Origin of the sequence: Halobacillus sp. B23F22_1, from assembly GCF_043497005.1 — a bacterium.
In the GTDB taxonomy this organism is placed as follows: domain Bacteria; phylum Bacillota; class Bacilli; order Bacillales; family Halobacillaceae; genus Halobacillus_A.
Genome location: NZ_JBIEKE010000002.1, coordinates 690,701 through 1,152,073, shown reverse-complemented (window position 1 = coordinate 1,152,073; position 461,373 = coordinate 690,701). Strand labels below are relative to the sequence as shown.

Here is a 461,373-nt window from a genome sequence, read left to right as displayed (position 1 = left end):
TCTTTAAAGAAAATTTGGCATAACGGCGGGCCGCAGCTCGCTTTTGGATGGACGATTGGCTGGGGTCAGTACGTCATTGGGCTCTTAATCGCACTTTTAATTTTAACGCCATTCTTCGATATACCACCGATGGCCGGCGCATTAATTGAGATTGGTTTTGAAGGGGGCCATGGGACGGCTGCCGGGCTGCAAGGTACGTTTGAGGATTTAGGATTTCCTGAAGCCTATGACCTTGCCATTGGACTAGCTACGATCGGGGTGCTGTCCGGAGTGATTTTCGGGATTGTACTTATTAATATTGCTGTTCGTAAAGGAGAAACACAGATCGCACAAAAACAGAGTAAATTCTCTGATCTACAAAAGCTGGGCATTCGTGAATTTGAAAATCGTGAATCCGCTGGAACGATGACGCTGCGTCAGGAATCGATTGAACCCTTATCCTTTCATTTTGCTATGATAGGGATTGCGATCCTAATCGGCTATGCTTTACAGCAAGCATTTATAGGAGTAGAGGCGATTACATGGGGGCCGATGACAGACACTTATGTAATGACGTATATTCCCTTATTCCCACTGGCTATGGTTGGAGGTATTTTACTTCAGATGTTCCTTGATAAGTTTGACCGATTCAATACAGTTGACCGCCGAATGGTTATGAGAATCCAAGGGTTGTCTCTTGATATTTTAATCGTGACCGCAATAGGTACGATTTCATTATCTGTAATTGGTGAGTTCTTTGTACCATTCTTGTTATTAGCTGTTGGAGGTATTGGCTGGAACCTGTTAGCCTTTAAGCTTTTTGCTAAAAAGATGATTCCAACGTATTGGTTTGAACGTAGTATTGGTGATTTTGGACAGTCAATGGGGATCACGGCGACTGGTCTTCTGCTTATGCGTATTGTCGATCCGGAAGTAGAGACACCGGCATTAGAAGCGTTCGGTTATAAACAGTTAATTTATGAACCGTTCTTAGGTGGGGGGTTAGTGACTGCTCTATCCGTTCCGGTTATCTATTCCCTAGGGGCGGTACCATTTTTAATATTTGCATTCGTCATGGCCTTGATTGGCTGGGCTGTCGGTATTTTTTACTTTGGTAAACAAGCTGTTGAACCCAGGTAAGCATAGGAAGGACTGTCTTCATGTAGGAGACAGTCCTTTTAATTAGCCAACCTATTTAACAAATGATCGAGCTGCTGACTGCATTTGACTGTTCTTCTATCCGTAAGACCGTAGCGGTTACCTAATTCTATCATCTCTTTTTTCTTTACTTGTATATCTTTCGTTAATTTGTAGTGGGGTTCTATGATTTGATTATTCATAATGATTCTCCTTCAATGGGTTTTTAACAAACAACGTTAACGATTATCCTAATTTTGCAAATGAAAATCAATAGTTTCGTGAAAATATTCCAAGATTCGACAAAGCTTCTAACAAACTAACGATGCTCCCCATTTTTCGGAAAATTCGTGCGGATTCTTTCTGTTATGAGTGGCCAAAAATTTACAAAAGTGTGGAAGTTGTACATAAATCTCTTCAAATGCTCGTATTTTTGCTGGAGTGTTCATAAATTGCTCGAAAGATTATTCGTCTTTTGCTGGTACAGAAGAAAGAAATCCTTTTCTTTTTAATTCATATTCAACTTCTTTGAATTCTTTTACTGGAATAAAAGAGATGTTCTTTTCTTCAAGAATATTCTGTAATACGCCTTTGGCAAAAGTAAGGTCCGCATAGACCGCAGGATGAGAGTCGGGTTCGCTGTCGCCGGCAAAATGAATCGTTTCATACTCTTTCTTAAGGTCCTGTATCACTTGTGATTTGTCAATTCCATACCGCTCGGAAAAATGTCGATGCTTGGAATCTATATTCATATATACATTTTTATCCTGATAGTATCCCTCATTTGAAAGCACGGTCACCTGCCGGATATTATATTTTTCTAAAATGTGATGAATGTAATAATCTGTTCCTGCGCTCAATATGTAAAAGTCACCGCCATTATTTTGAATCGTTGAAATAAACTCAGGGACGTAAGGATCAATAGGAATTTGGCGAATCTCTTCGATGATCTGCTCTTCTTCCTGATCGATCGAAGAAAAAACGGTCGTTAAAAACTCGATATCTTTCATCTCACCTGCTTTCCATCTTTTAAACAGGTTCTTCCCTTCAGGAAAATACTTCTCAATGATGATCCAGTAAAAGTCTTTCGTAGAAATCGTCCCATCAAAATCTGAAACAAACGCCCATTTTTTCATGATTTCAGCCTCCATCGTTTATAGATTTAATATTCAGTTTAACAGATCTTTCGAAAAGTTTATCGTAAAACAATTTAAGTAACTGGAAACACTGGAAACAATTAATAGTAAAAGAAACACACCTCTTATGTTACCTTATAATAGATCAAATTTTAGGAGGTAGATTCAAAGTGTTAAAGAAAGTAGGAATGGTCGGAATTGCAGCTTTTTGTGCTCTTGCCTTTTCATTTCCGACGCAAAGTTCTGCCCATGCAAACACACATAACGTCCAAGAGGGCGATTCTTTATATATGATCGCTAAGGAGTATGGTGTACCAGCCAAGCAAGTCCAAGAGCTTAATGAGAAATCGAACACAGACATTCAAACAGGTGAAGAATTGCAGCTTCCAGATGGAGCTAGTGATTATGAAAAAGATCTTCTTGCTCGCTTAATAGAGGCTGAAGCAGAAGGGGAAAGCTATGAAGGAAAAGTCGCTGTAGCTACTGTTGTGCTAAACCGAGTAGAAAGTGACCGTTTTCCTGATACGATTCATAACGTGATTCATGATGGCTATCAATTCTCCCCGGTGTTAAACGGATCTATTAATCAACCAGCTGGTGAAGAGTCAAAGCGTGCAGTGAATGAAGCATTTGCTTATCAAGGATACGATCAAGAGTCACTCTTTTTCTATAATCCAGACAAAGCAGATAGCAGTTATTTAGAGAGTCAAGAAGTGACTACAATTATTGGCAACCACGTATTTTTAAGATAGTAAACACTGGCAAGCATCCCTGCTAAGGATGCTTGTTTTTTGTGAGAATTGGTTATAAACTATGTAAATGTTCAACTATATAAATAGAATGATGATCTGACCAAAAGGGAAATGCCACGGGGGCAAGGAGAAGAAGGAGAGTCGATAAGAGCTGCGGCTGTAAGGGAAACAAAAGAAAAGTGCGGGTTAACGCTCCTGAGTTCTGTATTTCTATTATTTACTGTTAGTTAAAATTGAAGAAAAAGATGCTGCGGAACAAGGCACAAAAAAACCACCCGAAAAAGCTCGGGTGGTTTGATGAAATAATGCTATTCTTCGTTTTCTTCTTCCTCTTTGTTAAACCATAAAGGATCATCATTGTTAATTTCACCGTTATAGTTAATTAAGATTTCTTCGCCTTCTTTTATATCCGTATAGGCATAGAAGTCAAACGAATTGTTATCAAAATTAATTCTATAGTCTGCATTTGGCTGATACGAATGATTAAACATCATGCCATAGCCTAAAAGAAAGGCTGTATGGTGCTCACCGTACTCAAATGCATAATCAGCAAGGTATGTTTTCTCTATATGCTTATGCTCCTCATTAGGGTAAGGAAGAACAGGAGCTTCGTGAATGAGTTCGTTCTTTGAAATATTACGTGTGGCGAAAACGCCTTTATCTGATTCATCATCTGTAATTGTAGAAGTTCTTACTTCGATCATAGGATCACCTGCAGTTCTTTTCATTTTATTAATCTTTTCTTAGTTTGACAGGTACGGGGGCAGAATGCAATTGTTCAAATATTCGCTCTCCTGTGCGTGCTGGATTAATCTATAGGATCAGCCGTTTTTCCATAGCGAATGCCATCATGATTCTTTAAACAAATGGCATTTGAAGGAATTTTCTTTTTCAATAAAATGAATATAAGGGTTGCGTTCTAAAGGAAAATATTGAATAGAGGATGGCAAGATCCTTAGTTTGTGAAACAACTGTTCATTCGAATGGATATCTTTAAAGAGGAAGCTGCAACCTTTTCCTTCTGAATCAATAAATTGTGCTTCGGTATATCCTTCGTTTTTCATAAACGGTAATAAGTCCACATGTATTCTCCTTAGCTTAAGGCATGGAACAACCTTAACATATATGAGGAACATTATCCTCCTATAACGATTGGTAAATGTCTCTATTTCCACCAGTAATGTTTATTTTTGAATGTTTATAGATTGAAAGATTGAAGTTCAGGGATAAACAAGATTGGGCTAACTTAAAAAGACCCATTCAATTTTGGATGTCACTGAAAAAGTCCTATCTAATCTTAAAGAGCCTCACGAATCGCTTTTCGGGGGATACTTTCCGCGGGCACGGCCTCGGCTAACTTGGTCGAGAAAATCACTTGACCCAATGGATCTTCGGCTCGCGCTGTTCCGCTTGCATCATCCCCGAAATGCCCATTGTGGGGTCCATCTAAAACCCATCGGTATGTTCAATTTTCTACTTCTAGAATCCCTCTATACGTTGTCTGGCTTAATCACAGCTCATGTGAAACGAAATCGTTAAACTTATGATGGGATAGAAGGCGCAAATCTCTTAATAGTTAGCAGAAAAGCGTCCTGTGTGGACATAAAATTCCACGCAGGACGCTTTTTAAATTCTATTTTTCATTCACCTTTAGTTTTTCAGCGGCATTTCAGTTTGAAGGGTCTTTCTTTTAGCATTACACTATCAGTTGTTTAGAAGAGACAGACCCTAATAGCTATCTTCCCGTTAATATTCGAATACCCATCCAGCTTAATGAAAAGAAATGACCGTCCTAAGGGGACGTCATTTCTTTTTTATGTCGAATGAAACGCAAAGCATAATAAAGAGTAACAGAACACTAGTGGATTGTGTTCTTAGAGTAAGCTTTATTTTTTATAGATCCATTAATAGCCCTTACCCCTAGTAAAAGAAGTACATAAGGTAATAGAGACAATGCTTGGGGGTGAAATAGGTGAACAGCGGAAATTTTAAAAAAACATCTGAAAAATTAATCGATATGCTTGTAGGTTCCACGCTTAAACGCCACAAGGTGGCATTAAACGGGGATCATCTTAGTAATGAAGAGAAGGAGCAGCTTCGAAGCCTGGTTGAAGAATTGAAACAAAATGTGGAATCTCTTCAACAAAAAGATAAGGAAGATAAATAGGTACTCTATCCATTCTACTATATAGTAGTTGATCGCCTTCGCCAGTAAGAGATTTCAGCATATACAAGTATATAAAGATAGAAGGGAGGCAGGATTATGTCAAAGTGTTCTAACACAAAGCCTGTTTATAACATTAGTAAAAAGAGCTGCCCTAAAAAGTGGAATGCACTCGATCCAAAAGTGTGTCATCCACTATCAAATGATGATAGTAATCAATCAGCAGAACAAAACATTAAGTCCACACAACAATCGTTTGAATCGATTATTATTAAAGATTCATGTGATGTAGAGGTAAGCACTACGGATACTCAAGCAGCTTTAAACGTTCAAATTGGACTTCAGGCTGCGATTGCATTAATTGTTAGTATTTCTATTGCCGACGGCGAAATTGCGGACAAAGTGACGCAGGATCTTCATGAAAAGATTAAATCAACTCAAGTGAACCAGCAGCAAACGTATATTGAGAATTCACGCGGGGTTCGAGTAACAACAACGGATACGGATATTGCTGTAAACGCTCAAGTTCTATTACAAGTATTATTGGCCTTAATAGCTAGACTGGATATTTTGTAATTTTTATAAAATCAAGCAGCACAAAATGAATTAAGCATAAAATAATCCGAACGATTTTATTAAAATCAGTTCGGATTATTTATGTTAAGGAGATTACACACCCTCGCTCCATCAAAAACTTTTGCTTTCCGTGGGCACGTTCTCAGCTTCCTCTAAAAGCAAAGGGTGCATTTCTGCGAGGAATCTTCGCATTTTTAATACACTCATGCTCGGCGTTTTACGAATATTCGTTTTTAACATCACTTCTTTATTACTAATTAAGTGAAGTACGTTGCAAAATGTTTAATCATAGTGGCAGTCGATGGCGTTCTAAATAAGTCAGCCCTTGAATATAAGGGCTGACTCGCTAAAGATTCGTCATTTCCATGCGTATGGTGTTTGCTGGTAAACATAGTAGTTGAGCCAATTAGAAAACATCAAATAGGCGTGCGAACGCCAGCGATTCAATGGTTTCTTCGTAGGGTCGTTGTCTTTATAGTAATCAAATGGAATATCAGGTTTAAGCCCTTTGTTCCGATCTCTGTGATATTCGTCCCCAAGTGTTGCAGCGTCGTACTCTACGTGCCCTGTAACCATTACGTGTTTTCCATCTTTGGATTGAATCGTAAATGGTCCCGCTTCTTTAGACGTGGATAGAAGAATTAAGTCATCATGAGCGAGAATTTCTTCTTCAGATACATCTGTATGACGAGAATGGGGAGCTTGGAACTCATCGTCCCATCCTTTGACGAGCTGAATATCCGGATGAAGCAAGTCATGGGTGAACACACCTGTACGTTTTTGGTGGAGCGGAAATTTCTTAATGCCATAATGATAATACAGGGCTGCCTGAGCACCCCAGCAAATATGCATCACTGAAGTCACGTGTGTTTTTGTCCAATCCATGATTTCCATTAATTCATTCCAATAATAGACTTCTTCAAATTTTAACTTTTCCACCGGCGCTCCTGTAATAATCATGCCATCGTATCGATGATCTTTCACTTGGTCGAAGTTTTTATAAAATTGGTCTAAATGTGACTTGCTTACATTTTTTGACTCATAGCTGGCCGTATGTAGAAATTCCACATTTACTTGTAAAGGAGAATTACTAAGAAGGCGGAGCAGCTGCGTTTCTGTACGCTGTTTCTCAGGCATTAAATTTAAGATTAATATATTTAAAGGGCGGATGTCTTGAGTGACCGCCCGCTGCTCGTCCATGATAAAGATGTTTTCGTCAGCTAAGATCTCACCCGCAGGTAAGTTCTTTGGAATGTTGATAGGCAATCACAGTTCCTCCTCAATGCTAGGTAATATTTTCATTATAATGATGTAGGTTTGATGGTGCAACGGGGTAAAGCGCTAAAAAAGTAATGTGTAAGAATATTCAATGTTCTTATCCTATCACATATAGAAAAATGATATCGAGTTAATCAGCTTATGGGCTTTATATCAGGAGGATGAGAGCCGATTGGTTATTTCCATTAATGAGCCATCGATCATGCAGGAAACTTCATCGATAGTGTCGAAGTTTATCATTAAAGAGGGGGTTCTTATGAGTTTTGAAAAAGAATATTTAAGAGTCGTTCAGGAGAGGTTCCGTAATGTGAAGGAACTTGGGGAAAAGACAATTACTCAGCTGTCTGAAGAAGAAATTTATTGGCATATGAATGAAGAATGTAACAGTATAGCCGTGCTCGTCAAACATTTAAATGGAAATATGAAATCGCGCTGGATTGATTTTTTAACTTCTGATGGGGAGAAACCGAATCGAAACCGTGACCAGGAATTTGTAAACACCCTCTCTTCAAAAGAAGAACTGATAGAGGTGTGGGAAGAAGGATGGGAAATTCTCTTCCATACATTAAATGCTCTAACGCCTGCAGATTTAACCAAATATGTTCTAATTCGAAGTGAAAATCATACCGTGATTGATGCGATCGAGCGTCAGATGGTTCATTACGCTTCTCATATCGGTCAAATCGTTTATATAGGAAAGCTTTTAAAGGGAAAAGAGTGGCAAACGTTAAGTATTCCAAAAGGGAAGTCTGAAGAATACTTTGAATATATGCGCAAAAAACATGAATAAGCGGTGGAGCGACCTGATTTAACTTAGTTATGCTTTTGAAATTATTGGGTTGAAAAGAAGGTATGAGCGAAAATGAAGAGGTTTTTGTGGGTAATTGCTGTTATTATTACATTTCCCATTGCGAGTTTTTGTTACAGCAAGGTCTATGGGAAAACGTTAAGCTTAATTAACAATTTCGATATTCCTCCAATCACAAGAAACCCCCCTACATACATTAAGAAAGTGTAAAAATAGGACCAATCGTCATTATAGGTTAGTGTTCCTTTTAAAAGGGCTAATCCTTCTAAACCTGTCATTCCTCCAATAAATAAAAAGTAAACCAAAAAGGGGTGAATGGTTTTGTAGACGAGCGCATAGGTAAACCAGGCTCCGGCTATGGTAAATATTCCTAAATCTAAAAATATGGAATCTAACAGCATAGCCTTTGGCATTGGGTGAACCTTCCATAAACCTATGTGAATGCCTGCCTGATTCAAGACCACCGCAATCAAAGCGGTGATGGGCGCCGTCGTAAAAAAGATTTTCGGTGCTTTCCTATATAAATAAATCCCCGTAATCCACGGAAGAACAAAACCAACAATAATAATAAAAGTCATCTCTATCACCTCGTGATAGTTTTTCAATCCTCACTTTTTTTATACATTCAGCAGTTAAATCACTATAACTTTTCTGTCAAACTTCGAAAAGGAAGCATATTTTTTATTAAAGGAGAGCAAACCAATGTCCCAAGCATTAATTTTTGATATGGATGGAACACTATTTCAAACAGATAAAATCTTGGAATTATCATTAGACGACGCATTCAACCATCTTAGAGAACTGGACCAATGGGATACAGAAACGCCTATAGAAAAGTACCGGAAGATTATGGGGATGCCGTTGCCTAAAGTATGGGAAACTTTATTACCCGGTCATTCATCCGAGTTAAGAGAACAAGTGAATGACCATTTCCTCGAACGTTTAATTAAGAATATAAATAGTGGAAAAGGGGCTTTATATCCTCATGTAGAAGAAGCTTTTAGTTATTTAACAGAGAAGGGATATTCGATTTACATAGCAAGCAATGGTTTAACGGAGTATCTACAAGCGATAGTACGTTATTATCGGTTGGAACAGTGGGTAACTGAAACTTTCAGCATTGAGCAAATACAAACGCTGGATAAAGCAGATTTAGTCAAAACCATTATAGAAAAGTATAGTGTGAAAAAAGCTGTAGTAGTCGGAGACCGCTTATCTGATATAAATGCAGCTAAAGAAAATGGATTAGCTTCAATAGGATGTAATTTTGATTTTGCCAGGGAAGATGAACTTTCTCAGGCTGATAGAGTAATTGATGACTTAATTGACTTGAAAACTATAGTACCTGCCTTAGATCAGTAGCTTGTAGTTAAACAAGGGCGGCAAAAATAAGAAAGACCCGCTCCTATTTGGTAAATGAATAGTTCGGGTCTTTCTCTATTTGTTAATCTTTCGTTTTTCAATAGCTGCTTTTACCCAGGCCCTACATGGCTTCTTGATAATCCTGGATACCTTGCGGGTGCAGCTTATAATACAGTGGGTACGCCCTCGTATAGCTATACTGAATAACGGGTCCCAGGAACAGCATCGGCGCGATCGTTCCTAATCCAACGGGGCCTCCTATAAGGAAAGCGAGAGTGGTCATGAAGACCGCTACTACGGATTGCCCCATTTGAATACTTAAGTTAAAACGAGCACTGACAGCTAAAAACAATTGATCGACCGGAGCCCGCGGAAATTGAGGGAGTATATAAATGGCCACTCCCAACCCGATGATTACTACGCCTGCTAACAAGGTTGAAACCTGTAACAAATACGGAGCTAGTGATAAATCAACATGGGAAAATACCACAACTAACCAAAAGTCTAATATTAAACTTTCTAACAGTACAGGTATAGCTGCTCTTACTTCAGGCTTTTGTTTCATTAATACGGCATTAACAAAAATAATAATGAGCTGAAACGTACCGTACCAAAAGCCTACCGTATATCCAAGGTGATCTGTCACTCCTATAAAGAAGGAGGTCCAAAAGCCGGCTCCAAGGGTAGCATTAATCAGCAGGGCAACACCAAAGAAGTTAACAAGCATTCCCAACAGGTAAATAAAGGAACGATATAGCAAAAGAAAACCCTCTAATCTATTTAAAATCGTGCTCATTTCATAGAACTATTCTCAGAAATGTGACCACATTTTATTAGCGATTTTTTCATGCGTCAATACGTAAAATAAAAAAGACTTTAGGAGATCATTTTTAGAACTTGAAATGAAACCTTTTTCATTATGAACCGTAGAAAAGAAAAGAAAGCGGGTGACGAATTTGAAAAATCTAATGAGTTTATTTCTTCTTTTATTGATCATCTCAATCCCCACTTCGGTATTCGCCGTTGATTATGATATTGAGGAAACTATTATTAATGCTTCTTTACAGGAAAATGGGAATGTGGAAGTAAAAGAAACCCATACGTATCGTTTTGATGGAGAGTTTAATGGAATTACAAGAACTCTTTTACCTAAAGAAAACACTTCAATTTCTAATGTCCGTGCTTCAGAAAGCGGAACGGATCTGAATATTGATCAAGAAGACCATTTATACAAGATTTATCGAAGTGGTTCAGATGAAACGATAACCATCGATTTATATTATTCGATCGAAAATGGAGTAAATGTCTACGAAGATGTTGCAGAATTTTACTGGCCGTTCTTTGATGACAGCAATGAGTCTACTTACGAATCAATGTCTATAACGGTTGAACCCCCAGGAACGACTGAGGTTAAAGCGGCTTATGGTAAAGATGAAGCCTACGGTACAGCTCAACCCAAAGATGATGGTAGTGTGACATTCGACCTGGGGGAAGTACCGAGCGGAAAAAAAGGAGACATTCGTGTTGCTTATGAGTCTTCTTTGTTTTCTGAAGCCGCTATAACGAGTGAAGCCCCTATGCTGGAAACCATTCAAGCTGAAAAAGCGGCATTAGATCAGGAAGTGATGGCTAAAGCGGAACAAAAAGAACGATGGGGAGCCTTAGCTCCATTTATCATAGGCGGGTTAGCCTTGATTGCTCTCATCCTTATGATAGAAGGCTGGAGAAAAAGAAAGGAAACCTTGCGTGAAGCAGAGCGACAGAGCAGTGGAGGTGGAAGCTTTCCGAAAGAGACGATGAGCCTTCCGGCCATGCTTGGGTTTATGAACCACGGTATTCTTTCTACATCCACATTGACCGCTGCATTACTTGATCTTGTCCGTAAAGGAATAGTAGAAAAGGTTTCGGATAAAGAGTTTAAACTGGTTAAGCGTCAAACTGAATACGAGCATGAAACGATTTTGGTGACCTGGCTGTTTGATAAAGTTGGGGCAGACGGAAGATTTCATGTCCAACAGTTAGAGGAATATGTCCAGCATAAGGAGAACCACAGGGATTACCAGAAGCACTTTAATGCTTGGCGTCAAGCCGTCAATAAAGAATCACGTGAACGTAAATTGTATGAGAAAACAGCTAAACCCCGCTGGTTATCCGGGATTGCAGCGTTAGCGGCAATACCTTTTGTTATTCTCTTTCCCTATTTTGGATTGTTTGTTTGGATGACTGCTGCCATCGTGTTATTCGTCTTTTTTGTTCTCTATGCCATTTTTTATCAGCCGTTAACGATCGAAGGACAGAGGATAAAACGCGAACTTCAACCTTTAAATCAAGGAGACGAGTGGAAAACATGGGGGCAGGAAGACCAGGTGCCTGCTTTACTTTACCAGATCGGTGCAGGTAAACGTGATCTATTCTCCAAACCACCGGCTGCTCTTTCTTCATCTAATGAGGATTGGATGATTTATTTATTGATTGGAGCGACACTGCATAGCAGCTTTCGATCAGCTGATCAGCATGCGACTGCTTCCGCTTCTTCAGGCATCGGGCCAGGTGGCGGCGGTACAGGTGTAGGAGGAGGCGGTGGAGGATCCGGAGCTTTTTAAGAAGCTGATTTCTAACAAAAGAAAAACCACGAAGTAATTTCTTCGTGGTTTCATTTTGTATAGGGGGAGTCAGGTCTGCACCTTGCCAAGTATTAGGATTTCAAATCAGGGTTTTCATTTTTAGCCTGTTTTACTTTAGGCTTGCGATAACCCCCGGCTATATCTGCTTGTTTAAATTCTTTCGCGTAACGAACTTCCTGGGCATCTGATAATTCGATTCCATTCCCTTTTATAGGCTGATACTGTGTGTTTCTACTCATGGTACTCATCCTTTCTTTCGGAATTGGATCACATAATACTGTATCACTTATTACAAAACCTTAAACTTTCTCATCAAATGAATGTTCTAAAATTTTACTTAATAAATGAGGCTCGAAGTTCGGGTTTTTTTGCAATATAATTGTGAAAGAAAAATTCTCCTGCTCCAAGAACAATACCAGCTAAGACGCCTGCAGAAATCCAGGATGATTGGTCCGGACTTCCCATTATGGAACCTACGATGGCAATGATGATGATTGAAAGACCTACATCTGCGGTGCTTGCTACCATGTTCGTTGTTTTCGGATATAATAGAAGATCTCCAAATACATATGAAATAACCCCAAGAACAACTGTGATGGCTAAAATGGTCATTAACGAGACGCCAAAACCTAATCCGAGTACTAAATAAAGACCTACAATAGTCATAAGACCTTTAATGGCCAGCGCTTTTACATGCTCCATCATTTTTCTCCTCTCCTCATAATAAGATAAAGTAGAAAACAGACAAAATCTCATTAAAACATTTGTATATTACAACTATTCCCATAAGTCAGACAGCTAAACTTCGTTAAGTGGGTTAATCATTGATGATTACTGCGGTGCCCATGGGAGCGTTGTAGGATTGAAATTAAAGGAGGGATATTTTGAACGTATTCGATATTTTAATCGGGGTAGGTCTCGTGTTCTTTGTCATTTTCACCATAGCTGTTTACTCTGCTTTTCGAAAATAAACGAAGAACATTCTTTCATACGTTTCATATTGAACCATAAAGGTTAAATAAGTGGTGTAGCTTGTTTATCCATTTTTTAATCTACTGGAGGTTTTTTAAATATGAAACATCTTATTCAGGGAAAGATCGGTTTTGGTACAGCTCCCTTAGGTAATATGTACCGCGATATACCGGAAGAAGAAGCGATGGCTACGGTAAATGCAGCCTGGGATCATGGTATTCGGTATTTTGACACCGCTCCCTTCTACGGTGCAGGACTTTCAGAGATTCGTTTAGGGGAAGCATTATCCGATCGTAATCGTGACGATTATGTGCTCAGTACGAAGGTTGGAAGATATATGGAATCCGAAAAAGAAGAAGCAGAACAAGGAGAATTGTTTGAACACGGCCGTAACAATAAAGTGGTAACTGATTATAGTGGGGATGCCACCCTCCGCTCCATAGAACAGAGTCTGGAACGGTTAAAAACCGATCGTCTCGACTTTGTCTATGTGCATGATATTGCGCAGGACTTCCACGGTGATGAATGGCTGGCTCAATTTGAAACAGCCAGAACGGGGGCATTTAAAGAACTGACTCGTCTGAGGGAAGAAGGAGTCATCCAGTCCTGGGGATTAGGTGTAAACCGAGTAGAGCCGATAGAAATCGCGATGGAGCTCGAAGAAGCCAATCCAGACCTTTGCCTCATGGCCGGCCGCTATACATTGCTGGATCATGAGAAAGCATTACAGCGAGTACTCCCTCATGCTGAAGAAAAAGGTTTGAGCATTATTGCAGGAGGCCCGTACAATTCAGGCGTCCTTGCCGGAGGAAGTCATTTTGAATATCAAAAAGCGCCTGAGGAAATGATTGCGAGAGTTGAGAAATTAAAAAGCATCGCCCAGCGCCATAATATAAGCGTTAAAGCAGCGGCTCTTCAATTTACACTAGCCCATCCGGCTGTTGCCGCAGCTATTCCAGGAGCCAGCCGTCCGGAGAGAATAGAAGAGGATCAGGCTGCACTTGAGACAGTGATTCCTAATGAGTTCTGGAGGGAATTGCTTGATCAAGAACTGATAGCTCCTGAGGCCCCGCTGCCGTATAATAAACAATAATCAGCTGGGTCTAAACAGTATAAGGCATAATATAATCCGAACGATTTCACTGAAATCTGTTCGGATTTTTAATTGGGTACCAGGTACCAAAATTGCTCTTTTACAGCACTAGGTACCTGATACTATTACGTCGGTTATCAAGACGTATAGTGATGATCGATTTCATCCATATGGTAGATGACCTGGTCACGTCCATGATAAATATGTTCATGCATAGCCGCACGGGCGCGTTCTGTATCCTGCTGTTCGATTGCTTTAAGGATCGTTTTATGGACGTCTAAGGAGTGGCGGAGCTGGTATTCGTCAAACCAGTAAAAAGAACGGAAGATAAGAGGGACCACTACAACTTTAGACATGTGAGAATGGATGTGTTGGTTTTGAGAAGCTTTAATAACGGTATCATGAAATTGCTGGTTAATATCAAGGATGTGATCGATCGTTGTGCTGCCTGAGTCAAAGTAAGAGGTTATCGCGGTTTCATATAATTCATTCGCCTGGTTCATTTCTTCTAAATCTTCTTTTGTACGATGGAGCGCTGCTTGAGCGGCTGCATAACCCTCTAATAACACCCGCAAGTCGTAAATTTGTTCTATATCTTGTTTCGTAAAATGACGCACGGATACCCCGCGTTTTAACGATACAATTAATCCTTCAGATTCAAGCTGCCTCAATGCTTCTCGAATTGGTGTACGGCTCAAACTTAATTGGCTCGCCAAGTATTCCTCTGTTAATCGCATTTTAGGCGGGTAATCTCCGTGCAAAATAGCTTTCTTTATCGATTCATATGCGTTCATTAAACAACACCTCTGTCTTATATTGTATCCAAATTAATAAGTAAACTTCAAACTTGAACATTCATTGTATACAAAGCATGGGTGATTTAGCCTTAAAATTAAATTTTTATAAGTAATTATTGAACTATTGTATACAAGGTGTTATTGTTATAACAAGATTCAGAAAGTTTTGATATTAAATGTATGCAAAGACTTCCAGATAGGGAGTTTATTTTTTTATATTATTATAAAGCGTTTTCAAAAAAAGAGGTGGGACAGCAATGGTACAAAGTTTAGAAGGTGTAAAGGTTTTAGAAATGGGTAGTTTGATTGCCGGCCCTTTTGCAGGAAGGTTAATGGCTGAATTTGGAGCGGAAGTTATTAAAGTAGAACCTCCAAAAAAAGGAGACCCCCTGCGTGAGTGGAGACATATTTATGATGGCACTTCCCTTTGGTGGAGACTGCAGTCAAGAAACAAAAAGTCGATCACAATCAACTTAAAAAGTGAAGAAGGTCAGAATCTTGTTAAATCACTTGTTGAGCAATGTGATATTGTCATTGAAAACTTCAGCCCCGGGACTTTAGAAAAGTGGAACTTAGGCTATGAGCAATTAAAAGAAATCAATCCAGGCATTGTAATGGTACGAGTGTCCGGCTACGGTCAGACCGGTCCTTATCGAAATAAACCTGGCTTTGGAAGCATTGGCGAATCAATGGGTGGAATTCGCCATATTACGGGTCACCCTGAGCTCCCGCCGCCAAGAGTAGGGGTAAGTCTTGGAGATTCTTTAGCTGCGATGTACTCCGTAATCGGGGCGATGATGGCTCTTTATCATCGGGATGTTCATGGTACGGGAAAAGGTCAGGTCGTGGATGTCGCGCTTTATGAAGCCGTCTTCAGCTTATTAGAGGGCTCTCTTCCTGAGTTTGACAAGCTTGGAGCTGTGCGGGAACGAACAGGCTCTTCTCTGCCCGGTATTGCACCGTCCAATACCTATCAATGTAAAGATGGCAAGTATATCGTCATTGGTGGTAACGGGGATGCCATTTTCAAAAGACTGATGGAAGCCATTGGCTATCCAGGACTGGCTGAAGATGAACGTTTTCAAAGTAACAGCGGCAGAGCTCAACATGCCGATTTTCTAGATGAAACGATAGAAAATTGGACAAAGACGATGAACTTAGAGAATGCACTAGAAGTGTTGGATGGAGCAAGAGTGCCTGCAGGACCGATATACAGCATTGAAGATATCGTGAAAGACCCGCATTACTTAAGCCGTGAAATGATTCAAAATTTTAAACTTAATGACGAAGAAGATCTCAAAATTCCTGGGGTAGTACCGAAAATGAGTGAAACACCAGGAGGCACGAAATGGCTGGGGCCGGAACTTGGTCAGCATACCGAAGAAGTCATGAAGAACTTGCTTACTTTTGATGAAGAAAAAGTTCAACAGTTAAAGGATAAAGGGATTATTTAAGAGGAGGGAGAAGTTATGGAGCGAATTTATATTCAGGAAGTAGCGACGAGAGATGGTTTCCAAATCGAAGACCAATTTGTCCCGACAGATGAAAAAGTAAAATTAATAAACAAGCTCAGCTCAACTGGCTTAGACAAAATTGAAGTCACATCCTTTGTATCTCCTATAGCCGTGCCGAATTTAAAGGATGCGGAAGAAGTTATGAGACGGATCGACCGACACCCTGGCGTAACTTATACGACATTGATTCCAAACATCAAAGGAGCAGAGCGGGCGCTGGAATGTAAAGCTGATGAAGTGAATTTAGTCGCGTCAGTGAGTGAGACTCACAATAGGAAGAACGTGCGTAAAACGCCGGAAGAATCTTTTGAAAACTTTAAGGATATATCCTCTTACTTAAGTGGAACGAATGTACAAATGAATGGAACACTTGCTACGACGTTCGGCTGTCCTTTTGAGGGCAGTATTGATGAAGGAAAGGTGCTCCACTTGATTGAACAGTACGTAATACTGGGCGTGGCAGGAATTACATTAGCCGATACGACAGGGATGGCGACACCGAAACAGGTCTATCGATTAAGCGAAAAAGTACGTAACCGCTGGCCTGACCTTCCGATAACTTTGCATTTTCATAACACACGCGGGATGGGGTTAGCCAATGTGATGGAAGGGATACGGGCAGGAATTGATCGTTTTGATGCTTCGTTAGGAGGGTTAGGAGGCTGTCCTTTTGCGCCAGGAGCTACTGGGAATATTTGCACAGAAGATCTTGTTCATATGCTGGCCTTTATGGATTACGACATGCGAGTTGATTTAGATGAACTCATTGACACATCCAAATATTTAACATCGATACTGAATCACGACGTGCCCGGCCAGGTCATGAAAGCAGGGAAAATTTCGGACTTATATCCTGTATCTTAGTCAAAAGTAAAATGCCAAACAATGAAAAGGAGGGAATGAAATGAAAAAGGCAAAAAAAGAACCCATTAAGAATGGGAAGATTTGGATTGTGCTCGGTTTATTATTCGCGATGGTGAATCCATGGTATTTTCCTGAAAGCTTCGGAGAAATTCTCGTTTATGGCGTTCCGCTTTGGGCTATGATTATTATTATCGCCTCAGTATTATTGTCGGCTTTTCTCTCTTACGTTTTAAAGTACCATTGGATGCTTGAAGAAGAGGAAGAAGAAGCAGAAAAGAAAGGAGTGAAATAAATGGAATTAGCATTTTCAGGCTGGGAAGGTATCGTCATTTTATTGGTGTATGGCTTTATTATGCTAGGCGTCGGAGTCGTTACGTATTTAAGAAATCGGAAGATACACCAGAGCTTAGATGAATACTATCTTGGAGGCAGAGGTCTTGGGGTAATGGTCTTGTTCTTCACGTTTTTTGCGACTCAATATAGTGGGAACACAGTGGTTGGGTACCCTCCCTCTGCGTATCGGATGGGATATGAATATTTAGTGTCCGTACCTTTCTTCATTATGATTATTATGGCATATTTATTATTCGCACCTCGATTGTATTCTTTAGGAAAGAAGTACAAATTAGTTACTCCAGCCCAGTGGTTTGAGAAGCGTTTTAAATCAAAAGCCGTAACGATCCTTGCTTCACTGCTGATGCTGTATGGACTAGGAAATTACCTGCTTGAACAGCTGGTAGCGATTGGTCAGGGAGTGTATGGGTTAACGGATGGTACTGTTCCTTATCATGTAGGAGTCGTATTTTTCGTCATTATCATGTTGATCTATGGGTGGCTGGGCGGTATGCGCTCTGTTGCTTATACGGATACAATGCAAGGGATTGCGCTGCTTTTTGGTGTATTTATGCTTCTGCTCGGTTCCATTATTTACTTTGGTGGTTTACCGACATCTGCAGATTACATGAAGGCGTATTCTCCAGAAAAGTTAGGTGTGCCTGATGGACCTGGTGTCGTTAACTGGTTTAGTTTACTCGTCCTTATTGGGATAGGTGCAGCAGTCTATCCTCATGCGATTCAGCGGATTTTTGCAGCAAAAGATGAACGAACGTTAAAACGTTCCTTCAGCCGCATGGCCTGGATGCCCTTTTTAACAGCCGGTGTCGTATTTGTTATTGGGATTATCGGCATCAATGCGTTCCCTGACTTATCCACTGCAGAATCGGAACAGCTCGTAGGAATGATGGCAAGTACTGTTGCGAGTCAGAACGTTGTTTTTTACTGGGCTATGATTCTTCTGTTTGGAGGAGTAATCGCGGCTATTGTTTCTACAGCTGACTCGGTGCTGCTTACTTTTTCTTCGATTATTTCGAATGATTTATATGGAAGTTATATCAATCCTAATGCATCTGAGCGTAAGAAACTATTAGTAGGTAAATTAGTAGGAGTCGCAGCTGTAGGTATTCTAATTCTAGTGGCATGGTTTCCTCCGGGTACGCTCTATCAAATTTTTGTGTTAAAGTTTGAAGTACTAATCCAAATTGCTCCGGCTCTCATTCTGGGACTCTATTGGAACCGCCTGCACACGAAAGCCGTATTTGCCGGTATGCTGGCTGGAACCATTGTGGCTTCAGTAATGACGATCTTAGGATGGTCGTATTTAGGAGTGGCAAATGGGTTGTGGGGTCTTCTGCTCAACCTCGCGATCTGCGTCGTTGGAAGTTTTGTAATGAGTGTTTCTGTAGTAGAAGAGGAAGAAGCGAAACAAGTGATTGGAATGTAGTTTTATAGAAAAGAGATGAATTGGAATGAGAAGTTCTGCCATGGATTTAGCGCCTTCTCGCACATATAAGCCCTGGCGTATGCTTTTATGGCTTCTAATGGCTCAAATTATGGTTGCTTTTATCGGCAGAAGCCTGGGGCCGCTTGGCGTACTCATCGAAGAAGATTTACAATTAACTAAAGCTCAAGTTGGTCTGCTGCCGTCTGCCTTATTTTTAGGGCAGGCGGTGGCTTCAATTCCTACAGGTTTCTTAGCGGACCGCTTTGGATCTCGGCCGCTATTGCTGGTGCTGTCCTCATGTTTAGGAATAAGCTTCTTACTCATGACCTTTCAAACCTCATTTTTGTTTGTACTGCTGCTTATCGTGATTGGCGGAATAGGTTATGGAGGGATGCACCCTACGACGAATAGAGGTATTGTTTTCTGGTATGATCAGAAACAGCGGGGCACGGCGATGGGGATCAAGCAGATGGGGATTACGTTTGGTTCTGCATTGGCAGCTATTCTGCTACTGCCTTTAGCGGAAACGTATGGATGGAGAATTGTTGTCTTAATTGCATGCATCGCACTAGTGGCGGCTGGGTTGGCTGCATATTTCCTTTACAGAGACCCTGTAGAAGAAAAAATGAAAAAAGCTGAAAAAGCTGCAGCAGGTTCTACATTTGCTGCGATTGCCTCAATGGCGAAAAATAAACCTTTACTATTAATTAGTTTAAGTGCAATGGGGATCAACGGCTCGCAAATGTGTTTAAATACGTACCTCGTTTTATTTACTTATGAACAGATCGGCATCAACCTCGTACTGGCCGGGCTTTTATTAGTTGTTTCAGAGGTCGGCGGTTCTCTCGGCCGAATCGGGTGGGGCGTCATTAGTGACCGTGTCTTTGGAGGGCAGAGACTGACGGTGATGGCAATCATTGTAACTATCACTTTATTTGCCAGTGCAGCCGTTGCTTTTATTCCTCGCGGCACACCTTATGGCTTGTTGATTCCTTTGTTTTTAATTTTTGGATTTTCTGTTTCCGGCTTCAATGGGATATGGATGAATTTGGCATCTGAACTAGTTCCCAAAGAGCAGGCCGGCTTATCTAGCGGTTTTAGTATTACACTCGGTTCACTAGGGGTTATTACACTGCCTCCTTTATTTGGCTTGATTATTGATAAAACGGCTGGCTATACTTATGGCTGGTTAATGATCTCAAGCATTATGGTGATCGTTATGCTTATGCTAAGCCAGTTGTATAAGATGAAACAAGAGGAACAATACGCCCAATAATTCTGTGAAGAAAGGATCTTGAAAACGATGAAATTTGATCCAGCGGAACATGAAACAAATCAAGTATACAAACTTTTATCCGGCTCAGTCGTACCACGGCCGATTGCCTGGGTATCTACTCAGTCCCCGGACGGCGTAATGAACATCGCTCCCTACAGTTTTTTTACTGTCGCTTCCAGAAAACCGCCTATGTTATGCATTTCGGTAGGACCGGGGGTAGGGGAACGAAAAGGGACAGTGAAGGATACGTTAGAAAACATTCGCTCCACCGGGGAATTTGTCATTAATATATCTTCTACTCCTTTAGGAAACGAAGTACAAAAAACGTCAGAAAACTTTCCAAGTGAAGTCGATGAATTTGCTGAAGCCGGACTCACTCCTGCCTCTAGTGAAAAAGTAAAGCCGATGCGAATTAAAGAAGCACCTATCCAGATGGAGTGTAAGTTAGAGCAAATTGTAAAGCTCGGTAGTGATCATTTAGTGATAGGTGAAATGGTCATGTACCATATTCAGGATGATTATTATGAGGATGATTATAAAGTTAACTTGGATAAGCTGAGGCCTTTAGGACGTCTGGCGAATAAATTCAGCGAGATTGAAGGCTTGTTTGAATTACCTAATGATGATTTAAAATAACAGTTCGAGATCAGGACATAAAACAGGGATGTCAAAAACGAACGATTGTATACACGTACCTCATTAGCGTAGTCAAAACACGCAGACTCCTGTGGGAACAGCGCGAGTCGAAGATCCCGCAGGTAAGCGCTCTTTGCTTGCCGAGGAAGCTGAGGCCGTGCCCACGAAAAGCGGAGTGTTTTGACGGAGCGATGGTGTGGAGTCTCATTAACATAAAATAATCTGAACTGATTTCTCCATAATCGTTCGGATTATTTTATGTTTTATTTAGTTATGTCCCAGCCCCATTTTTCCGCATGAAAATTTTAATAAGGAAAAACACATCCAATCCCAATGTTTTTACGTAAGCTGTACATCACGCGAAGAATCTTTCCATGAAATATTATATAATATGGGTACTATTGATAAAGGGGATTCCTCAATGAACAAACTAACGGACGTCGAATTGTATGAGAGAATTCGGTCAAGAGACAAAGAGGCACTGGAATTGCTGTACGATCGTTACGAAAAACTGCTGTATTCTTTTGCCTATCGATTTACCAAAGACACGCAGATGGCTGAAGAAGTGATGCAGGATGTATTTCTGAAGCTGTGGAGAGGGAAAGGTGCCGGCACTTATGCCGAAGAACGGGGCAAGTTCTCAAGCTGGCTTTTAACAATTGTGAGAAACGGATCCATTGATCTTATACGGAAAAAGAAAGTCAAAGAGGTCGAATGGGACAATCGTGATTCGCTTCGTGAAGATCTTCCCGGCGTAGAAAAAGAGATAGAAGACAAAGAAGAACGCGATGCCCTAAGAAAAGCCATACATACCTTGCCGGATGCTCAGCAGCGAATGATCTGCTTATTTTATTTCCAAGGGATGTCTCAGAGAGAAATTGCAGAGAAATGTGATATTCCGCTAGGCACGGTAAAAGGAAGAGTGAGGCTGGCATTAAAGAAATTACGAGAAAACTTGGAACAGAAAGGGGGGATCGACGGTGAAAGATTATAGATGCGATTGGGTACTAGATTACATCAATGATCAGTTATCAGAAGAAGAAAGACTCCGATTCGAACAGCATCTACATGAATGTGGAGAATGTCGAGAGGAAGTTCAAGAAATTGAAAACATGATGGCCGACATTTCATCACATGGAGAACAAGTTGATCCCCCTGAAGGAATGAAGGGAAGAGTGTTTTCACACGTATTTGCTGAAGAAACGCCTGGAGCTGAGACGGTTACTCCATCGAAGAAAACTTTTGCCACCCGGTCAAAAGTATGGACAGGAGCATTAGCAGCTGGACTACTTCTATCAATCGGCGCCAATATCATTCTCGGAACACAGCTGCAACAGCTTTCTTCTGATAATGAAAACTTAGAATCATCCCTATCGGATATCCAAGTGGCATTATCTGAACTAGAAGAAGAGCAAAATAGAAATGAACTCGCAACTGCTTCCCCATTTGAGAGAGCTTCCTTATCACCAACAGAAGGATTTGGCGGTGGAGGACTGGCCACGATGACACAACGTGAAACAGGATATGAATTACTCGTCCAGGTGCAGGAAATGGAAGAGCTGGAAGAAGAGCAAGTGTATCAAGTATGGCTTATTGAAGGAGAAAATCCTGTTCCGGCCGGTGCATTTGTAACTGACGACCAAGGAAATGGGGCGGTAACTTTTGAAATGAATGAAGAAGACCAATCATGGGATGCGATTGCTGTGACGAAAGAGTCCCAGCCTTATAATGATCAACCTGAAGGGGATATTATCTTGCAGGCGGAGTTGTAAGTGGAAGACTGGTCGTTTTTTGACCAGTCTTTTTGTATTTAGGATAAGAACATGGGTGAAGCATAATCTTAGTAGGAAAAAGTGATTTTTTCTATGGCAATCAAGTGTTCCATAGAGGGGGAAAGACTCATAGGCAGTTTGAGACTAAATTATTTTGTATCAGATCTTCTTAATCTTTTTAATCGGCTTCAGGATAAAAAGAAGGACGTAATGGATACGGAATCATGGTTGATTTGATCTGATTGATCAGGAACAACCCCGTACATCGATCTCTTAAATGGAAGGCTTCATTTAAACTTTTTTCCACTAAAGATTCGGATACTCCCAGTTGTTGAATACGGCTGGGACCTCCTGTCTGCTCCAGGTAATCGCGTAATACCTTCGCATCAGGCAGGGCTTCAATTTCAGTTTTAATAGAATACCAGTGTTCGTTCAGTTCTTTTTCGTACCTCTCTCCTTGGGACAGTAGATCGGGATTGAAGTTCTCAGCCCATTGTTTATATAAATCGGTTATTATTGATGCGGCTATTCCTACCTTCGCTCCATGAAGAAGCTGTGGGGCATCTTTTTGTAAAAGATCCATTTCCCAGTAATGAGATAAATGATGCTCGCCGCCTGAGGCTGGTCTTGAAAAGTCCAGCAGCAGCATGACGAGCCCGGATTCAATTAAAGCTTCCATTAAAATGGTGAGCCCTTTTTCATCGGCTCGTGCGATTTTTTCTGCATTCTTGACACACCTCTCAAGGGAGTTCCGCGTCATCTTTGCAGCTGATGCACTATATGGTTCATCTGCAACAAGCTGAGAAATCTGCCAGTCCAGCAGCGAAGTATATTTACCTAATATGTCGCCGAACCCAGCCGCTGATAGGTCTTGCGGGGCTGCGCACAGCACGTTTAAATCGGCAAATACTGCGATCGGCGAAGTAGTTTGGATCGTCTTTTTTACTCCTTTTAAAATAAGAGGAGCTCCTTTGGAAGTAAACCCGTCAACAGAAGCGGCTGTTGGGATAGAAATAAACGGGAGGTTCATTTTCTCACTGCAGAAACGGGTAATATCGTGTATGGTTCCAGACCCGACCGCCAGCAGAACATCAGTCTCGGAAGGAGTGTCCACCATTAACTGTATAATCGTCGGCTCATCAGCTATAATTTGCCCATGAGAATTGGGGGCCAGCTCTACGACCGTTGCTTTAATCCCTTCTGCTGTTACATATCTGTACAGCGCATTACCTGCTGCTTGTTTGGTATTCTCATCTATAACGAGTACCGCATGCTGAAACCTTTTTTCTTTTATAAACTCAGCAGACTTCAACAGGCTTCCAGCACGAATATCCAGTTTGGGCAACCGTTCAGGATCGACGCGCACTTCTTCTGCTAATTGTAGTAGATCATCTGAATATTGCATGAAACTCTCCCTTTTGTTGTAGAGTACATTCTCTAGTAATTTCCAATTTTTATGTACGTGACTAAAGGTTAGCACTCCCTGAATGATTAGTCAATAAGTCAGCGTTATTTTAATCATTAACTTATGCGTACATATAATATTTTTTCCTTGAGGTAGGGCCCTATCCTTAGTTCAATGAATGATAAACTTCTCCATGACACAAAAAAAGAAAGGCCGCAGCCTTTCTCTGTCTGTCGGAAAAGCTAAGGTGTACTTCATATAAGTATGGAGAAAGGAATAAGAAAAAGCGCCGCTTTCCGCGGGGCAAGACGGAAAACCCCTCGATCATTTCACTGCGATCTCCAGGGCTTCTCCTGACTGCTCGTCCCGCAGGAGTCGGCACTTTTTTCGTTCCATTGACGAAAATGGAATTTTGAAACCTGCGTAATGTGAGGCCCTATTGTAAACGCTGTTTTCATAAGGGCACAGCTTGAATAAAAGATTTTGCCAGTGATCTATTTCGAAAAAGGGTTTGAGGAAACGGCGAGACTCCTGCGGGAAATGGGAATAAGGTGGGACCCCGGAGGGCTGATAAAGCCCGAGGAGGCACACCATTCGCCCGCGGAAAGGGAGTCGCTTCCTCAAACCCTTTACACTCTCTAACGAAAGGAATTTTACACTCTTTTAGGTTTCTCTACAAGCTGAGATAGGCCGCAGCCTTTCTTTTGATTACTTAATATTTTCTAATCCTTTACCTTTAACCGTAATATCCTTCGTAGAACTGCGCACAACTAGTTCCGTAGGGTAGAGCACACTCTTTATTTCTTCTGCTGATTCATTATTTTTCTGCTGTGTCCGAATCAAATCTAATATAAGTTTTCCGGCTGTATGTCCGAGATCAGCCTGTGGATGATGAATAGAGGTTAACTTCACCTCTGAAAGCTCTGTTAAAAAGGAGTTATCAAATCCAACGATAGAGATGTCATCGGGGATTTTCACTTGATTTTCCCTTAATACATTGAGAAGTTTAATCGCAAGCTCATCATTATAACTGACGATGGCTGTTGGCTTCTGGCCCGTTTGGTTCAGGTAGTGCTGTAACTTTTCCACGGGTTTTTCATCTTTCTCTTCAGTTTGATAAGTCGTAATATACTTTGGATTAATAGGGACTTTATACATTCTATGAGCTTTCAAATAACCTTTCATTCGAAGGTTACCCTGCATATCATCGGTTTTAAAGAAGCCTAATATGTCCCGGTGACCCTGATTGAGCAAATGTTCCGTCTGCAGGAATGCTCCTCTTTCATCGTCTACGAGCACGCGTAGCGGCTCTAATGCTTCATAATAGGCATTGATCATTATATAGGGGATGTTCAACCTTTCCAAATTCAAATAATAATTGATGTTAGGATTGGCATACGCACTTTTCGTCGGCTCGATAATTGCTCCGTCAAACCCCTGGGTAATGATCATCTCCAAATATTCTCTTTCTTTTTCGTGATCATTATTCGTACTAAACAAGCTGACATGATAGCCTTGCGCGCTTAAATGAGCTTCCGCTCCGCGAATAATAGAAGGGAAAATATAGTCAGAAATATACGTCGTTACGATGGCAATGTTTTTGCGGGAAACGATGCCGCTATGTGCCTGGTGCGTCGTCCGATCCGCACAAAACGTCCCCGCGCCTTGTTCCCTGTACAGCCAGCCTTCACTTACAAGTTCGCCAATGGCAAGCCGGACCGTATGACGGCTGACACTGAACTGTTTCATCATTTCGCTTTCGGATTGGATTTTATGGTGAGGTTCATAAGTTCCATCTAAAATTTTCGATTTTATTGCTTGTTTCACGATTGAGTATTTCGTCTGCATATACTTCACTCCAGATTCTCTCACATATTCGTATAAGTTAGCATATCACACTTACATCATTTGATGAAATTGAATAAAAAGAAAGACCAGCCGTTAAAGCCAGTCTTCTCCTTTCTCATTTCCAAATCAGTTGATTGAAAGCAAGCTCTTTCCTGAATGTTTTTAGTTGGGTTTCTTCATCTATTGTCACACATTCGATACCGATCATTTCTGCATAATCTTCAAGCTGTTCAGCGGTTAAACTAAAAGATAGAGCCGTATGATGAGCGCCGCCTGCATATATCCAAGCTTCTGTAGCTTCACTTAATGAGGGAAGAGGCTTCCACAACACCTTTGCTACAGGCAGCCGGGGGGTGTCGACTTCAGGCTGAACAGCGTCCACTTTGTTAATGACCATTCGAAAGCGGCCGCCTAATTCAATTACTGAAACATTGACTGCTTTGCCGCCGACACCGTCAAACACAAGCCTGGCCGGATCTTTTTTATCCCCCATACTTAAGGGATGCACTTGAACAGCGGGCTTCGTCGCTGAGATAGACGGACAAATTTCCAGCATATGCGAACCTAATATCAATTCGTTTCCTTCTTCTAAGTGGTACGTATAATCTTCCATAAAGGAAGTTTTCTCATTTCCAGCCATCACTTTCATCAATCGGACGAGGGCAGCCGTTCTCCAGTCTCCTTCTCCCGCAAAACCGTACCCCTTTGCCATCAGCCTTTGAGCAGCAAGTCCCGGCAGTTGTTCCATGCCATGCAAGTCTTCAAAGTTTGTTGTGAAGGCATGATAGTTTCCTGCTTCTAAAAACTCCTGTAACCCTAATTCAATCCGTGCCTGTTCTTTTATAGCGGCCAGCTGCTCCTCATTTTCAGGGAAGTCGTACAGGGTGCGGTACTCCTCCATGAGATCATTTACGGCCTCTTCGGTTATCGTGTTGATCACTTCGACGAGGTCTCCGATCCCGTAATAATCAACTGTCCAGCCGAATTTGATTTGTGCTTCAATTTTATCCCCATCAGTGACGGCTACATTCCGCATATTATCACCGAATCTAGCGACGCGGATTGAGTGACTTTCATTAAAGCCGGCCGCCACCGTCATCCAGGAGGCCACTCTTTTTTGAATGGTTTCACTGCCCCAGTAGCCTACGATCACCTTTCTCGCTTTATGAAGGCGCGTTCCGATAAATCCGTATTCCCGATCGCCATGGGCTGATTGATTCAAGTTCATGAAGTCCATATCGATTGTTTCCCATGGCACTTCCTTATTGTACTGTGTGTGCAAATGAAGCAGCGGCTTCTGCAGAGCTTTCAAACCGGCAATCCACATTTTTGCCGGTGAAAAGGTGTGCATCCACGTAATAATACCAGCACAATCAGCTGACTCATTTGCCTGTAGACAGACCTCGTGAATGTCAGAAGAATTCGTCAGGACTTGCTTAAACTTAATCGGAAAAGGTAAATGGCCGCTCTCATTTAATTGATGAACGAGATCTTTCGAGTTCTCTTCTACTTGCTTTAAAGTATCATCCCCGTATAAATGCTGGCTTCCTGTAACGAACCAAAAAACATAAGGTTTCATTGTAAGCATAATTGTTCCTCCTTTATTTCTGCATCGTAAACTTATTTTCGGTTTGAGAGCGGATCGCTTTTAATTCTTTCATAACTTCATTTTCTCCACGGCCGAAGTAGTCATGGAGTCGTTCGTATTCATTGTACAATCGCTCGTAGAGGTCGACGTGGGCAGGAATCGGTTCAATCACTTCTTCTTTTACTCGCGACATTTGACCCGAAGCAGCTAAAATAGTGTCATAGCCGCCTGCCTCACCGCCGGCAGCTACAGCTCCGAACATGGCGGCTCCTACAGCCGGCGTTTGAACCGAATCTGCAATTTTGATGCTTCGATTTGTCACATCCGCATAAATCTGCATGAGTAGTTTATTTTTTTGCGGCAGTCCTCCACACGCATACAATTCATCTACTGAAACCCCTCTTTGGTGAAGGGCGTCAACGATCTTGCGTGTGCCAAAGGCGGTTGCCTCAAGCAATGCACGGTACACTTCTTCAGGTTTCGTTTGCAGCGTCATTCCGGCAATCATACCGCCTAACTCCGTGTCCACGAGAACAGAACGATTGCCATTCCACCAATCAAGCGCAAGAAGACCGGTTTCACCCGGTTGATATGTAGCCGCTTGTTTTTCCAGCCATTGGTGGACATTGATTCCTTCTTCTTTTGCTTTCTCATGTACATACAAGGGGACTTGCTCGTTAACAAACCAGCCAAAAATATCGCCAACAGCCGATTGACCGGCTTCATACCCGTAGTAGCCGGGGATGATTCCATCTTCTACTACTCCGCACATGCCCTCCACACGTTTTTCTTCTTCCCCAAGCAGCATGTGGCAGGTCGATGTCCCCATCACCATTACCATTTTTCCGGGTGTGACGACTCCCATCGCCGGCACAGCTGAATGGGCATCCACATTCCCAACGGCTACGGCCATGCCTTCACGCAGTCCGGTTGCCGCGGCCATATTCTTCGTTACCCCGCCAGCTTTCGTACCAAGAGAATATACGTCACCCCTTAGTTTAGTATCAGGTAAATCCTTCATAAGGGGATGGAGCAAGCCAAAAAATTCATTATCCGGATACCCTTCTTTTTTATTCCAAATCGATTTATAGCCTGCCGTACAGCTATTCCTTTTTAATTCTCCGGTTAACTGAGAAATCACCCAGTCAGTTGCTTCAACAAATTGATCGGTTTGTTCATAAATTTCCGGCGCCTCTTCAGCAATCTGCCAAATTTTAGGGATCATCCATTCCGAAGAAATCTTACCCCCATAACGGGCAAGGAATTCTTCTCCCCGATTGTCAGCAATTTCGTTCAAACGATTCGCATGGTCCTGGGCGGCATGATGCTTCCATAGCTTAACCCAGCTGTGCGGATGATCTTTAAGCAAAGGATCAAAACACAGGGGCTGCAGATTTTCGTCAATCGGCAGCATCGTGCAGGCAGTAAAATCAATCCCTAACCCAATCACATCGTTTTTGTCGACACCTGAAATTTGCAGGACATCAGGAACAGACCGGCGAATAACTTCTAAATAATCGTCCGGGTGCTGCAGCGCCCACTCATAACCTAACGGAATATTCTGATGAGGAAGTCTTTCCTCTATGACACCGTGAGGATAAGGTGTGACGCTCTCTGCTATTTCTTTTCCATCTGATAACCTTACTAATACCGCACGACCTGACTCTGTTCCATAATCAATTCCAATCGAGTACTTTGAATGCTTCATCGCTTTCCCTCCTAATTCGTTTGTCCATAATAAGCAGCTGAACCATGCTTCCGTAAATAATGTTTATCTAATAAAGCCTGATCCATATCTTCCACTCGCTGGTCAAGCTGATGAGAGAGAAGAGCCATTTTCGCCACTTCTTCTAAAACGACTGCATTGTGGATGGCTTCGGACGGATCTTTCCCCCAGATAAATGGAGCGTGCTTATGCACAAGTACTCCCGGGACGTGATTGTAATCCAGCTCTTTAAATGTTTCTACAATCACATTTCCCGTTTGTTCCTCATAGTTTTGATTAATTTCTTTATCTGTCATTGTTCGGGTGCATGGGATGGAGCCGTAAAAATAATCAGCATGTGTCGTACCTAAGGGCGGAACTGCTTTTCCGGACTGAGCCCAGGACGTTGCCCACGTAGAGTGAGTATGAACGACCCCTCCGATATTCTTAAAATGTTTATACAGCACTAAGTGGGTCGGGGTATCTGACGAAGGATTCAATTTTCCTTCCACCACGGCTCCGGAAAAATCAACCACGACCATATCGTCGACAGTCAGATCGTTATAAGCAACCCCGCTCGGCTTAATAACGACTAGTTCTTCATCTCGGTTGACACCGCTTACATTTCCCCACGTAAAAGTTACCAGGTTGTGCTTAGGTAAATCCAAATTAGCTTGTAGTACTTGTTCCTTAAGTTTTTCTAACAAATAAATCATCCTTTCTACTTGTACGTATATTTTATGTGATTAAATCGATAGTACAACAATCTATACGTATATTCAAATTATTTTTATTCACATCAAATAAATCTACATCACATTGCGTAGAAAATTAATTCCTCCTCAAACATTTCCGCCTTCTTTTATTACGTGATCTTTTTATCACATAAAAATCAGACCTCACCCTCTTTAGACAATTTCCGTTGAACTGAATCTGCCTTCCCGAGAGCCTTAATTCAAGGAATATCCTGATTTCAAAATAAATTGTTTAAATCTTCAAATTTCTAATTGCCAAGACTATACTTTTGTTTTAAGATAGACGTACGTATAAGGTGACTACATATAAAATTATTCTTATACGTACCTAATCTTCAGCGGTAAACACACCGGTATTTATGTAAGCGTTAACAAATACTTTGTGGTGTTTCCCTAAGTAATTTTACAAGGAGGATGGATAATGAAAGGTCTAAAGTGGACGATGTTCCTTATGCTGTTAGTGGCTGCTGCTTTAACAGGATGCAGCAGTGATGCCGGTAGTAGTGGGGATGGAGACGGAAATGATCAGACTGTCGGGATTGCGATGCCGACTAAATCTTCAGAACGCTGGGTTAAAGATGGTGAAAATATGAAGGCGGATTTTGAAGAGCTTGGCTATGATGTGGATCTTCAATATGCCGAGGACGTAGTGGAAAACCAGATCTCTCAAATTGAAAACATGGTAACAAAAGGCGTAGACATTCTTGTAATCGCTTCCATTGATGGAGAGGCTTTAACGGATGTTCTGACGCAGGCTGAAAATCAGGAAATTCCAGTGATTGCGTATGACCGTCTTATTATGAACAGTGATCATGTCAGCTATTATGCCACGTTTGATAATTTTCAAGTCGGCGTCCTGCAGGGTGAGTATATAGAAGAACAACTAGAACTGGACAGTACAGACGAAACTTTTAATATTGAGCTTTTTGCAGGTTCACCTGATGATAATAACGCTTATTTCTTCTGGGATGGCGCCATGTCTATCCTTCAACCTTATATAGATGATGGGACTCTCGAAATTCAAAGCGGGCAGGACAGCTTTGAACAAGGCGCTACATTACGCTGGGATGGATCAAAAGCCCAGGAGCGAATGGATAACTTATTGAGCGCTCACTATTCCAGTGAAGATGTCGATGTCGTGTTATCTCCTTTTGATGGCATCAGCCGTGGAGTCATCTCTTCATTAAAAGGTGTTGGATATGGTTCTGACGATAAACCGATGCCGATCGTAACCGGACAGGATGCCGAACTGGCTTCTGTGAAGTCGATTATTGCTGAAGAACAAACGCAGACGGTGTTTAAAGATACCCGCGAGTTGTCTTTAAAAGCAGTGGATATGGCCGACTCTGTCCTAAACGAGGAAGAGCCGGAAACTAATGATACTGAAACATATGATAATGGAGAAAAAGTTGTCCCTTCCTACCTGTTAGAGCCCGTATCTGTTGATCTCGAAAACTATGAAGAAGTACTAGTAGAAACGGAATATTACACAGAAGAGGAATTGCAATAGATAATTTGTAAGTTGCTCTGGTTTATCCTGAGCAACTTCTTATTTTATTTAGTAAAGAGGTGATTGAACTTGTCTGAATCTATATTAAAAATGCATTCCATAACGAAAAAATTTCCCGGTGTTAAAGCATTAAGTGATGTAAATTTAAACGTTAAAGCAGGGGAAATACATGCGCTGATCGGGGAAAATGGAGCGGGGAAATCTACATTGATGAAAGTCCTGAGTGGTGTTCATGAGCACGGTACCTATGAAGGAAATATTATTTTTCAAAATAAAGAATGCACTTTTAAAAATATCAATGAAAGCGAAGAAGAGGGCATTGTTATTATCCATCAGGAGCTGGCTTTAATTCCTGAGCTGTCCATTGCCGAAAATATCTTTCTAGGGAACGAAAATAAAAAGAAAGGAATCATTAACTGGAATAATACGATCGTGGAGACAAAAAAACTTCTTCAAAAAGTCGGCTTGAAGGTGAGCCCACAGGAAAAAGTCAAAGATATTGGTGTCGGGCAGCAGCAATTAGTCGAAATTGCCAAAGCCCTTTCTAAAGACGTAAAACTCTTGATCTTAGATGAACCTACAGCTGCCCTCAATGAAGAAGACAGCGAAAATCTATTAAACTTATTACTCGAATTTAAAGAGCAGGGTATGACCTCCATCCTCATTTCTCACAAATTAAAAGAACTACTGAAAGTATCAGACAGCATCACCGTTTTAAGAGATGGAGAAACCATACGCACGTACCACATGAATGAGGATGAGATCACACAAGCCAAGATTATTAAAGATATGGTCGGTAGAGACTTAAAAAATCTCTATCCGGAAAAAGCTGACTCAATCGAGGAAGAAATCGTATTCGAAGTCCGCAATTGGTCCGCTTACCATCCTGTAGATTCTGAGAGAAAAATTCTCCATGACATCAACCTCCATTTGAAAAAAGGAGAAATCCTAGGGCTTGCAGGTTTAATGGGCGCCGGCCGTACAGAACTTGCGATGAGTATTTTCGGCCGCTCTTATGGCAAGAAAATTACAGGCGAGATTTATAAACATGGCAGAAAAATAACGATAAAAAATGTAAATCAAGCCATTACGCAAGGATTGGCCTATGTATCGGAAAACCGAAAAGAATACGGATTAATCCTCATGGACAGCGTAAAAAACAACTTAACCTTGGCCAATCTGAAAAATGTTTCAAGAAATTCCCTGCTCGATAAAAATAAAGAAGTCACAGAATCAGAAACACTCAGAGAGAAAATGAATATTAAAACACCATCCATAGAACAAAAAACTTTGAACTTGAGCGGGGGGAATCAACAAAAAGTCGTATTAGGAAAATGGATGTTCACAGATCCGGATATATTAATTCTGGACGAGCCCACTAGAGGAGTGGACGTAGGAGCGAAAGCGGAAATATACAAGATCATCAATTCTCTTGCTGAGCAGGGCAAAAGCATCATCGTCATCTCGTCTGAACTTCCCGAGCTATTAGGTATTTGCGATCGAATTTACACCATCTCGGAAGGAAGAGTTACCGCAAACATCGAAAAAGAAAACGCCAATCAGCAAACGTTGATGGAACATATGACTGATAGTTGGGGGTCGTAATTTATGGAAAATGTAAAATATCTAATAACGAATAACGTCAGGAAATTCGGTATGATCATTGCGTTGATCGGGATCATGATACTCTTCCAAATCCTTACCAATGGAATACTTCTTACACCACTGAACATTACAAATATTATTATGCAGAACAGCTACATCATTGTACTAGCGATCGGCATGATGCTCATCATTATTACAGGGGAAATCGATCTGTCCGTCGGTTCCGTTGCTGCTTTTGTTGGGGCTGTCTCCGGGGTTTTGTTAGTATCCTGGGATCTCCCTGTACTCGCAGGGATTCTCCTCTGTTTAGCATTAGGTGCCCTGATCGGAGCGTGGCAGGGATTTTGGGTCGCCTATATGAATATCCCATCTTTCATCGTTACTCTTGCGGGAATGCTGATTTTTCGAGGATTAACGCTGATCGTATTAGACGGCCAGACGATCGCACCCTTCCCAGAAGGTTTTAGAAGTTTAAGCTCTGCTTTTGTGCCAGATATATTCGGAGGAGAACTGCAGATCCTAACCATTTTAGCCGGGGTCGTCTTATCAGTTATTTATATTTTTAATGAACTTAAATCACGAAGAAACGCTCTTAAATACAACTTTGAAACTGCTTCTTATCCATTATTTATACTTAAATCAGCCGTTATGCTGGTCGTCATCAACGTGTTCACTTACGTCCTCGCTTTGTATCAGGGTCTGCCTTATGTGCTGATTGTTTTATTTGCCCTGATTATCGGCTATACCTTCGTCATGAATAAAACCGTGCTCGGCCGTCACGTCTATGCCGTCGGCGGCAATGCTAACGCTGCTCAGCTCTCCGGTGTAAAAACGAAAAAAATGAAGTTTCTTGTATTTGTTAATATGGGTGTACTGGCTGCTTTAAGCGGGTTAATCTTTGCCGGCAGACTGAACGCCGCCACCCCGCAGGCCGGTAATCTTTTTGAACTTGATGCCATTGCGGCTGCAGTAATCGGCGGAGCTTCCTTCACAGGGGGAGTCGGTACCGTATTCGGTGCAGTAATCGGAGCCCTCGTTATGGGTGTTTTAAACAACGGAATGTCTTTAATGGGAATCGGAATTGATTGGCAGCAAGCGATCAAAGGCCTCGTGCTTTTGGCAGCTGTAGCTTTTGATGTATTAAGCAAAAACAGGTAATATTCACAAATACTTGTTCGTAGAATCTAAAAGCTTTAAGATAATAAATGAATAGACGGTATAGTTTCACCAACTTAGCAAGGTATTTATTGAAAAAACGCTCTGATTATTGGAATCAGGGCGTTCTTCTTAAGTTCACGGATTTGTTGGGTAGCCACTCGTTATCCTGCGTAGATGACAGCAAAGCACCTCATACTGGCAACTTTCCTGTGAATAAGAGTGCTTTTCCATTTAATATTTTGATAACACAATTGAGTATCTATTTAGATACTTATCTATATAAACCCAGTATTTCTCTTGCTCTATTTTTAACTTTATCAATTAAATTCAATGGGGAAAGAATTTTTACTTGATTACCAAAACCAACTATAAAATTAACAGCTTCATCTTCAGTATTGAAAGTCAATTCTAGTTCTGTCCAGTAATGGTCTCTAACTTTCCCATCATCTGCTTGAACGAAGCGACCAGTAAACCTAATTCGTTCAAGTGCCCAAGGAGAAACTGTCACCTTCACACAAAACTCAGGTAGACTCTGCACGAATTGCTTTTTGGATTCCTCCCAATGGTCAATAAGTTTAAAATCACGAGGCCTGTTAAATGGTTCATTTATTAATTCACATTCAGTAATTCGAGTGATTTTATAGTTTCGCAATTCATCATAGCTATTCATTGATACGACATACCAAGTGCTTGATTTGGCAACTAGTCCTAGTGGTTTAATTACATATTCTATTGTTTCCTCATTTGCTTTGTGGTAAATAATTTTCACTTTTTTATTATTCATAACTGCTTCTTTCAATACTTTCATGGCGGGGTTTATTTCAATTTTAGTATTCCTCCAACTGCCCATATCCACATGGACTCTTTCCCAAAGTTTTTCCGCACTTTGCTTGGTTTCTTCTGGTAATGATAACAGTAGTTTATCCCTGAGATCCTTTGAGGAAGGACCCATATTTAAATCATTAATAATCTTTTCAGCATGAGGCAAAAATAGGGATAGCATTTCTTTTTCTTTCAACCAACTTAATCTTTGTTTCCAGTTATCGACAAGCCGCCACCCTCCTGCTTGTCCTCTTTCAGCATAAATTGGGATACCAGCAGCGCTTAATGCTCCCATATCCCTATGGATGGTCCTTTCGGAAACCTCAAGTTCTTTTGATATTTCTCGAGCAGATACGATTTTTCCATGTTGTAAAAGAAGTAAAATCTTAATTAACCTTTCAGCTCTCATCAGATATTCTCCTTAATCTTTTCAATCATGACATTACATGTCATATATCTAATTTAATATATAGGTACACTAAAAGAAAGGAAGGGATGCACTAAGAAATTAGAAAATCACACAGATATGTTAATGATTAAACTCTTGCCGGATAATTTATTAAAGCATGAAGGGATTTATAAGCTTATGAAGGGATGAAGAATTATGTCCAATAATGGAAGACAAAGAAGAGTACTTTTAGATTTAGCAGTCACTTTAGATGGTTTTGTGGAAGGAGAAAATGGTGAAGTAGATTGGTGCATTATGGATCCGGAGATGGAATTCACAAATTTTTTAAATGAAATTGATACAATTTTATATGGGAGAAAAAGCTATGATCTGTGGGGGGAGTATCAAGCGGAAGAAGGCTCTGAGTCAGAAAGAGAATTGTGGGAACTGATCCAAAGCAAAGAAAAGTATGTGTTTTCGAGAACACAAAAAGGGTCACAAAATAAAGCAATATATATAAACGATAATATTTTTGAAGAAGTGAATAAATTAAAAAATAGGCCAGGAAAAGACATCTGGCTTTATGGAGGAGCAAGTCTTATTACAACTTTTGTGAATTTGGGGCTTGTTGATGAATTTAGATTATCTGTTCATCCTGTTGTTTTGGGAGAAGGAAGACCTTTATTTGTAGATATAAAAAAGAGGATCAACTTAAAGTTGGTTAATTCAAAAACGTTTTCATCTGGAGTTGTACAACTGATTTACGATATTGATGAAAAGTAATTATAGTAATGTGTTTTATATCTAAATAAATTATCATTAAAGATTCTCCAATATTTCCAATACGGGAAGCCAGGGGACGGTTCTAGCGCTTGCGACAAAGGCATATGAATCACCCGCTGGTCGAATCATAAAATAAGGGGGCGTTCTCTAACAGGGGATCGATTCCTTTTTTATTAAAATGGATCTGGATATTGGAAGCCTCAGTTGATATTTAATAAATATGGTTATATTTTCCTTGTTTATATGGATCTGATATGGTTTAGTTAATTCCCCTTAGTCTAGAAAAAAGGAATGTAAGGGCATTTTTTCTGTCATATCTCCTTTAGAAATTAATCATTAAAGAGATTATTCTCTAGTAGATTTTCTAAACGCAAGGATGCACAAGTCAGGAGGTTTTCAATGTGCCAACTTGTCAGGAGTGTAAAGTTGAATGGTCTTGGTATCGGACAATAAAACAAGCACTGAAGTTGAAGTCTAAAATCACTTGTGGGAGCTGTGGTCAAAGGCAGTATTTATCTGAGAAGTCTCAATTTAAACATGCCATGCTATCAGTCAATTTAAGTATTATTTTAGTATCGGTTTACATTACAACTGATGCATCAATTATTCTGAATATAGTTTTTTTTATTATAGGTATTACCATTTTGAGTATAACCTCTCCATTTATAACGGAATTATCTAGCAATAAAGAGCAATTATAACTTACCTCGAAAGCAATTTTTTCGTTAAGTTAGTAATTCTGTAATTAAATGATCCGATTGAAAGTTTAAATTATTAGCTGAGACTCTTTATAATGGTGTAAATGCGATAGAACAATTCCATCGGTCAAATTATTCTTGGTAAAGTGATAGAATAGCGATTAAAGGATAAAGCCCTTGGGTATGGAGGTGTATTATGCAAAAGGCAATCACAGTTCATTATCAATCTGATAAAAAGAATAACTTAAGTGAGTTAAATGAACTTCTTCAAGAGGGATGGAAAGTTGTATCCCAGAGTCCGGTTGGATTAGTGCCAATGGTATCTTCACTTGTTATTTTGGAGAAAAATTAGGGAACAATACTTCGGAATTCATTGATGATAAGGTGTACTATAGGTTGAATTACCGCCTTTGCAAAGGTAGAGGCAATACAACATTTAAATGATAGGACAGCCTTGATTTGAAAGGTGAAACAGAGAGGGAAGTGTTATGTTATTTTAGGTTCTTTTTATTCTTGATTGCTGTTTTTTTCACCCCTTTCTTTGGTATAGCTTGGGACTATGTGAACCCTTCTGGTCAGGTAAAGATGGCATTGATATCCTCGATTGTTAACTTTATAATTCAAATACCATTTTGCTTAATTCAAAGATACAACAGGCCTAGACTCTTTACCATTAAACTTGCATTAAAGGCGGATCTGGTTTAATCATAAATTACAGCTTTTCCTTGTTCACGTAACTTTTTTAAGGATGCTAGCATATGGTTGATTTCTTCTATAGAATGTCTTTCCCACGAGCTTAATTCGGCAATAATTTTTAAAGGTGATTTAGATCTATAAGAACGCGTGGGGTTTCCAGGAAATTTTTGGTCGGTTAAGTTCGGGTCATTTTCAAAATTTCCTAGTGGTTCTACAACGTAAATCCTTTCTTTCGAGTTAGATTTTGCTAATTCAGCGCCCCACTTAGCAGCATCTAATGATGCGGTGAAATAAATATAATTTGATTTTTTGTCTTGGTAATTTGATAAGTGGTGTGGTTTTAGTAACTCTCCAAGTTTTAAATGTACTTTTGTCCCATGAAAAAAAGGTCCTTTATCTAAAGCATTTTTTTGGTCATTCATACTGAGACCCTCCTATATTTTTATATATATTAGTATAGGTCAGGAGTGATATAAAGGGTAGTCTATAAATAAATAACAATTAATAGTATAATGAAAGTAGAGAAAAGGATTTCGAACGCCGGTAATCATACATTAATTTTGAATTTATGGAAGGTGGAATCTTCCACAGTCCGTGCCATTATTTTTATTTCTTATCAATTCGGACCTATGCAGAAGTTTCTGTTCTAAACTTCTCTGGAAATTGCTTCACAACTGCCTCAGAAATAGCATCTGCCATTGTAATAATATGGGTGACCCCATCATCAATCGCCGCAATTCGTTCATCCCACTCTTTTTCTAAGCTGGCTGATAAGTCATCCGCTACCAATTCCAAGTGCATATACAGCATTTCTTTTAAGTCTTTATTTTTCAAATGAGGGTTGGCCTCGCTTAGAAAAGCAGCTATATCATCCGCATTTCTATACCATTCTTCGTTCAGCTGAGTAACCATGTCTTCCTTTCCATTCTTGGCTGCATCTACAATTTTGTCAGCAATCACGATATGTTCTTTTAGTATAGCTGTAAGTTTGTTCCCAGCTTCTTCTCCGTATACCGACTTAACAGCATTTCCTATATCCTCCTGATTTTTTAGAAGTCTTGATAATACTTGTTCTTGATCCTCAGCGCCTGCTGTTGTGGCACTGGCAATGTAATTACTTGTCCATAAGACATGATCGATCCAAAGCCTTCAGAAATCATTTTGGAACTTCACTTCTGATGCAGTAATTCCATGTTCCTGTGTTTCAGATTGAGCATGAATGGCTCCAGGCAGCATACTTAGTATGGTTACCATAATTAAAGCCATCAATAATAATTTCTTCATTATGTTTACTCCTTCCGAAATAAAAAGTTCTTTCATATTTTTGTTAGGAGCTGTTTTTTCATTCAACATATTTAATGATCTTAAGTTAATCGAGCAAATTCATATAACAAATGTAAGAAAGGAAGCTGATTATGACTTATGTCGCTCTTCTTCGAGGGATTAATATTGGTGGAAGAAATAAAATTAATATGAAACTGCTTAAACAAACATTTGAAAAAGCAGGGATGCATAATGTTGTTACATATATCAATACAGGAAATATTATTTTTTCAAAGGAAGATCATTCCAAAAGTGAACTAGCAACTATTTTAAAAGAGGCGATACATGAAGATTTTGATTTACAAATTAAAGTTGTAGTTCGTAGTTTAGATGATATCACAAGGATCATTAACGAAATTCCTGAGAAATGGAAAAATGATAAAGAGATGAAAAGCGATGTTTTGTTTTTATGGGATGAAGTGGATAATGAAACAGTACTAAATAATTTGGTCATTAAGCCAAATATTGATACGGTGAAATATGTTCCGGGCGCAGTTTTATGGTCGGTAAATAAGAAGAATGTAAACAAAAGCGGAATGTCAAGAATTGTTGGCTCAAAGATTTATAAACAAGTTTCGGTAAGAAATGTAAACACAACTCGTAAGATATATAAACTCATGCAAGAACAAAACAGTGAGATGTGAAAAAAAGCAAGTCCGAGCTGGAAGTTTGTGGACAACTAATTGGAAAGCTAGAATGAAAGGTGAGAAGGGAGATGATTGCATGAACGAAGAACAGATTTTTCAACAGATTGACCTGGTAAGAAAAGGAACATTGAAGTTAGCAGACGGAGTTTCCGAAGAACAGGCTGATAAACAGCCGGAAGGTTTTAGTAACACGATTCGCTGGAACCTGGGACACATTTATGTAGTGCAGAACTCATTAATTGCTAAGTACGGCGGCAAACCGATCGAAACACCTTCCCGCTACCTGGAACTTTTCGCACCAGGAAGTAGACCGGCCGATTGGCAGGGAGACGTTCCGTCACTTGCTGAATTAAAGCAGGTTCTTGAGGAACAGCCACCCAGGCTAAAGGAAGTGCTCACCGGACAACTGGAAGATGAAGCGGCTGAAGAGTTTTTATCCCTGCCTACAGTGGGAGCGCTCGTTAATTTCACGTTGTACCATGAAGGGGTACATACGGGTACGACTAAAGCATTGAAAGCAACTACGTCAGAATAAAAAGGGAAAGCCGGCTAAAGTGACAGCCGGTTTTTTTGTTGCGAGTAGAGCACAAACTGAATTGAATGAGTTACAAATAAAATTTATTGTTTATCCATATAAAAAGAAGGAGGATGCCCTATTATAGTCGAAATTTTGTGTAGCACATGATTTGAAAGATAAAATAATGACCATTAGGGGATGTGTATGATAGCAAATATAAAAAAATGGAAAAACCCATTATTATTATTGTGTTCGATTGGAATTTCGAGTATAGGGGACTTCATTTATTTAGTAGCCATTAATATTATTGTATTTCAACTTACTGGTTCAGCAGCCGCAGTTGCGGGTCTTTGGGTCATAGGGCCGTTGACGAATATTGCAACTAAATTCTGGACAGGTAGTTTTATTGAGTATCGGAGTAAAAGAAAAGTAATGATAGGCACGTACATAATTAGAGCAGTTTTTATTTTCCTCATTCCAATTGCACCAAACATGGCCGTTATTTATGGAATATTGGTCATTTTAAGTGTGGCAAAAGCATTCTTTAATCCATCATCAATGACGTACGTGACTTTGCTTGTTCCAAAAGAAAAAAGAAAACGTTTTAATTCGATTCGTTCATTTGCGAGTTCAGGTGCTTTTATAGTCGGCCCTGCCATTGGAGGCTCACTTATATTAGTAACATCTGTTGAAATGACGCTATGGGTGAATGCTCTATTCTTTATAATTTCAGCTGTTTTATTATCTTTTCTTCCTGCAAAAGAAACCATTGATAAAGAATCAATTCCCACATTGACGATAGCTCAAGTAGTACGTGACTTTACAGACGTTCAGAATTTCATGGTAAACAATAAATACGTATCATTTATCTATCTTGGCTTTATTATGATTATGGTATTTTCCTTTGCCATGGATGCTCAAGAGGTCGTTTTTACCCAGCAAGTGGTGGGGCTTTCTGAGTTTGAATATAGTTTGTTGATTAGTATAACGGGAATCGGTTCTGTTGCAGGAGCCCTCTTATTATCGGTATTTTCCAATAAAATCTCACTTAGGTACATGATTACGATTGGTCTAATCATGACGACGATTGGCTATATCATTTATGCTTTTTCTTGGTCGTTTACCTCAATCGTAATTGGTTTTGTCATCTTAGGATTCTTTAATGTTTTCTTAAATGCAGGAATGATGACTTTTTATCAAAACAATGTTTCTGTTGAAATTATGGGAAGAGTGACAAGCATTTACGAGTTAATACAGAGTGTTATCCAGGTGATGTTTATTTTAGCTATTGGATTTGCAGCAGATCTTGTATCGTTACGACTTACTATTGTTGCTTTAGCAATGGTGATGCTGCTATCTTCTGTTGTTTATTCAATTTCTGTTTTACATCCAAATAAAAAGAGTTTTTATCGAGAAGGTGATCAATCGAAACCAGATTTAAGTTTAAAAGTAAAATAAATTTAATGTGGTAAAGTAAGGCAGCCCTTAAACGCTAAAGCGGGCTGCCTTGCTTAAGAATTCTTATTCGAAAAATTCTTTTTCTGATAAAACCTATACAGGTCAAAAGGTGTGAAAACCAGGACAGGTAAAATTCCGAGTATAATTATCTTAGATTTACTTGCGGGGAGCAATAGGTATAGTAGGAGCATAAGTAAGAGAAATACCGGATACAACTTAAAGAACAGCTTAGGGTTATAAAATAACATTTCTTCCGACCTTTCCTAATGTAACAAAATCTTTAAAAAGACGTTGCTGCCATTTTGGTTTACCTCATAAGATACGCCACTCATGATTCAGAAAAATAAACCGGCGTTCTTTACTTATTCTGGCTTCTTCACCCATAAATTCACTTGTAAATTAGTAATCGTTATCTCTATGAGAGGGTCTTCTTTTAAATCCATATTTCCCTTTTGGTCCTGAGGAAATAAATAAAATCCAAATTCGTCGCCATCACGGTAATTTAATCCAGAAGAGCCAGAAGGAGAGGACTCATACGTTTCGTCTTTATACACGGCTTCGGCTTCCGCTTTGAAATGACTCGTAAAACCGTTATGATTACGTGCGTGTTCCAAACCAGAAACTAATGTCGCACCACCTGTGTCATAACTTCCACTTGATCTGAAAGTTACTTCGTAATCTGAACCATTATGCATTACTTTCGTTACATAAATTTTGTTTTCACTATTCTCAAAGAGCACTTTTCCTTCATTACTTTCTAAATCACTTAAATCAAGTTCCACGGAATATTTTCCTTCCTCAGGAAAGGTTTTATGATAGTAATCCTCTATGTTATTCGTTATATAGCTGATGCCCTTGGATTGTAGATTGATGCCTTCGCTTATTCGCGGAATGAGCAGGAAGCCGATGACAGTGATTGCCATGAGGATATATAGCGTATTTAAATTAAACAATTTTCTAATCACATATATTCCCTCCTCATAAAATCTAGGGGTCTGTGAAAACTTACGTTCATGTTACCATAAGATCACGATATATCTTTATGGTTTATAACCTAAAGTCATACTAAAGAAAAAGGCGTACACGATAAGCAGTACTAATATAGCAGCAAAGAATAGGAGAATTAGTAATTTTTCACCTAATACTTTCTCTCTTTTGATCCAGGAGAAGAACAAGGTGAAGATGATAACTACTGTTGGAAGTAAATAAAGAACCAGCCCTGTCTCACTCCAATTTGAGTTTTTCTCCCAAAAAATATCGGGAATGGGCGGGTGTTCATAAAGGTAACTGATTCTTTCTCTTACTGTAATAAAGACTAATGTTAGTATGAAAAAGTATCCTAAACCTATATTTCTAACAATCTTAGAGAAGCAATTTGAACGATAGAGCACAGCAATAGCTGCAAATAATAATGGAATCAAGATGAAATAATCTGCCACTGCCTGCCCCCCTTTTTCTCTAAATATCTCCGCATCCACTTTACCATAAAAATACATTTTGAAAAGTTATATTTGAAATCCTTCAATAGCTTAGTGTTACTCATAGATAAATAAGGCAGAGAAAACAAATCCGAGGGTTTAATCCACTTGGCTGAATTTGTTTTGATAGGAAGATTTTTTATGAAAGGCTAGTAAAAGTGTCATACCAATGATGCAGCACATCCCTGCCCACTGAAAGATTCTGAAAGTTCCTTTAACCAAATAACTATAGTTAATACGGCAGATAAGGGTTCCAGGTTGCCTATTAAACTTGTCTCTTTAGGTGACAGTTGCTGAAGGCTTTCAATGTAGAACCAGAACGCAAACATCGCACCGAAAATAATGACAAATATAAGGTAGATATACTTCTTTTATTAGTTAGTTCCGAAGCAGAATGAAAATGACGCCTTTTGCTTTTAAAAAAGAGTTTCGTAAGGCTTAAATGGAGAAGTAGTCGTATATAAAAGAAGGAGGGAAGATATGGATTTTCATCGTATCGCTGAAAAGTTTTCCAATTTCGCAGTTTATGAATGTAATGGTTCAAGTGAGCTTTACATGAAGCTTTCCTTACAGATTAGTAATGATAAAGATGTATTAAAGTTATGTCATTCTGCTCGAGAAGGGCAGCCAATTCCGAATTTGCTGCTTGGCGCCGTACACTATTTGCTGCTTAAGGGCGTAAACCATCCACTGAAGGAATATTACCCGAGTATAGTCAGTCAACCGAAGAACGACGATCACTTGTTTGAGGTATTTAAAGATTTTTGTTTTGAAAATGTAAACGAAATAAAACCAATTTTGAGAAGTAAGCTTGTGCAGACAAATGAAGTACGTCGCTGTGCTTACCTTTATCCTCTTTTTTGTTATATTCATCACCGGACTAGTAAGCCACTTTCTCTTATAGAAATAGGTACGAGTGCAGGACTGCAGCTCTTATGGGATCAATATTCTTATTCGTATGGAGATGAACACATCTATGGCAATAAGAAGTCCCTTGTTCATTTATCTTCCCGCGTACGGAAAGGAAGCCTTCCAGATCAAATAATCTCTTCACTACCTCCAGTAAATGATCGCCGAGGCATCGACCTCCACGTCAGTGATCTTACAGATGAAGAGGATTATCAATGGTTGAAAGCTCTGATATGGCCTGAACATAAGGAGAGAATGGTCATCTTTGAACATGCGGTTACGCAGCTGAAGGAATCACCTCCACCTCTCCTCGCAGGAAATGGGGTAGAGTTACTGACCGATTTAACAAAGGAGATCCCTGCCGAGACCACAATTTGTGTATTCCATACTCATGTAGCAAATCAAATGACGGCAGTTGTAAAAGAAAAATTGATAGACCAAATAAACAAAATAGGAGAACAAAGAAAAGTTTTTCATATCTACAACAATATGGAGGATAGTATGCTTCATGTCGATGTAGTGGAAAAGGGAAATGTGGAGAAAAACATAGTAGGTGAAACGGATGGACATGGCCGGTGGTTTGACTGGAAATTCACTTCCCAAAATTATAATTATTAAATGAGTTAGTAAGCGGTGAGTGAAAAATGCTGTGGAAACAGTGAATTTAACTGATTTTGAGATACGAGTTCACAATTGGTATGGTGTAGTCTTCCAAATTGAGGGGGTATTTACTGCTGCAAGGCCCCCGACACTAACTGAAGAATGACAAAGGCTGTCAACGGAATAGCTATCCCTATGCCTCTGTACATAAAAAGTTGCTTGTCAGAGACTTGTTCCCTTTGTTGATCTTTCCAAGCTGGATAAAAAAATCCTAATACAATAGCAGCAACGAGAGAAATTGACATTATAATCGTTCCTATAAAAAAACATTGAAACACCTACAATTGTATATACTTTCCACAGAAAAGACTGATCAAAACGACTTAATGCCTTCTCTCCCCATTACATGGGATACTGAAAATTAAACTGAAGTGATTCGTAAATAGGAAGAAGGGGTTAAGTAAGGAGGACGCGTTTTGAAGGATGAAAAATTTTTATACATATTAGGAAGTTTGGCTTACATTACCTGGCCCCTCTATTTCTTATTGTACGTATCACGTTATACAAGTGCCGAGATTATTGAAGCCATGATTGTAATTACCATTATGATTGTTTGTTATTTTTGTGGAGTAAAGTTCTACTTCAGCTAGAAAAGTATTTTTAACTATCAATTTTCCCCGTTTAGGAAATGAATGTAATGGAAAGAGGGGGGGATTGCGAAAAGTAAAAGTGTTTTTCATAGTAAATACAATCATTAGTGGCGTGTTTGTAACTTTATTGCTGTTTTTGCTTAAGGTGCGATTGGAGAGAACTATACTGACCAAACTTATGCAGCTCCAGAGTTTTTAATCATTTCTGCTATATGAACGATCGGTTTTTTAGTCGGATTCGGCATTTATATTAAATTTTTCTCGACGTTATTTTTAATATTATCGCTCCTAATGACGTGGGGGGCTATATTGTAGGGAATCAAATGTGCAAAAAAATTACTTAATTAGTGGGGTTAAGTAATTAAAGCGGAAGGATGATAGGGTGAAGAACAAATTATGGCAATTCTTTAAAAACCCGTTAATTTCGCCTAAAATCGATAGATTCTTAATTATTCCCGGCATAATTATAGGGGTTATCGTTTCTAAATATGGATCAAGCTGGGGGTTAAGTATTGTAGAAGAGCTTCTTCTCCTCGTCGGCATTTTGTTTGTATATATTGTATTAACAGGAGCTGGCGGCAGGTGGTGGAGAAGGAAAAAGGAGAAGTATCATGAGAGGAAATAGAGTGAACAGCCATTTCTCACTAATGATATAATATAAATTAAGCTATTTACTTCAAAATTTAGGAGGGGATAACATGGAAGTTTTTGAGGAATATTTAGAAGGCATAGATGACCCTGATAACCGCGAGCGTCTGCAAGAAGTTTTTACATGGGTGGCTGAACGTTTTCCAAACTTAGAAACGGTCATCAAGTGGAACACACCCATGTTCACTGATCACGGTACATTTATTATCGGTATTGATGCGGCGAAGCATCATATGAGTTGTGCACCCGAAGGAGCAGCAATGAGCCGTTTTGCGGAAGATATTGCTCGTGCTGGTTACAGTTCAACGAAAGGCCTGTTTCGCATTCGCTGGAATCAAACGGTAGATTACAAATTGCTTGAGAAAATCATTGAATTTAATATTGAGGATAAAGCTGATTATACTAAGTTTTGGCGGGAATAGGTGGTTGACTCTTATATATAGAAAGGGTGATTTCCATTAATAGAAAGAATCCAAAGGTTGATGAGTACTTAAAAAATGCCGACAAATGGAAAGAAGAATTTGAAAAGTTAAGAAAGATCGCTCTTGCCTGTGATGTAGATGAGGAAATGAAGTGGAACCATCCTTGCTACACCTTCGAGGGCAAAAATGTTGTTTTAATTCATGGATTTAAAGAATACTGCGCATTTTTGTTTCACAAAGGGGCCTTGTTAAAGGATGAGCAAGGGATTCTCATTCAACAGACGGAAAATGTGCAATCAGCGCGACAGGTCCGATTTACTAATGTTAAAGAAATCGTTGAGCGGGAAGACGTTTTAAAATCATATATCCATGAGGCGATTGAAGTGGAAAAAGCCGGGTTGAAAGTAGAAAAAAGTAATGAGTTGACCATTCCTGAAGAACTTCAGCGAAAATTTGATGAAATTCCTGACTTGAAATCTGCTTTTGAACAATTGACGCCGGGCCGTCAAAGAGCTTACATTCTTTATTTTTCTAAGGCGAAACAATCAAAAACCCGTGAGTCGAGAATTGAAAAGTGGAAGGGTCACATCCTCGCTGGGAAAGGGTTAAACGATTAGAATTCGTTTAGCAACTTGAATTCGCCGTGCTCTTCTAAATTACACTTATTGTAATTGTTTTTTGTATAAGGTAAAGCGTTTCAAGGAGGAGGTATATCAGTGGTCCAAACAAAAGTAATAGCGATTGCTTCCGTTTCAGGTGGTGGAAAAACGGCCATAACAAATGAGTTAAGGAAAAGTCTGGAAGATTCTGAAGCTTTATTCTTTGATGATTACAATTTTAATGGAGCACCTGATGATCTTATTCAATGGGTTGAACAAGGCCTGGATTACAACCAGTGGAACTTAAGACCTCTTGCTGCGGATATTAAATTATTGTTGGGTGATAAAAATCCTCCTCGATACATTATCCTTGATTACCCCTTTTCCTATAAAAATGAAGAGCTGAAGAACTATATTGATCTATCGATTTTCATTGAAACCCCCCTCGACATTGCAATGGCTAGAAGACTTTTAAGAGACTATGAAAATTCCACATCATTTGAAATACATAAGGATCTAAATTTATATTTGAGAAGTGGCAGAGTCGGCTACTTAGAAATGGAGAATATTATTAAACCAAACGCTGATATCATTATAGATGGGGCATCAACCGTCAGTGAAATAATAGATACTATTATGCAAAAAGTAAGAACGGACAAGATTATTAAGGAAAAGCGGCACTGATTCCAATGTGAGTCAGTGCCTTTGTTTGGCAATAGTAAATATATTTAACCATATTATGGAATTTAATTAAATCCCATAATATGTTATTTTTGGTTAAGTAGTTTTGCATAATAAGTCAGTCCATGAATAGGAGTGTAAAAATGATCGAACTACTCTTAGCCGGCATTTTGGTGACACTAATAATCATTGCAAGAAACATTAAGTTAATTGGAGAACACTTAACGAGCAATCCCAAAAGAAAAAATAATTCTTCAGAGGACGACAACTAAATGATTTACAGATATAAATTTTCCGCGTGAGTACTTCTATAAGAGAAGAGGGGAAAGACCATGTCAGTACTAGCTGAATTGTTAGATTTAATTCTTTATTTATCCTTCTTGAAGGTAAGGGAGGAGGATATTGAGAAAAATCTTAGATATCTAAAAAAATATACATGGTTTCAAAATTACCTTCAAGATCGTACATATAAAGCATTAATCATATATGATCCTCATGTCCGGAAAGTAATTGGCAAGTTTAAAAGTAAAAAGTTCACTAGTGATTCTTATCAAATAAGATGTCAAAGAAAATTACATAATATCCTAGTTAAGAGAGAAATATATCAGAATTAAGGATATAAGCATTTTCTGAAATTACTTTTTATGTTTTACGCTTAAGAGAGGAAGCTTATGCCGACTGGGCGTATCTTTTTTCTACTCTAAGGAAGGTAAAATAACTTATTATAAAATTATTTGAATATGAGTGATCCAATCCTCCTTTTTTTACGTTAGCTGGTTGAAAAATACTAATAAGGAGTGATTGGAAATGACAGTAAATTGGAAGAAAACGTTTGTAGCATTACCTTTATCGGCAGCTTTACTCGTACCGGGCACAACAGTTTTTGCAGATGATCACAGTGATCACGAGAAAATGGAAAATGTTTCGGTATCTACGCCGGCAGCGGACTTACGAGCAACTCTTGATCAGGCACTTTCCGAACACGCCTATTTAGCGGTTGTCACGATGCAAAAAGGGATTGATGGAGCGGGAGATTTTGATCAGGCAGCAGCGGCTCTTGAAATGAACACTGGGGATTTGACGGAGGCAATCACTTCTGTCTATGGCGAAGAAGCTGGAGCGCAGTTTGAAGAAATGTGGTCGCAGCATATTGGATATTTTGTCGACTACGTGAATGCAACGGCAGAGGAAGATGAGGCAGGCCGTGAAGAAGCGCTAAATAACTTAGACAATTACCGTGAGGACTTTTCAGAGTTTCTAGAAACTGCAACCGAAGGAAATTTGGAGGCTTCAGAGCTTGCTGAAGGACTTCAAATGCATGTGGATCAATTAGTTGGGGCTTTTGACAATTATGAAGAAGGCAGTTTTGATGAAGCTTATGATCAGCTTCGTTCAAGCATTGAACATATGTACGGAGTAGGTGAAGGTCTGTCTACTGCCATTACGACGCAGTTCCCTGAGGATTTTGATAATACAAATCCAGCTACACCTGCTGCAGATTTACGGGCAGATTTAAATCACCTTCTTTCTGAGCATGCGGCTCTGGCAACGCTTGCCATGCAAAAAGGCGGTGACGGAGCAGAAGACTTTGAAAACGCTGCCGGAGCTCTCGAAGCGAATACGGAAGATTTAACGGCAGCTATTTCCTCAGTGTATGGTGAAGATGCCGGGGAAGAGTTTAAGATGATGTGGTCCGAGCATATTGGCTACTTTGTAGATTATGTGGAAGCGACAGGTGAAGAGGATGAAGAAGCAAAAGATGAAGCTCTAGCCAATCTTGATGATTATCGGGCGGATTTCTCAGAATTTCTTGATACCGCTACTGAAGGGGGATTAGAAGCAGAGCAGACAGCAGAAGGGCTGCAAATACACGTCAATCAATTGACCGGAGCTTTTGACAGCTATGTAGAAGGTGACTATGAGACAACTTATAATCAAGTTCGTGAAGCTTATGCACACATGTATGGAGTAGGTGAAGGACTTTCAAGTGCGATTGTCGATCAGAACCCTGAAGAATTTACAGATGAAACACCTAGTGAGATGCCTAAAACAGGAATGGGTGGAGCAAGTGATCAGTCTGGTGTAAATGGTTGGATGATTGCTTTTACTAGTATGGCAGCAGCACTCTTTGCTTTAGTTATTGGGGTACGCCGTAAGGAATCATAGTTTAAGAGAGAATGATCTTTTACCGCTTTCACGAGAATGAGGTAATTTAGAGAAAGGACAGGCTGCTTTTGCGGCTGTCCTTTTTTAAATTACGTTAAAGTTACATCTAACTAGTTCATGTTTCGTCAAGGGTGGTGGAAGGAACTAGAACCATAGGAATGATAAACGGGATTCTTGATAGATTTTATGACAACAGTGTAGGAAATTATTCTATGACCATGATACGATAAGATTCATCTAGATAGTGGCTGTTCACTAAAGAAAGGAGAGAGAAGTATGAAAGGGAAGTTACCATATATTACGTATTGGGTTGTTTTTACTGCTGGTTTGCTGTCCCTCTCTTTTTCTTTCCTTATAGAATACGGATTCATTTACGCTGGATTCCTTGCTTTCTTGTGTGGTTTCTTTGGGGCTGTTCTGGCCATTGGGTTAAAAGAGCGAACATTAGTGGTACTCAGTGTCCTGTTAGTATTAAGTCCTTTTCTAATGCTGTACTTCATTGACACGATTCAAGGTTATCTGTCTAATTTACTTTAAGCTGAACTTTACAAAAGTTCACCGTTTCTTTACAAAGTTGAGGAATACTTTTAAACGGGAATTCGTACGATGAAAAAGTGATTGATTTCACAATCCCAAGAAAAAGTAACGTAGGAGGAACGCCCATTGTTTATAACAAATGTGAAAAATCTTCAATATTACAGCCAGCTATCTTTGAAACAGGTAGAAGATCGTGTGCTTATAACGGCCGACTTTCCTAAAGATTTAAGAATGGAATATGACTTAGATGAGCCGTTCTTATACGTCACGCTGTACGTTCGTGGAGGAGAGAGAATCAAGCTTATTGATGAAGGAACAGTCAGAGTATATAGTTTAACGAAGAAGGATTTTGATCCGAATACGTATCATGAGATCGTCCAGTTTGCTAAAGAACATGCACCTCAATTTAAACATAAATAAAAGAAGGCATTTTGACAGGAGATAGTGCGATGATAGTGGATAATGAAAACGGCCTGCTGCTTCTGCGTCATGATCAATTGGGGGAGCGCCAGTGGCGGAGTGATGATTGTTATAAGTTGATTTTCTCTCCTTATGGAAAAGGGATTTATCAAACATTGGAAGGAGACCAATCCATTGATCAAGGATCCTTTTTTATCTTCAATCCTGAGGATAAACATAAACAACTGAAGGTTCATCATGAAAAGTTCCTAATTGAAATCCAGCCGTCCTTCTTGATTGAGGCGGCAGAGCAGATAGGAATAGGGACGAACGCCCCTGAGTACGCGAGCGTGTCCTATCGACACCCACAAATGGAGCAGTGGATGACTTTTGTACGAGGATTTCTCATGACGCAGGAAGCTGCAGGAGCTTCTCGTCAGCTTTTTCTTGATCATAGTTTAACCCAGCTCGCTATTCTCATGTTGGAATATGGTGCTGGCTCCCACCAGACCTGCTTTCCTTCTATACATATAAAAGGTCCAGTGAATGTAGTCATGCATGCTCTAAAAGAAAGTTATAGAGAAGAGTGGACGCTTAATGAGATGGCTGAGACAGCCGGAATGAATAAGTTCCAGCTGGCTCATCTTTTTAAGGAAGAGACAGGAGTTTCGCCGTATTTGTGGTTACAGGTATACCGGTTATTTCGCAGTCAGCCTTCCTTGCTGCACACGACAGAGCCGATTCTTTCCATTGCGTTGCAGCATGGATTTACCAGTGTCTCCTCCTACAATCAGTTATTCAGGAAAGTTTATCGTAAAACGCCCACGGAATTTCGACGCATTCACTGTTCTCGTAAGTAACCCGCCTATACTAACGATGAAGATGGCAAGTCCACTTGCCATCATTAACCATTTAATCGGGATGAAGGAAACGAGTGTGCCGTATAAAGCTAATGAAAGGGTATTGGATAAGTATAAAAGTACAGCATTAAAGCTGAACGCCCGCCCGAGCTTATCTTCAGGTACTAAAGTCTGGATTAAATAAACACGAGCAAGTCCGGCAATAGGAAGTCCGACGCCAACGATCGCACAACCGATAAAAAAGTGTGTCACTTCGTATAATAGTCCATAGTACAAGATGCCCATTCCCCAGGTGCAAGTACCGATTAAGTAATGAATCAATGTCATTTTTTTAACGAAATAGGGAAGGATAATGTTCGTAAGTATGACCATAGCCCCAAAAACACTTTGAAGTAAACTATATAATTCCTCACTCTGCGCACTTTTCTCTGCTAAAGCCAGCAGGAGTCCGACTTCCCAAACCCAGGTATTTAAAAATACGGTCACAAATGTAAAGGTGAAGAGTCTGCGAATGGTCGTTTGAGTTTTAATCCACAGGGCTGTTTCCTTGATTGAAAAGAACAAGGCAGCCGTTGATTTGTCGGATACATGCTTTTGATCCTTCATTAAGACACGACGCAGGCAAAGTACGCTGACCAGGTAGGTAATGGCGTCGACTGTAAAAAAATGAATGACACCATACGTGTTTAATAATCCTATGGAAAGCACGGGACTAAGCACAATTACGCCTCTCGTTAACGTGTCATTCATACTGTTCGCACTCGTGCGTTCCTCAATAGTAGTAATCGAGGGAAGAATCGAACGATGAGCAGGGTTAAAAAAGCAGCCTATGCTTTGGATTAAAAAACTAATCGTTACCAAATACGCGTAAGTCAGCATGTCTAAGTAATACAGAACAACAACAGATAAAATGAGAGGAATGCGTAAGAGGTCTAAGGAAATCAGCCACTTTTTCTTTGGGACCCAGTCAGCGATCACACCGCCTATTAATCCAAACAACAAATAGGGCAATGCTTCTGCAACTGCCATCCCTGTTGTTAACATACTTGACTTGGTTATATTGTAAGCCAAAAACAAAAAAGCCATGCCGGACAGAACATCCCCCAGTCGAGAAACACTGCCGGCTAGTAAGTAATAGCGGATATTTTTATTTTTCCATAATGCTCTATACAAAACGATCACCTCGTTTTCATCGTAAAAGAAAATCAGGTGAACGTCTTTCATGATATTGGTGGAATATGAAGCAATTTTCTGCTATTACGTAAGAAACATAATACTGAGAAATCCTAAAAAACCGATCAGCCATGATAGAAAACTGAACAGGGTATAGGAGTGAGTAGCTGCTTTTCGCCTGAACCGTCGGTTGATAGTCAATAAGACAGAAAAATAAACAACGCTTGAGATAGCTGATACCAATACGTGATAAAGCAGCTTATCCTCATCTAAGGCAGGTTCTGTTATCCATCCTGCAGCGTCCCCAATGTAAACGATACTCGTTACCAAGGACGCGACCACTAAATAGAATAAACCTCCAAATATAAAATTGATCCCATAGCCTATGTACATCGTTTTCATTTTCATCACCTGTTTCGATCTTTTTTAGAAAAATTACGTATTTGAGCTTCTAAGAGGGCCTTTCTCTCGGGCAATAATTATCGGCATTCCTGCAAATAATCAATAATTTGATTTTAATGAAAATTCACTGAGTTGCTAAATAGTTTAACATGAAAAATACATCCAGCGTAGCTGCTTACCGGATCTTAAATACATGCTCTCTTTATCCCCAAATACTCTTCTCTTACATATGATGGTGTTATGTTATTGATTGGGAAGGGGAATTATTTCGTGTACAACATGTATCACTATCCTTATCATTACTATTATCAGCCTTATTATTGGGGTGGCCGTCAGTACGAATCGATAGATCCTACTCTTTTGACGGAGTCGGCTGCTGAATCGAGGAAGTTAATGCAAGATGCGAGTAAGGTGCTTGAGAAGTTGGCAGAATCTAAGGAGTTTGATGCTCAACTGATGCAAGCCGCTCAGCAGTCAAATGATGAAGAGGTAGAGCGACTCATCGCCTCAATCGGCGTTACTTCTGAAGTAGATATTCATTACAATCCGGATGGACTCCGTCTGGAGTTTCGAAGGTCAATCGATGGATATGAATGCTGTAAATTGCAGATTGCGCTGCGTTGGAGGTAAAGAAGTTGAGAAGAAAAAGTGCCGGATCGAAAAAAATCGGCACTTTTTTTAATTTTTTTAAAAATAGTAACACCGGATTGGTCTCTCATTTCGATTATAGTAGTAAACAGATGAAATAAGGAACGTTTTATGGAAATTGAACAGATTCGCAGTTTACAGACATTTATGAGTGTAGAGGAAATGGACAAGCATGTAAGATCTTTTCTCTTCCGGATGAAAGCCGCATTATCAGAAGCTACACAGAAGGTATTAAAATTTATTTGGAGACATTCCGTGAAGTACAGAGGCGTTTCTTTTGCAAAAATTGAAACGATTGAAAAACATACGCAAGTCAGCCGGAGGACGGTTATTCGAGCGATCAATCGTCTGGAAGAAGAAAAGCTTCTGGAGCGGGTTGAGACGACAAGAGCTAACGGCAAACGCGGCGCGAATATATTAGTCATTCTCCACCAGGAGGATCTTTTTTTACCGGACGATGTCACCCCAGTTGACACCCCACATGACACTGTATCAACGCCTTCTAAACCCTCTATAGATCAACCCTCAACAGCTGAAAATTTATCCGAAGCAATGAATAAGCAAAGCGAAAGCTCTTCTTGTATGTTTGTACCCCTTGATCACACGTTTATCCCATCATTTATTCCTAAACCTTTCGTACAAGCTGTGCGTCCTTTTCTTAATCCAACAGAGACATTAAATGCCTGGAGGACAGTTGAAAGTGCTTATCGTCAATGGAACATGCGCGACCCGCTCGAATGGTATATTGATTCAGTCATAGAGGTATTTAAACAAACCGTATTTGCACAAAAACATCGAATGATACATAAAACATTTATGGGATATTTTTATGGCGGATTAAAAAATCGCTTAATGCAGACGGCTCGTAAGGAAACGTTAGAGGATCCAACAACCCTATATTATGACTGGTTAAATGAGTAACGCTATTTACATATTTAGGGAAGTACATTACAGTGAAAGTTATATTATTCTGAAAAATAAGGGGGTCACGGATATGAAAAAGAAAAAAATTGGACTTATACTCATTTTAACAACGATTGCACTTCCGCTCATCTTCTTATTTGCCTACGAACCTTCTTTTACAGCAAAAGGGGCAGTGGAGAAGCATTTTGAATATGAGAACGACCTTCGCTATATAAATAAAATTGAAGCGGGACAATTTCAAGCCTGGTTATTTAATGATGAAAATGAAAGGGAATATAAGACTTTTCTTGTAAAAAAAGACGGCTTTTTTTATGAAAGCCCTCTATCAACTTATATCGAACACCAGCCGGATGCTCCTTTAGAGACATTATCATCTATAGATTATGCAGATGAGACAGATGTTTTAACGCTGTTTGTTGTTCAAAGTCAGGATTCAGAGGTAGCTAAGATAGAGGCAGGGGAAGAGACGAACCGTCAAGAAAAAGAGGTAGAAGAAGGAGAAAAGGCTGTATTCTCCTGGGATCGCAGCATTTCATTTGATGAAATGAACGCTGCTGCCTATGGTGAGCATGGAGAATCATTATATTATTTTGGAATCGAACAGGATAACACAGCGAATGTTGACAATGTGGGATGGTTTGAAATAGAAAAATAGCTGGAAAATTGAAACAAATACGGGGTGGTATTCGTATACATAGTAGCAACCCTTAAAGGAGATAAAAACGGGATGGATTTGTTTATTCTCTTTGGTGTATGGATAACTGGCACGATTATTACTGTGCTTAGTATCTTCATGATCATTGGGAGCAGGATCACCGGTCCGCGCAAAGATTTGGAACAAAAGGTGCACAATCTGGAAAGAGAAGTGAGCATTTTAAAAAGCCGGAAATCAAAGTAACCACATTGTTTCAAGGAAGGTGATTTAAGGTGACCGCATTATGGGTGCTGTTAACGATAATTGGAGTATGCTTTATGCCAATGTTTATTGGGATAATTTTTACCCGCCTCGGGTTTAAAAAACGTCGTATTAAAAATGAAACCGTTGAAAGATCAAAAGTTGAATCAGATGCTCAAATGAATGCCAGATCTGCGATAGCAGCTGAACAAATGAAAAATAATAGTTATCATGGCGGTGGCGGACCTTTCAGCTGAGATAACGGCAGTGCCTTCCATCGTTAAGTTCGAAGGCGCTGCTTTTTTAGAAAACGGTACATAAAAAAACCTGAAGCATCGTTTGGAGATCCTTCAGGTTCCTCGTTTTAAAACTCGTCTATAACGTTTTTTAACTCTTCTTTCTGCTTATCGATTTGTTCAATCGCATGATTCATGTTGCGGATAAATAAACTGATAATACTTTGACCGTAAGTGGTACCAGGTACCGCCCATTTTCCGTTCAACTGCGTCCATGTTTTGGCGCTGCCCCTTGTGACAAGGTCAAATCTTGGGTCGACTTTATCATATTGCTCAGGAATTTTTTTCGTAGAGGAATACGCGTACAAGTGTTGAATGTGTGCGTGAACACCATCTTTTGGAGTGTTGAAGCTGTTTCCTTTGTTATCAGGACCTGTCGCGCCAATTCCTGCATAATTGTTTTGGTCGGCATCTACCACTCCCGTGAAGCGGAAGTAGTCGGTTTCGTGAATGGCTTGAGCATATGCGACATCAGCTCGTATGCCGTAGTCTTTACCAAACTTTACATAATGTGCCCCTAATTTAGGAGCGCGTGGGTTGATAGTTCGCACGAATTCATCAAGCTGGTGTGCGAGTAAATGTGTTTCTCCCTCAATCGTATACCGTTCGACCGGAGTCGGAGGAGTCGGGGCAGGTACGGGATCAGAGCTTTCATCATCTGTAATAATAAAAGCATCACGTATGCCGGCATTGTTTAATCTTACCACCTGTTCATCTGCTCGTGACTTCTCAGAGAAAGCACCGGCCTGGACGCGATAAAATACGTCACCGCCAATTGTGGCTGTACGGATAAATGAATCGATGCCGCGTCTCGAAAGATCCAGTACGCGCTGTTCGGCATTATCTCTATTTTTGAAGGATCCAGCGATGACGCGGTATAAAACGTTCGGAAGTGATTTCCTCGGTAAACTGAGGGCATCCGCAACTCCTTGTGCGATCGCAATCGATACTTCCTCAATAAATGCCGGGTTTTTTAACTTCGCCAGGTCACTGGCATTGTCCACAAATAACACTTCAAGCAAGAGAGCCGGCATTCTCGTTTCTCTTAATACGTGAAAATTAGCACGCTTTTTCCCGCGATCTCTAATGTTGTATTTCGAGCGAACAGCATTCATGATTTTGTCATGAATGACATTTTGGTAGGTTCGTGTTGGAGCAGAGACGGTTCCATTAAAAATATAGCTTTCAAATCCTTGTCCGCCAGCTGCGTTATTGTGAATGGATAAGAAGAAATCAGCATTGGCATTGTTGGCACGCTGGGTACGCGCACTTAAAGATAAATTGACATCTCTTGTTCGAGTCATAATAATGTTAGCTTCATAGTTTTGCTGCAGGTGACTTTGTACTTTTAAAGCAATTGAGAGGTTGAAGTTTTTTTCAAGACTGCCTTGAAACGAAGCGCCGGGATCTGTACCACCGTGACCGGCGTCTATAACGACAGTTTTCATAGTTTTAGCCTCCTTTAAAGACTACAATATTTTATGATAGTCTAGCAGATTAAGTATGGACAATGATCTCAGGAAAGAGAAGTATTTATCTTAAGGGAGGGAGGAGAGAGAGCATGATTAAAGGCTTAAACCATTTTTTATTTACTGTATCAGATTTGCAAACTTCAATTGATTTTTATGAAAAAGTGTTCGAAGCAGAGCTTCTAGTAAAAGGGAAAAGAACAGCTTATTTTGACTTACATGGAATGTGGCTTGCGCTGAATCAAGAAGATAATTTAACCCGCCCATCATCTTATACACATATCGCTTTTTCCATTGAGGAATATGAATTTGACGACGTTCTTAGAAAATTAGAGAAACACAATGTTAATATTCTTCCAGGAAGGAAAAGGGATGAGAGAGATAAGAGGTCCATTTACTTTACGGATCCTGATGGGCATATGTTTGAGTTCCATACGGGAACGATTGAAGATCGCATAAATTATTACAAAGAAGAGAAAAGCTATATGGATTTTTATTAAAAAAGGAATCGATTTGTCAATGGAGTTTAAAATGAAAGAAAAAAGTTTTATGCCTGGCAGAGATTGATCGACTTGCAAATGAAAATAATATACCGATTACAAAACTATGAAACCATTTTCGAATTAATTCGTTCAATGTATACAAGACAAACATTAGACCGTGACTCGTTGTGTATTTTCTAGTAAGGAGGGGAGAAAGTTGAAAAAATCTTTAGTCCTGGGGTTAGTACTCCTCTTTTGCATGCTTCTCATTATGAAAGTTATAGCAGTTTCCTTTCCTTATCTCGCCAGTTTTATTATTGCTTTTCTCGTCTTTGAGATAAGCTGTTACCACACCGTTGGGAAAATGAGGTGTAATCGTAAGTTGAACTAGTATTTTGGAGTTTTTTTACATTTCCACCTTGTTATACGATGTACATCGTTATACAATAGTTGTAGAAAAATGTGGAAGGTGCGTGGATCAATGGATCGCGAAATTATGAAGGGCAGTATCGATATCCTTATTCTGGGGCTCGTTTCGAAGCAGGATATGTATGGCTATGAGATGGTAAAAAGCTTGAAGGAACAAAGTAACGATCTTTATAACATGAGCGAGGGTACACTCTATCCAGCATTAAAGCGGCTGGAAAAAAAAGAGTGGCTCTGTTCCTATTGGTCTGAGACGTTAAGCGGCCGGAGGAAATATTACCAAATAACAAATGAAGGTCTTACGATGCTTCAACAAAAGCTGGGAGAATGGAAAAGTGTCCATGATCTGATCATGAAGACGTCGGAGGACTTCTGATGAATAGGATGGAAAAGCACGTCAATCAAGTTTTACAGGAGATGCAAAGTCGTAAAGAAGAAAGAGAAGAAATTAAAAAAGAGCTTCTTTCTCACTTGGAAGAAGCGAAATCGTTTTATATGCAACAAGGAGATACAGAGAAAATAGCAGAAAAGAAAGCGGTTGAGGAGTTTGGAGGATCTAAGCAGATTGGTCATGGCTTTCAAGAAGCGATGTACCCGTATCAACGAAGTTTATTGTATGTCATTGGACTGGCAACTATCCTGTTTGGTGTAATCTTTCATTTATATTTATCCATTACTTTTGGTGGAGAAGAGCCTGTGTGGCTGCTTATTCAGTTTTTATTTGGAAGTCTCGTCGTGCTTACAGGAATCAATATAGCTTTTGTCGGCCGCCATTTCTGGTCGGTTAATGTACTCGTGCTCTTAACTGCTATGTGGAACGGTGTTGGGCTCATGATGGTCAGTCAGGTATATCCTTTTCAAATGATTATGTTTAGTATTTACCTTCTGGTTATTATTTTGATTTCTATTATTTTTGTCATTCGGCATTCTTATTACGCCTCGAATCCTGAACAAACTTCACCGGAAAAGCGAAAGATACAAAAAGTGAGCTATGTCGTTAATATCGTGTACGGTGTAATGCTTTTCACAGCTGCTTTATTTATTACATATGGAATGCTCATTTTTGGAGGTATGGGATGGCATGTTTTGATTCCTCTTTCCAGCATTTTTGCCTGGCTTCTCTTTTATAAATTTCAAATGAAATTGATCCAAAAAAGACCGGTTATTGCTATCTTTGTAGGACTTGCCTTTTTATTTCTTGTGGCCGCTGCACCATTTGCTATTTCAGGGTTTATTCGGGGGTGAGGAGATGGTAACTTTCTTTCAAACAGCGGGTTGGCCGATTATAATATTATTTTTCCTTATCCACTTTACTTTATTGCTCATGAAAAAGAGGCAGGCCACATTAGTAACAGCTGCCCTAATCGCTGGCTGCGGGGCGCTGGTAATGATAGTGGGTTTATTCTCGATTTTGATTATAGGAATGTATGGAGCCATTACAATGCTCCTCGGATTGGTGTTGTATGTATTAGCAAAGGATCGTCTGGAAGGCAGGTGAATAAATGTCATTGAAAAAGAAAAACTTTATTTTTATTGGAGGGGTGGTCCTTCTATTTGGGCTGATTTACTGGATAGGAATTTCAGCTGAAGGACCACCCGGACGGACAGGGCTGGGGAATCAACCTGATTTATCTAAAGATGATGAAACAATCGTTTTCCCTTATTATAAAGACGGAGCTGCCTCCCTGTTTACCAGTGCGGCTGTTGGTGGAGAAGCGGAGGTACTCGCTGAACCGGAAGAGGGTGCATCTTTTATCAAACCCGCTTTTTCACCGGATGGGCATCAGGTCGCGTTTATCAAAGAGTGGGAGGAAGAGGGGCGGCTGCAGAGCCAGCTTATGATTCATGAACGTTCTACGGGAGAGCATCGATCGTTATTATCTACGGAGCATCTTGTAACGGAAGCCGTTTTTGCTCCCAATGGAGAAGAGCTTTATTTTATAAAATCGAGTTTATCTAAAGAAGAACTCGAGAGTGACGAAGAGCGATCGCGAGGACTGGATGTCTATAAAATGAATGTTGACACCGAGGAAGTCGAACGAGTAACTACAACTTCCTCCTTTAGTATGAATTCTTTACAGGTAACTGAAGAAGGAGATCAGCTGCTGTATTATGTATATAACGGAAGTGATCAAATCAAAAGTTATGATCTTAAGAGCAAGACTACAGAATCGATTCGTCCGGAACCTTCTTATCGTTCCGGTGCTTCTGAAGGACCTATGCTGTCAGAGCCAAGAATGTCACCAGACGGTGAGGTCGTTGCATTTTCAGACGTAGCCTCTCATTCTGAACAAGGAACTTTTCAATACGAAGTGTTTCACATGACGAGGGAAGGTGAAGATGTTGAACAGGTAACGAACGTCCACGCCTTTGCAGGAGGGACTCTTTTCTTTCGGAAAAGTAAACAGCTTCTCATAACTATCGATCGTAACTTCGCTGGTAGAGATCAAGACTTGGAATATTGGATCTTTGATCGAGATGGCAGCTCTTCAAAAGAAGTTATTATTAACATACCTGAGCAGCGAGAAGGAGGCCAGTGATGGATTCTATCATTCTTTTGTTATTTTTTGCTGCGTTACTTACTGTGAACGTTGTAGCTTATCACCTTCAAAAGAGAGAACGCCTACCGTTATTTATATCAGGGCTTCTGCTGATGCTCTCGTCTCCAGCAACAGGATTTTTTACAGGTTACCTTTTCTGGGCAGCTGCTGATCCGGGCTCAACAAAAGAGGGAGCCGGTATAGGAGGGGCTATGCTCGGACTTCTTACTTTGTTTAACGGTCTCCTTGTTTTAATGATTGGTGTGATTACAGCAGTCGTAAAGCGCAGGAAGAAACGGAATGAAGAACAAATTCAAGCGATTAGTGTGGAGGAAAACAAATGATAACATTTAACAACATTCATAGAATCGGACACCATATCTACGAAAATGAGACCTATCATCACTATCATTATCCAGAAATGCTTGCCCGGTATGATAGTAACTTTTTGCAGTTTAAAAAGCTGCCTGCACTTGAAGAATTTAAAGAAGCTTATTCCTATTTGCATAATTTTCATCTTAGGAAAGGGCAGAAGCATGTGAAATTCTATCTCCCGGAGAACGAGAAACCAGACAATCCGCTTTTAAACTATTTAAAAGATTTCAAGTTTGAAATTGGGTTTCAAGAATTATATAAAATTCAGCCGGCTGAGTTTCCAAAAGCAGATCCACCAGCTGATATAAAACTAGAGCTTATATCTGAGAATAATCTTCGTACGTTTCTCCTTCTCCATTATGAACAGGACTTGGAATTTGGAATTGATTTTGCCGACCAAAAAATCGATCTTAATCGCACGTTATTCAACGATCCTGCTATTGAGATGGTACTTGCTTATTGGAAAGGGGAGCCTGCGGGATCTGTTACACTTATTCACGCGGAACATACTGTAGAGATTGACCATTTAGTGGTAGAGGACAAGTTTCAGAGAAGAGGCATAGGAACTCAACTGCAGGCCTTTGCAATGAATCGAAACACCGGTAAAACGATTATTCTAGTAGCAGATGGGGAAGATACGGCGAGAGATATGTATCGAAAACAAAATTACCAGTTTATTGGATTTAAGTATGAAATTCAGAAGATTGACTAAAAGCCAGGGGACCCGGTCCTGGCTTTTTTGGTGAGAAAATGTAACTGAAGGAATGGATGTGGTTTGTTTACCTTCTAGTATTTAACATAAGCTGTTCCTACAATAATCAACAAAATAAACAACACGACGATCAGCGCAAAACCTTTTCCTTTTCCGCAGCCGCCATAGCCGCCACCATAGCCGCCACCAAAGCCTCCTAAACCGTTAAAGCCACCATAATAACTCATACTTTCACCACCTTTTTGTCTAATACTCTACTCTATGTAGGAAGAGTAGAAAGTGGAAAGGCTTTCGACTCATAACGACGGAAGTTGTGTTAGCTCCTATATAAGTTTCGTATTCTACCTATATGCTCCACCTGCAGTAACTTATGGATCCCCTGCTGAATCAGCCTCATATCTATTATTTTTCCCTCTTATTTTAGTGCGTAAAAGCAATATCACTTTAAATAACATTCTTGAGAGAAAATTTAGATAATTCTAAACTGAATTTGGTACCGTTTTTTTACAAATGGAATGAAGGAGGAAGAGATATGATTGAGCCCCGTCCACAGCTTAAAGGCATTTCGATGTATTCGCCTGGAAAACCAGTTGAGGAGTTACAGAGAGAGAAAGGGTTAACAAAAATATTGAAAATGGCTTCCAATGAAAATCCGTTCGGTTGTTCGCCCCATGCAGAAAAGGCGATTCGAGAAGAAATGAAGGAAATGACGAGGTATCCAGAGACGACGTCACCTGCATTAGCACTTAAGCTGGCAGCAAGACTAGGGATATCTTCAGAACAGTTCATTTTTGGCAACGGTTCAGATGAAATCATTCGCTTGTTAACCCGCTCGTACATAAACCAGGGAGACGAAGTTGTAATGGCGAGCGTGACATTTCCGCGCTATAAAACGAACGTCCTCATTGAAGGAGGAATCCCTGTTGAAGTTGGCATGAAGAATGGAATGCATGATCTTGCAGGACTGCTACGTGCGATCACCTCCAAAACGAAAATGGTATTCGTGTGCAATCCAAACAATCCTACAGGAACGATTGTGGAACGGCAGGCTTTGATGGATTTCATTGAACAAGTTCCTTCAAACGTCTTGCTCGTTATGGATGAAGCTTATTATGAGTATGCTGACAGTAAAGAGTACTTAGAAACATTACCGCTGCTTGATGACTATCCCAATATGGTTATATTACGGACATTTTCAAAAGTATACGGATTGGCAGCTCTTCGAATTGGATATGGAATCATGCATCCTGAGATCGTTCATCAGCTTAGAAAAGTGAAAGATCCATTTAATGTGAACCGGCTCGCGGAAGCGGCAGCATCTGCTTCTTTGGAAGATGAACCATTTTTGATTGAATCGATTGCAAAAAATAGAGAGGGACGGCGATATCTTACGCGTCACTTTGAAAACATGGGGTTAAACTACTTCACGACGCAGACGAATTTTATTATGGTCGACGTTGGATGTCCATCGGAAAAAATATATGAAGAGCTTTTAAACGCCGGGGTTATTATACGTCCGGGACATCTCATGGGCTATCCAACAATGATTCGAGTAACGATCGGTCAGGATGAAGAAAATGAATGGTTTATTCGTGAACTAAGGCAGGCTTTAAATAAGGAAGTTTTACCTTTAAAAGAGGAACAAGGAGGATGAACATGGGTGTAGAAAATCAATTTCCGATCGTTCAGTACGTGAATGAAAAAGGCGTACTAATGCATGAAGACACGCAACTTGATCAGTCCAGGCTTAATGAATTTTACCGGAAGATGCTGCGTGCGAGGATGATGGACAAAAAGTGTTTAAATCTTCAACGACAGGGCAGGATTGGCACGTATGTTCAGTATGAAGGTCAAGAGGCAGCTCAGGTCGGAAGTGCTTTAGCCGTAGAGGAAGGGGATTGGATGTTTCCCACGTATCGCGATCATGCAGCCACGATGACGTTTGGTCATTCACTCCGTTATTTGTTTCTCTATTGGAAGGGGCGGTTAGAAGGGAGCATCCCACCGGAGGGTAAGAACATTTTTCCACCAGCCGTGCCGATTGCTTCACAGCTGCTCCATGCAACAGGGACAGCCTGGGCGGAGAAAAAGAAGAACAGCGACCGGGTGTCAATTGTTTATTTCGGTGATGGGGCGACATCAGAAGGCGATTTTCATGAGGGGTTGAACTTTGCCAGTGTGTTTAACACACCTGTCGTATTTTTAAATCAAAATAACGGCTTTGCGATTAGTGTACCTATGGAAAAACAGATGAAATCGAAAACCATTGCTCAAAAAGGGCTGGCTTATGATATACCAAGTCTTCGCGTGGATGGCAACGATATAGTAGCAGTTTATTATGAAACAAAAAAAGCGGTGGCACGGGCTCGAAATGGAGAAGGACCGACACTCATTGAAGCCGTAACGTGGAGGTATGGCGCTCATACGACGGCAGATGATCCGTCAAAATATCGGGACCAGCAAGAGAGTGAATTCCGCCGGGAAACAACGGATCCTCTGCTGCGCGTGGAACGTCTTCTCAAAAACCAAGGCTGGTGGAACGACGAGGAAAAAGGGAAGATGGAAGAAGAGATTACTAAAGAAATCAATCATGCGCTCAAAGAAGCGGAAGACTTTAAAGTGGCTGACATCGATCAACTGTTTGATCATGTGTTTGCTGAACCGACATGGACGATTAAAGAGCAGCGAGACCAGCATAAGCGTATGAGCAAGGAGGTAAGCCAATGACAACTGTGGCGGCAAAAGTGAAGAAGCTGACGATGGTGCAAGCCATTACTGATGCGATGCGGACGATGATGCGAGAAGATGAGTCTGTCCTTGTGTTAGGTGAGGATGTTGGAGTAAATGGCGGAGTGTTTCGAGCAACGGAAGGCTTAGTACAGGAATTTGGTGAGGAACGGGTCGTAGATACGCCGCTGGCTGAGTCCGGTATTATCGGAACTTCAGTGGGGCTGGCAGTGAATGGATTCAAACCAATTTGTGAAATGCAATTTTTCGGCTTTATTTATCCTGCGTTTAATCAAATTATGACGCATGCGACGAGGATGAGACAGCGTTCACTTGGCCGTTATACAGTTCCAATGGTCATTCGCGCACCTTATGGAGCAGGCGTAAAAGCGCCAGAAATTCACTCGGACAGTGTGGAAGCTCTTTTTACCCATATACCAGGCTTAAAGGTCGTTACTCCATCGAACGCGTATGATGCGAAAGGACTCTTGATCGCAAGCATTAAGGATCCCGATCCTGTTTTATTTATTGAACCGATGCGCTGTTACCGTACAGGACGAACAGAGGTACCAGAAGACAATTATTCAATTCCATTAGGAAAAGCTTCTACAGTAAAAGAAGGAAACGATGTCACAATTTTAACGTGGGGAGCTATGGTCCAGGATACTGTGCAAGCCGTGAAAAAATGGGAGTCCACCCATGAAGCCACCTGTGAAATCATTGACTTGCGTACGTTGTATCCGCTAGACAAAGAAGCGATTAAACAATCCGTGGAGAAAACGGGCAGAGTTGTTGTCGTTCATGAGGCTCCAGAAACCGGAGGCGTGAGCGGTGATATTATTTCAGTTATTAATGATGCCGCTTTTTTTTATTTGAAATCCCCTGTGCAAAAAGTGACAGGATTTGATACGCCTGTTCCTGTATATTCGTTAGAGCAGGAATACTTGCCAGGTGCACGTAAAATCACAGCTGCTGTTGAGGAAACGCTGAAATATTAAGACAAGGGGGATCCGAGGAATGGAAGTTAAGTTACATGATATTGGAGAAGGTATGCATGAAGCGGAAATATTACATTATTACGTTAAACCAGGCCAACGGGTAAAAAATGATGAACCGCTTGTTGAGATTCAAACGGACAAAATGACAGCTGAACTGACCGCGCCAGCTGATGGAGTAGTAGAAGAACTTCGGTTTAATATAGGAGACGTAGTCGAAGTAGGAACAACAATCCTTTCGCTTCAAACGGCCAGCTCTCATACAATGCACACAGAACGCGAAGAGAAACAGCCGGCACTTGCTGCAGCTGTTGGAGCAGCAACGAGTACGAAACCCTATAAAACGGAAAACCCAAATAAACGAGTGCAGGCATCGCCGCATACTCGCCGAATTGCCAGAGAACATGACGTGAACATTGAAGATGTAACAGGCACAGGACCATCCGGCCGTATTACGGATGAAGACGTTTTCCGATTTTTGAAAGCGCATACATTAACGGAGGAGATGGTTGGAGAATCAGCGGATCCCCAGGTAGAAGATGCAGCAGAATCGGATTTTATTCCGTTTCTGGGACGCAGAAAGCAAATTGCCAAGAAAATGGTGCAGTCCCTTTATACAGCGCCCCATGTCACTCATTTTGATGAAATAATGATGACTGAATTACTATCCTTAAAGGATAACCTCAAGCAGCAAGGGGTGTCCATTTCTGTCGCTGCATTTTTTATAAAAGCGATTCAGCTTTCGTTACAAGAGCATCGCATCTTTAACGCCAAGCTTAATGAAAAAGAAGGACGTATTGAACTTGAACCTGTTTATAACATAGGGATCGCCACGGATACAGATGAAGGTCTCATCGTGCCGGTTATTAAAAATGTAGAACAAAAGGCTGTGGAGCGTATTCATCAGGACATGAAAGAGTTAACGAGAAAAGCAATGGAAAACCAGATAACTGCATCGGATGTATCCAAAGGAACGTTTACGATCAGTAACGTCGGTCCTCTCGGAAGTACCGGTGCGACACCGATCTTAAACTATCCGGAAACAGGGTTGATGGCTTTTCATAAAACGAAAAGGGCGCCTGTCGTCATTAACGAAGAAATTGTCATCCGTGACATGATGAATGTATCCTTTACGTTCGATCACCGTGTGGCCGATGGCGCGAAGGCCGCAGCTTTCGTCAATCAATTCATGGATTATATACATCATCCGGAAAAAATGCTCGTGAAGTTAGTGTAGTCGTTTGTTATAAAAAGTGAGGAGGCGTATTGTGGATAAAAGAACACCTTCGTTTGCCATGTCGCTCATCGTTTTCTTAACGGTTGTGGCCATTCTTGGCGTCAGCATTCTCGTATTTGAAGCTGCACCCCACATTCCGATTGTCCTGGTGGCTGTTATTGTTACGATTTATGGATTTAGGCTTGGTTACACATGGAAGGAATTGGAGAAAGCCATAACTAAAGGCGTAGCCCATGGCGTACCGGCTATTTTGATTCTTAGTTTAATTGGAATTTTAGTTGGGGTCTGGGTGCTTAACGGAACGGTGCAGACGATTACGTTTTATGGACTGCATGTATTGTCGCCTTCTATTTTTCTCGTTTCAGCTGTCATCATTACAGCTGTAGTTGCTACGATGACAGGAAGCTCTTGGAGCGCCATTAGTACGATAGGGATTGCCCTGATGGGGGTATCCTACGGTATGGAAATCTCACCAGCTATGACGGCCGGAGCGATTGTATGTGGTGCTATTTTCGGAGATAAAATGTCGCCGTTGTCAGACACAACGAATTTAACAGCGGCCACAGCTAAGGTAGATATCTTCCAGCATATAAAACATATGCTATGGACGACAGTGCCGAGCCTTCTAATTACGCTGGTCATATTTGGAGTCATTAGTTTTATGACGACACAGGATACAGCAAGTACGGGTAATGTAGAAGCTATGATTGAGACACTGAACAGTGAATACAATTTGACGCCTATTGCTCTTATCTCCCCCTTATTAATTATTGTACTTGCCTTTCGACGAGTCAGCTCCATTCCTGCTTTAGTGATTGGACTAATGGCAGCTGTGGCTACGACGTTTTATACCGTTCCAGGCATTACGTTCGGCGAGATTATGAGTACCGCTCACTTCGGATATACCGCAGAAACAGGAGATGAAGCGATTGACAGTCTGCTGTCATTAGGCGGTTTGGATAGTATGTTGTTTGGGGTGTCCCTTATTTTAATTGCCTTATCGTTTGGAGGCATTATTAAGGAAATCGGCATTGCTCAAGCCATTATTGAGGGCATGCGGAACTTCTTAAAAAGCAGGGGCAACGTCGTACTATCAACAGTCCTTTCATGCTTAGGCGTTAACGTGGCAGTAGGCGAACAGTATTTATCGATTATTCTGCCTGGACAGATGCTTGAGGACAGTTATAAAAACGCCAACCTGCATCCAAAAAACTTATCCAGGACATTAGAAGATGCAGGAACCATTATTCACCCGCTCATTCCATGGGGGGTCACTGGTGTGTTCATTATGTCGACTCTTAATATTGGTATGGGATATATACCGTACGCCTTTATTTGTTTCATTACGCCTGTCATCGCCATTATTTATGGATATACAGGTTTTGCCCTGCCTCCACTAAATGAAGATAAGGTTTTATATGAAGAACCAAAACTAGAAAAAGATGCATGATCGGAGAGAATAGCTATGAAATCACACGTAGAAGTGGCCAAAGATACCATCCCATCTAAAGATGGAGAGCGAAGTTTTTACTACACGCTTCCTTCTGCCCAGGGAGATTTGATCCCGCTTGTATTCTGCTTTCACGGAGCAGGAAGCAGCGCCAGGCAGCATATGGGGCTGACTCAATTTCATGAGCTGTCTGAAGGAGAAAATGCCTGTTTCGTTTTTCCTGAAGCTCTGCAGTTAGATTCAGAAGACCCGATGTCTAAACAGTTTAATGAAGGACGGAAGAAAAATGCCGCTTACCAACTCAGAGTGGATGATGTCGGGTTTGTTATGAGCATGATCGATTACTTCCGTTCATTAACGACGATAGATGAGGAACGCATTTATGTAACGGGCTTTTCTAATGGCTCAGCCTTCTCCATAAAGCTCGCGCTGGAATACCCCGAATTGTTCGCTGGTGTCGGAGGCGTAGCAGGACCCGTCGTAAGAGAAGTTGCTGAAAAAACAGACTGGAAAAAATCTATGCCATTTATCTTTTTTATGGGAGAAGACGATCCTGTTGTTCCTTATGATGGAAAAGAAGATCCAAGATTTTTGATTGACCAACTGTTGTCAGCGGAACAAACCGCGATGTTGTTTGCCCGCTCACTTCCTTTTCCTGTAGAAGAGGAGATTACCAAAGAGGGAAGCATTATACGGAGAAGGTTTTACTCCAAAGACGATACAAACGAAGTCGTTTTTTATTCATTGAAGGATGCTGGTCATACATGGCCGGGCGGCCCTGTAAAGCAGGAGAATTGGCTGGCCGGAAAAGTATGCCGTGAACTGAACGCCACTAACGTAATGTGGGAGTTTTTAAAAAAGCATGTGAAAAAGAGGCAGCGGCCATAAGTAAAACAGTGATTTCAAAATACAAATATTCGTATAAATGAAAATCATAAGCTGTAAAAATGGACGTCGTACCTTTCTAGGAAATTATTGAAGGACATATTGATGGTTATAAGTATGAAGTATTTGAACATACGAAAAGGTTTTGTAATTTGAACTCTAGTGATCCAACAATGAGCGTTTGATGGTGACGCCTGGTCGATTAAAACCGGCCAAGTCCTGTGGACAACATCGACACTAGCACGTCCGGTGCGTCTCGGGAACAGCGCGAGTTGAAAATCCATTTGGTCAAGTGAACTTCTTGACCAAATCAGCTGGGGCCGTGACCGCGGCAAGCACCATTCGACAAGCGATTCTAATTATTAGGTTAGAAAGAACTTTTTAAGTGGCCACAAGCGTTTTGAAGGAGCGGTGATGAAGATACTTTCTCGAACATAAATCATCCGAACAGATTTCTCCAGCATCTTACGGATGATTTTGTGCTTTATTCAGTTTTGTCAAAGTGTTTTTAATATGTTTTTCGTATGGTTTCTAAAGTTTATAGATATTTTATATATAAATGAGGGAGTGTTACTTTTAAACTATTAATATTTGATAACTGAAGGAGGAATGAGGATGAGTGTAAATGTACGCGCACGAATAAATAGCCGCCATTACGATGAACTGCTTTCTGCTTCTTCAAGGGACGGTATGCTTTATGTAGACGACGCTTCTATAAAATCCTGGGCTTCACCTGTTATCGGCACGGTCTATGGTACCCTTTTAAATGATCGTAAAGTGCTAGAAGCGATGGGGAACCAATTGAACGAAGCGCCTTACAAACAACCCCCGCAAGCACCTGTATTGTACATAAAGCCTATGAATACGTTAGCAGGCCATCAATCTGTTGTGGAACTCCCCGGAGATGCTGCCGAGCTTCAAGTAGGCGCAAGCATCGGAATTGTGATAGGAAAGCAAGCTGCTAAAATCAGTGAATATGAAGCCTATGATTATATTGAAGGGTTTACGCTCGTCAATGATATCAGCATCCCTCATGACAGTGTGTTTCGCCCGGCGATTAAAGAAAAAGCCCGAGACGGATTTTGTCCAATCGGCCCGTGGGTCGTTTCACAGACAGACGTTAAGCAGCCTGAAAGCTTAGAAGTTAACGTTTACGTTAATGGAGAGCATAAACAACAGTTTTTAACAAGCAGCCTCGTTCGACCTATACCAAAACTGCTTCAGGATGTAACGGAATTTATGACGCTTTTTAAAGGGGACGTATTAATGGTTGGATGCGGACACGATCAGCCCAGAGTCACAGCAGGAGATTCGGTTAGAATTGAATCAGCTGAACTTGGTGTTTTGGAAAATAAGGTCAGGAGGGACCAGTCATGAAAACGGCACGTGTAGCTTATGAAGGAAATATTTTTCAAGCTGCGTGGATCAAGGATCGCCTTAAGCTTTCAAACGGAAAAACCGTTGCTGAAGAAGAGGTAGTCTGGCTGCCTCCGATTCAGCCAAAAACGTGTTTTGCATTAGGGCTGAATTATATGGATCATGCCAGTGAACTCGAATTTCAAGCGCCTGAAGAACCACTTGTATTTTTAAAAGGACCGAATACGTTTATCGGTCATCGAGGCCGTACGAAGCGTCCAGAAGATGTGACTCATATGCATTATGAGTGTGAGCTGGCTGTAATCATTGGAAAGCAGGCGAAAAACGTTGAACAATCTGAAGCCTATCATTATGTAGCCGGCTATTCGATTGCCAACGATTATGCATTTCGTGACTATCTCGAAAACTATTACCGGCCGAACTTGCGTGTGAAAAACCGGGATCACAGTACACCTCTTGGTCCCTGGTTTGTTGATGCTTCTGATATTAAAGATCCGATGAATTTAAGGCTGCGTACTTTCGTTAACGGCGAAAAAGTACAGGAAGGATCTACAAAAGACATGATCTTTGGAATCCCCCGATTAATCGAGTATTTAAGTGAATTTATGACGTTACACCCAGGGGATCTTATCTTAACAGGGACGCCGAAAGGCACCGTAGATACCCAGGTGGGCGATGAAGTGATCACAGAAATTGAAGGGTTAGGTACGCTGATCAATACGATTGAATAGGGGGAAGATGGGTATGCCGCATATTATCATTGAGTATACGGATAATTTATCTGCTCATATGGATATAAGGAAACTGCTGGGAAATATAAACAAAGCGGTTATTGATCAGAAAGGCGTGTTTCCTGTTGGAGGGATTCGTAGTCGTGCCTACGAGGTGAAAGATTATTGTGTCGCGGATGGAAGAGAAAATGATGCTTTCGTCCATGCCAAGATTAAGATTGGTAAAGGTCGAAGTGACGATGAGAAGAGCAATGTGTGTGAATCTATTTTCCAAGTGATGGAAAACTATTTTAACGCCTATATGAGTGAGCATTACTTAGCTTTATCGCTTGAGCTCGCTGAGTTTCAACATGCCACTTATAAATCAAACAACATTCATCAGCGTTTCTAGCATGATAGGAAAAAACTGAATAAAGCCTAAAATCATTTGTCGGGGGATGCCTGCCGCGGGCGTCTTCCTCCGAAGGCTCATTGTGGCACTAACAGAGATCATATTTAAACACTCAATTAAAACGATGTCTGGCTAAATCACAGCTCATGTGATACAAATTGTTAAACTTATGAAGGAATAATTGGAGCAAATCACTTAATAGTTAGAAGAAAAGCGTTCTGTGTGGAATTTAATTTCCATACAGGACGCTTTTTTAATTCTATCTTTCATCGACCTTTAGTTATTCAGTGACCTCATAATAGTCCGCTTTTCGTTGCCGCGGCTTCAGCTTCATAGGAAAGCAAAGAGAGCTTTCCTGCTTGAGTCGGTTAGTGATGCTCTCGCAGGATTCTGCCCATTTTGACTATATTCATTTTTGAATGCCTTCTTCTTTTTAGGTGACAATTATCCTGTATGCCTACCCTTTATTTCATCTATATGAATTTCGTACTAGAAAGCAATATTATTAGTATTTATCAAATAAAACAGACAGTGATACTCTTTAATTGTTTCATATTTCTGACTATTTAATTTTGAAAGCGTTTACTATTTATCCGATAAACTTTGAATTTATAAAAGGGAGGAAATGCTATGTTTGGTTTTGATGATTTCTGGGTGGGGTTTGTATGGTTTGGAACAATTATTGCTCCCATCGTCTGCGTTCTATACGGCACTATGATGTGGAATAAGGGAGGGGAAGAGGAGTGAATATATCTATTTTACTCCCACTGGTTCTAATGTATATCGGCATTATGTCCTTTCTAGCCTATTACGGATATAAAAAGACCGTCACGAAGGAAGACTTTCTCGTCGGAGGCAGGAACACGAATCCGATTATCATGGCCCTGTCCTATGGAGCGACGTTTATTAGTACGTCAGCTATGGTTGGATTTGGAGGTGTAGCTTCTGTTTATGGTATGGGTTTGTTATGGCTGGCTTTTTTAAATATTGTGTTAGGAATTTTTGTAGCGTTTGCGGTGTTTGGTAAGCGAATTCGCCAGATGTCTTCCAAGATGAATGCAACCACCTTTCCTACATTTTTAGGAAAGCATTATGACTCCAAATTTATTACTGTTTTTTCGGGTATTATGATTTTTATTTTTATGCCGGCGTACACGAGTATTGTTTTGATAGGAGGCGGACGATTTTTACAAGAATCCCTCTCTCTTAATTTTAATGCTGCCCTGCTCGTCCTTGCTTTCATCGTTGCCGTTTACGTTATTTCCGGGGGAATAAAAGCGGTGATGTATACGGACGCGTTTGGAGCAGTAATCATGTTGGTTGGGATGTCGATCTTTCTATTTGTAACGTATCATGCCGTCGGCGGCTTATTTGACGGTCATCAGGCACTTCAGTCTATGAAATCGATGGTTCCTGAAGAGCTGGCAGCTGATGGTCACAACGGCTGGATGAGCATGCCGGACATGGGGTCCCCGATTTGGTGGACACTCGTTAGTACGATGATTTTAGGTGTCGGAATCGGGGTATTGGCTCAGCCGCAGCTAGCGATGAGAAGCATGACCGTGTCGAGTAACAAATCTCTTTATCGATCCGTCATCGTTGGTGGGATTTTTATTTTCTTTATGGCTGGAGCGGCTTACATTATCGGTCCCCTCAGCAACGTTTATTTTATGGAAAATAACGGACAGCTTGCTATTCAAGCGGCGGAAGGAAACACCGACCTTGTCATTCCACGCTTAATCAGCGAATTAATGCCCGAGTGGTTTGTATACTTATTTACGCTTACATTAATTTCTGCCACATTATCTACAGTCAGCTCATTAATTCACGTTCAATCGTCTGCATTTGGAGAAGATATTTTACGGACGATGGGGGTGAAGAAAGTGTTCTCAGGCAGAATCAGTCCGAACCGTCTAGGTGTAATTGTGGGTGTAGTATTGGCGGTTTTCCTGGCGTACGTTTTACCTGGCGGGGTAATTGCGCAAGCGACCGCTTTTTGGTTTGGGATTTGTGCTGCTGGATTTTTGCCGGCTTTAACTGGAGCATTGTTCTGGAAAGGAGCTTCAAAGCAAGGGGCTTCTGCAAGTATAATTGTTGGATTTTCCGTTAGTGTATTTGGCTTCTTGTTTTTAAAAAGCTCTCAATCTACGGCGTTTGGGGTTTCACAAGCATTGTTTGGCCGCGACTTTTTGCTTCCCTATCCTTGGACGCACATTGATCCTTTAGTTTACGCTCTTCCTTTATCTACACTAGTGTTTATGGGCGTAAGTGTGATGACGAAGTCTAAAGGAAAAACGGATTGGAAAAAAGAAAAAATAGACGCGGTGCAGTAATAAGAAGTCAAAATAAAATAGAACACAAATAATGATCCGAACGATTCTTATGAAATTCGTTCGGATCATTTATGTGCCGATTAAGGACTCTTCCCATCGCTCCGTCAAAACGCTTCGCATTCCTGTGGGATCTTCGACTCGTGCTGTTACGTTTTGACTACGCTAAGAATCTGCAATTATATGGATTCTATTGTTTTTCGTAAAAAAAGAAGGGATACCAGAAATCTCCTTTTGACTTTAAAGCAATTTGCTTCTCAAACCCGTTAAATCATACATAACAAAATTGATCTTCAAATGTCTGTATGAGTCGCTGGGAGGCTTTTGTTAAATAGCGGTCTTTTTGCCAGATGACAGCTGATTCTGCTTTGATCTTTGCCCCGGAAAGGCGATAGCTTTTCATATTGTGTAAAGCAAAAGCTTTCAGTGTAGATTCGGGCACAATGGTAGCTCCTACTCCACTCGAAACGAGAGACAATAACATCGTCGCGTCTGGACATTCACACGTAATATGTGGTTCCACACCGTGATCACGAAACTCCTCTACAATTAATTCAAATTGGCCTCTGCCGCTGATTCGGTGCAGCAGCATAAGCGGTACATCGCGCAGTTCCTCGAAATCTATCACATCTCCATTGCTGCTGATGTTCCATGACTGAGGTGCTACGAGTACATAGGGCTCAGAAGGAAGCCTTAACATGTTAAATTCTTCTGACTGCATCGGCATACGAACAATCGCAAGCTCGATTTCCCGGTTTTTAATGCATTCTTCTAAAAAATAAGTATCTCCCTCGCGAAGCTGATACGTCATATTAGGATGCTGTATTTTAAAGACGTTCAGCGCCGTACTTAAATACGAAAAACAAGACTTTGTTGAGCCAATGTGCATTTTTCCACGCATGCCTTCACTTGTTTCCCGGACTTCCACCAGCGTTTCATCAAATTCAGTCAACAGGCGTCCGGCTTTCTCGAAAAGGATTTCACCTGCTTTCGTCAACTCCAGCTTTCGTCCCTGACGGTCAAACAGCTTCAAGTTTAATTCTTCTTCCATAAGCTTAATTTGCTGGCTGAGAGGCGGTTGGGCCATGTGCAGTCTTTTGGCGGCTTTCGTTACTTGCTGCTCCTCTGCAACCGTTCTGAAGTATCGCAATTGTTTTAAGTCCAACGTCAAACCCCTTTCTTTTATTTATACTTTTTATGTATAGAAAGTAAATATTATAGATATTTTCCATATACTTTTTGATGTGATAACTTGAATATACAAAGTTTATCGAATATTTGCAAACTTTTTTGAAAGGGTTTGCATTTCTAAAAACACATAAAGTAAACGCTATCATTATTAAAGGGAGGATCATTTATGAGTGACTTGCATATAGCGACAGATGTGAAACGAAAGGCACTGGCCAATGTTCAGGATGTTCAACTGTACATAAATGGCCAATTCCTAAACGCAGACTCAAATCAAACATTTGATAACATCAATCCATTTACGAATGAAAAAATCAACAGTGTTGCCTCAGGAGGAAAGGAAGACATCCATAAAGCAGCTATGGCGGCGAAAAAAGCATTTAAAGGCGAATGGGGGAAGATGAAGCAAAGTGAGCGTCTTGTTTATGTTTATAAAATCGCAGACTTGATTGATGAGTACGTAGAAGAACTAGCGCCTTTAGAATCTTATGATACGGGCTTGCCGCTTAGCATTACGAAAAAAATGGTGAGCCGTGCTTCGCAAAATTTCCGTTTTTACGCTGAGATGGTATCAAGCCGCATGGTAGGTGATGCTTATCAGGTCGATAATGAGTTTTTAAATTATACGATTCATAAGCCGGTAGGCGTGGCGGGGTTAATCACGCCGTGGAATGCACCGTTCATGTTAGAAACATGGAAAATTGCTCCGGCGCTTGCTACAGGAAATACAGTGATTTTAAAACCGGCCGAATGGTCTCCGCTTACGGCGAATAAACTTGCTGAAATTATTGATCAAGCCGGCCTTCCAGATGGAGTGTTTAATATCGTTCATGGCTGCGGGGAAACAGCGGGGGCTTCCCTTGTTGCCCATGAAGACGTACAGCTGATTTCTTTTACGGGTGAAACGACGACAGGCTCTGAAATTATGAGAAACGGAGCTGATGCGCTCAAGCGTTTCTCCATGGAACTTGGCGGTAAATCTCCTATTATTGTTTTTGAAGATGCCGATCTTGATCGAGCGTTAGATGCTTGTACGTGGGGGATTTTCTCCTTTAACGGTGAGCGCTGCACGGCGAATTCCAGACTTTATATTCACGAGGACGTGGCAGATGACTTTCTTGCTAAGTTAAAAGAACGCGTTGATCATATTAAAGTTGGGGATCCGCTAGACGAATCAACTCAAGTCGGACCGTTAATTCATAAAAAGCATAGTGAAAATGTGAAAAGCTATCTTGAGCTTGCGAAAGAGGAAGGGTGCGATGTATATCAGGGGAGCGTACCTGAAGAGTACAGTCAAGGCAACTATGTTCCGCCGACTATTTTACTCAATGCTGATAACTCGATGCGTGTGGTACAGGAAGAAATCTTTGGCCCGGTTTTAGCGGTGATGACGTTCAGGGATGAAGAGGAAGTGATTGAATTAGCGAACGATGTACGTTACGGATTAGCCGGTTATGTATGGACAAAAGATATTCAGCGCGGTCACCGTGTCTCACAAGCAGTTGATGCGGGGATGCTCTGGATAAATTCGCAGAATGTCCGTGACTTACGAACACCGTTTGGCGGTTCGAAGCATAGCGGCATCGGACGTGAAGGCGGTTATTATGCGTTTGAATTTTATACAGAAATGCAAGTTGTTCACGTTGCACTTGGAGACCACCGCATACCGCAGTTTGGTAAAAAATAAAGGGAGGAATTTACGATGCCTGCAAAAACTGGAGCTCAATATATCGATCGATTAAAGAAAGCGAAAAACAATGTGTACATTGGCGGCGAGCGAGTGGAGGATCCAACGACACACCCGGCTTTTAAAAATGTCATTCAATCGATGGCGAAGCTTTACGATACGCAGTATGAAAAACAAGATAAAATGCTGTATACCTCTCCAAAGACAGGTGATCAGGTCGGGATGACGTTCTACCGTCCGGAAACGATAGAGGATCTGGTTAAAAGAAGAGAAGCCATTCAAGAATGGGCTCGTCTGTCCGGGGGGATGATGGGGCGTTCTCCTGATTACTTAAACGCTGAAGTCATGGCAATGGGTGTAGCGAATGACTTATTCGCTGAAGATGATCCGATGTTTGCAGAAAATGCGAAAAATTATTATGACTACGCGCGTGAAAATGACATTAGTTTAACTCACACGTTAATCCATCCTCAAGTGAACCGTCAAAAAGCACAGCACGAACAGAAAGATGCGAATGTAGCCCTGCATTTAGTAGAAAAACGCAGTGACGGTATCGTAGTGGATGGTGCCCGCTTATTGGCAACGCAAGGCGGCATTACGGATGAAATTTTAGTCTTCCCTTCCACTGTGAAAAAGGCGGGAGAGCTTGATGATCCGTATTCACTAGCCTTTGTGGTCCCTAATAACACACCAGGCCTTAAATTTTTCAGCCGTGAATCGTTTGACTACGGAAAAAATGAATGGGATCACCCGTTAAGCAGCCGCTTTGAAGAAGGGGATGCGATCGTCTATTTTGATAACGTTTTTGTGCCGTGGGAGAAAGTGTTTGTATGCGGCAATTCATCGATTTGCAACCGGACGTTCCTGGAAACGAATGCTGTTGTTCATATGTCTCATCAAGTCGTCGCTAAAAATATCGTGAAAACGGAATTTGTGCTCGGTGTAATTTTAAGCGTTATGGACTCCATCGGCATTGATAAGTTTCAGCACGTCATGGATAAAGGCACAGAAGTGATGCTGATCTTGGAAAATATGAAGTCTCATCTATACAAAGCGGAGCATAACGCGAAATTAGATAAATGGGGAACGATGACCCCTGACTTTGAAGCGTTAAATGCCGCACGTAATTGGTACCCGAGAGTGTATCCGCGTATGACGGAAATTCTTCGTATTCTTGGTGCTTCCGGTTTAATGGGGATTCCTTCTGAAGCTGATTTTCACCATGAAGAAATGGGGCCATTACTTGACCGCGCGCTGCAATCTAAGAATCTTGAAGGCTATGATCGTGTGAAGCTTTTCCGTCTGGCTTGGGACGTAACAATGAGTGCATTTGGCAGCCGGCAGACTCATTATGAATATTATTTCTTCGGCGATCCGGTAAAAATGGGCATGACGTACTTTGAACAATTTGATAAAGAGCCGTATAAAGCGTACGTACAGGATTTTTTAAATAAAGTAAAGTCTTCAAAACCGACTAATGTGTGAGGAGTGAGAATGTGAGCTTTGATATTATTCGTTCCGGACGCGCTGTGTTACACGTAACGGACCTGGAAAAATCCCGCAAGTTCTACGATGCGCTTGGTTTTATTGAAACAGAATCAGACGAAGAGCAGATTTTTCTTAGAGGCTTAGAAGAGCATAACCATCATAGTCTGCTGTTAAAGAAAAAAGCTGAGCCGGCACTGGAAGTTATCAGCTATAAAGTACGCTCAGAAGCGGACCTGGATCACCTGGCAGCTAAGCTTGAGCAGGATGGCTATGAAATAAAGTGGATCGATCAGCAACAAGCGCTTGGCCGTGCTTTCCGTTATCAAGACGTGTCCGGGCTGCCAGTTGAATTTTATGCCGCCATGGACACTGTGGACCGCAAACTGCAGCAGTATGAACTGTATAAAGGGGCGAAAGTACAGCGTATCGATCATTTTAATTGTATGGTGCCTGATGTGGAAGCGGCCCAGGATTACTATATGAAGGAACTCGGATTTGCCTGCTCGGAGTATACCGCCGGCGAAGAAGATAAAGTGTGGGCTTCGTGGCTGCATCGTAAGCCAAGTGTTCACGACGTGGCCTTTATGAACGGGGAAGGCCCGCGGCTTCACCACGTCGGATTTTGGCTGAAGGATCCGATGAGTTTAATTGATGGCTGCGATGTACTTGCCTCTTTAGGCTATGGTCCGAACATTGAGCGCGGCCCGGGCCGTCATGGTTTATCGAATGCCTTCTTCTTGTATTTAAGGGATCCTGACGGTCATCGTATTGAATTGTACAATGGCGATTATTTAACGAGTGACCCGGATTTTAAACCGATCCGCTGGGACTTAGACGATCCGATGCGTCAAACGTTCTGGGGGCATGAAGCGCCTGACTGCTGGTTTGAGGAAGCGACAGAAGTATTGCATGTCCATAAGGAAGAGAAAGTGGGACTAAAAGCAGCGAAGTTGAAAAAGCGTAAACCAACCTTTGTGATCTAAAGACCAGGCTCAGGCAAGAGTCAAATCAATAAATGAGGTGATCAATAATGGATGATCGTATGTTCCGGACAGCTATGGGGAAGTTTGCCACAGGGGTCACCGTCATTGCTTCCGAAGCTAATGGTGACGTGCACGGCATGACGGCTAACGCCTTTATGTCAGTTTCACTCGATCCTAAGCTTATCCTTATATCTGTCGGAAAAAACGCCAAGATGAATCAAACGATTCAAGAAGCCCGGAAGTTTACCGTTAATATTTTGTCTGATGCTCAGCAGGAAATGTCGATGATTTTTGCAGGCCAGCTAAAAGACCGTGATGTAGCTTTTGACACGTTCGAAGGAATGCCGGTTATTGAAAATTCGCTCGTAAGCCTGGCGTGCAACGTCTACGATTCTCATGAAGCAGGAGATCACATGTTATATATCGGGGAAGTCGTTAACTTAAGTGTACAGGATGGCGAACCGCTGACTTTCTTTGAAGGAAAATACAACAACCAAGTGACTTCTTAAACAGGGAGGAGTGGAAAAATGGAGCAGATTCACATCAATTTTCCCATTCAGTCGGAAATACAAGTAGCGAGTGATCCGTGTGTTATGGCTTTGGGCTTTTTTGATGGTGTCCATCTTGGGCATCAGGAAATCATTAAACGGGCAAAAGCCATCGCAGAGAGGAAAAAGCTGAAGCTGGCGGTGATGACCTTTTTTCCACACCCTTCGTCAGTGATTCCAAAAGGTCCTAAAGTCACGCATTATTTAACACCGTTACCTGTAAAAGCCGAGATCTTTGAACAGCTCGGTGTCGATCTTATGTATGTCGTAGAATTTAATCAACAAGTGGCAAAAATTCCGCACGAGCAGTTCGTGGATGACTATTTATGTGGGTTAAACGTGCAGCATGCTGTGGCTGGGTTCGACTATAAATATGGATTTAAAGGAAAAGGAACAATGGAGCAGCTCACTTTAGACAGCCGCAGCCGTTTTGCCGTAACGACGGTTTCTAAACTCGAGAAACATGAACAAAAAGTTGGGTCTACGCTGCTGCGTGAATTGATATCCACAGGCAGAGTAGAGAAGGTGAACGATTACTTAGGGAAAGATTATGAGATGTTGGGCCGGATGAACGGACACGGCAAATTGATTGAAGTAAAGATTGATCCGGCATATTTCCTGCCGTGTTCTGGATCATATGAGGTAACTGTTGCTTATCAAGGTTTTTACGCAAAAGGAATTTGCGAGATCAGTTCGCAAGCTGCAAATGATCAACTAACGATACGTCTATTTCATGAATCCTTACTCGGTTACGACGAACCTGTGGTTGTAACATGGAACAATTTCATTGCCGATTTCGAAATGCATGATTTTCATGCCCAGGGAGACATGCTGGACGTACGTTTATAAAAGTGAAGGAGGAAGGAAAGTATGGCAGTGGATTATAGTGAAATTAAATCAAGGTTAAGAGGATCGATTACCCCAGTCATTACACCTTTTAAAGAAGACGGAGCGATTGATTTTGAAAAGATGAGTGAACTCATTGAATTTCAATTAGCGAACGGCACACATGGAATCTCGGTAACAGGAACGTCTGGAGAGCCGAGCTCTTTAACATTAGAAGAACGTGAGCAAGTGATGGAGAATTCGTTGAAAACGATTAACGGCCGTGTTCCTTTTGTACCGGGCACTGGATCGACAAACCATGATGAAACGATGCACTTAACGAAAAAAGCTGAGAAGATCGGTGCTGATGCTGCAATGGTTATTGTTCCTTATTACAATAAACCCAATCAGCATGCGCTTTATAAACACTTCAAAACGGTTGCAGACTCTGTGGAAATTCCGATTATCATTTATAATATTCCTGGACGCACAGCTCAAAATCTACACGTTGATACGTTAGCTCAGCTGACAAAAGACTGCCCGAATATTATTGGAGTGAAAGAGTCGAACAAAGATTTTGAACATGTCAACCGCGTTCTTCAACGGTGTGGACGAGATTTTCTATTGTTCTCAGGGATTGAACTGTTATGCTATCCAATGCTTTCAATTGGCGGTGCAGGTTCAGTCAGCGCTACTGCAAATGTCTTGCCTGGTAAAGTGGCTGAAATGCACGACGCCTGGTTCGACGGTGACGTAGAACGGGCACAGAAACTACATTATGAATTGATGGAGTTAAATGATGTTCTTTTCAAGGATACGAATCCTGCCCCTGTAAAAGCTGCCCTTGGCATGATGGGTAAAATAGAACCTCACTTACGTCTGCCCATGGATGTACCATCTAACGAACTCCAAGAAGAGATTCGTGCGACATTGCATAAATACAATATTGCTTTACAGTACGTATAAGCAGAAGAAGTACAAAACGTCCAGCCGAGTTTTGTACTTCTTTTTTGATATACTGAGCTTATATAAAAAGAGAGGGTGGATCAGATGGATTTACATTTACAAGGGAAGTCGGTAGTCGTAACGGCAGCAAGTAAAGGACTGGGGAAGGCAACAGCTCTGGAATTTGCTAAGGAAGGGGCCAGCGTGCTCATTTCAAGTCGTAATGAAGAGGAGTTAAAACGTTCAAAAAACGATATTATCGAACGAACAGGGAACGAAAACGTCGCCTATGAAGTTTGTGATGTAACGAATCCTGAGCACATTAAGAAGCTGGTGCAAAGAGCGATTAGCTGGAATGGGAGTGTTGATGTTCTGATCAATAATGCTGGAGGGCCTCCAGCCGGGACGTTTGAGGATTTTTCTGATGGAGATTGGCAGCATGCTTTTGAACTTAACCTTCTAAGCTTTACAAGAACTATTCGTGAGGTGCTTCCATCTATGAAAAAGCAGCAGAGCGGCCATATTGTTAACATCGCTTCTTCTTCCATTAAGCAGTCACTCGATCATCTAATTCTTTCAAATACATTCCGAGCTGGAATTGTAGGACTATCTAAAAGCTTATCTCAAGAATTAGCAGCCGATAATATATTGATTAACACCGTAGGGCCGGGAAGAATTGCAACGGACCGTGTAGAAAGTCTTGATCAAAAGAAAGCAGAATCACTGGGCATCTCTGCAGAAGAAGTGAAAGAGCAGAGTGCTCAATCGATTCCAATGAAGCGTTACGGCGACCCAGAAGAATTTGCCAGAGCTGTCGTATTTTTAGCCTCTGGAGGCAATACATACGTAACGGGGCAGGCGCTAGTCGTTGATGGAGGGCTCGTAAAAGCTTTGTAATACAAACGGATTATAAGTAATGCAGGGAGGACCAAAACAATCTTGGTTAAGCGCAGACAAAATACGCAGACTCCTGGGGGAACAGCATGAGTTGAAGATCCCGCAGGAAAGCGGGCTTTGCTTTTCGAGGGAGCTGAGGTCGTGCCCACGTAAAACGGAATATTTTGACGGAGCGATGGTATGAGTTCTCTTTAAGATAAATAATCCGAACTGATTCAGTTGAATCGTTCGGATTATTTATGCTTTATTCTGTTTGGTCTCAGCCTGTCTTTAATGGTTCTTCTTTTGTTGAGCTATCATTCCGAATATTTTTCGCAAATAATGAAAACTAAGGTAACCAAAACCTATGATTAATAGTACACTTAACGCCATCCAGAAGTAGCTTAATAATTGCGGTAAGAAAAGAGTGATTAAAGTAAAAAGAACGATGCCAATCATGAAGAATGTGATTAAGCGTATCACCATTATGACCCCTCCTGATACCTCTAGTATAAGATAAGGAAGAATCCGTTTACAACCTTCCTCTGTATAAAATTCTTCACTCAAGGGAAAGATTAAATTTTTATGAATGTGTGTGTATGTATTGTCTTTTGTGAAAGATGTATAGTATATTATTGACTCATATAGTGACACTTTTGTGGAAAGAAGCATGAGGGTCACGAAAATATTATAGAAATCGACCCATATGTTGATATGTAGTTGACTCTTAGCGTCAGTGATGGTCTTTATAGATTGTGAGGGTTATACGATGAACATTCCATTACAGGAACCAGTCATTATTTTTGGTTTAGCTGTATTGATCTTTCTGTTTTTTCCTATCTTAATGGGAAAACTAAGAATTCCTGCTATCATCGGGCCGATTGTAGCCGGTATTATTATTGGTCCTAACGGATTAAACTGGTTGGCGAGAGATTCGACCATCGAGCTGCTGGGAACGGTGGGATTACTGTTTATTATTTTTATAGCTGGGCTTGAACTGGATATTGACGGGTTTAAAAAATACCGTAACCGAAGTATTGTCTTCGGATTATTATCCTTCTCAATCCCTTTAACACTTGGGACGCTCGTAGGCGTTTATCTAGGATTTAGTATTCCAGCTTCTATTTTACTTGGATCCATTGTCGGCTCCCATACGCTGCTGGGTTATCCTATTGTAAGTCGTCTTGGAGTGACGAAAAATAAAGCCGTGACTACAGCAATAGGTGGAACGCTGCTGACAGATACATTAGCGATGCTTGTTCTTGCGGTCATTACAGGAGCGGCTGAAGGGCAGCTTTCTGTTACGTTCTGGGCCCAGCTCATCATAGCAACGGCTCTTTTTACTGCTGGAATATTCATCGTCACCCCCTATGTGTCCCGGTGGTTTTTTAGAAACTCCAACAATGACGGCGCCACGGAATTTAATTTTGTAATGGCGATTTTATTTGTAGCGGGCAGTATTGCCCTATTTGCTGGTCTGCAGCCGATCATCGGTGCTTTCCTGGCTGGTTTAGCTTTAAACCGTTACATTTATGACCATGGTCCATTAATGAATCGCATTCGTTTTACAGCTAATGCTTTATTTATTCCTTTCTTCTTATTATCCGTTGGAATGTTAATGGACTTAAGTGTGTTAATTTCTAATCCAGAAGCCTGGCTGGTTACAGCGCTAATTGCTTTTGCTGTTGTGTTTGGTAAAGCAGCTGCCGGTTTTATTACGAGTAAGATATACGGTTATACAGTGCAGGAACGTAAAATCATATTTGGTTTGTCTATTTCTCAAGCAGCTGCCACTTTAGCATCAACGCTCGTAGGGTATGAAATTGGTTTACTCAATCAGCAGACGGTCAACGCAGTGATCGTCATGATATTAATGACCTGTATTTTAGGACCTTATTTTTCAGAAAAATATGCCCGTAAGCTATCTACCTCTCCCGAGCAGGCACCGCAGACGGAAAGTATGCCGGAACGTATTTTAATTCCGCTGGCTAATCCCGGAACCATGGAATCGCTTATGGACTTGGGGTTTGTCATTAAAAAAGCAAAAGGAACGGCAGAACCGCTTTACCCGCTCAGTGTGGTACAAAAAGACTTAAAGAAAGCAAGCACTGAGGTAGCACAGGCTGAAAGAATGCTCGGTCACTCGGTGATCTATGCATCGGGAGCAGATGTCCCTGTGAAACTTTTAACACGCGTCGATCGAAACATCGGACGCGGGATTGAACGTGCAGTCGCAGAAGAGAGGATCACAACCATCATTGCCGGTTGGAACGGTCAACGAGTAGGCAGCCAAAAAATATTTGGCGGGATTATCGATAATTTCTTAGAGCACACCTATCAGCGTTCATTGATTACGAGAATACGTCATCCGTTAAATACGACGGAACGCCTTATAGTAATCATCCCTAACAATGTTGCCTTTAAGCCCGGATTTGAAGACTCCATTTCGATTATTAAAGACATTGCCGCTCAGCTTAACGCTTCGCTGAAAAGCTATGTAGTCCGTGATAATTTAGACACATATGAGGCCGTCTCTAAACGCATACGCCCTAATGTACCGATTGATTTTTATTCTTCTGAGAGCTGGGAATCCTTATATGAAGAAGATTTAACAGGAATTAAATCTAATGATCTCGTTATTCTTATCAGTGCGCGTCAAGGGACAGTGGCCTGGCACCCTGAACTAGAAATACTTCCTAAAACACTTGCTGATATGAACAAAGGGAGTTTAATTGTCTTCTATCCAACGGAAATGAAGGAAACGGATTTACGCGGAACAAGAGGTACAGAAGTACCAAAAGAATTGTTGTTTAGAAGCGACTATCATGATTAATTACGGAAAGCGAACCTCAAAGAAGTATTCTATTTGCTTGTAGAGAAAGTATGTTTTTCTCTACAAGCATTTTTTTGACTTCATGAAGGTGGGGAAAATAAAAGATTCTTTCCCTGTGCAACTAAAATGTTTTTCCGAGTCCAGGTTTTATCTGTAGTCTGCGGTCAACTTTAGTAGGTGCTCTACTTAAAGGCGGGAACGTGAAGTCAGCGTGAAAAAAGCAAATGTGATAAAATTTAATTATTATCCCTCTACCCTTCACGTATTTTAAATCCCTCGTGATTGACTGTTTTTATCAATTTTATTTATCTGCTTAAATTCACCACAAGGAGACTCAAGCGTATATGCTATTTGAATCATTTGGAACAGACTCTTTTTTACTAATTACCGCTTTGCTCTTTTTCAGCGGCATATTAGTTGCCCGCTTTTCAAGCCGGTGGGGCATTCCGTCTCTTGTCTTGTTTATTTTAGTTGGAATGCTTGTAGGCAGTGATGGGCTCGGACTTATTTATTTTGATAATGCACGTACCGCTCAAATTATCGGTGTATTTGCTCTTGTCATTATTTTATTTGAGGGTGGTTTGCATACGAAATGGACAACTGTTCGGTCCGTAGCCGGAGCCTCCCTTTCGCTTGCTACCCTTGGTGTATTAATCACATCCACTGTCGTTGGTTTCTTAGCTTATATCATTTTAGATATTACACTGCTGGAAGGGCTGCTATTTGGAGCGATCGTAGGTTCTACTGATGCTGCCGCGGTTTTTGCCGCTTTAAAAGAACGAAATATTAAAGCCAAAATGGGAGCCACTTTAGAAGCTGAATCTGGAACGAACGACCCTATGGCTGTCTTTTTAACATTATCTTTAATTGAATTGATCATTATGGAAAACAGCAGTATATGGATGATGATTCCGAATTTCTTCCTTCAGATGGGTTTAGGGTTGGTGCTGGGCTTTGTTTTTGGAAAAATAGCTTCATTTTCCATCAATCACATCAAACTCGATTCGAGTGCTCTTTATCCGATTTTTTCCGTAGCCTTTGCTTTAATTACGTATAGCGCTACGGCTTTCATTGGAGGAAGTGGATTTCTGGCTGTATATATTGCCGCACTTGTCATCGGAAATTCTGAGTTGACGTACCGTTACTCCATTTTTCAATTCAATGAAGGATTTGCCTGGATGGCTCAAATTTTAATGTTTATTATATTAGGTCTGCTGGCATTCCCTGGGCAGTTATTTACAATGGATATTATGGTGAATGGACTATTATTATCGGCTATTTTAATTTTAGTGGCCAGACCGGTCGCCGTTTTTATATCAACGATTAAAATGAAGTATACAATTAAAGAGAAAACATTTATATCCTGGGCAGGACTGCGGGGAGCCGTTCCTATCGTATTGGCTACATTTCCAATTGTAGAAGGGCTGGAAAATAGTCAAACCCTTTTCAATATCGTGTTTTTCGTTGTTTTAACATCAACGCTTGTGCAAGGTTCGACCATCTCCTATGCAGCTAAGAAACTAAAGCTCGTAGGACCAAAGAAAGACATCCCACATCATTCGATTGAACTTATCTCCATGGGGAAAGCTTCGGCTGAGATGGTACAGTATCAAACGAATGCCGAGTCAGCAATTGTAGGGAAAAGGTTACATGAAGTATCTTTTCCGAATCGTGCTAACATCAGTGCGATTATAAGAAATAATCATGTAATTACGCCTTACGGGGAAACCGAAATAAAAGAAGGCGATTTCCTTTATATCTTAGTAGAATCGAAATATAAAGAAGAATTAAAAAAGGTGCTGGAGAAAAAAACAGTGAAAGAAAAGAGTTCTTAAAAGTATAAATCAGCTTCCCTTTCCAAATGCTATAATGACAAACTTACGAAAGGGAGGATGCAGATGGCGAAAAAAGATAAAAAAGTCGATAATCAATTTAAAGAGAATAAAAATCACGGGGAACATCGTAATGGCCGGTTAAGTCAGTTTAAGAATCATAATAGCCAGGGTAACGAAGAACCTGACGAATATGTCACGAAAAGAGAAGAATAAAGGCTTGTACAAAACGAAATAAAGCATAAAGTAATCCGAACGATTTTATTAAAATCAGTTCGGATTACTTATGTTTAAAAAGTGGATGCTTGCTGCTGAAACAGTTTTATTCTAAGGTAATGTCCGTCCATATCTGGACCACTATTTTTATCGATAATTTTTATGTCATCTGATCTAAACGTGAAGCAGACCAGCAGATCCGGACCAATATGCACTGCCGTAGGTGCTTGAGGCTGAACCGGATTTCCAATTAAAGGAATGGAGTTACTACAGGAGAGCCTTATTTGTCTTCAAGAAATATCAAACAGCTAAGTTCTCTCTACTATTGCGCAACAACGAGTAAGCCGAGATCACCGCGCCTTGTATGCTTCCGTTTACTGTTCGTCATTTCAATTTCATAACGTTCTATGCCACGATGAGCGTTCGGTGGCCGTGCCCGCGGCAAGCAACCACCGAAAAGCTCGTGAGGCTCATTAAAAATAGACAAGGCTTTTTTAGTGACCTTGAGGGCACCATAGCTTCTGGCAGAAGAAAACAGGAGTCTCTCCCCAAGCTGACGAGAATGCGGCCACTCTCATTTTCTATATATATTTACCCATTATCATATAAAAAAGAGGTATATTTTTACGACCTGCCGCTTATACTGACTAAATATAGATGATCGGTAAAGGAGAGATGATCGTTGGATCGAGCTTGGTTACATGAACAAGTATTAAGTGTAAAGGGACAAATTTGCTCTGGAGAATTACGGTTTAAGTCTCAGGATGATTACTTTCTGCAGCAGCTAGATAAAGTAAAAGAATGTGAAGATGGATTAGTGGATATGAATACGGTATCCCCAACATTAATGACTTTAATTCATGCTATTAATAAGTCTTAAGACTCCCTGATTAAAGGGAGTCTTTATTTTTTTGAGAAAAAGTTTCTTATAAAGGAAGGATTTTGTATAAATTTGTCGAATTAGTCCGATAGAATAGGTATAGGTTCGGGGTCTATTAGGTCATGAGGAGGGAGTCATATGGCTGAGTCTTTGCAACTTGATTTTCATTCGTACATTTTTTCCATAACGGATCGTTATGATTGCGAATACTGCAAAGGCCGTTCCATGGGACCGAGACATGTGTCATTTACAAATAAAAAGTTGGCAGATGTGTTGATCCAATGTAAAGAATGTGCGGCGACTGAATATATAAAAATAGTAAAGTAGGTCGCAGGCAATAAGACAGTAGAGATAAATGGAGGTGTCGGATTGTTTGGAGAGGTAGCTCATGGTTCTATAAATAACATGGTGTTCCACCTATTCTCTTTAGGCACCTGTATGATTGTGGCTGGTATGATAAGCGCCATGTTACTCAAGGAATTAAAACTTCCTTTAAGAGTGACAAGATCGATTGCTTCATTGTTGTCGATTAGTGTGGCTTATGTTTATTATCAAACCTTCTTTTAGCATCAAACCAGCTGAAGGAAATTGAGAATGAAAGGACAGATTGACCATCGAACCGATTAAAGAACTATACTTTGGTAAAAAGAAATTGAAAATCAGTGGAAAATTTAGTGTGAGAATTGATAATACAATCGTCATTGAGCCAAGCACGGCGCCAGAAGCGAAAATTAATCAGTACATAATAGAAAATAAAAAGGCTGATAAAATCGCTGTAAAATCCTACTATGGAGTACCGCCGCGTGAGTTAACAGGCCCATATGTTATGAAAAAGATGCACGGACTTCTCGTGCTCGGAAAAGAATAAATTGCCCAAGTGACAGGCTTGAAAGGGTCTTTAACAGGTTAAAATCAATGAACCTTTCCCAAGTCGAAATAGCAGGAATTCCTCCATATTTTGGTGAATCTGTATACAGAACCAAAATAAAGGAGGAATTTTTTATGAAGTGGAAAGGTTTAGCTACATTGTCACTGGCAGTTACTCTGTCATTGATGCCGAATGCAGGAGAAGTTTCAGCTGACAAAAAATCCGAACTGCCTAAAGTGGAAACGAAGTCTGAAGTGAGCAACGGGGATTATGTCAAAGGAGAAGTTGTAGTTAAGTTTAAAGAAGGAAAAGGGAAATCGGCAGAAAAATCTGCTATGCAGGGAGCAAGCGCTGCAGAAGTGGAAGATAAAGATGTGGTTGAATCTGATTTTAAAGTTTTAGAAGTTGGTAATGTAGAAAAAGCAGTAAAAGCTTTAAACAACAATCCAAATGTGGAATATGCTGAACCTAACTACGAATTTGATACTACATGGACACCTAATGATACTTATTACAGTAGTGTACAATACGGGCCGCAGAATACAAATACTGAAGCAGCCTGGGACATAACGAGAGGGAGCGGCAGTCAGCAAATTGCGATAGTAGATTCAGGAGTGGACTATAACCATCCCGACTTAGACGGAAAAACAATCCGCGGCTATGATTTTATAGATAATGATTATAATCCAATGGATGAAAATGGACACGGGACCCACGTAGCAGGTACGGCAGCTGCTGAAACGAATAATGCCCAGGGGGTCGCAGGCATGGCACCTAATACAGAAATTTTAGCGGTCCGTGCCCTTGATGCAAATGGGAGTGGTTCACTTGCCGCCATTGCTGATTCCATTCGCTACTCAGCCGATCAAGGTGCTGAAGTTATTAACCTCTCTCTCGGATGTGATTGTGATACACAAACGCTTGAAAACGCTGTAAATTATGCGTGGAATCAAGGCTCTGTGGTTATAGCAGCAGCAGGTAATGACGGGGTATCTACTACATTCGAACCTGCATCTTATGCGAATGCAATTGCTGTAGGCGCTGTGGACCGCTACGATAACAAAGCCTCGTTTTCTAATTACGGCACTTGGGTGGATGTTACTGCCCCAGGTGTAGATATTGCTTCAACTGTACCAAATGGCGGCTACGCCTATATGTCAGGAACATCAATGGCTTCACCACACGTTGCTGGCTTAGCGGGATTATTAGCTAGTCAAGGCCGCAGTAATTCTGACATTCGTGCTGCAATTGAAAACACAGCTGATTCAATTGCTGGAACAGGTTATTACTTTAATGACGGACGCATTAACTCTTACGCGGCTGTAAACTATTAATCTATTGAAAAATAATAAGCTGACTCGTTAAAGGTGGGGGCCTTTATTGAGTCAGCTTTTTTAATTGTGGTTTAAGACCCGTTTATTCTTTTTCTTTCAAAATTTCTTTCTCCAGGCGGAGCCTTTCCACTTCAAGCTTTTGATGTTCCAGTTCAATTTCCTTTGTTTGTACTTCACTGCTTTTCTTCTTAATATATCCGTTATAAGTAAGGGCAAGGGCAACAATAATCGTGATATAGAAAAATAAATCCATTATTTCTCCACCTCCTTATTTTACGGTTATACATATGCCTTATTTCAGACAGATAGAAGACTTGCACCAGGACAGAGAAGGATTGCTGGATAATTATTTTGATATAATTACGACTGCGAGTTGAATTGAGTTCGAATGACGGTAGATGAGTACGTATATAAGATTATATGTGGATATTATTATGAAATATCTCGCTCTATCTCTTTCTAGCTGGTTTATTTGGTTTTTATTTTAATTTTCCTAAAATAGTAGTTTAATCGATGACACAGTGGGAAGATATAGCGTACGTGGGGAAGTTTTTTGAAAGTTTACAACAATGAAAACGGCTTCGGCGAAGAAAATCTTTACTTTTAATAAGGAGTGTTTGATTGTGAAAGATCTTTATCCATCCAGACAAAATAACCGACCGGAAATAATGGAAAGAAAGGATCCTGTGATTCACACGGATCGCTCTAAAGATAGTGAAGCACCTGTTTCAAGTGAACAACTCGACTTTTATGAAAAGAATGGCTTCCTGCAAATTGAAAACTTTTTTTCTGACGAAGAAGTTTCGCAAATGCAAAAAGGCATCTTTGAGCTGCAAGACGACAGTAGAGATACTTTTTCTGACAAAGTGATCCGCGAACCGGAAAGTGATGAAATTCGCTCCATTTTCCATGTGCACGAGGATGACAATTATTTTAAAGACGTAGCGAATGATCAGCGTATTTTAGATATTATGAATCACCTGCTAGGCAGCGATGTTTACATCCACCAATCCCGCATAAACTACAAGCCAGGCTTTACAGGCAAAGAGTTCGACTGGCATTCAGATTTTGAAACATGGCATGTTGAAGACGGGATGCCCCGCATGAGGGCTGTGAGCTTATCCATCGCCCTTTCTGATAACTATACATTTAACGGGCCTTTGATGCTTATACCAGGGTCCCAAAACTATTATGTCAGTTGCATAGGTGAAACGCCAGACGACAACTATAAAGAATCTTTACAAAAACAAAAGCTCGGAGTTCCCGATCACGATAGTCTACGCTGGCTCGCTGAAAAAGGCGGAGGGATCTCTGTTCCAACTGGAAAAGCCGGATCCATTACACTTTTTGAAAGCAATACCATGCACGGTTCCAATGGGAATATCACCCCATACAGCCGAAATAACTTGTTCATGGTTTACAATAGTGTTGAAAATCAGCTCGTCAAACCGTATTCTGGCGGGAAAGAACGTCCTGAATTCATTGCTGTACGCGAAGGAGCTCGAACTTATAGTCATAACTAAGAAGTATAACTTCCCCACATTTAAGATTGCGCGAGAATCGGATCGATGATTCTCGTGCTTTTTATATTTTCTGAAACTGTAATTAGATGTCAATCGTATAAGAGACAGGAGCCTATATAGCAGGAGTTGATAATGATTGAACAACATGGAGTGGAACCAGCATTCTGGCTTGAGTTTTTAGTAATGATGGGGACAGCTGTCTTTCTTATTGAAGGTATTCCAAACATTCTGAGACGGAGAACGGGTGCAGATCAAAAAAAGCTTATCTTTCCTAAACATGTTAATGATTTTCATGAACGAGGAGACTGGGTTTTAGGCATTTCTTTCGTTGTTATTCTATTAGGCAGTATGGCTTTCATCCAGCCGAATTCTTTGTTCTTTCTGTTAGCCTCGTTGTTATTCCCTACGTTCCAACTTATTTTTCAGTTGTATGTAGAATGGAGATTTTCAGAGAATAGGACAAACTATAAAATAACGATTGTGCAAATTGGATTGGTTTTTGTTAGTGCCATTGGGATCTTACTGTGGCTGGAACCATACATAAGATAAGTAAATTAATTAGTGGTGAACCTTTCATTGTATTGCTAACATTTAAAAAAGCGCTGAGAGAGTTACTTCTCAGCGCTTTTTTAACAAGTGTTATTAAAATGGATTTGTTGCCCATTGGAGAGAGGTTTTAATAAAGATACGCTGGTGAAGCTTTAACTGGGCCACCATGTATTCAGCTAAATCTTCAGGCTGCATGAATTTTTCTTTATCTTGTTCGTCCAGCTTATCTCCGAAGGCTAATTCCGTCGCAACTAAACTAGGGTTCATCGTAAATACTCGAATGTTATTGCGGCGGACTTCCTGCATGAGTGCTTCGGTCATACCCTGGATGGCAAATTTAGAACCACTGTAAGCTGTAGATCCAGCTGTTCCTTTTAGTCCATTACTGGAGGAGATGTTAATAATGTCTCCTTTGTCCTTTTCAATTAAATCCGGCAGGACCGCGCGGGTAACATGGTACGTGCCGAATACGTTAACTTCAAAGGTTTTTTTCCAATCTTCAGGTTCTATTTCAAGAAAAGAACCTTTAGAACTAATAGCAGCATTATTTATTAAAACGTCAGCAGCCCCCAGTTCATTTCTTATATGAGAGACAGCTTCATCTACTTCTTTCATTTCTGCAATATCAGCTGTGGCATAGCTTGCTTTCACTCCGAGTGCTTCAGCCTCTGCTGCTACTTCTTTCAACCGGCTCTCCGTTCGAGCGATAAGCCCGACGTTTACCCCCTCACGTGCAAGCTCAAGGGCTGCAGCACGGCCGATCCCGCGTCCAGCGCCAGTAATATAGGCGTTTTTACCTTGAATGTCTTGTGACATGATATTCATCCTTTCTCTTATTTTACCTACTATTAGTGTACCTCTTTTCTTTTCATAGAATCAAAGCATTGGTTTTGTTACGAGAAATTAATTAGGAACCTAAACAAATTCCTTTCGATTAACGAAATAATATGTTACTATTTTCTATTGTATAAAGAGTTTAGAACATATCTAGAAAGAAGGAAAAGAGATGGAGGAACGACTGAATACTGAAGAAAAAATTAACCGTGGACCATTAATGCTCGTTCTCATTTCTGGTGCTTTTGCTGCTATTTTAAATCAAACATTATTGGCTACAGCTTTACCACATATTATGAGGGACCTAAGTTTAGATGCGAGTACAGCCCAGTGGCTGACATCCATTTTCATGCTCGTAAACGGGATAATGATTCCAATTACGGCTTTCTTAATTGAAAGGTTTACGACACGAGCCTTATTCTTAACGGCAATGGGGTTATTTGCAGTGGGCACAGCTATTTGTGCGATTGCTCCCAACTTTTCGATTTTAATGGTGGGAAGAATTACCCAGGCCTCAGGGGCCGGCATTATTATGCCGCTGATGCAGACGATTCTTATGATGGTTTATCCGATTGAGAAACGCGGTTCAGCGATGGGGATGTTTGGCCTTGTCATTTCTTTCGCCCCAGCGATTGGGCCGACTTTATCCGGGTGGCTAGTTGAACAATTCCCTTGGCGAAGCTTGTTTTACGTCATATTACCTGTTGTTATTATTGATTTTATCGTCGCTTATTTTATTCTTAAAAATGTAACTAAACAAACCTTCCCTAAAGTGGATGTATTATCTATTATTTTATCATCGCTGGGTTTCGGCGGCTTGCTGTATGGGTTCAGTACGGCGGGAAATGCAGGCTGGGGAGCACAGCAAGTTGTAGTGGCGATGGTGGTTGGAGCTATTGCTTTGACATGGTTTATCTTAAGACAATTTCAACTCCAACAGCCGATCCTGGAATTTAGAGTGTTTAAAATTAAAGTGTTTACATTAACGACAGCGTTGGGAATGGTGATGTTTATTGCCTTAATCGGCGGTGCCACCATCTTACCGCTGCTCATGCAAAATATGCTGGGTTTCACTGCGTTTGAGTCAGGATTAATGCTGTTGCCGGGAGCACTCGTTATGGGCTTTATGAACCCGATTACCGGCCGGCTTTTTGATAAATTTGGTGCAAGATGGCTGGCGATCATCGGACTTGTGATCGTAACGATTACCACGTTTATGTTTACAAATCTGGATGCTGAAACGACCTTTACGTATTTAGCTGTCGTGAATGCGGCGAGGATGTTTGGCGTGGCGATGGTAATGATGCCGGTGACAACTGCTGGACTGAACCAGCTGCCGACTCACTTGATCCCGCACGGCACAGCGATGAACAATACGATGCGTCAAGTTTCCGGAGCTGTCGGTACAGCGCTTCTAGTTACAGTGATGGCAAATGGAGCAATACCTTCTGAAGGTGTAGAAGGCATGATTCATGGGGTGAACGTTTCCTTCATTGTTGCAGGTATTTCAGCATTGGCCGGGCTCATTTTATCCTTTTTTATAAAAAGAAAACCTCGTGAACAAGAGGGGATACACGTTAGCCGTACGGTTACAGATGCCAAATAGAAAGGAAGGAAGCTGTCTTCGATGAAGGCAGCTTTTTTGTTAAAAAAGTAATTCGCGGCTAAATAAAGAAATTCGCTGCCAAAATGCAAGAAACGCGGCTAAGTTTAGAAAACCGCGGCGAAAAATCCAAAACCGCGGCTAAATAAAAATTTTCGCTGCTAAAATTTTCACGATATGAAGGATGATGCTTTGCTAAACTGAAAGTACCAAAGGATGCAGAAGTGAAATATTACAGAATATTGAAACTAAATATGCAGTTAAATCGTTAAGAAAGAAGGAACTGATTGTATAAAATCAGAGCTGAAGCAAGAGACGATTACTTACCTATAAAAAAACGAAGAATCCTATATGGTTAAGGAATTGTAAAGCAGTGACTTAAATGACGTGAATGGAATTGTTCGTTATCCTGCTCCGTTTTCAGCTTAGGATATTAATGCTTCACTCAGCAGGCATCAAACGATAATGAAGAAAAGCGAATTAAAGAGAGATAGGGGGAAAATATGAAACTAACAACTAAAATACCGGAGTTTAATGACCAATATCACCAACATCTTATGGAAAAAGGGTGGACCCCTTTAAAGGAACCTAAAAAGTTAATCACCTCGATCTTGCTTTCCATTCCATTTATGATCATAAACGTAATCATAGCGATCGGCATCATACATTTCTCAACCGGTATCTACTTCCGGGATTTTGGGTTTGATTCAAACTCCTTCACAATAACGATAAATTTATTGAGTCTCGTCTTGTTCTTCGTTCTGCTTATTATTCATGAAAGCATTCATCTCGTCTTCGTTCCGAATTTCATAAAGTCTGATCGAACATTTGTAGGAGTAAACTGGCTCGTGGGTTTTGTTTATACAGAACAAAGTATTACAAAAAGTCGTTTTCTGCTCATTGCACTGGCTCCATTTCTCATTTTATCTATAGTGCTGCCGCTTATTTTAGGAACCTTTGGTCTGTTGACCAGCACGTTCAAACTTTTAATTATTATTAACGCTGCTGCCTCTTCCGTTGATTTGTTCAGTTCTACAATTGCAGCAATTCAAGTTCCCAACCAGGCAAGGATAATAAACAATGGGGTGAGGTCGTATTGGAAGAAAGGTGAGGAAGCCGGTTCTCATACTGAATCGACTGGGTAAAGTTCTTAATAAGAGGAGGGGGCGCATAGTGAAGTCTTATTTTAAGCTTTTTTTAATATTAGGGTCACTAGCAGCGATGATGACTATATTTATAGCAGTGATCGGTTTTATAGCGGAAACATCACCGCCAATTATGGCCTACAACATGGCAGCTATTGCAGTTATCAGTTTTTGTCTTAGTTACTTGTATCCCATTTTTAACGAAAAAAACGAACGCAGGCAGTGGATTCAACAAAAAGGAATGACCTGCACAAGTGTGGCCGTTCTTTTGTATGTAAGTTTTTTTATGTTAGGTGTTCAGTTTGAATGGATTCGTTTATCTATTGTTGAAGTGCTGGCACTCGTAACGTCTTTAGGCATCTCAACCTTATACATATCGTTCGTTGTACTGGCTAAAGTATATTGAGGAAGTGGCGATATCTGTATTGGATCCATAACAGCAGTAATCGCACTTGGTCTTAAGGATGGGGATTGCAATAACAGTCTTACATAAAAATAAACCTGCCGGCTACTTGTTGTCCTTCTTTCTGCCGTTTTAATTCGGTATTATATTTCAAGTTTCCCTGCTGATTTACTTAGCACCAATTCCCACAATTAGTTTGGCGATATCCCACATTAACAATCAGCATTAAATAAATAACGAAAAATTGCATTGAAAAATGTACCAGGTACAGCAAATTGAATCATGTGTACCAGGTACAAAAGAGAGGGAGAAAGAAATTGTACGCTGATAAACCGTTTAATCTTTCATTAGGACTATTTATTATAGGCATCGCTTTATCTATCATCATTCATCCGTTCTTCGGTTTGGTCACGATCTACGGAGGAGTATTATTTGGATATTCACTTTTCTCTAAGCAGCGAATGAAGAAAAAAGGCGGCAAACTTCTTTATTATGGAGGATTTACTTACTTATTTCTTATCATGTCCGCAGGTTATATCTTCGCAGTTCTTTATTTAGAACTTTAGGTACCAGGTACACGAAAGTCAGTTTTCTGTACCTGGTACACAAAAGGAGGGTGTGCAGGGTGAGGTTTTTAGTTTCTGTTGGGTTTTTGTTATTGGCGGCTTGTTCTTCAAATCAAATGGATGAGCCTCCAACGGGGACGGTGCAGGTGAATGATCAGGAGATCGACCTTAAGAGTGGAGCTTATCAGTGGGACCAAGGCACGCTTTTCTTTAAAGAAACAGAGTCGACAGATTCAGAATCTCCTACCGAAATGGCTGAATCGATGGATAAGAAGAAAGTGCAGGCCGAGGCAGAGGCGGAGATTTCGTTTAGTGAGCAGGCAGAAGATATTCAGGTATATCTATGGAAAAACGAAAAGGAAATGGAGCACATTTCGGAAGAGGGAAGATGGATCCTGCCTTCAGAATCTGGTGAATATGTATATGAGATGTTAGGTCAATGGCCGCAGGGAGAAGTATCGTACACCCTGGTTGTTGTAGTGTAGTTCTTTTCTACAGCAAATGTTTTGCACGGCAGGACCGGAAGCGGTTATACTGACATTATTCTAATAAAAGGTATGATCATATTACTAACATTTTAAAAAAGGTGTTTAAGCAGGAAAGGTGCTGTATCTGTCGTAGGAAAGCGAACAAACCCAGTTATTATTTAGATGATCAGGGGGAGAAAGTAGCGGTTTGTATTCAATGTACCCCCTACGCAGAACGACGGGCTTTAAGAAAAGATTAGCTCCCCCTTTAAAAACCATTACATTCGCGTTAGAATAGACAATAGGAAAAAGGCAGAACACTTTTTCCCTAATCCGTACGAAGGTCAAATAAATGAAAGACTAAATTTGAATAACCATTGGTGGAAATGAACTAGACAATAGAGCTGGACATAAGCCAAAAAAGATACGAGTCCCGTACCTTTTTTGGCTTTTTTTAATGGAAAAATTTTATAATATACCAGATGTACTTGGTATCCTTTGGAGGCATTCTTATGAAACAAATTGATAAATCAACGTTTGACAAGTCGTTACTCGGGTTGACGGGTATCCATTTTGCAAAAAGGAGTATGGAAGCATATCATCATGCGAAAGATATGGTAGAAAAGGACTCGCCTATTGCAAAAGAAATTTGTGAAGCGTGTGCTCAAATTTGTCATGATTGTGTTCATGATCTTAAGGAAATAGGAAATAATGAACTGGAAGAAGTTATTGAGATTTGTTTGGCAAACGCACTGCTGTGTGAGCAGCTGTTAAAGAGTATTAAGAATTAAAGTTTACGATCTCTAGATTAGTGGTAAAAAAAATCATGACCCAAAAGACAGTTCTTTAGCTGTTAAAAAGGAATGAGATCTATGGAGAAAAACTCAATTCAAGCAGAAATTGCAAGCTACACAGGCAAGTTATTTCGTGATAATTTCGGAAAAGGGCCTTCCTCTGTGTACGTGTCCATTGAGCATCCATTTATTACGATTTATTTAAGTGATTTTCTTGCACCAATGGAACGGGTATTAGTTGGTCAAAAGAATTTTATGAAAGTTGAAGAAACACGTGACTATCTTATGCAGGAACTGATTCCAGAAATAAAAGCTACGCTGCGTGTGACCGCAGACATTCACGTGGAAAATATTTATTATGATTGGTCGTTAAAAAATCGCTCGGGTATCATAGTTGGAGTGGTTAAGGAAGAGAGTGATGAGGAAGAGCTTCTTTCTCTCAAGGACTATCCCAATAAAGATAAAATTCATGATGAAATTATTAAGGTGAGCGAACAAGCTGAGAAGGCTCCCGAACAAGTGGATTCCCTTTTTCTAAACCCGAGAACCCTGGTTATTGATCGGAAAGGTATTCTTGTTCGTATTGAGAAGGAGCTTATTCAGTCAGGCTTCAGTGAGCAGTTGCGCTTAAGTAAAAGGCAGCTGGAAAAACGGTTATTAGATCCAACCGTTTTTGAGTCGATTTTAGATACTCAAGTCATGGATATTTTTGTAGACTGGGATTTTACTCTAGATAAAAGTTATATTATTTTAATTTTAAAACCAAAAAAATCATAATTGGTGGAAATGAGCTGGACAATTAGAGCCAGACATAAGCCGAGAAGGGCCGAGGGTCCTTTTCGGTTTTTTTATTGGTAAAAATTTCATTTATTTGTTCACGGTACTCTTTAACGATTTACACGATCAGTTAACAAACTTTCAACAACATGCTCCGTTGAGTGAAAAGTGGATGTAGAAGCTTATGAATAGAAAGGAAGATAACATGACCTTTAAAATTATTGCACATGACTCCAATGAGACAATGGTTGAGTTTGCGAAAAATAATGTAGAACTAGTATTTGCCAGTTATAATGAAGCAGAAAAATTTGCGAATAAAATTAAAGATGAAAATAGGTGGGCGGCTGGCTATGAGTTTTCAATTATTGAAAGTAAATAACCCTTAATGAAACTGGTCTAAAGAGTTGCTTAGACCAGTTTTTTTTTTCGAGCATTTTTTACAAAAAAAGTATATAAGCTGTGGTACGATACATATACGGAAGGGAGAGTTTTTATGGAATTTAAAGAAGTAAAATTACATACGAACAAGTTTGACGAATTACATACATTCTACTCAGCCGTGTTAGGGTTTCCGATAGAGGAAAAAAGCAAAACCCATATTACGCTTAAAGCAGGGAAAAGTCGTTTAACATTTGTAAGAAGCGATCAATCAAGCTTCTATCATTTTGCTTTTAATTTGGCTGTCGATCATTTTGATGAAGCAAAAAAGATGATCAAGCAGCTCGTAAAGCTCAATGAGGAAGATGGTAACGATGAGATTTATTTTAGCTATTCTAACGCACGTGCATTTTATTTTCTGGATCCTGCAGGCAATGTCGTCGAATTTATTGAGAGACGTAACTACAGTGAAAAAATTAAAGGGGGTTTTTCTGTGCAAAAAATACTTGATATAGGAGAGGTAAGTTTTACTTCAAAATGCGTCAACGAACACGCTTCCCAATTAATAAAAGCGGGGATATCGGTTAGAGATGGCGACCACCTGGAGGAAGATCAGCTGAACTTCATGGGAGAGCAGGGCCGCTATTTGTTAGTGGGTCCGCCGGGGAGAAAGTGGCTGTTTTCTCATCAAAACGCTGAGTCTCATCCCTTACACATTCATTGTGCCAGCGGTCTTGTACTTGAATTGACGCCAAATGGGGAGTTGGAAATCCGATGACTTAGTTACGAGAAATGATTGAAACGTCCCGCGGTAGTTTTGAGATTTTCACAAAAGGTTACGGAAAACCACGGGTCGTTACTCACTGCTATTCAGAGTTTAATGCTGCATGAGATTATTCTGCTGATTGTTTCACCCCCTTACATAAAGTATATTTGGTGAATTTAAGAGAAGCAGGTCACTCTGCAAAAGCTGAGGAGGCCCACCAATTAACACTTGTTGAATCGATTCTCGATTTGGAAGCCATCCGCGAGTCTTTGGCTTTGAAGCATTGGACCTTTGCACGTCATTCAACGGGCGGCATGCTAGGAATTCTATATTCTGTTTTATTTCCCAGCCGCATTGAACTACAAATTATTGTAGGCGCGGCAGCAAGGGATTACACTTATTCATCACCTTCGTGTCTATCACCACGGCCACCCACACTATAAAAAGATGCAGCACATATTAGACTAGTTAAGGAGCCTGGATCTAACAGCTGAAGAACGTAAATCCCAAACAATAGAACGGACGAAGCTCTCACTTTACCATCCTGAAAAATCTTATTCAATCGATCTATAAGAAAATCTCTCCGATTCGTTTACTTGTCTTTAGTCGAGAACTCCTAGTCTTTGATATCACGAAAAAGTTATCTTCTTGTTCGGTGAAAAGTTTAATTGTTTGTGGTGCACATGATGTTCAATGTCCCCTTCAATTTTCTATAGAGATGGGTGGACAGCTTCCTCATTCCACGTTATTCACTTTTGAACACAGCAATCATTATCCCTTTCTAGAGGAGAAGGAAAGGTTTATGGATGTAGTAACCCATTATTTATCAACGAAAGGAGTGTAAATATGAAGGTGCAAGAAACCGGTCTTATTCTTTTTGTAGAAAACTATAACGCATGCGTTGATTATTACGAGAATAAATTGAAAATCAACAAGCGCAGTGAAAAAAAGGATCTTACGACATTTGATATTTCCACGGGTTATTTAATGATAGAAAGAGGAGGCGTGAGTTCTAATAAAGAGAAATCCCGCGGCCAAAACCCAACGGTCCTTCGATTCGATGTTTTTTCGCTCGAGAGTGCAGTCCTTGAATTAAAAAGCAGAGGGGTTGAATTTATCGAAAATCGTTTAGACTTCGATTGGGGGAAAATCGCGGTGTGTAACGATCCTGACGGCAATCGAATCGAAATTGGTGAGATCAATCAAGCGAGCGCTTCTTACATAAAAGTGAAGGAGTGAACAAAGTGAATATAGAAAAAGTTCTGAAGTTATTTCATAATCAGCTGCGGATTGAATCGACACCTCCTGGCTTTATAAAGGAAGAAACGGACCATGTAGTCCGGCATGTTTCGAAGTTTAATGAAGATGGATTTATTTCTGCATCAAACGTCAATAACCAAAATGCCGGGCAGGTTATTCAGGAAGAGTTGAATTACTTCTCAAGCTTAGGGCAGCGTTTTGAATGGAAAGTGTTCAGCTATGATCAGCCTCCTCATTTACTCGATCTTTTAAAGAAGCGAGGGTTTCAGATCGAAGAAAGAGAAGCTTTAATGGTTATGGAATAGATGGGTCCCACTCTTTTTTAAAGAAACTCACCCCTTTCTATCTTAAAGAGATTACCGATGAATCTGGAATTAAAGAAATGATTTCATTAATCGAACAAATTTGGAAAGATTCCTTTTCGATGCTTGGACCGTTTGTGGCGAGACAAACAGGATGATCCTGATTCTTTGTTTTTATATGGAGTGTATGAAGAGGGGAGACTTGTTAGCGGAGCGTGGATGTATGTTGAAAAAGGAACCTCTTTTGCTAGTTTCTGGGGAGGCGCAACACTGCCGGAATATCGTGGGAAAGGATTTTATTCTTCTTTACTTGCCGTTCGTGCTGGAAAAGCCTATGAAAAAGGCTGTCGTTATATGACAGTCGATGCGAGTCCCATGAGCCAGCCGATTTTAGAGAAACACGGATTTACTTGTTTAGCGTACTCTTATGGCTGTCAGTCCCCTCAACCTGCTGATCGGAAAGGGAGCAAAGAGAATGACTGATGTGAAGTTGACCTTAACGGGAGAGGAAAAGCTAGCTCTTCAGCACAGCAAGATCAAATTAAAAGAAGTCCATATGTGTAAAGCCGTAGATCTAGCGGAGAAGCTTGATATCTCAATAGACAGAGCGGAGCGGTTGATTTCATCTGCTTATTTTCAACAAATCCCTGGCGTTGGACCGAGTTTTGCGAGAAACATTACCGATCTTGGTTTTACTAAATTAGAACAATTAGAACCATACAAGGGACCTGAACTGCTCAATCGGTTAGAAAAATTGTATGAGTGCCAAATCGATCCCTGTGTAGAGGATATGCTTTGGCAGATTACTTACTACGCCCGGACACGAGATTTAAAAAAGCAGTGGTATGATTTTACGAGTAAAAGGAAAACGTACCGTAACGAAAATGGTTATCCAAAAGACCGGCCAAAGCGGAAAGGGTGTAAACATGTTCAAAGGAGAGCGGATTAAACTGCGGAAGCTGGCAGATACGGATATTGACACCTGCCATAGTTGGCGTAATAACGAAGAAGTGATGAGGTATACGAATCCTTCATTAGATAAGTACACATATAGTGAAACCCGGGAATTTGTAGAAAAGATTACTCAATCTCCGACTTCAAAAAGTTACATGATCGAATTAATTCAGTCTAGAAAGCCACTGGGCATCACCTCTTTAATTAACATTGACTATAAAAATAGAAATGCTGAATGCATTATTGATATCGGCGAGCATGAGTACTGGGGAAATGGCTATGGAACAGAAGCTTTGCAATTACTCATTCAATATAGCTTTGTAGAGCTCAATCTTCATAAGGTTTATCTGAGAGTATTCTCTTTCAATGAAAGAGCCATTTCTTTGTATGAAAAGATGGGTTTTCGGATTGAAGGGGAACAGATTGACCAACTGTTTAGAGATGGTGAGTGGCACAACGTCGTCCTGATGGCAATCTTCCAAAAAGAGTTTTTCGCCGCGAAGAGCTGATGCTGTTCTTGCTGTTGGTTGAGACCCGGGCGGAAGTATTGAATCTAGAAGATCCCACAGGAAAGCGTACTTTATTCATTAAGTCTGATTCAAGTGATCAAAAAAATAGGAGGCTCATTGATTTACGTGGCAATCTTTTTTGTCGAAGCAGCAGAAGTGAAATCGAACGATGGCGGGAATTGGAAACCACCTGAAAGAAGGGTGAAGAAATTCATCTATTTTTATAAAAAAGCAGCTAATAAAGAAGGGTTCTCTTCTATTATAGCGAAATATTAATAGAAGAGAATTGCAGTTGAGGAGAGATGAAATGACTCAAACAAACACCGTTGTTTCAATCCAGGAGAAAGAGGAACTATTTAGGCAGATTACGGAATATTCTTTTGCCCCGACTGTGGTTCATGCGGATCATAAGGTGCTATATGTAAATCAAGCAGCAGCAGAATTTTTAAAAACCAGCAGGGAGGATTTAATCGGGATATCTGCATTACGAATTTTTAAAGAAGAGAACAAACCTGCCATCTTGAATCGAATGAATGAAGTGAAAGAAAAACGTGAACCTGCGGATTTGATTGAAATCACGTTAGTTAAAGGAGACGGCAGCTTTGTTGATGTTGAATTAACATGTGCACCTGTAACATTTGGTGATAAGCCTGCCATTCAATCAGTGGTCCGTGATATTACATACCAGAAGATTACAGCCAGTGAACTCGACGAAATGCGTCATGAAATTTATGAGATTGCCACAGCTATAGTACCCGTTTCGGATGGAGTTTTTATTCTTCCCCTTGCTGGTCGAGTGGATGAAACGAGAGCGGACCAAATGTTAACGACCATTCCTCTAAAATTAAAGGACTTTGAGGTTGACCATCTTATTATTGATTTTTCAGGTATCTATCGCTTAGATGAGATTGTCGTCAGCTTCCTCTTTCAAATCTATGATATTATTCGTCTGCTTGGCATTCACCCCATATTTACAGGGATACGGCCTGAGCTTGCGAGGAAAGCCGTACAGATCGGACGCGATTTATCCCATATGGATACGATGGGGACAGTCAAACAGGCTATTCGAAAAATTAATAGCGCCCAATGAAAAACTGCTGCTCCAGCAGTTTTTTTATGTCTTACAGGCGTGCTGAGATGTACAGTTTTTTGCTGATGGGTGAACAAGTAGATTTATTACTATACTTCATAAATGATATAGTAATAGATAGTTGTAAAATAATTCTATTCATAGAAGGAGAAGCATATGGAATTTACCATCGAAGCTAGTTCCTTAAGTGAGGTTTTACGAGACATAACTCGTTCCACCTCTAACAAAGCTGTGATTGACATCCATTCAGGTATTAAAATAGAAGCAGCAGAAGGTTCTATATCTGTTGCCGCTGTGAACGCTGAGTATTACGTGCAAAAATGTATATCTTCAGTTGAGGTTATCCAGGAAGGAAGGATCGTTCTTCCAGGAAAACTTTTTACAGAGGTCGTCAAAAGAATGACAGGAACCCTTTTAGTAAGATCTGATCAATTCCGAACTGAATTCATTTCTGAGGATCTAAAGACGTATATGAATGGCATCGATCCACAAGAATTTCCTCAACTTCCGCAGCAAGAAGGTGAGACCACCTTTTTCTTATCCCATAAAACAATTACGGATCTAATTGACGGGACAGCGTTTGCCGTCTCTACAAATGAATCTAAACCTGTTTTGACAGGGGTGCGATGGGATGTAAGTGAGAGTCACATTCATTCAGTCGCCACTAATTCGCACCGCCTTGCGCAGCTGCATAAAAGTGTAGAGGGTAACAAAGAAGTGCAGGCAACCATTCCAGTGATGACATTAAAAGAATTAAAGAGACTGATGAAACAGGAAAAGGATATAGAAGTGTCTGTCGGATTAACAAGCGTGCGATTTTCCTCAAAGGAGTTTATACTGCATTCTCGAATCATTGAAGGAATTTATCCTTCCGTTGATAAATTGTTTCCTAAAGAAGTAACCACCCGATTTACGATAAATAAAAATAATCTTCATAAAAGTGTTGATCGTGCTACATTATTTGCTAGTGAATGGCGCCACTGCAATGTCCATTTTGAAATTGCTGCAGAAGGAAAGCTGCGAGTCTACGCTAATGCTTCCGAGCTTGGTGAAACGGAAGAGTTTTTATCCATTGAGCAGTTTGAAGGGGAGTTGATAAAGATCGCCTGTGATGGAAGGTTTTTCATGGAAGCTCTTCAGTCGATGCAGTCTGAGGACGTTCAAATTAGTATGAGTGGAGACAAGCGGCCGATTGTTATTCGACCGACGAATGGTGACAAACATGTTCATCTGATATCACCTGTGAGAAGCTGAAAAAACGTGTAGTAATCCTCATGTAACTACCTTAACCATGTAGATGAAAGGAGACACTTATGTACGACGTAACGATCATCGGGGCAGGAGTAAGCGGTGTTTTGCTGGCTTACACTTTACTGCAGAAGAATGAAGATCTATCTGTTCATGTGATTGATAAAGGGAAAAAACTAAGTGAACGTTATTGCGGCCTTGATGAAGGAAAATCGTGCACTTGTTCAGACGGGTGCAGTAAATACCTGGGCTTTGCTGGCCTGGGTAAATCAGAGGGCAAGTTTAACTATACCAATGATTTTGGCGGCGAACTGGCTCAGAAGATTGGTGAGAAGGAAGCAGTACAGTTGATGAATGAAGTCGATTATATTCTTTGTACTTTCGGAGCTGATCAGGTCGATACTTATAGTACGAAAAATGAAGCATTAACAGATAGAGCGGCCCGGTACTCGCTGCGTGTGTTGAGCACGGAGGTGCGTCACCTCGGTACAACTGTCGCCAGTGACGTTTTTCAAAAGATGTATGAACAGATGAAGGATCGAATGACGTTTACTTTTGAAGCGAACGTAGAGAGCATCCAAAAGAACGATATGTTTCATATTGACACGAACAAAGGCAGCTTTATAAGTGAAAAAGTGGTGTTAGCCACAGGAATGAGCGGCAGCCAATGGTTAAAAAAACAAACTAATGCTTTAGGATTGTACCCTGAGAAAACACGCCTTGACCTTGGGATCCGTGTTGAAATGAGAGGGGATCAGCTGGATCCGATTCTTCAGGATACCTTTGAAACTAAACTACAGTATGCCGGTAAAGATTACTCAGCTACAACGTATTGTATGAATCCTCGAGGCAGGATTATCCGCAAGCATCAGCATGGATTTGTAATGCCCGACGGTCAAAACCAGCATGAAAAAGAAACACCGAGTAATAATTTGAACTTTACGTTATTTGTGCCAAAATACTTTTCTACCTATGAGGATGCCATGTATGAAGCTGAGCAGGTAATCGGGGGTATTAATAAAGGCACTGATAGAATTGTGGTACAGCGGTTAGGAGATTATATGAATCATGAAACTTTGGAAAATCGTAAAAGCCATGCAATTATGCCTTCCCTTGAGGCCGAAGAAGGAAAGTTAAACGAAGAGGTTCCAGCTGTGTATTTAAAAGCTTTACTCGATTTTTTTAAAGCGTTAGAAGGGCTGATTGGTGAATCAATTGACCCGGATACTTTATTATACGGCATCGATGCGAAATTTTACGAACCTAAATTGCATACAAATGAAAGGTTTGAAACAGAAGTGCAAGGTTTATATCTTATCGGAGATTGTTCAGGGGAGACCCACTCACTTTCGCAGGCAGCTGCAAGTGGAATCTACTTAGGGAGTAAAATATGCTCATTTAAATAAAAAAATACTGCTGAAACTAGGTATAAAAGCTCGCTCCCCTTCTTTGTAAGACCATAATTTGGTTTTATTACTATATACTTGAATTGAGTTCTTTGGACCTATATTATAGTACATAGAGTTTTGCATGAGGGGGGAACGTATGTATAAGAAGATATTTGGTTTATTAGCCGCTCTAATATCCGTCCTTTTGCTCGGGTTTGGGGTGCTTATTTTTGTTGATCTAATGGAAGAAGATACACCTGCTTCTTCTGCAGGGAAGGACGAACAGAACGAGGAAGAGGAGGTTCACGAAGTAAATGAACTTTCTGATAAGAAATTTGAAGAAAATGAAAGTGAAGATTTGAACCCTTTTGGGGATGCTGTTGAAGCTTCTGACATGCGCGATGGTGATTTTCAGGAATATATACATAAGATGTCACACCAAAAAGTAGTGGCCAATGATAAGTGGGGCTTCTATAAAATAACAGAAGAACGGATTAATTGGCTTTCTTCCGCGCTAAATGAAGCGGAACTTTCTCATAAAAGTGTTTATGAACAAATACTTAATAAGTGGTCGCAGGGAGATTTTTCCTCAGTAGATGAGGATCATAATAAAATGTGGAGTTTACAAGGCGGAAACGTTGGTAAGGCGACAGGTATTCTTTCAGAATCCGAAGAAGAAGAATATATTAATAGTGCTGAGTAATATTAAAAAATACAGCTCAGTGACTCCATTTAACTCGTGGAAAACCTCCTGTTTTTCCTTGCCGCCAGTAGCGAAGGACCCTTCCCTTTCCGCGTCCGAGCGTCCGAGCTTCCTCGCGAAGACCACGCTCGGCGATCTCGCACACTCGTTCTTCCGCAGGAGTGGAAGGGTCCTCCTTAAGGCAGAAAAGGAGTCTCCTTCACTACCTCACCTTTGCTCGATGAAGGAAGGGGAAGTATTTTGATGAGCGATAGTGCACGTTAGATTTCATATAAATAATCCGAACTGATTTCAATCGAATCATTCGGATTATTTTTGCTTTATTCCGTTTTGCCCCGGATTGTTTTACTCTTTATTCAGCGGGCGGTCCAAATTTACCATCATGAAAATCACGGTAGGCTTGTTTAATTTCTTCCATTGTGTTCATCACAAACGGTCCATAAGGAACAATGGTTTCTCGAATGGGTGTTCCAGAATAAACGAGTACTTTTGTTTGGCGTTTGTTAGATTTTATATACAGGTCACTCGTTCCATTTGTATCTCCTTTTTCATTAAAGCTGAGAGTCGCTACACCATGTTTTCTAAGGTTAACCTTAGAAGTGCCTGCATCTAAATCGCCAGCTAATACATAAAGGAAAGCATTATGATTCTCAGGAATCTTCAGATGATACTCCGCACCTTTAGCTAACGTTATTTCTGTCAGTGTTATTGGAACAATGGATTGCATCGGGCCATGCACACCCGCTACATCTCCGGAAAAAACTTTAACATGTCCTCCTTTAAAGGAAACGACGGGGGCGTCTTCCGAATAGACATTTTGATAAGTGGTTTCTGTGTTTCTTTTATCTTTAGGCAAGTTAAGCCATAACTGAAGGGTGTGGGCGATATCATCCTCTACGCCATCTTCAGCATGACGGGCAGCCCAGCCGGCATTCATATACTGCACATCACCAGGTTCGAGAATGTCCCGGCCTCCGGCGTTATCAATATGCTCAAGTCTTCCGTCGATCACATAAGTTACGGTTTGAAATCCCCGGTGCGGGTGGTCAGGGAACGTTCCTTTTTTAAACCAGTCTTCTGCCATCAGTATAAAAGGATCGAACTCAGCCCAGCGATCAACTGGAAGCACCCATCCTTTTTGAATGGATGGGAAAGACATTTCGTTATACTCTACGTACCAGTGGTCTTTCACTTCACGCTGAAAGTTATTTGGCATTTCCTTCATCCTTTCTTTCGTCCTGTTTTTCAATATTTTGATTCATTTTCGAAAGAAGACGATCTAACTGTTTCAATTCACCTTGAGTAATTCCTTCGCAGACAATGTCGTTAAAATTCTCAGCAACAGGCAGTATCTTTTCCTTTAATTGTTTTCCTGAAGCTGTCAGATAAAGTTCCAGCGAGCGACGGTCTGACGATGAGCCTTCCCGTCTTATAAAGCCTTTATCTTCAAGGTTGGATGCCATACGCGCTATGTTCGTTTTATCTTTATTTAATTGTTTGGCCAGTTGGTTTTGAGAAAGTCCATCCTTCTCCCACAGCAGCATCATAATCAGGTTCTGCTCAGGTGCGAGGTTATATGGCTTAAGCTGACTTTTAATAAAACTAGTAAGTTTTAAATCTGTCTTATGAATTTTAATGCTTATATAGTCTTGAAAAGTTAAATTCATGCTTTATTCCTCCCCTGCGGGAAAATAGTTGCTATACATACTACTTTACAAGTAAAGAAGGTGAAAAGTCAATAAAAGGGAACGTATAGAACGTTGTAAAATAGATATAAGAATTTATATTGTAAGGAGGAATATAAGTACGAGAAGTAGAAATAAAACGTACTGAAAGCAATATACTCAACTCTCTTTCATGACATAAGAAAGTGGCACTCAAAGAGATAGAAGCGTAAACGTTGGAGCGGCATCAAGGATGACCTGCTTTAGATAAAGTAGCTAACTTTTATTCCCTGCATGCTTGACCCTGTAGTGCACCTTAAGGTTTAAAATAAGAGGGGAGGGAGAACATGTATAAAATTAGTGAGTTTGCAGAGATGACAGGTCTTACAAAAGAAACACTGCGTTATTACGCCGAGGTTAAACTGCTGGAACCTGCTTATGTTCATCCTGAAAATCACTACCGCTATTATGATGATGGAAGTTTTTTCCTAGCTATGCTGTTAGTGAAATTGAGAGAGTTTGAGTTTACGATTCAGGAAATGATTTCAGTAATGGAAGACGAATCATTTGCAAATCTTGAAGCACTACTGCAAAAAAAGCGGGATAACATTCAACTGCAAATCAACCATCTTCACTCAAAAATAAAAGATATTGAAGGTTTTCTTGCTGCAGGAAGGGAGAATGAGGAATGATCGAATGGAAAGAAGAAAAGGTGATTGAAACCAACATAGAAAACGTGTGGGAATTGTTTTTAGATCAAAATATTAAACGGATTATGCCTAAAGTAGAAGAACACGCGCTGATCGAAAAAAGTGAAGATGAACCGGGTGCTAAGCACAGGCAGACGTACCGAGAAGGGAAACGTTTGGAAACGTACATCGTCGATACACTGGCTTATGAAAATAAAGAAGACGAAAAGTATAAAAAGGTAAGTTTTATTATAGGAAAAGCCTTCGAGATTACAGTATCCTATCACCTCATAAAGCTGGATGATAATCGGACAAAGCTTATTTATGAAGGGCAGAACGAGGGAGTGAATTTTGTAGGCAGGGCGATGCTGAAGCTTGCCAATAAAAAGGGCAACCATGATGTTGTAACAGAGTTTATGGACCGCGTTGAACAAGAAGCACGGCGGCAGCAATAAAAGCAGACATATTATTCCGGATCAAAGGGAACAATGAATGTAGTTTGTCAAAGCTTGAGAGGAGGGGGGCATCCTACGATGCATGTGCGGATCGAAATGACATATAAGACACCGAAGCGAACGGAGACACATTTTACTTCTGACGAGATGCGGGCAGGTCAAGCGCTGCTTATTGCAGAGGATCTTGAAAAAACGGGGAGAGCGAAAACGATCACTTTCATTGACCGCTCTGAACGTACATGGAATACAAAGGAACTAAAGCAGTATATGAAGGGCATCGAAACCGAGCCGCATAATATCATTATTTATTTTGATGGCGGGTTTGATCACGATACTAAGCGTTCTGGTTTAGGATGTGCCATTTATTATGATCAAAGTGGTAAATCGTTTCGTTTAAGAAAAAACGCCCAAGTAGACCAGCTGCATTCTAATAATGAAGCTGAATATGCTGCGCTGCACTTTGCTTTGAAAGAACTTGAATTGTTAGGCGTACATCACTTGCCGGTCACTGTAATTGGAGATTCTCAAGTGGTCATTAATCAGCTGGATGGGGAGTGGCCTTGTTTAGAAGAGGAGTTATCCAATTGGGCCGACCGCATTGAACGAAAAATGAAAGAAATGGGCATACAACCGGAGTATGCAGTCGTTTCCCGTAAATCGAATCGAGAAGCGGATCGGTTGGCTACTCAAGCCTTACAGGACATTGATATTACGAGTACGAGTGAAGTAAATTAAAAAGGGTGCTATGCAGCGCCTTTTTTTGATGCATGGAAAAGGTTAAAGAAAAAAGATCGCTAATCCAGTTAAAAGCAGCAGGATGGATCCAGATAGGAGAGCTATTCTAGCGGGACGGTTGGTTTTATGGAAAATGCGAAAGAACATGAACCTCACCTCATTTCTAATATAAATACTGATGACCTATTATACGAAGGACGCAAGAAAAAGGATTCACATGACAACATATGAAGTCGGGATATATAATAAAAATATCCGGATAATTTATTATATATCCCTATAGAACTTGAGAGCACAAAAAGGAGGGAGATCGATGGATCCATTAGATATTGTAAGTCATTTACATAAGATAAAACCTGTCTACCAGCCTGTTATCAGTGCAATTAAGCATGATGTTGCAGGCTATGAAGTACTGGGACGTTTTTATTACAACAACGAGTGGAGAAGCCTCGGGGAGTTTTTTCATGATGATGAAGTGCCTGAAGAATTTAAAGTAGAGGTTGATCAGCATTTATTATATTTAGCTCTTTCTGATATGCTTTCGTATCAGAAAGAAGGGTATTTATTTATCAATCGAAATGCCAAGCAGCTCATGATTAATGATGGAGAAGATTTGTTAGAAACGTTACTACTTTTTGAACAAAAAGGATTTGCGATGAATCGAGTGGTCATTGAAGTCACCGAGCACGACTTTGATGAAGAATTTGAGGAACTCAGTCATTTGCTGCTTTACTATAAGACGTTTGGCATCCAAGTGGCGATCGATCATGTCGGAGCAAAGAGCTCTAATATTGATCGTATCCGCCAGCTGGAGCCTCATATATTGAAGATTGATACAAAATCTATTCGTACGCATAATGCTGATGGGTTCCAGGATATCATGTATTCATTATCCATGCTCGCTCAGCGGATAGGGGCCGCCCTGCTTTTTGAGAATATTGAAGAGGATTTCCAGCTGCACTTCGCCTGGAAACATGGAGGACGTTACTATCAAGGATTTTATTTAGCCAAGCCCAGCTTTAAGCTTTTATCTAAAGAGCATTTGACTTTGAATTTAACGTCTAAAGTTGCTGCCTATATACAAAGAGAGAAATCACTGATCGAAAGACGTCTTACCTTAGTTACTTCCTGGGAACAAAAGGTGAAAAAAATTTTATCGAAATGGGAAGGACCAAGAAAGGCGGACTCTTTTATCGATTGGGTTACGGATCAATTTGATAAAGAAAGCTTTCGAATGTTCGTATGTAACAGTGACGGCCAGCAGGTTTCTTCAAACTTTAGAAAACATGAAGCAAGCTGGGAGCTCGAGCCCTATAAAAAAGGATCCAACTGGGCGTTTCGACCTTATTTCTTAGAGAATGTAATGCAGATGAAAATTTCTAATAAGGGCATGCTTTCGGAAATCTATTCAGATATTGAGACAAAGGATATGATCCGAACCTTCAGCTATCCATTGACGGATCAGCATTTTCTGTTTATCGATCTTCAGTATTCATTTATGTATGACCACGAATGCTTACTCATATAAAAGTACAATAAAGTGTTCAACCAGGAGGGATGTAAGTGGCTGAAAACAAAGTGGAAGTTTGGGTGGAAGGTAGAGACTTAGTTATCGAGCGAAATTTTAATGCTCCGCAGAGTCTCTTGTTTCAAGTGTTTTCACAATCTCACCATTTGGAAGAGTGGTGGGGGCCGCAAGGGTGGGAAACTGAAAATAAAACATTTGAGTTTAAACCAGGAGGTTCGTGGCATTATTGCATGCGCTGTGTGGATAAAACGCAGGGAGACTTCTATGGGCAGGAATCGTGGGGGTTAGGAAAATTTCAGGAAATCTCAGTTCCGACAAGTATTACTTATACTGATGTTTTTTCTGATGAAAAGGGAAACCCATCAGAGAGTATGCCGCAAATTGTAGTTACTTTAAATTTTTATGCACAAGAGAATGGCGTCAAGCTGAGAACTCGTAGTGAATTTGCTACTGTGGAGGATCTGGAAGCCGTGAAAAATATGGGCGTCATTGAAGGCATGGCCTCTCAATTTGAATGCCTTGATGCTTACTTAATTGAAATTCAGTAATTCTAATGAATGTCGATATTTTAGCATTCTAAGTACGTAGAAATAGCCCATGTTTTTAGAAATAGAATGCGCAAATCTCTTTAAAATCGGTTGGTCTGGAATTTAAATTCCAAACCAACCGATTTTTAAAATTCTACCTTTTATAGATCCCTTGAATCCTCCCTTACTTAAAACAGAAACTAATGAAAAGAGGATTGAGTGCGCCCCTTCTTTTTGAAATAATTGTAAGCATATATAATGGTTAGTTTAGAAAAGGAAGCGAAGTGAATGATCTTTAAACCGATTCAATTGCCGAGAGACCGGGCTGCAGTTATTCAATTTCAAAAAGATTCATTTTACGTAAGCTTTGGTGAGGAGCAGCATTTCAATGAGGAAGAGTATGTAAACTGGCTTAGTGAGCAACTTGCTAAATACCCGGAAGGATGTGTGTTAATTGAAGAGAATGGTAAACCGATAGGTCAAATAGAATTATCGATTAGAGAGTATAAAGGAGAGCGGATCGGCTACGTTCATCTTTTTTATTTAATAGCTGGGGAGCGGGGGAATGGAAAAGGAAAATGGCTTCAGTCCTTCGCGGAAGATTTTTTTCGTCGGAAAGGTCTGCGGCATTATCATTTAAGAGTTTCGCCCACCAACCTGAAGGCTGTGAAGTTTTATAAGAAAAACGGATTAGTTGAAATTGGACCTGAACTATATGGAAAAGTGATACGAATGATGGGGGTGGTGCCTTAAAAGTTAGGTGTAAGTTCTCTTTACTATGGAAGCGCCTCGCAGGGTATTATTTTGATATAGCGACCGGTTATTATACAATGATGAGAAGGTTGGAGAAAATTGTTTGAATTTGCGTTGTACAGGGTAATTTAAGGCTGAGCATCAGGTTAGTGGTACGTAGCGCTGGAACAATTTTTCACTAAGAAACTAATACATAAGAGGTGGACCCATGAAGAGAGTAACAACTGTTTTTTGGTATGGTCTTGTTATATGCGGGTTATTTGTTCTTTGGGGTGTAATTGCTCCAGAGAATTTAAAAGAAACGACCGCAGAGGCCACTGCTTTCATTTCCACGCGGTTTGGATGGTATTACTTATTAATTATTATGTTAATGCTCGTATTTTGTGTGTACTTAATGTTTTCTCGATTCAAACATATTAGACTGGGCAAGCAGAATGAAAAACCTGAATTCAGCTTAACGGCCTGGTTTGCTATGCTTTTTAGTGCAGGAATGGGAATGGGACTTGTTTTCTGGACAACAGCTGAACCTATTTCTCACGCTTTTATAAGCAGTCCGCGTGCTGAACCCGGAAGTGATCAGGCAATAAGAGAAGCCCTGCAATTTTCTTTTTTCCACTGGGGGATCCATGCCTGGGCTGTTTATGCCCTTGTCGCCTTAGTATTAGCATATTTCAAATTTCATAAAGGCTATGCCGGGCTGATCAGTGCTACGCTTGTACCCGTGTTCGGTAAAAAGCGTATGGATGGATTGGCAGGCAGAATGATTGATACTTTAGCTGTAGTGGCCACAGTGGTTGGTGTTGCAGCTACTCTGGGTTTTGGGACTGCGCAAATTAATGAAGGGTTAGCATTTCTTTTTAATACTCCGGCTAACTTTGGCGTACAATTAATTATCCTCATCGTTGCAACGGCTCTGTTTATTTTTTCAGCCTGGTCAGGAGTCAGCCGGGGTATAAAATATTTAAGTAATATTAATATGCTCCTTGGGTTTATATTAATGATTGCATTGTTAATTGTCGGGCCGACTTTGTATATTCTTAATATGTTCACGGACTCGCTGGGAGGATACATTACAAACTTCTTTCATATGAGCTTCCGTATTGCGCCATTGAATGAGGAAGGCCGTACCTGGATCGACAGCTGGACCATTTTTTACTGGGCCTGGTGGATTTCCTGGTCGCCGTTTGTTGGTATATTCATTGCCAGGATCTCAAGAGGACGAACGATCAAGGAATTTATGATGGGGGTATTGTTTGTACCTTCGCTCGTCTGCTTTATCTTTTTTGCCGTATTTGGGGTGTCAGCTATGAACCTGGAGCAGGAAGGGATAGCTGCAATCTCAGACTATCCAATGGAAACGGCCACCTTCGCTATGCTTGAACAATATCCGCTTGGTATGGTGATGTCTTTTGTAACAATTGCAGTAATTGCTATCTTTTTTATTACATCTGCAGACTCGGCTACATTCGTCTTAGGGATGCTTTCTACGTCAGGAGCAATCAATCCGTCTGGAATAGTAAAGATTGTCTGGGGATTAAGTCTATCAGCCATGGCTGCCATTATTGTGTATTTCGGCGGTACGCAGGGATTGCAAAATGTGCTCATTATAGCAGCTTTTCCATTTTCAGTCATTGTACTTCTAATGGGGTATTCTTTCTTTAAAGCTGCCAATCAAGAAGTTAGAGGAACCAAACGAAAGTCTTCGAAAAATATTTAGAAGTTTACGTTTATTTTCTCAGGTATGTAGGTAAAAGGTAATAAGAGAGTCTAATTAACTTTTATTAAGCAGTTGAAAATAACTGTGAGCTTATATATCATAAAGTTAGTACTCACAGTTTTATAGAAATGAAATTCCTTAGAGGAGTGACCACATGTTAAGAGAAACGGACTTTCCTTCAGAAGAACTTAAAAAGCAATGGATTAAAGTGCGCAACAAAAAATTAGAAGAAATGGCACAGTACTTTAGACCTTATTTTCATTTAACTAAGGTTAGAGAAAACAATAACAGCTATGAGGTTCAGGGCTATTTTTATCAGCCGGGTTTCGGTGAAGTGAAAATGGGTTTTGAATTCACTCATGAAAATGTTGCTAAATATACAGATTTATTTGATGAGCCAATTGAAGGTTAAGTAAGAAGAAAATGAACCCATTGTGGACACAATGGGTTCATTTTTTCGTACCAACTCTACCGAACATTGAATACAGGTACTTACCCTGAGAAGAGGAGTGGTAAAACTATGGATATTTCTATCCTTGTAGCGATATTTATCATTATACTAGGTGCTCTAGGCGGAGGATACTATAATCATAGAAAAAAGAAATAACCGATACGAACGTGTACGTTTGCGAAAACCTTCCCCACACCGATTGGCATAGAGGAAGATTATCAATTTCTTATTTTATAAAACTCTTTTCTAATTAATATCGCAGGTGAAGGTGAGAAGATCATTCTCCAAATGAATTTCTTTCGTGAGACAGGTACTTACCCAATCTAATACACGGTCAACGTTAATACAAAGGTTTTCATGAGGTTGGGAATCTAAGAAAGCTTCTATGCTTACCGTAGTATTGTGTAAAGATTGGATAGTAAGGTTTAAACTTAACTGAGGCAGGACAGAGCTTACGTTTCCTACGCGGCATTGAAGGTCTGCGCAGCAGAATATATCATTTATAGTACACGTAATCCTGGATCCATCAGGTGCGCACAATAAAGCCTGAGTGTAAACCGTCTGCTGAATCGGATCGCTGGTGCAAGCGCCATTTTCTCCTTCAACTTCAAGTAGGATCGTAAACGATAACGCAAGTTTAACCAATTGTAATACCGTATCTTCTCCATTGATCTGAACAATAAAGCTTTCCCTGTCTTCAGAGTTAACCTCTTGGCAGCTCATGTTTTCAATTGTGCACGTGACTTCTCGATTCTCAAGTAAACAAGGGTTTCCTTCTTGCAGCAGTTCAATTCTGACGAAGGTAGTCTCCCCATTAAACACTTGGATGGATGCGGTTAGTGTTTCGTATCCTAGGGCAGAAATGCGCAGCCGGTACGGTCCTTCGGGAACGTCTTCAAATCGGAATAAACCTTCTGAATCAGTTGCTGTCTGATTAATAATTTCCCCATTCTCGTTAATTAATTCAACGAGTGCGTTTGAGATAGGGAATGTGGTATCTTGATCTACAATCTGCCCGATGATACGGCCTAACGAAATGGGTTGAAGGGTAATTGTGAGTTCAAGCACTTCGTTAGGTGCGAGGATGATAGCTGCATTCTCAGAGAAGTAATTCACTGCTGCTGCTACAACTCTCAGTTCACCCGGTGGCAGCCCGGTAAGAACCACGACTCCATCGCTGTCCGTGACTCCATCACCTACCTGTCTCCCATCGGGAAGTAAAACGGAAACACCAGCTCCAGCAATCGGTTCTCCTGTAACCCGGTCTCTAACATTTACAAATAACGTCGCAGGCTGAACGCCTAAAATAACCGTAATGGAAGTTGTCAATCCGGCCTCAATGGAAAAAGGAACGATCGTGGATTCATAACCTTGCGTGGAGACTGCTGTTGTGTAGTTTCCAGGCGCCAGGTTGAGAACTGAAAATTCTCCTTGATTATTGGCTAATAGGGTGATTATTAAACGATTTTCCTCATCAAAAATTCGAACACTCACCTGTTGGTCAGTGATAGGATCTCCTTCTGTATCCCTCACTCGACCTTCAAGTCTGCCGGTTAGAGACGTTAAAGGGATGTTGGATTCTTGAATTTCATCGGGTGCCACTACGACAACTATAGTATTCACAGCATATCCATTGGCGCTTCCACTAACGGTAAACACTCCTGGCGACAATCCTGGAATGAAATATTTTCCATCCTGGTCACTGGTGGCATTTGCAACGACAATGGATGACCCTCCAATGATTCGTCGGACAACTACATCTGCTCCAATAATCGGCTGGCTGGTTTGGGTGTCGTATACGAGGCCGGCTATCGCTCCAGGATTTGGGTAAAGTACAGCATTGACGACTTCTTCTTCACCAACAGTCAAAGTAATTCCTCTATATTCTGTGCCAAAGCCTTGAGCACTGAATACAACCGTATGCGAACCTTGAGGAAGATTCCCGATAAAATAGGAACCATCTGCTGCCGTCAGTGCTGTCCCCAGCACCACTTCATCCTGAGACACAATTCGAACGGATGCTCCTTGAATCGGGCCTCCTTCAGAGGAGGTGACGGTGCCGTTTATAGAGGCTGGATCAGGAATTAAAAATAAATTGGCTGTCGTGGTTTGCCCGGCTGCTGCTGTCGCTCCTACAGCTGCACGGGCATAACCCGCAAAAGAAGCGGTGATAATATATTCGCCCGGCGCAACTCCTGGTAAGTAATAAAAGCCGTTGTCATCTGTCACTGCATTTGCTATAGGAATTAGGCTTTGAGACGGGAAAAGTTGAACAACCGCTCCAATCAGTGGAACTTCTTCAAATGCATCAAACACCTGACCTTCAATCCTGCCAGGGTTTGGTTGAAGTGCGGCATTAACAGTTGAGGTTTGATTAGCAATTATGACAGTACCGATTGTTGCCGTTTGGAAATCTGGATGGAAAAAGGTAATCGTGTAGCTTCCCGGTCTTAAGCCCTCAACCTGATATCTTCCTTGATTGTCAGTTTGAACGGTAACGACAAGGATCCCGTTATCATCGAACACGGAAACCCTGACATTAGATAATCCCGCTCCTGTAACCGAAGAAGTGACCATTCCTTCAACCGTACCTGCATTTGGCAGAAGTTCTAAGGTGACTTCAGTTGTAAGGTTTGCATTTACTTGAACAGAGGCACTTTGAGAGCCGAACGACGGAGTAAATGCAGTAACGGTGTATGCTCCCGGTGTTAAGTTTTCAACTAGGAATTGACCATTACTGTCGGTCGCGATGGTTTGGATGATCGGCCCTGTAGGAGAGAACTGCCTGATCACAACTGTAACACCAAGCAAAGGTTCTCCCGTAACTTGGTTGATTACTGTACCTCGAATACTTCCTGGATTTTCAACAAGTGAAAAGGTTGCAGTTGTTATCTGATTAGAAGAGACCGTTACGTCTTGAAGTGCAGTACCGAATCCAGCCGCTGAAACTACAATCCGATAAACCCCTCCGGATAAGTTGGTGAAAGAGTATAACCCATTTGGATCAGTCGTCAATGTGACTACTAAGGCTCTTGTTTCATCAAAGATTTGTACAGTAGCTCCAGAAATTGGCTCACTTGTGACAGCGGATGTTACAACCCCCGTCACTCCGCCGGGTTGTGGAGTTAATGCGATTGTCGTAGATACAGTAGCTCCTGGTGATAACAACACAGCCGTTGATGCAGATCCATACCCCGCTGCTACAGCCGACACAATTACAGTTGTTGGCGGCAGACCTCCGATTAAAAAGTTTCCATTAAGATCCGTTACAGCGTTCGTAATTGGGAGTCCATTTACATCCGATACAGTTACGATTGCTCCAGAGATTGGATCACTAGTTACAGAATCAACGACTTGCCCTGTAATTCGTGCTGGATTCGATGCTAACGGGATCGTTAGAAACGTATCCTCTCCAGCCTCCACAACCGCACCAACCGTTTGGGATGAGAAGCCTTGCGCACTAATCGTAAGCTGATAAGACCCTGGGTTAAGTTCTGGAATTGTAAATTGTCCATTTGAATCAGCTAAAACGATAATAATTAAATTCCCTGCCTGGTCGAAGACTTTTATTTCTACCGCTGTGTTTGTGAGGGGATCGCCGTTTTGGTTCGTTACAAGACCAGAGATAGATCCAACTATTGGAGATAAGCCGATATTGACTGTAGTTGTCTGGTCACTTTCAATAATAGCTCCTACGACAGTCGTTCCATATCCTGTGGCCGTACTTGTCACAGAATACGAGCCAGGCGCTAACCCTTCAATTAAATAATTTCCATTTTCATCGGTGAAAGACGAAGCAACCACAACCGGGATTCCTCCAACTGTTCGGACGACGGTAATAGCGCCTGTGACAGGTTCACCTGTCAGCGTATCTGTTACCTGACCTTGTATACGTCCCGGGTTGGCAGTTAACTCGAAATCTAAGTTATTTATAATATCTCCCGGTCCTAAAATAACTCCTCCGACCACTGCACCAAATCCTGGAGCACTAATAATGATTTGATGATTTCCAGGCGGGAGGTTGGTTATGGCATAATTCCCAAATTCGTCCGTTACTACAGTGGCTAATACTGTCTCATTTTGATCGACGACCCTTACTGTAGCATTCGTAATCGGAACCCCCGTGGATGAACGGATTTGACCAGTAATAGTTGCTGGGTCAGGGAAAAGAATAATCGTTGAGCTGGTTGTTTGATTAGAAATAACCGTAATCCCTGTTTGCCCAGTTGAATAATTTTCATAGCTTACTGTTAATACATAGGCGCCTGGTGCTGCCCCTGATAAATTAAAACTCCCGGTTCCATCTGTAACTAAAGTAGCAATGGGTAGTATTCCTAATGCCGGAAATACTCTTACCGAAGCACCAATTAATGGATTGGACTCATTATCTAAGACGACTCCTGATAAAGTGCCTGGATCTGCTGCTAACCTAGCATTTACAGTGGCAGTTTCTTCAGGCATTGTCGAAAAACTTAGAGATTGAGATTGATAATCATGCTGAGTGAACGTCAAGATGTAAGAGCCAGGGGTAAAGTCTTCAATCAAATACGTGCCATTTGGATCGGTTTGAAAAGAACCAATCAATATTCCATTGGTATCCAGCAGCTGAATGAGTACGTTGATTAAAGGCTCACCTGTGCCCGCATCGGTAACGGTTCCTGTAACGGAAGATACCAATTGGGTGAGAATGAAGTCTCGAATAATGGTTTCTCCCGGCTCAAGCAGAACGGAGGATGCTTGCGTTCCGTAATTTGGTGCTGTGGCAATGATAGTAAAAGATCCTTGTGGTAATCCCGGAATAAGGTAAAATCCATCATCATGACTTAAAGCTGTAGCAATAATCGGTCCTGCCGCTGTAAATTGTCTGACAATAATTTGGGCACCGGCTATCGGCGACCCGTTATCATCTGTAACCTGCCCGGTTAGAGTAGAAGGATTGGGATCCAAAGCAAAGCTGGCAATCGATGTTTCATCTGCTGTCACTGTGAGACTGATTAATTGATTGGCATATCCATTGAAACTTGATAAGACGGTATAAGTTGCTGGAGACAGTCCTGTAGCGATATAATTTCCTTGAGCATCCGTATTTGTTGAGAAGACAAAAGCTCCCGTCTGGTCAAATACCTGTACACTTGCGCCTGCGAGAATGAAGCCGGTAATCCTGTCAATAACAGTTCCGGTAACCTGACCAGGATTTGAAGCAAGGGAAAGAATAACGGTTGATTCGTCTCCTGCTGTTAATACGACTGCTGTCGAGGCAGATCCAAAATTGGATGCAGAAGCTGTAACGTTATAGGAACCAGCCGGAAGATTTTCTATACGAAATTCTCCTGCTTGATTTGTAAAACCACTGCCCAGGATAGAACCTGTTAATGGATCAGAAACCGTTACTGTACTTCCAATAATTCCCGTGCCAGATTGCTGGCTGATCACCTGACCTGTTAAAACCGCTGGGGAAGAATCTAATTGAATGACACTTTGCGTAATCGCATCTGCTTGAACCAAAACCCCTACATTTTTAGACTGAAAACCGGGGGCAGACGCCTGAATGACATATGTGCCAGGCTCAATATTACTAAATACAAAGCTTCCATCTGGATTGGCGAGTATGGTAATGATGGTCACATTTAAATCATTTAAAAGCTTCAGCTGCAGATTTGCTCCTGTGATCGGATCTCCGTCAGCATCGATCAGCTGTCCTTCTATGGATCCTGCTAATTGAATTAAAGAAATGTTCGCATTTGTTGTAGTATCACTGACTACTATAGCTCCAACAGTTATCGTTCCATACCCCGGCAAAGAAGCCGTAACGGTGTAACTTCCAGGTGAAAGACCGCTGACCGTATAATTTCCAAACGGACTTGTGGTGGCGGAAGCTACAATTTGGTCTGAACTCCCCGCTTGACGTATAACTACAGATACGTTGGCTAATAAATCATCAGTTATTGCATCTATAACCAGCCCGCTGATTGCACCAGAATTTGCGGCAAGCGTGAAATCGACATCTGCCTGTGATTCACCCGGCTGAAGAATGACACCTGATATCACCTGACTAAAACCAGGCGCAGTAACAACCACAGTTAAAGCCCCAGGCGGAAGATTTCCGATGGAATAATTCCCCTCGGCATCTGTTCCTGCAGTTCCTAGAGAAACTTCATTAGAGTCAAATACTCGAATGGTCGCATTGGAAATAGGATTAGCATTTTCATCAAATATAGTACCTGCAATGGATGCGGGATTCGCCGTTAGATTGATATCGACCGTCGTCGTCTCGTCAGAATTAACAAATGTACCTGTAGAAACTGTAGAAAAGTTCGGGGCGCTGCCAGTAACAATATAACTACCCGGGGCTAGATTCATAAAGGAATAAAAGCCATTCTGATCAGCTATAACACTAGTGATGAAAACATTGTTGGTGTTGTAAAGCTGGACAATGTTATTAGGCTGCACCGGCGTGACTGTTCCATTAATTGCGCCTGGATTAGCGATAAGCATTAGATCGACGGTGGAGGTCGTACCAGCTAGTATGATTGCTCCGCCAACCTTCGTTTGGAAATTAGCAGCCGTTACAACCACATTATAGTTTCCAGGTGGAAGTCCGCCTGCCGTGTACTGGCCGTTTTGATCCGTTAATACGGTTTCGATTAATACATTTTCTGAAGTGACGACTTGCACGACGGCTCCTGCAATCGGGCTTCCTGATGCTGCCGCAGTAATTGAACCTGTTAATAAGCCGGGATTAGGAGTCAGGGCGATTTGAACCGTTTCCTGCCCGCCTGGAGGCACGGTAACCGTTGCAAAATTGGTCTGGAACGACAGAGCAGATGCTACAACCGTATACGTCCCCGGCGCCAGTTGATCAACTAAGAATTCACCGAAGTTATTTGTTAATACATTGCGGATCACTGTTCCGTTCACATCGAGTACTCTGACTTCAATCTGTGCGCCTTCGATCGGATCTCCAGTCTGTTGATTTATCACTGTGCCATTGATGGAAACAGGGTTAGCCATTAAAGTGAAATTCAAATTACTTATGGCGTTTGGTTCGATTACAGTCCCTAACGTGGCCGATTGAATGTTATCGGCTGCGGCGGTCACAGCGTATATACCCGGCGCCAGCTGGGTGAGAATATACTCACCGTTCTGGTCTGTAATTCCTGTCCCTGCCACCGCGCCGCTCACACTTTCCCTTACTGTTACAATTGTGCCTGGAATTGGGTTATTTCCTGTATCCACTACTGTACCGGTAAGAGTACCTGGATTCTGCGCCAGTGAAAAGTTAATGGTTGTCGTTTCAAACGCATTGACTTGTGCACCGAGAGCCTCCGTTTCGAAATTATTGGCTGCAGCTCTTACTGTATAGTTGCCGGGTGTTAAATTTGCAAAAGTGTACTGACCCATTTCATCAGAGAATGAAGAAGCGATTGAGATTCCATTTTGAAGCAGATGTACGATGGCACCTTCGATCGCCTGCCCTCCTGTTGATTGGACAGTCCCGGAAATTCTGCCAGTGATTTGATTCATTTGAGCGTTGAGAACGATGACCCCATTTGGCGGAATGATAATTCCTGAAACTATAGATGCATACCCAGCCTGGCTGAAGGTTACAGTATAAGAACCTGCTGGAAGGCTGGGTATCGTATAGTTGCCGCCGGCATTTGTTTGTGCGACGGCTACAGTTATGCCGCTCTGGCTGATTACCTGAACGGAAGCTCCTTCAATCGAATCGCCGGTTTCGCTGTCCGTCACTTCCCCTGAAAGTGTCCCTGGCTGAGCAAGCAACGTCACATTCTGAACGGTTGTTTGATTGGCCATGACAGAGAAGCCAAGCAGACTCGTTTGATAACCATCTGCCCTCGTTCGAAGTGAATAGGTGCCAGGAGCAAGCTGGTCGATAGTGTAATTGCCTCCGACATCTGTTACTGCAGAAGCGATTACATTGTTCCCTGCGTCCAATATTTGAACAGAAGCATTTGGAATGGGTGTATTTGTCTCATTCTGTACTGTGCCGGTAACTGTTCCCGGGGAATCCTGCAAAATGAAATTTTCATTTGTTAGTGTATTAGAATGAATGGTTACAGCTCTTGTCTGTGATTGGAAAGTAGATGCACTTACAGTTAACGTGTAGAAACCGGGAGAAAGGTTTGGGAAAGTGTACATCCCTTGAGCATTCGTTGTTTCTTCTCCTAAGACGGTATTGAATGAATCAATAACCCGTACAATAGCTCCTGAGATTGGCATAGCACCTGTCGTTTGGACAGATCCCGTTAAAGTACCAGGATCAGGTGGAAGAATGACATTTACAATCTCGGTTTGACCTGCTGCGACTGCAGTTGTTCTCGTTGTCAACATGTAATTGGATAAAGAATACGTAAGGTTGTAAGTACTTGGAGTTACATTCGTGAAATTATAATTTCCATTCCCGTTTGTAGTGGTAGATGCAATCAGCACGTTTCCTGCATCTCTTAATTCAACAGTTACCCCGGTTAAAGGCAGCCCATTGAGACCTGAAGTTACTTGCCCGGTAATCGCGGCCGCTTGAATAACATTAATTGAATTTGAATCGGTCCGAACCGGGAGTAGTCCACCGGTAAAGTTATCAATTCCAGACGAGGTTACCGTATTTAACGTCCTCGTGCCTGAAGAGGTGAAAGTGCCGCTTACAGTATGCGATAAATTTACTGTTTCGCCAGGGTTTAAATTGCCGATGTTCCACGACAATGTATTCGTGGATTGATTAAAAGCTGTACTACCCAAAGAAGCGGACACGTTATGGAGGCTTGTCAGCTGATCCACTTGAATGACATCATTTATAAAAAGCTGACGCGCTAACGAAAGACCGGTGTTGGTTACCGTTACGGTCTGATTCCATGTGCCTTCAGCTCCATTTAATATACTTTGAGGACCTGAAGCAATCGATTTACTAACGGCAAGATCGGCACGTACATCCACATCTTCAGGAGCTGAAGGATTAGTTAAAGCATTTACAAATTGAAAGCCTTCACTTGTCCGCAGGGAATCCTTGTTATAGTTGTTTGCATTTGCTGAAGTAAAGATGACGGTTCGAAGCTGGGTGCTCTCGTTAATGCCGAGCGTTTGAAAAAAAACATTTGCCGGAAACTGAAAGTCTATAAAGTAATCAGGATTTCCACCGAAATTCGAGCCGTCACTGGTTAGAACTGCTCGAGCCGTATCAAAATTGACGATCGGCCTGGAGTAGTTCGGGGCCCCCTGTCCGTTCGTTCCTTCGGCAGGGTCATTCCATGAATTGAATTGCCTTTGTGTATTTTGAACTAAATTAATCGTATTATTTAAACCGTTAATATTCGCCAACCAATCGTACACGCCTGGTGTCCCGGACGTGTTAATCAATACGCCCCATGTGAAATTTCGAAAACCTGTTAATTGGGCGTTGATGGGAGTTGTATTCAAACGGATGCGGAAATATATATTTTGCCCGTCATAAGCAAAATAAGCAGCTGGAAATTGACTGTTTCCCACGATGTCTGTTGAGCTGGGCGACTCATCTCCTACCACGTCAAAGATTGGTTGAGCGCCTAATAAGATCGGTTGAAACTGATTATTAGACGGAAAAACCATAGTTGTTCGTTCTCCTCCTTAATTTTACATAACTATAGTTTATTAGGATGGAATGGTTAAGTGAGTGACTATGCCTAGAGGTTTTACAATAATGCAGATCGAAGCGTATTCCAATTCACCCGGTAATCCTACCTGCCTCTTTTTCATGATTCTTTCTCTAATTGCATAAAATTGATATCGATAACTAAAGGGAGGTGTACCCCTGTGATGAATCATTATGGATTCCCACCACATCCACACTACGACTTTTATTACAGAAGCGGGCCTTCGTTAAATTCCAATCCTTATCAACATCCTCACACTTATCCACCACATGTCCAGCCTTACTACCATCCAGTACAATTACCACAGATGATGGGAGATAATCAGTGGCGTGTAAGCTGGAAGCCGTGGGAAGATCTTGGCGCACCGCCTAATGGCTTTCGAGGAGCACCGGCTGCAGCGTCCTGGCAGTCGAATCGGTTAGATTGTTTTGTGCGAGGAAGAGATAATCGGATGTGGCACAAGTGGTGGGACGGTTCGAGATGGAGGGAATGGGAGGATCTTGGGGCGCCGCGTGGAGGGGTTAGAAGTTCCCCGGGAGCGGTTTCGTGGGGACCGAACCGGATTGACTGTTTTGTTAGAGGAAGAAATGATCGAATGTGGAACAAATGGTGGAATGGGTCACGCTGGAGTGAGTGGGAAGACCTTGGCTCTCCGCCTCCAGGGTTTGAAGGAGCACCAGCCGTGGCCTCCTGGCAGTCCAATCGCTTAGATTGCTTCGTTCAAGGTGATGATAACAATTTATGGCATAAATGGTGGAATGGAGCGAATTGGAGTCAATGGGAAAACCTCGGCTCACCGCGCGGCGGTGTCAGAAGTTCCCCTGGAGCGGTATCCTGGGGTCCAAACCGCATTGATTGTTTCGTGAAAGGAAGAAATGATCGAATGTGGCATAAATGGTGGAATGGTTCCAGGTGGAGTAACTGGGAGGATCTTGGCTCACCACGCGGTGGCTTTGATGATGCCCCGGCTGTGTCTTCGTGGGCTAGAAACCGACTGGATTGCTTTGTTCGAGGCAGCAACAATGAACTGTGGCATAAGTGGTGGAATGGTTCCAGGTGGAGTAATTGGGAAGACCTTGGAGCTCCAAGGGGCGGCGTTCGATCTGCACCCAGTGCTGTGTCCTGGGGGTCAAACCGCATTGACTGTTTCGTCAGAGGAAGAAATGATCACATGTGGCATACGTGGTATTCATAATCTTTATTAGAAAAGCAGTCTGTGCGGGGTTTAATTTCCTGGCAGACTGCTTTCTTCTAATTTAAGAGATTTAAGTCTTCCATTCCTTTTTAAGTTTAAAGCTTCGTTTTCCATTTGCTGTTGAAATAGTCAACGCATCTTGAGTTTTCATGTTTTAATTCCAATTAGAAGATCTTTTGTTTTAAGACGTTTGTGACGGAAGTAAGCTAAAAGGCTGAGAACAATAAGGGCTCTGTAGCCATAGGAGGCAAGCATCAACCGCCAAGCGATTCGTGAGTTTAAACAAAAACTGGAACTACTCTTTTATGTAAATGACTTTTTCAGTAGTCTTTGACGCGGACTGCTTTTATGGAAGCGCCAAGGAGTAGGAAAAGGAGATATGTAACGATCGAAAAATAAATAAGTTAAGGTCATATGCCTTAACTTATTTAATAAAGAATTATATTACTTATAAAAAGAGGCTCCAACAATAATTAAAAGAATGAACAATACGACGATCAAAGCAAAACTGCCGCCTTTGTTGCGACCATATCCGCCATATCCGCCATATCCGCCATATCCACAACCATAGCTCATTTTCTCACCACCTTTTTGCTCGTTAACGATAGCTTATGAATAAAAAGAGAAAAGAGACAGGGCTGAAAAATGAAATTATAGCCACCTTTGTTGTGAATATTGATAAAATTTGAAATAATTACTTACATAAGCTGGGATTCTCATGCAGGGATACTTATTACCCTTAAGAGAATGTCTTTTAGATAAAAATTACAACAGCATGGTGATGGTCTTGAAGTTCATTTATTTCGTTCTCGCTTTATTCCCGTTTCCTTTTCTTTTTCACTATTACGAATATGAACAAAGAAAGGTATTAGAAGAAGAGGCAGATTTCTTACTTATTGGAACTATATTTTTTGTACTGGTTACCAGCATCTTCTCAAAGGCCGTAAAGCTTAGATATTTTCTTATTGTAAGCGTTGTGACTACTCTCCGTTCGTTATACTTAGCGATCAATTTCCTGCCAAACGATGGAGCCTGGTTTAAACCTTTTGGAAGAAATAAAGTAATTGTATTAACCGGTATTCTCTATGGAACAGGGCAGCTCATTAGAAAGGGAATCATTTCTAGTATCAAACAAGGAAACAAGATGACTTAGGATTATTTTTTAAAATAGAAGGGGGTGGAAATATGATCATTTTACAGGAAGCAAAAGCTGAGGAAGAATATATTTTACACAACCTGATGCAATTTTACATCTATGAATTTAGTAAATATATACCTTCAATTCAATTAGAGGAAGATGGTTCATACCAATGGTTTAACTTAGACAAATATTGGGAGAATGATTATTTTCACGCTTATTTCATTAAGCATTACGAAGAGTTGATAGGTTTTGCTCTTCTAGAAAGTCAGTCAGAGCATGAGCCGAATACGATTGAAGAATTTTTTATTATTGCAAAGTACCATGGTCAAGGATTTGGAAAAATAGCTGCCACTCAGCTTTTTCATAAGTATCCTGGGGCGTGGAGTGTCCACCAAATGGAGAAAAACGTACCCTCCCAGGCTTTTTGGAAAAAAGTGATCAGCCGACTTACTGACGGATATTTCATAGATAGGGTGGAACAAGGCAAACATATTCAAGAATTTCACACAAACTCTATTAAAAAGGTTTATAGAGGAGGGTAACGGTGAGAAACCGAACAGAGTTACAAACGGGAGTAACAGAAAGGGGTAAGGCAGGGACTTTAATATTGTCCGGAGGAGGAAATGGTGAGCAGTCGCGCATTATAAACGTTTACTTTGCCGAATTGATTAACAAAGAGAAGCCGGTATTATATATCCCTCTGGCCGGTGATCCTCATGTTAGACCGTATAAGGAAAGCTTTGAGTATGTTGGACAAATGTTTCATGAAGCCGGAATTAAAAAAGTTGTAATGTGGACAGAAGTATCTCTTAAAACGCGTCAGGATTTAGAAGCTTTCTCAGCGATTTATATAAGTGGAGGCGATTCCGGTCGACTATTAAACATAGTAAAAGAAGATGGGTTTGATGAAGTGTTAATAGACTACTTTCAAAACGGTGGGATCATTTATGGACAAAGTGCTGGAGCTATTATATTCGCGAAAGAGCTTACCCATTTAAAAAATGGACATCCTGTCGCTGGACTTAATTTAATAGAAGGCTGCTCAATTTGGTGTCACTATACGCAAAAAGACGATGAAGCGATACATAAACGCGTGACACAACTTCGCCATTCGGTTTTATTACTGCCGGAAGGAAATGCTGTGCTTTGGAACGGCAGCCATATGCGTTCGATGGGTGCCCGATCCTCATTTTTAATAAATGAATGGTTGGAGAAAGAACCGGTTGAGGAGTTGGATGATGAAGCATTACATTCGAAAAGCAACAGCGGCTGATGCTAAAGAGATTGCGAAAGTCAGTACAACCAGCTGGAAATCCACATATGAAAATATTCTTCCTGACTCCTTTTTAGCTTCTCTTGATCCAAGTGATAAAATATCCAAGTGGGAAAATTTTATCGCTAGAGATGATGAGAATTTTATATTTGTCGTTGAAACAAATGAAGGAAAAGTCGTTGGCTTTTGTCATGGCGGTTTAGAACGAACAGGGAAATACCCTTTCAGAGGTGAATTGTACGCCATATATTTTTATAAAGAGGTGCAGCGAGCTGGTCTTGGTCAAAAGCTTTTAGGGGCCCTGGCTCGTAAGCTTTACAGTGAAGGCATGGTGTCGATGCTCGTATGGGTGCTTGAAGACAATCCTTACCGTCGGTTTTATGAAAAGAGAGGTGGAGCGGTCATCGATGAAAAGACAATAACGATTGATGGTTGTGAGCTTAATGAAGTTGCTTACGGGTGGATGGATATCAGTATAGTAACCCATAACTAGAATAGATGAGGTGAGTAGAGATGAGCAGAACAAAGTTAAATTTAGAAAAGATTATTTTTATTGGAAGAACATACGAAGAGTATCTGGATATGTTTTCGTTAAAGGAAGAATCGTTAATAGGGAAGAAAATTCTTGATTGTCCTTCGGGTGCTTGTTCGTTTACGGCCGTTGGCAGATCAAAAGGGATAGATATTACCGCAGCTGATATGGCTTACGATCATGCCGGTGAAGTTCTTGAAGAAAAAGGAAGACAAGATTTACAGCATGCGATGGAACATATGGAAGAGGCGAAAAGCAATTACATATGGAGTTACTTTCAAAATATGGAGGAGCTAAAGAAGTATAGACAGAGTGCATTAGAAAATTGTACACAGGATTGGAAAGAAGCCAGCGATCGTTATGTTCCTGTTGTGCTTCCTGAACTTCCTTTTAAAGATGAAGAATTTGAGCTCGTCCTATCCGCTCATTTTTTGTTTATGTATGCAGACCGCTTAACCTATGAATTTCATCTGAGTTCGCTTCAAGAACTGGTGAGGGTTGCTAAAGAAGAAGTCCGACTTTTTCCAGTCGTTGATTTAGAGGGCAGGCGCTATAAGAGAATGGAGGAAGTCATTGACCACTTAAAGGCTCAAGGGTATACAGTGAAGGAAGTAAGTGTGTCCTATGAATTTCAAAAGAATGCCAACTCGATGCTTGTTATTACTAAAAATAAAACTGGTGAGAACTAAATGATCACCACTTTATCGTGTTGATGAAGTGATTAATACGCAATTTAGTACTTATTCACTATCCTCGAAGCATTCACGTTAAGTTATATTATAATAAATAAGTATGGAGGAGATCTGTAAATTAATGAAGAATAGGCGGTAAAGCAATTGAAGAGAAAATCAGCAGTTTTTATATTCATTATCTTGCTGACGTTACTTATAGGAATTCAAAAGGTTCAGCCACCATCGTTTGGCCCCCTGGAGGAAAAACTAACAGTTCAATATACAGTTGCCGCTGTGTCACATCCACCTTCAACCCTTTCTTTGTCGAGTGAAGAAGCCTATGAATCGCCGGTTCCTTTTATAAAAAAAGCTTTATGTCCAATTTTTGTGCCAAAAAATAAATATATAGAACCTCATTCTGTGTACTCTATTTTTTATCAAGAAAATGAAGGCTTTTATCCGTAATCCTTTCCATTGAGTTTGAAAAAATAGGAAAGGAGAAGGATAATGAGTACTGAACGAAGAGAAAGCCTTGAATGTGCTGGAATTACTTTCATTATTCTAAGCTTGTTTTTTGGCATGATGATTGTGGCAGGAATCTTCTCAGGTGTGCATTGGTTGGAATTACTGCCGGGTTTCTCGAAGGATTATGTAAATGTAGAAGTGTTCCTTGACCTCCTTGACTTTAAGGAAAACTAAAAAGATTTGACCTCTATGAATAGCAGATTCTGTGTATTAGCGGGTGCTTCGGCTATTTTTGCAGGGGAGGCAACTTTACATTAGATAACGCCTTAACGAAAAAGATAGAGACCTATCTGTAATATTTTCAAAAAAAGACGAAGGCAGCCTGGCTGCCTTCGTCTTTTTATTAGTCTAATGCTTTTTTCAACTGATCGAGCATTGTCGTGTTTTGTGTTGCTGTGCCGGTATAATCTTCAACTTCAAAGCTGGCAGCGATTTCGCCACGAAAGTTGAGGTCCGATGGGTAGCCATTGGATTTCAGGTAATCCACAACACTACGCTTCTTATCCCACCCCTCGAGTGGTGTGGCGTAGTTCAATCCGCCTTCACCTTCCCAGGAAATGTGATTATCCTTATTTTTTTCCTTATCGCTGTTCGACTCTTCCTCTGTTATACTGCCAAGCTCCACTCCCATAGCGTCAGCCATTTTTTTCGGAAGATCGGTATTTTCAACTAATCCGGAAAAGTCATCCGAGGATGGGCCATAAGCATAAATGGGGACATCCACACCGGTATGTACTGAACTCGTCCATCCTACGAGGGCCCGGTCACTCACAACGTTATTGATGGCTTCGTTTGGTTTTTCTGCTGAACGAATCGTTTCTACTTCATCATCCGTTAATTCTAACCCAGTATACTCCTCTACGACTTGTGCGATATTACTCTTATCCTCATTCAACTGCTCAGCCATGTGGTCTCCTGTAGCACTCACACCTTGAACGACCTCTTGTTTAACGTCATATTCCCCATTTGAACCAACCGTCATTCCGCCTGTTTCGTGATCACCAGCAATCACTACGAGCGTTTCTTCATCCTGCTTGGCATAATCCAACGCATCTTCTACGGCTTTTTCAAAAGCCTGCGTATCGTTCATCGCCCAGGCCGCATCATGAGCGTGGCCTGCCCAATCTATTTGACTGCCTTCGACCATGAGGAAGAAGCCATCTTCATCTTGAGAGAGAGAGTTAATGGCTGTTGAAGTCATGTCTGATAAACTAGGCTCGTTGGTTTCTCCCCGTTCCAGTTCAGGACTAAGAGCTTCATCAGCAAATAAGCCGAGTATTCTTTCATCACCTTCTGCATTAGCCAGTTCGTCTTTGTTTTCTACAAAAGAATAACCATCTTGCTCGGCTAGATCTAATAGATTATTTTCTCCCTGCAGACCTCCTTTTGATTCAGGTAAAAACATTTCTTTACCTCCACCCAGTAATACATCTACACCACTTTCAAGCAGCTGAGGAGCAATTTCTGCTTCATTGTCCCTATCCTTAACATGTGAGGCAAAAACAGCGGGGGTAGCATGAGTTATGGTAGAAGTAGCTACAAGTCCAGAAGATTTACCTGCATTCTCCGAAGCTTGAAGAATACTGTCGAGTTCTTTTCCATCAGGGGTAACACCAACCATGCCGTTGTTAGTTTTCTCCCCGGTGGCCATTGCTGTTCCAGCAGCTGCTGAGTCAGTTACCTCTGTGTCCTCTGAGTACGTCTTCATCATTCCTTTTAAATGAGGATCAAATACGGAATCTTCTCCCTTGAACCAACGATAATTCGTAGCATATCCTGCGGAGTAACCATCTGGAATCATATAAATAACGTTTTTAACTTTATCTTTGCCGCTCTCATTTTCACTAGCAAAAACCTGTTGTCCCTCTCCTAAACTGATGCCAGAAAATAAAATGGTTGAGCTGACTAGCAGTGCTGCAGATTTTTTAAACATAACCGTTCTCCCTTCGAAAATTTGTAGTGGGGTGTTACAACCGCAATACTAGTGGTAAATTGTTAATAGAAAGCTAATGCTGTGTAAATCTATTGAAAATATAGAAAAATAAGTATATTGTCATAGATCATTTGTGGGGGGGCGGGATGAAACTTATTAGTAATGGATTCGTATATGAAGAAGTGGGAAGTCTATGAATGGGAGTTATTACAGTATTTTACTGGTGAATGAAGTCACGACAAAAATAGTGAAATGCAAGAGGTAATGCTCTGAAAAATAGATTTAACTTTGAATTCAAGGAGAGAGAGTATGAAGAATAGCATTAGATGCCTGTTTACTTTCGCACTACTGTTCTATATTCTATGGATCAATATAGATCAAAGTATAGTTAAACCCATGATATTGTACGTGCTGACTGCAGGGTTTTTCTTTACACTCATCGCTTCGTTATTTCGTAAGGATCAGTGGGAAAATACAATATTTATGTTCGTTTCCTTATTTATTTTATTAAATATATGGACGATGCCGCTTGCTGAATTAATCTTGATTGACTGGTGGGGGCTTGATTAGTGGACGGGAAGAAAATACATATTATTGGTTCTGTAGCGAGCGGGAAAACGACGTTAGCTAGAAAACTGTCTGTTAAACTTGATATCCCTTATTATGAGCTTGATAACGTGGTATGGATAAGAAATAAAGATGAAGATATCCGAAGGAGTGAACCAGAAAGGGAAGAGTATTTATATCAAATTCTCGGTTCCGAGTCTTGGATTTTGGAAGGTGTACATTACGAGCCCTGGATGAGGAAAAGCTTTCAGGAAGCTGACGTCATTATCTTCCTGGATACGCCTTATTCACGTCGTAAGTATAGGATCATTAATAGGTTTATTAAACAAAAGCTGGGCTTAGAGAAAGCTAACTATACTCCGACTTTTTCCATATTTATTAAAATGTTTAAATGGAATGCTTCATTTGAGAAGAACAGTAAGCCTGTCGTTTTGGAGAAGCTGGCTGATTATGAAGAAAAGCTGTTGATGATTCGAAATGATCGTACGTTTATGGAGGAGGAAAATTCATGCAAATCCGAAATGTGACAGCCGATGATTATGGTGTGATCTCGCCTTTAATTAATGATTGGTGGGGTGGACGCACGATGGCTGCCATGCTGCCGAAGTTGTTTTTTATTCATTTTAGAGAAACGAGTTTTGTGGCAGAAGAGAATGGCAAAATCATCGGTTTTCTTATCGCCTTTTATTCGCAGACGTATAATGACGAAGCTTATGTCCATTTTGTAGGGGTTGATCCTGCCTATAGAAGAAAAGATATTGCCAGAAAGCTTTACGGTGAATTTTTCAATGTCGTCAAACAATCAGGGCGTTCTATCGTTCGTGCGGTGACATCTCCGATCAATAAAACGTCAATTGATTTCCACACGAAGATTGGATTTAATTTCGACCATGGAGACAAAGTGATAAATGGTGTTCCTGTGGTCACCAATTATGATGGAAAAGGACAAGAGCGCGTTCTTTTTATCAAGCATGTAAAATAATTTTATCCGAAAAATTCATCCTTCGTGATAAGCTAATGAGGAAAGTCGTTTCAAGGAGTGAGGGCATGAAGGAAAATCAAAGATTGACGGTCAGCGGTGCACTAACCGTTGGAGATTATAGAAGACACAACAATTACCATATGAAAAAAGTAAAACTTATTTATTTCATTGCGGCGTTCGCATTGTTCTTTTATGTGAGTTATCGATCTATGGAGGGGTCATGGCTTATCTCGTTAATCGTGACGAGTGTCGTCTCTTTTCTACTCGCTGGATTCGTATTGTTGTTTCTTATTCTTATGATTAATGTGAGATCCACTAGAGAATTTAATAAAGATCGCAGACTGCAAAAGGAAATCACTTATACGTTCCGCTCTATGGATATTAAACAGAAGTTCGAAAAATCTGTGAACCAATATAAATGGTCTGATGTCGTGGCTGTACAAGAGCAAAAGGATCTCTTTCAATTATATGTATCTAAGCATCATGCTTTAATTCTGCCCAAGTGGTTTTTTGATAAGGAAGAGGAAATCGATATGTTTAAAGCAATGATTAATAAATATGCCGATACGAATCAAATTAAATTTCTTTAAGCAGGAGAATGGATCCAAGCATCGAACTTTTTATATAGACAGGCGATAAAAAAGGAAAGGAGCTTAGAGAAGAAATGAATCTTTCCCTTTCGAAAATCAGTCCTAATTTATGGTTCGAGGACCAGGCGGAACAAGCGGCGCAGTTTTATGTTTCCACCTTCTCTAATTCCAGGATTCTTAACGTGGCTTACTATGGCGATGCAGGGCCGGGACCTGCTGGAAGTGTGATGACCGTTTCCTTTGAAATTGAAGGAACGTCCTTTATCGCTTTAAACGGCGGCGCCCATTTTTCATTTACACCAGCTATTTCTTTTCTAGTTGATTGTGACACCCAGGAAGAAATAGATGAACTTTGGGAAAAGCTTTCAAAGGACGGAGAGGAAGTGGAATGTGGCTGGCTGACTGACCAGTTTGGTGTGTCGTGGCAAATAGTTCCTAAATTGTTACGCGAACGATTAAATGATCCTGATCCAATTAAAGCCCATCAAGTGATGAATGCCATGCTTCAAATGAAGAAGTTGGAGATTAAAGAATTAGAAAAAGCTTATCATCAATAAAAGAAGGGCAGATCCGACAAGATCTGCCCTTCTTTTATATTTTAAGTATACCATTCTTCAGAGGAAAAAATCAGACTATTCATTTTCTTATAAATTGGTAATGTTAAGAGGTGTAAAGGGGGGAGGGCAAAAAATGATTCATTACCAAATCGAGCCGTTAGAAGGGTATTCACCTAAGGTAGGAGAACTTGTTTTTATGCTAGAGCATACTAGAGAAGTTACGCTAGAAGAAGTAGCGGGTTTAACTGTAGAAGAACTAGATGCTTTACCACACGACCGGGGGAACTCGATCGCAGCGCTATTATATCATATAGCGGCGATTGAGTTTGTCCATCAAGTGATTTCATTTGAAAACCGGGATTTAACTTTACGTGAAAAATCAAAATGGGGAACTGCTCTAGAGTTAGGAGAGACGGCTAGAAGCAGGATAAATCATAAAAACCTTCATTATTACATCGCATTACTACAAGAAGTTCGATCGGAAACCTTAAAACAACTGAAAGTAAAAGATGATAAGTGGTTATCAGAATTGAAGCACTGGACGAATGGAATACCACATAATAACTATTACTTGTGGTATCACGTTATGGAAGACGAGATTAATCATCGAGGGCAGATAAGGATGGTAAAGAGCCTGCAAATTGATAAAAAGTTATAATAAAAGCTAAAATAAGAATCGGGGAAGAGGCTGGGACATAATTAATGCAGTGATTTCAAAAGTCGAACATTTGTATAAACGCAGATTATTAGCATAGTCAAAATGCGAAGACTCCTGTGGGAACAGCAAGAGGCGAAGATCCCGCAGGAAAGCGCTCTTTGCTTTCTGAGGAAGCTGAGGCCGTGCCCACGGAAAGCGAAGCATTTTGACGGAGCGATCGTTTAAATTCTCTTTAACATAAAATAATCCGAATGATTTCTACAAAATCATTCGGATTATTTTATGTTTTAGTTTTGGCCCGTGCTTCTTTATTCACGGATTAATTTTGGACAGATTTTTCGTCTTCCCAGGCAATTAAAATTTTCCCTAATTCTTTCTCAAGACTAGCGAGCTTCTCTTCTTCCGCTTCAGAAAGGCGGGCTAAGTGATAGTCGTTGCTGTTCATGTAAGTAGAACCTCCTTAAGGATTTCTACTTTCAGTATTTGCTGAAATGATTGTCCTATACACCTTATCTTGAGACAAATTTATTGTCCGTTACCCAAAATCTCCATGGAAAATCACGTGCATCACCTGAGTTCTCAATACCGATTCTTTTTCCTTGTGAAATTCGAGCAGGCTTGAAGCCCTCCTTAATATAAAGAGGAGGAGTGTCATAAGGTCGCCCGTAATCGCTGCGAATAATACCTAAAGCTTTCGTTAGTTTCCCGGGTCCATTCGTTAAATCCTTTTCTTTTTTATCTCCACGTCTTGCATACATTAAATCGATTCCTTCCACCGGCTCAACCGCACGGATGAGAACAGCTTCCGGGCTTCCTTCCTCCCCGCTGACCACATTAACGAGACAGTGGGTATGCATCACATACGTGTAAGCGTATCCGGCAGGGCCGAACATAACCTGTGTTCGTTTGGTTCTTTTGTAATTGTAGCTGTGAGCCGCTCGATCGACCGGACCGATATAAGCTTCCGTTTCTACAATATAACCTGAAGCTGTACCTTCAGTCGTTTCCTTGACAAGCTCGCACCCTAAAAGGGAACGGGCGAGTTCTAACGTCGGCTGCTCGTAAAAGACTTTTGGCAGAACATTCATCGTTCGTCACACCTTCTATATATTTGGTTCTATTACTTATTTTTATATGATAATCTTTAACTACCAGTATTTTCTATAGTGTATCTAATTTTCCTTTGAATTCAAGGTGCGGACTTGAGGGTGAATTACCACTTTATTTGTACATACAACTTAAAGGTTTTGCATCTCTTTCACCCTTCATCGCCGATAAACTAAAGGAGGTCGGCCGGAAATGGAATTTTTATTAAATGTAGTGCCTGGGATCCTGATGGGTATAGGCTTTGTTTTCATGCTCTACCTATTGTATCATCGCAAGTTTGCTTTTGCTTTATTATTGATCGTGTGCCAGGCGGGGCTGGCGGTTTATTACTATGGATTATTTGTAGTTCGGCGTTTTGAAGGTATGGGCGTAAGCTTACTGGGAGCTAGTATATTTCTATTTGGGTTGATTGTTTTTCTCCTCATGTTGTCGATTAGAATGATTAACTCTAAGAGAGGAGAGAGTAAATGAACTTAACTACAGAACGTTTATACATGCGGCCATATAAGCCGGGGGATGAAGATTTTTTACAATCGATGCTGTCTCATCCTAAAATGATGCAGTATATAGGTGATGGAAAAGTGAAGGATCAGGAGGGTATGAAAGCTTTCCTTCATTGGATTTACGATACATATGAACAAAACCCTGATTTAGGGCTGCATGTCATTTTAAGAAAAGAGGATGACGCTAAGATTGGTCACGCCGGCATCGTGCCACAGCGTATTGACCATGTAGAAGAGTTAGAGCTTGGTTACTGGATTGATCAACGCTACTGGAAAAATGGGTACGCTACTGAAGCTGCGGCAGCGTTAGTGAATATCGCCTTTCAGCAATTCCATTTAGATAAACTGATTGCTCTTATTCAACCTGGAAATGAAGGGTCCATCAGCGTGGCCAACAGAGCAGGGATGGAATTTGAGAAAGAAATTCAGCTTGAGGCGAAAAAAGTGCTCGTCTACTCCATGAGTAAGAGGTTCCGCTGATAAATTTAAAAAATCGCTGATATTGTTCAAAAACTGCTGATAAAATAATTTATTCGCTGATATATCTTTATAACCGCTGATATACTTCAATTTCCGCTGATAAAAATAGCTGGTTCAATTCTAAAATAACGTAAAAGAAAAGCGCTTATCTCCCTTTTGATAAGCGCTTTTCTATTGCCAAAATTCTCTCCTGTGAAAAAAACTCTTTCCAAATTAAAGAAATTGGACTATAATCTTAACTGTAATACATATATTAATACAGTTAATACAGATGAATAAAAGCTTGGAGGTGTATACATGTTTGAACTGGATGTTAGAAGTAGAAAACCCATCTACGAGCAGTTGGTGGAAAAATTGAAGCAGTTAATTATTACCAATGTTTTAAAAGAAGATGAAAAGCTTCCTTCCGTTCGGGAATTGGCACAGCAGTTGACGATCAATCCTAATACAATTCAGAAAGCCTATAGGGAGCTGGAATCACAAGGTTATATTTATTCCTTAAAAGGAAAAGGGAGCTTCGTTCATCCTGTAAAACCATCAGAAAATGAGGAGGAGTTGAACAAAATGAGGGAAGAGTTGAGAAAGTTGTTTGCAGAGGCGATTTATCTTGGGATGAGTTCAAAAGAAATTGAAACACTTCTTCGGGAAGTGGAAGGGGGACAGGGGAATGATTGACGTTGGTAAGGTTTATAAGTCATTTGATAACGATAAAGTACTTCATGAAGTGACCTTTCATGTAAATAAGGGTTCTATTTACGGTTTATTAGGATCCAATGGAGCTGGAAAGACGACACTGATGCGCATGATAGTCGGTATATTAAAGCAGCAGTCAGGTAAGGTGTTGGTCAATGGGGAAGATGTGTTTGAAAATCAAGATATAAAGCAGCGTATGGTCTTTCTTCCGGATACCCTCTATTTTCTGCCTCAATATACCGTAAAGCACATGGCAAATTATTATAGAGACCTTTATCATTCATGGAATGAAGATCGTTACCAAAAGTTAAAAGACGTTTTTCAATTAGAGGAAAATAAAAAAATTAATCAATTTTCAAAAGGAATGCAGAGACAAGTTGCTTTTTGGCTGGCGATGTCATGCATGCCGGATGTTATCGTTTTAGATGAACCGTTCGATGGATTAGATGCTGTTATGCGTAAAAAAGTCCGAAGCCTTATCATTCAGGATGTGGCGGAGCGTAACATGACGGTATTGATTTCATCACACAATCTAAGAGAAGTTGAAGATATTTGTGATCATGTCGGTATTTTACATAAAGGAGAAATGCTTCTTGAAAGGGATTTAGATGATTTAAAAGCCGACGTTCACAAAATCCAGGTGGCTCTCTCAGGAGATCAGGAAGCTATTTTAAACAGTGATCTCAACATTCTCTATCATGAAAAAAGGGGAAGTGTTCTCCTTATGATTGTTAAAGGAAACGACCAGGACATATCAGCTGCTATTCATAAATATCAGCCGGTAATTTTTGATCGCCTGCCTTTAACATTAGAAGAGATTTTTATTTATGAGCTGGGAGGGGCGGGCTATGCCATTGAAAATATCCTCGTTTAAAAAAGAATTATTTAAGCAGGATTTTAGAAATGTCGGATGGATTAGTATTGTTTATTTTATCGGGCTGTTGTTTACACTGCCTTTACAATTAGTTATGGCTCTTAGTGATGAAGTGATTGAAGCAGGAAACTATGGAATGTTTCCTCATGAAACAGGGTTATTTTCGACGACATTCTTATTCGAGATTCAAATGATTCTTTTGTTCGGGCTGCCGGTGTTTATGGCGGTGTTCTTGTTTCGTTATTTACACGTCACGTCGTCTTCAGACTTCGTTCACAGTCTGCCGATCCGTCGTGAGACGTTGTTTAATTACCGAATAATGAGTGGATTTATTTTTTTACTGGTGCCGATCCTATTGATCAGCTTCATTATGGCACTTTTTATTGGGTTTGCCGATGTCAGTGAATTTTATCATACATCTGATCTTGGAAACTGGCTGTTGTTAATGATCATTGTATCGATGTTCGTTTTTATGGCTGGGGTATTCGTTGGAACGTTAACGGGACTTTCGGCTGTACACGGCGTATTGACATTCATTCTGCTATTATTTCCGATGGGAATTGTCGCCCTCGTCTTTTACCATATCAGCTTTTACGTTAATGGTTTTTCAGGCAGTACAGTGCTCGAACAATCAATCCCGCATTTGTCGCCGATTGTCGATGTAGCTGATGTTTCTAGTACAGGTGCAGGAGGGAGCTTAATACCCGTAAGTTACCCGGCTCTGGGAATTTATTTACTCATCACGGTATTGTTTTATTTTATTTCCAGGTTTGTTTATAAAAAGCGGCAGCTCGAGTCAGCATCGCATCCCATTGCTGTTTCCTGGCTCAGACCGGTTTTTAAATTTGGTGTTACTTTTTGCTTCGCATTATTTGCCGGCATGTATTTTGGAGAAACACAAAATACGTATGGATGGATTATCTTTGGTTATTTCTGTGGCGGAATCGTTGGGTTCTTCTTATCTGTTATGCTGCTTCGTAAAACGTGGAGAGTGTTTTCTGTTCCTCAGTGGAAAGGACTTGCTGTATATGGAGCAGCGGCTGCTGTATTGATTTCTTTCATTCCGCTCGTGCTTATCAATTATGAAAATTACGTGCCGGCCAGCGAAGAAATCAAAGGTGTCTATCTAGGTTCCAGCTACTATCAATATGACGATTATAAAACAGGCGAAGATAATCAGATGATCGAAGCTGAGGATACGATTGAAACGGTTAAACTTTTACATGAAAAACTTCTTAAAGAAGGAGATCCGCTGAAGCGAGATGGGGAGAATATTTTCATTGCCTATGAATTAGAAAACGGGGAAGAGACGTATCGTTCGTATCAAGCAGACTCGACTTCCTTACAAGAAGAACTAACCGCAATTTCAAAAACGAAAGAATTTAAAGAAATGAACCATCCGATCCTTAATGTCGATATGGATCAAGTTGACCGCGTTAACATACATGCTCCTTCTAATGGGAATCATGTAGAAATCGTAGAACCGGATAAAATCGCGGGGTTCTTGGGAAATGTAAAAGAGGATATTTATCAAATGCCTTATCAGGGGATAAATGATTCAGCTGAACTCGGTTCTTTTGTCGAGGCAACACTTAATGGGGAAGAGCCTGTACATTTTTCATTAGATCTTACGTATTTGAATGCACAGGAATGGCTGAGAGAAGAAGGACTTCAGGAGCAAGTCATGTTACAAGCCGAGGATGTGGAATACGTAGAAGTTTATGAGTGGCAGCATTCCCGTGATTTACCTCCAGACTTGGCTATTGAACAAATGAAATCTTCAGGCAAAGTGCCTCTAAGGATTGAAAGCAATGAGCGTATCACCGAAATGCTGGAGACTCGCTCAAATCCATCCAATGGCACTTACTTAGTCGGTTTTTATTTAGAAGAAAACCGGGGTTACGTCCATACAGTCATTGGGGTTCATGAAAATGATGCTCCAGCGTTTCTTTTAGAAACACTGGGAAATAAGAAGTAGCCGAGTGGTACAAAAATGAGTGCTTACACTATGATATAGGGGAAGGGTGGACCAGGCGAAAGCTGGTCCACTTTTTTGTTGAATTGTGTCTATCCAACTACCTATTTAATTTATGTCCTTTTATAGCGTCCTTCGTTGAATAATGTCGTTTGCTAGTCGAATGGAACCGTAGAATCTTATGATTCGGTGAATGCCCAGCTATTAGTTAGCAGTAATTAGGAGGTATCGTCTATATAATGTATTTCGAATATTCTGTAAAATGTAGAACAATATAGAAAGGAGGAGAAATCGTGAACGTAAACCGTAATCGCTTTTTTTCTTGGATTGTTATGTTTGTTCTGTTGTTCACCATGTCCTTCCCAGCAGGAACCCTCGCGAAAGGACCCCAGCAATCAAATGACGAAGTAGCGTATGGAGCAGAGGGAATGGTGGCTACTGCTCACCCGGCAGCATCGGAAATAGGCGCGGAGATACTACGTAAAGGCGGGACGGCAATGGATGCAGCGATTGCCATTCAATTAGCCCTTAACGTAGCTGAGCCTATGATGTCAGGGATTGGCGGTGGCGGATTTATGATGGTATATGATGCTGAGAAAGATGATGTATCCATTATTGATAGTCGGGAACGTGCTCCAGCCGGGGCAGAGCCTGATATGTTTCTTGATGAAAACGGAAATGTGATCCCTTTTGCAGAACGACATATCAGCGGAGATGCAGTCGGTGTTCCTGGCACGTTAAAAGGGCTAATGACCGCCTATGAGGAATGGGGTACGAGGCCTTTTAATCAACTCATTAACCCTGCAATTAAACTTGCCAAAAAAGGGGTAGAGGTAAATAATGTTCTTGCGGATGCCATCGATGATAATCAGTATGAATTAGGCAGAAGTGCAGCGAAGGATGTGTTTATGCCAAATGGTGAACCATTACAGGAAGGCGATTTATTAGTGCAGGAAGATTTAGCTAATACTTTCAAAGAAATAAGGAAAAGCGGGCTTGATGCCTTTTACGGTGGTGAAATTGGTCAGGCGCTGGCAGACACCGTTCAAGAGTTTGGCGGGAGTATGACCAGCCAGGATTTAGCCAATTATGAATTATCGATTGATGAGCCTGTAACGGGCACGTACCGGGGTTATGAAATTGTTTCGATGCCGCCGCCAAGTTCAGGCGGACTGACGGTACTTCAAATGTTAAAAATGTTAGAAGGCTTTGACTTTAGTGCGTACGATGCAAGGTCCCCTGAAAAGTACCATCTACTGGCAGAAGCAATGCACCTCGCCTATGCCGATCGAAATGCATATATTGGAGATACACAATTTGTGGATGTACCTATGGAAGGTATGTTGAATGAAGAATACTTAGCAGAACGTGCTTCACTTATTGAATTCGGCCAGGCAAATGCAAATGTCGAACCTGGAGATCCATGGGCTTATCAGGATGGAGAACCTGAAGCGACGGTGCAAGAAGAGGATGACCGTGAAATTGGCGAAACGACTCATTTCAGTGTAGCTGATAAATGGGGAAATCACGTGTCCTATACGACAACGATTGAACAAGTATTTGGTTCTGGCATAATGGTTCCTGAATATGGTTTCATGCTGAATAATGAGATCACGGACTTCAGCGCTGTGCCAGGCGGTCCTAATCAAGTTGAGCCAAACAAACGTCCAATGAGCAGTATGACCCCTACGATGGTATTTGAAGATGGCGAACCATTTATGACACTCGGTTCACCAGGCGGGCCAACCATTATTACTTCTGTCCTTCAAACTCTCGTAAATGTCATCGATTATGATATGGAGTTAAAAGATGCCATTGAGGAGCCGAGAATCTATAGTGCTTCTCACCCTCAGATCAGATGGGAAGAAGGTGTACCAGCTGATGTTCGAGCTACTATGGAAGAATGGGGACATGAATGGCAGTCCAGTCCAGGAGAAATTGGTAATGTCCAGGCTATAAAGATCCTGGAAGATGGAACCTATAAAGGTGCTGCCGATTCCTCTAGAGCGGGTACGGCAGTTGGTTTAGATAAAACCGCAGGCAAGCCGGTGAAGAAATAAAATATTTCATTAAAAAAGAGAACCGCATTGTACTGCGGTTCTCTTTTTAACGTTGTGATTCTTTTAAGGCATACAACGGAACTTCTTGTATTATGTTTGGCTGATCCATCGGGTGAATTCGAGCGGTTTCATTTCTTTCAATGACTTCTTCAATATAGACGTGTCTGTCCTCATGGGTGACATCGATCATTTCAGGGGAGTGGAAGATTTCTTTTGCTCGTTCTTTATTCATACTTAATGTCCTCCTTTACCAAGTCGTTATGTTATTCTCACCCGAACCTATAGATCTATTCGTGAGGTGGTAAAGATTATAAGGAATTTTTACAAAGCGTTTCTATATGATAAGTTAATGTTCGGATCATTTTCTCATACATGAAGGTGGCAGGATGTAACAGATGGTGCAGTGCCATGCCATCAACTAACGCATGTAACCGATCAATTTCAACATCTAGATCGAGATTTTCTTTAAGAAGGTCAAGAGAGTAGAGGAGCTCGATGACATTCCTTAATCCTTGATGCATTTCGGAATAAACGGTTTCACTTAGTGCTTCAAGCTTCGCATCGACGAGCGTTTTGGCAGAAAAAACAAACCATACCTCCATTTCAATTCGCCGCTCTTCATCCACAGGCAATAACTCGCATATCGCTTCAGTTACCATCTCCAGCGGGGAGCCCTCATAATTTTTTCCTTCAGCTCGTTGTTTTACGCGTTCAGATACAAGCTCCATCGAAAATAATAATAACTCTGATTGAGTTGAAAAGTAGTGACGTAAAGCACCTACTGATAATCCGGCTGTTTTTGCAATTTTTCTTACAGTAGCTTGTTCTAATCCATCCTCTACAATCACTTTCCAAGTGGCTTCTGCTATTTGTATTTTTCGTTTATCATGATCAACTAATTTTGGCATAGATATATTTTAACACAATTGTATTAAATAAATAAATCTGGTATTATTTAATACAGACGTATTATAAAAAGGGGTGCTGATTTGATTGGTTGGTTGATTATTGTCTGTGAAATAGGTTTTTGGGTATTTGTCTTAGCAGGGTTAATTGCTAGATATCTTTTCAAGAAAGAGAAGCTGGGCGCTTTGCTGCTTATCTGCACCCCCATCGTAGATATTATTCTGCTAGCTGCCACTGTGGCTGATCTTAAAAATGGGGCTGTTGCTACTACCGTACATGGAATTGCAGCTGTTTATATCGGTATTAGTATTGCATATGGTCATCAACTGATCCAATGGGCAGATGAGAGATTCGCTTATTGGTTCGCAGAAGGGCAAAAACCAGATTCAAAGAAAAAATTTGGGATTGAACATGCGAGAAAGGAACGGCAGGGCTGGTACCGCCATGTTTTGGCGTGGGTCATTGGAGGAGCACTATTAGGAGCTATTATTTTATATATTAATAACTCTTCTCAGACGGAAGCGCTGTTTCGCACGCTGCAGGTATGGTCATTCGTTTTAGTTATTGATTTTGTTATTAGTTTCAGCTACACCTTAATGCCGAGAAAAGAAAAAGGGATAAACGTTTAAGTTGAATCTGGGAATATATTTGAAAAATAAATAAAATCATCCGAACGATTTTTAGAAATCTGTTCGGATGATTTATGTTAAAGGATATACATCAGTGCTTCGAGAAAATACTCCATATGCTGTAGGTCTTCGGCTCGCGAAGGTCCCACAGCAGTTTGCGGCACGAGCTGCGAGTATACAAAAGCATGCCTTTTATTCTTTCAATCCAATTTCTTATTTAATTTTTATTAGAATGTAACATCTTGACCGTAGTAAGCTGCTTCGAACAATTTCTTCATTTCTTCTAGAGACGTTTCTCGCGGATTCGTTCCTGTACAAGGGTCTTCCAAAGCATTCTCTGCCATTTTATCAACGTGTTCTTTAAACAGTTCTTCAGAAACGCCGAATTCTTTAAGTGTATTGGGTACATCCATTTCGCGATTCAAGTCACGAACCCAGGCGATTAATGAATCGACCAGCTCTTTATCTGAATTTCCGGATAAGTCAATTCTTCGTGCGATCGCTGCAAAACGTTCTTCAACTTCACTGCGATTAAATTGAATGACATAAGGTAAATAAATTGCATTCGCACAACCGTGTGGAACTTCAAAAGTCGGCCCGCTTTTATGAGCCATGCTGTGGACATTACCCAGTACGGCATTTGCGAATGCCATGCCTGCCATCGCTTGAGCGTAATGGACTTGTTCACGAGCTTCCTGGTCTCCATTATAGGAGGACAGCAGGTGATCTTTTAAAATTTCAGCTGCCTCGATTGACAACGAATTCGTAAAAGTAGTACGCGGTTTAGCTACATAAGCTTCGATGCTGTGAGTTACTGCATCCATTCCGCTGTAAGCCAGTACTTTCTTAGGCATTGCTTCCACCATTACGGGATCAATGATGGCAAGGTCAGGGGTAAGTTCAAAGTCCGCCAGGGGATATTTTACTCCAGTTTCTGAATCTGTAATCACAGAAAGGTTAGAAATTTCAGAAGCCGTTCCACTTGTCGTAGGAATACCGGCGAATTTTGCTTTTGTTCGTAACTCCGGTAAGGTAAACGGCTGAGCCATATCTTCAAATGTTAAATCAGGATGTTCGTAGGAAATCCACATCGCTTTCGCTGCATCCATTGGGGAACCGCCGCCGATTCCAATGATCCAATCAGGCTGGTACTCATTGAGAACAGGAAGATGATCCTGAACGAGCTGAGTAGAAGGTTCTTGTGTAATTCCTTCAATTACTTTTGTTTCAATGTCAGCTTCAGAAAGATTTTTTTGAATTGTATCTAAGTTGCCGTTTTCTTTGACGGAGCCCCCGCCAATTACTAAAACAGCTTTTTTACCTTTAATGGATTTTAATATATCTAGCGCATCTTCTCCGAAATAAATATCGCGTGGTATAGTAAATCGATTCATGTTGACTGCCTCCAGTATTTCTAGTTTATGTGCCGGTATTGGCCGGGCATATTACGTTGTCATTCACGAGAATTAGAATAGTTAAACATACGGATCGTCTTTTTATTGGTAAGAGGAAGGCTGAATAAGCTCAAGTTCTTACTAGAAAAGCCTGCAAATTTTTAATGGATCATGTAAAATTGGTGCTAAGTATACCTATGGAAGTGATTAACGTGTCTAAGTTTATCGATTTAATAAGAGAATCTCATTTTTTAGGGGGAAGAACCTTAAAAACGGGAATATCAGTATTTGTAACCGCACTGATCTGTGGTTTTTTTAATTTACCCGTGGTATTTGCTGTCATTACGGCTATCGTAACTATCGAACATACAGCCGCTGATTCGATTAAAAAAGCAGCCATTCGCTTTCCCGCCTCAGCGATTGGTGCTCTTCTAGCTACTGCTTTTTATGCTGTATTTGGGAAAAGTGCTCTAACATTCGCTCTAGCGGCCATGTTAACGATTGCCATTTGTCACAAATTAAAGCTGGATGATGGGATATTGGTTGCTACGATTACAGCAACGGCTATGATTCCTGATTTTCAGGATCAGCATATCGTGTCGTTTCTGACGCGTCTAGGAACCACATCGATCGGAATTGTCGTTTCAACAATCGTAAACTTCTTCTTGCTGCCGCCAAATTATACTTCGCGGATTTTTCAAAGCATAAATGATTTGTACGGACATTCAGCTCAGCTGCTCGAACGGATCGTAACTGCAGAAAAAGGAGCATCTCAGGAAAAGACCAGACACATTAACCGTTCTTATCGTCAGCTCACAGCTCATTTAGAAAAAACGTTTCAATTGTCACAGTATCAACGAGAGGAATGGAAGTACCACAAGCATACAAATGAACAAATGCGGGCTTTTCAATTTTCGCAAAGAAAGCTGGGTGCTTTGCAGCAGATTGTGTTTCATTTAGGCAACCTTCAATACGTACAAGCGAACCTTTCAGAATTTAAACCTCATGAACGCAAACTGATTGAGAAAGTGACCAATTCATACACGGAGATTTTAAAGGATCCAGCCCACCACATGAGTGAAGAGCATTTTACAGCCGTTGAAAAGCTGGATGATTTATTTTGGAAATGGAAAGAGAACCATGTGGAGCAGGAAAATCACTTTAGACAGCATCTGCCTCCTCAGACTATTTTAATTTATGAACTATTGAGCTTACACGATGTTCTTGAGGAGATAGCAGAACTGTGTCATTCAAACCAACGTATTATTAATCGTTGTTACATAGAGTAAGTGGAAGAGGGCCAGTCTCATTGGAGGCTGACCCTCTTCTTTTATCCTCTTAGCCGTCTGGTCATCTTTTTGCCTGTTCAGTTTTCCAAGGGCTGTATTTTTAAGAGAAATGAGGTTTTTAACAAGTATTCTTCTTCATTCGAATAGGCATGTAGTAAGGTGCAGCAAACTTTTGAAAAGAGAGGAGGGACGGGATGATTCAAGTGGCAGGGGTTGTTTTTCAACCGAATGATTTAGGGACGATGGATAGCAGGGAGCAAATGATTATTAGGCAGATGGTGGATTCACCGAGTATGTATACTTATGGATCCAGGGATGAATTAATATTTGAAATCAAACTGAGGAAAGAAATAGTAAAGAGTGCAGAATTAATGAACGACAGTCAAGTTGAATTTGCTACTTTTGAAACCACCCGCAGTAATCCTGATTACTGGTTGTTCACGGGTTATGGAGCGCTGCGCCTGAGACCAGGTGTACGGCCTTCTGATGCGATAACGGATATTTTTACAAATAGCAGGCTTTATGCATTTGAATGTGCAGGAGCTATGCTGATCATCTATTATCACGCTGTATTACAAGTGATCGGAGAAGCTGCTTTTAATCGTATATTTCCTGACCTTTATATTTATAGCTGGCACGCGGATAGTGATCTCGGGCTTTATCCATCGTACATTAATCGCTTTTTACCAGGGGATGTCGTTTACTTTGATAATCCAGCTTTTGACCCCAGTGCCCCTCAATGGAGAGGGGAAAATGCAATTGTGGTCGGGAGGGACCTTTACTTCGGTCATGGAATTGGGATCATGACAGCGAAAGAAATGATAGAGACGCTGAATCGACTAAGACGCGAGGGGGCCATTCAGTCCGCGTACTTGACAAATTTAGTCGTTCGCCCATCCTTCAGGCACTTACAGCAGTTTGCAGTTATGACGAGAAATGGTCCTGTACGAAAATATCAGCCTGCAATGATTTTACATGATGAGAACTCGATTTCATATGATCGATACCGTTATTTCTTTAGTAAAGTGTTTAAACGCTGGTAGATGACCACAAATTATAAAAAAAGAGAAAACATAATTGATAACTAAGAAAGACCCAATCAAATTCAATTTGATTGGGTCTTTCGTATTTTACCCTTCTAATTATCCTTTGCTAGACTGTAACTTTTGTTCGATTTCTAATCGGATATTGTGCGCGGCTTTTACCATGTTCGTAAGGGCTTCCGTTGTTTCACTAACACCTCTTGTTTTTAGACCGCAGTCCGGATTCACCCAGAACTGGCGCGGGTCGAGTACATTTAATGCACGAAGAATGTACTTTTCCATTTCTTCCGCTTCAGGGACTCGGGGACTATGAATATCATACACTCCCAGTCCAATTCCTTTTTCATACGATTGCTTTTCAAAGTCAGCGATCAGTTCTCCGTGACTTCTTGCCGCTTCAATTGAAATAACGTCAGCATCCAATGCATCAAGTGTATGCATAATTTCCCCAAATTCGGAGTAGCACATATGCGTATGAATTTGTGTTTCATTCTTAACAGAAGAAGTGGCTAGTTTAAAAGCGTAGACCGCTTCATCCAGGTATTGCTGCTGTTTCTTAGGTTTAAGCGGCAAGCCTTCCCGTAAAGCAGGTTCATCAACTTGTATCATATGAATATGGTTTTCTTCTAAAGCTCTAATTTCTTTTTGCAGCGCTAAAGCAATTTGCTTGGTTACATCGAATTCGCTGATATCCTCGCGCACAAAAGACCAATTTAAAATTGTAATCGGCCCTGTGAGCATTCCTTTAACCGGCTTTTTGGTCAACGATTGAGCATAACTGATTTCCTTCACGGTCATCGGCTCGGTTAAAGCAACATCACCATAAATAATAGGAGGCTTCACGCAGCGCGAACCATAGGACTGCACCCAGGCATATTTTGTAAAAGCAAACCCCTCGAGTTTTTCACCGAAGAATTCGACCATATCATTTCGTTCAAACTCTCCGTGTATTAGAACGTCAAGTCCAATTTCCTCCTGACGTGCAATCCATTCTCTCATATTTGCTTCAATAAAGCTCTGATAGTCAGTATCCGTCCAATCTCCTCTGCGCCATTTAAGACGTCCTTGTCGGATTTCTGTTGTTTGCGGCAGACTTCCAATTGTCGTAGTGGGCAGTAAAGGAAGGTTAAAAAAGTTTTGATGAATGGATTGGCGCTCAGAGAAATGTTGTTCGCGTGTTGGTTCAACGCCTTTCCAAAATTCGACTTCCTTTTGTACATCTGTGTTATTTCTGATCTCAGACTGCCATAATTGTTCGCGGCATTCGGCTTGGAATGTCAGTTTTTCTTCAACCGTTTTTCTGCCTTTATTTAAGCCTTCTGTTAAAAGTTTAATCTCTTCCAGCTTTTGGTCGGCAAAGGCCAACGCATTCTTTAGTTGCGGATCTAATTCAGATTCCGTTTCAACCGTTACGGGTACATGTAATAAACTGCAAGAAGGTTGAACAATTAAGCGATCCTCATTTACGAAAGAACGCAGCGTTTCCAGCAGAGTCAATGAAGCAGAAAGATCATCTTTCCAAATGTTTCGCCCATTGATGACGCCTGCTGCCAACGTTTTTTCTGCAGGAAACCCGAAATTCTTTATTGCCTCCAGGTTCGCCCCTTGATCATGTACGAAATCAAGTCCAATTCCAGCTACGGGAAGAGATACAACTTCTTCATAATAATCAATGGATTCAAAATATGTTTGCAGTAATACGTTCAGACTGGAAAGTTTACGATCGATGGATTGATAGACATTCTTAAATACATTAATTTCATCCTTAGTCAGTGTTGTGGCTAAAATTGGCTCATCGATTTGTACCCATTCTGCTCCTGCTTTTTCTAGCTGTTGCAGGACTTGTATGTACAACGGTACGAGTTTCTCAACTAATCTCTCAAAGTCTTTGTCCTCAAAGCCTTTTGATAATTTTAATAAGGAAACAGGACCGAGAAGGACCGGTTTTCCTGTAATATCGAGCTTTTCCTTTGCTTCTAAAAAGTAGGGAAGCAGTCGGTTTTCTACTAGTTTTGGCTCCGAATCTGATGAAACTTCAGGAACGATGTAATGGTAGTTCGTGTTAAACCATTTTGTCATCTCTGAAGCTACAGCGTTTTTATTGCCACGAGCGATATCAAAATAAGTATGCAGGGAATTTTCGTCTTGCTGCTGAAAACGTTCAGGGATTAAGCCAAACATCACAGCTGTATCCAGGACATGATCATAGAGACTGAAATCTCCAACAGGGATTAAATCAATGCCCAGATCTTTTTGTTTCTTAAGGTCATAGAGTCTTAACTTTTCTAATTCAGTTTGAAGCTCTTGCTCACTTATATTTCCTTTCCAGTACTGTTCTAATGCTTTTTTCCATTCACGCTTTTCTCCAATTCTTGGATAGCCTAAATTTGAACTTTTTGTCATCCTGGTTCCTCCTTGTATAATAAAAAATCCATAAAAAAATCTCCCTTCTTAAAGAGAGATTGTTATGACAGCATATTTAAAATCGTCTGTTTAGACAGACTGATCCCATTACTTGTCCTAACACCTCCCTATTACCCGTAGGTTGTAGTGCGTCATCACCAGGCAGGTCTCCTGACTTAAGATCTTCACATTCCTGCGTCTTCCCATCTTTTATTCAAAAGAAAGTGACTTGCTGCAGGATGCTCCCTCTAACAGTGGCGGGACCGTGCCGGATTTTCACCGGACTTCCCTTTTAAGCTGAATAAGCTCTTATGAACTTAGCCAACACCTGAGTGATTTAAGATATTTAGTTTATCTAGCATGTGTATATAAAAAACCTCTCGGTGAGAGAGGTTTACACACGCACCTCTCTTATTTTTCAAAGCCTTCGCTTTGCTGGAATTAGCACCACAATCAAGTAGATCGGTTGCCGGGTTTCACAGGGCCAGTCCCTCCACCTCTCGAAATAAGAGATTCTATTGAATTGATTATAAGACTAGCATGGGAGGATGAAGCTGTCAATGGAGCATCAGGGTACCTGGTACCGAAAAGCTGTAAAAGAGCGAAGTGCCAAGTGGGAATTTCGGTACCTGGTACCCGGTACGCTCTTCGATTTTGTCCCAAGCTTTTAAAAGAATTTACATCGCCACTTCTTTTCCAGATTTTCTCGTTTCTTCTTCCTTTACTGGCTGAAGTTCGGTGATATGTGCTTTGCCTGGTTCGTTTAAGAAGAAACAAGCGATAAAGCAGCAAAACGCCATAATAGAAATTCCAAAAAAGAACAGCGAAGGATTCAGTACGCCAAGTACGGCTAGAAATAAAACAGAACCTACATTTCCATAAGCACCAACCATCCCGGCGACCTGTCCAGTCAAGCGTTTTTTCACAAGTGGCACCATCGAGAATACAGCACCCTCGCCAGCCTGTACAAAAAAGGAACACGTCATTGTCAATAGAACAGCAGCTACAATCGACCAATCGGACCCGATCTGAGCCATTCCAAGATAAGCGACGGAGGTAGCGGCCAACAAAATAATGAGAGTCTTCTTACGGCCAAATTTATCACTGAGCCAACCGCCTCCAGGACGGGCGATGAGGTTCATAAAGGCAAACGAACTGGCGATCATTCCAGCTCCGGCTACTCCCATACTAAACGTAGCTTCAAAAAACATCGGCAGCATAGAAATAACGGCTAATTCTGAGCCAAAAGTAATAAAATAAGCGAAGTCTAAAATAGCCACTTGTTTAAATGAATACTGTTCTTCTTCAGGGACGCCTTTTCGTAAATGATCACGGTTCACTATCCAGATTTTATATAAGTTATAAAAATACACAGCTGCAAGAACCACGTAAATGAACACAGCGATTTGGTTTGATATGAGTGAAGTATTGCTTAATTGCCACGTGATTAAAGCAAGCGCGGCATATAGAGGAATAGACATGAGCATAAGTCCAATCATGCTTCTGTAGCTGGTTACTTCCATCGCACCACTTCGCTTAGGTCTCTTAAATTCTTTACCAGCAGGCGTGTTCTCAACGGACCTGAAATAAATAAATGCATACACAATACATAAAAAACCAGTTAGAGCGATGGCCAGGCGCCAGCCATTTTCACCGCCAAATAACATAGCAAGAAGCGGCAGGGAGAAGGCGGCTGCTGAAGAACCGAAGTTTCCCCATCCTCCGTATATGCCTTCAGCAAGACCAAGATGTTTTTCCGGAAACCACTCGGATACCATTCGAATTCCGATAACAAACCCTGCTCCTACGACCGATAATAATGCCCGCGCCATAAACAACTGCCAGAATGAATTGGCAAAAGCAAACCAAAAACAAGGAATACTAACGGAAAGCAATAAAGTAGCATACACGTGCTTCGGTCCAAATCGATCGACGAGCATACCGATGATAATTCGGGCCGGAATTGTTAAAGCGACATTGATTGACAGCAGGACAGCAATCTCTTCATTGGATAATTGCAATGTTTTTTGAATCGTAGATGCGAAAGGAGCCATATTAAACCAGACAACGAAGCTTAAGAAAAATGCGAATGTTGTCATAAATAAGATTTTCTTGTTTCCTTTGTATGTAACCTTTTCCTCAACCATAACCAAGCCTCCAATTTGTTAATAAACTGATTATTTCAAAAACAGAGAGCTCTGTCACAGTTTATGTCAGGTTTTCTTACATGGTATCTCGAAAATACTTCGTTTTTACTATTTGAATAGAAGGGTAAGAAAAAGATGGAAAAAGCGCAGCCAATGATAGAGGTATGGAGTTTTTAACACTTTAAAGCGTATAAATCGATAGCCCTAAATACATAGAAAAAGTATTGACTTTCATTTTTGTGACCACTAAAATTCATTAGGTGTTTATATCACTATTTAGATTGAGGTGCCGTGAAAATGAATCGTTTATATAGATTCGCTGTTTTATTTGTGTGTTCGATTGTGTTAGGATTTGCTTTTAATTTGTTCTTGCTGCCACATGAAGTATTATCCGGAGGAATTACAGGTCTGGCAATGGTTTTCGGCTTATTGACGCCTGTAAATACAGGGATCTGGCTCGTTATTTTAAATATTCCTATATTAATTATTGGCTGGATGAAACTGGGGAAAGAATTTATATGGAATAGTGTATTTTCTGTGTTTATTACTTCGTTTGCCATGCAGTACATCCCGGTAGTTAAGGTTACAGAAGATGCGTTATTATCTACTGTATTTGGCGGAGTTATCGCCGGAATTGCTATAGGTTTTATTATCCGATTTTACGGCTCGACTGGTGGTTTCGATGTGATCGGGTTGGTACTGACGCAGAAGCGCGATATTCCGCTCGGTGGATTAATTTTCAGCTTAAACAGCGGCGTTGTTTTTATCTCAGGATTTATTTTCTCCTGGGACTTAGCGTTGTACACTATGGCGTCGATCTACATTACAGGGATCGTTATTGATCGTGTGCATACCCGCCATATTAAATTAAACTTAATGGTGGTAACCGATCGTGGAGATGAACTGAAAAATGAATTGATCGGGAATTTAATACGCGGTATTACCGTGATGGACGGCCAGGGCGGCTATTCTAATACAGAGCGAAAAGTTCTTTATACCGTGATTTCAAGATATGAACTGGCGTTTGTTAAGTCTCTTATTACAAGTGTGGATGCACGAGCCTTTGTCAGTATTAGTGAAACGGTGGAAGTTATAGGGAATTTTAGAAGGTAATTAAAAAGTCGTTTATCAGTGGGATAAGCGACTTTTTCCAGCTTGTAGAGAAACGTGGAAGAGTGTAAAGGGTTTGAGGAAACACCCCCGAACGCTCATCATAAAATCAGTAGAGAACAATCTACAAAACCGTGAAGGTCGCTTTGTGAAAAGCGTCTTTCAATCGAAACGTCGCTTCCTTGACGAGGCACACACCTTACTAAGGTAAAATCAAACATCTCCTCAAGAAGTATTGCTTAACTGTTCCACTTTTTAAATTAGAAGAAAAGCGGTCTGAGGGGGAATTAATATTTCCCTCAGACCGCTAATTTAAATTCTATTTTTCATGGACTTTCAGTTTTTTCAGTGAGCTTAATGTATAACGGAGTAATGTCAAGATCGTTTCTTGAAATGCAAATTGTCTGTACGCCTCAGAAAGTTAAGACTCCGAAGGCTTTCTCGTTAGTGTAAAGAAAGTAATACATCCTATGGAAGACGTTATAAATAACGTCGCTCCCATTGGGACAGCAGTCGTTTCATTAATACCAACAAGCGGAGAAACCATTGAGCCGAATAATAGGGGAAGCATTCCAAGGACCGCACTGGCGCTTCCAGCACGATGTCCCTGATGTTCCATAGCAAGTGTAAACGTACTCGTTAAGACCATGCCCATAGAGGTCATATAGATGAAAATTGGAATGACTAACGAAGGCAGTGGTCCTTCAATAATTGTCATCACAAGAAGGAATGATGTAGCCGTTACCGCAGTAATAATCGCGGTCCGAAGCAGACTTCGTTCATGAATAATGCCTCCTAGGCGGCCAATAATAAAACTTCCAGAGATAATGGCAAGACCATTAATACCAAACAATATACTAAAGACTTGGGGAGAGACACCGTAAATGTCCTGATAAACAAAGGGAGTTCCTGATACATAAGCAAAGCTGCCCCCATGTACAAATCCAATGGTTAAGGCATATCCGATAAACGAGCGATCTTTAAATAAGCTTCCTATAGTACGGAGAGAGTGTCCAATCGTGCTCGGGATCCTCTTCTCCGGCGGAAGTGTTTCTTTTAACTTCAGCGAAATTACGAGCACAATTAAAAGGCCAAGTAAACTTAAAAAATAAAAAATGGTGTGCCAGCTGGAAAACGGGAAGAGCAAAATGGCTCCGCCTGCCATGGGTGCAATCATTGGAGCTGTCGCATTGATCACCATGAGCAGTGCAAAAAATTTCGTCAGTTCTCTTCCGCTGAACACATCGCGTACAACAGCCCGTGATAGGACTACTCCTGCTGAAGCCGTAAATCCTTGAAGAAAACGGGCTGCTATTAGCGTCGTAATATTTGGAGCGAGAGCACAAAGAAGAGAAGCTACCGCAAATAAGAAAATTGAAATCATTAACGGTTTTCTCCTGCCCTGCGCATCACTGATGGGACCCACAACAATTTGGCCTACAGCAAGGCCAATCAAACAAGTAGTTAGACTAAGCTGTACGAGAGAAGCACTCGCATTTAAATCGCTAGCAATGCCAGGAAAACTCGGTAAATACATATCGATATTAAGAGGACCAAGAATGCCTAGCATTCCTAATAGAAAAGCCAGACCTAAGCGCTCTTTTCCTGTTGGATTATGAATCATATATATAGCACCTTTCTCTAAATAAGCTACGAATTCTGCTTTATTGTTTGCTGGATTATATTTGTCCGTGTTCAACTTATTTTTGAACCAATTCACTATACAACATATAATGGTAAAACGAAAGTATAAGAGATGGAGATTAGTAGATTTGAGAGAGGAGTTCTGCAAGAAACTGAGCACTAAAGGAATATCTACCTATGATTGGTTAAGATTTCTATAACATTTGCGACAAAGATATCTTTATTTAAGTTCAGGGCTATTCTTGAACATTGAGGGCCGAAGCAATTACTTGATGCTGGCCGGAAGTCAGCGATGCTTTCTCCGTAAGCGGCGGTGCCTTGATGTTCAACTATAACTTCCCTTTTTTTGTATTCAAATAAACCGCTGATGTCAAGGGCTGCCATTAAAGCTGCAAGGTCATGCATCGGTGTGCCTGGAATCCCGGGTTCAAGTTGCTGGTAAGCTTCAAAATAGAAATCTAGTATTGGTTTAATAATTTCTTCTAATGCAGAGTCTGATCGAGCATCGATGAGGTTGACTTGCCGTGGTGTTAAAATAGCATCTCTCGTTACGTTAAGAGGAATAATCGTCAGGTTAGCTGCAGATTGACATATATAGTTAGCGGCAATCGGGTCTCCGTAAAAATTTGCTTCCGCTACTTCGGTGGCATTTCCTGGTTCGTTGAAAGCACCACCCATGACGAAAGTTGCTTTGACATCCTGCATAACTTCAGGACTTAAATAATGGGCGATGGCAAGAGATGTACATCGCCCCACATTTACAAGGATTACCTCTTTACGATGCTCCTTAATCAATTGGAACAATTTACTAAAGTTCGTTCGGTTGGCAAAGCGCTCCTCTGCAATAGGCGGGTCTATCGGACCCAGCCCTTCGCTGCCGTGAATCTCAGGGAAATACACAGGATCTTCTCCATTCAGTGGGCGTGCAGCCCCCGCGATAACAGGAATATCTGTACGCCCCGCCAGCTCTAATAAGTATTCAACATTTCTAATAGCTTTTTCCCGGTCGATATTGCCATAACCGCTGACCACTCCAAGCAGGTTTACTTCTGGGTGTTTCAATGCATAGGTTAGTGCAATAGCATCATCTATCCCAGTATCGGCAAATAAAATTATTTTTTTCATATTTTCACCTCAATCTACCATATGAAAATAGACTAGAACTGCTTGTATGTTTGACCGATTGGTATAACGATAGGGGATAAAAATGAAAGAGGGAGGGGAAGGTGTTGGACAAGTTCGATTCAGCGCCACCCGCCAGCCTAATCATTTTTCCTGACCGCCAGGTAGAGCTATATTAGCCGAAAGTAAAGGTAAGAGGGGGAGCGGCTGAAACGTCCGATCTAGATATCGAAAGCAATAGCCGGGCTGAATGCTATTTAATAAAAAATCATCCGCACGGATTTCTAAAGTATCTGTCGGATGATTTTTATTTTGTTTCAATTTATCTGTGCAGGGTCATGAACGTTAAACTGTGGTCAAATACTGTTTAGACAAGTCAATAAATTCCCGAACAGCGAAGGGCAGGTATTTATTTTTTTTCCAAACCATGCCTAGCTCAAGACTTAAGGTCGAGTTTTCAAGCGGAATCGCTTTAATTGCACGATCTTGAATGGTAGTGGCTATTTCACTTGGCAGTAAAGCGATACCCACTTTAGCTTCGACCATTTCAATCATAAAGTCTCGATGCGAGCTGTGGCATACGACATTTGGATAGAATCCTTTGGTGCTGCATTCTTCAATGATCCGATCATGAAGGGAAAAGTCCTGTCGATAAAGGATGAAAGACTCACGATCTAGTTCCGTTAAATTGATTTTAGATTGTTGAGCCAGTTCATTATCTTTATGGACGAGCAGCATAAGGGGATCATTGATGACTTCCAGCACTTCCAAGTTATCTTTTTTTACGGGGACGTTGCACACAAGGCCAATGTCGAGGGAGCCGTCCGCAACGCCTTGTTTAATCATTTTAGAACCGACTTCACTTAACAGGATTTTGACTTGAGGATATTGGTCGCGATAATAACTGATCAGTTTTGAGAAAAAAGCAGCTCCGGTTATCGGGGGGATCCCGATTTTAATTTCTCCTTTCTTTAATTCAATAATATCGCTTAATTCTGAGGTTAAATTGTGAAAGGCGTCTAATACATTTATAGCATTAGCGAGCACAGCTTTTCCGGCGTCCGTTAATTCCACTTTCTTCGATCGGTAAAATAAGGGGACACCTAATTCATCTTCCAACTGCTTTACCGCTTTACTAAGGGATGGCTGGGAAACGTGCAACGTTGAAGCGGCTCTCGTAAAGCTTAATTGTTTAGCTACTTCTGAGAAATACTCTAAATGACGAATGTCCATCTGATTCACACTCCGTTTCGCTGAATTTTCTCATATGTCCGCTTGTAAAAGGATTATAACTAAAAGGAATACTACTCATTCTAAATATGTATTTTTGATATGGTAAATTTTATTATAAGATAAATAACAACAAATAGATAGAATGTTGCGACAAAATCTGTAAGCGTTTTAATGTCAATCATTCTTTAATTCATTCAAGGAGGAATGTATTGTGAAAGATTATGTAACTGTAGGTAATGTAAAAGTGGCACCCGTATTGTATGAGTTTATTAACAAAGAAGCCATTCCGAACAGCGGCGTTACCAGTGATGATTTTTGGTCAGGGCTGGAGGCGATTATTCACAACCTTGCTCCAGAAAATAAAGCTTTGTTGAAGAAAAGAGACGACCTTCAAAATAAAATTCATGAATATCACCAGCAAAATCCCGAGATTCAGGCTGAGGCTTATCGATCATTTTTACAGGAATTGAATTACATTGAGCCGGATGTTCAAGATTTTCAAGTGTCCACTGAGAATATTGATGATGAAATAACCGTACAGGCGGGTCCTCAACTCGTCGTTCCCGTAAATAATGCACGTTATGCGATTAATGCAGCAAACGCTCGCTGGGGAAGTTTGTATGATGCTTTATACGGCACGGATGCCATTAGTGAAGAAGATGGCGCGGAGATCAAGGGAGATTATAACCCTGTACGTGGAGAGAAAGTCATTGCTTTCTCTAAAAAATTCCTCGATGAAAGGGTGCCGTTAGCTGAAGGCTCTCACAAGAATGTAGAATCATATCAATTTTTTGATGGTCAATTGGTCGCTAAACTGAAAGACGGAGAAACGACAAGTTTAAAAGATGCTGCTCAGTTAGCTGGTTTTTCAGGACAGCCGGAGGCTCCAAGGGCGATTCTGTTAAAGAATAATGGTATTCATCTGGAAGTTCAAGTGGACCACACTCATCCGATCGGCCGTACGGATGAAGCAGGGGTGAAGGACATTCTTGTTGAATCTGCTTTAACCACGATTATGGACTTTGAAGATTCTGTTACTGCAGTGGATGCGGAAGATAAAGTTGAGGTCTACAGGAACTATTTAGGTCTTCTCAAAGGAGATTTATCGGTAACGTTTGCTAAAGGCGATAAAGAAGTAACGCGGGAGATGAATCCAGACCGTACGTACACCACGCCGGAGGGAGGAGAACTAACGCTTCCGGGCCGTTCCCTCATGTTCGCGCGTAATGTTGGGCATCTGATGACAAGTGATGCGGTCATTGATCAAAATGGAGAAGAGGTACCTGAAGGGATCATTGATACTGTAATTACCGGACTGCTTGCGAAGCACGATGTGTTGAACAATGGTCAATACCAAAACTCTAAAAAAGGATCCGTTTATATCGTGAAACCAAAAATGCATGGATCCGAGGAAGTCGCTTTTGCAAACGATTTGTTCAATCGTACCGAGGATTTGCTCGGCTATAAACGGAATACGTTAAAAATTGGAGTTATGGATGAAGAACGCCGTACAACATTAAATTTGAAAGCATGCATCAATGAAGTGAAAGAGCGCATTGCTTTTATTAATACAGGTTTTCTTGATCGGACGGGAGACGAAATCCATACGTCTATGGAAGCAGGTCCAATGATTAGAAAGAACGTTATGAAAGGATCCGCATGGTTGAATGGCTATGAGAGATCCAATGTACGTGTCGGTCTTGCCAGCGGCTTTCAAGGGAAAGCCCAAATCGGTAAAGGGATGTGGGCGATGCCTGATTTGATGGCTGATATGCTGGAAACAAAGGACGGTCAGTTAAAAGCAGGGGCCAATACAGCCTGGGTTCCATCGCCGACGGCTGCTACCTTACACGCTCTTCATTATCATCAAATTGATATCGCACAAGTACAAAGTGAGCTGGCTAAAGACCGAACGGATGAGCAGGAAGCTATTTTACAAATCCCGGTGGCGGAGAATTCGAATTGGAGTGATGAGGAAATCCAGGAAGAACTGGATAACAATGCGCAGGGTATTCTAGGGTATGTTGTTCGCTGGGTGGAGCATGGAATTGGTTGTTCTAAAGTTCCGAACATTAATAACGTCGAGCTTATGGAAGACCGGGCCACACTCCGTATTTCCAGCCAGCACATGGCGAATTGGCTGCATCACGGTATTGTTAATAAAGAACAAGTGATGGAAACGTTAAAACGCATGGCCAAAGTGGTAGACGAGCAAAATGCTGATGATCCGGATTACCATCCGATGTCAGCTGATTATGATAAATCCATCGCTTTCCAAGCCGCCTGCGATTTAGTTTTTAAAGGGTATGATCAGCCGAGCGGCTACACCGAGCCTATCTTACACCGCCGCCGCAGAGAAGTGAAAGAGAAAGTGTACGCAAATTAATATTGTTCAAGTCATGACAACCAGAGCCATTAACGGAAAGTTAGTGGCTCCTGTTGTATCACGTTTGTTTTAATCTTAATTGCCGGCCTGCGGGATTACTTGTCAGATATGTGATTACCGAAAGGGGTGGGGCTGCTGAGAGTTGAAAAAATTTCTACTAAAAAAGTATCTGAACGTGTAGAAGAGCATTTAGAAGCCTCCATTCGTTCCCATAAATTTCAACCTGGAGAGAAACTGCCATCAGTCCGCGAATTATGTGACCTTTTTGGGGTTGGAAGATCCGCTGTAAGAGATGCGATCACTTCGTTAAAAGGAAAAGGTCTGGTTGAAACCAGGCAGGGTGAGGGGACTTATGTCTGTCGCTTCGACACCGCTAAGCTGCTTCATCAATTTTTACTTTTATCTAACCAACAATCTATCGAAGAATTGTTTCAAGTGAGGGAGTTATTAGAGCCTGGGATGGTAAAACTGGCAGCCCAGCGGCGGACCTCCGAAGATCTACAAGCAATGGAACTGGCCATGAACGAGATGAAGACGAAGGAAGGTGAGGGGCATGAGCAGTCTGATTATAAATTTCACCTTCATATTGCTGAGGCTTCCGGTAATCAAATTCTCTATAGGTTGATGGATTTTATTTCCTCATCTATTAAACAATCAATGGTTGAATTTCACTGTTCGATCGTATCGGATCCATTGATTTTAGAAGAAGTCATCGAGCAGCATGAGCTCGTTTTTGAAAAAATTAAAGCGGGGGAAGCTGAACCTTCAAGCGAAGCTATGTTGAATCACTTGGAGTTTGTACGGAACCTTATGCGAAAGTACGATCAGGAGAAATCTCTGGATATTGGGAAGTAAAAGAAGTTTATTTATGCATAGTAAATCCGTTCTTCTTAATTAACAAACAAAAAGAGGTGAATGAAGTGGATTTTCAAGCGTCACATCCGGGACAGCAGAATGGTTCATCGGTTTCTTTAGTCGATCGATTCGGAAACAAAGGGGCTGCTGTAGTTACACCCAAAAGTGAAGATGAAATCTCAGTAATCCTTCAGAAGGCAAATCAAGAAGGGAAGAGCGTTTCCATTGAATCTGGGGGAAGTAAACGGGGATATGGAGGGATAAAAGAGAATTATGATTATACCCTTTCGATGGCAGAGTACAAAGGAGTAGTAGAGCATAACGTTGGAGACATGACTGTGACTGTTAGAGCCGGGACAACGATTACAGAAATCCAGTCTTTTCTAAAGGAACATCATCAAATGATAGCCATCGATCCGAATTGGCCTGATCAGGCCACCATAGGAGGAGTCATCGCCGCAAATGAAAGCGGTCCCAAAAGGGTGAAGTACGGTTCGGCCAGGGATCTTGTGATTGGTTTACGAGTGTTATACCCAGACGGGCAAATCATTCGAACAGGCGGAAAAGTTGTTAAAAATGTAGCCGGTTATGACATGAATAAGCTGTTTATCGGAGCGATGGGCACGTTAGGAGTCATTACAGAAATCACCATGAAACTACGGCCGATCCCTAAATATGAAAGTCTTGTGCAAGTATCTGCTTCAGAGGACCGGATTGATGAGTTAAAGCAGCTGGCTGTGAGTGTCCAGGATTCTATGATCGAGCCTGCCTCACTGGAACTACTGAATCCCGCTTTATCGAAAAAAATAATCAACCGAGAAGCGTATACACTGCTAATCGCTTTTGAGGATGTAGAGAAGTCGTGCCGTTATCAGGAGGAGTGGATCGAAAAGCATAAACCTGATGGATGCTATACGGAAGTGCTCACTCAAAAGGAAGCGCAGAATTTTTGGAAAACGTTTAGTGCGCATGCTCCTAACAGCCTTACCGATAAAGCTGCTGAAATTACACAAGCAGTGGTCAAGGTAGGAAGTAAAAACATGGATGTTTATCAAATCATGAAAGAGACCAAAAGCATTCAGATGGAACATGAGGTGAGTGTAGAAGCTCACGGTGGTCTGGGGCATGGAATTAGTCATTATATATTGTCTGGAAAAGAAGAAGAAGTTATGGCAGCTGTATTACATCTGCGCAGGATTGCGGAAGACAGGAAAGGGTATGCCGTCGTAAAACACCTTTCGTATGGCGTGAGAAATCAAATTGATGTATGGAGCGGAAAGACGTCGTACTTCTTTTTGTTTGAAGGAATCAAGCGCACGATCGATCCAAACAATACATTGAACCATCAACGGTTTGTAGGAGGGATATAAATTGCTTAAGGAAATGGCAGCGTCCGGCCAAACTGCACCCTGCTCATCAGCAAGTATAAGCAATTATTTCAGCAGCGATCATCCGGATGAAAACAAATGGATGGACTGCGTCCACTGCGGCATGTGCCTAGAAGCCTGCCCTACCTATTTGGAAACAGGACAGGAACAGCACTCCCCGCGCGGGAGAGTACATTTGATCAAGTCAGTAGCGGAAGGAAAAATTCAACTGAATGAACAATTCGCAGATCCTGTTTTTCAATGTTTAGACTGCCGTGCATGTACAACGGCCTGTCCTGCCGATGTCGATGTCGGAGGCTTAATTGAGGAAGCTCGCGGTCAAGTTCGGCAGGCAATGCCTCTTAAAGGATGGAAAGGCGCAGTCAGCACGTTTTTCTTAAAAGGTTTATTTCCTTACCAGGAGCGAATGCATACACTCAGCGGCCTGCTTAAGTTTTATCAGCGCAGTGGCATGCAGAAAGCCGTTCGAAAAACCGGGGCGTTGAAGGTCATGCCTGATCACCTGGCCAATATGGAGGGAATTATGCCGGTCATCAAGCCTTCGATGCAGAAGAAATATAAGGATGTGGATGTGGTTCCAGCCAAAGGAGTTCCAAAGGCAAGAGTTTCGATGCTGACGGGCTGTATTATGGATGTCATGTTCGCAGACATTAATCAGTCTACGATAAACGTGTTAACCCACAATGATAATGAAGTAACCATCCCGAAAAATCAGACGTGCTGTGGAGCTTTACATGTGCACGCAGGGGATCGTGAAACGGGAAGGAAGCTTGCCAGGCAGAATATTAAAGCTTTTAAAGACTCGGAAAAAGTGGTCGTCAATGCTGCAGGTTGTGGATGCGCGTTAAAAGAATATCCGGAATTGTTCAAAGATGATCCCCAGTGGAAAGCGGAGGCAGAAGCTTTTTCAGAAAAAGTGGAGGATGTTTCCAAATATTTATATGATACGGGGTATGAAAAGCCGCGCAGCCCATTAAATAAAAAAATTACGTATCACGATGCCTGCCACTTGGCCCATGGACAGGGAGTGCGTCATGAACCGCGGCAGATGATCAAGGATATACCAGGTGTGGAGTACTCAGAGTTAACCAATGCTGATACTTGCTGCGGTAGTGCTGGAATCTATAACATTACCAATCCTGAAATGGCTGAAGCGGTATTAGATCGAAAAATGGAAGATGTACCACAAGAAGTAGAAATGATCTCTATGGGGAATCCAGGCTGCATGCTGCAGATGGCTATTGGCGTGCAGAAGTATGGACGAAAAAGCGAAATTGTTCATACCGTTCAATTGCTGGATTGGGCTTATCAAAAAGACAAGCAAAAGGTCCAGGGGGATATGTCAAAAGAGAAAAGGGGTGAAAGTGATGTTTAAAAACAAGAAGAAAAAGAAAAAGCAAAGCGATCCGCATATTAACAAGCTGATTGAGATTGTAGGGGAGAAAGAAGTTCTTTATGAAGATGTGGATCTGTTGTCCTATGATAGTGATGGCTTCACGGTACACAGGGCAATGCCGAAAGCCGTTGTTTTTCCAGAAAATACGGAAGAAGTGGCAGCCATTGTCCGCTATTGCTCCGCCAATGACATCCCTTTCCTTGCACGTGGAGCGGGCACAGGCTTAAGCGGAGGGGCTATTCCGCTCAACCGTGAAGTGATTATCAGCTTGGTGAAAATGAAGCATTTGCTCAGTGTGGACTACGAAAATCGTCAAGCTGTTGTCCAGCCTGGATTCGTCAATTTGAAATTGACAAACTCAATTTCGGACAAAGGGTATTATTATGCTCCTGATCCATCCAGTCAATATGTATGTACCATTGGTGGTAATGTAGCGGAAAACGCGGGCGGTGCCCATTGTCTAAAATACGGGGTGACCACGAACCACATTTTAGGTCTTGAAGTCGTTTTGCCAAATGGAGAGATTATTGAGATTAGCGAAGATGGAGTGCCGGACAGCCCTGGTTATGACGTGATGGGACTTTTGACGGGTTCGGAAGGGACGCTTGGCATCGTTACAAAAATCACTGTACGGATATTGAAAAATCCAGAAGGGAAGCAGACGGTACTTGCTTACTTCGACCATATTGAAGATGGAAGCCGTGCTGTTTCCGATATCATTTCTGCCGGCATTGTACCTGCTGCACTTGAAATGATGGACAAGACAGCGATTGAAGGAGTCGAAGCCGGATCTTATCCTGTTGGGCACCCGTATGATATTGAAGCACTTCTATTAATTGAAGTAGATGGAATTTTGGCGGGAATCGAGGAACAGATTGACCAAATCCTTACCGTATGTAAGGGAAGGAACGTTAGAGAAGTGAAAGTGGCAGAGAGTGAAGAAGAACGAGGAAGATGGTGGGCGAACCGTAAAACAGGGTTCGGAGCAATGGGAGCCATTTCAAGGGATTACCTAGTCCAGGATGGCGTGATTCCGAGAAGTAAACTTCCAGAAGTGCTGCAGAATATTTCAGAAATCAGTAAAGAATCTGGATTGAGGATAGCAAATATCTTTCATGCAGGAGATGGTAATCTTCACCCATTAATTTTATTTGACTCCAGCAACCCCGGGGAAACGGAACAAGCGTTAAAAGCGGGAACGGCCTGTTTGAAAGCCTGTTCAGACGTGGGAGGATCCATTACTGGGGAGCATGGGGTCGGCATTGAGAAAAAAGAAGAAATGCGGTTTGTATTTACAGATGAAGAATTAGAAGCGCAAATTAAAATTAGAGAAGTTTTCAATCCGGACGACTTGCTGAATAAAGGAAAACTTTTTCCAACGCCGAGCCGCTGCATGGACGTGAAGAAAATCGTCAAAGACACGGTAGCCGTTCAATAATAGGAGGAGAGACAATTATGAAATTTGCTAGATTTACGCACAAAGATGAAGTTCAATATGGCGTCGTTACCAATGACGACATCAGCTTGATCGAGGGAGACATCTATGGGGATTGGGGCTATACAGGAGAAGTTCTGGCACTAGATCAAGTGAGTTTGCTAGCTCCCGTCGTACCGGAAAAGATCATCGGCATCGGAGCGAACTATGTGGGCAGTAAAGAAGAAAAGCCGGATCAATTGCCAGAGATCCCGGTCTTCTTTTTCAAACCTGCTTCTTCGGTAGTAGGAACTGAAGAAGAGATTATAATGCCACAAGGAATTGATGAGGTTAAATTTGAATCAGAATTGGCTGTCGTTATTGGAAAAGAAGCTAAAAATATAAAAGAAGATGAAGTGCTGGACTATATTTTCGGATATACAATCGGAAACGATGTGACGGCGCCGCAGCTTTTTCATGAAAACGGCCATTGGACATTAGGAAAGGCATTTGATACCTTCACGCCGATTGGTCCATACATCGAAACGGACCTGGACCCGTCCAAGGTATCGGTCAAAGCTGATATCAATGAAGTGGAAACGCAAAATAGTCCGACGGAACTCATGATAGTATCTCTTACGTACATGGTCTCTTATTTGTCGAAGGTGATGACACTGAAGCCGGGCGATTGCATTTTAACAGGCAGTCCTTTAGGAGCTCATTTTATAAAAAACCAGGACGTTGTGGAATGTAAAATCGATGAAATCGGCACATTGAAAAATCGATTAGTAAAGGCCTCCGTTTCTGTAGAATCTTAGATGAAGAGCAATTACTCTTCATAAAAACATCCTTACTCCCTAAATGTATGGCTATGTTAAAGGTGGTTGACAGGTAAGTTATTCAACAATCTGGGTTCGTTGCCGAATGAGAGTCAGGGGTGGTAGGAAGCAGCTCGTTTTCCTGCATAAGATAATTTCGCAACATGTGTGGTACTCGTCTTAAGCGTTTAAGTTTATTCTTTCTGTTACTCACCTGGTTATGACTCCCTATATGTATAGAGTTGATGCGCGTCTTACACTAGCCCTGTTGAAAGTAACCTTTATGATTAGGATTTTCTCGCTTCTTACGTGTCGCATTCTTGTCATTGGAGTTTCCGTTCTACTCATAATCGTAAAGAGCTCCGGGAAATTGCGAGACTCCTTTTGTAAAAGCGGAAGCGCTTGGTCAGCGGCGTGTGGACTGGACTGAGCTGGCGGAGATAAAGGAAACACGAAGAACGGAGTGATTCGATGTTGACTTATCGTACAGAAGCGAAGGAAGTCTCATCAGCCGCTAAGCGCTGGAGCTGGATCGTTCCCCCTGAGGTTGATGAACAGGTTAATGCCCAAGATAAATTTAAGTGTAAGAGAGTGGGAAAAGAGTACTTGGTGAGATCCCGCAGGACGGGACGTCCGAGGAAGCTCACTGCACTCCCACGGAAAGGGAGTGATTTCCCCGGAGCTCTTAGCACTGTTAAACGTAACGGAAACAGACCCAAACATCTAGGAACTGAGTCTTCAGTATAAGGGAGCTTATATGAATATCAACACGGAACTTTAACAAAGCCAAATATATAAATCGAACAGGGAGTGAGGGAGTTTTTTTTGGAAAAGATGGTAATTGGGCAACGAGATGTTCCAGGGGGATACAATATAGATTTGAATCTGCGGAACAATTAAATAGTAAAAATAATCCATTCGCATGTCTGTATATATAACTATTACAATATTTGAATAGTATTGAAAAAATTAGGAGTCAACCTTATAATAATTAGAAAGCGCTTACATTTCTGTTTTGAATGGTAATTGCACCCATGTTTTGTCAAAAGAAGCGAAAGGAGGGAAGGAATATTTCACCGGAAGCATTTGACAATAAAATCAATGGAGGGTGAATCATGAATACCGGAACATTAGCACTTTTATCACTTTTACCGATCATTGCAGTAGGGATTTTTCTCGTAGGTCTAAGGTGGCCGGCAAGCAAGGCGATGCCCATTTCCTACATAGTAGCTGTTTTACTCGCGCTGTTTGTCTGGCAGGTTCCTGGAGCAACAGTAGCTGCTGCTTCTGTCAATGGGTTAGTTGTGGCAGGTACGCTCTTATATATCATTTTCGGAGCGATCTTGTTATTAAACACACTGCAGGAGAGTGGAGGTCTTAAGACGATCCGGCAGGGATTTATTGATGTATCACCTGACCGGCGCATTCAAGTAATTATCATTGCCTGGTTGTTTGGTGCTTTTATTGAAGGGTCAGCAGGGTTCGGAACCCCGGCAGCGGTTGCTGTGCCGTTACTCGTTGGGTTAGGGTTTCCAGCCATGGCTGCTGTAATTGCCGGGATGGTGATTCAAAGTACCCCTGTCTCGTTCGGTGCAGTCGGGACCCCGATTCTTGTCGGTGTTCAGTCGGGTCTGGCAGCTGACGCCAGCATTACAGATAACTTCCTGGCTTTAACAACTATGGTCGGCGGGCGTGTCGCTATTCTTCATGCCATTGTCGGCACACTTGTTCCTTTATTTGTCGTAGCGCTTATGACTCGCTTTTTTGGTAAGAATAAATCATTCAGCGAAGGTATTAAGGTTTGGAAATTTGCTTTGTTTGCAGCTTTTGCAATGACCATTCCATATGTAATTGTAGCTAATGTGCTCGGTCCCGAGTTTCCTGCCATGATCGGTGGTCTGGTCGGACTGGCGATTGTTGTACCGGCTGCTAAAAAAGGCTTCCTCATGCCGCCTAAAGAGGAATATTGGGATTTTGAGGAACAGTCCAAGTGGGATCCGTCATGGACCGGGAAAATCGAGATTAAGGATATTGCTCACAAAAGTGGAAAAATGTCGATGTTTCAGGCATGGATGCCTTACATTTTAGTCGGCTTGTTCCTGGTGATGACACGATTGACCGTCCTGCCTTTAAATGAATGGTTAACCGCGGTGAATGTGACGATGCCAAACATTTTTGGTACGGAAATAACAGCAAGCTTCCAGCCGCTCTATTTACCAGGCACCATTTTTGTTGTCGTGTCATTGATCACGTTTGCGATTCATCAAATGAAATTCACGTCCTATAAGAAGGCATTAACTCAATCCGGGAAAACCATGATACCGGCCTCCGCAGCTCTTCTTTTCACAGTTCCTATGGTTCAAGTGTTTTTGAACTCCGGGGGAGGAACAGCAGGTTTTGGAAGCATGCCGATTGAGCTGGCTAATGGAGTGGCTGCATTAACCGGTGACTTGTGGCCGTTGTTCTCTTCCTTTGTTGGCGGTCTTGGCGCTTTTATCGCCGGAAGTAATACAATCAGCAACATGATGTTCTCGCTGTTCCAATATGATGTTGGTGCTCAAATCGGAGTTGATGCTACCTGGATTGTTGCTCTGCAGGCGGTTGGAGGAGCAGCCGGTAATATGATCTGTGTGCACAACGTTGTCGCAGCATGTGCCGTAGTAGGATTAGTCGGTAAAGAAGGGGATATTATTAGAAAAACAATCTTTCCATTTCTTTACTATGCTACTTTTGCCGGAGCTCTCGGGTATTCGATCGTATGGACAGCAGAGAAAGGGATATTCAATATCGGTACGATCATTGCAGCAATCATATCAACTGTAGCTGTTTATATCATCGCTACGAATAAAAATCGTGATCCATTAGCTAACCTTCAGCAAAAACGAAAAACCGTGTAACTATAAAGAGGGCCGAGTACCATCACACCTGGCACTTCACTCTTTTACAGCTTTTCGGTACCTGGTAGCCTTATAAGGTGACCGATAAATACAGAAAGACCCGAACCAATCACACGAATGAAAGGTCCGGGTCTTTTTTGCATTTTTTCCAGCATCATATTAGTCTATTGAAAAGATTTAACGCCTAGATAGTGATCCTGCCAGTAGTCGATGCTCATATCGGCTACCTCAACTCCGTTACTGCCAGAGTGGATCATTTTATTATCCCCAATGTAAATACCACTGTGAGATGCGCCTTCTGTGTTATATGTTCCTTCGAAGAATACAACGTCCCCAACACTTGGAGATTCGACTCTTTCGCCGTCGTATAACCACATGTCACTTTCTTTTCTGTTTAAGTCAATGCCAACCTGGTCGAAAACATATAGAATGAACCCGCTGCTGTCAAAACCGTCTGGTGTAGTTCCGCCCCATACATATGGTGTGCCAATTTGATCTTCCGCGATTGAGACTACGTCAGATTGGGAAGCTGATTCATCAGAAGAAGGTTCTTCTGTCGTCGGCTCTTCTGTTGTCGTTTCTTCAGTAGTGCTCTCTTCAAGGTTAGAAAGCGCAGATTCTGTTTCTGGTCCTACTAGCCCGTCGACTGCCAGTCCTTGATCAGCTTGGAAATCTCGTACGGCATCTTCTGTAAGAGGTCCGAAAATGCCATCAAGAGTAGATGTATAATATCCTTCTGCCTCGAGATCAGTTTGTACGGCTTTCACGTCGTCACCTTGATCTCCATTGCTTAATATCGATGTTTCAGCGGAACTGCCGGATTCCGTTGCTGTAGGATCTGCTTTTGCAGAAACGTTTTCTGTTAAAACTGGTGTAAGTGCTAAAGTCGTGACTAGTGCTGAAGAAATCACATACTTTCGCACAGACTGAGATGACTTGACCATGTAAAATCCTCCTAGAAATTGAGTTATTCAGTTTGAAGTCATGAAAGCAGATAGCTCAACAATTGAGGATCATATGTAATCCTTACTTAAATGAATTGCAGCTTACTATGTCATTCACGGGATCTTTCAAACTAGATCCTAGTCTATCAGACAAAAGTCGACAGCAGGTTTCAAACAGATTAAGCTGACTTTATATTCTTTTTACAAACAATTAATATAATTCTGTTGTTGAAAATGTCAGGGAGGAGGTGATAAGTGTATTATAATGGAAAAATAATCCTTGAATTTGGGGGGGGAGTATGAAAAAAGCCAATGTCTTTTTTATGTTTGCTTCGGGTTTATTAATACTCTATAACTTTATGCTATCCGTAACTGGAGTTACAATGACGCCCGCTAATGAATTTACCATTTTAATGATAGGAGTTATTCCGGCAATGATCTGGATTGCTGTTTTCCTTTTGTCAAGAAGAATGAAAGAGGTAATTACGCTTCCTATTTATTCAGGATTGACCTTGTTATTTGGGGTGCATTTTTACTTATTGACCACCAATCAATCATATGGAATAACCGAAATCATAGAAAAATTGACAATGTAGAGAACCGTGAAGTTGTGGGGAAAAGTAGGTTTGATAGTCTAAAAGAAGAGGCGGGAGAAGGGTGCCAGGTACCGAAAAGCTGTTAAAGAGCGAAGTGCCAGGTATGAATTTCGGTACCTGGTACCCGGCGGGGGATTTTGACGGAGCGGCACTAAATCTTCTTCAATAAAAATCATCCGAACGATTCTTTAGAAACCCGTTCGGATGATTTTATGCTTGATTCGGTTACGTTCAAGCCTGGATTCGAATCATGGATTTACAAGTGACTTCAGGCGGCCGTGTTACTTATGATCCCATGCCGGAAGCATATGACTGAGAGCTTTATCTTTTCGGTAGCCTAGCACATATTCAGCCTGCATAATGGTGTGGATTTCACGTGTTCCTTCATAAATGACGGGGGCTTTTGAGTTACGCAGATAGCGTTCAACAGGATATTCATTGGAGTACCCATATGCCCCGTGAATCTGTACGGCATCGTCAGCTGTCTGATTAGCGAAATCACACGCCTGCCATTTTGCAAGTGATGTTTCACGTGTATTACGCTCACCTTTATTCTTCAATTCCCCCGCACGGTAAACGAGTAAGCGGCTCATCTGAAGACCGGCTTCCATCTTCGCGATCATCTGTTGTACAAGCTGGTGCCGCCCGATTTCTTTGCCAAACGTCTCCCGGGCATGGCAATAGTCTATGCTGGCTTCTAAGCAAGCCATAATTTGACCGCACGCTCCTGCAGCAACGGTAAATCTTCCATTATCTAATGCCGCCATTGCAATTTTAAAGCCGTCTCCTTCTTGTCCCACTAAATTTTCTTTTGGCACCTTCACTTGGTCAAAAAATAGTTCACCTGTATTACCAGCACGTATTCCGAGCTTGCCTTTCGTCGCTTTAGAGGAGAATCCTTCCATCGTTCGTTCGACAATAAAAGCTGAGATCCCGTGATGCTTTTTACTTTTATCTGTATAAGCAAAAACGAGAAAATGATCAGCGGTGTCACATAGAGAGATCCATGTTTTCTGTCCGTTAAGCACATAATGATTTCCTGCCCGCGCTGCTGTTGATTGCAGTGACGCTACATCTGAACCGGCCCCAGGCTCAGTCAACCCGAAGGCTCCGATTTTCTCTCCCTTCGCCTGCGGGAGGAGATACTTCTGCTTTTGCTCCTCCGTTCCCCATTGCAGCAGCGTCATACTGTTCAAGCCCGTATGCACAGAAACTGCTGTACGAAAGGCCGTATCGCCTCGTTCCAACTCTTCACATACAATCGCAAGCGAATTGTAATCCATACCGCTGCCGCCATATTTCTCCTGGATACAGACACCCATCAATCCTAAATCGGCCAGTTTTTTTAAAATGGTTTTATCAAAAAAACCGTTCGCATCCCACTCGCCGATAAAAGGCATAATTTCTTTATCTGTAAAATCTCTTACTGTTTTTCGAAGCATCACTTGCTCATCTGTAAATTCGAAATTCATAGCTACACTCCTTAAATCGTGTTCATGTTTCGCAAATGCTCAATCAGTTTTTTCTCATAGCCCAGCGCCTGCAGGATTTCATCTGTATGTTCACCCGGCTCGGGAGGATGACGCTGTACATCTACAGGTGTCCGCGACATTTTAAGCGGACTGCCAATCATTTGAACCTCTCCGGCTCGGGGGTGCTGCGCTGAAACAAACATTTCTCGAGCTTGCAGCTGCTTATCCTTAACGACATCCTCTACCGTTTGAATGGCACCAAATGGAATATTGGCAGCTTGACACTTTTCTTTCCAATAGTCTGTCGTATTTTTTCCAAACGCTTCTTGTAAAATTTCAGCGAGTAATGCTCGATGGGCGACCCGATCAGGATTCGTGCGAAAACGTGAATCTGCAGCTAATTCAGGAATTTGTATCACCTTACAAAGGGAGGTGAACTGCGTATCATTACCAACAGCAACCACCATCTCTCCATCAGCCGAATAAAAGGTCTGATAGGGGACAATGTTGGCATGATGATTGCCTAATCTCTCAGGCAGGCGTCCTGACATTAAATAATTGCTGCCAATGTTGATCAGTGAGCTGACGGCTGAATCATAAAGGGATAAGTCAACCTTTTGCCCGAGACCCGATTGATTCCGTTCCAGCAATGCCGCCTGAATCCCTATACATGCGTAAAGTCCCGTTAGAATGTCCGTTATGGCAACACCGAGCTTCTGCGGACCAGAGACCCCGTTACCTGTAATACTCATCAGGCCGCTCATCGCCTGAATGATAAAGTCGTACCCTGGTAAATTTTGATAAGGCCCTGTCTCCCCAAAGCCTGTAATGGAACAGTAGACGATTCGAGGGTTAATCTTTCTTAACTGCTCATAATCAATTCCAAGCCGTTCCATTGTGCCTGTTTTAAAGTTATGAAGGATCACATCGCTTTGTCTGACGAGCCTTCTTATAATCTCTTTGCCCTGTTCAGATTTTAAGTTAACGGTCAAGCTTTTTTTATTACGGTTGGCACATAAATAGTAAGCACTTACCCCTTCTTTAAAAGGAGGGCCCCACTTTCTCGTTTCATCACTTCCTCCCGGCGCTTCGACTTTAATTACTTCAGCTCCAAGATCACCTAAAATCATGGAACAATAAGGTCCGGCAAGTACCCGCGTTAAATCAAGTACGGTAGTGCCTCGTAACGTCTCCGACAGTTTGATCACACCCTTTCTCTCTAAGGAAAAAGCCAGCTGAACCCATACAATGTATGAATCCAACTGGCTTGGGGTCTGCTGGGATCAGGTTGGTAGAGGAGTTGTCCTACATTACACGTTATTCCTGACATTAAGAAAATATGATCACTAGTTCAATAGAAGGTAAAAAGATCTATCATGAAACGAAATGCAGGCTAATAGGATAGAACAGTGGGACAACCCGTTAAGTAAATTTGAATGATTAATTTGATTTTAGGGGCTGAAGAAATGCATTACGGGTCCAGACAAGTGAATAGTTTACCACCCTATCTTTTTTCCGTATTTCAACAAAAGAAAAAAAAGCTGCAGGAACAGGGAATCGACGTGATCGATTTAGGTATTGGCGCCCCCGATTTGCCAACCCCGCCTTTCATTATTGACCGGCTTGTGGAAGAAGCCGGTAAGCCGGCGAATCACAAATATTCTCCTTACAGCGGCTGCTTAGAGTACAAACAAGCTGTGGCTCATTTTTATAAGAAGCACTACAGCGTCACATTAGATCCAGAGACAGAGGTTCACGCGCTGATCGGTTCTAAGGAAGGAATTGCCCATTTTTTAAGCGCAATCCTTGATCCGGGAGATGGCGTGCTTGTGCCAGACCCCGGTTACCCCGTCTATCAGTCAGCAATTCACTTAGCTTATGGCAAGGTTCTTCCTTTGCCGCTCCATGAAAAAAAGGGGTATGTTCCACAGTTTGAAAAAGTGAAAGCAGCAGATTGGGAGCAGGCAAAGCTGATGCTGTTAAACTATCCAAGTAATCCAACGGGAGGGACGGTTGAACGTAACACATTTGCTGAGGCCGTTTCTTTAGCCAAGAAGCATAATCTCTGCGTGGCTCACGATGCAGCATATGATCTCGTTACATTCAAAGATTACAAAGCCCCAAGTGTACTGCAAGTGGCGGGGGCAAAAGAGGTGGCTGTCGAGTTTGGGTCGCTGTCTAAGAGCTTTAATATGACAGGCTGGAGAATCGGCTATGTAGTAGGTAATCGTGATCTTATTCGAGCATTATCCATCGTGAAAAGTAATATGGATACGAGTCAGTTTTTAGCGATACAAAAAGCTGGAGCAGCTGCATTATACAGCGATTTTTCCTCTATAAAAGCAAACAATGAGATCTATCAAGAGAGAATGAAAGAAATGATCCCGGCGTTAAAGCAAATGGGGATAGAAGCAGCTGAGCCAAGAGGAACTTTTTTCATTTGGGCAAAAATACCGCACGGGGAAACATCCCGGACGTTTTCGGAGAAGGTACTTGAGAAAGCAGGAGTTATCGTTACACCAGGTACGGCTTTTGGAAGCAGGGGAGAAGGGTATATTCGTATTTCTTTATCGGTTCCTACTGAACGGCTGCGAGAAGCTGTTCAGCGATTGAAAAAAATTGAATAGAGGAGGGTCTCCTTGAAGGCTCATAATCAACCTCAGCTGTTAACGAGTGCTCAAGCCATTGTGAAATGTATCAAGATTGAAGAGATACCAAATGTGTTTTGTGTTCCCGGTGAAAGCTACCTCCCTGTTATGGATGCCATTTTCGATGAACCGAGTATAGAATTGATTTCCGCAAGACATGAAGGCGGTGCAGCTTTTATGGCGGAAGGGTTTGCGAAAGCCAGCGGTAAGCCGGCGGTCGTTCTGGCTACAAGAGGAGTAGGCGGAGCCAACCTCGCTATAGGCGTTCACACGGCTTACCAGGATTCGTCACCAATGGTCGTGTTTTTAGGGCAGGTGCATAGTCAATTTAAAGGGAGAGAAGGGTTTCAGGAGGTTGATTTGGAGCGATTTTTTGGACCGATATCGAAATGGACCATTGAAATTCAAGAGCCCTCAAGAGTGCCTGAGCTCGTGCAGCGGGCGTTTAGAATCTCTCAAACGGGTCGTCCAGGTCCTGTGGTTATTTCTTTACCTGAAGATTTGTTAAACAAGAAAGCGGAGATGGTGTTTACTCGTGCTGCCGTAAAGCCTGCACCATGTCCTTCATTACGTGAAGTTCACGAGATCGAGCAGATATTACAAGAAGCAGAGCGCCCTGTCGTAATTGCCGGTGGAGGAGTGAAACATTCCGGTGCCGAAGAGGAATTAATCAAGTTTGCCACTACATTTAGTCTTCCCGTTCTTAGTGCTTTTCGCAGACACGATGTGTTTCCAAACAACCATCCACTTTACGCTGGCCATCTTGGATTAGGAGGAGATCGTACGATTGTCGATACAGTTCAGGGAGCGGACACGGTTATTGCGATTGGCACACGTCTTTCTGAAGTTACGACGCAGGATTATTCTCTCCTTGGACGAGATCAGACCCTCGTTCATATTGATATTGATTATGAAACGCTAGGAAAAGTGTACCCTCCAGACGTTGGTGTTGTCTCTGACGCAAAAGAAGCGTTGCAGCGTCTAACAACCATCGAGGTGAAACCTAAATGGACAGCCTGGTCAATAGCTCGCCGGCAAGTTTATGTGGATTCTACTCTTACTATTAAAGAAAAAGAAACGACGAACCAGAAGATCATATCCATTCTGCAGAACCGTCTGCCCTTTGACGCGATTCTTACAAATGATGCAGGTAATTTTGCTGGCTGGCTGCATACCTTTTATCCATTTAACCAAAAGAACACTTACATTGGACCTACCTCTGGCGCAATGGGCTACGGCATGCCTGCGGCTTTAGGTGTGAAATTCGCACAGCCTGACCGGACCGTAGTCTCGCTGTCTGGTGATGGAGGGTTCATGATGACGATGCAGGAGCTGGAGACAGCTGTACGCTATAGCATCCCAGTTATCAGCATTGTGTTTAACAATAGGATGTACGGCACGATTCGCATGCATCAAGAAATCCATTTTCCATATAAGAAGATTGGTACAGATTTAGGTAATGTGCCTTTTTCAAAACTGGCTGAAGAACTAGGAGCGATTGGATTTTTTGTTAAAACTCCAAAAGAATTTGAACAAGCTCTCACTAAATCTATGTACGTAGAAAAGCCTGTCGTTATTGAAGTGGAAAGTGATCCAGAGCAGATTTCGGTATCTTCAACGATACAACAAATAAGAGATCGCTCGAATTAAAGGAGGAATGAAAGGATGACCCCAAAATTGATAAAAGAAGAAAAGCTTAGAAATTTTATAAATGGAAAGTGGGCGGCCCCTTCAAGTGAGAAATATGCAGATGTCGTAAATCCGGCGAATTTAGCTACCCTCGTCCAAGTCCCATTATCCAGTATGCAGGACGTTGAGAAAGCGACATCAGCAGCAAAGAAAGCTCAAAAAGACTGGGCGCTTGTTCCTGCCCCTCAACGTGCTGAAATCCTATTCCGTGTGGGTGTCCTTATGAAAGAGAAGAAGGAAACATTGTCGCAGCTATTGACGATGGAAAACGGAAAAGTGATTGAAGAAGCACGCGGGGAAGTGCAGGAAGGCATTGATATGGCTTTTTACATGGCAGGAGAAGGCCGGCGCTTATTTGGACAGACGACGCCTTCTGAACTTAAAGATAAATTTGCGATGAGTGTGCGCGCTCCTGTGGGTGTGGTCGGTATTATTACGCCCTGGAATTTTCCGATTGCCATTGCCACCTGGAAGTCATTCCCTGCCATAGTTGCTGGCAATGCCGTCGTCTGGAAGCCGGCTACGGAAACGCCGATTATGGCGTTTGAATTAGCGAAGATCTTTGAAGAAGCAGGGTTGCCGGAAGGTGTTATTAATGTTGTTTTTGGTTCAGGATCGACCGTAGGGGAAGCGATGATTGAACAAGATGACATCCGTGTTATTTCTTTTACCGGATCGAATGAAGTTGGACGCACGATCGCAGGAAAGTGCGGTCAGCGTTTAAAGAAAGTATCACTTGAAATGGGCGGGAAAAATGCAGTGATCGTCATGGATGACGCCGACCTTACATTAGCGGTTGAAGGAATTTTATGGAGTGCGTATGGGACAAGCGGCCAGCGTTGTACGGCCTGCAGCCGTGTGATGGTGCATGAGAGTGTCAAAGAGCAGCTGGAGGATCGTCTGCAAAATGAAATTGCCAAGCTCACGATTGGAAACGGATTGGATGAATCAATTAAGGTCGGTCCGATTATTAATAAGAACGGCCTGGAAAAAATCAAAAGCTATATTCAAGTAGGTAAAGAGGAAGGAGCTAAACTGCTGAGCGGCGGTCACGTGCTGAAGGATGGTAACCATGCGAAAGGAAATTACTTTGCCCCTACCCTATTTACGGACGTAACTCCAGATATGCGTATCGCTCAGGAAGAAATTTTTGGACCTGTAGTTTCCTTGATTCCGGTAAAAAGTCTAGAAGAAGCGATCGAAATCAACAACAGCGTTGAATATGGTTTATCAAGCTCTATTTTTACAAGAGACGTCAATCAAGTGTTTGCGGCGCAGCGTGATTTAGATACAGGAATTGTGTATGTGAATGCCGGCACTACAGGGGCTGAAATTCATCTGCCATTTGGAGGTACAAAAGGCACTGGTAACGGACACAGAGATTCAGGTGTAGCTGCACTTGATGTATTTACCGAGTGGAAAGCGGTGTACGTTGACTTCAGCGGAAAGCTGCAGCGTGCGCAGATCGACGTAGAGTAAAATTTTGTTAGTGGTTTAAGAAGGAGGCGGACTATGAAAGTAGCTGTTCTAGGATCCGGTTTGATGGGAAAAGAGGCGGCCCGGGATTTAGTCCAGAGTAATGGGGTGAAGATGGTCGGGCTAGCTGATTTAGATGTAAAAAGAGCAGAGGCAGTCTGTCAATCGATAAGCTCTTCAAAAATTCAGGCATTCAAAGTGGATGCCGGGAATGAAGTGGAACTAGCCGCATTTTTAAAGTCATATGATGTCGTGATCAATGCTCTATTCTATTCATTTAACGAAATTGTCGCTCAAACGGCGATTAAGGTGGGCGTAAGTTCAGTAGATTTAGGAGGTCACATTGGTCATATTACTGACAGGGTGCTCGATTTGCACAAGAAAGCCAAAGCGGCAGAAGTGACAATTATCCCCGACCTTGGCGTAGCGCCAGGAATGATCAATATACTATCAGGTTACGGTGTGAGTAAACTTGACGAGTTAAACTCTATTCGACTATTTGTCGGGGGAATTCCTGTCCATCCAGAGCCCCCGCTTGAATATAATCACGTGTTTTCGATGGAAGGGCTGATGGACCATTATACAGATCCTTCTACCATTATTCGAGGAGGAAAACTGCAAGAAGTCGACTCATTGAGTGAAGTAGAGCGATTATATTTTGACAGGTTTGGTCCGTTAGAGGCGTTTCACACGTCTGGAGGAACCTCTACACTTTTGAAATCGTATCCATCGATCGATACGCTGGAATATAAAACCATACGTTACCCCGGACATGCTGAAAAAATGAAACTGCTCGTTGATTTAAAGCTGACGAGAAATGACTATGAGGTGGAGATCGACGGGGTTAAAGTGAAGCCACGGGAAGTACTGCTAAAAGCTATTGACCCCATCGTATCTTTAAAGGACAAAGACGATGCCGTGCTTCTTCGTGTCTGTGTAGGCGGTATGAAAGACGGGAAAAACACCACCTATCAGTATGAAATGGTCACATACAAAGACAGGCTCAATCAAGTGACGGCGATGGCACGTGCAACTGCGAATACCATTTCAGTTGTTGCTCAAATGATCGGGCAGCAAGCGATTACAAAAAAAGGGGTATTTCCACCGGAGCAGGCGGTACCTGGAGATCTATATATAGCTGAGATGGCGAAACGAGGCGTCGTCATATCGGAAGAGTTTTTCCGGGAGAAGTAGGAACTTCATAAACAAAAGCAGACCAGAACTCTGTACGGAGTTCTGGTCTGCTTTCTATCGGGTACCAGGTATCGAAATTCACCCTTGGCACTTCGCTCTTTTACGGCTTTTCGGTACCTGGTACCCTTATGAGTCTGTTACCATTATAAATCTACCAATGCTTTAATTTTGCTGTTTCGTTCTTCTTGTTCTTCTACAGAAGATAAATCGTATTTTTTTAATAAATGGAAAAGCTCATTTAATTCCTCTTGAGAAGGACTTCCGTCTAAGAACGAGCTTGATTCAGTATACAGGTTATCAGGCAGGTAATCCTTCTGACTTTCCAGCTTGTTTTTCGTATCTCCCACGGTATGATCGATGTTACATGAACCCACAGGCTGCACCTCCCTCCTTAATAATTTTTGATCTTATGCCAGAATAACTCGTTCAGGATGAGAATAAACGTTAAATGAGCTGCCGCGGATAAAGCCGACGGCTGTAATGTTTAAATCTTCGGCCAGCTGGACAGCTAAATCAGTTGGTGCTGACTTCGATAATACGATACCGACCCCGATCTTGGCGGCTTTCGTTAATACTTCAGAAGAAATTCTCCCGCTGAATACAAGTACTTTATCCTTTACAGAAATATGATTTAATAAACAGTGCCCATAAAGTTTATCAAGCGCGTTGTGTCTGCCAATATCCGTGCGGCCGACAACCATTTCATTACTTGTGCAGATTGCCGCATTGTGTACACCGCCTGTACCTTTAAATACATGGCTTTCTTCCTGCATTTGCCGCATCAGCTTGATGCACTGGTTTGCTGTAAGTTTCGTTTCGGACATTGACGTTTTAGCTGTCTGCACATCATTTTGAAAATAAAATTGACGGCTTTTACCACAGCATGAGCCGATGAACCGTTTCGAAAAGTCACGCTGGTTATGAATGTCTTTTCCTTCAGCTAAATCGATGTAGGCAAACCCTTGTTCCTCATCGATCTTGAAATCTTTTATATCCTTTCGAAAACGGATCACGCCTTCAGAAGCTAAAAAGCCGATAACCATCTCGTCAAGGTGGGCAGGCGTGCATACCATCGTTGCAAACTCTTCCTCATTAACGAATATGGTCATAGGGAATTCAGTGACGATCTCATCTTCTATATCATGAAAGCGTTCTTCTTTAAATCTGATAATTGATTTTTTAACGCTCATTTTTTCGTTCAAGCGAATCACCTCACTTCTCGTCCTAATCAATGCTACCTTACTAAAAAATGAATGAAAAGGAAAGAACGAGGGCTGTGTGAATCATTTTAAAAAAACAATTGAAATTTTTTTCGAAAACAGATACGATCAATAATAGATTCATATATTTGTCACATTTAAAGTGCGAGACAGCGGACCTGTCGTCGACTTAAGTGTTTGTATGTGTAAGCGATTACTTGGTGTTAAAGTAGTGAACCTGCTTAAGCTAAACGTCGTCTCTTTCTTTTGCACGGGGGAAGTTCCTCCGCAGAGGAAAGGGATCGGCGTTTTTTTATTGGAAAAAGGAGTGGATGAAATGGAAAAAACTAAAAATCGGTGGTTGATTGCTTTGTCTGCGGTAGGCATTCATCTGTCGATAGGTTCGGTTTACGCATGGAGTGTGTTTACAAACCCATTGATTGATCAGTACGGATGGAGCCTCAGCTACGTATCGCTGACATTCAGTATAGCGATTTTGTTTTTAGGCTTATCGGCTGCTTTTATGGGACACTTTGTAGAAAAGCACGGGCCGCGACGGTCGGGAATCGTATCAGCTGCTTTTTTTGGTATCGGAATGATGGCGTCTGGCGGAGCTGCAGCGCTTGAATCAATTTGGCTTCTTTATGTTACATACGGAGTGTTAGCAGGTATTGGTCTTGGTATAGGATATATTACTCCGGTTTCGACACTCATTAAATGGTTTCCGGACCGCCGGGGACTAGCTACAGGATTAGCCATTATGGGTTTTGGTTTCTCAGCTATGATCGCAAGCCCGATTATGGCCGGCTTAATAGAATCCGTGGGAATTCCTTTCACATTTTTAATTTTAGGTATCGTTTATTTTGTAATTATGATGGCTTCTGCTCTTTATCTTGAACGGCCTCCAGTGGGTTATATGGAAGACTTTATGGAAGAGAAAAAGAAAGTCCCCGATCTATCTCAGTTAACAGCAAATGAAGCAGTGAAAACGAGAAGATTCTGGCTGTTATGGGTGATGCTCTTCATTAATATTACATGCGGGATTGCTATTTTATCGGTGGCTTCCCCGATTGCTCAGGAAATAGCTGGACTTTCGGCAGGGGCTGCAGCCACAATGGTCGGGCTCATGGGCTTTTTCAACGGAGCAGGAAGAATTGCGTGGGCATCGGTTTCAGATTATTTGGGGCGGCCTAATGTGTATACGATGTTCTTTTTCATTCAAATTGTTGCTTTCTTTGCATTGCCTGGCATTACACATGCTTTACTGTTCCAGGCGGTATTATTCTTAATTATTTCTTGCTATGGCGGCGGATTTGCATCTGTCCCGGCGTATATAGGGGATTTATTCGGTACGAAGCAGTTAGGAGCCATCCATGGTTATATTTTAACAGCGTGGGCAGCCGCAGGATTAGTCGGACCTCTGCTCGTTTCCTGGATCCGGGGGGCTACAGAGAGCTACGTATTAACTCTATCTATTTTTGGAATAACATTAATTGCTGCTCTGCTTGTTTCCCTATGGATCCGGGTGGACATGAAACAGCTCAAGCAAAGGAGCGAACAACAGGCGGTTCAGAAGTTGTCTAGTTGACTTTTTATGGATACACTTATAATCTTTTAATAAATAAACAAGAAAAAAGGTTGAACAGCTATGAATAAATACGAAGCGGAATTTAGTAATCTCGTAAAATCTTTTCGGAAAAAGCATATGGGTAAAGGGCCAAGGAAAATTAGCACGACGTTTTGTAAGAACTGGGCGATTTGTGAAATGGAGGGCAATTTATCTCCAGTAGAGAAGTTTATCGCAAACGGTCAAGATGGAAAGCAGATGCTGCGTGCTGCACGCACTGAAATGGTGAAGGAAATGTATCGTAACAATCATCCTGTCGAGATGGAGGAATTTCTTCAAAGTGAGTTTGTAGATCTTTTCGTAGATATTGACATAGAAAAAGATTTTGGGATGTCCATCTTTGTGTTTAACGATGACATCGAACAAAAGTTTTCAACAATGAAATAAGCGGTTTGGCACTTCGCAGCGATCCTGCTAAAGACTTAACCACCGGCACAAGCTCTTCGCACCATTATGTGATGGGTTGTACGGTGGTTTTTTTATGGAGAGAAATCTTGAAGGAGGTTATCAAGTCATGGGACAAACAAAACATAACGGCCCTATAAAAAAAGCTAAAATGCCGGCACCTAAGCATTGGGTAAGCCCAATACCTTTTGGGTTAGGCAAAATTAAACCCAAACATATCCGCGATACGATGAAGGTGGCATGGGACAATAAAGATAATATCGGGTATGCCAAAAACATTATTACAAAAGGAGTATGTGATGGGTGTGCTTTAGGCGTATCAGGTCTTTACGATCAAACGTTAACCGGGCCGCATATTTGTACCACACGATTAAACGTGCTTCGTTTAAATACAATGCCGGCGATCAATAAAGAAATTCTGCATTCCGATATTGAGGAACTGCGAAAGTATTCCAGTACTGAATTAAGAGAGCTGGGGCGGATTCCTTACCCGATGATACGCCGAAAAGGAGATAGAAAATTCTCGCGTCTTACGTGGGAAGATGCTATGGATATGATTGCAGATAAAATGAAACAGCTTAACCCAAAGCAGTACAGCTTTTACTTAACTTCGAGAGGCATTACTAATGAATCCTATTACGTCGCTGCTAAAGTTTCTCGATTTCTAGGCACGAATCACGTGGATAACGCTTCCCGTATTTGTCATTCCCCTAGTAAAACAGCACTCAAGCGTTCCGTTGGAGTTGGTGCATCCACGGCTAATTATCAGGACTGGATCGGTACGGACGTATTGTTATTCTGGGGAAGCGTAGCATCGAATAGTTCACCGGTTTCTACAAAGTACATGCTTGAAGCAAAGAAAAAAGGGACGAAAATTATCGTTATTAATCCTTATCGAGAACCAGCTATGGATAAATATTGGATTCCATCGAATACAGAATCAGCGTTGTTCGGAACAAAAGTGGCCGATGATTTTTATCAAATTAACATCGGCGGGGATATTGCTTTTATGCACGGAATTATGAAACATTGGTTTGACATGGAAGCAGACGAGTATGGTTCTGCGGTTAATCATGCATTTGTTGAGCAGCACGTCAACGGGCTTGATGAATTAAGACAAAATGTAAGTGATCAATCCTGGGAAGAAATCACTTTTTCTTCAGGGGTGACGAAGGAACGGATCATTGAGCTGGCAGAATTGCTGGCAAACAGCAAGAATGCTGTCTTTGCCTGGGCTTTAGGATTAACAATGCATTCATTTGCTACAGATAACATCTCCCAAGTGGCCAATCTTGCTTTATTACGTGGATTTTTGGGTCGAAAATACAGCGGGCTTATGCCGTTTCGCGGGCATTCAAGTGTGCAGGGAAGCGGAGAAATGGGAGCAGATCCATTCGTACTGCCAGGCGGAGACTTTAAAGGAGAGAACATAAAACGGATGGAAGACCTTTGGGGATTTGAACTGCCTAAATGGCAGGGAGATGTGGTAGGCGTAACTCTTGAAAATATTCTTCTCCCTGAAAATCATGAACGAAAGATCAAGCTTTATTACTTATCTGGCGGAAACTTTTTGGAAACAATGCCAGATCCGGATTATGTCGAAAAAGCGCTCTCGGCATTAGATATCCGTGTTCATCAGGATATTATCTTGAATACTTCAACCCTGGTAGATGCCAAAGAAGCAGTGATCGTTTTGCCGGCTAAAACGCGTTATGAACAAGAAGGAGGAGGAACTTCCACTTCTACTGAACGAATGGTGTACTTTTCCCCGGAAATTGAAGGAAATAAGAATCAAATCGAAGAAGCGCGGGCCGAGTGGAAGATTTATATTGACCTTGCTAAACGTGTTAAGCCAGAGACGGCGCATTTAGTAGAATTTAAAGATGGCCAGGCGATTCGGGAGGAAATCGCTAAAGCAAACCCAAGCTATGAAGGTGTGCAGCACTTGAAAAAACAAGGTGATGTCTTTCAATGGGGCGGTGCTTGGCTGTGCGAAGGTGGAATTTGTCCGACACCAGATGGGAGAGGAAACTTAATTCCAGTAGACATTCCTGACTTACAGAAGAAGCCGGGTGATTTTTATCTGACCACACGACGCGGTAAACAATTCAACTCCATGGTTTACAAAGAAACCGATCCGTTAAACGGGGCTGAGCGTTATGATGTTCTGATCAATCCAGAGGATGCCCGTGACTTAAGAATTGAAAATGAAGAAGCCATCGTTTTATACAATCAGTATGGCATTTTTCAAGGTCGGGCGAAGATTGATCAAATCGCAAGCGGCAATCTTGGCGTTCATTTTCCAGAAGGGAATTTTCTTTTACCGAAAGGCCGTTATGAAAAATTCTCCAAAATTCCGGACTATAACGTTGGAGTGAAAGTAGAGAAAGCTGAGAAATTCAATGCGAGAAAAGATACACAGTACCTTGAAAAACGGATTGATGATTTGGAAGACACCCCTGGAGCGTGAAAAACCTCGCCTGGAATGATATTCCAGGCGAGGTTTTTTCGTTAGAAGGGCCTTAATAGTACGGTGAGATCATCAAATAGACGATTACACCAGTCAAGCTCACATACAGCCAAAGCGGCATTGTCCAACGTGCAATCTTTCGGTGTTTATCCACCTTCATGGCTAACCCGCGGAACAGCGTTAGTAATGCCAGAGGTACAATGACCGCAGCAAGAACAATGTGAGTGATCAGGATGAAATAATAAACTGCCGCAACGAAGCCTTCTCCTCCAAACGACGTAGACGAAGACATCGAATGATACGTCAAATAAGAGATGAGAAACAAAGCAGTTGTTGTAAAAGCTGCAAAAATAAATCGTTTATGCCACGTAATATTTTTGCGGAGAATCATAAATAAGGCAGCTGACAAAAACACAAACGTAAACGAGTTCAATATGGCATTGAGTAGAGGAAGCAGATGAATATCAAAGCTTGTCCCCCCCTCAATTTCAGGGATGAAAAGCAAGGTAACAACAATGGCATTTATTGCAATAGAAAGCCCGATCACCCAGGGCACGTAGTTAAAATTTTTATTAATCTGCACAAACTTTCACCTTCTTTTTCTGTAGTGGTTCAAGCCTAGTATAGCTGAAAAACTTCGTAAATTCATTAGCTTTGAGAACGGAGCAGTGACGAATTTGTTAAATTTAATATTACAATTCTTTTAAAATTAGTAATTACCAAAATATAAAACTCGACAAAAACCCCCTTTTTGCGACATAATTCTAAATAGAGAAAAAAAGAGTATGAAGACGACTGACTTGACCAAAAGGGAGTGAGAGAACATTTTGTTTGTTAGACAATCTGTAATAATCATAATGATCAGCTTTTTGCTGGCTTCCACTCAGACGATTACCGCTTCAGGAGAGACTACTACAGAGCCCCCTGAACTATTAAGCGAAGCAGCCATCGTCATCGATGAGGAATCTGGATTGACTTTATTTGAAAAAAGCGCAGACCGCCAAATGTATCCCGCAAGTTTAACTAAAATGGCTACAGCCATCTATGCGATTGAAAAAGGTCAATTAGATGATAAAGTGACGGTTAGTGAAGAAGCCACCAATGTGGAAGGCACGCGAGTCTACTTAGAGGAAGGAGAAGAAGTTTCTCTTAAGAAACTCGTCCAAGGGCTATTAATTAATTCCGGAAATGACGCCGGGACTGCTATCGCGGAGCATATGGCTGGAAGTGAGGAACGCTTTGCAAAAGAATTGACGACTTATTTAGAAGACGAAGTAGGATTAGAGAACACCAACTTTACAAATCCGCATGGTTTATATGATGAACACCATATGACAACAGCAAGAGATTTAGCAAAGTTAACAAAATATGCACTGAAAAATAAAGAGTTCAAGGAATACTTTGGTACGAAAGAGTTACAGTGGGAAGGAGAATCATGGGAAACTACCATTATGTCCCACCACAAGTTGTTATTAGATAAAAATTCCTCCGACGTCACAGGAGGGAAAACAGGCTATGTTGATCAATCGGGTACTACACTAGCCACTTCTGCGAGTAAAAATGGACGAGAAGTGATTGTCATCACGTTAAAGAGTGAAGCTCAAAACATCGCATACACAGAGACACGACAATTAATAGACTATGCTTTTGAGAACTTTCAAATGCCAGATCAGCATAAAGATTATTTATATATGAAGTATTCCAAAATATTAAATGTCCTGCACCCTTCTTAAAAGGGCATTCCAGGCGGGAGTGAAACTGAATAATGTGTATAATAAACCGAACGATTCTACTGAGAGTCGTTCGGTTTATTTATGTAAAAACGAAGGTACGTCCTCGATCCGTCAAAATAATACCATGAAAAAAAGCACATAAGATATGAAAAGTCTTAGATAAATAAGAAAGCACAAGGCAATATGCCTCATGCTTTTAGTTCTCTTGCAGTATTTTCTTTTTACGTGCTTTTTCTTTTTCAATTTGTTTACTTCTCAATTGTCCGCATGCAGCATCGATATCAGTACCGTGTTCCGTACGAACACCACACTTAATGCCGCGGTCCATTAACGTTTGGTAGAACGTAAGAATGGACTCTTTCTCACTTCGTTCATAAGGGTTGTCTGCCACGGGGTTGTACGGAATTAAGTTCACGTAGGATAAATGGCGTTTATCCTTAAGGAGATCCGCAAGTTCTTCCGCTTCTTTCTTATGGTCATTCACATCTTTTAGTAAAATATATTCAAACGTGATCCGTCTGTTTGTTTTTTCTAAATAGTAATCGATCGCAGGCATCAGCTTTTCTAATGGATATGCGCGATTAATTTTCATGATTTGTGTACGAAGTTTATTGTTTGGCGCATGGATCGACAGGGCAAGGTTAATTTGGATCCCCTCATCAGCAAATTCGTACATTTTTGGTGCGATGCCGCTTGTAGAAACGGTAATGTGACGAGCACCAATAGATAATCCTTTTTGATCATTCACGACTTTAAGGAAGTCAATTAAGTTTTCATAATTATCGAATGGCTCACCAATGCCCATTACAACAATATGGCTGACCCGCTCATCTTTTCCCTGCTGGTCAAGGTGCTGCTGCACTTGCATGATTTGCTCAACAATTTCTCCGCTTGATAAGTCGCGGTTCTTACGCAGCACACCGCTGGCGCAGAATGAACAGCCGATATTACAGCCTACCTGCGTCGTTACACAAACGGAAAGTCCATAGTTAAAGCGCATCAATACGGTTTCAATGACGTTGCCATCATGTAATTTGAATAGAAATTTAACCGTTCCGTCTTTCGATTCTTGCTTAATTTCTTCGTTGAGCGTTTCGATCGTAAAGTGTTCCTTAAGAAGATCGATGCAGGATTGGTTAACATTCTTCATTTGTGAAAAGTCCGTAATCCGTTTTTGGTAAAGCCAGTCCCATACTTGCTTTGAACGGAACTTCTTCTCACCGTGCTCCAAAATCCAGTCTGTCAGTTGTTCAAAGGTCAATCCGTAAATGGATCGTTTCATAGATACGCTCCTCTTTAAAAAAAATCACTATTCCCATCATAATGGATTTGTAATCAAGAAACAAGCCTTAATATGTTTTCTCTATAGTAAAACTAAATCTTGAGGCGAAACCCATGTCTAAAATGGTATGAATTAAGTGGAACTTCGGCTAGCGCTGGACGTCCCTTCGAACGCTCAGCAGCATCAGATTTACCTAAAACTCATTCGTTTGTTAAAAATTATGCTCCTCACAGCTAATGTGAAATAAACCGATAAACGTAGGAAGGAATAGAAGATACATACCTGTTAAAAGATAAAAAGCGGCCTGCGTGGAAGTAATTTTCACGCAGGCCGCTTTTTAAATTCTATCTTTCAAGGGTCTTTTTATCAATGGACTCCAAAATACTTCTCCTGCCAAGAGCACGGCCACACACTCCCCAGAAAGCAAAGACCACTTTCCCGAAGGATCTTCAACTCGAGCTGTTCCTACACGAATCTTCGCACTTTGACTCCTGATCATCTGTGATTAAACTTATGTTAGTTCTATAACATCACTGCTTTACTCTTCTGTTTACTGAAATTGTTCTTGTATTTCGGATAAAGATACTTCGAGCTCATTCTCTGGATTATTCAACGTGTAAATTCTTGCTGTTTGTTTTTCCTCATCGACATGTTGAATGTAGATGGGGGCATTATTGAACGTTACGTTTGCCATGACGGGGGAAGCTGCAATCTCTTGGGCGCGTTGTATGTTCAAGGTAAGGACCTCCTTTTTGATTAACGTGTGCAGGAGGGCCTTCATCTATTCAGCCCAGTATTTACTGCTTCCTCTTATTTCTCTTAATTTTCTTGCTTTTCCTGCCTGCGGCGCTTTTGACGATAGCCATAAGTAGCATTGAGAATCGTTTCTTCACTTTCAAGTCCGGCACCTAAAGAGCCTGCTAAAGTAGCAACCGAACTGGCAAGCCAGGCCAGTAAAATGTAAGTGATAACCCCCGGGGAATGACCTAAAGTCTGTTCAAGTATGTTTCCTGGAACAAAAAGAATAACTGCTAAAAGAAAAAGTACGAAAATAACGAGATAGTAAAACAGTACGGCGACTGATAAAGTGAGCAGGGTAGCTGAATTATAAAGGGTTACTAAATACTTCGAACTCTCACTGTTTTGTTTTTCCCATAAATTATGGGCCACAATAATCCAGACGACCATCGCGATCATAGCTGTGATCATTAAAGCGATAAATCGTAAAATACTGTACCCATCACTAAGCTGCCAAAGTGTTGGGAAAATAAGTCCATAAGAACCAGTCGCAAAGGCAACTGCAATAACACTTTTGAATGAAGAAAATATGGTCCAGGGACTATTAGCTAATGCCATTCCCGAAAGAAGTCTTATGCGTCCTGTAGATTTATGCTTATTGTAAAAACGAACGCCATTATCATCTTCGTCTTCACTAAAATGCGTTTTCTCTATAGGAGACAGTCGTTCGGTCAGACTTTTCCCTACGAGACGGTCGGTCTCACGCTGTTTACGCATCTGGCTTCGTGTTTTCTTTTCTTCCTCTTTATTATCTTCAGGAGCTGGACTTCCATAATGAATCTCACTTGTAAGTTGAAAAATGGATTCACGCAGACGGCGCTGCAATGGAAATGCTCCCAGAGAAGGGAACGAAATGAAGCCCGTCTTTCGTTCATTACTAGCTTCAGCAACCACCATACGGCCTTTTGAAACAATGGGAAGGTCGGTGATGCAGATAGCATAATCCCAATTATGGTCTTCTTTAAATTCATTGGTTTTTTCCATGATTTCCTCTGCATCTTCTGTTCCGCCAGTCAGAGGATCGGTCAGTACTTTAATCTCCCATTCAATATGCTCATCAATGTGATCATTTAACAAATTTGGAAGGTTATCCGCAAGCTTGTAGGCGAATTTCTCTGCCAATTCGGGTGCAGGGACCAGGCCTAATATAATCGTTTTCTCATCTTTAGGTGAACTCTCATCTTCTGTATAGGTTTTTTCGTGTTCTTCATTATGAGGATGAGTAGTAGATTGTTGAGTAGACAAGAGCTTTTCCTCCTTTTGCTGGCATATTTCGTTTTAGTATGAGGCTAAACCTATATCATTCATACCCCTTTTGTAAACAATCAACACACCTTTTTTAAAAAATGATACTTCTAATAAGAATTACTTCACATTGGCATATTTTTAATATTCCTGTAAACCTTTGGGGTCCTCAGCTCGAAGCCGAATTGCGGTAAGGGTTTTAAGTTAGCAATATAAATGGCGAGTTGGGTAATACCAAAAGATGCAGTTGGCTTTAAAGGAATTTCAACACGCAGAGTAGAAGTAAATGTATAGAGAATCAACTAGTAATAAAAAGATGAGCGGATCCGGAACTTCATATTTAAGCTGTTTAAGTAAGCCGCTTAAGATGAAGGATTTTATATATTATAAAAAAAGATAGGAGTTCATTCAAATGACAATAATTAATCACAATCGCTCAGCCTGGGATAAAAAAGTAAAAGATCAAGCAACCTACACAATGCCTGTCTCTGAAGATATTGTTGAAAAAGCAAAAAGAGGAGCTTGGGAAATTACGGTAACTACTGAGAAAATTGTGCCTAGAGAATGGTTTCCTGCTTCATTAGAAGGAGTGAAAGTTCTTTGTTTAGCCTCAGGTGGAGGACAGCAGGGGCCGATATTGGCAGCAGCTGGCGCTGAGGTAGTAGTCGTGGATATTTCAGAAGCTCAGCTGGAGCAGGATAAATATGTAGCAAATAGAGATGGATTATCAATTGAAACTATTCAAGGGGACATGAGCGATCTTCACTTTTTTGAGAATGAAGCGTTTGATCTAATTGTCCATCCCGTCTCGAACTTATTTGTGGAACAAATTTTACCAGTGTGGAAGGAAACCTATCGCGTGCGTGTTAAAACCAAATGGCACACTTATTTCAGGGTTTACGAATCCTCTTTTATTTATCTTTGATGAAGAAGAAGAGCTGAAAGGTAATCTAGTGGTTAAACATTCTGTCCCTTCTTCAAGTTTAACAGGTTTAACCGATAAAGAAGTGGAGGCTGGATTTGTGATTACTGGTTTTTATGAAGATGATTTTGGCGGGAACCGGCCGCTTGACCCATTTATTAATACCTTTATGGTAACAAAAGCTGTAAAACTAAAGGATAGTTAATGAAACAGATGACAGTTACATAAATTTTATTGAAGACGTGTTTTAAAAACAGACAAGGAGTTGATGAAAAAATTATTGTAGAAAACAAAAGAAAGGTTTATCTAGGTTTAATCTTTTTGCTTGCCGCAATGTTTATTAATTTTCCATACCCTCATGAACGGTCTAATGTACTTTTTGAAAATGAGACCATGAATTTCTTAGCCCTTATACCGCTGGTACTGCTTATAGTAGGTGTAGTTATCCTGATACAGGCGTTTAATAAATACAAGGTACGTATGATTCTTCTTATTCTAATTATTTCAAGTTTCGTTCCTTCTCTAACGATTTTAGGTGTACAGCATACGGTAGCTTCTGGTATATATGCGGTCTCTTATGACAAGGAGAATAGTGAGTGCTCGTATGAAATGATTGATTCGACCACGCTGGAAACGGAATGTGAGTTGAACTTTGAAAACCACAGTCAGGAAGAGGTGGATTTTGAATTGGAATTTCAGCCTGAAAGGTATGAGGGCTTTCCTGTAGATGTTTTTACATTATTGAATAAGGCAGGTCCTCATCATATATCCCTTGAAGCGGGGGAAAAAGAAACGATTTGGGTAAAAGAAATGTTTTCACTGCCGTCTCGGACAGATCATTTTGGAGGGCAGAGTTCATTAATGGATGTAAATATAAAATCAGGTGAACGTGAAAGAAGGTTATGAATTATAACAAACCGGCTCAAAAAATGAAACAAAAGCATCGTTCATTCGTATAGAAGTAGAGAGAATGAACGCAGAGGAGGAGAAGATTGGATAAACAAACAAGAAACATCAACCCAGAAGCAGCTAGAAAGATGAAAAAGTTGGGCTCGTTCATCGGTAAGTTAATCGGTGTTTTATTGGTCCTGGCTTTCATCGGCTGGCTGTCCGTCTACTGGATTACAGATTACATATGGATGGATACGCACGGTTTTAAAGATGTGTATATTACGATATTAGGAAGTAAAGTGCTGCTAGGTTTAATAGGCTTTTTCTTGTTTTTTATCAGCACGTATTTTACGTTGTCCTGGATTAGAAAAGCTTATATGACTCATTTTACCCCGACTCAGCTGCCCGCTTTTATCCGTGAGAAAAAATGGAGCCGGCTGACCGTCGCTGGTCTTGCGATCTTTGTAGGGCTGGTAGGGAGCAGCATCGTGCAGGGTGTAGGGTGGGAGCTGTGGTTAAAATTTCTTAACCATGCCTCGTTCGGACAAACGGATCCGCACTTTTCCATGGACCTTTCCTTTTACATGTTCCAACTGCCATTCCTGCAGTTTGCTGTTTTCACACTTTTAGGATTAGCGATCTTTTTGCTGCTTGTTGAAATGGGTTTTTATTCTACCTTTCATATGTACCGCCGCAGCCGGCTCGCTCAGGTTCATATGGGGGCCACAGTAGGGGTTATTGGACTGTTGCTGGCTGCCTCCCATTTGCTTGAACCTTACGAAACGCTGCTGACGAATCAAGTCAACATGGTGCAGGAGAGTGTTGTGCACGGATTAAGTTATACAGATTCGATCGTTAATATCCCTGCTTCTTATGTTATGGCAGGTACAGCGGTCATCGGTGCGATTTGGATGATTATTTCACTAATTCGTGGGAACTTAAAATCTATGCTCATTCCGGTAATTGCTTATTTCGGGATTGCGATTATAGCGCAAGGGGCGTCGATCGTTGTACAAAATTACGTCGTATCCCCAAATGAATTTTCAAAAGAAAGTCCTTATCTTCAGCATAATCTGGATTTTACGCGCGCCGCTTATGAGCTGGAAGATATTGATGAACGGGAGCATCCTGGGAATCAATCACTTGATGAAGCGATGACTGAACGAAATGAATTAACCATTAATAACGTAAGAATAAATGATGCGCGTCCTATTCTGGACATTTACAATCAATTGCAGACATTTCGAACATACTATCAGTTCAACGATATAGATGTGGACCGATATGAAGTGGATGGAGAGTACCAGCAGGTTTTCCTCGGGGCAAGAGAACTGAATACTTCTGATCTGCCCTCCCAATCTAAAACGTGGGTGAACCAAAATTTAAGGTATACACACGGGTACGGCGTCGCGATGAGTGATGTGAATGAAATTACTTCTCAGGGTCAGCCGGAGTACATGCTGCAGAATTTACCGCCTGAAGGAGATATAGATATTACCCGGCCTGAAATTTACTTTGGCGAAGAAAACTCTCGTAATGTCATCGTCAATAGTGAAGTAGATGAATTTGATTATCCAGCAGGCGATGAAAATATGTCTACACGCTATGAAGCGGACACGGGAATACCGTTATCTGGCATCAATCGTTTGTTGTTCTCAATCAATGAAGGATCTTTTCGTATGTTCGTGTCAGATCAACTTTCTAGTGACAGTCAGTTTTTAGAAACACGTAACATTATGGATCGCGTGGAAAGAATCGCGCCGTTCTTTGAATATGATGAAGATCCATATATTTTCGTGCGAGAAGACGGCAGTTTAGCCTGGATGCTTGATGCCTACTTAACAGCGGAACGTTATCCTTACTCAGAACCGTATGAAGGGGATAACAGCTATATTCGAAACTCTGTTAAGGTGGAAATTGATGCCTATACGGGTGAAGTTAACTTTTATGCTGTAGATCCAGAAGATCCTTTACTGCAAACGTACGACCTCATGTTTCCTGAGCTGTTTACAGAGGAAATTCCAGAAGATGTGCAAGCTCACTTCCGTTACCCGATCGATTTATTTAAAATTCAAGCAGATATGTACGGAACGTATCATATGACCAACCTGGAAGTTTTCTATAACCGTGAAGATTACTGGCAGTTTCCAACTGAAAAATATTTTAACGAAGATATAGAAATGGAACCATATTATATTACGATGCAGCTTCCTGAATATGATGAGGAAGAATTTGTGTTAATGGTTCCTTACACACCGAGAAACCGACAAAATATGGTTGCCTGGATGGGCGTTCGAAATGATGGGGGAAATTATGGAGAAACGTTCGTCTATCAATTCCCGAAACAGCGTAACGTGTATGGACCTCAACAAATTGAGAACCGTATTAACCAGGACAGCACAATTTCTCAGCAGCTGAACTTGTGGTCTCAAGGCGGCTCAGAAGTGATTCGCGGCAACCTGCTTGCGATTCCGGTTGAAGATACCGTAATGTACGCGGAGCCGATCTATATTGAATCTTCTAATGAGACCTCATTACCTGAAGTGAAGCAGGTGATTCTTGCTTACGGTGATGAAATTGTTATGGAGCCGACGTTTGATCAAGCGCTCGAGCGGATGCTCAGTTTAATTGATCCGGACGTGGAAGTTGATGAAGATGAACTAGAAGAAGAAGCACCACCTGAGAGTGGGGAAGCGATTCAAGAGTCCGAAGAGATTTTACAAGAAATTTCAGGATTATTCGAGCAGTATCAAAGTGCTCTTTCCAGTGGTAATTGGGAAGAAGCTGGTTCTATTATGGCTGAGATTGAAGACCGTTTAGCAGAAAATGAATAAGCAGCAGGAGGCTGAATAACTCACAAAATAATCCGAACGATTTTATTGAAATCAGTTCGGATTATTTATGTGACAAAAAAGGATTTTAACCATCGTTTCTTTTATACACGGATTTCCAAGGGAGTTTTGATTCCCGGTGTTCCCTCAGGATCGTGCGCAGTTTGACTTCGATAATACCCTGCGTGTCCGATTCTATTGTTAGTATTTAAAATAAGAGAGGAGAAGTTGATATTAATGGAATTTTTCATGGTGGGTATAACACTCCTGCTCATCACTGCAGCGATTATTTTTATTTATAAGAAAAGAAAAAGCGTGAATGCAAAAGGCGGACCGAGAAGTTACGTGGCCCCGGCGTCTTTTTGTCCATCCCTATCCTCTCATTACTCGCTTACTTATTTGATTTTGTTGGGTTAATCAGTTGGGTGCTCATTTTTGTGTTATTTTTCGTAGCCGCTTATTATACGAAATACTTGCCTCGTCCTGAGTAAGCAGACACATCTATCAATACGATTGATGCCGGAGCACATTATAAAGGCATAAATCATAAAAACATCCGAATGGTTTTAAGAAAACCGTTCAGATGTTTTTATGAAAGCGAATGTACTCCGCTCGGTCAAATTGTAGGGCACGACCTCAGTAGCCTCGGAAGCAAAGAACGCTTCCCTGAAGGAGTGTCGATTCATGCTGTTCCCCCAGGAATCTTCGGTATAATGTTGAGTTAGTTATTCTCTCATTTACTTAGAAAGGTTGTGAGAACGAAATTATAAATCATTAACCCTAAACCGTTTTGGCTTTTTCTAGGGGTGTATGGATACTCGTGTTCCAATTGGAATCGTTTGGGCTAATTCTTCAACATCCTCATTATACATACGTACACAACCGAGGGATACAGCTTTTCCGATGGAGCTGGGATCATTTGTCCCATGAATTCCGTAGTACTGCTTCGACAAACTCATCCACATCGTTCCATAAGGTCCTCCTGGGTCAGGTGCTTTGTTAATAATGACAAAATCTCCGACAGGTGTACCATGAAGCATGCGGCCAACCGCAATTGGATACTGCTTCACAACTGCTCCATCTTTAAGCAGCTTAAGCTGACGGTTATTAATAGAAATATCAATCGTATAAGGAAGAGTGTCTGGTTCTGGAAGACCGGGGATGGTGATCGTTTGACCTGGATAAATCATGTCTGGGTCAATTGTAGGATTTGCTTGAATAAGTAAGGGAAGAGGAGTGCGGTAGTCCCTTGATATTTGGGATAATGTTTCTCCCGTTTTAATAGTGTGAATCATTTTCATGTACCTCCATATGTGAAATCATACGGTCATCGAAAATCATTAGAGCTAATACGCTGACGATATTAAAAACCGCTGCTAATATCACTTTTGCGCTGATCAACAAATGAACTTTTCGTCGAATGTGCATAACTGGATTTCATCTCGAACAAACTAGCATCAACACCTCTCGAGGAGGAACGAGATGAAAATTAAATATTACTGCCGTCAATGTAATCGGCAAGTAGGCGAACTGGATGCAAAACAATCGGATGTTTCTCAACTGGGATCTGATGTTCTAAATGATGCGGATGAGGCGCAAACCGTTCAAATGGAAGGGGAACATGGTTTGGCGATTCGTACCATTTGCGATAATTGTAAAGAAGCAGAACGATCTTCCGTACGTTATGACCCTAATATTTTCAGTTAGAAAGGAACGTCCTTACGATTTAAACGTAAGGGCGTTATTTATTTAAAGCCAATCATGCCTCTTCTCGACTCCCCAAAATCGTTTTGATCACTACCTATAAAATTTTATTCGTACTGTTATCTTATACGGTAATGGTGTACTTTGTTCTCGTATCATTATTAACTCATTATTTTGATGAAATCTTTTACAAAAAAAGATGAATCAAAATCCACGACAATCGTATGGATAGGATCCTTATCTAAAGTTTTAGGGTTAGGACGAAAATCGGCATGTGTTAATCCCCTCGAAGGACCATCTACTGTGACATGTACTTGCCGATTCACAGTAAAATACCGATCTGGATTTAACAAATAGGAAAAAAGAGTAACATCATGCAGCGGGGCGCCATTGATTCCGGGCATAATAGTTTCATACTGCTTACTGTAATAGCTCATAATTGGTTCTAAAATAGGAGTGTAAGGAGAACTGGAGTTCTGTGCAAGGTAATCAATAACCTCGTTGGTAATAATAGCGCGGTTGCTTACATTTAGAGGGATAAAGGTTAAATTACGTCCATGCTTTGCAACAACTTTGGCGGCTTGAGGATCGCCGTAAACATTGGCCTCGGCTAGGGGTGTAACGTTGCCTGGTACGTGAAAAGCTCCCCCCATAATGAGCACTTGATCCACTTGATCCAAATTATTTTCAGGATGTAAATACATAAGAGCTAGAGTACTTAGGCGGGAGAGATTGGCAAGAGTAAGATCTTTACCGTGCTCATCTATCAATTCATATACTTTTGTAAGGGGATACACCTTTATGGAAGCGGGAGAGTCAGGAATGAGTCCGCCCAGGCCATAATTACCGTGTACATCGTAAAAATATTGAGGCTCTTCCCCGGTTAACGGTCTGTCGGCACCGAGAATTATCGGGATCTCCTCCAGATCTGCAAGATCCAGTAAAAGCTTTGTATTGCGTACAGTATCTTGTTGACTAACATTTCCATAGCCCGACACAATTCCTACCACTTCTATTTCAGGATGCCGGAGAGCATACATTATAGCAAAGGCATCATCTACACCAGGATCACCAATAATCAAGACTTTTTTCATGAAAAAGCCTCCTTCTAGCAGTAGATCATTTTTTATGGAAAAATGTATTTTTTGTAAAAGCAGCCATCTCCAGCTCTTCAATCGTCTCGCAATACGTCTTCTCAATATCACCGCTTAGTTGTTTAATCGGTTGTTTCACGAAATGAAACATCTTCTTATTAGGGTACCAATCACCCGGCTCAGCTTTGTTGTGCTCCCAATCCTTCCAAACAGAAGGGAGGGAAGGACTATAGATACGTGAGGCTTTTACTTGCAGTGAACATGGGCTGCTTTTTAATTCATGCACTTGTCCGGGGGTGGATTCTTTCACATCATTAAAAAGGTCGGGCCAGTAATCTTTACGTGAACCTGTATGAGGGTTTGTCTCGGCCCACTTGACGGTCTGAGTCAGCCTACTTTGAACTGAAAAAAGTAAATCGTATAATCCTTTCCCTAAAGTAATTCGGTCTTCCACTGATGAAAAGTGATGTACCGTTCCACCAACCAGTTTTGTTTTTTGCTGCAGAGGAGTAGTGTATGGTATAAGGATGTGATTGAAGTCTAAAACGTCCTGCAGTTTAAACATGATCGTATCGAGCACTTTATTTTTGTAGTGTGTATTATGGATCACCCGTTTTTCAATATACTGCTGCTCATTTATGATTAGAGCAATGGTCAACTCTTCTTTCCGTTCATTAGACCACATATTCTCCCAGAAAGGCTTCATAAACTTAGAAATGTTAAGCGGGTCGAGCAAGTGGAAGAGTGGACGCTTCTGTTTCTTGCTTTCTTCATATAACAGTAATTGAGGATAAGCATCCTGAAAGATGAGCCAATTGCCCCGTTCTAAGAAAGCGAAGAAGTCGACTTGTTCTTGGTCGGTTAACAACTTTGGTAAATACTCTCCTTTGAGATCAGTCATATTCCATCCGGCATTACGTGAGACGAGGTGAGCCAGCAGTGCCCAATGGACTTCAGGATGGTTTTGATAAAAGTTGAAATAAGCCTGGGTTCTCGTAATATTATTTTGATTATTTGCCGCTGCAGCTTTTCGAATACGTTCAATGATGTTTAATTCATCTTGAGGAAGCGTGGGACGGCCAGGGGTGTTCAATGACTGGGTGATGCTTCTTTTTAATTGTTTAATATGTTTTCTCGTTCGTTTGAGCAAGGTGGAAGACCTCCTTTCACGTATTTCCTATAAATAGTATATGGGGGAATTTACCTTATCATGTTTTTTGGTAAAATAATGTAATCGTTAGTTTTTACATATAGCTTAGTTGTTATACAGGCATGGTTTGACCATTTAGGTTTGATTACTTTTAAAAGAAACATTTGCAAAACGACGGTAGTGTCGTTATAATAATAAAAACGACATTGGTGTCTTTATGGGGGCGGTACGGGGATGAAGTTAAGTAAAAATAGGGGATATGTAACGTTAATGACTGCGCAGGTGATTTCAAGCCTCGGGGACTGGCTGAGTATTGTAGCCATCATTACGCTGGTAGGTTTAAAGTGGGAAGCTACACCAATGCAAGTCTCACTCGTTTTTTTATGTCTGGCGTTACCTATGGCTCTGCTTGGTCCCGCAGCAGGCACAGTTGCAGATCGAATGAACCGGAAACTGCTGATGATGATGTCAGATCTCGTGAGGGCTGGGCTGTTTCTAGTGCTTGCTTTTGCGGAAACATTGTGGCTCGTTTATTTATGTTTGTTTACTATAGGCGCATTTTCAGCTGTTTTTGTTCCAGCGAAAAATGGTAAGTTAAAAGAGCTGGTAGCACCTGAGCACATGAAAAGTGCGATGTCGGTCACTTCGATGATTGATTCTAGTACAAAGGTTATGGGGCCTCTTCTCAGCGGTTTATTAGTAGCGGCTTTTGGGGCGAAAATCGTTTTTTTTATTGATTCAGCTTCTTTTTTTCTCTCCGCCATATTTATTTTTCTACTGCCAAAATCTTTGGAAACTTTAAATGAAGAACAAGGGGAAGAAGGTCATCGGTTCACTTTTAAACACGAGTTCCTCACAGGACTTTCTTTTATCCAACGAGACTCCTTTATCGTGATGGGCTTAGCCTTTTTAGGAGTCAGTTTATTGATTTTACAATTAGCCGATTCACAAATTATTATTCTCATTCGCGATCTGTCCACCGCCTCTCCAGATTTATTCGGCTACATTGTTACAGCGTCAGGGCTCGGGATGTTCCTTGCAGGGTGGCGGCTGGCGAAAAAAACGGATTATCGAGCGTTTCCTAATATGTTAGCCGGTGTAAGCGGGTTGGGAATCAGTTTTGCCATGATGGGCGTTTGTACTTATTTTGACGTTGCCTTTTCTATCTTATGGGGTCCTTTGTTTGGCTTGACCGGAGGGTTTGCGGCCAGTCATATTTTTGTTCCTTTTCAGGCAACCGTTCAAGTTGAAACACCTGTTCACATGACAGGGAGAGTGTTCGGCGTGATAAATAGCGTAATGACAATAGCTACAATTATTGGTCCTTTACTTGGGGGATGGCTCGCTAGTCAGTTTGGAGCGGTCCCAACTTTTATCGTCACGGCCTCAATTCTCGTTCTTATTTCGTTCACAGGGTATTTAGCGAAAAATAAAGTAGAAAGGGGAAGAGTCCATGGCACCGAAAGTCAGCCAGGAACACCTGGAGCAACGACGAGCTGATATTTTAGCAGCAGCCAAAAAGGTGTTTAGCAGGCAAGGATATACCATAACCACAATGAAAGATATTATGGAGGAAGCGAAAGTCAGCAGGGGCGGTCTTTATCAGTATTTTTCGAGCAAAGAAGATCTATACGAAGCTTTATTAAACGAGGAAGTAAGTGATACGTCCCTAAAACTAGAAGATGAGGAATCATATTGGGATTTACTGCTGACGTACTTATTTGGAGAAGATCGGGTGCCCGATAATCAAATGGATCCGCTTGCTCCTAGTAATTTAGAGTTTTTTATTACCGGGAGAAATGATGAGCGACGAAGAAAATTCGGTCAGCAGCGCTATGCTTCCGGGATTACTCTTTATGCGAATATCTTTGAGGCGGGACAGAAAAGCGGGGAGTTCAGTGATCGATACGACAGCGAAACGTTAGCTCGTTCACTTATTGCTCATATTGACGGTCTGGCTCTCGATCATGCTATATTACCCGCTTCAGATTTAAAGTTGAAAGAGCAATCTGAAATGCTCGTTGAATTTTTGAAACTGGCACTTAAAATTGATTAAAAAGACTGCTCTAAAAAAGAGAGGCTATTAAAACACCTCCCTTTTATTTAATGGAATTGTTGACGCTTGCCGCGGGCACGGCCTCAGCTAACCTGGTCAAGAAATTCACTTGACTAAGTGGATCTTTGACTCGAGCATAGACCCGGATATGAGGATTCCTCCTTCGGGTCTCAAAGGCATCCAACTCAACGCGCAATGGCGAGTTTCACAGCTAATGTGAAACGAATCCTAAAACTAATTAAGGAATAGAGGGTACAGGTTTCTTGGAATTAAAAGAAGAGGCTGGGACATAAGTAAAGCTTTTATTTCAAAAAACGAATGATAAAAGCTGAATCGTGTAAGCGCAGATCATTAGCGCAGTCAAAACACGCTAGACTCCTGTAGGAACAGCGGCCGCAGGAAAGCGCTCTTTGCTTTCCGAGGAAGCTGAGGCCGTGCCCACGGAAAGGGAAGTGTTTTGAAGGAGCGAGGGTAAAATCCTTTCCTAGCAGATAAATAATCCGAACTGATTTCCATAAAATCGTTCGGATTATATTATGCCTTACTCAGTTATCTCCCAGCTTCTTTTGTAATCTGCCTCTCATAAATCTTCAGTATTTCGTGGCCTCCTTAAAAGAGGCAGTCTTTTTTATTGAAATACTTTAGTGGTCCAGCTTTCACAGTTCCATACATCTGTAACGATGTCCTGATAAAATTCAGGTTCATGGGAAATGAGAAGAACACTGCCTTTGTATTCTTTTAAGGCACGCTTCAGTTCAGCTTTCGCATCCACATCTAAGTGGTTAGTCGGCTCATCAAGCACAAGTAAGTTCGTTTCTTTATTAATAAGCTTACAGAGGCGGACCTTTGCTTTTTCACCGCCGCTCAGTACTTGCACTTTACTTTCGATATGCTTCTTAGTGAGTCCGCATTTTGCTAAAGACCCACGTACTTCCTGCTGGGTAAAGTGACGAAATTCTTCCCAGATTTCTTCAATACACGTGCGGTTAGATTCTTCTTTTAATTCCTGTTCAAAATAACCAATGTGAAGGTGTTCTCCTAATTCTACGGCTCCTGAAACCGGCTGAATTTCACCCAGGATGCTCTTTAGTAAGGTGGTTTTCCCAATCCCGTTGGCACCTGATAAAGCAATTTTCTCCCCTCGTTCCATGGCTAAATTTAATGGTTTTGATAAAGGTTCACCATAACCAATAACCAGATCGTTCGTTTCAAATAGATATTTACCAGGCGTTCGTGCCTGCTTAAAGCGGAATGATGGTTTTGGTTTTTCAGAATCAAGTTCAATGATGTCCATTTTATCAAGTTTTTTCTGGCGGGACATTGCCATTCGGCTCGTTGCCGCGTTCGCTTTATTACGAGCGACGAAGTCTTTTAAGTTCGCTATTTCTTTCTGTTGTTTCTTAAATGCTGCTTCTTTCTGCTGCTTTTTCATTTCATACACACGCAAAAACTCGTCATAATCGCCTGGATAACGTGTGAGTTCCTGATTTTCCACATGATATATCAAATTGACGACACTGTTTAAAAACGGAATGTCGTGAGAAACAAGAATAAATGCATGTTCATACGCAATTAAATAGTTACGCAGCCAATCAATATGCTTGACATCTAAATAGTTGGTCGGCTCATCCAGCAGTAGGATATCAGGCTTCTCTAGAAGAAGCTTAGCTAATAAAACTTTCGTTCGCTGCCCTCCGCTCAAATCGTGCACATCACGGTCGAGACCGATTTCATCCAGTCCAAGGCCATTAGCTACTTCGTCGACTTTGGCATCAATTGTATAAAAGTCATTGTTCGTTAAAGCCTCCTGAAGGCGTCCTGTTTCTTCAAGTAATTCTTCCAACTCTTCAGGACCTGCTTCTCCCATTTTAGCAAAAAGACTATTCATCTCTTGTTCCATATCAAATAAATATTGAAAGGCTGTGCGCAGTGCATCACGCATCGTCATGCCCTGTTTTAAATCAGCATGCTGATCTAAATAACCTATTCTTGAGTGTTTCGCCCAAGAAACCGCACCTGCATCCGGCTCTAATTGACCGGTTATAATATTCATAAACGTAGACTTACCTTCACCATTGGCTCCAATAAGTCCAATATGTTCACCTTGAAGCAAACGAAATGATACGTCATCAAAAATCGCACGGTCGCCAAACCCGTGACTTAACTTATTCACTGTGAGTAAACTCATGATATACACCTATTCCTTCGTAAAATTCTGCTTCTCCCATTATAAAGGGGAAGGCAGAGACAATAAAGCCTTTTGTTGATAAAATAAGGGTGAAGGAAATTGTTTGGAGATTGTATAGTCCGTGAATTACCAAAATCAATTCTGCATGAATTTACTTCCCGCTGTGAAAAATAACAGCGAGGGAGGTGGCAATACCGATGGCTAAAGACGTCTTGTGCGAAGTGAATAACTGTAAGTACTGGAGCAAAGGCAACAAATGTACGGCTGAAGCAATTTATGTAGTCAGTCATGCCGGGGATCAAGCGACGAAGAAAGAGGAGACTGATTGTAAAACTTTTGATCCGGAAATATAGGTTGCTCAGGGTAGTCGCTAGTCGGCTGCCCGTTTATCGTCGCCAATGATTCTGAGCAGATTACAAGGGGGAAGGTAGTTAGGAAGTCGTGCGGGACATAAACAAAAAGAATTGGTAGCTAAGCACATATAAGATCGCTGTTAAGACGGGACAGACGAAAAAACTATCCATTGATTCTGAGGATATAAGAAATAAAACATTAGAGTTGTTCGAATAAGAAGAAGACCCTGCATATTGTAAAAAATATGGATCTGTTATAGAAATGCACAATCATTACATCATTTTAAAGGGATCGTTCATTTTACGTAGAATTATTCAAGATAAGGAGGAGTTTATTTGATAAAAGCTGTGCTTTTCGATTTAGATGGGACATTGTTAGACAGGGATCAATCCTTAATAGCGTTCGCAAAGTCACAGTACCGAAAATACAGACAGCTGTGCCATATTGGTGAGAAAAAATACATAAACCGATTGGTTGAATTAGATGAAAAAGGATATGTCCCTAAGGAAGTGGTTTACCCTAAGCTGGTAGAAGAGCTTCATATTCGTGGGTTAAGGGCGGAAGAGCTTATCAAAGACTATTTTAGTTACTTTCACGAGTCCTGTATTGCTTTTCCGAACGTAAATAAGGTATTAAAAGGTCTTAAAGAAAGTGACTTTCAGCTTGGCATCATTACTAATGGAAGAGACCCTTTTCAACTTGATAACTTGCAGGCTTTAAAAATTGACCACTATTTTGATGTTATTCTTATATCTGAAAAAGAAAGGCTGAAAAAACCGGATCCGCAAATTTTTCACCGTGCATTAAAGCAGTTGAACGCTAGAGCGGAAGATAGTCTTTTTGTTGGTGATCACCCTGAAAATGATGTCAAGGCTGCTATCCAGGCAGGCATGCAGGGGGTATGGAAAAAAGAAGACTATTGGGGAAACGTAAAGGTTGAACATTCCATAGGGAAAATAGAGGAACTTCCTGTCATGATTGAACAGACGTTTTAATTGAAGGAGCCTTTTCGTTTGAACAATAAACCGTTAAAGAAAAGAGGTTTCAAAATGATTACATACATACCCCCGAAAAGCGTCTCTTCTACAAGGGAAATGGCCATTCAAAAAGGGAAATATATAATCGGTTACATGAGCCGGTATTTTCAGGATTGGGAAAGTTTAACAGCATCTCGTGAACATAAAGAAGTGAATCTCGAGGTCCTAAGTGAAGAAACGAATCAAGAATATACGATCCAGCAAGTATCCGGAGATCGGTTGCGAGGACTTGAGTGGACAATCTTTCAATGGGGAAAACCAATCGGAAAAATTGGGGCATCAAATGGTTCATCTAAGAAACACAGAATTATAGCAGAACTCTTAGACCACGAACCGATTAAGGTTGAAGCTACCTGGAAGAAGACAGGTCGGATTAATAAAAAGGGCTCCACTGTTATTAAAGGTTTTTTTCAACATAAAGTGCAAATAGAATCAATGCAAGAATTAAAAAGCTTAGACGCAGCTCTGCTGGCCAGCATAGTACATATATTTTGGAGCTCGAATGCAGAAGGTAAATAAAGGGCAGCAGGTACCGAAAAGCTGTAAAAGAGCGAAGTGTCAGGGGTGAGTCTCGGTGCCTGCTCCCCGGTAAGCGTGCCGGTTGTTAAGAGATGTGAGCTTTTCGTTTTTTAATGGATCCTTCTGTCATAGACTCATCCACTTTAGCAACATAAGGCATAAAGAAGTGGATGATCACACCGCTGAAGAGAGTAATGATAACAGTCCCTACTCCTATTGGCCCGCTAAAAAGAAAGGCTATCGCAGCAAGGACAACGCTCACTAATGCTCTCGATAGAGAAACATTTAAACCTGTCAGCTTTCTTACAACGAGCATCGTTCGATCAAATGGATTAGGTGCGAAATCGGCTTGCAAATTTATAGCAATTCCTAAGCCTGCAAAAAAGAGACCAAACAATAGACAGATCAACTGCATGACCGGGGATTCTGGCGCAATCCATCCTTCTGTAGAAAACACCCATACGTCAATGAAAAAGCCGGTAACGAGTGCTGTGATGATGGCAAAGTATTCAGGCTTTTTCTTTTCCGCGACTGCATTAAAAATGATTAACGTAAAGGCTACAACGACTTCCCAGCTGCCTATTGTAAGACCGAACGTACGAAATAATCCGACAAGAAGGGCATCAAACGGGGAAGTACCCAGGTGAGAATGAATGGTTAGCGCAATGCCGAACGTCATGATAATAATGCCCATCGTATAAAATAAGATTCGTTGTTTTGTACGAATACTCACTGAACAGCCCTCCTCTCAAATGTTATCGAACCACACTCCTTCTATCATAACCGCTGATCCCTCAATTTCCAATATATACAGTTTGAATTTATATTTAAAAAACATATTTAATATTGGCTGAAAAGTGTGAATAGTAGTACTATGTCCATTTGCGCATCTAACCCTTGTCACATTCCTTGCTTTCTTGTAAAGTAGGTCTAGATTTTAAATGAATATCGTTGATTTTCTTATCAAGAGAAGCGGAGGAACCTGGTCCTACGATGCTTCAGCAACCACTGAAAATTCAGTAAGGTGCTAAGTCCAGCAAGTGTTAACTTGGTAGATGAGAAGGGTATTAAAAGAGCCTTCTCCTAAGTGAAGGCTCTTTTTTTGGATTAACGAAAGACAAGGAGGAATTTGAATGGATCAAGATATAAAAGCCAATCCGCTCGCACTTATTCCATTTGGCGTGTTTATTATTCTATTTATAGGCTCTGGCATTATTACCGGGGATTTTTATCAAATGCCGGTACTAGTCGCGGTCTTTGCCGCCATTCTAGTCGGCTTAATGATGAATAAGAAAACGGATTTTCAAACAAAAGTGACGCAGCTGACTGAAGGAGGAGGCCACCCGAATATTATTTTAATGGTCGTTATCTTCCTGCTTGCCGGGGCCTTTGCTTCAGTAGCTGAAGGGGTGGGTGCAGTAGATTCAACTGTTAATTTAGGATTAAGTATTCTTCCTGAAAATTTACTGCTCGTCGGTTTGTTTATTATTTGCTGCTTTATTTCGATCTCAATGGGTACATCAACAGGAACAATAGCCGCACTGGCTCCCATTGGCCTCGGTGTAGCCGATCAAACAGATATTGGACTTGCATTAACGATGGGGGCCATTGTGAGCGGCTCTATGTTTGGAGATAACTTATCGATTATTTCAGATACCACCATAGCTGCCGTCCGCACTCAGGGCACGCAGATGAAAGATAAATTTAAAGCGAACTTTTTTATCGTTTTACCTGCTGCCATAGTCACGGCTGTTATTTTTAGTATATTAACAGCAAATGCGGCCTCGGTTATGGGTGAAGATACAAGCTTTCAGTTGATAAAAGTTCTTCCGTACATTGGGGTCCTCGTTTTCGCCGTTGCCGGAATTAATGTCATATTCGTGCTCATCGGCGGGATCATCTTTGCAGGCGTAGTTGGATTATCGTTAGGTGACATTGCCCTGGGAGAATACGTTACCCTTATAGGTGATGGATTTGCGAACATGCAAGAGCTGGCGATGCTGGCTATCTTATTAGGTGGTCTCGTGGAGCTAATTCGAAGAAACGGAGGCATTGCCTTCTTGATTCAGATGATCAGCCGAAAGATCTCCTCTTATAAAGGTGGAGAACTTGGTATTGCGGGCCTCGTCAGCCTCGTGAACTTTTCGACTGCTAATAACACAATTTCTATTATTACTGCTGGACCTTTAGCCAGGCAAATGGCTGAACGCTTTGACATCGATTCCCGCCGTTCCGCAAGTTTACTTGATATTTTTGCTAGTGCTGTGCAGGGGGTTATTCCATATGGCGCTCAGCTGCTAGCTGTTGCAGGGGTAGCAGGGATATCCCCGGTTGCGATTACACCTTATTGTTTTTATCCGATGTTGATCGCGCTGGCAGGGCTTCTTGCCATTGTCTTTGGATTTCCAAAGTTTACGGTAAAAGGGAGATAAATAAGTCGCTAAAGAAGAGAAGAAAAAATCTCAAATAATGGCTTTAAAGACGCCGAGACATAAGTAAAGGGGCCGGTTTTAATCGACCAGGCGTCAACCTCGAACGCTTATCGTGGCACCAACAGAGAACCATCTAAACCTATATGTTCAAATATCTGCTCCTAAGAACCATCTATACGTTGTTCTGGCTAAGACGATATAAGAGTGAAATGAAGAACAGTAAACAGAACCAAACAAGGTGCGATTTTACAACTAATGTGAAACGATTCGTTAAACTTATGAAGTGCCGCTTTTTACATTCTATCTTTCATGGACTTAGTTTTTTAGTGACTTCATGTATTTTGACGGAGCAATGGTAAAGTCCATTCTTCACACATAAATAATCCGAACTGATTTCAATAAAATCGTTCGGATTATTTTATGCTTTATTCAGTTTTATCCCAGCCTTTATCCTACTCATATGATGCTTTTGACAGAGGAAGTTCTTTAAATTCTTCTTTACTTCGAACAATACTAAATACATAATTCCGCAGCTCAATTAGCTTCTGTGCATCATGAGTAGGTTCACAGTAAGCTCCTGAAACAGAATGCGTGATCGTTTCTCCCTCTATAATAATTCTCCATATGTCCTCTTCGTGTGGTTCCTGCGTACAAATTGTTTCGCTCACTTGTTCAGGGGTCAATTTTTTCTTTTCTACTATATTCATTTCTTTCATTTTTTCATAAATTTTATCGTTTTCCTTAGGTGAAAAGGCTATATCTGCTGTGACTGCACCTTCGGCTATTAAATCCTTGGTTACTTGATCTTCAAACGAGTTCACTTCATTTTTATAGTTCACTCCGAATTGCACAGAAAATCCAAAGTCATCGGGCTTCTGTTCTGGCATCATATGCTTAATGAACCCGATTTCTTTTGTGGAAGAGTGAAGGCCTACATTGGAATCTATTTGTGTTGCGTCACAACCATCTAAGAGTAAAACGAATGAGATTATAATGAACCATTTTTTAAACAAAAAGTCACCTCACTCACTATTGTTTAGTAAATAATTACAAATTAACTTTAGCATAGGTAAGATCTCCTGGGGGAGGTAATTGGTGTAAGCGGAAAATTAAATCGAGTCAGAAGGGAAGTACATTACATCTTTAGGGTCAAAAAAGCTTGTAGAAAAACCCGAGGTTCTCTACAAGCTAAAAGTCTTTTATTATTGAGCTTTAGATACTTCTTGTTGAGCACTGACATACTCCAATCCATTCTCAAAATCCCGGATTAAATCATCTGGATTTTCCAGTCCTACAGATAGGCGCAGCAGCCCCCCTGTAATGCCGCGCTTTAACCGCTCATGTTCAGGCATTGCCGCGTGGGACATTTTTGCCGGATAGGATAGAATTGATTCCACGGCTCCTAAGCTTACAGCAAACACAGGCAATTCGATATGCTGGCTGAATGTACGGACGGCCGCTTCGTCTTTTAACCGAAACGATAAGACCGCTCCTGCTCCGCTTGACTGATAGGCATGGATAGAGGATCCAGGGTGCGAACTGAATCCAGGATAGTAAACTTCCTCTATAAGCGGGTGTCCAGCCAAGTAGGTTGCAATTACTTCAGCAGACTCGGATGACTGTTTCAAGCGGCAGTCTAGTGTCTTTAATCCCCGTAACACTAGCCAGCAATCATGCGCTCCCAGGATGGAACCAAAGGAATTTTGCAAAAAGCCTAGCTGTGCTTCAATTTCCGGATGGTTGGTTGCGGCTAGTCCAGCTACTACGTCACTGTGTCCCGCGATAAACTTCGTTGCACTGTGCAGGACAAGATCCGCACCTAACTCAAGCGGTTGTTGTAGAGCAGGAGTCATAAATGTATTATCAACAAAAGTCAGGCAGTCGTTGGCTTTCGCAAGCTTACTTACAGCTTGAATATCGGTGATATTTAATAAAGGATTGGAAGGTGTTTCAATATACAATACCTTTGTATTCGGTTGTATAGCAGTTGCTACCTCGTGAAGATCTGTCATATTAACAAACGTATGCTCAATGCCAAAACGACCTAAAACATCATGAATCATTCGAAATGTACCGCCATATACGTCTTCTGAAATAACAACGTGATCGCCTTTTGATAGAAGCATGAAAGAGGTTGAAATGGCTGCCATTCCTGAAGCAAATGCAAACCCGCGTGTACCGCCTTCTAGATTAGCAATCGTATCTTCTAACGCTTCCCTTGTAGGATTTCCGGAACGACTATAGTCATAGATACCCGGGTTATCAAAGTCAGCCTGATGGAACGTGGAAGCTTGCTGAATCGGCACACTTACCGCCCCGGTTTCCCGGTCAAATTTGTGATCATTGTGAAGCAGACGAGTTTGAAACGTGTGATGATTAGTCATGGTAAATTTCCTCCTTTTTTAAGCTGGCCAGTGCTTGTTCTAAATCCGTTTTTAAGTCATCGACATGTTCAATTCCTACTGAAAAACGTAACAACCGATTACATACCCCGTAGCGCTGACGTGTCTCTTCTGGTATATCAGCGTGTGTTTGCGTGGTTGGGTAAGTGATGAAGCTCTCTACGCCTCCAAGGCTTTCAGCGAACGTAATGACTTCTAACTTTCGTAAAAATGGATCGACACAATACTCAGATTTCAGTCTGAACGAAAGCATGCCGCCGCGTCCCGGGTAAAAGACGTCCGTTATATCTTCATGCTCTTTTAAAAACGCTACGAGGAAAGCAGCATTCTTCTCGTGTTTTTCCATTCTTATAGATAACGTCTTCATTCCTCTCATAAGCAGCCATGAATCAAAGGGTGATAGTACGGCCCCGGCCGTATTCTGAAAATAACCTATCTTTTCACTCAATTCTTCATTTTTAGCAACCACTAGACCAGCGAGGACATCGTTATGGCCGCCTAAGTACTTCGTGGCGCTGTGAATGATGATGTCGGCACCTTCAGTAATTGGCTGTTGAAGGAGTGGAGTATAAAGCGTATTATCAACAAGCAGTAAAACATCATGTTTTTTAGCAATGATCGAAATAGCCGGTATATCTGCTGTGTGCATGAGTGGATTCGTAGGCGATTCAATGTAGAGCGCCTTCGTTTGCTCCGTTATGTAGTTTTCAATTTGTGAGAGCCGCTTACTGTCACAATAGATGAATTTCAGGCCATATTGATTGGAGAGATAGTCGAAGAATCGGTAACTTCCACCGTAAACGTCTTCTGAAACGACAATTTCATCCCCTGTTTTGAAAATGGATAAGGCCCCTTGAATGGCCGCCATACCTGAGCTGAAAGCGAAGGCTGCATTTCCTTTTTCTAGATCTGCTACGGATTGTTCAAGAAGCGTACGTGTTGGATTGCCTGTTCTTGTATAGTCAAAGCCAGTGGACTCCCCAAGCCCTGGATGTTCATAGGCGGTGGAAAAGTGAACAGGTGCGTTAATTGCTCCTGAAGCATCCCCGTTATTTTTTCCTGTATGAACTAATTTTGTTTCTGCTTTTCTACCACACATGATCATTCCCCGTTTCGTTGAAAAATAAAAAAAGCCTTCTTATAAGAAGAAGACTTTGTTGTTTAAATCCTTCTTCTTATCTTCCAAGTTGACGAATCAACTTGCTGGAGTTAGCACCTTACTGGTCGTACCAGTGGTTGCTGAGGCTTCGACGGGCCAGTCCCTCTGCCTCTCGTGATAAGAAATCAATATTCGTTATTTAATTCTTTCACCCTAATGTACACTACAGATAAAGGTTTGACAAGGGTATAAATAGAATTTTGCGAATTTTATATAGAAATTGAATCAATATAAACCTATATAGAAGGATATGTTACTGGATTAGAAAGTTATGAATAAATTTTGCCTTTTGAGGAAAGTTGATAATTATTGCAGGGTAATGATTAAACGGTAAGTGTATCTTATAAATAAGGAAAAGAAACAAAAATCCGATTGCTACTTCTTGCACAAGTTGTCAGGGACTATGCAGAATTGTTCATAGCAGTTAAAAACCAATCGAAAATTATCCGAAATGAAACCATTCTAATTGTAAAAATAATGGAGTTATATATAATAGGAAGAAACTCGGATTTTAAGGAGGAAATATTTTGGGATTTTTAGACGGTCTTATGGGCAATGCCAGTGAAGTGGATAAAGAAAAACTGAGCAAGGAATTAAAGCACGTTTTAATTAATGACGAAATAGTAGAAAGCGGATATAAGGTAATAAGGGACTCATTCATTTTCACAAACAAACGATTAATTCTAGTAGACAAACAGGGAATGACAGGTAAGAAAGTCGAGTACCACAGTATCCCTTATAAAACCATTACACACTTCAGTACAGAGACGGCGGGCAGCTTCGACCTTGATTCTGAATTAAAAATTTGGCTTTCAGGTCAGTCCGCTCCGATCGAAAAACTGTTTAAAAAAGACAGTCCGATTGAAGACGTACAGCGTACGCTTGCTCAATATGTACTGTAATAATGAGCTTTAAGAATAGAGTAGTCCCTTTCAATTGCTGAAAGGGAAGTTTAATAAAAGCTTGCGTCTAATATGGCGTAAGCTTTTTCTAGTTTCTACTATTGTAAGGCACTCCTCATTTTGTTCCTTCATACATTGGAAGGAGGGAGGGGGGATGTGTATGGCAGTGACTGAATTATTTACCCTTTATGTCATAGGGTTGAGCGGCTTTGTATCAAAGAGAGCAGGTTGGCTGCCACAGCAAACGGAACAAGTACTAGCTCCGCTGGTCTTAAATATTACCCTTCCTTGTTTGATCTTAGCTTCCATGAACTTCTCTGAGGAATTACATATTTTTGGGGATTTTTTCATGCTGATTCTGCTCTCCGGCTATGCTCTTCTCACAGCTTATCTACTTTCACTAAGTATTAAGAAACGAACAAAAGTTGGGGAGTCAAGAGGAGTTGTGTATCAGTCTTTAATGTTGTTTGGAAATCAAGGCTTTATCGGTTATGCGGTGTGTTATGCCTTATTCCGTGAGCAAGGCATAATGTATGCGGCAATTTTCAATTTATTATATTTACTTTTAATATGGATATATGGTATTTATCTCTTTGTCGGGAGAAAAAATTCCTTTCGTTTGAGAGAAGTGTTTTTTAACCCCGGTATTCTAGCTACTGTATTCGGTGTGCTGATTATGATTACACCTGTTCAACTTCCGAACATAGTGGAGGGAGTGCTTACCTATTTAGGAAGGCCCACTATTCCTTTGTCAATGCTAATGATTGGGAGTATTCTTGCAGACTTAAAATGGCAGGAATTCACCCAGGTATGCAAAAACTTGCATACCTGGGTGGTCGTATTTGTAAGATTGCTAATAATTCCATTATGTCTGCTCCCATTTACCCTCCTGTCTATCCCTACAGTTTTAACAGCTGTGGCTCTTCTTATTACAGCTGCTCCTTCCGCACCTACCGTTTTTCTTTATGCTCAAAAATATGGGGGAGATGTTTCCTTTGCAGCGATCGGTGTGGCTTTAACAACAATTATATCGATTATAACTCTTCCTTTTTTATATTTTCTTCATCAGTTCCTCGTATCTGCTTTATAGGAAACTCAATCGGTTTCTATAACTTCTACTCAGTCTTTTAGAATGGTTAACCATAATAGGGTTCCAGGGTGCACGTTTGTTCTAGTCAACTTTTATCATAGGCGTGCTGCCAGTCAGTTTCATTTTTTCGAGACCATTTTAAAAATAGGCTCGAAATAGGCGGTTTTATAGGTTCTTTGCGACATTAAACATTCATTTTTCAGATAAAAAAGAAAAAAAGAAAAAGTGCAACTAAGCAGAAAACTCAAGTATAGCCTGTATGAAAACGCTTTCCAAGTTAACTCAATAATCGAACTAGTCAGAAAACTTCACAAAAACCTGTTGACCTTTTTCTGAAATGGCGTTAAAGTAGTCCTCAATCAACTACATCGCATCCGAAACCAATGGCCGCGCAAGTTGATTCATGTGGAAGATTGACCTTTTGACCTGAACGTGCAGGAGTGCATGCCTGCACGGGGTCACCCTTAAACTAATATGTATGTTAAACCAAATCTAAAAAGAAAGGAGTGCTTTAAATGAGCAGCCAGTGGATTTACTTAAGCGGAGAATACGTTGATAAAAGTGAGGCCGTAGTAAGCGTCTATGATCATGGTTTCTTATATGGCGACGGAGTGTTCGAAGGCATTCGTGTTTACGAAGGCAACATCTTTAAACTAGACGAACACTTAAAACGCCTCTACGATTCAGCTAAATCAATCATGCTTCACATCCCATACGAAAAGGAGGAATTGGAGCAGATTATTGCTGAAACAGTCCGCAAAAATCAGCTGGAAACGGCTTATATCCGTGTCGTTGTATCTAGAGGATCAGGCAACTTAGGTTTAGACCCGTCCAGCTGTGCAAATCCGCGCGTGGTTGTCATTGCTGAAGCACTTGCTTTATTTCCTAAAGAATTATATGAACGCGGCGTTCGTCTCGCTTCTGTATCGAGCAGAAGGAACAGACCAGACGTACTGCCACCACAAGTGAAATCTTTAAACTATCTCAATAATATCTTAGTGAAACTAGAAGCAAACCAGGCAGGCGTAGACGAAGCACTTATGCTGAATGATCAAGGCTATGTGACAGAAGGCTCAGCAGACAACATTTTTATTGTGAAAAACGGGACCATTTATACACCTCCTGTTTATTTAGGAGCTTTAGAAGGAATTACACGCAACGCTATCATTGATCTTGCTGAAGAACATGGTTATAAAGTGAAACAGGAACCATTTACAAGACATGATGTATATGTAGCTGATGAAGTATTCTTAACAGGAACTGCAGCCGAAGTTATTGCAGTTGTAGAAGTAGATCAGCGTAAAGTAGGCGATGGAAGCCCAGGCGCTGTGACGAACCACTTATTATCCGAGTTTAGAAAAATTACGACGACCGACGGCTACCAGGTTTATTCTACAAAAGGAAAAGCTCAGGTCAGCTGATCATTCATACAATTGAATCTGTGAACTCTACGACAGGAATAAAGGAATAAGTTCAGGCATTTACAGAGAGCCGGGGTTGCTGGAAGCCCGGAAATGCTCCTTATCTCCGACATCATCCTTGAGTGTCCCGACTGAACGAGAAATCAAGTAGGTGGGATCAGGTGTCCCTAAGATCACACCTGTTATCAAAATGGAGATTACTATTTTAGTAAGCTCCCTGAGGCGTACAGTTTTGTGCGCAAATGAGGGTGGTACCGTGGAATAACCAAGACCTTTTCACCCCTCCGTTCTTTCTACAAGTGTCTATTTGTAGAGGAATTGAGGATGAAAAGGTCTTTTTATATGTAATTTAGGAGGGATTAAAAAATGAAGGCTGAAGCAGCTCAAAAAGTTAAGACAGCGCCACGTACGGGAGCCGATTTGTTGGTAGATTCATTAATCGAACAGGGTGTTGACACTTTATTTGGGTATCCAGGAGGAGCGGTTCTCCCAATCTATGATGCCATTTATCGTGCTGAAGGATCATTTGATCATGTACTTCCACGTCACGAACAAGGAGCGATTCACGCAGCTGAAGGTTATGCGAGAGTGTCAGGACGACCGGGGGTAGTTATTGGAACCTCTGGCCCGGGAGCTACAAACCTAATCACAGGAATCGCAGATGCGATGATGGACTCTCTGCCTGTTGTTATTTTCACAGGTCAAGTGGCAAAAGGTGTGATTGGGACAGATGCTTTTCAGGAGTCAGACGTAATGGGAATTACAACGCCAATTACGAAGCACAATTATCAAGTACAGCAAATAGAAGAGCTGCCCCGAGTTGTGAAGGAAGCTTTTCATATTGCGACAACCGGACGTCCTGGACCCGTTGTTGTCGATATCCCTAAAGATATATCATCTACGGTGCATGAAAAAGAAGTAGAATCCACCTTTCATTTACCGGGGTATCAGCCAACGGTTCATCCTAATCCATTGCAGATTAATAAATTACACGAAGCAATGCTTCAAGCGAAAAAACCGGTGATTTTGGCCGGAGCCGGCATTATTCACTCCAAAGGCTCAGAAGAATTGCAGCGTTTCGCTAAGAATTACAACATTCCCGTTGTGACGACATTGCTTGGACTTGGAAGCTTTCCAGGAAGTGATGAACTTTCCTTGGGAATGGGCGGAATGCACGGAACGTATTCAGCTAATATGGCTTTATACGAGTGTGATTTACTCATCAATATTGGGGCACGATTTGATGACCGTTTAACGGGAAACTTAGAGCATTTTGCTCCGAACGCAAAAGTGGCTCACGTTGATATCGATCCAGCTGAAATTGGTAAAAACGTGCCGACTACAATTCCGATTGTATCGGATGCGAAAGCAGCACTTGAAGCTCTTAACAAACGAAGTATTTCTCAGCTTGACCATCAAGAGTGGCTGGATAAGACAAATGAAAACAAAGCACAATATCCGCTTTGGCATGATGATTACGAAGATAAGATTTCACCTCAATGGCTGATGAAAAAAGTGCATGCTTATACGCAAGGAAAATCTATCGTAACGACTGATGTCGGCCAGCACCAAATGTGGGCTGCACAGTATTATAGCTTCCATCAGCCGAACAAATGGGTAACATCAGGCGGGCTTGGCACAATGGGATTCGGTTTTCCAGCAGCGATCGGTGCGCAGCTTGCCTCCCCTGAGGCCAGCGTAGTAGCCATTGTAGGCGATGGTGGTTTTCAGATGACGATGCAGGAGCTTTCATTACTGCAGGAAAGAAATCTTCCTGTGAAAATAGTGATCGTGAACAATGAAGCCCTGGGAATGGTAAGGCAATGGCAGGAGAAGTTTTATGAAGAGCGTTACTCTCACTCTCTTGCTCAGTCACAGCCGAATTTCGTTAAATTAGCAGAAAGTTATGATATCCCTGGCTACAAGATTGAAACAAAAGAAGATTTAGAGAAGGTTTTACCAGATGTATTGAATAACGATCACCCGGCTGTCATAGACTGCCGCGTGATGCAGCTGGAAAATGTGTATCCAATGATTGCACCTGGCAAAGGACTTCATGAAATGATTGGGGTGACTCGATGAAACGTATAGTTACTGCTACCGTTCATAACCGCAGCGGGGTGTTAAACAGAGTGACAGGGCTGCTCTCTAAACGTCAGTTCAATATCGAGAGTATCTCTGTCGGCCGTACGGAAACCGAAGGCGTTTCAAAGATGACGTTCGTTGTAGAAGTAGAAGATGAGCGGAAATTAGAACAGCTGACGAAGCAGCTAAATAAACAGATTGATGTTTTAAAAGTATCCGACATTACAGATAAAGCGATTGTTGCTCGGGAACTGGCGATGGTGAAAGTGCTCAGCAACCCGCAAATCCGCAGTGAAATTCAAGGGATTATTGAACCATTTAGAGCAACCATTATCGATGTGAGCCGTGAAAGTATGACGGTTCAAGTGACAGGAAATTCGGATAAGGTAGATGCATTGATTGATCTGCTTAGACCATATGGCATAAAAGAGCTTGCAAGAACAGGTCTGACAGCCTTTACAAGAGGGCATCAGCCGCAAGTAGCCGAAATCAAATCTTATTCACTACTAAAATAATTTATTAACGAAAGGGAGATTAACATGGCACAAGTTTATTATCACAACGACATTCAAGATGAGGTACTACAAAGCAAAAAGGTAGCAGTAATTGGATACGGCTCCCAGGGTCATGCTCACGCACAGAACTTGAAAGAGAGCGGGCACAATGTTGTTGTAGGACTAAGACAAGGTAAATCTTGGGAAAAGGCTGAACAAGACGGATTGGAAGTAAAAGAAGTAGCAGATGCTGTAGCAGAAGCGGATGTTGTAATGGTTCTGCTTCCAGATGAATATCAGCCGAAGGTTTACGAAGAACAGATCAAACCAAACCTTAAAGAAGGAGCAGCTCTGGCATTCGCTCACGGGTTTAATGTTCACTTCAACCAGGTGGTTCCTCCAAGCAACGTGGATGTATTCCTAGTAGCTCCTAAAGGACCAGGACACCTTGTACGTCGTACTTTTGAAGAAGGCGCAGGCGTACCGGCACTATTTGGTGTGGAACAAGATGTATCAGGCGAAGCCCGTGAAGTTGCACTTGCTTATGCGAAAGGCATCGGTGGCGGACGCGCAGGCGTTCTTGAGACTTCTTTCCAAGAGGAAACAGAAACGGATCTATTCGGTGAGCAGGCTGTACTTTGCGGTGGACTATCCAGCCTTGTAAAAGCAGGCTTTGAAACATTGACTGAAGCTGGTTATCAGCCAGAAGTTGCTTATTTTGAATGTATGCACGAACTGAAACTTATCGTAGACCTTATGTATGAAGGCGGACTAGAAGGTATGCGCTACTCCATCTCCGACACGGCTCAGTGGGGAGACTTCGTATCCGGGCCTCGCGTCGTAAATGAAGATACGAAAGAACGTATGAAAGATGTGCTGACAGACATTCAAACTGGTAAATTTGCGAAAGGCTGGATCCTTGAAAATCAAGTGAACCGTGCAGAATTTAATGCTATTAACAATCTTGAAAACAATCATCAAATCGAGAAGGTGGGTAGAGAATTACGTGAATTAATGCCTTTTGTTAAGAAATCTCAATCTAAAGAAAAGGAAGTGGTCAATCATGGCTCGCGTTAATGTCTTTGACACTACACTACGGGACGGGGAACAGTCAGCCGGCGTTAACTTGAATCGTCTTGAAAAGATTGAGATTGCTAAGCAATTAGAACGATTTGGTGTAGATATTATGGAAGCGGGATTTCCCGCTTCCTCCCAAGAAGACTTTGATGCAGTGAAAGAGATCGCTGACACGGTGCGTAATTGTTCTGTAACCGGGCTGGCCCGTTCTTTTAAAAGTGATATCGATGCAGCATGGGACGCGTTGAAAGGTGGCGCACAGCCGAGACTTCACGTTTTCCTGGCTACTTCTCCCATTCACATGACTCATAAATTGAAAAAGACTCCAGAAGAAGTCGTGGAGATCGCAGTTGAATCTGTAGCCTATGCTAAAGAGAAAGGTTTCCCCTACGTTCAATGGTCGGCAGAGGACGCGACCCGGTCTGACTACGATTTTCTAGTTCACATTATTGAAAAGGTAATCGACGCAGGCGCTGATGTGATTAACCTTCCGGACACTGTTGGTTATACCACCCCTGATGAGTACGCTAAGCTTTTCAACTATGTAAAAGAGAATGTTACAAACATCGAGGGCGTCATTTTATCAGCTCACTGTCATGACGACCTGGGAATGGCTGTAAGTAACTCTCTGTCTGCCATTGAAGCAGGAGCAGGGCAGATTGAAGGTACAATTAATGGCATTGGTGAGCGTGCCGGGAATGCAGCGCTGGAAGAAGTATCTGTAGCTCTTGAAATTCGTAAAGACCGCTACGATTATCAAACAGGACTCGTTCTTAAAGAAATTAAGCGCACAAGTGACCTGGTAAGTAAGCTTACAGGCATGCAGGTGCCAGGCAACAAGGCAGTCGTAGGACGCAATGCTTTTGCCCATGAATCTGGTATTCACCAGGATGGAGTATTGAAAGAAGCAACGACTTATGAAATTATCACACCGAAGATGGTTGGAATTGATTCTAATAATCTAGTGCTCGGTAAACATTCTGGTCGTCACGCATTTAAACAAAAAGCTGAATCATTTGGCTTTGAACTATCTGAATCTAAGTTAAAAGAAGCATTACGTGCTTTTAAAGAGCTGACAGGTAAGAAAAAAGAAGTTACGGATGAAGATTTATTCGCCATCCTTGCTGATAAACAAACGGAAAACGAAGACGTTCCAAAATACGATTTGAAAGCTTTTCAAGTGCAGTATGGCAGTGTCAATCGTCCAACGGCCACGATCTTGCTTACTCGCCCTGATGGAGAGGAAGTAGAGAAGGCAAGCACGGGTGAGGGAAGTGTTGAAGCTATCTATAATACTCTCGATGAATTGCTGGATGAAGAGGTTCATTTACAAGACTATCAATTGAGTTCCATCGGTAAAGGCAGAGATGCTTTAGCTGAAGTGTACGTGCAATTAACGGTAGACGGGCAAAAAGCTTCCGGACGGGGTTCTGCTCAAGACGTACTTGAAGCCTCCGCTCACGCATTTTTAAACGCTGTCAATCGTACCTTGCATATTAAACCAACAAACGTTAAAGAAGTCCAACTATAGGAGGGGAAAGGTATGGAAAAGCATATCGTTGTATTGCCTGGTGATGGCATAGGTCCAGAAGTTACCAAAGCAGCTAAAGGTGTTCTTGAAACAGTAGCTGGACAATTTGGGCATAGCTTTACATTTGAAACTCATGATATTGGTGGGTCTGCTATTGATAACCATGGCACCCCTCTACCTGAAGATACTGTAGCTGCTTGTAAAAAAGCAGATGGCATATTGCTGGGAGCTGTAGGAGGACCTAAATGGGAAAGCCTGCCTGGACATATGCGTCCCGAGAAAGGATTGCTGGGTATTCGCAAAAAACTAGGTTTGTTTGCGAACCTGCGTCCAGTTAAAGGCTTTGATTCCTTACTTCATGCTTCACCTTTAAAGCCTGAAGTCGTAGGAGGAAGCGATCTATTAATCGTTAGAGAACTGACAGGCGGTTTGTATTTCGGGGAACCAAGGGAGCGCCGCAACAATGGCCAGGACGTTGTTGACACCCTTGCGTACTCAAGACATGAAATGGAACGTATCGTTGAGCAGGCATTTCAGAGTGCTCAAGTACGCCGGAACAAGCTCACTTCCGTGGATAAAGCAAATGTTCTTGAATCAAGCCGAATGTGGCGAGAAGTAGTAGAAGAGAAAAAGACTGATTACCCCGATGTAGAAGTTGAGCATATGCTTGTTGATGCCGCAGCGATGAAGCTTGTGACAAACCCTGGCTACTTTGATGTTATTGTAACCGAGAACATGTTTGGTGATATTTTAAGTGATGAAGCCTCTGTTCTAACGGGGTCCCTGGGTATGCTTCCATCAGCCAGCATCCGTCAAGATGGGCTAGGTCTTTATGAACCTGTTCATGGTTCCGCACCTGACATTGCAGGCGAAGATAAAGCTAATCCGCTGGCTACGATTCTGTCAGCTGCGATGATGCTTCGTTATTCTTTTAATATGAACGTGGAAGCCGATGAAATTGAATCAGCTGTGCATGCAGTCCTTAATGAAAAATACCACACGGCAGATTTAAAAATAGAAGGTGGAACGCAAGTGAGCGGAAGCCAGCTTGCAAAGAAAGTTTCTGAACACATGAGTTCTAATGTTACGACAGAGAACATTATGAGGTGTTACGCATAAACGAAGAAAGGAGAGACCATTATGGGGCGACCTAAAACGATTATTGAAAAAGTATGGGATCAGCACGTCATTCATCAAGAAGAAGATAAGCCGGAATTAATTTATATTGATTTGCACCTGGTCCATGAAGTTACCTCTCCTCAAGCGTTTGAAGGGCTGCGAATGAAAAATCGCAAAGTGCGTCGTCCTGATCGTACGTACGCTACAATGGATCACAATGTGCCGACATTGCATCGCCATATTATTAAAGATCAAATATCTAAAAAACAAATGGATACACTGAAAGAAAATTGTGATGAGTTCGGCATTCGTTTAGCTGACATCGACCACCCTGATCAGGGAATTGTTCACATCATTGGTCCTCAGCTGGGACTTACTCAGCCAGGGAAGACAATCGTGTGCGGAGATAGTCATACGTCCACACATGGGGCATTTGGCGCGTTAGCCTTTGGTATTGGTACAAGTGAGGTAGAGCACGTCTTAGCAACTCAATCTTTGTGGCAGGCTTCACCGAAAACGCTTCAAGTGAAAGTAGATGGTGAACTTGGAACGGGGGTTACAGCCAAAGACTTAATCTTGGCGATTATTGCTAAGTTCGGCGTACGTTTTGGAACTGGATATGTCGTGGAATATACAGGGGAGGCCATTCGCAAACTTTCCATGGAAGAGCGGATGACCATTTGTAACATGTCGATTGAAGCAGGAGCTCGTGCCGGATTAATCAGTCCGGACGAAACAACAGTGGACTATCTAAGAGGCAAACGTCACGTTCCTAAAGGCGAAGAATTTGAAGCTGCTGCCAAGGAATGGCTTTCACTTGCCACTGATCCAGGCGCAGAATATGATGCTACTGTTGAAATTAATGCTTCTGAAGTAGAGCCACAAGTTACATGGGGTACAAACCCATCTCAGTGTGTACCTGTTGGAGCTGCAACCCCAGACCCATCAGTACTCGAAGATGCTCAAGATCAGGACAGCATACAGCGTGCACTGGATTATATGGGACTTGAACCGAATCAAGAAATTCAATCAATTCCGGTTGAACATGTGTTCATTGGTTCTTGTACAAATTCACGTATCAGCGACTTGCGTAAAGCAGCTGAAATTGTTAAAGACGGCAAAGTGCATGAAGGAGTAAGAGCATTGGTAGTCCCTGGTTCATTCTCCGTAAAACAACAAGCTGAGGCTGAAGGGCTGGATACGATATTTCTCACCGCTGGATTTGAATGGCGGGATGCAGGCTGCAGCATGTGTCTCGCGATGAATGATGACATTGTTCCACCAGGTGAACGATGTGCCTCCACATCTAACCGAAATTTCGAAGGACGTCAAGGAAATGGAGCAAGAACTCACCTTGTGAGCCCGGAAATGGCAGCCGCAGCTGCACTAGAAGGCACTTTTGTAGATGTACGAAAATTCGGCGCGACGGTAGGAGGGTAAAGAATGGAACCTATTAAACAGCACAAAGGGTTAATTTACCCGCTTGATCGATCGAACATTGATACAGACCAAATTATTCCGAAACAGTTTCTCAAACGAATTGAACGCCAGGGATTCGGCCAGTTTCTTTTTTACAACTGGCGTTTCAATGATGATGGTACAGAACGAGATGATTTCTCCTTAAATGATCCGATGTATAAGGAAGCTTCCGTTCTTGTTGCCGGCGAAAATTTCGGCTGCGGTTCTTCCAGGGAGCATGCGCCCTGGGCCATTCAAGATTACGGCTTTAAAGTCGTAATCGCCACAAGCTTTGCCGACATCTTTTACAATAATTGCTTTAAGAATGGAATTCTGCCGATTGTACTGCCCAGGCACGAAGTCAATGATTTACTAGAGCAGGCAAAGGAAGAAAAAGTAACTATTGACGTTGATTTAGTTAATCAACAAGTAAAAAGTGATCATGGTTTAGTATCAGCATTTGATATTCAACCTTATCATAAAGATATGTTGTTAAATGGCTGGGACGAAATATCTGTGACGTTGAATTACGCTGACGCCATTGATCAGTATGAAACAGAAAAAGCCAAATAATTTAAAACAAGGAGTGAAGACGTTGGGGATTTCTTAACGCTAGCTAAAGTCTTTGAAGCCAAAGAACAATTAAACGATGTGGTGCACCAAACACCGTTTAAAACCTCTGAAACATTTAATCATTACACGGGACAGCAAGTGTACTTGAAGATGGAAAATCAGCAAAAGACAGGAGCATTCAAAGTAAGAGGTGCTTCTTTTAAAGTCTCCCAGCTGACGAGTGAAGAAGCAGAATGTGGAGTCATTGCTGCATCCGCAGGAAACCACGCCCAAGGTGTAGCCCTCGCTGCAGCCAAACGAGGGATAACTGCTCAAATCTTTATGCCAGAGGGAACTCCTCAAGCTAAAGTTCAAGCAACAGAAGCTTATGGAGCAAAAACTGTACTAACAGGAGAATCTTTTCAAGAAGCCTATGCAGCTGCCATGGAAGAGCAGAAACGCTGTGGTGCTACGTTTATCCATCCGTTTGACGACGTAGATGTTATGGCCGGGCAGGCAACAGTAGCTGTAGAAATGCTGCAGGAGCAGCCTGATCTTGACACTATCGTCGTTCCTATCGGCGGGGGAGGTCTAATTGCGGGTATCGCCTATGCGGCGAAGCAATTAAAACCGGATATTAAAGTTGTAGGTGTTCAGTCTGAAAAAGCACCATCCACGTACAACTCGTTTTACAAATGCGGTCCGAAAAAATTGACCTCCGTCTCTACTATTGCTGACGGCATTGCTGTTAAACAGCACGGGACGAAAACGTTCCACTATATCCGTAAGTATGTAGATGAGATTGTAACAGTGGAAGAACAGCAGATTGCAAACTCTATCTTAAAGCTGCTGGAACGAGAGAAGACGCTCGTGGAAGGTGCAGGAGCTACGGCTCTTGCCGCAGTGTTAGCCCAGAAGCCAGCTTTAGCTGGGAAGAAGTGCGGTGTTGTCGTTAGTGGAGGAAACATGGATGTTTCCAGATTGCCACACGTTCAACAGCTAGCCTTAACAAAAAGAATGGTCATGGTATAAGAAATGAGGAATGGAGCGTCAATCTATGCGGTTGACGCTCATTTTTTGTGGACGGAGAGGAAGGGATTAAATGACCAGGATTAGATGATAAACATCTTTTAAACCTAAAAAACCTCCTCAAGAAAGGAGGTTCAGGCTGTCGATATATAATATAAGATTTTAGGGCGGTTCCTCCACATGGGTATGGAGAATAGGAAGAGGAAAAAGAGCCGGTCCCTCGGTGCAAGACGTAAAATTTCCTCGGTCTGTGACCTGCAGGGCTACTACTGTCTGCTCGTCCCGCAGGAGTCGGCACATCTTCCTTGACAAAAGTGGGATCTTGGAACCATCGTAGAGTGACTACACTGTTGCAATAACTGTTTTCATAAGGACACAGCCGGTGATCTATTACCCTATCTTCTTCCTCATGCAAGAAATGCTAACACAAAGCTGATAGACTAGGACAAAAGTAAAGCAGGGATGTCAAAAAACGACCATTTGTATTAACGCAGATCATTAGCGTAGTCAAAATACGAAGACTCCTGTGGGAGCGCGAGTCGAAGATCCCGCAGGCAAGCGCTCTTTGCTTGCCGAGGAAGCTGAGGCCGTGCCCACGGAAAGCGAAGTATTTTGACGGAGCGATAGTGAAAATTCTTTTTTACATAAATAATCCGAACTGATTTCTATAGAATCGTTCGGATTATTTTATGCTTTATTCAGTTACTACAACCCTGTTTTAAGCCATTACTTCATTTTTTTGTAGTCTACCTTTTCAACATTTAATCCATGGCCGAGTGAGCCATATAGATTTCCCTGGTCAGGGTCGATTAATTCACGATTATCAAAGTATACTCTTGGTGTTTTCCATAAGGCAAGCAGCGCCTTGCTTAATGGCATTTCATGGTAACGCTCCGGCCAGAGTTCTTTAATTTTTTGTTTGACGAGCGGGTAATGCTTTGAACTCATCCCTGGGAACAAGTGATGTTCCGTGTGGTGGGAAAAATTAAAGTGAATGTAATCAACCCATTTAGGAACAGTCACTGTTAAACTATTAGCCAGTGGATCATTGACAGGGACAAGCGGGTTTAACCGGTGGTTGGTCGATATATATCCCATGACAATTAAGTTAGCAACGAGCAGAGGAATGAAAAAAGCGAAAATCCATTTTTCTATACCAATGAGAAAAAGCAGTCCGATCCAGCTTGCCCACGGCAGTACCATCTGCAGCCAAACCTCTGGTTGTTTTTTAGGTTTAAAATCCTTAATATAGGCAAAAAACATTTTTAAAGAGTGAGCTGTAAATTGAACGGCCAGTGAAGCGAATGCGAAAAAAGAGCGGACAAACAAAGGCAGCTTATAAACCCATCTGAAAAACTTGGATTTACTTAAGCGCTCGAGTGTCGGCCAGGCATCCGGGTCATTTTCTTCGTGCTGTGTATGGATATGGTGGTTTAAATTGTGCCATTTCCTCCATAGCTTCGGTCCTGTACTTAATGGCCAAAAAGCTATCGCTCCAAGCAGATCTCGAATCCATGGCTTTTTGACAACTGTTCCATGTAAAATTTCATGTCCTAAAAACCCCATACCTGCAAAGCTTGCTCCAACTATAATGGAAACCGGTAAATAAAAGAAGGGGTGCCACGTTGTAAGACTGATCAAGAGCAGTCCAGCGATGACAATGGATAAATAAGCTAAGCCGCCCCACAACCGTTTAGGCACAGGCTTAAAGACCCCTTTAGGCATATATTTAGCCACACGTTTAGCGTACCAACCGTATGAATGTAAGTCTTCCATAACAATCTCCTTCCATATCTCATGATGCACGAATTTAATGTATTTTAATCGTAGCAATCCAACTTATATAAAGTCAATGGAGAATTAATACCAGGTATTAATATTAAGTCGTATATAAGATCAATTGAGAAAAGTTTTCATTGACATTCGATTGTCAGACAAGTAAGATAATATTGTGATAATGAGAATCTTTATCATTTAAAGTTTCTTTATGTATTACATAGAAGCAGCACATAAAGGAATGGAAAAGGAAAGGAAGAGATTGGATGAAGAAATTTTATTTGCTTATGCTTATTTTACTGACGGCTCTGTTAGCGGCCTGCAGTGGAGATAATGAAGAAGAGGCTGAAGAACAAGATTCCTCCCAAGAAGATTCTCGTTCGGTAACTGTGGAAGATGCTGCCGGTGAGAAAACGATTGAAGGAACGCCGGAAAATGTGGTTGTGTTAGAATGGTCTTACGCGGAAGAGCTTCAAGCGCTAGGTATGGAGCCCACAGGAGTAGCAGACCTTGATTCCTACGGGGACTGGGTCGATGTAGGCCAGCCTCTGAGTGATGAAGTTGAAGATGTAGGGACTAGACAAGAGCCTAGTCTCGAGGCGATTTCGAGACTGGAGCCTGATCTGATTATCGGGGTGGATTTCCGTCATAGTGAAATTGCTGAAGACTTAGAAGAAATTGCTCCTACATTAATGTTTGCTCCTTATTCGGAGGAGAGTGCTGAGAATCAATTCGACAGTATGCTGGAAGAGTTTAATACAATTGCTGAAGTAGTCGACCGTGAAGATGAAGCAGAACAAGCTGTAAGTGATATGGAGAACACATTTGAAGAGCAGAGATCGCGTTTAGAGGAAGCTGGACAGGAAGACATGAACTATGTCATTACGCAGGCCTTCACGGCTCAAAACACACCGACACTTCGTTTGTTTACTGATAATTCGATGGTAGCTAATGTGATGAGTGAATTAGGAATGTCCAACGATTATGAATCAGAAGAGCTGGAGATCTACGGGTATACGGAAACAACTGTAGAAACGCTGCAGAACTACCAGGATTCTAATTTCTTTTACATCGTTCAAGATGAAGATAACATTTTTGATGATCAATTAGCTGGTAACCCCGTATGGGAAGAACTCGACTTCGTACAAGATGATCGGTTATATCAAATGCCAGGAAGCACGTGGACGTTTGGTGGACCACTATCTGCTGAAGTACTAGCTGAACAAGTTGTTGATTCTGTCCTGGAAAAGGAAGATCAGGACGAATAAAAGGTCGTGAACATAAATGAACCCGAACTATAGAAAAGTATTAATAGGAGCTCTCACCTTTGGAGGTGGGAGCATCTTATTATGTTTATTAACGTTTATACATATTAATCAAGGGAACGTATCGCTTCCTTTATCTACAGTCTTACAATCCATTTTTAACCCTATGGATACGATTGAGCACCATACGGTTCGTGTGATGCGCCTTCCTCGTGCTGTCATAGGGATACTGGCTGGCGGCGGACTTGCAGTCTCAGGTGTTATTTTACAAACCGTAACGAAAAATCCGCTTGCTTCTGCAAGTACGTTGGGCATCCATTCGGGAACCTATTTCGCTGTGGTGGCTGCTACGATTTATTTCCCGTTTGCTGCGGTGGCCAACGGAGTCGTTACAGCATTTATCGGAGGCATTCTTACTTTCTTGTTTGTTTACGTGTTATCAGGAGGGGGAGACGCGACTCCTGTCCGTATGGTGCTTGCTGGGATGATTGTAACTTTTCTATTTTCATCATTAACGTCGCTTCTGCAGATTTTTTACGAAAATGAAACTCAGGGTCTATTCCTTTGGGGTTCAGGCACCCTCGTGCAAAACGATTGGAACGGCGTACAGTTTTCCTTACCGTTTATCATTGTATCCTTCATTATACTTCTGATTTATGCACGTAAACTTGACACTCTTACGCTTGGAGATGATGTAGCCACAGCTCTCGGACAAAATATCAAGTCGGTGAAACTGGTGACCATCCTGGCTGCTGTCCTGCTTACTTCTGTCACTGTAAGTGTCGTTGGGCCAATCGGGTTCGTCGGTCTTGTAGCACCTCATATTGTAAAGTTATTAGGATTTAGAACCCATACTTCGCTTCTCATCGGATCTTTTATATGGGGGGCGAACGTCCTGTTATTTGCTGACGTGATGGCTAGAGTTATTGATCCATCCTTTTCTGAACTGCCTGTTGGGGCCATCACAGCACTGGTAGGCTCTCCATGGCTTATATGGCTTGTCCTTCGTATGAAGCAAGAAGGGAATTCGAAAGAGACAGGATCTGTAATGGCTGGAAGAGTGGCTGTAAACTTGCCGCTTGCAAAAATTGTCCCTCTATTAGTTCTCGTCATTATTGTGACAATAGGGATCAGTATGTCATCAGGAAATTATGGATTTGAACCGATCGTTACCTACGAGGCTTTAATGGGACAGACGAATGAGTTTATGCGTAATTTTATTTTGGAATTACGGCTGCCAAGATCGCTTGTAGCTTTATTAGCTGGTGCAGTTCTAGCAGTAAGCGGCCTCATTTTTCAAGGGGTATTACGTAATCCGCTGGCTGACCCCTCAGTAATTGGAATTACATCAGGAGCGGGTGTCGGAGCGTTAACGACGATTTACTTTTTCAGTGTATCAGCTTTCTGGGTACCGATTGGTGCTATGGCAGGAGCGCTTCTCTTCTTTTTAGTTGTCATGGCCTTAGGAGCTAAAGCGGAGTTTCATCCTACAACACTTGCTCTACTAGGTATAGGGATTTCTGCATTCGGCTCAGCGTTTATACAAATTATGGTCGTACAAGCGGAACTAGGGGTCTCTGCTGCGCTGACTTGGTTATCGGGTACGACTTATGCAAAAGGGTGGTCAGAAATTCTCAAGTTTCTGCTATGGCCCGTCCTTTTATTTATACCGCTTCTAGCTTTTCACATTAAAAACCTGGATGTGCTCTCACTGGGAGATGACGCCGCCAAAGGGCTCGGACTCGGAGTGATATCTGTACGCTTTCAAATGGCACTGCTTGCTACATTATTAGCTGCGTGCAGCGTGGCTGCTGTAGGGGCAATCGGTTTTGTCGGGTTGATCGCGCCACACTTTTCTCGACTTCTCGTCGGCAGTGCAAACCAGAAGCTTCTTCCAGTAACCATGTTAATAGGAGGATTTTTACTAGTAGTCGCTGATTTATTCAGCCGAACACTGCTTGCACCAAATGAAATTCCTTCAGGGATCTTAGTAGCGCTCATTGGAGCACCATATTTTCTATGGCTTATGAAACGTCGTTCTGTATAATAGGATAGAATATGCTATGATGGTGTTAAAAAAATGGGGGAGAAATTATTATGTTAGAGTTTATTAAATGCCATGGATCAGGTAATGATTTTATTTTAATTGATGAAATGACCCATAACTATACATTTACAGAAGATGAACGCAGAGATCTGTCTTTATTATTATGTGACCGAAATAATGGTGTTGGATCTGATGGAATTCTCTTTGTGATGCCCAGCGATAAAGCTGAAGCGCGCATGCGAATGTTTAATTCGGATGGAACAGAGGCGGAAATGTGCGGCAACGGTTTGCGCTGTGTAGCCCGTCATGTAATAGAGCAAGCAGGGCAGTCGAATGTGAACATTGAAACACAAAAAGCCGTCCTCGCCGTTGAGCAGACAGCTGAAATATATGATGGCATCGATACATTCTCTGTTGCTATTGAACCGGTTTCTTTTGAAATAGATTCCCTGCCAATGAATTTTGAAAAGAACGAAGTACTGGACGAAGTCATTCCGGAGTTATCGTCCAAGCTTACATTTACGGCGCTAAGTGTTCCTAATCCTCACATCGTCACGATCGTCGATGAAGTAGATCAATCGGTACTTAAAGCTGACGGTGAAAAAGCAAATCAACTCAAGAGTGTATTTCCCCGGGGAGTTAACGTCAGCTTTGTTCAGATCCTAGAAAAAAACAAGATCTTTGTGCAAACGTATGAACGAGGGGTAGGACTTACAAATGCCTGTGGCACCGCAATGTCTGCTTCAACTCTTGTGTCTACAATTCTAGGTCCTAATGATTTAGACGTGCCGATCGTAGTTATTAATAAAGGCGGACTAGTAAATTGTGTGGTCGAAAAAGCCGAAAGACGTTATACCATTCAATTAAGAGGGAATGCAACAAATGTATACACCGCTGCCATAGAGTTCGATCTGGTTCACAAACGTTGGGATTGGATCGAATCGAGCGTTCATCAAAATGAGATCGATATCTATGAAAAGCTAAAAGAATATGCGGCATCTCAAGTCTGACAGAAAGAGGTGAGTTGATGTTTACCACGATTCCAGTAAAGACTAATAACCATGACCAAATGATTGATATTACCGATCAAATTTCAAGCTGGATTCAAGAACAGGGAGTAAAGAGCGGGGCAGTGATTGTTTCTTCTACACACACTACCGCTGGTATTACAATTAACGAAAATGCAGATCCCGACGTCAAGACAGATATGCTGCGCAGATTTCGCGAAGTATATCCGTGGGAGCACCCGGAAGATCGTCACATGGAAGGCAATACAGCTGCACATATGAAAACGAGTACGGTAGGCCACGCCCAGACCATTATTATTCAAGACGGAGAATTAGTGTTAGGAACATGGCAGGGTATTTACTTCTGTGAATTCGACGGGCCTCGATCACGTAAAGTTCACGCTAAAATTATACAATAAAAAAGTGAAAGGCCTTAAAGCCTTTCGCTTTTTTTATTTCTTCTTTTTTTCTCTGTACCAGGTACGCAAGTATGTTTATCTCCTTAAAGTAATACAGATGTATGAATTTGTGATGCATAGTTTCTATCAAAAGAGGAAGACTATATAACTCTTATAACTTTTTTGAAAAAGTATGGTTATTCATCAAACAAACAGGGAAATGAGAAATACGAATACATAAAGGAAGGGGATTGAAAATGGAAACCAAGAAAAAAGAATGGCATGTCATATTTTTATTAGATAGTAAGAGGGTTGTTACCCACGACCTTGATCTAAGTGAGGAAATGGATGAAAGAGAAACGATGGAATTCATCGTCAAGCAGCTTGACCGTGGAGATTGGTGGTTCCTTGAAGAAGGAGTGGCTGTTCACACGTCAAGTGTCGAAAGCTTTTATTTAGATAAGCGAGCCCACCGCACACGTTTTTCAAGAGAATAAGTAAAAGGTCAGTCCCAAGGGACTGACCTTTTACTTATGATTCTAGGATTTCAACTTCAATTTGCTTACGGCCATAATCCATTGCCTCACCATTTTCTTCCATAAAGAGGTCGATGCGATGACCTTGAATGGCTCCGCCTGTGTCTCCTGCAATAGCTTCACCATAACCAGGTACTCTAACTTTAGATCCTAAAGGGATGATATCCGGATCCACGGCAATTACTTTTTGGTCGGCGTCCTCTCTTAAATCTATTCCAGTTTTCGTTATTCCGCTGCAGCCTTCACAAAAAGCAGTATAGGCAGTCGCTTCTACGCTAACTGTTTTTTCCACTTCCGAATCTTTCTCGTCATCCTTATCAGCAAACCTTGCAAGGTCAGCTGTTTTTTCACTTAACGTAATAGCTTTGCGCTCTCCGTTAGATTGTTCATCTGCTTGTAACGTATCAGGGTTGAATCCTGCGATTCCAAAAGCATAAAAGGCCATAAAAGATAAAATTATAAGTGCTTTTTTCAAGACTTTTTACCCCTTTCTTAAATATCCTTAGAGGATTATAACAAGGGTGAATGTAATTAACAAATACAAACCTGATACAAAAGTATTACATTTATGTGACTTATTTCTGAGTGAATAGTCCCTGGAAATGTACTGCCTCTTATTCGTTATGGTTTTCTTTGAATTAAGGGTTTTCATAGGATTTTCCTCTTCACAAAGTTCTTTATATACGTTAATGTGTAGGAAGATATTTTCTGTACTACGTTAACATACTAAAAAACAACAACAGGAAGGAAGAAGAAAATGAGCCGTGTACCCTTACTTGGCAGAATTATTTTAGCAATTATATTAGGCACTTTTATAGGGTTAATCGTTCCAGAAGGGGTCATCGAACTATTTGCTACATTTACAGGTGTGTTCGGTAATTTCTTAAACTTTGTAATTCCTTTAATTATCATTGGTTTTATCGCTCCTGGTATTGCTTCAATCGGTAAAGGTGCAGGTAAAATGCTGGGAATTACAGCAGGGCTTGCTTATGTATCTACCGTATTAGCCGGGGTGGCCGCTTATCTTGTTGCTCGCAACTTGTATCCTTCCATCTTGAGCCGCCAGGATGCCGGTGAAATGACTAATCCGGAAGAATCTTTAATAGAATCGTCATTTACTGTGGAAATGACTCCGATTATGGACGTCATGGCTGCTTTAATTTTCTCCTTTTTATTAGGGGTCGGCATGACTGCTGTAAAAGGTGACACGTTATACAATGTGATGGGAGAATTTCGAGCTATCATCCATAAAGTAATTGAGAATATTATTATTCCGTTATTACCATTTCATATCTTTGGTATATTTGCCAATATGTCTTATGCAGGACAAGTGGCTACGATTTTAAGTGTATTTGCCAAAGTATTTGTAATGATTATTATTTTGCACTTGATTTATCTAATGAGTGTATACGGAATTGCAGGAGCCCTTCATCGTGCCAATCCTTTTCATTTACTGAAAAAATTGGCACCGGCTTATTTTACAGCTCTTGGGACTCAGTCTTCAGCAGCTACAATCCCGGTAACACTAAAGCAGACGAAATCTGTTGGAGTTAGAGAAAAGGTTGCCGACTTCTCCGTACCTTTACTGGCTAATGTCCACCTTGCAGGAAGTACCATTACAATTACAAGCTGCGCTATGGCTGTGTTGTATATGCAGGGACAGGCGACTACGTTTATGGATGTGCTTCCTTTTGTTCTTATGCTTGGAGTCACGATGATTGCAGCCCCTGGTGTTCCAGGAGGAGCCGTAATGGCTGCTGTTGGTCTTTTAGAAAGCATGCTTGGCTTTAGCTCAGTAATGGTGTCACTTATGATTGCTCTTTATTTAGCACAAGACAGTTTCGGTACTGCGACTAATGTTACGGGTGATGGTGCGATCACTACAATTGCTGACCGTTTAATAGGAAAAAAGAAAGACACAGAAGCGGTCCGTAATGAACAAGCTGGTTAATACGAAAAAGGCCGCACATAGTACTGTGTGGGCAAACCTTAAGTGTAAAATTTCTCGCGTTTGTAAAGTGTTTGAGGAAACGATTGAGGTCACTGAAAAAGTCCTGTGTGAAAATTAAATTCCACACAGGACTTTTTTATCTTTCATTGACCCTTCGTTTTTCAGTGACTTCAACGACTCCCTTTCCGCGGACGAATGGTGTTCCTCCTCAAGCTTTATCAGCCCTCGGGGTCACACCTTATTCCCATTTCCCGCAGGAGCCTCAATTTCGAAATAGATTAAGGGCAAAGCATTTACTCAAGCTTTGCCCTTAAGGGTTTGCAAAAGAGCGTTAACAGAGCGCAGGTTTCAAATTCCTTTATCATACTGTAATTTCGAAACCCTTGGATAAGGAAATACCTAATTATCACAATGTTTCGCAATATCCCGGCTTGTCTGCCACTTTCTCCTTTCTGAAGAAGCTGAAGCCCTACTGAATGAAAGTGATGTATATCAACAGAACAATGTAAAGACGTCTTAACAAAAATAATCCGAACTGATTTCTAGATTATCGTTCGGATTATTTTTGCTTTATTCAGATGTGTTTAGCTTTCTTTCGTGCGTTTTTTTCCGCAGCATGACTTTTTCCTCGGACGCGAACCCTTTTGTTCTCTCTTATTGTTCAATCGTTCTCGCATTCATGAATGCTCCTCTCCATGTTTTTTATAGTTTATGCACATTTTGTAAGAGTGGCCGTGCGTTTACATAGTTCAAAGAAAAAAGCTGAAAATCCATTCTCAGTTGATTATCAAATCATGATATAATGAGAAATGGATGGTTTCGTTCCAATAATTTTCCAATTCTATCATTGAAGGAGGACGGGCCCATGGTGATTTGTCGTGAATGTGGTAGTGAAAATAATTCGGGTTCCCGTTTTTGCTCCCATTGTGGTGAAAAATTAAGTGAAGAATCATTTGAGGAGTTAGGAACTGAGGTTGACTCGTCTATACATAAACGGAAAAAACTCTGGATGTACATATTACCGGGAACCTTATTCCTTTTCATAGCTACAGGATTAGTTTTTTTCTATAACCACGCCAAACAAGTTAATCAATCTGTTTTAGAAGATAAAGAAAAAGCGGAAGAGTTAGCTTTAGAAGGAGACTATGAAGAAGCAGGGAAGCTTCTTGAACGTGCAGCCGATAAACGGCCAAAGTATCATGCATTAAAAAGAAACCTATCCGCCGTAAACCAGGTGAAAGCTATGGAAAAAGATTTAGATGGGGTAGAAACGTCTATTGAAGAAAATGAGTTAGATAACGCTCTTCAAGAGTTATCACAGGTTAATCAAAAGATGGCGGAGCAAGAGAATCGTTTAGTGGCTACACTGATGCCAAGAATAAACGAGCTTGATTCTAGAATTACGGTTGGGAAAATTAATAATGAAGTGAAGGATTTAACAAATATTGATGAACTGGCTGATAAATTGAATACATTGTCTCGCCTTGATTTAGAAGAAGCTGCCCGCGCCCGCGAGAAAATAACAGAAAAGATCGTTTCTATAAGTTCAAAACAAGCAGAGGAAGCAATGAAGGAAAGACAATACAATGAAGCCATAGCAGCCGTAGATGAAGGATTGCAATATGTGATTAATCATAATAAGCTTCTTCAGTTAAAAGACCGTGTGGAACAAGAAAAGCTGGCTTTTGAACAGGAGAAGCAGGATCGAATGGAACGGGCAATGGAGAAAGCTGCTATGGAAGAAATGATGAATCGAAGAGAAGCCGTTAAAGTGCTGTCGGTTAAAGCTTCTAAAGATGAGTTTGGGGATGTGACCATACAGGGGGAAGTTCAAAGCGAAGCGACAAGCATAGTCAGCTCCATTGAAATCACTTACGATATTCTTGATAAAGATGGGGGAATTTTGGAAACTGATACGGCTCAAGTGTACCCCATGTATCTAAATCCAGAGGATACAGGAAAGTTTGAACAAAATTATTATGATTTTGAGAAAGAAGAAATTTCAGTAGATGTAACAAATGTCCAGTGGTTTGTAGAGTAGGGGGTACAATGTGAAACGTGCATGGCTGACAAGTTCAATTGTAATGGCAGTGATCCTGACTGCAGGGGTTGCATTATTTGTATGGATTCAGCATCAGGTGCCTTCTCAGCTGGAAGCAAGTTCGGTTTTAGATAAACCTTTGCCGAAGGAAGAAGAAGGAGCCGTGACAAAAAGTACGCAGGAAATTATCTATGAATCTCAAAAGCTCGTTGTGCAGATCGAGCTTGATAATGGAACAATTGGTTCTGGTTTTTTGTATAACGATAAAGGGGACGTCATTACGAACGCCCATGTGGTTGCTAATACGGAGGATGTACAAGTCATTAATGTAGATTCTAAAGAAATGTCGGGTAAAGTTATTGGATCAAGTCGCAGTACAGATATAGCTGTGGTACGAGTCCCTGATTTAGAAGGAAAAGAACCTTTAAAAATGCAAGAAAGTGAAAATGCTCCTTTGTTAACTGAGGTATTAGCATTAGGAAGCCCTTTAGGTCTTCAAAACACAGTTACCCGAGGAGAAATCAGCGGACTGGATAGGAACTTTGAATTAGATCCTTTCACGTATGAAGATGTCTATCAAATCTCAGCACCCATCTCCCCTGGGAATAGCGGGGGGCCATTACTTAATGCAGAAACAGGAGAGGTCATTGGGATTAATTCGGCGAAGTTAGGAGATGAATCCATCGGTTTTAGTATCCCAGTACTGGATATCCTGCCTATGGTAAGACAATGGTCCAAATCTCCAATGGAGGAGCTTCCTGAATATCCTGAACTCACTGATGGAAGTAATGCATCCAACGAGCAGACGGACGCTGACCAGGCGACGTATTTGGTTCAATACTTTTACGACAGTATAAATCAAGGGGATTTTGTCACGGCCTATTCTTTACTCGGAAGTGAGTGGCAAGAAAACAAGAGCTACGAAGAATTTAGAGAAGTATATTATAATACGTTATCTGTTTCAATTGATAAGATAGTTGCCGACCCAGAGGGTGAGGAGGTAGCTGTGAATTGTGTGATTCAAACTGAGGAGACAGTTGAGGGTGAAATTGAAATGAAAACGTATAATATGAATTATACGTTAGGCTATGAAAATGACCAAATGATGATCATCTCAGGAGAAAAAAAGGAAATAGACTAGCACAAGCGACTTTATTTCGAATGTACTATTCGAAATAAAGTCGTTTTTTATGGGTCAAAACTTACCCATGCACATAAAATATAACTAAAACAAAAAAAGTTGCACAGAGGAAAGATTTGAATTAGACTATGGATAGACAGAGAATTGGAGAAGGAGAGAGAAGGAATGGAAAATGTGTTATTTGCCTTTGGATTAACATTAATGGCCGGATTAGCAACAGGGATAGGCAGTGTTCTTGCTTTTTTCACCTCAACAACGAACACGAGATTTTTATCGGTAGCATTAGGTTTTTCTGCAGGCGTCATGATTTACGTGTCCATGGTGGAAATATTCTTTAAAGCGCAAGATTCACTAGTCAATGCCTTAGGGGAAGGATTAGGGAACTGGATAAATGTAGCGAGCTTCTTCGGAGGAATGCTCGTCATTGCACTGATAGATAAAGCAATCCCTCAGCAGGGAAATCCTCATGAACCAAAAAAGGTTGAAGATATGTCTAAGACACCAGCTGAAGTTCAAAACAGCCATTTATTAAAAATGGGGACTTTTACAGCTTTAGCGATTGCAATTCACAACTTTCCTGAAGGTATCGCTACGTTTACCTCGGCATTGCAGGATCCAACATTAGGGGTTGCAATTGCGGTTGCAATTGCGATTCACAATATCCCTGAAGGTATTGCCGTTTCGGTTCCTATTTATTTTGCTACAGGGGATAAAAAGAAAGCATTTAAACTCTCTTTCTTATCGGGTTTATCAGAGCCTGTTGGAGCAGTGGCCGCTTATCTGATTTTAATGCCATTTCTTAATGACGTGATGTTCGGGGTATTATTTGCTGGTGTAGCTGGAATTATGGTATTTATTTCTCTTGATGAACTACTTCCGGCGTCACGCAAGTACGGTGAGGCCCATCTATCCATTTATGGTGTTGTAGCCGGAATGGCTGTAATGGCAGTTAGCTTGTTGTTATTTATTTAACTATCATAAGGGTACCAGGTACCGAAAAGCTGTAAAAGAGCGAAGTTGCCAAGTATGAATTTCGGTACCCGGTGCGCATTAACAAAAATAATCCGAACTGATTTCTACAAAATCGTTCGGATTATTTTATGCTTTATTCTTTTTTTCAGAAGGATATTTAATAGGATCTTTCTTCGATTAAATCTTCAATCACCGTTTGAATGTCTTGTTTCGAACGCTTGATCAATCTCCAGTTCAAGTATAGGGCATTTCCTTCTTTCCACCCTAACCTGTAATCATCAGCTGCACTGTTTACTGCAAAATCGTTCAGTTTTTCATCAGCTTTAATTCTTACCCACTCGTCTGCTTTTTTTTCGAGAGTCACTTCGATTTCTTCTGCAGTTAAAGAAGCCGGGTAGGTAAAGTGGAATTTTCCTTTATAAAAAGAGAACGAGGAAGCATCTTGATTGGAAGTATGCTTTATGACTTTATATTTTCGTCCTAAATAAGTCACCTTCTCTTCCTTAAGATAATTCTCATATAAGTCCCCATGGATTTTTTTCCATTTTTCTTCGATCCACTCTCTTTTTTTATAAAGGAAAGCCTCTACATCTTTCTGAGATTTATGTAGTGGAGCTGTCACGCATATCCCGTTCAAGTCATCCAAGTAAATTTTTACAAAATAAATATCTTCAGCTTGATTAAGCTTATAATGTATAGCGGTTTGTCCACCTCGTATACCGTGCATGGAATCTCCTCTCTTTCTATCAATCTTCCTTATTGTATTAAAAGCTGTGACTACCGTCAAAATGTAAATAAAAGACCAGGGGGGTGGAAAGCTCCTGGCCTGTAGAGAGAAGAATTATTTGTAAACGGAAGCACCAACAATGATTAATAGAATGAACAACACGACGATAAGGGCAAAGCCTCCCGCGTAGCGTCGTCTCGGGTACCCACATCCATAACCTCCATAGTAGTTCACATCACTCACCACCTTTTCTCTTATACCATACATTATGAACGGGCGTTTGATATGGAAGGGCAGATGTCTACGTAGGCAAATGTAATTTTAATGGATTAATCGAGACTGGAAAAAGGGTATGGACCCATGAGGATCGAAGTTTTACTAGAGAAACGGAGGGTGAGATATGAAACCGACCGTGATTATAACCGGGGCCTCAAGCGGCTTCGGCTATCTCACAGCTATAAAATGTGCAGAAAAAAATTTGAATGTAATTGCTACGATTCGCAACCCCCACAAAATGAATGTTTTCAAGAAGGCTAGTTTAGATGAAATCATTGCTGAGAACATTACAGTTTGGCCGCTAGATGTCACTGATGAAGACTCATTAACTTTTTTTCAAAAACAGGTCAATCAATTAAAACGAGTGGATGTGCTTGTTAACAACGCCGGCTATGCGGTCGGAGGTTTTCTGGAACAAGTGCCACTTAAAGATTACAGGCGCCAATTTGAAACCAATGTATTTGGCGTAATTCAAGTGATACAAGCCGTACTTCCAAAGATGCGTCAGCAAAAAAGTGGAAAAATTTTAAATGTGAGCAGCGTAAGCGGACTTATTGGTTTTCCGGGTTTGTCAGCTTATGTTAGTTCAAAGCATGCGCTAGAGGGATTGTCGGAAAGCTTGCGGTTTGAAGTGAAGCCCTTTGGCATCGATGTTGCTTTAATTGAGCCAGGTTCTTATGAAACGAATATTTGGTCGACGGGTCTTGATCTTCCTCAAGTTGTGTATGATCCTAATTCTCCATATCACGAGTATACTAAAGGCTTATGGAAGGCATTAAACCGCGAAGTACATGAAGATCCTGGAAAAGTAGCGGAATTAATGGCCTCTCTGGCTGACCGTTCTGTATTAAAAAAGTTGAGGTACCCGATCGGACCAGGGGTAAGGATGAATCTTCTGCTAAAAAGAATCCTCCCCTGGTCTGTCTTAGAACATAAGGTACTTAAAAAAATTATAGGAAAAAAGGAGTTGGTATGATGGAAGAATATCCTGTATTAGAGGGAGCACAGCCGATCTATTTTGAAGGAAATGAAGTTGGAATCTTAGTCTCACACGGATTTACGGGAACCACTCAAAGTGTTCGGCCGCTTGTGGAAGCTTACGGTAAAGAGGGCTATAGCGTGGCCTGCCCCCGTTTAAAAGGGCATGGGACTGCACCTGAAGAAATGAAAACAACTACGGCTCAAGATTGGATGGATTCTGTAGAGGAAGCATATGCCTGGTTAAAAGAACGATGTTCGAAGATTTTTGTAGTTGGGTTATCTATGGGGGGGACGTTAGCACTTCATTTGGCAGCAAAGTATGAGGACATTGCAGGAGTGATTCCTATTAACGCTGCGATTGATATACCTTCTATGGAAAACATTGTCGAAACCACAGACGACCGATACATTGCTGCGATTGGTTCTGACATAAAAAAAGCAGGAGTTACTGAATTAGCGTATGATAAAACCCCGGTAGCTTCTATTGAACATTTAATTTTAATGATGACTCGTGTGCACGATGAGCTGGCTAAAATTCATTGTCCAATTCTTGTCATTGTATCTGAAGAAGACCATATTGTTCCCCCGGAAAACTCTGAAATGATCTTCAACACAGTTTTATCCGAACATAAAGAACTGATTCACCTGGAGAATAGTTATCACGTAGCTACATTAGATACAGATCTTGATTTGATTACTGAACGCAGCTTAGAATTTTTCGTCATGTATTCCAATACGAAGTAAAGCCCTCTTAAAGAGGGCTTTACTCATCTTGTATAGAACCCTTAAAGTTAAGTGAAACGACTCCTTTGCCGCGGGCGAATGGTGTGCCTTTTCGGGCTGTATTCCGCCCTCCGGGATTACACCTTATTCCCATTTCCTGCAGGATTCTCGCCGTTTCCTCAATCATTTAATCAAGCTGTGTTCTTATGAAAGCAGCGTCTGCAAAAGGCCATTCACATTACAAAGGTTATTCCATTTTGGTCAGAGGAACGGAAAAAGTGCCGGCCCCTGCGGGAGGAGCAGACAGGAGAGGCACCGGAAATCGCAGTCGAGCAGACTTTCGGCCTGCCCGGCGGAAGCGGCGCTTTTTCCTTTTCTCCAGACTAATGTAGGAACCATAAGAGACAACGTGTACATCTAACCAGGCTTTTTCAACTACCTGTAATACAAGTTGGTAGAGAGGACTATAAATGATCTGTTTGTGGTTTAATTTATAAAATGACTTGCCAAGAAGGATTGAGAACGCCTTTTCTTACCTGAAATCCTCACACTACCAGTTTTTTTATTGCTCCTTTCATCACCCGGGAAATAATTGGCTTTCTCACCTTTCCTTCTCATGCGTCTTAATAGATTATTGGATGAAAAAATCTGTTTTGCTCCCTGCCTGTATACTAACAAATAGAGGAAAATATTAAGCAAACAATTGCGAATGAAGAATTTCTACGGAGAGAAACCATACCGTCTGATAGAGTTAGAAAGACCGCATGGCATATGATAGAGACGTAAATCGATCCTTATTATGGAAATCACCAATATCAATGATACGAGTATTCATTATTGAGTGAAAATTAAGTATAATGAAGGTGAGGAGGGGGTTGTCATGAATAAAAAAATACTCGTACCTTTTGACGCATCACCTAGTTCGCTCCGTGCTCTTCAGTATGCCGTTCCGTTTGCGGAAGAGGTAGGATATGAATTAATCATTTTAAACGTGCAGTTCGACTATAATACGAGAAATGTTCGGAAATTTGCAGGGCAGCATCAAATCAAGCAGTACCAGGAAGAGGCTGCACGACAATCCTTTGAAACAGCGGAAGAATATTTAGCTGACTATGAGGTGACTCCTACCTTTAGAAAAAGGATAGGGATTCCCGATCAAGTCATTCTCGAAGAATCAGCAAATGAGGACGTTCGTTTAATTGTAATGGGAACGCGGGGAGTAGGACGTGTAAAAGGCGCCATCCTTGGGAGCGTAAGTTATAATGTGCTGCAATCTACTAAAGTTCCTGTTACCATTGTGCCCTGACTGTAAAGTTTGTCAGGATTCTAAACATCATTTATAATGACCATATAGCAAGAAAAGCAAACGAAATATGAAGCCTTCAAGGGGAGCCTCAGTGCTGAGAGTGAACAATATGTTCTGACCCTTCGAACCTGTCAGTTAATACTGGCGTAGGGATGGTGGCTTTTTTGATGGCGATGCACGGGATTCCTCCATCAGGAAGCTTCCCTTTGGCATTGCTTTTTTTGTGTCTTTAAAAGGAGAGATGCAAACATGAGAAACATACGAGTGTTATTTTTAGTAGAAGCGGCCATTTTTTCTGCTTTAGCCATATTATTGGATGTTTTACCGTTTTTATCATTTAAGTTATGGGCCCAAGGTGGATCAGTTTCATTTGCAATGGTACCTGTGTTCATTATGGCTTTTCGCTGGGGCGTAAGTGGAGGGGTCACCACAGGCCTGTTGCTGGGCTTCTATCAAATATTAATCGGCGCTTATATTGTTACACCTGTTCAGACCATTCTTGATTATATTGTAGCTTTTGGTGTTATTGGACTGGCCGGTATGTTTGCCAAGCCGGTTTGGGAGGCAGCAGCTGCACGGCATTACAAGCGGTTAGTCACCTGGATTGTCATAGGGGCATTCGTAGGCAGCTTATTCCGCTTTATAGGCCATTTTATCGCTGGAATTGCTTTCTACGGAACAATGGCGCCTGAAGGCACACCCGTTTGGCTGTATTCTTTAACGTACAATGGTGGCTACATGCTTCCCACATTTATTTTATGTTCGATTGTATTAGGGTTATTATTTGTTCAACGACCATCTCTGCTAATACAGCGAGCATCATAATCAGGCAGTTCGCGCTACCCGTGGCGCGGCCTGTTTTTTTATTCCAGGTTTCGTCGTTTCCTATTTAGTGAATCATATAAGATAGCTAAGAGGGGGCACGAGATGAAAAAACTAAAAAACCTACATAAGAAAAAGTGGTTTTGGGGGCTTGTTGGATTTAATATTATTCTTGCGTTTGTTATAGCCTTTCACACGTCGTGGAAGAGTCTTCCTGAAGGGATGGCTTACGAAGGCCAATACCGCAACGTAGAGGATGTCGAATTTTATAAAGATTTGACTTATGAAGACGAAAATGGAGAAGTCGTTCATGAACTCGAAATATTCGAGGAGATGTTTGATACGATCGCAGAGGCGGAAGAATTTATCGTCATCGATATGTTTTTATTCAATGGATATAGTGATGATGGAGAAAAATTTCCAAACATAGCTGAGGAACTGACCGATCGTTTAATTGAACAAAAAGAAGAGCATGAAGATTTACAGGTCGTCTTTATTACTGATGAAATTAACACTGTTTATGGATCCTATGAATCAGAAGAAGTCGATCGATTGCGTGATCACAATATTGATGTCGTCCTCACGGATTTAAATCGCTTGAGAGATTCTAACCCCGTGTATTCAAGTATATGGAGAGTGTTTTTCAGCTGGTTGGGCACGAGTGGAGATGGATGGATTGCTAATCCATTTGCTAGTGAGGCCCCTGACGTCACCCTGCGCTCTTATTTAAAATTATTAAATGTAAAAGCTAATCATCGAAAAGTGCTTGTCACTGAGGATGCAGCGATGGTATCCTCTGCAAACCCCCACGATGAGAGTGGATTTCATGAAAACGCAGCTTTTAAAATGACCGGTCCCATTATTAAGGACATATTAGAAGCTGAAGAAGCGGTCGTTCGTTTCTCTGGAGAAGCTGATTATCCAGAATATGAGAACATGGATTTTGGTGAAGAAGAAGGTGCTCTGGAAGTTCAATACATTACCGAGCAGAAAATAAAAAATGCCGTACTCGAAGAGCTGGAAAAAGCAGAAGAAGGAGATCGTGTATGGCTTGGTATGTACTACTTAGCCGATCGTCAAATTATTGATGGTTTAGACAAAGCTGCTGATCGTGGAACAACGGTAAATATTGTGATGGACCCTAACAAACAATCGTTTGGACATGAGAAGTCAGGCCTTCCTAACTTGCCAGTCGCGGCTGAGATGAATAATTTGGCTAATGACAACCTAAACCTCAAATGGTACGACGTGAACATGGAACAATTTCATTTAAAAACGTTGTATGTTGATCGTAAGGATGAAAATGTAATTGTCAGCGGATCAGGTAACTACACGAGAAGAAACTTAGCTAACTTGAATCTAGAAGCGGATGTAAGAATTAAAGGGGGGCCGGATGAAGAAGTATTTACTGAAGTGAATGATTATTTCACAAAGATATGGGAAAATGAAGACGGAAATTATACGGCCGATTATGAGGAATACCAGGATAATTTAAGCACTGTTCGTTACTTGACGTACCATTTACAAAAATGGACTTGGTTTACTACGTATTAATCGAACGAAATGAGAAGAAAACGTATAAAGCGAACTCGTCCGAACGTAACAATTCAACTACGTTCGGATGATTTATGTTAAATCACATGTACGGCACACCGTCAATATACTCTGCTTCCAGTGGCCACAGCCTCAGAATCCTCGGTGGAAAAATCAATTTCTTGAAGGAGCTTCAATTCGTGATGTGTTCCTACAGACGTCTTCGCATTTTAATCATGCTCATAATCTGCGTTTATTGAATCATTGCTCTACTTATACTCCTGCCTCTTTTTTTGTGAAAGGTTTTTATATTATTCTGTCGAATTAAAAGGAGGAAGGGGTGGTGGATTTGAGTAAAATTATTGCAACATTTTCTATTGTAGGAGCTGATCCGGACACAGGTGAAGTAGGTGTAGCAGTCCAATCTAAGTTCTTAGGAGTGGGTGCTGTGGTGCCATGGGCGAAAGCTGGAGTAGGTGCAGTCGCTACTCAGGCATTTGCGAATCCTTCTTATGGTCCAGATGGCTTGAAATATTTACGTGAAGGTCTATCTGCTCAAGAAACGGTTGATAAACTAATTAAACTCGATGAAGGGGCAGTCCACCGGCAAGTTGGAGTGGTGGACGCTGAAGGAAATGCAGCTACTTTTACGGGTGAATCTTGTTATGAATGGGCAGGAGGCGTAACAGGCAGACATTACGCTGCGCAGGGAAACATTTTAGTTAATAAAGAAACGGTTACTAAGATGGGTGAAGCATTTGAAAAAAGGAAGGGCAGCCTGGCTGACCGTCTGTTGGAAGGATTAAAGGCAGCACAGAAAGCTGGAGGAGACAGCAGAGGGAAACAATCAGCTGCCCTATACGTTGAAAAGGACAAAGCAGGTTACGGTTCGTTAAGCGATGTATTGGTAGACCTTCGGGTTGATGACCACCGAGAGCCGATCGAAGAACTACAACGTATTTATAAATTACATCAATTGTATTTCGCAAAATCCAAGCCTGAAGAGATCGTAGTCTTAACAGGAGCCTTGAAAGAAGAAGTAGCCGCTCAGTTAAACAAAGCAGGTTATTTAAATTCGGTTAAGGCTGACGAGCAAGAATTTTTTGAAGGGCTGACAACATTCCTTCATACAGAGAATTTCGAAGAACGAGAACAAGAACGAGGCTATATTGACACAAAAGTCTTGGAGTTTTTAAAGCAATTGAATGCGTAAATAGAAATAGGCCTGAAAAAAGTTTTATGACTGTGGACATGGAAGCATCATATAGTGCAAGACATGCTGAATTTTCTAAATGCAAAAATTGTCATCGGAAAAGGGTTTTAGGAAATGCTGAGATTTCTATGGGAGAGAAGAATAAGGGGTGACCCAGGAGGCCGTAGCCCGGGGGACCCGTCATTCACCCAAGGAAAGGAAGCGTTTTCTAAAACCCTTTCCTCTTCCTAATGCAAGAAACCTTTACATTCCTTAGGTGAAAAATACTTGTAGAGGAAACTGTGGTGGAGCTAAAAGCTTATAATTGTCTTCATAAAATATTTTGACAAAATAGTGTAGTTAGATTACTATCTAATTAGATAGTAATCTAACTTATGAGAGGGTGAAAATTATGCAATTAGATAAAATGGTTAATTTCTATAAGTCTGTCGGGGACCCCACGAGATTACGTATTGTTTCACTACTGAAAAATGGTCCTCTCCACGGACAGGCAATTGCTCACAAACTCGGTTTACGAGCTCCAACTATTACTCATCACATAAAAAAACTTAGAGAAACGGGTATGTTATATTCTCGACGAGATAAAAATACGATTTACTATTATTTAGACGAGAAAAGATTAGAGTTTATGGCTACAGCAATTTTAAGGCTGGGGGGAGATGAAGTGAAGCAGAAAGAGCTTGATGTTACTGATTCAGAGCAAGTGAAAATATTGCGTAACTTTGTGAACCAGAATGGTACGCTGCGTCAAATGCCGAGTCAGTTAAAGAAAAAGCTTGTAGTTCTTTCTTACTATGTTCAAGGCCTTGAGAAAGGGAAAATCTACAGCGAAAAAGAGATAAACGAGTACATTAAAGAATTTTATAACGATTTTGCGACAGTCAGACGAGAGTGGATTATGCAGCAATTCATGTATCGAGAAAACAATCAATATGAACGAAACCCAGAAGAAATGTGGCCTGTTGTAGTTAAACGGTAATGCCTGGCGGTACTAAGCCAGGTTCATTTTTTGTGATCTAATTAGATATATATCTAAGGAGTTTGTGAACTATGGGAATATTTGTTCAATACCCTTCCTACCTTTATTTATTTCGTGCTGGCATTGTGAATGGAATAGGGATCGATTCAGTCAAGTTGCCGTACTGGCACTTGTTTTAGAAATCACAGGGTCAGGAGTTCTAGTAGGCTTTGTTATGGGGATAAGAGTGATTCCTTATTTATTTTTTTCACTACTAGGCGGAAAGCTTGCTGATCGGTTGAATCGACGACTGTTAATGAGCGTAACAGATTTAATCCGATTTCCATTTGCTTTAACTTTTTTATATATTGAAACCACTGACCAATTATGGATTCTTTATATAGGGGTTGTCGTATTATCCTGTGGAGAAGCGTTCTATCAGCCAGTGCGGAAAAGCACCATTGGTTCTATTGTTAAAAAGAATGATTTATCAAAAGTAAATGCTCTAGAACAAGTAATAGTAGGAGTGGTTCTTATTTTAGGGTCAGTATCAGGTGGTGTCGTTGCTTTTCTCTTAGGCGGAAAAGTCTCGTTTATTTTAAATGCCGTGTCATTTCTAGCCGCTGCTTTTTTTCTTAGAAGGCTGCCAGATGCTCCAACTACTCCATCGAATATAAATAAGGAATCAGGCGTAGTGAAAAGCTGGGGTCAATTAGAACTAATCGTTTGGATTGTTATTATCATTCAACTATTAACTTCTATGACTGACGGAATATTTAATGTGTTAATCAGTTTATATGGGGCCGAGACATTTCAACTGGGAGATTTAGGGATTGGTCTATTATATGGAGCTTTAGGTGCAGGGCTCGTCCTTAGTTTTTATATGACAAGACTAATTAAAAAGAGGGTACTGGTGTTGGCCGTTCTTGCTGTTGCTATGGAGGGTGTCCTGCAGATTACAGCAAGTGTCTCCCCATCGATCTGGGTGGCTGCGATTATTTTTATCCTTATATCTGCGGTTGGTGGAGTAAGTGCGGCTTGTCTAGACACGGTCGTAATGAGTCGAACCAAGAGTGCACACCAAGGCAGAGTTTTTGGACTATTAGCATCAGTGACTAATATCCACTTAGGGTTATCAATGGTGGCTGCAGGTGTCCTTGTGGACCTTTATTCACCGCGATGGCTGGGCATGATGGGAGGTTTTTTGAATATTGCTATAGCACTATGTGTCGCCTTCCTCTTTATAATGAAAAAAGGTTTTGGCAGAAAAATCTAGTATTCTATAAAAAAGTTTACGAATTAAACCGATATAGAAAGGAGTAGTTACACAAAGGGGGAAGCAAGTTGAGAAAAGAAAAAACAGGGATCAAAGATTTTTTTACAAAAAGAATACAGCGTCAGTTTCTTTATCCATTTCTATTGTTAATTTTGTTAACTGGAGTTGTAGTAGCTGGAACAAGTTATTGGTTTAGTTTAAACAATACTACTTCAGCTATGACGGATAACGTAGAGCAACAGATGGAATCGATGAGCGATTCATTTGATACGTTGTTTGACAGCATTAGTCACAATGCAAATCGATACGCGGAAGACGAAACACTACAAAGTCCAAATGAAAATAGTGAAGATATTTTGAATCGCTTTGGAGAGACTCAAGCAGCTAATCCTTATATTTTAAACATTTACATGGGGGAAAAAGAAACGCAAAATATGTTTATTTATCCAGAGGCTGACTTAGGAGATGATTATGACCCTACCACTCGTCCATGGTTTACCTTAGCAGAAGAACAAGCAGGTGAAGTCATCTGGACAGAACCTTACGAAGATGCAGCGACTGGGGATACAATTGTGAGCGCGGCACGGGCCATTGAACAAGATGGTGCCACCTCCGGGGTGTTCGCAATTGATTTTACCGTTAATACGTTGTTTGAAATGATTAATGATGTAAAAGTTGGTGAAACCGGGAATGCTATGCTTTTAAGTGATACGGGGGTATATCTTGCTCACCATGACGAAGAGTTAATCGGCACCAGCGCTGAAGGAGAACCATTTTATAAAGATGTGATGGGGAATGAATCTGGCTCCTACCAATATGATGACGGAGGCGAGCAAGCCGTAGCTTATGCAACCAACGAAAAAACGGGATGGAAGATGGTAGGAACAGTACAAGTGTCTGATTTCGTAGCTCAAGCCAATTCAATTATTTTACCCATTGTACTTGTCCTGATCGGAGTGATTGTGCTTTCATTAATTATTGCCATTTTATTAACCCGTTATTTAACAAAACCTATTAAACAACTACAACAATCAATGAGTGAGGCTGGTAAAGGTAACTTTTCTATCCAGGCGAACATTGAGCGAAATGATGAAATTGGGGAACTGTCCAGGGATTTTGATCAGATGATTCTGTCCATACGCTCTCTTATTCATCAGGTGAAGCATTCATCTAATCAGGTAAGCAGTTCGGCTGAGAATGTGGTCGCTAACTCTGAAGAAAATACAGCAGCTGCTCATGAAATATCCAGAGCTATTCAGGAAATTGCATCAGGAGCTCAAAGTCAAACGGAAATGATGGACTACAGTGTTCAGTCTTCTCAAACGCTGGCTCATACCATTAAAGGCGTTGTTGGTCAAAGTAAATCCATTAAAGTCAAATCAGATCAGCTTTTGAATCAGTCGGAGGAAGCGAAGGAAATTGTTGAAAAACTTCGGAATCATTCGAATCAAACAACGTCAATGACGAGTGAAATGCGAGAGTCGATTAAAGATTTACAAAATAGTTCTGATAATATCAATCAAGTGGTAAGTACTATTTCAGGCATTGCAGGACAAACCAACCTGCTGGCTTTAAATGCAGCTATTGAAGCAGCACGGGCCGGTGAAGCAGGAAAAGGCTTTGCAGTAGTGGCAGAAGAAGTTCGGAAACTAGCTGAACAATCAGAAAAAGCATTGACAGATGTAGCTTCAATGATTGCTCATATGCAAGATCGTACAAAAGATATTGTCCGTTTAATTGAAGAAACAGGAGAAGTAGTAGCACATCAAGAAGTATCGGTTAATGAAACGGAAAAATCGTTTACGGAAGTATTTGAAAATGTATCAGGTAATGTAGCTGCGATTAATGACATTATTTCCTCTATGAAGCAAATGGATAATCAAAAGGAACAGCTCTTAGAAAACATAGACGGGATTAGTACAGTGACAGAAGACACAGCGGCAGCTGCTGAACAAGTTTCAGCCTCCGTTCAAGAGAGCAATGCGGCTATGGAACAGCTTAATCATTTAGCTGAAGATCTAGAGAAAGTAGCAGCTTCAATGGAAGATGAATTAAAGAATTTTCAACTGAATGAATCAGTGAGCCAGCCCGCTTTGTTACCTATGAATCAAGAAAAAGACACTTTTGGTGAACAGAAAGCAGGTTAGCATAAAAAATTCCAGTTTTTCTGTGTTTTTATGTGAGAGCGTTTCTATCGTTCGATAGAATAAAGGGTTTTAGGAAACGACTCCCTTTCCATGGGTGAAGGGTGTGCCTCCTCGGGCTTTATAGCCCTCCGGGGTCACACCTTCTTCGTCTCTCCATAGGAGTCTCGTCGTTTCCTAAAACCCTACTCCGATAATCGATCACTAGGCAAATTGTACCCTTATAGAAACAGTGTTTTTACAAGACATTCACTCTACGAAGGTTTAAAAAGCCCCTTTGGATCAAAGTAACTGAAAAAAAAGACCGCTTTATGCGGGATGAACACACAGGAGACTTTCTGTCTTGCCTCGAGGAAAGCAGCGCTTTTTCAAAAGCCTGAAAAATTACAGTCTATTTTTAGATTGTAATTTTTTCAGCTCGTGGCATCAACAGAGATCAATCTAAAACCCACCTATACGTTGTCTGGCTAAATCACTAATGGGAAAACGAATCGTTAAACTTATATAGGAATAGAAGGTACAAAACTCTTAATAGTTAGAAGAAGGAACAGAACGAAAAACTTATGGTCAATTTTTGGACTGTAAGTTTTTTTATTGTAATCAAGTAATGATGTTTGATAATGAGAAAAAAAGGTTAAATGTTACTATATGCGAAAAATAAGGGGGGAAATGACGAAAGAGAGAAAATTGTTTGAAACATAAGACTTAGCTTACATAAATCAGCATCTCAAAACTTCTATTTAGGTGACGCAACAAGCCGGACCCTTACATGAGCGAGCATTCATTATTTTCCCTGCTTTATGAAAGCGCTCCATAAAGAACGTCATCATAAGCATTTTTATATTTGAGCACAGAAGAAATTTGCAGCATAAAGAGTGAACGGTCAAGAATAAAGAAAGATTTATTGGGAGGGGTTAATTTTGTTAGAGAGAGATCACACTGTAGTAACGATAAATGGAAAGGAATTCTTAGCTGATCCAGGACAAAACTTGCTGGATCTTATTAATTCCTCTGGTGAAAATGTACCGCAGATTTGCTACAACGAATCACTAGGACCTATTCAAACGTGTGACACGTGTGTCGTTCAAGTGAATAGAGAAATGCAAAGAGCTTGCGGATTAAAAGTAGAAGCAGGTATGAAAGTGCAAACGGAACTTCCACAAGTACAAATGGCTCAAAAAGAAGCGCTGGATCGCATTTTGGAAAATCACGAGCTGTATTGCACTGTATGTGATTACAATAATGGTGATTGTGAAATCCATAATACGATGGCGGAATTTGGATTAGAGCATCAGTCCCGGCCATTCCAAGAAAAGCCTTACAACCGGGACGAATCGGGGGCATTTTACAGGTATGACCCGGATCAGTGTATTTTATGCGGCCGCTGTGTAGAAGTTTGTCAGGATGTTCAAGTGAATGAAACCCTGACCATTGACTGGGAACGCCAGCAGCCACGAGTCATTTGGGATAATGACGTCCCGATTGATCAGTCATCTTGTGTAAATTGCGGACAATGTTCTACAGTGTGCCCTTGTAATGCCATGATGGAAAAAGGGATGGAAGGAGAAGCCGGATTCTTAACGGATCAAGAACCAGGGCTGTTAAAGTCGATGATCGAACTAACGAAGAAAGTAGAAACGGGTTATGGTCCGTTATTTGCAGTCTCTGATTCGGAAGCGGCTATGCGTGAAGAACGAATTAAGAAAACAAAAACAGTATGTACTTATTGTGGGGTCGGGTGTTCATTTGATGTTTGGACAAAAGACCGCCAGATTTTAAAAGTAGAGCCAAATGCAGAGTCTCCGGCAAATGGTATTGCTACATGTGTGAAAGGGAAGTTCGGCTGGGATTACGTCAATAGTGAGAAGCGGTTAACCAAACCTTTAATACGTCGTGATGATACGTTCCATGAAGTGGAATGGGACGAAGCTATTTCCTATGTAGCGGAAAGGATCACTGAAATTAAAGAGAAAAAGGGTTCTGATGATTTAGGTTTCATCTCTTCTTCCAAAGCTACGAATGAAGAATCTTATCTTATGCAGAAGCTTTCCCGCCAAATCATTGGAACGAACAATGTAGACAACTGCTCACGTTACTGCCAATCTCCTGCAACTAAAGGTTTGTTTAGAACAGTAGGGCACGGCGGTGACTCAGGAACTATTGATGATATCGCCAAAGCAAATTTAGTCCTTACAATCGGTTCAAATACAGCAGAGTCGCATCCTGTACTTGCTTCCCGGATTAAACGATCTCAGAAATTATTTGGTCAAAAATTATTTGTCTTTGACTTACGTAAGCATGAAATGGCTACACGAGCCGACCGTTTTTATCAGCCTAAATCCGGCACAGACTTGGTTTGGCTTTCAGCTGTATCAAAATATATTCTTGACCAAGGGTTGGAAGATAAAAACTTTATTGAAGAATGGGTGAACGAATTTGACGCGTATCGCGAGAGTCTTGAACCTTACACAATGGAATATGCTTCTGAATTAACTGGAATACCAAAAGAAGAGTTAATTGATGTAGCAGAGGAAATTGCAAAAGCGGAAAAGGTATCAATCTGCTGGGCAATGGGTGTAACACAGCATATGCGAGGCAGTGATACGAGTACAGCTATATCAAACTTATTGCTTCTTACAGGTAACTATCGAAGAGAAGGCTGCGGAGCTTATCCACTGCGCGGGCACAACAATGTACAAGGATGCAGTGATTTTGGCAGTATGCCAAACTTCTTCCCTGGCTATGAAGAAACGCATGATGACGAAGTTCGCGCTCGCTATGAACAAGCCTGGAACTGCACGATTCCTAAAGAGCCTGGAAAAGACAATCATCAAATGATTGAAGCTATTCATGCAGGAAACTTAAGTGCGATGTATGTAATAGGTGAGGACACGGGCATTGTAGACGCCAATATAAATTATGTGACAGAGGCCTTTGAAAAGCTTGATTTGTTTATTGTTCAAGATTTGTTCTTGACGAAAACTGCTGAATACGCAGATGTAGTGTTACCAGCAGTGCCTAGTTTAGAAAAAGAAGGGACATTTACGAACACGGAGCGTCGAATCCAGCGTCTCTATCAATCACTTGATCCTCTTCCAGGAGCAAAGCCTGACTGGGAAATCCTTCAGCTTATTGCTCAAGAACTGGGAGGAGATTGGCACTACGGGCACCCTTCAGAAATTATGGCTGAAGCAGCTAGTTTAGCTCCATTGTTTGCCGGCGTGTCATATGAACGCTTAGAAGGATACAACTCATTACAGTGGCCGGTGCATGAAGACGGCACAGATGAACCTCTTCTTTTCCAGGAAGGATTCCCATTTGAAGATGGCAGAGCAAGGTTCTTTCCCCTGGAATTTGAATTGGAGTATGACACTTCAGAGAAGTACGATCTTCATGTAAATAATGGCCGGCTTCTTGAACATTTCCATGAAGGCAATATGACCTATAAAGTAGAAGGTATCGCTCGAAATACCCCTAATCCATTTGTTGAAGTCTCTCCTGAGCTTGCTAAGGAAAGAGATATTCGTGAAGGTGCGGAAATAAAACTGGTTTCTGAAGCCGGAGAAGCGACAGGGGTTGTTACAGTTACAGACCGCGTAAGAGGAAAAGAATTATTTATTCCTATGAGCGCAAATGGAAAGTCGGCTGTTAACTTCCTTACCGATAACCGTGTGGACAAAGACACAAATACGCCGGCATATAAAGAGATTGCAGTCCGGATGGAAGTTATGAAAAAAGAAGGTAAATCACCGATTCCGCCAAATAATCACCGTCGAGGGAATCCTGTGCCGCAAATAAGCGTTAATGTTGAAAATAAGTGGGAGCGTAACGACTATGTGTTCCCAGGGGATCAGGTGAATAAAGATGGCTAAATCAATAACAAACATTAAAAAGTTAGAAATTCCCAAGGAAGAGCAGCAAGCACGAGATTTACAAGAAGTAAAAGAAGCTGTAACTGAAAATAAAGAAGCTATTTTAAAAGGAATTGAGTTATTAAGCGCATTAGATGAAGTTGGAACATTAGATACAGCTTATGCCTTTTCTCATTCAAAGAAAAAAGCTTTAAAATATGTAGTGGATGAGATTAGCAAAGATCAGTATGCACAATTGCTTGAGAATCTTCCTGAAATTGTGTTTATGCTGGGAGACTTAGACGTCAAAACCGTACGAGAGACTACCAATCGTCTTAATGAAGGAATAAAAGAAATGAATGAAACAGCAGCAGATCAAAAAACGACTATTTTTGATCTGGCTAAAGCCTTGAAAGACCCTGAAATTAACCGCAGTATTACAATGATGATGCAGTTCTTAAAAGGGATGGGACGAGAATAGTAAGAAAGGCGCTTCCATTGAGGGAAGCGCCTTTTATATTACGATATCCAAACTTCTATAAAGAACCAGACAATCATAAATGATTGAATCAAAACTTTAGCGGCACTGCCGCTTAAGAATCCAAATAAAGAGCCTAGAGCTGCTTTTCCAGCCTCTTCAGCCGATCTTTTTTGCAGAAGCTCAACAATTAAAACAATGACAAACGGGACAAGGACAATTCCAAATGGAGGAAAGATAAATGACCCTGCAATAACTCCGATCGCTGCCGCACGTTCCCCCCATTTACTGCCGCCATATTTTTTCACAAAATAACTATTGGCGATGATATCTGACACGATTAACAAAATGGTTAATAGAACCATGGCTATCCAAAATATAAGGCTGAGGCCGGCATTATTAATGAAGAAATAATAGGCGAGAAAGCCGAGCCATAAAACGAGAGGGCCTGGAATAATGGGGAAAATTAAACTGGCGAAACTGGCAAGAAACAAAAGTAAGATGATTATCCATATGACAAAATCCACACGGTCCGCCTCCTATCTCATACATCATACAAACTATTAATTTTATTTTACCAAAAATAGATGCCCGAACTTTAGAAAAAGCTCGGGCATGTAACAATTATAGATCTTGTTTTGTAGGGGGAGCCATAAATTCGGGACCCACAGGATCTTTAATGTTTTTTTCTAAAATTGCATCGATATCTTTCATCGTATCTTTATCAATGGTAAAATCGCTGACCTCGTCTACTGGATCTAATTGATCTGGGCGCCTTCCACCCATTAAGGCAATTCCGGAACCCGGCTGCTGCAATACCCATTTAATGGCTAAATGGATAACTCTCTTATTAAAACGATCCTTTGCTAGTTGGTCTAGTTCCTCTACAGCATTTAAATATTGTTCAAATCGCGGCTGCTGGAATTTAGGATCATTGTTTCGAAGGTCATCTCCTTCAAAAGAACGATCTTTCGTCATTTTACCTGAAAGAAGACCACGACATAGAGAACCGTATGAAATGGTTGTAATGTCATGCTTTTGCGTATAAGGGATAATATCCTCTTCTATATCACGCTCAAATAAATTATACGGCGGCTGCAAAGTATGAATAGGAGCTGCTTCTCTGAAAACATCCATTTGTTCTGGAGAGAAATTGCTCACTCCTATTGCTCTTATCTTTCCTTGTTTATACAAATATTGCAGGGCTTCTGCCGTTTCGTGCAGTGGTGTGAGCGGATCCGGCCAGTGGACTTGATAAATATCAATATAATCCGTTTGAAGTCGTTTAAGAGAATCTTCGACTTCCTGATGAATTCTTTCTTTCGTGCCATTACGAAAAGGCTGTTCATTTTGCCAATCTAAAGCTACCTTAGTGGCTAAAATAATATCTTCGCGCTTTCCATACTGCTGGACGGCTTTACCCACGATTTCTTCGGATTCACCGAAACCGTAAACAGGAGCAGTATCGATTAGAGTAATGCCTTTATTAAGGGCGGCATGAATCGTTTCTATGGATTGCTTCTTATCAGTGCCACCCCACATCCAGCCCCCAATGGCCCATGTGCCCAGGCCAATACGGCTGGCTGTTAAATCAGCCTGACTTACATTTATATGTTCCACTCAAATACCTCCATCATAAATAGATTCATAAGGAGTCTACCCTGTGTGAAGGGTGTTTAACCTTCGGGTGGATACCGGGCAGGTTCTGTGATTATTAATAAACAAAGGGAAAAGAAAAAACATTCAATATAAAAGGCTGGGATTTAAATGAATTTTGCTTTATTCAGTTTCGTCCTGGACTATATTTATCTCAGTTTGTAACTGAGGAATCAGCTCGCTTAAATCTCCTAGAATGACTTGATCAAAAAGCCGATCTTTTATCGTTGCTTCTTTATTCATCAGAGTAGATGCGAGGTTCCGGCTAGATGCATATTCGGGTAAATAGCTAAAGGGTGTAACTTGCAAAGATGTGCCTAAAACGAGTAAGAAATCCGCCTCATCGATTAGTGCTTCGGCTTCGTCATGAGCTGTGATCAAATCGCCAAATAAGACAACGTTCGGTTTTAACACACTTTTACAATCTTCGCATTGCGGAGGATCATTAGAAAGAACATATTTCATCGTATAAGTTTCCTGACAATGAGGACAAGTCGCTTTATCTAAGGAGCCGTGATACTCTACTACTTTAGAACTTTTCGCCTGGGCGTGAAGACCGTCCACATTTTGCGTAATAATGGAGATACGGCGACCTTTCGTTTCTAACTGTTTAAGAAAATGGTGAACGACGTTTGGTTCGTATTGTTGCAATAGTTTGATGCGGAAAATTTCTTTATATTTTTTCCAAAAATCAACTGGATCAAAATGAAAGTAGTCAATAGACATATAATCTTCTCTTCTAAAGTCTTGTTCCCATAATCCTTCACTTGATCGAAAGTCAGGGATGCCGCTCGCTGTAGAAACACCTGCTCCTGTTAAAATGACCACATGCCGAGCCTGTTCAATCTGCTCAGCCGTCTGCTTCAATTGATTTTTCATTAAGAAAACACCAGACTTTCTTTACCGTTTATTAAATCCTTTTTTCTGAACAAGGTCAGTCACGTCCATGCGCATCGTCTTTTTAAAACGTCGATGCATTTGTTCAGTCCATGTATCACTCCGGTTATTTGACGATCTGGATTGATAGTATTCAGCGATCTGATCATCAAACTTTTCAATAGCATCTTCATGAGGTGTATACTCATTTTCGAAATAAACTGCGGATATGGGCAATCGCGGTTTACGATCAGGCTTGTGGGCGGGTTCTCCAATCGCCATACCAAATAAGGGAATCACATGAGTGGGTAAAGCGAGCAGCTCATCGACTCGTTCGAGATGATTCCGTAAGCTTCCTAAGTAGCAAATACCCAATCCCATTGACTCTGCAGCAATCGCAGCGTTCTGGGCAGCTAGTGCAGCATCAATCGCAGATACGAGGAAATGCTCACAATTTTCAAGGTTTTCGAGCATTTGTTTATAGTCTTCACTTGTGGCGGTGTGAGTTTGACGATGTAAGTCAGCACAAAATACGAGAAGGTGACCATTGTCTTCTACGTATGGTTGACCGCTCACTTCAGCTAAAGCTGCCTTTTTATCTGCATCTGTTATACCTATAATTGTATAAGCCATCATGTAACTGGAGGTCGAGGCTTGCTGAGCTGAGCGAATAATGTAGTCAAGCTGCTCATCGGTTATTTTCGTATTTTTAAATTGACGAATACTTCGGTGGTTCAGCAGTGTATCGATGGTTTGATTCATTCAAAGAACTCCCTTCGTTCATTTCGTTGATAGAATAACACATCATTCTCTTAAAAATCTTCTCTTATACTTTGAATATTTTTTATCGCTATAAAGGATTTCTGTCGATTGAGGTAGAATTATTATTATAATGAGAAAATGATAAAAAGAGAATAAAAGGGGTGGGGGAAATGGCAGATGTATTTGACTTTGATCAATTCAAATCAAAAAAAGAAATGAAAAAAGTAACGAAAGAAAACATTGTTTATGAGATTTTTTTGTCCACTGTTACATATATTCAACGTCATAGTGTGGTGTACTATGACAATCCTCTTGAGTATATTACGACTGATACGTCCCTTTATGAATTGTTTAAAGGGGATCAAACCTCCTTTTTTGCTGCTTTTGAGGCTTTACTTCAATATTGGAACCTCAATATTGAAGTTAAAGAGATAATCTCCTCAGAACAGGAGTTTGCAGGATTTTCAACTATTGGAGATGTATGTATGTTTATCGAAAGGAGAGTAGAAGGATCAAGCCCCTGATATTCTGCTTTTTTATTTGGTTAAAAATTCAAGTCAAAGTCAAAACTCTTTTTATAAGAATTAAGTCTGATATAATGAGGGGTAACGTTGAAAAAGGAAGCTAGGAGGCTGTTGCGATATGAAAAAATTAAGAAACTGTTTCCTTATTTCTTCTTTTCTCTTGCTGATCGGCTGTTCAGATAAACCCAATCCTGAATCTACGGTTGAAGCCTATATGGAAGCGTGGGAAAATGAAAAATTTGGAGAAATGTATGATTTACTGAGTGAGGAGTCTAAAGACTCAATCAGCGAAGAGGAGTTTGAAGAAAGATACTCGACAATTTATGAAGGTATTAATATGAACAATCTGGCGATTACATATAAAGCTCCTGAAGAGGAACAGGATTTCAATGAGGAAGACACGCCCGCTTACGATTATGATGTAAGTATGGAAACATTGGCTGGAGAATTGCAATTTTCTCATCAGGCTGAACTTGTCTATGAAGAAGGGGACGAAGAAGATACTTGGGCTATAAAATGGGATTCTTCTATGATCTTTGCGGGGATGGAAGAAGGAGATAAAGTCAGTGCCCAATCAATTCCAGCGGAAAGAGGCGAAATTTTTGATGCAAATGGGGAACCTTTAGCTGAAAATGGTGTCATTCAACAAGTGGGACTGGTACCGGAGCGTATAGAGGATGAAAAAGAAGTAAAAGAAGATCTTGCAGAAATATTGGATATTTCTGTTGACTATATTGATTCTCAACTCGATCAATCCTGGGTCCAATCTTCTTCTTTTGTACCAGTCGGTGCTGTCTCAGATGACGATGAGGAGAGGATTAAAGAAATTAAAGAGTTAACCGGCACTCAGTTTCAAGAAACCAATTCTCGTGTATATCCGGCTGAAGAAGCAACAGCACACATCATTGGCTACGTAGGTGATATTACAGGTGAACAATTGGAAGAAATGAGTGACGAAGGTTATACGGCTTCAGATCAAATTGGCCAAACTGGTTTAGAAAGTCTGTTAGAAGAAGATCTGCGCGGCCAAGCCGGTGGAAAAGTGACGATAGTTGATGAAGATGGTAATGAAAAAGAAGTACTTGCTGAAAATGAAGCGACGAATGGAGAAGATGTAGAGCTTACCATTGATAAAGAAGTTCAAGAGACAATTTATGAAAACATGGAAGGTGAGCCAGGTTCTTCTGCAGCAGTCAATCCGACGTCAGGGGAAGTAAAAGCTTTAGTAAGTTCGCCCGCTTATGATCCTAACGAATTTGTACTAGGGATGAGCAGTGAGCGGCGAAGTGAACTGCAAGAACAAGAAGGTGAGCCTTTATCCAATAAATTCAGTAGTAACTATTCTCCTGGATCAACTTTTAAACCGATAACTGCATCCATTGGTCTTAAAACAGATACGATAGATCCAGAAGAAGATATGACGATTGATGGTAAATCCTATACACAAGACGGATGGGGAAATTATTCAATTACAAGGGTGGATGGCGCGAATATCGATAACAATGTCAACCTTAGAGATGCACTCGTAAGATCGGATAACATTTATTTCGCCCGCTCGATTTTAGATATTGGTGGAGAAACCTTCCTTGAAGAAGCGGAGAATTTTGGCTTTTCTGAAGACCTCCCATTTGCTTATCCTATCTCAGCTTCACAAATTTTAAACGAAGATCAGTTTGAAAGTGAACCCCTTCTTGCGGACACGGGATATGGTCAAGGTCAAGTTCAGATGAGTTCACTTCATCTTGCTTTAACCTATACTCCGTTTATTACCGGGGGAGACCTGTTGCAGCCTACACTCCGATCAGACGAAGAAACTGGTCAGGTTTGGAAGGAAGATGTTATAAGCGAAGAAACAGCTGATGTAATAACTGAAAACTTACAAGCCGTCGTTAATGATTCTCAAGGGTCTGCTTATGAGCCTCAAATGGATGACCTGAATTTAGCGGGTAAAACAGGGACAGCTGAGTTAAAGCAATCTTTAGATGATGAAGATGCTCAAGAAAATGGTTGGTTTATTGCCTGGGATACTGACGAGGAAGACTTAATCGTCTCCATGATGATTGAGGATGTCGAGGATGGCAGCGGAGAAGTTGTGCCAAGAGTAAAAAAAGTTTTCAGTGATCTAAATTAGTCAAAAACATCAAGTAAAGGGAATTTCCTTTACTTGATGTTTTTTTTATAACGTTTATATATAATAGAGGAAGATAAAGTAAAGGAGCTGATGTGTTATGAGAAAATTTTATTTCGTACAAAACATTTACCATCTATCACAAACAGGAGGACACATCAGCTAAACGTGAGCGTCCTCCCATATTAGGAGGATTTTAGTGAAAGTAAAAAGTTTGCCAATAGAAGTAACTGATCAATTAAAAAGTGGTGAGCAGGCAGGGCGTATAGCACGCTCATCTTCAAGTATTTTTACACTATGGACAGAACAAGGAACACTTCAAGGTCATTTGTCAGGAAAATTCCGCTATAAATCACCGATACGACCAGTGGTAGGGGATTGGGTGGTCTTCGAACCTTATGATCAAGGAAAAGCTCTTGTACACGGAGTGTTAACAAGGAATACAGTACTGTCTAGAAAAGAACCAGGCAGGCAGCATAATGAACAGGTAATTGCTGCGAACATGAATGTTGTGATTATCTTAACGGCGATGAACTCAGAATTTAACTTGCAGCGTTTGGAAAGATATGTTTATCAAGTATATGAGAGTGGAGCAGCCCCGCTGATCGTTTGTACAAAAAGGGATTTGTGTGAGGCGCCGGAAATTTTTATTCATCAAATTGAACAAAGAATTCCAGCTGTACCTGTTTACGGAGTAAGCAGTGTATCGTTAGATGGGATGGAAGAGTTTATGAAAGAGCTGCAATCTGGTTACACCTATGCATTAATTGGCTCTTCTGGAGTGGGGAAATCCACGTTAATTAATTTCTTGCTTAGGGAGGATGTACAGCAAACAAAACATGTTCGCTCCCAGGATGATAAAGGCCGCCACACCACTACTCACAGGGAAATGTTCACTCTTGATAACGGCTTGGTGTTCATTGACACTCCAGGTATGAGAGAGGTTCAGTTATGGGGTGATGGAGAAGGTGTGGAAGCGGCTTTCTCAGACATTGAAAAGCTGGCTTTGACTTGTAAGTTCCGTGACTGTAAGCATGAAAGTGAACCGGGGTGCGTCGTTCTGCAAGCGGTTGATTCAGGTAAGCTGAACGCTGAGAGAGTAAAGAATTATCATAAATTAAACCGAGAGCTTCATCGGCTTGAGTTAAAAGAAAAGTATGGCACACATCGCACAAATCGAATTCTTCATGGACCTCGTTCAGCAAAGTAGTGAAAAAGCATAAAATAAAGAAAGATTGAAAGTCGAGTAAAAAATCGTAGACGTTTTTTACTCGACTTTTTAATATCTCAGGTTGGTTAAATTCAATTAATTACCATGCAGATACACTAAAGAGTCAAGATAAAGACTTGTCCATAAATAGTTCATTCACGAAGATGGAGCATACTAGAAGGAGTGGTAAACTGCGCTGCACAGAACCTTACTTACCAAAGCTCATTCTTTCATAACGGCCCCGTGTTATTTCATAGATACCATAAAGAATAAAACCTAGCGCAACAATGCCTAACAGCCATTGGCCAAAAGGCTGTTGAGAGACTTCGGCCAAGGCACCATCCAATCCTTTAGATTCATCCGGGTTGGAAGTCATAGCCGTCTGCACGAAGAAAAATCCTATAATAGCCAGAACCGCGCCTCTAGAGATTAATCCCATTTTCCCAGACTGCTTAGCAATTTTTCTTTCATGTTCATTCATTTCATGATGATTAAATTTCTTTAAAAAATGGTTAGTCGCTCCGCTATAAAATTCTGTCACTCCATATCCAATAATAATAAGCCCCAAAAGACCGACCAGCCCTGGTCCAAATGGTTGACCTAATAACATCGCAGATATGGATTGCTCGGAGTTACCGCTGCTTCCGGCATGCATGGCAATTTGAAAAGCGTTTAAAGCAAGGGCACCATAAATGCCCCCTCCAACGAGATATCCAGTTCGTGTAATTAAACCTTTTATATCTCTTCCTTTATTGGAAGTGTCATAAATAGATTTAATGATTACCCATGTAAGATAACCGATAAGGCCAATGCCTATAATCCAAAGTAAAACTTCGCCAAAAGGCTGGGAAGCTAGTGATCGAAACATACCTCCTGTACCAGTTGTTTCACCGCCTGCGCCAATAGCTGCCATAAAAGAGAGGACGCCTACTAGGCCGTATACTGTTCCTTTCATCATATGTCCGAAGCGGCCGAATCTTCTGATCCAAGGTTTTATTTCTTCAGAATTATTATTATTTTGTAATTTTTTCTTGCGCTTCGATATAAAAGTTGTACTCATCGTCCTGACTCCCTCTAACGTAATGGTTAAACATAACTTATTAGTTCCCTGGTTCAATTTTTGCAAACCCTAAAAGAAACAACAACTTAAGCTGCTGTTTCTCAGCTTGAAGAGAAATCTTAAAGAGCGTCACGAATTGCTTGCCGCGGGCACGGCCCGCTCGCGCTGCACCGGACGTGGCCGGTTTTAATCGACCAGGCGTCATCCGCGAAAGCTCCTCGTGTCATCAACAAAGATCAATCTAAAACCTATCGATATGTTGTCTGGCTAAATCACTAATGTGAAAACGAATCGTTAAATTTATGTAGGAATAGTACATATTTTAATTGTTAGAAGAAAAGCGTCCTGTGTGGAAATTAAATTCCACGCAGGACGCTTTTATAATTCTATCTTTCATCGATCTTTAGTTTTGGATGGCATCAAACGACTCCCTTTCTTCGGGCTAATGGTGTGCCTCCAAGGACTTTATCAGCCCTGTGGGGTCACACCTCATTCCCATTTCCCTCAGGAGTCTCGCCGTTTCCTCCAACCATTTTTCGAAATAGATCTTGAGCATTGATTTACTCAAACTGAGCCTTTATGAAAGCAGCGTTTGCTAAAGGACATTCACATCGAGAGTCTCGTGGTGGCCATTTTTATAGGATTCTTAATACTTTCTAACGATAGAAATTTTCCCATTCATAAAAGACCGCAGAGAAATGAAGGTTTCTTTAAGGTGCCGCTTCCTATTTATCTTATGGTTTTAAAATTACTTTGATGTTTCCATCTTCTTTTTTATCAAAAACATCGTAGCCTTTTGCAGCATCTTCGATATTCATGGTATGCGTAATGATATCTGTAGGATCAAACTCATTGTTTTCTACCATATCGTAGAGTTTCGGCATTAAATGGATGACAGGGGCCTGTCCCATTTTTAATGAAATGTTCCTGCTGAAGAAGTCGCCGAGTGGAAACCCATTGGCTTCCGTGCCATATACACCTGTTAATTGTACTGTACCGAATTTTCGAATCGCTTGTGAGGCTGTAATAATCGGGCTTATTGTTCCAAATTGATTATCATGCTCCGAACCAAACTCTTCTTTAGGAGAGACTGTTCCGTCCATACCTACACAATCAATAATGACATCGGCTCCGCCTTTAGTTTCATGAAAAAGCAAGGAGCCTATTTCATCGGTGTTTGAAAAATTAAACGTTTCCACATTGTTCGTTCGTTTGGCGTGCTCCAATCTGTGGTCCACGTGATCAACGGCAATAACACGTTTGGCCCCCTTAAGGGCAGCAAACTTTTGACTCATTAAGCCGATAGGGCCGCTTCCTAATACGATGACGGTGTCGCCTTCTTTAACACCGCTGCTTTCTACACTCCAATAGGCAGTAGGAATCACGTCAGATAAAAACACTACTTGTTCATCATCCAGTTCACTTGACTCGGGTACTTTAAATGAAGTGAAGTCAGCATAAGGAACTCTTAAATATTCAGCTTGTCCCCCCGGGTAGCCTCCAAAAGGTTCTGTAAAGCCGAAGAGACCGCCAGCATCGCTATGAGGGTTCGATTCATCGCACTGACTTTCCATTTGGTTTTTACAGAAAAAGCATTCTCCGCACCCTATATTAAACGGGATAACGACGCGGTCTCCTTTTTGTAAGCTTTTCACATCACTTCCTACTTCCTCTACTATTCCCATAGGCTCGTGACCTACAATGTAATCTTCTTGAGGCTCGATACCGCCTTTATATAAATGAAGGTCTGATCCACAAATACCGCTGGCAGTTATTCGAACAATCATGTCACCACTATTTTGCAAAGATGGAGCCGGCATATCTTTAACGACCATTTTCTCTTTACCTTGATAAGTTACAGCTTTCATCGATGTCACTTCCTTTTTAACGATTTAATGGTCTATTTCCATTATTTAGCTTCTTTAAACAATAGATTTTATATGGAGATAATAGACGTATAGTGGAATTTCCCTTATAATCGGAACTGGAGTTGTAATTACATATTGTGAGGTAAAGGAGAGGTTATCATGTCAAAGAAGCTCGTTTTTGGACACAAAAATCCAGACACGGATACGATTTGCTCAGCCATCGTTTATGCTGAACTTAAACATAAGTTAGGTGAAGATGTAGAAGCTGTTCGTTTAGGAGAGGTAAACAGTGAAACGCAGTACGCACTGGATCATTTTAACGTAGATGCACCTAGAGAAGTTCAAACTGTAAGCAATGAAGTGGAGCAGGTGATTCTTGTCGACCATAATGAACGCCAGCAAAGCGCTGAAGACATTGACGAAGTTCAAGTAACTGAAGTGATTGATCATCATAGAATCGCAAATTTCGAAACAAATGGGCCGCTTTATTACCGGGCAGAACCGGTAGGCTGTACAGCTACAATATTAACAAAAATGTTTAAAGAAAAAGGGCAGGATATTTCTAAGAGTACAGCAGGCTTGCTGCTATCATCCATCATTTCAGACTCTCTTTTATTCAAATCTCCGACTTGCACGGAAGAAGATGTAGAGGTTGCGAAAGAGCTGGAAGCTATTGCAGGAGTTGAAGCTGAGGTGTACGGCCTTGATATGCTTAAAGCTGGTGCAGATATCAGCGACTCTACGGCTGAGGAACTATTGTCTTTAGATGCAAAAGAATTTTCAATGGGCGATGCTAAAGTAGAAATTGCCCAGGTTAACACAGTAGACACACAGGAAGTACTACAGCGGAAAGCTGAACTTACGAAAGCTATTCACGAAACAGTATCTTCAAAGTCTCTGGATTTGTTTGTGTTTGTCATTACGGATATTCTCACAAACGATTCCACGGTTATTGCAATTGGTGATCAATCGAATGCGGTTAACCAGGCGTTTGGAGTTGAATTGACAGATAATCAAGCTGTTTTAAACGGTGTAGTGTCACGTAAGAAGCAAATCGTACCACCGTTAAATGAGCAACTAGGTTAAATGTAAAAGAGAAGGACTCTATCCAATAGAGTCCTTCTCAGCTTGTAGAGAAACCCAGCCTGTTCATTCTTTTTTTTGCTTCATCCCACTCTTCTCTTAGAATTCCCATTCGAATAGAGTCATAATGTTTACCTTCATAAATTCTGCATTTTCGCAAACGGCCTTCCAGCTTCATTCCTAATTTTTCTCCAACTCTCATCATTCGTTCATTTTTTGACCATGTAGTTATACCAACCCTGGCGATAGGAAAGCTTGCAAACATGTGATCAATCCACATTCGTAAGGCTTTTGTTCCATAACCACCGCTCCAATAAGATGGATTATAAATGCCGATTCCCACCTCAAGCCATAAAGAAGCTTTATGCTCCCAATAGTAAGAAACCGTCCCAATAATAGTGTTGTCTACTTCTATCACCAGTCTTGAATCAGGTTCCTCGTTTTTTAATCTTTCTTTTCTGGCGTTCTCGTGACTGCGGTACGTATCGATCGTGTGGGGTTCAAGAGGATAGTAAGGAGCGTCCCATTTTTTCCATTCAGGATCTGCATCTCCATAAATGAGATGAAATAAAGAAGGGATATCCTCATCCGTTATACTTCGTAACTGGAAGGTGTCACTTTTTAATAATGTTTTCGTTGCACTCATAAATATCCCCCTTATTAGGGTATCTTATCTCTATCCTATCATATAAAAATAAAAGAGCAGATGTTTTAGTTCAACGTAAACGGGTAATTTAGGATCGTAAGGAGAAAGGTGATAGGATGTTAAGAATTTACGGATATTCAAAGACGGAAGGACTGCAGCATTTTTCCGAGTTGGCAGAATTAACTACTGCCAACTACGATTGGTACTGGGTGGATTTTGAAAAACCTACACAGGATGAAGTGGGTTTGCTGCGTACATATTTTCAATTTCATCCGCTGGCGATAGAAGATTGTCTCCATGACTTGCAGCGGCCAAAGATTGATTATTATGATGACCATACGTTTTTTGTGTTTCACGCGCTGCATAAAAAAAGCTTAGATCGAAGTGAGATTAACCTGTTCCTTGGGGAAGACTTTGTTGTTACTTTTCACAAGCAGCCATGTGAGGAAATAGATTCAGTCGAAAGGCTGTTAAAACGAAATAATGGTCAAAATAATAATCTAGATGAATACTTTATCCTCTATCAACTGCTTGATAACGTGGTGGATCATTATTTTCCTATTGTTTATGAAATTGAAGATCATATTAATGAAATTGAAGATAATACGAAAAATCTCACTATGGAGCAGTTGTTAGAAGAGTTATTTGATCGGAGAAGCGAACTATTAAAAATTCGACAAACTATTCATCCGATGAGAGATTTACTTTATAGGATGTTGTATACACATCCTCTTGAAGGGGTTCAGGAGAGAAGAGAATACTTTGCTGACGTTTATGACCATTTGATAAAAGCAGCGGAGATCGTCGCTTCTAACCGAGAGATGACACAAGATATAAGGGATAGTTATTTATCTTTAAACTCTCACCAAACCAATAGAACGATGCAGATTCTTACTGTTATTTCTGTTATTTTTATGCCGTTAACGTTTGTGGTAGGTGTATATGGCATGAATTTCGTTAACATGCCTGAACTAGAAACAGAGTCCGGTTATTACGTCGTTTGGTTCATTATGATTGCTATGGTTGTCACAATGGTCTTCTGGTTTAAGAAAAAAGGATGGTTTGATTAAAAGAAGAGGTTGGACCATAACTGAATAAGGCATAATATAATCCGAACGATTTTATTGAAATCAGTTCGGATTATTTATGTGCCAAGAAAGAATTTTACCATCGCTCCGTCAAAATACTTCGCTTTCCGTGCCCGCGGCAAGCATCCACCGAAAAGCGATTTTCCTCTACAAGCTGTGTTTCTTTACTTAGAATTTGATAAGACTCCGCGTTGATATAGGTCATTGAAAATCTTTTCATTTAAGGATGTCATGGTCTACATAACGTTCTCCATTTAATTCACTTATAACATTAACCGCCACTTTTGCTCCATCACCAGCTGTGATGATCGTATGCACACTCACTCCAGCTACAGTACCTGCTGCCCACACGTTCGGTCGGTCTGTTCGGCCTTCATCATTCACCTCAATTATTTTTGCAACTCTCGGCTCTGTGCCGTCTATAACTGTAAGACCAAACGACTCAGCGAGCTTAGCGGACATTCCAGTAGCAAAGATAAGGTGATCTGCATCGTAGGATTGCTGCTCTGTTTCTACGGTCAATCCGTTATCACCTTCTTGGACTGAAATTACATTTTCTTTCACCAGTTCTGCGCCAAATTTAGTAGCTTGGCTTTGTCCAGTTTTTAATAGTTCTGGACCTTCCGTTTCTTTTACACCATAATGATTTTCTACCCAAGCTTTTGCAGTAATGCTTTTCCCGCTATCAAAAAATATAACCTGTTTTCCTGCTTTGGCAGCAAATAAAGCTGCGCTGGCTCCAGCTGGCCCCGCCCCAATAATTGCAATATCGTACATGAAATCTCTCCTTTACGTTCGTTTCTTTTATTATACTGAACGATAAAAAAATAGTAAAAAACCCCATCATTTATAGGCGATGACAGGGATTAGCGTTTAGAACAGGGGTAGAAATACGTAAGTAGTAACAACCCATAATACGGCAAGGAAAATAACTAAGTAAATGATGTATTTTAGACGGTATAACAGTGATTCAGAGCTCTTATATCGTTTCTTATCTTTCGAATGTAAAGGCTCCATCTTCATTGACCCCTCGATTTAAATTACACAGAAATAGATGTTTCACTATTCATATCCGCTTCATTGTATTGGGAACGAATGTTAATGTCAGCGATACAGCCGCTGCATTCTTTTTGAATCATTTCGTATACTTCTTCAATATTTTCTCCGTCGATAATCATTAAAGCCGGCTGGTCGATATCCACAAATAGAAAAAAGGATAATAGCTTTGTTAGATGAGCGGCGTCAGCAATAAGATGATTTTGATGTAAATAGATGTTTCGATTATTTTTTGTTGAGTATTTATAAATATTTACAAGTTGGTTGGTGGATAATGGTTGGTTAAAGTATATGTGATAAGAGGATAGTTGCCCCATCTCTGTCACCTCCCATGAAAAAGTATCTTACAATAACACTACCCCCCCTTCTTTTAAAATAAACATGGATATATAAAAGGCCTGGCTTGTGGAGAGAGTTCAGTAATGGTATATTTTTTTGAAAAGAGAGGTGATTGAATGCCGAAAGTTACGTTAGTAGACGTATTTAAACATCGTATTACGCAAAAATACCTGAGACGTTCAGGCATTCATCATGCAGTTACTGTGGCTCATCACGCGTTTAACTTAGCTGTGAAATCAGATGTGTCCCCAGATTTAGCAACGAAATCAGCGCTGCTTCATGATATTGGGCATTATGAATGGTATAAGGATGGCAAGTGGGATTATGAAGAATATCGAAAGCACGACATCCATGCGATTAAAGGAGCTGAACGGGCTCATAAATTATTAATTCGTTTAGGAGAAGACCGTTTAGTGGCAAAAGAAGTTTCCTTAGCGGTATTGCTTCACACGGATAGTTATCTGCCTTTTTCGTTAACCAAGCAGCGAACCCCGCTGCAAGAAGTGGTGGAGGAGGCGGATCGTATGGATGAGCAGCCCCAGGGTCTGCATCATTACAATAAAATGTCTCCAAGTCATGCGATTAAACTGCTAGGTCGTTTAGATAACAAGATCTCTGATTATTACAACAATAAAAAAGTGGAAAAAGAGCACACATAGTCAGCATGAAGGCCGCATAGTTTAATTTTGTGGTTTTATAAAATCACAGCGTTATGCTAGCTTCTGAAAGAAAGGAAGAGGCCTTATGACTATCCATTTTTTTGATTATACGATTGATGTGTCTATCCAAAAGAAGAAAAGTAAATCGAATAAAGCCTTTAATAAAGAGGTGGAAGAGAAATTATTAAACCGTAAAGCTGCCTATCGGAATTTGTATTAATAACAGCCCTCTCTCGTTCTACGGGAGGGGGCTTCATTTATAAGTTTTGTAATTTCTTTTCATTTTCGTTATTGTCAACTTAAGCCCATTTTTATGAAAGAAGGATTGCAATGAATTTACATAGAAAACCTATTCGTGTAGAAGAGGCTGTACAAAGAGTTATGAACGTGGCCTCATCCACAAAAACAGAAAAAATCCCACTGGAACATGCGGATGGCCGCATACTGGCTCAGGAGGTTACAGCCACGCATGCTATTCCACCTTTTGATAAATCTCCGTACGATGGTTTTGCTATAAAAGCTGAGGATACAACACATGCAACAAAAGAAAATGCAGTGACTTTCCGTGTAACAGAAGAAATCGGTGCCGGGCACCGAGCAAGCAAACCTTTACAACGAGGAGAAGCAGTGCGGATAATGACGGGGGCTGAAATTCCTCAAGGGGCTACATGCGTTGCGATGTTCGAAATCTGTCATACGCATGAACAAGATGGGCAGTCCTATATGACAATTAAAAGAGAAATGAAGCCTGATCAGAATATCATTAAAAAAGCATCAGAAACGAAAGAGGGAACACCATTAGTTGCAAGTGGTACTGTAGTTAACCCAGGCGTTAAAGCTTTACTGGCAACATTCGGTTATGCGGAAGTTAAGGTTTGTAAAAAACCAACCGTGGGCGTATTTGCTACAGGGACTGAATTGTTAGATGTAGATCAGCCCTTAGAACCTGGAAAAATTCGCAATTCTAACGCATACATGGTAATATCTCAAGTTAATAGAAGTGGAGGAGAGGCAAAGTACTTTGGCAAGCTGGCCGATGACTTTGATACTTGCTATAAAGCGATAGCCGAAGCATTACAAATAGTGGACGTACTAATTACGACAGGTGGAGTATCTGTAGGGGATTACGATCTTATGCCCCTCGTCTATGAAAAGTTAGGTGCGGAGGTCTTATTTAATAAGATTGGTATGAGACCAGGAAGCGTAACGACTGTTGCAAATGTCAATGGTCAACTGTTGTTTGGGTTATCAGGAAATCCATCGGCTTGTTATGTTGGATTCGAACTATACACGTATCCGTATTTACAAAAATTATTGAATAGCAGCACACCTTATCACCCTGTAATAGATGCTGCTCTCGGAACTGATTTCGGAAAACCTAATCCCTTTACTCGTTTTATTAGAGGGTACATTTCTTACGAAAGAGGAAAAGTCGTTGTTTATCCAGCAGGCATGGACAAATCGGCAGTGGTTACTTCTTTGGCCAAAACGAATGTTCTAATCGTTTTAAAAGGAGGTACGAGGGGGTATCAAAAAGGGGAAGATGTTCAAGCCGTCTTGCTTGAAGATAAATCAGGCTCGGAAGAATTTTTACTAGAAGGGTAAAAGAAAGGGGAAACTGATCTATGGTTGACTATGTTTTAGACAAGCACGACCGCCCAATGAAGGATTTACGCATATCGGTCATCGATCAATGCAATTTCCGCTGTACGTATTGTATGCCGGCTGAAATTTTTGGAGATGACTACCGGTTTATGCCCGAATCAGAACTATTAAGCTTTGATGAGATCATCAGGCTTGTTAAAATATTTGCTCAGTTTGGCACGGAAAAAGTAAGAATAACGGGTGGAGAACCTCTAATGAGAAAGAACATGGATCAACTCATTGCACGAATTAAGCAAGTAGAGGGAATTCAGGATGTAGCCATAACAACGAATGCTGTTTTCTTAGTCAAACAGGCTGAAAAACTAAAAGCAGCTGGTTTGGATCGTGTGAATATCAGTTTAGATGCGATAGAGGATGAAGTGTTTAAAGAAACCAACGGCCGGGGGATAAAGACGAAGCCGGTGATTAAAGGAATTGAAGCCGCAAGAGAAGCGGGACTTCCTATAAAAATAAATATGGTGGTTAAAAAAGGCATGAATGAAGATCAAATTCTGCCGATGGCTCGATATTTCAAAGAAACAGGGGATACACTTCGCTTTATAGAGTTTATGGATGTAGGAAATCATAATGGCTGGAACATGGATACGGTTGTCTCTAAAAAGGAAATTATTGAACAAATTCATAAAGAACTGCCTTTAGAGCCAGTGGACCCTCAGTATTATGGTGAAGTAGCCAACCGATACCAGTATGAGGATGGTTCCGCTGAGATTGGTGTTATTTCCTCTGTGACTGATGCGTTCTGCAGTACATGTACGAGAGTTCGTCTATCTGCAGACGGTCACTTATTCACTTGTTTATTTGCCTCAAAAGGTTATGATATTCGTTCCATGCTGAGAGATAATGAACCAGATGAAGCCATTATTTCAAGGTTGATTCATATTTGGACGAAACGGGACGACCAATATTCGGTCGATCGTAAAAATGGAAAACCGACGCGTAAAAAAATCGAAATGTCCTATATTGGAGGGTAACGGAGCGAGCTCATTATTAGAGCTCGCTTCATTTTCTGTCGTATTCTTTTGCAAAAATGAAATACAGCTTTGCTCTATTTGCTTTCGTCCTCTATAATAATGATAGAATTCCAATCGGAGGTGCTAGAGGCTGTGAAAACATTCAAGCTGGTTTCCCTTGATATTGTGGAAGAGAAAAATGAGGACATTACGCAGCGCCGCATTAAATTAAATGACGGATTAATTATTAATCGTGAAGACGATCGAGGCCGCTGGGTCATCGAGGCTTACGTAGATAGTCAATATGAAGACTACTTTCATCAGATTTTAACCAATTCGGAAGAACTGCTTATTCAAGTGAAAATTACGAAAAGCAGTAATCAGCCAGCCACTTTCTTAGCGAATGTGATTGATACCAACATGATTGGAAATGATATGAATGTAATATTTATGTGTACGATGGTGGATCGTAGAAGAGAGCACATTGAAAAAGTTTTAAAAACTCTTTTAGATGAAGGCTATCAAGGTGAAGATTTATTAGAAGAGTTTAAAAGACGAGGCGAAGAAGCAAGTACGTAATTCGCTAATACATAAAAGAATGTAAAAGGGGCTTGTGTTTATGTTGTGGGTGAGAAAGCGAAATTGGAGATGGATTAATGAATTATCTCCTTTCCAATTAATCGCATTGTTTTATTTGTTTGCAGTAACCATTTCATCCATATTGATTGCTCTTCCTGTTGCACACAAGCCTGGAGTAGAGTTATCATTTATCGATATTTTATTTACTGCCGTTAGTGCAGTCAGTGTAACAGGTCTAACTACAGTTCCAACAGCTGAAACGTTTAGTACCACTGGCTATTTCATATTAGCATTCGTGCTGCAGTTTGGCGGGATCGGAGTAATGACGGTAGGTACGATGATCTGGCTTATCCTGGGGAAGAAAATTGGTTTAAGAGAGCGACGGTTAATTATGGCGGATCATAATCGATCTTCTTTTCAGGGCATGGTTCGTATGGTTAAGCAGATTGTGATCGTTGTTTTAATTATAGAATTTATCGGGTTTCTCACATTAGGCACCTATTTTCTGCAGTATTATGATCCTGGAGAAGCTTACTTACAAGGATTTTTTGGGGCCATTAGTGCGATGACGAATGGCGGTTTTGATATTACTGGAGCGTCACTCGTTCCTTTTCGTAATGATTATTTCGTCCAATTTATCAATATGATTCTTATTGTGTCTGGGGCAATCGGATTTCCTGTTTTAATCGAAGTAAAGCAATATTTGTTTAATAATGTAGAGGAACAGACCATTCAATTTTCCTTATTTGCAAAGTTGACCTCGTTTACTTTCTTCGCATTAATTGTATTTGGTGCGATTATGATTGTTTTACTGGAATTCAACCATTTCTTTGCAGGTAAAAGCTGGCATGAAGTATTTTTTTATGCTTTATTCCAATCAGTAACGACGAGAAGTGGAGGACTCTCCACCATGGATGTGAGTGAATTTGCAGAACATACGCATATATTTATGTCTTCCTTAATGTTTATTGGAGCTTCTCCAAGCAGTGTAGGGGGAGGTATTCGGACGACCACCTTTGCTTTAGTCGTTATCTTTATCTTAACCTTCGCACGCGGAGAGAATAACATTCGTGTTTTCCGCAGGGAAATTCATCATGAAGATCTAAACCGGGCAGTGGTAGTTACTATTATGGCTTTATTTACGGTATTTCTATCCGTATTAGCACTATCCATTACTGAGAATTTTTCATTAAATGCGATTATTTTTGAAGTTTGTTCTGCTTTCGGAACGGTAGGACTTTCCCTGGGGATTACCCCGGAGTTATCATCTTTTGCCAAGCTTATTCTCATGGCTTTAATGTTTATCGGACGAATAGGGATCTTAACATTTCTATTCAGCTTCCATAATGATAAGAAAAAATCAAATTATCATTTTCCTAAAGAGAGGATTCTTATCGGGTAGTAAAATAGCTGTCTCCAACATCATGGAGACAGCTATTTTTTTACTATTCAGTTTAGCAGTAGAATGCCGCACCTACGATGATTAAAAGAATGAACAACACCACGATTAACGCAAAGCTGCTGCCGGGTCTAGGGCATCTGCGTCCGTGTCCGTAGCCGCCGTAAGGACTGTTTGCATAAGGACTGTTTGCGTAAGGACTGTTTTCGTACATCATCTCACCTCCTGAATGATTACTCTTTAGCCTATGCAGGCAAATGGAGGTGGTATGGGGATATACCCAGATTGAGGTCTATAAATCGATAAAAGTGTAAACGGCAATGGTGACAATTTTGCAAGGCTCATTTAAACCGTGCTGCAGCTTATGTTGGACATGTTTATACTCTTCTTCGAGTTCATCGTGCCAGTGGTTAATGTGTTCCTCTCTTAATTCGCCTAGTAGTAATGGGGCTCTTATGTCTTCTTGTAAAGATGATATTCTTTGGTTATTCATATCGCCTGTCCTCCTTCTTCTTATCTTGTACAAAACGACGTGTACTATGACTTCAAATGAGCTTAAATTAGGAGGAAGAAGGGTAAAGTCAGGTAGCAGGAATCCCGCGGCACATTGAAAGAGTGTGATCATTTGATAAAAGATACATATTCTTTGTATACTTTTTGTATAAGTTTTGTATGAGGAAGAAGGTGCGTGATATGACGAAAAAAATAGCAATTGTAGGAGCTGGCCCTGGAGGATTAGCATCAGCCATGATTCTTTCTAGTGAAGGACATGATGTACATGTATTTGAAAAACAGTCGTACGTAGGGGGAAGAAATGGGCATTTCAAATTAGGCGAATACACATTTGATATTGGTCCTACGTTCTTAAGTATGCCTCACATTGTTGAGGAGATTTTTTCTCAATCAAAACGAGATGCTCATGATTATTTAGACTTAGTCGAGCTATCCCCAATGTATGAACTTCAATTTTCTAATAAACGTATACCAATGTACCGTGATGAAAATAAAATGATCGAAGAGATTAAAAATCATTTTCCCGGTAATGAAGAGGGATACGTTCGATTTATGAACGATACAAGGAAGAAAATGAAAGCCCTGATGCCCTTATTGCAGACGCGGCATCACCGCTTAAGGGATTACGTAAGTTTACGCGCACTTAAAGCATTACCGCAGCTGTCCTTAGGGAAATCCGTTTATGATGTGCTTTCCCAGTACTTTACAGATGAAAAATTGAAAATTGCTTTTACGTTTCAAGCAAAGTATTTAGGCATGTCGCCCTGGGAATGTCCAGGTGCTTTTTCTATACTATCCTATATGGAACACGAATATGGAGTTTTCCATCCCATTGGTGGAGTCAACCAACTTTCAAAGGCAATGGCTAAAGTGGTAGACGAATACGGGGGCACTATTCACTTAAATGAAGGTGTTCAAGAATTTAATTTACACGATAAAAAAATAACGTCGCTTACATTACAATCTGGTGCATCTTTTGAAGCAGATGAAGTCATCGTTAATGCAGATTTTGCTCATGCGATGAACCATTTTATTAAAGGAGACGTATTAAAAAAATATTCTCAGCCGAAGCTTGAAAAAAAGAAATATTCTTGTTCAACTTTTATGATTTATATTGGAGCAGACAAACTTTACGATATGCCACACCATACAATTTTGTTTGCTGAGGATTACAAAAAGAATGTAGAAGAAATGACGAAGGATCTTGTGCTTTCTGAGGAGCCGTCCATTTACATTCATAATGCCAGTGTCACAGACGATACATTGGCTCCTGCTGGACATTCGGCCATCTATATTTTAGCACCTGTACCGAATAATTATGCTGCAATTGACTGGGCGGGTAAACAGAACCAATTTAAACAGCTGATTCTAGAAGAAGTGGAGAAAAAAACGGGGTTTAATGATTTAAGGAAGCACATCGTAGAAGAAAAAGTACTCACCCCGATGCAATGGGAAACGGATCATTTTGTGCACAAAGGAGCGACCTTCAGTATGGGGCATCAGCTTTCTCAAATGATGTATTTCCGCCCGCATAACCGTTTTGAAGAATTAAGCAATTGCTGGCTTGTAGGTGGAGGAACTCACCCAGGAAGCGGGCTTCCCACCATATTGGAATCCGCAAGAATCACAACCAACTGGCTCAATGAAGAGGAGGCGGCACAATGAATAAACCTCATATAGCTATTGTGGGCGGTGGGATAGGCGGCTTAGTTACAGCTTTATTATTATCGAAAAAACAAACCCATAACATTTCGATTTTTGAAAAGAATAAACAGCTGGGCGGTCGATTGGCCTATGAAAGGAACAAAGGTTTTAAAATTGATCAAGGACCTACCATTATTCTTCTTCCGGACATGCTTATGGATATTCTTGCAGAAGGTGGAATGAACAGAGAAGATATTCCAATTCAACAATGCGATCCTTTGTATCATATTCATTTTAAAGATGGCTCCACCTATACGAAATATGCCGATAAAGAAAAACAAGTAGAGGAACTCAATAAAAAGTTTCCCGGGAATGAAAAAGGCTATGAACGCTTTTTAAAGGATATGAAAATTCGTTTTATGGAAGGGAAGGAACAGTTCTTAGAACGCTCTTTTGTCGATAAGAAGTCCTTTTTTACAAGGAAGAACATTCAAACTCTGATAAAACTAAAGGCCTACCAAAATGTCAAACGGATGATGCGGAGTTACTTTAACGACGAACGGTTGGTTGAAGCGTATACGCTGCAGACGTTATACATTGGCGGACACCCTGAACAATCACCTGCGATGTATTCACTCGTTTCTTATAGCGAGCATACGCATGGCATTTGGTATCTAAAAGGAGGGTACGCTCACTTAGTTGAATTAATTGAACATGAGCTAGTAAAAAGAGGGGTAAAGATCCATACACAAAGTGAGGTTGAGCAGCTTCCTGTTAAAAATAAGAAGGTGGAGAGCTTACAAGTATCCGGAAGAAAGCTCTCTGTTGATCAAGTAGTATTGAACGGAGATTTCCCCATCATGGATCAATTGTTAGATATGCCCCATAGGAATAAGCGGGCGTATACGCCGTCTTCTGGATGTCTGCTGTTATATATGGGACTGGATAAAAATTATCCGAATGAAGCCATCCATCAATTTTTTATGTCAGAGGACTTTGATCGTCATATGAAACAAGTTTTTTCTGAAAAATCTTTACCTGATGATCCATCCTTTTATACGTTTCATCCGTCGTTAGTGGACGCAACTTTAGCCCCGGAGGGAAAAGGAGTACTCTATACACTTATTCCAGTACCTGTGGGTAAAACGGTCGACTGGAAACAACAAAATCTGCTTATTGAAGCAGTGATCGATGAAATGGAAGAACGGGGATTTCCTGACTTAAGAAATCATATAGAATGGATGACTGTTAGAAACCCGGAACAAGCAGAAAAAGATGGGTTATTCGCAGGAGGCAGCTTTGGTATTGCACCGACCCTGTTCCAGTCAGGCGTTTTCCGCCCGCAGCTGCAGCCGTATCCAATCGATAATTTATTTGCGGTGGGGGCTTCCGTTCACCCAGGCGGCGGTATACCAATCGTTATGCAAGGAGCGAAACTGTTGTCCGATCATTTGCAAAGTGAAGGGATGACCAGGCATTATTATAAGCGAGGTGGATGACGATGACGGAAGTAAATACAGCTTATGACTACTGTAAACGTGTGATTGATCAACATTCTAAAACTTTTTCTAAAGCCTTTTCACTTTTACCTAAAGATCAAAAAAGAGCGGTCTGGGCGATTTATACATTTTGTCGCCGCGTTGATGATATTGTAGATGAAGGAAAAAATCCCGAAACAGAACTCACTCAATTCGCTGAAGAATTTAATTTATTCCTGGATGGAAACCTGCAAAGCAGTCATCCTGGGTGGATCGCACTTGAAGACGTTTTTATTAAATTTTCCATTGATCCTGCGCCTTTTCATGAAATGATCGAGGGGCAGTGGATGGATTTACGTCCCTCTTTGATAGAAGATAAACAAGACTTGCTTCATTATTGCTATCATGTGGCTAGTACGGTCGGCCTCATGCTGCTGCCTGTTATTGCACCAGGGAAAGAGAAGGAACTCAGACGAGGGGCGATTGAACTTGGGTATGCAATGCAAATTACAAATATTTTACGTGATGTAGGAGAAGACCTTGAACGAGAACGTATCTATCTTCCAAAGAAATTATTAAGAAGGTATCGTTACTCTACGAAGGATCTCGTTGAAGGCAGGGTCAATGAATCATTTATGGCTTTATGGGAAGACTTGGCACATGACGCAGAGGTTTATTATGCGAATGCATTAAGCACCCTGCCTCTCTATCCTTTGTATTCACGTACACCTGTAAAAGGTGCGGCTTATATGTATCGCGCTATTTTGAATTCTGTCCGCGATAACCACTATGAAGTATTTAGAAAACGCAATTATGTGTCTGATCAACAAAAAAAGCAAATTATTGCTGAAATGCAATAATTTGCTTTTTATTATTCAATTGATCGTAATTTCCCAAGAATCTTATCCGCTACGTTCTTTCCACTTAAGACCACCATCGGAGAGCCTCCTCCTGGATGTGTGCTGCCCCCGCAAAAATACAAGTTCTTATAATCTACGGACTGATTAAAGGGTCTTCGAAACGCTTGTAGCTTTGAGTTTGAGGAAGGCCCATAGATTGCTCCGTGAAATGCGCGGAAACGATATTGGATGTCCCGTGGTGTATAGGTCTGTTCAATTTTTACATGTGAAGACAAAGGAAAACCAGCTTCATATAACTTGTCATAAATCAAATCTCGATAGGTAGTAGCCGAGGGGGCGTCGTTGTCCTTTTGATCAGCCGGTGCATTGACGAGAATAAAGCAGTTATCTCCTCGCGGTGATACCTCGGGATCTGTTTTTGAAGAAGTACTTATATAAATCGTAGGATCAAAACTGTATTGTCCTCGTCTCAGGGTACGAAACTCTTCATAATAATTAGAGGAGAAAAGGACATGGTGATGGTTAAGCATATTGAGACGTGTATCTAATCCAGCTGTAATAACAAACGCTGATGTTGATGGATCAATGGAACAGATTTTTTTATCCTTCAAAGAGGGGCGTTCCTCTTCCGTAAGTAACGCAGGAAGGGATTCTAATAAGTCTCCGTTCACAATCACACGGTCTGCTTCAACAAACTCTCCGGTAGAAAGCTTAACACTGGAAATACGGTCACTTTTTACGTTGAATTTCTCTACCTCCGTAGAAGAATGGAGGTGAACGCCTAATTTTTTTGCTGCTTTTACAAAGCTGTCTGCGATTTTGGTATTTCCACCTTTTACATAATAAACCCCTTCATTTAACTCTAAATGAGCAATCATAGCAAAAGTAGCTGGAGAAGCGTAAGGACTAGAACCAATATAAGTGGCATACCGGTTGAGTGCTTGTACCATATGCGGATGATTGAAATAGTGTTTAAAAAAACGGTCCATGGATTGGAGGGGGCGCACTTTTCTCATCGCCCGCGCAAGAGAAGGGGATAAGTAATCCCTCCAGCTCGAAAAGGTTCGATTTAAAAAATACCGGTTCGAGAGGTGATAAAGCTTTTCAACTTCTTCTAAGAATTCGTCATAGTGCGAAGCAGCTGTAGGATCAATTTTCCGTAACTGTTCTTTCATAAAGTCGGGATTTGAAGAAAAGTCGATGGTTGTTCCGTCAGAAAATTGATTTCTTGTATGATTTTCAATCGATAAAAAAGGGAGTTCTTCGTTTGGATTCAGTCCAGCTTGAAACAGGACGTCTTTAAAAACGTGAGGCATCGTAATCGTATTGGGTCCAAAGTCGAAATGGTAGCCATCTTGATCAACCGGCATCATTTTACCTCCGAAATGTTCATTCTTTTCAAAAAGATGAACATCACCCCCTTCTTTAGCGAGATAAACAGCAGCAGATAATCCTCCAAGACCCCCTCCAACAATAACAGTCTTCATTCGTAAGACCTTCCTTTCCATTGATACGTTTTGCCGCGAAGATGCACCATCATCGATGCAAATAATAAAGCAATTAATAATGCCGCAGAGATGGGCAGCAGCCATGATAACCATAAGGGATGACGAGTTCGTGCGTCCACATACATCTTAAAAGTAACCGTAAGTAAAAACGGAAGGAAGTAAGCGATTTGTCCGCTAATGATTCCATATACACCTAAAGCAAAAGGAAAGAGAAATAAACCGATATATAAACTTGTTAAAAATACCACCATGACCGGAGAACGTCCAATTCCAGTGTAAATGTTTTTTTTGAAACCATCCCATGTCTCTTTAGAGGAATCATACATGTAAGAAACAACACTATCTGTTATGTTGCAAAGAATCATGGAAAAACCATGTTTTTTAACTTCTCTTGCAATATGTACATCCTCGACGAGGGAGCCTTTCACGGCTTTATGACCTCCTATGGCATCGTATGCTTTTTTTTCTATAAAAATAAAGATGCCGCATGCTGCTGTGAAGGCAGGAAGCCTGGTGGAATTAGCTACTGCTAAAGGTAAATGTAAAAATACAACCATGTGTTGAAGCGGGACAAGTAAATGCGAAAGCACATGACGATTCGGATAATGGGGGAAGCCGCTTAACATCGATGCTTTTCGCTTCTGAAGCGTGGCGAGTGAACGTTCAAAAATCGAAGGGTTTACCCTGGCATCTGCGTCGAGAAATAAATAATAATCACCGCTGGCATGCTGTGATAATTGATGGCAGGCATGGACTTTGCCATTCCATCCTTCAGGCAGCGGCTGCCCTTGAATAATAATAAAACGAGAGTCGTTCGACGTCTCATTTAACAGCGCTTCGTAAGTACCATCCCCGGAGTGATCATCTAACAAAATAAATTCTACGTTTTCATAAGTGACAGCTTTGAGGCATCGAACGAGTTCAGCTACATGTTCAATTTCATCACGAAGCGGTACGAGAAGAGAAACTTTTTGTCTGTATTTTATTGTTGTTTTCTTTTGTAGTTTCGGTAAAAAAAAGCTATTAGCAATGGTCCATACATTGAGCAAAATGGTTATAAATATAGCAATCGTAAGGAACATGCGCTCATCCCCCTCAATAAATCGAGAAAGGTTCTTTTTTCTCTTGAATGACTAATTTTTTTAATTCATTCAGCTGTGCGGTAACTTTCTTCTCAAACAGTTGTGTTTTTTCTTTCCTGGAAAGGCTTTTGTATAACGACTGATCAATAGGTCGACCTATAATCGCATATACGTTTGGCTTTTTCATGTGTTCTAATGAGTAATAGAGCGAGACAGGTATAACGTGGACACCTTCCGCACGTTCTGCAATATAAGAAGCTCCATTCGAAAATTCCAGCGGCCTTTTCTCTAAGTGCTGTTCATCTCCTTGGGGAAACATCCATACCGTTTTGTCTCTTTCCAGCAGTTCTGTACTGTAAGATAAGGATGAGAGTAAGTGTCGCCGGTCTTTAGAATTCATGGAATAAACCCCTATTTTTCTAAAGAATGGGAAGCGTCTGATCCCTTCTTCATGCATCATGCCATACGCATCTGATTGAACAACTTGATCATTTAAAAAGAAAATAATAAGAGCATCCCACCAGCTGGAATGATTGACAATAAATAAGCTTTTTTTAGAAATAGAGGTTGAATTTAGATTACATATTTTAATATTGTTAAAATGATGGTGGAGGAATATACGGTTAAAACGCGTAAACCCCCACATCATCCAGGGACTTTTATTAGCTTTTAACATCATGCAGCCTCCAATAATATAAAGCGTACCAAACAAGGGCAAGTACAATGACTAAAACAGCAGCTCCATAAATTCCCCCTGTAATTGCTAAAATACTAAACATAAAAATAATCGCCCCGAACATAAAAGCCATTCTTTTCTGCCATACGGGTGAGCTGGTTGATAATTGACGGGAAAAAACAAAATGCAAAGCGTGAAAAATAAAAGCTAAAATAAACCACCCGGCAAAATTAGAAAAAGGAATGTCATAATACACACCGGAACCTTCCCATAACCAGTACTCTTGTACGTGGTAGGCAACAGGATCCAGGATCAAATCCATCGTTACAGCAAGGAGGCTTGCTAAGATTAAAAAGGACGCCCACTTCAACCATCCATTTAAGGAAACGGTAACGCCTCTGGCAATTTCATGAGAACAACCAATGATAAGCAGCCAGGCGAATCCTATCGTAATGGGCGTATCTGCAATTTTTAATCCGAAGTTTTCATTATAGAGGTACTCTCCAAACAGGAATCCCGTTTCCACTCCTAAATGCTCTACATAGATGCTCACAACGATAATCAGGAGACTATACCCAATGCCTTTAATAACGCTATAGAGTTGAGTGAAGTAAATACCGCCAATGACACCGGCAGTTATAAGGAAAACACTATTTGCCCATTCCAGCCATGGGGGAAGCCAGTCAAACGTTAATAAAATAATGCCGCATATGTACCAAAATACAAAAAAGCGAAAGATCCAGGTTAACATGGTGCACCTCTTTTAAAAATAATTAAAACTATTGTAGATGAATCTTGAAAATATTGTATAATGATAAGCAATCATCTATTACTAAATACCTCTATTGAAGAGGGATCAAACTAAATGAATGTGCCGAAAGAAGGAAATGTATGAGTATTGCGTATGAATATTTAAAAGAAACGCATATTCCTCTGCTCAAAGAACTTGGCAGCTCAATGAGCGACTGCGTGTTTCTAATGAAAGTGTCAAATGGACAGTTCTATTATGAATTCCTGAATGAAGCGGGTTATGAATTGGCTCGATTAAACCCTAAGAATTTAGGGGGCAGCCTGCATGAGTGCCTTCCTGAGAGTGAAGCAGCTTTTCTATCTGAACAATACCACAACGTGTTAAAACTTCAAAAAAAGACCTCTTACCATGATACCGTTATTTTCCCTAATGTTCAGTACTTGGCTGAAACCACATTATTTCCGCTGCGTAACGATAATTCTCAGATTTCTTATATTTTAGCTATTACAAAAAATATTTCTGTTTACACTATGAATTCGCCTGAAGCACGTTATTTAAACCGGATTTTCTCTTCTTATATTGAAAACACCGAAGAAGCCTTTGCTTTATTTGACTTAAATTGGAACTTCTTAAAAATCAATGAATCCTTTTATCGGATCTTCGGCTATCAAAAATCTGAACTCTATGACATGAATTGGTTTGATATGCAGGTAGAACTTCAACCCCGTTTCCAGGAGCTTTACTCTTTACTGGAAAAAGGGGAAAAGCTTAAACGATTTGATCAGCAGCTTTATCGAAAGAACGGAGAAGTTATGATGGCTTCTATCGGTTTAACTGCGATAGTGGATGAGGAAGGGAAGTTTATAAGAGTAGTCATGACTTTAGATGATATTACTGATAAAGTACATACAAAATTGAAACTAAAAGAGTCAGAGGTGAGGTATCGATTAATTGCAGAGTACTCTCAGGATCTTATAAAAATTATTGATCGGAATGGGTATATTCAATATGCTTCACCTTCTCATTACCATGTAATAGGTTATTACTCAGAAGAGATGGTCGGGATACATTACACAGCTAATGTTCACGAAGGAGATAAAGAAATTGTTCAAGAGAATGACCTTTCTTATTTACAGCATACCAGTGAGCTTCGTTACGAAGTGAGAATGAGAAAGAAGAATGGAACGTATCTGTGGGTGGAGACGAGACTCACCCCTGTAAAGGATAAAAAAGGTTACTATACGAAAGTAGTAGCTTCCAGCAGGGAAATTACGAAACGAAAGCAAGCGGAGGAAAAGTTAAAACAGATGGCGTACACGGATCACTTGACGGGACTGACGAACAGGAGAGTATTTGAGGACCAGCTAAAAATGGCGGCTCAACCTTCCTCCACTCGGAAATTTGCTCTCTTGTACTTGGACGGGGATCAGTTTAAACAAGTGAATGACGAGTTTGGTCATAATTTTGGTGATGAACTTCTCATCATGATAGGGGAAAGGTTGAAAAGTACCGTAAGAAAAGAAGACGTGGTTGCTAGAATGGGAGGCGATGAATTTGCGATTCTTCTTTCTGATGTGCAATCCTATCAAGATATTGAAGAGGTGGCTGAGCGGATTATTAGTCGTATTCATCACCCCTTTCTTATCCAGGGATATAAGTTTTCATTTTCATGCAGTGTAGGAATTAGTATATACCCTGATGATGCTAAACAAGTGTTTCAAATGAAGAAGCACGCTGATCTCGCATTATATGAAGCGAAGAAAAGAGGCAAGAAACAGCACGTTTTCTATTCTGCTATAACAAACCAAAACGAGCTATAGCTGATCAGCTATGCTGGAAGCTTGTAGAGAAACCTTTAAAAGTGAAAATACCTTACGTTAGAGAGTGTAAAGGGTTTAAGGAATAGATCACTGTCAAAATCATTTACTGAAGCTGTGCCCTGAGGAAGCGGCTTTTGTAAAAGGGCATTCACATCACGAAGGTTTTTCCATTCAGGCCAAAGGAACGGAAAAAGTGCCGACTCATATCGGACGAACAGACAGGAGAAACCCCGCAGGTCGCAGTACACAGACCCAGGAAATTTTCCGTCTTGTCCACGGAAAGCGGTGCTTTTTTCCTGTTCCTTTCTCCATACTTATGAAGTACATCGTAGCTTTTTCGACAGACTGCCAGCATAGCTGATGAAGCTATTCTGAAAACTTAACTTATTGCTGTTTTTTTATAAAGTGAATACCCTTTCCTTTTTAATACGTCCACTGCGTAATGATCAAGACCAATACGACCTGCATTGGCGCCGGCAGCTAAAATGAGTGCCCCTAGAATAAGCATTTCAGGATTTGAGCTAATCGTACCGCTTAATAAGAAGGCCATGTTCATTAACATTCCGAAAAAGACACCCGTTTTTGTTAACAATCCAATGATGAGTGCTATTCCTACAAGAACTTCCCCCCACATGACTAAAAAACTGAATAAACTGCTGTTAGGAAGAGCGAAGGTTTTTAAAAATGAAGCCCACCACCCCTGTACAATCGCTTCCTCTCCTTGAGATTTGAAGATAGCACCTTGAAGATAACCACCCGCATCAAAATCTCCAGTTACTTTGCCAATACCAGAAGTCAGCCACGTATAGCCTAAATAAATACGAATTCCTAATAAAATAAATGCTGCACTCACATGCTCAGTAAACCACTGCTTCATGTAAAATTCCTCCTTTATTATGTTCAATGATTCACAATCTTTTTACATCTTTATTGTACAATGTTTTATGGTATTATTGGATAGATTGTTCAATGATTCACAATGTATTCAATAATGTGTGACTTTTATGTGAACTCTAGGGTATGGTAAAATAAAATCAATAATTTTTATTCCTAACTTAAATGAGAATTAGCTTCTTGGTAAGTGATATAATAAATGAAGTTATTACATTAAATATTTGATAAAATAGGAATGAATGAAGAGGGGGTGAAGGTATGACAGAGATTGTTATGTTCCTTGTCTGTCTAGTCGTTTTGTTTAGTTTTATAGGGTTCTGTATTTTCGACCGAGGCTAAGTGATATACCATAAGGAATAGGATTTAAATACACAGAAATCGAAAAAGTGAGCTCCCTGACGGGAACTCACTTTTTTCAGTTTGTTTAAAAGGGTACCATACTTCGCTCTTTTACAGCTTTTCGGTGACTGGTAACCTTATTATTTCTGTTAAAAGCTTATCACTGACCCTTTCTTTATAAAATTTGTAGAAATCTTTAATTTAAGTAACACCTCTTTTATACTTTTTACGATTATAGAAGTGAAAGGAGGTGATTCACATGGCAGTCACAGCAGATATGGTTAACAGTCAGCTGCAGCTCGTGTTTGAAAACGGAACAGACGATAAAGGAAATGTAAAGTATCGTCGTAAATCATTTAACAACGTAAAAATGGAAGCTACTGAAGAACAGCTCTATAACATCGCTGTAGCGATCGAAGCACTTCAGGAAAACTTGTTGTCAACCATTGAACGGAATGATCGTTCTGTTTTAGTCGACCTTTAATCAAGAGAAAAAACTAAGAGAGGAGGGGGATTATGAAGAAGCTGGAACTTAAGTTTTTAAATGAAGAAGAAAAAGTGGTGACCATCTCTATTGACCACCCTGTTGAACCTGTGAGCGAAGCAGATGTAAATGCTGCTATGGAAGCGATTATTGCAGAGAATTGTTTTTACTCAAGCGGCGGGGATTTAATCGAGAAGAAAGAAGCTCGCATTGTTGAACGTAACGTAACCGCTGTGGAACTTTAATGATTGAAAAAGCCGCTTTTACAGCGGCTTTTTGTATAAGAGGGGGAATGAAAGTGGAAGGCTGGCTTCCTATAGTTACTGATTTAGGTTTTCCGATCGCGGTTACTTTTTATTTACTTCACCGCATTGAAGGAAAGCTGGACGTACTCATAGAGACGCTTCATCAATTTTCCGGTCGAACGTGAATAAAGCGTCCCTACCTTTAGCAAGGTGCGGGACGCTTTATCATTTGGTTAAGCTGATTTGGTTAAAAGGATAAATAATAAGTTCGGTACGGCCAATAATCTCATCCTCACTGACGAAACCCAGTCCATTTCGACTGTCTTTACTAACGGAGCGGTTATCACCCATTACAAAGTATCTGCCTTCAGGTACATCAACAGGTCCAAAATCTCTGGTCCCGGCTGTTGACTGCTCATTTAAATAGGTTTGTTCTTGAGGCTGGTCATTCACATATAGTTGATTATTCTTAAATTCAATCGTGTCCCCGGGTTGACCAATCACTCGTTTTACATAATTTTTAGTTGGTTTTTCTATAATTACTATATCCCCGTGGTTTGGCTCATCTATATAATAGATAATTTTATTGAACATAACTCTTTCTCCGCTTTCTAACGTAGGGTTCATACTCGCCCCCTCAACGATTGACGTGGCAAAGAAAAAGGTGCGTAAAACAAAAGCAAGTGCAATCGCTATGGCAATGGCTTTTATCCACTCCAACCACTCTCTTTTCATTTGTTCAGACAATCTCACTCTTCCTCTCTTACAAAGCCATAGTAATCCAATGGTTACATCCCTATTTTACCATAAGAATACTCTAATTCTTTAGAAGATGTCCGTTTGTCACTAAAATTTAATGAATTTTTACAAAAGGTCAGCTCTTTAAATATTGTTCTAACCGGTCAAGGCCTTTCTCCAGAGTTGATTTACTATAAGCATAAGATAATCTTACATATCCTTCACCATAGAAAGAAAATGCACTTCCAGGAACAAGGGCTACTCCGGCTTTTTCCACTAAATCCACGGCGGCTTTAAACGTTGATTCTTCAGAAGAGAATTTTGGGAAAATGTAAAATGCGCCATCAGGTACGATGTATTCTAATCCCATTTTATCCAGTCGATTCATTACATATTCGCGTCTTTCTTGATAAGCGTTTTTCATAACCTCTGGGTCATGCTTTCCATTCAATATAGCTTCTAGTGCTGCATATTGGCTGATCGAAGTGGCACAAGACACATTGTACTGGTGCACTTTAAGAATTTGTTGAGCCAGCCATTCAGGGGCCAATAAATAACCAATCCTGAACCCCGTCATTGCATGAGACTTAGAAACTCCATTAATGACAATCACGTGGTCCCGAATGTCCGTAAATGAGGCGATGGACGTATGAACTTGATCATAGACTAATTCACTATATATTTCATCTGCAATCATAAAAATCTCGTGATCCTGAATAATCTTTGAAATGTCACGAAGCTCCTCTTTTGTTAAGGATACTCCTGTAGGGTTTGAAGGATAAGGAGTAATAACACACTTCGTTTTTTCTGTAATGGCTTCTTCAAGTAGATCAGCTGTTAACTTAAAGTGATTCTGACTCGTGTCTACATATTTTACTGTAGCGCCTGCAAGTTTTATTAATGGCTCATAACCCGGATATATAGGAGCTGGGAGAATAACTTCATCTCCAGGCTCTATAATTGTACGAAGCGTAATATCAATGGCCTGGGACGCTCCTACGGTTACTATGATCTCATTAAGAGGGTTATACTGTAAGTTGAAACTGTCATGGACATAGTCACTGATCGCGCTGCGGAGTTCTGCAATGCCTGCATTATGAGTATAAGTCGTGCGATCATGTTGGATAGCATGTATCGCTGCGTTTTTTACATGATCGGGTGTAGAGAAATCTGGCTGGCCTATCGTTAAAGAAACGACATCTTCGTATTGCCCGATCATATTAAAGAATTGCCGTATGCCTGAAATCTGAATATCTAAAAGCTTATGATTTATTTTTTTCTGCATTATACTACCTCCACAATTGTTAACAAAATGTTCAAACAATTTTGATTTATCTTTTATTTTTTCTGTTACAATGAAATTGAAGTTGAAGGAAAGGAGTTTTGATCATGAGACCGAACCGAATCTCATTTGAAGAGCTCGTCGATCAGAATAAACAAGAATTATTAAATGATCAACAAGCCTTAGACAAAATCGATGACCAATTAGACGAAAAAAGAGTAAAAAACACAGATAAAAACGAAATGATAAACTGATCATATCATAATGAAAAAGCAGCCGCATTCGTGGCTGCTTTTTTTCAGTTCGTGGTAAACTAATAGGTAGAAAGGATGGGGGTTATGGAGCATACTGGTTTAGTGTTAGAAGGAGGAGGAATGAGAGGAGCTTATACAGCAGGTGTACTCGATTATTTACTCGATGAGGATATTCATTTTTCGTATGTAGCAGGCACCTCAGCGGGAGCTTGTAACGGAAGTTCCTATGTGGCGAAGCAGAGAGGACGGAATTACAAAGTGCTCGTCGAATACGGCGATCACCCTGAATACATATCGTTTAAACGAATGATGACCCACAAGCAATTGTTTGGGATGGATTTTATTTTTGACACACTGCCCAATCAATTAGTGCCTTTTGATTATGAGTCGTTTATGAATCGATCCACTAACTTTGTAGTAGGCACGACGAACATGAAGACAGGCATGCCCGTTTATTATAACGATTTTCCAGATCGTGAAAGTTTATTGAAAATTATGCGGGCTACAAGCTCACTTCCTTTAATAGCTCCTAGTATTTCTTATTTAGGCCATGAACTAATGGATGGTGGCATTGCAGATCCCATCCCTATACAGCACTCTATAGAATTCGGTAATAAAAAGCATGTGATTGTGTTAACAAGGAATGATGGGTATATTAAGCCGAAGATGAAGTGGAATTGGTACTTCCAGCGGAAATATAAAGACTATCCTAATTTTGTTCAAGCTTTGAAAAACCGCCATTCATTTTATAACAAAACGATGGAAACTATTCGACATTTAGAAATCTCACAACAGGCGTTTGTCATTCGTCCCACTCAGCCTCTAAAGGTGAATCGGATTGAAAGAAACCGTAATAAGCTTCACCATTTATACCAGCTGGGTTATGAGGATACCAAAAATAGAGCCAGTGATTTAAACTCTTTTATTGTTTCTTGAAAGGGAGAGGGCAGATGAGTAGAAGCCATGCTATACATGAATCAATTGTAACTGCATTTCAAGCAAATCGAAATGAAGATCAGCGATTTCGAATGGAACAATATATGAAAAATAAATTTTCTTTTTATGGTATTAAAACACCTGAGCGAAAAAAGATTATCAAAGAAGTGATGGCGCTCTTTCCAGAGAGAAGTTATGCAGAAACTGTGGAAGTGGTGGAACTTCTTTATAAAGAGGAAGAAAGAGAATGCCATTATGCCGCTTTAACCTTACTAAACAGCTATCGTCGTTCTACTCCTATATCATCTATAGGCATATACAAGGAGTTAATCTCTCAACATTCGTGGTGGGATACGGTTGATATGATCAGCTCTCAACTATGTGGTAATTACTTTACATCCCATTCACAGTATCTTCATCCTTTAACTATACGGTGGTCTCGCTCTTCTAATTTATGGGTGAGAAGGGCGAGTCTGCTTTTTCAATTGAAAAGTAAAGAACACACAGATGAAGAACTGCTTTTTCAAACGATTAGAGAGCTTAAGCATGAAAAAGAGTTTTTTATTGAAAAGGCGATTGGATGGTCGCTGCGTGAATATAGTAAGTCCTGCCCGACAGCAGTTGCGGCATTCATCCAAAATCACGAAATGCGCCCGCTCAGCAGGCGGGAAGGACTGAAATGGATAAAGAAAAAAGGATATGAAGTCAGCTTCAACCCTTAAGTATAATATTTAATGCCGGTGTCTAAAATGATGAAAAGCAAACGTAAGGGAGAATTTGCGATGATTGACTTTTCAATATTAGACGCTGTTTACAATTGGTTTGATGAAGACTTGCTGCGGATTTTTGGGTTAGAGGCCTGGCATTTATTGTTTAGTCTCGTTTTTATTTTTATGGCAGGAACTATGTGGATAGTTAAGCCGTTGATTGAATGGTTGGCAGCAAAGAATTGGCTGGTCCTTTTAAGCTATGTAAATTGTATCTTTGTGGGATTTCTTTTTCTACAGTTAATAGACCGCTATTCATACGAATCACAGACTGCGAATTTACCTGCTTATTTCTGGTCGATCAGTCTATTGGCTATGAGTACGTTTGGGCTTTTACTCGTGTTTGTTAAAAGTGTGAAAAAGATGGCAACCATCATAAGAAAAAGGTCGAAAAAAGCCGCATAAACTGAAACGTTTCTTTTCACTTTCTCGTATATTATAGAGGAGGTGGAAGAATTGGAAATAGGAATGTTTTTTATATTATTTATATTATTTGGTTTAGTTCTTTTTATATTAAATATAGTGACAAGTGTATGGGCCTATCGTGATTCTATTCGAAAAGGAAAAAGTCAGGGCTATACATTAGTTGTTCTTCTTGGAACATTGTTTTTCCCAGTCGTCGGGTTAATCGTATACTTAATTATACGTAATGATTAAAGCGGTCTCCTACCAGCTTGGGCGTAACCATGGGGATTTCTATATGTTTTTGATTTTTCCGTTAACATACAATTATATAAATTGGGTAATAAGACAGTTTATGAATTTTTAATTTTTATAGATTCTAGTAAGGATGGCATGCGATAACATTTAACTAAGATAAACACAGCTCATTAGCATAGTCAAAATGCTGCCACAGTGGAGCAGATGGGGGCTCTTAAACATAAATCATCCGGATGGATTTCTCCAAATCGTTCGGATGATTTTATGCTTTATTCAGTTTTGTTTAAGACTTATTTTTTAATTAACTATGCCAAAAGAACCATTTATTTGTCATTTAGTCGTTCTTAGGTACTACATAAGAAGAGATTGTGGTATCTTCTAAAGATAAGCATGTAATGAGGGAGAGGACGAATCACATATGCAGAACCAACAAGGAATATTATTAGAAAGTGGAACGAATGAGTTGGAAATTGTAGAATTCAGCATAGGAAACAATAGATTTGGTATTAACGTCATTAAGGTAAAAGAAATTCTTAATCCTTTACCAGTTACTGAAATCCCGCATCCTCATCAGGCACTGGAAGGGATTATTGAAATTCGTGGAGATGTTGTACCTGTTGTGGATGTAGCTCATGCCTTAGGATTTGAGACCTCAACTCATCCGGAGCAGGACAAATTTATTTTAGCCGAGTTTAATCAAACTAAAATTGTATTTCACGTACATACTGTTACACAGATCCACCGTATTTCTTGGGAATCAATAGAGAAGCCGGGGAAAATGTATCAAGGACTCGAAACACAAATAACGGGTGTTATTAAAAAAGATGAAGATTTGCTGCTCTTGCTGGATTTTGAAAAATTGGTAGCTGATATTAACCCGAAGACAAGTGTTCATTCTGAGCAAATCCAGGAATTAGGGAAAAGAGAACGCTCAAATAAAAAGATATTGATTGCAGAAGATTCAGGATTACTCAGGGGTCTGCTGAAAGAAACTTTGAATGAAGCGGGATACGTTCATACTACTTGCTTCGAAGATGGAAAGGCTGCTTATGACCACTTAATTCAACTAGCAGATGTGGGGAAAGAGGCACTCGAAGAATATCAGCTTATCATTACCGATATCGAAATGCCAAGAATGGATGGACACCATTTTACAAAGCTCGTAAAAGAGCATGAAAATTTGAAGGAAATGCCGGTTGTTATTTTTTCTTCTTTGATTACTCAAGATTTAAAACACAAAGGAGAAAAAGTAGGCGCAGATGCTCAAATCTCTAAACCGGAAATAGTAAACCTAATCCAAACAATTGACAGCCATATTAATTAGAAAATCCTGGGAATTTAAATAGCATTGATGTCAATAAATGAACGAACGTATAAACGCAGTTCATTAGCGCAGTTAAAGGTGGAAACAGTACAAGCCGAAGTTCCCGCCAGGATATCGTTTCTTTGCTTCTTAAGGAAGCTGAAACCGTCCACAGGGAAAGTAAAGGGTTTTGATGGAGCGGTGTACATTTTACTTTAACATAAAAAGTCCGAACTCATTAGCTATAAAATCGTTCGGATTTTTTATGCTGTATCCTCTCGTTTTTGAGGCTGGTTATTTATCTTTTTCCATTCTTTTAAATAATGTATCGTGCCATTGGTAAACCTGCTTAGAAATCACTTCTGGACTATTTCCATCCGGGTGGGACTCTAAGATAATTTTTTTTTCATGATCTGATAAATGTTCGTACGAAGATCTCATTTCTGTTGTATATTCCATATAACGCTTTAAGTGGTAAAGAAAATCGTCCATAGCATTCATTGTCATATTATCCCCTCCTACTGGGGTACATACCTTTTTTAAAAGCGAACGAAACATAAGATAAGCAGTCCAGAATTCTGGACTGCTTATCGGCGTTTATGTCGTTGATTCCACGGGGTGATATTCTGTTGACCTAACAACGAAGGGGAGGATTGGTAAGAAGTTGAAGTGGTTCTTACTTTTTTTTGGTCCCAACCTAAATAATCATAAAGTACTCGTTTCGCTTTGGATAATGACAGCTTAGGTTTTGGATTTCGGTAGGATTGGTCAACGGAGCCTAAATGCTTAAGCTGATCAAAATCTTTTTTTTCAGCTGGAATATGAAAATAATACCCGCCTATTTCTATGAGCAGGGTCGAATGCTGTTTACTGAATTTTGGATGCTCAGAGAAATGAAGGCCTACCTTTTTGGCTTTATTTTCTTTGAGCAGCTTGGAGATGGCTTGTTTTTTTATATCGTATAAATGCTTAGGCTGTGGTGCTGTTTTGGCATGGCGGTTTACTATAAATAAAGATTCTGCTAATTCGCGGTTTGTATGATCTGAGTACATACATGTCCTCCTTTCTTAAAGTATCTTCAATCTTAGCTGAAAGCAGTCATATTTGCAAAATATTACTGTAATTTCTTAACATCTTCTAGAATGTTACCCATTTCTTTCGCTTTTGTTCCATCATAGCTTTTTATAACTTTTCCATCTGGATTTACAAGGAAAAAGCTTGTTCCATGTGCCACTTGGTCCGAATCTTCTAACTGATTTAAGGGAGATTGAAAGGATTTAATCGATAGTTCTTTGACGTCTTGAAATTCATATCCTGTCATAAAGTCCCACGTGGCAAAATCAGCCTCAAATTGGTTTGCAAATTCTTTTAATTTCTTTTCTGTATCATATTCAGGATCGGCAGAAAAGGAAACAAGTGGAGTCTCTAATTGGTTTTTTTCTAACTGTTGTTGTAAACGCGACATATTACTTGTCATAGGTGGACACACGGTGTCACACCTTGTGAAAATAAAATTAGCTATCCAATAATCTCCCTCGAAATGGTCGGGAAATGTAATTGTCTCTCCGTCTTGGTTAGTACCTTCGAAATCTTCTACGTCCCTGGACATGTTTTCCTCGATCGGTGAACCACATGCCGTTAATGTAAAAATAAGTATGCTTAAAACGCAAGTTATCTGCTTCATAATTCCCCTCCCTGGATCCAGTTTACCACCTGTTAGGTGCAGAGATGTCATGGTTCTCTGGTTGTCACACAATTGTTAAGGGTTAGGGTGTAACGTATAAATGGAGTATTCAGGCTTGCACAAGAAGCGGTAAGGCATTCGAGTTGTGCCAATACCACGGCTGATATACAACGTTAGCCGGTCGCTGATTAAGTGTTTACCATCTACATATTTCTCTCCATAGGGTGGCGTAACCATAGATCCAATCACAGGAATTCGCACCTGGCCCCCGTGGCTGTGGCCGGAAAGCTGTACATCGACAGGATAGTCTTTGACGCGATCAGCAATATCTGGCTCGTGAACGAGCAATACTGAAAAAGTATCGTCGTTCAATTGGTTCAAAGTACCTGCAATATTTGGCGCGCCCAGCATAATATCATCTAAACCAGCAAGAGAGATAGAATCTCCATCTTTTTTTATCTCAGTTACTTGATTTTTTAATAAAGTAAAACCTCCATTTGACATCACTGCTTCTAGTTTTTCTGTTCCATATCCGCCATGATCATGGTTTCCATAGATCCAGAACTTCCCTAGAGGCGCTTCAAGTTCATTTAATAGAGAAGGAATTTCAGAACTGAAGTGATAACGTTGAGGTTCGTCAACCAGGTCACCAGTAAACACAAGCAAGTCAGGTTTCTCAGCTTTTAATTTTTGAATTAAATCTTTGAATTGATCCATTGAATAGTGAAAACCTAAATGTATATCTGAGAATTGAACAATTTTTACTTGATTAAAAGATGCAGGAATCTTCGGGTGCTTCCATGTATAAGTCTGGGTAGTAAGCATGGCCGGCTCCATATAACGAGCATAGTAATAACCGCCCCCGGATAACCCTAGAAAGCCGAGTGCGCTGTACACTATATTTTTAATAAAACGTCTCCGTGTCATCGTCATTTAGATGCCCCCGTTCTTTACTTTCGTCATTATACCACTTTTACTATCTATGAAATATAACAAAAGATTTCACAAGTTTTTTTAAAAATGAACAGGAATTCAGTTTTTTATATGGAATGTAGTATAGACGGAGGGATGTTTAATGGAGAATCAAGTGATTATTGTGACAGGCGGCTCCAGCGGGATGGGGCTTTATATGGCAAAACGATTTCTTGAAGAAGGAGCTAGAGTTGCCATAACAGGAAGAAATAAAGATCGGCTCCAACAAGCCAAGGAGCAAATTGCGCAAGGAAATGAAGACAAGCTTCTTCTTATAGAAATGGATGTACGTAAGGTAGAGGATGCAGATCGAATGGTAGACGAAGCGGTCGAAACATTTGGCCGGATTGATCATTTAGTTAATAATGCAGCGGGGAACTTTATTTCACCAGCAGAGAAATTATCTCCTAACGGCTGGAACTCGGTGATTAATATCGTTCTAAATGGCACTTTTTACTGCAGCCAAGCTGTAGGCAAGTACTGGATTGATCAAGGAATCAAAGGATCGATCCTAAATATGGTTGCTACATATGCGTGGAACGCTGGCGCGGGTGTTATTCATTCTGCTTCAGCAAAAGCAGGTGTACTTGCGATGACAAGAACACTTGCAGTTGAGTGGGGGAGCCGGTACGGTATCCGTGCCAATGCCATCGCTCCGGGACCCATTGAGAGAACTGGGGGAGCGGATAAACTCTTCGAATCAGAGAAAGCGGCAAAACGCACGTTGCAATCTATCCCTCTAGGCCGCTTAGGTACACCAGAGGAGATTGCTGGTTTAGCTCGCTTTATCTTATCAGATGAAGCTTCATATATGAATGGAGAAGTCGTTACTTTAGATGGCGGCCAATGGCTGAATCAATTTCCGTTTTAATCATCTACTATATCGTTTAAAAGATAAACAAAAAAGAAGCTGACTTCAAGCAGCTTCTCAGGCTGTTAAAAAGCTTGAATGGACGTACACGTTGTATCTTATGGTTCCTCTCTTAGTCTGAAGAAAAGGAACAGGAAAAAGTACCGCTTTCCGCGGGGCAGGCGGAAAGTCTCCTCGATCTCCGGGGCCTCTCCTGTCTGCTCGTCCCGCAGGAGTCGGCACTTTTTCCGTTCCTTTTAATCTTAAGAGACGCTCGGAATCGTGGGATCACGGAACCTTGGGGAAAAGAAGGTCTTAAACACCATTACGTCTAGTAATCACTTTTCAAAAAAGGGTTTTAGGAAACGGCGAGACTCCTAAGCGAGAGACGAATAAGGTGTGACCCCGGAAGGCTGATAAGCCTGAGGAGGCACACCGTTCGCCCTTGGAAAGAGAGTCGTTTCCTAAAACCCTTCCTCTTGATAAGGTAAGGAATGTTTTCACTTTCGAACTAAAAGAGAAAACGACGGTTTCTCAACAAAAAAGAAGCTGCCTTTAAGCAGCTTCTTTTGTTTGTAGGGACGTTACCCCTATTGTGTAAAAAAGAGTGGATATGGAGTCAGTTTCCTGCACCCTTTTTTCGAATGTCTGACGATGTTTTCTCATTTATCTTTAGGAGCATATTCTTCTGCAATTACGGTGACAACCGCACGTTTTCTAAATAATGTAAAAGAAGATCGTGAAGAAGTGAAAGATCGATCCGCCTAAAACAAATAAGTGCCACACCATATGATGGTATGTAAAACTTCGCCACACATAAAAAATAGAGCCGATGGAATATAACACTCCCCCTACCACAAGATAAGTAATACCTGCAGCTGGTACTTCAGCGGTTAACGGCCCCCATGCTAATATAATGAGCCATCCCATTAATACGTAAAACACTGTTGAAAGCACAACAAATCGCTTTACGAAAAATACTTTAAAAATAATCCCTAAGATCGCTATTCCCCACACAATCCCAAATAACGTCCAACCTAAGGATCCTCTTAATGGCAGAAGAAGCATTGGCGTGTAAGTTCCAGCAATGAATAGATAAATCGCAGAATGGTCAAAGATTTCAAAGATATCTTTTGCTTTTCCTGGAGGGAAAATATGCACTAGTGTTGAGGACACGTATAAAAGAAGCATCGTCCCTCCATAGATGCTAACCGAAACGATGTGCCAGGCTGTTCCTTGCAAACTAGCAAATACGATAAGCAGTATAAGCATTGCAACACTTAATATCGCTCCAATACCATGAGTAACGGCATTAGCGATTTCTTCTCTTCTAGAAAATGTGTGTGTCATCATTTAATTTTCATCCCCAACTTTTAATTGAAATAAAAGATCGTTGTCTTGTACTTCTTCTACCAGTATAAGCATATTTTTTAAAATTTTAAAGATCAGGGGTTTAACTACCTTATGAAATAGGGTAGAAGTAGGTGAATTATACAGTTAAATAAGAAAAAAAAGGAAGCCCAATTCGTGAATTAGAAGAATTTATGTTAGGATAAGTATGTATAATTTGTCGCTCGTTTCTTTTGCTCCTTCAGTGAGAAAGGTATTAGGGAGTGTTCATGTAGTATGATAAGTGTTCAAAGTAATGAAGTGAATTTTCCAGTAGTTGAAGAACTAATGATCTCTGCAGAGAAAGTCGCACACGTTCAAGTTAATAATCCTCTTGATCATGCATTACTCGTTTTATTAAAAACAGGTTATTCAGCAATTCCAGTGTTAGATGCTGATAATAAATTTCAAGGTGTCGTTAGTAAATCCATGATATTAGAGGAAACATTAGGAATTGAGCAGTTTGAATTGAACCGACTAAATGATTTAACAGTAGAGCAAGTAATGAACAAAGAAATACCATGCTTAAAAAAAGAAAATTCAATGATAGATGCCCTTCATAAATTAATTGATCATCCATTTATCTGTGTGACTAATGCAGATGAAGAGTTTGACGGCATTATCACAAGACGAACCATATTAAAACAATTCAGCAAATATTATCATGAGACATTGAAGAGAGCATAACGGAAACGAAAATGAAAAAATGTTATAGGAGAAGGCGCCCGTTTTGGGCGTCCTTTCTTTTTTCTACGATGAAAGAGGTTTATGAAGGAAGTGAGGTGGGTTTTTTTATGAGGAGGGGATTGGTGCTCGCTTCAATTATGCTTGCTATGTTTTTAGCAGCTATCGAAGCGACAATTGTATCAACGGCAATGCCCGGCATTGTTGCTGATTTAGGAGGTTTCAGTCTGTATAGCTGGGTGTTTTCAGCTTATTTACTGACTAATGCTTCCACTGTACTGCTTTTTGGAAAACTGTCAGATACATATGGCCGTAAACCGATTTTTATGCTGGGGATCTGCTTATTCCTGCTCGGTTCGATTATTGCGGCTCTTGCTAATGGGATGGTTGTGTTAATCGCTGCCAGGTTTGTTCAAGGACTGGGAGCAGGGGCTTTAATGCCAATCGCTACAACCATTGTTGGTGATATATACTCTAAAGAAGAACGTGCTAAAATACAGGGTTACTTGTCTAGTGTCTGGGGGATATCAGCTGTTACCGGTCCGTTGCTGGGCGGTTTTTTCGTCGATGTGTTAAGCTGGCCATTCGTTTTTTGGATGAATCTTCCTTTAGGAATGCTTGCATTAACCGGTGTCATGCTCTTCTTTAAGGAAGACGTTGAAAAGCAAGAAGCTCGCATTAGTTACAAAAGTTCGATCTACGTTATGTTAATGGTCAGCCTGGTGGTTCTTATGTTAGTGGAGGGAGGCATCGGAATTGCCTGGTTATCATTAGAAATGCTCATTTTATTTCTTACAGCTCTCGGAAGTTTTATTTTATTTAGGCAAGCTGAGAAGAAAACTTCAACGCCGATGCTCCCCCTTCATTTATGGGAAAACCGCTCCATTCGTTACGCCAATTTAACTTCATTAACGACAGGTATGATTCTTATTGGAGTGTCCAGTTATTTGCCGGCTTTTGTCCAGGGGGTCATGGAGCAGTCTGCTACAGTTGCAGGTTTTACCTTAACAACGATGTCGATTGGCTGGCCGATTGCAGCTACTTTAGCCGGGAGGTTATTATTAAAAGCTGGTTTTCGTTTTACTTCAATCGTTGGCGGCTGTTCACTAATTATCGGCGCTGTGCTGTTTTCTTTGCTTTCTCCGGAAAAAGGACCTGTTTTTGCAGCTGTTGGCTCTTTATTTATCGGGATCGGGATGGGTTTTTCAACGACATCCTTTATTGTCTCTATTCAAAATTCCGTAGATTGGAAGATGCGAGGAATAGCTACAGCATCTAACATGTTTATGCGTACTTTAGGTAGTGCTCTAGGTGCAGCCGTTCTCGGAGGACTGCTAAATAATCGTATTCACCAGTCTCTAGAGCAGGAAGGATTAGATCAAGAGTACTCTGTCGACTCCACAAATCTTCTATTAAATGAAGAAGCACGTTCAGAGTTAAGCGCTCAGGCATTAACTGTATTTAGAGAAGGGCTTACGAATGGATTGCACCAGGTCTATGTTGGTTTACTAATTTTAGCAGTTATAAGCTTTTTATTGATTTTACGACTACCTAAAAATGGTTAATAGCGAAAATTCTTGTCACACATAATTCGCTTTGATAAAGTAAAGAATGAAACCTAAAGAAACGAGGAGGCTACATATGAAACAGATGGATGCTAATGAGATTATTTCATTCATTTCTAATAGTGAAAAATCAACACCAGTTAAGGTTTATGTAAAAGGAAAAAATTTATCATCTCTAGATTTCGGTGATGACGTTCAAGACTTCATTACTGGAGATTCGGGAGTTATTTTTGGAGAGTGGAAAGCGATCCAGCCTCTGCTTGAAAAATACAGTGATCAAATTGAAGACTACGTGTTAGAAAACGATCGTCGAAACTCAGCTATCCCATTGCTTGATTTGAAAAAGGTAAATGCACGTATTGAGCCAGGTGCTATTATTCGTGATCAAGTAGAAATCGGTGACGGTGCCGTAATTATGCTTGGAGCGTCTATTAATATTGGTTCCGTTATTGGGGAAGGAACAATGATCGATATGAACGTTGTTCTAGGCGGACGCGCTACTGTTGGAAAGAACTGCCACATCGGAGCAGGAGCTGTTCTTGCAGGCGTAATTGAACCACCATCTGCTAAGCCTGTTGTAGTTGAAGATGGAGTTGTGGTAGGTGCTAATGCAGTTATTCTTGAAGGTGTAACGGTTGGCGAAGGTTCAGTGGTAGCCGCAGGAGCGATTGTTACTGAAGATGTACCTGCAAACACGCTGGTGGCTGGTACACCGGCTCGCGTTATCAAAGAAATCGATGACCAAACGAAATCAAAAACTGAAATTAAACAAGAGCTGAGAAAACTGGATAATTAATAGTCAAGGACCTTGCTGCTCATGCAAGGTCCTTATTTCTAATGGAGGGACACGATGGAATCAAAACAGCTTATACAAATTAGAAGGGATCTCCACCAAATTCCTGAGTTAGGTTTTCAAGAAGAGAAAACCCAAAGATACTTACTCGATTTTATCGGAAAGCTGCCACATGATTATCTTGAGGTGGAAACGTGGCGTACGGGTATTTTTGTAAAAGTCAGGGGGAAGAACCCGAAAAAAACGATAGGGTATCGAACGGACATTGATGGACTTCCTTTGCAGGAGGAAACCAACCTCGAATTTAAGTCGGTGCATGAAGGAAGGATGCATGCCTGCGGTCATGATTTTCACATGACGATTGCTTTATCTGCATTAGAAGCCTTAGCTAATGATCCTGCTGAGGATCACGTATTATTTTTATTCCAGCCTGCCGAAGAAGGACCAGGCGGGGCAGAGCCAATGCTTGAATCAGCCCCAATGAAAAAATGGAAACCTGACATCATTTTCGCTCTTCACATTGCCCCGGAGCTTCCAGTGGGTACAGTATCCTCCAGAGCGGGACTGCTTTTTGCAAATACGAGTGAGCTTTTTATCGACTTGCTTGGAAAAGGGGGACATGCCGCTTATCCTCATCTGACAAAAGATATGGTCGTGGCTGCAAGTTCTTTAGTCAGTCAGCTTCAGCAGGTCGTAGCAAGAAGAGTTGATCCACTGGATAGTGCAGTTATTACAGTGGGGAAGATTACCGGCGGCACAGTTCAAAACATCATTTCAGAACACGCACGTCTAGAGGGGACAATTCGCACGATGTCTCCAAACGCGATGGAAGAAGTTAAACAGGAAATCGAGAAGATCATTAAAGGATTAGAAATCTCTAATGATTGTAAAGTAACGATTGATTATGGTGCTAACTATTATCAAGTCAATAACGATGAAATACTGGTTCGGAGATTTTCCCATATAGCTGAACAGCTTGATTTTAACTATGTTGAAGCCAGCCCGGCAATGACGGGGGAAGACTTCGGTTATATGTTAAAAGAAATGCCGGGATTTATGTTCTGGCTTGGAGTGAATTCAGAAGCAGGTCTGCATAATGCTAAACTTTCTCCTGATGAAAATGCATTACAAGTTGGGTCGTCAATTGTCATTTCGAGCCTTAAGCAATTGTAGTTTTCGTATACATTAGAAGCATTCGTCTCATAATAACTGAAAATTGTTCCTTCGTGAACGGTATGTCTATTATTTGGGATGTGACGCTATGGAAACAACCATCAAACTGTTGGCGGTGGGTGTATTAATTATATTGACAGCTTTCTTTGTGGCAAGTGAATTTGCTATCGTAAAAGTCCGCCGTAGTAAACTAGAATCAAAAGCAGACGCAGGTGATAAGAAATCAAAACTGGCGTTGAAACTGGTAGATAATTTAGACGATTATTTATCGGCATGTCAGCTTGGAATAACGATTACTGCACTAGGATTAGGGTGGCTTGGGGAACCGACGTTAGATCATCTGCTGCAGCCTTTAATTGGTGAAGCCGGACTTCCAGCTGCGATCAGCCATACAATTTCATTTGCCATTGCTTTTTCCATTATTACATTTTTACATGTTGTATTAGGCGAGCTCGCTCCAAAAACGGTAGCCATCCAAAAGGCTGAACGGATAACTTTACTTGTATCGAGGCCTTTGATCTTTTTTCATAAAATCATGTACCCATTTATCTTTGTGTTAAACGGTTCAGCCAATGCACTCGTTCGATTATTTGGTATTGCTACAGCAAGAGAATCAGGGGAAGTCCATTCTGAGGAAGAGTTAAGATACATTTTAAATCAAAGCTTTAAACAAGGTGAGATCAACCGCAGTGAGTATAAGTATGTAGATCGCATTTTTGAATTTGATAATCGAATGGCTAAGGAAATTATGGTACCCCGCACGGAAATGGCGGCGCTGGATACGAACGATTCGATGAAAAACAATATCCGCATTATGAAACAAAACCGCTATACAAGATATCCAGTAATAGATGGCGATAAAGATAATATTCTAGGTGTTATTCATATGAAAGAGTTTTTCTATGATGATATAGAAAAAATGGGCTTGCTTAAACCATATATTAAGCCTGTAGTGAGAGTATTTGAAAACATTGCAATACAAGAACTTCTCGTACGCATGCAGAAAGAGCGTACGCATTTGGCCATATTAATTGATGAATATGGCGGAACCTCAGGGCTCGTTACCATTGAGGATATTCTTGAAGAGATTGTTGGGGAGATCAGGGACGAGTATGATCATGAAGAAGAAAGGGAAATTAAAACACTGAAAAATGGGCATTATCTTATCGATGGAAAAACGTCGATACAAGACATTAATGATTACTTTAATGTAGAGTTCGAGCACAATGAGGTGGATACGATCTCTGGTTGGATTTACACTCGAGATATCGATGCTAAAGAAGGAACTATTGTAGAAGAAAAAGGAATTCATTTTAAAATCGTAGATATGAATGTGGGTACCATACGAAAAATAGAAGCATGGCAATAGAAAAGCCAGCCCGGTTTACTTACCCCAGGCTGGCTTTTTTAACTTTCTTTCTTTTCTATATAGACTTGATGAGGGAACGGGATTTCAATTCCTGCTTTATCTAATGCTTCTTTCATTGCTTTTCTCAAGTCACGTTCAACGCCCCATTGTTCCATGTTTTCTGTCTTGCCAAGAATACGAAGAACGACATCCGAATCGCCTAAACTTTGCACACCTAAAACATCAGGCCCTTCTTTAAAGCGGGGATCGTCCGCAAAATCGTCGGCTACTTTTGTTAGAACTTCTAATGCTTGATCAATGTTTTCATCATAAGAAATGCCGATATCCACTAGGGCACGCATATTACCGCGAGAATGGTTGCTGACACCTTCAATGTTTCGATTAGGTATAAAGTTAAGCGTGCCATCGAAACTTCTGAGTTTTGTTGTACGAATGCCTACTTCTTCAACAATTCCATCGTATCCTCCAGCCGTCACATAATCGTCTACTTCAATTTGACGTTCTAGAAGAATAAAGAACCCGGTCACAATATCAGAAACTAAACCCTGGGCTCCAAAACCGATCGCCAGACCAATAATTCCGGCTCCTGCCAGTAAGGGACCAATTTCTATATTAACTGCACTTAACAGCATAACGATTAATAGAAAAATAAGAATATAAGAAAACATATTTACAGACAATTTTTCCAGCGTTTTTGTACGGCTCTCTGCAATTTTCCGCTGTTTCCCCATGCGTTGGATAGCGATGCCAATCGCTTTTTTTCCCACTGGACCTAGTATCGCAAATGCTATGAGAATAACCAGGATCTTTAATCCTCCCGTAATTAACCATTCCACAAGTACGGTAGTGTTAAAATCAAATCCTTCCTCAAATAAATTCATAATCAGACTCCTTTCTAACAAAATAACGCTTATTATCGTATTTGATGTATGAAGTTATTTTCAATTTTTTGTGGTTTAATGTCAAGCATTGTCATTACAGAAGGCAAAATATTTTACATAATACAGTGGATGATGTTTAATGAAATACAGTGTTGCCTATATTAATAAAGATAGAACCAAAGGCTAGATTAAATTAATTTTTATTAAACATTGACTACAATCTATTCTCTCGTTATACTAAAACTTGTGATTGTAGATTAATGTTAAATCATGCTTAAAAACATATGGAGGGATTCTTTTATGGCAGAACGTATGGTAGCAAAACAAGCACCACGCTTTGAAATGGATGCAGTACTTCCAAACAAAGAGTTTGGAAAAGTATCATTAGAAGAAAACATGAAAAACGATAAATGGACAGTACTATTCTTTTACCCAATGGATTTCACTTTCGTATGTCCAACTGAAATCACTTCACTATCCGACCGCTTCGATGAATTCGAAGACCTGGATGCTGAAGTAATTGGAGTTTCCACTGATACAATTCACACACACTTAGCTTGGATTAATACTAACCGCGAGGATAATGGTCTTGGTGACCTTGAGTATTCACTTGCAGCTGACACGAACCACCAAGTAGCTAAAGACTACGGCGTGCTAGTTGAAGATGAAGGTGTCGCACTACGCGGACTATTCATCATCAGCCCTGAAGGTGAGCTTCAGTATCAAGTGGTGAACCACAACAATATCGGCCGTGACGTAGACGAAACACTTCGTGTACTTCAAGCGCTTCAAACTGGCGGACTTTGCCCGGCAAACTGGAAGCCAGGTCAAGAAACACTTTAATTGATATCTAAAATTGGTCTAACCACAGAGTTAGACCTTTTTTTCCATACGTACTTTAAGAGTTAAAGGAGGATGTCAGGATGAAGCTTAGAACACCAATGCCAGAATTGCCTGAAGCAACAAAATGGTACAACAGCGAACCTATCTCAAAAGAAGATCTAGTAGGCGGCAAACCAACCCTCATTCATTTTTGGTCGGTAAGCTGCGGGCTTTGTAAAGAAGCTATGCCGAACGTAAATGAGTTTCGCGATGAGTATAGTGAAGACTTAAATGTAATCGCTGTTCACATGCCTCGTTCAGAGAAAGATCTTGATTTAGAGCAAATTAAAGAAGTAGCTGATGAACATGGAATCACTCAGCCTATCTATGTAGATAATGAACACAAACTTACAGATGCATTTGAAAATCAATACGTCCCTGCTTATTACGTATTTGATGAAGAAGGTAATCTTCGCCATTTCCAAGCCGGTGGTGGCGGTATGAAGATGCTCCGTAAACGTGTTAACCGTGTACTGGGTGTTAACCAAAAATAGTAAAAAAAGCTTGCAGGAGAACTTATTGTGTCCTGCAAGCTTTTTTTACTATTTAATCAACATTTTTACTAATTAGCTGTAAATTCCGTTCCTTTGACCAGAATGGAAGCTTGAAACCTCGTAGAGTAAATGCCCTTTTGCGAGCGCTGTTTTCCTAAGTACACAGCTTGAGTAAATGATTTTGCCGGTGATCTGTTCCTAAAACCCCAGTGGTATTACCCTGTTTAAAGTTTTTCTCAAACTGACACCCTCATAATTGAGGCTATGTTCTTATATGATAGTGTTAGCTTGTTTTTTGTGGTATTTGTTTATTTTTTCCTGAATTTTAAAAAAGTTAGTCAAATGGGTGGAAATTTATTTCGATACTCGATATATTAGTTAATACGTTAACGAAAAAGGAGGGTAACCACTTGGATATTTTTAAAAAATTGAAACCGTTTTATTGGCCTTATCGATCTTTCTTCTTCTGGTCGGTTTTCTCGCTGTTATTTGTTACAGGGATTACCGTTGTCTATCCGATGGTACTTCAAATAACCATTGATGATGTCGTCATGGAAGAACGATACAACCTTATTCCTTATATATGTATCGTTTTTGTCATCCTCATGGTGTTTAAAGGAGTCGCTACATATTTTCATCAATACTTAGGAGAATATTTCGGTATTAAATCTGTCTATGTATTGCGTGATGAGTTGTATAAAAAGCTGCAGCGTCTTCCATTTAAATACTACGACAATGCCAAAACAGGAGATATTATGTCTCGGTTAACAGCGGATGTAGAAGGCTTTCGTTTTTTCCTGGCCATGGGTTTTTCTGAGCTTATCCGTATCACATTATTAATTGTCATAAGTTTGAGCGTAATGTTTTATTACTCTATTCCTCTCGCTCTTGTAACGATGGCTTCTATGCCTTTCTTAGGATTCGTAGTCTATCAATTTGACCGGCGAGTCCATCCTGCCTTTCGAAAAATTAGAAAATCATTTGGACAATTAAATACACGAGTGCAGGAAAATATTAGCGGGATGAACACAGTAAAATCATTATCGAGAGAAGATTTTGAAGTTGGGCGCTTTCTTGATCGAAGTGAACATTATCGTTCGAACTATATAACGACTTCGAATATTTGGGCACGTTACTTCCCGCTCATGGAATTCATTGGTAATGTTTGTGTGGTTGCTCTTCTTGCCTACGGTGGGTACCTCGTCGTCAATGGGTCTTTACAGTTAGGTGAATTAGTCGCCTTTTTCAGCCTCGTCTGGTATATACTTGGTCCGCTTATGAATTTAGGCTTTGTCATTAACCTTTTTTCTCAATCTAAAGCTTCAGGAGAAAGACTGCTTGAAATTTTAGAAGCTAATGAAGATATTCAGGAAAAAGAAAATGCCATCGTTCAAGATCGTCTTCGTGGCCATGTGACTTTTGATAAAGTGACACTTACTTACACTGAAGATGATGATTCGGCATTAAAAGATATTAGTTTTGATGCTCCTCCTGGCACTACGATCGGGTTAATTGGTGCTACCGGCTCAGGAAAAACGAGTATTACGCAATTGATTACTCGATTCTACGAACCTGAAAAAGGAAGAGTACTGGTTGATGGTCATCCTGTAGCGGATTATGGCCTAAAAACGCTGCGGAAAAATATCGGTTTTGTGCTGCAGGAATCTTTTTTATTTTCCACTACGATTAAGGAAAATATTGCTTATGGCAATCCTGATGCTACGCTTGACGACGTCAAAGCTGCAGCGAAGCGAGCTCAGGCCCATGATTTTATTATGGATATGCCAGAAGGTTACGATACACTTCTAGGTGAACGAGGAATGGGATTATCTGGTGGGCAGAAGCAGCGTATTGCAATTGCGAGAGCGATCCTAATTGATCCTGCTATTTTAGTGTTAGACGATGCCACATCTGCAGTGGACATGGAAACTGAATTTCAAATCCAGAAAGCTTTAAAAGAAGTCATGAAGGGACGTACCACATTTATAATTGCTCACCGCATCTCTTCCTTAAAGCACGCAGATGAAATTATAGTATTAGAAGAAGGGTCGATTGTGGAGCGAGGTTCACATGATGAGCTGCTTCAAAATGGAGGTCCTTATCAGCGCATTTATGAAATACAATACCAGGATAAAGAAAAAATATTAGACTCATCCAATATCTAGTAAACAAAGGGGGGGAGAGAAATGGCTAGAAAACCAAAGCATGTTCCAGAAACGAATAAACACTTAAACCGGTTCAAATATACCCAGGATTTAGCAATTGAGAAGCCTTTTAACTGGTCGCAGCTCATGCGCCTGCTGAGATACGTTAAACCATATTGGAAAACATTACTGCCGATCTCCATCATTGCTATGCTAGTAGCGACAATTGTACGATTAGTCGTGCCTATTCTTATAGGTAAAGTCGCCATTGATATTGCTATTGCTGAAGGGAATACCAATTTACTTATTCAATTAGTAGTTGGTGTGGCTGTTATGTACTTATTAAGCTATGTATCAAACATGCTCAGGATTAAATACGTCAATATCCTAGGTCAGAACGTCATTTATGATTTACGTCAGCATCTATTTTCGCACGTCCAAAGGTTGTCACATAAATTCTTTGATACGCGATCGGCAGGCTCAATTCTTGTACGTATCATGAATGATATTAACTCCTTACAAGAACTTTTTACGAATGGGATTATTAACTTGTTAATGGATGTCGTTATGCTGACAGGAATTATCGTCATCTTATTCGCGTTAAGTCCGAAGCTTGCGATTGCGATCCTAGTGATCATGCCAATTATGTTCTACATCTCTACTAAACTGCGGCGAAATATAAGACGGTCGTGGCAGCAAGTTCGTATTCAGCAGTCTCGACTCAATTCCCACCTGAACGAAAGCCTTCAAGGGGTGAGAATTACGCAGTCTTTTTCACAGGAAAGAGAAAACTCGGAGTACTTCGATGGTGTAAACTCAGATAATTTTGAGTCGTGGAATGTAGCCACTCGTAAAAGTGCGATGTTTCGTCCTTTTGTTGAAATGAGTAATGCAGTTGGAACGGTGATCTTAGTCGCGTATGGCGCTTACCTCATTTTACAAGAGGGAATGCCAGTGGGAACATTTGTATCCTTTGCTTTCTTCCTCGGTATGTTTTGGGAGCCGATTTCAAGACTTGGGCAAATGTATAATCAGCTGTTAATGGCGATGGCTGCTTCAGAGAGAATTTTTGAATTTCTTGATGAAGAGCCTAATGTTGAGGAACGTGCCGATGCTGTACCGTTAACAGACATGAAGGGTCGTATTGAGTTTGATCACGTACAGTTTGCGTACGATGAAAAGAGAGTGGCGCTGCATGATATTAATTTAGACATGAAGCCTGGCGAAACCGTTGCTTTAGTAGGGCATACAGGCTCAGGTAAATCGACCATCGCTAACTTAATAAGCCGTTTCTATGATCCGACCAAAGGTGCTGTTAAAATTGACGGAATCGACTTGAAAGATGCGACAATCGATAGTGTAAGGCAGCAAATTAGTGTGGTCTTGCAAGATACATTTATTTTCTCTGGTACGATCATAGAGAATATTCGTTTTGGGCGGCCTGCAGCGAGCGACGAAGAAGTCATGGAAGCAGCAAAGGTTGTAGGTGCAGATGAGTTCATACAACGTTTAAACAATGGGTATGAAACAGAAGTAGAAGAACGAGGCAGCATTCTTTCAGCTGGAGAACGCCAATTGTTATCCTTTGCTCGAGCACTGCTTGCTAATCCTCGTATTCTAATATTGGATGAAGCCACAGCTAGTATTGATACGGAAACGGAAATGAAGATACAAGAAGCTCTTCGTCGTCTATTAAAAGGACGGACGGCCATTATCATTGCTCACCGATTGTCAACCATTCGTGAAGCAGATACGATTTACGTCCTTGAAAATGGCCGCATATTAGAGAGCGGTTCTCACGATGAGTTGATGGAACAAAAAGGAGAATATTTCGAATTAGTTAAAGCACAATTTCAAATGCTCGATGCAATCTAATAGAATGCCCTCGTAATTTAGTTACGAGGGCATTCGCGTTTCTGGAGAAACCATTGTTTTTCCGCAAGCTTTTTTTGCCGCCTAGAGAAAGGCCCCTTGAGGCTGCTGAAAAAGTCCTGCCTAATTTAAAGAGCGTCAAGAATCGCTTGTCGCTGGATACTAGCCGCAGGCACGGCTTCAGCTAACTTGGTTAAATTCCACACAGGAGTTTTTTATCTTTCATCGACCTTTAGTTTTTCAGTGTCATCCCCCTTCCCTTTCCGCGGACGAGCACCGAGCTTCCTCGGAAACCCACGCTCGGCGATCTCGGCTCACTCGTTCTTCCGCAGGAGTGGGAGGGGCACTGCTCCTTAGATTTTCTTTTACTACAGAAAAAGACTCACCTTCACCTTCCTCATCTTGAATAGTTAATGGCCAATTCTCTTCATGTTCCGGCAGGCAGCTGGAATCAGCACTTGTACGAAAACATTTTCCTATCTAAATCGGCATATCCCGTTCTTTAGTGTACTAGTAGATAAAATTTAAGTGAAAATGCCAAAAATTAATGCTGTCTAGAACTTTCTTGACAGCCTGGAATACCCTCATAATTTAGTTGCTAGGGCATTATTTTGTCTGTTTGGTGGTATGGTTCATTAAGAGAAAAAACAAATAACTGGACAGGACCTCGAAGTTTCTTGTACATTGTATGTAAATCGACTTTGTGAAGTTTGTCACAAAATAGTCATTACTTATTCTTCTGCAGGGCAGCATGCCGTTTTATAATAGACGAAGACAAATTTACTTGATTAAGTTCAAGGGGGTACTTTTATGTTTTTTGAAGATAGCGTGACGATGAGCCGCTTACTTACATCGCTGACTTTAATCTTTCACGTGATTTTTGCGACTGTAGGTGTAGGCATACCTATCATGATCTCCATCGCAGAATTTCTTGGAATAAAAAGAAAAGATCAACACTTACAGCTTCTGGCCAGACGATGGACAAGAGGGATGACGGTTACGATTGCGGTAGGGGTGGTAACAGGAACGGCAATTGGCTTACAGCTCTCGCTATTATGGCCGAATTTTATGCAGATCGCGGGTAACGTCATTAGTCTTCCTTTATTTATGGAAGTCTTTGCTTTTTTCTTTGAAGCGATCTTTCTAGGAATCTATTTATATACATGGGACCGGTTTAAGAATCCGATGTATCATTGGCTTTTATCTATACCTGTCATTGTAGGGTCAACGCTATCTGCTTTCTTTATTACAACGGTTAATTCATTTATGAACACACCACAAGGTTTTGAATTAGAGGGCAATACAGTGACAGACATTAATCCGCTGGCTGCTATGTTTAACCCGGCAACACCTACTAAGGTTTTTCACGTAGTTGCTTCTTCTTATTTAACTTCTGCAGCAATATTAGCAACAATAGCTGCCGTTATGCTGATAAAGAAGAAAGGATCCACATATCACAAAAAAGCTTTAAAACTTACAGTAACGGCAACATTTATCTTTGCTATATTCACTGCTGTAGCTGGTGATTTGTCAGCTAAATTTCTAGCAGAACATCAGCCTGAGAAATTAGCAGCAGGGGAGTGGCACTTTGAAACGGAAAGTGGAGCAGACCTCGTATTATTTGGAACGCTGAACGAAGAGGGGGAAACAGAAAATGCCATTCGCATCCCGAAGGCGTTAAGCTTTTTAGCCTATGGTGATTTTAATTCAGAAGTAGAGGGCTTGAATGAAACGCCTGAAGAAGAACAGCCGCCTCTATGGATCCATTATATGTTTGATTTAATGGTTTCTATTGGGATGTTTACATTAGGTGTATCTGCCTTATTCCTTCTGTTCTGGAAAGTGAGGAAGTGGAATGAAGAAAATAATATACTGCTCTGGTTGATTGCAGCTTGCGGCCCCTTATCCATGCTGGCTATTGAATTTGGCTGGATTTATGCAGAAGAAGGCCGCCAGCCATGGATTTTAAGAGGGATTATGACGGTAGCTGAAGGGGCAACCACTTCTGATCACGTCGGTTTAATGTTTATATTATTTACTGGTCTTTATACCGTGTTAGGTGTTGGATGCGTTGTTGTTCTGCGAAAAATGTTCAAAGACCACCCGGCAGAAGCTGAATTTGAAGATCGATATCCTGAAGTTGCAGCTACGAAGGAGGAGGAATAATGGGGTATGAGTATATAGGAATTACGGTGCTCTGGATCTTCTTATACGGGTATTTAATCGTAGCTTCCGTAGATTTCGGAGCAGGATTCTTTGCTTACTATGCGAAGTTAACTAAAAAGGATCATATTATGAACAAGCTGATTGCCAGGTATCTATCGCCAGTGTGGGAAGTTACCAACGTATTCTTTGTGTTTTTCTTCGTCGGAATTGTTGGTTTCTTTCCAGATACCGCCTTCTATTACGGTCAAGCTTTACTCATTCCAGGCAGTATAGCAATCATCCTGCTGGCCATTCGCGGTTCTTTCTATGCATTTGAAAACTATGGCTCCAAAGACAACCATTTGTATATGTTTTTATATGGTGCTACCGGACTGCTTATTCCCGCTTCACTTTCTACGGCTCTAACACTTTCCGAAGGCGGGTTCATCGAGGAAACAACAAATGGTGTACGGCTTCTGTATGGAGAGTTGTTGTCTAGTCCTTATTCCTGGAGCGTAGTTTTCCTGGCAATTGTTTCGGTCCTTTACATTAGCGCTATGTTTTTAACTTATTATGCTTCGAGGGCTAACGACCGGCCGGCTTTAGAGCTTGTTAGAAAATATGCTCTTTTCTGGAGCTCTCCAACTATCATTGCCAGTTTAACGACGTTTATCGCATTAAGTCAGCATAACCCTGAGCATTATCAAAAAGCGATTGACTTATGGTGGATGTTTGGAATCTCAGTAGCTTTCTTCATGACAGCAGTACTCCTCGTATACAATGGAAGATTTTATGGCTGGGCTTTTATAGCTGTCATGTTTCAGTTCTTTTTTGCCTTTTTCGGCTATGGTGCCTCACACCTGCCGTATATTCTTCAGCCGTATATTACAATTACAAGTGGAGCCACTCATGAAACGATGGGAATTACGCTCGTCATTGTCTTTATAGCAGGCCTATGCTTGCTGGTCCCATCTCTATATCTGCTTATGCGTTTATTTCTTTTCGATGCAGACTACGTAAGAGGGAATAAGTAGAGGAGGCGTCAGGCCTCCTTTATTTTATGGGAAATTTTTCACACCTGAAAATTATGATAGAATAACGGTAGATGATAATTGAATTTTGGAGGCTAGACGAATGAAAAAAGAATTTGCTGTAATAGGGCTCGGCCGTTTCGGCGGTAGTATTTGCCGTGAATTAAGCCGAGAAGGAATGGAAGTTTTAGCTCTTGATTTAGATGAAGATAAAGTAAATGAATATAGGGACATAGCTGCCCATGCTGTTATTGCTGACTCCACCGATGAAAATGTGTTAAAAGAGTTAGGCATACGTAATATTGATCACGTTATTGTAGCTATTGGCGATAATATTCAGGCGAGTATGTTAACAACACTGATGTTGAAAGAATTAGGAATAAAAACGATAACAGTGAAAGCCCAAAATGATTACCATGAAAAAATCTTAAGTAAAATCGGAGCAGATCACGTCGTTCACCCGGAAAGAGATATGGGGAAACGGATTGCACATAATATTATTTCCAATAATATATTAGATTACATCGAACTTTCTGATGATCATAGTGTAGTTGAGGTAAAAGCAGGCAGTAAAATGAGCGGCAAAACCTTAGTTGATCTTGATATCCGTGCGGAGTATGGTTGTAATGTTGTAGCGATAAAGAGAAAGAAAGAAGTTATTGTATCCCCAATGGCTACTGAAGAGATTCACGAGAGCGATATTTTAATCGTAATTGGTGCTGATAATGACATAAGCCGTTTTGAGAAAAATTTAGTTGTGGAAGATTAAAACAACTTTATAGAGCTTCTCAGCTTGTAGAGTAACCATAGTTTTTTTTATCTCGACTGGGCAGACATTTCTTGTATTTGGAAAAGTGAAATCAACTTTCCGGGGTACCCCTTATTCATTTCTACCATAGGAGTGTCGCCGTTTGCTACATTCCTTTTTCAACATTTAGAGAACCTTATAGAGGTTCTTTTTTATGTGTAAAAATATGGTTTCTTTCCGAAGGGTTTAATTTTAACGGGTAAGGGAAAATAAAGAGATAAAGTCTTTTCAGCGAAAGGAAGGATCTCTCTTGGCAGAACAAAGAACAGGACAAATTTTAATCGATCTATTAATAAATTGGGGTGTTCCTCACGTTTATGGATTACCCGGCGATTCTATAAATGAACTTATTGAAGATTTGAGAAAGAGAAAAGAAGACATTGATTTTATTCAAGTTAGACACGAAGAGACCGCTTCATTAGCTGCGGCAGCCCATGCTAAATTAACGGGTGAATTAGGAGTCTGCTTGTCGATAGCAGGACCTGGAGGTATTCATTTATTAAATGGATTATATGATGCAAAATCCGACAAAGCGCCAGTTTTAGCAATTGTAGGGCAAGTAAATAGTGAAGAAGTAGGGACAGGGGCCTTTCAAGAAATTAATTTAGAAAAAATGTTTGATGATGTAGCTGTTTTTAACAAACGTGTGCAGACAGAGAAGCAGCTTCCTGATCTAATGAATCAAGCGATCAGGGAAGCTTTTACTCATAAAGGGGTTTCTGTACTCGTCGTACCTGATGATTTATTTGGGAAGAAGCATTCCTATGATGTAAAGTTGACTTCTTCAAGTTATTACCGACCAGAAATAAGTCCTCAGGACAAGCATCTGGAAGAGGCTAAATCGCTAATAGAGAAGGCAGAAAAACCTCTCATTTTAGCAGGGCAGGGAGCTGCGAATGCTAGAACTGAATTAATATCATTTGCCGAAAAAATTAAATCACCGATTATTTTAAGTTTGTTAGGTAAGGGAGTTCTTCCTGATCATCATCCCTATTGTTTAGGCCAACATGGGCAGTTAGGGACGAAACCAGCGTATCATGCCATGAAAGAATGTGATTTACTTCTTTTAGTCGGCACGCAATTTCCGTACCGCGAATTCTTGCCTGATCATGTTACTGCGATTCAAATTGATAATAAACCAGATCACCTCGGCAAATATTACCCCATTACACTGGGCCTTGCTGGAGATGCTAAAGAGACATTGGAATCGTTAGCGTATTATGTAGAAGAGAATAACAATGCTGCCTTTTTGGAAAAATATCAAAGCAAAATGAAGAAGTGGAGTGTCGCTCTTCAAGAAGATAAGCGGTCATCAGAAGATCCATTACACGCGCCCCAGGTCATGTATCATTTAGAGGAAGTCATGAAGCCGCAAGCTGTCGTTTCTGCTGATGTGGGAAATGTTACGGTATGGGTATCGCGCTTTCTGCCTTTTGTTGATCAACGTTTTCTTATTTCAGGATGGCTAGCTACAATGGGCAGTGGACTGCCGGGAGCGATTGCTGCACAATTGGCTCATCCTGACCGTCAGGTAATTGGAATCAGCGGTGATGGTGGATTTTCTATGGTCATGCAGGATTTTGCAACAGCCGTCCAATATGAATTACCTATTAAGATGGTTGTTTTAAATAACAGTAAAATTGCTATGATTAAATATGAGCAAGAGCAAATGGGACATCTTAATTACAAAACGGATATGGGCGACGTGGACTTTGCAAAATTCGCTGAGGCATGCGGAGGAGAAGGATACCGAATTGAAACGCATGAAGAATTGTCAACTAAAATGAAGCAGGCCTTCCTATCAAATAAGCCAGCTATTATTGACGTAGTCATAGAAGATCAAGCGCCTCTGCCAGGTCACATTGATTACCAGTCTGCGGCCAATTTCTCGAAGTATATTATAAAAAACTTCTTTGAATCCGGAGACTTAGACTTGCCTGATATGAAAACGGCGGTTAAACGACTTCAATAAAAAAACAGGATCTTTCTGTGGGCACGGCCTCAGCTAACCTGGTCAACAAATTCACTTGACCAGGTGGATCTTCATTACGTGCCGTTCCCAGAGGAATACGCTAAAGGTCTGCGAATAGTACTCAACCCTTGCTATGCTTATGTTTCTAACTCTTTTTTGCAGGCTGTCGAAAAAAGTCTCGATAGGCTGATTTCTTTCATTTTTTCATTGCGCTCATTTGTTATCATTTTTTATGAATTGTGATGGGTATCGACCGTACAAATCAGATACCGCCCGGTGTACGGAATGTTCTCTCCTCGATCAGTGCAAATTAAAACCATCAGGAAAAGAGAAAGTGAAGGAACGGGAGCTGTTCACAGATACCCGCCAGAACATGAAAAAAGATTGTGCTGCATCAAGCAAAGGTGAGCTAGGTAATTTCTGTCTGAATGAAATTCCAATGGGCCTTCGTTCCTGGCAGTAAAAAAAAGCTTGCAGAAAACCGGAGTTTTCCACAAGCTGAAAAAAACAACCTCACCATTCAGGCGAGGTTGTTTTTTTATACTTCCATAATAATAGGAAGGATCATTGGGCGACGCTTCGTTTTCTCAAATAAGAATGGAGCGATCGTGTCCGTAATTTCGTTTTTAATTTCTGACCATTGCGTCGTTTTACGCTGCATCACTTTATCGACATGTGTACTTACAAGCTTCTGCGCTTCTTTAATTAGATCTTCAGACTCTCTCATATAAACGAATCCTCTAGAAATAATGTCAGGACCTGAAGCAATCTTAAATTCCTTCATATTGATACTGACTACAACGATAACTAATCCTTCTTCTGAAAGAATACGGCGGTCTCTTAGTACAATATTACCGATATCGCCAATCCCGCTTCCATCAACATAAACAGAACCAGACGGTATTTTGCCGGCAATCATAGCTTCGTCCTTACCTAAGGCAAGTACATCTCCATTGTCCATGACAAAGCAATTCTCAGGATCTAAACCACAATCTTCACTGAGATTCACATGCTCTTTAAGCATACGGTATTCACCGTGAATCGGCATAAAATACTTTGGCTGAATGAGACGAAGCATAAGTTTCATTTCTTCTTGACTGCCGTGACCAGATGTATGGATATCATTTAATGGTCCATGAATGACATCAGCTCCTGCACGATAAAGCTTATTAATCGTACGGCTGACACTTATCGTGTTACCAGGGATTGGGGAAGAGGAAAACACGACAGTGTCTTTCGGCTGTATTTGAATTTGACGGTGAGTACCGTTAGCAATTCGTGATAACGCAGCCATCGGTTCACCTTGAGAACCCGTACACAAAATTGTAACTTCATGAGCTGGGTATCGATTAATTTGATTAGACTCGATAAATGTTTCTTTTGGAGCTTGAATATATCCAAGTTCTTGACCGATCCGAACAGAGTTTTCCATGCTCCTGCCGAATACAGCAACTTTACGATTATACTTCACTGCTGATTCGATGACCTGCTGTAAACGATAAATATTTGAGGCAAATGTCGCAAATATTAATCTGCCGTCTACTCGAGTAAAGATATCTTCAATACTTTGGCTTACTACTTTTTCAGATTTCGTAAATCCAGGAACTTCACTATTCGTGCTATCAGACAATAGTGCAAGTACGCCTTCCTTACCAAGCTCAGCCATACGCGCAAGGTTAGCTGGTTCTCCAACAGGGGTGAAATCGAATTTGAAGTCTCCAGTATGAACAATATTACCTGGAGGCGTTTTAACTACGATTCCATAAGAATCAGGGATACTATGCGTCGTACGGAAGAAAGAAACCGATGTTTTGCGGAATTTAATAACATCGTCTTCCTGAATTGTGTGCATGGTTGTACTTCTCAGCAGACCGTGCTCGTCCAGTTTATTTCGAAGTAAACCTGCAGCTAGTTTACCTGCATATATAGGGATGTTAATTTCACGCAGCAGGTAAGGAATACCGCCGATGTGGTCTTCGTGACCGTGCGTGATGAATAACCCTTTAATTTTATCTTCGTTTTGAATGAGGTACGTGTAATCAGGGATTACATAGTCGATTCCTAATAACTCGTCTTCCGGAAATTTTATTCCAGCGTCAATGAGGATGATTTCGTCTTGGAATTGTACTGCGTAAGTGTTTTTACCGATCTCGCCAAGTCCGCCAAGCGCGAACACAGCGGTTTGATCATTTTTCACAAACTTCATTGGTTACACATTCTCCAATTGGAAATCTTCATTTTGCTTTTCGTATTCCAAGTGTTCCTCATTTAACACTTGGATATATTCAATATTTAACTTCTTTTCAAATAATTTTTCACGTACTTCTCTTTCTGAATTCGCTTCCACGTACATAGCCTGAGTACGTTCGCGAACAGGAACTTCTTTAGAAAGTTCCTGATACAAAACTTTGTATACCATTCCATTATCTCTCCTTACTAGATATAAATTCCACATTTGTTCTAAGTGTAATGATAGCACGATTCTTTTGTCATAGTCATAAAATTTAAGGTGAAATCGTCATATTCCGCTATATGACACGTAATTTAAGCATAGCTCTTACGTTCCATGATCTTTTTCCAACGTTTTCGAAGCTTTCTTCTTAGACGCTTCATCATGTGCATCCATCTCCTTTCACCGATGAAGAAAGACACTAAAAACGTTAAACCGCCCAATCCCTGTTATCTATAGTATAATACGGATTGTCTTAGAAAGAAACATTTTGACTTGATCAATTTGTTATATCTTTCGTAAAACTTCTCAAATATATCCACTCATGCTAAAGTATATCCAGCATATAATTAATGTTTCTGTAAATCTTGGAGGGTTAAAAATGACGAAGAAGATTGCTTTTTTTGATATTGACGGAACTTTGCTAAACCACGATAAAGAGCTGCCTGTCGAGACGATCCAGGCAGTCAAAGCATTGCAAAATAGTGGAGTATACTGTGCGATCGCGACCGGTCGTGCTCCTTTTATGTATGAACACATTAGAGAAACCCTTGGAATCGATTCCTATGTTAGTTTTAATGGTCAATTTGTTGTTTTTGAAGGGAAAACGATCTATAAGAACCCGCTTCCTCATTCGCATTTAGAAGAGCTTTACTATGATGCAGAATCAAAGGGGCACCCGATGGTATTTATGAATCATGAAGGGATGAGGGCTTCGCAGTCAAACAATCCTGAAATTGAAACGAGTCTAAATTCCTTGCACTTTCAATACCCACCTGTAGATGTAGAGTTTTATAAGAAAAAAGAGCTCTACCAGTCGCTCCTTTTTTGTGAAGGTAATGAAATTGATCATTATCGAGACTTTCATCAACAGTTTGATTATATCCGCTGGCACCCATATTCTTGTGATGTCCTGCCATCAGGCGGCTCAAAAGCGCAAGGCATTAATCAAATGATTAAAGCTGCAGGCGTTAAGTTAGAAGATACTTATGCCTTTGGAGATGGGTTAAATGATATAGAAATGATCCGGGACGTTGGAACAGGTGTGGCAATGGGGAATGCTGTAGATGCTACAAAGCAAGTGAGTGATTATGTAACAACTGATGTGGCAGAGGGCGGACTCGTAAAAGCATTATATGAATTAAAACTTCTTTAAAGAGCTGGGCGGATGGATAAAAAACCATCAAACCTGCATTAGAATCTGTGGGAAAGAGGCTGGGAATTAAGTAAAACAGTGATGTCAAAAAACGAACATTCGTATAAACGCAGATCATTAGCGAAGCATTTTGACGGAGTGATGATGTGAATTCTCTTTAAAATAATCCGAATGATTTCTACAAAATCATTCGGATTATTTTATGTTTTATTTAGTTTTGTCCCGTGCTTTTATAGAAAAAACAGTACTAAAAAATTATCGATCAACGGCGACTGCTCCTTCAGGTTCTTTAAATGGATTTTCAGCATCAATATGATCATAAAACATTACACCATTTAAATGATCAATTTCGTGTTGAAAAACAATCGCTGCGAAATCTTTCAGTCTTAATTTAACTTCATTACCTGTAAGGTCAGTCCCTTTTACTGTAATTCTTCGATACCTGGGGACGTACCCTGGTACTTCACGATCCACTGAAAGGCACCCTTCACCAGTTGATAAATAAGATTTCTCAACAGAATGGCTCACGATTCTTGGGTTGAATAAACCGTAGCTGTATAATTTATCTTTTAAATCATAAAAATGTACAGCGAGCATACGTTTATTTACATTAATCTGAGGTGCGGCGAGCCCAACCCCAGGTCTTAAACCATATCTTTCACATACCTGCTCATCTTGACTATTTTTTAAGTACTGAAGCATATCTTCTAATATGGTTTTATTTTCTTCGGAAGCAGGTAATTCTACATCTTCCGTAACTTTTCGTAAGGAAGGGTGACCTTCACGAACGATATCTTCCATCGTAATCATTTGCGACATCCTTTCTATAAACCCATTCCAAATTATTTTAACACAGAAAAAAAGTAATTTTGACTTCGATAAATATTATTCAAATAATACTTCCATTCCTTTCAATTTGTTCCTTTTTATTATAATATTGATGGTATGATTTAGAAAATACATAAGAATTTATAGGCATGAGGGGGAGGAAAGTGCGTTACTTAAAAGTTATGGCGCTGCTTGCGGCAGCGACTTTTTTAATGGTCGCTTGTTCAAGTCAGTCACCAGAAGAACAGATGTATGAGCACATGGAAGAGGCAGTCAGTTTAGAGGAGGATTTTAGAGAACAGCAAGAGCCGTTGCAAGAATTAGAACAAGAAGAAGAAGAAATTTACAACCAGATTATTGAAATGGATTCTGAAGATATGGAGCGTATTCAGGAATTATCTGCAGAAGCTGGCTCTATAGTAGAGGAAAGAAAAGAAAGAATTGATACAGAAAAAGAAAGTATTGATGAAGCAAAAGAAGAGTTTGATGAAGTTAAATCTTTATCAGAGGAACTTGAGTCTCAAGAGGCACAAGATAAAGCAAATGAATTGATTGATACAATGGATAATCGTTATGAGGCTTATCAAGAGCTTTATGAAGCTTATCAAGCGGCTCTCAGTCTGGATGGTGAACTTTATGAAATGATGCAGGAAGAAGATTTAACGAAAGAAGACCTGCAGTCTAAAGTAGATGAAATTAATGACAGCTACAATAAAGTGATAGAAGCAAATGAAGTTTTTAATCAATATACTACGGACTATAATGAGATGAAGAAAGAATTTTATGATGCCGCTGAACTCGATGTTAACTATGAGGAAGCAGAATAGGCAGAAAACCAGCTGACAAGAATCAGCTGGTTTTTTTATTTGCATCTCTATATAAAAAAACGTAAAATTAATACAGGCAACAAAATTGAGTGGTACAGTACTAAACTTATCGATGGGATCAATTAACACCTTAACCTTAAATACTGTAACAATTCTTTATGGTTATTTAAAAATAGACTTATTGACGGTTGAGAAAGATTGAGCTAAACTACAGTAGGAAAATACATTGTACCAATTATCAACTTACTAAAATTGTAACAGTTTAGCTTATAGACCAGCTAGGATTAATAAAGTTTGGTTAAGGGTAAATTCAATAAGAGGAAATCGGTACAGTTTTTTTACTTTTTTGGGAACGCTAAATGCAGCATCCAATTTTAAAAATAGAAAGGAAGAGGTGGATTACTTTGAAACGAGTTCTCGAGAACATCGAAAATCAGTTTGAAATGTTTCAAATCCTTAACGAAAAGGGCGAAGTTGTCAATGAAGACGCTATGCCTGATCTCTCTGATGAAGATCTAAAAGAAATTATGAAGCGTATGGTATATACACGAATCCTGGACCAACGTTCAATTGCACTAAACAGACAAGGACGTTTAGGGTTCTACGCTCCTACGGCAGGACAAGAAGCATCTCAGTTAGGAAGCCAGTATGCTTTAGATAAAGCAGACTTTATCCTTCCAGGATATCGTGATGTTCCACAGTTGATTTGGCAGGGACTTCCGCTATATCAAGCCTTCTTATTCTCCCGTGGTCACTTCAAAGGGAATCAGATGCCTGAAGGAGTTAACGCTGTGAGTCCTCAAATCATCATCGGTGCTCAAATTACACAGGCGGCCGGTGTTGGATTAGGCTTCAAAAAACGTAAAGAAGACGCAATTGCAATTACTTACACTGGAGATGGCGGTGCTTCACAAGGTGACTTCTACGAAGGCATTAACTTCGCTGGAGCTTTTGGTGCACAAGCTGTTTTTGTGGTGCAAAACAACCAATTTGCTATTTCCGTACCAGTTGATAAGCAGTCTGCTGCCCAGACTATTGCACAAAAAGCTGTAGCTGCTGGTATTGAAGGTATTCAGGTTGACGGCATGGACGTTCTTGCTGTTTATGCAGCTACAAAAGAAGCTCGTCAGCGTGCTGTAGACGGAGAGGGTCCTACGTTGATTGAAACGATGACTTACCGTTATGGTCCGCACACGATGGCTGGTGACGACCCTACACGTTACCGTACAGAAGATATGGACAGTGACTGGGAAGAGAAAGACCCGATTGTACGTTTCCGTAAATTCCTAGAAGCTAAAGATCTATGGTCTGAAGAAGAAGAAAATAAAGTCATCGAACAAGCGAAAGAAGAAGTTAAAGCAGCGATTAAAGAAGCAGATAATACTCCTAAACAAAAAGTTACAGATCTAATGGAAAATATGTACGAAGAGATGCCTTCAAACTTGCAGGAGCAATATGAAGAATACAAGGAAAAGGAGTCGAAGTAGATCATGGCACAAATGACAATGATTCAAGCCATCACTGATGCGATGCGCACAGAACTTAAAAATGATGAAAACGTGCTGGTTTTCGGTGAAGATGTTGGTCAAAACGGCGGCGTATTCCGTGCGACTGAAGGTCTTCAAGATGAATTTGGGGAAGAGCGCGTATTTGACACGCCTCTTGCTGAGTCAGGAATTGGCGGTATGTCAATTGGACTTGCTCTAACTGGATTTCGACCGGTTCCAGAAATTCAATTCTTTGGTTTCGTTTATGAAACAATGGATGCGATCAGCGGCCAAATGGCTCGTTATCGTTACCGTACTGGTAACACGCGTTCAATGCCGATTACCGTTCGCTCTCCTTTTGGAGGCGGTGTGCACACACCTGAACTCCACGCAGACAGTCTTGAAGGTTTAATGGCTCAGCAGCCTGGACTAAAAGTAGTTATTCCTTCTAACCCTTACGACGCTAAAGGACTTCTTATTCAGTCCATCCGCGACAACGACCCGGTTATTTTCTTAGAGCATATGAAACTTTACCGTTCATTCCGCGAAGAAGTTCCTGAAGAAGAGTATACGGTTGAACTTGGTAAAGCTGAAATTAAGCGTGAGGGAACAGACGTTACTTTAGTAGCTTACGGCGCAATGGTTCACTCCTGTTTAAAAGCAGCTGAAGAACTAGAAAAAGACGGCGTTAGTGCAGAAGTGATTGACTTGCGTACGGTAAGCCCTGTTGATTACGAGACGATCTTAGCTTCCGTTGAGAAGACTAATCGCGCGGTAGTCGTTCAAGAGGCTCAGAAACAAGCAGGAATTGCATCTAATGTTGTTTCTGAAATTCAAGAAAAAGCGATCCTTCACCTTGAAGCACCCGTTCTTAGAGTTTCTGCTCCTGATACGGTTTATGCATTTACACAAGCTGAAGAAGTTTGGCTTCCAAACCACAATGACATTGTGGAAAAAGTAAATAAAGTAGTGAACTTTTAATCTCTAATAATAGGAGGTAATACCTGTGGCGTTTGAATTTAAACTACCTGATATTGGTGAAGGTATCCATGAAGGTGAAATCGCAAAATGGTTTGTAAAGCCAGGTGACGAAGTAAAAGAAGACGATGTGCTTTGTGAAGTACAGAACGACAAAGCAGTTGTAGAAATTCCTTCTCAAGTCGATGGAACTGTTAAAGACATTCATGTAGATGAAGGTGAAACAACAACTGTAGGTACAGTCATTATTACCATCGATGATGGTTCTGAAGATTCAGCTGATGACTCTCAAGAGGAACCTAAAGAAGAACCTAAAGAAGAAAAAGAAGAAGCTCCTAAACAAGAAGAAAAACAAGAAACGAAAGATGAGCAGCCGGCAGCACAAGCTGAAGAAGACGATGCTGATGATGACAAACGTGTTATTGCGATGCCTTCAGTGCGTAAATATGCGCGTGATAATGACGTGGACATCCGTAAAGTTCAAGGTTCAGGCAAGAACAACCGTGTGTTAAAAGAAGACGTTGACAGTTTCCTAAGTGGAGAACAAACTTCTGCAACTAAAGAACAAGCAGCTGAAGATACGGCAGAAGAAACAGCTTCTACGGAATCTACTGAACAACAAGCACCTGCAGCAGGCGAAGCTTATCCTGAGACTCGTGAGAAAATGAGTGGAATCCGTAAGGCAATCGCTAAAGCGATGGTTAATTCCAAGCATACTGCTCCTCACGTTACTCTAATGGATGAAGTAGATGTTACTGAATTAGTGTCTCACCGTAAGAAATTTAAAGCTGTAGCAGCAGAACAGGATATTAAGTTAACTTATCTTCCGTATGTTGTAAAAGCACTAGTTTCTACACTTAAGAAATATCCAGTGCTAAATACTTCTCTAGATGATAATACGGATGAAATTATTCAGAAACACTATTATAATATTGGTATTGCAGCGGATACAGATAAGGGACTTCTTGTACCTGTAGTTAAAGATGCAGACCGTAAATCAATCTTCTCTATATCTAGTGAAGTAAATGAATTGGCTGTAAAAGCTAGAGATGGTAAGCTAGGATCAGACGAAATGAAAGGTGCTTCTACAACGATCACCAATATTGGTTCTGCTGGTGGACAGTGGTTTACACCTGTCATCAACCACCCTGAAGTAGCTATTCTTGGAATTGGTCGTATTGCAGAGAAACCAGTAGTCCGTGATGGTGAGATAGTTGTAGCTCCAGTACTTGCTATTTCCTTAAGCTTTGACCACCGTATGATCGACGGTGCGACAGCTCAACATGCAATGAATAACATCAAGCGTTTACTGAACGATCCACAACTTATTATGATGGAGGCGTAAAGTATGGTAGTAGGAGATTTTCCAATTGAGTTAGACACATTAGTAGTAGGAGCAGGTCCTGGCGGCTATGTAGCTGCCATCCGTGCTGCTCAAACAGGACAAAACGTTACGATTGTTGACAAGGGAAACCTTGGAGGCGTCTGCTTAAACGTCGGCTGTGTACCTTCGAAGGCACTTATTCAAGCAGGTCACCGCTTTGAACATGCCAAAGGTGCAGATGACATGGGTATCAAATCTGAAAATACGACCGTTGATTTCTCTAAAGTGCAGGAGTGGAAAAGCGGAGTAGTTGACAAGCTTACCGGCGGTGTTGAAGGTCTGTTAAAAGGAAATAAAGTAGACATTGTAAAAGGTGAGGTTTACTTTGTTGACAAGAATACAGTACGTGTTATGGATGATAAAAACTCTCAAACTTACACGTTTAACAACTGCATTATCGCTACAGGGTCTCGTCCTATCGAGATTCCATCTTTCAAATTTTCAGATCGTGTGATTGATTCTACTGGCGCATTAGCTTTAACAGAAGTACCGAAGAAAATGGTTGTCATTGGCGGAGGATACATTGGTACTGAATTAGGTACTGCCTATGCCAACTTCGACACAGAAGTGACGATTCTGGAAGGTACAAAAGACATTCTTGGTGGATTCGAAAAGCAAATGTCTTCTCTTGTTAAACGCCGTCTTAAGAAAAAGGGCGTTGACGTTGTTACAAACGCGATGGCTAAAGGTGTGGAAGAGAAGGAAGATGGCGTAACTGTAACTTATGAAGTAAAAGGCGAAGAGAAAACAGTTGATGCTGATTACGTGCTGGTTACAGTAGGTCGTCGTCCAAACACTGATGAAATCGGTCTTGAAGAACTAGGTGTTGAAATGAGCGATAAAGGTGTTATTCAAACCGATAAACAATGCCGTACAAGCATCGATAACATTTATGCAATTGGTGACATCGTAGATGGACCACCATTAGCTCACAAAGCTTCTTATGAAGGAAAAATCGCCGCTGAAGTTATTGCAGGCGAAAAATCAGAAATTGACTACCTTGGTATTCCAGCTGTAGTCTTCTCTGATCCAGAATTAGCTTCTGTAGGATATACGGAACAAGAAGCAAAAGACGCAGGCTACGAAGTTAACGCTTCTAAGTTCCCATTTGGAGCGAATGGACGTGCCTTGTCTCTTAACGATAGTGACGGTTTCTTAAAGCTAATCACTCGCAAAGATGATGGACTGGTAATTGGCGCACAAGTTGCAGGTCCAAACGCTAGTGATATGATTGCTGAGCTGGGATTAGCCATTGAAACGGGAATGACAGCAGAAGACTTAGCTCTTACCATTCATGCTCACCCTACTCTTGGGGAGATTACAATGGAAGCAGCTGAAGTTGCTATGGGTCAGCCTATTCACATCACTAAATAAAGCTTAATTAAACTCCTAAGCCAAATTGAATTGGCTTAGGAGTTTTTAGGCTGGTTCGTTTCTATTGGGAGAAAAAGAACAAATTACCGCATTTCTTAGGAGAAGACCGAAAATCTCCTTGCACTGCGGCCTATGGAATTGCTTCTGTCTTCTCTTCCTGCATTTTTTTACGGTACCATCGTAAGGGTGCTGCTGTCTATTGTACTCTCCTAACGGCACAGCTTAACGTAAGTAGACGAGTTTTCCGATGATCGGGAAACGGCGGCATTCCCTGAGGAGACACGATTAAGACTATAATTTCTCTAAGATGAAAAACTCCTAACCAGTTTTGGCTTAGGAGTTTTGATTATCAGTAAGGGCCACAGTGTTTTCTAATGTATCTATGATATCAGTAGGACTTGTATCTTCACCCGTAATGGTTTGGATTGCTTGACCTTCTTTATAGATAATAAGAGCGGGTAATTGATCAGATGTGAGGTCGATATCTTTTGTATTTGTTGTAGTCTCATTGAAAGCTAAAAAATCGTCATCTTCTTGACTTGTCTTCCAGTTTAATAAAGCTTCCATATATTCTTTGGCTTGTTTTTCATCATCTGGATGGGTATAGAGGTTAATTTCATATCCTGAGGGTTTAGCGCTTATTACTTTTATATCTTCATTACCTGCTTGACATCCTGATAGAAGGCTGACAAACAAGCTGAATATAAGTATGCCGCTCATTGCGAATCGTATCATCTCTTTTACCACTCCTTCTATAAAACAAAGTGTATCAAAGAACATGATAGAACGACGCTATGTTATCTAATTGTTATCATAATGCAAAAGCAGTGTTTTCTACTTAATTGATTTGTTATCGTAGTTTTATTTATGTAAAAAGAATACTATTTCATTAATAAACTTCTTTTAATGGGGGATTTTTAATTTTTTAATAAGAAGGAAATTATATTGGTAAAGTGAAATGCTTGATTGAAGGTAGGACGAGACGCACATATTCAAGGAAGCAGTAGGCATTTATCTGTCAGAAATTTAACCAATTGATCACGTTTTCATAAAATAAATGAGGCTGTACTGCGTGCTATAGAAAAAAGGAAAACGGCCTTAACTCTGAAATTAAGAGCTAAAGCCGTTCAGCCGTTTTTATGACTGCCCCTGTCTGCTTGGACAGGGGCAGTTCATATGTCGTAGATTATATTTTACTTTCTCTTAAGTCCGATTTTTTTACCTTCATTTTGAAACTCTTTAAACAAGGAGAAACACATGAGAATCATAATAAAGGTGAAAGGGAAGGCTGCGATAATGGCTGCGGTCTGCAAGGAATTTAAACCGCCCTGCCAAAGCAGGATTGCGGCTGCACCTGCTTGAATGAGCCCCCAGATGAATTTAACTTTTAATGCAGGGTTAAGACTGCCGTTTGTCGTCTGCATACCTAACACAAATGTTGCAGAGTCAGCAGAAGTAATAAAGAACGTGCTGATCAGCAATAGACCAATTACTGTCATAACTCCACCCAGCGGGATGTGCTGAAGACTGGAGAATAACGCAACTTCTGCACCTAATTCACTAACATCAGAGTATACGTCTATACCTTCAAAAAATTCCAGGTTAATAGCCGTTCCGCCAAATACGGAGAACCAAAGTGCGCCGAAGATTGTAGGTACTAATAATACACCAGAAATGAATTCACGTATGGTTCGTCCTTTAGATACACGAGCGATAAATGTTCCAACAAATGGAGCCCATGAAATCCACCAGGCCCAGTAGAAGATAGTCCAGTCAGCGACCCACGTATTGTCTTCTGAGAATGGCGTCATTCTAAAGCTCATATAAGGTAAATCGCGTACATAAGAGCCAAAGGTTGATGTGAAATAATCCATAATAAAGTTGGTAGGACCTGCGAATAAAAGGAAGAACATGAGTAGCAGAGCTAACACAATATTCGTATTACTTAAATACTTGATCCCTTTATTTAAACCAGTCATCGCTGAAGTCATAAACAGCACAGTTACAATCACAATAATTAAAAGCTGAAGTCCAAACGTATTATCAATTCCATCAAATGAGAATGATAAACCACTTGCAATCTGTAATGCACCTAAACCTAAGGATGTAGCAACACCGAAGATAGTAGCGAATACTGCAATGAAATCCACGGCTGTACCAATAGGACCTTTAATTCTTTTTTCCCCTAATAATGGTACTAATGCTGCACTAATAACACCTGGAGCGCCTTTTCTAAATTTGAAGTAAGCTAGTGCGAGTGCGAGTACTGCATAAATTCCCCACGGGTGAAAGCCCCAGTGAAAGAAACTGTACTTCATAGCTTCTCTGGCAGCCTCCTGACTTTGAGGCTCTGTTTCAACACCCGGTGGGGCATGGAAGTGGGAGAGCGGTTCCCCTGCTCCCCAGAAAACAAGTCCAATCCCCATACCGGCACTAAACAACATAGCAAACCAAGTAATGTAAGGGTATTCAGGCTCATCTTCTTCCTTTCCTAATTTAAGCTTTCCGTATTTAGAAAAAATCAAATAGATGGCAAAAATAAGAAAGCCTGTTGCAGAGAGTAAGTAAAACCAGCCAAATTTGTCTGTTATGAATCCTTGCACATTCGTTGTTACCGTTGAAAGGTTCGCTGATTGTAGCAAGGAGTCTGGTAATACACCCCAAATGATGAACAATACAGCTACAACAACGGAAATGTAAAACACTTTCGAGACTTGTTGCATATCAAACATCCTTTCCGACTTATTTAGAGAGCTTAGCTGGTATAACATCTTGTCTTTGCTCTATCCCCAAAGTTAACCATCATCTCATCTCAAGAGAAGTCACCAGACTTAAAAGCCTCTTTTTCAGTCAATGAACTTTATCTAGAAGATCGTACATAATGTGAAGTGGTATTATTATTTGCCACCACTCGTCTTTCATTCGTTTATATTCCAGTGGGGGACTGTGAATATAAAAAGTTAAGAACCATTCAGAGGGAAAATGTTGAATAGTATAATGGAATAAGAAATGAGATGATTGTACCATACGTTATAGTACCCATCCTCTTATAAAACGAAACAACAAGAGTGTCGAATTCTGCTGATCCTAAAAGGATAGACGTTCAAAATAAAAAAGCCCACAAATAGCAGGCCATTACACAGAATAAAACTTCCCCTGTTCAGTGTCAACTCTTTCGAATTAAAAATCATCCTCTGGTTCATAAGTCACAGTTGAAAATTACAAACAAAAATTTTGTAAAACGATAGTGAAAATTAAATACTTCCTTTATAATAGGAATATACATATAAAGTAAATTTGGGGGTAATAAAAGAGTGAAAGGTTTTTTGAGTGTATTCATCATACTGATTATTTTGGTGGGGTGCAGTGATAGTCAAGCCCATAAGGATGAGAGTGAAAAGGCAGAAGAGGACGTAATAGAGGGAAATGAGGATGGGGAAGGTAAAGAAGAAGAAAATGAAAGCAATGAAGAAGAAGAGGATCAAGGAGAAGAAGTAGAGGAATCCCCTTCTAAACCGGAATACATAATGAATGAGGTTTGGGCATTTGAACCAATCGATGATGCTTCAGAGGATGTAGTTCTTCTTACATTTGATGATGCACCAGACAAATACGGGCTGGAAATGGCGGAAACACTACATGAATTAGGAGCGCCTGCTATCTTTTTTGTGAATGGACACTTTATCAATACGCCTGAGAAAAAAGAAACATTAAAAAAAATACATGATTTAGGTTTCGCAATTGGAAATCACACGATGACTCACGCTTCTTTACAAGACATCTCAAAAGAAGAGCAGAAATCTGAAATAGTAGAGCTTAATGACCAAATTGAAGAGATTATTGGGGAGCGCCCCGAATTCTTTAGAGCCCCTTTTGGTCAAAATACAGAATTGACTGAACAGATTGCTAAAGAAGAAGGCATGTTGTTAATGAACTGGACATACGGGTATGATTGGGAAGCTGATTATCAAAATGCTGACTCTCTAGCTGATATTATGGTTAATACCGAACTGTTAGTGCCTGGGGCTAATTTACTCATGCACGACCGAGAGTGGACGGCTGAAGCAATACCAGATATCGTGGAAGGTTTTAAAGAAAAAGGATATGAATTATTAGATCCTGGACTTATTAAGATCAATGAATAAAAGAACGGCAGAAAGTTGAAGTGCTCCCCCTAAGGTAGTCAGATTAAAAATCTGTTGCCTTTAGGGGAGCTTTTTATGTCCATACTTATTACTCCAAATCGGGCGAACGGTGTACCTCCTCGGGCTTTATCAGCCCTCCGGAGTCACACCTCATTCCCATTTCCCTCAGAAGTCTCGCCGTTTCCTCAAGCCCTTTTTCGAAATAGATCATGGGCAAGCTCATTTATCCAAGCTGTGCCCTTATAAAAGCAGCGTTTGTAAATGGGCATTCATATTATGAAGGTTTAAGATTCCATTCTCCACACTAAGAAAGACTAACAGCCGTTCTTTTTTTAAAAAGAATTTCATATATTAAATTAGACCAACTAATAGTATGACACATTTTACAAAAAGTTATACTAAAAGGGTTGTAATTTTTAATGTGACATATTAAAATAAATGTACAGTGAAAGCGAATACAAAACGTAAAGGATGGGATGTAATAATGGGTACAATTGTTTGTCAAGAATGTCAAAAAGTAATTGAACATTATGAAAACGAAAAAGTGTCTACTCTTTACAGTACATGTCCTTCTTGCAACCAACCTAAAAAGTAGCACTTTTAAAATGCTCTCCAATGAAATCATTGGAGAGCTTTTTGTTTGGGTATTTATTTAAATGCTCTATGTTCTTTAATCACTTGAATGGTTTCAAGGGTGTCATCTTCTAACCCTTGAACTGGCAAACCCGCCGAAATATTTTCATTGATGTAATCAATATTATCCTGTGTGATGATTTCTCCAGGAATGAAAATAGGGATGCCGGGCGGGTATACCATTAAAAATTCCGCGCTGATCCGACCAACTGATCTGGCAAAGGGGATCGTTTCCGAAGAAGCGTAAAATGCTTCTCTAGGTGATAAAGCAAGGAGCGGGATATCAGGCACACTTACTTTTACGCTATCTACTTTAGAATTACGAGCAGCTTCACCAGCTAAGTGAGTGAGCGCTTCAATTAAAAGAGTGATTTCACGGTTGGAGTCTCCGGATGTAATAATGCAAAGAATATTATATAAATCGGACAGCTCTACTTCAATTTGATAATGTCTTCTTAACCAAACCTCTACATCATAGCCGGTCACCCCTAAATCTTTAACAGAGATAATAAGCTTTGTCGGATCATAATCGAACGTTGCTGGTGTTCCTAATATTTCTTCTCCCACACAGTATAAGCCGGGAATCTGATTTATTTTGCGTCGTGCTTCGTCTGCTAGATTCAGTGTCTGTTGTATCATTTCTTTCCCATTTACCGCTAAATGCCTTCGTGAAGTGTCTAGAGAGGCAAGAAGAAGGTAAGATGTAGAAGTCGTAGTTAACATGGAAAGCACCGACTGCACACGTTCATGAGAAACGAGTCCTTCTTTTAAATTTAATACAGAGCTTTGTGTTAAAGCTCCTCCTAGTTTGTGTACACTTGTTGCTGCTAAGTCTGCTCCTGCCTGCATAGCTGAAGCGGGCAGCCTTTCATGAAAATGAATATGAACGCCGTGTGCTTCATCAACAAGAACAGGCATGCCATAGTCGTGGGCGATGTTAACAATTTGTTTTAAATCAGCCGTCACACCAAAATACGTCGGATTAATGACAAGTACTGCTTTGGCATCAGGATGGGCCTCGCAAGCATGGTTTACAGCTTCTGGAGTTATCCCATGAGATATGCCTAATTGATCATCTAATGCAGGATGAACAAAAATAGGAATCGCACCTGAGAAAATGATAGCGGAAGTAACAGATTTATGCACATTTCTTGGAACAATAATTTTATCGCCTGGATTGCAGACACTCATGACCATTGTCATAATTGCTCCAGAAGTACCTTGTACGGAGAAAAAAGTGTAATCAGCACCAAAAGCTTCTGCCGCAAGTGTCTGAGCGTCCTTAATTAACCCGTGAGGATGATGAAGGTCATCTAATGGTTCAATATTAATTAAATCGATGGCTAATGACTGGCTTCCCATAAATGAAGCGAATTCGCTATCCATTCCTTTACCTTGCTTATGGCCTGGAATGTGGAATTGTACAGGCTTTTTATCAATATGTTGTTTAAGCCCGGAAAATAAAGGCGTTTTACTTTGGTCCATCTCGGTCCACCTCTTTATAAGCTCAAGCAATTTTCTGCTTTTGATATTTTGTTAACTCATGTATAAAAGCAAATGAATTATAGCAGAGTTCTTATAGCGTGGCTAGTTTTTTACTAGGGGGCCATTCGTGATAAACTAATAAAAAGGGAAGGTGAATAGTATGAAGTGGAATACGAGAGTGACTGAGTTGCTGGGTATAGATTACCCGGTTATACAAGGAGGATTAGCTCACTTAGCATATAGTGATTTGGCTGCAGCAGTATCAAATGCCGGAGGATTAGGTCAAATTACAGCTATGAGCATGAAAAATGAGGGCCAATTACGTGAAGAGATACATAATGTACGATCATTAACCTCAAATCCGTTTGGAGTAAATTTTGCTATTGGACAGCATGGAAGACCATTTCAATCTATGGTTCAAATAGCTATTGATGAAAAAGTACCTGCTATCACCATTACGGGAGGAAATCCCCAACCTTTATTAGAAATGGTGAAAGGAACTGGAATCAAAACGCTCGTTCTTGTAGCTGCGAAAAGGCAAGCCATCAAAGCCGAAAAGCTGGGGGCAGATGGGGTAATGGTGGTCGGACAAGAAGGCGGCGGTCATATTGGGAGAGAAGATGTGAGTACGTTTGTATTAACGCCACAAGTTTCAGAAGCAGTGGAAATCCCTGTAATTGCATCCGGAGGTATTGGGGATGGGAAAGGCCTTATGGCGGCTTTAGCATTAGGAGCGGAAGGCATTGAAATGGGGACGCGATTTATCGCGACAAAAGAATGTGTGCATGCTCATCAAAGTTATAAAAATGCTTTAATTGAAGCCGATGAAAACTCAACAATTGTAATCAAACGTTCTTTAGGAGCACCTGCCAGAGCGTTGAAAAACCGTTGGACGGAACAAATTGTAGAATATGAAAAAAATCAGCCAGGTTATGAATTTTTGCGGCCCTATGTAAGTGGGAAAACGAATAAAAAATACATTTATAATGGAGGAGAACATGGGTTTGGCTGGGCTGGCCAAGTAGCAGCCCGGATCCAGGACGTTCCCTCGGTAAGCGAATTATTTGAGCGACTTATTAAAGAGGCGGAATCCATTCGTACAAAATGGAGCTAATAACAAAAGGAAGTGACTAGGTGAGTTATCAATATCCAATAGATGAATCGTTTTGGACGAAAGAAGAAATCATTGATGTCGTAAATTTTTATTCAATGGTGGAACAAGCTTATGAGGGAAGTGTGAAAAAGGAAGAACTATTGATGGCGTATACTCGGTTTAAACAAATCGTTCCATCAAAAAGTGAAGAGAAGCAGTTATGCGGACAATTTGAAAAAGAGTCTGGATACTCCTGTTATCGAACGGTTAAAAGAGCGAAAGAACTGTCAGAAGGACAGCGGGTAAAGATGGATAAATAAAAAGAGTCGATAGGACTCCTCAGCTTGTAGAGAACCCTGTGTTTATCTATAAGCTTTTTTCCTCCCTCGAGAGTACAGACCGATCCTTTCCACAAATGCACGCTCCATCTTCTTCATAAAAATGAAATATTGAAGGTCCATTGAAGGTAGAATTTTAAAATAAGTGGTCTGCCTGACAATTAAAATCCAGGACAGCTTTTTTCTGATTTTTTAAATTCTCCTGCATCTAGTCTTACCTGGCTTAGCGGAGGAGAATATTTTTCATACTGAAAGGCAGCATTTCTCCCTGTTATTTGACTTTTTCTATAAATCTTTCCTTGATTAAACCAAAGCCATTACCGTCCCTATGAATTCTAACAAGGGCACAAAAATAAGGCTGTCGAGAACGATCTCAACAGCCTGAAGAGCCAACTGTTGGCTCTTCTTTATTTTGTATAACGGTAGAGGGGCAGTAATGTCTCAAAAGTATTGCGGCACAAGTCAATAAAGCGCTGGCCGTCTTGAAGACGTTCATCGTTTCGGTCAAGCGTAATACCGCAAAGAAGTTCAGCTTTTTTAACTGTTTTTAATCGGTTGAGCATTTCGGTTAATTTTTCATCATCTACCTCAGTGTGGGGGATGATGTCCGGCTTCGTATGGTCAAGTGACCAGACAAATTCATTGGGAACAACGGATTGAACTTCCTTTCTATTTTTAAGCAAAGTCTCAGCGAAGTTTTCTTTAATCGGGCTCTCATAAATCACTGCAAACCAAACGAAAACGTGGGTCCCCCACATGCCGACTTGAAAATGAGGGAGCTTCTTGTACCCTCTCTTATTTGCTGCAAGCGCAGCCCATGTATCATTTGGAGGGTTTGTGGTCCGTCTAGCGTGCTTAGCTACATGTACAAACATTTCATCTCCTGTCATAGCTGTAAGGTCTGCAGCTAATTCAGCAGCAACCGCTTCTAATTTAGGAGAGACATTCTCTCGAAGAGCTGCCATTCTGTCTTCAAGTCCATTAATAGAAAAAACATCAAAATCCTGCTGCGTAAATCCATTAAACTCACTCATAAACTCAACTCCTATTTATTCTACAAAGAATTTTACCACAAGTCAGAGCCGCCATTAAGTAATGTGTTTTGCAGGTTTCACTCATGCGAAATTGGGTTATAAATAAGTAATCTTATCGAAACTTCAGGAGCTTATGGTCATATATATAATTATGGATGAAAAAAGGGAGGAAAGACCAGTGAAACACGTTATGGAGGCATTACGTAAAAGAGAAGCTGAAGAAAGGCTCCCCGTAATCCGCATGGAAATTGATTATGAATTAGTATGCTTGTATGATGCTATGATAGCAGAGGACAAGGAGCAGATGGATAAATGTAAAATGCGGTTGTCAGAGCTTCATAAGCAGCTGATGGAATGGTCCGAATAAAGAGCACCGACTAGAGGCTGCTCTTTTTTTGTTCAATACACCCAATTTCTGCTAAGATAGAGAAATACCATATGAGAAGGAGTCAATCTGGTCTATGGATAGTCAAACAAGAGAACATTTATTTGAAAAAGCAAAAGATTTTGTATATGAAGCAGGTCAGCGTATTAAAGAGAAAATTCATGAACCTCGAACAATTGAAACTAAATCAAACCCTAATGATTTGGTAACAGAGATGGATCAAAGTACTGAGAAGTTCTTCGCGGAGAGTATTCGAAACGAGTTTCCAGATCATCGATTATTCGGTGAGGAAGGATTTGGGGATGATGTCCAGGATTTAAAAGGAATTGTGTGGATTGTAGACCCTATCGATGGAACGATGAATTTTGTTCACCAAAAACGGAACTTTGCCATTTCTGTAGGTATCTATGAGGAAAGTGTCGGGGAGATCGGAATCATTTATGATGTTATGGCAGGAGCTCTATATACTGCTAAACGTGGAGAAGGGGCCTTTAAAAACGACGAGCCTCTTAACTTAATGAAAGAAAGATCAATGGAACAATCGATATTAGCATTAAATACTTCTTGGTTAATTCCAGAGAATCCTCATATTGAACACAAAGGGATGGAAGAGCTGGTTAAGCGTATCCGCAGTACTCGATCGTACGGTTCAGCCGCATTAGAATTCGCTTATGTAGCTGAAGGTATACTGGATGGTTACTTAACAATGACGCTGATGCCCTGGGATATTGCTGCAGGGAAGGTTATTGTTAACGAAGCGGGCGGTCTTGTTACTACAGCGGATGGTCAAGAACTGGACATGCTTAACAAGACAACTGTGTTAGCCTGTCATCCTGATATTCATAAAGAAATTATCGATCAATACGTTGAATTAAAATATAATACAAAAAAACGCTGATAGGTATCAGCGTTTTTTACGTTTCCTGACGTTTCTTTTTTGAAATTCCTAATCCCATTAAACCAAATCCTGCTAAAAGGAAGAGAAAAGCCAACCAGAAAACTTCCTGACCAAGTGCAAAACCAACAGATATAAATGCAAGGATCACGAAGAAAGCCAGCAATATTGAGTTCCAATTAATATTTTTCATGTTTTCACCCCTACTATTGCTCATTATAAATGAAATCATGTAAGATGAAAACGATTGTAGACATTTTAATAGGGTGGCGTAAAAACCTTACATTTAGTATGATGTGAGAAGAAAAGTTGTCGAAGTTAGGGGGGACATCATGACAGATATGTCAACATTAGAAGTGCCAGTTGATTTATGGCCGATTGCTGATTTGTTTTTTAGCGGTTTAGGCAACGAAGTAAATTTAAATGACGAGGGAGAAGTAGCTGTACTTTTTCGTTCATTTTTTGGATTGTATCTTGTAACGGTGACGTTAGCGATTATAACATTTAAATTAGGTTTTGCTAGAAAGCTTCCTTTATTAAAAAATATAGTGGTTTATTCAGTTCTCATCATCGGAACATTCTTTTTAACATTAATTCTAGGCTTAAATTTACCGGTAGCTGAAAGCCTGTTAGTAGCGGCGCTAATTCTTGGCATCTATAGGTTACGCCTACATAAAGAACGAAGTGCTCGCCAATCTGATCAACAGTCATAAGAAACCCCCAATCCATGTCTATGGTATTGGGGGTTTCGTTCAATTTAAGTGTTTTTCTTTTTTGATTTCACGGCGGAATTGGAAATGACCAGAATTAATCCGTTTTTCAGTATTTCTTTTTATTCTCTCATGGCAGGAAGGACACATATAAGTGGTGATCTTGCGATTGCGAAGTCGTTTAGCCTGAAGGCAGTAGCTGTCGATCGTCTCAATAGAATCACAAAGTACACATTTCACACGCATGAGGATCACCTCTTTCTATAGTACTTATAAATATCATATCATGAATAAACGAAAGACGCATTTCAGGTTTTAATTAAATAGGTTGGGGGAACACTTTACTATAAGTTGTTAAAGAAAGGATGATAGTGTGAGAAAGCGTTGGATTATTTCAGCAATAGGAGCGGCAGCAGGTGGTGCAGCTGCTTATTTTATGAAAGATGAATCAAAACGTCAACAAGTGGTTGACAAAGCAAAGTCCGTCCAAGGCCGTTTTAGGAAAGGTGACGACTTACCGATTGAAGAAGCTGGACAACCAGAATTATCTGATAACGAAAACGCAAAAATGGTTTCAGAAGGTTCCCAATTCGGTGTACAATACTATAATGATTTAACTGAAAAAGAGCGAGAAATTATTGAAAAAAGTAACAGCTAAATCCTTTTAGGATTTAGCTGTTTTTCACTTATTGATCAGAAGATTGCTCTTTCTGGATCTCTTCCATATTCTGTTCATCTTCATCAGGTACAGATTCTTTACTTTGGTCGTCGTCGGTTGGTACTTCTCTGATCGGGCCTTCTGGTAAATAACGTGCAATGATCTGGCTTAGTTCATCCGTTATTCCTTCGACAGGATGACCTTCCGCCATTTTTTCACCCAAGTCCCTTATACGTTCTACCCCGTCAGCGTCAGCGACAATTAACGCATTTCTACCATCGGGATCATCTTTCAAGGCTTCAGCTACAGAGTATTTGATTACACCTACCCTTGAACGATCAAGGTCTTTATCGACATCAATACCTACAACAGCATAATTTCCTACTACTACGGAAGTTGCGTCATGAACATCAGGAACTTCAACGGCCAGTTTAGCTAAGTGCCTTGCTGTTTCCTGAGTTGTTTTCTTTTCTCGATCAACGGGGTCAGAATTGGTAACATACTGCATTTTAGTATCTGTATTTTCTGGCTTTTCCTGTAATAGTGAATCACCGTTTTGCTGCTGACAAGCGCTTAGAAAAAGAATTCCTCCTAAGAGAATAATTAATTTCATTGGAAACCCTCGCTTCTTTTTGTATAGTTTGTGAAGTTATAGTGCATTTATACAAAAAAGACAGCTTTGGCAGCTGTCTCTTAAAGGGCAAATATATTTTTTGAAAATATCGCGGGATTAAAAATTTTGTAAGCAGAAAAAATATTATTGGAAAATGATTTTTCTTATTCCTTTAATGGGTTCTTGCTGGTCACCTTCATCCAAGAAATAGAGGTGGACAGGACCATTTTCTTTTAATGGTTTTCCGTCTTTTGAGAACAATAATAATCCGTCAGCAAAACGATCAGCCTGAAGTGTATGTTCTCCATTATCCGTGATAAGAACAGCCTCCGAAACAGATGGATCAGGTTCGCTCGTATGAATGAATGGCTTAATAGGCATCATAAACGATTCAGTGAAGATTCTTTCTTTTTCCTTACGGTGCAAGCTCTTGTTTACGGGAGGATTTAATTTTTGTTGATATACTTCACGATCGAAGCGCTGAGACTTACGCTTTAATTCATCTTCAACTTCGTCGTTTTGTTCAACGGTCTCAGGGTGAAATACCTCCTCAAAGCTTTTTTTACGATCATCGAAGATCCACACCGTGGGATCTAATGTTATTGGGAATTTGACATTTCCTTTTATTTGAACGATCAAAGGGGTTGCCACCTTTCTAAAATAAATATGCACAACTCAAAGGATAGCAAAAAATGAAGACGATTTCACTAAAAGGAGTTCTAAAAGATGATAGATAAACTGGAAAAACCCACTTTAGAGAGCTGGTTAGACAATGTGAGAGAATATGCAGATAAAGGCCATGTTGCCGATTACATCCCTGCTCTGTCTTCAAGAACCCCGCATCAATTAGCTGTATCGATTTATTATTTAGATGGAGAATGTGTACAAGCGGGTAACACAGACTGTTGTTTTACATTACAAAGTATTTCAAAAGTTATCTCCTTAGCACTTGCTCTTATAGATAACGGTGAAGATTATGTATTTGAAAGAGTTGGCATGGAACCTTCCGGAGATCCCTTTCACTCTATCTATCGTTTAGAGCAGCACCGTCCTTCCAAACCATTGAACCCAATGATTAATGCGGGCGCATTAGCCGTGTCCAATATGATAAGAGGAAAAAATGCTAATGAAAAAGTAGGCCGGCTTTTAAGTTTTATACACGAAATGACTGATGACCATTCGATTGGAGTCAATGAAGAGGTAGCGGATTCTGAATTTAAGTCAGCGTTTTTAAATCGGTCGCTACTCTATTATTTGAAACAACATGATGTCGTTTCAGGTGATATTGAAGAGACTTTAGATGTATATACAAAACAGTGTTCGATTGATGTTAACGTCCAGCAGCTATCACGCATGGGTGCTTTATTTGCTAATGAAGGAAGAGATCTTCAGTCAAACCGCCAGATTATACCTAAACACTTTGCACGAATTTGTAAAACGTTTATGGTAACGTGCGGCATGTATGATGCTTCAGGTTCATTTGCTATTAAAGTCGGCATTCCTGCAAAAAGCGGAGTGTCAGGCGGGGTTATGGCCTCTTTAAACGGCTTCGGAGGTATTGCGGTTTATGGACCGGCTTTGGACGAAAAAGGAAACAGTGTCGTTGGGTTAAAATTATTAGAAATTTTATCAAATCGCTACGACCTGTCTATCTTTTGATGAGTTCCTCCATTCAGTTGTTGCATTTTTTTGCACGAAACGATACTATTAATAAAAGATAGAATGTAAACGGAGGGGATCTTGATGTTGTCTGATGTGGCTGTGGATCACCGTGAAAAGGCCTATGCCCTTCTAAAAGCTGATGCCGATAAAATCTTGCGATTAATTAAAGTTCAAATGGATAACTTAACTATGCCTCAATGTCCATTATATGAAGAAGTATTAGATACACAAATGTTCGGGCTTTCACGTGAAATTCATTTCGCCGTTCGACTCGATCTGATCAGTGAAGAAGAAGGCAAGTCGATTTTAGATAATTTAGAAAAGCAACTGAATGTCTTGCATGAAGCAGCGCAAAATTCGTGACAGACAAACTCAAATTGCGACATTTTATGTTGCGATTTGAGTTTTTTTATACAAAAATGTGTAGTGTTTAGTAGAAATCTATTAAACTAGATTTGAAATTCTGACAAAAAAAGAAGGAGATCGCACGATGAAACAAGAATTTAATATGTTAGTAGGGATGAATAATTATGATACAGCGATTAAAAACCTATGACTTCACATTGTTGTTCGCCCCCATAGCATTAGTGCTGTTTGGGAGTGTAATGGTCTACAGTGCTAGTATGGTCTACGGCCCTGTAAGATTTAATGTGGATAGCAACCATTACTTATTTAAGCAGCTCCAGTGGGTTTCCATTGGGATTATTCTTATGGTGCTCGGCTCTATTTTTCCATATCGACATTTAAAAAGAATGGCTAAACTATTAGTGTTATTAATGGTGTTTTCATTAGGAGGGCTGTTTTTCTTCGGATCAACGGTGAATAACGCACAATCCTGGTATAATCTCGGATTTATGAATTTTCAGCCTTCAGAGTTTGCCAAGTTAGGGCTGATTATTTACTTATCTGCTGTATATGCGAAGAAACAAAGTTACATAGAAGATTTTACAAAGGCAGTCATGCCGCCTTTAATTGTAACTGGGTTTCTGCTTTCTTTAATCATTCTTCAACCTGATATAGGCTCGGCTGCCGTTATAGGAATGATTGCTGCGGTTGTGATCATGAGTTCAGGAATTAGATGGAAGCACATCCTCATCTTAAGTGCCCTAACCGGAAGTGTTCTGATTCTGGCGGCTACACAAATGATAACGGATGAGAGAATTGAGCGGTTTACGGGAGCGTATGAACCTTTTAACACCCCGGATGCAGATGGCTACCACCTCATTCAGTCTTATGTAGCGATAGGTACAGGAGGAATTTTTGGAGAAGGTCTTGGCCAAGGTGTCCAAAAGTTAGGATACTTACCTGAACCTCATACTGATTTCATAATGGCTGTGATCGCGGAGGAATTAGGTTTCTTAGGTGTTATTATCACAGTAGGTTTACTTGCATTAATTATTATAAGAGGTTTATTTATTTCGTGGAAGTGTAAAGACCCATTTGGAGCCTTATTAGCGTTAGGCATTTCATCGATGTTCGCTATCCAGTCTTTCATTAACCTGGGGGCCATGAGCGGTCTATTGCCAATTACAGGTGTGCCGCTTCCCTTAGTCAGCTACGGAGGATCTTCGCTGCTTATCATGATGCTTTCATTAGGAGTATTAAATAATGTAGCTAGAAGTGTAAAAGCAAGAGAAACAGAGAAACAAAAAACGTATGAACCGATTAGACAGCCCGTTCCTCGTACAAATAATCAAGGAGTGAAATCATGGCAGAATTAAAAAAGATCAATAAAGTTCTTGTAGCCAATCGTGGTGAAATTGCGATCCGTGTATTTCGAGCTTGCACTGAGTTAAATATTCGTACTGTTGCTGTTTATTCTCAAGAGGACACAGGTTCTTATCATAGGTACAAAGCGGATGAAGCGTATTTAGTTGGAGAAGGAAAAAAACCGATTGATGCTTATTTAGATATTGAAGGAATTATTGAAATTGCAAAAAGTGTTGATGTCGATGCCATTCATCCGGGATATGGTTTCTTATCAGAGAACATTCATTTTGCGAGAAGGTGTGAAGAAGAAGGAATTACTTTTATCGGCCCTACAAGTCAGCATTTAGACATGTTTGGAGATAAGGTAAAGGCGAGAGAACAAGCAATAGCGGCAGATATTCCAGTTATACCAGGAACAGACGGTCCGGTGGGGTTAGAGGAAATACGCACATTTGGAAAAGACCACGGCTTCCCGATAATGATTAAAGCAGCTATGGGCGGCGGAGGCAGGGGAATGCGTATCGTTCGAAGTGAAGATGCCCTTCAGGATGGATACGACCGAGCCCGCTCAGAAGCTAAAGCAGCTTTTGGTAGTGATGAGGTTTATGTAGAAAAATTAATTGAAGAACCTAAACACATTGAAGTACAAATCTTAGGTGATTTTGACGGGAATGTTATTCACTTATTTGAAAGAGACTGTTCGGTACAGCGTCGTCATCAGAAGGTAGTTGAAGTTGCACCAAGTGTTTCTCTAAGCGATGCTTTAAGAGAAGAAATTTGTGATGCAGCTGTAAAGCTGATGGATAATATTAAATATGTGAATGCTGGAACAGTTGAATTTTTAGTGACAGGGGAAGAGTACTACTTCATTGAAGTAAACCCTCGTGTCCAAGTGGAACATACGATTACAGAAATGATTACCGGAGTAGACATCGTTCAGTCTCAAATTATGATTGCGGAAGGATACAATTTACATACCAAACCAATATCCATTCCAAAACAAGAGGAGATTCTAACGCATGGTTTTGCCATTCAATCCCGTGTGACGACAGAAGATCCGTTAAACAATTTTATGCCTGATACAGGAAAAATAATGGCTTATCGCAGTGGAGGCGGTTTTGGGGTACGGCTGGATGCCGGAAACGGATTTCAGGGTGCGGTCATATCTCCGTATTACGATTCTTTGCTCGTAAAACTGTCTACATGGGCGTTAAGCTTTGACCAGGCTGCACACAAAATGGTGAGAAACTTAAAAGAGTTTCGTATTCGTGGCATTAAAACGAACATTCCTTTCTTAGAAAACGTGATTCAGCATAATCAGTTCTTATCTGGAGAATACAACACGACCTTCATTGACAGCTCTCCTGAACTTTTTGTATTTCCAAAACGAAAAGACCGGGGAACGAAAATGTTAGCGTATATTGGGGATCGGACCATTAATGGATTTGAAGGTAAAGGGAACCGTAAGAAACCGACTATTCCTACACCTCGTATTCCAAATGTAAAGCATTCTACTAAAATACCTGATGGTACGAAGCAAATATTAGATGAACAGGGGCCTGAAGGCTTAGCTGCCTGGCTTAAACGACAAGACGATGTGCTTCTTACAGACACGACCTTTAGGGACGCCCACCAGTCTTTATTAGCTACGCGGTTAAGGACGAAAGACTTACAAACCATAACTGAACCAACAGCTCGTCTATCTCCAGACTTATTCTCTTTAGAAATGTGGGGAGGAGCTACATTTGATGTATCCTATAGGTTCCTGAATGAAGATCCTTGGGAAAGACTGTTAAAGCTAAGGGAAAAAGCACCAAACATATTATTTCAAATGCTGCTGAGAGCTTCTAATGCTGTTGGTTATAAGAATTACCCTGACAACTTAATTCGTGAGTTTGTCGAGAAAAGCTCCAACGCGGGAATTGATGTATTTAGAATTTTCGACAGTTTAAATTGGGTAGAAGGGATGAAACTGACCATAAACGCTGTTCGGGAAAACAATAAAGTAGCAGAGGCTGCAATGTGCTATACAGGTGATATTCTGGACGCTTCACGACCTAAATATGATTTGAAGTACTATCAAAATGTAGCTAAAGAATTGCAGGACTCAGGCGCACATATTTTAGGAATTAAAGATATGGCAGGACTATTAAAACCGGAAGCAGCTTATCAATTGATTACAACCTTGAAAGATACAATTGATATTCCGATTCACCTTCATACACACGATACAAGCGGCAATGGAATTTTTACTTATGCTCGTGCGATTGAGGCAGGCGTGGATGTAGTTGACGTAGCCACGGGGTCCATGGCAGGTCTGACTTCCCAGCCGAGTGCAAATAGCTTGTACTATGCAATGGAAGGTAAAGGTCGAAAACCACGTATGGATATTTCTTCTTTTGAGAAGTTAGGTCACTACTGGGAGGATACAAGAAAATATTATGCGGACTTTGAAAGCGGAATGATGGCACCGCATACAGAGGTGTATCATCATGAGATGCCCGGGGGACAATACAGTAATCTGCAGCAGCAGGCGAAAGCCGTTGGACTTTCGCACCGCTGGGACGAAGTGAAACGTATGTATCGTCGAGTTAATGACATGTTTGGAGACATTGTAAAAGTAACCCCGTCTTCCAAGGTTGTTGGCGACATGGCATTATTTATGGTGCAAAATGATTTAAATGAAGATGACATCTATGAAAGCGGTGACTCGTTAGCATTTCCTGACAGTGTTGTTGAATTGTTTCAAGGTTATTTAGGGCAGCCTTATGGAGGTTTCCCAGCTGAATTACAACGTATTATTTTAAAGGGAAGAGAGCCTATTCACGTACGACCTGGTGAGCTTTTAGAGCCGGTAGACTTTAAAGATCTTCAAGAAACCTTGTTTCATAAGCTGGGAAGGCAAGTAACCAGCTTTGATATGATCAGTCACGCCCTGTATCCAAAAGTTTTTATGGATTATCAAAAATTCACAGAAGAGTACGGTGATATGTCCGTACTTGATACCCCGACGTTCTTTTATGGTATGCGGTTAGGGGAAGAAATTGAAGTAGAGATTGAACAAGGTAAAACGTTAATTGTTAAGCTTGTATCCATTGGAGAAGCACAAAATGATGGTACACGGACTGTTTATTTTGAACTGAATGGGCAGCCTCGTGAAGTAGTTATTAAAGATAAAAATATAACTTCGACCGTTGAGGAACGACCAAAGGCAGATAAAACAAATAGTAAACATATCGGAGCGAGTATGCCGGGAACCGTTATAAAAGTAATCACTGAAAAAGGGGAAAAAGTGAAAAAAGGCGACCATCTTATGATCACAGAGGCGATGAAAATGGAAACAACAGTGCAAGCTCCTTTTGACGGAGTCATTAAAAATATTTATATTCACAACAATGAAGCGATTCACGTCGGCGACTTACTAATTGAGTTTGAGTAATATCAAAGAAGAGGCAAGCCCCGTACCGCTGGTTATGGTGGTACGGGTTTTCTGTTGTTTATATAGTTCTTCTTGGAGTAATAAATAAAGAAGTCCAATATCTACTACAAATTCTCTTGCATTACACCTATATATTTGCTAGAAATATATAGGTGTGAGTCTTTTACGGGTTTCACAATTTTGTCACAAAAAAATAAAATTGTAATGTAGAAATAGATAGAAACATGATAACGTGATACAATTATTTTGATGTTTCTTGACAGTGTTACAAATTTTACAAGAAACGATGAATGCTTTGTACTGATAGCTTCAGCAAGCAGGAGAAGGAGGGAAGATATGTCTATGGACAATCCTAGAACAGTTGACACGCCGACTGCACAGGTGATGAACTCGACTGTACGTGAAACTTCATTACTAGCTGATATTAAAAGTTTGATTAAAGTTGGGATTATAAATTCTAATTTAATTACGACTTTCACTGGCTTTTGGCTAGCTTTATTTTATACGGGAGCCAGTTTTACCGATCAGTGGTTAACCTTCCTGCTGACAATGTTCGGAACCGCTTTCGTAATTGCTGGTGGCTGTATTTTAAATAACTGGTATGATAGAGACATCGATCCTTTGATGTCTAGAACTGTAAGCAGACCAACCGTAACAGGATCTATTCCTCTTGATGTTATAAAATGGATGGGAATTGGTGTTTCAGCAGCTGGGGTTATTGTCTTATCTTTCACAACAATACCTGCAGCTCTATTAGGAGCAGCCGGCTGGTTTATCTACGTTGTGCTGTATACGATGTGGTCTAAGAGGAAATATACCATTAACACGGTTATTGGAAGTTTTTCCGGTGCGGTGCCCCCATTAATTGGATGGGCCGCGATTGAACCAAGTTTACAATTAGAAGCAATTATTTTGTTTCTAATCATGTTTATCTGGCAAACACCTCACTTCTTAGCATTAGCTATGAAGAAGAAGGATGAATATAAAGCAGCAGGAATTCCCATGCTGCCGGTTGTCCATGGTTTTCAAATGACGAAACGTCAAATTGTGATCTACGTGGCTTGTCTGCTGCCATTACCAATTTATTTAGCATCACTGGGCAGTATATTTTTAGTCATTGCATTTACATTATCCTTAGGCTGGCTGATCTTAGGGATTGCTGGTTTCTTCATGAAAGATGACTACAAGTGGGCAACATGGATGTTTGTTTATTCTCTTAACTATTTGACTATCCTATTTTTAACAATGGTTTTAGTCACACTGCCGTTTTTTTATTAATGTAACTAGCTCATGATTTATTGCATGAGCTGGTTACAAATAATATAAAAATTTCATTAAAAGAGAAAGAGAGGTATTACTTAATGAGAGGTTGGATGGGAAAGTTCCGGTCATTCTTCCTGTTTGGGGCACTGACCCTTATGTTATCAGGGTGTGGAGTTGACAATTTAAGTGCACTTAAACCTAAAGGATATGGCTCAGAGTTATTATTTGATCTTATGATGATCAGTATCGCTATTATGCTGTTTGTATTTGTAATAGTTATGGCGATCTACACGTTTGTACTTATCCGCTATCGTCAGAAGAAAGGTCAAGAAGACTTTATTCCTAAGCAAACTGAAGGGAATAAAGCGCTTGAAGTGATTTGGACTGTAATTCCAATCATTTTATTATTAGTATTGGCAGTCCCAACTGTACAAGCTACTTTTGATCTAGCTGATGAATCTACCAAAGGTGATGATGGAGTTACAACTGTTGAAGTAACAGGAAATCAATATTGGTGGCATTTCAGTTATCCAGACGATGAAATTTCTACGAGTCAGGATCTCTATATTCCTACTGGTGAGAGAGTATACTTAGATATGAAATCGAGTGATGTCATTCACTCCTTCTGGGTACCTTCCATTGCTGGGAAAATGGATACAAACCCTGGAGATAATGACAATACTATGTACTTAGAAGCTTACGAGGAAGGCGTTTATTGGGGCCACTGTGCTGAGCTTTGTGGAGAGTCTCACTCCTTAATGGACTTTAGAGTTATTGCTGTAAGTCCTGATGAATACGACCAGTGGAAAGAAGACATGCAAAATGTTGATCCTGAAGCAGAAGCTGAAACGGCTGATGCACAAGAAGGACAAGATCTTTTTGAAGATAGCTGCTTAGGCTGTCACGCGATTGGCGACGGTGCTGCTGGACAAGGACCGAACTTAACAAACTTTGCGAATCGCACAAAAATTGCTGGCGTTTTAGAGCCATCTAAAGAAAACCTGGTGGACTGGATTGTAAACCCTGAAGAAGTAAAACCAGGAAATCAAATGCCGGCTAACTTAGTTTCAGAAGAAGAAGCTAATCAAATAGCTGAATATTTAATGGAACTTGATCATTCCGACGTAGGGTCGAATGTATCCGGTGAAGAAGTAGAAGAAGAATAATATTTTATGTAAAGCTTTAAAGGGAGGTTAAAGCGTGAGTACTGCAATGTCACAAAATCGTGGGCTCGGCGCTGCGATTTGGGATTATTTGACAACAGTGGACCACAAGAAGATTGCCCATCTTTATTTGGTCGCTGGTGGCCTGTTTTTCCTGATCGGCGGGCTTGAAGCGATGCTAATTCGTATTCAGTTGATGAGGCCGGATAATGACTTTATCTCAGCTGGATTATACAATGAAATGATTACGATGCACGGAACGACGATGATATTCTTGGCTGCTATGCCGCTAATATTTGCTTTAATGAACGCAGTGGTGCCGCTGCAAATCGGTGCAAGAGACGTAGCATTTCCATTTCTGAATTCCCTCGGATTCTGGCTGTTTTTATTCGGAGGAATTATGCTGAACGTTTCATGGTTTACAGGAGGAGCCCCTGATGCTGGTTGGACAAACTATGCTCCTTTATCTACAACTTCAGCAGGACATGGTGTAGATTATTATGTCATGGGTCTTCAAATTTCAGGTGCAGGTACATTAATCGGAGGGATTAACTTCCTCGTAACGATTGTTAACATGCGTGCACCAGGAATGACGTATATGCGTATGCCTTTATTTACATGGGCATCTTTTGTTACAAGTACATTAATCTTATTTGCATTTCCGGCTTTGACTGTCGGTTTGTTCCTCATGATGTTTGATCGTATGTTTGGTTCTGTATTTTTCGATACAGCTGCTGGAGGTAACGCAATTATTTGGGAACACTTATTCTGGATCTTTGGACACCCTGAAGTTTATATCCTGATTTTGCCGTTGTTCGGTGCATTTAGTGATATATTCTCAACATTTTCTAAAAAACGGTTGTTTGGTTATTCTGCAATGGTTTTTGCAACCGTACTTATTGGGTTCCTTGGTTTCATGGTTTGGGCACACCATATGTTTACAGTGGGTATGGGACCGATTGCTAACTCCATCTTTGCTGTTGCGACGATGGCAATCGCAGTACCAACAGGGATTAAGATCTTTAACTGGATGTTTACAATGTGGGGTGGAAATATTCGCATGACTTCCGCAATGCTGTGGTCCGTAGCATTTATTCCTTCATTTACAATTGGAGGAATGACAGGGGTAATGCTTGCTGCAGCTGCAGCCGACTATCAATACCACGACACATATTTTGTAGTTGGACACTTCCACTACGTAATTGTCGGCGGTGTAGTATTTGGTCTTTTTGCTTCCCTGCATTACTGGTGGCCTAAAATGTTTGGTAAAGTACTTAATGAAAAACTTGGCAAGCTTGCTTTCTGGCCGTTTTTCATCGGTTTTCATCTGACATTCTTTATTCAACACTTTTTAGGATTAATGGGGATGCCTCGACGTTACTGGGTTTTCCTTGAAGGACAAGGTCTTGAAACAGGAAATATTATAAGTACGGCTGGTGCCTTCTTAATGGCAATCGGTACAATTATTTTCTTAGTTAACGTAGTTTATACAGCTGTGAAGACTGAAAAAGTGAGCGGGGATCCATGGGATGGCAGAACACTGGAGTGGTCAATTCCATCACCACCGCCGCACTACAACTTTGTACAAACTCCGCTTGTTCGCGGACTTGATCCATTATGGATAGAGAAAAGTGAGGGCAAGAAAGGGATGACACCTGCAGAACCTCTGGGTGATATTCATATGCCGAACGCTTCTATTTTACCTTTCATGATGTCACTAGGCTTGTTTATAGCTGGCTTTGGATTTATCTATCAAGTGGATGATAAAGGCTGGCTAGCTCTTGTGTTCATTGGAATGGGAATCACACTCGGATCGATGCTGACGCGTTCAATTAAGGACGATCTTGGGCACCACATTCATAAAGCAGACCTTGAAAAAGATATTGAAAAGGGGGCTGGCCGATAATGAGTCATGAAGATGTGTTGAATCCAAAACAAATGCCGCATGATCCAGAAAAAGCCACCCTCGAAGGGAAGAATAAGTTTCTAGCCTTCTGGTTTTTCTTAGGTGGAGAAACCGTATTATTCGCAAGTTTATTCGGAACTTATTTGGCATTAAACCGTTCGACTTCAGGTGAAAACACACCTGAGCACTTATTCGGACTTGAGTTGGTATTTATTATGACGATGCTGCTTTTAACGAGTTCATTGACCAGTGTATACGCGATGTATCACATGAAAAACAATGATTTTAGAAAAATGCAGCTTTGGTTAGGAATTACTGTGGCATTAGGTTTAGGATTTTTAGGTTTTGAAATATATGAATTTGTGCATTATATCCATGAGTACGAATTTACTTTCAGGTCTTCAGCTTTTGGTTCTGCTTTCTATACGTTAGTCGGTTTCCATGGTGGCCACGTATTGTTTGGCTTAAGCTGGATTGTAACCTTGATGATTCGTAACTCTAAGCGTGGTTTGAACCTTTACAACGCCCCGAAGTTTTATATCGCCAGCTTGTACTGGCACTTTATCGACGTTGTGTGGGTATTTATCTTTACTGTCGTTTACTTGATGGGAGTGGTATAAACAATGTCAAATCACTCGAATATGACACAACAGCAAGACGAATTTGTGAAGAAGCAGCATAAAGAAGAGATGAAGCAGCAGGTAATTAGTTTTGCGTTAATGATTCTCTTTACATTTATCGCTTTTGGAATGGTTATACTTGATATCGGTTCGGTGTTTCTAATTCCTACCTTGTTACTGCTTGCGGTCGTTCAGGTGCTTTTCCAGCTTTATTATTTCATGCATATGAAGAATAAAGGGCATGACATGGTAGCTGTAATGATGTATGGAGGGTTAGGAGTTGCCATTCTGACAATCATCACATTTACTACAATTATATGGTGGTAATTAAAAGAGACCGGTTTATCCGGTCTCTTTTTTTATGAGGGGTATCTATCTAATAGTTATTTACACATGGTTATGTCTAATTTATGAACATTAAAAAAACTGTTGAGGAAGACTCGTTTTTTAGAAGAAATTTCGTTAGAATAGAAAAGAATCCTGTAAAAGAAAAAGAGGTGAAATGCCTGTGTGGTTAGAACTGCAGATATTTGGGTTCAGAGCATTATGGAGTCCATACTATTTATTATTTATACTCGCCATGTCAGCGCTTTATTTTTATATAACAGGTCCCAGACGTAAACAAGGAGAAGAGTGGCCGACAATCGGCCAGCAGATTATGTTTTACGCTGGTATGCTTCTGCTTTATATAGTAAAAGGATCGCCGGTGGACTTGCTTTCTCATATTATGTTTACAGCGCATATGACGCAGATGGCCCTTTACTACTTACTGTTTCCGATTTTAATTATTAAAGGTATTCCATTATGGATTTGGCATAGGGTCTTTGCCGTACCAGTTGTCTCCTCCATACTAAAAGTGATGACGAAACCGCTCGTATCTTTACTTGTATTTAATGGGGTCTTTTCGATTTATCATATGCCTGGTATTTTCGATTACGCAAAGTCAAATGAAATAGCCCACACTTTAATCACGACGTTTATATTACTTACAGCCTTTTTCATGTGGTGGTCCGTATTTAGTCCCATTAAAGAGATGGACCGTTTAAGCCCAATTTTAAAAATCGGTTTCATTTTTGCAAATGGTGTATTAATCACACCTGCGTGTGGGTTAATTATTTTTGCGGGCACACCTTTATATGAGACATACACTCAATCCGGAGCCTGGCTCCAGGCGATGAGTTTATGTGTTCCTGGTGATGTGTTGGCAGGGATTTCAAGTTCGTTAAGCGGCCCTGAATACTTTACACCGATGCCATTAGTAGAAGATCAGCAATTGGGCGGGATTATTATGAAAATTACTCAGGAAATTATTTTCGGTATAATTATTGCTCAAATTTTCTTTAGCTGGTTTAACCGTGAAAGAGATACAATTGACCCGTTACCTGCAAACGCTCAGACGGAGTCATAATTTCAGAGGAGAGAGTCTTTCTTATGTAAAGTTTGACTCCTTTTTCTGTGAATTGATTTTTGAAAGAGGAGAAAATTGACATGCCGTTACTACCAACTTTAAGCACGTTTTTCATCGTTCTCAGTGCCATACTTGTCGCTATTGGATGGGTATTGATTGCAAAAGATAAAAGAGCTGCTCATAAAAGGACGATGGTGGCTGCTGCTATCAGCGCATTGACCTTTTTCATTATTTATCTAAGTCGTACTGTATTTGTAGGCAATACAAGCTTTGGCGGGCCAGATGACATTAAAATATACTATACGATCTTTTTAATCTTTCACATAATCTTAGCAACAACCGGCGGAGTATTTGGATTAGTGACTCTTCGTGTTGCTTTTAAGCGGAAGATTTCTAAGCATCGAAAAATAGGACCTGTGACGAGTATTATATGGTTTTGTACAGCAATAACAGGAGTTATGGTTTATTTATTATTATACGTTCTTTATGACAGTGGAACGACTACAAGTATGATGAGAGCTATTTTTGGATTTTAATGAAGGCAGTCAGTTTAAAAAACTGGCTGTTTTTTCTTTATTATTGTTTAATGATAAAGAATATAAGGAATATAAAACAGTATAATGGACTTATTACATAAATAGAAAGGGAGTAGAATGATGGAGTTATTATCTGCTCGACTAAAATATATCCCGGTTACAATTGATTTAGCTCAAACGATTATGAAAAATCCGCTTGCATTTTATTACAAGTACCAACTTCCATGGAACCGGAGCTGGCCACATGATGGGCTGAAAGCGATGCTGCCCTTTTATGTAGAATCTTTAGAAGAAGATTCCAATCATTTGGGCTTTGGCCCCTGGATTATTATGGATATTGATCAGGAAAGAGTCATAGGAGATATAGGTTTTAAGGGAATTCCTGATCAGGAAGGAACAGTAGAAATCGGATATCATATTGTTGAAACTGAGCGTAATCAAGGGTATGCGACAGAGGCTTTAAAAGCCATGTGTAAATGGGCTTTTGAAAACGAGCAAATACGTAATGTAGAAGCTCAATGCGGCAAGTCTAACATTCCTTCTCAAAAGGTCCTGATAAATAACGGATTTGCTCAGACGCTGTCAAATCGGGATATGTTCACTTTTCAAAAGAATAAGCAAAAAGAGAGCAAGGAAAGTACGCCTTCACGAAAAGAAATATAAAAAACAGCACGGCACTAAACTGAATATAGCTTAAAATCATCCGAACGATTCTGAAAGAATCAGTTCGGATGATTTATGAAATGAGACACTACACCAACACTCCGTTAATATACTCTACTTTCCTGCGGGAGATTCGACTCGTGCTGTTCCCGCAGGAACCTTCTCATTATGACTAAGTAAATCATCTGTGTTTATACGAATATTCGTTTTTGACCTCCCTGCCTTACTTAAGTCCCGGATTCATTTACAAGTCATCTGTCGACCAACATACATAAACCTGATTCAATAAAAGAAAGTGAATAAACCCGGCTTCTTCGTTCGTATTCGCGATTCTTGAGGGATAGGTCTGTTTTCTTTATCTTAAAAAGAAAATAGTGGGTAAAGTCATCGACGGATGACTTTACCCACTATTTTTAGTATGTCTGTTATAATTTAAAGTTCCATCGGATAATACCTGCTTCTTTTGCAGAATTAAAAGCGATGACAAGAAGTGGACCTAAAATAAAGCCCACTAAACCTATTAATTGAAGACCAATATACATCGCAATAAGAGTAGCTAATGGAGAAAGTCCGATGTGGCGTCCCATTACTTTAGGTTCAACGGTTCTTCTTATGGCCAGTAGAATAATGGCCAACACAGCCAGCTGTCCTCCCATTGCTATGTCGCCGACAATGAGCATATAGAGCGCCCATGGTCCTAGAATGACGATGGAACCGATAATCGGAATGAAGTCTACAATCCAAATAATAAGAGACATAACGATTGCAACTTCTGGAGTAATCCAAAACAGTCCGATTAAACATACGACGAAGATAACGATACTTACAAGAAATTGAGCTTTTAAGAAACCAAACACTACGTATGAAAGCCTGGCATTCATAAATTTTACTTTTTCTGAAGTCGATTCAGTAAAGTTGCCATGCATTTTATCCTTTAAGCGAGGCAGTTCAAGCATGAAAAGGAATAACGCAATTAAATAAACGAGAAAGCTGATTAAATACTCAGGGATTTTAGCAGCAAAGGCTGCAATGTTACTGAGCTGAAGCTTCTGGCTTAGTGTCTGTGTCGTTGTGTCAATTGTATTTTGCAGCTCAACAGAAACTTTATCAACAAATTCACTGGGCATATTCTGCGTGAAACTGTTCATGTTGTTCTGCCAGTTGATTAATACATTATTGATTTGATTTATATAGGTCGGGGCATTATCTGCCAGCTCCACTAGCTGAGTAACGGCACGAGTGACAGCATAAGTACCTAATAACCCAATCATGATGACAAACAATAAAAAAACAATCGTGACAGCCATTTTTCTATTGAGCCTGAATCTAAACTGCATCCACCGGACAGCGGGGTTTAGAAAGAGGGCTGTAATTAACGCGATGATTAAGGGAACGGATACAGGTAATATAAAATATCCTGCAATGAGAAAAACGATTCCCAATAATAATAGAATCCACTGTCGTTTCGAAAGGTAGCGGAACAATGTAAACTGAATCCTCCTTCTAAAAAGTAAAATGTGCTTTGACTCTTAAAAAAAGCCGCTCACCTGAGCAAGGTGTGCGACTCCTTATCATAAGTATGAATACTTATGAATTTTGGTACTGAGCTACCGCGTCCTTTAGTTTTTCCACTGCGTTCGTAGCTCTTTCCATCAAGTTTGCAGGAAAATCTTCTTGTTCGCCGTATTCAACACCGTGTGGATAATAATGTTTACCAAGAATAGGTGTGACTAATTGAATCACAGCGTTTCCACGATCGACATCTCCTTCAACGGCATATCCTTGAATACGAATATAATACGTAATATTTTTTTCAGGGGCGCTTACTTTGTAATCATAAGTGACGCGTTCGTAATCCCAGGATCCACCTAATATGAAACCATTATTTTCCATAATTTGAGTAAGGGGCTGTAAATCAACCACAAGTCCCTCAATACCAGTACCTTCAAGCTTCATTTCTTCCACCTCACAAATTTTATGTATCTTGTATCATTTTATTATGAACGAGTACAAGTTGCAATTGATTGAACGCTAAACTTACATTAATTTAGTGAACATCGTCTCTTATATGCATCTCCATTATGATGCTTGCACTACCTTATTATACAATAAATAATTCCAGTATGCATGAGTGAAACTTTCGGTTTTGGAGATACTAACCATTGATATTGACTAAAAGAGGAGGATCTTCATGAAAAAAGTGAGAGACATTATGACTACGGATTTATCTGTCTGTCAATCAAGCAGTTCATTGTTTGATGCAGCAAGTATGATGAAACAGAAAAACGTAGGTTCTGTGCCGATCTGTGATGAAAATGGTCAACTTATGGGTATGGTAACCGACCGTGACCTGGCGATACGAGGATATGCGAATCATAGTGCTGATTCAACCCCTGTTCAAGAAGTTATGAGTGATCACTTATATAGTGTAACTCCTGACACAAGCCTGGAAGAAGCTAGTCAAATGATGGCAGAACATCAAGTGCGACGTCTGCCAGTAGTTGAAAACGGAAAATTAACCGGAATGATTTCTCTAGGTGACCTTTCTACAGAAGAAATGTCAGATGAAGCGGCAGGCGTTGCTTTGCACGATATTTCTGAACCGCCGGAGCTTCATTAATTTATGTGTGGACGGCCGTATCGGTCGTCTTTTTTACGTTTGAACACCTTAAGAAAAGCTGCATAGGCTATAATGTAGTCTATGTAGCGAGGTGTGAACATCAATGAGTGAACACAATTTGCACCCTAGTGTTCAGAAGTTTAAAGCATTTGTTAACCGTCATCCTTCATTAAAACAACAGGTGAGAAAAGATCATACTCGTATTCAACATTACTATGAGAAATGGATGATTCTAGGGGAGGATGATCCATATTGGGATGAAGTATCAGGTGAAGATCAAAAGGAACGGTTAACGAAGAAAGAATGGATGAGGCAGTTTGGTGATTTACTTCAGGAAATCGACTGGGAGGATGTTTCTAAACACATTGATGACCTCAATGGGGCCATCGGGCAAATCCAGCAGCTGATTTCAAACGTGCAGCAGGAGAAACAAAAGACGGAACGACGTCCGCCTATCCAGTTTCCGTATTATTAATTATTAACGGCAGATGGAATTCATATTTCATTCTGCCTTTCCTTTTGGTATGATGAAAGTGGAGGTGGGCATATATGTTAGCCACTATGGAAATTGTAGATCTTTTAGATCGTTCAGAAGCCATTGGCCAAATGATAATGGATTCCGAGGTAATGGATCATTATCAAGAGACAAAAAGACAGCTGGAATCGGATAAAGAAGCTCAGTCATTAATTCGAAATTTTAATCATATAAAAGATCAATACGAGGATGTACAACGTTTCGGCCGCTATCACCCGGACTATAACGATATTATGAAGAAGGTCCGCAGTGTTAAAAGAGAAATGGACATGCATGAGACAGTGGTCCAATTTAAGAAAGCAGAAAGAGAAGTTCAAAGGCTGCTGGATGAAGTGAGTCAAAGCGTTGCTTTTAGTGTAAGCGAACAAATTAAGGTTCCTCGTAACGGTATGGTGTTTGATTCAGGCTGTGGCTGTGGAAGCGGCGGCGGATGTGGTTGTGCTTCTTAGAGTTAAGTCTTTTAAAGTTATGATTGTTGTCTTTGAACAGGACAGGTACGATACTCTAAACTTTTAAAAAAGTAGGGAAACTATATGAGAACAAAACGCCAGGGTCTCATCGTTTATTTTCAGCATATGAAAAACATAAGGCAGATTAAAAAACACGGCCATTTAATTCACGCTTCGAAAAAGCAGAAATATGCCTTGCTTTATGTTGATCAAGAAGACGTGGATTTTAAAATGGACAAGTTGGAACGATTCCCTTTTGTGTCTCGCGTTGTATTATCTTATAAACCTGAGATTCGCACGAATTTTGAAAACGCGAAACCAGATAAAGCAAAACAATATGATTACAAGATGGGAATATAAAAAAGCGTTCGTCAAATAGACGAACGTTTTTTTTGGGGGGAAGTATAAAACACTAGTGTTGCTTGCAAGAACAAGTATTATATTAAATGCCATTAACTTAATGGAGAAAGTCTTTTATTTGTTCGTAAAATTCCAATTAAGTAATTATAATAGAGTTCATTTTCTGGAAAGACATTGGAAGGTTTAACGGTATATTCGATCACCTGATGCCCGGCATCTTCACTCATGTTTTTGAACAATTCAAAGCGCTGATTTGGTTTCTCGTGAGGATTAGGTATACCTTCTCTGCATATATAAATAGGCTGAAATTTTTGTTCCGATGTAGGCTTCATAATTAGGGCTAAAGAAGCTGCTGACTGTCCTGATTTTTCACTATAGAAGGCAAGTGCATATTGAATTCTTTCAGGCATTCGTCTTCCAAGTTCTACAAGTTCATAAAGGTCCGTATATCCTTGGCCTAGTTCAATGAATTTTTGAATCATATTTTATCCTCCTGCGATAGCTGTGTATTTAGGTTGAGTCTAATGTAACTGTAGCATTAATTATTGAAATTGTGAAAGCAGTAAAGATAGAGAACGCAAAAAAATAGGGCTGTCCATAGACGGACAGCCCTTCTTTTTGCTTTCAAACGTTGAAGCAAAAAGCAAAGGGAGAGGAGAAACCGGTAGAAGAACTTATGGGGAAATAAGTCTTCTCCGTTTCCAGAAGCAAAAGTCCTGCTTCTGTTACAAGTATGACCTATTCTTAAAAATTTATACGGGGAATAATGTATAAAAATCAAAAGTTTCCAGCCAGTGCTGATTTGTGGTAGGATAATTGTGAATATAGAGAGGAGGGGCTTATGATGAGAGTGATTGCTGGAGATCATAAAGGCAGACCGCTTAAATCTGTTCCAACCCACAAAACACGACCAACGACCGACAAAGTAAAAGAATCCGTCTTTCAGATGATCGGCCCCTATTTTGATGGAGGAGCAGTGTTAGATTTGTTTGCAGGGAGCGGAGGTCTTGGAATAGAAGCGTTAAGCCGAGGTGTAAAATCCTGTGTGTTCGTGGACCAACAACCAAAAGCAATTGAAACGATATATGAGAACGTTAATATGCTTAAACTAAATGAGCAGGTTGAAGTATATCGTGCAGACGCCTTACGGGCACTTAAAGCCGCCGGCAAAAGAGAATTAAAGTTTAATTACATATTCTTAGATCCTCCATATAAGAAATTTTCTTATGAGGATTTAATTGCTAAAGTGTTGAATTACGAATTGCTGGCAGATGGAGGGACGATTGTTTGTGAACATGATGCTTCCGAAGAAATACCCGAAAAAGTGAAGAATATAACATTAATTAAAACAGAAAAGTATGGAAGTAATATAGGTGTATCTATTTTTAAGTAGGAGGTTTATCTAATGACGAGATTAGCAATATGTCCTGGCAGTTTTGATCCTGTCACGTATGGACATATCGATATTATTCAACGTGGAGCGCAAGTATTTGACCACGTAACAGTAGCTGTTTTTAACAACCAAAGTAAATCTCCATTGTTTAATGTAGAGGAAAGAGTGGCTCTTCTGCAGGAAGTCACAAAACATTTTGATAATGTCTCGGTTGACGCGTGCAATGGGTTGTTAATGGACTATGCTGAAGAAAAAAATGCTCAAGCGATTATTCGAGGACTCCGAGCGGTTAGTGATTTCGAATATGAGATGCAAATCACTTCCATGAATCGAAAGCTAAATCAAAAAATTGAAACGTTCTTTATGATGACAAACAACCAATACTCTTTTTTAAGCTCAAGCATTGTTAAAGAAGTTGCCAAATACCGAGCGAATATATCAGACTTAGTTCCGCCGCCCGTTGAAGAAGCTTTAAAAAAGAAATACGAAGCTTAAAGCAGTTACTGTTGAGGGTAAAACCTCTGGCCGCTGAAAAGGGAATTTTTTTAGTATAAATCATCCGAACTGATCTCATTAGAATCGGTCGGATGATTTTATGCTTTATTCAGTTTTATTACGCCCTGTCCAGTTTTTTGCAGCTTAAGAAAAACGCTAGAGCAATAGCTGCAATGGTGAAAATGGGTCCGTACATATACATGAATTCTAAGTACGAATGGTTGTGATGCGCGGTTATATTCGAAACGTTAATAGTGTTTGAACTAACGATATCCGTCGTATAATAAAGGACAGTGACAATTAACACCGCTGTTAGTCCGTGAATGATCCGTGCCATAAAATAGGGAGCGAATCGAATATCGGTATCAGCTAATAAGCTGGCAATTTGAGCTTGGATGGAAAAACCATGGAAGCCGAGCATAAAACTTGCAAGACATAACTGAGTAAGCAGTGGAGCATTAGATGAAGTAACTTCTCCAATCCCAGTAGTAAGCTCTAGTAAACCGGTTAAGATCGGGAAATGGAGATCGGACGGTACACGGAATAAGTGTAGAAATTGATAGGATAGGTCTAGCAGAAAACTTTGTTTAAGAATTCCAGTGAGCACGGAAAACATAATTATAAATCCTCCAATGAGAAGAAGGGTTTGTACAGATTGAATAACTGCGTCTCCTAATAGTTTTCCAAAAGGCCTCCCATCATTTATTCGGGATTTATGTATGGATAAGAAGGCTTCTTTAAGTGAGAAGCTGGCCGTCCGATAGGAAGACCTTTGATCTCTGTAACCATAAAATCTCATGAGAAAGCCTACGATAATACAACCTCCATAGTGGGCAGCAGCCAAAAGGAAACCTAAACCAGGGTCCCCGAAAAAGCCAACACTGACCGCACTAAGAATAAACAGTGGACTTGAGGCGTTTGTGAAAGCTACGAGACGCTCAGCCTCTATACGAGTTACTTGTCCATTTTTACGCAGTTCCCTTGTCCATTTTGCGCCTGCCGGATATCCGCTCGCCATTCCCATTATCCATACAAATCCTCCTGAGCCAGGCACATTAAACAGCGGTCTCATAAACTTCTCTGATAGGATGCCCACTCCGTGTACAATCCCTAGTCCAAATAACAACTCTGCTACGATAAAAAAAGGTAATAAGGAGGGAAAGACAATCGACCACCATAAGTTTAAACCTTTCGTACTTGAAGAGAGCGCCACATCAGGCATTTGAATCAGGGAAATCGTAAGATATATAATAAAAATAGTTAATAATAATGTTTTTACATATGCCAGATGAATCACCCCGCAGCATTCTCGTTTTCTGTACTTCTAAAATCATCCATAGTAAAATGATTATAGATTTCTTATCTCTTTAACCTATTTGTACGCTCATAAGTGCCTTGCTTATTCCATAAAATAAAAGGAAGCTTCCTTAATGGGAAAATTGGGCATACTTAAGCTGATAAGAAAATTCAAGGAGAGATGCGTTTTGAAGCAGCCTAAAATCGGGCTCGCACTTGGATCCGGCGGCGCTCGAGGATTTGCTCATTTAGGTGTCCTTAATGTTTTACATGGGCACGACATACCAGTAAATATGATTGCTGGAAGCAGTATGGGTGCGTTAGTAGGTTCATTATATGCATCAGGTCAAAAAATTGAAGATTTATATAAACTGGCTTTAACTTTCAAACGGAAATATTACCTTGATTTTACGGTTCCTAAAATGGGATTTATTCAGGGGCGTAGAATTAAGGAATATATCCGTTTATTTACGTTTGGGAAGAATATTGAGGAATTTACGATTCCCACCTCAATTGTCGCTACTGACCTGTCAGCGGGAAAAAAAGAGATCTTTCAAACAGGACCTGCCAGTGAAGCGGTTCGGGCCAGTATAGCTATACCTGGCATTTTTGTACCGGAGAAAATTAATGGCCGATTATATATTGATGGAGGTGTTATCGATCGTGTACCCGTTTCGGTGGTGAAGGATATGGGTGCCGACATTATTATTGCTGTCGATTGTGCTCATACTAAAGCTGAGCCAAGCATACAATCGATCTATGATGTCATCATTCAAAGTATTGATATTATGCAGGATGAATTAGCGTCTGTTACGGGGATAGCCTCCTATACTGATGTTATGATCCGGCCGGATGTAGAGCAATTCAGCTCCAGAGCCTTCACGGATTTAGAAGAAATTGTGGAGGAAGGGGAGAAGGCGGCGTTAAGATCATTAGACCAAATCCTAGAAAAGATGAGAGACTGGAAGGGGTCCTAGAAAACCATGAAGTCAAACAAGAGAGTAATTATTACTGGAATTATAGCTATACTTATTGTAGCTTTTTTAGGGGCTTATCGTTTGCCTTATTATATTTATAAACCTGGCACAGCAGATGCATTAGAGCCATTTGTAGAGATCGAGGATGCGTACCCAAGTGAAGGAGATATGCATTTAGTTACGGTTAGAGGGGGACAAGCAACACCACTTCAATGGGCGCTTGCGAAAGTCCGGTCCTATCATGAGGTGGTTCCTTTAGAACAAGTTCGACCGGAAGGAATTTCAGAAGATGAATATTTTCATGCTCAACTGCAATTAATGGAATCTTCACAAGAAGCCGCTAAAGTGGTCGCTTATGAATCTGCAGGACGTGATATAAAGATAAATTATGAAGGGGTATTCGTCGTACAGGCTTTAGAAGGAATGCCGGCTGAAGACGAATTAGAACCTGGGGATGAAATACTTAGTGTGAATGGTGAAGAAATAAGTGAGTCAGAAGAACTCGTAAAATACGTTGAACGTTTAAGTGAAGGCGATGAAGTAACGTTAACCATTAAGCGGGGGGATGAAACTCTGTCCAAAGATATACAAGTAGCTCCTTTCCCGAATGATCCTGATAAAACGGGGGTTGGAATATCACTTGTGACGGACCGATCTGTAGAAGTAAATCCCGAGGTTAAAGTAAAGAGTGGAGATATAGGAGGACCTAGTGCAGGGTTAATGTTTTCATTGGAAATGTATGATCAATTAACAGAAGAAGATATTACAAAAGGGAAGGAAGTCTGCGGTACAGGCGAGATTAATTACGAAGGGGAGGTAGGAAGAATCGGCGGGATTGATAAAAAAGTGGTAGCTGCTGACCGAGAAGGTTGCGATGTCTTTTTTGCACCGAATGAGGAAGAAACAGAAGGATCTAACTACGAAGTGGCTGCGAAGGCCGCTGAGAATATTGGTACGGGTATGGATGTAGTAGCTGTGGATACGTTTGAAGACGCCTTGGATTATTTAAGTGAGGAATGAGGAGCATAAAGCATGGGGAGAATTTTGATTCCCCATGCTTTATTTGTTCTGATTGCATTTTTTATGGAAGCCGTACAGGAGGTCCGTATTCTCTCTTTAAATGCTCCTTTCTTTGTTCAGAAGCCAGCGGGCTTAAATAAGCAGCTGTTGCTCTCTCTTCTGCATCAAGAAGCGTACTTTCCATCTGTTGAGGTTGAGTAATTATTGGTGTTTCTATCTCTTTCTTGCGTTGATTTAAATAAGCTTGACCTTTCTTGTTCATACCGAGCACACGAACATAAGGGATATCCTCTCCGTTTAAATGAATAGAAGCTTGATTCTTTGTAAGTCCTGTTAATAGGTGAGTACATAAACGCTGTAGACGAGTCCAAGTATAGCGCCTGGTTTTTAATCGATTCATAAAATCAATAAAGGAAGTGGAAGAGCGAATCGTCTGCTTTAAACGATATTCCAGCCCCTCATCCATCCCATGTATATGTTTTAAGTCTTCTACAGGGGTTGTCATAATTTTATAATGCAGAAAGTTAAAATAACATTCCCACTCATGCCACATATTCGTCTCACCATAGTAACTGTAAAGCTCTTCTTTTACTATTTTTGGAAGAGCTAATGCAGCGTGATCTGTCACTGTTTTATTTATTAGAAGCTCCTTACGAATACTAGTAGCGCTGGCCATCCGGCCGGAAACGTGTGTGTCGTGATAATTACTCTCTATTCGCTTAATAGTTAAAGGGTCAACGTCAGATGCATATCTCTTGATTTGTTTGACGTAACTGTAGCCTAAAATATTATTAGGAGCTGAAAAATCAAAGGCTTCAGTTGATAAACCTATGGTCTCGTTCGCTAGACGGGAAGCATCAGGGTAGGAGAGGCCTTTATCCAATTCGGCTCTCAATGCACTTTCATAATCACCTGAATGCTCGTGTAAGTGCTCGTATGCTTTCAAGAAAGGCGTAATTGAGCCATTTTCACTCCCAAAGCATATAGAATCAACTTGCATAGCGTTTAAGCTCAGTACTGCTCCTTTACTGAAATAGTCGCTGTGTTGGACAGCATATATGTAAGGGAGCTCAATTACAAGGTCTACTCCTGACTGCAAAGCAGCATTTGTTCGGTGCCATTTATCAATAATGGCAGGTTCTCCCCGTTGAAGAAAATGTCCGCTCATAACCGCAATCATACAATCAGCTTTGGATTTTTTTCTACTTTGATGAACGTGATAGGCATGTCCGTTATGAAAAGGGTTATACTCAACGATAATTCCGCAGGCTTTCATTTCATTAACCTCCTTGATTGATTAAGTAAAGTTCGGTATGATAGGAGAACTGTATTTAATCTGCTCTTATTATTTTAGCATGGCTTTTGTGGCTTGTAAGTTGAGAAACGAATTGTTTTCTAATAAAATGAGGAGTAGTCCTAAATATTCAGGTATCTGTAAAGAAAAAATATTGACAAATAGTTAAATTGCTTTTACAATAACTCTTGTTGCCATGAGGTGATAAAAATGAAATTTCCTCTACAGAAACTTAATCAATCTGGTGATGAACCGTTTAAGTTTAAAGAAGACGTTGACGTTCGTGAATTAGAGGATATGAATAATGATATTCGCAAAATATCCCCTGTTTATGTACAAGGACAAGCTGTAAAGTACGGTGATGATATAACAGTTACATTTACAGTTAAAGGTGAAATGACCCTGCCTTGTGCGCGAACATTAGTCGATGTATCTTATCCTTTTCATTTAGAAGGACACGAACAATTCAATGTCTCTCCTTATTATGAGGAAGAGGGCGAAAGTGAAATTCATCCGGTTCGTGGAGAAGTTCTTGACTTAACACCATATATCAAGGAAAATATTCTATTAGAGGTTCCAACCCGCGTATTTTCAGATGATCAAGAGGTTCAGGATCAAGCTCTTACAGAAGGTAAGGGTTGGCAAGTGATTACAGAAGAACCGGAGGAAGATAAAATAGATCCTCGAATGGCTAAACTGCAATCATTATTAAATGAAAAAGAAAACAACGATTAAGGGAAAAAATTTCCTCTTGTCAAATAAAAGGAGGTGTACAACATGGCAGTACCTAAGCGTAAAACATCTAAAAAGGTTAAAAACCAACGTCGTACTCACAAAAAGCTACACGTACCTGGCATGGTAGAATGTTCAAACTGTGGGGAGTACTCAAAACCACACCATGTTTGCAAATCTTGTGGACAGTATAATGGAAAGCAAGTTATTGCTAAGTAAAGTAGTATGTTAAAGAGCCTGAATTCATTTCAGGCTCTTTTTTACTTTGTACAGGAAAGAGAAAAGAGTGGTAAGGCGCTTCCACTGAGTTAACAAAAAAGTCGGACACAGTCTTATAAATTAAAGAGAGGGGAGTACCTATTGAAACAGATAGAAGTCATTTGGGATGAGCGAGGAGTAGTTATCATAAAATTAAATCGCAGCGAAAAAATGAATGCGATTACAAAAATGATGGCCAGGGAGTTGCAACAAGTGCTGTTGGAAATGAAAAATAAACCTGGCGTTAAATGTTTAGTAATAACAGGCGCAGGTAAAAAGGCGTTTTGTGCAGGGGGAGATTTAACAGAGCTACATGGAAATTTAAACGAAGAGGAAGCCTATCAAGTATTGCACCCTATGAAAGAATGCTTGTACGAGCTAGCAACCTTTCCATTGCCTACCTTTGCTTTTTTAAATGGTCATGCAAGAGGCGGCGGCTGTGAAATTGCCACGGCTTGCGACTTTCGATATGGAATAGAAGATGGGGAATATGGATTTATACAAGGAAGGTTAGGAATCACGCCTGGCTGGGGGGGAGGAGAACTTCTATATAAAAGAATTCAGGCCGATAGAGCCGCTCAGTGGTTGATGGAATCGAACATGTATTCAGCTGAAGAAGCCTATCGTATTGGCTGGTTACATAAAATCGTGACGAGGGAGTCATTTGACACTTCCCATCTTCTTCTATCCCCTTTCCTGCAAAAATCTCAACGTCAGCTTAAAATTTTTAAATCTCAGCACCTTCATTCCTTATCGATGAGTAATGTATCCTCGCAAATGGATGAAGAGGTTAAAAATTGTGCTTCTCTATGGGAATCTAAAGAACATGTCCGAGCGGTAGAGAATTTTATGAGGACAAGAAAAAAGTCTTAAAGTATAGTCTATCAATCTTTATGTTTGCATAACTATAAGCAAACCATAGAGGAGGGATAGAATGGACGCCCCTAGGCAGGATGCTTGGAAGAAAGAAGAAGATGAGTTATTAGCGGACACAGTGCTGCAATACATTAGAGAAGGTCACACGCAGCTGGAAGCTTTTCAAGAAGTGGCTAAACAATTAAATCGTACGCCGGCAGCGTGTGGTTTTAGGTGGAATGCCACGGTGAGAAAAAATTATCAAAAGGATATTAAACAGGCAAAACAAGAGAGGACTCACCATCGGCATACGCTGGCGACTTCAACATTAACAAAAAATACATCGATTTCATTAGATGATGCCATCCTTTTCTTAAAAGAAATGAAACAGCATTCTCACAATGATCAACAAGAACTGCAAACCAAATTATATCAGCTCAGCGAGGAAAATGTACGATTGAAAAATCAAATAAAACAATGGGAAGAAGCTTGGTCTGAAATTGACAAATTGACCAATTGGGTGAAAGACAAATACCAGAGCACTTCTTAAATTAAAAAGGCCCTACAGCTTGTTGTAGAGGCCTTGTGTGTTTATTTATACTTCTCTTTCTTCCACTCCTGATGGAAGCCAGATTAATGGGTTTTCTCCTAAATCTCGTTCCACATCGTACATTGCTTTTTGGAAACCCATTTTCTCCCAAAAGTTATCCGATTTGACACGCGGGTTCGTTTTTATTGGTAGTTGAAAGCTCTTGGCAAAATCAACTAAAGCTTTCCCGAACCCTTGTTTTTGATAATCTGGTAATACTTCCAGTTTCCACAGCTCTAAATAATCTTGAGGCGGTTGGAAATAGTGGTCATATTTTTTTGAAACACGATAAAGACTCATTCTTGCAACTAAAGCGTTTCCAAAATAGATGCCAAAGAACGGTGATTCACTGTCATTCTCTACAATATTGCTTTGTAGATCTTCAAACATCGCTAATTCCTGGTGACCATATTCTTTAAAACGTTTAAATTCCTCTAACGTCTTATAGTTAACTAGAAGAGGTTGAACTTTTACTTTTGTCATCATAAAACGAATTCCCCTTTCCAAAATCTTTCTCTTCTTTCATTATAATATAAAAATATTCAGAATGAAATGTACAATTACTTCCTAAAAAATTGTTCACCATCCAAATCGTAAAATTTGCTACAATAAGAAAAAAGACCGAAGGGAAATGGGGGACAAGCATGAAGGTTGGCATAGTAGGAGGGGGAGCAATTGGTCTATTAGCTGCTGCATACCTTTCCCAGGACCATACCGTTTCTGTTTTTGTAAGAAGAGAAAAGCAAAAACAGAAGTTAAATAAGTACGGAGTGAAGTGTGGAGCCTTGCGCGGAGCGGTAGAAGCTTATAGTGATCTGCAAGGTTTAGAAAACCAGGACCTCCTTATAGTTACAGTTAAACAGTATGATGTATATCCCACTATAAAGCAGCTTCCTTCAATCGTCCCTTGTCTGTTTTTACAAAATGGAATGGCTCATCTTAATCTCTTACAAGAGCTGTCTAATTCTTGTGCGGTCGGGGTTGTCGAACACGGAGCGGTTAGAATGTCTGAATTTGAAGTTCAGCACACAGGCCTCGGAATGATCCATTTAGCACACTTTAAAGGCTCGTTTAATGTTAATGCTTTGACTGATAAACTCAGCGTGAAGGACTTTAAGTTTACGTTTAAAGACGATTATTGGCTCATGCTTGCAGAGAAGCTTGTCATTAATACGGTTATTAATCCATTGACGGCCCTGTTTGGCATAAAAAATAAATATGTCATCACTAATCCCCGCCTCTGTAAATTAGCAAAACAACTCTGTGCAGAAGCTTCTTCCGCGTTAAATCTCTCCTTTGAGGAGCAATGGGGCCGCGTACAGCAGATAGCAGAAAGGACAGGAGAAAATCATTCCTCTATGTTAAAAGATTTGCTGGAACACCGACCTACAGAAGTAGATGCGATATGCGGCTTTATACTTCAACGCTCCAAGGATAAGTCACCCTACCATTCTTTTGTGGTGGATGCGATTCACGCATTAGAAATAAAAAATATAAAAGGAGAGGCGACATGAGTGATGTTCTTATATCCGTAATAGCCTTTGTGTTAACGGCTCCATTTCTCTTTTTGTTCGTGCTCTATTTCTTTACAAGAAAATGGTATCGAAACAAAAAGAAGGCTGTTCATCAAACAGCTCAATTAATGGTCCCTGTGTTAGTTGCTGCTGTGCATACCTTGTTAATTGTATTATTTGGTCAAGGTTTTTTTGCGTGGATTCTCGTATTCTTACTTTGTTTATTAAGTCTTGCTTTAATCGTTCAGTATAAGGTATCAGAAGAAATCCGCTTTTTTAAAGCTTTTAAAGGATTCCTGCGTATAACGTTTTTACTGTTCATGTTTGTATATATGGGGCTGGCGACTTACGGCATTATAGACAGAGTATTCTTGTAATAAACAGATTAGGTGAACTTCTCACAATATTTCTGTACAATACATTATGGTACATACCAACCCATGGAATAAAAGGAGAAGTTCATAAATGCGTATTGATCCAATAAGCTTGGCGGATAAAAATCCGTTTATAGCAGATTATAAATATCATTTTTCTAAAGTTCAGGACAAATTTGACTATCACCCTCATGGGGAACATACGTGGCTGGACCGCCTTAAACATATAGAATCTACCTCTTACGATCGAAACCGATTAGTGAATGAGCTTATAAGACTGAATGATCAGTATGGAGCGGGTGAAGCTACGTTTACGAATATTAATAAGTTGAGAGATACACGTGCTTCAGTTGTGGTGGGCGGGCAGCAAGCCGGCTTACTGACGGGGCCTCTTTATACGGTGCATAAGATTATATCTATTTTACAGTTGGCTCGACAGAAAGAGAAGGAATTAGGAACTTCGGTGGTTCCTGTATTTTGGATTGCAGGCGAAGATCACGATTTTGCGGAAATTAACCATATCTTCATGGAGGTAAATGGGGATATGGAAAAAATGCAAGTGAAAACAGATGTGAACGAAAAGTCTTCCGTGTCTGATTTGCCTTTTAATCAGAAGGATATTCAGCAATGGCTGAAGTCCGTTTTTCATGAATTAAAAGAAACAGAATATAGCGTAGACCTCTTTCACCGCTTGGAAAGTATGGTAAGTGCATCTGACAGTTACAGTGATTTTTTTGGCAAAATCATTCATCAGTTGTTTCCTTCTGAAGGATTAATCTTATTAGATGCTCATGATCAGGAAATCCGCAAATTAGAGACGCCTTTCTTTTTAAAAATGATCGATGAAAACGAGGTTATTGCTGAGGGTGTTCATTCCCTGGAACAGAAAAATAAACAACAAGGTTATCCTCTTTCTTTAGATAGTGAATTGGAAGATGCTCATTTATTCTTCCACCATGAGGGAGAAAGGGTATTATTAATAAGAGATGAAAACGGAGACTTTAAAGGAAAAAAAGATGAAGTGTCTCTTACGAAAGAGCAGCTGCGTCATATTGCTGAGAAAAAGCCGTGGCTGTTAAGCAATAATGTGGTGACTCGCCCATTAATGCAAGAATGTCTGCTCCCTGTGCTTGCTTTTGTCGGAGGCCCTGGTGAAATCAGTTACTGGTCAGCATTAAAGCCGGGTTTTGAAGCTTTACATTTAAAGATGCCTCCAGTCGTGCCGCGGCTTTCTTTTACAATGGTGGACCGGAAATCTGAACAGCAAATGCAGCGTCTGCAGTTAAATGATAAGGAAGTCATTGAACACGGAACAGCCAGTAAAAAGCTCGCGTGGCTGTCTTCTGCTGGGACACCTCCTATCAGAGAGCTGTCACGAGAAGTAAAAAAAGAAATGGAGATCATCCATCAGCCGCTGCGAGAGAAAGCTGCGGAATTAAGTCCGGATGTAGCTGCTTTGGCTCAGAAAAACTGGGATTACATTCAACAATCTGTTGAGTTCTTAGAGAAGCGGATGATGCAAAGTATCGAAAACGAATATCAGGAGCAGTTAAAAGTCTTTGATGATCTTAATCTCCTTTTTCACCCAAATGGTGGGTTTCAAGAAAGAATGTGGAGTGTACTCCCATGGCTGAATGAATACGGGTTTTCGCTGTTTAAACAGATAAATTCACATGATTTGTCGCTTGAACACTCTCATTATCTTGTGAGAGTGTGACTTTTTCCCCCACGATCCCCCACCTGAAAAATATTTATATAAAACGATGAAATTCCTGCCTTGGACGGCAGGAATTTTTTTATTTACAACGAATAATTAAATATGAGTGGTGAAAAGTGGAGTGATGTGGTAGGCTGAAATTAGAAAGTGGGGTAAACTCTATGTTCATGGGCGAATTTCAGCACAACATTGATACAAAGGGACGGATTATTGTTCCATCTAAGTTCCGTGATGAACTTCAAGAGGGCTTTGTGCTTACGAGAGGTTTAGATCAATGTTTATTCGCCTACCCTATGAATGAATGGAAACTGCTCGAGGAAAAACTAAAAAAGCTTCCTTTAACGAAAAAAGACGCTCGTGCTTTTACACGCTTCTTCTTTTCCGGAGCTGTGGAATGCGAAGTCGATAAACAAGGAAGAGTTAATATTCCTCCCCCGCTTAGAAGTCATGCAAAGTTAGACAAGGAATGTGTCGTTATTGGAGTGTCTAACCGTATTGAGTTCTGGAGTAAAGATCTTTGGGAAAATTATTTCGAAGAATCAGAGGAGTCTTTCTCTGAGATTGCTGAAAATATGTTAGATTTTGACATTTGATCGAGAGAGAAACGAGTGAGGATATGTTTGAACATTACAGTGTATTAAAATCAGAAACCATTAAGCAGCTACATATACAGTCAGATGGGATATACGTTGATTGCACGCTGGGCGGCGGGGGACATGCGGAAGAAATTGCTTCCAGACTTGAGCGCGGCCGATTGATAGCGTTTGATCAAGATATCCACGCACTAAATGCTGCTCGTAAACGATTACAACCTTATGAGGATAAAATTACATTTGTTCATGCTAATTTTAGACAATTAGAAGAAAAGTTGGCGGAGCTGAATATTGATCACGTGGATGGAATTTTGTATGACTTAGGGGTATCCAGCCCTCAGCTGGATGTCGCTGATCGGGGATTCAGCTACCACAACGATGCCCCTCTTGATATGAGAATGAATCAATCGAGTGAGCTATCTGCCTGGCATGTCGTAAATGAATGGGCTTACGAAGATCTTGTCAGGATTTTCTTTAGATATGGAGAAGAGAAATTTTCTAAGCAAATTGCAAGAAAGATTGAAAACGCAAGAAAAGAAACAGCTATAGAAACAACTGACCAATTAGTAGAGCTAGTTAAAGAAGGAATTCCAGCGCCGGCAAGGCGTAAAGGGGGGCATCCAGCAAAGCGAATTTTTCAAGCGATCCGTATTGCTGTAAACGATGAACTTGGTGCGTTTCAAGATACGCTCCATCAAGCTGCACGAGTCGTATCCGTCGAGGGTAGAATTGCCGTCATTACCTTTCACTCACTAGAGGACAGACTGTGTAAGCAAGCCTTTAAGAAGTGGAGCACCAATCCTCCACTGCCAAAAAACATTCCAATGATTCCAGAAGAAAAACAACCTCCTTTCAAATTAGTTACTAGAAAGCCCATTATAGCGAACGATGAAGAACTGGATGATAACCGTAGATCAAGATCAGCGAAGTTAAGAGTCGTGGAAAAGAAAAAACCATGGTCAGACTCATTTACATTTGAAGAAGGGTGGAAGCAAACATGAGTATAGAAAGAGCGAGAAAGCTTCAGCAGCCAATGGAGAAGCAGCAGGAACAACAACAAGTAAAAGTTAAAGTTCAGAAGAAGCAGTGGGTTAGTACCGGAGAAAAAGTTTTATACTCTATGGCGACGGGTCTGGTCGTTATTGCTTCAGTATTTATGGTGCAATTTTCATCAGCAACTGATACACTAAACCGTGACATTCAAAAAATGGAACAAAAAATAGGACAGCAGCAGTCAGTCAATGACAACCTTGCTTATGAAGCGAAAGAGTTAAGCAACCCGGATCGTATCTTGCAAATCGCTAAAGATAACGGACTTGAAATGCAAAACGCAGAAGTGAAACAAGCAGGTGTCGTTGGAAACTAACAGAAACAGGTGAATCTTTATGAAAAGCTCAAATACCCATAAAGGCGCCGCGGTTTTAATCTTACTATTCTCTGCGATTTTTTTAATTATTACAGGACGGTTCTTATATATCCAGTCCACCGCTGAAATTGAAGGCGTAAATTTAAATGAATGGGCGGAGGAAGCTCGTACAAGTTCGTATTCATTAGATGCCGATCGAGGTAATATTTACGATAAAAACGGGATGTTATTAGCTTACGATCGACCTACATATAAACTATATGCGGTGGTCGATCCGGATTATTCCCGTTCAGAAGAGGAGCCAGAACATGTGACGAATCCGGAAGAAACGGCGTCTGTGTTGGCTCCTTTCTTGGATATGGAAGAAAGTGAAATCGAGCAGAGAATCACCGAGGCGCAGGAGGACGGAAGGTTTCAAGTCGAGTTTGGCAGCAATGGACGTGAATTATCTCAAGACCAGAAGGATGAAATTGAAGAGCAGGATTTAAGCGGCATCAATTTTGAAGAAGAGTCTAAGCGGTACTATCCAAACGGCACATTTGCTTCTCACATTATAGGATTTGCTCGTACGGAAGAGGGTCATATTACCGGAGTTACGGGTGTTGAAAAGCAAATGGAAGATTATTTGCGTGAAAGTAAAGGACAAATTTCTTATGAGAGAGATAAGTATGGTTCAAAACTGCTTGATCCAAATGAAATTTTACAAGAACCTGAAGATGGGGAAGATGTTCATTTATCAATCGATCAGAAAATCCAGACGTTCTTAGAAGATGCGATGGCAACCGTCGATGAGCAGTATGAACCTGCTAAAATTATGGCGGCAGTAATGAATCCTAAAACAGGGGAAGTAGTAGCTTTAGGCAATAGACCAAGCTATAACCCTAACGACTTAGGTGAGGTAGATAACTGGTATAACGATATTATCTCGGATTCTTTTGAACCCGGTTCCACAATGAAAATGTTCACGTGGGCCGCAGCAATTGAAGAAGGCGTCTATAATGGCGATGATAGCTTTAAATCGGGCTCCTATGAAGTTTCAGGAAGTACTATTCGTGATCATAACCGTGAAGGCTGGGGTGAGATAACTTACGATGAAGGCTTTGAACGCTCTTCTAACGTAGCCGCGGCAAAGCTGGGATATGATTTAGTAGGTCCGAAGAAATTCAGAAATTACCTATCGGATTTCCATCTGGATGAAAAATCAGGCATTGACTTACCTAACGAAGGCGAAGGACGCATATTATATGATTATCCTATTGAACAAGTAACGACCGCATTCGGCCAAGGAACAACAGCAACACCATTGCAATTAATGACTGCAGCTACTGCGATTGCAAATGATGGCAAAATGATGAGACCTTACACATTATCGAAAGTCACTTCTAGTGAAAATGGTGAAATTCTAAACGAGAAGGAACCTGAAGTCATTGACGAGCCTATCTCAGAAGAGACAGCGAGTCAGATGAGAGACTTGCTAGGACGTGTTGTTTCAGGAGAAAACGGTACAGGAGCTCCATTTGAGTTAAGTGACTATTCTTTAGGAGGAAAAACAGGAACGGCTCAAATTCCTAAAGAAGGCGGCGGCTACCTTTCAGGAAAAGAAAATCATATTTTTTCTTTTCTAGGGATGGCTCCCGTAGAAGATCCTGAACTACTTATGTACGTAGCGGTAAAACAACCAAAACTAGACGTAACAGAAACAGGTGCAGAACCAGTTTCCTTTATCTTGAAATCTGTCATGGAAAACAGCCTCCATTATCTTGATGTTAACCCAGATCAAAATAATGACCATAAAGTTGAAGAGCATAAAATGAAAGACTATATAGGTAAAGATACTACTAAGGTTGAGAAGGAATTGAAAAAGGAATTTAGTCAAGTTACTGTAATTGGTGACGGAGATGAAGTGACTGAAACGTTGCCGCAGCAAGGAACTACGTTATTAAGTGATCAGCGGATCATCATTGTAACCGATGAACCGACGATGCCGGATATTACGGGTTGGTCTTTACGAGATGTGCAAAAACTTGCCGAGCACTTTGACTTAAAAGTTGAAACGATGGGTGACGGTTATGTGGACCAGCAAAGTATAAAAGAGGGTTCAAATATTAAGGAAGAAGGTTACTTGGTAGTAGAGCTTTCTACACCTGAATAAACAGCTTAAGGCAGTGTTCTAATCGTTTTCAGATTGCATATAGTGATACAAGCCTACTCTATCGATTTTTTAAAGGAGTTATGGATATGAGAAGAGTATCACAAGTAATCGTAAGAAAGCGATTAGTCGCTGTTTTTTTTGTGGCTTTACTTATTTTTACAGTTATTATTGGAAGGTTAGGGTATGTACAATTCGTTCTTAGTGATTTTCTAGTCGAACGAGCTGAGCAGTCATGGGGCAGAGATATAACATTTGAGCCTGAACGAGGGAAAATTATGGACACGAACGGGGAAGTTTTAGTTGGTAATCAATCAGCGCCAACTGTTATGGTCGTACCAAGGCAAATTAAAGATCCGGAAAAAACGGCTGAGCAATTAGCGGATATTTTACAAATGAGTGTGGAAAAAGCATATTCACACGTAACGAAGCAAGTTTCTATTGAAAAGCTGCATCCCGAAGGACGGAAGATTTCTGAAGACAAAGCAGATGCCATTCAAATGTTAGATATACCAGGCGTCTATATTGCTGAAGACTCTGAGAGATATTATCCAAATGGAGCATTCTTATCGCACGTACTTGGCTTTAGCGGGATTGATAACCAGGGTTTACTTGGTTTGGAGTCGTATTATGATGAGGAGTTGAAAGGGGAACAAGGCGCTCTATCTTTTTTCTCTGATGCAAAAGGTAAGCGGATGCCCGACATAGCAGATACATACACTCCTCCAGTGGATGGAAAAGACCTGCAGTTAACGATTGATTACAACGTACAATCCATTGTTGAACGTGAATTGGATATGGCAGAAGCTAAATATAACCCTGATGGTGCAATAGCTATTGCGGTTGATCCTAAGACTGGAAAAGTAAAAGCAATGGCATCTCGACCTAACTTTCATCCGAGTCAATATCAAGAAGTTGAATCTTCCATATATAACCGGAATCTGCCTGTATGGAGCACCTATGAACCAGGGTCTACATTTAAAATTATTACGCTTGCGGCTGCGCTTGAAGAAGGATTAGTCAATTTAGAAGACGAGCACTTTCATGACTCCGGCTCTGTTAAAGTGGGAGGAGCCACTCTACATTGCTGGAAGAGCGGCGGCCATGGAGATCAGACTTATTTAGAAGTAGTGCAAAATTCATGTAACCCGGGATTCGTCCAATTAGGAGAACGTTTAGGGAAGGATAAATTATTTGAATATATCAAACGGTTTGGTTTTGGGGAGAAAACAGGAATTGACTTAGAGGGAGAAGGAAGCGGGATATTATTCCAGCCTGAGCAAATAGGGCCAGTAGAACAAGCGACTACTGCATTTGGTCAAGGTGTCTCGGTCACTCCCATTCAGCAAGTGATGGCCGTAGCCGCAGCAGTGAATGGCGGTTATTACTATGAACCATACGTGCAAGAAGCATGGCTTGACCCTGTAAGCGGAGATGTGCTCGAGAAAAAAGAGCCAAATATGATGAAAAGGGTCATTTCTGAAGAAACCTCTAAGGAAGTGCGTAGATCGTTAGAAAGTGTTGTGGCAAAAGGCACAGGTCGCAGCGCTTATGTAGAAGGTTATAGAGTCGGAGGGAAAACAGGGACTGCTCAAAAAGTGGGAGAAGACGGAAAATACATGAGTGACAACCATATTGTTTCCTTTATTGGTTTTGCTCCAGCGGATGATCCTGAACTTGTCGTTTACCTTGCGATCGATAACCCTAAAGGTACTGTTCAATTTGGGGGAGTGGTTGCTGCCCCGATTGTAGGTTCAATAATGGAAGATAGTTTACGTTCTTTAGGAGTAAAACCGCGCAAGGACGGTCTGGATAAAGAATATGCGTGGCCAGAGGAACCGCTGGTGGAAGTTCCGGATGTGACAGGAATGAAGAGAAAGGAAATTAGGGAAGTACTCACTACCCTCCACGTTGAATCAAGTGGTGAAGGAGATGAAGTAGTAGCACAAGCTCCTAAAGCAGGCGTTAAAGTACCTAGTGATTCAACCATTCGATTGTATTTCAATGATAATTGACTTTTCTAAATTTAGGAGAATTCCATACACTTTTACGATTTTTTGCTATAATGAAAGAGAATGTGGACAGTTAGGATGGTATGAATGAATATTACAAAATTACTTGAATCAATCCCTTATTATAAAACTAATCAAACAATTGATGAACTTGAAATCAACGGAGTGTCGATGGATTCGCGCTCTATTGGTTTAGGTGATGTTTTTGTATGTATTATTGGTAGTGAATCCGACGGGCACGATTTCGTGCACGCCGCGATAGACCAAGGTGCGTCTCTTATTATAGCTCAGCGAGAGTTGGATGTGGATTTTCCTGTGGTTATTGTAAATGATACGACAAAAGCGTTAGCTATGATTGCGTCAACTTTTTACAATTATCCGACGGAACAGGTTCATACCATAGGAGTTACAGGTACAAATGGCAAGACGACCATTACGTATTTGCTGGATGAAATCTTTACATTAAACAATAATACGACGGCAACGATCGGTACGATACAAATGAATATCGCAGGACAGACGTATCCAGTTAAAAATACAACACCTGATGCTTTGTCGCTGCAGCAAAGTTTTAACCAGATGTTGAACCATGGAGTAGATACAGCCATCATGGAAGTTTCTTCCCATGCACTGGACCAAGGCCGGGTGTATGGCTGTGACTTTGATGTGGCTATTTTCACAAACTTAACCCAGGATCACTTAGATTATCATGAAAGTATGGACGATTATCTTCGGGCTAAGTCCCTATTGTTTGCCCAGTTAGGAAACGGTTATAATATGGAACGGGAAAAGTTCGCAATCATTAATCAAGATTCGCCGTTTGCTCATAAATTAATTCGTTCCACCGCTCAGCCAGCATTAACATATGGTATTGATACTGAAGCGGATATTACGGCTAAACAAATTTCCCTTCATGAGAAAGGAAGTTCTTTTGTCTTATCAACTCCTAAGGGTGATATTTCTATAGAGAGTCCTTTAATGGGAATGTTTAGTGTTTATAATATGTTAGCTTCTGCTGGGGCAGCTATAGTGTCCGGGGTCGATCTCACAGTCATTCAGCAGTCTTTTAAGCATACAAAGGGCGTGCGCGGCCGTTTTGAACCTGTCCTTGAAGGTCAGCCGTTTGGTGTTGTCGTCGATTATGCTCATACGCCTGACTCATTAGAAAATGTTCTAAATACAATGCAAGAATTTTGCAAAGGTGAAATTCGTGTAGTAGTAGGCTGCGGGGGTGACCGGGACCGTACGAAACGTCCTTTAATGGCTGAGGTTGCCATGAAATATGCTGATCAAGCCATTTTTACGTCTGATAATCCGCGAACAGAAGATCCTGAGCTCATTCTTAACGATATGACGGCTCATTTAAGTGGAGATTTTGTCGTGGAGGAAAATAGAAGGAAAGCCATTGATATTGCCATTACTAACTCTGGGCAGGGAGATATGGTTTTAATTGCGGGCAAAGGACATGAAACGTATCAAGAAATTAACGGTATCCGCCATGATTTCGATGATCGCGAAGTAGCAAGGGATATATTATTGAAGGTTAAGGGGAGTCAGATGTAATGTTTAAGGTAAAGGAACTAGCTTCATATTTTCCAAACGGAAGGGGAGCGACACAAGACTCCATAATAATTCGTGAAGTCATGACAGATACTCGTGTACAAAAGAAACAAAGTCTTTTCGTTCCGCTTGTTGGTGAAAATCATGATGCTCACCGCTTTTTAATGGAAGCGATAAAAATGGGAGCAGTAGCTGCTCTTTGGCAGGAAGATCACGAATTACCTAAGGAAATTCCCACGGAGTTTCCTGTATTTTTCGTCGAGGATACTCTCCGGGCTTTACAGGAGACATCCTCGTTTTATTTGCGCAAAGTAAATCCAGTTGTCATAGGAATCACGGGCTCAAATGGAAAAACAACGACGAAAGATTTAACAGCTTCGGTATTACAAGTGAAATATCGAACACATAAAACTGCGGGGAACTTTAACAATCATGTAGGCATGCCGCTGACGATTTTATCAATGCCGTTAGATACAGAAGTAGCTGTTTTAGAAATGGGCATGAGCCAAGCAGGAGAGATTTCTTTATTATCAAAATTAGCGCAACCACGACACGTTATGATCACCAATATTGGAGAATCCCATATTGAATATTTAGGCTCTCGAGAGGGGATTGCTAAAGCAAAGCTTGAAATCCTTGATGGGTGGAAGCAGGGAAGCTTCATTTATGATGGAGATGAAAAGTTGTTAGGTGAATATCATCAGACTCCTCACGCTTTTGCATGTGGATTTCATTCTTCCTCGGATGTTGTGATCCGTGATATAACATTAGAAGAAAACCGCAGCTTGTTTACAATTGGTAAAGATCAATACGAGCTGTCGATGTCTGGCAAACACAACGTCAAAAATGCTGCATATGTAGTGACTCTTGCTAAAGAAATGGGTCTTACGGTTAAAGAAATACAAACGGGGTTAAAACATTTGCAGATGTCAGGGATGCGTTTTGAAAAGCATACAGGCTTAAATGGTGCCTTAATCATTAATGATGCTTATAATGCATCTCCTACGTCGATGAAAGCAACGATTGAAATCATTTTAGAACTAAATTCTAAGTCTAAAAAAATACTCATATTAGGCGATATGTTTGAACTCGGTGCTCACGCTGATCAACTGCATAAAGAAGTGGCAACAGCCATTACTAAAGAAATTACTGCTGTTTACACGATTGGAGAACATGCCGCTCAAATTATTGAAGGTTTGAACGAACGTAACTTAGACATCGAAACTAAGCATTTTAAAGATAAAGATTCGTTGAGTCATCACGTTCAAAAACAACTAAACTCTGATACGGTCGTTTTACTTAAGGCTTCAAGAGGTATGAAACTAGAAGTCATGTTAAATGATCTATTGGTTGAGTGAAGACGACAACGAAGGAGGAAAATTAAATGAACGACTATATTTTATTACTAACCATGGCACTATCATTCATACTCACAGTCGTTATTTCGCCAATTATTATCCCCTTTTTGAGGCGACTAAAATTTGGCCAAAGTATACGAGATGAAGGGCCGAAATCGCACCAAAAGAAATCTGGCACACCTACCATGGGCGGAGTGATGATCTTAATCTCTATTGCAATTACTACGATTGTCTCTTCTTTCTGGTTTATTTCAGAACCGAGTCAAGTACATATCTTTATTGTATTATTTGTACTGGTTGGATACGGTTTACTTGGATTTTTAGATGATTATATTAAAGTAGCTTTAAAGAGAAACCTTGGTTTAACTTCGAAGCAGAAAATGCTCGGCCAAGTCATCATTGCGATAGTAGTGTATTTCATATTACAGCAAAACGGGTTCTCTACCTATATTGAAATTCCAGGGACAGCAGTTGAATTAGAGCTTGGCTTTGGCTATGCGTTACTCATTTTAGTTATGCTCGTAGGTGGCTCTAATGCCGTAAACTTAACGGATGGACTGGATGGATTACTAGCTGGAACTGCAGCAATCGCGTTTGGTGCTTTTGGGATTCTAGCCTGGATTACAGGCGGAAATATGGAAGTCGCCGTTTTTTGTCTGGCAGTGGTTGGAGCACTTTTAGGATTTCTTGTCTTTAATGCTCATCCCGCGAAAGTATTTATGGGGGACACAGGCTCATTAGCTTTAGGGGGAGCGATTGCTGTCGTTGCTATATTGACTAAGCTTGAACTGCTGCTTGTTATTATCGGGGGAATCTTCGTGATTGAAACGCTTTCAGTCATACTTCAAGTGGCTTCATTTAAGACGACAGGAAAACGAATTTTCAAAATGAGTCCTCTGCATCATCACTACGAATTAAAAGGTTGGTCAGAATGGAGAGTAGTGACTACGTTCTGGGCCGTAGGATTTATTTTTGCTTTTCTCGGGGTATATATTGAGGTGATGTTTGGATGAAACAACTAAACAACAATGTTTTTCCTTACTCTAAGGTCTTTGTCTTAGGATTAGCGAAAAGTGGTTCAGCAGCATCCCATTTGTTATTGGACAGTGGAATCGAAGTAACAATCAATGATTTAAAGGCAGATGAAAACAGTGCGGATATTTTAGAGTTAAAAGATAAAGGCGCTTATGTCGTGACAGGAAGTCACCCCCTTCATCTTCTAGATGATATAGAAGTAGTGGTGAAAAACCCGGGTATTCCGTATGAAAACCCGTTGATCACAGAGGCAGAAAAGCGAAGTATCCCGATTATTACGGAAGTAGAACTAGCTGGCCAGCTTCATGAAGGAAATCTGATTGGTGTGACGGGGTCTAATGGAAAAACGACCACCACTACACTTATTTATGAATTCATGAAAGCAGATCAGTCGCCGGTAAAAATAGCTGGGAATATAGGTGAAGTATCATGCGAGGTGGCTCGAACGACCAGTGAAGGTGAAACGATGGTCGTTGAATTGTCTTCTTTTCAACTTCTCGGAATTGAAAAGTTTTCTCCTCATATTGCAGTGCTGCTTAACTTATTTGAGGCGCACTTGGATTATCACCATAGTTTAGAAAACTATCATGCAGCAAAAGCAAACATAGTTAAAAATCAATCGGCAGAAGATTATTTTGTTTATAACGCAGATGATCCAGCTGTGGCCGCGTATCTTAGTTCAGCCCCATCCCAGCTCATTCCTTTTTCAATTCAAAAGAAAGTGGATGGCAGCTGGAGAGATGAAGAAGCTATTTACTTTAAAGATGAAAAAATTATCGATCGAAAAGATATTGTTTTAGTAGGTGAGCACAACTTATCTAACATCTTAGCTGCTATGGCAGCTGCAAAATTAAGCGGTGTCTCCAATGAAGCTATAAGAAAAGTGCTTACTACCTTTAAAGGTGTGGAACATCGCATGGAATTTGTAACGAAGAAACACCAGATTTATTTTTACAACGACTCAAAAGCGACTAACATATTAGCAACAACAAATGCGTTGAAAGCATTTGATCAGCCGGTTGTCCTGTTAGCAGGCGGACTTGATCGTGGAAATGAATTTGATGAATTGATAGAGCCGCTGGCCAATGTAAAGGCTCTCGTCGTGTTCGGTGAAACAGCAGAGAAGATTGCAGATGCCGGGAAAAAAGCAGGTATCTCATCGATTGTTTTCACGGAGACGATGAATGAGGCAGTTGAAGCCGCTTATTCATTTGCAGAGACAGAAGAAGTCATTCTCCTTTCTCCTGCATGTGCCAGCTGGGATCAATATAAGACGTTCGAAGAAAGAGGTCATAAGTTTAAAGAAGCGGTGCATAAGCTGTAATAAGGGCTTATGTACAAGCATTTAAGCCCTGGTTTCCAAGTGGGAGGTAGGGCTTTTTTATGCGCTCAAATGAACAAAAGCCAGATGTATGGTTAATAATTTCAATCTTATGCTTGTTAGTGATAGGAATTGTTATGGTGTATAGCTCCTCAAGTATTTGGTCGGAATACAAATTTAATGATTCCTGGTTTTATGCTAAACGACAAATTCTTTTTGCATCTTTAGGACTAATAGCTATGTTTACTTTATCGAAAATTCCTTATTTTGTATGGTACAAGCACGCAAAGCTAATTGCAGCCGTATGTCTGTTGTTTCTCATTCTTGTTTTAATTCCTGGGGTTGGTATGGTGCGTGGCGGTGCAAGAAGCTGGATTGGCATTGGAATGTTCAGCATCCAGCCGTCCGAATTCATGAAATTAGGATTAATCATTTTTTTAGCGAAGTTTTTATCGATTAGACAAAAAAGAATTGTCTCTTTTCAAGAGGGCTTCCTGCCAGGTTTAGCTATTATTCTCCTTCCCTTTGCTCTCATCATGTTACAACCTGACTTAGGAACAGGAGTGGTAATGGTAGGCACATGTCTAGTTATGATGTTTGTAGCCGGTGCTCGCATTGCCCATTTTATGCTAATCGTAGCTGGCGGGGTAGCAGGGATGGTAGGACTAATTGCATCAGCGCCTTATCGAATACAGCGAATTACAGCTTTTCTTCATCCGTGGGAAGACCCTTTAGGCAGTGGATTCCAAATTATACAATCTTTATATGCAATCGGACCTGGAGGGCTATTGGGCCTCGGTTTAGGAAAAAGTATGCAGAAGTTCTTTTATTTACCTGAACCTCAAACCGACTTTATTTATTCTGTACTCGCTGAAGAACTCGGTTTTCTTGGGGGCTCTTTCGTTTTAGTCCTCTTCTTTATTCTATTGTGGAGAGGGGTTCGTGCCAGCCTGCATGCGTCTGACTTATTTGGAAGCTTACTAGGCCTGGGTATTGTCGGAATGATCTCTATTCAAGTAATGATAAACGTTAGTGTAGTAACTGGATTAATCCCAGTTACTGGTATTACTCTCCCGCTTATTAGCTATGGGGGCTCCTCTCTGACTCTTACATTAGCTGCTCTTGGCTTATTGCTGAGTGTCAGTCGATATTCGAATGAACCTTAGCCGCACTTATAAGGTGTGGTTTTTTTATGCAATTAAATGTTTCTCTCGTTTGTTAGAGTAAAGGTCTCCAGGAATTCCTATATATTAATGGATTTTATACGGCTAAGTTTTTCATCCGTCTAAATAACCGCGCTGAAAAAGTGCGGTTATTTATTTTGGTTTAATGGAACTCAAAATGTGGTAATACAATTTAGGCTGTTTACCATTCTGCGTCCATCTTTTGGCCTCGAAAAGAAACGGAATAATCCTATAAAACAATTAGATTCTCTTACATAATTAGGTGAATAGATATGATATAATGGGAGATATGTATAGAGCTGAATAAAATGCTCTATTTTTATAAAAATGGAAATGGCAGCAAGGGGAAATGCGAATCATGCCAGAGAAAAAAGTTGTTTCCATAGAGGATCGAATACCGAAGCTAAAACAAATAAGAAAGAAAAAGGCGAATCGAAGATTAACCCAATATTTATCAATTTTGTTTCTACTTATATCGATTGTTGTTTATTTACAATCACCATTAAGTCACGTGAATAAGGTGGAAATAGAGGGGAACCGATTTGTAAACGAGGATGAAGTGAAGAAGTTATCAGGGGTCACAACGTCGACAAATATTTGGCAGGTAGATCCCGCAGAAGTTGAGGATAAAGTTTCTGAACATTCTCAAGTTATGGGAGTCAATGTAAGCAGAAGTCTTCCCAGTACGATAGTGGTTGAAATTGAAGAAGCTGAGCGTATCGGCTACATACAATCAGACGGGCAATTTCAACCCATTTTAGAAAATGGTGAAAAATTAGATTCTACTGGTGAGTTACCTGGTGGAGATGCGCCAATACTAAAAGAATTTAGCGAATCAACTTATTTAGAAGAGATGTCTAAACAGTTAAAGGATTTACCTCAAAGTATTTCCAGTCTCATATCTGAAATCCATTATACGCCTAGTGATGAGAATCCGTATTTAATCACACTGTATATGAATGATGGCTTTGAAGTACAAGCTTCGATCCGGACGTTTTCTGAGAAAATTACGGCTTATCCTTCGATAGCCTCTCAAATTGAAGAAGGACAAAGAGGAATTATCCATATTGATGTAGGGGCTTACTTTGAAGCTTATCCAGGTTCAGAGGATGAAGAAGAAGCTGAAGGTGAAGAAGAAAACCAGGAAATCGATCTAGAGGCCGATGAAGAAGGAGAAGAAGTGGATGAGGAACAGGGTGGGTAAGCTGATGCTTTCTATTCTCTTACTATTATCTGGCTTCCTCATTACTTTTACTTATCATCATTTAAGTTCGTCCCCAAAGATGGTTCAATTAAATGAAAATGATGAATGGTCAGAAGAATTTAAATACCAACAGCAATTACTTGAATTAGAAAAAAGCAATAAACAATTGAGAGAAGAATTACAGCAGAAACGCGCTGAAGTCGGTGAGCTTGAAGACGAAATCGCTGATGAGAAAACAGTCAGCGATTACGTAAATAAAAAGAATAAACTGCAGTTGCTTGCAGGAGAACTTTCTGTTGAAGGTGAAGGAGTATCTGTACACTTACAAGATGCAGCCTATATACCCGAGGACGGTCATGTAAACGATTATATCGTACACGAAACGCACGTGTTTGAAGTCATTAATGAAATGCTGAGCGCGGGTGCTAAAGCAGTTTCTATAAATGGACAACGTCTATTTAGTAACAGCTACATTTCCTGTACCGGTCCCGTCATTACTGTAGATGGCGTACAGCATCCAGCGCCGTTTATTATCGAAGCAATAGGAAATCCAGATGTACTTCAGTCCAGCCTGGAACTCACAGGAGGGACTAAAGAACGACTGCAGAAAGATCGTGTGGACGTAGATATAAATGTTGGCAGAGTATTGATTGATGCGAAGTCGACTTCAGAAGGAAGAGCATCATGAAAAATAAATGGAGCTGGATAAGTGGCATAGTTTTTTTAACGGTGGGATTTCTAGTAGCTGTCCAACTGGATTCTCCACGTCATTTTGCTGAAGAAGAATATAACGGCAAAGATGTATGGGAAGTACGAGAAGGGTTAATCACTGAACAGGGAATTCAACAAGATTTGTTAGACAGCATTAAAGAGGCAGATGAAACTCTTTCTGATTATGAAGAACAAGGAGAAAGACAGCAGATCCGCACCTTGAAAAGTTCTATAAAAGAATTAGAAGAAGAGTTAGGATTGAGCGAGGCAAGCGGCTTAGGCATTATCATGACTATTTCTCCTGTTTTCTTTGAAAGCGATGATGGGGCAGATGTTTACCCGAGTTTGTCTCCATTACTACTCAGTCACTTAATTAATGAATTGAATACGTTTGGAGCTGAAGATATTGCGGTTGAAAATGAACGCTATACCCTCATTACCCCCATCCGGAATGTAAATGGCGAGACATACATGAACAACCGTCCCGTCCCTTCTTTACCTCTTGAAATTAAGGCTGTTTCTGCCGACCCAGAGGCATTGAAAAGTTATTTAGATGGCAGTCATATCATTGAAGTCCTTGCTATAGAAGATATGGACGTGGATATTCAAGTGAATGAGGAAGTAACACTGCCTCCGTATAAAGACCCGTTAAATTTAGAAGATTTAACAGAAAGCACTGAAGAAAAGGCAGGAGAATCATGATGTGGCTTCCTATAATTTTTTTAATGATTGGGTTACTGCTGGGCTTTATGACAGATGTCACTGTTCCAGATGCCTATTCTCATTATTTGGCTGTTGTTGTTTTAGCTGGATTTGATACACTTTTAGGAGGAGCAAGAGCTCACTTGAATAAACATTTTAGCAATCCAGCTTTTATTGGTGGATTTCTCTTCAATGTGGGGATTGCTTCTTGTCTCGTTTTCTTTGGAAAGCAACTGGGAGTCGAGTTGTATCTAGCAGTTGTGTTCGCGCTGGGTGTGCGGATGTTTAACAATTTAGGCCGCCTTCGTCGAATCTTGATCGACGAGCGGATAATTTCAAAAAAATGATAAGAAATTAAAGGAAATTTTACTTCATTGTGGAAATCAAATTATATACAAGTTATTCCAATAGTAGAAACGCTCGTTTACGGTGTTTATCAATTCATTTACGTTTATATTGCAAAGATTGTTTTTTTGTAGTAAAAACGATATGATTTTAAGTACTTATATGGCTTGTAACAGGAGGTGCGTCACTGGTGAATGAAAATGAAATTTTAGTAAGTTTAGATATAGGTACAAGCAGAATTAAAGTCATTATTGGTGAAATCATGAATGATTCTTTAAATATAATCGGCGTGGGTTCCGCTAAGTCAAATGGCATGAAAAAAGGTGCGATTGTAGATATCGATCAAACCGTTCAATCGATAAAGTCAGCAGTAGAACAAGCAGAGCGGATGGTCGATATGAAAATCGAACGTGTCGTTGTAGGCGTGAATGGGAATCATGTCCAATTGCAGCCTTGTCACGGAGTAGTGGCTGTCTCTGCGGAAAATAGAGAAATTGGTGACGAAGATATTGCTAGAGTCATCGATGCCGCTCAAGTCGTATCTGTACCGCCAGAACGAGAAATCGTAGATGTAATACCCGAACAATTTATCGTAGACGGACAAGATGAAATTACAGATCCCCGGGGAATGATCGGGGTGCGCTTGGAAATGGAAGGTATGATTATTACTTGCGCCAGGACAGTGTTACATAACACGTTAAAATGTGTTGAAAGAGCAGGATTGGAAGTACTTGATGTATGCCTGCAGCCGCTAGCGGCCGGGACTGTTTCACTTTCTAATGATGAAACAAATCTTGGTGTTGCACTAGTAGATGTTGGTGGAGGGTCTACTACGGTATCCATTTTTGAAGAGGGATATCTTAAAGGGACAAGTCTTCTTCCATATGGCGGAGATAATATAACGAAAGACCTATCTATAGGTTTGAGAACATCAACCGAAGAAGCAGAGAACATTAAATTGGAATATGGCCATGCCTTTTTTGATGATGCGAGTGAAGAGGAAACATTTTCTGTCACAATTATCGGAAGTAATCGTCAACAATCGTTCAATCAACTGCAAATCTCTGATATGATTGAGGCAAGGCTTGAAGAAATTTTTGTGTTTGCGGCTAAAGAATTACAAAGTATGGGAGTGCAGGATTTGCCAGGAGGATTTGTATTGACTGGTGGAGCCATGAATATGCCTGGTGTACTAGAATTAGCACAGGATGTTTTCCATTCTAACGTAAGATTAGCCATTCCAGACTATTTAGGTGTACGCGAACCACAGTACACGAGTGGTGTCGGAATATTGCAATTTGCTTACCGTAATGCGAAAATACAAGGAAAAGAATTATTCCCAGCAGTATCGACTCAGTATGATCAGCCTGCTCCTCAGAAGCAGAAGCGGGTTTCTAAACAACAAACAAAAGAACAGAATAGTAAGCCGAAGGAGAAAAAAGAATCGGGCTTTTCTAATTTATTGAAGTATTTCTTTGATTAAAAATGAAACGCTTTATAAACGAACAGTCGATTATGAATCTTGTAATCTTGTAGAAATAGGAGGAACGGATGATGTTAGATTTTGATACGAGTATGGATCAGTTAGCAACAATTAAAGTAATAGGTGTCGGTGGCGGCGGTAGTAACGCCGTTAATCGAATGATAGAGCATGGCGTTCAAGGTGTGGAATTTATTGCTGTAAACACGGATGCTCAAGCGTTAAATTTGTCAAAAGCAGAAGTGAAAATGCAGATTGGCGGCAAACTAACCCGCGGATTAGGTGCAGGTGCTAACCCGGAAGTCGGCCGGAAAGCTGCCGAAGAAAGTAAAGAACAGATTGAAGAAGCTTTGCAAGGTGCCGATATGGTTTTCGTAACGGCAGGAATGGGCGGCGGTACAGGTACCGGTGCGGCTCCTGTAATTGCTAATGTAGCCAAGGAACTTGGTGCACTAACAGTCGGGGTTGTTACACGACCATTTACCTTTGAAGGTAGAAAGAGAGCTACCCAAGCTGCAACAGGGACTGACAGCTTAAAAGGCAGTGTAGATACTTTAATTGTCATTCCGAATGACCGACTGCTTGAAATTGTTGATAAAAATACTCCAATGCTCGAAGCATTCCGTGAAGCGGATAATGTACTTCGTCAAGGTGTACAAGGTATTTCTGACCTTATTGCTGTACCTGGCCTTATTAACGTTGACTTTGCAGACGTTAAAACCATTATGGTTGACAAAGGGTCTGCTCTTATGGGAATCGGGATTGCTACAGGCGAGAGCCGTGCAGCTGAAGCGGCAAAGAAAGCTATTTCATCTCCATTGCTTGAGACATCAATTGATGGTGCACATGGCGTCTTAATGAATATTAGCGGCGGAACAAACTTAAGTCTATATGAAGTTCAAGAAGCTGCCGATATAGTAACGTCAGCAGCAGATCAAGAAGTAAATGTGATCTTCGGTTCTGTGATCAATGAAAACTTAAAAGATGAAATTGTTGTAACAGTGATTGCAACAGGATTCGATGAAGCACAGTTAGCGCAAGGTAAGCAGAAACCTCGTCAAAATACTGTGAATCCAATGAAACAGAATCACGTGGAACGTCCTCGTGAAGAACAGCCACAGCCAACCACTAGAGAACAGCCGGCACAGCCTAAGCCAAACGCTGGGAATGAAGAAGATACGTTAGATATTCCAACATTCCTTAGAAACCGCAATCGCCGCCGCTAAATGATCGAATGGTTAGTAAAGATCCTTTCCTTACAGGGAGTGATCTTTCAGCTTGTAGAAAAACCCTGTGTTTTTCTACAAGCTTTTTTTATTTCCGCCAGCCCAGACCATCCCCGTTCCGTGGACGAATGCTAGAACCTTCTTGTAAACACTACACTTCAGATCTCAAATTGCCCGTTATAAGCAGACGTGTCTTTGGCTCTAGGTTATAGCTGGAAAAACACTCTCCTCCAACTGGCTCACCCTGCTTAATGTTAGAAAACGAGCAACAAATAAAGCTTTCGAGAACTTACTGCATGTATAAACGACGATTATTAACATAGTACAAACTGATTTCAATAGAATCGTTCGGACTATTTTGTGCTTTATCTAGTTTTGGAACGTACTCTATTTTAATTAAAAATAAGTAGACAACTTCTAACAAAAATAGCTTAGTATTGGATCACGTTCTGACAGACTTTTCAAAGGACGAGATTTATAATTTTCTATAAATACAAATGAGGGGTGGGGAAGAATTTATCTCGATGCTGTTTGGACTCTTAATTTGTTGATGGATGGGATGATTCTCTTTTTAACCCAAGGTTTAACACGCGCGAAAACGTCACGTATACGAATTCTGACTGCTGCACTTGTTGCATCTTCCATCGTTCCTGTCACTGTTCTTATGCCGAACTCCTGGCTGGTAACATTACCTGGCAAGTTCTTCTTTTCTGTGATGATCATCCTTGTTGCATTTTCGTTTGTTTCTATCCGTTCAGCTTTCATTCAATGGCTTACTTTTTATTTTGTCACTTTTGCAATTGGCGGTACGCTCGTAGGTGTACACTTTTTCTTAAACAATCAAGTTCAGATTAATCACGGGGAGATTATTACCTTCTCCACGGGATTCGGCGACCCATTTAGCTGGCTGTTTGTTTCTCTTGGCTTTCCGGCTTCTTGGTACTTTACTAAATGGAGAATGGAACATGTGCAAGCTCATCGGTTAAAAACGGAAGATTTATATCGTGTGAAAGTAGATTTTCACCAACAGTCGATGGTGTGTACAGGCCTAGTCGATAGTGGCAATCATTTAATTGATCCTATAAGCAAGAAAATGGTTTTCTTAGCTGACTTCCATGTTTGGAAACATTTTTTAAATGAAGAGCAATTAAAAAAGTTAACGGGAGATCAACAGTTAGAAGGAATCGAGCAGTTATCCGAACCTTTTCAATCATCGGTGCGGCTCATTCCTTACCAAGGTGCAGGAACGGGCAGTCAATTGATGGTGACCTTTGTTGTTGATTCCATCACGGTCTATACACCTCAAGGGGATCTTGTCGTTAAAAAACCATTACTCGGCGTACAAGAACATGATTTAACAGAAGATCAAATGTATCAGATTCTCATTCACCCGCAGGCTGCGGTTAAAGGTATTTCTGCTTAGTAAAGGGGGAAAATGACGAAGTGAAACTTTCATTTAAGTTAAAGTATTGGTTGTACAAATTAGCAATAAAACTGGGGATTAAACAAAAAGAAATCTATTACATCGGGGGCAGCGAAGCTCTTCCGCCTCCATTGAGCCGCGAAGAGGAAAGAGATTTATTAGAACGTCTTCCTAAAGGAGATAAAGCCGCGCGTGCCATGCTCATTGAAAGAAACTTGCGATTAGTCGTGTACATTGCGCGGAAGTTTGAAAACACGGGGCTTAACATAGAGGATTTAATTAGTATTGGTACGATAGGATTAATAAAAGCTGTAAATACATTTGACCCGGAGAAAAAAATCAAGCTTGCTACTTATGCTTCAAGGTGTATTGAAAATGAAATTCTGATGCATTTAAGAAAGAGTAATAAATTAAAAACAGAAGTATCTTTTGATGAACCGTTGAATGTGGACTGGGATGGCAATGAGCTTTTATTGTCCGATATATTAGGAACAGAAGAAGATTTAATTACGAAAGGCATTGAGAAAAAAGTAGACAAAAAACTACTGAAATCAGCACTTGAACAATTAAATGACCGTGAAAAAGAAATTATGGAGCTGCGCTTTGGCTTAATTGGCAAGAAAGAGAAAACTCAAAAAGATGTAGCTGATATGCTTGGGATTTCACAGTCTTATATATCAAGGTTAGAGAAAAAAATAATCCGGCGGCTTCAGCGAGAATTTGATAAAATGGTGTAAGATTAAATAAAATAACAATGCATAAATTTCCCTTCCAAGGAGATACTGAAAATGGAAATCAGCTTCTTGGGAGGGTCTTACTTTTGACACGACATAAAGTAGAAATATGCGGTGTAGATACATCAAAGCTTCCTGTACTTAAAAATAAAGAAATGAGGGCCCTGTTTGAGCGTTTACAATCTGGTGATACCGAAGCTAGAGAAATCTTAGTAAACGGGAATCTGCGGCTGGTTCTCTCTGTCATCCAGCGATTTAATAATCGCGGGGAATATGGCGATGATTTGTTTCAAGTTGGATGCATAGGGCTTATGAAATCAATAGATAATTTTGATCTTAGTCACAATGTTAAATTTTCGACCTATGCCGTACCAATGATTATAGGTGAGATTAGACGTTATTTACGTGACAACAATCCAATCCGGGTGTCTAGATCTTTAAGAGACACCGCGTACAAAGCACTACAAATGCGTGAAAAAATGATTAGTGAAACATCTAAAGATCCTGCTCCTCATGAAATAGCGGAGAAGATGGGAATACCTCATGAAGACGTCGTATTTGCTATGGATGCTATTCAAGATCCTGTGTCCTTGTTTGAACCGATCTATAATGATGGCGGCGATCCCATTTATGTAGTTGATCAATTAAAGGATGATCGAGAAAAAGATTCAAACTGGCTGGATGAACTCTCTTTAAGAGAGGGAATGAAAAAGCTCAATGATCGTGAAAAAATGATTTTAACGAAACGCTTTTTTCAAGGGAAAACGCAAATGGAAGTAGCTGAGGAAATAGGAATTTCGCAAGCTCAAGTATCCAGGCTTGAGAAAGCAGCGATTAAAGAAATGAATTCATCCATGTTTCAATAATATGTTAAAACCCTGCTGAACATTCAGCAGGGTTTTTAGCTTGTAAAGAAATCTTAGTTCAAAAGGTACCAGGTACCGAAAGGCTGTAAAAGAGCAAAGTTTTCGGTACCTGGTACCCGGTGCGCAAGAGCAAACTGAGGCTGTGCCTTTGGAAAGCGCAGTATTTTTGACGAAGGGAGGGTGCATTTTATTTTATTCTTCATTGATTTTTGTCCCAACCTGATTTTTTATTTCCTTACTTGATAAGAAATGGTTGTTAGTCTTGTGCATATACTTTAGAAGGAGGGATTAAAATGAAAATTTCCGAACTGCAGATTAAAGATGTTATAGCCATGGAAACAGGGGAAAGACTGGGATATATTACTGATTTAGATATAGACAGCCAGAGAGGTCAGTTAAAGGGATTAGTCTTAACATTAAAAGGAAAAGCGATGGGACTTTTTGGAAAAGATGAAGAAATGGTCATTCCTTGGAATCAAATTGTAAACATCGGAGCAGACGTTATTCTAGTGAAAAAGACGGGATATAGCTCCCGCATGAAGGACCAAAAGTTCGAATCACAGGATAATGATAGGAATAAGAGTGAATAATGTGGTAAAATGAAGGGAAATTGAGGTGGTAGCATGACCGAACCCTTCCAGTTTAAAACATTAAAGCAATTGACGTGCTTTAATGGGTTTGATGTAGTGGCAGGTATAACCAGCAGGAAAGACGGGTACAGTGAAGTTCCGTTCCAGTCTTTGAATATGGGACTTCACGTATCAGATCAATCACATAAAGTTATTCAAAATAGAAAAGCGCTGGGGGAAGAATTAAGTATTCCTCTTGCTCAATGGGTAATGGGAGAACAAGTTCATGGCACAGAAATAAAAGTGGTTGCTGAGGCTGACAAAGGTAAGGGAGCGTTCCAACATAAAGATTCGCTCAAAGGAATAGACGGTATCATTACGAACCAGAAAGATATTCTGCTTACAGCCTTTTATGCAGACTGCGTTCCTTTACTATTTTTAGATCCTAAGAGCGCATGGATTGGCGTTGCCCATGCCGGTTGGAAAGGGACCGTGCAGGAAATGGTTCGCCATATGACTGAACGGTTAGAAGAACAAGGCACAGAGCGTTCCGACATAAGACTTGTAATTGGACCCTGCATATCTCAATCTCACTATGAAGTGGATGGTCGAGTCACCTCACGTATTGGGGAAGGTTATAAAAAGCAAGTTCTTAAGAAAAATAATGAAAACAAGTTTAACCTTGACTTAAAAGAGTTAAACAGACAAATAGCGATAAATGCTGGAATCTTAAACAATAACATTGAAGTCTCTAATTACTGTACTTATGAAGAAGAACAACTATTTTTCTCCCACCGACGTGACCATGGGCGGACAGGACGAATGCTTGCCTATATTGGTCTAAAAGGTTAAGTTAGGAGGTTACATATGACCGTAGCAGAGAACCTGGTAAAAATGAAGCAAATGATTGAACAATCGTGCAGGGATTGTAAACGAAACCCTGACGATATTAAAATTATCGCTGTGACAAAGTACGTTTCCATTGAACGAACAAAAGAGGCGTTACAGGCAGGGATTACTGATCTAGGTGAAAATCGAAAAGAAGAATTTTTAAAAAAATATGAGTCCATCGGTGATCAAGCGACCTGGCATTTCATCGGGTCTTTACAATCCCGTAAAGTGAAGGACGTCATCCATCAAGTGGACTACATTCATTCGTTAGACAGAAAGTCACTGGCGAAAGAAATACAAAAGCGGGCAGAACGTACGGTTCCATGTTTTGTACAGGTAAATGTAAGTGGAGAAGAATCGAAACAAGGACTAGCCCCAGATGACGTAGAGGATTTCGTTGAATCCTTAAAAGCTTATGATAAGATTCAGGTCGTTGGGCTGATGACCATGGCTCCCCATGTGAATCATGAAGAAGAACTACGAGCTGTGTTTAGAAAGTTACGAGCTCTCCGTGATATTATTCGGGATAAAAATCAACCTCATGCTCCATGTGAAGGTCTTTCTATGGGGATGAGCAATGATTATCCTATGGCAATTGAAGAAGGAGCAACTCATATTAGAGTGGGGTCCAGTCTCGTAGGCTAACTAAATAAATTGAGGTGAAACTAATTGAGTATGAAAAATAAACTTAAATCGTTTTTTACGCTTGAAGATGAATATGAATACGAATATGTAGACGAAGAAGCTTACGAAGAAAAAAAAGAAGAGCCTAAAGCTGCTCCGCAAAGAACCAAGCAGCCATCAGAGCATCAGAATATCGTAAGCTTACAAAGTGCAAAGAACTCATCAAAAATGGTATTAAGTGAACCGAAAAATTATAATGAAGCTCAAGAAATTGCTGACCAGCTTGTTAACCGAAAAGCTGTAGTTATTAATTTACAGCGTGTCGATCATCATCAGGCTAAAAGAATTGTGGATTTTTTAAGCGGGACAGTTTATGCTATAGGTGGTGACATTCAAAAGCTAGGTTCTCAAACGTTTCTCTGTACTCCAGAAAACGTTGAGATTTCAGGTTCTATATCTGAAATGCTTATGAGTGAAGATGATGATATAAATAGAAGGTGGTAACTGATGGGGTTTTTGTTTGAAATTTTATTCACGGCGTTAAATATTTACAGCTGGATTCTAATCATTTATATTTTGCTATCTTGGTTCCCGGGCGCAAGAGAGTCTAGTTTTGGAGAAATACTGGCGAAACTGGCAGAACCGTTTCTTGAACCGTTTAGAAAGATTATTCCTCCACTTGGTATGATCGATATCTCTCCAATCGTTGCTATTCTCGTATTGCGGTTTGCTGCTTCAGGCTTGCAGGAACTATATTATATGATTGTTTCATTATAAGAACGGGGAACAGATTAGATGCCTACAAAGCTTCTTATCTGTTCTTTTTTAATTTAGAGGTGAATAAATGGAGATTTATCAACATTTTAGAGAAGAAGAACGACCATTTATCGATCAAGTGCTCTCTTTACAAGGTAATGTGGAGATGCGCTATCAAAGAAAAGAAACTGATTTTCTTGATCCACGGGAGCAGTACATTTTTTCCAGCCTGATGGGCTCTCATCCTAATCTGCAGTGGGCTTTATTTGGAGGGGGACATCAAGCGGAAAGGAAGCGGGCTATTGTAGCTCCTGAGTATGAGTCCATTGAGAGCCTTGATTTTTCCGTATCCCTGCTCCAAACCCAATATCACGATAAGTTTATACATTTAGAACACCGGGACGTACTTGGCTCCTTTATGTCGTTAGGAATTAAAAGAGAAAAGCTGGGAGACTTAGTTGTACAGAATGGGTTGGTTCAAATTATAGTGGCTCAGGAAGTAAGTGACTATATCAAGATGAATTTTACGAGTATTAAGAAAGCAAACGTTCAATTTGAAGAAAAATCATTAGATGAATTAATACAGAGTACAGAAGAATGGAAAACGAGCGATTCGACAGTATCTTCGTTACGTCTGGATGTTCTTTTGAAGGAAATTTATGGGGTATCTAGAAAAAAAGCTTCGATGTTTATTGAGGCTGGTCATGTGAAAGTGAATTTTAGAACCGTTGAGAACCCTTCTTATTCTTTAGAGGCGGGTGACTTGCTATCTGTCCGTGGAAAAGGCAGAAGCCGCTTAATAAACGTACATGGAACAACAAAGAAAGAAAAATTTAAAGTGACGGTAGCGAAGTTAAATTAATTCCTTATCGATAGCAGGAAAATTAATGAACATGTCGAAACTAGTAATAATAAAGCATGAGATTTTCTTAGGAGGTGGCCGGTGTGGCATTAACACCATTGGATATTCATAACAAAGAATTTACACGCGGATTTAGAGGGTACGATGAAGACGAGGTAAATGAGTTTCTCGATCAAGTCATTAAAGACTACGAAATTGTCATTCGTAAGAAAAAAGAACTCGAACGCGAGGTAGAACAGTTAAATGAGCGTGTTGGTCACTTTAATAACATCGAAACTACTTTAAATAAATCTATCTTGGTCGCTCAAGAAACCGCAGAAGATGTGAAAACAAACGCTGCAAAAGAAGCTAAGCTTATCGTTAAAGAAGCGGAAAAGAATGCAGACCGCATCATCAATGAGGCTTTATCCACCTCTCGCCGCCTATCCGTAGAAGTGGAAGAGATGAAGAAGCAGGCAAAGGTTTTTAAGATGAGACTTCGTATGCTGGTTGAAGCTCAAGTGGATATGATCGACAATGATGATTGGGATCAGCTGCTTGATACTCAATTTCCACACGCTGAGCCTGCACAACCAGAAAATGAAGGAGAGCAGGAAGAAACGGATAAAGAGTACGCTGAGAAATAAAACTTGACGAATTGGCTTAAATTACATATAATTCATTAACACATATGAATATTTGTACGCGTAGATAGGGAAAGTACTCAACGATCTTAGCAGCAAGAAGCGATTCGGCGACGGTGAAAGGCCGAAGCAGGACTTTGCAGGAAAATCCCCCTGGAGCAGCTATGTTGAAATTAAAGTAAATGTAGCCGAGTCATTCACGATACGAATAGGAAGAGTACATCGGCTTATGGCTGGTGGATTAGGGTGGTAACGCGAGACCTTCTCGTCCCTTTTTAGGGATGGGGAGGTCTTTTTTGTATAGAAGTATTAAAGGAGGATATATGAATGAATTATAAAGATACGTTATTAATGCCGAAAACAGGCTTCCCAATGCGTGGTAACTTACCAAACCGCGAACCGGAAATGCAAAAAGCGTGGGAAGAGCAAGATATTTACAAGCAAGTACAAGAGAGGACAAAAGGACGCCCTCTTTTTGTTCTTCATGATGGACCTCCGTATGCGAATGGAAGTCTTCATATGGGGCATGCGTTAAACAAAACGTTAAAAGATTTCATCGTTCGATATAAGTCTATGGCAGGCTATCATGCGCCTTATGTACCTGGATGGGATACACATGGTCTTCCGATTGAGTCAGCTCTTGCTAAGAAAAAAGTAGATCGTAAAAAGATGTCTTTAGCTGAATTTCGTGAAAAGTGTGCAGAGTATGCCTTGGGTCAAATTGATAATCAGCGCCAGGAGTTTAAACGAATGGGCGTCCGTGGAGATTGGGAACATCCCTACATCACCCTAAATAAAGATTTCGAAGCTGAGCAAATTAAGGTGTTTGGCGACATGGCGAAAAAAGGTTATATTTACAAAGGCCTTAAGCCGGTTTTCTGGTCTCCTTCTTCGGAGTCAGCATTAGCTGAAGCGGAAATTGAATATCAGGATAAGCGTTCTCCATCCATCTATGTCAGCTTTGAAGTAACTGATGGAAATGATTTACTAGAAGGCGGAGAGAAATTTATCATTTGGACGACAACTCCATGGACTATTCCCTCCAATCTGGCCATTGCTTTGCATCCTGCATACGACTATGCAGTGGTGCAAGTGGACCAGGAAAAGTTTGTTGTGGCTCACGATTTACTAGAAAATGTAGCTGCAACCATTGGGTGGGAAAACTATGAAGTCGTTCAATTATTTAAAGGAAAAGAAGCTGAACATATTAAAGCGAAGCATCCTCTTTATGACCGTGAATCTCTAGTAGTCCTTGGTGATCACGTTACAACAGATGGCGGCACAGGTTGTGTTCATACCGCACCAGGGCACGGGGAAGATGACTTCTGGGTAGGTCAACAATATGGGCTGGGCGTCCTTTGTCCAGTCGATCACAAAGGAGTATTCACGGAAGAAGCTCCTGGTTATGAAGGGTTATTCTATGATAAGGCGAACAAAACGATTTCCGATCACCTTAAAGAGGCTGGAGCTTTGCTTCACTTAGAGTTTATTACTCACTCTTATCCACATGATTGGAGAACGAAAAAGCCGACGATCTTCCGCGCAACTGACCAATGGTTTGCATCGATTAAAGATTTTCGTGAGCAGCTGCTTGATGAAATTAATCGTGTAGAATGGACACCGAAATGGGGCGAAACGCGTCTTTACAACATGGTACGGGACCGTCAGGATTGGTGTATCTCACGGCAGCGAACGTGGGGCGTTCCAATTCCGGTCTTCTACGGTGAGGATGGAACGCCGATCATTACTGATGAAACGATTGATCACGTAGCCGGTTTATTCAGAGAGCATGGTTCAAATGTATGGTTTGAGAGAGAAGCAAAAGATTTGCTCCCGAGTGGCTTTACTTCCGAGCACAGTCCAAATGGCACGTTCACAAAAGAACTGGATATCATGGATGTTTGGTTCGATTCAGGTTCTACACACCAAGCTGTGCTCCATCAAAGAGAGGAATTACAGCGGCCTGCCGATCTTTATTTAGAAGGTTCCGACCAATATCGCGGTTGGTTTAACTCTTCCTTATCTACATCTGTAGCTGTAACAGGGAAAGCCCCGTTTAAAGGAATTTTAAGCCATGGTTTTGCATTAGATGGTAATGGGCGTAAGATGAGTAAATCATTAGGCAATGTGATGGTGCCCGATAAAATTATGAAGCAGCTCGGAGCTGACATTATCAGACTGTGGGTATCCTCTGCAGACTATCAAGCTGATGTACGTATTTCGGATGATATTCTTAAGCAGGTAGCTGAAGTATATCGTAAGGTGCGTAATACGTTCCGTTTCTTATTAGGAAATCTTCATGACTTTGATCCAGAAAAAGATCGTGTAGCCGCCGAAGATTTGCAAGAAGTCGATCAATATATGCTGCACCGTCTGAATCAATTAATTAAAGATGTGCACCAGGCTTATGAGACGTACGAATTTTCCACCGTATATAATAAGGTTCACAATTTCTGTACGATTGACTTAAGCTCATTCTATCTTGATTTCGCTAAAGATATTTTGTATATCGAGGCAGAAGATCACCCGCACCGTCGAAGTATACAAACGGTTTATTATCAAATTCTGACTTCTTTAGTGAAGTTAATGTCTCCGATTCTTCCACACACGACGGATGAAGCATGGAAGTTTATTCCGGGAACATCTGAACACAGTGTGCAGTTAACGGATATGCCGACAGCGGATGATCCCGTGAATCAGGAGTTAGTAGAAAAATGGGATCACTTCATGGAAGTAAGAGATGATGTTCTTAAAGCTCTTGAAGAAGCAAGAAATGAGAAAGTTATTGGAAAATCTTTAGATGCACAAATTGCGATTGTGCCAAAAGATGAAAAAACGAAAAATATATTAACGTCGATTTCAGGATTGCACCAACTTTTAATTGTATCAGAGGCCCAGTTGAAAGATGAGGCGGCTGAAGCGAAAGAATATGATTATGTGAAAGTAGCTGTTGAAAAGCACACGGGTGAAAAGTGTGAGCGCTGCTGGGTTTCTTCCCATGATGTGGGCAAAGACTCCAATCACCCTGAACTTTGTGAACGCTGTGCTGCAGTAATTGAAAAGCATTATGTGTCTTAAGAATATAGCGCCGCCAAATTGGCGGTGCTTTTTCTTTTAAGAAGCGGGTTTTCTTTGAATATGATACAATAGCTAAGGAAAATAATACTTGGAGGAGCCATTATGTTTATTTACTATCTATTTGCCGCTGCCATTATTATAATTGATCAACTAACAAAATGGATGGTGGTTCAACAGATGGAGCTGCGAGAATCCATCCCTGTTATTGAGAACTTTTTTTACATAACCTCACACCGAAATACTGGAGCGGCCTGGGGCATTCTTCAGGGGCAAATGTGGTTTTTTTACATCATTACGATTATTGTGATTGGTGTTATTATTTATTATATGAAGCAGTACGCAAAGGTCAGCAGGTTTGTAGGAACAGCCCTGGCTTTAATATTAGCTGGTGCTATTGGAAACTTTATTGATCGAGTATTTCGAAAAGAGGTTGTAGATTTTTTTGACGTTTATCTTGGATCTTATAATTACCCGATATTTAATGTAGCCGATTCAGCACTGGTTGTCGGTGTGATTTTTGTTATGATCGCTACTTTTGTTGATGAACGTAAAAAGAAAGGAAGTACAGCAAAGTGAACGAACATTATACAGTGTCTGAAGCAGAGCAGGCGAAACGAATAGATAAACTTTTATCGGATGTAATTGAAGATGCATCTCGATCGCAAATTCAATTGTGGTTAAAGGAAGAGCATGTCCACGTTAATGGAGATGTGGTAAAAAGTAATTATAAAGTTCAAGAAGGCGATAAAATCAGCTGGACAATTCCGGAAGTAAAGCCTCTTGAATTAAAGGCTGAGGATATAAACCTTGATGTCATTTTCGAAGATTCGGATGTCATTGTCGTCAATAAACCGTCTGGTATGGTGGTTCATCCTGCTGCTGGACACGAGGAGGGTACGCTCGTTAATGCGCTTCTTTATCATTGTAATGACCTCTCAGGCATTAATGGGGTAGAAAGACCTGGTATCGTCCATCGAATCGATAAAGATACAAGCGGCCTGCTCATGGTGGCTAAGAATGACAGAGCTCATGAGTCTCTTGTACAGCAATTGGTAGACAAGACTGTAGAACGTAAATATGTTGCTGTGGTGCACGGAACCATTGCTCATGAATATGGAACGATTGACGCTCCTATTGGCAGGGACCCTAAAGACCGCCAGCGGATGGCAGTCGTGGATAATGGACGTGATGCGGTGACACACTTTCAAGTACTTGAACATTTTAAAGATTATTCTTACGTAGAATGTAAACTTGAAACAGGAAGGACACACCAAATACGCGTGCATATGAGATATATTAATCATCCGTTAGCGGGTGATCCGAAATATGGACCAAGAAAAACACTTGAATTAGACGGTCAAGCTCTTCATGCTAAAACCCTCGGTTTTACACATCCTGCCTCAGGAGAGTGGAAGTCATTTGAGGTTGATCCTCCTGAGGAGTTTACACAAACACTAGAATATTTACGAAACAAAAGTTGACAAAATTCCTGGATTTTGTGATAATCCTATATAAGAATTGAAGTCCTTTAACAACAGTCCCGTGAGGCTGAAAAGGTAGCGGAAGCACCAGTAGTGTGCCAGATAGCCCTTTTCTGCCTTTTTGCGGAAAAGGGCTTTTTGTATGGAGGGCTGGCAAATGGAGAAAAAAGCAACGGTATTAGATGAGGCCGCGATTCGACGGGCGCTTACTAGAGTCTCACATGAGATTATAGAGAAAAATAAAGGTGTGAAGGATCTAGTCCTCGTTGGTATAAAAACCAGAGGCGTACCGATTGCCGACCGTTTGAAAGAGAAAATTGAGAGCATTGAAGGACAAAGCATCGAAGGCGGAGAACTCGACATCACCCTCTACCGAGATGATTTGGAAAATAAAAGTCATGAAAATGATCCTGATGTAAAGGAAGCGCATATATCAACTGATATCACTCACAAAAAAGTAATTTTAGTAGATGATGTGTTGTACACGGGTCGCACGGTGCGTGCCGCAATGGATGCGCTGATGGACCTCGGACGGCCATCTCAAATTCAATTAGCTGTCCTCGTGGACCGCGGCCATCGAGAGCTGCCGATTACCGCTAATTATGTAGGGAAGAACATTCCAACTTCTCAAAATGAAGTTGTTACAGTCGAGCTTTCTGAAACGGATGCTAGAGATGAAGTCATCATTTATGAAAAATAAATAGTCACCTTTAATAAAGTCCAGAGAGGCTTAAAAGGTCGGAAGTAACATACGTATCCAGAGATACGTATACCTCTTTGCGAACTTTTGAGCAAAGAGGTTTTTTTTATGATCAAAAGGAGGATATCACCATGAAATCAGTAGAAGCAGCAGTAGGCATTCGAGAAATTCCGAAAGCTCATAAATGGCTCGCCTTAAGTTTTCAACATTTATTCGCCATGTTCGGCGCGACAATATTAGTACCTTTTCTCACCGGTTTACCGCCGGCCGTAGCACTTGTATCAAGTGGTTTTGGTACACTTGCTTACTTATTAATTACGCGGGGAAGAGTACCTGCTTATTTAGGATCAAGCTTCGCATTTATTTATCCGATCATGGAAGTCTCGAGTTCTCACGGTGTAGCCGGAGCTATGGTAGGAAGTTTCTTAGCTGGACTCGTTTACGGAGCTGTTTCCCTTCTCATTACGATTTTTGGAATGGGGTGGATCATGAAGCTGCTTCCTCCTGTCGTCGTAGGTCCTGTCATTATCGTAATCGGTCTTGGGCTGGCTTCTACGGCTATAGACATGGCCATGTATGAAGCCGGTGACGGCGAAGTATACAGCGCTACTCACTTTACTGTCGCGTTAGTGACTCTGGGTATTACCATTTTAGCGACCGTCTTCTTTAGAGGATTTTTAAGCTTACTGCCAATATTAATAGGAATTGTCGGCGGATATGCTTTTGCTCTAACACAAGGAATCGTCGATACAAGTGAAATTACAGCAGAGTGGGCCGGTATTACGAGTGCTGGCTCAGCAGGAGGATTTTTACAAGCGATCTTCCAAATGCCGGAATTTCTCATTCCTTTTAAAGATTTTTCACCTGCCTCTGTATTCAGCTGGCAAATCGTATTCTTAATGGTGCCATTCGCGCTTGTTACAATTACAGAACACATTGGGGACCAGATGGTGTTATCCAAAGTTGTAGGACGTAACTTCTTAAAAAATCCTGGACTTAACCGATCTATTTTAGGAGATGGTGTAGCTACAACAATTGCTTCATTTTTAGGGGGACCGCCGAATACCACATATGGTGAAAACATCGGGGTACTTGCCATTACTCGAGTATACAGCATCTTCGTCATTGGAGGCGCGGCCGTGTTTGCCATATTCTTCGGCTTCATTGGGATGAGTACAGCTGTGATTGGTTCTATTCCTCCAGCGGTTATGGGAGGCGTATCGATCCTTCTCTTCGGTACGATTGCTTCAAGCGGTTTGCGGATGTTAATTGATAACCAAATCGATTTTGGAGAGAAAAGAAACCTTATTATATCTTCTGTCATCCTTGTATTAGGTGTAGGTGGAGCATTTATCGAAATTCGTGAAGGTCTCGCCATTCAAGGCATGGCACTTGCAGCGATTATCGGTGTACTTTTGAACCTAGTGCTGCCAGGTAAAGAAAAAAGCCTGGGTAACGGGTATATGTTTGAAGAACCTGAAGTAGAAGAAAATGAAAAATCAACAGGAGCAGCTTAACCTAAACCAGACGCATTTTAATAAAGTCCCGTGAGGCTTTAAAGGGTGTACTTGGGCTTAGCTTATTCGTGACGTCTTACGAATGAAGCACCCCCGGCACCCGGGGGTGCTTTTTTAAATAAAGGAGATGAGAACATGCAGCATTTACTATCGATGAATGAATTAACTTCTTCTACTATTCAGGAAGTATTTTTAAAAGCAAAACAAATCAAAGATGGGGAGGACAAATGGTGTGCGCCTCAAGCGTTCGCTGCCAACATCTTTTTGGAACCGAGTACACGAACTAAAAACAGCTTTTATATCGCAGAAAAGCGCTTAGGCATTGATGTAATTGATGTAAACGGATCGGATTCCAGTTTAACAAAAGGGGAGTCGTTAAGAGACACACTGAAAACATTAGAATCCATCGGTGTGCAGCTCGCTGTCCTGCGTCAGTCAGAACAAGGGATCCTTCAGGAACTTACAAAAGATCTACGGTTGTCTATCATTAACGCAGGAGATGGTATTGGCGAACACCCAACTCAAAGCTTGCTTGACTTGTTTACGATCTCTGAAGAATTCAATTCATTTAAAGAACTGCATGTCACCATCGCTGGAGATATTAAACACAGCCGGGTGGCAAGGTCTAATGCCTGCGCCTTGAAAAAACTAGGAGCTGATGTGTCTTTTGTGGCACCTGATGAATGGAAAGATCCAACGTTAGGCGACAATTACATATCGATGGATGAAGCAGTTGAAACGAGCGACGTTCTTATGCTTTTAAGAGTTCAGTGTGAGCGTCATGAACAACCTGCTGCTTATGAGGATTATCTATCTACCTATGGACTAACGGTAGAAAGGGAAAGGCGGATGAAAAAAGGCAGTATCATTCTTCATCCAGCACCCGTCAACCGCGGAGTGGAAATCGATTCATCGTTAGTTGAATGTCCAAGATCACGCATCTTTCAGCAAATGTCCAATGGAGTAGCGATTCGAATGGCCATTATTCAAACTTTATTACAGGAGGAATGCTAAATGTCGCTCATCATTAAAAATGCAAAACGAGTAGAAGACGGTGTTTTTGTAAATTGTGAGGTTTTAATTAAAAAAGGCAGAATCGAAAAGGTGGCTGAAACGGTAAATGAGACAGCTGACCAGACGATTGACGCAGAAGGGCAGCTGCTTGCTCCTGGGTTCGTCGATGTGCACATTCACTTGCGGGAACCAGGAGGAGAAGCAAAGGAAACCATCGCTACAGGAACTCGTGCTGCAGCTAAGGGAGGGTTTACGACGGTTTGTGCCATGCCAAACACGAGACCTGTACCTGATCATGAAGATACTCTTAACACGTTAAATAAGAAGATTGAAAAAGATGCAGTGGTCCGCGTATTACCGTACGCCTCTATTACCACTCGTCAATTAGGTAAAGAAATGGTTGACTTTGAGTCTTTGAATGAGGCGGGAGCATTTGCTTTTACGGACGATGGCGTAGGGGTTCAGGAAGCAGGAATGATGTATGAAGCCATGCTGGAAGCTTCACGACTCAACAAAACAGTAGTGGCCCATTGTGAAGACAATTCTCTCGTTAATAATGGTGTGGTTCATGAAGGAGATGTCAGCCGTAGACTTAGCGTACCTGGTATTCCAAACATAGCCGAATCCGTTCATATCGCCCGTGATGTTTTATTAGCTGAAGCGGCAAACTGTCACTACCATGTTTGTCACGTCTCAACGAAAGAATCTGTCCGCGTGATTCGTGATGCTAAGAAAGCTGGTATCCACGTTACAGCTGAAGTTACTCCCCATCATCTTCTGCTGAATGAAGACGATGTGAAAGAGGACGATGCTTTCTTTAAAATGAATCCGCCGCTTCGTTCGAAAGAAGACCAGCAAGCGTTGATCGACGGTCTTCTCGATGGAACGCTTGATTGTATTGCAACAGACCATGCACCGCACACCGAAGAAGAAAAGCAATCAGGATTAATTCATTCACCTTTTGGGATCACGGGTCTTGAAACAGCCTTTCCTCTGCTTTATACGCATTTCGTTGAAGGAAAAGGATGGAGCCTGGAAGGATTAGTGGAATGGCTCACCGTGAAGCCAAGCCGCGTGTTCAATCTGCCGTATGGAACTTTAGATGAAGGAGCGCCAGCTGATCTAACGGTAATTAACCTCACAGAAGAACGGACAATTAATCGAATGGATCTTGTTTCAAAAGGAAAAAACACACCATTTCATGAGAAAAAAGCTAAAGGATGGCCAGTGGTAACGATCGTAAATGGAGAAATCGTATGGGAGGAGAATTTAAATGAAGCAGCTCGTACTTGAGGATGGCACAGTATTTATTGGGCAAGGGTTTGGCAGTGAGCGTGAAAGTTTCGGAGAAGTCGTTTTTAATACCGGAATGACAGGGTATCAAGAGGTAATCTCAGATCCTTCTTATTGCGGACAGATCGTAACGTTCACCTATCCATTGGTAGGAAATTACGGCATTAATCGAGATGATTTTGAAACCGTAAATCCAGCCATCTTAGGGGTAGTAGTTAAAGAACATTGTGATCATCCTTCTAATTTTAGAAGTGAGGAAACGCTTGATCAGTTATTAAAAGCAAAAAGAATACCTGGAATCAGCGGAATCGATACGCGCAAATTAACAAAGATTATCAGGCAGCACGGAACGATGAAGGCTGTTATTACGTCAGCCGATCGACCGGTAGAACCGATTTTACAAATGATGAAAGATACGCCGTTACCTAAAGACCAGGTGAAGCAGGTATCCACGGTAAAACCATATGTGGTTCCAGGTCGAGGAGATCGTATTGTGCTGATCGACTTTGGCATGAAGCACGGCATCCTTCGAGAATTTACGAAACGTAATTGCCATGTCACAGTCGTCCCTTATCATACGACAGCCGACGAAATTCTGCGATTAAAACCAGACGGTGTCATGCTCTCTAATGGACCGGGGGATCCAAAAGATGTCCCAGAGGCCATTCAAACCATCCGTCTACTTATGGGTCAAGTACCTATCTTCGGAATATGTTTAGGTCATCAGCTGATCGCTTTAGCAGGGGGGGCGGATACGAGCAAAATGAAATTCGGTCACCGCGGGGTCAATCAGCCGGTGAAGGATCTTCGTTCGAACCGAACCCGTATTACGTCACAGAACCATGGATACGCGGTGGACTCGGTGTCCGTGCAATCTACAAAATTAAGACTTACGCAAGTGTCTCTTAATGACGATACGGTTGAAGGATTAGAGCATTCTGTCTGCAACGTATTTAGTGTGCAGTATCACCCTGAAAGCTCCCCTGGACCAGATGACACAGCGTATTTATTTGATGAATTTTTAGAAAGAATTAAGCAGTGGAAGAAGAAAAACAAGGAGGCTCTTTATGTCTAAACGAACAGATATTCAACGTATACTAGTGATTGGATCAGGACCCATTGTGATTGGACAGGCAGCAGAGTTTGATTACTCAGGGACTCAAGCCTGTCAAGCGCTTAAGGAAGAAGGATACGAGGTTATCCTTGCCAATTCCAACCCTGCGACCATTATGACGGATCACACATTTGCGGATAAAGTATATATGGAGCCTTTAACGCTTGAATTTTTAATGAAGATTGTGAGAAAAGAACGCCCAGATGCTATCCTTCCTACACTTGGAGGACAGACGGGATTAAACTTAGCGGTCGAATTAAGTGAATCCGGCATTCTTGAACGTTATCAAGTAGATTTGCTGGGGACACCGCTTGATGCTATTCAAAGAGCAGAAGATCGAGAGAAATTCCGCTCATTGATGCACAAGATGGGGGAGCCTGTACCTGATAGCGAAATTGTAAATTCTGTTGAAGAAGCTGTACAGTTCGCTGATCGCATCGGTTATCCAGTGATCGTACGTCCAGCTTATACAATGGGTGGAGCCGGAGGAGGTATGTGTGATGATGAAGAGCAGCTAAGAGAGATTGCACGAAGCGGCATATCATTATCTCCTGTTCACCAATGCTTAATAGAAAAAAACATCGCCGGCTTTAAAGAAGTAGAGTATGAAGTAATGAGAGACTCAAACGATCAGGCGATCGTCGTATGTAATATGGAGAATTTTGATCCTGTTGGTATTCATACAGGCGATTCGATCGTATTCGCTCCTTCACAAACGTTAAGTGATCGAGAATACCAAATGCTTCGAAATGCTTCACTTGACATTATCAGGGCTTTAGAAATTGAAGGGGGCTGTAACGTTCAACTGGCGCTTGACCCTGACAGCTTCCAGTATTACGTCATTGAAGTAAACCCACGGGTGAGCCGTTCATCTGCCTTAGCTTCAAAAGCGACCGGCTACCCAATTGCTAAGATGGCTGCAAAAATTGCTGTCGGTATGACGTTAGATGAAATTCGTAATCCAATTACAGGAACAACATACGCTTGTTTTGAACCCGCGTTAGACTATGTAGTTGCCAAGATTCCTCGCTGGCCTTTTGATAAATTTGCAAAAGGAAACCGTAAGCTGGGAACACAGATGAAAGCCACGGGGGAAGTGATGTCGATCGGCCGTTCGATCGAAGAAGCTTTACTCAAAGGTGTGCGGTCGTTAGAAGGAGAAAACGATGATTTGTACGTAAAATCCATTGAAGAGCTTTCAGTAGATGAATTAGTGAAACGCATGAAAAAAGCAGATGATGAACGTATATTTATTTTAGCAGAAGCCCTAAGAAAAGAGGTTTCAATCGAAAATATTCATGAAGCAACAGGTATCGATTATTTCTTCCTGACGAAACTGCAAAATATCATTCGACTCGAACACCTGATTCAAGAGAAGGGTTGGAATAAAACGGCGATTAAAGAAGCAAAACAGAAAGGTCTTTCAGATTCTCAAGTTGCAAGAGTACTAGAGTCGAGTGAAATCGAAGTTATGAGCTTCAGACAGGAGCATAACATTCACCCGGTTTATAAAATGGTTGACACGTGCGCTGGAGAGTTTGTATCTGAAACCCCGTATTTTTACAGTACCTATGAAGAAGAAAATGAATCGGTTGTCTCCTCTAAGAAAAAAGTGCTTGTTATCGGATCCGGCCCGATTCGAATCGGACAGGGAGTGGAATTTGACTATGCAACCGTACACTCTGTTCTGGCACTTAAAGAACTTGGTTATGAAGCCATTATTATGAATAATAATCCTGAAACAGTATCAACTGACTTTAGTGTATCAGACAAATTATATTTCGAACCTCTCACGCTCGAGGATGTAATGCATGTCATCGACATAGAGCAGCCTGAAGGAGTAATCGTTCAGTTTGGCGGTCAGACAGCGATCAACCTGGTCGAAGGACTTGATCGCTGCGGGGTATCCATTTTAGGGACAACAATGGATGCGATTAATCAAACAGAAGATCGTGATTTATTCGAACAGCTGCTGAATAACCTGGACATTGCTAAACCAGGCGGCGAAAGCGTAACAAGTGAAGCAGAGGCCGTTCAAGCAGCGCGTGAAATTGGCTATCCAGTTGTTGTTAGACCTTCCTATGTACTTGGAGGCCGGGCTATGGAGATTGTTTACTCTGAGGAAGAATTAAATGTATATATGGAAGAAAACGTCCGAGTACACAACGGTCATCCTATTTTAATCGATAAATATTTAACTGGAATGGAAATCGAAGTAGATGCCATTACTGACGGAGAAGACGTGCTCATCCCTGGCATTATGGAGCATATTGAAAGAGCAGGTGTTCACTCTGGTGACTCGATGGCAGTTTATCCAACCCAGCGGTTAAAAGAAGAACTCGAACAGCAATGTGTAGATGCTACAGTGAAGATTGCGCGCGAGCTGAATATGAAAGGGCTTATCAACATTCAGTTTGTCATATTGAATGATACGGCGTATGTACTGGAAGTTAATCCGCGAGCCAGCCGTACGGTGCCATTTTTAAGTAAAATTACCGGGATTACAATGGCTCAGCTCGCGACAAAAGTTATCTTAGGAGAAACGTTAAAAGGATTAGGCTATTCATCCGGCACAGCTCAAAAACCAGACGGCGTTTACGTCAAAGTTCCTGTATTCTCTTTTGAGAAGCTGAGAAGTGTAGACACGACTTTAGGACCTGAAATGAAATCAACAGGTGAAGTCATTGGTTATGATCAAAGTTTAGAAAAAGCCTTATACAAAGGAATGACGGCTGCCGGGTTAAAAATCCCAACAGAAGGCTCTGTCCTTCTAACGGTAGCGGATAAAGACAAAGCAGAAATGCTGGAAATCGCTAAAACATTCCACCAGCTGGGCTTTCAGTTAATTGCAACAAAAGGCACGGCTCAGGCGATCGAAGAAAAAGGATTACCGGTCGAAGCGGTTGGTAAACTCGGAGCGGAGCAGAGAGACATTATTGACTTAATTCGAAACGATGAAGTTCAATTTGTTGTCAATACTTTAAATAAAGGACGCCGATCAAGATCTGATGGCTTCTTAATCCGAAGAGAAGCAGTAGAGCATGGAATTGCTTGTTTAACGAGCCTGGATACTGCTAAGACCATAGTCGAAGTGATTGATGCGATGACATTTACAGCCCGCACCATTGATAAGAAAGAAGCGGTGTTTGTGTAATGATTAGAGAGTGGATGAAGGTTGTCACCCATCAGCAAATCGCTTTTCAAACGTATTTGTTAGAACTGCAAGGGGAGATCTCTTCACTAGTCGAACGTCCAGGACAATTTGTTCATGTACAAGTGAGTGATCAATTCTTCCTGCGTCGGCCGGTCTCCATCGCTGATGTAAGCCCGGTAAAGGGTACGATTACCCTTTTATATAAAGTAATGGGAGAAGGAACGGAAGCTTTAACTAAAAAAGCAGTTGGAGAAAAGGTTGATATCGTCGGCCCTGGTGGAAATGGGTTCCCCGTAGAGCAGGAGAAAGGGGAAGAAGCTCTTCTGATTGGCGGCGGTATCGGAATCCCCCCGCTATATTATTTAGGTAAACAACTCGTTGCAAACGGGATCAATGTGAAAAGCGTGTTAGGTTATCGTTCAAAGGCTGAGCTTTTCTATGTAGAAGAATTTAATGCTTTAGGTGAAGTCCAAATTACAACCAATGATGGGAGTGTAGGAGAGAAAGGTTTTGTAACCGATGCTCTCCCTCACTTAGAGTCTATCGATGCCTATTATACTTGCGGTCCATCGGTTATGTTAAAAAACGTAAAAGAAAAGCTGCAAGGTGTGCCCGGGTACATTTCTATAGAGGAGAGGATGGGCTGTGGTATCGGGGCTTGCTTTGCGTGTGTGCTGGAAACCTCTGAATCTTGTGATAAAGGATATGTAAGAGTATGCAGCGATGGACCAGTCTTTCGGCCGGGGGAGGTTATTCTATGACGGAATTAAGCGTACGATTACCAGGACTTGATTTGAAAAACCCAGTGATGCCGGCTTCCGGCTGCTTCGGTTTTGGGAAAGAATTTTCCCAGTTTTATGATCTCTCTGAACTTGGAGCCATTATTATTAAAGCGGCAACAGGGGAGAAGAGGTTCGGCAACCAAACCCCTCGTGTAGCTGAAACGGCTAGCGGCATGTTAAACGCCATTGGCTTACAGAACCCAGGGGTCGATGGAATCATAGAGCATGAACTTCCATTTTTGTATCCGTATAACACTCCTATTATTGCAAATGTTGCAGGGAGTACGCTGGAGGAATATGCGGAAGTAGCTAATAAATTATCCAACGGATCTGTCCAAGCTCTTGAACTTAACATTTCATGTCCAAATGTCAAAGAGGGAGGCGTGCAATTTGGAACGGATCCTGAATTGGCTTATGAGGTCACTCAAGAAGTAAAGAAGCAGACGGATCTCCCCGTGTATGTTAAATTGTCTCCTAACGTAACAGATATTGTCTCTCTGGCTAAAGCAGTGGAGCGAGCTGGAGCTGATGGTCTATCCATGATTAATACGCTCACTGGAATGAGGATCGATCCTCGTTCAAGAAAGCCAATTATAGCCAATCAAACAGGCGGGTTATCAGGCCCGGCGATAAAACCGATAGCGATCCGGATGATTCACCAAGTATACAAAGAAGTGAAAATTCCGATTATCGGGATGGGCGGCATTGAAACAGCGGAAGATATCATTGAATATTTACTGGCAGGCGCCAATGCAGTGGCAGTTGGAAGTGCCAACTTTAAAAACCCAAACATTTGTAAAGAATTAATTGAACAATTACCTGATGCCTTAGAGAAATATGGCTTTACATCCGTTCAAGAAGCTGTGGGAGGTGCTCACGATTAAATCTGTAGATTTTTTATATGTAGCCCTTGATTTTGAAAACAAACTTCAAGCTCTCGATTTTTTAGAAAGCAATGGTTTGTCTGGAATTCCAGTCAAAGTGGGAATGGAACTTTTTTATAAAGAAGGACCAAGTGTCGTTCATGAATTAAAGAAGAGAGGACATTCGATCTTTCTTGATCTAAAGCTGCATGATATTCCTCAAACGGTAAGAAAAGCGATGAAAAACCTCGCCTCTCTTGATGTGGACGTGGTTAATGTGCATGCCTCAGGGGGCAGTGAAATGATCGCAGCCGCCCGAAAAGGTTTGGAAGAGGGCTGCGTAACAGACAGCCGGCCTGTGCTGTTAGCTGTTACGCAGCTTACCTCTACGAACCAAATGATGTTGAGGGAAGAATTACTTATTTCTCATAAATTAGAGGATTGCGTCAGCCATTTAGCTCAGCTTAGTCAGGAAAATGGAGCGGACGGTGTCGTTTGTTCGGTGAAAGAAATTAAACAGATTAAAAGAAGGTGCGGCGAACGTTTTATCACCGTTACCCCAGGCATCAGGCGCATAGAAGAAAATCACCAGGATCAAAAGCGGGTAGCTTCTCCATTTGATGCAGGTAAAGATGGAACAGATGCGATCGTTGTTGGGAGGAGTATTACACAATCAAAAGATCCAGTATCTACATATCAACAAATTAAGGAGGAATTCAAGCATGGCAAACACTAATATTTCAGCGTTATTGTTGCAAATAGGAGCTGTCCAAGTAAATCCCCGGGAGCTTTTCACCTGGACCTCAGGCTTAAAGTCACCCATTTATTGCGATAACCGTATGACAATGTCACATCCCGAAGTTAGAAAGCAAATCATTGATAAAATGGTGGACCATATTCAACAGCTTCCTCAACGAGTGGATATGGTTGCCGGCTGTGCAACTGCAGGTATTCCTCACGCTGCATGGGTTGCTGACCGCTTAAATCTGCCGATGGTTTATGTGCGGAGTGAAGCCAAGAAACACGGAAAAGGCAATCAAATCGAAGGTGACTTAACACAGGGCGAAAATGTGGTTGTCATTGAAGATTTGATCTCAACAGGCAAATCTTCTATTGCTTCGAGTGATGCTTTACGTGAAAGCGGCAAACACGTAATTGAAGTGTTATCCATATTCAGCTATAATCTAACAGCTGCAAATGAAGCTTTTGAAGAGAAAGGTTATTCGTACGAATCATTAGCTGATTATAATGAACTGATTACCTTAATGAAAGATAAAAGCGAATTAACAGAAGAAGATTATCGTAAACTAAAAGAGTGGAGTAAACAGCCCGATATGTTTACGAAATCTTAATTTTTTTCATGCTCTCTAACAGGATGATACGGTTGGATGATTTTTGTGTGGGTAAGGCGCGTGAAAAAAGAGGCGTTTCCCTAACCCTTTAACAAAGCTCGGTGAAAAATGAATTTGCTCAATCATAGGTTTATTAGTACGATAGAAGTATTATTAAACCGTGGTGATGCAAATGAAATCGAGAAAGCATTCCTTTTTTATCGTGACGAATGCAGCGTTAGGTTTAGTCACTTGTATGGTGTATTTATATGTTTGGATATCCTTAACTTTTATGGAACCCATGTGGTCGTGGCAGCCTCTGCTTGGATTTGCCGTCTGTTTTCTATGTTTTATTTTCTGGAACATGTGGTTGTTAAAAAAAGAGCAATCAAGATATTGGGCGCAGGCATACTTCTCTTATCTAACCGCTATTATCGTTTTTATTTATTTTTTAAGCAGATAAAGAGGCAGTGACATAGGTAAAGCAATGCTTTCCAAGTAAGCTGAGGCCGTGCCCAAGGAAAGCAGAGTATTTTGGTGGAGCAGCGTACTTTCTATGTAATATAAATAATCCGAATTGATTTCAATAGAATCGTTCGGATTTTTTATGTTTTATTCAATTTTGTCCCTACCTGTTCATCTGTGGATAGGTCTGTGAAGCTTACTTGTTTTTGGCAGGAGTAAAGGGTTTGAGAAACAGCTCCCTTTCCATGGGCGAATGGTGTGCATCGAATCAAGGATGAGAGACTTCGATTGAATCAAACCTTTTTCAAGAGCGACCTCCACGGTTTTTCCAATCAGAAGATCTAAAAGATTTTTGTTTTTTAGACGTTGGAGACGGAAGTAAGTTAATATGCTGGGCTCAATGACATCATCTTCTGGAGCCATTTCGAGGAAGTATTTGAAAAAACATGTCGAATTGAGCTCGTTCGACGAGATCCATGTCAAACAACGTTTCGCTCATTGTCATGAACAGTATTTGTCCTTTAGTTCGTCAAAACCAAGGAAATTGTATTCTTTTATTTCCTGAAGAAGATGGTCCTGGGGACGCCCATATCGTATAGCCCTTCGAACTGGCTTAGATTCATGACGGTCTAAAATTATCCTCACTTTTATGTATTCCTTTCAATAAACAAGAAAAAAGAGTGACTTTCTTTTATCACTCAAAGAAAATCACTCTTTTTTGTTCTACCTCTATGTTAAGGTCACGATGAGCGTTCAGTGGTGACGCCTGACCGATTAAAACCGGCTAGTAAACTCTGTTTACGCTTCTGATACTGTCTTATTTAAAATAGAAGAACAGCTTTCCTTCATAATTTAAATTAAAATAAGAATAATTAAGTGTTATTTTTCAGTCGTAATACTTCTTCTGCATCTGGCGTTACATAGATTGTCTGTTGATCATCATACGTCACATATCCCGGCTTAGCTCCTGAAGGCTTTTTAACGTTTTTAATTTCGGTGTAGTCAACAGGCACAGAAGAAGACTGACTGTATTTGCTATAGTATGCGGCTAACCTTGCCGCTTCAAATAAGGTTTCTTCTGAAGGATTAGAATCTTTAATCACAACATGGGAACCCGGTATTTCCTTTGCGTGCAGCCAAATGTCTGTTTTATGCGCAAGCCTATTTGTTAAATATTCATTTTGCTTATTGTTTCTGCCTACAAAAATCTGAGTGCCATCACTGGATTGAAAGGCTTCAGGAGAAGGCTTAGCTGGTTTTTTCTTAGATTTTTTTGTCGAAGTTTTTTTCTTTAGATAACCTTGTTCTCTCAGTTCTTCCCGAATATCTTCAATATCTTCTTCACGCGCTGACTCTACTTGTTGAATCAGACGTTCGAAATATTCAATTTCTCGTTCAGCTTTTTTAATTTCGGTTTGAACAACTTGCTTAGATTTTTTTAACTTTTGATACGTTTGAAAATAGTTTTGTGCGTTATCACTTGGGGACTTCATCGGATTCAATTCGATCGTTAATTCTGATTGCTCAGGGTCATAGTAATCAACGACTTTGACTGATGAATCACCTGTTTGAACCAAGTGCATATGGGCGGTTAACAATTCTCCCATTTTCTGATAGTCACTTGCTGCTTCAGACTTCTTCATTGTTGACTGATGTTTCTTTATCTTACGTTTATTTTTGTCGCGCTCATTTTTTAAGAAACGATGAAGGTCCCCAGCTTGCTGCTTCACTCGATCACGTTCAGCTTTTCCAGAATAAAATCGGTCCAGCATTTCACTAACGGTTGAAAAAGTTTTCACAGACTGTCCCGTATGTTCGAGGGGCAGCACGTAAAATTGCTCTCGATCCCCCGTAAATAAGGTTGGCGTATAGCGGTGGTGGATGAGATCCTGGCGAATATTTTCATAGCTTTCTTTATAGTCATCCGTTGAACCTAATTTAGCTTGATAAACAATCTCTTTTGTAATCGATGGTGAAAAGCCCATCACTTTATTTAGTATTTGTTGATCCAGCTTCCCAGAATTAAAGTCCAGTTTTCTTATTAAGTCTTCCCCTGAAAGTGTCACTGGATTATTTTTTTCTTGAGATGGAGGGAGTTTATAGGGCTGACCCGGCATCACTGTCCGGTGACGATTTTGTGAAGGGGACAAGTGTTTGATACTGTCTAAAATATGGCCATGTTCGCGGTCCACAAGTAAAATATTTGAATGTTTACCCATAATCTCAACAATTAAAGTTTTGGTTGTCTCATCACCGATTTCGTTTCGAGACTTAATATGAAATTTAACAATTCGCTCCATTTCAATTTGTTCGATACTTTCAATAAATCCTCCTACGAGATGCTTACGAAGCAGCATGCAAAGCATAGGAGGCTCTTTAGGGTTTTGATATTGATCATTTGTTATATGAAAACGAGCATAGCTGGGATGCGCAGAAAGTAATAAAGTATATTTTGATCCATTGCTTCTAATAGTAAATACAAGTTCTGTGTCAGTCGGTTGATAAATTTTCACAATTCTTCCCGATTGAATGCGGTCATGAAGTTCATAAGTCATCGCTCGGGTTACAACTCCATCAAATGGCATGGTCCTCACCTCTCTAGTCTTGTCAGTATAGCAATGATTCGCTTCATTGTGAATATATTTGATAAACTAAATATGTATGAAACTATAGGTTATTGGACGTGATGAAAGATGATTAGAAGTATGACGGGATATGGCAGACAATCGCTGCAGTGGGAAAAAGTAAAAGGCACGGTAGAAATACGAAGTGTCAATCATCGCTTTTTTGATTTTTCTCCAAAAGTGCCCCGATCGATCTTATTTATGGAGGACGCTTTAAAAAAGAAGGTAGCTGAATCAGTTAAACGGGGACATATTGATCTATTTCTTACATTAGAAGGGGAAGGACTTACCTCGCACACTCTGCAAGTAGACGAAGATCTTGTGCGGCAATACAAAGAACAACTTCAAATCTTAAAGAACAAGTATGAGTTGACTGGTGAAATCACTATTGATATGGTAACTAAGTTAGACCATGTATTTACGATTTCAGAAACAACCGAGTACGACCCCTCCTTAGCCTCCTCCATCGAAAAGGCAGTGGACGATGCTTTAGCGGACCTCGTAACCATGCGGGAAAGCGAAGGTGAGAAACTTAAAAATGATCTTATCCATCGCCTCCACACTTTAAAAGAGGTCGTAAGTGAAGTCGAGCTTCGCCGAGAAGTTGTTATTAGAGAATATAAAGAAAAAATTAGAAAAAGAATTGAAGAATACACAAAAAGCGCTTTAACTGATGATGATCATAAAGTTATGCAGGAAGTGGCTCTTCTGGCTGAAAAAGGTGACATTACTGAAGAAGTGACACGCATTTATTCTCATATTGATCAGTTTCAAAAGACATTGCAAGAAGGTGGTGTTATTGGGCGTACGCTTGATTTTATCGTTCAGGAATTCCACCGGGAAATTAATACGATCGGCTCTAAATCAAATGATTCAAAGTTATCTAATCAGGTCGTTATCATGAAGAGTGAAGTAGAAAAAATGAAAGAACAAATACAAAATATTGAATAACAATTGAGATTCCTACAAGATTTTTCATATAATAGAAATAGATTCGTGTCTTAGAAGGAGGAAGTTTTGTTGAGTTTAAGGTTAATTAACATCGGTTTTGGCAATGTTGTATCAGCCAATCGCATAATATCCATTGTTTCACCAGAATCTGCACCTATTAAACGTATTATTACTGTCGCAAGAGATAATAATAAATTAGTAGATGCTACATACGGCCGCCGAACACGTGCCGTTATTATTACAGATAGTGACCATGTTGTATTATCAGCTGTACAGCCGGAAACGGTTGGCCAACGTGTATTAAGCAATGATGAAATATCAGACGATAACTAGGAGGATCCATTCGTGATAAAAGAAAAAGGTATTTTATTTATTTTATCTGGACCCTCTGGTGTAGGTAAAGGAACCGTAAGAAAAGCTTTATTCGATCAATCCACCGATTTAAGGTATTCGATCTCAATGACAACGCGTCAACCTCGTGAGGGAGAAGTGGATGGAATTGATTACTTCTTCAAGTCGAGAGACGAATTCGAGCAGCTTATTAGTCAAGGGCAGTTAATTGAGCATGCTGAATACGTGGGAAACTATTATGGTACTCCGCGTCAGTACGTAGAACAGACCTTAGAGGAAGGGAAAGACGTTTTTTTAGAGATTGAAGTACAAGGGGCACTAAAAGTAAGAGAAAACTTCCCTCAAGGAGTATTCGTGTTTCTTATCCCACCTTCTCTTGAAGAATTAAAAGATCGAATTGTAAGCCGGGGTACGGAGACGGAAGAAAAAGTAAAAAATCGTTTACTTGCAGCTAAAGAGGAAATAGACATGATGGATGCTTACGATTATGTTGTCGTAAACGATAAAGTTGAATCCGCTGTTGATAAAGTGAAGGCTATTGTAGAAAGCGAACATTGTAAGCGTGAACGTGTTTCTCATCAATACAAAAAAGCATTGGAGGCCGATCAATCATGATGTTAGAACCATCTATAGATTCATTGCAAAAACAAATTAAATCAAAGTATACTCTTGTTACGCTTTCAGCCAGAAGAGCTCGTGAATTAAAGCAGGGCAGTGCCCCTATGGTGGATAATCCAACCTCCAGTCAACAAGTTGGAGTGGCCCTTGAAGAGATCGATTGCGGGAAATTAACATATTCTCACGCTGAAAATATCCAGGAGAGAACGGAAACCACGTAAGCTGTTATAATAAATTCACCAAAGCCGCGCTAACTTAGTTGATAAGGCGCGGCTTTTCGTTATTAATTGTTGAGGAAAGGGTAGGTTCCTATGCTTACAAATAAAAAAATCGTTTTAGGCGTTTCAGGTGGCATTGCCGCATATAAAGCAGCTGCACTAACAAGTAAATTAGTTCAAGCTGGAGCAAACGTTCGAGTTGTCATGACAGAGAACGCAAAAAAGTTTGTTGCACCAACTACATTTCAAGCATTATCTCGTCAGCCTGTCTATTCCGATACTTTTATAGAGCAGGATCCCACACAAATTCAGCACATTGATGTGGCTGATTGGGCAGACCTTTTCTTAATCGCACCTGCCACAGCGAATACGATAGGTAAACTGGCTAATGGAATAGCTGACGACATGCTGTCTACAACACTGCTGGCCACAGAGGCGCCGGTTTATATTTCACCTGCCATGAACGTTCATATGTACAGTCATCCTGCCGTCATGAAAAACTTAAAGCAGCTTGATGGCTGGGGTTTTAAATTCATTGAACCTGGTGAAGGATATTTAGCATGTGGTTATGTAGGAAAAGGAAGATTGGAAGATCCCGAATCTATCGTTCGACTTTTAGAAGAAGAACAAAACCGCTCTTCTTTATTGAAAGGGAAAAAAGTACTTATCACTGCAGGACCCACACAGGAAAAAATTGACCCTGTTCGTTACTTCACCAATCCCTCCACAGGAAAGATGGGGTTTGCTCTAGCTAGACAAGCCTCTCTAATGGGAGCGGAGGTAACGTTAGTAGCAGGGCCGGTGACATTAGATACACCTCCTCTTGTGAAAAGAATTGATGTGACAACTGCAGAGGAAATGTATGAAGCAGCGACCACAGAATTTTCACATCACGATATCATTATTAAATCCGCAGCAGTGGCTGATTATCGGCCCAAAATTAAGTATGAACATAAAATGAAAAAGTCTCCAGGAGATTATTCTGTTGAGATGGAACGTACAAAAGATATCCTTATGACATTAGGCGAGATGAAAACGACGCAGTATTTAATTGGTTTTGCAGCGGAAACTAATGATATTGAGTATTATGGGGAACAAAAACTGCGCAACAAGAACTTGGATGCCATTATTATGAATAACGTTTCAGCGGAAGGTTCAGGTTTTGCACATGATACGAATTCTTCAATTTATTTAACCAAAGAAGGGAAACGTCTCGTTCTTCCTCTAATGTCAAAAGATCAGCTTGCGCAAAGAATATTAACCGAAGCAGCTGAAACCATTTCGGGTGAGGCCACGTGAGTATTGCAAAAGTTATTGTAGATGTCCCCTCTCAAAACACCAATCGATTATTCGACTATGGGATTCCTGAAAAATTCGAATCTGTTGTTCAGCCAGGTGTAAGGATCATTGTTCCCTTTGGACCTCGTAAAGTCCTTGGCTATGTTATTACGCTTGCGGATTATAGCGAATTTGCTAAAGTAAGACAGATTGAAGATGTACTGGATATTGCGCCTGCGTTGACGCCTGAACTGCTGAAAATAGGAAAGTGGCTTTCTAAGCAGACGTTAAGCTTTTATATTTCCTGCTTGCAGGTGATGCTGCCGCAAGTCATGAAAGCTTCTTATCGTAAAGAGTTATGGCGGCTGACTGAAGTAGAGCTCCCGGAGGAATTAGAGAAGATCTTTGCAGGGCGCGGGGTGATTGAATACAAGGAATTTGAAGAATCAAATATGAGTTATCATCAGCTGCGGCAATACGTGGATGAAGGCTGGATAGACATTCATTATGAAGTAAAAAGCCGGGAAACGACAAAAACCACAACTATAGTTGAACCTTTAATGGGACCTATGCAGCTGGAGGAAACGTTAGTTGATCTCTCGAAACAGGCAAAAAAACAAAGAGAAATTGTGCAGTATTTTATTGATCACCAAGAGCCTGTACCAAAGAAACAACTTCTAAATGCTACTTCATCTTCATCCTCTACTCTAAAACCTTTACTCAATCAGGGGGTAATTAAAGAATATAAGCAAGAAGTTTTGAGAGATCCGTTTTCACATCGAGAATTTGAGCGAACTCATCCTTTTCCATTAACTGATGAACAACGTGAGGCGATCACACCTATTCTACATACACTGGAAAGTGAAACTCACGACGTATTTTTGTTACATGGTGTAACAGGAAGCGGGAAGACAGAAATTTACTTGCAATCGATTCAGAAGGTGTTAGACCAGGGGAAAGAAGCCATTATGCTGGTGCCTGAGATTGCATTGACACCTCAAATGGTGGAGCGTTTTAAGGGAAGGTTCGGCTCCAAAGTCGCAGTTCTTCATAGTGGATTGTCAGCTGGTGAAAAGTATGATGAGTGGCGTAAGATACAGAGAAATGAAGTTCAAGTAGTGGTAGGAGCAAGATCTGCTATCTTCGCCCCTTTTACGAATATAGGAATAATTATTATAGACGAAGAACATGAATCGAGTTATAAGCAAGAAGATCGAACGAGGTACCATGCAAGAGACGTTGCTATTGAACGAGGAAAAATACATGAGTCACCTGTCGTCTTGGGGAGTGCGACTCCAGCGTTAGAAACGTATGCGCGAGCTGCCAAGGGAAATTACAAAATGCTTACGTTGACGAAGCGAATGAATAATGCCACAATGCCGGATACTGAATTAATTGACATGAGAGATGAACTGCATCAAGGAAATCGCTCTATGTTTTCTCGTGTACTGCTTGATAAATTAAGAGATAGAATTGAACGTGGTGAGCAATCTGTTCTATTTTTAAATCGAAGAGGGTATGCGACCTTTGTAATGTGCCGAGACTGTGGGCATGTAAAAGAATGTCCTCACTGCGATATCGCGTTGACGTATCACCGTCGTCAGGAACGGTTGAAATGTCATTATTGCTCTTATGAAGAACCTATGCCTCATCAGTGTCCTGAATGTGAAAGCAAAACGATTCGTTATTTTGGTACAGGTACCCAAAAAGTAGAAGAAGTTCTTCAGGAACTGCTCCCCGAAGCGCGAGTTCTTAGAATGGATGTAGATACGACTCGAAGAAAAGGAGCTCATGAGCGGATTTTAAATGATTTTGGCGACAAAAAGGCGGATATCCTTTTAGGGACACAAATGATTGCTAAAGGGCTTGATTTCGCAAATGTTACGTTAGTCGGTATCCTTGCAGCTGATGCCCTGCTTAACTTGCCGGATTTTCGAGCAGCTGAAAAAACATTTCAACTCTTAACTCAGGTAAGCGGCCGCGCAGGGCGTCATAAACTGGCCGGAGAGGTCGTCGTCCAAACGTACAGCCCGGATCATTATAGTATTCAATTGGCGAGCCAATATGATTATGAACAGTTTTTTAACGAAGAAATGAAACTGAGAAAAGCTTTCCGCTATCCACCGTACTATTATTTAACGCTTTTCACTATTTCTCATCCCAATCAATTAAAAGTGCAAGAAGTGACCCAAAAAATTGTAGTTTACATGAGGAATAAATTATCGGAAGATGCAGACGTTCTCGGCCCTACACCGTCTGCACTGACTCGTATCAATAATAGATATCGATACCAATGCATGGTAAAATATAAAGATGAGCCAGAACAGCGCAAGTTAATTCAGCGCATCTTGCACTATTATGAAGACGAACTTAAAGAAGAGGACGGTTTGCAAATCAGCGTAGATTTTCAACCGTACCAGTTAATGTAAGGAAGGAGTTCAACAACATGACAAAAATCGCATTTATGGGAACACCAGATTTCGCTGTCCCCGTGCTTGAACAATTAGTCGAGCACAACTATGAAGTAGTAGTCGTCGTAACACAGCCAGACCGGCCGAAAGGCAGAAAGAAAACGTTAACTCCTCCTCCTGTTAAACAAGCAGCAACTAGACTTGGGATTCCAGTAGTACAGCCTGAAAAGATTAAAGAAGAATATGAGGAAGTTCTACAGTTTGAACCCGACCTAATCGTAACAGCTGCATTTGGTCAGATTTTACCGGAAGAACTCTTGCAAGCACCTCCACATGGATGTATTAATGTTCATGCATCGCTTTTACCAGAACTGCGCGGCGGCGCCCCTATCCATTATTCCATTATCCAAGGTAAAAAAGAGACAGGGGTAACCATTATGTATATGGTGAAAAAGCTGGATGCTGGCGATATATTAACTCAAGTGAAAGTGCCAATTGAGGATCATGACCATGTGGGTACGCTGCATGATAAATTATCCAAAGCTGGTTCAAACTTATTAATCGAGACCCTTCCTTCGTTAGTAGCTGGAGAGCTCACACCTAAAAAGCAGGACGATAGTCAAGCTACTTTTGCGTCAAATATTAAACGTGAACAAGAGAAGATCGATTGGACCAATAATCAGCAGGCTGTTTATAACCACATCCGCGGCATGCATCCATGGCCTGTGGCTTTTACATACTGGAATGGAAAACCATTAAAGCTGTGGTGGGGCGAAAAAGTTGAGGGAAGGTTCGATTATCAGCCTGGAACGGTAGTTGAATTCCATCCAGACGGTATGCTCGTTGTGACAGGTGATCGTAAAGCGATTAAAGTTACTGACCTTCAACCTTCAGGGAAAAAAAGAATGAATGGCCAGGCTTTTTTAATTGGTTCTGGTCAGTCCATGCAGATTGGCGATCGACTGGGGGAGCAACATGGCTAAGTATCAACTAAGGGAAACGGCATTAGAATTGTTAACGCGAGTTGGTGAGCAAGGTGGATACAGCCACGTCTTACTTGATCAGGAAATGGGGAAACGGCATTTAAGTGCTAAAGACGGAGCCCTTTTAACGGAAATTGTGTATGGAACACTTCAAAACAAAATGAAGATTGAATATGAAATCCACCCCTACCTTAAAAAACAGAAAAAGCTCAAGCCCTGGGTAAAATGGCTGCTCTACATGTCTGTTTACCAGATGCGTTATTTAGAAAGAGTCCCTGACCATGCTGTAATCCACGAGGCTGTAGAAATTTCTAAGAAAAAAGCACATAAAGGAATATCCAGCCTGGTGAACGGCATATTACGGAATGTACAGCGTAATGGCGTACAAGACGTTGAAGATATTAAGGACCCAGTTGAAAAATTATCGGTTGAGACAAGTCATCCGAGATGGCTCGTTAACCGGTGGGTGAAGCAGTATGGAATGGAAGTTACAAAAGGGATATGTTTTCAGAACCTTAGACATTTACCTATGTCTGTAAGAACCCAGCCCCTTAGAATTTCCAGAGAGGCAGCTATGACGGAGTTGAAATCCAGAGGTATCCAGACGGAAATAAGTCGATTCTCCACTCAAGGGTTTTTGATTACAGAAGGCAATATTTTATCTGACCCATTGTTTAAGAAAGGACAGGTTACTGTCCAAGATCAAAGCTCAATGCTGACTGCCGAAATGATGGATTTAGCACCTGGATTATTAATACTGGATGCCTGTAGTGCACCCGGAGGAAAAACGACTCACATAGCTGAAAAGTTAGAAGATAACGGGAAAGTGATCGCTTATGATCTGCATAAGAAAAAAGCAAAGTTAGTTGATGAAAAAGCTAAATTGCTTCAGTTGAATTCCATTCAAGCTGCCCAGGCCGATTCCCGTAAACTTGGAGAAATCCACCAGAGAGAATCGTTCGACCGTATTTTACTAGATGCACCCTGCTCAGGTCTTGGCGTACTGCGGGGAAAACCTGATATTAAGTATCATAAGCAAGAACAAGATATATTTGATCTTCGCCGCATTCAGGATGACTTGCTTAGCAGTCTTGCTCCACTGCTTAAAGTTGGTGGTAAGTTTTTATATAGCACGTGTACGATAGATCAGCACGAAAATGAGGAAGCCATAAAGAATTTTCTAGAACAGAACAAAGATTTTGAGCTCGATCCAGCATTTAAAGAAGACCTCCCTGAATTTTTACGTGATTCAATGGGCCTTAGCGAGTATGGGTTACAGATTTTTCCCCAACAATGGGATACAGATGGCTTCTTTTTAACACGAATGGTGAAACGCGCAAAATAGACTTGACCATTCTTTATTATAAAAATGAATGACATTATGCGCTAATGAGCGTTTTTGGAAGAGATGAGGTGAAGACCATGAGGGGTAGCTTTTTATCAGACCAAGGAAAAGTTCGTAATCATAATGAAGATGCAGGAGGCGTTTTTCATCATGAAAACGGTCAACTGCTCGCCGTCGTAGCGGACGGAATGGGAGGCCATCGGGCTGGTGATGTTGCTAGTCAGCTGGCTGTTTCCGCGTTACATAAAAAATGGGAAAAAACGGAACATATTCAGCATCCGGAAGATGCTGAATATTGGATGCTTGATGCAATTTTCGAAGTAAACCGTAAAATTCTAAGTCATTCGGAAGAGCATGAAGAGTGCAGAGGAATGGGTACAACTGTGGTCGTCGCTTTATGCAGTGAGCAATTTACGACCATCGGTCATATTGGTGATAGTCGCGTCTATTTGGCCAACATAGATGGCTTTAAACGAGTGACGGAGGATCATTCGCTGGTAAACGAGCTAGTTCGCTCGGGCCAAATTTCAGAAGAGCAAGCTGAGACGCATCCAAGAAAAAACGTTTTACTAAAAGCACTTGGAACGGACGAAAATATATCTCCTGATATTATGACGTTGGAATTTGAAAAAGACGACCGATTGCTCTTATGTTCGGATGGGTTAACAAATAAAGTATACGAAACTGAATTAAGTAAGTTAGCAGAGTTTAACGGAGAATGGGAAGAATTTTGTCAGTCCTTCATCGATTTAGCTAATGAACGTGGAGGCGAAGATAATATTACGCTGGCCGTGGTTCATCATAGTAACACCTCGATGAAAGAGGGTGTTGATTAATGTTAAATAATCGTCTCCTCAACGATCGTTATCAGGTAAATGAAATGATCGGCGGAGGAGGGATGGCCAATGTTTATCTCGCCCATGATACCATTCTGGATCGCGAAGTCGCGATTAAAGTACTACGGTTAGAATATGGAAACGATGAAGAGTTTATAGCAAGGTTTCACAGAGAAGCTCAATCGGCAACAAGTTTATCCCACCCTAATATTGTTAATATTTATGACGTTGGGGAGGAAGAGGACATCTATTTCATGGCTATGGAATACGTCGATGGGATGACTCTTAAGCAATATATACAGCAGAAGAGCCCGATAGAAACAGCAGAGGCCATCGATATTATGAGGCAAGTAACTTCAGCGATTACTCATGCCCATGATAATGAAATCGTCCACAGGGATATTAAACCTCAAAATATTTTAATAGATCATTATGGTCACGTAAAAGTAACGGATTTTGGTATTGCTATGGCGTTGAGTGCAACAGCACTGACGCAAACCAACTCCGTCTTAGGTTCTGTTCATTATTTATCACCGGAACAAGCTCGAGGAGGAATGGCAACGAAAAAGTCGGACATTTACTCATTAGGAATTGTAATGTTCGAACTTTTAACAGGCAGGCTGCCCTTTTCTGGACAGTCTCCAGTATCCATTGCGTTGAAACACTTGCAGCATGATACGCCTTCTTTAAAAAGATGGGCCCCTGATCTGCCGCAGAGTGTAGAAAACGTCGTATTAAAAGCGACGACGAAAGATCCTTTTTATCGTTACGAGTCTGTATTTGAAATGGAACAAGACTTAGATACAGCCTTAGAGCCTCATCGATTAGATGAAGAGGAGTTTAAGATCCCAAATGAAGAAGATCAAGAAAAAACAAAAGCCATCCCTGTCATTACAGACGATAGTTTCGGAGATGAAGATGAGGATGCTACAATCGTTCATGATGCAACCCAGCAATTTGATGGAAAAGCTTTAGAAGAAACGAAAAAAGAAGCGGCGATTAATAACGAGAAGAAGAAAAAGAAAACAAAAAAGCCTAAAAAACCGAAGAAAAAGAAAAGGTGGTTAATGTGGCTGACGATCATCTTTTTTGTTTTATTATCTATGGGCATTGCAGCTTTGCTTATTGTTCCCGCTTTGCTTGAGCCTGATGATGTGGAAATGATCGATGTTGAAGGAATGGAATATGAAGAAGCCTATAGTGAACTCTCTGATTTAAACCTGGAAGTTCAACGTCAAGCTGTCTTCTCAGACGACGTAAGTGAAGGGCTGGTTATAAGGTCCGATCCTGAAGCAGGATCAGTAGTAAAAGAAGAATCACGTGTAACGCTCTATTCTTCTAAAGGAAAAGAACGCGTGCGATTTGAAGACTATGTTGGGCAGCCTTATGAGCGTGTTAAAGAAGAGCTGGAGGAAGCAGGCTATTCAAGTGTGCTGGCCATTGAACAGACTTCGGATGATCGGCCAGCAGGCGAAATAATTGAACAAATTCAACCACAGCCGCAAGAAGAAGTTATCATCGATGAGACGAGGGTTATCTTTCAAATTAGTACCGGCCCGCCAACGATGACTTTAAGACCGCTGGAAGGTCAAACAGAGGATGAGGCTCGCAGCTATCTAAGTGACAACGGACTGGAAGCTTCAGTATCAGAAGAATATTCTGATGAAGTTCCTGAAGGAGAAGTTATTCGTCAAGATCCTGAATCATTGAGCGAAGTGAGCGAAGGGTCTACCGTAAACCTGGTCGTTTCATTGGGTCCTGAGGAAGATCAGCCACGAGAAGAAACGATTGAGGTCAATGTTCCGTTAGATGAAGAATCTGAACAAGAGGAACAGCAAGTTCTCGTTTACGTGGATGATATGAACAATCGAATATCAGAAGTATACAGTGAGGAAACGATTACAGAAGATACAACGATTGAAATCAATTTAACAATTCCTCCAGAAAACGAGGCCACTTACAAAGTGGTGAGAGAAGATGAAGTAATTGAAGAAGAAAATGTTCCTTATTAAGTAGGTGAATGAATGGCAACAGGAAAGATTATAAAAGCCTTAAGCGGATTTTACTATGTGCTGCACGAAGGTATAATCTATCAGTGCAGAGGCCGCGGAGTATTTAGAAAAAAGAAAATTACTCCCCTTGTAGGTGACATCGTTGAATTCCAGGCGGAAACTTTAAAAGAAGGTTATATCTTATCCATTGAAAAACGAGAAAATGAATTGGTCAGACCTCCGATTGCCAACGTAGACCAAGCACTTATCGTTGCATCTACAGTAAATCCGGATTTTAGTCCGTTACTGCTTGACCGTTTTCTCGTACTTGTCGAATCGAAAAGGCTCGAACCTGTTATTGTCATTTCAAAGATGGATCAATTAGACGAAGAAAAACTTCCCTCGATCATGGAGTATCAACGAATATATGAAACGATTGGTTATCCTGTCTTGTTGTCATCCATGGAAGAGCTAGAGAAATTAAATAAAATAGAACATCAATTAGCAAATAAGACGACCGTGATTGCCGGCCAATCCGGAGTTGGTAAATCATCTCTGCTTAATCTCTTAGATCCTGCTTTAGATATCGAAACAAACGAGATTTCTGAAAGCCTGGGGAGAGGTAAGCATACGACCAGACACGTAGAGCTTTACAATATAGCCGGCGGTCTTGTCGCCGATACTCCGGGTTTCAGCTCACTTGACTTTGGAGAGCTGGAGTTAGAGGAACTCAGTGAATGTTTTCCAGAGTTTGTTGCCGTGCAAGATGATTGTAAATTTCGAGGCTGTTTGCATGTAAAAGAACCTAAATGTGCAGTTAAAGCTGGAGTAGAGAATGGAAGTATAGCAGGCCACCGCTATAACCATTATTTACAGTTCGTAGAAGAAATTAAAAATAGAAAGCCGAGGTATTAAGGGATGACAAAGATTGCACCATCGATATTAGCGTCTGATTTCGCGCACCTTGCCAATGAAATTAAAGAAGTGGAAGAAGGCGGCGCCGACTATATTCATGTAGATGTTATGGACGGACACTTTGTACCGAACATAACCATTGGACCACTAATAGTAGACAGCATCCGTCCGCATACTTCCCTGCCTCTGGATGTACATCTCATGATTGAAGATCCAGATCAATATATTGAAGAATTTGCAAAAGCAGGAGCCGATATTCTTACCGTACATCAGGAAACATGTCCACACCTTCACAGAACTATTCAATTGATTAAGAGTTTTGGTGTAAAGGCAGGTGTAGTCATTAACCCGGCTACTCCTGCAGAATCGATCCGGCCTATACTACAAGAGGTAGATTTGGTTTTATTAATGACGGTAAACCCAGGGTTCGGAGGTCAAGCATTTATTCCTGAAGTCCTAAGTAAAATTGAGCAGATTGCTGCTTGGAGAAAAGAGTACGATTACACTTTTGAAATAGAAGTGGACGGCGGGGTCAACGAAAAAACGGCTGTTGATTGCACAAAAGCGGGAGCCGATGTTCTTGTTGCGGGTAGTGCTGTTTTTAGCGAAAAAGATCGTAAAAAAGCAATTGAAGCAATTAGATAAAAGGTACAAAAGAGGCTCGGATAGTCAGACTATTACTGAGTCTCTTTTTTAAATTTCCCAGGCAAGGAGGGTTTCTATGTCAAAGTATGCGATTGTTGGGGGAGGACCTAAAAAGCACATCCCTAATTTATCGACGTATAAAAATGAAGATATTGTTTGGATTGGAGCGGATCAAGGTGCGGAGGTTATTGTAGAATTTGGATTACCTTTAACAGCTGCTATAGGAGATTTTGATTCGGTGAGTGCTGATTCATTAGAAATGATTAAAAAGGCAGCTTATGAGTTCAAAATCTACCCCAACGAGAAAGATGAAACCGACTTGGAGCTAGCGATTCTTTATGCAAGGGAACAAGAAGCGAGAGACATTCTATTTTTCGGTGTGACGGGTGGGAGGATGGATCATACACTCATTAACATTCAAACATTATATCCTTTATGGAACTACGGGATAAAGGCCCAAATTCATGATCACCAGAACCAGTTGGAATTGTTTGGCCAGGGGTCGCATACAATAAGAAGAAATGAAGACTACCCTTATCTTTCATTCGTTCCAATAACATTGGATATTTGGAATTTAAATCTGGACGGCTTTTATTATCCTTTAGAAAATGCTCACTTATCTTATGGGTCTACCCTATGTATCTCAAATCATTTGATTGAAGAAGAAGGTACTTTTTCTTTTAGTCAAGGCATACTGTTAGTAATAAGAAGTAAAGATATCAATTAATAGAGGTTTTATGGCACTCATAGCTTTATATGTTGAGGAGGACGCTCATGAAATTTTATACGATTAAACTCCCACGTTTTCTCGGAGGAATGGTACGGGCTGTCATTGGAACATTTAAAAAAGATTAACAAAAAAAGCACCCGCCAGAGGAGGGTGCTTTTTTTGACGTTTGATTATACGCGTTGAACTTTACCTGATTTAAGATCACGAGCAGATACATAAACTTTCTTAGGCTTACCATCCACTAGAATACGTACTTTTTGCACGTTAGCTTTAAATTTACGTTTATTAGCGTTCATCGCGTGGGAACGGTTGTTACCAGTGCTCGTGCGACGACCTGATACGACACATTTACGTGACATGTAGAATCCCTCCTGTTACATACATCTTAAAATACTTAATTAATGTACCATACAGAGCTATCAATTGCAATAAACAGGAGGTAATAATATCAAGAATTTTCTCTTGACAGATCACATGAATTGTTACAAAGTATAATAGGAGTCAATGTGTCGATAGATCACACAGCGTTAGCTGCTATTATTGTGTGTTATAATAAGTCCACGAAGGTGACGATTTTAAAGGAGGATTCCTATGTCTATTGATCTTCATAATAACTATGGTCATATTACGATAAGTAATGATGTAATTTCCACAATTGCCGGAGGAGCTGCTGTTGAGTGCTATGGCATCGTAGGGATGGCATCTAAAAATCAGCTTCGTGACGGTTTAGCCGAGATGCTGCGGCGTGAAAATTTTTCAAAAGGTGTCGTGGTTAGACAGGATGAAGGCCACGTACACATTGATATGTATATCATTGTAAGCTATGGAACGAAAATTTCTGAAGTAGCTCATAACGTTCAATCACAAGTGAAATACGCTCTAAACAAAAATGTAGGCTTATCTGTTAACTCGGTAAACATCTATATTCAAGGTGTAAGAGTTACAAACGAATAAGAGCCTCTGGTGTAGTCAAAGGAGGAAAATAGTGTGACAGTAAGAGAGATAAACGGTACTAAGCTAGCTGAGATGGTGTTACAAGGTGCTCAACATTTAAAAGCCAATTCTCAAATGATTGACGCCTTGAACGTTTTTCCCGTCCCAGATGGGGATACCGGTACAAATATGAATTTATCAATGACGTCTGGTGCAGAAGAAGTGAAGAAAATTAGTGAAAATCACGCAGGGGCAGTAGGACAAGCTCTTGCTAAAGGGCTGCTTATGGGAGCGCGTGGTAACTCAGGGGTTATACTCTCCCAATTGTTTAGAGGATTTTCCAAGGCGTGTGAACAAAAGGAAGCGCTAACAACCAAAGATTTAGCTAAAGCTTTTCAAAGTGGAGTGAAAACAGCTTATAAGGCCGTTATGAAACCTGTAGAAGGGACTATCTTAACGGTAGCTCGCGAATCAGCAGAAGCTGCTGAGAAACTGGCAGAGCAAGAAGATGATGTGCTTGTTTTTATGGATGGTGTAACAAAAGCTGCGCATGACTCCCTTCAAAGGACGCCTGATTTATTACCCGTACTTAAAGAAGTCGGCGTAGTGGATAGTGGAGGTCAGGGGCTTTTAACTATTTATGAAGGATTTCTTGCCAATTTAAAAGGGGAAGAGATGCCTGAAATGACTTCTTCTTCCGTATCCATGGATGAAATGGTAAATGCAGAACATCATAAATCAGCACAAGATTTTATGAATACAGAAGATATTGAATTTGGTTATTGCACAGAGTTCATGGTTAAATTTGAACAGGAAAAGCTGCAGGAAAATCCTTATGACGAAGAGCAATTTCGCGAAGAGTTAAGCCGTCATGGAGATTCCCTCCTGGTGGTTTCAGACGAAGAACTAATTAAAGTTCATATTCATGCTGAGTATCCTGGAGATACGATGACGTTAGGCCAGCGATACGGCAGCCTAATTAACATGAAGATTGAGAATATGCGTGAACAGCATACGTCTATTGTGGGGGATAAGACTTCTACTAAGCCAAAAGAACTGGCAGACTACGGCATTGTGACTGTAGCCATGGGCGACGGGATAAAAAAATTGTTTGAAAGTCTTGGAGCTAATGTGGTTATTCAGGGTGGACAAACCATGAATCCAAGCACAAAAGACATTTCGGATGCTATTACACAAGTACATGCTAAGCAGGTACTTATCCTTCCTAATAATAAGAATATTACAATGGCAGCGGAACAAGCCGCAGAATTAGCGGAAGTTGACGCTTTGGTTGTTCCTTCCAAGACAATCCCTCAAGGAATGAGTGCCCTGCTTGGCTTCAATCCAGAAGCGGATATAACAACAAACCAAGAGGAAATGTCTAACTTGATGAAAGAAGTGAAAAGCGGGCAAGTAACGTATGCGGTCCGTGACACTCAAATTGATGGAATGACAATTGAAAAAGGTCACTTTATGGGTATTTTAGAAGGGGACATTAAAGCGACTCAACAAAGTCAATTCGAAACGGCTAGAAAGCTGTTAAAAGAAATGATTGATGAAGATGAAGATGAAATTGTTACGATAATTACCGGCGAAGAGGTCACACAAGAAGAGCTTGATGAGCTGGAGGCTTATATAGAAGAGCAGTTCGAAGATCTTGAGGTGGAAATCCATCATGGCGGTCAGCCGATCTACTCCTATATCTTTGCTGTAGAATAAAAAGAACAAGGCTGGGACAAAACTGAATAAAGCATAAAATAATCCGAACGATTCTATTGAAATCAGTTCGGATTATTTATTTTAAGAAACTATTTCACCATCAGTTGCGACGTCCAGACTCTCGGGACGTCTCCACATTTCTAGTGTCCAGTTTCGGCTCGCAGGACCTAGCGACATAAGCAACCCGCTTTTGTGAAGAAAAATCGCTTCACTTCAGCGTTTTGCTTATGCGTAAGGCCCTACCGCTCGCCTCCACATTTCTAGTGTCCAGTTCCAACGTCCAGACACTCGTGACATAAGCAATCTCCCTTCGTGAAGGAGATACGCTTCACTCCGGAATCCTGCTTATGCATGTCGTCTCTATCGGGACATCTCCACTTTTCTAGTGTCCGATGGATCGGATAATAAATTCAACGAGAAAGACCATGGCAATTAATACGACTGGAGCGGATAGCTCTCTTTGCTTCCCTAAGGCGAACTTAACAATTGGATAGGCGATAAAGCCAAAAGCCATTCCATCAGCAATTGAATAGGTGAATGGAATCATCACAATAATCAAGAATGCCGGCATTGCATCCGATAGGTTATCTAGCGGAATGTCTTTAATGTTTTGCACCATCAAAGCTCCAACAATAATAAGAATCGGGCTGATTGCTGTTGAAGGAACCATAGAAATCCAAGGAGTTAAGAAGATGGTAGCCAAAAATAAGACAGCCATCGTTAAGCTTGCTTTCCCTGTTTTACCTTCTGAGGCAATAACGGCTGCACTTTCTGCTGAAGAAACGGTAGGTGAAGTTCCAAAGAAGCCACATGTTAACGCTGAAAATGCTGAAGCACGATAAGATTTTTTGAACTTGTCTCCCTGGTTCAGCATGGCCAGCTGCCCGTGAATAAGCCCCATGTTTTCAAAAATGAGCACGATGGCTAGTGGAAAGACAGCCATCCAAAACCCAAATTCAGTAACGGCTCCGAAAGAAGGCATAAATACCCACTCTTGCTCACTTGCTGAGATGCCTTTACCGGGTCCATTCAATAATCCGGTGAAATGGGCAATAATTGTGCCTATCACCATTGTAATTAAAAAGTTACCTGGCACATTTTTGGCAAATAAGAACACAGCAATAAATAAGGTGAGTAGACTGGTGATCACCATAGCAGATGATGGATCGCCTAACGTAATAAGAGAATGTTCTCCTTTGACGACAAGGCCACCTTTTTCTAGGCCTATTAAGGTTAAAAACATTCCGAGCCCGACAGTAATCGCATGTTTTAATGCGTCAGGAATGGCGTGCTTTAACCAATCTCCTAATGGAGTATAGGCGGTCATCAAAAAAATCAATGCGGCAAAGATTACTACGGCTAACCCTTCTTGAAATTCCATTCCTTTTCCCTCGATAATCGAATAGGCAAAAAGGGCGTTAACTCCCATACCTGGAATTAAGACCATAGGTGCATTCGCGTAAATGGCCATGATTAAACAGCCGACAGCGCTGGCAAGAATGGTTGCCAGCATTCCATTTTCTAACGGAAGACCGGCGTCGTGGAGGATTTGACTATTTACAGCTACGATATAAACCGTAGTGAAATATCCGATAATCCCAGCGACCAAATCCTTGCGCAGACTGTGTTGAGAATTATGCTGATTGAGCATCGTATTCTCCTCTATGAAATTATCCCTCTCCCACCCGGTTATCTCATAACCCACAAGTGTTTATTTTACCCCCTTTATTAAATATAATCAATAGAGAATACTCTTCCTTATCTCTTCACCTCCCTTTTAAAATACACCAAAAGGTTCGCTTTCCATGGGAGTAAGATGAGCTTTCTCGGGCTGTGCCTTTAGTAATAACATCCTGTAAGTTCCATAAGATTTCCTTCATTTTTTCCCTGAGTCAAAGGTGCGGCTGTTCACGCACAGGATTTTGTGAGGTTGGTTAAATTTCAATCTAAATTTAAAGAAATATGGTAAAATGAATATCGGTAAACGAAAATATAGAAAGCGTTTACTTACCAAAAGCAAGGATGGTGATCCGTATGAAATATAGATCAGTATTCGATATAATCGGGCCTGTTATGATAGGGCCGTCAAGTTCACATACAGCCGGCGCTGCCAGGATTGGACGTGCAGCAAGACATTTGTTCGGCAGAGAACCGAAGTACGCTCATGTACATTTATATGGTTCGTTTGCTCAAACGTATAAAGGACATGGCACAGACGTCGCAATTATTGGGGGATTATTAGATTTTGAAACAGATGATAAACGTATAAGTACTTCAATAAACATTGCCAAACATAAAGAGATGGCTATCCACTTTTATGAAGAAGAGGCAAACACAGATCACCCAAATACAGCTAAACTAGTTATTGGAGATAGTGAAGGAGAATTAGAACTTGTGGGTATTTCCATTGGTGGCGGAAAAGCTGAAATCACCGAACTTAATGGGTTCGAGCTGCGTCTCTCAGGAAGTCATCCAGCGATTCTCATTATTCATAATGATCGCTATGGAGCGATTGCTTCAGCTACTTCCATTCTGGCAGGGCATGAAATCAATATTGGACGTATGGAGGTTTCAAGAAAAGCGCAAGGTGAGCAGGCGCTTATGGTAATTGAAGTCGATCAAACTATTGAAGATAGCGTATTAAATGAGCTAGAGCGAGCTGACCATATTACTCAAGTGGCTCGTATTTCCGACTAATTTAGTGGATCTTTATGAATGGAAAATAATCCACCTAAGGAAAGGGGCAAGCTGGTGTTTAGAAATGTTGCGGAATTAGTAGAGCGTGCTGAAAAAGAAAATATTTCTATCTCAGAAGTGATGATTCGTCAAGAGATGGAAGTAAAGCAATTGACTCGAGAAGAAATCTTTGCGCAAATGGAACGTAATTTAGAAGTCATGGAAAAAGCGATTGAAGACGGATTAAAAGGGGTACAATCTCACAGTGGTCTAACAGGTGGCGATGCTGTTTTAATTCAAAATTATATGCGGGAGAAAAAACCATTGTCCGGTCATTTATTAATGGATGCAGTGAGCAAGGCAGTAGCAACAAATGAAGTGAATGCAGCTATGGGCACCATATGTGCAACGCCTACTGCCGGAAGTGCCGGGTGTGTGCCTGGAACGCTTTTTGCAGTTAAGAACCAATTGAATCCGACGCGAGAGCAAATGGTTCGCTATTTATTCACTTCGGGAGCTTTTGGATTTGTCGTAGCTAATAATGCCTCGATATCAGGAGCTGCCGGAGGCTGTCAGGCTGAGGTGGGGTCTGCTGCAGGTATGGCTGCCGCTGCCATCGTTGAAATGGCAGGAGGTTCACCCGCTCAGTCTGCAGAAGCTATGGCGATTACACTAAAGAACATGCTGGGTTTAATCTGTGATCCTGTTGCCGGCCTTGTAGAAGTTCCATGTGTGAAGCGGAATGCGATGGGAGCTTCGAATGCAGTGGTAGCTGCGGATATGGCTTTAGCAGGAGTGACAAGTCGTATTCCGTGTGATGAAGTCATAGACGCTATGTATAAAGTAGGGCAGAGGATGCCGACAGCATTTAGAGAAACTGCCCAGGGGGGTCTTGCCGCCACATTAACCGGCAAGAAACTGGAAGCAAAAATTTACGGGAGTCCGATTGATGAATAATAGATTAGAATTACCCATTAGTGAAGTGAAAGGAATTGGAGAGAAGCTTCAAGCTCATTTAAATGAGCTTGGGCTTTTTAACATTTATGATTTATTATTTTATTTTCCTTATCGCTATGATTCCTACGAAGTAAAGCCGCTCACTGAACTTCAGCATGAGGAAAAAGCAACAATAGAGGGCCAGCTCATATCTGATCCAGTCGTTCAATTTTACGGGAAGAAGAAATCACGATTAACGATGTCACTCCAAGTCGATCAATTTGCTGTTAAGGCGGTTATGTTTAACCGCTCTTTTGCCAAGAAACAATTAAATGCCGGCGACACGGTTACAGTAACTGGAAAATGGGATCAACACCGTCTGCAGATTACGGTGAGTCAGTATAAAAAAGGGTCGGCTGAGAGTCAAGAACCGATTCAGCCGGTTTACACCTTAAAGGAAAGTGTGACACTTGTTACTTTAAGAAAAGTGATAAAAGCAGCTCTTGAAGATTACTTACATGAAGTAGAAGAAATTCTGCCGGAAGATACGATCTTAAGATATAAGCTGCCCAAACGTCAGCAAGCGATTGAGCAAATGCATTATCCAGAAAGCCGGATTTTGTTAAAACATGCGAAGCGTCGGTTTATATATGAAGAGTTTTTATTGTTTCAGTTAAAAATGCAGCTGTTAAGAAAGCTGCACCGAGAGTCGACGACTGGAAATGCTCAACATTATGATAACGAGCGATTGACTGAATTTGTCCAATCGCTGCCTTTTGAATTAACGAATGCTCAAAAAAGAGCGCTTAGTGAAATACTAAAAGATATGAAAAACCCTTACCGCATGAATCGACTTTTACAGGGGGATGTAGGCTCTGGTAAAACAGCCGTAGCCGCGATTGCTTTATATGCATCGATTACGACCGGTCATCAGACGGCCTTAATGGTTCCTACTGAAATTTTAGCGGAACAACATGCTGCTTCATTAAAAGAAATGTTTGGAGATCGAATACGAATTGCGCTTCTTACAGGTTCCATAAAAGGGAAGAAAAGGAAGCAGATCTTAAACGATGTTAAAGAACGGGAGATTGATTTACTCGTAGGAACGCATGCTTTAATTCAGGATGAAGTGGATTTTAACCGCTTAGGATTTGTTATTGTAGATGAACAGCATCGTTTTGGAGTAAACCAACGAAGAATACTGCGAGATAAAGGTCTTCATCCGGATGTTCTTTTCATGACGGCGACACCAATTCCCCGCACCCTCGCAATCACTGCCTTTGGAGATATGGATGTTTCTGTTATTGATGAAATGCCTGCAGGCAGAAAGCCGATTGAGACATACTGGGTCAAAGGCCAAATGACCGACAAAGTACTGGCTTTTATTCAAAAGCAGATTCAGCAGGGTCAACAGGCTTATGTAATCTGTCCATTGATAGAAGAATCGGACAAGCTGGATATACAAAATGCGATTGATTTATATAACCAGATTTCGGCTGTATTTGAACCTGCGATCAAAGTTGGTCTAATGCACGGTAGACTAGCGAATGAGGAAAAAGAAGAAGTCATGCAGGATTTTGCTGCTAACCATGTTCAAATCCTGGTGTCCACTACTGTAGTAGAGGTTGGGGTCAATGTTCCTAACGCTACTGTAATGGTCATTCATGATGCTGAGAGATTTGGACTATCGCAATTGCATCAGTTAAGAGGACGAGTAGGCAGGGGGGAGCACCAGAGTTACTGTATTTTACTCGCTGACCCTAAAGGAGATGTGGGGAAAGAACGGATGAGGATCATGACGGAAACAACTGATGGTTTTGAACTGTCAGAGCAGGACTTGAAATTAAGAGGGCCAGGTGACTTTTTCGGCCGCAAGCAAAGCGGCATGCCTGAGTTTAAAGTCGGTGATATGGTACATGACTATCGAGCGTTGGAAACGGCGAGGCAGGATGCATCTTTTATCATATCAGAGGATTTATTGGAAAAGAATGAGGAATACCGTCCCCTGAAACAAATTATAGAACAGGATGAACATATCGCAGGACAAGTGCTGGATTAAAGAGGATGCTGGTCTTAAGTCACAATTTTCTTTTTTAATGCTCATCCTTGCGTTATTAAATAAGGTATTATATATTACTGTTAGTACCTAGTCATAAAACAGTGACAAACGATCGGTGGGACACAGGATGAAGCGATCCAAACAAGTTAGACAAAGTGAACTAAAGGACACGATAAAAGAAACACCTTTTATTACAGATGAAGAATTGGCCAAACGTTTTGGCGTCAGTATTCAGACCATACGTTTGGACCGTATGGAGTTATCCATTCCAGAATTGCGTGAACGGATAAAATCAGTCGCTACACATGAATGGAATGAAACGGTTAAGGCTTTGCCGATTGAAGAGGTGATTGGGGAAGTAGTAGACCTGGAACTAGATCAACGTGCCATTTCTATATTAGATATTAAACCGGAGCATGTGTTTTCCAGGAATAATATTGCCCGTGGCCACCATTTGTTTGCTCAGGCCAATTCTTTAGCTGTCGCCGTCATAAATGAGGAACTGGCATTAACTGCAGGATCAAGCATCCGATTTAACCGTCCTGTCAAACTAGGAGAGCGGGTTGTAGCGAAAGCATTCGTAAAAGGTGATGATCGAAAAGGACGGACGATTGTGGATGTACACAGCTATGTAGAAAATGATGAAGTATTTGCCGGGTCATTTGAGATGTTTCGTGAACATGACCCTAAGGAGATGAATGAAGGATGAGGCTAGCAATAGATGCAATGGGAGGCGACAATGCACCGGAAGCGGTCGTGAAAGGTGCTATGGAGGCCGTATCTTCTATGAAAGACCTTGAAATCACTTTAATAGGAGATGAGGAGAAAATTAACTCCTATTTAAAAGATTCCAAGCGAATTAGTGTTATACATACGACTGAAGCTATTACAGCTGAGGATGAACCAGTGCGCGCGGTGCGAAGGAAAAAACAAGCATCCATGGTGTTAATGACGAAAGAAGTAAAAGAAGGAAGAGCTGATGGGTGTATCTCTGCAGGTAATACTGGAGCATTGATGAGTGCAGGATTATTCGGTGTGGGCCGTCTAAAAGGTGTGGAAAGACCGGCGCTTAGTCCAACTTTGCCAACTGAAGATGGCAAAGGCTTTTTAATGCTCGATGTGGGAGCAAATGTGGAGGCAAAAGCGATGCACTTGCTGCAATATGCGATAATCGGTTCTATTTATAGTAATAAGGTTAGAGGGCTGTCTTCTCCTCGAGTAGGATTATTGAATGTCGGCACTGAAGACGGCAAAGGCAGTGAGCTAACAAAAAAAGCATTTAAATTAATGTCAGATGCCCCTATTCATTTTATTGGAAATGTAGAATCAAGAGACCTGCTAAACGGTGTGGCAGACGTAGTCGTTACGGATGGTTTTACAGGAAATGTGGCGCTAAAGACGATTGAAGGTACAGCATTAACGATGTTTTCAATGATTAAATCCACTTTTATGAAAAACTTTAAATCCAAGCTGGCAGCAGCTCTTGTGAAAAATGATTTAAAACAGTTAAAAAATCAACTCGATTACTCAGAATATGGAGGGGCTGGATTATTTGGTTTATCGGCTCCCGTTATTAAAGCACACGGTTCATCAAATGGCCGTGCCATTTACAATGCCATTAAACAAGCCAGTCACATGGTGGAACAAGATGTTACTTCAACGATCGAAACGACGCTTAAAGAAGTTGAAAAGGTAGGTGGAGATGAATGAAAAAAGTAGCTTATATCTTTCCAGGCCAGGGCTCTCAGGAGGTTGGCATGGGGAAGGAAATGTATGAAACGTACGATGATGTGAAACAATTATTTGATCAAGCAGATGAGGCGCTGGGTTATTCATTGACTTCTTTAATGTTTGAAGGTCCAGGTGAACATTTGACTAAGACTGAAAATGCGCAGCCTGCTTTGCTTTTAAACAGCGTAGGAATAACTAAGATACTTGAACAAGAAGGGGTCTCTCCAGTTATGACAGCCGGGCACAGTCTAGGAGAGTACAGCGCGCTTGTTGCTGCTGGATCACTGCAGCCAACAGAAGCTGTTCAACTCGTTCATGCGAGAGGAAAGTTGATGGAAGAAGCAGTTCCGACAGGACAAGGGGCTATGGCAGCTGTGCTTGGTTTAGCAAAAGAGGAAATCGAAAACGTGCTGGCCGATTTAGGTGATCATGAACCAGTGGATTTAGCGAATATCAACTGCCCTGGACAGATTGTGATTTCCGGCACAGCACAGGGTGTAGAAAAGGCATCCGAATTATTAAAAGAGGCAGGTGCCAAAAGAGTACTGCCGTTAAACGTAAGCGGTCCTTTTCATTCTCGTCTAATGGAGCCTGCAAGTGAAGAGTTTGCAGCAAAACTAGAAGAAGCAGAGATCAGTCATTCAGCGTGCCCTGTATATGCTAATGTTACAGCTGACCCTGTAGAAAAGGCTGAAGATATTCAAGAGCTGTTAGTGAAACAATTATACTCTCCGGTACGGTTCGAGGAGATTTTAGAAAAATTTGTAGAAGCTGATCTGGATGCTATTGTAGAAGTAGGTCACGGGAAAGTATTGAGTGGTTTAGTGAAGAAGGTTAACAGAAGAACGAAGACATTCTCAGTACAAAATCCTGAAACACTGCAAAGTTTCCTAGAATGGTATAAGGAGGATTTATAATGTTAAATGAACAAGTTGCCCTTGTTACAGGAGCATCCCGTGGGATAGGACGTGCAATTGCGATTGAGTTAGCCTCTAAAGGCGCTAAGGTAGCTGTCAATTATGCAGGCAGTGAAGAAAAAGCTGAAGCAGTCGTTCAAGAAATTAAGGAGAACGGCGGAGAAGCTTTTAAAGTTCAAGCGAATGTTTCCAGCTCAGAAGATGTTAAAAGCATGGTCAAAGAGGTGGTAGACCAATTTGGAAAGCTTGATATTTTAGTAAATAATGCAGGAATTACGAGAGATAATTTGTTAATGAGAATGAAAGAAGAAGAGTTCGATGACGTCATCGATACGAACTTAAAAGGTGTGTTTGTTTGTACGAAAGGCGTTACACGTCAAATGATGAAGCAGAAATATGGTCGAATTATTAATATTTCATCGATTGTCGGCGTTTCAGGAAATCCAGGTCAAGCTAACTATGTTGCAGCCAAAGCTGGAGTGATAGGCATGACCAAATCGAATGCAAAAGAGCTGGCTTCTCGTAATATTACGGTAAATGCAGTGGCTCCGGGATATATCACCACAGATATGACTGATGAGCTTACAGAGGAACAGCGTGAACAAATGTTAGCTATGATACCACTTGGACGTCTTGGGAGTGGAGCAGACATTGCAAATGTAGTGCGCTTTTTAGCTACTGAAGATGCTGGCTATATTACTGGGCAAACGATTCATGTTGATGGCGGAATGGTGATGTAAAATTAGTCTGGTTTTCCTTTTTGAAATTTACTATAATGATTGAAGGGAGGTGAAGTTCCTATGGCAGATACATTCGAAAGAGTAAAACAGATCATTGTCGATCGTCTTGATGCAGACGAATCAAAAGTAACAATGGAAGCTTCCTTCAAAGAAGATCTAGAAGCTGATTCTCTTGACGTTGTAGAATTAGTAATGGAGCTTGAAGACGAGTTCGATATGGAAATTTCTGATGAAGAAGCTGAGAAAATCAATACAGTTGGCGACGCTGTTAACTACATAAACAGTCAGTCGTAAACCCAGGATCGCTGTCTGCTTCTGCAGGCAGCCTTTCCTATATAGAACAATTATAAGAAAAGGACAAGGTGAATTATGGAGGATTTTTCCAGTTTCCAAGAAAAAGTCAATATACGTTTTTCAGACGTTTCGTTACTGGAACAAGCATTTACCCATTCATCCTATGTGAATGAGCATCGCAAGACAGATCGCGAGGATAATGAGCGGCTTGAGTTTTTAGGAGATGCTGTACTTGAATTAGGTGTCTCTCAATACTTGTATCGTGAATTTCCTGAAATGGCAGAAGGAGAACTTACGAAGCTTCGTGCGTCGATTGTGTGTGAAGTCTCGCTCGTAAATTTTGCCAATGACCTTAACTTTCAGGAATTGATTCTCTTAGGTAAAGGCGAAGAAATGACAGGTGGCCGAAACCGCCCTGCTTTACTAGCAGATGTTTTTGAAGCTTTTATTGGTGCGATCTATCTTGATCAGGGCTTTGATCAAGTGGTAGAGTTTTTAAGCAATTATGTATATCCTAAGATTAAAAGTGGTGCTTTTTCTCATGCGATGGATTTCAAGAGTCAGCTGCAGGAACACATTCAACGAGATCGGAATAGTCGCATTGAATATGAAATTGTGGAAGAAAGAGGCCCTGCTCACAGCAGGGAATTTATTGCTCACGTAAGTGTCCAGAATGAAACGGTTGGTATAGGTGTAGGAAGAACAAAGAAAGAGGCTGAACAGAAAGCAGCTCAACAGGCACTTATTAATCAAGGTGCGCTTTAATAAATACAAAAATGCTTGGAAAGAAATTTCGGTTTTCTCTCCAAGCATTTTTTATGATAAAAGGGAAATGGAACGAAACATCTTTCTCATAAGGGTATCAGGTACCGCAAGGCTGTAAAATAGGTGCCTGGTGCCCGGTGTGGTTTGACGGAGCGATGGTAAAAATCTTTTCTTAATACAAATCATCCGAACTGATTCTAATAGAATCGTTCGGATGATTTGTGCTTTTTTGTATTATTTACGATAGTTACCTAATTCTTGTACAAAAGCTTGGATCTCAGAAACACTTAGTTGACCCTTTGCTTGAATAATGTCGTGCAGGGATTTGATTTCACTATATTTATCTAAATCGTAATCCTCCGGATCCATGATCGAACGGTTTACGACCTGCAGGCGATCTGCCATATCATCGATAATATAATTTAAGTTGTCTCTCGTAGGTTCTTGAAGACTCACAATTTTCCTCCTCAGCTATTCTCTATTGTTATTACATATCATAAGATATTTTCTTTGATAATAAAACCCCTTTTAAAAGATTTATCCTTTCTAAATCTATCTCTACTTACCTAAACCCTTAAGGTTATGATAAAATAGACAAGTTAAAAAAGAGAAACACAGGAGGATGAGTATGTTCCTCAAACGATTAGATACCGTAGGATTTAAGTCATTTGCTGAACGCATTTCAGTAGAATTTGTTTCAGGAGTGACCTCAGTAGTAGGCCCTAATGGCAGTGGGAAAAGTAATATTACTGATGCCATCAGATGGGTTTTAGGGGAACAGTCCGCTCGCTCGCTCCGGGGGGCAAAGATGGAAGACATCATTTTTGCCGGCAGTGAGACGAGAAAAGCATTAAATATGGCAGAAGTTACGCTTACGTTAAATAACGAGCAGCAGACTCTACCGCTAGATTATGAAGAAGTCAGCGTAACTAGAAGAGTATATCGTTCAGGAGAAAGTGAATTTTATATTAATAATCAATCTTGCCGGTTAAAAGATATTGTCGACTTGTTTATGGATTCTGGACTGGGAAGGGAAGCCTTTTCTATAATTAGTCAAGGAAAAGTAGAGGAGATTCTTAGTTCAAAAGCAGAAGAACGCCGTTCGATTTTTGAAGAGGCAGCCGGTGTACTTAAATATAAGCAGCGGAAGAAGAAGGCAGAACATAAGTTGTTCGAGACCCAGGAGAATTTAAATCGAGTAGAAGATATTATCCATGAACTGGATACACAATTAGAGCCATTAAAGGAACAAGCGTCCATTGCGAAAGATTATCTTGATAAAAAAGATGAACTTAAAAACATTGAAGTTTCTTTGCTCATTACTCAAATTGAAGATGCCCATCAAAAGTGGGAAGAAATACTAAAGAGCCTAGAATCAGTTAAAAAAGAAGAAGCGGAATTAAAAGAAGCTTTACAAAAAAATGATGCTTCTATTGAGGAGAAGCGGGATCACATCTTAGCTTTAGATGAATCTTTAGAAGACCTTCAAGAAACGCTTCTATCACTGACTAGAGAATTTGAAAATATAGAGGGTAAAAAAGAACTCATGAAAGAACGTCATAAACATTTCTCTGAAAATAAAGCTAAGTTAGAGGAAGAATATGAAGAGCTTTCTGCAGAAGTTCTATCATTAGAAAAATCGGTGTATCAAGAGAAAATGAAACTAGACACATTTAAACAAGAAAAACTGGAAACAAAGAAACAGATTAAGCAAACGACAGAAGCTCTTCATCAAGGAGCGGAAGATACTGAAGCTCAAATTGAAGATTATAAAAGTGATTATATCGACTTATTAAATGCACAGGCAGCAAAACGTAACGAAAAACAATCGTTGGAACGTCAGGTCGAACAAATCGATAGTAAAAAAGGGATACAGCAAGGCAAATTTAAAGAGCTGGATGAAGAGCGGCATCAACTGCACTCAGCCCTTAGTGAAATAAATGAGCAGCTGGAGCAGCAAATCAGCCAGCGTAAGGAAATAGAAGCCACTCTAAAAGATCTACAACAACAATCAAATCAAGATGAGAACTCTTACCAAGAATGGCAGCAAAAATTATATCAAGGTTATCAGTACTTAGAGAAACTTCGCTCTAAGAAAGAAATGCTCGAAGAATTAAAAGAAGATTTTTCTGGCTATTTTCAAGGAGTAAGAGAAATTCTGAAGTCGAGAGAGAGTGCTCAGATAGGAGGTATTGAAGGGGCGGTTTTAGAAGTAATAGATATCCCTTCTCATCTTATTACAGCTATTGAAACTTCTCTAGGTGCCCAAGCTCAGCATGTCATTGTAAAAGATGAACAATCTGGCCGTCATGCCATTCAATGGCTGAAGCAGAATAATAAAGGTCGGGCGACATTTTTACCTTTATCAACTATTCAACCGAGGACTGTGCCGTCCCATGCTGCTTCTAAGCTGTCTTCTCAAAAAGGATATATTGGGGTAGCAGCCGATTTAATTCAGTACAAAGATCATTACTCACCAGCTATTAAGCATCTCTTAGGACACATTGTAATCGCAGAGTCTTTAGAAGATGCCAATGTCATTGCAAACGTGCTGAATCGTAAATTTAGAATCGTTACATTAGACGGTGATGTTGTAAATCCTGGCGGCTCAATGTCTGGAGGGGCTCAAAAGAAATCAAATCAATCATTGTTCACTCGCGAAAAAGAATTACAAGAATTAGTAGAGAAGATTGCCTCGTTTGATGAAAAAGCTAAAGGCGTCGAACAAAAAGTCCAGGCCTTAAAGCATAGCGTACAGAACCATCATCAACAAATGGAGGATCTTCAAACTCAGTTGAATAAAGTAAAAGATGAAGAGTTTGAAAGTCAATCCTATAAGAGAGAATTGAATATTAAGGTACAGCACTTAAATGATCAATTAGCCATTTATGATCAGGATCAGTCTCAATATATAGATGATAAGAAACAAGTAGACGAACGACTATTAGCACTAGATGAAGAGTTAAATGACTTGAATGGAAAGCTAGAAGATATTCAGAAGAAAATTGATCACTTAACGAAGACTAAAGAACGACAAAAAGAAGACGAAGATAAGCTTCGCGAACGTCATCAGGAACTGAAAATGAAACGTGTAGAGCATGATTCAAACGTGACCAACCAACAAGAAAAGACCGATCGTCTGGAAAATGAACTGCTCAAACTTCAAAGTCTTGTAAAGCAGAATCGTCAATCCTATCACCAGCTTATAGAAGTCTCAGAATCAAATGAAACCGAAGAAGAATTAGAAGAAAAAATGAGCATAACGAAGCGAAGAAAAGAAGATACGTCCCAGCTGATTCAAGAGCGTCGACAAGAAAGAAACAATCTTTCTCATTCTGTTCAAGAAGAGGAAAAAGAGTTAAAAGAAAAACAGCGGGTTCATCAAAATTTTGTTCAGGACATTCAGCAAAAAGAGGTCAAAGCCAATCGTCTTGATGTTGAATTAGAGAACATGCTTGAGTACTTACAGAATGAATACGTGACGACTTTTGAGAAAGCTCAGGGTGAATTTCCACGTGTTGATGATATTGAACAAGCTTCCACTCAAGTCAAACTGATCAAGAAAGCAATTGATGAATTAGGTACGGTTAATCTCGGAGCAATAGACGAATATGACCGCATAGTAGAACGTTATGATTTCTTATCTGGTCAACAATCTGACCTTCAAGAAGCGAAGGATACTCTCCATTCCATCATTAGCGAAATGGATCATGAGATGAAACGTCGCTTTGAGGATACATTTACTAAAATTAAAGAAGAATTTGGTGAAGTCTTTAAAGACCTATTCGGTGGCGGTCAAGCGGACTTAAAGCTTACGAATCCTGACGATCTGCTGGAGACAGGGGTTGATATAGTCGCTCAACCACCAGGCAAGAAGCTTCAAAACTTAAGCTTGCTTTCAGGCGGAGAACGTGCTTTAACAGCTATCGCTTTGTTATTTTCAATTTTAAGAGTGCGCCCTGTGCCGTTTTGTGTACTTGATGAAGTCGAGGCTGCTTTGGACGAAGCAAACGTCAACCGTTTCGCAAAGTTCTTAAAGGAATTCAGCCAGCAGACGCAATTTATTGTCATTACGCACCGTAAAGGTACAATGGAAGAATCAGATGTACTCTATGGTGTCACGATGCAAGAGTCTGGTGTGTCTAAACTGGTATCCGTGCGTTTAGAGGAGACAAAAGAATTAATGGAAGCTTAGAAAGGATGAGTCGATGAGTTTTTTTAAGAAGCTTAAAGAAAAATTTATTATTGAACCTGAAAAAGAAGAAGAAAAACATGAAGGTGACTTTGAAAGTTCTAGTGAAGATAAACAGTTAGAGGAAGAGGCTGAATTACAAGATTCTGCACAGCTTGAAGGAGAAACAGAAGCTGTAAATGAACCAGAAGAAGTGCAGGAAGTCGAACACCATGAAAGTACCATTGAGGAACCTGCTCGAGAAAGCGTGGACGAGCAAGCTGGAGACCCTTTTGATGAAGCTTATGATAATTCCTATGATGCGCCGGGGGAAAATGATAAAGATACTTTTCAGGAAGAATCGATTGCTTCAAAATTTAAAAAAGGCTTAGCAAAAACTCGAAATTCATTTACTACGAAAATAAATGATTTAGTTGCAAGATATCGTACGGTGGATGAGGAATTTTTTGAGGAGCTTGAGGAAGTGCTGATCTCTGCAGACGTGGGTGTCAATGCGGTGATGGAAATGATTGAAGAACTTGAAATGGAAGTGAAACGTAGAAATATAAAAGATACGTCCCAGGTTAAAGAAGTCATTTCTGAGAAGTTAGTAGAGCTATACTATGGAGAAGAGACGGAAGGAACCACTGAAGAACTCAGTTTAAACCCGGATGGCTTAACCATTTATCTATTTGTAGGGGTAAATGGTGTAGGGAAAACGACAACGATTGGTAAGTTAGCACACCAACTAAAATCTGATGGAAAAAAAGTAACGCTTGCAGCTGGAGATACTTTCCGGGCAGGTGCTATTGATCAGCTTGACGAGTGGGGGAAACGAGCTGGGGTCAACGTCATTAAGCACAGCGAAGGTAGTGACCCGGCTGCTGTGATTTACGATGGGATTCAGTCCGCTAAATCAAAAGAAAGCGATGTGCTTATTTGTGATACAGCGGGCAGACTGCAGAATAAAGTGAATCTTATGAATGAATTATCCAAAGTTAAACGAGTAATTGAAAGAGAGGTTCCTGGCGCCCCTCATGAAGTTCTTTTAGTCCTTGATGCCACTACAGGCCAAAATGCCATGAGCCAGGCTAAAACCTTCTCTGAAGCTACAGATGTCTCTGGTATTGTACTGACAAAACTGGACGGGACGGCCAAAGGCGGAATCGTGCTTGCTATACGTAATGAATTGCAAATTCCTGTTAAGCTGGTAGGTTTAGGGGAGAAAGTAACAGATTTAGAAACATTTGATGCCAATGCCTTTGTTTATGGACTGTTTGCGGACATGATTGAAGAACAAGAAACAGAGCAAGAAGAGCTTTAAACCTTGACACTAGTAGACAACCTCAGTTAGTATTTGAATGTAAAGGTATTTCACTTAACAAGGAGTGAATGAAGCGTGCTAGAAAAAACAACCCGCATCAATTATTTGTTTGATTTTTATCAATCGTTACTCACTCCTAAACAGCGAAATTACATGGAGCTGTATTATTTAGAAGATTATTCTTTAGGAGAGATCTCGGAGAATTTTAATGTTTCCCGGCAAGCAGTTTATGATAACATTAAACGGACAGAAGCTATGCTTGAAGAATATGAAAATAAACTTCATTTATATGAAAAATTCGATAAGCGGCAGAAGATTTTTCAGCAGATGGAGAAAAAAGCCCAGAATAATAAAGAAATAGAGAAATGGCTTCAGCAATTACAAGAATTAGAATAGGAGGGTTCCTTCGATGGCATTTGAAGGTTTATCCGACCGTTTACAGCAATCGATCCAAAAGATCAAGGGAAAAGGGAAAGTTTCCGAACAAGATGTTAAGGAAATGAGTCGAGAGGTTCGACTAGCCCTTCTAGAAGCGGACGTAAACTTTAAAGTAGTAAAAGATTTCGTAAAAAGGATTCGTGAGCGGGCCGTTGGCGAAGAAGTAATGGGAAGTTTAACCCCGGGTCAGCAAGTCATCAAAATTGTAAAGGATGAACTGACAGAGCTTATGGGCGGGAATGAAAGTAAAATTGCCGTAGCTCAGCGTCCTCCTACGGTTATTATGATGGTAGGTTTACAAGGTGCGGGTAAGACAACTACGACAGGGAAGCTTGCCAACCTTTTACGTAAAAACTATAACCGTAAACCACTTTTGGCAGCTGCTGACGTCTATCGTCCTGCAGCCATCCAACAGCTGGAGACGCTTGGTCGTCAGCTGGATTTACCGGTTCACGCACAAGGTACGGAGGCAGACCCTGTAGATATAGCCAAACACGCCGTAGAAAAAGCAAAAGAAGAGCACCATGACTATGTCATCATTGATACCGCAGGTCGACTGCATATAGACGGGGAGTTAATGGGAGAACTTCAACGCATCAAAGAAGCTGTAGTTCCTGATGAGGTCTTTCTTGTCGTAGATGCTATGACCGGTCAAGACGCTGTAAACGTGGCGGAAAGCTTTGATGAACAGCTTGATGTTACAGGGGTGCTTTTAACGAAGCTTGACGGTGACACGCGAGGCGGTGCAGCTCTTTCTATAAAAGCTGTTACCGGTAAACCGATTAAATTTGCGGGTATGGGCGAGAAGCTTGATCAGCTGGAACCATTCCATCCTGAGCGAATGGCTTCACGAATTCTTGGCATGGGTGACATGCTGACACTGATTGAAAAAGCTCAAACGCAAGTCGATGAGAAGCAAGCTAAGGATCTTGAGTCGAAGATGCGTAACGCATCCTTCACGTTTGAAGATTTTCTTGAACAAATGGCCCAAGTTAAAAACATGGGACCATTAGACGAATTAATCAATATGATTCCCGGCGCCAATAAAATGAAGGGACTTCAAAACGCTTCATTTGACGATAAGCAGATTGTCCATGTGGAAGCTATTATCCAGTCGATGACTAAAGCTGAAAGACAAGACCCTTCTCTCATGAATGCCAGCCGCAAGAGACGAATCGCTAAAGGTTCGGGGCGATCCGTTTCAGAGGTAAACCGTTTATTGAAACAGTTTGAAGATATGAAGAAAATGATGAAGCAGATGAGCAATACAAAAGGGAAAAAAGGCAAAGGAATGAATTTTCCTTTTATGTAATGTAAAAACCCTTTACACACTTTAAAACATCTGCTAAAATCTAAACTTGTGTGAAACAATTAATAAAAGAAAGATTAATGGAGGTAGTTAAATATGGCAGTAAAAATTCGCCTTAAACGTATGGGATCTAAGCGTAACCCATTTTACCGTGTAGTAGTTGCTGATTCACGTTCTCCTCGTGATGGACGTTTTATTGAACAAATTGGAACGTACAACCCTGTAGCTAACCCAGTACATGTTGACATTGATGCTGATAAAGCTATGGATTGGATGTCAAATGGTGCACAGCCAAGTGACACAGTTCGTAACTTGTTCTCTAACGAAGGAATCATGAAGCAGTTCCACGATAAAAAAAACAATAAGTAAAGAAGCGTGATATCATGAAAGCCTTGATCGAGACGATCGTTACACCGCTTGTTGATCATCCAGAAGAGATCGAAGTAAACGTTAAGGAAGAAAATAATAAAGTTGTTTATCACTTAACAGTTCACAAAGAAGATGTTGGTAAGGTGATTGGAAAGAACGGTCGAATTGCCAAAGCGATTCGGACGGTGGTTTATGCGGCAGGCTCAGATGCTAGTAAGCGAATCTATTTAGATATCATGTAAGAAAAGGGAGAGGGAAAACCTTTCCCTTTTTTTTAACATTAAATTATATACAAGAGGCAGGAATGTCATGCAAATTATCAAACGAGTACCGGTCAAGCAAATCTTAACAGAATCAAGTAGACAAGCATTGAACGATCGTTTTAATAAAAAGTATGATCAATTAGATAATGAATGCCAGCAGCTTCTGTTTGAACAAAGGAAAATGGAAAGAAATAAAGAGTTTAATCAAAACGATATTCGTCAACGCTTTAGTAAAGAGCTTCGTCTGCGTAAAGAAAGAATGAAACGTCTGCAATATCAAATTAAACAATTGGAGACTCTGCCTGATGGTGAGGAATTAAAGGTTGATGAAGTAGAAACTGTGGTAAATATAGAAGAAGGCGATCATTATGAAGAACTTCTAAAAGAGCGCCAAATCGTCATTAAAGATGGAATAGTCATACGAGCGAGGTAGATTTATAAATGAGTGAGCACTATTTTAACGTCGGTCAAATCATAAATACTCATGGAATTAAAGGAGAAGTCAAAGTAAGAAGAATCACAGATTTTGATGAGCGTTTTGAACCAGGTCAGCTGTTGTATTGGGTGAATGAAGGTAATTCGATGGAAGAGCTTGTAGTCAAAAGTCATCGGATCCATAAAGGTTTTGATTTAATCAGCTTTGAAAACCACACTTCTATTAACGATGTTGAGCGGCTGCGGGATGGTTACTTAAAAGTTTCTTCTGACGCTCACGAAGAATTAGAGGATCATGAATTTTATTTCCATGAAATTATTGGCTCAGCGGTTTATCTTACTTCCGGAGAAAAAATAGGGAGTGTCCAAGAGATTTTGACACCTGGAGCAAATGATGTATGGGTGGTAAAACGTGAAGGGGAAAAGGACGCTTTGATTCCTTACATTGAAGAAGTGGTTAAAGAAGTCCATCCTGAAAAAAAAGAAATCATCATTGATCCAATAGAAGGGCTGCTAGACTAATGCATATCGATATATTAACTCTTTTTCCAGAAATGTTTCATGGTGTGATGGAGCAATCGATTATGAAAAGGGCTGCAGATAAAGGTGCGGTTTCTTACCAGACGGTTAATTTTAGGGAATACACGGAAAACAAGCATCAAAAAGTGGATGATTATCCTTATGGCGGAGGAGCTGGGCTGGTACTAACCCCCCAGCCAATTTTCGATGCTGTCGAAGCAACAAAGGAAAAGCGGGAAACACAGCCTAGAGTGATTCTCATGTGCCCCCAGGGTGAGCCTTATTCTCAGCAAAAAGCTGAAGAACTTTCCAAAGAGAATCACCTTATCTTTCTATGTGGACATTATGAAGGATATGATGAAAGGGTAAGACAAGAACTTGTAACTGATGAAATTTCGATTGGAGATTACGTATTAACTGGAGGAGAACTAGGAGCCATGGTAGTGATTGATTCCGTCGTTCGTTTACTGCCAGATGTGTTAGGAAATGAGCGATCTGCACCAGAGGACTCTTTTTCCAATGGATTATTGGAGCACCCGCATTACACACGACCAAGGGAGTTTAGAGGACATGAAGTACCTGAGGTTCTGCTTTCAGGCAATCACGCAAAGATTGAGGAATGGAGACATTACGAATCGTTAAAGCGAACCTATCTCAGAAGGCCTGATCTCCTAAAAGATCGTGAATTGACAAATCAGGAAAAAGCGTGGATTGAGCAGTGGAAATAAAGGATATTCTATTGCGAAATATAGAATTCTATGGTATATTATCAGTTGTGCTTAAACGTTCGGTTTAAGCGGAAAACGATGTTCCGCTTTCTCATAGAAGATAAGAGCATTAGTTAAGAAGGAGTGAAGACAAATGCAACAACTAATTCATGACATTACGAAGGAACAGCTTCGTACAGACCACCCAACCTTCCGCCCAGGTGATACTGTTAAAGTACACGTGAAGGTTGTCGAGGGTAACCGTGAACGTATTCAGGTATTCGAAGGTGTTGTAATTAAGCGCCAAAACGGTGGAATTAGCGAAACATTTACAGTACGTAAGATTTCTTACGGCGTAGGTGTAGAGCGTACATTCCCACTACACTCACCACGTATTGCTAAAATTGAGCGTGCTCGTCGTGGTAAAGTACGTCAAGCTAAGCTGTACTACTTGCGTAACCTGCGTGGTAAAGCTGCTCGTATTAAAGAAATTATCTAATCTAGCGAAAAGGAGCTTGCATCGTCAAGCTCCTTTTTTCTAAATTTAAAAGGAAGTAAGTTCGGTTTGAAGAACGCATTTCTAGTGTCTACCAAGCCGCTTCCGCATTTCTATTGTCCAGCTGCGGTGACCAGGCCCTCGAGACATAAGCATCCCCGCTATGTGAAGAAAGACCGCTTCACTGCGCTGTTCTACTTATGCTGTACGGGCCTGAGCGGGTCACCTCCGCATTTCTATTGTCCAGCTGCAGCGGCTAGACACTCGCGACATAAGCCATTCTTCTACGTGAAGGAAGGACACTTCACTGCGAAGTCTGGCTTATGCGTGTCGTGTCTACCAAGCCGCTTCCGCATTTCTTGAAAAGGAATGATTTTATGAAGAAACAATGGTTTGAATGGATAAAAGCTTTTGCTATTGCTGCGATTTTAGCTATTATTATTCGCGTTTTTTTATTTGCTCCAGTTATTGTGGAAGGGCCATCGATGTCACCGAATTTACATAATGGGGATCATTTAATAGTAAGTAAAATAAATTATTCACTTGGGGAACCTGACCGGTTTGATATCGCAGTTTTTCACGCCACCGATGAGCAAGACTATATAAAACGTGTAATTGGATTACCAGGAGAAGAAGTAGCTATGCAAGGAGACGAACTATATATTAATGGTGAAGTTGTAGACGAGCCTTACTTAGAGGATCAGAAACAATCCTTGTCTTCAGGTGAGCAGCTAACTGAGAATTTTACCATTGAAGAACTTCCAGGAGGGCATGAAACTGTGCCTGAAGGAACAGTTCTTGTTCTTGGAGATAATCGAGATAATTCAACAGACAGCCGTTCAATTGGAATGGTACCTTACGAACAGTTAGTAGGAGAGAGTTTATTTTCCTACTGGCCATTTAATCGTATAGGTCTGGTAGACTGAGGAGGGTAATAATGACGATCCAGTGGTATCCCGGTCATATGGCTAAAGCTAAACGACAAGCAGAAGAGAAATTAAAGCTGGTGGATTTTGTTATCGAACTAGTAGATGCAAGAGCTCCGTTTTCTTCTGAAAACCCAGTGCTGCACCAACTGCTGCAGAATAAGCCGAAAATGGTCGTTTTAATGAAAAGAGATTTAGCTGATCCTGCTATAACGGATCAGTGGCTCCATCATTATAAAAAGCAGAATGTTTCAGCTTTAGCTATCGAGGCGAACAATAAGAAAGATATTCAAAAAGTTATTCAGTATGGCAAAGATTTAGGCAGCGAAAAAATGGAGAAGTTAAAAGCCAAAGGGGTACGTCCTCGCCCGCTTAGAGCTATGATCTTAGGGATTCCAAACGTAGGCAAATCGACATTAATTAATCGTCTGGCTAATAAAAAAACGGCAGATACAGGGGATCGGCCTGGGGTAACTAAAAAGCAGCAATGGATTAAAGTAAAAAAAGATTTTGAACTGCTAGACACCCCCGGAATATTATGGCCGAAGTTCGAGGAAGAAGAAATCGGTTATCGTCTGGCTTCGATTGGAACCATAAAAGACACCATATTACCAAAAGAAGACGTAGCAGCTTATATTCTCGATTATGTAAGTACGCACTATCCGGACTTGCTGGAGCAGCGGTATGGCTTTCAATCGTTTGATGATATTATGGAAGCTTTTGAACAGATAGGCCGTATGCGTGGTTGTTTGGAGAGTGGCGGCGTCGTTAATTTTGATAAAACATCTGACGTTATTTTGCAGGATTTACGCTCAGGAAAGTTAGGTTTAATTAGTTTTGAACAGCCTGAATGATGAGTACAAAACGCAATGAGAAGCTAATTCTCTAATTGCGTTTTTCTTGTTTACAATGCGGTAAAGCAGCCGATATAAAGAGTAATGGAGTGAGAATGATGAAGATGACAATAAAAGAAGTTAAACATCGATTTCATTCTGGTGAAATAACCGAAGCAGAAGTGGAAGCGTTTCGTCTTGATGAAAGAAAAGGTGTTAAACATATAGTAGCGCAGTATGACCGGAAAGCAGAAGAGAAAACAAAGCTTAAGAAACGTTTCAATGAGATGCTCTCCTTTGAAAATCATTATAAAGAAAAAGGGAAAGGGGACATTGCAGGCATTGATGAAGCGGGACGAGGGCCTTTAGCCGGGCCGGTTGTTGCAGGAGCCGTCATTTTACCTGATGGTTTTTATTTAGAAGGGCTTTACGATTCAAAGCAATTATCTGTACATAAACGAGAAGAATATTATGAATATATTCAAGAAAAAGCAGATGTAGGTATAGGCATGGTGACGAATGAAGAAATAGATCACCTTAACATATACAGGGCCACTAAGCTTGCTATGCAAAGAGCTGTTGAGCAGCTTAGCAAAAAACCAGATCAATTGTTAATCGATGCAATGAAGGTAGAGTCGATAACTTGTGAGCAGGAATCCATTGTTAAAGGGGATCAAAGAAGTGTATCTATCGCTGCTGCCAGTATTATGGCTAAGGTTTCGAGAGATCGCTTTATGAAGGAACTCTCTTGGGAGTACCCCTATTATGATTTCGATTTGAATCAAGGCTATGGAACGAAAAACCATTTAGATGCTTTAAGGAAGTACGGAGTTACTCCTCACCATCGAAAAAGCTTTGCGCCGGTGAAAGAACATATATTTGTATAAGAGGTGTAGTCGTTATGAGCTCTACAATTGCAGCTTTATTTCAATCTTTGCATCAAAAAGCTAAAAAGGAGGGAGCTCCTCTTCTTAAAGAAGGGCAGTATATATCGGCAAAGGTCATTGATATTCTTCCTAAAAACCAGGCGGTGGTTCAACTTGGAAGTCGAACGATAAAAGCTCAGCTTGAAACCTCCCTGACGAATGGGGAAAGATACTTGCTTCAAGTAAACCAATTAAGCGAACCTCCACTACTTAACGTAATGTCCTCTAAGCCCGCTCATTCAAATGAGGTCTTGCTGCAACTGTTAAAAACCATAGATCAAAAACCTAGTAAAGTAAATATAGCGTTCCTTCAAAAGATTACTAAAGATGGGGTGCCTTTTACGAAACAAGCGCTTGCTTCTGCATTATCGATTTTGAAAAAAGAAGAAGCTGCACCAATAAACCAAAAAGTACTTCAGCAAATGCTTAAAAACCAGTACCCAATAAAAGAAAGTGTGTTTGCCGCTTTAAAGGCGAGGGAGTCGGTTACACTTTCTCGTGCTTTTACTAACCTGGCAGAGGAAAAAAACAATAACCAACGCCTCACCAGGCTGGCATCCATATTAGCAGGAAATCAAAGTTCCCTGTCATTGAAACAAGCAGTGACCAGCCAGGTCATTAGTGACCTTTCCCATGGCAGTGAAACTAGTTTTTCATTATTAAAGCAAGCCAATTTTTTACCTCAAGATCTTACATATGAGAAATTTAAACAACAAGCGGTAAGCTGGATGAGCCATTCTCTGACCTCTCCTCTATCGATGAAAGAAGCGGCTGATCTCTTACACCATGTGGAGAAGCATAAGGCTTCCTTTCCTTACTTGTCGAATGGAACACTATTAAAAGATAAGTTATCTGCGTTGATTAAGGAGCAGATGCCTCTTTCAACGAAAGAGCTTCATGCATTATCCGAATGGGTGAATCAATCGTATGCTCTCTTAGGGCCGGGTGGAGAGCCTAATGAAGCGATGCTTAACCATACTCATCGGTTGTTAGAGAACCGTGCTGTCTTTACGAAGCTGCAAGTGGCTGCGGGTGAAAACTTGAAACCGTTCGTTAAAAAAGTTGAACAATTTGACACATCTGCAGGCTTGGACCATAAGCCCTCTGACCAAATAATTCATAAGCTGCAAACCCTGCTTTACCGGCAAGTTGCTGACATCCATAAGCCGCAGTTGATAGAATGGGCACTAAAGGGAGGGCTTATAGGTGCTGAAGTAAGCAAAGAGGCATTCTTATTAAAAATGAAGGCGATGGTGCACCTTTCAGGAGTTCAGGATGAAGCGTCTCGGCTTAGGGATAAAGACCAAACACCACCTAGTTTAAAATCTTTAATTGTACAAGGCCTACAAGACAATGGAACCGCTAAAAGTGAGAATATGAGAACTGCGCTGCATCTGCTTAATGGTATTCAGTTGGCTGCCCAACAAGAATCGGCTCAGATGCTTAATTTGTCAATGCAGCTACCAGGCGAGCTGATGGGGATGAACGAGGATGCGTTTGTCCATTTTGAAAGTAAGAAAAATAGAAAGGGAGAGATTGACCCGGACTCTTGTCGTATCATGTTTTATCTTCAATTAGAACAGTTGAGCGAAACAGTGATTGACTTAATGATTGTGGAGCGCAGAGTTAATGTGACGATATATAATGACCATGATGCGGTTTCATCAGCTATTGGGAAACATAAAAAAGTGATGAAAACAGGAATCGAGCAACTAGGCTACCAGTTGACTTCAATTAATTTAAAACAAGGAGCAGCAAATAAACAAGCGCACTCTTCTTATAAAATAGATCAATCAGGAGTGGATATAAAAATATGAATCAAAAAAGAAAACAAGCTGTAGCCCTGGGATATAAGACTGAGCAGCAATCAGCTCCTCACGTTTTAGCTAAAGGGAAAGGTTACGTGGCTGATAACATTTTAGAAAAAGCGAAAGAAGAGGGAATTCCTATTCAAGAAGACAGCACGTTAGTGGAACTTTTATCACAGTTGAACATCCATGAACAGATTCCAGAGGAACTTTATCACGTAGTCGCGGAAGTTTTTGCATTTATTTATCGAACAGATCAAGAGATCCAGCATAAGTGAAATTTTTATTTACATAATATATTGGAAGTAAACATATTGAATTTTTCGACAGAAAAACAGGTTAGTGTGGACAATTGATGACCTTTTTTTATACAATGATAATGCAGTGAAATTTGATGGGAGGATGAAACATGAATATTCATGAGTATCAAGGTAAACAAATTATGAGCGATTTTGGCGTTCCAGTGCCAAAAGGCCATGTGGCATATTCAGTTGATGAAGCTGTTGAAGCAGCTAAGAAGCTAGATAGCAGTGTCACTGTAGTAAAAGCACAAATCCATGCAGGCGGTCGTGGAAAAGCCGGTGGAGTTAAGATTGCAAAAAATCTTGACGAAGTGCGTACATACGCTGATGAAATACTGGGGAAAACGCTTGTAACCCATCAGACCGGTTCCGAAGGTAAAGAAGTAAAGCGCTTACTAATCGAAGAAGGGTGCGACATTAAGAGCGAATATTATGTCGGTTTAGTATTAGACCGCGCGACTAGTAAGGTAACGATGATGGCATCTGAAGAGGGCGGAACTGAAATTGAAGAAGTAGCAGAAAAGACGCCTGAGAAGATCTTTAAGGAAGTTATAGATCCTGTAACAGGTTTAACGCCTTTTCAGGCACGCCGTTTAGCATTTAACATTAACATTCCGAAAGAAGCACTCGGTAAAGCGGTTAAATTTATGCTTGGACTTTATGACGTTTTCGTGCAAAAGGATTGTTCCATTGCTGAAATTAACCCGCTTGTTACTACGGGAGACGGAGATGTCCTTGCATTGGACTCTAAGTTGAACTTCGATGATAATGCACTGTATCGCCAAAAAGACATAGCTGATCTACGAGATCTGGATGAGGAAGATCCAAAAGAAATTGAAGCATCTAAGTTTGACTTAAGCTACATTGCACTTGATGGAAACATCGGCTGCATGGTTAATGGGGCAGGTCTAGCTATGGCTACTATGGATACGATTAAGCACTATAAAGGAGATCCTGCCAACTTCTTAGATGTTGGAGGCGGAGCAACTACGGAAAAAGTAACAGAAGCGTTCAAAATTATTTTATCAGATGATAATGTTAAAGGAATCTTCGTCAATATTTTTGGCGGAATTATGAAGTGTGACATTATTGCTGAAGGTGTTGTTGAAGCAACGAAACAAATTGGACTAACACTTCCTCTTGTAGTAAGACTAGAGGGGACAAACGTAGAAGCTGGTAAGAAAATTCTTGATGAATCTGGACTAAATATTACTTCAGCAGATTCCATGGCAAACGGTGCACAAAAAATCGTAGAACTAGTGAAGTAGAAAGGCGGGGAATGGAATGAGTGTATATATTAATAAGGACACAAAAGTAATTGTACAAGGGATTACTGGTTCAACAGCCCTTTTTCATACGAAACAGATGGTCGAATATGGAACGCAAATTGTTGGTGGGGTAACCCCCGGTAAAGGTGGAACAGAAGTAGAGGGTATACCAGTGTTTAATACTGTATCCGAAGCTGTCGAGAAGACTGGGGCTACAGCTTCTGTTATTTATGTGCCTGCGCCATTTGCTGCAGATGCTATTATGGAGGCAACAGATGCAGAGTTGGATCTTGCGATATGTATAACTGAGCATATTCCAGTGCTTGATATGGTAAAAGTGAAGCGTTACATGGAAGGCAAGAAAACACGTCTGGTCGGTCCTAACTGCCCGGGTGTCATCACACCTGATGAGTGTAAAATTGGAATTATGCCTGGTTATATCCATAAGAAAGGTCATGTAGGAGTTGTATCTCGTTCAGGTACATTAACTTATGAGGCCGTTCACCAGCTGTCTGAAGCAGGGCTTGGACAGTCTACAGCTGTTGGTATAGGCGGAGACCCTGTAAACGGTACAGACTTTATTGACGTCCTTAAAGCACTTAATGAGGATGATGACACGAAAGCGGTTATCATGATCGGAGAAATTGGCGGTACAGCTGAAGAAGAAGCAGCTGAGTGGGTAAAAGCCAATATGGATAAACCTGTAGTAGGGTTTATCGGCGGTCGTACAGCACCTCCAGGAAAACGTATGGGCCATGCTGGTGCGATCATCTCCGGAGGTAAAGGGACGGCAGATGAAAAGATCCGCGTTATGAATGAATGTGGAATTGAAGTAGCGGAAACGCCTTCTGTCATGGGCGAAACACTCATTGATGTTTTAAAGAAAGAAAACCTCTTTGAGACTTGTAAAACTCATTTATAAAATAGAAAACCGTGCCTCTCCCAGGCACGGTTTTCACTATAATTAAATACTTGTAGAAGTGAGGCTTGTAGATGACTGTATTAAAAGAAAATCTAATTGCTCTTCATGAATGCCCCCAAGTCACCCGTTCTTTATTGAGAAAAATCTTGAGCGTGAATGATCTGCTTCCATCTCTACGACAAATCACCCCTGAACAATTTGCAGAAGCCCTTAAAATTCCTATTTCAAGATCCTCTAAAATTTATCAATTTATAACGAATCCCTATATAATGAAGAAACTCGACAAAAATAGAACAAATTATCATTACATCACGTATTATGACAAGCAATACCCTCCTTCATTACGTACGATCCCCGACCCTCCTCTAATGTTATATGCACGAGGAAATATCCAACATCTTCATACCCCCTTAAACCTTAGTGTGGTAGGTACGAGGACCCCTTCTCATTATGCTTTTTCCGCAATGAATAAGATTCTCCCTCCTCTAGTTCAAGCGAATTTTACAATTGTCAGCGGCATGGCTAAGGGTATCGATCAGCATGCACATAAAATCGCGCTGGGGCACAATGGAAAGACAATAGCAGTTATAGGATCGGGGTTTCACCACTTGTACCCCAAAAATCATCAGCAATTATTCGACAATTTAGCGAAAAATCACATCATTATTAGTGAATATCCTCCTGATCAGCCTCCAAAAAAGTACCATTTTCCCGAAAGAAACAGAATTATTTCAGGTCTTTCAGAAGCAACACTCGTCATTGAAGCTAGAGTGAGAAGCGGCTCACTTATTACTGTAGATCAGGCGTTGGAGCAAGGGCGTGATATATATGCTGTACCTGGTCCTGTAGGAGCGTCAACAAGCGAAGGGTGTCACCATATTATTCAGCAGGGAGCCAGGCTTGTACAGAGCTATGAGGATATATTAGAAGGATACTGTGAGAAAAATTAAAAAATTAATTAAAACAGTTTTTAAGAGGGATAAAGCCTGCAATGGAAAGAATAAAATAATGAGGTAAGTTTGACAAACGGTTTCATTCTATTTAATAATAGGGAAGATTTGTGATATATATAATAAAACAGAAAAACCTCTATGGGAGGAAACTACATGGCAGATTATCTTGTAATCGTTGAATCTCCAGCTAAAGCAAAGACGATTGAACGATACCTTGGAAAGAAATACAAAGTAAAAGCATCATTAGGACACATAAGAGACTTACCTAGAAGTCAAATGGGTGTTGATGTTAAAAATGAATTTGAACCTAAATACATTACAATAAGAGGAAAAGGACCAGTATTAAAAGAATTAAAAACAGCAGCTAAAAAAGCAAAACGTGTGTATCTTGCTGCCGACCCCGACCGCGAAGGGGAAGCAATCGCGTGGCACTTAGCTCATAGTTTAGATATTGATCAAAAATCAGAATGCCGGGTCGTATTTAACGAAATAACTAAAGATGCGATTAAAGATTCCTTTAAACAGCCCCGGACCATTGATTCTGACTTAGTAGATGCTCAGCAGGCGAGACGTGTACTTGATCGTCTGGTTGGTTATAACATAAGTCCGATTCTATGGAAAAAAGTGAAAAAAGGACTAAGTGCAGGACGTGTGCAGTCGGTTGCTGTAAAAATCATAATTGATCGTGAAAATGAAATTAAAAAATTCGAACCAGAAGAATATTGGACGATCGATGCAGATTTCTTAAAAGATAAAGAAAAATTTGAAGGCTCTTTCTATGGAGTAGATGGGAAGAAAAAAGAACTTAATACAGAAGAAGATGTCAAAGAAATACAGAACAAAATGAATGGCGATCAGTTTTCGATTGAAAAAGTAAATAAGAGAGAAAGAAGAAGAAACCCTTCTCAGCCATTTACGACCTCTTCTTTACAGCAGGAAGCTGCTCGAAAGCTTAACTTTCGAGCGAAGAAAACGATGATGGTAGCTCAACAGTTGTATGAAGGTATTGACCTGAAAGGAAAACAAGGAATTACAGGTTTAATCACATATATGCGTACGGATTCCACGAGGCTGTCAAATTCAGCTAAAGAAGATGCAAAATCTTATATCGAAAACAATTTCGGCAAAGAATATTTAACGAAAAGCAGTAGTGAGAAGAAGCAAGGTGGAGCTCAAGATGCTCACGAAGCCATCCGTCCAACAGGAGCCAGCAGAGACCCTAAAGCGATGAAGAGCTTATTATCTAGAGATCAATACCGCCTGTATAAACTCATATGGGATAGATTTATTGCTAGTCAAATGGCTCCAGCGGTATTAGATACAATGACGGTTCATCTCTATAATGAAGGTGTCGAGTTTAGAGCAACTGGTTCAGAAGTGAAGTTTAAAGGATTTATGAAGGTTTATATTGAAGGCCGCGACGATAATAAAAAAGAAAAGGACAAACTGCTGCCACGCCTTGAAGAAGGGATGACCGTAAAGGCAGAAGCTATTAAACCTAATCAACACTTTACGCAGCCGCCTCCACGATATACAGAAGCGCGTCTCGTACGCACACTGGAGGAACTGGGGATCGGCCGACCTTCAACCTATGCACCTACACTGGATACAATTCAGCGAAGAGGTTATGTGGCACTGGATAATAAACGATTTGTGCCTACTGAACTTGGTGAGATTGTCCTGGAGCAATTAAAAGAATATTTTCCTGAAATCATTGATGTGGATTTCACAAAAGGAATGGAAGATGACCTTGATTCAATTGAAGAAGGAAAGCAGGATTGGGTAACTACAATCTCTCAATTTTATCAAGGTTTTCAACCTAGACTTGAAAAAGCTGAAAAAGAGATGGAACACGTAGAGATTAAAGATGAACCCGCAGGCATAGATTGCGAAAAATGCGGCCACGAAATGGTATATAAGATGGGGCGGTATGGAAAATTCCTCGCTTGCTCCAACTTTCCAGACTGCCGCAATACCAAACCTATTCTTAAGAAAATAGATGTGACTTGTCCTAAGTGTAAAGAAGGCGAAGTAGTCGAACGGAAGAGTAAGAAAAACCGCAAGTTTTTCGGGTGTGATCAATATCCTGAATGTGATTTTATTTCATGGGATAAACCGATCTCACGTCCTTGTCCGAAATGTGAATCGCTACTCGTTGAGAAGAAAGCCAAAAAAGGCACCCAAATCCAATGTACCGAATGTGATTATAAAGAAGAACAGCAATCTTAGCTGGAAGAAACCTGCGCTGCATATGCCGCAGGTTTTCTTATTGACTCGTGCTATGAAAATATTTGACACCGTCCTTATGGAAAGCTATAATTACGGTTTGGTAAGGATATATACTTGACAGTAATTATTTGTAATCGTTTATTTTTTACTTCAATAGCCGTATAATAATAGAAGTGAGTCATGAACAATTCAGAATGTTATTACAATTTCATTAAATGAATTGTTATTTTAGTGAATAGTGTGATAAAATTTAGACGCTTTGTGAGGTGAAATATGAACGAAATCGAACGTCAAAAAAATTTATTCGTTGAATATTTACAAATTGAGAAGAACGCTTCTTCTTTAACGATTACAAACTATAAGGAAGACCTGCGAGACTTTAAAGATTTTTTAAAAGCTGAATCCGTGGAATCGTTAAAGCAAGTCGATTATTCTGTCATCAGGGTCTATTTATCACAACTTCACAATAAGCAGCTTTCAAGGAGGAGCATTTCACGAAAACTATCCTGCTTACGAAGCTTTTACCGTTTTTTAGAAAGAGAAAAATTAGTAGAACAAAACCCTTTTCTTAATGTGCGGATGCCTAAAAGTGAACATCCAATTCCGCAATTTTTTTATGAAGAGGAAATTAAATACTTATTTGAGGTAAGCGATGTGACGACCCCATTAGGGCAGCGTAATCAAGCCTTGATTGAGCTGTTATATGGAACAGGTATGCGTGTGAGTGAGTGCGAGCAGTTAGAGCTAGGGGATATTGATTTTTCTTTATCCACTCTTCTCGTTAGAGGAAAGGGGCGAAAAGAGAGATATGTCCCTTTCGGCCAGTTTGCCTTTGACGCTTTAACAACATACTTACAAGAAGGGCGTCCCAAACTTCAGAGTGAAAAATCAGAAGGAACTTCCCGTGTCTTTCTTAATGCTCGAGGAGGGCCGTTAACAGCCAGAGGCATTCGAACGATTTTGAATAAAATGGTAGAGGACGCAGCTTTAACAGTAGATATCCATCCCCATAAGCTTAGACATACATTTGCAACTCATCTGCTTAATGAAGGTGCAGACTTGCGCTCTGTACAGGAGTTACTGGGGCACGAACATTTATCTTCTACACAAATCTACACGCACGTTACGAAGGATCGACTCCGTCATGTATATATGAATAGTCATCCTCGCGCTAATAAATGAAGAGGTGATGGAATGGATCGTCAATTTCATGCAACAACAATATTCGCTGTCCAGCATAAAGGCAAAGCTGCGATGAGTGGAGACGGTCAAGTGACTCTTGGCAATCAAGTGGTCATGAAGCATAAAGCCGTTAAAGTACGAAAATTATTTAATGATGAAGTATTGGCTGGATTTGCGGGCTCTGTAGCCGATGCATTTACACTCTTTGAAAAATTCGAAGCCAAACTGGAAGCATATGATGGAAACTTAGCGAGAGCTTCGGTAGAACTGGCAAAAGAATGGCGCAGTGATACTGTTCTACGTAAGCTTGAAGCAATGTTAATTGTCATGAATAAGGATAAAATGTTTTTAGTGTCAGGCACTGGAGAAGTTATAGAACCTGACGATGGAATTTTAGCTATTGGTTCAGGAGGAAACTATGCTCTTAGTGCAGGCCGCGCATTAAAAAGATATTCATCTGAACAGTCAGCTGAAGATATCGCTCGTGCTTCCTTGGAAATAGCTGGAGAAATTTGCGTGTTTACGAATAATCATATTACGTTAGAGGTTTTGGAATAGGAGGTCTGCACCGTGTCCATTAAATTAACACCTAAACAAATTGTTGAGCGATTGGATCAATATATCATAGGCCAGACAGATGCGAAACGATCAGTAGCAGTAGCCCTGCGAAATCGATACCGTCGCATGCAGCTGACCGATGATTTAAAGCATGAAGTCGTTCCTAAAAACATTTTAATGATGGGTCCTACTGGTGTCGGTAAGACAGAGGTTGCCAGAAGACTGGCTAAACTTGTAGGTGCGCCTTTTGTTAAGGTAGAAGCTACTAAATTTACAGAAGTAGGGTACGTAGGTCGTGATGTTGAATCAATGGTTCGCGACCTGGTGGAAATGGCAGTGCGTATGGTAAAAGAAGAAAAGATGGAAGCTGTAAAAGACCGTGCGGAAGAGCAAGCCAACAAGCGGCTAGTGAAATTATTGGTGCCCTCAAAGAAAAAGCAGAACAACACAATGAAAAACCCTTTTGAAATGCTTTTCCAACAAGGTGACCAAGAGACTACCTCGTCGTCAGATCAATCGAATGAAGATGCAGAAGTTGAAACGAAGCGAAGCCGCATTCAACACCAATTGGATCTTGGAGAGCTTGAAGACCATATGGTGACGGTAGAAGTCGAAGAATCGCAATCTTCTATGTTTGATATGCTCCAGGGCTCGGGAATGGAACAGATGGGCATGAATATGCAGGATGCTTTCAGTCAATTTATGCCGAAGAAAAAGAAGA

At 40.7% G+C, this 461,373-nt stretch carries 459 protein-coding genes, 6 pseudogenes, 5 riboswitches and 1 other annotated feature (2 of these 471 only partly in view); of the genes and pseudogenes, 351 read left to right on the top strand and 114 right to left on the bottom strand.

Going from position 1 to position 461,373, the window contains the following annotated elements; translation table 11 throughout:
* Positions 1 to 1,119, top strand: partial view of a sodium/glutamate symporter gene (locus ACGTNH_RS13640; protein ID WP_394587427.1) — the 3' portion only. Its footprint begins 306 nt before the window's first position; 1,119 of the gene's 1,425 nt are visible here — the last part of the coding sequence; its start codon lies beyond the left edge, outside the window; it ends in the stop codon at positions 1,117 to 1,119.
* A 38-nt stretch (positions 1,120 to 1,157) separates the two neighbouring features.
* Here ACGTNH_RS13640 and ACGTNH_RS13635 read toward each other — a convergent pair whose 3' ends face one another.
* Entirely contained in the window at positions 1,158 to 1,319 is a 162-nt protein-coding gene (locus tag ACGTNH_RS13635) for an aspartyl-phosphate phosphatase Spo0E family protein (protein WP_394587426.1), read from the bottom strand.
* Positions 1,320 to 1,580: 261 nt separating this feature from the next.
* Positions 1,581 to 2,252 (bottom strand): MtnX-like HAD-IB family phosphatase, encoded by a 672-nt coding sequence (locus ACGTNH_RS13630; protein ID WP_394587425.1) that lies wholly within the window; start codon positions 2,250 to 2,252, stop codon positions 1,581 to 1,583.
* Between the two features lie 170 nt (positions 2,253 to 2,422).
* On the opposite strand from ACGTNH_RS13630, the gene ACGTNH_RS13625 reads away from it, so the two are divergent.
* Together ACGTNH_RS13625 and ACGTNH_RS13620 are read left to right on the top strand one after the other, a co-directional pair.
* Entirely contained in the window at positions 2,423 to 3,004 is a 582-nt protein-coding gene (locus tag ACGTNH_RS13625) for a cell wall hydrolase (RefSeq protein ID WP_394587423.1), read from the top strand.
* Between the two features lie 111 nt (positions 3,005 to 3,115).
* A complete protein-coding gene (locus ACGTNH_RS13620) occupies positions 3,116 to 3,235 on the top strand; it encodes an NUDIX domain-containing protein (protein WP_394587422.1) in 120 nt (39 codons plus the stop codon).
* 77 nt (positions 3,236 to 3,312) lie between these two features.
* On the opposite strand, the gene ACGTNH_RS13615 is transcribed toward ACGTNH_RS13620, so the two are convergent.
* Both ACGTNH_RS13615 and ACGTNH_RS13610 read right to left on the bottom strand, forming a co-directional pair.
* A complete protein-coding gene (locus tag ACGTNH_RS13615) occupies positions 3,313 to 3,708 on the bottom strand; it encodes an SET domain-containing protein (protein WP_394587708.1) in 396 nt (131 codons plus the stop codon).
* 144 nt (positions 3,709 to 3,852) lie between these two features.
* On the bottom strand, positions 3,853 to 4,086 hold the full coding sequence (locus ACGTNH_RS13610; protein ID WP_394587421.1) for a hypothetical protein: 234 nt from the start codon (positions 4,084 to 4,086) through the stop codon (positions 3,853 to 3,855).
* A gap of 890 nt (positions 4,087 to 4,976) precedes the next feature.
* Between ACGTNH_RS13610 and ACGTNH_RS13605 the strand changes: the two genes are divergently transcribed.
* Together ACGTNH_RS13605 and ACGTNH_RS13600 are read left to right on the top strand one after the other, a co-directional pair.
* Positions 4,977 to 5,171, top strand: coding sequence for a hypothetical protein (locus ACGTNH_RS13605; RefSeq protein ID WP_394587420.1), 195 nt, complete (start codon positions 4,977 to 4,979; stop codon positions 5,169 to 5,171).
* A gap of 96 nt (positions 5,172 to 5,267) precedes the next feature.
* Positions 5,268 to 5,744, top strand: coding sequence for a spore coat protein (locus ACGTNH_RS13600; protein WP_394587419.1), 477 nt, complete (start codon positions 5,268 to 5,270; stop codon positions 5,742 to 5,744).
* A 357-nt stretch (positions 5,745 to 6,101) separates the two neighbouring features.
* On the opposite strand, the gene metA is transcribed toward ACGTNH_RS13600, so the two are convergent.
* Complete coding sequence (metA, locus tag ACGTNH_RS13595) at positions 6,102 to 7,010, bottom strand: homoserine O-acetyltransferase MetA (protein ID WP_394587418.1); 909 nt, start codon at positions 7,008 to 7,010, stop codon at positions 6,102 to 6,104.
* A gap of 268 nt (positions 7,011 to 7,278) precedes the next feature.
* Here metA and ACGTNH_RS13590 point away from each other — a divergent pair, with 268 nt between their 5' ends.
* Entirely contained in the window at positions 7,279 to 7,812 is a 534-nt protein-coding gene (locus ACGTNH_RS13590; protein WP_394587707.1) for a DUF1572 family protein, read from the top strand.
* 143 nt (positions 7,813 to 7,955) lie between these two features.
* Here the strand turns inward: ACGTNH_RS13590 and ACGTNH_RS13585 are convergent, their stop codons facing one another.
* Positions 7,956 to 8,408: a hypothetical protein gene (locus ACGTNH_RS13585; RefSeq protein WP_394587417.1), complete on the bottom strand. Its 453-nt coding sequence runs from the start codon at positions 8,406 to 8,408 to the stop codon at positions 7,956 to 7,958.
* 124 nt (positions 8,409 to 8,532) lie between these two features.
* On the opposite strand from ACGTNH_RS13585, the gene ACGTNH_RS13580 reads away from it, so the two are divergent.
* Positions 8,533 to 9,192, top strand: coding sequence for an HAD family hydrolase (locus tag ACGTNH_RS13580; protein WP_394587416.1), 660 nt, complete (start codon positions 8,533 to 8,535; stop codon positions 9,190 to 9,192).
* A 121-nt stretch (positions 9,193 to 9,313) separates the two neighbouring features.
* Here ACGTNH_RS13580 and ACGTNH_RS13575 read toward each other — a convergent pair whose 3' ends face one another.
* On the bottom strand, positions 9,314 to 9,952 hold the full coding sequence (locus ACGTNH_RS13575; protein ID WP_394587415.1) for a YczE/YyaS/YitT family protein: 639 nt from the start codon (positions 9,950 to 9,952) through the stop codon (positions 9,314 to 9,316).
* Positions 9,953 to 10,148: 196 nt separating this feature from the next.
* On the opposite strand from ACGTNH_RS13575, the gene ACGTNH_RS13570 reads away from it, so the two are divergent.
* Positions 10,149 to 11,795 (top strand): DUF2207 domain-containing protein, encoded by a 1,647-nt coding sequence (locus ACGTNH_RS13570; protein WP_394587414.1) that lies wholly within the window; start codon positions 10,149 to 10,151, stop codon positions 11,793 to 11,795.
* Between the two features lie 92 nt (positions 11,796 to 11,887).
* Here ACGTNH_RS13570 and ACGTNH_RS13565 read toward each other — a convergent pair whose 3' ends face one another.
* Positions 11,888 to 12,055: a YfhE family protein gene (locus ACGTNH_RS13565; protein WP_394587413.1), complete on the bottom strand. Its 168-nt coding sequence runs from the start codon at positions 12,053 to 12,055 to the stop codon at positions 11,888 to 11,890.
* Positions 12,056 to 12,149: 94 nt separating this feature from the next.
* Positions 12,150 to 12,521: a DUF2512 family protein gene (locus ACGTNH_RS13560; RefSeq protein ID WP_394587412.1), complete on the bottom strand. Its 372-nt coding sequence runs from the start codon at positions 12,519 to 12,521 to the stop codon at positions 12,150 to 12,152.
* A 367-nt stretch (positions 12,522 to 12,888) separates the two neighbouring features.
* Between ACGTNH_RS13560 and ACGTNH_RS13555 the strand changes: the two genes are divergently transcribed.
* Positions 12,889 to 13,881 carry an aldo/keto reductase gene (locus tag ACGTNH_RS13555; protein ID WP_394587411.1) on the top strand — a complete coding sequence of 331 codons (993 nt, stop codon included), beginning with the start codon at positions 12,889 to 12,891 and terminating at the stop codon, positions 13,879 to 13,881.
* A gap of 137 nt (positions 13,882 to 14,018) precedes the next feature.
* Here the strand turns inward: ACGTNH_RS13555 and ACGTNH_RS13550 are convergent, their stop codons facing one another.
* Positions 14,019 to 14,675, bottom strand: a complete 657-nt coding sequence (locus ACGTNH_RS13550; protein WP_394587410.1) for a GntR family transcriptional regulator — start codon at positions 14,673 to 14,675, stop codon at positions 14,019 to 14,021.
* A gap of 260 nt (positions 14,676 to 14,935) precedes the next feature.
* On the opposite strand from ACGTNH_RS13550, the gene ACGTNH_RS13545 reads away from it, so the two are divergent.
* The 8 genes from ACGTNH_RS13545 to ACGTNH_RS13510 all read left to right on the top strand — a co-directional run bounded on the left by ACGTNH_RS13545 (position 14,936) and on the right by ACGTNH_RS13510 (position 22,520).
* Entirely contained in the window at positions 14,936 to 16,132 is a 1,197-nt protein-coding gene (locus tag ACGTNH_RS13545; RefSeq protein WP_394587409.1) for a CaiB/BaiF CoA transferase family protein, read from the top strand.
* 15 nt (positions 16,133 to 16,147) lie between these two features.
* Positions 16,148 to 17,056, top strand: coding sequence for a hydroxymethylglutaryl-CoA lyase (locus ACGTNH_RS13540; RefSeq protein WP_394587408.1), 909 nt, complete (start codon positions 16,148 to 16,150; stop codon positions 17,054 to 17,056).
* A 40-nt stretch (positions 17,057 to 17,096) separates the two neighbouring features.
* Positions 17,097 to 17,348 carry a hypothetical protein gene (locus ACGTNH_RS13535; RefSeq protein WP_394587407.1) on the top strand — a complete coding sequence of 84 codons (252 nt, stop codon included), beginning with the start codon at positions 17,097 to 17,099 and terminating at the stop codon, positions 17,346 to 17,348.
* Complete coding sequence (locus ACGTNH_RS13530) at positions 17,349 to 18,836, top strand: sodium:solute symporter family protein (protein ID WP_394587406.1); 1,488 nt, start codon at positions 17,349 to 17,351, stop codon at positions 18,834 to 18,836.
* Positions 18,837 to 18,861: 25 nt separating this feature from the next.
* Entirely contained in the window at positions 18,862 to 20,112 is a 1,251-nt protein-coding gene (locus tag ACGTNH_RS13525; RefSeq protein ID WP_394587405.1) for an MFS transporter, read from the top strand.
* A 27-nt stretch (positions 20,113 to 20,139) separates the two neighbouring features.
* Positions 20,140 to 20,748 carry a flavin reductase family protein gene (locus ACGTNH_RS13520; RefSeq protein WP_394587706.1) on the top strand — a complete coding sequence of 203 codons (609 nt, stop codon included), beginning with the start codon at positions 20,140 to 20,142 and terminating at the stop codon, positions 20,746 to 20,748.
* Positions 20,749 to 21,169: 421 nt separating this feature from the next.
* Positions 21,170 to 21,742 carry an RNA polymerase sigma factor gene (locus ACGTNH_RS13515; RefSeq protein ID WP_394587404.1) on the top strand — a complete coding sequence of 191 codons (573 nt, stop codon included), beginning with the start codon at positions 21,170 to 21,172 and terminating at the stop codon, positions 21,740 to 21,742.
* Entirely contained in the window at positions 21,729 to 22,520 is a 792-nt protein-coding gene (locus ACGTNH_RS13510; RefSeq protein ID WP_394587403.1) for an anti-sigma factor domain-containing protein, read from the top strand. The genes ACGTNH_RS13515 and ACGTNH_RS13510 overlap by 14 nt, the downstream gene beginning before the upstream one ends.
* A gap of 178 nt (positions 22,521 to 22,698) precedes the next feature.
* Here ACGTNH_RS13510 and ACGTNH_RS13505 read toward each other — a convergent pair whose 3' ends face one another.
* From ACGTNH_RS13505 to araD, 5 genes are all read right to left on the bottom strand, one after another.
* A complete protein-coding gene (locus ACGTNH_RS13505; RefSeq protein WP_394587402.1) occupies positions 22,699 to 23,925 on the bottom strand; it encodes a sn-glycerol-1-phosphate dehydrogenase in 1,227 nt (408 codons plus the stop codon).
* 708 nt (positions 23,926 to 24,633) lie between these two features.
* The gene (locus ACGTNH_RS13500; RefSeq protein ID WP_394587401.1) at positions 24,634 to 25,773 is read right to left on the bottom strand and encodes a GntR family transcriptional regulator; all 1,140 of its coding nucleotides are present in this window, start codon (positions 25,771 to 25,773) and stop codon (positions 24,634 to 24,636) included.
* A 115-nt stretch (positions 25,774 to 25,888) separates the two neighbouring features.
* The gene (gene araA / locus ACGTNH_RS13495) at positions 25,889 to 27,361 is read right to left on the bottom strand and encodes an L-arabinose isomerase (protein WP_394587400.1); all 1,473 of its coding nucleotides are present in this window, start codon (positions 27,359 to 27,361) and stop codon (positions 25,889 to 25,891) included.
* A 13-nt stretch (positions 27,362 to 27,374) separates the two neighbouring features.
* Positions 27,375 to 29,069: a ribulokinase gene (locus ACGTNH_RS13490; RefSeq protein WP_394587399.1), complete on the bottom strand. Its 1,695-nt coding sequence runs from the start codon at positions 29,067 to 29,069 to the stop codon at positions 27,375 to 27,377.
* An 11-nt stretch (positions 29,070 to 29,080) separates the two neighbouring features.
* Positions 29,081 to 29,773, bottom strand: coding sequence for an L-ribulose-5-phosphate 4-epimerase (gene araD, locus ACGTNH_RS13485; RefSeq protein ID WP_394587398.1), 693 nt, complete (start codon positions 29,771 to 29,773; stop codon positions 29,081 to 29,083).
* Between the two features lie 469 nt (positions 29,774 to 30,242).
* Between araD and chvE the strand changes: the two genes are divergently transcribed.
* The 3 genes from chvE to mmsB all read left to right on the top strand — a co-directional run bounded on the left by chvE (position 30,243) and on the right by mmsB (position 34,094).
* The gene (gene chvE / locus ACGTNH_RS13480; protein WP_394587397.1) at positions 30,243 to 31,331 is read left to right on the top strand and encodes a multiple monosaccharide ABC transporter substrate-binding protein; all 1,089 of its coding nucleotides are present in this window, start codon (positions 30,243 to 30,245) and stop codon (positions 31,329 to 31,331) included.
* A 69-nt stretch (positions 31,332 to 31,400) separates the two neighbouring features.
* Complete coding sequence (gene mmsA, locus ACGTNH_RS13475; RefSeq protein ID WP_394587396.1) at positions 31,401 to 32,936, top strand: multiple monosaccharide ABC transporter ATP-binding protein; 1,536 nt, start codon at positions 31,401 to 31,403, stop codon at positions 32,934 to 32,936.
* A gap of 3 nt (positions 32,937 to 32,939) precedes the next feature.
* The gene (mmsB, locus tag ACGTNH_RS13470; RefSeq protein WP_394587395.1) at positions 32,940 to 34,094 is read left to right on the top strand and encodes a multiple monosaccharide ABC transporter permease; all 1,155 of its coding nucleotides are present in this window, start codon (positions 32,940 to 32,942) and stop codon (positions 34,092 to 34,094) included.
* Positions 34,095 to 34,365: 271 nt separating this feature from the next.
* Here mmsB and ACGTNH_RS13465 read toward each other — a convergent pair whose 3' ends face one another.
* On the bottom strand, positions 34,366 to 35,325 hold the full coding sequence (locus tag ACGTNH_RS13465; protein WP_394587394.1) for a helix-turn-helix transcriptional regulator: 960 nt from the start codon (positions 35,323 to 35,325) through the stop codon (positions 34,366 to 34,368).
* A 195-nt stretch (positions 35,326 to 35,520) separates the two neighbouring features.
* On the opposite strand from ACGTNH_RS13465, the gene ACGTNH_RS13460 reads away from it, so the two are divergent.
* From ACGTNH_RS13460 to ACGTNH_RS13445, 4 genes are all read left to right on the top strand, one after another.
* The gene (locus tag ACGTNH_RS13460) at positions 35,521 to 36,087 is read left to right on the top strand and encodes a dihydrofolate reductase family protein (RefSeq protein ID WP_394587393.1); all 567 of its coding nucleotides are present in this window, start codon (positions 35,521 to 35,523) and stop codon (positions 36,085 to 36,087) included.
* A gap of 401 nt (positions 36,088 to 36,488) precedes the next feature.
* Positions 36,489 to 36,788 carry a TIGR04104 family putative zinc finger protein gene (locus tag ACGTNH_RS13455; protein ID WP_394587392.1) on the top strand — a complete coding sequence of 100 codons (300 nt, stop codon included), beginning with the start codon at positions 36,489 to 36,491 and terminating at the stop codon, positions 36,786 to 36,788.
* A gap of 193 nt (positions 36,789 to 36,981) precedes the next feature.
* Positions 36,982 to 37,137: a hypothetical protein gene (locus tag ACGTNH_RS13450; RefSeq protein ID WP_394587391.1), complete on the top strand. Its 156-nt coding sequence runs from the start codon at positions 36,982 to 36,984 to the stop codon at positions 37,135 to 37,137.
* A 131-nt stretch (positions 37,138 to 37,268) separates the two neighbouring features.
* Entirely contained in the window at positions 37,269 to 37,490 is a 222-nt protein-coding gene (locus ACGTNH_RS13445) for a glycosyl-4,4'-diaponeurosporenoate acyltransferase CrtO family protein (RefSeq protein ID WP_394587705.1), read from the top strand.
* On the opposite strand, the gene arr is transcribed toward ACGTNH_RS13445, so the two are convergent.
* Positions 37,487 to 37,903 carry an NAD(+)--rifampin ADP-ribosyltransferase gene (gene arr / locus ACGTNH_RS13440; RefSeq protein ID WP_394587390.1) on the bottom strand — a complete coding sequence of 139 codons (417 nt, stop codon included), beginning with the start codon at positions 37,901 to 37,903 and terminating at the stop codon, positions 37,487 to 37,489. The two genes, ACGTNH_RS13445 and arr, sit on opposite strands and share 4 nt — an antisense overlap.
* A 205-nt stretch (positions 37,904 to 38,108) precedes the next feature.
* A pseudogene (locus ACGTNH_RS13435) lies at positions 38,109 to 38,765 on the bottom strand (glycosyltransferase).
* 131 nt (positions 38,766 to 38,896) lie between these two features.
* On the opposite strand from ACGTNH_RS13435, the gene ACGTNH_RS13430 reads away from it, so the two are divergent.
* The 3 genes from ACGTNH_RS13430 to ACGTNH_RS13420 all read left to right on the top strand — a co-directional run bounded on the left by ACGTNH_RS13430 (position 38,897) and on the right by ACGTNH_RS13420 (position 41,426).
* Positions 38,897 to 39,448 (top strand): DUF1697 domain-containing protein, encoded by a 552-nt coding sequence (locus ACGTNH_RS13430; RefSeq protein WP_394587389.1) that lies wholly within the window; start codon positions 38,897 to 38,899, stop codon positions 39,446 to 39,448.
* A 79-nt stretch (positions 39,449 to 39,527) separates the two neighbouring features.
* Complete coding sequence (locus ACGTNH_RS13425; protein WP_394587388.1) at positions 39,528 to 39,986, top strand: DinB family protein; 459 nt, start codon at positions 39,528 to 39,530, stop codon at positions 39,984 to 39,986.
* 186 nt (positions 39,987 to 40,172) lie between these two features.
* Positions 40,173 to 41,426: an MFS transporter gene (locus ACGTNH_RS13420; RefSeq protein WP_394587387.1), complete on the top strand. Its 1,254-nt coding sequence runs from the start codon at positions 40,173 to 40,175 to the stop codon at positions 41,424 to 41,426.
* Between the two features lie 362 nt (positions 41,427 to 41,788).
* Here the strand turns inward: ACGTNH_RS13420 and ACGTNH_RS13415 are convergent, their stop codons facing one another.
* The 3 genes and pseudogenes from ACGTNH_RS13415 to ACGTNH_RS13405 form a co-directional block, all read right to left on the bottom strand.
* Positions 41,789 to 42,391 carry a hypothetical protein gene (locus ACGTNH_RS13415; protein WP_394587386.1) on the bottom strand — a complete coding sequence of 201 codons (603 nt, stop codon included), beginning with the start codon at positions 42,389 to 42,391 and terminating at the stop codon, positions 41,789 to 41,791.
* Positions 42,392 to 42,466: 75 nt separating this feature from the next.
* On the bottom strand, positions 42,467 to 42,865 hold the full coding sequence (locus ACGTNH_RS13410) for a hypothetical protein (protein ID WP_394587385.1): 399 nt from the start codon (positions 42,863 to 42,865) through the stop codon (positions 42,467 to 42,469).
* A 138-nt stretch (positions 42,866 to 43,003) separates the two neighbouring features.
* A pseudogene (locus ACGTNH_RS13405) lies at positions 43,004 to 43,269 on the bottom strand (EamA family transporter); the annotation flags it as partial.
* 115 nt (positions 43,270 to 43,384) lie between these two features.
* Here ACGTNH_RS13405 and ACGTNH_RS13400 point away from each other — a divergent pair.
* Positions 43,385 to 44,431, top strand: coding sequence for a DUF2332 domain-containing protein (locus ACGTNH_RS13400; protein ID WP_394587384.1), 1,047 nt, complete (start codon positions 43,385 to 43,387; stop codon positions 44,429 to 44,431).
* Positions 44,432 to 44,541: 110 nt separating this feature from the next.
* Here ACGTNH_RS13400 and ACGTNH_RS13395 read toward each other — a convergent pair whose 3' ends face one another.
* The gene (locus ACGTNH_RS13395) at positions 44,542 to 44,718 is read right to left on the bottom strand and encodes a hypothetical protein (protein WP_394587383.1); all 177 of its coding nucleotides are present in this window, start codon (positions 44,716 to 44,718) and stop codon (positions 44,542 to 44,544) included.
* 727 nt (positions 44,719 to 45,445) lie between these two features.
* Between ACGTNH_RS13395 and ACGTNH_RS13390 the strand changes: the two genes are divergently transcribed.
* The 9 genes from ACGTNH_RS13390 (at position 45,446) to ACGTNH_RS13350 (ending at position 51,375) form a co-directional block, all read left to right on the top strand.
* The gene (locus tag ACGTNH_RS13390) at positions 45,446 to 45,688 is read left to right on the top strand and encodes a hypothetical protein (RefSeq protein WP_394587382.1); all 243 of its coding nucleotides are present in this window, start codon (positions 45,446 to 45,448) and stop codon (positions 45,686 to 45,688) included.
* Between the two features lie 73 nt (positions 45,689 to 45,761).
* The gene (locus ACGTNH_RS13385) at positions 45,762 to 46,133 is read left to right on the top strand and encodes an iron chaperone (protein ID WP_394587381.1); all 372 of its coding nucleotides are present in this window, start codon (positions 45,762 to 45,764) and stop codon (positions 46,131 to 46,133) included.
* A gap of 29 nt (positions 46,134 to 46,162) precedes the next feature.
* Complete coding sequence (locus tag ACGTNH_RS13380) at positions 46,163 to 46,750, top strand: YdeI/OmpD-associated family protein (protein ID WP_394587704.1); 588 nt, start codon at positions 46,163 to 46,165, stop codon at positions 46,748 to 46,750.
* Between the two features lie 99 nt (positions 46,751 to 46,849).
* On the top strand, positions 46,850 to 47,416 hold the full coding sequence (locus ACGTNH_RS13375) for a nucleoside/nucleotide kinase family protein (protein ID WP_394587380.1): 567 nt from the start codon (positions 46,850 to 46,852) through the stop codon (positions 47,414 to 47,416).
* 140 nt (positions 47,417 to 47,556) lie between these two features.
* Positions 47,557 to 47,685, top strand: coding sequence for a hypothetical protein (locus ACGTNH_RS13370; RefSeq protein ID WP_394587379.1), 129 nt, complete (start codon positions 47,557 to 47,559; stop codon positions 47,683 to 47,685).
* A gap of 535 nt (positions 47,686 to 48,220) precedes the next feature.
* Positions 48,221 to 49,579: a copper amine oxidase gene (locus tag ACGTNH_RS13365; protein ID WP_394587378.1), complete on the top strand. Its 1,359-nt coding sequence runs from the start codon at positions 48,221 to 48,223 to the stop codon at positions 49,577 to 49,579.
* Between the two features lie 276 nt (positions 49,580 to 49,855).
* Positions 49,856 to 50,116: a hypothetical protein gene (locus ACGTNH_RS13360; protein WP_394587377.1), complete on the top strand. Its 261-nt coding sequence runs from the start codon at positions 49,856 to 49,858 to the stop codon at positions 50,114 to 50,116.
* Between the two features lie 126 nt (positions 50,117 to 50,242).
* A complete protein-coding gene (locus ACGTNH_RS13355; RefSeq protein ID WP_394587376.1) occupies positions 50,243 to 50,536 on the top strand; it encodes a hypothetical protein in 294 nt (97 codons plus the stop codon).
* 29 nt (positions 50,537 to 50,565) lie between these two features.
* Positions 50,566 to 51,375, top strand: coding sequence for an AraC family transcriptional regulator (locus ACGTNH_RS13350; protein ID WP_394587375.1), 810 nt, complete (start codon positions 50,566 to 50,568; stop codon positions 51,373 to 51,375).
* Here ACGTNH_RS13350 and ACGTNH_RS13345 read toward each other — a convergent pair.
* Together ACGTNH_RS13345 and ACGTNH_RS13340 are read right to left on the bottom strand one after the other, a co-directional pair.
* Positions 51,310 to 52,557 (bottom strand): MFS transporter, encoded by a 1,248-nt coding sequence (locus ACGTNH_RS13345; protein WP_394587374.1) that lies wholly within the window; start codon positions 52,555 to 52,557, stop codon positions 51,310 to 51,312. The genes ACGTNH_RS13350 and ACGTNH_RS13345 overlap by 66 nt on opposite strands.
* 75 nt (positions 52,558 to 52,632) lie before the next feature.
* A complete protein-coding gene (locus tag ACGTNH_RS13340) occupies positions 52,633 to 52,950 on the bottom strand; it encodes a hypothetical protein (RefSeq protein ID WP_394587373.1) in 318 nt (105 codons plus the stop codon).
* Between the two features lie 279 nt (positions 52,951 to 53,229).
* On the opposite strand from ACGTNH_RS13340, the gene ACGTNH_RS13335 reads away from it, so the two are divergent.
* The 5 genes from ACGTNH_RS13335 (at position 53,230) to ACGTNH_RS13315 (ending at position 55,674) form a co-directional block, all read left to right on the top strand.
* A complete protein-coding gene (locus ACGTNH_RS13335; protein WP_507161315.1) occupies positions 53,230 to 53,580 on the top strand; it encodes a YuzC family spore coat inner layer protein in 351 nt (116 codons plus the stop codon).
* 129 nt (positions 53,581 to 53,709) lie between these two features.
* Positions 53,710 to 54,519 (top strand): helix-turn-helix domain-containing protein, encoded by an 810-nt coding sequence (locus tag ACGTNH_RS13330; protein ID WP_394587371.1) that lies wholly within the window; start codon positions 53,710 to 53,712, stop codon positions 54,517 to 54,519.
* Between the two features lie 73 nt (positions 54,520 to 54,592).
* Positions 54,593 to 55,177: a hypothetical protein gene (locus ACGTNH_RS13325; protein WP_394587370.1), complete on the top strand. Its 585-nt coding sequence runs from the start codon at positions 54,593 to 54,595 to the stop codon at positions 55,175 to 55,177.
* A 72-nt stretch (positions 55,178 to 55,249) separates the two neighbouring features.
* Complete coding sequence (locus ACGTNH_RS13320; RefSeq protein WP_394587369.1) at positions 55,250 to 55,420, top strand: hypothetical protein; 171 nt, start codon at positions 55,250 to 55,252, stop codon at positions 55,418 to 55,420.
* 29 nt (positions 55,421 to 55,449) lie between these two features.
* Positions 55,450 to 55,674 carry a hypothetical protein gene (locus tag ACGTNH_RS13315; protein ID WP_394587368.1) on the top strand — a complete coding sequence of 75 codons (225 nt, stop codon included), beginning with the start codon at positions 55,450 to 55,452 and terminating at the stop codon, positions 55,672 to 55,674.
* 107 nt (positions 55,675 to 55,781) lie between these two features.
* Here the strand turns inward: ACGTNH_RS13315 and ACGTNH_RS13310 are convergent, their stop codons facing one another.
* On the bottom strand, positions 55,782 to 57,161 hold the full coding sequence (locus tag ACGTNH_RS13310; RefSeq protein ID WP_394587367.1) for an N-acetylmuramoyl-L-alanine amidase: 1,380 nt from the start codon (positions 57,159 to 57,161) through the stop codon (positions 55,782 to 55,784).
* A 113-nt stretch (positions 57,162 to 57,274) separates the two neighbouring features.
* Between ACGTNH_RS13310 and fosB the strand changes: the two genes are divergently transcribed.
* The 7 genes from fosB to ACGTNH_RS13275 all read left to right on the top strand — a co-directional run bounded on the left by fosB (position 57,275) and on the right by ACGTNH_RS13275 (position 61,717).
* Entirely contained in the window at positions 57,275 to 57,682 is a 408-nt protein-coding gene (gene fosB / locus ACGTNH_RS13305; RefSeq protein ID WP_394587366.1) for a metallothiol transferase FosB, read from the top strand.
* Between the two features lie 463 nt (positions 57,683 to 58,145).
* The gene (locus ACGTNH_RS13300; RefSeq protein ID WP_394587365.1) at positions 58,146 to 58,466 is read left to right on the top strand and encodes a PadR family transcriptional regulator; all 321 of its coding nucleotides are present in this window, start codon (positions 58,146 to 58,148) and stop codon (positions 58,464 to 58,466) included.
* Positions 58,466 to 59,335, top strand: coding sequence for a permease prefix domain 1-containing protein (locus ACGTNH_RS13295; RefSeq protein ID WP_394587364.1), 870 nt, complete (start codon positions 58,466 to 58,468; stop codon positions 59,333 to 59,335). Before ACGTNH_RS13300 ends, ACGTNH_RS13295 begins: the two co-directional genes overlap by 1 nt.
* A gap of 4 nt (positions 59,336 to 59,339) precedes the next feature.
* The gene (locus tag ACGTNH_RS13290) at positions 59,340 to 59,588 is read left to right on the top strand and encodes a hypothetical protein (protein WP_394587363.1); all 249 of its coding nucleotides are present in this window, start codon (positions 59,340 to 59,342) and stop codon (positions 59,586 to 59,588) included.
* Between the two features lie 4 nt (positions 59,589 to 59,592).
* Positions 59,593 to 60,630: a TolB family protein gene (locus ACGTNH_RS13285; protein WP_394587362.1), complete on the top strand. Its 1,038-nt coding sequence runs from the start codon at positions 59,593 to 59,595 to the stop codon at positions 60,628 to 60,630.
* Positions 60,630 to 60,974: an inner-membrane translocator gene (locus tag ACGTNH_RS13280; protein ID WP_394587361.1), complete on the top strand. Its 345-nt coding sequence runs from the start codon at positions 60,630 to 60,632 to the stop codon at positions 60,972 to 60,974. The genes ACGTNH_RS13285 and ACGTNH_RS13280 overlap by 1 nt, the downstream gene beginning before the upstream one ends.
* Positions 60,971 to 61,717 (top strand): GNAT family N-acetyltransferase, encoded by a 747-nt coding sequence (locus ACGTNH_RS13275; protein WP_394587360.1) that lies wholly within the window; start codon positions 60,971 to 60,973, stop codon positions 61,715 to 61,717. Before ACGTNH_RS13280 ends, ACGTNH_RS13275 begins: the two co-directional genes overlap by 4 nt.
* Before the next feature lie 74 nt (positions 61,718 to 61,791).
* On the opposite strand, the gene ACGTNH_RS13270 is transcribed toward ACGTNH_RS13275, so the two are convergent.
* Positions 61,792 to 61,944 (bottom strand): YjcZ family sporulation protein, encoded by a 153-nt coding sequence (locus ACGTNH_RS13270; RefSeq protein WP_394587359.1) that lies wholly within the window; start codon positions 61,942 to 61,944, stop codon positions 61,792 to 61,794.
* A gap of 305 nt (positions 61,945 to 62,249) precedes the next feature.
* On the opposite strand from ACGTNH_RS13270, the gene hisC reads away from it, so the two are divergent.
* The 11 genes from hisC to ACGTNH_RS13215 all read left to right on the top strand — a co-directional run bounded on the left by hisC (position 62,250) and on the right by ACGTNH_RS13215 (position 73,843).
* Entirely contained in the window at positions 62,250 to 63,371 is a 1,122-nt protein-coding gene (gene hisC, locus ACGTNH_RS13265; protein WP_394587358.1) for a histidinol-phosphate transaminase, read from the top strand.
* Between the two features lie 2 nt (positions 63,372 to 63,373).
* Positions 63,374 to 64,444, top strand: a complete 1,071-nt coding sequence (gene pdhA, locus ACGTNH_RS13260; RefSeq protein WP_394587357.1) for a pyruvate dehydrogenase (acetyl-transferring) E1 component subunit alpha — start codon at positions 63,374 to 63,376, stop codon at positions 64,442 to 64,444.
* On the top strand, positions 64,441 to 65,442 hold the full coding sequence (locus tag ACGTNH_RS13255) for an alpha-ketoacid dehydrogenase subunit beta (protein WP_394587356.1): 1,002 nt from the start codon (positions 64,441 to 64,443) through the stop codon (positions 65,440 to 65,442). Before pdhA (ACGTNH_RS13260) ends, ACGTNH_RS13255 begins: the two co-directional genes overlap by 4 nt.
* A 19-nt stretch (positions 65,443 to 65,461) precedes the next feature.
* Positions 65,462 to 66,676, top strand: coding sequence for a dihydrolipoamide acetyltransferase family protein (locus ACGTNH_RS13250; protein ID WP_394587355.1), 1,215 nt, complete (start codon positions 65,462 to 65,464; stop codon positions 66,674 to 66,676).
* 31 nt (positions 66,677 to 66,707) lie between these two features.
* Positions 66,708 to 68,126, top strand: coding sequence for a Na+/H+ antiporter NhaC (gene nhaC, locus ACGTNH_RS13245; RefSeq protein WP_394587354.1), 1,419 nt, complete (start codon positions 66,708 to 66,710; stop codon positions 68,124 to 68,126).
* Between the two features lie 15 nt (positions 68,127 to 68,141).
* Positions 68,142 to 69,014, top strand: coding sequence for a CE1 family esterase (locus tag ACGTNH_RS13240; RefSeq protein ID WP_394587353.1), 873 nt, complete (start codon positions 68,142 to 68,144; stop codon positions 69,012 to 69,014).
* A gap of 612 nt (positions 69,015 to 69,626) precedes the next feature.
* Positions 69,627 to 70,388 (top strand): fumarylacetoacetate hydrolase family protein, encoded by a 762-nt coding sequence (locus ACGTNH_RS13235; protein ID WP_394587352.1) that lies wholly within the window; start codon positions 69,627 to 69,629, stop codon positions 70,386 to 70,388.
* Positions 70,385 to 71,119 carry a fumarylacetoacetate hydrolase family protein gene (locus ACGTNH_RS13230; protein ID WP_394587350.1) on the top strand — a complete coding sequence of 245 codons (735 nt, stop codon included), beginning with the start codon at positions 70,385 to 70,387 and terminating at the stop codon, positions 71,117 to 71,119. The genes ACGTNH_RS13235 and ACGTNH_RS13230 overlap by 4 nt, the downstream gene beginning before the upstream one ends.
* Positions 71,120 to 71,132: 13 nt before the next feature.
* Entirely contained in the window at positions 71,133 to 71,510 is a 378-nt protein-coding gene (locus tag ACGTNH_RS13225) for a 5-carboxymethyl-2-hydroxymuconate Delta-isomerase (protein ID WP_394587349.1), read from the top strand.
* 630 nt (positions 71,511 to 72,140) lie between these two features.
* Positions 72,141 to 72,257 carry a symporter small accessory protein gene (locus ACGTNH_RS13220; RefSeq protein ID WP_394587348.1) on the top strand — a complete coding sequence of 39 codons (117 nt, stop codon included), beginning with the start codon at positions 72,141 to 72,143 and terminating at the stop codon, positions 72,255 to 72,257.
* Complete coding sequence (locus ACGTNH_RS13215; RefSeq protein ID WP_394587347.1) at positions 72,254 to 73,843, top strand: sodium:solute symporter family protein; 1,590 nt, start codon at positions 72,254 to 72,256, stop codon at positions 73,841 to 73,843. The genes ACGTNH_RS13220 and ACGTNH_RS13215 overlap by 4 nt, the downstream gene beginning before the upstream one ends.
* Before the next feature lie 268 nt (positions 73,844 to 74,111).
* Here the strand turns inward: ACGTNH_RS13215 and ACGTNH_RS13210 are convergent, their stop codons facing one another.
* Entirely contained in the window at positions 74,112 to 75,005 is an 894-nt protein-coding gene (locus tag ACGTNH_RS13210; protein WP_394587346.1) for a LysR family transcriptional regulator, read from the bottom strand.
* A 192-nt stretch (positions 75,006 to 75,197) separates the two neighbouring features.
* Here ACGTNH_RS13210 and hpaE point away from each other — a divergent pair, with 192 nt between their 5' ends.
* The 7 genes from hpaE to ACGTNH_RS13175 all read left to right on the top strand — a co-directional run bounded on the left by hpaE (position 75,198) and on the right by ACGTNH_RS13175 (position 82,401).
* Entirely contained in the window at positions 75,198 to 76,715 is a 1,518-nt protein-coding gene (hpaE, locus tag ACGTNH_RS13205; RefSeq protein WP_394587345.1) for a 5-carboxymethyl-2-hydroxymuconate semialdehyde dehydrogenase, read from the top strand.
* Positions 76,716 to 76,730: 15 nt separating this feature from the next.
* On the top strand, positions 76,731 to 78,200 hold the full coding sequence (hpaB, locus tag ACGTNH_RS13200) for a 4-hydroxyphenylacetate 3-monooxygenase, oxygenase component (protein ID WP_394587344.1): 1,470 nt from the start codon (positions 76,731 to 76,733) through the stop codon (positions 78,198 to 78,200).
* 11 nt (positions 78,201 to 78,211) lie between these two features.
* Positions 78,212 to 79,186: a 3,4-dihydroxyphenylacetate 2,3-dioxygenase gene (gene hpaD / locus ACGTNH_RS13195; RefSeq protein WP_394587343.1), complete on the top strand. Its 975-nt coding sequence runs from the start codon at positions 78,212 to 78,214 to the stop codon at positions 79,184 to 79,186.
* A gap of 47 nt (positions 79,187 to 79,233) precedes the next feature.
* Positions 79,234 to 79,695, top strand: coding sequence for a flavin reductase family protein (locus ACGTNH_RS13190; RefSeq protein ID WP_394587342.1), 462 nt, complete (start codon positions 79,234 to 79,236; stop codon positions 79,693 to 79,695).
* A gap of 18 nt (positions 79,696 to 79,713) precedes the next feature.
* Positions 79,714 to 80,583 carry an adenylyltransferase/cytidyltransferase family protein gene (locus ACGTNH_RS13185; RefSeq protein WP_394587341.1) on the top strand — a complete coding sequence of 290 codons (870 nt, stop codon included), beginning with the start codon at positions 79,714 to 79,716 and terminating at the stop codon, positions 80,581 to 80,583.
* 21 nt (positions 80,584 to 80,604) lie between these two features.
* Positions 80,605 to 81,525 (top strand): 2,4-dihydroxyhept-2-ene-1,7-dioic acid aldolase, encoded by a 921-nt coding sequence (gene hpaI, locus ACGTNH_RS13180; RefSeq protein ID WP_394587339.1) that lies wholly within the window; start codon positions 80,605 to 80,607, stop codon positions 81,523 to 81,525.
* An 84-nt stretch (positions 81,526 to 81,609) separates the two neighbouring features.
* Positions 81,610 to 82,401, top strand: a complete 792-nt coding sequence (locus tag ACGTNH_RS13175; RefSeq protein WP_394587337.1) for an SDR family oxidoreductase — start codon at positions 81,610 to 81,612, stop codon at positions 82,399 to 82,401.
* 270 nt (positions 82,402 to 82,671) lie between these two features.
* Here ACGTNH_RS13175 and ACGTNH_RS13170 read toward each other — a convergent pair whose 3' ends face one another.
* Positions 82,672 to 82,866, bottom strand: a complete 195-nt coding sequence (locus tag ACGTNH_RS13170) for a hypothetical protein (RefSeq protein ID WP_394587336.1) — start codon at positions 82,864 to 82,866, stop codon at positions 82,672 to 82,674.
* 283 nt (positions 82,867 to 83,149) lie between these two features.
* Here ACGTNH_RS13170 and ACGTNH_RS13165 point away from each other — a divergent pair, with 283 nt between their 5' ends.
* The 7 genes from ACGTNH_RS13165 to ACGTNH_RS13135 all read left to right on the top strand — a co-directional run bounded on the left by ACGTNH_RS13165 (position 83,150) and on the right by ACGTNH_RS13135 (position 90,343).
* Positions 83,150 to 85,213 carry a cation:proton antiporter gene (locus ACGTNH_RS13165; protein WP_394587335.1) on the top strand — a complete coding sequence of 688 codons (2,064 nt, stop codon included), beginning with the start codon at positions 83,150 to 83,152 and terminating at the stop codon, positions 85,211 to 85,213.
* A gap of 344 nt (positions 85,214 to 85,557) precedes the next feature.
* Positions 85,558 to 87,048 (top strand): potassium/proton antiporter, encoded by a 1,491-nt coding sequence (locus ACGTNH_RS13160; protein ID WP_394587334.1) that lies wholly within the window; start codon positions 85,558 to 85,560, stop codon positions 87,046 to 87,048.
* A 63-nt stretch (positions 87,049 to 87,111) separates the two neighbouring features.
* On the top strand, positions 87,112 to 87,261 hold the full coding sequence (locus ACGTNH_RS13155; RefSeq protein WP_394587333.1) for a hypothetical protein: 150 nt from the start codon (positions 87,112 to 87,114) through the stop codon (positions 87,259 to 87,261).
* A 682-nt stretch (positions 87,262 to 87,943) separates the two neighbouring features.
* The gene (locus ACGTNH_RS13150; RefSeq protein ID WP_394587332.1) at positions 87,944 to 88,141 is read left to right on the top strand and encodes a hypothetical protein; all 198 of its coding nucleotides are present in this window, start codon (positions 87,944 to 87,946) and stop codon (positions 88,139 to 88,141) included.
* A 138-nt stretch (positions 88,142 to 88,279) separates the two neighbouring features.
* Positions 88,280 to 88,468 carry a hypothetical protein gene (locus tag ACGTNH_RS13145; protein ID WP_394587331.1) on the top strand — a complete coding sequence of 63 codons (189 nt, stop codon included), beginning with the start codon at positions 88,280 to 88,282 and terminating at the stop codon, positions 88,466 to 88,468.
* A 280-nt stretch (positions 88,469 to 88,748) separates the two neighbouring features.
* Positions 88,749 to 89,009, top strand: a complete 261-nt coding sequence (locus ACGTNH_RS13140; protein ID WP_394587330.1) for a hypothetical protein — start codon at positions 88,749 to 88,751, stop codon at positions 89,007 to 89,009.
* 134 nt (positions 89,010 to 89,143) lie between these two features.
* Positions 89,144 to 90,343, top strand: a complete 1,200-nt coding sequence (locus ACGTNH_RS13135) for a S8 family peptidase (RefSeq protein ID WP_394587329.1) — start codon at positions 89,144 to 89,146, stop codon at positions 90,341 to 90,343.
* An 82-nt stretch (positions 90,344 to 90,425) separates the two neighbouring features.
* On the opposite strand, the gene ACGTNH_RS13130 is transcribed toward ACGTNH_RS13135, so the two are convergent.
* A complete protein-coding gene (locus ACGTNH_RS13130; RefSeq protein ID WP_394587328.1) occupies positions 90,426 to 90,596 on the bottom strand; it encodes a hypothetical protein in 171 nt (56 codons plus the stop codon).
* A 370-nt stretch (positions 90,597 to 90,966) separates the two neighbouring features.
* Between ACGTNH_RS13130 and thpD the strand changes: the two genes are divergently transcribed.
* Positions 90,967 to 91,866, top strand: coding sequence for an ectoine hydroxylase (gene thpD, locus ACGTNH_RS13125; protein ID WP_394587327.1), 900 nt, complete (start codon positions 90,967 to 90,969; stop codon positions 91,864 to 91,866).
* Between the two features lie 132 nt (positions 91,867 to 91,998).
* Positions 91,999 to 92,415: a DUF4181 domain-containing protein gene (locus ACGTNH_RS13120; RefSeq protein WP_394587326.1), complete on the top strand. Its 417-nt coding sequence runs from the start codon at positions 91,999 to 92,001 to the stop codon at positions 92,413 to 92,415.
* Positions 92,416 to 92,508: 93 nt separating this feature from the next.
* On the opposite strand, the gene ACGTNH_RS13115 is transcribed toward ACGTNH_RS13120, so the two are convergent.
* Positions 92,509 to 93,231, bottom strand: a complete 723-nt coding sequence (locus tag ACGTNH_RS13115; protein ID WP_394587325.1) for a 3-ketoacyl-ACP reductase — start codon at positions 93,229 to 93,231, stop codon at positions 92,509 to 92,511.
* Positions 93,232 to 93,421: 190 nt separating this feature from the next.
* On the opposite strand from ACGTNH_RS13115, the gene ACGTNH_RS13110 reads away from it, so the two are divergent.
* The 20 genes and pseudogenes from ACGTNH_RS13110 to ACGTNH_RS13015 all read left to right on the top strand — a co-directional run bounded on the left by ACGTNH_RS13110 (position 93,422) and on the right by ACGTNH_RS13015 (position 107,602).
* Positions 93,422 to 94,855: an MDR family MFS transporter gene (locus ACGTNH_RS13110; RefSeq protein ID WP_394587324.1), complete on the top strand. Its 1,434-nt coding sequence runs from the start codon at positions 93,422 to 93,424 to the stop codon at positions 94,853 to 94,855.
* A gap of 500 nt (positions 94,856 to 95,355) precedes the next feature.
* Positions 95,356 to 95,997 carry a DUF3267 domain-containing protein gene (locus ACGTNH_RS13105; RefSeq protein ID WP_394587323.1) on the top strand — a complete coding sequence of 214 codons (642 nt, stop codon included), beginning with the start codon at positions 95,356 to 95,358 and terminating at the stop codon, positions 95,995 to 95,997.
* 28 nt (positions 95,998 to 96,025) lie between these two features.
* Entirely contained in the window at positions 96,026 to 96,403 is a 378-nt protein-coding gene (locus tag ACGTNH_RS13100) for a permease (RefSeq protein ID WP_394587322.1), read from the top strand.
* Between the two features lie 314 nt (positions 96,404 to 96,717).
* Positions 96,718 to 96,966, top strand: coding sequence for a hypothetical protein (locus ACGTNH_RS13095; RefSeq protein ID WP_394587321.1), 249 nt, complete (start codon positions 96,718 to 96,720; stop codon positions 96,964 to 96,966).
* A gap of 59 nt (positions 96,967 to 97,025) precedes the next feature.
* Positions 97,026 to 97,451 carry a hypothetical protein gene (locus ACGTNH_RS13090; RefSeq protein WP_394587320.1) on the top strand — a complete coding sequence of 142 codons (426 nt, stop codon included), beginning with the start codon at positions 97,026 to 97,028 and terminating at the stop codon, positions 97,449 to 97,451.
* A 494-nt stretch (positions 97,452 to 97,945) separates the two neighbouring features.
* Entirely contained in the window at positions 97,946 to 98,224 is a 279-nt protein-coding gene (locus ACGTNH_RS13085; RefSeq protein WP_394587319.1) for a four-helix bundle copper-binding protein, read from the top strand.
* Positions 98,225 to 98,305: 81 nt separating this feature from the next.
* Entirely contained in the window at positions 98,306 to 99,004 is a 699-nt protein-coding gene (locus ACGTNH_RS13080) for a Na-translocating system protein MpsC family protein (protein ID WP_394587318.1), read from the top strand.
* Between the two features lie 184 nt (positions 99,005 to 99,188).
* On the top strand, positions 99,189 to 99,383 hold the full coding sequence (locus tag ACGTNH_RS13075) for a hypothetical protein (protein WP_394587317.1): 195 nt from the start codon (positions 99,189 to 99,191) through the stop codon (positions 99,381 to 99,383).
* Between the two features lie 114 nt (positions 99,384 to 99,497).
* Entirely contained in the window at positions 99,498 to 100,160 is a 663-nt protein-coding gene (locus ACGTNH_RS13070) for a toxoflavin lyase-like VOC family protein (protein WP_394587316.1), read from the top strand.
* Positions 100,161 to 100,174: 14 nt separating this feature from the next.
* Positions 100,175 to 100,992 (top strand): annotated as a pseudogene (locus ACGTNH_RS13065) (alpha/beta fold hydrolase).
* A 2-nt stretch (positions 100,993 to 100,994) separates the two neighbouring features.
* Positions 100,995 to 101,387, top strand: a complete 393-nt coding sequence (locus ACGTNH_RS13060; protein WP_394587315.1) for a VOC family protein — start codon at positions 100,995 to 100,997, stop codon at positions 101,385 to 101,387.
* Between the two features lie 5 nt (positions 101,388 to 101,392).
* A complete protein-coding gene (locus tag ACGTNH_RS13055) occupies positions 101,393 to 101,713 on the top strand; it encodes a hypothetical protein (RefSeq protein WP_394587314.1) in 321 nt (106 codons plus the stop codon).
* Between the two features lie 123 nt (positions 101,714 to 101,836).
* Positions 101,837 to 102,193, top strand: a complete 357-nt coding sequence (locus tag ACGTNH_RS13050; RefSeq protein WP_394587313.1) for a GNAT family N-acetyltransferase — start codon at positions 101,837 to 101,839, stop codon at positions 102,191 to 102,193.
* Positions 102,186 to 102,659 carry a helix-hairpin-helix domain-containing protein gene (locus ACGTNH_RS13045; protein WP_394587312.1) on the top strand — a complete coding sequence of 158 codons (474 nt, stop codon included), beginning with the start codon at positions 102,186 to 102,188 and terminating at the stop codon, positions 102,657 to 102,659. The genes ACGTNH_RS13050 and ACGTNH_RS13045 overlap by 8 nt, the downstream gene beginning before the upstream one ends.
* Positions 102,637 to 103,173, top strand: coding sequence for a GNAT family N-acetyltransferase (locus tag ACGTNH_RS13040; RefSeq protein ID WP_394587311.1), 537 nt, complete (start codon positions 102,637 to 102,639; stop codon positions 103,171 to 103,173). The genes ACGTNH_RS13045 and ACGTNH_RS13040 overlap by 23 nt, the downstream gene beginning before the upstream one ends.
* A gap of 117 nt (positions 103,174 to 103,290) precedes the next feature.
* On the top strand, positions 103,291 to 103,449 hold the full coding sequence (locus ACGTNH_RS13035; protein ID WP_394587310.1) for a hypothetical protein: 159 nt from the start codon (positions 103,291 to 103,293) through the stop codon (positions 103,447 to 103,449).
* A 31-nt stretch (positions 103,450 to 103,480) separates the two neighbouring features.
* Entirely contained in the window at positions 103,481 to 104,263 is a 783-nt protein-coding gene (locus ACGTNH_RS13030; RefSeq protein ID WP_394587309.1) for a PAS domain S-box protein, read from the top strand.
* A 156-nt stretch (positions 104,264 to 104,419) separates the two neighbouring features.
* Positions 104,420 to 105,517, top strand: a complete 1,098-nt coding sequence (dnaN, locus tag ACGTNH_RS13025) for a DNA polymerase III subunit beta (RefSeq protein ID WP_394587308.1) — start codon at positions 104,420 to 104,422, stop codon at positions 105,515 to 105,517.
* Positions 105,518 to 105,576: 59 nt separating this feature from the next.
* On the top strand, positions 105,577 to 106,917 hold the full coding sequence (locus ACGTNH_RS13020; RefSeq protein ID WP_394587307.1) for an FAD-binding oxidoreductase/lyase: 1,341 nt from the start codon (positions 105,577 to 105,579) through the stop codon (positions 106,915 to 106,917).
* Between the two features lie 139 nt (positions 106,918 to 107,056).
* A complete protein-coding gene (locus ACGTNH_RS13015) occupies positions 107,057 to 107,602 on the top strand; it encodes a DUF6241 domain-containing protein (RefSeq protein ID WP_394587306.1) in 546 nt (181 codons plus the stop codon).
* A gap of 352 nt (positions 107,603 to 107,954) precedes the next feature.
* On the opposite strand, the gene ACGTNH_RS13010 is transcribed toward ACGTNH_RS13015, so the two are convergent.
* Together ACGTNH_RS13010 and ACGTNH_RS13005 are read right to left on the bottom strand one after the other, a co-directional pair.
* Positions 107,955 to 108,827 (bottom strand): pirin family protein, encoded by an 873-nt coding sequence (locus ACGTNH_RS13010; protein ID WP_394587305.1) that lies wholly within the window; start codon positions 108,825 to 108,827, stop codon positions 107,955 to 107,957.
* On the bottom strand, positions 108,808 to 109,269 hold the full coding sequence (locus ACGTNH_RS13005) for a MarR family winged helix-turn-helix transcriptional regulator (RefSeq protein WP_394587304.1): 462 nt from the start codon (positions 109,267 to 109,269) through the stop codon (positions 108,808 to 108,810). The genes ACGTNH_RS13010 and ACGTNH_RS13005 overlap by 20 nt, the downstream gene beginning before the upstream one ends.
* A gap of 344 nt (positions 109,270 to 109,613) precedes the next feature.
* Between ACGTNH_RS13005 and ACGTNH_RS13000 the strand changes: the two genes are divergently transcribed.
* The 8 genes from ACGTNH_RS13000 (at position 109,614) to ACGTNH_RS12965 (ending at position 116,082) form a co-directional block, all read left to right on the top strand.
* Positions 109,614 to 109,958, top strand: a complete 345-nt coding sequence (locus tag ACGTNH_RS13000; protein WP_394587302.1) for a MerR family transcriptional regulator — start codon at positions 109,614 to 109,616, stop codon at positions 109,956 to 109,958.
* Positions 109,955 to 110,410 (top strand): SRPBCC family protein, encoded by a 456-nt coding sequence (locus ACGTNH_RS12995; RefSeq protein WP_394587301.1) that lies wholly within the window; start codon positions 109,955 to 109,957, stop codon positions 110,408 to 110,410. Before ACGTNH_RS13000 ends, ACGTNH_RS12995 begins: the two co-directional genes overlap by 4 nt.
* Positions 110,411 to 110,488: 78 nt before the next feature.
* Positions 110,489 to 111,145 (top strand): ribonuclease H family protein, encoded by a 657-nt coding sequence (locus tag ACGTNH_RS12990; protein WP_394587300.1) that lies wholly within the window; start codon positions 110,489 to 110,491, stop codon positions 111,143 to 111,145.
* Between the two features lie 313 nt (positions 111,146 to 111,458).
* Entirely contained in the window at positions 111,459 to 112,673 is a 1,215-nt protein-coding gene (locus tag ACGTNH_RS12985; protein ID WP_394587299.1) for an EAL domain-containing protein, read from the top strand.
* 35 nt (positions 112,674 to 112,708) lie between these two features.
* The gene (locus ACGTNH_RS12980) at positions 112,709 to 113,221 is read left to right on the top strand and encodes an SRPBCC family protein (RefSeq protein WP_394587298.1); all 513 of its coding nucleotides are present in this window, start codon (positions 112,709 to 112,711) and stop codon (positions 113,219 to 113,221) included.
* 267 nt (positions 113,222 to 113,488) lie between these two features.
* Positions 113,489 to 113,953: a GNAT family N-acetyltransferase gene (locus ACGTNH_RS12975; RefSeq protein WP_394587297.1), complete on the top strand. Its 465-nt coding sequence runs from the start codon at positions 113,489 to 113,491 to the stop codon at positions 113,951 to 113,953.
* Positions 113,954 to 114,161: 208 nt separating this feature from the next.
* Entirely contained in the window at positions 114,162 to 115,670 is a 1,509-nt protein-coding gene (locus tag ACGTNH_RS12970; RefSeq protein WP_394587296.1) for a BCCT family transporter, read from the top strand.
* Between the two features lie 154 nt (positions 115,671 to 115,824).
* A complete protein-coding gene (locus ACGTNH_RS12965) occupies positions 115,825 to 116,082 on the top strand; it encodes a hypothetical protein (RefSeq protein WP_394587294.1) in 258 nt (85 codons plus the stop codon).
* Positions 116,083 to 116,367: 285 nt separating this feature from the next.
* Here the strand turns inward: ACGTNH_RS12965 and ACGTNH_RS12960 are convergent, their stop codons facing one another.
* The gene (locus ACGTNH_RS12960; RefSeq protein WP_394587293.1) at positions 116,368 to 125,721 is read right to left on the bottom strand and encodes a carboxypeptidase regulatory-like domain-containing protein; all 9,354 of its coding nucleotides are present in this window, start codon (positions 125,719 to 125,721) and stop codon (positions 116,368 to 116,370) included.
* Positions 125,722 to 125,928: 207 nt separating this feature from the next.
* Between ACGTNH_RS12960 and ACGTNH_RS12955 the strand changes: the two genes are divergently transcribed.
* Positions 125,929 to 126,960: a PLL family lectin gene (locus tag ACGTNH_RS12955; RefSeq protein ID WP_394587703.1), complete on the top strand. Its 1,032-nt coding sequence runs from the start codon at positions 125,929 to 125,931 to the stop codon at positions 126,958 to 126,960.
* A gap of 444 nt (positions 126,961 to 127,404) precedes the next feature.
* Here the strand turns inward: ACGTNH_RS12955 and ACGTNH_RS12950 are convergent, their stop codons facing one another.
* The gene (locus ACGTNH_RS12950; RefSeq protein WP_394587292.1) at positions 127,405 to 127,536 is read right to left on the bottom strand and encodes a YjcZ family sporulation protein; all 132 of its coding nucleotides are present in this window, start codon (positions 127,534 to 127,536) and stop codon (positions 127,405 to 127,407) included.
* A gap of 142 nt (positions 127,537 to 127,678) precedes the next feature.
* Between ACGTNH_RS12950 and ACGTNH_RS12945 the strand changes: the two genes are divergently transcribed.
* From ACGTNH_RS12945 to ACGTNH_RS12915, 7 genes are all read left to right on the top strand, one after another.
* Entirely contained in the window at positions 127,679 to 128,113 is a 435-nt protein-coding gene (locus ACGTNH_RS12945) for a hypothetical protein (protein ID WP_394587291.1), read from the top strand.
* Positions 128,114 to 128,145: 32 nt separating this feature from the next.
* A complete protein-coding gene (locus ACGTNH_RS12940) occupies positions 128,146 to 128,643 on the top strand; it encodes a GNAT family N-acetyltransferase (protein WP_394587290.1) in 498 nt (165 codons plus the stop codon).
* Positions 128,644 to 128,645: 2 nt separating this feature from the next.
* Positions 128,646 to 129,374, top strand: a complete 729-nt coding sequence (locus ACGTNH_RS12935) for a Type 1 glutamine amidotransferase-like domain-containing protein (RefSeq protein ID WP_394587289.1) — start codon at positions 128,646 to 128,648, stop codon at positions 129,372 to 129,374.
* Positions 129,340 to 129,867 carry a GNAT family N-acetyltransferase gene (locus ACGTNH_RS12930; protein ID WP_394587288.1) on the top strand — a complete coding sequence of 176 codons (528 nt, stop codon included), beginning with the start codon at positions 129,340 to 129,342 and terminating at the stop codon, positions 129,865 to 129,867. Before ACGTNH_RS12935 ends, ACGTNH_RS12930 begins: the two co-directional genes overlap by 35 nt.
* Before the next feature lie 20 nt (positions 129,868 to 129,887).
* Positions 129,888 to 130,595, top strand: coding sequence for an SAM-dependent methyltransferase (locus ACGTNH_RS12925; RefSeq protein ID WP_394587287.1), 708 nt, complete (start codon positions 129,888 to 129,890; stop codon positions 130,593 to 130,595).
* 147 nt (positions 130,596 to 130,742) lie between these two features.
* Positions 130,743 to 131,042: a hypothetical protein gene (locus ACGTNH_RS12920; protein WP_394587286.1), complete on the top strand. Its 300-nt coding sequence runs from the start codon at positions 130,743 to 130,745 to the stop codon at positions 131,040 to 131,042.
* A 42-nt stretch (positions 131,043 to 131,084) separates the two neighbouring features.
* Positions 131,085 to 131,276: a hypothetical protein gene (locus ACGTNH_RS12915; protein ID WP_394587285.1), complete on the top strand. Its 192-nt coding sequence runs from the start codon at positions 131,085 to 131,087 to the stop codon at positions 131,274 to 131,276.
* A gap of 169 nt (positions 131,277 to 131,445) precedes the next feature.
* On the opposite strand, the gene ACGTNH_RS12910 is transcribed toward ACGTNH_RS12915, so the two are convergent.
* A complete protein-coding gene (locus ACGTNH_RS12910; protein WP_394587284.1) occupies positions 131,446 to 133,035 on the bottom strand; it encodes an alkaline phosphatase in 1,590 nt (529 codons plus the stop codon).
* 309 nt (positions 133,036 to 133,344) lie between these two features.
* Here ACGTNH_RS12910 and ACGTNH_RS12905 point away from each other — a divergent pair, with 309 nt between their 5' ends.
* The 6 genes from ACGTNH_RS12905 to ACGTNH_RS12880 all read left to right on the top strand — a co-directional run bounded on the left by ACGTNH_RS12905 (position 133,345) and on the right by ACGTNH_RS12880 (position 136,389).
* On the top strand, positions 133,345 to 133,605 hold the full coding sequence (locus ACGTNH_RS12905) for a hypothetical protein (protein WP_394587283.1): 261 nt from the start codon (positions 133,345 to 133,347) through the stop codon (positions 133,603 to 133,605).
* A complete protein-coding gene (locus ACGTNH_RS12900; RefSeq protein WP_394587282.1) occupies positions 133,605 to 134,129 on the top strand; it encodes a P-loop NTPase family protein in 525 nt (174 codons plus the stop codon). The genes ACGTNH_RS12905 and ACGTNH_RS12900 overlap by 1 nt, the downstream gene beginning before the upstream one ends.
* Positions 134,111 to 134,584, top strand: coding sequence for a GNAT family N-acetyltransferase (locus tag ACGTNH_RS12895; RefSeq protein WP_394587281.1), 474 nt, complete (start codon positions 134,111 to 134,113; stop codon positions 134,582 to 134,584). Before ACGTNH_RS12900 ends, ACGTNH_RS12895 begins: the two co-directional genes overlap by 19 nt.
* Before the next feature lie 65 nt (positions 134,585 to 134,649).
* Positions 134,650 to 135,174 (top strand): YcxB family protein, encoded by a 525-nt coding sequence (locus tag ACGTNH_RS12890; protein ID WP_394587280.1) that lies wholly within the window; start codon positions 134,650 to 134,652, stop codon positions 135,172 to 135,174.
* Between the two features lie 74 nt (positions 135,175 to 135,248).
* The gene (locus tag ACGTNH_RS12885) at positions 135,249 to 135,731 is read left to right on the top strand and encodes a VOC family protein (protein WP_394587279.1); all 483 of its coding nucleotides are present in this window, start codon (positions 135,249 to 135,251) and stop codon (positions 135,729 to 135,731) included.
* Positions 135,732 to 135,864: 133 nt separating this feature from the next.
* Positions 135,865 to 136,389 carry a DinB family protein gene (locus ACGTNH_RS12880; protein ID WP_394587278.1) on the top strand — a complete coding sequence of 175 codons (525 nt, stop codon included), beginning with the start codon at positions 135,865 to 135,867 and terminating at the stop codon, positions 136,387 to 136,389.
* A gap of 319 nt (positions 136,390 to 136,708) precedes the next feature.
* On the opposite strand, the gene ACGTNH_RS12875 is transcribed toward ACGTNH_RS12880, so the two are convergent.
* Together ACGTNH_RS12875 and ACGTNH_RS12870 are read right to left on the bottom strand one after the other, a co-directional pair.
* Positions 136,709 to 136,834, bottom strand: a complete 126-nt coding sequence (locus tag ACGTNH_RS12875; protein ID WP_394587277.1) for a hypothetical protein — start codon at positions 136,832 to 136,834, stop codon at positions 136,709 to 136,711.
* 64 nt (positions 136,835 to 136,898) lie between these two features.
* Positions 136,899 to 137,477 (bottom strand): DNA-3-methyladenine glycosylase, encoded by a 579-nt coding sequence (locus ACGTNH_RS12870; protein WP_394587276.1) that lies wholly within the window; start codon positions 137,475 to 137,477, stop codon positions 136,899 to 136,901.
* 211 nt (positions 137,478 to 137,688) lie between these two features.
* On the opposite strand from ACGTNH_RS12870, the gene ACGTNH_RS12865 reads away from it, so the two are divergent.
* The 6 genes from ACGTNH_RS12865 (at position 137,689) to ggt (ending at position 144,081) form a co-directional block, all read left to right on the top strand.
* The gene (locus tag ACGTNH_RS12865) at positions 137,689 to 137,967 is read left to right on the top strand and encodes a YesK family protein (RefSeq protein ID WP_394587275.1); all 279 of its coding nucleotides are present in this window, start codon (positions 137,689 to 137,691) and stop codon (positions 137,965 to 137,967) included.
* Entirely contained in the window at positions 137,964 to 138,479 is a 516-nt protein-coding gene (locus tag ACGTNH_RS12860; RefSeq protein ID WP_394587274.1) for a GNAT family N-acetyltransferase, read from the top strand. The genes ACGTNH_RS12865 and ACGTNH_RS12860 overlap by 4 nt, the downstream gene beginning before the upstream one ends.
* A gap of 297 nt (positions 138,480 to 138,776) precedes the next feature.
* Positions 138,777 to 139,154: a GntR family transcriptional regulator gene (locus ACGTNH_RS12855; protein WP_394587273.1), complete on the top strand. Its 378-nt coding sequence runs from the start codon at positions 138,777 to 138,779 to the stop codon at positions 139,152 to 139,154.
* Positions 139,147 to 140,046: an ABC transporter ATP-binding protein gene (locus tag ACGTNH_RS12850; protein WP_394587272.1), complete on the top strand. Its 900-nt coding sequence runs from the start codon at positions 139,147 to 139,149 to the stop codon at positions 140,044 to 140,046. The genes ACGTNH_RS12855 and ACGTNH_RS12850 overlap by 8 nt, the downstream gene beginning before the upstream one ends.
* Positions 140,021 to 142,024, top strand: a complete 2,004-nt coding sequence (locus ACGTNH_RS12845; protein ID WP_394587271.1) for a DUF6449 domain-containing protein — start codon at positions 140,021 to 140,023, stop codon at positions 142,022 to 142,024. The genes ACGTNH_RS12850 and ACGTNH_RS12845 overlap by 26 nt, the downstream gene beginning before the upstream one ends.
* Before the next feature lie 329 nt (positions 142,025 to 142,353).
* Positions 142,354 to 144,081, top strand: a complete 1,728-nt coding sequence (gene ggt, locus ACGTNH_RS12840; protein WP_394587702.1) for a gamma-glutamyltransferase — start codon at positions 142,354 to 142,356, stop codon at positions 144,079 to 144,081.
* A gap of 46 nt (positions 144,082 to 144,127) precedes the next feature.
* Here ggt and ACGTNH_RS12835 read toward each other — a convergent pair whose 3' ends face one another.
* Together ACGTNH_RS12835 and ACGTNH_RS12830 are read right to left on the bottom strand one after the other, a co-directional pair.
* Positions 144,128 to 144,313, bottom strand: a complete 186-nt coding sequence (locus ACGTNH_RS12835) for an H-type small acid-soluble spore protein (RefSeq protein WP_394587270.1) — start codon at positions 144,311 to 144,313, stop codon at positions 144,128 to 144,130.
* Positions 144,314 to 144,389: 76 nt separating this feature from the next.
* Positions 144,390 to 144,989 (bottom strand): TetR/AcrR family transcriptional regulator, encoded by a 600-nt coding sequence (locus tag ACGTNH_RS12830; protein WP_394587269.1) that lies wholly within the window; start codon positions 144,987 to 144,989, stop codon positions 144,390 to 144,392.
* Between the two features lie 81 nt (positions 144,990 to 145,070).
* Here ACGTNH_RS12830 and ACGTNH_RS12825 point away from each other — a divergent pair, with 81 nt between their 5' ends.
* A complete protein-coding gene (locus ACGTNH_RS12825; RefSeq protein ID WP_394587268.1) occupies positions 145,071 to 145,616 on the top strand; it encodes a hypothetical protein in 546 nt (181 codons plus the stop codon).
* 227 nt (positions 145,617 to 145,843) lie between these two features.
* Here ACGTNH_RS12825 and ACGTNH_RS12820 read toward each other — a convergent pair whose 3' ends face one another.
* A complete protein-coding gene (locus ACGTNH_RS12820; RefSeq protein WP_394587267.1) occupies positions 145,844 to 147,010 on the bottom strand; it encodes an iron-containing alcohol dehydrogenase in 1,167 nt (388 codons plus the stop codon).
* A 212-nt stretch (positions 147,011 to 147,222) separates the two neighbouring features.
* Here ACGTNH_RS12820 and ACGTNH_RS12815 point away from each other — a divergent pair, with 212 nt between their 5' ends.
* A complete protein-coding gene (locus tag ACGTNH_RS12815; protein WP_394587266.1) occupies positions 147,223 to 148,299 on the top strand; it encodes an FUSC family protein in 1,077 nt (358 codons plus the stop codon).
* 194 nt (positions 148,300 to 148,493) lie between these two features.
* The gene (locus ACGTNH_RS12810; protein ID WP_394587265.1) at positions 148,494 to 149,342 is read left to right on the top strand and encodes a protein-glutamine gamma-glutamyltransferase; all 849 of its coding nucleotides are present in this window, start codon (positions 148,494 to 148,496) and stop codon (positions 149,340 to 149,342) included.
* 99 nt (positions 149,343 to 149,441) lie between these two features.
* Here ACGTNH_RS12810 and metE read toward each other — a convergent pair whose 3' ends face one another.
* Both metE and ACGTNH_RS12800 read right to left on the bottom strand, forming a co-directional pair.
* Positions 149,442 to 151,745 carry a 5-methyltetrahydropteroyltriglutamate--homocysteine S-methyltransferase gene (metE, locus tag ACGTNH_RS12805; RefSeq protein ID WP_394587264.1) on the bottom strand — a complete coding sequence of 768 codons (2,304 nt, stop codon included), beginning with the start codon at positions 151,743 to 151,745 and terminating at the stop codon, positions 149,442 to 149,444.
* Positions 151,746 to 151,889: 144 nt separating this feature from the next.
* Positions 151,890 to 152,093: riboswitch (cobalamin riboswitch) on the bottom strand.
* Positions 152,094 to 152,153: 60 nt separating this feature from the next.
* A riboswitch (SAM riboswitch) is annotated at positions 152,154 to 152,257 on the bottom strand.
* A 165-nt stretch (positions 152,258 to 152,422) separates the two neighbouring features.
* Positions 152,423 to 153,892, bottom strand: a complete 1,470-nt coding sequence (locus ACGTNH_RS12800) for a NarK family nitrate/nitrite MFS transporter (RefSeq protein WP_394587263.1) — start codon at positions 153,890 to 153,892, stop codon at positions 152,423 to 152,425.
* Between the two features lie 297 nt (positions 153,893 to 154,189).
* Here ACGTNH_RS12800 and ACGTNH_RS12795 point away from each other — a divergent pair, with 297 nt between their 5' ends.
* The gene (locus ACGTNH_RS12795) at positions 154,190 to 155,005 is read left to right on the top strand and encodes a YitT family protein (protein WP_394587262.1); all 816 of its coding nucleotides are present in this window, start codon (positions 154,190 to 154,192) and stop codon (positions 155,003 to 155,005) included.
* 418 nt (positions 155,006 to 155,423) lie between these two features.
* On the opposite strand, the gene ACGTNH_RS12790 is transcribed toward ACGTNH_RS12795, so the two are convergent.
* From ACGTNH_RS12790 to ACGTNH_RS12780, 3 genes are all read right to left on the bottom strand, one after another.
* Positions 155,424 to 156,626, bottom strand: coding sequence for a Bcr/CflA family efflux MFS transporter (locus ACGTNH_RS12790; RefSeq protein ID WP_394587261.1), 1,203 nt, complete (start codon positions 156,624 to 156,626; stop codon positions 155,424 to 155,426).
* A 191-nt stretch (positions 156,627 to 156,817) separates the two neighbouring features.
* On the bottom strand, positions 156,818 to 157,771 hold the full coding sequence (locus ACGTNH_RS12785; protein WP_394587260.1) for a nucleoside hydrolase: 954 nt from the start codon (positions 157,769 to 157,771) through the stop codon (positions 156,818 to 156,820).
* Positions 157,772 to 158,113: 342 nt separating this feature from the next.
* Positions 158,114 to 159,001, bottom strand: coding sequence for a LysR family transcriptional regulator (locus tag ACGTNH_RS12780; protein WP_394587259.1), 888 nt, complete (start codon positions 158,999 to 159,001; stop codon positions 158,114 to 158,116).
* A gap of 211 nt (positions 159,002 to 159,212) precedes the next feature.
* On the opposite strand from ACGTNH_RS12780, the gene ACGTNH_RS12775 reads away from it, so the two are divergent.
* From ACGTNH_RS12775 to ACGTNH_RS12745, 7 genes are all read left to right on the top strand, one after another.
* Entirely contained in the window at positions 159,213 to 161,387 is a 2,175-nt protein-coding gene (locus tag ACGTNH_RS12775; RefSeq protein ID WP_394587258.1) for a malate synthase G, read from the top strand.
* A 126-nt stretch (positions 161,388 to 161,513) separates the two neighbouring features.
* Positions 161,514 to 162,242 (top strand): FadR/GntR family transcriptional regulator, encoded by a 729-nt coding sequence (locus ACGTNH_RS12770; protein ID WP_394587257.1) that lies wholly within the window; start codon positions 161,514 to 161,516, stop codon positions 162,240 to 162,242.
* A gap of 65 nt (positions 162,243 to 162,307) precedes the next feature.
* Complete coding sequence (locus tag ACGTNH_RS12765; protein WP_394587256.1) at positions 162,308 to 163,612, top strand: FAD-binding oxidoreductase; 1,305 nt, start codon at positions 162,308 to 162,310, stop codon at positions 163,610 to 163,612.
* 13 nt (positions 163,613 to 163,625) lie between these two features.
* On the top strand, positions 163,626 to 165,005 hold the full coding sequence (locus ACGTNH_RS12760; protein ID WP_394587701.1) for a (Fe-S)-binding protein: 1,380 nt from the start codon (positions 163,626 to 163,628) through the stop codon (positions 165,003 to 165,005).
* Positions 164,998 to 166,464 carry an FAD-binding oxidoreductase gene (locus tag ACGTNH_RS12755; RefSeq protein ID WP_394587255.1) on the top strand — a complete coding sequence of 489 codons (1,467 nt, stop codon included), beginning with the start codon at positions 164,998 to 165,000 and terminating at the stop codon, positions 166,462 to 166,464. Before ACGTNH_RS12760 ends, ACGTNH_RS12755 begins: the two co-directional genes overlap by 8 nt.
* Before the next feature lie 17 nt (positions 166,465 to 166,481).
* Positions 166,482 to 167,258, top strand: coding sequence for a fumarylacetoacetate hydrolase family protein (locus ACGTNH_RS12750; RefSeq protein ID WP_394587254.1), 777 nt, complete (start codon positions 166,482 to 166,484; stop codon positions 167,256 to 167,258).
* 1,115 nt (positions 167,259 to 168,373) lie between these two features.
* Positions 168,374 to 170,155 (top strand): L-lactate permease, encoded by a 1,782-nt coding sequence (locus tag ACGTNH_RS12745; RefSeq protein WP_394587253.1) that lies wholly within the window; start codon positions 168,374 to 168,376, stop codon positions 170,153 to 170,155.
* Positions 170,156 to 170,319: 164 nt separating this feature from the next.
* On the opposite strand, the gene ACGTNH_RS12740 is transcribed toward ACGTNH_RS12745, so the two are convergent.
* Positions 170,320 to 171,099 (bottom strand): C40 family peptidase, encoded by a 780-nt coding sequence (locus tag ACGTNH_RS12740; RefSeq protein ID WP_394587252.1) that lies wholly within the window; start codon positions 171,097 to 171,099, stop codon positions 170,320 to 170,322.
* Between the two features lie 299 nt (positions 171,100 to 171,398).
* Between ACGTNH_RS12740 and ACGTNH_RS12735 the strand changes: the two genes are divergently transcribed.
* Positions 171,399 to 171,695, top strand: coding sequence for a hypothetical protein (locus ACGTNH_RS12735; protein ID WP_394587251.1), 297 nt, complete (start codon positions 171,399 to 171,401; stop codon positions 171,693 to 171,695).
* A 281-nt stretch (positions 171,696 to 171,976) separates the two neighbouring features.
* Here ACGTNH_RS12735 and ACGTNH_RS12730 read toward each other — a convergent pair whose 3' ends face one another.
* Positions 171,977 to 173,167 (bottom strand): acyl-CoA dehydrogenase family protein, encoded by a 1,191-nt coding sequence (locus ACGTNH_RS12730; RefSeq protein WP_394587250.1) that lies wholly within the window; start codon positions 173,165 to 173,167, stop codon positions 171,977 to 171,979.
* Positions 173,168 to 173,178: 11 nt separating this feature from the next.
* Entirely contained in the window at positions 173,179 to 174,366 is a 1,188-nt protein-coding gene (locus ACGTNH_RS12725; protein ID WP_394587700.1) for a CaiB/BaiF CoA transferase family protein, read from the bottom strand.
* Between the two features lie 267 nt (positions 174,367 to 174,633).
* Here ACGTNH_RS12725 and ACGTNH_RS12720 point away from each other — a divergent pair, with 267 nt between their 5' ends.
* The 4 genes from ACGTNH_RS12720 to ACGTNH_RS12705 are packed head-to-tail and all read left to right on the top strand — an operon-like array spanning position 174,634 to position 180,174.
* Positions 174,634 to 175,794, top strand: a complete 1,161-nt coding sequence (locus ACGTNH_RS12720; protein ID WP_394587249.1) for an aminotransferase class I/II-fold pyridoxal phosphate-dependent enzyme — start codon at positions 174,634 to 174,636, stop codon at positions 175,792 to 175,794.
* Positions 175,795 to 175,806: 12 nt separating this feature from the next.
* Positions 175,807 to 177,465 carry a thiamine pyrophosphate-dependent enzyme gene (locus ACGTNH_RS12715; RefSeq protein WP_394587247.1) on the top strand — a complete coding sequence of 553 codons (1,659 nt, stop codon included), beginning with the start codon at positions 175,807 to 175,809 and terminating at the stop codon, positions 177,463 to 177,465.
* A 15-nt stretch (positions 177,466 to 177,480) separates the two neighbouring features.
* Positions 177,481 to 178,983, top strand: coding sequence for an aldehyde dehydrogenase family protein (locus tag ACGTNH_RS12710; RefSeq protein ID WP_394587246.1), 1,503 nt, complete (start codon positions 177,481 to 177,483; stop codon positions 178,981 to 178,983).
* Between the two features lie 33 nt (positions 178,984 to 179,016).
* Positions 179,017 to 180,174 (top strand): saccharopine dehydrogenase family protein, encoded by a 1,158-nt coding sequence (locus ACGTNH_RS12705; RefSeq protein WP_394587245.1) that lies wholly within the window; start codon positions 179,017 to 179,019, stop codon positions 180,172 to 180,174.
* A gap of 143 nt (positions 180,175 to 180,317) precedes the next feature.
* Here the strand turns inward: ACGTNH_RS12705 and ACGTNH_RS12700 are convergent, their stop codons facing one another.
* Positions 180,318 to 180,548 carry a hypothetical protein gene (locus tag ACGTNH_RS12700; protein WP_394587244.1) on the bottom strand — a complete coding sequence of 77 codons (231 nt, stop codon included), beginning with the start codon at positions 180,546 to 180,548 and terminating at the stop codon, positions 180,318 to 180,320.
* Between the two features lie 33 nt (positions 180,549 to 180,581).
* Complete coding sequence (gene fdhD / locus ACGTNH_RS12695) at positions 180,582 to 181,376, bottom strand: formate dehydrogenase accessory sulfurtransferase FdhD (RefSeq protein WP_394587243.1); 795 nt, start codon at positions 181,374 to 181,376, stop codon at positions 180,582 to 180,584.
* Positions 181,377 to 181,710: 334 nt separating this feature from the next.
* Here fdhD and ACGTNH_RS12690 point away from each other — a divergent pair, with 334 nt between their 5' ends.
* From ACGTNH_RS12690 to ACGTNH_RS12680, 3 genes are all read left to right on the top strand, one after another.
* A complete protein-coding gene (locus ACGTNH_RS12690) occupies positions 181,711 to 182,961 on the top strand; it encodes an L-lactate MFS transporter (RefSeq protein WP_394587242.1) in 1,251 nt (416 codons plus the stop codon).
* Between the two features lie 60 nt (positions 182,962 to 183,021).
* The gene (locus tag ACGTNH_RS12685; protein ID WP_394587240.1) at positions 183,022 to 183,387 is read left to right on the top strand and encodes a Na-translocating system protein MpsC family protein; all 366 of its coding nucleotides are present in this window, start codon (positions 183,022 to 183,024) and stop codon (positions 183,385 to 183,387) included.
* A 127-nt stretch (positions 183,388 to 183,514) separates the two neighbouring features.
* Positions 183,515 to 185,875: an FdhF/YdeP family oxidoreductase gene (locus ACGTNH_RS12680; RefSeq protein ID WP_394587239.1), complete on the top strand. Its 2,361-nt coding sequence runs from the start codon at positions 183,515 to 183,517 to the stop codon at positions 185,873 to 185,875.
* Between the two features lie 52 nt (positions 185,876 to 185,927).
* Here the strand turns inward: ACGTNH_RS12680 and ACGTNH_RS12675 are convergent, their stop codons facing one another.
* Positions 185,928 to 186,458 carry a DUF420 domain-containing protein gene (locus ACGTNH_RS12675; protein WP_394587238.1) on the bottom strand — a complete coding sequence of 177 codons (531 nt, stop codon included), beginning with the start codon at positions 186,456 to 186,458 and terminating at the stop codon, positions 185,928 to 185,930.
* Between the two features lie 244 nt (positions 186,459 to 186,702).
* Between ACGTNH_RS12675 and ACGTNH_RS12670 the strand changes: the two genes are divergently transcribed.
* The gene (locus tag ACGTNH_RS12670) at positions 186,703 to 187,608 is read left to right on the top strand and encodes a D-alanyl-D-alanine carboxypeptidase family protein (protein WP_394587237.1); all 906 of its coding nucleotides are present in this window, start codon (positions 186,703 to 186,705) and stop codon (positions 187,606 to 187,608) included.
* A 196-nt stretch (positions 187,609 to 187,804) separates the two neighbouring features.
* On the opposite strand, the gene rlmN is transcribed toward ACGTNH_RS12670, so the two are convergent.
* The 3 genes from rlmN to ACGTNH_RS12655 form a co-directional block, all read right to left on the bottom strand.
* Entirely contained in the window at positions 187,805 to 188,890 is a 1,086-nt protein-coding gene (gene rlmN, locus ACGTNH_RS12665; RefSeq protein ID WP_394587236.1) for a dual-specificity RNA methyltransferase RlmN, read from the bottom strand.
* Between the two features lie 550 nt (positions 188,891 to 189,440).
* Entirely contained in the window at positions 189,441 to 189,626 is a 186-nt protein-coding gene (locus tag ACGTNH_RS12660; RefSeq protein WP_394587235.1) for a small acid-soluble spore protein H, read from the bottom strand.
* An 83-nt stretch (positions 189,627 to 189,709) separates the two neighbouring features.
* Complete coding sequence (locus tag ACGTNH_RS12655; RefSeq protein ID WP_394587234.1) at positions 189,710 to 190,933, bottom strand: MFS transporter; 1,224 nt, start codon at positions 190,931 to 190,933, stop codon at positions 189,710 to 189,712.
* Positions 190,934 to 191,345: 412 nt separating this feature from the next.
* Between ACGTNH_RS12655 and ACGTNH_RS12650 the strand changes: the two are divergent.
* The 3 genes and pseudogenes from ACGTNH_RS12650 (at position 191,346) to ACGTNH_RS12640 (ending at position 195,580) form a co-directional block, all read left to right on the top strand.
* Positions 191,346 to 192,060 (top strand): annotated as a pseudogene (locus ACGTNH_RS12650) (class I SAM-dependent methyltransferase).
* Between the two features lie 116 nt (positions 192,061 to 192,176).
* A complete protein-coding gene (locus tag ACGTNH_RS12645) occupies positions 192,177 to 192,761 on the top strand; it encodes a hypothetical protein (RefSeq protein WP_394587232.1) in 585 nt (194 codons plus the stop codon).
* Between the two features lie 86 nt (positions 192,762 to 192,847).
* On the top strand, positions 192,848 to 195,580 hold the full coding sequence (locus ACGTNH_RS12640) for a UPF0182 family membrane protein (protein ID WP_394587231.1): 2,733 nt from the start codon (positions 192,848 to 192,850) through the stop codon (positions 195,578 to 195,580).
* Between the two features lie 797 nt (positions 195,581 to 196,377).
* Here the strand turns inward: ACGTNH_RS12640 and ACGTNH_RS12635 are convergent.
* Positions 196,378 to 196,872 (bottom strand): L,D-transpeptidase family protein, encoded by a 495-nt coding sequence (locus ACGTNH_RS12635; RefSeq protein WP_394587230.1) that lies wholly within the window; start codon positions 196,870 to 196,872, stop codon positions 196,378 to 196,380.
* A complete protein-coding gene (locus ACGTNH_RS12630; RefSeq protein WP_394587229.1) occupies positions 196,856 to 197,005 on the bottom strand; it encodes a hypothetical protein in 150 nt (49 codons plus the stop codon). The genes ACGTNH_RS12635 and ACGTNH_RS12630 overlap by 17 nt, the downstream gene beginning before the upstream one ends.
* A gap of 54 nt (positions 197,006 to 197,059) precedes the next feature.
* On the opposite strand from ACGTNH_RS12630, the gene ACGTNH_RS12625 reads away from it, so the two are divergent.
* Positions 197,060 to 197,284 (top strand): anti-sigma-F factor Fin, encoded by a 225-nt coding sequence (locus ACGTNH_RS12625; RefSeq protein ID WP_394587228.1) that lies wholly within the window; start codon positions 197,060 to 197,062, stop codon positions 197,282 to 197,284.
* A gap of 158 nt (positions 197,285 to 197,442) precedes the next feature.
* Here the strand turns inward: ACGTNH_RS12625 and ACGTNH_RS12620 are convergent, their stop codons facing one another.
* Both ACGTNH_RS12620 and ACGTNH_RS12615 read right to left on the bottom strand, forming a co-directional pair.
* On the bottom strand, positions 197,443 to 198,375 hold the full coding sequence (locus ACGTNH_RS12620) for a nucleoside hydrolase (RefSeq protein ID WP_394587227.1): 933 nt from the start codon (positions 198,373 to 198,375) through the stop codon (positions 197,443 to 197,445).
* A gap of 25 nt (positions 198,376 to 198,400) precedes the next feature.
* Positions 198,401 to 199,525 (bottom strand): DUF2515 family protein, encoded by a 1,125-nt coding sequence (locus tag ACGTNH_RS12615; RefSeq protein WP_394587226.1) that lies wholly within the window; start codon positions 199,523 to 199,525, stop codon positions 198,401 to 198,403.
* Between the two features lie 234 nt (positions 199,526 to 199,759).
* Between ACGTNH_RS12615 and ACGTNH_RS12610 the strand changes: the two genes are divergently transcribed.
* Both ACGTNH_RS12610 and ACGTNH_RS12605 read left to right on the top strand, forming a co-directional pair.
* On the top strand, positions 199,760 to 201,025 hold the full coding sequence (locus tag ACGTNH_RS12610) for an MFS transporter (RefSeq protein ID WP_394587225.1): 1,266 nt from the start codon (positions 199,760 to 199,762) through the stop codon (positions 201,023 to 201,025).
* Positions 200,979 to 201,581, top strand: coding sequence for a TetR/AcrR family transcriptional regulator (locus ACGTNH_RS12605; protein WP_394587224.1), 603 nt, complete (start codon positions 200,979 to 200,981; stop codon positions 201,579 to 201,581). The genes ACGTNH_RS12610 and ACGTNH_RS12605 overlap by 47 nt, the downstream gene beginning before the upstream one ends.
* Positions 201,582 to 202,209: 628 nt before the next feature.
* Here ACGTNH_RS12605 and ACGTNH_RS12600 read toward each other — a convergent pair.
* A complete protein-coding gene (locus tag ACGTNH_RS12600) occupies positions 202,210 to 203,769 on the bottom strand; it encodes an ABC-F family ATP-binding cassette domain-containing protein (protein WP_394587222.1) in 1,560 nt (519 codons plus the stop codon).
* A gap of 197 nt (positions 203,770 to 203,966) precedes the next feature.
* Between ACGTNH_RS12600 and ACGTNH_RS12595 the strand changes: the two genes are divergently transcribed.
* The 3 genes from ACGTNH_RS12595 (at position 203,967) to ACGTNH_RS12585 (ending at position 205,679) form a co-directional block, all read left to right on the top strand.
* Complete coding sequence (locus tag ACGTNH_RS12595) at positions 203,967 to 204,122, top strand: DUF1540 domain-containing protein (RefSeq protein ID WP_394587221.1); 156 nt, start codon at positions 203,967 to 203,969, stop codon at positions 204,120 to 204,122.
* A gap of 336 nt (positions 204,123 to 204,458) precedes the next feature.
* Positions 204,459 to 205,118, top strand: a complete 660-nt coding sequence (locus ACGTNH_RS12590; RefSeq protein ID WP_394587219.1) for an HAD family hydrolase — start codon at positions 204,459 to 204,461, stop codon at positions 205,116 to 205,118.
* 54 nt (positions 205,119 to 205,172) lie between these two features.
* Positions 205,173 to 205,679: a hypothetical protein gene (locus tag ACGTNH_RS12585; RefSeq protein WP_394587217.1), complete on the top strand. Its 507-nt coding sequence runs from the start codon at positions 205,173 to 205,175 to the stop codon at positions 205,677 to 205,679.
* A gap of 85 nt (positions 205,680 to 205,764) precedes the next feature.
* Here the strand turns inward: ACGTNH_RS12585 and ACGTNH_RS12580 are convergent, their stop codons facing one another.
* A complete protein-coding gene (locus ACGTNH_RS12580) occupies positions 205,765 to 206,412 on the bottom strand; it encodes a YczE/YyaS/YitT family protein (RefSeq protein ID WP_394587216.1) in 648 nt (215 codons plus the stop codon).
* A gap of 224 nt (positions 206,413 to 206,636) precedes the next feature.
* Positions 206,637 to 206,741: riboswitch (SAM riboswitch) on the top strand.
* Between the two features lie 71 nt (positions 206,742 to 206,812).
* On the opposite strand from ACGTNH_RS12580, the gene ACGTNH_RS12575 reads away from it, so the two are divergent.
* Positions 206,813 to 208,111: a Na+/H+ antiporter NhaC family protein gene (locus tag ACGTNH_RS12575; protein WP_394587215.1), complete on the top strand. Its 1,299-nt coding sequence runs from the start codon at positions 206,813 to 206,815 to the stop codon at positions 208,109 to 208,111.
* A 452-nt stretch (positions 208,112 to 208,563) separates the two neighbouring features.
* Here the strand turns inward: ACGTNH_RS12575 and ACGTNH_RS12570 are convergent, their stop codons facing one another.
* From ACGTNH_RS12570 to ACGTNH_RS12560, 3 genes are all read right to left on the bottom strand, one after another.
* The gene (locus tag ACGTNH_RS12570) at positions 208,564 to 209,124 is read right to left on the bottom strand and encodes a hypothetical protein (RefSeq protein ID WP_394587213.1); all 561 of its coding nucleotides are present in this window, start codon (positions 209,122 to 209,124) and stop codon (positions 208,564 to 208,566) included.
* Between the two features lie 189 nt (positions 209,125 to 209,313).
* The gene (gene metC, locus ACGTNH_RS12565; RefSeq protein ID WP_394587212.1) at positions 209,314 to 210,495 is read right to left on the bottom strand and encodes a cystathionine beta-lyase; all 1,182 of its coding nucleotides are present in this window, start codon (positions 210,493 to 210,495) and stop codon (positions 209,314 to 209,316) included.
* Complete coding sequence (locus ACGTNH_RS12560) at positions 210,488 to 211,612, bottom strand: methionine biosynthesis PLP-dependent protein (RefSeq protein ID WP_394587210.1); 1,125 nt, start codon at positions 211,610 to 211,612, stop codon at positions 210,488 to 210,490. The genes metC and ACGTNH_RS12560 overlap by 8 nt, the downstream gene beginning before the upstream one ends.
* Positions 211,613 to 211,685: 73 nt before the next feature.
* Positions 211,686 to 211,796: riboswitch (SAM riboswitch) on the bottom strand.
* A gap of 403 nt (positions 211,797 to 212,199) precedes the next feature.
* Between ACGTNH_RS12560 and ACGTNH_RS12555 the strand changes: the two genes are divergently transcribed.
* The 11 genes from ACGTNH_RS12555 to ilvA all read left to right on the top strand — a co-directional run bounded on the left by ACGTNH_RS12555 (position 212,200) and on the right by ilvA (position 224,433).
* Complete coding sequence (locus ACGTNH_RS12555) at positions 212,200 to 212,574, top strand: PH domain-containing protein (protein WP_394587209.1); 375 nt, start codon at positions 212,200 to 212,202, stop codon at positions 212,572 to 212,574.
* Between the two features lie 160 nt (positions 212,575 to 212,734).
* On the top strand, positions 212,735 to 213,664 hold the full coding sequence (locus ACGTNH_RS12550) for an AEC family transporter (protein ID WP_394587208.1): 930 nt from the start codon (positions 212,735 to 212,737) through the stop codon (positions 213,662 to 213,664).
* 515 nt (positions 213,665 to 214,179) lie between these two features.
* Entirely contained in the window at positions 214,180 to 215,085 is a 906-nt protein-coding gene (ilvE, locus tag ACGTNH_RS12545) for a branched-chain-amino-acid transaminase (protein ID WP_394587207.1), read from the top strand.
* A gap of 366 nt (positions 215,086 to 215,451) precedes the next feature.
* On the top strand, positions 215,452 to 217,167 hold the full coding sequence (gene ilvB, locus ACGTNH_RS12540; RefSeq protein ID WP_394587206.1) for a biosynthetic-type acetolactate synthase large subunit: 1,716 nt from the start codon (positions 215,452 to 215,454) through the stop codon (positions 217,165 to 217,167).
* The gene (ilvN, locus tag ACGTNH_RS12535) at positions 217,164 to 217,685 is read left to right on the top strand and encodes an acetolactate synthase small subunit (RefSeq protein WP_188376313.1); all 522 of its coding nucleotides are present in this window, start codon (positions 217,164 to 217,166) and stop codon (positions 217,683 to 217,685) included. The genes ilvB and ilvN overlap by 4 nt, the downstream gene beginning before the upstream one ends.
* A 24-nt stretch (positions 217,686 to 217,709) precedes the next feature.
* Positions 217,710 to 218,741, top strand: coding sequence for a ketol-acid reductoisomerase (ilvC, locus tag ACGTNH_RS12530; RefSeq protein ID WP_394587205.1), 1,032 nt, complete (start codon positions 217,710 to 217,712; stop codon positions 218,739 to 218,741).
* Positions 218,728 to 220,272 carry a 2-isopropylmalate synthase gene (locus tag ACGTNH_RS12525; RefSeq protein WP_394587204.1) on the top strand — a complete coding sequence of 515 codons (1,545 nt, stop codon included), beginning with the start codon at positions 218,728 to 218,730 and terminating at the stop codon, positions 220,270 to 220,272. Before ilvC ends, ACGTNH_RS12525 begins: the two co-directional genes overlap by 14 nt.
* Positions 220,273 to 220,284: 12 nt before the next feature.
* The gene (gene leuB / locus ACGTNH_RS12520) at positions 220,285 to 221,391 is read left to right on the top strand and encodes a 3-isopropylmalate dehydrogenase (RefSeq protein WP_394587203.1); all 1,107 of its coding nucleotides are present in this window, start codon (positions 220,285 to 220,287) and stop codon (positions 221,389 to 221,391) included.
* A gap of 21 nt (positions 221,392 to 221,412) precedes the next feature.
* A complete protein-coding gene (gene leuC, locus ACGTNH_RS12515; protein ID WP_394587202.1) occupies positions 221,413 to 222,831 on the top strand; it encodes a 3-isopropylmalate dehydratase large subunit in 1,419 nt (472 codons plus the stop codon).
* A gap of 3 nt (positions 222,832 to 222,834) precedes the next feature.
* On the top strand, positions 222,835 to 223,422 hold the full coding sequence (leuD, locus tag ACGTNH_RS12510; RefSeq protein WP_394587201.1) for a 3-isopropylmalate dehydratase small subunit: 588 nt from the start codon (positions 222,835 to 222,837) through the stop codon (positions 223,420 to 223,422).
* A gap of 81 nt (positions 223,423 to 223,503) precedes the next feature.
* Entirely contained in the window at positions 223,504 to 224,433 is a 930-nt protein-coding gene (gene ilvA / locus ACGTNH_RS12505) for a threonine ammonia-lyase (protein ID WP_394587699.1), read from the top strand.
* 723 nt (positions 224,434 to 225,156) lie between these two features.
* Here ilvA and desB read toward each other — a convergent pair.
* Positions 225,157 to 226,206 carry a Delta(10) desaturase DesB gene (gene desB, locus ACGTNH_RS12500; protein ID WP_394587200.1) on the bottom strand — a complete coding sequence of 350 codons (1,050 nt, stop codon included), beginning with the start codon at positions 226,204 to 226,206 and terminating at the stop codon, positions 225,157 to 225,159.
* 266 nt (positions 226,207 to 226,472) lie between these two features.
* On the opposite strand from desB, the gene ACGTNH_RS12495 reads away from it, so the two are divergent.
* From ACGTNH_RS12495 to ACGTNH_RS12475, 5 genes are all read left to right on the top strand, one after another.
* Entirely contained in the window at positions 226,473 to 227,474 is a 1,002-nt protein-coding gene (locus ACGTNH_RS12495; protein ID WP_394587199.1) for an ABC transporter substrate-binding protein, read from the top strand.
* Positions 227,475 to 227,490: 16 nt separating this feature from the next.
* Positions 227,491 to 229,518, top strand: coding sequence for an iron ABC transporter permease (locus tag ACGTNH_RS12490; RefSeq protein ID WP_394587198.1), 2,028 nt, complete (start codon positions 227,491 to 227,493; stop codon positions 229,516 to 229,518).
* Between the two features lie 50 nt (positions 229,519 to 229,568).
* Positions 229,569 to 230,528, top strand: coding sequence for a diaminopimelate epimerase (gene dapF / locus ACGTNH_RS12485; RefSeq protein ID WP_394587197.1), 960 nt, complete (start codon positions 229,569 to 229,571; stop codon positions 230,526 to 230,528).
* Positions 230,529 to 230,545: 17 nt separating this feature from the next.
* On the top strand, positions 230,546 to 230,944 hold the full coding sequence (locus ACGTNH_RS12480; protein WP_394587196.1) for a secondary thiamine-phosphate synthase enzyme YjbQ: 399 nt from the start codon (positions 230,546 to 230,548) through the stop codon (positions 230,942 to 230,944).
* 236 nt (positions 230,945 to 231,180) lie between these two features.
* Positions 231,181 to 231,420: a hypothetical protein gene (locus tag ACGTNH_RS12475; protein ID WP_394587195.1), complete on the top strand. Its 240-nt coding sequence runs from the start codon at positions 231,181 to 231,183 to the stop codon at positions 231,418 to 231,420.
* A gap of 34 nt (positions 231,421 to 231,454) precedes the next feature.
* On the opposite strand, the gene ACGTNH_RS12470 is transcribed toward ACGTNH_RS12475, so the two are convergent.
* Positions 231,455 to 231,934 (bottom strand): 3D domain-containing protein, encoded by a 480-nt coding sequence (locus ACGTNH_RS12470; protein WP_394587194.1) that lies wholly within the window; start codon positions 231,932 to 231,934, stop codon positions 231,455 to 231,457.
* A gap of 282 nt (positions 231,935 to 232,216) precedes the next feature.
* On the opposite strand from ACGTNH_RS12470, the gene ACGTNH_RS12465 reads away from it, so the two are divergent.
* The 4 genes from ACGTNH_RS12465 to zupT all read left to right on the top strand — a co-directional run bounded on the left by ACGTNH_RS12465 (position 232,217) and on the right by zupT (position 237,564).
* A complete protein-coding gene (locus ACGTNH_RS12465; RefSeq protein WP_394587193.1) occupies positions 232,217 to 233,410 on the top strand; it encodes a dicarboxylate/amino acid:cation symporter in 1,194 nt (397 codons plus the stop codon).
* 865 nt (positions 233,411 to 234,275) lie between these two features.
* Positions 234,276 to 235,451 (top strand): FxLYD domain-containing protein, encoded by a 1,176-nt coding sequence (locus tag ACGTNH_RS12460; protein ID WP_394587192.1) that lies wholly within the window; start codon positions 234,276 to 234,278, stop codon positions 235,449 to 235,451.
* Positions 235,452 to 235,461: 10 nt separating this feature from the next.
* Positions 235,462 to 236,592 carry a S1C family serine protease gene (locus ACGTNH_RS12455; protein WP_394587191.1) on the top strand — a complete coding sequence of 377 codons (1,131 nt, stop codon included), beginning with the start codon at positions 235,462 to 235,464 and terminating at the stop codon, positions 236,590 to 236,592.
* Between the two features lie 165 nt (positions 236,593 to 236,757).
* Positions 236,758 to 237,564, top strand: a complete 807-nt coding sequence (zupT, locus tag ACGTNH_RS12450) for a zinc transporter ZupT (RefSeq protein WP_394587190.1) — start codon at positions 236,758 to 236,760, stop codon at positions 237,562 to 237,564.
* A 157-nt stretch (positions 237,565 to 237,721) separates the two neighbouring features.
* On the opposite strand, the gene ACGTNH_RS12445 is transcribed toward zupT, so the two are convergent.
* Both ACGTNH_RS12445 and ACGTNH_RS12440 read right to left on the bottom strand, forming a co-directional pair.
* A complete protein-coding gene (locus ACGTNH_RS12445; RefSeq protein WP_394587189.1) occupies positions 237,722 to 238,291 on the bottom strand; it encodes a YgjP-like metallopeptidase domain-containing protein in 570 nt (189 codons plus the stop codon).
* A 114-nt stretch (positions 238,292 to 238,405) separates the two neighbouring features.
* Complete coding sequence (locus tag ACGTNH_RS12440) at positions 238,406 to 238,525, bottom strand: YjcZ family sporulation protein (protein ID WP_394587188.1); 120 nt, start codon at positions 238,523 to 238,525, stop codon at positions 238,406 to 238,408.
* A 166-nt stretch (positions 238,526 to 238,691) separates the two neighbouring features.
* Here ACGTNH_RS12440 and ACGTNH_RS12435 point away from each other — a divergent pair, with 166 nt between their 5' ends.
* The 11 genes from ACGTNH_RS12435 (at position 238,692) to ACGTNH_RS12385 (ending at position 253,855) form a co-directional block, all read left to right on the top strand.
* Positions 238,692 to 239,543: an SDR family oxidoreductase gene (locus ACGTNH_RS12435; RefSeq protein WP_394587187.1), complete on the top strand. Its 852-nt coding sequence runs from the start codon at positions 238,692 to 238,694 to the stop codon at positions 239,541 to 239,543.
* The gene (locus ACGTNH_RS12430; protein ID WP_394587186.1) at positions 239,540 to 240,292 is read left to right on the top strand and encodes an alpha/beta hydrolase; all 753 of its coding nucleotides are present in this window, start codon (positions 239,540 to 239,542) and stop codon (positions 240,290 to 240,292) included. The genes ACGTNH_RS12435 and ACGTNH_RS12430 overlap by 4 nt, the downstream gene beginning before the upstream one ends.
* An 859-nt stretch (positions 240,293 to 241,151) precedes the next feature.
* The gene (locus tag ACGTNH_RS12425; protein ID WP_394587185.1) at positions 241,152 to 241,577 is read left to right on the top strand and encodes a universal stress protein; all 426 of its coding nucleotides are present in this window, start codon (positions 241,152 to 241,154) and stop codon (positions 241,575 to 241,577) included.
* 69 nt (positions 241,578 to 241,646) lie between these two features.
* Positions 241,647 to 241,747: riboswitch (TPP riboswitch) on the top strand.
* Between the two features lie 79 nt (positions 241,748 to 241,826).
* Complete coding sequence (gene thiT, locus ACGTNH_RS12420; RefSeq protein ID WP_394587184.1) at positions 241,827 to 242,402, top strand: energy-coupled thiamine transporter ThiT; 576 nt, start codon at positions 241,827 to 241,829, stop codon at positions 242,400 to 242,402.
* 102 nt (positions 242,403 to 242,504) lie between these two features.
* Complete coding sequence (locus ACGTNH_RS12415) at positions 242,505 to 243,953, top strand: phospholipase D family protein (protein WP_394587183.1); 1,449 nt, start codon at positions 242,505 to 242,507, stop codon at positions 243,951 to 243,953.
* Between the two features lie 319 nt (positions 243,954 to 244,272).
* Positions 244,273 to 245,145: a DUF1028 domain-containing protein gene (locus ACGTNH_RS12410; protein WP_394587182.1), complete on the top strand. Its 873-nt coding sequence runs from the start codon at positions 244,273 to 244,275 to the stop codon at positions 245,143 to 245,145.
* A gap of 391 nt (positions 245,146 to 245,536) precedes the next feature.
* A complete protein-coding gene (locus tag ACGTNH_RS12405; RefSeq protein ID WP_394587181.1) occupies positions 245,537 to 246,124 on the top strand; it encodes a DUF2087 domain-containing protein in 588 nt (195 codons plus the stop codon).
* A gap of 64 nt (positions 246,125 to 246,188) precedes the next feature.
* On the top strand, positions 246,189 to 247,379 hold the full coding sequence (locus tag ACGTNH_RS12400; RefSeq protein WP_394587180.1) for an MFS transporter: 1,191 nt from the start codon (positions 246,189 to 246,191) through the stop codon (positions 247,377 to 247,379).
* 68 nt (positions 247,380 to 247,447) lie between these two features.
* Positions 247,448 to 249,526: a methyl-accepting chemotaxis protein gene (locus tag ACGTNH_RS12395; RefSeq protein WP_394587179.1), complete on the top strand. Its 2,079-nt coding sequence runs from the start codon at positions 247,448 to 247,450 to the stop codon at positions 249,524 to 249,526.
* A 917-nt stretch (positions 249,527 to 250,443) separates the two neighbouring features.
* Positions 250,444 to 253,395 (top strand): formate dehydrogenase subunit alpha, encoded by a 2,952-nt coding sequence (gene fdhF / locus ACGTNH_RS12390; protein WP_394587178.1) that lies wholly within the window; start codon positions 250,444 to 250,446, stop codon positions 253,393 to 253,395.
* A complete protein-coding gene (locus ACGTNH_RS12385; RefSeq protein WP_394587177.1) occupies positions 253,388 to 253,855 on the top strand; it encodes a helical membrane plugin domain-containing protein in 468 nt (155 codons plus the stop codon). Before fdhF ends, ACGTNH_RS12385 begins: the two co-directional genes overlap by 8 nt.
* A gap of 38 nt (positions 253,856 to 253,893) precedes the next feature.
* Here the strand turns inward: ACGTNH_RS12385 and ACGTNH_RS12380 are convergent, their stop codons facing one another.
* From ACGTNH_RS12380 to nfsA, 4 genes are all read right to left on the bottom strand, one after another.
* On the bottom strand, positions 253,894 to 254,379 hold the full coding sequence (locus tag ACGTNH_RS12380; RefSeq protein WP_394587176.1) for a DUF456 domain-containing protein: 486 nt from the start codon (positions 254,377 to 254,379) through the stop codon (positions 253,894 to 253,896).
* Positions 254,380 to 254,476: 97 nt separating this feature from the next.
* On the bottom strand, positions 254,477 to 255,472 hold the full coding sequence (locus tag ACGTNH_RS12375) for an aldo/keto reductase (protein WP_394587175.1): 996 nt from the start codon (positions 255,470 to 255,472) through the stop codon (positions 254,477 to 254,479).
* Positions 255,473 to 255,631: 159 nt separating this feature from the next.
* Positions 255,632 to 256,387, bottom strand: a complete 756-nt coding sequence (locus tag ACGTNH_RS12370; protein WP_394587174.1) for an NAD-dependent protein deacylase — start codon at positions 256,385 to 256,387, stop codon at positions 255,632 to 255,634.
* 21 nt (positions 256,388 to 256,408) lie between these two features.
* Positions 256,409 to 257,146, bottom strand: coding sequence for an oxygen-insensitive NADPH nitroreductase (gene nfsA / locus ACGTNH_RS12365; protein WP_394587173.1), 738 nt, complete (start codon positions 257,144 to 257,146; stop codon positions 256,409 to 256,411).
* 170 nt (positions 257,147 to 257,316) lie between these two features.
* Between nfsA and ACGTNH_RS12360 the strand changes: the two genes are divergently transcribed.
* The 3 genes from ACGTNH_RS12360 (at position 257,317) to rsgA (ACGTNH_RS12350) (ending at position 261,008) form a co-directional block, all read left to right on the top strand.
* Entirely contained in the window at positions 257,317 to 257,670 is a 354-nt protein-coding gene (locus ACGTNH_RS12360) for a hypothetical protein (protein ID WP_394587172.1), read from the top strand.
* A gap of 118 nt (positions 257,671 to 257,788) precedes the next feature.
* A complete protein-coding gene (locus ACGTNH_RS12355) occupies positions 257,789 to 259,801 on the top strand; it encodes a penicillin-binding transpeptidase domain-containing protein (protein WP_394587171.1) in 2,013 nt (670 codons plus the stop codon).
* A 196-nt stretch (positions 259,802 to 259,997) separates the two neighbouring features.
* The gene (gene rsgA, locus ACGTNH_RS12350; protein ID WP_394587170.1) at positions 259,998 to 261,008 is read left to right on the top strand and encodes a ribosome small subunit-dependent GTPase A; all 1,011 of its coding nucleotides are present in this window, start codon (positions 259,998 to 260,000) and stop codon (positions 261,006 to 261,008) included.
* Between the two features lie 208 nt (positions 261,009 to 261,216).
* Here the strand turns inward: rsgA (ACGTNH_RS12350) and ACGTNH_RS12345 are convergent, their stop codons facing one another.
* The 3 genes from ACGTNH_RS12345 to ACGTNH_RS12335 form a co-directional block, all read right to left on the bottom strand.
* Positions 261,217 to 262,068, bottom strand: a complete 852-nt coding sequence (locus tag ACGTNH_RS12345; RefSeq protein WP_394587169.1) for a DUF1206 domain-containing protein — start codon at positions 262,066 to 262,068, stop codon at positions 261,217 to 261,219.
* 40 nt (positions 262,069 to 262,108) lie between these two features.
* The gene (locus tag ACGTNH_RS12340) at positions 262,109 to 262,273 is read right to left on the bottom strand and encodes a hypothetical protein (protein ID WP_394587167.1); all 165 of its coding nucleotides are present in this window, start codon (positions 262,271 to 262,273) and stop codon (positions 262,109 to 262,111) included.
* 529 nt (positions 262,274 to 262,802) lie between these two features.
* Positions 262,803 to 263,936 (bottom strand): alcohol dehydrogenase catalytic domain-containing protein, encoded by a 1,134-nt coding sequence (locus ACGTNH_RS12335; protein ID WP_394587165.1) that lies wholly within the window; start codon positions 263,934 to 263,936, stop codon positions 262,803 to 262,805.
* A 159-nt stretch (positions 263,937 to 264,095) separates the two neighbouring features.
* Here ACGTNH_RS12335 and ACGTNH_RS12330 point away from each other — a divergent pair, with 159 nt between their 5' ends.
* Positions 264,096 to 265,022 carry a manganese-dependent inorganic pyrophosphatase gene (locus tag ACGTNH_RS12330; RefSeq protein WP_394587163.1) on the top strand — a complete coding sequence of 309 codons (927 nt, stop codon included), beginning with the start codon at positions 264,096 to 264,098 and terminating at the stop codon, positions 265,020 to 265,022.
* Between the two features lie 37 nt (positions 265,023 to 265,059).
* On the opposite strand, the gene ACGTNH_RS12325 is transcribed toward ACGTNH_RS12330, so the two are convergent.
* Positions 265,060 to 265,665, bottom strand: a complete 606-nt coding sequence (locus ACGTNH_RS12325) for a GNAT family N-acetyltransferase (RefSeq protein ID WP_394587161.1) — start codon at positions 265,663 to 265,665, stop codon at positions 265,060 to 265,062.
* A 116-nt stretch (positions 265,666 to 265,781) separates the two neighbouring features.
* On the opposite strand from ACGTNH_RS12325, the gene corA reads away from it, so the two are divergent.
* Entirely contained in the window at positions 265,782 to 266,735 is a 954-nt protein-coding gene (gene corA / locus ACGTNH_RS12320; protein WP_394587159.1) for a magnesium/cobalt transporter CorA, read from the top strand.
* Positions 266,736 to 266,969: 234 nt separating this feature from the next.
* Here the strand turns inward: corA and ACGTNH_RS12315 are convergent, their stop codons facing one another.
* Together ACGTNH_RS12315 and ACGTNH_RS12310 are read right to left on the bottom strand one after the other, a co-directional pair.
* Entirely contained in the window at positions 266,970 to 267,530 is a 561-nt protein-coding gene (locus ACGTNH_RS12315) for an FAD-dependent oxidoreductase (protein WP_394587158.1), read from the bottom strand.
* A 263-nt stretch (positions 267,531 to 267,793) separates the two neighbouring features.
* Positions 267,794 to 268,126, bottom strand: a complete 333-nt coding sequence (locus tag ACGTNH_RS12310) for a hypothetical protein (protein WP_394587157.1) — start codon at positions 268,124 to 268,126, stop codon at positions 267,794 to 267,796.
* Positions 268,127 to 268,264: 138 nt separating this feature from the next.
* Here ACGTNH_RS12310 and ACGTNH_RS12305 point away from each other — a divergent pair, with 138 nt between their 5' ends.
* From ACGTNH_RS12305 to ACGTNH_RS12280, 6 genes are all read left to right on the top strand, one after another.
* Entirely contained in the window at positions 268,265 to 268,807 is a 543-nt protein-coding gene (locus ACGTNH_RS12305; protein ID WP_394587156.1) for an HD domain-containing protein, read from the top strand.
* A gap of 85 nt (positions 268,808 to 268,892) precedes the next feature.
* Entirely contained in the window at positions 268,893 to 269,027 is a 135-nt protein-coding gene (locus ACGTNH_RS12300) for a hypothetical protein (RefSeq protein ID WP_394587155.1), read from the top strand.
* Positions 269,028 to 269,137: 110 nt separating this feature from the next.
* On the top strand, positions 269,138 to 270,412 hold the full coding sequence (locus tag ACGTNH_RS12295; protein WP_394587154.1) for a molybdopterin molybdotransferase MoeA: 1,275 nt from the start codon (positions 269,138 to 269,140) through the stop codon (positions 270,410 to 270,412).
* A 20-nt stretch (positions 270,413 to 270,432) separates the two neighbouring features.
* On the top strand, positions 270,433 to 271,443 hold the full coding sequence (gene moaA, locus ACGTNH_RS12290; RefSeq protein ID WP_394587153.1) for a GTP 3',8-cyclase MoaA: 1,011 nt from the start codon (positions 270,433 to 270,435) through the stop codon (positions 271,441 to 271,443).
* A 132-nt stretch (positions 271,444 to 271,575) separates the two neighbouring features.
* Entirely contained in the window at positions 271,576 to 272,001 is a 426-nt protein-coding gene (locus tag ACGTNH_RS12285) for a YwpF-like family protein (RefSeq protein ID WP_394587152.1), read from the top strand.
* Positions 272,002 to 272,041: 40 nt separating this feature from the next.
* Entirely contained in the window at positions 272,042 to 273,403 is a 1,362-nt protein-coding gene (locus tag ACGTNH_RS12280; protein WP_394587151.1) for a TrkH family potassium uptake protein, read from the top strand.
* Between the two features lie 52 nt (positions 273,404 to 273,455).
* Here ACGTNH_RS12280 and ACGTNH_RS12275 read toward each other — a convergent pair whose 3' ends face one another.
* Both ACGTNH_RS12275 and ACGTNH_RS12270 read right to left on the bottom strand, forming a co-directional pair.
* The gene (locus ACGTNH_RS12275) at positions 273,456 to 273,614 is read right to left on the bottom strand and encodes a YjcZ family sporulation protein (RefSeq protein ID WP_394587150.1); all 159 of its coding nucleotides are present in this window, start codon (positions 273,612 to 273,614) and stop codon (positions 273,456 to 273,458) included.
* A gap of 78 nt (positions 273,615 to 273,692) precedes the next feature.
* A complete protein-coding gene (locus tag ACGTNH_RS12270) occupies positions 273,693 to 273,893 on the bottom strand; it encodes a hypothetical protein (RefSeq protein ID WP_394587149.1) in 201 nt (66 codons plus the stop codon).
* 200 nt (positions 273,894 to 274,093) lie between these two features.
* Between ACGTNH_RS12270 and ACGTNH_RS12265 the strand changes: the two genes are divergently transcribed.
* From ACGTNH_RS12265 to ACGTNH_RS12255, 3 genes are read left to right on the top strand one after another with little or no spacing between them, the layout of a single operon-like run.
* Entirely contained in the window at positions 274,094 to 275,578 is a 1,485-nt protein-coding gene (locus ACGTNH_RS12265; protein WP_394587148.1) for a phytoene desaturase family protein, read from the top strand.
* Positions 275,575 to 277,056, top strand: coding sequence for a phytoene desaturase family protein (locus tag ACGTNH_RS12260; RefSeq protein WP_394587147.1), 1,482 nt, complete (start codon positions 275,575 to 275,577; stop codon positions 277,054 to 277,056). The genes ACGTNH_RS12265 and ACGTNH_RS12260 overlap by 4 nt, the downstream gene beginning before the upstream one ends.
* 2 nt (positions 277,057 to 277,058) lie before the next feature.
* Positions 277,059 to 277,895, top strand: coding sequence for a phytoene/squalene synthase family protein (locus ACGTNH_RS12255; RefSeq protein WP_394587146.1), 837 nt, complete (start codon positions 277,059 to 277,061; stop codon positions 277,893 to 277,895).
* An 11-nt stretch (positions 277,896 to 277,906) separates the two neighbouring features.
* Here the strand turns inward: ACGTNH_RS12255 and ACGTNH_RS12250 are convergent, their stop codons facing one another.
* From ACGTNH_RS12250 to ACGTNH_RS12235, 4 genes are read right to left on the bottom strand one after another with little or no spacing between them, the layout of a single operon-like run.
* The gene (locus tag ACGTNH_RS12250; protein ID WP_394587145.1) at positions 277,907 to 279,382 is read right to left on the bottom strand and encodes a phytoene desaturase family protein; all 1,476 of its coding nucleotides are present in this window, start codon (positions 279,380 to 279,382) and stop codon (positions 277,907 to 277,909) included.
* Complete coding sequence (locus ACGTNH_RS12245) at positions 279,379 to 280,485, bottom strand: glycosyltransferase family 2 protein (RefSeq protein WP_394587144.1); 1,107 nt, start codon at positions 280,483 to 280,485, stop codon at positions 279,379 to 279,381. Before ACGTNH_RS12245 ends, ACGTNH_RS12250 begins: the two co-directional genes overlap by 4 nt.
* A gap of 13 nt (positions 280,486 to 280,498) precedes the next feature.
* On the bottom strand, positions 280,499 to 281,161 hold the full coding sequence (locus ACGTNH_RS12240) for a lysophospholipid acyltransferase family protein (protein WP_394587143.1): 663 nt from the start codon (positions 281,159 to 281,161) through the stop codon (positions 280,499 to 280,501).
* The gene (locus tag ACGTNH_RS12235; RefSeq protein WP_394587142.1) at positions 281,148 to 281,912 is read right to left on the bottom strand and encodes a carotenoid biosynthesis protein; all 765 of its coding nucleotides are present in this window, start codon (positions 281,910 to 281,912) and stop codon (positions 281,148 to 281,150) included. Before ACGTNH_RS12235 ends, ACGTNH_RS12240 begins: the two co-directional genes overlap by 14 nt.
* Positions 281,913 to 282,052: 140 nt before the next feature.
* Here ACGTNH_RS12235 and ACGTNH_RS12230 point away from each other — a divergent pair, with 140 nt between their 5' ends.
* Entirely contained in the window at positions 282,053 to 283,732 is a 1,680-nt protein-coding gene (locus ACGTNH_RS12230; protein ID WP_394587141.1) for a diguanylate cyclase domain-containing protein, read from the top strand.
* Positions 283,733 to 284,111: 379 nt separating this feature from the next.
* Here ACGTNH_RS12230 and ACGTNH_RS12225 read toward each other — a convergent pair whose 3' ends face one another.
* Positions 284,112 to 284,609 carry a DoxX family protein gene (locus ACGTNH_RS12225; protein WP_394587139.1) on the bottom strand — a complete coding sequence of 166 codons (498 nt, stop codon included), beginning with the start codon at positions 284,607 to 284,609 and terminating at the stop codon, positions 284,112 to 284,114.
* A 615-nt stretch (positions 284,610 to 285,224) separates the two neighbouring features.
* Between ACGTNH_RS12225 and ACGTNH_RS12220 the strand changes: the two genes are divergently transcribed.
* Genes ACGTNH_RS12220 through ACGTNH_RS12210 form a run of 3 tightly spaced genes read left to right on the top strand, consistent with a single transcriptional unit; the run spans position 285,225 to position 285,879 of the window.
* Entirely contained in the window at positions 285,225 to 285,449 is a 225-nt protein-coding gene (locus tag ACGTNH_RS12220; RefSeq protein ID WP_394587138.1) for a DUF1659 domain-containing protein, read from the top strand.
* Positions 285,450 to 285,481: 32 nt separating this feature from the next.
* On the top strand, positions 285,482 to 285,694 hold the full coding sequence (locus ACGTNH_RS12215) for a DUF2922 domain-containing protein (protein WP_394587137.1): 213 nt from the start codon (positions 285,482 to 285,484) through the stop codon (positions 285,692 to 285,694).
* A gap of 53 nt (positions 285,695 to 285,747) precedes the next feature.
* Positions 285,748 to 285,879, top strand: a complete 132-nt coding sequence (locus ACGTNH_RS12210) for a YvrJ family protein (RefSeq protein WP_394587136.1) — start codon at positions 285,748 to 285,750, stop codon at positions 285,877 to 285,879.
* 40 nt (positions 285,880 to 285,919) lie between these two features.
* On the opposite strand, the gene lepB (ACGTNH_RS12205) is transcribed toward ACGTNH_RS12210, so the two are convergent.
* Positions 285,920 to 286,441 carry a signal peptidase I gene (gene lepB, locus ACGTNH_RS12205; RefSeq protein ID WP_394587135.1) on the bottom strand — a complete coding sequence of 174 codons (522 nt, stop codon included), beginning with the start codon at positions 286,439 to 286,441 and terminating at the stop codon, positions 285,920 to 285,922.
* A 127-nt stretch (positions 286,442 to 286,568) separates the two neighbouring features.
* Complete coding sequence (locus ACGTNH_RS12200; RefSeq protein WP_394587134.1) at positions 286,569 to 287,717, bottom strand: aminotransferase A; 1,149 nt, start codon at positions 287,715 to 287,717, stop codon at positions 286,569 to 286,571.
* Between the two features lie 104 nt (positions 287,718 to 287,821).
* Here ACGTNH_RS12200 and ACGTNH_RS12195 point away from each other — a divergent pair, with 104 nt between their 5' ends.
* The 6 genes from ACGTNH_RS12195 (at position 287,822) to ACGTNH_RS12170 (ending at position 291,655) form a co-directional block, all read left to right on the top strand.
* A complete protein-coding gene (locus ACGTNH_RS12195) occupies positions 287,822 to 287,968 on the top strand; it encodes an FbpB family small basic protein (RefSeq protein ID WP_394587133.1) in 147 nt (48 codons plus the stop codon).
* Between the two features lie 84 nt (positions 287,969 to 288,052).
* Entirely contained in the window at positions 288,053 to 288,904 is an 852-nt protein-coding gene (locus tag ACGTNH_RS12190) for a patatin-like phospholipase family protein (protein WP_394587131.1), read from the top strand.
* 14 nt (positions 288,905 to 288,918) lie between these two features.
* Entirely contained in the window at positions 288,919 to 289,626 is a 708-nt protein-coding gene (locus ACGTNH_RS12185) for a DNA alkylation repair protein (protein WP_394587130.1), read from the top strand.
* A 60-nt stretch (positions 289,627 to 289,686) separates the two neighbouring features.
* A complete protein-coding gene (locus ACGTNH_RS12180; protein WP_394587129.1) occupies positions 289,687 to 290,076 on the top strand; it encodes a hypothetical protein in 390 nt (129 codons plus the stop codon).
* Positions 290,077 to 290,118: 42 nt separating this feature from the next.
* Entirely contained in the window at positions 290,119 to 290,328 is a 210-nt protein-coding gene (locus tag ACGTNH_RS12175; RefSeq protein ID WP_394587128.1) for a PLDc N-terminal domain-containing protein, read from the top strand.
* Positions 290,329 to 290,749: 421 nt separating this feature from the next.
* Complete coding sequence (locus tag ACGTNH_RS12170) at positions 290,750 to 291,655, top strand: chemotaxis protein (protein ID WP_394587127.1); 906 nt, start codon at positions 290,750 to 290,752, stop codon at positions 291,653 to 291,655.
* A 273-nt stretch (positions 291,656 to 291,928) separates the two neighbouring features.
* Here the strand turns inward: ACGTNH_RS12170 and ACGTNH_RS12165 are convergent, their stop codons facing one another.
* The 4 genes from ACGTNH_RS12165 to ACGTNH_RS12150 form a co-directional block, all read right to left on the bottom strand.
* Complete coding sequence (locus tag ACGTNH_RS12165) at positions 291,929 to 292,141, bottom strand: hypothetical protein (protein ID WP_394587126.1); 213 nt, start codon at positions 292,139 to 292,141, stop codon at positions 291,929 to 291,931.
* A gap of 80 nt (positions 292,142 to 292,221) precedes the next feature.
* Positions 292,222 to 292,686 (bottom strand): YkyB family protein, encoded by a 465-nt coding sequence (locus tag ACGTNH_RS12160; RefSeq protein ID WP_394587125.1) that lies wholly within the window; start codon positions 292,684 to 292,686, stop codon positions 292,222 to 292,224.
* Between the two features lie 62 nt (positions 292,687 to 292,748).
* Positions 292,749 to 293,318 carry an SCO family protein gene (locus ACGTNH_RS12155; protein WP_394587124.1) on the bottom strand — a complete coding sequence of 190 codons (570 nt, stop codon included), beginning with the start codon at positions 293,316 to 293,318 and terminating at the stop codon, positions 292,749 to 292,751.
* Between the two features lie 75 nt (positions 293,319 to 293,393).
* A complete protein-coding gene (locus tag ACGTNH_RS12150) occupies positions 293,394 to 294,251 on the bottom strand; it encodes a metallophosphoesterase (RefSeq protein WP_394587122.1) in 858 nt (285 codons plus the stop codon).
* A 142-nt stretch (positions 294,252 to 294,393) separates the two neighbouring features.
* Here ACGTNH_RS12150 and fadH point away from each other — a divergent pair, with 142 nt between their 5' ends.
* The gene (fadH, locus tag ACGTNH_RS12145; protein WP_394587120.1) at positions 294,394 to 295,161 is read left to right on the top strand and encodes a 2,4-dienoyl-CoA reductase; all 768 of its coding nucleotides are present in this window, start codon (positions 294,394 to 294,396) and stop codon (positions 295,159 to 295,161) included.
* Positions 295,162 to 295,857: 696 nt separating this feature from the next.
* Here the strand turns inward: fadH and trhA are convergent.
* Entirely contained in the window at positions 295,858 to 296,493 is a 636-nt protein-coding gene (trhA, locus tag ACGTNH_RS12140; RefSeq protein WP_394587119.1) for a PAQR family membrane homeostasis protein TrhA, read from the bottom strand.
* 273 nt (positions 296,494 to 296,766) lie between these two features.
* On the opposite strand from trhA, the gene cbpB reads away from it, so the two are divergent.
* From cbpB to ACGTNH_RS12115, 5 genes are all read left to right on the top strand, one after another.
* Positions 296,767 to 297,216: a cyclic-di-AMP-binding protein CbpB gene (cbpB, locus tag ACGTNH_RS12135; protein WP_394587118.1), complete on the top strand. Its 450-nt coding sequence runs from the start codon at positions 296,767 to 296,769 to the stop codon at positions 297,214 to 297,216.
* A 68-nt stretch (positions 297,217 to 297,284) separates the two neighbouring features.
* Entirely contained in the window at positions 297,285 to 298,778 is a 1,494-nt protein-coding gene (locus ACGTNH_RS12130; protein WP_394587698.1) for an MDR family MFS transporter, read from the top strand.
* 76 nt (positions 298,779 to 298,854) lie between these two features.
* Positions 298,855 to 299,574: a 2,3,4,5-tetrahydropyridine-2,6-dicarboxylate N-acetyltransferase gene (dapD, locus tag ACGTNH_RS12125; protein WP_394587116.1), complete on the top strand. Its 720-nt coding sequence runs from the start codon at positions 298,855 to 298,857 to the stop codon at positions 299,572 to 299,574.
* Positions 299,575 to 299,628: 54 nt separating this feature from the next.
* Positions 299,629 to 300,744 carry an N-acetyldiaminopimelate deacetylase gene (locus tag ACGTNH_RS12120; RefSeq protein WP_394587115.1) on the top strand — a complete coding sequence of 372 codons (1,116 nt, stop codon included), beginning with the start codon at positions 299,629 to 299,631 and terminating at the stop codon, positions 300,742 to 300,744.
* Positions 300,745 to 300,832: 88 nt separating this feature from the next.
* The gene (locus tag ACGTNH_RS12115) at positions 300,833 to 302,113 is read left to right on the top strand and encodes a hemolysin family protein (protein WP_394587114.1); all 1,281 of its coding nucleotides are present in this window, start codon (positions 300,833 to 300,835) and stop codon (positions 302,111 to 302,113) included.
* 38 nt (positions 302,114 to 302,151) lie between these two features.
* Here the strand turns inward: ACGTNH_RS12115 and ACGTNH_RS12110 are convergent, their stop codons facing one another.
* Positions 302,152 to 302,994 carry a mechanosensitive ion channel family protein gene (locus ACGTNH_RS12110; RefSeq protein WP_394587113.1) on the bottom strand — a complete coding sequence of 281 codons (843 nt, stop codon included), beginning with the start codon at positions 302,992 to 302,994 and terminating at the stop codon, positions 302,152 to 302,154.
* Positions 302,995 to 303,294: 300 nt separating this feature from the next.
* On the opposite strand from ACGTNH_RS12110, the gene ACGTNH_RS12105 reads away from it, so the two are divergent.
* From ACGTNH_RS12105 to ACGTNH_RS12070, 9 genes and pseudogenes are all read left to right on the top strand, one after another.
* Positions 303,295 to 303,837 (top strand): peroxiredoxin, encoded by a 543-nt coding sequence (locus ACGTNH_RS12105; RefSeq protein ID WP_188376232.1) that lies wholly within the window; start codon positions 303,295 to 303,297, stop codon positions 303,835 to 303,837.
* Positions 303,838 to 303,917: 80 nt separating this feature from the next.
* Positions 303,918 to 304,370: a TlpA family protein disulfide reductase gene (locus ACGTNH_RS12100; RefSeq protein ID WP_394587112.1), complete on the top strand. Its 453-nt coding sequence runs from the start codon at positions 303,918 to 303,920 to the stop codon at positions 304,368 to 304,370.
* A gap of 410 nt (positions 304,371 to 304,780) precedes the next feature.
* Positions 304,781 to 305,635, top strand: a pseudogene (locus tag ACGTNH_RS21145) (ABC transporter ATP-binding protein); the annotation flags it as partial.
* A gap of 12 nt (positions 305,636 to 305,647) precedes the next feature.
* Positions 305,648 to 306,535 carry an ABC transporter ATP-binding protein gene (locus tag ACGTNH_RS21140; protein WP_444875033.1) on the top strand — a complete coding sequence of 296 codons (888 nt, stop codon included), beginning with the start codon at positions 305,648 to 305,650 and terminating at the stop codon, positions 306,533 to 306,535.
* Between the two features lie 21 nt (positions 306,536 to 306,556).
* Positions 306,557 to 308,389 carry an ABC transporter ATP-binding protein gene (locus ACGTNH_RS12090; RefSeq protein WP_394587110.1) on the top strand — a complete coding sequence of 611 codons (1,833 nt, stop codon included), beginning with the start codon at positions 306,557 to 306,559 and terminating at the stop codon, positions 308,387 to 308,389.
* A gap of 807 nt (positions 308,390 to 309,196) precedes the next feature.
* Positions 309,197 to 310,552 carry a cytochrome ubiquinol oxidase subunit I gene (locus tag ACGTNH_RS12085; protein WP_394587108.1) on the top strand — a complete coding sequence of 452 codons (1,356 nt, stop codon included), beginning with the start codon at positions 309,197 to 309,199 and terminating at the stop codon, positions 310,550 to 310,552.
* Positions 310,552 to 311,565: a cytochrome d ubiquinol oxidase subunit II gene (locus tag ACGTNH_RS12080; RefSeq protein ID WP_394587106.1), complete on the top strand. Its 1,014-nt coding sequence runs from the start codon at positions 310,552 to 310,554 to the stop codon at positions 311,563 to 311,565. The genes ACGTNH_RS12085 and ACGTNH_RS12080 overlap by 1 nt, the downstream gene beginning before the upstream one ends.
* Before the next feature lie 100 nt (positions 311,566 to 311,665).
* Positions 311,666 to 312,331: a potassium channel family protein gene (locus ACGTNH_RS12075; RefSeq protein WP_394587104.1), complete on the top strand. Its 666-nt coding sequence runs from the start codon at positions 311,666 to 311,668 to the stop codon at positions 312,329 to 312,331.
* Positions 312,332 to 312,620: 289 nt separating this feature from the next.
* Positions 312,621 to 314,342, top strand: coding sequence for a pyruvate oxidase (locus ACGTNH_RS12070; protein WP_394587103.1), 1,722 nt, complete (start codon positions 312,621 to 312,623; stop codon positions 314,340 to 314,342).
* 538 nt (positions 314,343 to 314,880) lie between these two features.
* On the opposite strand, the gene rnjA is transcribed toward ACGTNH_RS12070, so the two are convergent.
* Positions 314,881 to 316,548 (bottom strand): ribonuclease J1, encoded by a 1,668-nt coding sequence (rnjA, locus tag ACGTNH_RS12065; protein ID WP_394587102.1) that lies wholly within the window; start codon positions 316,546 to 316,548, stop codon positions 314,881 to 314,883.
* A 3-nt stretch (positions 316,549 to 316,551) separates the two neighbouring features.
* The gene (locus tag ACGTNH_RS12060) at positions 316,552 to 316,761 is read right to left on the bottom strand and encodes a DNA-dependent RNA polymerase subunit epsilon (protein WP_394587101.1); all 210 of its coding nucleotides are present in this window, start codon (positions 316,759 to 316,761) and stop codon (positions 316,552 to 316,554) included.
* Between the two features lie 412 nt (positions 316,762 to 317,173).
* Between ACGTNH_RS12060 and ACGTNH_RS12055 the strand changes: the two genes are divergently transcribed.
* Positions 317,174 to 317,947, top strand: a complete 774-nt coding sequence (locus ACGTNH_RS12055) for a Cof-type HAD-IIB family hydrolase (protein ID WP_394587100.1) — start codon at positions 317,174 to 317,176, stop codon at positions 317,945 to 317,947.
* Between the two features lie 255 nt (positions 317,948 to 318,202).
* Here ACGTNH_RS12055 and def read toward each other — a convergent pair whose 3' ends face one another.
* Positions 318,203 to 318,757 (bottom strand): peptide deformylase, encoded by a 555-nt coding sequence (gene def / locus ACGTNH_RS12050; protein ID WP_394587099.1) that lies wholly within the window; start codon positions 318,755 to 318,757, stop codon positions 318,203 to 318,205.
* A 182-nt stretch (positions 318,758 to 318,939) separates the two neighbouring features.
* Between def and ACGTNH_RS12045 the strand changes: the two genes are divergently transcribed.
* The 5 genes from ACGTNH_RS12045 to lpdA all read left to right on the top strand — a co-directional run bounded on the left by ACGTNH_RS12045 (position 318,940) and on the right by lpdA (position 324,825).
* Positions 318,940 to 319,602 (top strand): YkyA family protein, encoded by a 663-nt coding sequence (locus tag ACGTNH_RS12045; RefSeq protein WP_394587098.1) that lies wholly within the window; start codon positions 318,940 to 318,942, stop codon positions 319,600 to 319,602.
* 404 nt (positions 319,603 to 320,006) lie between these two features.
* The gene (gene pdhA / locus ACGTNH_RS12040) at positions 320,007 to 321,089 is read left to right on the top strand and encodes a pyruvate dehydrogenase (acetyl-transferring) E1 component subunit alpha (RefSeq protein ID WP_394587097.1); all 1,083 of its coding nucleotides are present in this window, start codon (positions 320,007 to 320,009) and stop codon (positions 321,087 to 321,089) included.
* Positions 321,090 to 321,092: 3 nt separating this feature from the next.
* Positions 321,093 to 322,070: an alpha-ketoacid dehydrogenase subunit beta gene (locus ACGTNH_RS12035; protein WP_394587096.1), complete on the top strand. Its 978-nt coding sequence runs from the start codon at positions 321,093 to 321,095 to the stop codon at positions 322,068 to 322,070.
* 25 nt (positions 322,071 to 322,095) lie between these two features.
* A complete protein-coding gene (locus ACGTNH_RS12030; RefSeq protein WP_394587094.1) occupies positions 322,096 to 323,412 on the top strand; it encodes a dihydrolipoamide acetyltransferase family protein in 1,317 nt (438 codons plus the stop codon).
* 3 nt (positions 323,413 to 323,415) lie between these two features.
* Complete coding sequence (lpdA, locus tag ACGTNH_RS12025; RefSeq protein ID WP_394587093.1) at positions 323,416 to 324,825, top strand: dihydrolipoyl dehydrogenase; 1,410 nt, start codon at positions 323,416 to 323,418, stop codon at positions 324,823 to 324,825.
* Positions 324,826 to 325,158: 333 nt separating this feature from the next.
* On the opposite strand, the gene ACGTNH_RS12020 is transcribed toward lpdA, so the two are convergent.
* The gene (locus ACGTNH_RS12020; RefSeq protein WP_394587092.1) at positions 325,159 to 325,560 is read right to left on the bottom strand and encodes a hypothetical protein; all 402 of its coding nucleotides are present in this window, start codon (positions 325,558 to 325,560) and stop codon (positions 325,159 to 325,161) included.
* 458 nt (positions 325,561 to 326,018) lie between these two features.
* Positions 326,019 to 327,548 (bottom strand): glycine betaine uptake BCCT transporter, encoded by a 1,530-nt coding sequence (locus ACGTNH_RS12015; RefSeq protein ID WP_394587091.1) that lies wholly within the window; start codon positions 327,546 to 327,548, stop codon positions 326,019 to 326,021.
* Positions 327,549 to 328,139: 591 nt separating this feature from the next.
* On the opposite strand from ACGTNH_RS12015, the gene ACGTNH_RS12010 reads away from it, so the two are divergent.
* Positions 328,140 to 328,970 (top strand): polysaccharide deacetylase family protein, encoded by an 831-nt coding sequence (locus tag ACGTNH_RS12010; RefSeq protein WP_394587090.1) that lies wholly within the window; start codon positions 328,140 to 328,142, stop codon positions 328,968 to 328,970.
* Positions 328,971 to 329,454: 484 nt separating this feature from the next.
* Positions 329,455 to 329,565 carry a GapA-binding peptide SR1P gene (locus ACGTNH_RS12005; protein WP_394587089.1) on the top strand — a complete coding sequence of 37 codons (111 nt, stop codon included), beginning with the start codon at positions 329,455 to 329,457 and terminating at the stop codon, positions 329,563 to 329,565.
* Positions 329,566 to 329,618: 53 nt separating this feature from the next.
* Here ACGTNH_RS12005 and ACGTNH_RS12000 read toward each other — a convergent pair whose 3' ends face one another.
* Positions 329,619 to 331,088: an aminotransferase class I/II-fold pyridoxal phosphate-dependent enzyme gene (locus tag ACGTNH_RS12000; protein ID WP_394587088.1), complete on the bottom strand. Its 1,470-nt coding sequence runs from the start codon at positions 331,086 to 331,088 to the stop codon at positions 329,619 to 329,621.
* Positions 331,089 to 331,248: 160 nt separating this feature from the next.
* On the opposite strand from ACGTNH_RS12000, the gene ACGTNH_RS11995 reads away from it, so the two are divergent.
* Positions 331,249 to 332,202: an NAD(P)H-dependent flavin oxidoreductase gene (locus tag ACGTNH_RS11995; RefSeq protein ID WP_394587087.1), complete on the top strand. Its 954-nt coding sequence runs from the start codon at positions 331,249 to 331,251 to the stop codon at positions 332,200 to 332,202.
* A 20-nt stretch (positions 332,203 to 332,222) separates the two neighbouring features.
* Complete coding sequence (locus tag ACGTNH_RS11990) at positions 332,223 to 332,501, top strand: UPF0223 family protein (RefSeq protein ID WP_394587085.1); 279 nt, start codon at positions 332,223 to 332,225, stop codon at positions 332,499 to 332,501.
* Positions 332,502 to 332,926: 425 nt separating this feature from the next.
* Here ACGTNH_RS11990 and ACGTNH_RS11985 read toward each other — a convergent pair whose 3' ends face one another.
* On the bottom strand, positions 332,927 to 333,553 hold the full coding sequence (locus tag ACGTNH_RS11985) for a YktB family protein (protein ID WP_394587084.1): 627 nt from the start codon (positions 333,551 to 333,553) through the stop codon (positions 332,927 to 332,929).
* A 178-nt stretch (positions 333,554 to 333,731) separates the two neighbouring features.
* Between ACGTNH_RS11985 and ACGTNH_RS11980 the strand changes: the two genes are divergently transcribed.
* On the top strand, positions 333,732 to 333,920 hold the full coding sequence (locus ACGTNH_RS11980) for a YkzI domain-containing protein (protein WP_394587083.1): 189 nt from the start codon (positions 333,732 to 333,734) through the stop codon (positions 333,918 to 333,920).
* Positions 333,921 to 334,014: 94 nt separating this feature from the next.
* Positions 334,015 to 334,836, top strand: a complete 822-nt coding sequence (locus tag ACGTNH_RS11975; RefSeq protein WP_394587081.1) for an inositol monophosphatase family protein — start codon at positions 334,015 to 334,017, stop codon at positions 334,834 to 334,836.
* Between the two features lie 16 nt (positions 334,837 to 334,852).
* Here the strand turns inward: ACGTNH_RS11975 and ACGTNH_RS11970 are convergent, their stop codons facing one another.
* Entirely contained in the window at positions 334,853 to 335,026 is a 174-nt protein-coding gene (locus ACGTNH_RS11970; RefSeq protein ID WP_394587080.1) for a DUF5325 family protein, read from the bottom strand.
* A gap of 139 nt (positions 335,027 to 335,165) precedes the next feature.
* Here ACGTNH_RS11970 and ACGTNH_RS11965 point away from each other — a divergent pair, with 139 nt between their 5' ends.
* Positions 335,166 to 335,546, top strand: a complete 381-nt coding sequence (locus tag ACGTNH_RS11965) for a YlaH-like family protein (RefSeq protein WP_394587079.1) — start codon at positions 335,166 to 335,168, stop codon at positions 335,544 to 335,546.
* Between the two features lie 39 nt (positions 335,547 to 335,585).
* On the opposite strand, the gene ACGTNH_RS11960 is transcribed toward ACGTNH_RS11965, so the two are convergent.
* Positions 335,586 to 335,789: a YlaI family protein gene (locus ACGTNH_RS11960; protein WP_394587078.1), complete on the bottom strand. Its 204-nt coding sequence runs from the start codon at positions 335,787 to 335,789 to the stop codon at positions 335,586 to 335,588.
* Between the two features lie 127 nt (positions 335,790 to 335,916).
* Here ACGTNH_RS11960 and ACGTNH_RS11955 point away from each other — a divergent pair, with 127 nt between their 5' ends.
* Complete coding sequence (locus tag ACGTNH_RS11955; protein ID WP_394587077.1) at positions 335,917 to 336,201, top strand: YbyB family protein; 285 nt, start codon at positions 335,917 to 335,919, stop codon at positions 336,199 to 336,201.
* A 28-nt stretch (positions 336,202 to 336,229) separates the two neighbouring features.
* Here ACGTNH_RS11955 and ACGTNH_RS11950 read toward each other — a convergent pair whose 3' ends face one another.
* Both ACGTNH_RS11950 and ACGTNH_RS11945 read right to left on the bottom strand, forming a co-directional pair.
* A complete protein-coding gene (locus ACGTNH_RS11950; protein ID WP_394587076.1) occupies positions 336,230 to 336,814 on the bottom strand; it encodes a YhcN/YlaJ family sporulation lipoprotein in 585 nt (194 codons plus the stop codon).
* A gap of 144 nt (positions 336,815 to 336,958) precedes the next feature.
* Entirely contained in the window at positions 336,959 to 337,453 is a 495-nt protein-coding gene (locus tag ACGTNH_RS11945; protein WP_394587075.1) for a hypothetical protein, read from the bottom strand.
* Positions 337,454 to 337,540: 87 nt separating this feature from the next.
* On the opposite strand from ACGTNH_RS11945, the gene glsA reads away from it, so the two are divergent.
* From glsA to ACGTNH_RS11885, 12 genes are all read left to right on the top strand, one after another.
* The gene (gene glsA, locus ACGTNH_RS11940) at positions 337,541 to 338,473 is read left to right on the top strand and encodes a glutaminase A (RefSeq protein ID WP_394587074.1); all 933 of its coding nucleotides are present in this window, start codon (positions 337,541 to 337,543) and stop codon (positions 338,471 to 338,473) included.
* Between the two features lie 84 nt (positions 338,474 to 338,557).
* Entirely contained in the window at positions 338,558 to 338,839 is a 282-nt protein-coding gene (locus ACGTNH_RS11935; RefSeq protein WP_373868064.1) for an Fpa/YlaN family protein, read from the top strand.
* Between the two features lie 167 nt (positions 338,840 to 339,006).
* Positions 339,007 to 340,197 carry an FtsW/RodA/SpoVE family cell cycle protein gene (locus ACGTNH_RS11930; protein ID WP_394587072.1) on the top strand — a complete coding sequence of 397 codons (1,191 nt, stop codon included), beginning with the start codon at positions 339,007 to 339,009 and terminating at the stop codon, positions 340,195 to 340,197.
* Positions 340,185 to 343,625 carry a pyruvate carboxylase gene (gene pyc / locus ACGTNH_RS11925; protein ID WP_394587070.1) on the top strand — a complete coding sequence of 1,147 codons (3,441 nt, stop codon included), beginning with the start codon at positions 340,185 to 340,187 and terminating at the stop codon, positions 343,623 to 343,625. Before ACGTNH_RS11930 ends, pyc begins: the two co-directional genes overlap by 13 nt.
* 342 nt (positions 343,626 to 343,967) lie before the next feature.
* On the top strand, positions 343,968 to 344,903 hold the full coding sequence (gene cyoE / locus ACGTNH_RS11920; RefSeq protein ID WP_394587697.1) for a heme o synthase: 936 nt from the start codon (positions 343,968 to 343,970) through the stop codon (positions 344,901 to 344,903).
* 83 nt (positions 344,904 to 344,986) lie between these two features.
* Positions 344,987 to 346,054 carry a cytochrome c oxidase subunit II gene (coxB, locus tag ACGTNH_RS11915; protein WP_394587069.1) on the top strand — a complete coding sequence of 356 codons (1,068 nt, stop codon included), beginning with the start codon at positions 344,987 to 344,989 and terminating at the stop codon, positions 346,052 to 346,054.
* A 34-nt stretch (positions 346,055 to 346,088) separates the two neighbouring features.
* Positions 346,089 to 347,957 carry a cytochrome c oxidase subunit I gene (gene ctaD, locus ACGTNH_RS11910; protein ID WP_394587068.1) on the top strand — a complete coding sequence of 623 codons (1,869 nt, stop codon included), beginning with the start codon at positions 346,089 to 346,091 and terminating at the stop codon, positions 347,955 to 347,957.
* Entirely contained in the window at positions 347,957 to 348,577 is a 621-nt protein-coding gene (locus ACGTNH_RS11905) for a cytochrome (ubi)quinol oxidase subunit III (protein ID WP_394587067.1), read from the top strand. Before ctaD ends, ACGTNH_RS11905 begins: the two co-directional genes overlap by 1 nt.
* A gap of 3 nt (positions 348,578 to 348,580) precedes the next feature.
* On the top strand, positions 348,581 to 348,904 hold the full coding sequence (ctaF, locus tag ACGTNH_RS11900) for a cytochrome c oxidase subunit IVB (RefSeq protein WP_394587066.1): 324 nt from the start codon (positions 348,581 to 348,583) through the stop codon (positions 348,902 to 348,904).
* Between the two features lie 181 nt (positions 348,905 to 349,085).
* The gene (gene ctaG, locus ACGTNH_RS11895) at positions 349,086 to 349,985 is read left to right on the top strand and encodes a cytochrome c oxidase assembly factor CtaG (RefSeq protein ID WP_394587065.1); all 900 of its coding nucleotides are present in this window, start codon (positions 349,086 to 349,088) and stop codon (positions 349,983 to 349,985) included.
* Between the two features lie 80 nt (positions 349,986 to 350,065).
* Entirely contained in the window at positions 350,066 to 350,521 is a 456-nt protein-coding gene (locus tag ACGTNH_RS11890) for a DUF420 domain-containing protein (protein WP_394587064.1), read from the top strand.
* Positions 350,522 to 350,641: 120 nt separating this feature from the next.
* Positions 350,642 to 351,184, top strand: coding sequence for a GNAT family N-acetyltransferase (locus ACGTNH_RS11885; RefSeq protein WP_394587063.1), 543 nt, complete (start codon positions 350,642 to 350,644; stop codon positions 351,182 to 351,184).
* Between the two features lie 425 nt (positions 351,185 to 351,609).
* Here the strand turns inward: ACGTNH_RS11885 and ytvI are convergent, their stop codons facing one another.
* Both ytvI and ACGTNH_RS11875 read right to left on the bottom strand, forming a co-directional pair.
* The gene (gene ytvI, locus ACGTNH_RS11880) at positions 351,610 to 352,668 is read right to left on the bottom strand and encodes a sporulation integral membrane protein YtvI (RefSeq protein WP_394587062.1); all 1,059 of its coding nucleotides are present in this window, start codon (positions 352,666 to 352,668) and stop codon (positions 351,610 to 351,612) included.
* A gap of 103 nt (positions 352,669 to 352,771) precedes the next feature.
* Positions 352,772 to 353,140, bottom strand: coding sequence for a YugN family protein (locus ACGTNH_RS11875; RefSeq protein WP_394587061.1), 369 nt, complete (start codon positions 353,138 to 353,140; stop codon positions 352,772 to 352,774).
* A gap of 235 nt (positions 353,141 to 353,375) precedes the next feature.
* On the opposite strand from ACGTNH_RS11875, the gene ACGTNH_RS11870 reads away from it, so the two are divergent.
* From ACGTNH_RS11870 to ACGTNH_RS11855, 4 genes are all read left to right on the top strand, one after another.
* Complete coding sequence (locus ACGTNH_RS11870; protein ID WP_394587060.1) at positions 353,376 to 353,804, top strand: CBS domain-containing protein; 429 nt, start codon at positions 353,376 to 353,378, stop codon at positions 353,802 to 353,804.
* 103 nt (positions 353,805 to 353,907) lie between these two features.
* Complete coding sequence (gene ylbD / locus ACGTNH_RS11865; RefSeq protein WP_394587059.1) at positions 353,908 to 354,279, top strand: spore coat protein YlbD; 372 nt, start codon at positions 353,908 to 353,910, stop codon at positions 354,277 to 354,279.
* A 74-nt stretch (positions 354,280 to 354,353) separates the two neighbouring features.
* The gene (locus ACGTNH_RS11860) at positions 354,354 to 354,788 is read left to right on the top strand and encodes a YlbF/YmcA family competence regulator (RefSeq protein ID WP_394587058.1); all 435 of its coding nucleotides are present in this window, start codon (positions 354,354 to 354,356) and stop codon (positions 354,786 to 354,788) included.
* Positions 354,789 to 354,872: 84 nt separating this feature from the next.
* A complete protein-coding gene (locus ACGTNH_RS11855; RefSeq protein ID WP_394587057.1) occupies positions 354,873 to 355,148 on the top strand; it encodes a YlbG family protein in 276 nt (91 codons plus the stop codon).
* 92 nt (positions 355,149 to 355,240) lie between these two features.
* Here the strand turns inward: ACGTNH_RS11855 and ACGTNH_RS11850 are convergent, their stop codons facing one another.
* On the bottom strand, positions 355,241 to 355,630 hold the full coding sequence (locus ACGTNH_RS11850; protein ID WP_394587056.1) for a DUF7147 family protein: 390 nt from the start codon (positions 355,628 to 355,630) through the stop codon (positions 355,241 to 355,243).
* A 362-nt stretch (positions 355,631 to 355,992) separates the two neighbouring features.
* Between ACGTNH_RS11850 and rsmD the strand changes: the two genes are divergently transcribed.
* Both rsmD and coaD read left to right on the top strand, forming a co-directional pair.
* Complete coding sequence (rsmD, locus tag ACGTNH_RS11845; RefSeq protein ID WP_394587696.1) at positions 355,993 to 356,541, top strand: 16S rRNA (guanine(966)-N(2))-methyltransferase RsmD; 549 nt, start codon at positions 355,993 to 355,995, stop codon at positions 356,539 to 356,541.
* A gap of 12 nt (positions 356,542 to 356,553) precedes the next feature.
* A complete protein-coding gene (gene coaD / locus ACGTNH_RS11840) occupies positions 356,554 to 357,036 on the top strand; it encodes a pantetheine-phosphate adenylyltransferase (RefSeq protein WP_394587054.1) in 483 nt (160 codons plus the stop codon).
* Between the two features lie 118 nt (positions 357,037 to 357,154).
* Here coaD and spoVV read toward each other — a convergent pair whose 3' ends face one another.
* On the bottom strand, positions 357,155 to 358,333 hold the full coding sequence (gene spoVV, locus ACGTNH_RS11835) for a dipicolinic acid transporter SpoVV (protein ID WP_394587052.1): 1,179 nt from the start codon (positions 358,331 to 358,333) through the stop codon (positions 357,155 to 357,157).
* Positions 358,334 to 358,520: 187 nt separating this feature from the next.
* On the opposite strand from spoVV, the gene ACGTNH_RS11830 reads away from it, so the two are divergent.
* Positions 358,521 to 359,309, top strand: coding sequence for a patatin-like phospholipase family protein (locus tag ACGTNH_RS11830; protein ID WP_394587050.1), 789 nt, complete (start codon positions 358,521 to 358,523; stop codon positions 359,307 to 359,309).
* Between the two features lie 6 nt (positions 359,310 to 359,315).
* A complete protein-coding gene (locus tag ACGTNH_RS11825; protein ID WP_394587049.1) occupies positions 359,316 to 360,329 on the top strand; it encodes a SepM family pheromone-processing serine protease in 1,014 nt (337 codons plus the stop codon).
* Positions 360,330 to 360,390: 61 nt separating this feature from the next.
* Here ACGTNH_RS11825 and ACGTNH_RS11820 read toward each other — a convergent pair whose 3' ends face one another.
* Positions 360,391 to 361,605 (bottom strand): nucleotidyltransferase, encoded by a 1,215-nt coding sequence (locus ACGTNH_RS11820; protein ID WP_394587047.1) that lies wholly within the window; start codon positions 361,603 to 361,605, stop codon positions 360,391 to 360,393.
* Positions 361,606 to 361,833: 228 nt separating this feature from the next.
* Here ACGTNH_RS11820 and ACGTNH_RS11815 point away from each other — a divergent pair, with 228 nt between their 5' ends.
* The 4 genes from ACGTNH_RS11815 to ACGTNH_RS11800 all read left to right on the top strand — a co-directional run bounded on the left by ACGTNH_RS11815 (position 361,834) and on the right by ACGTNH_RS11800 (position 364,018).
* Positions 361,834 to 362,358: a YceD family protein gene (locus ACGTNH_RS11815; RefSeq protein ID WP_394587045.1), complete on the top strand. Its 525-nt coding sequence runs from the start codon at positions 361,834 to 361,836 to the stop codon at positions 362,356 to 362,358.
* A gap of 42 nt (positions 362,359 to 362,400) precedes the next feature.
* A complete protein-coding gene (gene rpmF / locus ACGTNH_RS11810; protein ID WP_188376177.1) occupies positions 362,401 to 362,574 on the top strand; it encodes a 50S ribosomal protein L32 in 174 nt (57 codons plus the stop codon).
* A gap of 141 nt (positions 362,575 to 362,715) precedes the next feature.
* Positions 362,716 to 363,486 (top strand): enoyl-CoA hydratase/isomerase family protein, encoded by a 771-nt coding sequence (locus tag ACGTNH_RS11805; RefSeq protein ID WP_394587043.1) that lies wholly within the window; start codon positions 362,716 to 362,718, stop codon positions 363,484 to 363,486.
* A gap of 61 nt (positions 363,487 to 363,547) precedes the next feature.
* A complete protein-coding gene (locus ACGTNH_RS11800) occupies positions 363,548 to 364,018 on the top strand; it encodes an RsfA family transcriptional regulator (protein ID WP_394587042.1) in 471 nt (156 codons plus the stop codon).
* A gap of 45 nt (positions 364,019 to 364,063) precedes the next feature.
* Here the strand turns inward: ACGTNH_RS11800 and ACGTNH_RS11795 are convergent, their stop codons facing one another.
* A complete protein-coding gene (locus ACGTNH_RS11795; protein ID WP_394587695.1) occupies positions 364,064 to 364,540 on the bottom strand; it encodes an N-acetyltransferase in 477 nt (158 codons plus the stop codon).
* A 161-nt stretch (positions 364,541 to 364,701) separates the two neighbouring features.
* Here ACGTNH_RS11795 and ACGTNH_RS11790 point away from each other — a divergent pair, with 161 nt between their 5' ends.
* The 42 genes from ACGTNH_RS11790 to pyrE all read left to right on the top strand — a co-directional run bounded on the left by ACGTNH_RS11790 (position 364,702) and on the right by pyrE (position 409,604).
* Positions 364,702 to 365,571, top strand: a complete 870-nt coding sequence (locus ACGTNH_RS11790) for a ketopantoate reductase family protein (protein ID WP_394587040.1) — start codon at positions 364,702 to 364,704, stop codon at positions 365,569 to 365,571.
* Positions 365,568 to 365,948 carry a DUF3397 domain-containing protein gene (locus ACGTNH_RS11785; RefSeq protein WP_394587038.1) on the top strand — a complete coding sequence of 127 codons (381 nt, stop codon included), beginning with the start codon at positions 365,568 to 365,570 and terminating at the stop codon, positions 365,946 to 365,948. The genes ACGTNH_RS11790 and ACGTNH_RS11785 overlap by 4 nt, the downstream gene beginning before the upstream one ends.
* An 88-nt stretch (positions 365,949 to 366,036) precedes the next feature.
* The gene (gene bshC / locus ACGTNH_RS11780; protein WP_394587036.1) at positions 366,037 to 367,662 is read left to right on the top strand and encodes a bacillithiol biosynthesis cysteine-adding enzyme BshC; all 1,626 of its coding nucleotides are present in this window, start codon (positions 366,037 to 366,039) and stop codon (positions 367,660 to 367,662) included.
* A gap of 161 nt (positions 367,663 to 367,823) precedes the next feature.
* A complete protein-coding gene (gene mraZ / locus ACGTNH_RS11775) occupies positions 367,824 to 368,255 on the top strand; it encodes a division/cell wall cluster transcriptional repressor MraZ (RefSeq protein ID WP_394587035.1) in 432 nt (143 codons plus the stop codon).
* Between the two features lie 23 nt (positions 368,256 to 368,278).
* Positions 368,279 to 369,256 carry a 16S rRNA (cytosine(1402)-N(4))-methyltransferase RsmH gene (rsmH, locus tag ACGTNH_RS11770; RefSeq protein ID WP_394587033.1) on the top strand — a complete coding sequence of 326 codons (978 nt, stop codon included), beginning with the start codon at positions 368,279 to 368,281 and terminating at the stop codon, positions 369,254 to 369,256.
* Positions 369,253 to 369,621, top strand: a complete 369-nt coding sequence (gene ftsL, locus ACGTNH_RS11765) for a cell division protein FtsL (RefSeq protein ID WP_394587032.1) — start codon at positions 369,253 to 369,255, stop codon at positions 369,619 to 369,621. Before rsmH ends, ftsL begins: the two co-directional genes overlap by 4 nt.
* Before the next feature lie 19 nt (positions 369,622 to 369,640).
* Positions 369,641 to 371,773 (top strand): penicillin-binding protein, encoded by a 2,133-nt coding sequence (locus ACGTNH_RS11760; RefSeq protein ID WP_394587031.1) that lies wholly within the window; start codon positions 369,641 to 369,643, stop codon positions 371,771 to 371,773.
* Positions 371,774 to 371,859: 86 nt separating this feature from the next.
* Positions 371,860 to 373,785, top strand: coding sequence for a stage V sporulation protein D (locus ACGTNH_RS11755; RefSeq protein ID WP_394587029.1), 1,926 nt, complete (start codon positions 371,860 to 371,862; stop codon positions 373,783 to 373,785).
* An 84-nt stretch (positions 373,786 to 373,869) separates the two neighbouring features.
* Positions 373,870 to 375,345: a UDP-N-acetylmuramoyl-L-alanyl-D-glutamate--2,6-diaminopimelate ligase gene (locus ACGTNH_RS11750; RefSeq protein ID WP_394587028.1), complete on the top strand. Its 1,476-nt coding sequence runs from the start codon at positions 373,870 to 373,872 to the stop codon at positions 375,343 to 375,345.
* Positions 375,345 to 376,700 (top strand): UDP-N-acetylmuramoyl-tripeptide--D-alanyl-D-alanine ligase, encoded by a 1,356-nt coding sequence (locus ACGTNH_RS11745; protein ID WP_394587027.1) that lies wholly within the window; start codon positions 375,345 to 375,347, stop codon positions 376,698 to 376,700. The genes ACGTNH_RS11750 and ACGTNH_RS11745 overlap by 1 nt, the downstream gene beginning before the upstream one ends.
* Positions 376,701 to 376,726: 26 nt before the next feature.
* Entirely contained in the window at positions 376,727 to 377,713 is a 987-nt protein-coding gene (gene mraY, locus ACGTNH_RS11740) for a phospho-N-acetylmuramoyl-pentapeptide-transferase (RefSeq protein ID WP_394587026.1), read from the top strand.
* Positions 377,710 to 379,059 carry a UDP-N-acetylmuramoyl-L-alanine--D-glutamate ligase gene (gene murD / locus ACGTNH_RS11735; protein WP_394587025.1) on the top strand — a complete coding sequence of 450 codons (1,350 nt, stop codon included), beginning with the start codon at positions 377,710 to 377,712 and terminating at the stop codon, positions 379,057 to 379,059. Before mraY ends, murD begins: the two co-directional genes overlap by 4 nt.
* A gap of 59 nt (positions 379,060 to 379,118) precedes the next feature.
* Complete coding sequence (spoVE, locus tag ACGTNH_RS11730) at positions 379,119 to 380,222, top strand: stage V sporulation protein E (RefSeq protein WP_394587024.1); 1,104 nt, start codon at positions 379,119 to 379,121, stop codon at positions 380,220 to 380,222.
* Positions 380,223 to 380,598: 376 nt separating this feature from the next.
* Positions 380,599 to 381,444, top strand: a complete 846-nt coding sequence (locus tag ACGTNH_RS11725) for a cell division protein FtsQ/DivIB (protein ID WP_394587023.1) — start codon at positions 380,599 to 380,601, stop codon at positions 381,442 to 381,444.
* On the top strand, positions 381,425 to 382,132 hold the full coding sequence (locus ACGTNH_RS11720; protein WP_394587021.1) for a DUF881 domain-containing protein: 708 nt from the start codon (positions 381,425 to 381,427) through the stop codon (positions 382,130 to 382,132). The genes ACGTNH_RS11725 and ACGTNH_RS11720 overlap by 20 nt, the downstream gene beginning before the upstream one ends.
* Entirely contained in the window at positions 382,129 to 382,857 is a 729-nt protein-coding gene (locus ACGTNH_RS11715; RefSeq protein WP_394587020.1) for a DUF881 domain-containing protein, read from the top strand. The genes ACGTNH_RS11720 and ACGTNH_RS11715 overlap by 4 nt, the downstream gene beginning before the upstream one ends.
* Positions 382,857 to 383,204, top strand: a complete 348-nt coding sequence (locus tag ACGTNH_RS11710) for a small basic family protein (protein ID WP_394587018.1) — start codon at positions 382,857 to 382,859, stop codon at positions 383,202 to 383,204. The genes ACGTNH_RS11715 and ACGTNH_RS11710 overlap by 1 nt, the downstream gene beginning before the upstream one ends.
* A 188-nt stretch (positions 383,205 to 383,392) precedes the next feature.
* Entirely contained in the window at positions 383,393 to 384,685 is a 1,293-nt protein-coding gene (gene ftsA / locus ACGTNH_RS11705) for a cell division protein FtsA (protein WP_394587017.1), read from the top strand.
* A gap of 71 nt (positions 384,686 to 384,756) precedes the next feature.
* Entirely contained in the window at positions 384,757 to 385,908 is a 1,152-nt protein-coding gene (gene ftsZ, locus ACGTNH_RS11700; RefSeq protein WP_394587015.1) for a cell division protein FtsZ, read from the top strand.
* Between the two features lie 487 nt (positions 385,909 to 386,395).
* Positions 386,396 to 387,331: a sigma-E processing peptidase SpoIIGA gene (gene spoIIGA, locus ACGTNH_RS11695; protein WP_394587694.1), complete on the top strand. Its 936-nt coding sequence runs from the start codon at positions 386,396 to 386,398 to the stop codon at positions 387,329 to 387,331.
* Between the two features lie 20 nt (positions 387,332 to 387,351).
* Entirely contained in the window at positions 387,352 to 388,068 is a 717-nt protein-coding gene (gene sigE / locus ACGTNH_RS11690; protein WP_188376154.1) for an RNA polymerase sporulation sigma factor SigE, read from the top strand.
* 83 nt (positions 388,069 to 388,151) lie between these two features.
* The gene (gene sigG / locus ACGTNH_RS11685; protein WP_394587014.1) at positions 388,152 to 388,931 is read left to right on the top strand and encodes an RNA polymerase sporulation sigma factor SigG; all 780 of its coding nucleotides are present in this window, start codon (positions 388,152 to 388,154) and stop codon (positions 388,929 to 388,931) included.
* A 293-nt stretch (positions 388,932 to 389,224) separates the two neighbouring features.
* A complete protein-coding gene (locus ACGTNH_RS11680; protein ID WP_394587012.1) occupies positions 389,225 to 389,521 on the top strand; it encodes a YlmC/YmxH family sporulation protein in 297 nt (98 codons plus the stop codon).
* Between the two features lie 33 nt (positions 389,522 to 389,554).
* Positions 389,555 to 390,352, top strand: a complete 798-nt coding sequence (gene pgeF, locus ACGTNH_RS11675) for a peptidoglycan editing factor PgeF (RefSeq protein WP_394587011.1) — start codon at positions 389,555 to 389,557, stop codon at positions 390,350 to 390,352.
* A 15-nt stretch (positions 390,353 to 390,367) separates the two neighbouring features.
* Entirely contained in the window at positions 390,368 to 391,036 is a 669-nt protein-coding gene (locus ACGTNH_RS11670) for a YggS family pyridoxal phosphate-dependent enzyme (RefSeq protein WP_394587008.1), read from the top strand.
* A gap of 24 nt (positions 391,037 to 391,060) precedes the next feature.
* Positions 391,061 to 391,519 carry a cell division protein SepF gene (locus tag ACGTNH_RS11665; protein ID WP_444875032.1) on the top strand — a complete coding sequence of 153 codons (459 nt, stop codon included), beginning with the start codon at positions 391,061 to 391,063 and terminating at the stop codon, positions 391,517 to 391,519.
* Between the two features lie 3 nt (positions 391,520 to 391,522).
* Complete coding sequence (locus ACGTNH_RS11660; RefSeq protein WP_394587006.1) at positions 391,523 to 391,792, top strand: YggT family protein; 270 nt, start codon at positions 391,523 to 391,525, stop codon at positions 391,790 to 391,792.
* A gap of 67 nt (positions 391,793 to 391,859) precedes the next feature.
* Complete coding sequence (locus ACGTNH_RS11655; protein ID WP_394587005.1) at positions 391,860 to 392,633, top strand: YlmH family RNA-binding protein; 774 nt, start codon at positions 391,860 to 391,862, stop codon at positions 392,631 to 392,633.
* 83 nt (positions 392,634 to 392,716) lie between these two features.
* Positions 392,717 to 393,259, top strand: a complete 543-nt coding sequence (locus ACGTNH_RS11650; protein ID WP_394587003.1) for a DivIVA domain-containing protein — start codon at positions 392,717 to 392,719, stop codon at positions 393,257 to 393,259.
* A gap of 52 nt (positions 393,260 to 393,311) precedes the next feature.
* Positions 393,312 to 393,532 (top strand) — a binding site (T-box leader).
* A 51-nt stretch (positions 393,533 to 393,583) separates the two neighbouring features.
* Positions 393,584 to 396,334 carry an isoleucine--tRNA ligase gene (gene ileS, locus ACGTNH_RS11645; protein WP_394587001.1) on the top strand — a complete coding sequence of 917 codons (2,751 nt, stop codon included), beginning with the start codon at positions 393,584 to 393,586 and terminating at the stop codon, positions 396,332 to 396,334.
* 102 nt (positions 396,335 to 396,436) lie between these two features.
* Positions 396,437 to 396,910, top strand: coding sequence for a signal peptidase II (gene lspA, locus ACGTNH_RS11640; protein WP_394586999.1), 474 nt, complete (start codon positions 396,437 to 396,439; stop codon positions 396,908 to 396,910).
* Entirely contained in the window at positions 396,907 to 397,815 is a 909-nt protein-coding gene (locus ACGTNH_RS11635) for an RluA family pseudouridine synthase (RefSeq protein WP_394586997.1), read from the top strand. Before lspA ends, ACGTNH_RS11635 begins: the two co-directional genes overlap by 4 nt.
* Positions 397,816 to 397,972: 157 nt before the next feature.
* The gene (pyrR, locus tag ACGTNH_RS11630) at positions 397,973 to 398,515 is read left to right on the top strand and encodes a bifunctional pyr operon transcriptional regulator/uracil phosphoribosyltransferase PyrR (RefSeq protein WP_394586996.1); all 543 of its coding nucleotides are present in this window, start codon (positions 397,973 to 397,975) and stop codon (positions 398,513 to 398,515) included.
* Between the two features lie 131 nt (positions 398,516 to 398,646).
* Positions 398,647 to 400,032 (top strand): solute carrier family 23 protein, encoded by a 1,386-nt coding sequence (locus ACGTNH_RS11625; RefSeq protein ID WP_394586995.1) that lies wholly within the window; start codon positions 398,647 to 398,649, stop codon positions 400,030 to 400,032.
* Positions 400,033 to 400,167: 135 nt separating this feature from the next.
* On the top strand, positions 400,168 to 401,046 hold the full coding sequence (locus ACGTNH_RS11620) for an aspartate carbamoyltransferase catalytic subunit (RefSeq protein ID WP_394586994.1): 879 nt from the start codon (positions 400,168 to 400,170) through the stop codon (positions 401,044 to 401,046).
* Positions 401,047 to 402,339: a dihydroorotase gene (gene pyrC / locus ACGTNH_RS11615; protein WP_394586993.1), complete on the top strand. Its 1,293-nt coding sequence runs from the start codon at positions 401,047 to 401,049 to the stop codon at positions 402,337 to 402,339.
* Positions 402,320 to 403,414, top strand: a complete 1,095-nt coding sequence (locus ACGTNH_RS11610) for a carbamoyl phosphate synthase small subunit (protein WP_394586991.1) — start codon at positions 402,320 to 402,322, stop codon at positions 403,412 to 403,414. Before pyrC ends, ACGTNH_RS11610 begins: the two co-directional genes overlap by 20 nt.
* The gene (carB, locus tag ACGTNH_RS11605; protein ID WP_394586989.1) at positions 403,407 to 406,607 is read left to right on the top strand and encodes a carbamoyl-phosphate synthase large subunit; all 3,201 of its coding nucleotides are present in this window, start codon (positions 403,407 to 403,409) and stop codon (positions 406,605 to 406,607) included. The genes ACGTNH_RS11610 and carB overlap by 8 nt, the downstream gene beginning before the upstream one ends.
* The gene (locus tag ACGTNH_RS11600) at positions 406,607 to 407,368 is read left to right on the top strand and encodes a dihydroorotate dehydrogenase electron transfer subunit (protein WP_394586988.1); all 762 of its coding nucleotides are present in this window, start codon (positions 406,607 to 406,609) and stop codon (positions 407,366 to 407,368) included. The genes carB and ACGTNH_RS11600 overlap by 1 nt, the downstream gene beginning before the upstream one ends.
* Positions 407,365 to 408,273 (top strand): dihydroorotate dehydrogenase, encoded by a 909-nt coding sequence (locus ACGTNH_RS11595; protein ID WP_394586987.1) that lies wholly within the window; start codon positions 407,365 to 407,367, stop codon positions 408,271 to 408,273. Before ACGTNH_RS11600 ends, ACGTNH_RS11595 begins: the two co-directional genes overlap by 4 nt.
* Complete coding sequence (gene pyrF, locus ACGTNH_RS11590) at positions 408,260 to 408,988, top strand: orotidine-5'-phosphate decarboxylase (RefSeq protein ID WP_394586985.1); 729 nt, start codon at positions 408,260 to 408,262, stop codon at positions 408,986 to 408,988. Before ACGTNH_RS11595 ends, pyrF begins: the two co-directional genes overlap by 14 nt.
* A complete protein-coding gene (pyrE, locus tag ACGTNH_RS11585; RefSeq protein WP_394586983.1) occupies positions 408,975 to 409,604 on the top strand; it encodes an orotate phosphoribosyltransferase in 630 nt (209 codons plus the stop codon). Before pyrF ends, pyrE begins: the two co-directional genes overlap by 14 nt.
* Before the next feature lie 630 nt (positions 409,605 to 410,234).
* On the opposite strand, the pseudogene ACGTNH_RS11580 reads toward pyrE, so the two are convergent.
* Positions 410,235 to 410,538 (bottom strand): annotated as a pseudogene (locus ACGTNH_RS11580) (IS5/IS1182 family transposase); the annotation flags it as partial.
* A 382-nt stretch (positions 410,539 to 410,920) separates the two neighbouring features.
* A complete protein-coding gene (locus tag ACGTNH_RS11575) occupies positions 410,921 to 412,633 on the bottom strand; it encodes an Rqc2 family fibronectin-binding protein (protein WP_394586982.1) in 1,713 nt (570 codons plus the stop codon).
* Between the two features lie 108 nt (positions 412,634 to 412,741).
* On the opposite strand from ACGTNH_RS11575, the gene ACGTNH_RS11570 reads away from it, so the two are divergent.
* The 14 genes from ACGTNH_RS11570 to spoVM all read left to right on the top strand — a co-directional run bounded on the left by ACGTNH_RS11570 (position 412,742) and on the right by spoVM (position 426,069).
* Positions 412,742 to 413,623: a YicC/YloC family endoribonuclease gene (locus ACGTNH_RS11570; RefSeq protein ID WP_394586981.1), complete on the top strand. Its 882-nt coding sequence runs from the start codon at positions 412,742 to 412,744 to the stop codon at positions 413,621 to 413,623.
* A gap of 69 nt (positions 413,624 to 413,692) precedes the next feature.
* A complete protein-coding gene (gene remA, locus ACGTNH_RS11565) occupies positions 413,693 to 413,956 on the top strand; it encodes an extracellular matrix/biofilm regulator RemA (RefSeq protein ID WP_188376129.1) in 264 nt (87 codons plus the stop codon).
* 12 nt (positions 413,957 to 413,968) lie between these two features.
* Positions 413,969 to 414,589: a guanylate kinase gene (gene gmk, locus ACGTNH_RS11560; protein WP_394586980.1), complete on the top strand. Its 621-nt coding sequence runs from the start codon at positions 413,969 to 413,971 to the stop codon at positions 414,587 to 414,589.
* The gene (gene rpoZ / locus ACGTNH_RS11555) at positions 414,586 to 414,813 is read left to right on the top strand and encodes a DNA-directed RNA polymerase subunit omega (protein WP_394586979.1); all 228 of its coding nucleotides are present in this window, start codon (positions 414,586 to 414,588) and stop codon (positions 414,811 to 414,813) included. The genes gmk and rpoZ overlap by 4 nt, the downstream gene beginning before the upstream one ends.
* 90 nt (positions 414,814 to 414,903) lie before the next feature.
* On the top strand, positions 414,904 to 416,109 hold the full coding sequence (gene coaBC / locus ACGTNH_RS11550; protein ID WP_394586978.1) for a bifunctional phosphopantothenoylcysteine decarboxylase/phosphopantothenate--cysteine ligase CoaBC: 1,206 nt from the start codon (positions 414,904 to 414,906) through the stop codon (positions 416,107 to 416,109).
* Positions 416,106 to 418,517, top strand: a complete 2,412-nt coding sequence (priA, locus tag ACGTNH_RS11545) for a primosomal protein N' (protein WP_394586977.1) — start codon at positions 416,106 to 416,108, stop codon at positions 418,515 to 418,517. Before coaBC ends, priA begins: the two co-directional genes overlap by 4 nt.
* 17 nt (positions 418,518 to 418,534) lie before the next feature.
* Positions 418,535 to 419,482: a methionyl-tRNA formyltransferase gene (gene fmt, locus ACGTNH_RS11540; protein ID WP_394586976.1), complete on the top strand. Its 948-nt coding sequence runs from the start codon at positions 418,535 to 418,537 to the stop codon at positions 419,480 to 419,482.
* Positions 419,475 to 420,827 (top strand): 16S rRNA (cytosine(967)-C(5))-methyltransferase RsmB, encoded by a 1,353-nt coding sequence (rsmB, locus tag ACGTNH_RS11535; RefSeq protein WP_394586975.1) that lies wholly within the window; start codon positions 419,475 to 419,477, stop codon positions 420,825 to 420,827. Before fmt ends, rsmB begins: the two co-directional genes overlap by 8 nt.
* A gap of 77 nt (positions 420,828 to 420,904) precedes the next feature.
* A complete protein-coding gene (locus ACGTNH_RS11530; protein WP_394586974.1) occupies positions 420,905 to 421,663 on the top strand; it encodes a Stp1/IreP family PP2C-type Ser/Thr phosphatase in 759 nt (252 codons plus the stop codon).
* Positions 421,663 to 423,675, top strand: coding sequence for a Stk1 family PASTA domain-containing Ser/Thr kinase (gene pknB, locus ACGTNH_RS11525; RefSeq protein ID WP_394586973.1), 2,013 nt, complete (start codon positions 421,663 to 421,665; stop codon positions 423,673 to 423,675). Before ACGTNH_RS11530 ends, pknB begins: the two co-directional genes overlap by 1 nt.
* A gap of 12 nt (positions 423,676 to 423,687) precedes the next feature.
* Positions 423,688 to 424,569, top strand: a complete 882-nt coding sequence (gene rsgA, locus ACGTNH_RS11520) for a ribosome small subunit-dependent GTPase A (protein WP_394586971.1) — start codon at positions 423,688 to 423,690, stop codon at positions 424,567 to 424,569.
* 3 nt (positions 424,570 to 424,572) lie between these two features.
* The gene (gene rpe / locus ACGTNH_RS11515; protein ID WP_394586969.1) at positions 424,573 to 425,214 is read left to right on the top strand and encodes a ribulose-phosphate 3-epimerase; all 642 of its coding nucleotides are present in this window, start codon (positions 424,573 to 424,575) and stop codon (positions 425,212 to 425,214) included.
* A 76-nt stretch (positions 425,215 to 425,290) separates the two neighbouring features.
* The gene (locus ACGTNH_RS11510) at positions 425,291 to 425,941 is read left to right on the top strand and encodes a thiamine diphosphokinase (protein WP_394586967.1); all 651 of its coding nucleotides are present in this window, start codon (positions 425,291 to 425,293) and stop codon (positions 425,939 to 425,941) included.
* Positions 425,942 to 425,988: 47 nt separating this feature from the next.
* Complete coding sequence (gene spoVM / locus ACGTNH_RS11505) at positions 425,989 to 426,069, top strand: stage V sporulation protein SpoVM (protein ID WP_101843841.1); 81 nt, start codon at positions 425,989 to 425,991, stop codon at positions 426,067 to 426,069.
* A 45-nt stretch (positions 426,070 to 426,114) separates the two neighbouring features.
* On the opposite strand, the gene rpmB is transcribed toward spoVM, so the two are convergent.
* Positions 426,115 to 426,303, bottom strand: coding sequence for a 50S ribosomal protein L28 (gene rpmB, locus ACGTNH_RS11500; protein WP_188376117.1), 189 nt, complete (start codon positions 426,301 to 426,303; stop codon positions 426,115 to 426,117).
* A gap of 232 nt (positions 426,304 to 426,535) precedes the next feature.
* Here rpmB and ACGTNH_RS11495 point away from each other — a divergent pair, with 232 nt between their 5' ends.
* Together ACGTNH_RS11495 and fakA are read left to right on the top strand one after the other, a co-directional pair.
* Positions 426,536 to 426,898 (top strand): Asp23/Gls24 family envelope stress response protein, encoded by a 363-nt coding sequence (locus ACGTNH_RS11495; protein WP_394586965.1) that lies wholly within the window; start codon positions 426,536 to 426,538, stop codon positions 426,896 to 426,898.
* Positions 426,899 to 426,931: 33 nt separating this feature from the next.
* Positions 426,932 to 428,596 carry a DAK2 domain-containing protein gene (gene fakA, locus ACGTNH_RS11490; protein WP_394586964.1) on the top strand — a complete coding sequence of 555 codons (1,665 nt, stop codon included), beginning with the start codon at positions 426,932 to 426,934 and terminating at the stop codon, positions 428,594 to 428,596.
* 382 nt (positions 428,597 to 428,978) lie between these two features.
* On the opposite strand, the gene ACGTNH_RS11485 is transcribed toward fakA, so the two are convergent.
* On the bottom strand, positions 428,979 to 430,247 hold the full coding sequence (locus ACGTNH_RS11485) for an NCS2 family permease (RefSeq protein ID WP_394586962.1): 1,269 nt from the start codon (positions 430,245 to 430,247) through the stop codon (positions 428,979 to 428,981).
* A 383-nt stretch (positions 430,248 to 430,630) separates the two neighbouring features.
* Between ACGTNH_RS11485 and sdaAB the strand changes: the two genes are divergently transcribed.
* From sdaAB to rnc, 9 genes are all read left to right on the top strand, one after another.
* Positions 430,631 to 431,293, top strand: a complete 663-nt coding sequence (sdaAB, locus tag ACGTNH_RS11480) for an L-serine ammonia-lyase, iron-sulfur-dependent subunit beta (RefSeq protein ID WP_394586961.1) — start codon at positions 430,631 to 430,633, stop codon at positions 431,291 to 431,293.
* Between the two features lie 54 nt (positions 431,294 to 431,347).
* The gene (gene sdaAA / locus ACGTNH_RS11475) at positions 431,348 to 432,229 is read left to right on the top strand and encodes an L-serine ammonia-lyase, iron-sulfur-dependent, subunit alpha (protein WP_394586960.1); all 882 of its coding nucleotides are present in this window, start codon (positions 431,348 to 431,350) and stop codon (positions 432,227 to 432,229) included.
* The gene (gene recG / locus ACGTNH_RS11470; RefSeq protein WP_394586959.1) at positions 432,222 to 434,267 is read left to right on the top strand and encodes an ATP-dependent DNA helicase RecG; all 2,046 of its coding nucleotides are present in this window, start codon (positions 432,222 to 432,224) and stop codon (positions 434,265 to 434,267) included. Before sdaAA ends, recG begins: the two co-directional genes overlap by 8 nt.
* A gap of 127 nt (positions 434,268 to 434,394) precedes the next feature.
* The gene (fapR, locus tag ACGTNH_RS11465) at positions 434,395 to 434,976 is read left to right on the top strand and encodes a transcription factor FapR (RefSeq protein WP_394586958.1); all 582 of its coding nucleotides are present in this window, start codon (positions 434,395 to 434,397) and stop codon (positions 434,974 to 434,976) included.
* The gene (gene plsX, locus ACGTNH_RS11460; RefSeq protein ID WP_394586956.1) at positions 434,973 to 435,977 is read left to right on the top strand and encodes a phosphate acyltransferase PlsX; all 1,005 of its coding nucleotides are present in this window, start codon (positions 434,973 to 434,975) and stop codon (positions 435,975 to 435,977) included. The genes fapR and plsX overlap by 4 nt, the downstream gene beginning before the upstream one ends.
* Positions 435,974 to 436,915, top strand: coding sequence for an ACP S-malonyltransferase (fabD, locus tag ACGTNH_RS11455; RefSeq protein WP_394586954.1), 942 nt, complete (start codon positions 435,974 to 435,976; stop codon positions 436,913 to 436,915). The genes plsX and fabD overlap by 4 nt, the downstream gene beginning before the upstream one ends.
* Positions 436,915 to 437,655: a 3-oxoacyl-[acyl-carrier-protein] reductase gene (gene fabG, locus ACGTNH_RS11450; protein WP_394586952.1), complete on the top strand. Its 741-nt coding sequence runs from the start codon at positions 436,915 to 436,917 to the stop codon at positions 437,653 to 437,655. The genes fabD and fabG overlap by 1 nt, the downstream gene beginning before the upstream one ends.
* Positions 437,656 to 437,715: 60 nt before the next feature.
* Positions 437,716 to 437,949: an acyl carrier protein gene (acpP, locus tag ACGTNH_RS11445; RefSeq protein WP_101843854.1), complete on the top strand. Its 234-nt coding sequence runs from the start codon at positions 437,716 to 437,718 to the stop codon at positions 437,947 to 437,949.
* A 75-nt stretch (positions 437,950 to 438,024) separates the two neighbouring features.
* A complete protein-coding gene (gene rnc / locus ACGTNH_RS11440; protein ID WP_394586950.1) occupies positions 438,025 to 438,714 on the top strand; it encodes a ribonuclease III in 690 nt (229 codons plus the stop codon).
* Positions 438,715 to 438,948: 234 nt separating this feature from the next.
* Here the strand turns inward: rnc and ACGTNH_RS11435 are convergent, their stop codons facing one another.
* Positions 438,949 to 439,170, bottom strand: a complete 222-nt coding sequence (locus ACGTNH_RS11435) for a DUF1128 domain-containing protein (protein ID WP_394586948.1) — start codon at positions 439,168 to 439,170, stop codon at positions 438,949 to 438,951.
* Between the two features lie 172 nt (positions 439,171 to 439,342).
* On the opposite strand from ACGTNH_RS11435, the gene smc reads away from it, so the two are divergent.
* From smc to hslU, 22 genes are all read left to right on the top strand, one after another.
* On the top strand, positions 439,343 to 442,909 hold the full coding sequence (smc, locus tag ACGTNH_RS11430) for a chromosome segregation protein SMC (protein WP_394586947.1): 3,567 nt from the start codon (positions 439,343 to 439,345) through the stop codon (positions 442,907 to 442,909).
* A 13-nt stretch (positions 442,910 to 442,922) separates the two neighbouring features.
* Entirely contained in the window at positions 442,923 to 444,209 is a 1,287-nt protein-coding gene (ftsY, locus tag ACGTNH_RS11425) for a signal recognition particle-docking protein FtsY (protein ID WP_394586946.1), read from the top strand.
* A gap of 75 nt (positions 444,210 to 444,284) precedes the next feature.
* Complete coding sequence (locus ACGTNH_RS11420; protein WP_394586945.1) at positions 444,285 to 444,605, top strand: putative DNA-binding protein; 321 nt, start codon at positions 444,285 to 444,287, stop codon at positions 444,603 to 444,605.
* Positions 444,606 to 444,618: 13 nt separating this feature from the next.
* A complete protein-coding gene (gene ffh / locus ACGTNH_RS11415; RefSeq protein WP_394586943.1) occupies positions 444,619 to 445,959 on the top strand; it encodes a signal recognition particle protein in 1,341 nt (446 codons plus the stop codon).
* Between the two features lie 93 nt (positions 445,960 to 446,052).
* Positions 446,053 to 446,325, top strand: a complete 273-nt coding sequence (gene rpsP / locus ACGTNH_RS11410) for a 30S ribosomal protein S16 (protein WP_188376100.1) — start codon at positions 446,053 to 446,055, stop codon at positions 446,323 to 446,325.
* Between the two features lie 14 nt (positions 446,326 to 446,339).
* Positions 446,340 to 446,567 carry a KH domain-containing protein gene (locus ACGTNH_RS11405; RefSeq protein WP_188376099.1) on the top strand — a complete coding sequence of 76 codons (228 nt, stop codon included), beginning with the start codon at positions 446,340 to 446,342 and terminating at the stop codon, positions 446,565 to 446,567.
* Between the two features lie 67 nt (positions 446,568 to 446,634).
* Positions 446,635 to 447,021 (top strand): YlqD family protein, encoded by a 387-nt coding sequence (locus ACGTNH_RS11400; protein WP_394586941.1) that lies wholly within the window; start codon positions 446,635 to 446,637, stop codon positions 447,019 to 447,021.
* Positions 447,022 to 447,029: 8 nt separating this feature from the next.
* Positions 447,030 to 447,545 (top strand): ribosome maturation factor RimM, encoded by a 516-nt coding sequence (gene rimM / locus ACGTNH_RS11395; protein ID WP_394586940.1) that lies wholly within the window; start codon positions 447,030 to 447,032, stop codon positions 447,543 to 447,545.
* Entirely contained in the window at positions 447,545 to 448,270 is a 726-nt protein-coding gene (gene trmD / locus ACGTNH_RS11390) for a tRNA (guanosine(37)-N1)-methyltransferase TrmD (protein ID WP_394586939.1), read from the top strand. The genes rimM and trmD overlap by 1 nt, the downstream gene beginning before the upstream one ends.
* Positions 448,271 to 448,403: 133 nt before the next feature.
* Positions 448,404 to 448,748, top strand: a complete 345-nt coding sequence (gene rplS / locus ACGTNH_RS11385; protein WP_188376095.1) for a 50S ribosomal protein L19 — start codon at positions 448,404 to 448,406, stop codon at positions 448,746 to 448,748.
* Between the two features lie 374 nt (positions 448,749 to 449,122).
* Positions 449,123 to 449,671, top strand: coding sequence for a signal peptidase I (gene lepB / locus ACGTNH_RS11380; RefSeq protein ID WP_394586938.1), 549 nt, complete (start codon positions 449,123 to 449,125; stop codon positions 449,669 to 449,671).
* Positions 449,672 to 449,682: 11 nt separating this feature from the next.
* Positions 449,683 to 450,525 carry a ribosome biogenesis GTPase YlqF gene (gene ylqF / locus ACGTNH_RS11375; RefSeq protein WP_394586937.1) on the top strand — a complete coding sequence of 281 codons (843 nt, stop codon included), beginning with the start codon at positions 449,683 to 449,685 and terminating at the stop codon, positions 450,523 to 450,525.
* A gap of 98 nt (positions 450,526 to 450,623) precedes the next feature.
* Positions 450,624 to 451,391: a ribonuclease HII gene (gene rnhB, locus ACGTNH_RS11370; RefSeq protein WP_394586935.1), complete on the top strand. Its 768-nt coding sequence runs from the start codon at positions 450,624 to 450,626 to the stop codon at positions 451,389 to 451,391.
* Positions 451,392 to 451,405: 14 nt separating this feature from the next.
* The gene (locus tag ACGTNH_RS11365; protein WP_394586933.1) at positions 451,406 to 453,247 is read left to right on the top strand and encodes a TP0910 N-terminal domain-containing protein; all 1,842 of its coding nucleotides are present in this window, start codon (positions 451,406 to 451,408) and stop codon (positions 453,245 to 453,247) included.
* Entirely contained in the window at positions 453,244 to 453,516 is a 273-nt protein-coding gene (locus tag ACGTNH_RS11360) for an EscU/YscU/HrcU family type III secretion system export apparatus switch protein (RefSeq protein ID WP_394586931.1), read from the top strand. The genes ACGTNH_RS11365 and ACGTNH_RS11360 overlap by 4 nt, the downstream gene beginning before the upstream one ends.
* A 131-nt stretch (positions 453,517 to 453,647) precedes the next feature.
* A complete protein-coding gene (gene sucC, locus ACGTNH_RS11355) occupies positions 453,648 to 454,808 on the top strand; it encodes an ADP-forming succinate--CoA ligase subunit beta (RefSeq protein WP_394586929.1) in 1,161 nt (386 codons plus the stop codon).
* Positions 454,809 to 454,824: 16 nt separating this feature from the next.
* On the top strand, positions 454,825 to 455,730 hold the full coding sequence (sucD, locus tag ACGTNH_RS11350; protein ID WP_394586927.1) for a succinate--CoA ligase subunit alpha: 906 nt from the start codon (positions 454,825 to 454,827) through the stop codon (positions 455,728 to 455,730).
* A gap of 71 nt (positions 455,731 to 455,801) precedes the next feature.
* Positions 455,802 to 456,680, top strand: coding sequence for a DNA-processing protein DprA (gene dprA, locus ACGTNH_RS11345; protein ID WP_394586925.1), 879 nt, complete (start codon positions 455,802 to 455,804; stop codon positions 456,678 to 456,680).
* Positions 456,681 to 456,836: 156 nt separating this feature from the next.
* The gene (gene topA, locus ACGTNH_RS11340) at positions 456,837 to 458,912 is read left to right on the top strand and encodes a type I DNA topoisomerase (protein WP_394586923.1); all 2,076 of its coding nucleotides are present in this window, start codon (positions 456,837 to 456,839) and stop codon (positions 458,910 to 458,912) included.
* 273 nt (positions 458,913 to 459,185) lie between these two features.
* Positions 459,186 to 460,094, top strand: a complete 909-nt coding sequence (gene xerC, locus ACGTNH_RS11335) for a tyrosine recombinase XerC (protein WP_394586922.1) — start codon at positions 459,186 to 459,188, stop codon at positions 460,092 to 460,094.
* Between the two features lie 12 nt (positions 460,095 to 460,106).
* Positions 460,107 to 460,652 carry an ATP-dependent protease subunit HslV gene (gene hslV / locus ACGTNH_RS11330; protein ID WP_394586921.1) on the top strand — a complete coding sequence of 182 codons (546 nt, stop codon included), beginning with the start codon at positions 460,107 to 460,109 and terminating at the stop codon, positions 460,650 to 460,652.
* 12 nt (positions 460,653 to 460,664) lie between these two features.
* A protein-coding gene (gene hslU / locus ACGTNH_RS11325; RefSeq protein ID WP_394586919.1) for an ATP-dependent protease ATPase subunit HslU crosses the window boundary here: on the top strand, positions 460,665 to 461,373 show its 5' portion. Its footprint extends 692 nt past the window's final position; the window shows 709 of its 1,401 coding nt (coding positions 1-709); the start codon lies at positions 460,665 to 460,667; the stop codon falls past the right edge of the window.

Excerpts from the sequence above, each read along its gene's own strand:
- ACGTNH_RS13635 (WP_394587426.1), bottom strand. The coding sequence starts at position 1,319 with ATGAATAATCAAATCATAGAACCCCACTACAAATTAACGAAAGATATA.
- ACGTNH_RS13630 (WP_394587425.1), bottom strand. The coding sequence starts at position 2,252 with ATGAAAAAATGGGCGTTTGTTTCAGATTTTGATGGGACGATTTCTACG.
- ACGTNH_RS13620 (WP_394587422.1), top strand. The coding sequence starts at position 3,116 with ATGCCACGGGGGCAAGGAGAAGAAGGAGAGTCGATAAGAGCTGCGGCT.
- ACGTNH_RS13615 (WP_394587708.1), bottom strand. The coding sequence starts at position 3,708 with ATGATCGAAGTAAGAACTTCTACAATTACAGATGATGAATCAGATAAA.
- ACGTNH_RS13600 (WP_394587419.1), top strand. The coding sequence starts at position 5,268 with ATGTCAAAGTGTTCTAACACAAAGCCTGTTTATAACATTAGTAAAAAG.
- ACGTNH_RS13590 (WP_394587707.1), top strand. The coding sequence starts at position 7,279 with ATGAGTTTTGAAAAAGAATATTTAAGAGTCGTTCAGGAGAGGTTCCGT.
- ACGTNH_RS13585 (WP_394587417.1), bottom strand. The coding sequence starts at position 8,408 with ATGACTTTTATTATTATTGTTGGTTTTGTTCTTCCGTGGATTACGGGG.
- ACGTNH_RS13580 (WP_394587416.1), top strand. The coding sequence starts at position 8,533 with ATGTCCCAAGCATTAATTTTTGATATGGATGGAACACTATTTCAAACA.
- ACGTNH_RS13565 (WP_394587413.1), bottom strand. The coding sequence starts at position 12,055 with ATGAGTAGAAACACACAGTATCAGCCTATAAAAGGGAATGGAATCGAA.
- ACGTNH_RS13560 (WP_394587412.1), bottom strand. The coding sequence starts at position 12,521 with ATGATGGAGCATGTAAAAGCGCTGGCCATTAAAGGTCTTATGACTATT.
- ACGTNH_RS13555 (WP_394587411.1), top strand. The coding sequence starts at position 12,889 with ATGAAACATCTTATTCAGGGAAAGATCGGTTTTGGTACAGCTCCCTTA.
- ACGTNH_RS13550 (WP_394587410.1), bottom strand. The coding sequence starts at position 14,675 with ATGAACGCATATGAATCGATAAAGAAAGCTATTTTGCACGGAGATTAC.
- ACGTNH_RS13545 (WP_394587409.1), top strand. The coding sequence starts at position 14,936 with ATGGTACAAAGTTTAGAAGGTGTAAAGGTTTTAGAAATGGGTAGTTTG.
- ACGTNH_RS13540 (WP_394587408.1), top strand. The coding sequence starts at position 16,148 with ATGGAGCGAATTTATATTCAGGAAGTAGCGACGAGAGATGGTTTCCAA.
- ACGTNH_RS13535 (WP_394587407.1), top strand. The coding sequence starts at position 17,097 with ATGAAAAAGGCAAAAAAAGAACCCATTAAGAATGGGAAGATTTGGATT.
- ACGTNH_RS13530 (WP_394587406.1), top strand. The coding sequence starts at position 17,349 with ATGGAATTAGCATTTTCAGGCTGGGAAGGTATCGTCATTTTATTGGTG.
- ACGTNH_RS13525 (WP_394587405.1), top strand. The coding sequence starts at position 18,862 with ATGAGAAGTTCTGCCATGGATTTAGCGCCTTCTCGCACATATAAGCCC.
- ACGTNH_RS13520 (WP_394587706.1), top strand. The coding sequence starts at position 20,140 with ATGAAATTTGATCCAGCGGAACATGAAACAAATCAAGTATACAAACTT.
- ACGTNH_RS13515 (WP_394587404.1), top strand. The coding sequence starts at position 21,170 with ATGAACAAACTAACGGACGTCGAATTGTATGAGAGAATTCGGTCAAGA.
- ACGTNH_RS13505 (WP_394587402.1), bottom strand. The coding sequence starts at position 23,925 with ATGCAATATTCAGATGATCTACTACAATTAGCAGAAGAAGTGCGCGTC.
- ACGTNH_RS13500 (WP_394587401.1), bottom strand. The coding sequence starts at position 25,773 with ATGCAGACGAAATACTCAATCGTGAAACAAGCAATAAAATCGAAAATT.
- araA (WP_394587400.1), bottom strand. The coding sequence starts at position 27,361 with ATGCTTACAATGAAACCTTATGTTTTTTGGTTCGTTACAGGAAGCCAG.
- ACGTNH_RS13490 (WP_394587399.1), bottom strand. The coding sequence starts at position 29,069 with ATGAAGCATTCAAAGTACTCGATTGGAATTGATTATGGAACAGAGTCA.
- chvE (WP_394587397.1), top strand. The coding sequence starts at position 30,243 with ATGAAAGGTCTAAAGTGGACGATGTTCCTTATGCTGTTAGTGGCTGCT.
- mmsB (WP_394587395.1), top strand. The coding sequence starts at position 32,940 with ATGGAAAATGTAAAATATCTAATAACGAATAACGTCAGGAAATTCGGT.
- ACGTNH_RS13465 (WP_394587394.1), bottom strand. The coding sequence starts at position 35,325 with ATGAGAGCTGAAAGGTTAATTAAGATTTTACTTCTTTTACAACATGGA.
- ACGTNH_RS13460 (WP_394587393.1), top strand. The coding sequence starts at position 35,521 with ATGTCCAATAATGGAAGACAAAGAAGAGTACTTTTAGATTTAGCAGTC.
- ACGTNH_RS13450 (WP_394587391.1), top strand. The coding sequence starts at position 36,982 with ATGCAAAAGGCAATCACAGTTCATTATCAATCTGATAAAAAGAATAAC.
- arr (WP_394587390.1), bottom strand. The coding sequence starts at position 37,903 with ATGAATGACCAAAAAAATGCTTTAGATAAAGGACCTTTTTTTCATGGG.
- ACGTNH_RS13430 (WP_394587389.1), top strand. The coding sequence starts at position 38,897 with ATGACTTATGTCGCTCTTCTTCGAGGGATTAATATTGGTGGAAGAAAT.
- ACGTNH_RS13425 (WP_394587388.1), top strand. The coding sequence starts at position 39,528 with ATGAACGAAGAACAGATTTTTCAACAGATTGACCTGGTAAGAAAAGGA.
- ACGTNH_RS13420 (WP_394587387.1), top strand. The coding sequence starts at position 40,173 with ATGATAGCAAATATAAAAAAATGGAAAAACCCATTATTATTATTGTGT.
- ACGTNH_RS13400 (WP_394587384.1), top strand. The coding sequence starts at position 43,385 with ATGGATTTTCATCGTATCGCTGAAAAGTTTTCCAATTTCGCAGTTTAT.
- ACGTNH_RS13395 (WP_394587383.1), bottom strand. The coding sequence starts at position 44,718 with ATGTCAATTTCTCTCGTTGCTGCTATTGTATTAGGATTTTTTTATCCA.
- ACGTNH_RS13385 (WP_394587381.1), top strand. The coding sequence starts at position 45,762 with ATGGAAGTTTTTGAGGAATATTTAGAAGGCATAGATGACCCTGATAAC.
- ACGTNH_RS13370 (WP_394587379.1), top strand. The coding sequence starts at position 47,557 with ATGATCGAACTACTCTTAGCCGGCATTTTGGTGACACTAATAATCATT.
- ACGTNH_RS13365 (WP_394587378.1), top strand. The coding sequence starts at position 48,221 with ATGACAGTAAATTGGAAGAAAACGTTTGTAGCATTACCTTTATCGGCA.
- ACGTNH_RS13360 (WP_394587377.1), top strand. The coding sequence starts at position 49,856 with ATGAAAGGGAAGTTACCATATATTACGTATTGGGTTGTTTTTACTGCT.
- ACGTNH_RS13350 (WP_394587375.1), top strand. The coding sequence starts at position 50,566 with ATGATAGTGGATAATGAAAACGGCCTGCTGCTTCTGCGTCATGATCAA.
- ACGTNH_RS13340 (WP_394587373.1), bottom strand. The coding sequence starts at position 52,950 with ATGAAAACGATGTACATAGGCTATGGGATCAATTTTATATTTGGAGGT.
- ACGTNH_RS13335 (WP_507161315.1), top strand. The coding sequence starts at position 53,230 with ATGTATCACTATCCTTATCATTACTATTATCAGCCTTATTATTGGGGT.
- ACGTNH_RS13330 (WP_394587371.1), top strand. The coding sequence starts at position 53,710 with ATGGAAATTGAACAGATTCGCAGTTTACAGACATTTATGAGTGTAGAG.
- ACGTNH_RS13325 (WP_394587370.1), top strand. The coding sequence starts at position 54,593 with ATGAAAAAGAAAAAAATTGGACTTATACTCATTTTAACAACGATTGCA.
- ACGTNH_RS13320 (WP_394587369.1), top strand. The coding sequence starts at position 55,250 with ATGGATTTGTTTATTCTCTTTGGTGTATGGATAACTGGCACGATTATT.
- ACGTNH_RS13310 (WP_394587367.1), bottom strand. The coding sequence starts at position 57,161 with ATGAAAACTGTCGTTATAGACGCCGGTCACGGTGGTACAGATCCCGGC.
- fosB (WP_394587366.1), top strand. The coding sequence starts at position 57,275 with ATGATTAAAGGCTTAAACCATTTTTTATTTACTGTATCAGATTTGCAA.
- ACGTNH_RS13300 (WP_394587365.1), top strand. The coding sequence starts at position 58,146 with ATGGATCGCGAAATTATGAAGGGCAGTATCGATATCCTTATTCTGGGG.
- ACGTNH_RS13295 (WP_394587364.1), top strand. The coding sequence starts at position 58,466 with ATGAATAGGATGGAAAAGCACGTCAATCAAGTTTTACAGGAGATGCAA.
- ACGTNH_RS13290 (WP_394587363.1), top strand. The coding sequence starts at position 59,340 with ATGGTAACTTTCTTTCAAACAGCGGGTTGGCCGATTATAATATTATTT.
- ACGTNH_RS13285 (WP_394587362.1), top strand. The coding sequence starts at position 59,593 with ATGTCATTGAAAAAGAAAAACTTTATTTTTATTGGAGGGGTGGTCCTT.
- ACGTNH_RS13280 (WP_394587361.1), top strand. The coding sequence starts at position 60,630 with ATGGATTCTATCATTCTTTTGTTATTTTTTGCTGCGTTACTTACTGTG.
- ACGTNH_RS13275 (WP_394587360.1), top strand. The coding sequence starts at position 60,971 with ATGATAACATTTAACAACATTCATAGAATCGGACACCATATCTACGAA.
- ACGTNH_RS13270 (WP_394587359.1), bottom strand. The coding sequence starts at position 61,944 with ATGAGTTATTATGGTGGCTTTAACGGTTTAGGAGGCTTTGGTGGCGGC.
- hisC (WP_394587358.1), top strand. The coding sequence starts at position 62,250 with ATGATTGAGCCCCGTCCACAGCTTAAAGGCATTTCGATGTATTCGCCT.
- pdhA (WP_394587357.1), top strand. The coding sequence starts at position 63,374 with ATGGGTGTAGAAAATCAATTTCCGATCGTTCAGTACGTGAATGAAAAA.
- ACGTNH_RS13255 (WP_394587356.1), top strand. The coding sequence starts at position 64,441 with ATGACAACTGTGGCGGCAAAAGTGAAGAAGCTGACGATGGTGCAAGCC.
- ACGTNH_RS13250 (WP_394587355.1), top strand. The coding sequence starts at position 65,462 with ATGGAAGTTAAGTTACATGATATTGGAGAAGGTATGCATGAAGCGGAA.
- ACGTNH_RS13240 (WP_394587353.1), top strand. The coding sequence starts at position 68,142 with ATGAAATCACACGTAGAAGTGGCCAAAGATACCATCCCATCTAAAGAT.
- ACGTNH_RS13235 (WP_394587352.1), top strand. The coding sequence starts at position 69,627 with ATGAGTGTAAATGTACGCGCACGAATAAATAGCCGCCATTACGATGAA.
- ACGTNH_RS13230 (WP_394587350.1), top strand. The coding sequence starts at position 70,385 with ATGAAAACGGCACGTGTAGCTTATGAAGGAAATATTTTTCAAGCTGCG.
- ACGTNH_RS13225 (WP_394587349.1), top strand. The coding sequence starts at position 71,133 with ATGCCGCATATTATCATTGAGTATACGGATAATTTATCTGCTCATATG.
- ACGTNH_RS13220 (WP_394587348.1), top strand. The coding sequence starts at position 72,141 with ATGTTTGGTTTTGATGATTTCTGGGTGGGGTTTGTATGGTTTGGAACA.
- hpaE (WP_394587345.1), top strand. The coding sequence starts at position 75,198 with ATGAGTGACTTGCATATAGCGACAGATGTGAAACGAAAGGCACTGGCC.
- hpaB (WP_394587344.1), top strand. The coding sequence starts at position 76,731 with ATGCCTGCAAAAACTGGAGCTCAATATATCGATCGATTAAAGAAAGCG.
- ACGTNH_RS13190 (WP_394587342.1), top strand. The coding sequence starts at position 79,234 with ATGGATGATCGTATGTTCCGGACAGCTATGGGGAAGTTTGCCACAGGG.
- ACGTNH_RS13185 (WP_394587341.1), top strand. The coding sequence starts at position 79,714 with ATGGAGCAGATTCACATCAATTTTCCCATTCAGTCGGAAATACAAGTA.
- hpaI (WP_394587339.1), top strand. The coding sequence starts at position 80,605 with ATGGCAGTGGATTATAGTGAAATTAAATCAAGGTTAAGAGGATCGATT.
- ACGTNH_RS13175 (WP_394587337.1), top strand. The coding sequence starts at position 81,610 with ATGGATTTACATTTACAAGGGAAGTCGGTAGTCGTAACGGCAGCAAGT.
- ACGTNH_RS13170 (WP_394587336.1), bottom strand. The coding sequence starts at position 82,866 with ATGGTGATACGCTTAATCACATTCTTCATGATTGGCATCGTTCTTTTT.
- ACGTNH_RS13165 (WP_394587335.1), top strand. The coding sequence starts at position 83,150 with ATGAACATTCCATTACAGGAACCAGTCATTATTTTTGGTTTAGCTGTA.
- ACGTNH_RS13160 (WP_394587334.1), top strand. The coding sequence starts at position 85,558 with ATGCTATTTGAATCATTTGGAACAGACTCTTTTTTACTAATTACCGCT.
- ACGTNH_RS13155 (WP_394587333.1), top strand. The coding sequence starts at position 87,112 with ATGGCGAAAAAAGATAAAAAAGTCGATAATCAATTTAAAGAGAATAAA.
- ACGTNH_RS13145 (WP_394587331.1), top strand. The coding sequence starts at position 88,280 with ATGGCTGAGTCTTTGCAACTTGATTTTCATTCGTACATTTTTTCCATA.
- ACGTNH_RS13135 (WP_394587329.1), top strand. The coding sequence starts at position 89,144 with ATGAAGTGGAAAGGTTTAGCTACATTGTCACTGGCAGTTACTCTGTCA.
- ACGTNH_RS13130 (WP_394587328.1), bottom strand. The coding sequence starts at position 90,596 with ATGGATTTATTTTTCTATATCACGATTATTGTTGCCCTTGCCCTTACT.
- ACGTNH_RS13120 (WP_394587326.1), top strand. The coding sequence starts at position 91,999 with ATGATTGAACAACATGGAGTGGAACCAGCATTCTGGCTTGAGTTTTTA.
- ACGTNH_RS13115 (WP_394587325.1), bottom strand. The coding sequence starts at position 93,231 with ATGTCACAAGACATTCAAGGTAAAAACGCCTATATTACTGGCGCTGGA.
- ACGTNH_RS13110 (WP_394587324.1), top strand. The coding sequence starts at position 93,422 with ATGGAGGAACGACTGAATACTGAAGAAAAAATTAACCGTGGACCATTA.
- ACGTNH_RS13105 (WP_394587323.1), top strand. The coding sequence starts at position 95,356 with ATGAAACTAACAACTAAAATACCGGAGTTTAATGACCAATATCACCAA.
- ACGTNH_RS13085 (WP_394587319.1), top strand. The coding sequence starts at position 97,946 with ATGAAACAAATTGATAAATCAACGTTTGACAAGTCGTTACTCGGGTTG.
- ACGTNH_RS13080 (WP_394587318.1), top strand. The coding sequence starts at position 98,306 with ATGGAGAAAAACTCAATTCAAGCAGAAATTGCAAGCTACACAGGCAAG.
- ACGTNH_RS13075 (WP_394587317.1), top strand. The coding sequence starts at position 99,189 with ATGAATAGAAAGGAAGATAACATGACCTTTAAAATTATTGCACATGAC.
- ACGTNH_RS13070 (WP_394587316.1), top strand. The coding sequence starts at position 99,498 with ATGGAATTTAAAGAAGTAAAATTACATACGAACAAGTTTGACGAATTA.
- ACGTNH_RS13060 (WP_394587315.1), top strand. The coding sequence starts at position 100,995 with ATGAAGGTGCAAGAAACCGGTCTTATTCTTTTTGTAGAAAACTATAAC.
- ACGTNH_RS13045 (WP_394587312.1), top strand. The coding sequence starts at position 102,186 with ATGACTGATGTGAAGTTGACCTTAACGGGAGAGGAAAAGCTAGCTCTT.
- ACGTNH_RS13040 (WP_394587311.1), top strand. The coding sequence starts at position 102,637 with ATGTTCAAAGGAGAGCGGATTAAACTGCGGAAGCTGGCAGATACGGAT.
- ACGTNH_RS13030 (WP_394587309.1), top strand. The coding sequence starts at position 103,481 with ATGACTCAAACAAACACCGTTGTTTCAATCCAGGAGAAAGAGGAACTA.
- dnaN (WP_394587308.1), top strand. The coding sequence starts at position 104,420 with ATGGAATTTACCATCGAAGCTAGTTCCTTAAGTGAGGTTTTACGAGAC.
- ACGTNH_RS13020 (WP_394587307.1), top strand. The coding sequence starts at position 105,577 with ATGTACGACGTAACGATCATCGGGGCAGGAGTAAGCGGTGTTTTGCTG.
- ACGTNH_RS13015 (WP_394587306.1), top strand. The coding sequence starts at position 107,057 with ATGTATAAGAAGATATTTGGTTTATTAGCCGCTCTAATATCCGTCCTT.
- ACGTNH_RS13010 (WP_394587305.1), bottom strand. The coding sequence starts at position 108,827 with ATGAAGGAAATGCCAAATAACTTTCAGCGTGAAGTGAAAGACCACTGG.
- ACGTNH_RS13005 (WP_394587304.1), bottom strand. The coding sequence starts at position 109,269 with ATGAATTTAACTTTTCAAGACTATATAAGCATTAAAATTCATAAGACA.
- ACGTNH_RS13000 (WP_394587302.1), top strand. The coding sequence starts at position 109,614 with ATGTATAAAATTAGTGAGTTTGCAGAGATGACAGGTCTTACAAAAGAA.
- ACGTNH_RS12995 (WP_394587301.1), top strand. The coding sequence starts at position 109,955 with ATGATCGAATGGAAAGAAGAAAAGGTGATTGAAACCAACATAGAAAAC.
- ACGTNH_RS12990 (WP_394587300.1), top strand. The coding sequence starts at position 110,489 with ATGCATGTGCGGATCGAAATGACATATAAGACACCGAAGCGAACGGAG.
- ACGTNH_RS12985 (WP_394587299.1), top strand. The coding sequence starts at position 111,459 with ATGGATCCATTAGATATTGTAAGTCATTTACATAAGATAAAACCTGTC.
- ACGTNH_RS12975 (WP_394587297.1), top strand. The coding sequence starts at position 113,489 with ATGATCTTTAAACCGATTCAATTGCCGAGAGACCGGGCTGCAGTTATT.
- ACGTNH_RS12970 (WP_394587296.1), top strand. The coding sequence starts at position 114,162 with ATGAAGAGAGTAACAACTGTTTTTTGGTATGGTCTTGTTATATGCGGG.
- ACGTNH_RS12965 (WP_394587294.1), top strand. The coding sequence starts at position 115,825 with ATGTTAAGAGAAACGGACTTTCCTTCAGAAGAACTTAAAAAGCAATGG.
- ACGTNH_RS12960 (WP_394587293.1), bottom strand. The coding sequence starts at position 125,721 with ATGGTTTTTCCGTCTAATAATCAGTTTCAACCGATCTTATTAGGCGCT.
- ACGTNH_RS12955 (WP_394587703.1), top strand. The coding sequence starts at position 125,929 with ATGAATCATTATGGATTCCCACCACATCCACACTACGACTTTTATTAC.
- ACGTNH_RS12950 (WP_394587292.1), bottom strand. The coding sequence starts at position 127,536 with ATGAGCTATGGTTGTGGATATGGCGGATATGGCGGATATGGCGGATAT.
- ACGTNH_RS12945 (WP_394587291.1), top strand. The coding sequence starts at position 127,679 with ATGCAGGGATACTTATTACCCTTAAGAGAATGTCTTTTAGATAAAAAT.
- ACGTNH_RS12940 (WP_394587290.1), top strand. The coding sequence starts at position 128,146 with ATGATCATTTTACAGGAAGCAAAAGCTGAGGAAGAATATATTTTACAC.
- ACGTNH_RS12930 (WP_394587288.1), top strand. The coding sequence starts at position 129,340 with ATGAAGCATTACATTCGAAAAGCAACAGCGGCTGATGCTAAAGAGATT.
- ACGTNH_RS12925 (WP_394587287.1), top strand. The coding sequence starts at position 129,888 with ATGAGCAGAACAAAGTTAAATTTAGAAAAGATTATTTTTATTGGAAGA.
- ACGTNH_RS12915 (WP_394587285.1), top strand. The coding sequence starts at position 131,085 with ATGAGTACTGAACGAAGAGAAAGCCTTGAATGTGCTGGAATTACTTTC.
- ACGTNH_RS12910 (WP_394587284.1), bottom strand. The coding sequence starts at position 133,035 with ATGTTTAAAAAATCTGCAGCACTGCTAGTCAGCTCAACCATTTTATTT.
- ACGTNH_RS12905 (WP_394587283.1), top strand. The coding sequence starts at position 133,345 with ATGAAGAATAGCATTAGATGCCTGTTTACTTTCGCACTACTGTTCTAT.
- ACGTNH_RS12895 (WP_394587281.1), top strand. The coding sequence starts at position 134,111 with ATGCAAATCCGAAATGTGACAGCCGATGATTATGGTGTGATCTCGCCT.
- ACGTNH_RS12890 (WP_394587280.1), top strand. The coding sequence starts at position 134,650 with ATGAAGGAAAATCAAAGATTGACGGTCAGCGGTGCACTAACCGTTGGA.
- ACGTNH_RS12885 (WP_394587279.1), top strand. The coding sequence starts at position 135,249 with ATGAATCTTTCCCTTTCGAAAATCAGTCCTAATTTATGGTTCGAGGAC.
- ACGTNH_RS12880 (WP_394587278.1), top strand. The coding sequence starts at position 135,865 with ATGATTCATTACCAAATCGAGCCGTTAGAAGGGTATTCACCTAAGGTA.
- ACGTNH_RS12875 (WP_394587277.1), bottom strand. The coding sequence starts at position 136,834 with ATGAACAGCAACGACTATCACTTAGCCCGCCTTTCTGAAGCGGAAGAA.
- ACGTNH_RS12870 (WP_394587276.1), bottom strand. The coding sequence starts at position 137,477 with ATGAATGTTCTGCCAAAAGTCTTTTACGAGCAGCCGACGTTAGAACTC.
- ACGTNH_RS12865 (WP_394587275.1), top strand. The coding sequence starts at position 137,689 with ATGGAATTTTTATTAAATGTAGTGCCTGGGATCCTGATGGGTATAGGC.
- ACGTNH_RS12860 (WP_394587274.1), top strand. The coding sequence starts at position 137,964 with ATGAACTTAACTACAGAACGTTTATACATGCGGCCATATAAGCCGGGG.
- ACGTNH_RS12855 (WP_394587273.1), top strand. The coding sequence starts at position 138,777 with ATGTTTGAACTGGATGTTAGAAGTAGAAAACCCATCTACGAGCAGTTG.
- ACGTNH_RS12850 (WP_394587272.1), top strand. The coding sequence starts at position 139,147 with ATGATTGACGTTGGTAAGGTTTATAAGTCATTTGATAACGATAAAGTA.
- ACGTNH_RS12845 (WP_394587271.1), top strand. The coding sequence starts at position 140,021 with ATGCCATTGAAAATATCCTCGTTTAAAAAAGAATTATTTAAGCAGGAT.
- ggt (WP_394587702.1), top strand. The coding sequence starts at position 142,354 with ATGTTTGTTCTGTTGTTCACCATGTCCTTCCCAGCAGGAACCCTCGCG.
- ACGTNH_RS12835 (WP_394587270.1), bottom strand. The coding sequence starts at position 144,313 with ATGAATAAAGAACGAGCAAAAGAAATCTTCCACTCCCCTGAAATGATC.
- ACGTNH_RS12830 (WP_394587269.1), bottom strand. The coding sequence starts at position 144,989 with ATGCCAAAATTAGTTGATCATGATAAACGAAAAATACAAATAGCAGAA.
- ACGTNH_RS12820 (WP_394587267.1), bottom strand. The coding sequence starts at position 147,010 with ATGAATCGATTTACTATACCACGCGATATTTATTTCGGAGAAGATGCG.
- ACGTNH_RS12810 (WP_394587265.1), top strand. The coding sequence starts at position 148,494 with ATGATTCAAGTGGCAGGGGTTGTTTTTCAACCGAATGATTTAGGGACG.
- metE (WP_394587264.1), bottom strand. The coding sequence starts at position 151,745 with ATGACAAAAAGTTCAAATTTAGGCTATCCAAGAATTGGAGAAAAGCGT.
- ACGTNH_RS12800 (WP_394587263.1), bottom strand. The coding sequence starts at position 153,892 with ATGGTTGAGGAAAAGGTTACATACAAAGGAAACAAGAAAATCTTATTT.
- ACGTNH_RS12795 (WP_394587262.1), top strand. The coding sequence starts at position 154,190 with ATGAATCGTTTATATAGATTCGCTGTTTTATTTGTGTGTTCGATTGTG.
- ACGTNH_RS12790 (WP_394587261.1), bottom strand. The coding sequence starts at position 156,626 with ATGATTCATAATCCAACAGGAAAAGAGCGCTTAGGTCTGGCTTTTCTA.
- ACGTNH_RS12785 (WP_394587260.1), bottom strand. The coding sequence starts at position 157,771 with ATGAAAAAAATAATTTTATTTGCCGATACTGGGATAGATGATGCTATT.
- ACGTNH_RS12780 (WP_394587259.1), bottom strand. The coding sequence starts at position 159,001 with ATGGACATTCGTCATTTAGAGTATTTCTCAGAAGTAGCTAAACAATTA.
- ACGTNH_RS12760 (WP_394587701.1), top strand. The coding sequence starts at position 163,626 with ATGGCAGCGTCCGGCCAAACTGCACCCTGCTCATCAGCAAGTATAAGC.
- ACGTNH_RS12755 (WP_394587255.1), top strand. The coding sequence starts at position 164,998 with ATGTTTAAAAACAAGAAGAAAAAGAAAAAGCAAAGCGATCCGCATATT.
- ACGTNH_RS12750 (WP_394587254.1), top strand. The coding sequence starts at position 166,482 with ATGAAATTTGCTAGATTTACGCACAAAGATGAAGTTCAATATGGCGTC.
- ACGTNH_RS12745 (WP_394587253.1), top strand. The coding sequence starts at position 168,374 with ATGAATACCGGAACATTAGCACTTTTATCACTTTTACCGATCATTGCA.
- ACGTNH_RS12740 (WP_394587252.1), bottom strand. The coding sequence starts at position 171,099 with ATGGTCAAGTCATCTCAGTCTGTGCGAAAGTATGTGATTTCTTCAGCA.
- ACGTNH_RS12735 (WP_394587251.1), top strand. The coding sequence starts at position 171,399 with ATGAAAAAAGCCAATGTCTTTTTTATGTTTGCTTCGGGTTTATTAATA.
- ACGTNH_RS12730 (WP_394587250.1), bottom strand. The coding sequence starts at position 173,167 with ATGAATTTCGAATTTACAGATGAGCAAGTGATGCTTCGAAAAACAGTA.
- ACGTNH_RS12720 (WP_394587249.1), top strand. The coding sequence starts at position 174,634 with ATGCATTACGGGTCCAGACAAGTGAATAGTTTACCACCCTATCTTTTT.
- ACGTNH_RS12710 (WP_394587246.1), top strand. The coding sequence starts at position 177,481 with ATGACCCCAAAATTGATAAAAGAAGAAAAGCTTAGAAATTTTATAAAT.
- ACGTNH_RS12705 (WP_394587245.1), top strand. The coding sequence starts at position 179,017 with ATGAAAGTAGCTGTTCTAGGATCCGGTTTGATGGGAAAAGAGGCGGCC.
- ACGTNH_RS12690 (WP_394587242.1), top strand. The coding sequence starts at position 181,711 with ATGGAAAAAACTAAAAATCGGTGGTTGATTGCTTTGTCTGCGGTAGGC.
- ACGTNH_RS12685 (WP_394587240.1), top strand. The coding sequence starts at position 183,022 with ATGAATAAATACGAAGCGGAATTTAGTAATCTCGTAAAATCTTTTCGG.
- ACGTNH_RS12680 (WP_394587239.1), top strand. The coding sequence starts at position 183,515 with ATGGGACAAACAAAACATAACGGCCCTATAAAAAAAGCTAAAATGCCG.
- rlmN (WP_394587236.1), bottom strand. The coding sequence starts at position 188,890 with ATGAAACGATCCATTTACGGATTGACCTTTGAACAACTGACAGACTGG.
- ACGTNH_RS12635 (WP_394587230.1), bottom strand. The coding sequence starts at position 196,872 with ATGATTCACACTATTAAAACGGGAGAAACATTATCCCAAATATCAAGG.
- ACGTNH_RS12630 (WP_394587229.1), bottom strand. The coding sequence starts at position 197,005 with ATGCACATTCGACGAAAAGTTCATTTGTTGATCAGCGCAAAAGTGATA.
- ACGTNH_RS12625 (WP_394587228.1), top strand. The coding sequence starts at position 197,060 with ATGAAAATTAAATATTACTGCCGTCAATGTAATCGGCAAGTAGGCGAA.
- ACGTNH_RS12620 (WP_394587227.1), bottom strand. The coding sequence starts at position 198,375 with ATGAAAAAAGTCTTGATTATTGGTGATCCTGGTGTAGATGATGCCTTT.
- ACGTNH_RS12610 (WP_394587225.1), top strand. The coding sequence starts at position 199,760 with ATGAAGTTAAGTAAAAATAGGGGATATGTAACGTTAATGACTGCGCAG.
- ACGTNH_RS12605 (WP_394587224.1), top strand. The coding sequence starts at position 200,979 with ATGGCACCGAAAGTCAGCCAGGAACACCTGGAGCAACGACGAGCTGAT.
- ACGTNH_RS12600 (WP_394587222.1), bottom strand. The coding sequence starts at position 203,769 with ATGAGTTTACTCACAGTGAATAAGTTAAGTCACGGGTTTGGCGACCGT.
- ACGTNH_RS12595 (WP_394587221.1), top strand. The coding sequence starts at position 203,967 with ATGGCTAAAGACGTCTTGTGCGAAGTGAATAACTGTAAGTACTGGAGC.
- ACGTNH_RS12585 (WP_394587217.1), top strand. The coding sequence starts at position 205,173 with ATGATTACATACATACCCCCGAAAAGCGTCTCTTCTACAAGGGAAATG.
- ACGTNH_RS12575 (WP_394587215.1), top strand. The coding sequence starts at position 206,813 with ATGGATCAAGATATAAAAGCCAATCCGCTCGCACTTATTCCATTTGGC.
- metC (WP_394587212.1), bottom strand. The coding sequence starts at position 210,495 with ATGACTAATCATCACACGTTTCAAACTCGTCTGCTTCACAATGATCAC.
- ACGTNH_RS12560 (WP_394587210.1), bottom strand. The coding sequence starts at position 211,612 with ATGTGTGGTAGAAAAGCAGAAACAAAATTAGTTCATACAGGAAAAAAT.
- ACGTNH_RS12550 (WP_394587208.1), top strand. The coding sequence starts at position 212,735 with ATGGCAGTGACTGAATTATTTACCCTTTATGTCATAGGGTTGAGCGGC.
- ilvE (WP_394587207.1), top strand. The coding sequence starts at position 214,180 with ATGAGCAGCCAGTGGATTTACTTAAGCGGAGAATACGTTGATAAAAGT.
- ilvB (WP_394587206.1), top strand. The coding sequence starts at position 215,452 with ATGAAGGCTGAAGCAGCTCAAAAAGTTAAGACAGCGCCACGTACGGGA.
- ilvN (WP_188376313.1), top strand. The coding sequence starts at position 217,164 with ATGAAACGTATAGTTACTGCTACCGTTCATAACCGCAGCGGGGTGTTA.
- ilvC (WP_394587205.1), top strand. The coding sequence starts at position 217,710 with ATGGCACAAGTTTATTATCACAACGACATTCAAGATGAGGTACTACAA.
- ACGTNH_RS12525 (WP_394587204.1), top strand. The coding sequence starts at position 218,728 with ATGGCTCGCGTTAATGTCTTTGACACTACACTACGGGACGGGGAACAG.
- leuB (WP_394587203.1), top strand. The coding sequence starts at position 220,285 with ATGGAAAAGCATATCGTTGTATTGCCTGGTGATGGCATAGGTCCAGAA.
- leuC (WP_394587202.1), top strand. The coding sequence starts at position 221,413 with ATGGGGCGACCTAAAACGATTATTGAAAAAGTATGGGATCAGCACGTC.
- leuD (WP_394587201.1), top strand. The coding sequence starts at position 222,835 with ATGGAACCTATTAAACAGCACAAAGGGTTAATTTACCCGCTTGATCGA.
- desB (WP_394587200.1), bottom strand. The coding sequence starts at position 226,206 with ATGGAAGACTTACATTCATACGGTTGGTACGCTAAACGTGTGGCTAAA.
- ACGTNH_RS12495 (WP_394587199.1), top strand. The coding sequence starts at position 226,473 with ATGAAGAAATTTTATTTGCTTATGCTTATTTTACTGACGGCTCTGTTA.
- ACGTNH_RS12490 (WP_394587198.1), top strand. The coding sequence starts at position 227,491 with ATGAACCCGAACTATAGAAAAGTATTAATAGGAGCTCTCACCTTTGGA.
- dapF (WP_394587197.1), top strand. The coding sequence starts at position 229,569 with ATGTTAGAGTTTATTAAATGCCATGGATCAGGTAATGATTTTATTTTA.
- ACGTNH_RS12480 (WP_394587196.1), top strand. The coding sequence starts at position 230,546 with ATGTTTACCACGATTCCAGTAAAGACTAATAACCATGACCAAATGATT.
- ACGTNH_RS12475 (WP_394587195.1), top strand. The coding sequence starts at position 231,181 with ATGGAAACCAAGAAAAAAGAATGGCATGTCATATTTTTATTAGATAGT.
- ACGTNH_RS12465 (WP_394587193.1), top strand. The coding sequence starts at position 232,217 with ATGAGCCGTGTACCCTTACTTGGCAGAATTATTTTAGCAATTATATTA.
- ACGTNH_RS12460 (WP_394587192.1), top strand. The coding sequence starts at position 234,276 with ATGGTGATTTGTCGTGAATGTGGTAGTGAAAATAATTCGGGTTCCCGT.
- zupT (WP_394587190.1), top strand. The coding sequence starts at position 236,758 with ATGGAAAATGTGTTATTTGCCTTTGGATTAACATTAATGGCCGGATTA.
- ACGTNH_RS12445 (WP_394587189.1), bottom strand. The coding sequence starts at position 238,291 with ATGCACGGTATACGAGGTGGACAAACCGCTATACATTATAAGCTTAAT.
- ACGTNH_RS12435 (WP_394587187.1), top strand. The coding sequence starts at position 238,692 with ATGAAACCGACCGTGATTATAACCGGGGCCTCAAGCGGCTTCGGCTAT.
- ACGTNH_RS12430 (WP_394587186.1), top strand. The coding sequence starts at position 239,540 with ATGATGGAAGAATATCCTGTATTAGAGGGAGCACAGCCGATCTATTTT.
- ACGTNH_RS12425 (WP_394587185.1), top strand. The coding sequence starts at position 241,152 with ATGAATAAAAAAATACTCGTACCTTTTGACGCATCACCTAGTTCGCTC.
- thiT (WP_394587184.1), top strand. The coding sequence starts at position 241,827 with ATGAGAAACATACGAGTGTTATTTTTAGTAGAAGCGGCCATTTTTTCT.
- ACGTNH_RS12415 (WP_394587183.1), top strand. The coding sequence starts at position 242,505 with ATGAAAAAACTAAAAAACCTACATAAGAAAAAGTGGTTTTGGGGGCTT.
- ACGTNH_RS12405 (WP_394587181.1), top strand. The coding sequence starts at position 245,537 with ATGCAATTAGATAAAATGGTTAATTTCTATAAGTCTGTCGGGGACCCC.
- ACGTNH_RS12385 (WP_394587177.1), top strand. The coding sequence starts at position 253,388 with ATGGCTAAATCAATAACAAACATTAAAAAGTTAGAAATTCCCAAGGAA.
- ACGTNH_RS12370 (WP_394587174.1), bottom strand. The coding sequence starts at position 256,387 with ATGAAAAATCAATTGAAGCAGACGGCTGAGCAGATTGAACAGGCTCGG.
- nfsA (WP_394587173.1), bottom strand. The coding sequence starts at position 257,146 with ATGAATCAAACCATCGATACACTGCTGAACCACCGAAGTATTCGTCAA.
- ACGTNH_RS12360 (WP_394587172.1), top strand. The coding sequence starts at position 257,317 with ATGGCAGATGTATTTGACTTTGATCAATTCAAATCAAAAAAAGAAATG.
- ACGTNH_RS12355 (WP_394587171.1), top strand. The coding sequence starts at position 257,789 with ATGAAAAAATTAAGAAACTGTTTCCTTATTTCTTCTTTTCTCTTGCTG.
- ACGTNH_RS12345 (WP_394587169.1), bottom strand. The coding sequence starts at position 262,068 with ATGAGTACAACTTTTATATCGAAGCGCAAGAAAAAATTACAAAATAAT.
- ACGTNH_RS12340 (WP_394587167.1), bottom strand. The coding sequence starts at position 262,273 with ATGACGCCTGGTCGATTAAAACCGGCCACGTCCGGTGCAGCGCGAGCG.
- ACGTNH_RS12335 (WP_394587165.1), bottom strand. The coding sequence starts at position 263,936 with ATGAAAGCTGTAACTTATCAAGGTAAAGAGAAAATGGTCGTTAAAGAT.
- ACGTNH_RS12330 (WP_394587163.1), top strand. The coding sequence starts at position 264,096 with ATGTCAAAGAAGCTCGTTTTTGGACACAAAAATCCAGACACGGATACG.
- ACGTNH_RS12325 (WP_394587161.1), bottom strand. The coding sequence starts at position 265,665 with ATGAGTGCAACGAAAACATTATTAAAAAGTGACACCTTCCAGTTACGA.
- corA (WP_394587159.1), top strand. The coding sequence starts at position 265,782 with ATGTTAAGAATTTACGGATATTCAAAGACGGAAGGACTGCAGCATTTT.
- ACGTNH_RS12315 (WP_394587158.1), bottom strand. The coding sequence starts at position 267,530 with ATGTACGATATTGCAATTATTGGGGCGGGGCCAGCTGGAGCCAGCGCA.
- ACGTNH_RS12310 (WP_394587157.1), bottom strand. The coding sequence starts at position 268,126 with ATGGGGCAACTATCCTCTTATCACATATACTTTAACCAACCATTATCC.
- ACGTNH_RS12305 (WP_394587156.1), top strand. The coding sequence starts at position 268,265 with ATGCCGAAAGTTACGTTAGTAGACGTATTTAAACATCGTATTACGCAA.
- ACGTNH_RS12300 (WP_394587155.1), top strand. The coding sequence starts at position 268,893 with ATGACTATCCATTTTTTTGATTATACGATTGATGTGTCTATCCAAAAG.
- ACGTNH_RS12295 (WP_394587154.1), top strand. The coding sequence starts at position 269,138 with ATGAATTTACATAGAAAACCTATTCGTGTAGAAGAGGCTGTACAAAGA.
- moaA (WP_394587153.1), top strand. The coding sequence starts at position 270,433 with ATGGTTGACTATGTTTTAGACAAGCACGACCGCCCAATGAAGGATTTA.
- ACGTNH_RS12280 (WP_394587151.1), top strand. The coding sequence starts at position 272,042 with ATGTTGTGGGTGAGAAAGCGAAATTGGAGATGGATTAATGAATTATCT.
- ACGTNH_RS12275 (WP_394587150.1), bottom strand. The coding sequence starts at position 273,614 with ATGTACGAAAACAGTCCTTACGCAAACAGTCCTTATGCAAACAGTCCT.
- ACGTNH_RS12270 (WP_394587149.1), bottom strand. The coding sequence starts at position 273,893 with ATGAATAACCAAAGAATATCATCTTTACAAGAAGACATAAGAGCCCCA.
- ACGTNH_RS12265 (WP_394587148.1), top strand. The coding sequence starts at position 274,094 with ATGACGAAAAAAATAGCAATTGTAGGAGCTGGCCCTGGAGGATTAGCA.
- ACGTNH_RS12260 (WP_394587147.1), top strand. The coding sequence starts at position 275,575 with ATGAATAAACCTCATATAGCTATTGTGGGCGGTGGGATAGGCGGCTTA.
- ACGTNH_RS12255 (WP_394587146.1), top strand. The coding sequence starts at position 277,059 with ATGACGGAAGTAAATACAGCTTATGACTACTGTAAACGTGTGATTGAT.
- ACGTNH_RS12250 (WP_394587145.1), bottom strand. The coding sequence starts at position 279,382 with ATGAAGACTGTTATTGTTGGAGGGGGTCTTGGAGGATTATCTGCTGCT.
- ACGTNH_RS12245 (WP_394587144.1), bottom strand. The coding sequence starts at position 280,485 with ATGTTCCTTACGATTGCTATATTTATAACCATTTTGCTCAATGTATGG.
- ACGTNH_RS12240 (WP_394587143.1), bottom strand. The coding sequence starts at position 281,161 with ATGTTAAAAGCTAATAAAAGTCCCTGGATGATGTGGGGGTTTACGCGT.
- ACGTNH_RS12235 (WP_394587142.1), bottom strand. The coding sequence starts at position 281,912 with ATGTTAACCTGGATCTTTCGCTTTTTTGTATTTTGGTACATATGCGGC.
- ACGTNH_RS12230 (WP_394587141.1), top strand. The coding sequence starts at position 282,053 with ATGAGTATTGCGTATGAATATTTAAAAGAAACGCATATTCCTCTGCTC.
- ACGTNH_RS12225 (WP_394587139.1), bottom strand. The coding sequence starts at position 284,609 with ATGAAGCAGTGGTTTACTGAGCATGTGAGTGCAGCATTTATTTTATTA.
- ACGTNH_RS12220 (WP_394587138.1), top strand. The coding sequence starts at position 285,225 with ATGGCAGTCACAGCAGATATGGTTAACAGTCAGCTGCAGCTCGTGTTT.
- ACGTNH_RS12215 (WP_394587137.1), top strand. The coding sequence starts at position 285,482 with ATGAAGAAGCTGGAACTTAAGTTTTTAAATGAAGAAGAAAAAGTGGTG.
- ACGTNH_RS12200 (WP_394587134.1), bottom strand. The coding sequence starts at position 287,717 with ATGCAGAAAAAAATAAATCATAAGCTTTTAGATATTCAGATTTCAGGC.
- ACGTNH_RS12195 (WP_394587133.1), top strand. The coding sequence starts at position 287,822 with ATGAGACCGAACCGAATCTCATTTGAAGAGCTCGTCGATCAGAATAAA.
- ACGTNH_RS12190 (WP_394587131.1), top strand. The coding sequence starts at position 288,053 with ATGGAGCATACTGGTTTAGTGTTAGAAGGAGGAGGAATGAGAGGAGCT.
- ACGTNH_RS12185 (WP_394587130.1), top strand. The coding sequence starts at position 288,919 with ATGAGTAGAAGCCATGCTATACATGAATCAATTGTAACTGCATTTCAA.
- ACGTNH_RS12180 (WP_394587129.1), top strand. The coding sequence starts at position 289,687 with ATGATTGACTTTTCAATATTAGACGCTGTTTACAATTGGTTTGATGAA.
- ACGTNH_RS12170 (WP_394587127.1), top strand. The coding sequence starts at position 290,750 with ATGCAGAACCAACAAGGAATATTATTAGAAAGTGGAACGAATGAGTTG.
- ACGTNH_RS12165 (WP_394587126.1), bottom strand. The coding sequence starts at position 292,141 with ATGACAATGAATGCTATGGACGATTTTCTTTACCACTTAAAGCGTTAT.
- ACGTNH_RS12160 (WP_394587125.1), bottom strand. The coding sequence starts at position 292,686 with ATGTACTCAGATCATACAAACCGCGAATTAGCAGAATCTTTATTTATA.
- ACGTNH_RS12155 (WP_394587124.1), bottom strand. The coding sequence starts at position 293,318 with ATGAAGCAGATAACTTGCGTTTTAAGCATACTTATTTTTACATTAACG.
- ACGTNH_RS12150 (WP_394587122.1), bottom strand. The coding sequence starts at position 294,251 with ATGACGATGACACGGAGACGTTTTATTAAAAATATAGTGTACAGCGCA.
- fadH (WP_394587120.1), top strand. The coding sequence starts at position 294,394 with ATGGAGAATCAAGTGATTATTGTGACAGGCGGCTCCAGCGGGATGGGG.
- trhA (WP_394587119.1), bottom strand. The coding sequence starts at position 296,493 with ATGATGACACACACATTTTCTAGAAGAGAAGAAATCGCTAATGCCGTT.
- cbpB (WP_394587118.1), top strand. The coding sequence starts at position 296,767 with ATGATAAGTGTTCAAAGTAATGAAGTGAATTTTCCAGTAGTTGAAGAA.
- ACGTNH_RS12130 (WP_394587698.1), top strand. The coding sequence starts at position 297,285 with ATGAAAGAGGTTTATGAAGGAAGTGAGGTGGGTTTTTTTATGAGGAGG.
- dapD (WP_394587116.1), top strand. The coding sequence starts at position 298,855 with ATGAAACAGATGGATGCTAATGAGATTATTTCATTCATTTCTAATAGT.
- ACGTNH_RS12120 (WP_394587115.1), top strand. The coding sequence starts at position 299,629 with ATGGAATCAAAACAGCTTATACAAATTAGAAGGGATCTCCACCAAATT.
- ACGTNH_RS12115 (WP_394587114.1), top strand. The coding sequence starts at position 300,833 with ATGGAAACAACCATCAAACTGTTGGCGGTGGGTGTATTAATTATATTG.
- ACGTNH_RS12110 (WP_394587113.1), bottom strand. The coding sequence starts at position 302,994 with ATGAATTTATTTGAGGAAGGATTTGATTTTAACACTACCGTACTTGTG.
- ACGTNH_RS12105 (WP_188376232.1), top strand. The coding sequence starts at position 303,295 with ATGGCAGAACGTATGGTAGCAAAACAAGCACCACGCTTTGAAATGGAT.
- ACGTNH_RS12100 (WP_394587112.1), top strand. The coding sequence starts at position 303,918 with ATGAAGCTTAGAACACCAATGCCAGAATTGCCTGAAGCAACAAAATGG.
- ACGTNH_RS21140 (WP_444875033.1), top strand. The coding sequence starts at position 305,648 with ATGAATTTAGGCTTTGTCATTAACCTTTTTTCTCAATCTAAAGCTTCA.
- ACGTNH_RS12090 (WP_394587110.1), top strand. The coding sequence starts at position 306,557 with ATGGCTAGAAAACCAAAGCATGTTCCAGAAACGAATAAACACTTAAAC.
- ACGTNH_RS12085 (WP_394587108.1), top strand. The coding sequence starts at position 309,197 with ATGTTTTTTGAAGATAGCGTGACGATGAGCCGCTTACTTACATCGCTG.
- ACGTNH_RS12080 (WP_394587106.1), top strand. The coding sequence starts at position 310,552 with ATGGGGTATGAGTATATAGGAATTACGGTGCTCTGGATCTTCTTATAC.
- ACGTNH_RS12075 (WP_394587104.1), top strand. The coding sequence starts at position 311,666 with ATGAAAAAAGAATTTGCTGTAATAGGGCTCGGCCGTTTCGGCGGTAGT.
- rnjA (WP_394587102.1), bottom strand. The coding sequence starts at position 316,548 with ATGAAGTTTGTGAAAAATGATCAAACCGCTGTGTTCGCGCTTGGCGGA.
- ACGTNH_RS12060 (WP_394587101.1), bottom strand. The coding sequence starts at position 316,761 with ATGGTATACAAAGTTTTGTATCAGGAACTTTCTAAAGAAGTTCCTGTT.
- ACGTNH_RS12055 (WP_394587100.1), top strand. The coding sequence starts at position 317,174 with ATGACGAAGAAGATTGCTTTTTTTGATATTGACGGAACTTTGCTAAAC.
- def (WP_394587099.1), bottom strand. The coding sequence starts at position 318,757 with ATGATTACGATGGAAGATATCGTTCGTGAAGGTCACCCTTCCTTACGA.
- ACGTNH_RS12035 (WP_394587096.1), top strand. The coding sequence starts at position 321,093 with ATGGCACAAATGACAATGATTCAAGCCATCACTGATGCGATGCGCACA.
- lpdA (WP_394587093.1), top strand. The coding sequence starts at position 323,416 with ATGGTAGTAGGAGATTTTCCAATTGAGTTAGACACATTAGTAGTAGGA.
- ACGTNH_RS12020 (WP_394587092.1), bottom strand. The coding sequence starts at position 325,560 with ATGATACGATTCGCAATGAGCGGCATACTTATATTCAGCTTGTTTGTC.
- ACGTNH_RS12015 (WP_394587091.1), bottom strand. The coding sequence starts at position 327,548 with ATGCAACAAGTCTCGAAAGTGTTTTACATTTCCGTTGTTGTAGCTGTA.
- ACGTNH_RS12005 (WP_394587089.1), top strand. The coding sequence starts at position 329,455 with ATGGGTACAATTGTTTGTCAAGAATGTCAAAAAGTAATTGAACATTAT.
- ACGTNH_RS12000 (WP_394587088.1), bottom strand. The coding sequence starts at position 331,088 with ATGGACCAAAGTAAAACGCCTTTATTTTCCGGGCTTAAACAACATATT.
- ACGTNH_RS11995 (WP_394587087.1), top strand. The coding sequence starts at position 331,249 with ATGAAGTGGAATACGAGAGTGACTGAGTTGCTGGGTATAGATTACCCG.
- ACGTNH_RS11985 (WP_394587084.1), bottom strand. The coding sequence starts at position 333,553 with ATGAGTGAGTTTAATGGATTTACGCAGCAGGATTTTGATGTTTTTTCT.
- ACGTNH_RS11975 (WP_394587081.1), top strand. The coding sequence starts at position 334,015 with ATGGATAGTCAAACAAGAGAACATTTATTTGAAAAAGCAAAAGATTTT.
- ACGTNH_RS11970 (WP_394587080.1), bottom strand. The coding sequence starts at position 335,026 with ATGAAAAATATTAATTGGAACTCAATATTGCTGGCTTTCTTCGTGATC.
- ACGTNH_RS11965 (WP_394587079.1), top strand. The coding sequence starts at position 335,166 with ATGACAGATATGTCAACATTAGAAGTGCCAGTTGATTTATGGCCGATT.
- ACGTNH_RS11960 (WP_394587078.1), bottom strand. The coding sequence starts at position 335,789 with ATGCGTGTGAAATGTGTACTTTGTGATTCTATTGAGACGATCGACAGC.
- ACGTNH_RS11950 (WP_394587076.1), bottom strand. The coding sequence starts at position 336,814 with ATGAAATTAATTATTCTCTTAGGAGGAATTCTTTTTCTAAGCGCTTGT.
- glsA (WP_394587074.1), top strand. The coding sequence starts at position 337,541 with ATGATAGATAAACTGGAAAAACCCACTTTAGAGAGCTGGTTAGACAAT.
- ACGTNH_RS11935 (WP_373868064.1), top strand. The coding sequence starts at position 338,558 with ATGTTGTCTGATGTGGCTGTGGATCACCGTGAAAAGGCCTATGCCCTT.
- ACGTNH_RS11930 (WP_394587072.1), top strand. The coding sequence starts at position 339,007 with ATGATACAGCGATTAAAAACCTATGACTTCACATTGTTGTTCGCCCCC.
- pyc (WP_394587070.1), top strand. The coding sequence starts at position 340,185 with ATGGCAGAATTAAAAAAGATCAATAAAGTTCTTGTAGCCAATCGTGGT.
- cyoE (WP_394587697.1), top strand. The coding sequence starts at position 343,968 with ATGGACAATCCTAGAACAGTTGACACGCCGACTGCACAGGTGATGAAC.
- coxB (WP_394587069.1), top strand. The coding sequence starts at position 344,987 with ATGAGAGGTTGGATGGGAAAGTTCCGGTCATTCTTCCTGTTTGGGGCA.
- ACGTNH_RS11905 (WP_394587067.1), top strand. The coding sequence starts at position 347,957 with ATGAGTCATGAAGATGTGTTGAATCCAAAACAAATGCCGCATGATCCA.
- ctaF (WP_394587066.1), top strand. The coding sequence starts at position 348,581 with ATGTCAAATCACTCGAATATGACACAACAGCAAGACGAATTTGTGAAG.
- ACGTNH_RS11890 (WP_394587064.1), top strand. The coding sequence starts at position 350,066 with ATGCCGTTACTACCAACTTTAAGCACGTTTTTCATCGTTCTCAGTGCC.
- ACGTNH_RS11885 (WP_394587063.1), top strand. The coding sequence starts at position 350,642 with ATGGAGTTATTATCTGCTCGACTAAAATATATCCCGGTTACAATTGAT.
- ACGTNH_RS11875 (WP_394587061.1), bottom strand. The coding sequence starts at position 353,140 with ATGAAGCTTGAAGGTACTGGTATTGAGGGACTTGTGGTTGATTTACAG.
- ACGTNH_RS11870 (WP_394587060.1), top strand. The coding sequence starts at position 353,376 with ATGAAAAAAGTGAGAGACATTATGACTACGGATTTATCTGTCTGTCAA.
- ylbD (WP_394587059.1), top strand. The coding sequence starts at position 353,908 with ATGAGTGAACACAATTTGCACCCTAGTGTTCAGAAGTTTAAAGCATTT.
- ACGTNH_RS11860 (WP_394587058.1), top strand. The coding sequence starts at position 354,354 with ATGTTAGCCACTATGGAAATTGTAGATCTTTTAGATCGTTCAGAAGCC.
- ACGTNH_RS11855 (WP_394587057.1), top strand. The coding sequence starts at position 354,873 with ATGAGAACAAAACGCCAGGGTCTCATCGTTTATTTTCAGCATATGAAA.
- ACGTNH_RS11850 (WP_394587056.1), bottom strand. The coding sequence starts at position 355,630 with ATGATTCAAAAATTCATTGAACTAGGCCAAGGATATACGGACCTTTAT.
- rsmD (WP_394587696.1), top strand. The coding sequence starts at position 355,993 with ATGAGAGTGATTGCTGGAGATCATAAAGGCAGACCGCTTAAATCTGTT.
- coaD (WP_394587054.1), top strand. The coding sequence starts at position 356,554 with ATGACGAGATTAGCAATATGTCCTGGCAGTTTTGATCCTGTCACGTAT.
- ACGTNH_RS11825 (WP_394587049.1), top strand. The coding sequence starts at position 359,316 with ATGAAGTCAAACAAGAGAGTAATTATTACTGGAATTATAGCTATACTT.
- ACGTNH_RS11820 (WP_394587047.1), bottom strand. The coding sequence starts at position 361,605 with ATGAAAGCCTGCGGAATTATCGTTGAGTATAACCCTTTTCATAACGGA.
- ACGTNH_RS11815 (WP_394587045.1), top strand. The coding sequence starts at position 361,834 with ATGAAATTTCCTCTACAGAAACTTAATCAATCTGGTGATGAACCGTTT.
- rpmF (WP_188376177.1), top strand. The coding sequence starts at position 362,401 with ATGGCAGTACCTAAGCGTAAAACATCTAAAAAGGTTAAAAACCAACGT.
- ACGTNH_RS11800 (WP_394587042.1), top strand. The coding sequence starts at position 363,548 with ATGGACGCCCCTAGGCAGGATGCTTGGAAGAAAGAAGAAGATGAGTTA.
- ACGTNH_RS11795 (WP_394587695.1), bottom strand. The coding sequence starts at position 364,540 with ATGACAAAAGTAAAAGTTCAACCTCTTCTAGTTAACTATAAGACGTTA.
- ACGTNH_RS11790 (WP_394587040.1), top strand. The coding sequence starts at position 364,702 with ATGAAGGTTGGCATAGTAGGAGGGGGAGCAATTGGTCTATTAGCTGCT.
- ACGTNH_RS11785 (WP_394587038.1), top strand. The coding sequence starts at position 365,568 with ATGAGTGATGTTCTTATATCCGTAATAGCCTTTGTGTTAACGGCTCCA.
- bshC (WP_394587036.1), top strand. The coding sequence starts at position 366,037 with ATGCGTATTGATCCAATAAGCTTGGCGGATAAAAATCCGTTTATAGCA.
- mraZ (WP_394587035.1), top strand. The coding sequence starts at position 367,824 with ATGTTCATGGGCGAATTTCAGCACAACATTGATACAAAGGGACGGATT.
- rsmH (WP_394587033.1), top strand. The coding sequence starts at position 368,279 with ATGTTTGAACATTACAGTGTATTAAAATCAGAAACCATTAAGCAGCTA.
- ftsL (WP_394587032.1), top strand. The coding sequence starts at position 369,253 with ATGAGTATAGAAAGAGCGAGAAAGCTTCAGCAGCCAATGGAGAAGCAG.
- ACGTNH_RS11760 (WP_394587031.1), top strand. The coding sequence starts at position 369,641 with ATGAAAAGCTCAAATACCCATAAAGGCGCCGCGGTTTTAATCTTACTA.
- ACGTNH_RS11755 (WP_394587029.1), top strand. The coding sequence starts at position 371,860 with ATGAGAAGAGTATCACAAGTAATCGTAAGAAAGCGATTAGTCGCTGTT.
- ACGTNH_RS11750 (WP_394587028.1), top strand. The coding sequence starts at position 373,870 with ATGAATATTACAAAATTACTTGAATCAATCCCTTATTATAAAACTAAT.
- ACGTNH_RS11745 (WP_394587027.1), top strand. The coding sequence starts at position 375,345 with ATGTTTAAGGTAAAGGAACTAGCTTCATATTTTCCAAACGGAAGGGGA.
- mraY (WP_394587026.1), top strand. The coding sequence starts at position 376,727 with ATGAACGACTATATTTTATTACTAACCATGGCACTATCATTCATACTC.
- murD (WP_394587025.1), top strand. The coding sequence starts at position 377,710 with ATGAAACAACTAAACAACAATGTTTTTCCTTACTCTAAGGTCTTTGTC.
- spoVE (WP_394587024.1), top strand. The coding sequence starts at position 379,119 with ATGCGCTCAAATGAACAAAAGCCAGATGTATGGTTAATAATTTCAATC.
- ACGTNH_RS11725 (WP_394587023.1), top strand. The coding sequence starts at position 380,599 with ATGCCAGAGAAAAAAGTTGTTTCCATAGAGGATCGAATACCGAAGCTA.
- ACGTNH_RS11720 (WP_394587021.1), top strand. The coding sequence starts at position 381,425 with ATGAGGAACAGGGTGGGTAAGCTGATGCTTTCTATTCTCTTACTATTA.
- ACGTNH_RS11715 (WP_394587020.1), top strand. The coding sequence starts at position 382,129 with ATGAAAAATAAATGGAGCTGGATAAGTGGCATAGTTTTTTTAACGGTG.
- ACGTNH_RS11710 (WP_394587018.1), top strand. The coding sequence starts at position 382,857 with ATGTGGCTTCCTATAATTTTTTTAATGATTGGGTTACTGCTGGGCTTT.
- ftsZ (WP_394587015.1), top strand. The coding sequence starts at position 384,757 with ATGTTAGATTTTGATACGAGTATGGATCAGTTAGCAACAATTAAAGTA.
- ACGTNH_RS11680 (WP_394587012.1), top strand. The coding sequence starts at position 389,225 with ATGAAAATTTCCGAACTGCAGATTAAAGATGTTATAGCCATGGAAACA.
- pgeF (WP_394587011.1), top strand. The coding sequence starts at position 389,555 with ATGACCGAACCCTTCCAGTTTAAAACATTAAAGCAATTGACGTGCTTT.
- ACGTNH_RS11670 (WP_394587008.1), top strand. The coding sequence starts at position 390,368 with ATGACCGTAGCAGAGAACCTGGTAAAAATGAAGCAAATGATTGAACAA.
- ACGTNH_RS11660 (WP_394587006.1), top strand. The coding sequence starts at position 391,523 with ATGGGGTTTTTGTTTGAAATTTTATTCACGGCGTTAAATATTTACAGC.
- ACGTNH_RS11655 (WP_394587005.1), top strand. The coding sequence starts at position 391,860 with ATGGAGATTTATCAACATTTTAGAGAAGAAGAACGACCATTTATCGAT.
- ileS (WP_394587001.1), top strand. The coding sequence starts at position 393,584 with ATGAATTATAAAGATACGTTATTAATGCCGAAAACAGGCTTCCCAATG.
- lspA (WP_394586999.1), top strand. The coding sequence starts at position 396,437 with ATGTTTATTTACTATCTATTTGCCGCTGCCATTATTATAATTGATCAA.
- pyrR (WP_394586996.1), top strand. The coding sequence starts at position 397,973 with ATGGAGAAAAAAGCAACGGTATTAGATGAGGCCGCGATTCGACGGGCG.
- ACGTNH_RS11625 (WP_394586995.1), top strand. The coding sequence starts at position 398,647 with ATGAAATCAGTAGAAGCAGCAGTAGGCATTCGAGAAATTCCGAAAGCT.
- ACGTNH_RS11620 (WP_394586994.1), top strand. The coding sequence starts at position 400,168 with ATGCAGCATTTACTATCGATGAATGAATTAACTTCTTCTACTATTCAG.
- pyrC (WP_394586993.1), top strand. The coding sequence starts at position 401,047 with ATGTCGCTCATCATTAAAAATGCAAAACGAGTAGAAGACGGTGTTTTT.
- ACGTNH_RS11610 (WP_394586991.1), top strand. The coding sequence starts at position 402,320 with ATGAAGCAGCTCGTACTTGAGGATGGCACAGTATTTATTGGGCAAGGG.
- carB (WP_394586989.1), top strand. The coding sequence starts at position 403,407 with ATGTCTAAACGAACAGATATTCAACGTATACTAGTGATTGGATCAGGA.
- ACGTNH_RS11600 (WP_394586988.1), top strand. The coding sequence starts at position 406,607 with ATGATTAGAGAGTGGATGAAGGTTGTCACCCATCAGCAAATCGCTTTT.
- ACGTNH_RS11595 (WP_394586987.1), top strand. The coding sequence starts at position 407,365 with ATGACGGAATTAAGCGTACGATTACCAGGACTTGATTTGAAAAACCCA.
- pyrE (WP_394586983.1), top strand. The coding sequence starts at position 408,975 with ATGGCAAACACTAATATTTCAGCGTTATTGTTGCAAATAGGAGCTGTC.
- ACGTNH_RS11575 (WP_394586982.1), bottom strand. The coding sequence starts at position 412,633 with ATGCCATTTGATGGAGTTGTAACCCGAGCGATGACTTATGAACTTCAT.
- ACGTNH_RS11570 (WP_394586981.1), top strand. The coding sequence starts at position 412,742 with ATGATTAGAAGTATGACGGGATATGGCAGACAATCGCTGCAGTGGGAA.
- rpoZ (WP_394586979.1), top strand. The coding sequence starts at position 414,586 with ATGATGTTAGAACCATCTATAGATTCATTGCAAAAACAAATTAAATCA.
- coaBC (WP_394586978.1), top strand. The coding sequence starts at position 414,904 with ATGCTTACAAATAAAAAAATCGTTTTAGGCGTTTCAGGTGGCATTGCC.
- fmt (WP_394586976.1), top strand. The coding sequence starts at position 418,535 with ATGACAAAAATCGCATTTATGGGAACACCAGATTTCGCTGTCCCCGTG.
- rsmB (WP_394586975.1), top strand. The coding sequence starts at position 419,475 with ATGGCTAAGTATCAACTAAGGGAAACGGCATTAGAATTGTTAACGCGA.
- ACGTNH_RS11530 (WP_394586974.1), top strand. The coding sequence starts at position 420,905 with ATGAGGGGTAGCTTTTTATCAGACCAAGGAAAAGTTCGTAATCATAAT.
- pknB (WP_394586973.1), top strand. The coding sequence starts at position 421,663 with ATGTTAAATAATCGTCTCCTCAACGATCGTTATCAGGTAAATGAAATG.
- rsgA (WP_394586971.1), top strand. The coding sequence starts at position 423,688 with ATGGCAACAGGAAAGATTATAAAAGCCTTAAGCGGATTTTACTATGTG.
- rpe (WP_394586969.1), top strand. The coding sequence starts at position 424,573 with ATGACAAAGATTGCACCATCGATATTAGCGTCTGATTTCGCGCACCTT.
- ACGTNH_RS11510 (WP_394586967.1), top strand. The coding sequence starts at position 425,291 with ATGTCAAAGTATGCGATTGTTGGGGGAGGACCTAAAAAGCACATCCCT.
- spoVM (WP_101843841.1), top strand. The coding sequence starts at position 425,989 with ATGAAATTTTATACGATTAAACTCCCACGTTTTCTCGGAGGAATGGTA.
- rpmB (WP_188376117.1), bottom strand. The coding sequence starts at position 426,303 with ATGTCACGTAAATGTGTCGTATCAGGTCGTCGCACGAGCACTGGTAAC.
- ACGTNH_RS11495 (WP_394586965.1), top strand. The coding sequence starts at position 426,536 with ATGTCTATTGATCTTCATAATAACTATGGTCATATTACGATAAGTAAT.
- ACGTNH_RS11485 (WP_394586962.1), bottom strand. The coding sequence starts at position 430,247 with ATGCTCAATCAGCATAATTCTCAACACAGTCTGCGCAAGGATTTGGTC.
- sdaAB (WP_394586961.1), top strand. The coding sequence starts at position 430,631 with ATGAAATATAGATCAGTATTCGATATAATCGGGCCTGTTATGATAGGG.
- recG (WP_394586959.1), top strand. The coding sequence starts at position 432,222 with ATGAATAATAGATTAGAATTACCCATTAGTGAAGTGAAAGGAATTGGA.
- fapR (WP_394586958.1), top strand. The coding sequence starts at position 434,395 with ATGAAGCGATCCAAACAAGTTAGACAAAGTGAACTAAAGGACACGATA.
- plsX (WP_394586956.1), top strand. The coding sequence starts at position 434,973 with ATGAGGCTAGCAATAGATGCAATGGGAGGCGACAATGCACCGGAAGCG.
- fabD (WP_394586954.1), top strand. The coding sequence starts at position 435,974 with ATGAAAAAAGTAGCTTATATCTTTCCAGGCCAGGGCTCTCAGGAGGTT.
- fabG (WP_394586952.1), top strand. The coding sequence starts at position 436,915 with ATGTTAAATGAACAAGTTGCCCTTGTTACAGGAGCATCCCGTGGGATA.
- acpP (WP_101843854.1), top strand. The coding sequence starts at position 437,716 with ATGGCAGATACATTCGAAAGAGTAAAACAGATCATTGTCGATCGTCTT.
- rnc (WP_394586950.1), top strand. The coding sequence starts at position 438,025 with ATGGAGGATTTTTCCAGTTTCCAAGAAAAAGTCAATATACGTTTTTCA.
- smc (WP_394586947.1), top strand. The coding sequence starts at position 439,343 with ATGTTCCTCAAACGATTAGATACCGTAGGATTTAAGTCATTTGCTGAA.
- ftsY (WP_394586946.1), top strand. The coding sequence starts at position 442,923 with ATGAGTTTTTTTAAGAAGCTTAAAGAAAAATTTATTATTGAACCTGAA.
- ffh (WP_394586943.1), top strand. The coding sequence starts at position 444,619 with ATGGCATTTGAAGGTTTATCCGACCGTTTACAGCAATCGATCCAAAAG.
- rpsP (WP_188376100.1), top strand. The coding sequence starts at position 446,053 with ATGGCAGTAAAAATTCGCCTTAAACGTATGGGATCTAAGCGTAACCCA.
- ACGTNH_RS11405 (WP_188376099.1), top strand. The coding sequence starts at position 446,340 with ATGAAAGCCTTGATCGAGACGATCGTTACACCGCTTGTTGATCATCCA.
- ACGTNH_RS11400 (WP_394586941.1), top strand. The coding sequence starts at position 446,635 with ATGCAAATTATCAAACGAGTACCGGTCAAGCAAATCTTAACAGAATCA.
- rimM (WP_394586940.1), top strand. The coding sequence starts at position 447,030 with ATGAGTGAGCACTATTTTAACGTCGGTCAAATCATAAATACTCATGGA.
- trmD (WP_394586939.1), top strand. The coding sequence starts at position 447,545 with ATGCATATCGATATATTAACTCTTTTTCCAGAAATGTTTCATGGTGTG.
- rplS (WP_188376095.1), top strand. The coding sequence starts at position 448,404 with ATGCAACAACTAATTCATGACATTACGAAGGAACAGCTTCGTACAGAC.
- lepB (WP_394586938.1), top strand. The coding sequence starts at position 449,123 with ATGAAGAAACAATGGTTTGAATGGATAAAAGCTTTTGCTATTGCTGCG.
- ylqF (WP_394586937.1), top strand. The coding sequence starts at position 449,683 with ATGACGATCCAGTGGTATCCCGGTCATATGGCTAAAGCTAAACGACAA.
- rnhB (WP_394586935.1), top strand. The coding sequence starts at position 450,624 with ATGAAGATGACAATAAAAGAAGTTAAACATCGATTTCATTCTGGTGAA.
- ACGTNH_RS11365 (WP_394586933.1), top strand. The coding sequence starts at position 451,406 with ATGAGCTCTACAATTGCAGCTTTATTTCAATCTTTGCATCAAAAAGCT.
- ACGTNH_RS11360 (WP_394586931.1), top strand. The coding sequence starts at position 453,244 with ATGAATCAAAAAAGAAAACAAGCTGTAGCCCTGGGATATAAGACTGAG.
- sucC (WP_394586929.1), top strand. The coding sequence starts at position 453,648 with ATGAATATTCATGAGTATCAAGGTAAACAAATTATGAGCGATTTTGGC.
- sucD (WP_394586927.1), top strand. The coding sequence starts at position 454,825 with ATGAGTGTATATATTAATAAGGACACAAAAGTAATTGTACAAGGGATT.
- dprA (WP_394586925.1), top strand. The coding sequence starts at position 455,802 with ATGACTGTATTAAAAGAAAATCTAATTGCTCTTCATGAATGCCCCCAA.
- topA (WP_394586923.1), top strand. The coding sequence starts at position 456,837 with ATGGCAGATTATCTTGTAATCGTTGAATCTCCAGCTAAAGCAAAGACG.
- xerC (WP_394586922.1), top strand. The coding sequence starts at position 459,186 with ATGAACGAAATCGAACGTCAAAAAAATTTATTCGTTGAATATTTACAA.
- hslV (WP_394586921.1), top strand. The coding sequence starts at position 460,107 with ATGGATCGTCAATTTCATGCAACAACAATATTCGCTGTCCAGCATAAA.